Raw genomic sequence first — 449,353 nt, 5'->3', positions numbered from 1 at the left:
AACCGCCCGGAACGGCCCAACTCCCGCTAAAACACCACTACTTGGGGGAACCAAATGCGCCGCACGCTCGCCACGCTCGTCGCCGTCACCGCCGCCGCCCTGATCGCCGTCCTCGGCGCGAGCGACTCCGGTACCGACGCCCGGACGACCACCGTGGCGACCGCGACGGTCACCGACCCGGGCTGGTCCTAGTCCACATCTCACCCCCGAGAAGGGGCCCGGAACCGCCACACGGTTCCGGGCCCCTTCACTTTTTGTTCATCTGCGGCCTGGGCATGGCGGACTCACAGCAGCCGTACAGACCGCTCGACGTCTCCGCACAGCGGCCGTGGTTCTCATGGAGTCGTACAGACCTACCGGAAGCGCTGGAGGAAGCGATGGTTGTCGCCGTGTCGTTCGCACTGTTGCTCATCGCGGGAGCGGTGTTCGCGGTCGTCGCGCAGCGGCGGCGGGCTGTCGAGACACCGAGGCCGGAGCCGGTCCCCGAGAGGGATGACGTACGGAACGACGCCGAACAGTGGGTCGACCGGCTCGGCGCCGGCCTGTCCGGGCTCGACCCCGGGCACGACCGTGCCGCCGCGCAGGCCCTCGCCGACGCCACCGAGCGGTGCCGGACGGCGCGGGCGCAGCTGGCGGACGGCCGGTACGCGCAGGTGGCGGTGACCGCCCTGGAGGGCCTGCACTACGCCCGCGCCGCCCGCACCGCCCTGCGCCTCGACCCCGGCCCGCCCCTGCCGGGCCTCGGCACCCCCGCCGTGACCGCCCACGACGGCCGCGTGGTCGTCGACACCGTCACCTACGTCGTCTCCAACCGGTGGCGCGAGGTGACGCCGTACTACTACGCCGGTGGCGTGGTGAGCGGGCGGCGGGTGCCCGGGGGGTGGTACAGCGCCCCGTGGTGGGCGGCTACGGCAGCGCTGGCGCCCGCGATGTGAAAGCGCCCGGGACCAGCGGGCCCCGGGCGCCTCCACGTGCGAACCGCCGTTCTATGACAGCGACTTGTAGCTGCCGAAGCCGGTCGCGATCTTCGTCCGTGCCCCGAACGACCCCTTCCCGTCGCCGCTGTTGCGGTACAGGTTGCCGTTCGTGTCGCGGGAGATGAGGTCCGGCTTGCCGTCGTCGGTGATGTCGCCGACAACGGTCACGGCGTTGTACGAGGCGCCCCAGTCGGTGAAGAGCTTCACGCGGGGCTTGAACGTGCCGTCGCCCTTGCCGTCGTAGCGGTAAAGGACGTTGGACTTGTCCTGGGCGAGGAGGTCGCCGATGCCGTCGCCGTTGAGGTCGCCGGCGCCGACGATCTTCTTGTAGCCCTTCCAGTTGTCGTAGAGCTTCACGCGCGACGACAGCTTGCCGGTGCTGGTGGCCTTGTAGAGGTACACCGTTCCCGTCGACGCGTTGCGGGCCAGCAGGTCCGGGCGGGCGTCGCCGGTCACGTCGCCGGGGGACGTCAGGATGTCGTACTGGGTCCAGCCGCTGGTCGCCAAGGTCGTGTACGACGTCGACGGCTTGACCGGCTTGCCGCAGCCCGGCTTGTACAGGCGCAGCGCGCCGGAGCTGTAGCGGACCAGGACGTCGTTGCAGCGGTCGCCGTTGAGGTCGCCGAAGGGGATCGCCCTGACGGTCGTCGCCCAGCCGGTTCCCGTGAACTTCTCGCTGAACTTGCCGGTGCCCGTGCCCTGGTGGAAGGTCAGCCCGCCCGAGGAGTTGAGGGTGAGCAGGTCGCCGCGGCCGTCGGGGCCGTCGACGCTGACGTGGTCGTGGCGGACGGCGGCACCGTGGTCGAGGAAGCCCTTGCCGGAGGCGACCGTGTCGGCCGTGCTGGTGCCGAGGCCGGTCGCCTTCAGGGTCCAGGTGAACTGGCCGGTCGGGAACCAACTCCCGCTCGCTGTCCTGCCGTTCCAGGACGCGGACACCGACGCGGCGGTCGCACCGCCGGTGATCGTGCGGGTGCCCTTGCCGCCGGCGCCGCTCTGCACCGAGGTGAGGGTGAGCGACCAGGAGGCAGCAGGCCGGGACAGCAGCCAGTCCGCGGACCAGGGCGTCGCCGAATCCACGTAGTCGGTGGTCTCCGTACGGAACGCCGTCACGGCGGACGGGGTGACACCGGTGGTGACGACCCGTGTGCGCTCGAAGAGGTCGAACCAGGCGACCAGGCCCGTGTACTCGTCGACGGTCCAGCGGAAGCGCCGGTCCGCCGCGAGGCCGGTGTCGGGGACGTGCGAGGCGAGCACCCGGGTGGTGCCGGTCGCCGCCTCGGTGAGGACCAGGGTGTCGGCGGCGTGGTCGTGGCGGACCGTGAACCCGTCGCCGAGGAGGACGTCACCCGGGGTGACCGCGGTCGAGGCGGCGGCCTTGGTGTCGTACACCCCCGCCGAGGCGGTGCCACACGCCCAGTACACCCAGCGGCCCGCCGCCTGAAGTTCGCTCGGCACACAGGCCAGGCCCGGGACCGTGACGGTGGCGAGGGTCCTGTTCTCCGTCAGGCTGTACGAGGTGAGCTTGCCGGCCGTCGTGGTGGCGCTCCAGAGAGTCGAGCCGTTCAGGGCCGCGGCGCGCACCGAGCGCTTCAGCTTCTGTCCCTGGCCGAACTCGGCGACGTACTGCGCCGGCGTCGTACCACCGGAGTTGTAGACCGCGTAGTCGTCGGAGACGTCGACGATCGAGCCGCCCGCGGTGCCGAAGTCCAGGTCGCTGCCGGAGACGGAGTTGAGCCGGTCGGCGTTCTCCAGACCGCTGCCGTCCTCATCGGCGTCGTAGAAGGTGTTGAGGTAGACGTCGTCGGCCTCGACACCGGTGTTGCCCCACAGCGGGATGCAGGTGGCCCCGGCGTACGGGCAGACCGCGGTGGACGACAGCTGGGCGCTGTCCGTGGCGGCGGACGCGGTCAGCTCGGTGGAGCCGTTGGTGGTGAGGGTGCGCAGGGTCGTCCAGCGGCCGGAGTCTGCGACCCGCAGGCTGCCCCGGCTCAGCGCGATGCCCTGCTTGGCCTTCTCCACGGCCGGGATCTGGAAGAGCTTCGTCAGGGCGGCGCTGCCGTCTTCGGCCGTGCCGACCCGTTGCAGCCACCAGTCGTCGGCGCCGGTGCCGCCGGTGACGAGCGCGTCGCCGCCGGGCGCGGGCAGCAGGTAGTCGCCCGCGTCGCCCAGCAAGGTCTGCTGGGAGGCGGGGTCCGTGATGTCGACGGCGATGACGGTGCCGCCCTGGGGGAGCAGCAGCCGGTCGCCGGCCAGGACCGGGTCGCCGTCGAGGATGCCGGGGTTCGAGGCCAGGGTGACGACCTGCTCGGCGGCGGTGAGGTCGGTGCGGGACTTCAGGTGGAGTTCGGCGGTGGCGGTGTCGTACCAGCCGATCCGGTCGCCGCTCATCACGTAGTGGTCGGCCGCGGAGGCGTCGGTGAACGCCACCGTGTTCACGGCCGACGCGTTGTCGATGTACGCGACCTCGCCGCTGCGCGCCCACAGCACGCCGTCGGAGTCGGCGGCGGCGATGTCGTCGCTCTGCAGGTTGGTCCAGTCGCCGGTCACCTTGCGGGCCCGCCAGGCGCCGTCGACCTGGTCGATCAGGGACCAGGTGGTGACGATCGTCCGCCCGGCGAGGGCCCGGTAGTAGCCGTGCGTGTCCGCCCAGCTGACCTTCTTCGCGGTGGCGGTCGCCGGGTCCCACAGGGTGGTGGAGACGGCGGAGGTGGTCGGCAGGGCGACGAGGTCGCTGTCGGCGCCGTACCAGGCCGTACGGCAGACCGAGCCGAGTGAGGTGCAGCCGGTGGCCGGGGTGTAGGTGCCGTCGGTGCCGACCACGGTGACGGTGTCACCGGTGGCGTAGTCCGTCCACAGCAGCCCGTCCAGGCCGGTCGCCCGGTGCAGATAGCCGCTCTCGCCGGCGACGAAGGGCCGGTCGGTGCGCGGGGTGGTGGAGCTGGGATCGGTCAGCGCGATCCCGGTGGTGCCGGTGGCGGTCGTGGCGGCTTCGGCGGAGTCGCCGCTCTCCGTCAGGACGACGACCGACACGGCCGCGACGGCGACCGCGAGTGAGGAGACGGCAGCGGCGAGACCGCCCCGTCTCAGGGCGTGTCTGCCCACGTGAGGTTCCCTCCCCTGCGAGAGCCCCTGCTCTCGCACAAGTGCGCGGATATTACCAAGGGTTCTTAAAGTCGCCGCAGCGCCATCGGCCGTGCAGGGGACATGCCGACGCCCCCGGAGACGACTCCGGGGGCGTCGGGACGTACGGCCTGGGTCAGCGGGCCACGTACTGCGTGAGGATCGCCTGCACCTCGTAGATGTCGACGCCCTTGGTGAACGTCTTCTGGATCGGCACCGACTGGCCCGAGACCCAGATCTTCAGCTCGGCGTCGAGGTCGAAGGTGCCGGCCGTCTCCACCGCGAAGTGCGTGATGCTGCGGTACGGGATCGAGTGGTACTCGACCTTCTTGCCGGTGATGCCCTGCTTGTCGACCAGGATCAGCCGTCGATCGGTGAACATGATGACGTCACGCACCAGCTGGTACGCCGCCTGCACACCCTCGCCGGAGCCGAGCAGCTTGGCGAAGTCCGAGGCCGCCTGGCCCGGGTCGATGGTGTGCGCGTTGCCGAAAAGTGCCATGGATGAAACCCCCCACTCATGACCACTGGTGATCTTCAGTGATCTTCGGGCATGTATAGCGCCTTGTCGGGGCCTCTGCCTAGATCGTGCGAAGGAATTGTGATCGTCAGGTGTCGTAACTCCCGTCCCAGGGCGGCCCAAAGCCCAGCCGGTCCGGATACAACTCGGCCCACGGCTCGCCGTCCTCCTCCCCGGTGACGAGCCCGAACAGCACGCCGTCCAGGACGAGTTCGAAGGGCCGTACCGCGATGTCGGTGTACGTCCGCCGCGGCAGACCGCGCAGCCCGGTCGCCAGACGGGCGCGGGCGCGCGCGAGCACGGAGGCGTCCCGCTGCTGTTCGGCCCAGGTGCCGGCGCACCAGATCTCCGAGTCGCGGTAGTTGCCCTCCGCGTCGAAGGTGTGCAGCACGGAGTAGAGGCGCTTCTGCTCCTCCCAGCCGTCGTCGGGCCGGAAGCCCTTGGGGAAGGCGTAGGTGACCGACCCCAGGAACTGCCCTTCCGCGTAAAGCCCGATGGCCTCGGTACGGCCGTGCGGCTCGTAGGCGATCGGGATGATCCCAGGTACTGCCATGGCGCAAACCATACGTATGTTTCCTGGCAAGTTCCGCCCCCTGCCCACAACTTGATCACCGACCGACGCAAAGTTTTACGGCAACCTTTTGGATCTCCACGACCACAGAAGAGGCGGAACTACCCCCCAAGTACCTAAGGACTCACCCGTGGTCGCTCCTTCTCACCGCCGTTCCCTGCGCAAGCGGCGCACCCTCGTCGTCACCGCCGCCGCCGTGGCCGCGGGTGTCGGCGCCGGTGTCGTCGTCATGAACGCGAACGCCGGAACCACCGCCGCCGACCTGTACCACCAGGCGCTCGCCGCGAAGGACGGCTGGGCGTCCTCCGGCACCGGCACGACCGGCGGCACGAAGGCCGACGCCGCGCACACCTTCACCGTCGCCACCCGCGCCCAGCTGGTGAAGGCGCTGGGCTCGGCGACGGACACCACCCCGCGGATCATCAAGGTCAAGGGCACGATCGACGCCAACACCGACGTCGCCGGCAAGAAGCTGACCTGCGCCGACTACGCCTCGGGCACCGGCTACTCGCTCGCCTCGTACCTGAAGGCGTACGACCCCTCGACGTACGGCCGCTCCAAGCTCCCCTCCGGCACCCAGGAGAAGGCCCGCGCGGCAGCGCAGACCAAGCAGGCGAAGAACATCGTCTTCAAGGTCCCGGCGAACACGACGATCGTCGGCGTCCCGGGCACGAACGCCGGGCTGACCGGCGCCATGCTCCAGATCCAGAACGTCGACAACGTCATCGTCCGCAACCTCAGCTTCGCCGCCACCGAGGACTGCTTCCCGCAGTGGGACCCCACCGACGGCGACGACGGCAACTGGAACTCCAACTACGACGCGGTCACGCTGCGCGGCGCGACCCACGTCTGGGCCGACCACAACACGTTCACCGACGCCCCGCACCTGGACTCGGCGAACCCCAAGTACTACGGCCGCGAGTACCAGATCCACGACGGCGAACTGGACGTCACCAAGAGCTCCGACCTGGTGACGATCTCCCGCAACGTCTTCTCCAACCACGACAAGACGACCCTGATCGGCAGCAGCGACAGCGAGCCGGCCGGCAAGCTGCGCGTCACCCTCCACCACAACGTCTACAAGGGCATCGTCCAGCGCGCCCCGCTCTCCCGGGTCGGCCAGATCCACATCTACAACAACTACTACGACGTCACGCCCCTGAACGGCTACGCGGTGCAGTACAGCATCAACTCCCGCGCCAAGGCCCAGGTGGTGGCGGAGAACAACTACTGGAAGGTGCCGTCCTCGGTGAAGGTGTCCAAGCTGCTGAGCGGCGACGGCACGGGCTCGATCAAGGGCAGCGGCAACCTCGTCAACGGCACGGTGACCGACCTGGTCGCCGCCTACAACGCGGCGTCGTCGAAGGACCTGAAGACGACCGTCAACTGGACGCCGACGCTCACGGCGGGGCTGGAGACGGGGTCGGCGGTGACGAACCTGCCGACGTCGCTGGGGAAGACGGCAGGGGCGGGGGTGCTCACTTCGTGAACTGGGCGGGTGTGAAGCGCCAGATGCCGGACGTCCGGTAGCGGTTGGTCAGGTTGAGGGTGTGGAGGTGCAGCTCCGCACCCTCGGCGACGACGGTCCCGCTGAACTCGATGGTGCCGTAGGAGTTCGAGGTGGCGAAGCTGATCCGGTCCCCGTCGATCTCGTACGGCCCCGCGCCCAGGATTCCCCCCTCCCGGTGGAACCACCAGACGATCTCCTCGGGCACCGCGCTCGTCGACGTCCCGCTCACCGCGGTGCCGTCCGCGTAGAACCTGAGGAGCTGCGTGTAGGTCACGGAGCTCCCGTAGCTCCCGTCGGTCATCGCGTAGAACCCGTCAGAGCGAACGACTCCGACTGCCGGCGGGGCCGGTGGAACCGGTGGGACCACCGGGCTCCCGCCGACCGCCGCCAGCGACCTCAGCAGCCGGCTGAAACCGCCCTCGGTGAACAGGTCCACCCGGTGCCAGCGCTGCAACCGCTCCGGGACCTCGCAGTCCTCCAGGCGGGCCGGGATGACGTAGATCGTGCCCTCGGGCTGGTGGTCGGCGAAGTCGAGGACGAGGCCTATCTCCTTCTGCACGTATCCCGTCTTGGTGACCGAGGCCCGTGAGAGGCAGACCAGGACCAGGTCGGAGGCGCGGATCGCACGCCGGATCTCACGGTCCCAGTCCTGGCCCGGGAGGATGTCCTCCTCGTCGAGCCAGGGCTGGAAGCCCGCGGACAGCAGCCGCGTCCGCAGGCGCCGTACGTGTTCTTTGTCCCCCGACGAATGGCAGAGGAAGATCTTCAGCACGCCCCCGCCCCTCGCTTACTCCGCCGTGCCGCCGAAGCGCTCCTTGTACGTCTCCAGGTCCTCGTCCGTGAGCTTGGCGAACAGGACCGGGGGCACAGTGAAGGGCGTGCCGGCCGGGACGGAGGTCAGCGCCTTCGCCTCCTCCCGCGACACCCAGGTCTCGGTGTCGTCGGCGAGGGAGAAGGCCTGGCGCATCGCGGCCGAGGTCGCCGGGATGAAGGGCTCCGAGACCACCGAGTAGAGGTGGATCAGGTTCATCGCCGTGCGCAGCGTCAGCGCGGCGCCGTCCTTGTCGGTCTTGATCTCCAGCCAGGGGGCCTTCTCCTCCAGGTAGGAGTTGCCGGCCGACCACAGGGCGCGCAGCGCCGCCGCCGCCTTACGGAACTGGAGGGCCTCCATGTGCTCCTCGTACTCGGCGAGGAGGCGGGCGATCTCCTCGCCCAGCTTCGCCTCCGCCTCGCCCGGGGTGCCGCCCTCGGGGACGTCGTCGCCGAAGCGCTTGCGGGAGAAGGACAGGACGCGGTTGACGAAGTTGCCGAGGGTGTCGGCGAGGTCCTTGTTCACCGTGGCGGTGAAGTGCTCCCAGGTGAAGGACGAGTCGTCCGACTCCGGGGCGTTGGCGATGAGGAAGTAGCGCCAGTAGTCGGCGGGCAGGATCTCCAGGGCCTGGTCGGTGAAGACGCCCCGCTTCTGGCTGGTGGAGAACTTGCCGCCGTAGTACGTCAGCCAGTTGAAGGCCTTGACGTAGTCGACCTTCTTCCACGGCTCACGGACGCCGAGCTCGGTGGCCGGGAACATCACGGTGTGGAAGGGGACGTTGTCCTTGGCCATGAACTCGGTGTAGCGAACGGGGTTCTCGCCGGAGTCCGCCTCGTACCACCACGACTTCCAGTCCCGGTTCTCCGGGTCCAGGTCCGACCACTCCTTCGTCGCGCCGATGTACTCGATCGGGGCGTCGAACCAGACGTAGAAGACCTTGCCCTCGGCCGCCAGCTCCGGCCACGTGTCGGCGGGCACCGGGACACCCCAGTCGAGGTCGCGGGTGATCGCGCGGTCGTGCAGGCCCTCGGTCAGCCACTTGCGGGCGATGGAGGAGGCGAGCTGCGGCCACTCCGCCTCGTGCCGGGCGACCCACTCCTCGACCTCGTGCTGGAGCTTCGACTGGAGGAGGAAGAGGTGCTTGGTCTCGCGGACCTCCAGGTCGGTGGAGCCGGAGATCGCCGAGCGCGGGTTGATCAGGTCGGTCGGGTCCAGGACGCGGGTGCAGTTCTCGCACTGGTCGCCGCGGGCCTTGTCGTAGCCGCAGTGGGGGCAGGTGCCCTCGACATAGCGGTCCGGGAGGAAACGGCCGTCGGCGGGCGAGTAGACCTGGCGGATCGCCCGCTCCTCGATGAACCCGTTCTCGTTGAGGCGGCGGGCGAAGTGCTGGGTGATCTCGACGTTCTGCTCGCTGGAGCTGCGGCCGAAGTAGTCGAAGGCCAGCGCGAAGCCGTCGTAGACCGCCTTCTGGGCGTCGTGGGCCTGCGCGCAGAACTCGGCGACGGAGAGGCCCGCCTCCTTCGCGGCCAGCTCGGCCGGGGTGCCGTGCTCGTCGGTGGCGCAGATGTAGAGGACGTCGTGGCCGCGCTGGCGGAGGTACCGGGAGTACACGTCCGCCGGGAGCATGGACCCCACCATGTTGCCCAGGTGCTTGATCCCGTTGATGTAGGGAAGGGCGCTGGTGATGAGGTGTCGAGCCATCGGGGGCTGCTCCCAGGTCGGATTTCGTGATGCTTTACGAACCAAGAAATCGTAGCCGACATGGGGGGACCGCCCGCTTTCCGTATTGCAGGGTGGAAGGCGGGCGGCCGGTTGATCGGGGTTACGGGCGCCAGTCGATCAGTACGCCGTCGTAGAGCTCCGCGTCCGTGAGCTCCTTCGGGGTGGGGCCCGCGTGGAAGAAGGCCGTGTTGTCGGTCTTCAGCTTGCGGAGGTAGTCGAAGGCCTTGTTCTCGTGCTCGCCGAACGCGACGAAGGAGAAGAAGACGGACGGGTGGGTCTTCGCGGCCTCGGTCAGGGACTGGGTGGCGGGGGTCTTCGCGTCGGGGGCGCCGTCGGTCTGGAAGACGACGAGGGCGGGGATGTTCGCGCCGGGGGTCGTCGTCTTGTCGTAGTGGGCGAGTACGGCTTCCACGGCGGCGTGGTAGCTGGTACGGCCCATGCGGCCGAGGCCGGCGTGCGCCTCGTCGATGGCGTCCTTGGGGGATGCGGGGGTGAGGTCGAGGGTGCCGTCGACCTCGGTGGAGAAGAAGACGACGTGGACGGAGGGGGTGTCCTCGGTGTCCGGGGTGAGGTGGGTGGCGAGGGCGAGGGTCTGCTCGGCGAGGGCCTGGGCGGAGCCGTCCTTGTAGTACGGGCGCATGCTCGCGGAGCGGTCGAGGACGAGGTAGGTCCTGGCGCGGGCGGTGGTGAGGCCGGCCTTGGCGAGGGCGAGGGCGGCGGCACCGTGGCCGACGGTCGCCTCGGCTTCGCCTTCGGCGCGAGTGCTCCCACCCGCACCACCCGTGACAGTTTCGATGTCGTCTGCGGGTGGCCCCTGAGGGACGGACTCGCCATCGGCGGCTGCGGCGAGGGGGGTGGGGGCGGGTTCGGGGGTGGGCTGGGCCTCGGGGGCGGCGGCCGGTTCGGGGGTGGTGTCGGCGGCGGGCTCGGGCTCCGTGGTGGTTTCGGCGACGGGCTCCGTGGCGGGTTCGGCGGCGGCCGCGGGCTGGGCCTCCGGCTCGGCCTGGGCCTCGGGCTCGACCTTGGTCTCGGGCTCGACCTTGGTCTCGGGCTCAGCGTCCGGCTCCGGGGTGACCTCGGCGACCGGCTCCGGTTCCGGAGTGGGCTCGACGTCGGCGGCGGGTTCCGGGGTGGCCTCGGCGGCGGCCTCGGGCTCCGGGGCGGTCTCGGCGACCGGCTCGGGGGTGGTCTCGGCGACCGGCTCGGGGGTGGCCTCGGCGGTCGGCTGCTGCTCCTCGACGGCGGGCGTCTCGTCTGCGGCGGGCTCCTCGGTGGCCGCCGGCTCTTCGGCAGCGGCAGCCTCGGCCACGGGCTCAGCCTTGGCCACGGGCTCGGCCACGGGCTCCGGCTGGGTCTCCGATACCGGCTCCGGAGCGGGCTCCTCGGCAACCGGCTCCTCGACGGGGGCGGTCTCCTCAGCGGTTTCCGGCGCGGTAGCGGGCGCGGCCTCAGCCGCCTCCTCCGCAACGGGCTCCACCTCGGAAGCAGCCGCCTCGGAGGCAGTCTCAACCTCGGGAGCAGCCCCCGTCTCGGGCTTGGCAACCTCTACCGCAGACTCAGCCTCAACCTCAGCGACGGACTCAGCCTCAGCCACCGGCTCAGCCTCAGCCTCGACCACCGGAGTCTCAGCCACCGGCTCGACCTCAGCCACCGACTCAGCCTCAGCCTCGACCACCGGCTCTTCAGCCACCGGCTCCTCGGTCACCGGCTCCTCGGTCGTCGGCTCGACCTCAGCCCCCGACCCCTCACCCGCCGCCCCCTGCCGAGGCACCGTCACGTTGTCGAATGCTGCCGAGACCAGCTCGTGCTCGTCGTCCTTGGCCGGCTCGGCCGGTGTGCGGGGCTCCGGGACCTCGGCCTTGGCCTCCGGCTCAGGCGCCGCAGGCGTCGGCACCGTCGGCTGCGTCTCCGCACCCTCTGCCTCGGCGGTACGCCCCTTGCGTGAGCGGCCGAACGCGTTCCGCAGGAGAGTGAGAATGCCCATGTGCGCAACCCTTCGCATGAGTTGATGCCCGTCAATCCCTGGCCAGGACGGACACGTAAGGTTAGCGGCCCTGGAGGGGGATCTTGGGCGGGGGAGGGCATCGGAAGCCGCTCCCGTCAAGGGTCGTATTCGGTCTTACCGTGCAACCCGACCCCAACTCCCACCCCGCTACTCCGCATTCACCCCGCGTTCATCGCCAGTCCCCGCTCCCGCACAAACCGGCCCCTAGCGTCCGGGGCGGGGATTCAAGGGGAGTCCATGGGGAAGCAAGGGGATTACAAAGTGCGCATACCGCTGCCGTTGATCAGTACGCCGTCGTCCGACGGACACCAGGGCGGCCGTTCCGCCATGACCTGTCTCTACCGGTGCGGCAACGCCTGTTTCCACGAGGTGCCCAACACCAGCACCAACGAGTACGTCGGTGACGTCATCGCCGGCGCCCTCAGCCGCCGTTCCATGATGCGGACCGCCGCCGTCGTCACCGTGGCCGCCGCGGCCGGCGCGACCGTCGTCGCCGCCCCGCAGGCCCACGCCGCGACCGGTACGGCGCCGGCCACCCCGTACCACAAGGGCAGCAAGGCCGCCCGTGGCCTGCGGTACACCCCCGTCGCCCCCAACACCACCGACGCCGTGACCGTCCCGGACGGCTACGCGCAGAACGTCGTCATCCGCTGGGGCGAGCCCATCCTGCGCGGCGCTCCCGCCTTCGACCCGGACAAGCAGACGGCCGCCGCGCAGGCCGGCCAGTTCGGGTACAACAACGACTTCCTCGCCCTGCTCCCGCTCGGCCACGGCAAGCAGCTCCTCGTCGCCAACCACGAGTACACCGACGAAGTGCTCATGTTCCGTGGTTACGACGCCGCCAACCCGACCCGTGAGCAGGTCGAGATCGCCTGGGCCGCGCACGGGCTGTCCGCGGTTGTCGTGGAGGAGGACCGGCGGAGCGGGAAGCTCACCGCCGTCTCCCGGCATCCGCTCAACCGGCGCGTCACCGCCACCAGCGAGTTCCGGCTCACCGGGCCCGCCGCCGGTTCGGAGCTCCTCAAGACCTCCGCCGACCCGACCGGCACCAAGGTCCTCGGCACGCTCAACAACTGCTCCGGCGGCACCACCCCCTGGGGGACCACGCTGCACGGCGAGGAGAACTTCAACCAGTACTTCGCCAACAGCGGCCGGGCGACCGACAAGCGGTACGGCATCGGCACCGGCGCGAGCGAGCGGAAGTGGGAGCGGTTCGACAAGCGCTTCGACGTCGCCCAGGAGCCCAACGAGGTGCACCGCTTCGGCTACGTCGTCGAGTTCGACCCGTACGACCCCACGTCCACCCCGCGCAAGCACACCGCCCTCGGCCGCTTCAAGCACGAGGCCGCGACCGTCCGGCTGACCTCCGACGGACGTCCCGTCGTCTACTCCGGTGACGACGAGCGCTTCGACTACTTCTACAAGTTCGTCAGCAGCAAGCGGGTGAAGAAGGGGACCTCGCGCGCCGTTCGGGAGCACAATCTCTCGCTCCTCGACGAAGGGACGCTGTACGTCGCCAAGCTCAGCGGTGACTCCCCCGCCATCGAGATCGACGGCACCGGCAAGCTTCCGGCCGACGGTGAGTTCGACGGCAGCGGTGAGTGGATCCCGCTGGCCACCGCGACCGCGGACGGCGCCGTCTCGCACGTCGACGGCATGACCGCCGACGAGGTCTTCGTCTTCACCCGGCTCGCCGGTGACAAGGTCGGCGCCACGAAGATGGACCGCCCCGAGGACATCCAGCCCAACCCGGTCTCCGGCAAGGTCTACGTCGCCCTCACCAACAACACCAACCGCGGCGTCGGCAGCAACGCCCCGGCCGACGAGGCCAATCCGCGCAACGCCAACAAGCACGGGCACATCCTGGAGCTGACCGAGCGCTGGAACCGGCCGGAGAGCAAGAAGTTCGCCTGGTCCCTGTTCCTGGTCGCGGGCGACCCGGCCGACCCGGCCACCTACTTCGCCGGGTTCCCGAAGGACAAGGTCAGCCCGATCTCCTGCCCGGACAACGTGGCCTTCGACCCGTACGGCAACCTCTGGATCTCCACCGACGGCAACCAGCTCGGCTCCCACGACGGCCTGTTCGGCGTCGCCACCAAGGGCGACCGGCGCGGTGAGCTGAAGCAGTTCCTCACCATGCCGACCGGCGCGGAGACCTGCGGCCCGGTCATCCAGGACCGCCGCGTCCTGGTCGCCGTCCAGCACCCGGGCGAGATCACCGGCGCGACGGTGGAGAACCCGGCCAGCACCTGGCCCGACGGCCCGGGGAAGATCGTGCGCCCGGCGGTCGTGGCCGTGTGGCGCAAGGACGGCTCGGACATCGGCGTCTGAGTCAGGTGGTCAACGGGGTGGCCGGGGCGGCGGACCGTTCCAGCCACTCCCGGTACGCCGGTGCCTCCCGCGCGGCCTCCCAGTACGCCTCCTCCAGCGCGGGGTGCACCCCGTCGAGGTCCGTCTCCGTGCGGGCGGCGAGCAGCAGGCGTACGCCGAGCGGGTCTCCGGCGAGACGGCGTACGGCCATCTCGGGGCGGGGCAGGCAGGACGGCTGGCACACGGTGACCACCTCGCCGGTGGCCACGAGGGCGGCGGCGGTGTGGTAATCCCCGTACAGGACACGGGGGTTGATACCGGCGGCGCGGAACATCCGCTGTACCGCGTCCCATTCACCGTCGACCGTCGGGTCGATCATCCAGCGGTCGTGCGCCAGGTCGCGCAGGCCGACCACGGGCTTTCCCACCGCCGGATGATCCGCGGGCAGTGACACGAACTGGGGCTCGCGCTCCACCAGGACCCGCAGCCGCAGCCCTTCCGGGATGCGCAGCGGCGAGCCCTCCACCTCGTGCACGAACACGACGTCCAGCTGCCCGTCGGCGACCATGCGCAGCAGGGCGTTGGGCGAGACGTCCATGTGGAGCGTGGGTTCCTGGCCGCGTGCCCGCAGCCGCCGCAGCCATCCGGCAAGGGCGCGGCTGGCGGTGGAGCCGACCCGGAGCTGTGGTCCGCCGGCCGCGGCGGCCCGGGTCTCGGCGACGAGGGAGCGCATCTCGGCGACGAGGGGGCGGGCCCGGCTGAGCACGAGCCGCCCGAGCGGTGTGGGCCGGCACCCGGTACGCTCCCGCCGGAACAGCGCCCCGCCGAGCTCCTGCTCGATGCGTCTGAGCTGGGTGCTCAACGAGGGCTGGGCGACGCCCAGTTGTCTCGCGGCCCGGTGCAGACTGCCGGTGTCGGCTATGGCGCACAGCGCACGGAGATGCCTCACCTCGAGCTCCATGCCCAGGGAGCGTAAAGCGGAGTCACAGCTTTCACCAGAGCTTGCCGATAGCACGGGCCTATCGCCGGTTGCCATCATCACAACCGCCGCACGCCCCCCGAGACTCACATCGACGACTCACCCCCCACCAAGGAGTCATCGATGCGCAAGCACACGTACACCCTCGCGGCCGTCCTCTCAACGGCCGCACTGGGCTTGGCGGTTCCGGCGTCCGCGGCGCCGGCGACGGTCGGCTACACGGCGAAGGCCTCGACGACGGACAGCACGGACGCCTTCTTCCAGGCCGTGCTGCGGTCGGTCGCGGAGAAGCGGGCCGCGAACCCGGACAGCGCCGCGGCCGTGACGGTGGTCTACGACGCCTCCCGCGCCCCGACGTTCAGCACCCAGATAGCGCGCAGCACCCAGATATGGAACAGCGCGGTGTCGAACGTGAAGCTCCAGTCCGGCTCGGCCTCCTCGGCGGACTTCTCCTACCGGGAGGGCAACGACTCCCGGGGCTCCTACGCCTCCACGGACGGTCACGGCAGCGGCTACATCTTCCTGGACTACGCCCAGAACCAGCAGTACGACTCCACCCGCGTCACCGCCCACGAGACCGGCCATGTCCTCGGTCTCCCGGACCACTACTCGGGCCCGTGCAGCGAGCTCATGTCCGGCGGCGGTCCGGGCCCGTCCTGCACCAACGCCCAGCCGAACTCGGCCGAACGCTCCCGAGTGAACCAGCTCTGGGCCAACGGCCTGGCCGCGGCCATGGACAAGGCCCTCGACAAGAGCTGACCCGAGCCTGACCCCACCCCCCACAGGTGCGGCCGCCCTCCTGCACAGGGCGGCCGCACCCCTTCGTCCTGCGGTGTCAGCGGGGCGAGGCGATCGCGCGGGCCGCCGCGACCTCCTGCCGCAGCGGCTCCAGGACGCTTCCCGACGGTCCCGTGAGGTCCGTGCGGACCGCGTACAGGGTCTCCGCCTCCCGCACTCCCTCCGCCAACTCCCTCAGCTGAAGCACCACTTGGGCCACCTCCGCCTCCGAGGGCAGCGGGGCGCCGTGCTTCGTCCGTACCCGGGCCGCCGTCGTCGCGTCGACGATCCGCTCCACCGCGACCACCAGGGGCCACCAGGCCGCAGCCCGGCGGCCGGTGGGCGGGGGTTCGGTGAGGGCGCGCTGGAACTCCGTGCGGATCACCGACAGGTCGCGGTACAGGCCGCGACGCATCCGGGCCCTGGCCGGCGGGTCGGTCGGGTCGCGGCCGAACGCCGACTCCACATAGGTCGCCGTGTCGTCCACGGCCTTCGCCAGCCGGTCGCCGACCCGGGTGTGCCAGCTCTCCGGCCAGAGCAGATAGCCGGCGACCAGGGCGATGCCGCAGCCCATGAGGGAGTCCAGGAGGCGGGGCATGAGGAGGGCGGTGCCCTGGTGGTTCAGTACGTCCGACAGCAGCAGGATGACCGGGGTGATCGCGGCCGTCTGGTAGCCGTAGCCCCTCGGGGTGAGGGCCGGGATCAGGGGGGCCAGGACCAGCATCACCGGGACGTCCCACCAGCCGCGCGGCACCTCCGCCAGGACCGCCGCCGCGATCACCAGGCCCGCCACCGTGCCGAGCGCGCGGAGCAGGGCGCGGGAGAACACCGAGCCGAAGTCCGGCTTCAGGACGAAGGTGATGGTCAGGGCCACCCAGTACGAGCGCGGTACCGGGATGATCGAGACGAGGACCTGGGCCACCCCGATGCACAGGGCCAGGCGCAGGCCGTAGCGCCAGGAGGCCGCCGACAGCGCCACGTTGCGGGTCGCCCGCGCGGCGCGGATGCGCAGGGCGGCCGGGCGGCCGAGGCGGTCGTCGATGCCGCTCGGGTCGACGTCCGGGGTGCGGACCACCTCCGCCGCGTGGCGCAGGGCGTGGTCCACCGCGCGGGTCGTCTCCGAGGTGGGGACGGGCAGGTTCAGGGCTATCGGGCCCGTGTAGCCCGTCTCCACCGCCTTCGCCAGGTGGTGCACCGCCTCGGTGACCTCCGGCGGCAGCGGCTCGCCGGTGACGTGGGCCGCCGGGGCCGCCTCCACTACCGGGGTTATGGCGTTCAACTGGGCGAGGAGGCGGGTGAGTTCGGGGCTGCGGCCGTGGTGGCGGGTGCGGCGGGCCAGGATGAGGTCGTACGACTGGTTCAGGGACTGGGTGACCGTGTGGCGGGCCTGGTCATAGGCCTCGGTGCCGCACGCGGACATCAGGGTCGCGACCGTGCGGTACGTGTCCGCGACCGCCGAGCGTTCCGGGACGCCGGAGCGCAACGGCCAGGCCAGCAGCGCCAGGACCAGCACCAGCAGTCCGCCGCCCGTCATCAGCAGCGGCGCCAGCCACCACTCGCCCGGCATCGGCAGCCCCGCTCCCACCACGGAGTTGAGGAGGAGCAGCAGCCCGGACACCGACGCCACCGCGCCGATCGTCGAGATCATGCCCGACACCAGGGCGACCGCCGTGACCACGGCCACCGCCAGCCAGCCGTGGCCGAACACCAGCGACCCGACCGTCACGCCCACCGCCCCGAACAGCTGCGGGATCGCGATGTTGAGGATGCGCATCCGGTACGCGTCCGCGGTGTCGCCGATGACGCCGGACAGGGCGCCCATCGAGGCCAGGGCGCCGTACTCCACCTCGCCGACGGCGAGCCCGATGGCCAGCGGGAGGGTCATCGCGACGGCGGCGCGGGCGACGGCCGCCCAGTTGACGGGGGCGGGCTGGGATTGGAGGTTCCTGACCAGCCAGTCGGGAGGGGTGAGGCCGATGGGGAACTCTCGGGACATGCGCCTATTACACGTCATCCGCCCTGGTGCAGGTCCAGCTCCACCAGCAGCGCCCGGTGGTCGGTGTCGGCCAGGTCCAGGAACCGGGCCTTCTCGCAGGAGAAGTCCGCCGACACGAGCACGTGGTCGATCTGGGCGCCCAGGGTGGGCGCGGTGCGGGCGGGCCAGCTCGGGGTGCGGTCGGAACCGGCAAGGCGGGCGGCGTCCTTCAGGCCCGCGTCGAGGATGTGCCGGAAGGCCGCGTGGTCCTGGGAGGCGTTGAAGTCACCGGCCAGGAGCAGCGGTGCGCCGCGGTGCCGGGCGGCGAAGTCGCGCAGTGTCCCCAGTTCGCGCTTCCACACGTCCACCTGGCCGGGGAGGGGCGGCATGGGGTGCGCGAGCTGGAGCCGTACGGTCCGGCCGTCGACGTCCGCCACCGCGCCCGGCATCCCCATCGTGCCCGCGACCGGGTCGGCGGCCGTGAGGCGGTAGCGGCTGAGGATCACCGAGCCCTCGGAGCCGGCGCCCGGCACGACCCGCCGGTTCGGGTAGGCGACACCGAGGGTCCGCTTCAGCTCCGCCTCGCAGGTGTACTCGCACTCCTGGACGAACACGAGATCGGGCTTCTCCCGCCGCACCACGTCCACCAGCGCCCCCGTACCGCGCCCGAACTCGACGTTCGAGGTCAGCACGCTGAGCGAGGCGAGGACCTTGCCGCTGGGCTCGCTGCTCTTGCCATACGGCTCGATGAACCACGCCAGCAGGCCGAGCAGCGCCACTCCCCAGACCAGGCCCACCCACCACCTGGACAGCAGCGCGAGCAGCAGCCCGATCCCCGTCGGCACCAGCAGCCACGGCAGGAAGGCCAACAGTTGGGGGACGGGGGTGATGCCGTCCGTGTCGGCCGTACGGCACCCGACGACGACGCTCACGACGGCGAACAGCAGCCCCCCGAGCCAGGCCCCGGCCCGCCTGCCTCCTCGCTTTTCCGGCACAGCGTGTACATCGGTGTCCCCCGTGATGGACTGGTGCGTCACGGACCCGAGACTACGAGTGGCCGTCCACCCGTGTCAGGAACGCCCCGAGCACCGCGTTGAACTCCTCCGGCCGCTCCAGGTTCGGCATGTGGGCGGCGCCGGGGACCACCAGCAGCTCCGAGTCGGGGAGCGCGGCGTGCATCGCCTCCGCGTCGGAGACCGGGGTGTACTCGTCGTCCGTGCCGACCACGACCAGCGCGGGGACCTTCACCCGGGTCAGCAGGTCGCGGTAGTCGGGCCGCAGGGCGCGGGCGCGCAGGGCGGCCGCGGCGCCCTCGGGGGAGGTCGCCGTCATCATGCCGTGGACGTGCGCCTTGACCCGGGCGTCGGCGTACGGGGCGACCATCTTCTCCAGCACCTCGTCGGCGTACCCGCGCATGCCCTCGCGCAGCAGCCGGTCCGCCATCGCGTTGCGGGACTCGACGCCTTCGGGCGTCTCTGGGGCCGGGAAGGTGTCGGCGAGGACCAGGCCGCGGACCCGGTCGGGGAACTGGCGCTGGAAGTCCATGACGATCTGCCCGCCCATCGACAGGCCCGCCAACACGGCGGATTCGACCCGCAGTTCGTCCAGCAGCGCCGCGACGTCCCGGGCGAAGTCGGGGAACTCCGTGACGCCGGGGAGCACCGGGTTCGCGCCGTAGCCGCGCAGGTCGGGGGCGATCACCCGGCGGTCGCCGGAGAACGCCTCGATCTGCGGGGTCCACATCGTGTGGTCGAAGGGGTGGCCGTGGATCAGCACCAGGGGTGCGGGATCGGTCATGATCCCGACCCTAGGCCGCCCTCACTCCTCGGTGCAATAAGATCTTTGCCCTCGGTGCAATCGCAAGAGGCAAGTGGGGGAAACCGTGGACGACTATCGGGCCATCGCCGACCGGCTGGCCGACGACATCACCGCCGGACGCCTCAAACCCGGCCAACGGCTCATGCCGCAACGCCAGTTCGCACGGCGGCGCGGGATCGCCGGGTCGACGGCGGGGCGGGTGTACGCCGAACTCGTACGGCGGGGGCTGGTCGTGGGCGAGGTCGGCCGCGGCACCTTCGTACGGGCCGCCGCGCACGACCCCACCGGCCGGGCCCTCATCGAGCAGGCGAGTGCCGCGCCGGTGAACATGGAGCTCAACTACCCGGCCGTGGCAGGCCAGTCCGAGCTCCTCGCCCCGCTCCTCACGCCCCTGCTGCGCCCCGACGTCCTCACCGAGGCGCTCCTCCCGGCCGCCGCCACCGGCACCGCACCCGCGCGGGAGGCCGCGGCGACCCTCCTCGCGACCCCGCACTGGCGCCCCGAACCCGGCCGTGTCCTGTTCACCGGCAACGCCCGCCAGGCCATCGCCGCCACCCTCGCCTCCCTCGTGCGCCCCGGCGGCCGGGTCGGCGTCGAGCCGCTGACGTACCCGCTGGTCAAGGAGATCGCCGCCCGTCTCGGCCGCGTCCTCGTGCCGCTGGCCGCCGACGAGGACGGCCCGCTGCCCGAGTCGGTCCTCGCCGCCCATCGCACGGCCCCACTGTCCGCCCTCTACCTCCAGCCGACGCTCCACAACCCGACGTCCCACACCATGAGCGACGAGCGGCGGCGGCAACTCGCCCATGTGGTCGGTGACTTGGGGCTGCCCGTCGTGGAGGACCGCATCTGGTCCTTCCTGCACCCCGACGCCCCCGACCCCTTCGCCGCCCACGCTCCCGGCCTCGCCCACGTCGTCGACAGCCTGTCCAAGCGGGTCGCGCCCGGGCTCACCGTCGGCTTCGTCGTCGTACCGGAGGACCGGGTCGACGCCGTCGCCGCCGCGATCCGGTCCGGGGGGTGGAGCGCGGGGCGGTTCGCGCTGGAGGCGGCGGTCCGGGTCATCGGGGAAGGGGTGGTGGAGCGGCTCGTCGAGGCCAAGCGGGCGGACGCCGCGCTGCGGCAGCGGATCGTCGCCGAGGAACTCGACGGGTTCGCCGTACGGGCTCATCCGCAGGTGTATTACGCCTGGTGGGAGCTGCCCGCGCCATGGCGGGCCGACCCCTTCACGGCCGCCGCCGCGGCGCACGGGATCGCGGTGACGCCGGGCCCTGCCTTCGCCGTCGACCCGAGCCGGACGCCGGACGCGGTCAGGCTCGGGCTCGCGTCGGCCGCGGTGCCGGATCTGCGACGGGCGCTGCGGACACTTGCCGGCGTCGCGCGTACCGGGCCGTGAGCCAGGTCGCGCAGGCCACGGTGAGGCCGAGGGCGACCAGCAGCCAGGAGACCGTGCGCAGGGTGCCGGTGAGGGCGTCGTAGATGACACCGGCGGCGCTGCGGTGGTCGGCGTCGGGCAGGTCGGCGAGGGTCATCCGGCGGCCGACGGCGACCGCGAGGCCCAGCAGTCCGCCGCCGAGCGCCGTGCCCAGCGAGGTCGCCGTCACCGCGCGGCGGCGGCAGGCGGCGACGGCGATCCCGGCGGCGGCCAGCACCAGGGCGCTGACGGGCAGCCAGAACCCGGCGAGGTCGAACGGTACGTAGGCGTCGGTCAGTTGGCGTCTGACCTGGGCGAGCTCGACGGTCGTCCAGTACGCCGCCCAGGACGCCAGCACACTGAACGGCACGAGCAGACAGGCCAGCCCGATGAGCGTGGCCGAGAGGGCGTTGCGAAGGCGTGGGCGCACCCTTCCAGGCAAGGGCCGGGGAGCTGGGGGCGCGAGCGGGGGCACTGCATTCGGGTGTACGGCGCCCACACCCCAGTAGCCCCAAGCCCTCCCGCTCTCCGGTGGAGGGTTCACCCGAACGGGTGTTTCCTGGTTCTGGGGAGAAGGAGGCCGATCTATGCGCACCACTCCGGCCCTGCGGACCCTGGCCGCGGCCCTGCTCACCGGCGGCACTCTCGTCGCCGCGGCAGCGGGCACCACGGCCGCAGCCGCCACCCCGCCGACCTACGCCGACGGACATGGCGGTGGCGGCGGTTCCGGCGGTCCGATCTGGGGCACCATCGTCTCCGGCGTCGACCTCAACGTGAGAGCCGCGCCCACCACCCACTCGCCCGTCGTCGACCAGCTCTCGCCGTGGAGCCAGGATCGCGTGGACTGCAAGGTCCTGGGGCAGAGCGTCAACGGCAACCCCTACTGGTACTGGCTCGTCGGCGCCCAGGGCTGGGCGAGCGCCGCGTTCGTCGACACCGGCGGGCGCGGGGTGCCGACCTGCTCCGATCCGTGTCCTGAGTGGAAGGACGGCTCCTGGAGCAACTGGGACGACCCGTACATGAACGACTCCTGGAGCGTGACGAGTTCCGGTTCCTGGAGCTTCTCCGGCTCGTGGAGCTTCAGCGCGACCGGCTCGACCGGGTCGACCGGTTCCTCGGGCAGCTGGTGAGAGAGGGAGACAGAAGGGCCCGGCAGCAGCTGCTGCCGGGCCCTTCTGCCGACCACGTCCACGCGTCAGCGGATGCGGTTCCCCTCGGCGTCCTCGCGCGTGTAGTAGCGGTAGAAGAACACGGCGAAGATGCCCGCCGTGACCACCACCCCGAGCGCCGTGGACCTGAGCACGCTCTCGCCGGTCTGGCTGTACAGGAAGCCGATCGCGGCGCCCGCGAACGCGGACTTCACCAGCGAGTGCAGTTCGCGCTTGAGCTTCGGCGCGAACGTCGCCACCGCGATGCACAGCACGATGAACGACAGCGCGGTCACGAAGCCGAACAGGATGTTCCAGCCGGTGATCTCGCCGCCGCCGCGCCGGTTGGCGGCGGCCCAGTAGCCGTAGACGAGGCCCAGGACGACGGGAATCCCGTACCGCGCCGCCGTGTGGACCTGCGGGCTGAAGACATCGGGCGAACGACGGGCCGTCGTGGACCTGGCGCCGGACGCGGGTGCCGCATGAGCCATGAGAGGACTCCTCTCTCTCCTCGCCCCCGCCTACCAGAGCACACCTGGGAGAGGGCCCTGGCAAGTCGGAGTGCGGCCCCGGTCACCCCGTGTTTCGCTGAACTGCATGAAGCACGGGCTGAGGCCGATGGGCGGGCGGCGCCGCGGTCCGGTTGCCCGGCTGTCCCGGCCCGCCCGGGAGTACGACGTCCTGCGCCGCCACCAGCTCCTGCGCGTCCGTGGGCGCAGTGTCGCGTGGGTGCCGCCGCTGGTGGTGCTCGTCGCGATCACGGTGGTCGACTTCAACACGGCCGGCGAGTTCCGGATGATCTCCTGGGTCGTGCTGGTGCCCGGGATCGCCGCCGCGATCTGCGGGGTGTGGGGCACCGCGGTCTTCGCCGTGCTGGCGCTCGTGACCTACTTCGTCGCGGACACGTCCTATCCCAGCCGGTACGAGAGCTCCCTGCCCGACTTCATCCTGGTCGCCCTCGGCGGCATCCTCGCCGTCCTCGCCTGCGCGGTCCGGGTCCGCGGCGAGCGGCACATGCTGCACATGCGGGACGTCGCCGAGACCACCCGCCGCACGGTGCTGCGCCCGCTGCCGGCGGACTGGGGCGGCCTCGACCACGCCGCCGTCTATCTCGCCTCCGACGTCGAGGCCCGGGTCGGCGGCGACTTCTACGACGTCCAGCAGGGCCTGCACGGCACCCGGGTCCTCGTCGGGGACGTGCAGGGCAAGGGGCTCGGCGCGGTGGAGGCGGCGGCCGCGCTGCTCGGCACGTTCCGCGAGGCGGCGTACCACGAGGCCATCGGCACGGTGGCGGAGCGCCTGGAGCTCCGCATCCACCGGCACGGCCTGCACCTCACCGCGCTCGGCCGCGACGACAGCGACCGGTTCGCCACCGCCGTCCTGATCGGCTTCCCCGAGGACGCGCCCGGCGTGGTGGACGTCGTCGTCTTCGGCCACGAACCGCCGCTGGCCGTCGGCCCGGACGGGGTACGGCAGCTGCCGGTCGACACCGGGCTCCCGCTCGGCCTCGGTGAACTCTCCGACGACGGGCCGCCGCCCGTGCAGCGCGTCCCGCTCGCCCCCACCGAGACCCTGCTGATCACCACGGACGGCGTCACCGAGGCCCGCGACACCGAGGACCGGTTCTACCCGCTCGCCGCCGAGGTCGCCGCCGCCGTCGCCGCCGACCCGCTCACCGCCGAACCCCGCCGCCTGGTCGCCTACGTCCGCGACGGCACGCTGCGGCACAGCGGCGGCCATCTCGCCGACGACACCACGGTGTTCGCGGTCCGCCGCTCACTCCCCGGAACCGTCCGAAAGGGACGTTTGCAGTCCTGAGGTCCACCTTTGCAGCCGCAGCGGTTACGGTGCTGACGTACGTGATCGACGGGGGATGGGGAGGGACCGATGCCCGGAACCGTGCTGCTGCTGGCCGCCGCACCGGCGGGCAAGGGGTGTCTGGTCGACGCCGCGTCCGTCCTGCCCGTCCTCGCGGCCGTGCCGCCCGCCGTGCTGTCCGGCGCGGACACCGCCAACGTGGTGGAGCTGGCGGACCCGTTGGAACCGCAGGCCGTGCTGACCCGGCTGCGCGCCGCCGCGGCCGCCCCCGGACCGCTCACCGTCTTCGTCACCGGCCAGCTCCAACTGGACCGCCGCCAGCGCCTGCCGCATCTCGCGCTGGCCCGCACCACCCCGGCCACGGTCCGCTACACCGGGTTCCCCTGGCACTGGTTCAAGGACGAGCTGCGGCTGCGCCCGGCGGGCGCGACGACGTTCGTCCTCGACCTGCACGCCGACCCCGAGACCTGGGAGTGGCTGGGCGCCAACCCCCTGGACACCGGCCGCAACAACGCGGTCCACGGGCGGATCGCACCGCCGCCGTCCCGGCGCAGCCTGGGCACGCCCGCGTACATGAAGGCGGTCGCGACGATCCTGAGGAGCGGGCACCGGCCGCCGCTGGACCAGTTGCACCAGCAGGCGCTCAGCCGCCTCCCGCAGGAGAGCGTCGGCTACGTGCTGAGCGCGCAGGGCCCCGAGGCGGGCGATCCGCACGCCCTGATCTCGGCGGCCGTCGCCGCCCGGCGCCACGGTGACGCGGACGCGCTCGCCGCGCACCACGAGCTGAACGCCGTACGGGCGCACGGCCCCGCCTCCGAAGAGGCCCTGCACTGGAGTGAAGTCCGGGCCGATCTCGCGATGTTCGCCGGTGACCCGGTGCGCAGCTGCCGGGCCTGGCTGGCGGTGGCGACCACCCGTCTGACGGCCGGGCAGGCGCCGGACGCGCCCGCCGTGGAGGCCGCCGTCGACCGCGCCCACCACCAGTGGGGCCGCATCGACGACCCGGCGCGGGCCCGCGAACTGGGGCCCGCGCTGGCGGAGTTGAGGGCTCGGGTGCCAGGGCGCCGGGAGGGCGCCCTGGACCATGTGCACAAGCACCTCAGTCAGTTGCAGACCCTCAGCTCGTGAAGGTGAAGTACTTCCAGGAGCCGTACGTCGTGGTGTTCACGCTGTCGCCCGAGCCGCTGACGTAGGAGTTGCGGACCCGGAAGCGGACGCCCTTCGGCGGGGTGCCGGTGAGCTGCACGGCGGACTTGCCGGCCGAGTCGAGCTTGAAGTACTCGCGGTACGTGGTGACCCAGCTGGTGCCCGACCAGTACTGCACCTGCAACAGCTGCGTACGGCCGCCGTACGGCGGCAGCGTCGCCGTGACGATCGGGTCCTTGGACTGGCGGAAGAAGTAGTACGTGTGGTTCCACGTGTACTTCGTCTTGTACGCGCCGCTGACCGACGTCGAGATCGACACCTTGGCACCGACCTTGCTCACCACCGACCGCGGCGCGTAACGCGAGTCGCCCGCGAACTTCGCCGTCAGCTCGGTCTTGCGCTTGAGGTCCACGACGACGGACAGGTTGCCGTCGGAGTTGACCGTGCCCTTCTTCACCAGGGTGTTGGGCTTGTCCGCGCCGTAGGGGTTGGCCCAGATCTCGACCGTGCGGTTCTTGTACGTCGTACCGAGGTGCGCGGTGAACTTCACGTCCTGGCCGTACGAGTAGACCTTGCCGTTGTTGTTCAGCGTCAGGGCCGGGGTCGCGCGCGAGACGTCGACCGTGTCGGAGGCGGTGGCGCCGGTGTGCTCGGCGTCGCCCGCGTACGTCACCCTGTACGTGACCTTGCCGCCGGCCGGCGGGACGTCCGTGAAGCTGAACTTGCCGCCCGTGCCGAGGGACTTGGTGCCGAGCGACTTGCCGTTCGGCGACTCCAGGTCGGTGCGGGTGACGGTGACCGGGGTGCCGGCGGGCAGGGCCAGGTTGGCGGTGAGCGTGCCGCTGACCGTCAGGGTCTTGGCCCGGGGCGCGGAGGCCGGGGCGTTCACGGTGAGCGTCGCCGCGTACTTGCGGGGCTCGTCGACGACCCGGAACTGGGGCGTGTAGTAGGTGTCGGTGACGAGGAACAGCTTGCTGCCGTCCGCCGTCCAGTTGGTGAGGTGGCCGCCCGGCATCCAGTCGTGCGACAGGTTGCGCACGTTGACCGGCTTGCTCGCGTCGGTGGGGAAGACGTACGTGTCGCCCACGTCGTCGGTGTCGAGGACCGTGGCCGCGACCGTGCCGTCCGGGGCGACGGAGACCGTCAGCGGGTTGGACGGGACGGGGTAGGTGCGGACCTCCGCCAGGTCGGAGAGGCGGTACTCGGTGAGGGCCCGGGTGCCGGGTCCGGCCACGACGACGTTCTGTCCGTCGGGGGTGAGCGCCGCGTCCTTGTAGAAGCCGCCCTTGTCCTCGGTGACCTTGAGCACCGGGGTGCCGGAGGAGATGTCGTAGACGACGATCGGGCCGGAGCTGATGCCCGTGTCGAGGGCGAGCAGGGTGCCCGGGTTGTCGGGGTCGGCGTAGAGGGCGGGCGGGCTCGCGAAGTCGTGGCCCACCGCGAGGCCGAGGGTGACCGTCGGCGTCTCCGCGGTCAGGTCGACCACGCCGAGGTCGGAGTCCCACTGGTCGCCGTAGCCGAACCACAGCTTGCCGTCGGCGTAGGCGAGGCGGGACGGGATGGTCCCGGTGCCGGTCGCGTACTCGGCGGTCTGCGCGAGGGTCGCCGTGTCGAACGCGACGATCTTGTCGGCGCCGTAGACCGCGGCGTACAGCGTGCCGTCGTCCGGGCTGAGCGTCAGGTCGCGGACCTGGGGCAGCCCGGTGAGGGTGCCGATGACGGCACCGGTGCCGTCGGTGACGGCGATCTGGTTCGTGGACGGGTCGCTGATGAACACCCGCTGATGGGTGCCGTCCACGACCGTGTCGGCCGCGTCCTCGATCGCTGAGACGGGCTTGACCGAGTCGGCGAACGCCGGAGTGGCGGTGAGGGCCGCCGAGCTGAAGAGGACCGCCAGCGTGGTGGCGGCCGCGAGGGAGCGCATACGCACTTCTGTTTCGAACCCCCCGGAACGAATGAGGAGGCCGCACGCGGCCGGTCACGTGCGGGACCTGTGCGTCGCGTGTGGCGAGTGAGCGAAGAGTAAGTCATGCCACGGACAACGACGTACGGGGGGCCTGGCTCAGCCGAGGTGGGCCAGCGCGCCCGACACCAGCGCCCGCACCCCCGGCTCGATCACCGACAGGTCCGGCGCGAAGTGCGGGCTGTGGTTGCTGGGGATCGCGTCGAGCTTCGCGAACAGGTCGTCGCCGCCCGGCGCCGCGTCCCAGGTCGCGGCGGGGGTCGTGGTCACGAACCAGTAGGCGTACGGCTGCCCGTCCGCGGCCAGCAGCGAGAAGTCCTCGCTGCCCATCGCCGGGCCCGGGTCGAAGACCGTGCCGTCGCCGAAGACCTCGCGGTGCACGGCGGCCACCCGCCGGTCGGTCTCGGCGTCGTTGACGGTCGCCGGGAAGGAGGCGCCGAGGATCACCTCGGGCTCGCGCGGGCAGCCCGCCGCATGGCACTCGCCCTCGGCGATCCGGCGGATCGCGGCGACCATCCGGTCCCGGACGGCCTCGGACTGGGTGCGCAGGTTGAGGGAGATCCGCGCGGTGGACGGGATGATGTTCGGCGCGGTGCCCGCCTCGATACGGCCGACGGTCAGCACGGCCGACTCGCGCGGGGCGATCTCCCGGCTGACGACGCTCTGGAGCCGGGTGACGAGATACGCGGCCGTCAGCACGGGGTCGACGGTCGTCTCCGGCCGCGAACCGTGCCCGCCCCGCCCGTGCACGACGATCTCGACGTCGGTGGTGGCGGACAGGATGAGCCCCGGAACATGCGGGTACAGGCCCACCGGGCCCGGCGCCGCGTGCTGCCCGAGCAGCACATCGGGCCGGGGCACGCGCGCGTACAGCCCGTCCGCGACCATCGCCGCCGCCCCGCTGCCGGTCTCCTCGGCGGGCTGCCCGACGACGACCAGGGTCCCGCGCCAGGCGTCCCGGCCGGCTGCCAGCGCCCGGGCCGCGCCCGCCAGCCAGGTCACGTGCAGATCGTGCCCGCAGGCGTGCATCACGCCGGGCGTCTCGGAGGCGTACGGCAGCCCGGTCGCCTCCTGGACGGGCAGCGCGTCCATGTCCGCGCGCAGCAGCACGACAGGCCCGTCCCCGTTCCGCAGGACACCGGCGACGCCGGTGCCGCCGACCCCCTCGACGGTCTCGAACCCGGCCCCCTTCAGCCGCCCGACGAGCAGCCCGGCGGTGCGGTGCTCCTGCCGGGACAGCTCGGGATGGCGATGCAGATCCCGGTAGAACTCCTCCAGCTCGGGGAGCCCGAGCTCAGCGGTGAGGTCCAGCGCGGTACGAGCGGCGGCGGAGGTCATGCGGGGCAGCGTATGCCGAGCGGCGCCTCTAGGGCCTGCCTTGGGACCGTATGCCGAGCCACTGCTCGGCGTCCCAGGCGCGGAACCGCTCCACCTCGGTGAACCCCAGCCGCGCCGCGAGCCGCATCGAGCGGGCGTTGGCGGTCTGGGTGTGCAGCACCACCGGCTCCCCGGGCAGCGCCTCGGCGAGCCAGCCGAGCGCCGCGGCGCAGGCCTCGCCGGCGTATCCGTGCCCCCAGGCCCGCGGCAGGAACATGTAGCCGAGATCGACCTTGCCCGCGGCGGCGGGGCGAGCGTGCGCCGGGGCGCGCCGCAGCAGGAGCTGGCCGATCATCGCCCCGTCGGCCTCGACGACGAAGCTCCCGGGCCACCGCTCGGGGGCCGCGGGCAGCTCGCACTCCAGCTCGGCGAGCGGCCGGGGCCCGCCGAGGTAGGTGTGGACGTCCGCAGAGGCGAGCAGCTCGACGAAGACGGAGCGGTCCCGGGCCTCCGACCCGCGCAGGACGAGCCGTTCGGTCCGGATCGGGGTGGGTGGCCAGCTGACGGGGCCGAGATCGGTCATGGCGGGCAACGTAGCGCGGGCATGAAGCGGCCGCCGACGCGGAGGGGGGAGTGGGCGTCGACGGCCGCGGTTCAGGGGGCCGTGCGTCAGAACGCGGGGATGGCGGCCTTGGCCCGGCTGTCGGCCTCGCGGGCCTTGTTGATGTTGTCCTGGAAGTTGCCCGTCAGCGGGAAGTTGGCCTTGCCCCACTTGGAGCTCCACAGGGCGTTGCGCGGGGTGTCGGCCATCTGGTTGATGTCGACCAGCGCCGGCTCGTCCCACGTGCCGTTGCCCCAGGCCCGCGGCACCTCGCCCCACTTGGCGAAGCGGAAGGCGTGGGTGCTGGAGCCGTCCTTGTGGTAGACGATCTCGACGCGGTTGCCGTTCATCGGCACCTCGCTGATCGGGTGGGTGCTGTAGCCGCCGTGCCGGGAGGCGGCGACGTAGCTGGGCTTCTCGGCGCCCTGCTTCTGGAAGACGACGACGGACTCCCAGTCGTGGCGGTGGCCGCCGACGTCGATGCCGTTCTGGGTCTGGTCCTTCTCGAAGTAGAGCGCGTAGATGTAGGCGCACCAGCCGTTCTTGCACCAGGACTGGGTGTAGGTGTTGGCCTTGCCGAGGTGGTTGTTGCGGCAGCCGCCGACGATCGCCCCGCTGTTGTCGAGGCCGCCGTTGAGCTTGCCGCTCGCGTCGACGGCCGCCGCCGGGAGGCAGCCGTTGGTGTCGTAGTCGAACAGCGGCATGTACTTCTTCTCGAAGGTGCCCGCCTTCGCCCCGAGGGGGGTCAGGACGGCGGCGTTCGCGCTGCCGGTGAGGGCGACGGTCAGGGCGGAGGCGCTGAGGGCCACGAGGGCCGGCTTCTTCAGGTTCATGGCCCTGACGCTGGCAACCGGAACATTGATCGGCACGTCCCTTCTGCCACACCAATCAATTTCACGAACCCCTGGCGCCCCTATTTGTCCGGACGTTACGTTGTCGTCACTTGCGCCACGTACGAAAGCCGTACGAAAGCCATCAACGGTGACGAGGGGGGTGTGCCATGGGCCGACCCGAAAGACCCGTGGACCCCGAGGCCGGCCCTGTGCAGCGCCTCGCCCATGAACTCCGCGAGCTCCGCAAGGCCGCCGGCGGCCCCTCCTACCGCACGATGGCGACGACCGCCGGCTTCTCCGCGACAACGTTGTCCCAGGCGGCGGCCGGTGAGCGGCTGCCCTCCCTGGACGTCGTCCGGGGTTACGCGCGGGCGTGCGGCGCCGACCCCGGGGAGTGGGAGGCCCGCTGGAAGGAGGCGGAGGCGGGCGGCGTACGCCCGGAGCCGCCGGACACGCCACCGCCGTACCGGGGACTGGCCCGCTTCGAACCCGACGACCATCACCTGTTCTTCGGGCGGGACCGCATGGCCGACGAGTTGAGCCGGCTGGTGTGCGATCACCGGTTCGCCGTGCTGTTCGGGGCGTCCGGCAGCGGCAAGTCCTCACTGCTGCGGGCCGGGCTGATCCCGCGCCTGCGGGCCGAGGCCGCCCGCCGGGACAGCCCGGCCGTGCTGCGCGTGCTGACGCCGGGGGCGCGGCCCGTCGAGCGGTACGGGCATCTCCTCGCGCCGGGCGCGGACGAGCCGGAGAGCTGGGTGGTGGTCGACCAGTTCGAGGAGGCGTTCACCCTGTGCCGGGACGCGGCGGAGCGGGCCCGGTTCATCGACCTGCTGCTGGCCGCGCGGGACCCGGACAGCAGACTGCGCGTCCTGGTCGCCGTACGGGCCGACTTCTACGCCCGCTGCGCCGAGCACCGCGGTCTCGCGGACGCCCTGACCGGTGCCGGGCTGCTGCTCGGTCCGATGACGGCGGAGGAACTGCGCGAGGCGGTGGTGAAGCCGGCGCAGGCCGCCGGGCACCTGGTGGAGCGCGAGCTGACGGCTCGGATCGTCGAGGAGGTCCTCGACCAGCCCGGTGGTCTGCCGATGCTCTCGCACGCCCTGCTGGAGACCTGGCGCCGCCGCAAGGGCCGCCTGCTCACCCTGTCCGCCTACGAGGCGGCCGGTGGCGTACGAGGCGCGATCGCGGCGAGCGCCGAGACGGTGTACGAGGACCTCGACCCCGCGGCGCGGGCCGTGGCCCGGCGTCTGCTGCTGCGCATGGTCGAGCCCGGCCAGGGCACCCCCGACACCCGCCGCCCCCTCACCCGCGCCGAACTGGAGGAGTGGGCCGACCCGGACGTCCCGGAGGTCGTCGACCGCCTGGCCCGCGCCCGGCTGGTCACCGCCGACGAGGACGGCGTCCAGCTCGCCCACGAGGCGCTGATCAGCTGCTGGCCCCGGCTGCACGGCTGGATCGAGAAGGACCGCGAACGGCTGCGCCGGCACCGGCAGCTGACGGAGGCGGCCCGCGTCTGGCAGGAGCACGACCGCGACCCCGGCGACCTCTACCGCGGCGCCCGCCTGGACCGCGCCGAGGAACACTTCCCCGGCCACGCCACCGACCCGGCGCTCACGGCCACCGAGCGCGCCTTCCTGCTGGCCGCCTTCGAGGCCCGCGAGCAGGAGCGCCGCACCGCCGCCCGCACCGCCCGCCGCGCCCGCACCCTGGTGGCCGGGCTGTCGGCGGTCCTGGTCGTCGCGCTGGTGGCGGGCCTCTCCGCCTGGCGGCTGCGCGCGGACAACGAGGAGCGCCGCACCGCCGACGCCGCCCGCCGCCTCGCGGACGTCGCCGACTCCCTCCGTACGACCGACCCGCGCATCGCCCGCCTCCTCGGCGTCGCCGCCTGGCGGGTCGACGAACTCCCCGAGACCCGCCGCGCCCTGCTCGGCTCCCTCGCCCAGCCCGAGCTCGACACCTTCACCGACCGGGCACCCGGCGAGACCCCCACCCGTTTCCTGGCCGACTCCGGCCGCACCCTGCTCAGCGTCGAGGGCCGGACGTGGCGGCGCTGGAACGTGGCCGGCCATCGGCAGATCGCCTCGGGCCGGCTGCCCGCCGGAGGGCAGGTGGACGCGGCGAGCCCGGACGGCCGCGTCCTCGCCCTCTCGGACAGCGACGGCATCCGGCTCTGGGACACCGCCGCGGGCCGCTGGACCGGCGACACGCGCCACCCCGAGGCGTCCGACGCGTTCGTCGACATCGGCGGCGGCCGCTACACGGTGACCGGCGCCGACGACCGCGTACGGGTCCGGTCGACGACGGACGGCCGCGTGCTCCTGGACGAGCCGGGCACGGACAAGGCCGTGACGGACGGCCCCCTGACGGCCCTGTGCCCGTCCGCGACCGCCACCCCACAACTCTGGGACAACGGCCGCACCCTCCCCGGCGACTGGCAGGACGCCCACGACCTCTGCGGCGACGACCGGACGCTGCCGTTCCTCGGCTCCGGACGGCTGGGCTTCGTCACCGCCACCGGCGTCCGCGTCTGGGACGTGCGCTCCGGCGGACAGCTCGCCGACCTGACCCGGCCGGGCGTGGAGTACGCCGCGTTCAGCAAGGACGGGAACTTCCTGGCGACGGCGGACGGTACCGAGATCCAGGTCTGGCGCCTGTCCGCCCCCGACGCCCCGGTGTTCCGCCGGGCCCTGAACAACCAGCACCTCTACCGCGGCCTGTACTGGGACCCCGACCGCCCCGTCCTGCGCTATCTCGAAGGCGGCACGGTCCACTCCCTCGACGTCACCGGAGCCGTCACCGCCGCCTGGCACACGGGCGCCCTGGACGACGTACTCCTCGCCCCGGACGGCCGCACCCTCGCCACCGCCGAACGCACCGGCAACAGCTACCGCTTCCTGCTGCGCGCCACGGACGACGGCCACGTCGTACGGACCCTGCCGGCCCCGCCGTTCCCGGTCTCGCGGGACCCTGGGCGGCCGATCACGCCGTCGTACACGATGCCGCTGCTGGCGTTCAGCCCCGACGGCGGGACGCTCGCGTACGGCATCTCGGCACCTGGATACGAGGCCGCCCCGCAGCGCGTGACCCTCTGGGACGTGCGGCGCGGGCGGGCGCGGGCGGCGGTGGACCTGGCGGCGTCCGACTCCTCGGAGGCGGTCGTGGCACTGGCGCTGAACAGTGACGGAAAGAGGCTGTACGCCGCCCGGTCGTCGTTCGGCGGTGATCCGCGGGACGAGGTGTGGGACACGGAACGCGGCCGCCGGGTGTCGGCGGTGCGTGGGCTAACCAGCGGCCATCTCGCCGTCCACCCCGGCGGGCGGCTGCTGGTCGGCGACAACCGCGTCGCCTCCGGCGGGACGGTGCGGGGCCGCAACCTCGTCCAGGGCGACCAGATCGGCGCGCTCGCCTTCAGCGGTGACGGCTCCCTGCTGGCCGTCGGCGACCAGACCGGCCGGGTCGCGTTGTGGGACGGGGCGGTGCGGCACCGGGCGGGCATCCTGCGCAACGTCTTCCCGGCGCCGGGCGGCGACACCCCCGAGGCGGTCACGGCCCTCGCGATCAGCCCGGACGGCGGCACGCTCGCGGTGGGCGGCGACGCGGGGAGCGTGCAGCTGTGGGACGTGGCGAGCCGGCAGCCGCTGGGCGGGCTGCTGACGACACCGGGGGAGCGGATCGAGTCGCTGGCGTTCGCGGCGGACGGCGGGACGCTGTACGCCGGGAGCGCGCACGTCCCGCTCCAGCGGTACGTCGTCGATCCGGAGCGGGCGGCGCGGGCGGTGTGCGCGCGGGCCGGGGGCGCCGGGCTGACGCGGGGGCAGTGGCGGACGTACGTGCCGGACGTGCCGTACCGGGAGGTGTGCGGCCGAGGCGCTTGATGGAACCTTTACCGGGGCGGGGGCGTTGTGCGGATGAGATCACTCAGACGAGTACCGAGGTGACGTCAATGGCACTGTTCGACCGGCTCAAGGACCAGGCCAAGGGCTTGCAGCAGCAGGTGCAGGGCGGCGGACACGGCAGCGGTTCGCGTGGCGGCTCTCACGGCGGCGGCTCGCGCGCCCAGCTGGTCGGTCTGTTCAAGACGCAGCTCGGCTCGATCAAGACCGAGCTGAAGAGCGGCGCGTACCGGGACGCGAGCATGGCGATGTGCGCGCTCGTCGCGGCGGCGGACGGTCAGGTGGACGCGTCCGAGATGCAGCAGATGGAGTCGATGATCCTCACCAACGAGGTGCTCCAGAACTTCCCGCCGGAGCAGCTGCGCACGCGGTTCCACAAGCATGTGGAGCAGCTCACCCGCAACTTCGCGCAGGGCAAGTCCGAGGCGCTCCAGGACATCGCCAAGGCCGCGAAGAAGCCGACCGAGGCCCGCGCGGTCATCCAGACCGGCATCGTCATCGCCGGCGCCGACGGCCACTTCTCGCAGGCCGAGCAGATGGTCCTGCGCGAGGCCTGCACGGCGCTGAACCTGAACCCGGCGGAGTTCCAGCTCTGACCGGAGGCTAATCCCGCTGGAGGTGCTGCTGGACCTGGCCGACCCGGTCGGCCCGGTGGTCCTCCGTTGCCCGGGCCGGCCCTGCGTTCGCCGCCAGGACCAGGGCCGCCACGGCGACCACGGCGGCTATGACGCCCCTTGCGTAACGCTCGGTGGTGCTGGTGCGTTCGAGCACGACGACCTCGCAGTGACGACGGTGACGACAGCGGTTTACAGCGTTTACAGCGGTTCTTGCGGTGACAGCGACCATGGCGGCATCGGCAAGGACGACGACTCCCACCGCCTATTTACCTACTGCCTATTAAGCAGGCTTAATACGCCGTTTAACCTAGAGCCCGGCGGAGCCGAACGGCAAGAGGCGCAGGGGGAGTTGGCCCATGTCCGACCGTGACGACCCGGAGATCATCGGGCGCAGGGTGCAGCAACTCCGGGTCGAACGCGGCCTGACCCAGCGGCAGCTGGCCGAGCCCGCGTACACCGCCGCCTACATCTCCACCCTGGAGTCGGGCCGGGTCCGCCCCTCCGACCAGGCGCTGCGCCATCTCGCCGACCGCCTCGGCGTCGCCTTCGACGAGCTGGCCACCGGCCGCCCCGCCCACCTCGTCACCGATCTGCGGCTGCGGCTCATCGAGGCGCAGCGCACCCTCGCCACCGGCGACACCGAGGAGGCGGCCCGCAGTTACACCGCTCTCCTCACCGAGGCCGAGGAACTCCAGCTCGCCGAGGCGCAGTACGACGCCCTCATCGGGCTCGGCGAGTCCGCCGTGGAGAGCGGTGAACTCGTCGAGGGGCGGCGGTACTTCGAGCGGGCCGAACTGGTCCTGGCCGACGCCCCGCTGCCCGCCCGGGTGCCGGCCCTGCGCGGCCGCGCCCTCGCGCACTACCTCGCCGGTGAACTCCGGTACGCCGTCTACCTGCTGGAGTCCACGCTCGACGAGCTCAACCGCGGCGGCCTCCACGACCCCGACGCGCTCCTGCTCCTGTACGCCAGCATCATCGGCCCGTACATGGACATGGGCGCCCACGCCCGCGCCGCCCAGGCCGCCGAACTCGCCCTCGCGCTCGCCCCGCAGGCCGGCGACCCGGCGCTGGTCGCCCGCATGCACCGCTCGGTCGCCCGCACCCTCATCGCCGAGGGCCGCGTCGCCGAGGCCGACGCCTCCCTCGCCAAGGCCGCCGAGCTCTACCGCGGGCTGCAACTCCGTACGGAACTGGCCAACTGCCACTGGATGCGCGGGTACGTGTGCGCCCAGAACGGCGAACTGGAGCGGGCGGAGAGCGAGTTGAGACAGGCGCTCACGATGCTGTCCGCCAAGCGTGCCGCGCTCTACTCCAGCCAGGCCGCGGTCGAGCTGGCCGACGTACTGCACCGCCGCGGCAAGTCCGAAGAGGCCGCTGCCCTTCTCCACGACGTCCTCGGCGACCTCTCCTCCGAACGCGGCGCCGTGCACTCCGCCGCCGCGCACCGCCTGCTCGGCATCATCGCGGAGGACGCCCGCGACCCGGAGACCGCCGAGGAACACTACGTCCGCGCCCTGAGCCTCCTGGAACGCGCGGGCGCCGCGGGCGACCTGGCCGACCTGTGCCGCCTGCTGGGCGACCTGCTCCGCAGGGAGGGCCGGGTGGAAGCGGCCCTGGACGCCTACCGCACAGGCCTGGGCCACCGAACGGCCCCGGGCACGACGACACTGGGCCCGGCACCCGCACAGCCTCCTCTGTGACCGGCCCCGGTCCCACGCCCGCACGCTCCCTGCCCGCCCCGGTCCCGCGCCTGCGCCCTCACCTCTGGGCCCGTCCCGCTCCCCGCGCCCGCACGCCCACAGCCCCCTCTATGACCATCCCGATCCTCCGCACAGCACCCACCGGTTAGCCTGCGCGGGACGAGAGGGTGGGTGTGGAGAGCCGGCGGAGTGTGGTCGACGGGGTGCGGGTCGCCGTACGGGCGCTCGTGTACGCCGTCGTCGGCGGGGCCGCGCTCATCGCCATCGCGACCGTCGCCTCCGTGCTCGGGCCCACACTCGCCCTCGACCTCTACACCCCGCCCGTCGCCGCCTGGTGGACCGTGTTCACCGCGATCACCGTGCAGGGCGTGCCGTTCCTGCTCCTCGGCACGGTCGTCTCCGCGGCGATCGGGGCGTTCGTGCCGGAGAAGGTGTTCAGCCGGCTGCTGCCCCGGAACCAAGCCCTCGCCGTGCCTGTCGCGGGGGCGGCCGGGGTCGTGCTGCCCGGGTGCGAGTGCGCGTCCGTGCCGGTCGCCGGGAGCCTGATGCGGCGCGGGGTCGCCCCGGCCGCCGCCCTCGCCTTCCTGCTCTCCGCGCCCGCCATCAACCCCGTCGTGCTCGTCGCCACCTCCATCGCCTTCCCCGGACAGCCCGAGATGGTGCTCGGCAGGCTCGTCGCCTCCCTCGCGACGGCCGTGGTCATGGGCTGGCTGTGGGCCCGGTTCGGCAAGGAGGAGTGGCTGCGCCCGCCGCAACGGCACGCCCCCGAGGCCCGTGGCGTCAAGGCCTTCGGCGCCGGGCTCCAGCACGACTTCCTGCACGCCGGCGGCTTCCTCGTGCTCGGCGCGGCGGCCGCGGCGACCTTCAACATCGTCGTACCGAGGTCCGTGCTGGACCTGTTCACCGGCTCGGCCTGGCTGTCGGTGCTGCTGCTGGCCGTCCTCGCGGTCGTGCTGTGCGTGTGCAGCGAGGCGGACGCGTTCGTCGCGGCCTCGCTGAGCGGCTTCTCGCCCACCGCGCGGCTGGCGTTCATGGTGGTGGGTCCGATGGTCGACCTGAAGCTGATCGCCCTCCAGGCGGGCACGTTCGGGCGGGCCTTCGCGGTCAGGTTCTCGGCGGTGACCTGGGTGGTCGCCGTCGTGAGCAGCGTGCTCGTGGGGTGGTGGCTGCTGTGATGCGCAGGCGGTACGGGTCCGCGCTGCTGTTGGTGCTGGTCGGGGCGGCGATCCTGCGGATCTCGGCGTTCAGCGAGCTGTATCTGCGGTACGTGCAGGCGGGGCTGCGGCCGTACCTGGTGGTGTCCGGGGCCGCGCTCGTCCTGCTGGGCGTCGCGATGGCCGTCGTACGCCGAACCGAGCACGAGCACGCGGACGAAGACGGGCACGGGCACCACGGCTCCCGCACCGCCTGGCTGCTCGCCCTCCCCGCGCTCGCCCTGCTGCTCTTCCCGCCGCCCGCCCTCGGCTCCTACAGCGCCGAACGCGAGGCCGCGCAACGGGCCGCGCAAGGGGTCGGGACCTTCCCGGCACTGCCCGCCGGGGACCCGGTGGAGCTGACCGTGGGCGAGTTCAGCTCGCGGGCGATCTACGACAGCGGGCGGTCGCTGAAGGGCCGCACGGTCAAGCTGACCGGGTTCGTGACCCACGGCGACGACGGCACCTGGTACGTCACCCGGCTCCTCGTCTCCTGCTGCGCCGCCGACGCGAGCGCCGGCAAGGTCGAGATCCGCGGCGCCGACGCGCTGCCCGCGGACACCTGGGTCACCGTCACCGGCACCTGGCACCCGAAGGGCAGGCTCGGCACGGACGCGGCATGGCCACCGGTGCTGGACGCCACGACGGTCACGCGGGTGAAGCAGCCGGCGGACCCGTACGAGAAGAGGTGAGCCGGCGGGCTCGTACGCGGGCTCGTTTGTGAAGCGATGAGCCGGCGGCCCCGCCCACGGTCGATCGGCGCTCGTGCGCGGTCGATCAGTGGGGCGGCCACCGCCCTGGTGGCCGGGCGTGGCCGCCCCGTGCGAGGACGCGCCGCTCCCTGCGCGGTCCTCGCCCGACATCCCCGGTCCCGCGCGGAGCGGCGGGAGACGCCCCGGTCGGCGTCGCGGGGTCGGGGACAGGTCTCTCTAGGGTCGTCCGGGCCGCCGGGTCGGATCGCCCGCGGCGCGGGGGGTGGGGCGGCACGAGGCCAGCGGCATGAGCGGCTCCGGCACGGGATGGACGTCGTGGGCGGCCGCTTCCTGACTCGCACCACGACCGACGGTAGCGAGCCGACCCCGCGGTGTGAAGCCCTCTTCGTGAACGCCCTTTCGTGAACGCCGGGCCGGGCCAGGGGGAGGGCCGGAACGGGGCAATCGACCCGGTTCCGCGGGGTACCCGGCCGCCGGGGCGGTTTCCCCGGCCGAGGGAGGGCCCACCGTGACCGACGAACATCCCGTCGGACCGGCGCGCGGCGAGCGCGTCCTGGCCCGCATCCAGACCCTGCTGGTGGAGGCCGACCGGCTGGAGGACTTCCTCCAGGAGCTCGTCACCCTCGCCGCGCACTCGCTGCCGATCGAGGTGTACTGCTCGGTCACCCTCGCCGCCGACGGCCGCGACCACCCCTACACGGCCGCCGCCAGCCACGAGATCGTGGACCGCTTCGACCAGCAGCAGTACGCGGTCGGCGAGGGCCCCTGTCTCCAGACCCTGCGGACGGGCCGGCCGAACCATGTCGCCGACGTCGACCAGGAGCGGCGGTTCGGCGCCTTCCCCGACCTCGCGCGCGACAACGGACTGCGCAGCATGCTCGCGCTGCCGCTGATCCCGCCCCGCCAGCAGGTCTCCGGCGTGATGAACCTGTACTCCACGGAGCCGGGCGGCTTCACCCGGCAGGTGCGCGAGGAGGCCGCCGTGTTCGCGGGGCACGCCTCCGGCGCGCTGGGGGTCGCCCTGAAGATCGCGGGGCATCTGCAGTTCAGCCTGGACCTGCAGAACGCGATCGCCTCGCGCACCGTCATCGACCAGGCCCTCGGCATCCTCATGGTCCAGGAGCGCTGCTCGGCGGAACGGGCCTTCGAGATCCTCACCCGCGCCTCGCAGCAGCGGAACGTGAAGCTGCGCGACCTCGCCCACGACCTCGTCGAGAGTGTGGGCGGCCGCCCGCCGAGGGCTCACCCGCCGACACCCCGGCGAGGTCCGCCGTTCGGTGGGCGCGACGACGGGTTTCCCCCCTCGGACGAGGGGTAGTCGGGCTGCGCCCCCGGAGACGGACCCACCACGAGCTCAGATCCCGGCTCCGGGTGAGTCCTCTCCGGGAGCCCATGGACGATAATGGTCGCGCCGAACGAAGGAGGCGGTGGCCGTGGGGCCCAGGGACGACCGCTCCGGCGCTCCCGGCGACGACCCCAGGACGTCCGCCGGCGGCGCCCCCGGGACATCCGGTGGCGACGACACCAGGAGATCCCGGACACCGCGCGGCGACGACCCCAGGCTCTCCGGGCGGAACTCGGAACACGAGCGGGAGCGGGACCGGGTGCGAGCCACTGACGTGATCGCCGAGGGGGTGCGGGGTGCGGAACCCGGGGAGATCCCGCAGCGGCTGTGCGTCGTCGCGGTCAAGCTGCTTCCCGTCGTCGGCGCCAGCGTGTCCCTGCGCAGCAACGGCATGCCCGTCCGGCTGAGCGCGAGCAGCGAAGAGGCGTCCCGTCTGGCGGAGGTCCAGGCCACCCTGGGTGACGGGCCCTGCTTCCACGCCGCCCGGATGGGCGCCCCGGTCCTCGCGTCCGACCTCACGGACGGCCCGGACGTGCTGCGCTGGCCGGTCTTCGCCCAGCAGGCGACGGCCGCCGGGGTGCAGGCGGTGTACTCGCTCCCGCTGGGCAACGACGCCGTGTGCGTCGGCACCCTCGACCTCTACCGCGACACCCCGGGCGCGCTCCACGACCGCGAGCTGCGCACCGCGCAGCTCGTCGCAGGCGTGATGACGGTGGCCCTTATGGCGCTGCCGCGGGGGGAGGACAATGGACCTGACGGGGATGAACCCTGGTTGAGCGGTTTGGCCACGGATTATGACGAGGTCTACCAGGCCATCGGCATGATCATGGCGCAGCTGCGGGTGGGCGCGGACGAAGCGCTGGCCCGGCTGCGCGCCCACGCCTTCGCGCACAACCGCACCGCCCTCGAGGTGGCGCGCGAGGTGGTCTCGCACAGGAAGAAGTTCGACCGTGACTGAATACGCCTCGGCCTCGGGTCCGGCGACCGGTGGCCGTGGTGGCGGCTTGAGGAGGGACGGATGAGCCGGGAACTGCGGCTCACGCGCGCGTTCGTCGACCTGGCGGACACGCTCGGCACGCGCTTCGACCCCCTGGACCTGTTCACCCGGTTCGGCGAGCACTGTCTGGGGCTGCTGGCGGTCGACGCCGTCGGGGTGATGGTGTCCGACTCGCGGGGCGAGCTGCGTCCGATGGCCTCCTCCGACGACGAACTGGGCCGTCTGGAGATGCTCCAGCTGGAGCAGGACGACGGCCCGTCCGTGGACTGCTTCCGCACCGGCGAACCCGTCAACGCCGACGACCTGCGCTCCGGCAGCCGCTGGCCCGCGTACACGCGGGGCGCCCTGGCCGCGGGGTATGTCTCCGTGCATGTCGTGCCGCTGCGGCTGGACGGCGGGGCGATCGGCGCGGTGGCCCTCGCCAACCGGGAGAGCGGCGTCCTGCCCGACGCGGACCTGGTCGTCGCCCAGGGCATGAGCGACGTCGCCGCTCTCACCCTCACCCACTGGCCGACCCCGCCCGCCCGGCCGCACGACCTGCTGACGTCGCTTCAGGCGGCGGTCTCCGCGAAGGCGTCCGTGGAGCTGGCCAAGGGGTTCCTCTCGGAGTACGCGGGCGTGAGCTTCACGGAGGCGCTCGACCTCCTGAGCCGTTACGCCGAGAAGGAGCAGCAGTCCGTGACGTCCGTGGCCCGCGCGCTGTCGGAAGGGACGCTCAGCGCGGACGAGGTGCTGGAGGGCACTCCGGAGGCGACGCGCGGGCCCTGACGGGTCAGACCTGTACGCGGGCCTGCTTGCGTACGTCCGCCAGGCGCTGGGCGGCCAGCTCGGCGACGGCCTGGGTGACCTCGGGGTAGACGTCGCCCAGGCCGCCGTTGGTGATGATCAGGGCGTCGTCTCCGACGCGTACGGCGGCCACGTCGAGGGTGAGCACGGTCTCGTCGCCGTCCGCGCTCTCCCCGGCGAGGGTGAGCCGCAGCGCCTGCCGGGCGTCCCCGATCCTCGGCAGCCGCGGATCGCTGACGGCGGCGTGCTGGACGGCGCCGGTGGCGGTCGCCGCGGTGAACGTCCCGCACTTCTTCGGCAGGGTCTTCAGCCAGGCCAGCGTCCGGTCCACGTCGGCGGGCCGTACGGCGACGACCTGGTGGTGCAGCTGGGCGTCGTCCCAGGTGTCGTCGAGCCCGGTCGCGGCCCGCACATGGGCGCCCGCGCCGAAGAGCCGCTCTGAGTAGAGGGCGTCGAGCAGCTTCTGGCAGTCCGGCGCGTCGGCGGTGGCCTTGAGCAGCCCGTCCCGCCAGGTGGCGGCCCCTTGGGTGGGCGCCCAGGGCTCACCGAGGTCGGTGTAGGTGATGAGCGCGGCCTGCGCCTGGGCGGGGGTGAGGGCGGGAACGGACGCGGGGGTGGGCCGGGTGGAGGCGGGAGGCGCCGAGGACTTGGCGGCGGAGGCGGACGGGGTGGCGGTGGCAGGGGCGGCCTTCTCCGTCCGGATGGCGGAGCAGGCGGTGGTCGCGAGGGGCAGCACGAGGGCGACGGCGAGGAAGGCGCGGCGGGTCATGCTCCAACGGGAGCATCGCAGGTGAGGGGGCACCACTGGTCCGGGCTGTATGGGTTACGCGCGGCCGGGGCGCTTCCGCGTCGCTGCGACTCGCCGTACACCGACCCGTTCGGTGGCTCGGGGTGCCGAGCGCCGCCCGCTACCCGGGGAGTGGCGTCGGTGGCATCGCACGGCGCTGCTACCCGGGGAGTGGCGTCGGTGGCATCGCACGGCCGTAGAGTTCGTCGAGCCCGACGAGCAGGACTCCACTCCGGTCCGCCTCGGCCCGGAGAGCCTCGCTGAAACCGGCCGCGCTGAAGCACGCGAGCCCGCATCCCGTGGTGTCCATTCCACGTCCTGCCAGCAGATCCCTGGCTCTCGCCAAGCGTTCCAGATGGTTACGCCCCATGACCGTCCCCCACTTCGCCTCACCGAGCAGGGTGACCGCGGGCCTGTCACCACCCGAGCCGCGTTCGACCACGGCCACGTCGACCTGGATCTGGCGGCGCTCCTTCGTGTCGGTCACCACCCCGGTGCCGACCTCGCCCAACGCCGAGCGGAGCAGGGAGCGCCCTGGTCCGAGCACGTACTCCCGGCACATGGCCGCGAAGTGCGGTCCGGCCACCTGCGCCGCGAAGCGCTCCGCCGATTGCGCCCATACCTCGGCGGCCTGGCCGCTCTCCAGCCGCGCCCATGCCGGCCGCATGACGGCCTCGTAGAAGTTGATCAGCGGCTCGGTGATGCGGTACTGCGACTTCCCGGCCCCGAAGATGTCCGCCTCGCGTTCCAGCAGGTGACTGTCCTCCAGGACGTTGAGCGGATGGGAGATGTCGACGGACTTGCGGCCGATGTAGCCGGCGATGCCGCCACGCGTCGTATTGCCCTGGGCCACGGCCGCGAGCACCGAGTGGTACAGCGCGGTGTCACGGATGTCCGCCTCCTCGGCGAGCAGGTAACGCGCCTCGCGGAAGAGGGGGCTGTACGGCGACAGCACGGTCCGGCACACCCAGTCGTCGAAATCCCGCAGGTCGACAGGGACGTCGTCCGCCAGGCGGAGCGGTACTGGCCAGCAGTCCGCCCATGACGGACATCGCCGAGCCGCAGAGCAGGAGCCGCATGCGGCTCTCGTCGACCTGGAAGTGGTCGATCGCGCGCTGGATGAGCGAGGGGAGTTCCGGGGCCACCTTGGTCAGGTACGGGAACTCGTCGATGACCGCGAGGAAGGGCCCGTCCGGACCCGCGCCGCCCTCGGGAGAGGCGAGCCCGAAGAGATAGGAGACGGCGTCGTCCCAGCTGCCGAAGGTGAACGCGGCCGGAGAGCCCGTGTACTCGGCCAGGGCGGCGCTGAACTGGCGAAGGGATTCGGTCTCGGTTCCGTCGGCGGCTTCGAAATAGAAGCCACCGTACTGCTCGACGAGCGCCCGCAGCAGATATGTCTTCCCCATCCGCCACCTGCCGCTGACCACACCGAGCATGGCGTGCGGCAGCGGCCGGTTCACGAAAGCGGTGAGTGCTCCCCACTCCGAGCTGCGATCGAAGACATGTGACGGCTTCATGCTGGGGTCAGTCGCCCTCCACCACCGAAAGCCACAGCTTCACGTAGCGCTCCACATCGACCTCCAACGCCACGTCCACCATGTGCAGTTCACGCTCGCCGTGGTGGATCTCCGACTCCCCGGGCCGCGGGCGGCGGTCGACGATGGTCTGGCCGCGGGTCGGGCCGGGGGCGAGGGAGACCTCGACGGGCAGGAGGCTCGTGGTGATGCCGCCGGGGTCGGCGACCGCGCACACCGCGCCCGCGTCCCCGAGGCCGCCGGTGGGGGTGGGGTCCCCGGAGGTGGCCGGGTCGCGGTGGGCGAGGAGTTCGCCGGCCAGCCGGAGCCGGGGGTCGGAGCTGCCGCGCAGCCGCTGGACGTCCGCGGCGGGCACGATGACCTGCCGGAAGACGTCGAGGCCGTACATGGTGATCGGCACCCCCGCGGTGAGCAGGATCGCGGCGGCCTCCGGGTCGTGCCACACGTTGAACTCGGCGACCGGCGTGGCGTTGCCGACCTCCACCGCGCCGCCCATGAACACGATCCGTTCGATGTTGCGGGTCACCTCGGGGTGGGTCCGCAGCAGCAGCGCGATGTTCGTCAGCGGGGCGGTGGGGATCAGGGTCACCGGGCGCGGCGAGGCGAGGATCTCGCGCCGCAGCAGGGCCACCGCGTCGAGGTCCACCGGGCGCCGGGTCGGCGCGGGCAGGCCGAGGTCGCCCATGCCGTCCTGCCCGTGCACGTGCGAGGCCGTGCGCACCGGCTCGATCAACGGCCGCTCGGCGCCCCGCGCGACGGGGATGTCTCCGGCCCCGGCCGTCTCCAGCACGGTCAACGTGTTGCGGACGACCCCGTCGACGTCGGTGTTCCCGGCCACGCAGGTGATCGCGCGGACGTCGAGACCGGGGTGACGTACGGCGAACAGCAGGGCGAGCGCGTCGTCGACCCCGGTGTCGCAGTCGATGATCACGGGGATGGGCTGGGCGGTCACGGGGACTCCTTCCGTCGTGTCACCGACCTTACGCAGCCGCCCAGAGTTCGGCGCCACGGGTCCGGACGACGCCCTCGACCCTCGCGAGGAGTTCCTCCACCGACACGACCCCGGGCCGCCGCCCGTCCCTGAGCCGTACGGCGGCCAGATCGCCGTCGGCCGCCTCCCGCTCCCCGATCACGGCGACGTACGGCACGAGTCGCGCCGACCGGATGCGGGCGCCGAGGGTGCCGTGCTCGGGACCGGCGAGCTCGGCCCGCAGTCCGAGGTCGAGAGCACGCCGTACGGCCTTCTCCGCCTGCCCGTACTGCTCCTCCGCCACCGGCAGCACGACCAGCTGCACCGGTGCGAGCCAGGCCGGGAACGCCCCGCCGTGCTCCTCGACGAGATGCGCGACGGCCCGCTCGACGCTGCCGATGATGCTGCGGTGCACCATGACCGGGCGGTGCTTCGCCCCGTCGGGGCCGATGTAGTGCAGGTCGAAGCGTTCGGGCTGGTGGAAGTCGATCTGGACGGTGGAGAGGGTGGACTCGCGGCCCGCGGGGTCGACGATCTGCACGTCGATCTTCGGCCCGTAGAAGGCGGCCTCGCCCTCGGCGGCCTCGTACTCGACCCCCTCCAGGACGTCTTCGAGGAGTGCGGTGGCCCGGCGCCACAGCTCCGGGTCGGCCACGTACTTGTTGCCCTCCCCCGGCAGGGACAGCCGGTACCTGGCGGCGCGGATGCCGAGGTCGGCGTAGGCGCGGCGGATGAGCGCGAGGGCGGCGCGGGCCTCCTCGACGGCCTGGTCCAGGGTGCAGAAGATATGGGCGTCGTTGAGCTGGATGGACCGGACACGGGTGAGGCCGCCGAGCACACCGGAGAGCTCGGAGCGGTACATGCCTCCCAACTCGGCGATACGGAGGGGGAGTTCGCGGTACGAGTGGGAGCGTGACCGGTAGATGAGGGCGTGGTGCGGACAGAGACTCGGCCGCAGCACGACCTCCTCACCGCCCAGTTTCATGGGCGGGAACATGTCGTCGCTGTAGTGCGACCAGTGCCCCGAGATCTCGTACAGCTCCCGCTTCCCGAGCACCGGCGAGTACACGTGCCGGTACCCGGCGCCGCGCTCCGCCTCCCTGACGTACTCCTCCAGGGTGTGCCGTACGACGGCCCCGTCCGGCAGCCAGTACGGCAGCCCGGCGCCCATGAGGGGGTCGGTGTCGAACAGGTCGAGTTCACGGCCGAGTCGACGGTGGTCGTGCCGGGCGTTGTCGGCGTTCATGGCGTTCTCCTCCACATCGAGGGACGAGCGCCGCCGCACAGCAAAAACCCCGGGGCACTCGCCCCGGGGTTCGCGTCAGCTCAGGTGTCAGCGCGCCGGGACCATGTCCGGCGTCGTCGTGGAAGACGGGTTGGCGCGCTTCATGGGGGGACCGTAACAGGGGGTGGGCCCGGAGGGCGACGACTTTTTCATCGGGGGAGCCGGCCGACGAGCCTCGTAGGTGGCGGCGGAGGGGATGATGTCGACGTGGTCGGGCGGGTGGCAGGCGATCGTCGTCGACGCGTACTCGTCGCCGAAGGTGATCACGGACCGGTCGACGTCCACGACCGCCTCGCCCGAGAGCGGGGTTTGAGCTCGAAGCCGTAGGGCTGGACGCACCGGACGCCGGGCAGGTCCCCTTGCCCGGCGTCCAGATGACTGTCGAATCCCTTATGCGCGAGTCCTTACGCGCGCGAATCCCTTACGCGCGCGTCGCCTTGCGTCGGCGCGTCGCCAGGACGATGCCCGCGCCGCCGGCCAGCAGCACGGCCGCGCCGCCCGCGATGATCGGGGTGTTGCTGCTGGCGCCGGTCTCGGCGAGGTCGTCGCCGCCGCCGTTCGGGGTGGCCGCCGGGGCGGTCGTCGACTCGGAGGCCGACGGGGTCGGCTCCTCGGCCGGGGTGGACTCCGAGGCGGACGGGGTCGGGGTCTCGGACTCGGACGCCGGCGGGGTGGTCTCCTCGGCCGGGGTGGACTCCGAGGCCGACGGAGTCGGGGTGGGGGTCGGCGACGGCTGGGCCGTGCAGTCCTTCGTGCCGCCGTTCCAGGCCGCGATCAGCTTGTCCTTGATGACCGGGTGGTCCGGGCCCTTGGGCAGGTCGCCGTGCTGGAAGCCGTCGTTGGCGTCGAGCTTGCCGTCGAACTTCGTGTTGCCCCGGTAGAGGTCGATCTGCGCGTAGCAGCCCTGGTCGGGGATGGCGATGTCGAGGGTGTCGGTCCCGCCGGCCTTGACGGTGACCGTGTCGAAGTCGTGGAAGACCTGCTCGCCGGAGGTGGCGAAGGTCGGACCGTGCGCCCGGTAGGAGGCGAGCGAGGCCGTGCAGGTGGACGCGTTGCCGGCGGTGCGGACCGTGACGTGGACCTTGCCGTCGTCGGTCGGCTTGAGGTTCTGGTCGTCGACCTTGACCGAGGGGAAGAAGTTCTTGCCGTCGAGGGAGAACTCGCACAGCTCGGTGCCGGTCTCGGTGCCGGCGCCCGTGCCGGGCTTGTAGCTGCCGCCGTCGTCCCAGCCCTTGCCGCCGGGGCAGTCGGTGGCCGAGGCGACGGAGGCCGTGAAGGCGCAGATGGCGAGCGTCGCGGCGCCCGTCCCCAGCAGGCGGCGCACAGTGACACGTCTCGCTATGGACATGCGTATCCCATCAGGGTGAAGTGAACTGAAAAGCGCTGCGGAACGCTGCAGAGCGCAAAAAAGGGCGCTCGGAAACATTGGACCCATTGGTCACATGAGTCGCACGCACAACAGCGTGCGGACATCGTGGATCTCCTGCCGGAACGCTGTCAACCTGCGGGAATACAAGGTCTGTTCAACGGTCATCACAATTCCGCCACACAGGGAACGCGTGGCTCCGCGAAATGGCCGGGGTTCGCCCGTGCACAGCTGGGGACAGATTCCCCTTTGTATGTCTTTTCCGTCCGCACGGATCAGCCAGGAGCGCCGCGTGACCCACGACCTCTCGTCCAAGGACCCCAACTGGTGGCGACAGGCCGTCATCTACCAGATCTACCCCCGCAGCTTCGCCGACGCCGACGGCGACGGGCTCGGGGACCTGAAGGGCATCACCGCACGCCTCACCCATCTGGCCGCCCTCGGCGTCGACGCCCTGTGGCTGAGCCCCTTCTACCCCTCCGAGCTCGCAGACGGCGGCTACGACGTCGCCGACTACCGAGACGTCGACCCCCGCCTCGGCACCCTCGACGACTTCGACGCCCTGGCCGGCGAGGCCCACCGCCTCGGCCTCAAGGTCATCGTCGACCTCGTCCCCAACCACAGCTCCCACCGGCACGCCTGGTTCCAGGAGGCCCTCGCCGCGGGACCCGGCTCGGCCGCCCGCGCCCGGTACGTCTTCCGCGACGGCCGCGGCGCACACGGTGAACTCCCGCCCACCGACTGGCAGTCCGTCTTCGGCGGCAGCGCGTGGAAACGCGTCCCGGACGGACAGTGGTACCTGCACCTGTTCACCCCCGAGCAGCCCGACTTCGACTGGGACAACGAGGAGGTCCGCGCCGACTTCCGCACCACGCTCCGCTTCTGGTCCGACCGGGGCGTCGACGGCTTCCGCGTCGACGTCGCCCACGCCCTCGCCAAGGACCTCGCCGCACCCCTGCGCGACCTGGGCGCACCCGCCCTCAGCGGCGAGGACGCGCTCGCCGAGTTCGCCCCCGGCACCCACCCCTTCTTCGACCGCGACGAGGTCCACGAGATCTACCGCGACTGGCGCACGGTCCTCGACTCCTACCGTCCGCCCCGCATGGCCGTCGCCGAGGCCTGGGTCCCGAGCGCCGAGCGGCGCGCGCTGTACGCCCGCCCCGAGGAACTCGGCCAGGCCTTCAACTTCGCCTACCTGCAAGCACCGTGGGACGCCGACGCGCTGCGCCAGGTCATCACCGACTCCCTCGCCGGCGCCCGCGCGGCCGGCGCCTCGGCCACCTGGGTGCTCTCCAACCACGACGTCGTACGCCACACCTCCCGCCTGATGCTCCCGCCGGGCACCGACGAGAACGCCTGGCTGCTGTCCGCCGGCCACGCCCCCGAGGTCGACACCGCACAAGGCTTGCGCCGGGCTCGCGCCGCGACGCTCCTCATGCTGGCGCTGCCGGGTTCGTCGTACGTCTACCAGGGCGAGGAACTCGGACTGCCCGAGGTCGCCGACCTGCCCGTCGAGGTGCTCCAGGACCCCGTCTGGGAGCAGACGGGACGCGTCCGCAAGGGCCGTGACGGCTGCCGGGTGCCGCTGCCGTGGACGCGGACCGGTCCGTCGTACGGCTTCGGGGCGGGCGGTGCCTGGCTGCCGCAGCCGGAGAGCTTCGCGGCGTACGCCGTCGAGGCGCAGGAGGGCGTCGAGGGCTCGACCCTGGAGCTGTACCGCACGGTCCTGAGACTGCGCCGCAAGCTGCTCCAGGGCGAGGCGCTGACCTGGGCGGCGGCCGCCCCACCCAGCGTGCTGGACTTCGCCCGGCACGACGGCTGGCGATGCGTGACGAACCTGTCGGACACGGCGGTCACGCTGCCGGAGGGTGAAGTGCTGGTCGCCAGCGGCCCGTTGGAGGACGGGCTGCTGGGACCGGACACCACGGTGTGGCTGGCGTAGGCGAGCGGTCAGCCGATGGTCGGGCTCGGGCTCGGGCTCGCGCCCGCCTGCTCGCCCGGGATCGCGATCGGGGTGGACGTCGGGTTCGGCGGCGGGCTCAGGACGACCATGGGGGCGCCGGGCTGCGGGGCCGGCGGCGTCAGGTCGGTGTCGGGCAGCTTCGGCGGGGTGGTCTGCTGGAACAGGGCCTGGTCGAAGTTGACGAAGCCGGTCTTCTCCATGACCGTGATGTGGTCCAGAACCGTGTCGTTGGCCATGTCCGCCAGCGAGCGCACCAGCGAGTTCTTGGTCGTGGAGCGGATCTTGGCGATCGTGTTGAAGATCGAACCGTGCGTCGTGCGCAGGATGTTGGCGAAGTTCGAGTCGAACTGCTTGCCGGAGCTGGTCTCGATCTGGTTCACGAAGCCCTGCTGCTGCGGGCTCGCCACGTTCGGCAGCGTGACGTTGAGCATCGGGGCGATCTTGCGGCAGGCCGCGTCCAGGGCCGCGTGACCGTCGATGAGATGCCGGCCCGCCTCCTTGACCTCAGGGGTCGTCCCCTTCTCCAGGGCGACCTTGCCCAGGGGGTACTCCCACAGCCCCGCCGCCCGCACCTTGACCACGAAGTCCCGGTCCTGCTCGGTCAACGGCCCCCACTGCGTCTGTGCGATGACGCGGTCCTGTGCGGTGGACACCTTGTTGAATCCGAGCATCGTGGGGTACGCGAGCGCGACGATCGTCAGGCTGAGCGCACCGCCCACGAAGAGCGTTCCCGTCGCGTTCCGCGAAAAGCGCACCGTGGCTCCTGTCCGGTCGGGGGTCGTACGACCCTGTGTACGGACGAGGAGCCACGGTTGTTCATGCTGTGACAGGAGCCACGCGGCGCCGTGGGATGAGACGACTGCTCTGTTCGCCTCGCCGGGCCCTCCCGCCGACGACGGCCCACGGGATGCGCCCCCATCAGGCGACGGCTTCCGCCATACGGCCGCACAGCGCACGTGCCCCGCGCCGGCGCCCCGCGACAATCGCAACCGGGGGTGCGCAAACCGGGGGTGGGGCCGACCGACCTCGTCCGCACAGGGAGCCCGCACACGATGAGCAGGTCCACGAACACCGTCGTCCTCGGGATCGCCACCACCGCCCTCGCCGCGCTCGGCGCGATCGCGCCCGCTCAGGGAGTCGAAAGCACGCGTGAACTGTGGGGGGACGTCACGGTCCTGCCCGGCCGTGAGGGCATCGTCGAGATCGCCGGGTACGAGGGGGACGCGCTCGGCGTCGGGTCCCGGCTGACCCTGACCGCGCCGGAGGGCGCCGAGGTGACGAAGACGCCGCTGCGGGCCCGGGACTACCGGGGCCGGGTCGACGCCGACGGCGACAGCGCGTCGTACACCTGGTCCGGGCCGGCGGGCGGGCGTCCCTGGCGGGGGCGCTCGTTCCCGTTCGTGCTGGCCGTGCCCGCTGACGCGGTGCCCGGCACCCGCCTCGCGGGCTGCGCGGTACGCCTCACGGACGCCCACGGCACCCGCAAGGACCGCGGGACCTGCGCGGTCACCGTGGGCCTGCCCGAACCGACCCTGACCCGGCCGGCGTCCGGGGTCGCGCTCGCGGTGCGGCCGGCGACGGGCGGTACGGCCTACCCCGGGGCGCAGATCACCGTCCGGTACGAGGACACGAAGGACGAGGGCGTGACCGGGCAGGGCCCAGAACCGGGGACGGAGATCTGCACGGCGACGGCGGGCCGGGACGGCAAGTGGACGTGCGTCCCGTCCACCGCGCTGCCGGCGGGGCCGGGACGGTTGCAGGCGACGGCGTCCTTCAACGGGGTGGCGGCGGTGAGTGAGCAGATCTATGTGGTGGTGGGGGGCGCGGGACGGGAGGCGGGTCGGCAGGGGCTGACGTAGGCGGCGTTGCGCAGGACCGTCGGGGCTTGGCGTAGGCGGCTTTGCTTCAGCATGGCCGGGCGTCAGGGCTCTTGGCGTAGGCCACTGTGCGCAGCGCCGTCGGGCGTCAGGGTTTGGCGTAGGCGACTCTGCGCGGCGCGAGGCGGGTCGTCAGGGCTGGCGTAGGCCACTCTGCGCAGCGCCGTCAGGCGTCAGGGTTTGGCATAGGCCACTCTGCGCAGCACGGTCGGGTAGGGCAGCGTCTCGGCGAGTTCGCGGACCCGGCCGGCGCAGGTGGCGGCCTCCTCGGTGCGGCCGAGTACCGCCAGTGCCGCCGCCTGGGCGGTACGGGCCTCGCACTCGGTGACCGCCTCGCCCGCACCGGCGGCCCGTACGGCCTCCGCCGCGGCGACGTCGGCGGCGCGTGCCGGGTCGCCGGCGGTGAGATGGGCCCAGGCGGCGAGGACGGGGACGCCGGTGCCGGAGACGTCGGACAGCAGGGTGAGGGCACGGTCGGGGCGTACGTCCTTCAGCGCCAACTCGGCCTGAGCGGTACGCACTTCGTACTCGGCCTGCCGGTCGGGACGGCGTTCCAGGCAGCCGGCGGCGCGGGCCAGCAGTTCACGGGTGCTGGGAAGACCTGGTCGGTGGGGGCCGCCGCGGAGCTGGACGCGGGCGAGGGCGGTGAGGGCGTACGGCAGACACCAGCCGGCGTGCGCCTGCGCCTCGTCGACGGCTTCCGTGGCGAGGGCGGCGGCCTCGGTGAACTCGCCGAGGAGGAGGTGCACTTCGGCGAGGTTGGCCCGCTCGAAGGCGGCGGCCTCGGGATCGCCGCAGCGGTCGGCGAGATCGAGCGCACGGCGCCCGATCACGACGGCGTCGCGGAGTCGGCCGGAACGGCGTTCGTGCTCACGGAGGATGGAGAGCACGGCGGCGAGGAGCCGGGGGTCCCCATGAGCCTCGGCGTACGGGAGAGCGGCGTCGGCGGCGGCACGGGCCTGGGGGAGCCGGCCGGTGAGAGCGAGGGAGGTGGACTGCTGAGCGAGGGCACGGGCGAGGAGGCCGGGGTGAGCCGCCCCGGCTCCGCCATCGCCGACTGTGTGCCCACCCGCACCGCCCGTGCGGCTTGCGTGGTCGGGTGCGGGTGGCCGGTCTGGGGCGGATTCGCCGTCGGCGGGTGCGGGCTGACTGAACACCGTGGTCGTGGCCGCCTGTTGTGCCCTTCTCGCTGCGTTCAGGGAACCCTCGTAGTCACCGGTCACGAAGCACAGGAAGCCTCGGGCCAGGTGGTGGGTGGCGTGGAGTTGTGGGGGTGCGTCCTGGGGTGGGCAGTGGGTGTCCAGGAGGCGGAAACCCTCCTGTGGGGCACCTGTCTTGGCCAGGGACTCCGCCAACTGGGCTGCTGCTCGGGCCTGTTCGGCGGGCGTGCCGTGGCGGTGGAGGTCGGCCAGGGCCTCACGGAGGACCCGTACGGCGTCCTCGTGGCGGGCCATGCGGCGCAGTACCGTCGCGTGGTCGAGGCGGATGCGGGCGGCCTCGACGGCCACCGCGTCTAGACGGGCGGTCAGTTCGCCGTAGTAGTGGTCGGCGGTGTCATCGGCCCCGACCGCCGCGGCGCGACGTGCCGCCCGGTGCAGATGGTCGGCGGCGCGCGGATCGTCGGCGCCCGCGAGATGCACGGCCACGGCGTCGACGGCGCCGGGTCGTCGCCGTAGCAGCAACTCGGCGTACCCGGCATGCAGTTGACGCCGCCGAGCCTGCGAAAGCCCTTCCCGGCACACCACCCGCATCAACGGATGCCGAAACCCCAACCCACCCACGACCACCCCACCCACAGCCACACTCCGCTCCTCCAACACCCCGGCAGCAAGCGCCATGTCGATGCCGTCGACGACGGAGGAAGGAGAGGGGGAGGAGGGAGGGTAGGGGTGATGCATGGGGGACGCGGGGTCGAGGGAGGAGGGGTGAGGCATACCGGAGGCGGGTGCTGGTGCTGGTGCGGGAGAGGATGCGTGAGACATGCGGGACGCGGGGGCGGGCAGAGATGCCCCACTCGCGTCCGCCCCTACCGGCGACGAGTCCGCCCGCCCGACCTCACCCGCACCCGCCACTGACAAATCGGCCGCACCGACCTCACCCGTGCCCGCTACTGGCGTCCGCACCGGGTCCACCCCACCCGCACCTGCCACCGACGAGTTCGCCGCATCAATCCCGCCCGCGCCCGCGGACGGCGCCTCCGCCGCATGGACGTCATCCGCGCCCGTCACCGACGAACCTGCCGCACGGCCCTCACCCGTGCCTGCCCCCGGCGCCCCCGCCGCGTCGACCCCGCCGGCACCCGCCAGCGGCGTCTCCGCCCCACCAGGGCCACCCGCACCCGACCGCGAAAGCCGCACGGGTGGTGTGGGTGGGGAGACATTCGGCGATGGCGGAGCCGAGGCGGCTAGTTCCTCCGTTTCCGTCAGCGTCGCCACCCCGCCCGCCGCAACCGCCACCACCTCGATCACCCGCCGAGCCGCAGGACTCAGCCGTGACAGACGTTCATTGACCAGGAGCCGGACGCCCTCCGGCGCCGTCAGGTCCTCATGGGTACCGGTCGGCGGCAGACCTGCCTTCGCCAGTTCCAGCGCGAACAACGGATGCCCCAGCGACAACTCCCACACCCGGTGCAGCGCGGCCGGCGTCCCCTCCCCCGGCATCACCTCCGCCGCCAGCGTCAGACACTCCCGGCGAGCCAGGCGCTGGAGGCGCAGCCGGTCAGCCGTGCCCTGACGTACCAGCGTGTCGAGGACCGCCCGCCGCGGATCGGTCTCCGGGAGGTCCTCGGGACGGTACGTCGCCAGGAAGCGCAGGCGAGGAACCGACGGCGGCGGCGTACGCCGCGCCAACCGCGCCAGCAGCTGCAACGACGCCATGTCCGCCGCATGGACGTCATCGAGGACGACCAGCACCCCGCCGCCGGAGCCCGGTGCCCCCGGCACCGCCGCCAACCCCAGCAACCCCGAAACCGCCGAGAAGATACGCTCCCTCTCATACTCCGGCCCCCGCCCCGGCACCACACCGACCTGCCCCAACGAGGGCAGCAGCGCCGCCAGTTCGGGATACTCCGCCGCGATCCGCGCCCGGTCCTCCGTGGCGCGCCCCGCCAGCCAGCCCTCCAACGCCTCCACGAACAACCCGTACGGCGCCTGCGGCCCCTCGTCATGGCCGGCACCCCACAGCACCGCCGCCCCGTTCGCCGCCGCCCGCCGTGCCGCCTCCGCGGCCAGCCGGGTCTTGCCGATGCCGGCCTCGCCGCCGATCACCGACAGGGCGGGACGGGCGGGGTTGAGGAGGCGCTCCAGCTCCGCCCGGCGCCCTACGAACTGCGCCTCGGAGAGGGTGCGCAGGAGGGCGGGGGGCGGCGGTGCGGGGCGCGCGGGCGTCGGGCGTCGTACCGCGTACGTTTCCGTGCCCAGGGCTGCCCGGTGCAGGGCCTCCGTCTCGGGGCCGGGCAGGACGCCCCACTCGGCGTCCAGGGCGCGCCGGCACTGGTGGTACTGGGCGAGGGCACGCCGGCGCATGCCCTGGCGGAGGTAGGCGGCGATGAGCACCCGGTGGGCGCGTTCCTCGGCGGCACTGTCTGCGAGAACGGCCCGCGCGGTGGCCGCGGCCCGCTCGATCTCGCCGTCGGCCAGACAGGCCTCGGCGAGCGCCAGCCGCACCGAGTCCCGCAACGCGTCCAGCCCCTCGCGCCGCGCCTGCACCCAGGGGGTGTACCGATGCTCGGGCAGCAACTCCCCGGTAAACGCCTTCAACGCCCGCGCCAACTCACCGATACGCCCACCGTACGGCGCCCACCCGCCGACACCCCCGGCCCGCAACGCCCACTCGGCGTCAGCCCCCACATGCAGCGCCTGCTCGCGAGCACGCTCAGCCCGCAGCGCCCGCTCGCCGGCACCCCCGGCCCGCAACGCCCACTCGGCGTCCGCCCCCGCATGCAGCGCCTGCTCGCCAGCACGCTCAGCCCCCAGCGCCCGCTCGCCGGCACCCCGAGCCCGCAGCGCCTGCTCGCCAGCAGGCCCAGCCCGCAGCGCCTGCTCGCCGGCACCCCCGGCCCGCAACGCCCACTCGGCGTCCGCCCCCGCATGCAGCGCCTGCTCGCCGGCACCCCCGGCCCGCAACGCCCACTCGGCGTCCGCCCCCGCATGCAGCGCCTGCTCGCCAGCAGGCCCAGCCCGCAGCCCCCGCTCGCCGTCACCCTCCGCCCGCAGCCCTCCCCCGGCAGCACCCCCAGCCCCCAGCACCCACTCATCGCCAACCCCCGCCCCCAACGCCCCCTCAGCCGCTACCCCAGCGCGCACCGCCCCCTCAGCGCGCACCGCCCCCTCAGCACGCACCGCCCCCTCAGCACGCACCGCCCCCTCAGCGCGCACCACCCCCTCCATCGCACCCCGCGCCCGCAACGCCCCCTCCGCCAACCGCTCCGCTTCATCCGCGTCGATCCACACCGTCTCCATCGGCAGCCGCAGCAGCGCCCCCTCGCTGACCAGGTACGCGGACGGGTGGCGTGGGGGGAGTTCGGGTTGGAGGGCGCGGCGGGCGGCGTGCAAGGCTACGCGGAGGCTGCCGAGGGCCGCGGGGGTGCCGGCCGTGTCGGGCCAGCACATCTCGATGATCTCCTCGCGGTGCCGGACGCGGCCCGGGGAGACGGCGAGCAGTTCGACGAGCCGCCGGGCGCTGGGGCGGGGCCAGTGGTCGGCCACGGGCGCGCCGCCGGAGCGTTCGGCACGGAAGCCGCCGAGCAGGTACAGCCGCAGCACGGGCGGCGTCGTACGCCGTCCGCCGCTGTTCGCCGGCTGTGCATTTCCGCTGCTCATGAGGGCGGCACTCTAGCCCGGCTTCCTGTTCCGGCCGGATTCGTGGCCGACGGGACACGGTGCGTCACGGGCCGGCAAGCAGGGTGGGGTGTGGGGGTCCCGCATTACTTGCTCCAAGAGCAACCTCATCGGCGCACGGGACCCCCGGGTGTATCCCTACCCCCCACAGGAGGGATACGGCGGCTCCCGTCCCGAGGGGCATGACCCTGCCCTGCTGCTGGCCAATGTTTCGGAACAGGGCCGAGGGGACGACCTTAGGCAGCGACCGTTACTGGCGAATTACTGAGTCTTTCTGAGTCCTTGGTTCCGGAATGCGGACGATTAGGTGCGTGAGCTCCCGTATTCCGTACGTGTGTTGACTGTTCGTTGACCGGTTCGCGGGGGATTCCAGACCGGTTCGCGGGCGAGTCCAGAACCGGCCCGGCCCTAGATTCGGCGCATGCCCCCACACCCCTCCGGAACGCTGCCCGTTCTCCCGTACCGCAAGCCCACCAAGGGCCGCGACTACTGGGTCCTGGACGATGTCCTGCCCGACGCGCACGCCGTACGGGAACGGTGTCTCGCCAAGGACGACTGGGTGGAGGGGTACCCGCACCGGCCGGAGACCTGGCCGGGGCTGCGCGCCATGCCCGGCCTGGAGCCGGGGGAGCTGGCCCGCGTGGAGCGGCTGGTCCGGCAGGCCACCGGCGCCAAGGAGCTGTGGGTGCAGTCGGCGCCCGGCGGCGGCACCCTCAACCACAACTGCGTCCAGGTCGTCGGCGAGGGCGAGAGCACGCCCCGCCCGCACACCGACTCGCGCGCCCTGTGCCGGTACGCGGCGGTGCTCTACCTCAACCCGGGCGTCCCCAAGGACTGCGGGACCAGTTTCTACCGCCAGTCCCTGCCCGGCGGCCGGCTCGGCGGCAATGTCGTGCAGGCCCCGCACAACAACCTCGTCGAGGCGCTCGGCATCCGGTTCGTGGCGCCCGACGCCTTCGAGGAGGACGTACGCGTCCCGCACCGCTTCAACCGGCTGCTGCTCTACAACGCCAACCTCGTGCACAGCGCGACCGGCTACTGCGGTACGACGCTGGAGGAGAAGCGGATGACGGCGGTGTTCTTCTGGATGGCCTGAGGAGCGGAGCTCAGTAGCGGACGGCCCTCGCGACCTCGGTCTTCACGGTGCCGGACAGGTCGCGGTTGCTGCGGGCGGTGGCCTTCTTGCTGCCGCCCGCCGGCACGTCGGAGACGGTGACCGCGACCGCGTCCGCCAGGTCGCCGCCGCCGTCCTTGAAGTTCACCTGCACCAGGAACGACTTCTGCGCGTCGCCGGTGTTCTTGACGGTGACGTCGACCGTGGTGCGGCCGTCGGAGCCGGTCCGCGGGGTGCCCAGGGTGACGTTGTCCTTGACGTCGACACCGTTCTTGACGTCGTCGAACTTCTTTCCCGCCTCCGCCGTGGCCGACGCGAACACCTCCGTGGCCTGGGAGGCGATGGACGCCGCCTTGCTCGCCACCGAGGAGGGCGTGTCGTCGTCGTCCGAGCAGCCGGTGAGGGCGGTCAGGGCCGTCAGCGCGGCGATCGTGACGATCGTGATCGGGGCGCGGTGCGTCCGGTTACCGGTCATGTCCTCCAGTGAAGGTCCTCGCGCCCGCCGCCGCACTCGGGCCGTCACCCGAACGGCGCAGTCCCTCGGGCGCCGCCCCCGCACCGCGCGGATGGTCGAAGCATCACCGACACCGACGCGCGGACCCGCGCGAGAGACGGGGTACGGACATGACCCAGCAGCCGCACACGACACCGCCCAGCACACCCCCGGTGTGGGACCAGGGCCACCAGCAGGCCGAACCCGCCCCGCCGCCCGACCGCGCCGGCAGTGGCTGGGCCACCGGCGGGCTCGTCTTCGCGGGTGTGCTGATGCTGGTCAACGGTGTGCTGGCGATCCTCCAGGGGATCTCGGCGCTGGCCGCGGACGACGTGTACGACCGGATCGGCGACTACGTCTACAAGATCAGCCTCACCGGCTGGGGCTGGATCATGCTGGTCCTGGGCGCGGTCCTGGTGGGCGTCGGCTACGGCGTCCTCAAGGGCGCCTGGTGGGCCCGGATGACCGGCATCTTCCTGGCGTCGGCGGCGATGGTGCTGCACTTCCTGTTCCTGCCGTACTCGCCCGTCTGGTCCGGGCTCATGATCGGCGTCGACTTCTTCGTGATCTGGGCCCTGGCGACGGCGCCCGACTCCACCGGCGCCCGGCGCGGCATGACCTGAGCCGGACCGCGCGAAGAGGGGCTGCCCCGCCCGACAGGCGGTGCAGCCCCTGTTGGTGTCCGCTGTCAGAAGGTGATGTCCGCTGTCAGACGTGTCCGAGGCCGCCGCTGCCGAAGCCGCCGCTGGAGCCCGGGAGCCATCGTCTGCGGTGCTGGTCCTTTCCGCGTTTACTGCCCGAGTGATGGAGCTGGTACGGCATGAGCCGTTCCTGCTCAGCGAGCGGGAGCTCGTCCGGTTCCCGCATCTCCCTGATCTCGTGGATCGCGCCGGTGAGGGGAAGACTGGGCTGTTCCTCGGGGCGCGGCCGGGGAAGTTCCCGGTCCCGGACCCGCATGCCGAACTGTACGGCCCAGATCAGTGCCCCGGCGATGACCGCGCCACCGACGAATGCGGCGATCACGTTGAGCACATCGCTCCCCGCGGCCGCGACTACGAACGCTGCCGTACTCATATGGCAATTATCACCGAAACGGCAGAAATGGGGAGTGCGGGATTCCGGCGGAATCCGTGCGCTCGTTCCCGGGAACTCGCCTTCTGCTGCTTCCGTTGTCAACTAAAGGGACAGCAAAAGGAATTGGAATCCACGGAGGCCCCCACCATGGTCCAGAACCCGAGCCGCAGAGCCGTTCTCGGCGGTGCCGCGGCGCTGGCCGCCCTCGCCGTGACGGCCGCTCCCGCCGCCGCGTGGACGACGGCCCGGCCCACCGAGTTCCCCCTGCCGGACGGCTGGCTCCCCGAGGGCATCGCGATCGGCGCCCAGCCGTACGCGTACTTCGGCTCCCGCGCCAATGGCGGCATCTACCGCGCCGACCTGCGCACCGGCGAGGGCGAGATCCTCTACGCCGGAGCCACCGGCCAGATAGCCGTCGGTCTCAAGACCGACCGCGACGGCCTGCTGTACGTCGCCGGCAACACCGGCGTCGCCCGCGTCCACGACGCCCGCACCGGGGACGTCGTCCGCACGTTCCAACTCTCCGAGGCCACCGGGCACTTCATCAACGACGTCACCCTGCTCGGCGACCGCGCCTGGTTCACCGACTCCCGCGCCGCCGCCCTCTACAGCGTCCCCCGCGGCCGCGCCGGAGCCGTCCGCACCCTCCCGCTCACCGGCGACTGGGCGCAGCTCCCCGACGTCAACAACGCCAACGGCATCGTCCCCACCCCGGACGGCCGCGGCCTGATCGTCGTCAAGTCCACGCCCGGCGAGCTCTACAACGTCGACCCCCGGACCGGGCACGCCCGGAAGATCACGCTCGTCGGGCAGGACACCGTCGCCAACGGTGACGGTCTGTGGCGCATCGGTCGCACGCTGTACGTCGTCCAGAACCGCCTCAACCTCGTCAGCGTCTGGGACCTCGACACCGGGGCCACCACCGCGACCCTGCGCACCACGATCACCGACCCCCGCTTCGACGTGCCCACCACGGCCGCCCGCTTCGGCGACCGGCTGTACCTGGTCAACGCCCGCTTCACGACGACTCCGACACCGGAGACGACGTACAACGCGGTGGCCGTGCCCCTCTGAACCCCGTACGCGTGACGACAGGACGGCAACTCCCTTCGCCCCGGCGCCGACTGAGAGGTGAAATCCCGACCCCCACGAAGGGAGTTCACCTCCATGCGCACCCGTATCGCGCGCCTGCTCGCCATTCTCACCGCGGTGCTCGCCGCGGCCTTCACGACCACCGGCGAGGCCCGGGCCGCCGACAACTGGAACCCGCCCTCGAACCTCGCCCAGCCCCTCAACGAGGTCTGGAACCACGTCGAGTCGACCTACCCGAACCTCTACGGCTTCCGGAACTACGGCTGGGACCAGGTCATGGCCAACCGGGGCAGCATCAACTACTGCGTCCGCTGGGAGTCCGACGCCCCCGTCAGCACCGCCCTGCGCGACCAGATCCACGCCGCCCTGAAGAAGCAGTGGGGCAAGTGGATGACCGCCATGCTCGACAACGGCACCGGCACCAACTCCTGGCCGTACACGAGCGTTCCGGTCAACATCGTCGGCTGGGCGGTGAAGGACCGCGCCACGCTCCAGTGGACGGACAACTCCGTCGACATCTACGCCGGCAACCTCGACAGCGGCGGCGCCCCGCAGTGCGCGCCCGACTGCGGTCGCTTCTTCCATCAGGACGGCAACTACTCCAGGTGCCCCGGCGGAGTGACCCGGCACTACGACCAGTCCCTGTGGCTGACCAAGGGCTTCCAGGGCGGCGCCGGCGGCGACTGGGGCCAGCGCGTCGGACAGGAGTACTTCACCGGCGCCCTCGCCCAGGAGAACATCCACATTTATCTCCACGAGGTCGGCCACACCTTCGGCCTCGACGACTTCTACGACTGGACGCCGACCGGTCAGTGCTGTTTCCTCATGAAGGCCGGATCGGCCACGCAGATCACGGACTTCGACAAGTGGATGCTGCGTGACTTCTGGCGTCATCTGAAGAGCCGCTACGGACTCTGACCGGCAGGAGGAGCGCGGGTGGGCGACGTGGACAGATCGGCGCCGGTCCTGGTGACCGGCGGCAGCGGCTTCGTCGGCAGCCATCTGGTGAAGCGGCTGCTGGAGCGCGGCTACCAGGTGCGTGCCACGGTCCGCTCCACCGCCCCCTCACCGAAGACCAGGCCGCTCATCGCGATGCAGGACCGATTCCCGGGCAGGCTGGACCTGTTCGCGGCGGACCTGCTCGCCGAGGGCTCCTTCGACGAGGCGGCCAAGGGCTGCGCGACCGTCTTCCACGTCGCCTCCCCGTTCCTCATGCCGGAGAAGATCAAGGACGGCCGGCGGGACGTCGTCGAACCCGCGCTGCTCGGCACCCGTAACGTCCTCGGGGCGATCGAACGCACCCCGGCCGTCCGCCGCCTGGTCCTCACCTCCACGGTCGGCGCGATCTTCGGCGACTACATCGACGTACTGGAGACGATGAAGGACCAGGTCCTCACCGAGGAGTACGTCAACACCACCAGCACGGTGGCCAACAACCCGTACCACTACGCCAAGACGGTCGCCGAGCAAGCGGCCTGGGAGGCGGCGAAGGCGCAGGACCGCTGGCGGATGGTGGCCCTCAACCCTGGCCTGATCCTGGGCCCTTCGCTCACCGCCGCCTCCGAGTCCGGCAGCCTCTTCCTCCTGGAGGAGCTCTTCAAGGGCTACTTCTTCTACGGCGCCCCGGACTTCAGCTTCACCACGGTCGATGTCCGGGACGTCGCCGACGCGCACATCGCGGCGGCCGAGAACCCCGACGCGCACGGCCGCTACATCCTCGCCGCCGAGACCATGAGTTCCTTCCACGACATGGCCCGCGTCCTGCGCACCGCCCACCCCCGTGACCTGCGCCTGCCCCGAACCCGCCTGCCGCACTGGCCGGTTCGGCTCCTGGGCCCCGCCTTCGGACTCACCCAGGACTACATCCGCAAGCACCTCGGCATCCGCTTCCGCGTCGACAACAGCCGCAGCCGCACCGAACTCGGCGTCACCTACCGCCCGTTCGAGGAGACGATCCTCGACCACCACCGGGCCTGGCGGACGCCGACGGGATGACCGTCACCCGGTGGAAGTTGCACACGTCCGCGGTCTCGGCCTGCGGCGCCTGATGGGCCTTGAGGGCCATGCTGACCAGGCTCATCAGCAGGTCGACGTCCGTGTCGCAGTCCAGGTGCACGGTGACCCAGCGGGAGCCGGGGACCAGCCGGATCGCCGTCGACTCCGAGAGGTCGGCGGCGAAGCGGTCGAGCGCCCGGTCGGTGAGATGCAGGTCCACGTCGTGGGCGGAATGGAAGTGCACGATCTCGCTGCGACCGGCGCGCAGCGCGCTTCCGGTACCGCAACTGGCCTGCCCCGTACGGAGATCGGGCCAGACTCGCAGGCGCTCCAGGGCGCGCTCGGCCAGCGTCATGCGTCCATCGTCGCCTGCTCACCGCGTCGCAACCAGGGGTTGAGTAAAACGTAACCATCCCTCCTTCGGAGGAACTCGGGTGCGACTTTCGGTTCAACAGGCAACCTCGACACACCATTTACCAGTCTCACAGGTTGCTCACAGAACCGGCCCAGGCGCGTTGGGGTGCGCCCGTACCAGTGGCCGTCCGGTGGGCTGTCCAGTCCGATGCCACTGACCATGGCACTCGCAGACGAGGAACCGATGACCAGTCAGCACCATCGAAGCCGCGCCCGACGCGTGGCACTCGCCGCCTCGGCGGCACTCACCGTCGTCGTCACCGGCGCCGGGGCCGCTCCCGGCGCCGGCGCGGCGCAGGCCGCCACACCCGGCAAGCCGAAGCTGAAGCTGATCGCCGCGTCGAACGCCGTGACGCTCGACCGGTGGGAGGGGGAACCCGGGGTCTACCTCGACCTCGGGACGTACGTCACCGTCGACAACGCGCCGCTGGAGTTCCAGGTGAAGCGCAAGTCGTACAAGGACCCGGTCGTCGCGCAGCAGATCCTGCGCGACGCGAAGGGCAAGAAGATCGGGAGCAAGGCCCTGCCCGCGGGGCTGGTGAAGGACTTCTCCGGGCTGCCCGGCTTCCTGGAGGTGTCCATCAAGAACGCGCAGGGCCAGGAGGTCGCCAAGCCCAAGGGCACGTTCTGCCCGAACAACGCCTCCGGCCGGCTCCGCCCGGACGCCCCGGCGACCTCGCACTACCCGGAGAGCTGCCCCACCAACCCGTTCACCCTCGGCTCGGTGTGGGGTGTCGAGCAGGGCTGGGCGGCCAACTCCTCGACCGTCGACTACGACAAGCCGGTCGACCTGCCGGCCGGTGAGTACACCGCGAAGGTGGGCGTCGCCAAGAAGTACCGCGAGCTCTTCGGCATCCCGAACGACCAGCGCACCATCAAGGTGACCGTCCGTCAGATCAGCGACGGCGGCGGGGGCGCGGGCCGCGGCATGTCCGCGATGCACGGCGGCCACTCCATGAGCGGCATGAGCGGCATGGCGGGTCACTCCATGGCCCACCACTACGGCCCGCGCGGCGCCGACGAGCCCACCCCGGGCGCCCTCTCGCACGCGCTGGAGGACCGCGGCCTGGCCCACCACCTGGGCGACGGCACCGGTCACACCGACGGCTCCCGTGTCGCACCCGCGCTGAAGCCGGCGAGCCAGCGGCCCACCGGCCGGGCCGGCGCCCCCGCGGGCGTGCCGAAGCCCGACCTGCGTTCGCTGCCCGCCTGGGACATCGCCATCACCGACGGCGAGGACGGCGACGTGGCGGGCAAGGACTACCTGGCCTTCAGCGCCAACGTCTGGAACGCGGGACCGGCGCCGCTCGTCGTCGACGGCTTCCGCAAGCCCGGCGCCGACCTGATGGACGCCTACCAGTACTTCTACGACGCCAAGGGCAAGCAGGTCGGCTACGCGCCCACCGGCACCATGGAGTGGGACCCGCGCGTCGGCCACGAGCACTGGCACTTCACCGACTTCGCCAGCTACCGGCTGCTGAGCGCGGACAAACAGGACATCGTCAAGAGCGGCAAGGAGGCGTTCTGCCTCGCCAACACCGACGCGATCGACTACACGGTGAAGAACGCCAACTTCAAGCCGTACAACACCGATCTGTCGACGGCCTGCGGTCAGCAGAACTCCATCTCGGTCCGTGAGGTCCTCGACGTCGGCTCCGGCGACACCTACACCCAGTACCGCCCCGGCCAGTCCTTCGACGTGACGGACCTGCCGAACGGCACGTACTACATCGAGGTCATCGCCAACCCGGAGAAGCGCCTCCAGGAGACGAACCTGAAGAACAACGTCGCCCTGCGCAAGGTGGTCCTGGGCGGTACGCCGGGCCACCGCACGGTCCAGGTCCCGCCGGTCGACCTGATCAACGCGCCGTAATCAGCAACACGTGCACCACCGTGCGGGCCTCTCGACGGGGCCCGCACGGGTCTTTCAGCTCACCTCTCTCGTACTTTCGGCCGGTAGCGGGAACTCCGCCCGGATCTCCCAGCCGTGCCCGGCGCGCGGCCCCGCCGCGAGCTCCCCGCCCAGCGCCGTCACGCGCTCCTTCAGGCCGACGAGCCCGAAGCCGCCGCCGTGCGCCGCGTCCGGGAGCTGGGTGCCGCCCCGGCCGTCGTCGGTCACCAGGACGGTCAGCCGGCCGCCGTCGAGGGCCAGTCGTACGGTGACCTCGGTGGCGTCGGCCGCGTGCCGCCGTACGTTCGTCAGCGCCTCCTGCACCACCCGGAACGCCGCCGCCTGCACCTCGTGCGGAAGGTCGGCCGGGACGTCGGAGTGCAGGGTCACGGTCTGGCCGGGGCTCGCGAAGCGCGAGGTCAGCTCGGTGATGCCGGCGAGATCGCCGACCGGCCGCCGGTCCGCCTCGCCGGTGGCGTCCCGCAGGACACCGACCGTGCGGCGCATCGAGGCGAGCGCCTCGGTCGCGGCACCCTCGATGCCGGCGAGGACCGGGTCCAGGCCCTCGGGCCGGGTCGTGGCCATCATGCGGGCCATCTGGGTCTGCACGAGGATGCCGGTCACGTGGTGGGCGACGAAGTCGTGCAGGTCGGCGGCGATCGCGAGGCGCTCCTCGCGGCGGGTGTCGGCGACGGCGACCGTCCTGCGGTAGTCCAGCGAGCGCAGATAGGCCGCGAGACCGGCGACGAGCATGGCGAGGATCGCGCCGACCAGCAGATAGCCCAGCGCCTCGGCCTGGCCGAACGAGCGGTAGTACCGGGCGGGTGTGGTCAGCAGCGCCGCCGCGTCCAGCAGCCCGCACACCACCGCCCACCGCGGCGGACAGTGCCGTACGGCGATGAACAGCAGGCACAGCAGCACGGCGGCCTCGCCCGGGCCGAAGGCACCGTTGCGGCGCAGCGCGTACGCCGTCGCCGTGTAGAGGAGCGAGGCGAGGGCGGGCACTGCGGTGCGCAGCTGCGGGGTGAGCCAGGCGGGGCGGCGCGTGGGCGGCCACAGCACGGCGGCCAGGCCGACCACGAGGACGAGCGCCGGACGCCAGCCGCCGTAGCCGGCGCTGCCGGAGGCGAGCAGGTCGACGACGGCCAGCGCGAGCAGCGCGCCGACGCAGGCACCGCGGCCCACGCCCCGGAGGGAAGCGGACTTCATGCCGATCACGGTAGGCGGCCGGGCCACCCGTGACCTCGGCCGAAAGGCCGACAGGCCGATGGACAGGTGACACTGGGGTGTGGCCATCCCCGCGCCCCGGAGGACCTACGCCATGCCGGACCTCAGATACCTCCTCGGCGTCTGTCTCGGCGCGGCGGCGGTGCTCGGTGTCGGCGGGCTCGGCACGTACCTGCTGTCCGGCACCGAGTCCACGACCGCGCTCGACGCGTACGACACGGTGACGGTCGACGGGCACAAGGCGCTCGCCCCGAACATCGTCGCGGGCCGCACCCAGAGCAAGTACCACCCGCTGCCGTGGGTCGGCACGAAGGTGGAGGTCGCCTGCCCCGAGGGGCTGAAGGCGGTGGCCGGTACGACGCTCCACTGCACCGGCACCCGCACCGACGGCAGCACCGTGGACATCCCCGTGACGGTCGTCGAGGCCTCGGACACGCACGTCACATGGCGGTTCAGCCGCTGACACCCCAGGTGCGCAAGGGAATTGTGAAACATGGCGTGACGGGTGGGGGAGATTCCGCACCCAACTCCTGGGAGCGGCCCGCGCGCGAGAGGCTCGGATCCCGCAGGGCTGATGTCGCCGTGACGTGCACCGGCCGCCCTGCCGCGCAATCGCCCGGAAGGCCCTGGAACGTGAACGCTCGCACCCCCCACAGAACCGCCGCTCGTCTTGCCCTCGCTGTCGGCTCCGCCCTGCTGCTCACCTCCTGCGGTGTCGTCGACGCCGCGGAGGGCGGCGGCAGCACGCGGGGCCCGGCGAAGGGCGACGACCTCACGGTGGGGCTGCTCCTGCCGGACAAGGAGACGACGCGCTTCGAGAAGTTCGACCACCCCCTGATCAAGGCCCGCGTCGCCGACCTCACGGACGGCAAGGGCAAGGTGCGCTACGCCAACGCCGGGGCGAGCGCGAAGCGGCAGAGCCGGCAGTTCGACCAGATGATCTCCGCGCGGGTCGACGCCATCCTCGTGGACGCGGTCGACGCCAAGGCCATCGAGACGGACGTCAAGAAGGCCAAGGACGCGGGCATCCCCGTCATCGCGTACGACCGCCTGGCCCAGGGCCCGATCGACGCGTACATATCCCACGACAACGAACTCGTCGGTGAGGTGCAGGGCCGCGCCATCATGGAGGCGCTCGGCGACAAGGCCGAGAGCAGCAAGATCGTCATGCTGAACGGTTCACCGGCCGACCCCAACACCGCCCGCTTCAAGCAGGGCGCTCTCGGCGTGCTCCAGAACAAGGTCTCCATCGCCAAGTCCTACGACGTCGAGGAGTGGCTGCCGAAGATCGCCGAGGCGGACATGGAGAAGGCCATCGCGGCCATCGGCGTCAACAACATCGCCGCGGTCTACTCCGCCAACGACGGCATGGCGGGCGCGGCGATCGACGCCCTGAAGAAGGCGGGCGCGACGACGATCCCACCGGTGACCGGCCAGGACGCCGACCTGCCGGCGGTCCAGCGGATCGTCTCCGGCGAGCAGTACATGACCGTCTACAAGTCGTTCCTGGAGGAGGCGAACAGCGCCGCGGACATGGCCGTCGCCAAGATCCAGGGCCAGGACATCATGTTCGACGCCCTGACCCAGGACACGGTGGACAGCCCGACCGAGGACGACATCCCGTCGATGCTGGTCCCGGTGGTGGCCCTGACCCAGGACAACATCAAGGAGACGGTGATCAAGGACGGCGTCTACACGGTCAAGGACATCTGTACGGCGGCTTATGCGGCCAGGTGCGCGGCGATCGGTCTGGAGTAGCACCGGACCAGGACGGGCTCCGGGGCGGGCCCGCGGGAAGGCCGGCCCCCACCCCGGCCCTGGCCCGATCACCAACGGCCGCCTAGGGTCGGGGACATGTCTCTGACCGTCGTGGACGTCGATCGTTTCGAGGCCTCCAGGGGGCGCCTTCAGGCGTTGGCCTACCGGCTGCTCGGTTCCGTCGGTGAGGCCGAGGACGTCGTGCAGGAGACGTTTCTGCGGTGGCAGGCGGCGGACACCGGGCGTATCGAGGTGCCGGAGGCCTGGCTGACCAAGGTGCTCACCAACCTGTGCCTCAACGAACTGACCTCGGCCCGCGCCCGCCGCGAGACCTACGTCGGCCAGTGGCTTCCCGAGCCGCTCCTCGGCGGCGACCCGATGCTCGGCCCCGCCGACACGGCCGAACAGCGCGAGTCGGTGTCGTACGCCGTGCTCACCCTCATGGAACGGCTGACGCCCAACGAGCGCGCGGTGTACGTGCTGCGCGAGGCCTTCGACTACCCGCACCGCGAGATCGCCGAGATCCTCGACCTCACCGAGGCCGCCAGCCAGCAGATCTACCACCGTGCGAAGAAGCACGTCGCGGACGGCAGGGCGCGCAAGGCCCGCGGGGAGATCGACGAGGCCGCCGCCCGGCAACTCGTCGAGGAGTTCCTCGCGGCCGCCACCAGCGGTGAGACGTCCTCCCTGATCCGGCTGCTCACCGACGACGCCACCAGCGTCGGTGACGGGGGCGGGAAGATCCCGGCCCGCGCCACGCCGTTCAGCGGTGCCGTGGCGGTCGCGAAGTTCCTGTGGGGCCTGTTCAGGCCCGCCCAGGTCAAGCGGGACTACGCGGGCGGCCGGCCCGAGATGTACGCGTGGACGGCGAACGGCGAGCCCGCCGCCGTGGCGGTCGTGGACGGCCGCGTCGTCGGGGTCATGTGCCTGGAGGTCACCGCCGAGGGCATCGTCGCGGTCCGCAACCAGATCAACCCCGACAAGCTGACGCGGGCGACCGAGCGGTGGGCGGCGCTGGACCCCGGGAAACCCCTGTTCACGGCCTTCTGAGCCGTGTGACACAGGTCACGCGTCAGAGCTGTCAGGGATCGGCGGCCTGTCCGGTTCAAGGTGCGAACCCGAATCGGACAGGAGCCGAACCATGAAGCACCGCATCGTCGTCCTGGGCGCCGGCTACGCCGGAGCGAGCGCCGCCGGTCGCATCGCCCGCCGCCTGCGCCGCGAGGACGTCCGCATCACCCTCGTCAACGCCGAACCCGACTTCGTCGAGCGCGTCCGCATGCACCAGTTGGCCACAGGCCAGGAGTTGAAGCCCCGCCCGCTCGCGGCCATGTTCAAGGGCACGGGCGTAGAAGTCCGTATCGGCCGGGTCGCCTCGGTCGACGCCGACGCCAAGACGGTCACCGTCCTCGCCGGCGGCACCGAGGGCCGACTGGAGTACGACACCCTCGTCTACGCCCTCGGCAGCGGCTGGACCGACCAGGGCGTCCCCGGCGTCACCGAGCACGCCCACCAGATCGCGAGCCGCCCCGGCGCGCTCCGGCTGCGCGAACGCCTCACCGAACTGACCGCCGGCGCCCCCGTGGTCGTCGTCGGCGGCGGCCTCACCGGCCTCGAACTCGCCACGGAGCTCGCCGAGTCGAGGCCCGACCTGGACATCGCGCTCGTCGCCCGCGACGGCCTCGGCGACTGGCTGTCCCCGACCGGCCGCGCCCACCTCGGCAAGGTCGTCGCCGACCTGGGCATCACCGTCCACGAACACACCGCCGTCACCGGCGTCCAGGACGGCACCGTCCACACCGGCGACGGCCCGATCCCGGCCGCCGTCACCGTCTGGACCACGGGCTTCGCGGTCCACCCCATCGCCGCGGCGACCACCTTGAAGGTCACCGGCACCGGCCGGATCGTCGTCGACGCCGGCATGCGCTCGGTCTCGCACCCCGACGTGTACGCCGTCGGCGACGCCGCGTACGCCATGGGCCACAACGACAAGCCGCTCCGCATGTCCTGCGCCTCGGGCACCCCGGCCGCCTGGCTGGCCGCCGACACGATCGCCGCGCGCCTGACGGGCACGAAGGTTCCGCGGAAGCTGGTCGGTTACAACCACCAGTGCATCAGCCTCGGCCGCAAGGAGGCCATCATCCAGATGGTGACCCCCGACGACACGGCGAAGGACCGCGCCTTCACCGGCCGCGGCGCCGCGCGCTACAAGGAGCTGATCTGCAAGGGCGCGTACTGGGCGGCCGCGAACCCGCTGATGCAGCCGGTACGGCGCCGGAAGGTCGTGGGGCAGCGGGCCGGGGAGCGCGCGTTTGACGCTACCTCTGCGTGACGAAGGCGGCCCAGGCGGCGGGGGTGACCTTGAGGTGGGGGGTGGTGGGGGTCTTGGAGTCGCGGATGTGGACGGTGGCCGGCTGGACGGCCACCTCTACGCAGGCGCCGCCTTCACCGCTGCTGTAGCTGGACTTGAACCACGTGAGTTCGGTGTCGCTCATCGCTCTCCCAGAAGACGGTCCAACAGGTCCCTGGTGTCTTCCTCGTTGAGGGCCTGCGTCCGCAGCATCGCATACTTCTGGGCCACGATCCCCACCTCGTCCGGATCAGCGATCAAGGTGCTGCCACGCTGTGTCTCGCTGTACGCGAGCCGCTGGTGCTCGGGGGTTTCCAGCAGGACGAGGGGGCCTTCGAGCCCGGCGTGCGAGGTGCGGCCGAGCGGAAGGATCTGCAAGGTGAGGCCCGGTAGTTCGGAGTACTCCCGGAGGTGCCGCACCTGATCCGCGTACACCTCCTCGCCGCCCAGCCGGTCCCGGAGCACCGCCTCCCAGATGACGAAGCTCGCCATCGGCGGCGCCTTGCGGTGCAGGATGTCCCGCCGTTCGATGCGGTTGGTGACCAACTGCTCGATCTCGTCCTCGTCATAGAGCGGCACGCGGTTGCGGAACACTGCCCGCGCGTACCCCTCTGTCTGCAACAGACCAGGCACCACCAGGCTCTCGTACCAGGAGATGGCGACGGCCTCCTGCTCCCGGTCCAGATACTCCTCCGCCCATTGCGGTACGAGATCCACTTCCGGCAGATACCTCAGCGCCGCCGTCAAAGCCCCCTTGGTGTCCAGGAAGTCGTCCAACTGCTCGGCGAGGTCCGGCTTCAGACGCCGTCTCCCCTGCTCGATCGACGCGATCGTCTCCTCGCTGATGGCGAACACCTCCCCCAGCGACCTCTGCGTATATCCCGCGGCCGTGCGGAACACGGCGAGCAGCGCGCCCACCATCCGCATCGCCGACGCGTTCCTGCGTGCCTGCCGTGACCGCGGCCCTGTCGTCGTCCCCATGGGTAAGAACTCCCCACTGATCCCCGTACGTTCACCATTGCCCGCCCGTACAAACGAGTTGTACGGGTGGGCGGGGGCTCAGAACGGCGGTGTCTGCTGCGCGCCCAGCGGGGGGAGCCGCAACTTGTGGCGGTCGATGGCGTGCAGGGATTTGGAGTGGTTATGGCCGAGCACCCGACGCATGCGGGCGATGGTGTCGTCGCGGAGGGAGTTCGCGTCCGCTGTCCGGCCCAGGGACTCGAGGTCGATGGCGAGATTGGCGGCGGTCTGCAGGGTGTCGGGGTGGTCCTCGCCGAGTACGTCGCGTTGGTTGCGAAGGTTGTTCTCCCCGAGGGCGACGGCCTGCTCGGTCCGGCCGACAGCCGCGAGGTCGATGGCGAGATTCGTGGCGGTGCGCAGCGTGTCAGGGTGTTCCGGACCGATCAGGCGCTGCTGACGGTCGAAGACGTCCGAGTCCAGCTTCCACGCGCTCTCGCGGTCCTCCGTGACGAAAGAGGCGCGCGCCAGGTAGGAGGCTGCCATCAGGGTCTCCACGGCATCGCCGCCCAGTCCCCGCTCCCACGTCGCGTACAGGTCCTGCAGCCTGTGCAGGGCCTGGCCGTAATCGCCGCGTTCCATCAGATACCAGCAGGCCCTGAGTGCCACGGCCCGCGCGGTCGTCGTGACGAGGTCGCCCGGGGCGATGGCGAGGAAGTGGGGCGCGAGTTCACGCCAGCGGCCCTCGGCGTCCGGGGCGTCGTCGGGGTCGAGGGCGATCAGCAGCTCGCTGGCTTTGGCGGCGGCCGGGGCACGTTGCTCGGCGCTGAGGTGGTCGCGCAGCACGGCCAGGGTCAGCCTGGGCAGCCTGGTGCTGCCGCCGGACACCCGGGCCAGCCCGGCCTCCTCCATCGCCATCAGGAGCTGCCGGAAGCCACGGGGGGTGGCCCCCAGGGCGGTTGGGGTCAGCGGAAGGGGCACGGGGGCGAGCAGCACGCAGGCGCGCAACAGGAGGGCGGCTTCTGGTTTCTCCTGGCTCAGTTTGTTCAAGCTCATCGCCAGCTGAGCCGTCAGATACCCTCCCGGGTAGTCGGACGGCCTGTCCTCGTCGAGCGTTTCGGCCGGGTGCTCTGCCAGCAGTTGCAGGTATTCCTCCGGGGGGAAGACGTAGAGGGCCTCCGCAGCCTGGGCCAGCGCGAGCGGCAGACCGTCCAACGCCTCGGCCAGTTGTGTCGCGTACCCCTTGGTCAAGTTGCGATGGCGGGAGGTCAGCAGGGCGACCGCGTCCGCGCGTGGCAGGACATCGACCTCGAGTGTCGTGGCGACCTGACGCCAATGGGGGTTGCGGGAGGTGATCAGCACGTGCCCGTCACCGTTCGGCAGAAGGCCGGCGAGATCGACGGGGTTCTCGACGCCATCGAAGATCAACAGCCAACGCGAACGCTCGCGCAGCTCCTGGTGGAGGGCCCGGACACCGTCGACGTCGCTGCTGTCGGCCTGCCAACAGCCGAGGGCTGCGGCGAGCTCGGCCAAGGACGAGGTGTACGCCCCCTGCATGTACCAGACCAGGTCGTACTCGCTGCGGTAGTGGTGCGCGTACTCGATGGCCAACTGGGACTTGCCGACCCCGCAGGGCCCGGTCAGCGCCAGTGGTGCTCTGGTGGTCGAGTCCGTCAGCCTGGTCTTGATCTCCAGCATCAGGTCGTCCCGTGCGATGAAGCCGGCATTGCGGGTGGGGAGGTTCCACGCGCTCGGCCGGTCTCCTGGCACCCGGGACTCAGTCGTACTCGACGCTGGGAACGCGGGCGGCGTCGTAGGCGTGCTGATCGGGTTTTCGACCGCCCGCAACAGCGCCTCCCGTGCCTCCCGCTCCTCCACGCCGAACAGGTCGGTGAACCCGTGCCGTTGGACAGCCCCCGGCACGTCGATCTCCTCGACGCGCAGTGCGATGAACTTCTCCGGCATCGCCAGCAGCGCCGCCGATTGGTCCCTGGGCATCCCGCCCTCGCCGAGGAACGCGGCGGAGTACAAGGCCACGATCCGGTCCTCGGCCGGGAGGCCCAGCACAGTCGTCAGGAAGCTGTCTCCCTGCCGCCCCGGCCAGTCCTGGTCGACTTCGTACCCTGCCTCCCGCAAGGTCCAGCTGACCCACTCGGCCCACGCCCGGTCCTCCGGCATATGAGCCACGAACACCCGCCCACGCCCCGCCGAGGACGCCGTGTCGAAATCGACGTGGGTCGACTGCGACCGAGCCCTCGCCGAGATCCCCCGGGCAACGTCCGCCAGCTGGCCCTCGGCCAGGCTGTACGACGGCAGCGCATGCACCAGTGACGGCAGATCCCGCAGCACCCGCGTCGAGCCGACCACCGGGAACACCGTGCGGTCCGACTGCTCGTCCAGCGTCTGTCGCAGGAAGTAGTTCAGCTCGTCCCGATGCCAGGAGTCCACCGAGTCGCGGGCCAGCAGGACGAGATGGCGGCTGCTGTCGATGACCGGCCGAAGGTTCTCGCGCGGGCCGGCGTCCGGCTGGAGTGCCGAGAAGCTGGACAGGCCCGCCTCCGCCAGCAGAGCCGCGAGCCTGGTGGCCTCGCTCTCCGTCTTCGGCGTACCGCTGATGAAGAAGTCGTACTGGTAATGCCCGCCCCGCCGCCCCGTCCTGATCGCCGCGTCCACATACGCGTCGCGGCTCTCGGTGAACAGCCGGGCGTCCTCCAGGTTGCGGGCGATCAGCGCGGCGATCGACGCGATGCTGTGGCTGATCAGCTGGGGGTTGCGGAAGTCCTCGGTGACGACCGGGAGGTCCTCGCCGAAGGACCAGTACGCGGAGTAGGGGACCGTGCAGTTGTCGAGGACCCGTTCGACGGGGGAGCCGTCGGGGACCCAGGCGTCGTAGCTGGGCTTGAGTTCGCCGCGCAGCTTCTCCCGCCATTCGGCAGCCCGTTCGTACTCCTCGCTCATGTCGAAGCGGCAGAGGAGGGGAAGGGTGAGCAGGCGCGAGCGGTCGTACGGGAGGCTGTTGCGGGTGACGGAGGCGCGGCGTACGACGTCCAGGACGCCGTCGACGTTCTGCTGGTTCGCCGTGAACGTGTAGGCGAGGATGTGCGGCAGCTGGGCCGTGCAGATGCCGCCGGAGTCCGAGATGCCGGTGCGGCTGTCGACGAGGATCACGTCGTAGGCGTCGAGCCAGCGCTCCCGCCAGCTCTCCAGCACGTTGCCGAAGTCGTGCTCCAGGTACAGCTGTTCCCAGTCGATGCTCTGGAGCTTGGGGACGTAGTCGTTGCCGACGCCGCCGGCGGCGATCAGGTCGAGTGTCGCCCCGTCCGGCAGGGCGACCGGTGTGATGTGGTCGAGGGCGCCGACGCGCTCCCCCTCGCGTACGGCGAGCGCCATGTCGGTCAGGCCGGTGGCGGGGACGTCCATGTACGGACGGAAGTAGTAGTGCAGGCCCGGGGCTTCCAGGTCCCAGTCGATGCACAGCACCCGGTAGCCCCACTGGGCCAGCAGGACAGCGGAGTTGGAGAGCAGGAAGCTGCGTCCCACACCGCCTTTGTAGGAGTAGAAGGTCGCGATCCGGCCCTGGCTCATCGTCATCACAGCCTCGGGACGGAACGCTGGGGGGACTCCGCGTGCGCGGCGGGTCGGACGACCGGCCAGCCTTCCTGCCACTCGGGGGCGCAGGCCAGACAGGCCGCTACCTCCTCGGCGACCGTGCGCATCCGGTCCTGGAAGCCGAGATAGGCGGGGGTGTCCCGGAACTGGGGGCCGTCGTAGCCGTACTTGGTGAGCTCCTTGTACTGCTGGATCTTCTGCGCCTCCTCCGGGAAGTGCTCGCCGTCCATGAAGTTGATCGGGTAGACGAGCGTCGGCGCCTGGCCGTTGACCTGCGACAGCGCCTCCTGGCGCAGCTGCATGCTCTTCCACTCGGCCATGCACCAGTCCGAACGGAAGTACGGCGGCGACCAGATGGCCACCAGACAGCGGCTGCGCAGCAACGCCTGTTCCAGGCGGTCCGGCCAGGGCGATCCGGCGGGTATCTCGAAGTCGACGAAGATGCGCGGGTCCGTGGGCAGCAAGTCCTCTAGATACAGCTGGAGTTCACGGCTGAAGTGGTTCTTCACCCAGTCCCGCACATGCCCTCTGTGGCTGTAACTGATGAAGACGTCGTAGTCGTAGTCCACCGTGCCCCCTCCGGCGTGCCGCACGGCGCCAAATCTAGGGCAGGAAGGTCAGATACGTCCTGACCTTCCTGCCCTGGAGGGAAGCAGGCTCGCCTAGAGCGTGACCTGCTTGCCGCCGAACGTCACCACCAGGCTGCCGTTGGACGCGAAAGACCAGCCCAGGGCGCCCGTGTAGGAGGAGCAGCGGGAGCCGTTCGTGCCGGACCAGAACTGGTTGGAGCTGTCGGCGTCGCCCACGTAGCGGTCGTTGGCGCCGCTGTCGCAGGAGGTGTTGGAGCGGAAGACCGAGGTTCCGGTCTCGAAGTTGAAGTTGCGTTCGGTGTTGGCGACGGCCACGTTGCTCGTGATGGTCATCGAGCCCGGGTTGCTGTTGTACGTGAACCCGTGGTGGCCGTTGCCGTAGGCGATGCTGTGCTGGACGACGTGGTTGACCGCGATGGAGTCGCCGCCGAGCTTGTAGCCGTTGCGGTCGCCGTTGCCGGCCTGGGAGCCGTCGCTGAGGGTGCCGTTGTTGTAGGAGAGGGAGTACTCGATGGTCACCGGGCCGATCGCGCCGGTGTCCGTCTTGGTGTACAGGTCCCAGCCGTCGTCGATGTTGTTGTGGGAAACGGCGTACCGGAAGACATTCCCCGTGCCCGTCGTCAGCTTCGCCGCGAAGCCGTCCGCGTCCTCGCCGTCGGAGTCGGCGTTGTCGTGCGACTCGGCGCTGAGGACGAGGTTGTTCGACGGCCACTCGCTGCTCGGCGTCGAGGAGGCGATCCGGCCCAACTGGAGCCCGGTGTCACGGTTGTAGCGGGTCACCGTGCGCTCGATGACGTTGTTGCTGCCGCCGACGTAGATGCCGTTGTCGCCCGCGCGCTCGACGACGAGGCCGTAGAGCTTCCAGTAGTTGGCGAACAGCTGAAGACCGCGGTTCGACGAACTCTCGCTCTGCGCCGAGAAGTTGAGCACCGGCGTCTCACCCGGGTACGCGGAGAGCAGGGTGCGGGCGCTGGAAGTGCCGTTGTTGCCGGCCGGGATCGTCACGGTGGACGAGTAGTTGTACGTGCCGCCGCGCATGTAGATCGTGCCGCCGGCCGCGATACGGCTGATCGCGGAGGTGAGGGTGGTCGGGGCGCTCGCCGTACCGGCCGCGCCGTCCGTGCCGGTGGGGGAGACGTACAGGGCCGTGGAGGAGGGCGGGGTCGTCGTACCCGTGGTCTCCACGTCGATGTAGTCGATGTTGGCCAGGCCGCCCGCGCTGGTCGGGTTGAGGCGGATGGTGTTGCTGCCCGCGTTCACCGGCACGGTGAACGTCTTCGTCGCCCAGGTCGTCCACGCCCCCGTGCCCTCGAAGGACGCCGAGGAGGCGGTCGTGCCGTTGACGACGACGTCCGTGGCGCGGGCCGTCGTGGTGCCGTTGGCGAAGCGGACGCTGACGGTCGCGGTGCCCGCGGCGGAGGCGGAGACGGTGAACTGGTTGTAGGCGCCGGAGGCGTTGGTGCCGTTGCAGTAGCCGCTGCCGGAGTAGCCGGTCCACTCCGTCTCGACGGCGCCGGTGCAGACCGCCGGTGAGGTCTCGGCCTCGTAGCGGGTGGTGGCGGCGTTCGCCGTGGTGCCGGAGAGGGCGACCAGGGTGCCGGCGAGGAGGCCGACGGTCGCGACCGCGGATGCGGCGGCTATGGGTCTCGTACGGGGACCGGAGAACTTGGTCATGGGGGGCCGTGCCCTTTCTGTCGCGGGTTGGGTGTGGCAACGTGGCGGTTCGCGTGAATGAACACGCCACGTCGCGCGCACCTCTTCCAGAGAGGGGAAAGCGCTTTCTCCGGACCGTAAGGGCCTGCTGTGTACGCGTCAATAGACGTGTACGTGATTGCCGTTCATGACCATGAACTCAACGGACCAGGGGTACTTCTCGATCAGCTGTCCTCGGCCTTGGGCGCCGCCTGCTGCACCACCTCGAAGGACCACAGCGTCGCCCCGGTGGCAGCCGGCTTCGGCCGCTCGCCGCCCTCCGCGCCACCGCCACCGCCACCGCCGTGCGAGGCGCGCCCCATCCCCGCCATCCACTTGTCGAAGTCCTCCTCGCTGCGCCAGCGCGTGTACACGAGGTAGGTGTCGGTGCCCTCCACCGGGCGCAGCAGCTCGAACCACTCGAACCCGTCCGAGCCCTCCACCGCCCCCGCCCGCGCGGCGAACCGCTTCTCCAGGACCTCGCGCTGCTCTTCGGGGACGGTGAGGACGTTGATCTTCACGATGCTCATGCGCCCATTGTCCCCGTAGGTGACTTCTGGGCGGTGGCGGGACGGGTGCGGAAGGTGCGGCGGTAGCTGTCCGGGGGGACGCCGACCGTGCGGTGGAAGTGGCGGCGCAGGGTCGTCGCCGTGCCCATGCCCGTCGCGGTCGCGATGGCGTCGATGCCGTCGTCGGTGGTCTCCAGCAACTCCTGGGCGCGGCGGATGCGTTGGGTCAGCAGCCACTGCAACGGGGTGGTGCCGGTGGCCGCCCGGAAGTGGCGGGTGAGGTGACGTGAGCTCATCCCGGCCCGGCGGGCCAGGTCCGTCACGGTCAGCGGCTGGTCCAGGCGTTCGATCACCCAGGGCAGGAGTGCGGCGAGCGGGTGGTCGTCGCGGGCGGGCACGGGCGCGGCGACGAACTGCGCCTGACCGCCCGCCCGGTGCGGGGGTACGACGAGACGGCGGGCGGCGGCGTTGGCGACCGACGATCCGTGGTCGAGTCGTACGAGATGCAGGCACAGGTCCATCGCCGCGGCCTTCCCGGCGGAGGTGAGGACGCTGCCGTTGTCGACGTAGAGGACGTCCGGGTCGACCTCCACCTCGGGATGGCGGGCGGCGAGCTCCTCGGTGTGCGCCCAGTGCGTGGTCGCGCGCCTGCCGTCCAGCAGACCAGCGGCGGCCAGCACGAACGCGCCCGTACACAGCGAGGCCACCCGCGCCCCCGCCGCATGCGCCGCGCGCACCGCCTCGACCAGCTCGGCGGGCGGGTCCACGTCGACGTCCGCCCAGCCCGGCACGATCACGGTGTCGGCGTCGCGGAGACGGTCGAGGCCGTGATCGGGTTCGAGCCGGAACCGGCCGACCCGGACCGGCGCCGAGCCGCAGACGGTGACGTCGTACCAGGGGACGGTCACCCCGTCCGGCACGGCGCCGAACACCTCGTACGCCAGGGACAGCTCGAAGTGCAGCATGCCGTCGGTGACGGCGAGGGCGACGGCGGTCATGTCCGTAATTGTATGGGGCGTGTCGTTCCGGACACTCACGCTGCGGTGTGCGCGCCGCCCAGGATGGTCGTCGACGGATCAGCCGGTGAGGAAGTTGGGGGCGTCATGGGAGCGGAAGCAGCAGCGGGACGGACGGTCGCGGTGTTCGGCGCGTACGGGCACACCGGGCGCTTCGTGGTGCAGGAACTGATCGCGCGCGGCTTCGTGCCGCTGCTCTCCGGTCGCGACGCCGTGCGACTGAAGGCGATGTCCGTCGAGTACGACGTGGAGGCGCGTCCGGCGTCGGTGGACGACCCGGCCTCGCTGGACCGTGCGCTGGCCGGCGCGGCGGCCGTGATCAACTGCGCCGGGCCGTTCGCGACGACCGCCGCGCCGTTGATCGAGGCGGCGCTGCGTGCCCGGATTCCCTACCTGGACGTGGCGGCGGAGATCGAGGCCAACGCCGACACCTTCGCCCACTTCGCGGACCGCGCCCGTGCGGCGGGCGTGCCGGTGGTGCCCGCGATGGCGTTCTACGGCGGGCTCGGCGACCTGCTCGCCACGGCCGCGATGGGGGAGTGGACGGCGGCCGACGAGGCGCATGTCGCGTACGGCCTGAACAGCTGGCACCCGACGCCGGGGACGCGGATCGCGGGCGAGGTGTCGCGGGGGCGGCGGGACGGGCGGCGGGTGCGGTTCAGCGGGGGGCGGCTGGAGTACCGGGACGACGCGGCGCCGGTGCTGGAGTGGGCGTTCCCGGAGCCGATGGGGGCGCGGCAGGTCATCGGGGAGTTCACGATGGCCGACGTGGTGACGGTCCCGAGCCATCTGCCGATCCCCGAGGTGCGGACGTACATGACGGTGGAGGCGGCGAGGGACCTGTCGTCGCCGGAGACTCCGGCACCGGTCGCGGCGGACGGGGACGGGGACGGGGACGGTTCGGGGCGATCTGCGCAGACATTCCTGGTGGATGTGGTGGTGCGGTCCGGTGGGGAGGAGCGGCGGGCGGTGGCGCGGGGCCGGGACATCTACGCCGTCACGGCACCGCTGGTGGTGGAGGCGACGGAGCGGGTGCTGACGGGGCGGACCGAGGTCGGGGCGGGTGTGGTGTCGGCGGGGGAGATGTTCGACGCGGGGGACTTTCTGCGGGCGTTGGCGGGGCAGGTGAAGGTCGAACTGCCATGACTGAGCTGTCGGTTGCTGTGAGCCGCTCGGTCACCCTTGACGTACGGGTGACCCGGTAGGCATCTTGGGAGCGCTCCCAGACGGCTGGCCCCTCCGCTGTCCGAAAGCGCCCCGGATTGGAAGAGTGGCCCCATGCAGAGTCAGACCAAACGCCGCCTGTCCCCCGCCGACCTCGACGCCCTGCTGCGGGACTCGGCCGGGATCGGGGGCCGACTGGAGGCCGAGCTGACCGACGGCTGCTACAACACGGCCTACCGTGTCCGCCTCGACGACGGCCGCGCCGCGATCGTGAAGCTCGCTCCGCTGCCGGAGGTGCCGGTGCTGCGGTACGAGCGGGGGATCATGGCGACCGAGGCGATGGTCTACCGCCGCCTGAAGGAGCTCCCGGAGGGACACGTACCCGGCCCCGAACTCCTCTACGCCGACGACGAGTTCCTCATGGTCTCCCTCCTGGAGGGCACCCCCTGGGACAAGGTGGCCAAGACCCTCTCCCCGGCCACCACCAGCACCCTGCGCCGCGAACTGGGCGCGGTCACCGCCCGCTTGAACACCCTGGTGTCCGAGGACGGCCGCTTTGGCTACCCGGCACCCGAGTCGGGACTGTCGGCGCCGGACTGGCGGACGGCGTTCACGCTGATGGTGGAGGCGCTGCTGGAGGACGCGGCCCGCTGGAACTCGGAGCTCCCCGAAGAGCCGGACACGATCAGGAAGTTGGTGGCCGAGGGCGGCTACGCGCTCGACGAGGTCACCGAACCCCGCCTGGTCCACTTCGACCTCTGGCCCGGCAACGTCTTCGTCAACGGCGGCGATCACCCTCGTATCACCGGCCTCATCGACCACGAACGCGCCTTCTGGGGCGACCCGGCGGCCGAACTGATCTCCCTGGCCTTCGGCGGCGACGCCACCCCGGACAGCGAGGTGGTCACCGGCTACGTCGAAGCCGGCGGCACCCTGAACTTCACCCCCACCCTCCACCACCGCCTCGCCCTCTACCAGCTCTACCTGGGCCTGATCCTGGTCATCGAGGACGGCCCCCGCGCCACGGACGACACGGGGCATGTCGCCTGGACGCGGGAGTATCTGGCGGAGGCGGTGGGGCGGGTACGGGGGTTGGGGTAGGGGCGGGGCGCGATCACCGGCGGTGCGTGTTGCGTCGATTGCGGCGGGCTTGGGGTGGCGGGCCTGATCGAGTACTAGAGTTCCGACGTGCGTTGAAAGTTGCAGCACGTCACGACGGATCAACCGACGGTGGGCGGGGGCTGGTGATTCGCGTGTGACGTGCCCTGCTGGGGGGTGGGTTGCATGTACGAGTTGGTCAAGGGGGCCAACGTAGGTCTGGCGGCGCTCAGCGAGAGCGTCGACTCGGTGATCGTGAGTCTGGACTGGACGAGTTCCACGGGTGAGGGCGACGCCGATGTGTCCGTGCTGCTGCTGGACGGCAACGGCAAGGTGCGCAGCGACGGGGACTTCTACTTCTACAACAATCCGGTGGCCGCTGACGGGAGCGTGCAGCTGCTGGGCAAGACGCCCACAGGGGGCGGGAACCAGGACCGGATCGGATTCGACCTGACCGCGATCCCGGACGACGTCGAACGGATCGTGGTGGCCGCGAGCCGTTACGGCGGGGCCCATTTCGGCGAACTCGACGATCTGCAACTGACGTTGGCCGACGGCTCCGGCGAGGGCCTGCTCCGCTTCGCCATCGAGGACGCGGGCGCGGTGAGCGCCTTCATCTTCGGTGAGCTCTACCGCCGCGACGGCGTCTGGAAGATCCGGGCGGTGGGCCAGGGATACGCCACCGGACTGGCCGGTCTGGCAACGGACTTCGGCGTTGACATCGATGACGACGCGGCCACGGAGGAGACCCCGGCGGACGTGGCGGACGTGGCGGACGAAGAGTCCACGGACACCGCACCCGTGACCCCCGCCGAGGACCGTGCATCCGCGGTGCCGCTGGAGGCGGTTCCCGCGCCGCGGACGCCCGCCGATGACGCGGAGCCGAAGAAGGCGTCGGCCCGGCCCCGTACCGCCAAGAAGAAGGTCACGCTGCCGAAGGCGGCCAAGAAGTCGCTGGCGGAGAACGACTCGTGGAAGGACGCGAGGCTCTTTCCGGTTTCCGCGCTCAAGAGCGACCGGGACCGGGAAATGCGGGCCACGTCGGTGCTGTTGTCGGTGATGGCGCAGATTCCGGAGTTCGGCAGGCGGCTCACCGCCGCGTTCGGAGCACCGGCGGGCCGTATGGAGACGTTCACCGAGGTGTCCCTGCCGCACGGTGACACCCCGCGCCGCCCTGACGGTGTCATCCGCGTCGAGCGGGCCGGCAAGCTGTGGACGGCGCTGGTCGAGACGAAGACCAACGGCAACGCCCTCAAGGCCGAGCAGGTCCAGGCGTACATGGACATCGCCGCGCGCCGCGGCTATGAGGCGGTGATCACGCTGTCGAACGACGTGGCGCTGGAAGGCAGTCCCCTGGTCGACGTCAAGATCGACGGGCGGCGCAAGCACAAGGTGGCGCTGTGGCATCTGTCCTGGGCCGAGGTGACCCATCAGGCCCAGATGCTGATCCGGCACGAGGGCGTCAGCAACATGGCGCACGCCTGGCTGCTCCAGGAACTGCTCCACTACCTCCAGCACGAGAACTCCGGATGCCACGGCTTCCAGAACATGGGTCCGGCCTGGGTCCCCGTGCGCAACGGCATCGACGACGAGACCCTGTGCCAGGGAGACGCGCGTGCCCTGGAGGTGGTGGAGAGCTGGGAGCGGCTGATTCGGCAGGTCTGTCTCGGGCTCGGCGGTGAACTCGGCCAGAAGGTGCTGCCCGTCCAGCGGTCCCGACGCGGAGTCGATCCCGGTGCCCTCCGCACACGCCTTGCCGACCAGCTCTGCCTCGAAGGCCGACTTCAGGCGGAGCTGCGCATCGAAGGAACGCCCGGCGTTCTCGCCGTCACCGCTGATCTGCGGACGGGGCGTATCCGCACCTCCGTCGAGATCCCCGCACCCACTCAGGGCTATCCCCTGACCTGGGCGAAACGGCTCGTGCGACGCCTCGCCGAGGCCCCCGCCGACCTGCATGTCGAGACGCTTGTCGAAGGGGAGACAGGGGGACCCAGAAGCACCCTGGAGCGGCTGCGCCCGGAACCCGGGGACATGCTGCCGAAGAACGGCCTTCAGATCACCGGCTTCCGGTTGTCCCTGTTCAAGGGCATGGGGAGCGGCCGTGGCAACGCCGAGTCGGGCTTCATCCGCAGCGTGAACGACGCGGTGACCCGCTTCCACGGGACCGTGGTGGCGCATCTGGAGGGCGGCCAGCAGACGCGGCGGGCGGCTTCCGCGGAGCGGTCCGTCTCCGGCTAAGGCCGACCTCGACGAGGGGCGCCGGAGGGTGCCGCGGGCGAGGCGTCATGGGGACGACCCGACGCCTCGCACCGCGGCCGATCCCGCCCCGATCAGCCCTGCGCCCCCGCGATGTTCACCATCCAAGGCACCCCGAACCGGTCCGTGCACATGCCGAAGACGTCGCCCCACATCTGTTTGTCGAGGGGGACCGACACCGTGCCGTCCGTCGAGAGCTTCTCCCAGTAGCCGCGCAGTTCTGTGTCGTCGTCGCCGCTGAGGCTGATGGAGTAGTTGTTGCCGACGGTGTTCGGCATGTCCGGGTGGGCGTCGGCGGCCATGAGGGTGAAGCCGGACGGGGTTTCCAGCATGCCGTGCATGATCTTGTCGGCCAGCGGGGTGTCCGCCTGGCCGAAGTCGCCGTACGTGTTCAGCGTGAGGGTGCCGCCGAACACCTCCTTGTAGAACTCCATCGCCTGTCGAGTGGTGCCGTCGAAGCTGAGGTACGGGTTGAGGCGCGAGGCCATGGAAACCTCCCGAAAAGGGGTGCCGGTACTCCTTCGGAGGCTAGCCGGGCCCACTGACAACAGCATCCGGTGAGTGATACCTTCACGAAGGAATTTTTTTAGTGCCCGGTACCGTGCCGGGCCCCGAGGGGGAGGTTCTGGACATGACGGTGGTGGCGGAGACAGCCGGCGGGGTGCGGGTCGACGCGGGGCATCGGCCCGCCTACCTGGTCTTCTGTGACGTCGACGAGACGCTCATCAACTGCAAGAGCATGTTCGAGTTCCTGCGCTTTCAGCTCGTCCGGCGGTTCGGTGAGGAGGGCGAGCACCGGTACCGGCTCGTCGAGGCCGACCTCAAGGGCCGCTCCGCCGCCGGGGTGCCCCGGGCGGATGTGAACCGGGCCTACTACCGCTCCTACGCCGGTGAGAGCGTCGAGGAGATGGCCGCGCTCGGGCGCGAGTGGTTCACCCTCGCCTCCGCCGACCCCGGGTTCTTCATCGCCTCCACCGTCGACGAGCTGAACCGGCATCGCGCCGCCGGCGCCGAGATCGTGCTCGTCTCCGGGTCCTTCCCGCCCTGCCTCGACCCCGTCGCCGAGCACGTCGGCGCCCGGCACGTCCTGTGCTCCTCGCCCGTCGTGCGCGAGGGCCGTTACACCGGTGAGCTGACCGAGCCCGTGATCGGCGAGGGCAAGCGGGCGGCGGCCCTGCGGATGCTCGCCGAGCACCCCGGCGTCAACCCGCGCGACTGCTTCGCCTACGGCGACCACCCCTCCGACTTCCCCCTCCTCGACTGCGTCGGCCACCCCCGTGGCGTCGGCGACGACCCCGTCGTACGCGGCTATCTCGCCCGGCGTGCGGACCGGGCCGCGGCCGCCGTCTCCGGGTGCGCGCTCGCCTGCTGGTCCATGGGCCGCGACGAGCACTCCGAGGGCTGCTCGGGGGGCTGCGCCCTGCCGCTCTGCTGAGGACACGTGGATGGAGGGGCGGAGGGCCTGATCGGCCTCCGCCCCTCCATCTGTGTGCGGGGTCAGTCGATGCTCCGGCAGATGTGGGGCTCCAGCTCCGCGTCGTCCGCGTCCCCCGCGAGGTGGAGGACGGGCCGCCGTGCCTCGGGGCCGGTGTTCAGCAGGTACCAGGTGCCGCCGTGCTGCACCGAGGCCAGCGTGCCGTTGGCCAAGACATGCAAACGAGGGAGACCGGGGCTCTTCGGCTTCTGCAGGGTGATCATTGTTGCTCCTGTGGGGCGTTGATGGCATCAGTGGTCTGTGCACGCGTGGTGTTTCTCCGTCGTGGGTACGTCCGTGCCGGGCGGGTGGGGCATCGCGCCCCGTCCGCTACCTCGCCCCGGCCAGCACCGGCTCCCGTACGCCCGTCGTCGCCCCCGTCGCCGCAGCGGCCCGTGCCGGGCGGGCGTGGGCCGTCGGGGCCCAGCGGAACAGGGCCGAGCCGACCGACATGCCGCCCCCGAAGGCCGACAGCACCGTCAGGTCGCCCTCGGTGAACAACCCCCGCCGGTGCGCCACGTCGAGGGTGATCGGGACGGACGCGGCACCGGTGTTGCCGTGATGGGCGAGGGCCAGATGCATGCGGGCCGTGTCGAGGCCGAGCGCGGGCCAGACCTCGGCGAGCATCACGCCGTTCGCCTGGTGCGGGACGAAGTGCCGTACCGCACGGGCCGGTACGCGTGCCTTGGCCAGCAACTCGCCGATCGCACCGGGCAGGTTGTCGTGCACGAAGCCGCGCACCCCGCGGCCGTCCATCGTGAACCAGTGCGCGCCCTCCGCGACAGTCTCCGCCGAGGCTGGGCGCCTGCTGCCGCCGGCCGGGACGCTGATCAGGCGGTGCTGGTCGCCGCGGGTCGTCAGGCTGGTGGTGATGCCGCCGGTCCCGGCCGGCACCGGCCCGAGGACGACGGCCCCCGCTCCGTCGCCGAACAGGATGGCCGTCTTGCGGTCGGCCGGGTCCAGGATGCGGGAGTAGATGTCCGCACCGATGACCAGGGCGTACGGCCCCTGCCCCGACGCCGTGCGCGGCTCGGCCCGCAGCATGCGGTCGGCTGCCGTCAGCGCGAACATGAAGCCGCTGCACACCGAGTTGACGTCGAAGGCGGCGGCCCGGCGCGCCCCGATGAGGTCGGTGACGATGGCGGCGGTGGCGGGCTGGGGGTGGTCGGGGGTGGAGGTGGCGACGACGACGTACGTGAGCTGATCGGCCGTCAGACCTGCCTGAAGCAACGCCTGTCGGGCCGCGTTCGCCGCCAGGTCCGACGTGGCATCGTGCGGGGCCGCGCGGTGTCGTCGTCGTATGCCGGTCTTGCGTTCGATCCATTCCGCGGTCACCCCCGCCGCGGCACCGACCTCGTCGTTGTGGGCGACGGTCGCGGGCAGGTAGGAGCCGGTGGCGATGATGCCGATGGTGTGGTCCATGGTCTCTCCTGAGGGGTAAGTGGCATACCGAGACGGTCAGTTGGCGGGTTCGGTCGTGAACTCTCCGAAGCTCGGGCCCTGGAGCTTCAGCTGGGCGTGGATGTCGCCACCGAGGCCGAAGTGGCCGATGGCGCCGCCGTAGTTCTGCTGGTAGCTCATCCACAGCACGACCACGTTGATCACCCGGTTGGAGCCGGGGGTGCCCGGCGCCGGGAAGGGGTTGGGGAGGGTCGCCCGGTAGTGGGCCATGCCGTTGCTGTCGCTGATGAAGGCGTTCGGCACGCCGAGCGGGCCGGGGCGGGTCGGGCCGGCCGGGTCGAGGTCGTGCTCGCGCAGCGACATGACCGTGTAGAGGCTGTCCGGGATCAGACCGGTGAAGGCGAAGGAGAAGTCGGCGCCGCGCCGGTGCGCCGGCACATGCACCTCCAACTGGCCGCGCGCCTTGGCCCATTGGCCGAGCGTGATCGGTTCCCGCACCTTCGGGCCGTCCTCCTCGCGCAGGTCCGGGATGGGCGCGCCGTGCAGCGGATAGCTCGGGCGGCGCACGTCGTGCGCGTCGGGGCGCTGCTCGGGGGCGAACAGCATCGGGTAGTTGTTGCAGGGCAGCGGGAGGGGCAGCGTGAACAGCTGGACCTGGGCGTCCGGGCCGGTCGGGTCGGTGAGGTCGAGCTCGCGGACGATGTCGTACGGCAGGTTCTGGCCGAGCGGCGGCAGCGGGCTGTCCGGGGAGACCACCGCGCCGCCCCACGCGGAGACGGTGGCGCCGTCGGGGCCGGGCCGGTTGACGCGGCCGATGACGACGAAGTCGCCGTTCTCGTCGACGATCTCGCTCGGCGGGTAGAGCGGCCCCTGGGTGGTGACGCTCAGGTCGTAGGTCCGGGTCATGGGCGCGGCCGCGACGGGCGCGGGGGCCACGGGGGAGAGGGTCATGTCGGTGCTCCTTCGCGGACGCGAGGTGGAGAGGCGGGTGACGGAGGGAGAGGAGAGGTGGATACGGCCGGCCGCGCAACGCCGCGCTCAGTGCACAGGGGTTCCGCGGCCGGCCGTGGGAGGGGAGGGACGGGGGGCGTCAGGCGGTGACGCGCTCGTAGATGCGGGTGTACAGGCCGTTGTCGCCTCCGGTGATGTAGGTGTCGCCCGCCTCGCGGACGATCTGCTGGTAGCGCGGGGAGGTGAAGGCCTCCATGTACTTCGCGGGGTCGGCGTCGAAGCCGGACACGAACATCACGCCGGGCTCGGTGCTGGCCAGCGAGTGGAACGCCTGGAAGCTCTTGACCTCGTCGGTGGTGCGGACGACGTCGAAGATGGTCTCCTCGCGCCAGGCGCGGTACTGCCGGTAGACCCGCGGCACGACCTCGACGTGCCGCATCTGCACGTAGTGGGTGTCGGGCAGGGCGCCGGCGGCCGGCTTGGGCGCCTCGACGAACTGCAGGAACTGGCGGCGGAAGTCGCCCTCGCCCAGCGGGCCGACGGCCTCCCACAGCTTCCACCAGTCGGCGCGCAGCTCCTCCATCTGCTCGAACCCGTGGTGCAGCGGGGCGAGTTCGAGGACGGAGTTGCTCTCCAGGCCGCGGTAGAGGATGCGTCCTTCGAAGCCGGACGCGTCGTTGTGGGCCTGCCAGGCCTCGGCGACGGCGTCGATCTGCTCGGGCTTGGCGAACAGCTCGGTGGCGGTGATGAGGGCGGCGGAAGCGGACATGACGGTTCTCCTTGGGTGAGTGAGTGCGTTTCTGAAGTGGTCGTACGGTGCTCAGACGGTGGCCAGCACCGGCTCCGTGGGCGTGATCGTCTGGCGCGCGTTGCGCACCGTGTGCTCGACGGCGAACTGGGCCCGGCGGTGCTCCTTGGCCTCGATGACCGGGGCGTCGAAGGCCGTGTAGGTGACGGTGGTGATGGAGGCGCGGCGGCCGGCCTGGTGGAGGGAGATCTCCGCGGCGAAGGACAGCCGGTCGGGGTCGTCGAGTTCGGCGCGCAGCGAGTGGTAGACGATCGTGGCGTCGACGGGGAAGAGGAAGTTCTCGAAGTCGGTGTTCATCGACTCGATGACGTAGTAGTACGAGCGGTCGAGGTAGCGGCAGGCGTGGTAGCGCTCGCTGACCGCGAGGAACATCTGCCGGGCCGCCTCGACGGCCACCATGCCCTGGACGTGCTCGCCGGTCTGGTGGTCGATGAGCAGCTCGTTGTCGTTGTGGACCCGGAGGGTGGCGGAGAAGAGGTCCGCACCGTCCCGCCGGAGGTCGGCTATCAGGGTGTTGTCGCTTCGGTGTTTGTGGGCCTCGCCGCGGCCGGCCAGCGCCGGCGCCCGGAAGTCGAGGTCGAGACGGTCACCGAGGCCGAGCAGCAGCGCCGCGTCCCTGACGTTGTCCGCGTCCTCGGCGGTGACGCCCTGACCGGCGCGGACCCGGACCGGGCGGCTGTCCCAGGAGTACACCCCGAGGCGCATCTCCTCGATGAACTGGCTGACGGTGAGGACGTCCTGCTGGGCGGCGAATCCGGCGAAACGGTCACCGACGAGCAGCAGGGTCCGAAGGGTGGCTGTGGCTGACATGCGTTTCTCCTCAGCTGACATGGGAGCTGACACGAGGGGCCTGCCGCCTCTTCCGCACCGGGTTTTCCGGGGTGGCGGGGCCGATGTGAAGAACGTAGAGGAGTCTCGGCAAGAGTGCAACCATCTAGTTGGTTTTTCTGAACCATCCAGTTGGTTGTGGCGTGGACTACGCTGGTCCCATGGCTGAGACACCCAAGGCGCAGGCGACCCGCGCCAAGCTTCTGGAAGCCGCCGAGGCGGAGTTCTCCGAGCACGGGCTCGCGGGTGCGCGCGTGGACCGCATCGCCGAACGCTCCGGCGTCAACAAGCAGCGGATCTACGCCTACTTCGGCAACAAGGAAGCCCTGTTCGCGGCCGTGATGACCAAGGTCTACGCCCACATGTCGGAAGCGGTGCCCATCCCCGTCACGGAGGAGGGGCTGCGCTCGTACGTCGGCGAGGTCTTCGACTACCACCGCCAGTCCGACCTCGTACGGCTGCTGGCCTGGGAGGGTCTGCACTACCGCGACAAGCCGATCCCGGACGAGAAGGAGCGCGAGGCGTACTACGTCCACAAGACGGCCGCGCTCAGCCTCGCGCTCGGCGTCGACGACCCCGCCACGGCCGCCCGCGTGCTCATCGCCCTGATCGGCATCGCGTCCTGGCCGTTCATCGTGCCGCAGCAGCGCCGGCTGATGCTGGGGCCGGACGGGGAGACGGAGAGCGGGTGGGCGCTGCTGCGGGCGAGCGTGGTGGCGCACGGGCACTCGATCATCGACAACGTGCTTCAGGGGGCGGTCTGACGTCCGTCCAGGCCTGGGTGGGGTGAGGGAGTCCGGAGATTTCCGGGCTCCCTTTTTGCTGGTCGGAGGGGGTGGGGAACGGGCTTAACCATCTAGTTGGTTCTCAAAAACCAACTAGATGGTTGCGCGCGCTCCCGAACCGGGCTACCTTCTTCATCACCAGGCCGGACCCGCTCCGATCGGGCCGCCGGTGTTCTCTGACATCTCGTCAAACGCCGCTCAACGCCAGCGAATTGAGGACCCCATGAACGCCACCCCCGTCATAGTCGTCACCGGCGCCACCGGCGGCATGGGCTCGGCCGTCGTCGAGGAGCTCGCCCGCTCGGACGCCACCGTCGCCCTGCTGGGCCGGGACGCGGGCCGCCTGGAGCGGACCCGGCAGGAGATCGACGCCCGCACGGGCGGCGCGGGCCGGCTCGTCACCTACGAGACCGACATCAACTCCGCCGCCTCGGTCGACGCGACCGTCGCCGCCCTGGTCGCCGAGCTCGGCCGGGTGGACGGCCTGGTCCACACCGCGGGGGACGGCCCGCTCGCCCCGCTCGCCGAAACCGACGACGCGATGTGGCAGACCACGTTCAACGGCAAGCTGATGGGCGCCGTACGGCTCACCCGGGCGCTCGCCGGACCTCTGGCCGAGGGCGACGGAGGCTCGGTCGTGCTGGTCAGCGGCGTCTTCCGCAAGGACCCCGACCCGCTCTTCCCGGTGAACAGCGCGGTCAACGCCGCCCTCGCGGCCTTCGCCAAGGCCGTCTCCAAGGATCTCGGGCGCAAGGGCGTCCGGGTCAACGTCCTCGACCCCGGCGCCGTCCGCACACCCCTCTGGGACGAGATCGCCAAGGCGATCGGCGACCGCACCGGCGCCACCGCGGCGGAGGTCACGGCCCAGGTAGCCGCCCAGACCCCGCTCGGCGAACTGGCCGCCCCGCTGGACGTGGCCCGCGTCGCGGCCTTCCTCCTCTCCCCCGCCGCCCGCCACATCACGGGCGCCGCCCTGACCCTCGACGGCGGAGCCTCGCCCGGCCTGTAGCCGTGCTACGGCCCCGTGATTGGTGAGTTTGTGTCACCACGGGGCCGCAAAACCGCAGGTCGCCGCCGCCCGCAGCGAAACAAACTCACCAGTCACCCACACCCAAGGAGCTTCGCCATGCCCATCCTCTCCATGACCACCTGGCCGAACCAGACCGACGAGAAGTGCCAGGAGCTCATCGAGGAGCTCACCGCCACCGTGCACCGCGTCATCGGGGCGCCCCTCGACAAGATCACCGTCTACATCCAGGAGATCCCGCAGAACCGCTGGGGCGAGGGCGGAGTGCTCGGCACGAACCCGGAGTTCGCCGAACTCAGCCGCCGCCGCGCCGCGCCGGTGGACGCCTGACCGGCCCCCCGACCCTCGCCTCCCCCCACCCCTTCCTTCCAAGGAGAGTTCCCATGGCCATCCTGACCCGGCCCGCGCGGACCGACCGGCGCCCTGTCGAACCGGCCGGTGCGCCGCCCGCCGCCCCCCGGTCCAGCTCCCCCACCACCGTCCTCGCCGCCGCCCTGCTCGCCTTCTTCGTCATCTCCCTCGACGGCTCGGTCGTCAACGTCGCCCTCCCGGCCATCTCCCACTCCCTGGGCGGCACGATGGCCGACCTCCAGTGGATCGTCGACGGCTACACCCTGATGTTCGCCGCGTTCATGCTGTCGGCCGGTACCTTCTCGGACCGGATCGGTGCCAGCCGCGCCTACGCCTGGGGTCTCGCCTCGTTCACCGTCGCCTCCCTGGCCTGCGGAATCGCCCCCAACCTCGGCACTCTGATCGGCGCCCGCATGGTGCAGGGCGGCGCGGCGGCCCTCATGGTCCCGGCGTCGCTCGCGCTGATCCGGCAGACGTACACCGACCCCGGCAAGCGGGCGCGGGCCATCGCGATCTGGACGGCCGCTGGTTCCGTGGCCGTGGCGGTCGGGCCGGTCATCGGCGGCATGCTCACCAGTGGGCTGAGCTGGCGTGCGGTGTTCTACCTCAACCTCCCGGTCGGCGCCCTCGGCCTCGCGCTGCTGACCCGCATCACCCCCTCGCCGCGCCGGTCGGCGCCGGTCGACCTGGTCGGCCAGCTGTCGGTGGTGGCGTCCCTGGCCGGTCTGACGTACGCCGTGATCGAGGGCGGACGCGCGGGCTGGACGAGCGTGGACGTGCTGGGGACGCTGGCGCTCGCCGCGGTCGCGATCGCGGTGTTCGTGGTGACGCAGTCGCGGCGCGAGCAGCCGATGGTGCCGCTGAGCATCTTCAAGAACCGCACGGTCCTCGTCTGCCTCGCGGCCGGCTTCACCATCAACGCGGTCTTCTACGGTGCGATCTTCCTGCTCGGCATGTACTTCCAGCAGGTGCGCGGCGCCTCCCCGGTCAGCACCGGCGCGATGTTCATCCCGATGTGCGCGCTGATCTCGATCGTCAACATGGCGGGCGTGAAGCTCGCGGCCCGCAAGGGGGCGTGGGTGCCGATGACGATCGGGCAGCTGGTGATGACGGCGGGCTCGCTGCTGATGCTGACGGTCACCTCCTCGACGTCGTACTGGATCCCGGTGCTGCTGCTGGTCCCGATCGGCCTGGGCGGCGGGTTCGCGGTGCCGTCCCTGACGGCGGCGATCCTGGAGAACGTCGACGGCGAGCGGGCCGGCACGGCGGCGGCGGTGCTCAACACTTTCCGCCAGGTGGGCAGTTGCATCGCGGTGGCGGCGTTCGGGGCGCTGATCGCGGACACCTCGCACTTCAAGCAGGGCATGGACACCAGCTTCGTGATCAGCGTGGTGATGCTGCTGGCGACGGCGGCGGCCACGGCCGTGTTCCTGCCCCGCCTGACCAACAGGTCGGCGGAGAACGCGAACACCAAGGCCTAGGGGTACCCGACGTACCCCTGGACGGCCGGTCGGCCCAACGCCCCCCGCCCGCCGCACCGGCCACAAACACGAAGACCCCGGCCCGGGTTCCACTCCCGGCGCCGGGGTCTTCGACGTGGGGGCGGGGGCTGAAACCCATGTGCCGTGTGCCGGTTCGCCTGCCCGGCAGCCGTCGAACGGGATGGTTGGTCCACGTCACCGCACCACCAGCGCGTCGTCGTCATCGGCGGCAAGCCCGCAGCGGGTCGCGGCGCCGCCCAAACGGCCGCTCGGCCAGGCCGCGGGGCTCACGCTGGACGTCACCGACGAGGGAGCGGTGGCGGAGTCTCTTCGCCGAGGTCGGCGCGTACGACCACCTGACCTGCACCGCCGGCGACGCCCTCATCCGCAAGCCCGTGCGTGAGACGGGTACGGACGAGGCGCGGCGGCTCAGCTCCTCCCGTGGCCGCCAGGCCCGAGCCCGGCACAGCGCTCCCGCCCGCCCCCCGCTCGCCCACTTCCTTCGCAAAGCCCCGTTAAAATACCTTCACGAAGGAATTTAAAGACGGCATGATGGGACCCATGACCGTGATGGAAGAACGCACCCTTCCCCAACCCCCACCGGACACGACCACCCCTGACACCACCCGCACCCGCCTCGCCGAACTGCACCTCATCCGCGAGCTCGCCCACGAAGGCCCCGCCCCCGGCGCCACCGACCAGCAGCACGCGCGTGGCAAGCTCACCGCTCGGGAGCGCATCGAACTCCTCCTCGATCCGGGCTCGTTCACCGAGGTCGAGGCGTTGCGGCGGCATCGGGCCACCGGGTTCGGGCTGGAGGCTCGGCGGCCCTACACCGACGGTGTCGTCACCGGCTGGGGCACCGTGCACGGGCGGACCGTCTTCGTCTACGCCCATGACTTCCGTATCTTCGGCGGTGCCCTCGGCGAGGCCCACGCCACGAAGATCCACAAGGTGATGGACCTCGCGCTCGCCGCCGGGGCGCCGTTGGTCAGCCTCAATGACGGGGCGGGCGCCCGGATTCAGGAGGGGGTCAGCGCCCTCGCCGGGTACGGCGGGATCTTCACCCGCAACGTCGCCGCCTCCGGCGTCCTCCCGCAGATCAGCGTGATGCTCGGGCCCTGCGCCGGTGGCGCCGCCTACTCGCCCGCGCTCACCGACTTCGTCTTCATGGTCCGCGGCATCTCCCAGATGTTCATCACCGGCCCCGACGTCGTCCGCACCGTCACCGGCGAGCAGGTCAGCCAGGACGGCCTCGGCGGTGCCGACGTGCACGCCGATGTCTCCGGCGTCGCCGCCGCGGCCTACGACGACGAGGCGAGCTGTCTGGAGGACGTACGGCATCTGCTGTCCCTGCTGCCCGCCAACAACCGTGAACTCCCGCCTTACGAAACGCCCTCGGACGACCCCGACCGGCGCTGCGAGGCCTTGCTCGACCTGGTGCCGGCCGAGCCGAACCAGGCGTACGACATCCATCGCGTCGTCGAGGAGATCGTCGACGACGGGGATTTCTTTGAGGTGCAGGCCAGTTGGGCCGCCAACCTGGTGTGCGGGCTCGCCCGCCTCGACGGGCACGTCGTCGGCATCGTCGCCAACCAACCCGCCGCCACCGCAGGGGTGTTGGACATCGCCGCCTCCGAAAAGGGGGCGCGGTTCGTGCAGTTCTGCGACGCCTTCAACATCCCGCTGGTCACGCTCGTGGACGTGCCCGGGTTCCTGCCGGGCGTCGGGCAGGAGCACGCCGGGATCATCCGGCACGGCGCCAAGCTGCTGTACGCGTACTGCAACGCCACCGTGCCGCGCATCTCCCTGGTGCTGCGCAAGGCCTACGGCGGCGCCTACATCGTCATGGACTCGCGCTCCATCGGCGCCGACCTCGCCCTCGCGTGGCCCACGAACGAGATCGCCGTGATGGGGGCGGAGGGTGCCGCCAACGTCGTCTTCCGGCGGGAGATCGCGGCCGCCGATGATCCGGAGGCGGTGCGTGAGCGTCGTATCAAGGAGTACAAGTCCGAGCTCATGCACCCCTATTACGCCGCCGAGCGCGGGTTGGTCGACGACGTCATCGATCCCCGCGACACCCGGGTCGTGCTCGTCCGCTCGCTCGCCATGCTCCGGGCCAAGCACGCCGACCTGCCCTCCCGCAAGCACGGGAACCAGCCGGTATGAGCGGCACCGAGGCGCCCCTGCTCAGGGTGGAGCGCGGTGACCCGTCGCCCGAGGAACTCGCCGCCGCCACCGCCGTACTGCTGGAACTGGCCCGGCGGGCGCCTGCCGCGGAGGAGCCCGCGCCCGCCCGGACCGCCGCACCCACCTGGCACCGCCCCGCCCTGACCGCGCACCGCGCGGCCGCGTCCTGGCGCCACTGAAGCCACCCGACCCTGCCCAGAGAGGGATCACCATGTCCGTGACCGACACCACGACCGGTACGACGACGCATACGACGACCGGCACCACCACCGAGTACGCCGCCTACGACCGCAAGCGCCCCACCGCCTACGTCACCACCCACGCCGAGACCTACTCCCTGGAGGAGGTCGTCCGCATCAGCGGCCTCGACGCCGACACCCTCGGCTGGTACGAGCGGCAGGGGCTGATCGAGGGCGCCGAGGAGGACCCGTACGGGGTGCGTGCCTACAGCCCGATCCATCTGCGCTGGCTGGAGTTCCTCAACCACCTGCGCAGCACCGGGATGTCCCCGGCCGACATGAACCACTACGTCGAGCTGTACCGGGCGGGCGACCCGACCATCGCCGCCCGCCGCGAACTGCTCGAAGCGCACCGGGAGTTGCTGCGGCCGCGGGCGGCCGAGTTCGCCGCCACGCTCCGCTACCTGGACTGGAAGATCGGGTTCTACGCGGAGCGGGAGGCCGTGCTCGCCCGGTCCGCCGCGGCGAGCGCGGTGGAGGCGTAGGCGGCGGCGACCGGTTCCAGGCGGAGCACACCGTGCGAGGCGACCGTGCGGACGTCCCGCCACAGGCGGGTGAGTTCGCCGGAGGCGTCGCGGATGTGGGCGCCGCCGGTGCGGAACAGCCGGTCCACGGCGTCGGCGAGGAGGCCGGCGGCCACGGCCGCGTCCCGCTGGTTGCCGGTGACGAGCGCCGGGGTGACCGGCTCGGTGTCGGCGCGGTGCGCGGCCCGCTCCAGGAGCAGGCCGGCCGCGTCGATGTGGGCCGAGGCCACGGCGAGCGTCTCGCGCACCGCCGCACTGTCGTACTGCGGGCGCCCACTGCCGGGCGCCTTGGAGGCCGCCCATTGCGACCACACCGCCAGCGCCCGGCGGGCCGCGCCCAGCGCGGGCGCGCAGAACATCAGCCCACCGGCCAGCTGAGCCGGTGCGGTGTGACAGCGGGGGAGGCGCGGGGCGGTGGCCCCACGCATCAACTCCGCCAGGGGAAAGCTGAGTTCGTGCGGGACAAAGGCGTCCCGTACGACCGCGGTGTGGCTTCCGGTGCCGCGCAGTCCGGTGGCGTCCCAGGTGTCGAGTACGTCGACGGCGGCGCCCGGCACCGCGAACACCCGCGTCTCCCCGTCCCCCGCGGGCGCGGCGACCAGCACCCACTGCGCACTGCCGACGCCGCTCACGCACCCCCAGCTGCCGGTCAACTGCCAGCCGCCCGGCGCCGGTTCGGCCCGCCCGGCGGGTGGCATCAGCGCCGCCGCTATCCGTACGTCGGGATCGGCACCCCACAGCTCCCGCTGCCCCTCCTCGGGCAGCAGCGCGGCGAACCGGCCGTGCGCGGCCCAGAGCATGCCGACCCAGGCGGCCGACGTACAGGCCTTGCCGACCGCGGCGACCTCGTGCAGCAGGGCAGTGAACGTCCCTTCCGTACCGCCCCATTGGCGGGGCACGAAGTGCCGGGCCAGGCCGGTGGCGGTGAGCGCGGCGACGACCTCGGGTGCCAACCGGCCCTCACGGTCGGCGGCTTGGGCGTGTGCGGCGGCAATGGCAGTTGCGGAGGTGGGGGGCATGTGACTGCTCCTAGTCATCTCTGTCAGGATCAGGTAAAAAAAGTGCGTTCAAGAAGGTATTATTCGAGGCAACCGTCCGAAGGGGCCCGTGATGGCGAAACAGGCGCGCTCACTGCGCACCCATGAACTGGTCCTCGACGCCGCCGCGGCCGAGTTCGTCCGGCACGGTTATCCGCGCGCCAACCTCCAGCACGTGGCGGCCCGCACCGGGCTCACCAAGGGCGCCCTGTACGCCCACTTCGCCTCGAAGGAGGAGTTGGCGCGGGCGCTCACCGAGCACCTCGACCAGGTCGTCGACGAACTCCTCGCCCGGCACAAGGACAGCGACCTCCCGGCGAACGAGCAGTTGCGTGCCCTGTGCTGCGCCCTCGCGGAGCGCGTGGAGTCGGACGTACGGTTCAACGCGGCGCTGCGTCTGGTGATGGACGAGGCCCAGTCGGCGCCCGAAACCCCGCGGCTCCCGGCCGACTTGAGGGCGCTGGCCGCCGAGGGCGACGACGGCGTCACGGAACCGCTGTCTTCCGAGTCGCTGGCCGATCTCGCCGTGGTGATCCTGGTGGGCGCGTACTACACGGCCCCCGATCCGGAGCGGCGCGGACTGGCCGAGCGGGTACGGGGGCTGTGGGACGCGGTGGACGGGCGTCAGGCCGTAGAGGAAACGGGCACCCTGTGATCCACGTGATCGGCCTGGGCGCCCCACAGGGTCCGGCAGGTGGCGACCGAGGCGCCGTTCTGTACGGCGTCCAGGGTCAGCCGGGTGGTGCCAGAGGCGGTGTCGGGCTGCCGCTCGCGCACCACCAGGTCGATGGGGGCGTCCAGTTCGCCGAAGGCCTGGCAGTCGACCTCCATGCCGAGCAGGCCGTGCCCGGCGCCGCGGGCCATGTCGCCGGGGTGCAGCAGGAGGTGGCCGAGCTGGCGGAAGCCCTCCAGGGTGACCATCAGCGGGACGTGGTCGCTGGGGTGGTCGAAGAAGATCGGGTGCTCGACGTCGATGAGCAACTGCCAGGGTGTGTCGGTGTGTTCGCGCACCAGCACGCTGTCCTTGGCGCGCAGCCGGCCCACCGCGGCCGGGTGCACCCGCTCCAGTGCGCGCGGGGCCGGGCCGGTGACGGCGACACCGCGCGGTTTGGCGCCCCGGCCGCGCAGCATGGCGTACCGCTTGTCGTCGACGGCGACGACGTGCAGCGCGCCGCGCCCGCAGGTCCGGCCGCCGACCGTGAGGACGACTTCGAGCCGCATGCCGAATCGATTCGGCGGACGGTTGCCGACCCACACCCACTCGGCCTCCAGGACCACCGGGACCGGTTCGCCGCCGATGCGCAGGGCGGCCGGGTCGGTGATCTCGAACTCCGAGCCGAAGCCGATGAAGCGGTGGGTGAGCGGCACGTCGTAGTAGGCGTGCGCGAGGTAGACCAGGGCCTGGCGGATGGTCTCCATGAAGAGCAGCGGGTCACTGGTGCCGTCGCTGCCCGGCGAGTAGACGGCGTGGTCGCGCGGCCACTGGGCGGCGACCAGGAAGGAGTGCTCGTCGGTGCGGACGGCGTCGGTGAGGAAGACCTCGGCGATCGCGGCGCGGTGCACCATGTGGCGCGGGACCGGCTGGAGGTAGCTGAGCTGCGGGTGCGCGGGGGGTGCGGGGGCCTCCGGGCCCGGCGCGAGAAGCAGCGGACCATGGGATTCCGCTCGTACGGCGGTCGAGCCGGCCGTGGCGCGTATGGGCGTGGAGACAGGTGTGACGACAGGCTGATGCATGGTCTGAACCCCCAGTGAATGATTCACGCAGACAGCAACACCGGCACAACACCGGCACAGGACTTCCGCCGGTCGAGCCGCCACTTACAATACATTCCCGAAGGTATATTTCAAGGAACGCCAGAGGATGGACAGCATGGCCGTGGAACGCAGCGCAGCCAGGTCCCGGCCCGCCCGGGACACCGCCCCCCGCCACCGGGACACGGGCCTGAAGCAGGAGCGGGCCGTGCGCACCCGCGGGCAGGTCCTCGACGCGGCGGCCGAGGCGTTCGCCACCCAGGGATTCCCCGCGGTGACCGTGCAGGACGTGGCCGTACTCGCCGGAGTGACCAAGGGCGCGGTCTACTTCCACTACGCCAACAAGGAGGCCCTCGCGCAGGCCTGCGCCGAGGAGTTCTACCACCGGCTCGGCGTCATCGGGCAGGAGGTCGAGGAGGCCGACCTCACCCCGCTGCGGGCGGTGACCGAACTCCTGGAACGCACCGCGCGCGCCTTCCGCGACGAGACGATGGTCCAGGCCGGCGCCCGCCTCCAGATCGAACGGTCCCTGATCGGCGCCGAGATGCCCATGCCCTACCTCGGCTACACCGAGTCCCTCACGGTCTGGCTCCGCCAGGCCCAGGAGGCGGGCCAGCTCCCCGCGGGCACCTCACCCGAGGCCACGGCCCGCGTCCTCGTCTCCGCCTTCTTCGGCGCCCAGCACATCTCCTGGGTCCTCAACGACCGCGCGGACATCGCGGACCGGGTGCAGGAGATCCTGACGGCGGTGGTCCCGATGGCGACCCGGAACGCGGAGTGAGATGACGACCCGCGTGGACCTGGACCGAGCCCTGTCGGTGGCGACGCAACTGGCGGCTGACGCCTCGGAGTTGATCTGCCGCCCCCGCCCCGAGACGGTCCGGGAGAAGGACGGCCCCGCCGACATCGTCACCGACACCGACGAGGCCGTGGAGCGCCACGTCCGCGAGACCCTCGCGGCGGCCTTCCCCGGCCATGGGATCGTCGGCGAGGAGTACGGCGTCACGGAGGGCGCCCCCGACGCCCCGCACTGGGTCGTCGACCCGGTCGACGGCACCACCAACTACGCCCACGGCATCGGCTGGTGCTCCTTCTCCCTGGGCCTCGCCGCCCCCGACGGCACCCCCCTCCTCGGCGTGGTCGCGGACCCCTGGCGCCGAGAGACGTTCACGGCGCTGAGGGGCCGCGGCGCCCACCTCAACGGCACCCCGATCCAAGCGGCCTCCCACAACACCCTCACGGGCCACGTCTTTCTCACGGAGTGGGCGGCCCACGAACACTGGCCCGGCCTGGACGCCCTCCTGTCCGACCTGGCCGACCGCCACTGCACGGCCCGCGTGATGGGCTCCACGGCCCTGTCCCTGGCCCAGGTAGCGGCAGGCCGCGCCACCGCCGCAGCGATCGGCTCCTTCCACCACGTCGACGGCCTCCCGGCCCTCCTGATCGCCCGCGAGGCGGGCGCGGTGGCGGTACCCGAACTCCCTTCGTACGGCGACCCGTTGCTGCTGGTCGCGCCGGGGGCGGCGGAGGAGGCGCTGGAGGTGTGGCGCCGGAGCCTCCCGCCTAAGGCGTGAACATCACCGCCTGGCCGCCCGCCGCGGCCATCGCCACCTCCAGCGTGGTCTTCGACGTGACGCTCACGCTGCTCACCACCACCGGTGTGCGGAACGGGCTCGTGCCCGGGGTGCCGTCCGCGTAGATCGTCGCCGTGTATGGCGTGTCGGGGGTCAGGAACGTCAGCGGGAGGGACAGCGTTCTCGCCGTCTCGTTCGTCATCGCGCCCAGGTACCAGGTGGTGCCGTGGCGGCGGGCCACCGCCGCGTACTCGCCGATCCGGCCGGCCAGCGCCCTGCTCTCGTCCCAGGTCGTCGGGATCGCGTTGAACCACGGCAGGCCCGGCCAGTTCGCGGGGGTCGCGTACTTCGACGGTTTGTCGTACCAGAAAAGGAAGTTGAGGGGCTGGTAGTACACCGCCGCCATCGCCATCTGGTGGGCGTTGGTCGTCTTGTTGCGGGACTGGCCGTAGCAGATCGTGTAGTCGAGGGGGCCGCCGATGTTGCGGGCGAAGGGCAGGGTCACGTTGTGCGTGGCGGTCGGGAACTGCTCGTTGCCGCGAACGCCCTCCAGGCTCAGGTAGTTGGGGTACGTCCGCTCCAGGCCCGCCGGGCGGACGTCGTCGTGCATGTCGATCAGCAGCTCGTGCTCGGCGGCCGTGCGCGCCCACGCCGTGATCCGGTCGGTCATCGACTGGGTGCCGTCGTTGATGAAGCCGAGCTTGATGCCCGTGACGCCCCAGCTCTTGTAGAGCGCGAAGAGGGCGTCCGCGTCGGTCAGGGCCAGGCGGTTGACGTAGAGGAAGACGCCGATGGACTTGCTCGTGGCGTACGAGATGACCGACGGCAGGTCGATCGCGGCGATGGGCGTGGTCGCGTCCACCGTGGTGAACTCGGGGCCGTACCAACCCGCGTCGTACTCGATGTAGTCGATGCCGCGGGCCACCGCGAAGTCGACGCCCGCGAGGCCCGCGGCGGTGGTGAGTTCGCAGCGGAAGACCTTGCCCGGCTTGATCCAGGAGGTGTCGGGGAGGACGTTCGGCGGGGCCAGGTTCAGGACCAGCTCGGCGTTGTCGATGAGTTCGGCGTGGGTGGAGCCCGTGACCAGCACCCGCCAGGGAGTGGCGAAGGGCGTGGTGACCGTGGAGGTCGGTTCCACCTCGCCGGTGCCGCGGGCTGTGTGCTCCATGAGGTACGCGGAGAGGGTGTTGCCGTCGCCCTCCATCGAACTCAGCATCAGGCGTGGGTAGTTCAGGCGCGCCGACTCGCAGACGCAGGCTATGAGGCCCTCGGCGAGCGTGGCGGTCAACGGGAGGTCGGTGAGGGGGCCGTTGTCCGTGGTGGAGGTACCGGTGACCGGGATCGCGCCGGGGGCCACGGGCACGTACGCGTCCTCGTCCCGGGCGCTGTAGACCGTGGTGCCGTCCGGAAAGGCGAACGTCGTCAACTCGTCGGCTATGACGGCCGTTCCGGTGCCGAACAGGACGTACCGCAGTGCCACGCCCGACTTGTACGCGCGGATCTGCACGCCGAACCGGATGCCCGTCGCGGCGTCCCGCAGGCGCCAGCGCTGTTCCTGGTAGTGGTCGGTGACGGTGGCGTTGCGGCCGTAGACCGGGGACCAGGTGCGATGGACGGTGTCGCGGTCGCCGTCCAGGACGATGACATCGTTGCCGAGGACCGTGCCGTCGGCCAGCGTGAATCCCAGGGCGGAGGTGCCGATCACCGTCATGCCCTCGCGGGTCGCCGACCAGCTCAGGGCGCCGTCCGTCACCGACAGGGTGATGGCGTTGGCGCCCATGCGGGCGGTGGCCGCGCAGTCGCGGGGGCCGGACGCGTGGGCGGGGGTTCCGGTCAGGCCCACGACCGCCGTTCCGGCGGCGACGGCCGCGCCCTTGAGGACGCGCCGACGGGACGGGGAGCCCGGCTCTCCTGAAGCTCTCATCGTTGAGCGACCTCTTCTCGGTGGACGGGAATCTGGTAGTAACCGTTTACCGAGACGGGAACGTAAGGGTCCACGGAGGTGCCGGTCAAGATTGCGGACGCCGAAAACCCGGCCGGGTCCGTGCCGGACTGCGACTTCTTGATCTGGACCTTGAAGTAGGCCGAGTCGAAGATCGTGGAGTCGTCGACCTGGCCGTACGCCGGGAGGAGGTGTGGGGGAGTACCGCGGGCGGGGCCGCCCTGCGCGCGTCGTCATGCAGCGAGCTTGGTCGTAACCGGCCCGGGATCACCGGGAGTTGGCGTCCGGGCCGGTCCCGTGATCCTTCACGCGAAGCCCGCGATGCTTCACCGCGGGCTCACGGAACCGACAGCCGTCGAAGGGCTACGAGAACAGCAGCCGCCACGTCAGCGGACCCGGCGTGCCGTCCGCGTCACCGCGCAGCTCCTTGCGGGACTTCTGGAAGTCCCGGACGTTGAGCCGGTCCGCCTCGCCCCACGTCCTGCTGGGCCCGACCTTGTAGTGGTCGCCGAAGCCGCGCTTCACCAACTGCTTGCCGAGCGCGAGGACATGGGCGTTGGCGGCGCCCGCCGTGAAGTACTTGCGGCCCGGGAAGGCGGGGATCTTGGGCTTGGCCGGGGTGGTGGTGGAGCCGGTGCCGCCCGGAGTGTCGTCGTCGTCCACGTCGAGGTCGGCCTTGGCGTGCTTCAGCAGCCGGGCGAAGTCGATCGCACCGGGATCGCCGTGGACGTTCTCGGCCACGTGCATGTGCCCGCAGATGCCCTTGAAGTCCGTCCACTCGGCCGCCGTGAACCGCTGGCCGCCACTGCCGTACGACTCCGGGTATGCGGGCCACTCCTTCGGCCCCGACAGGGGTACGCCGTGCTGCTCGTGCATCCATGACAGGAACCTGGCGACGCCCTCCAGCGCCCAGTCGGGGGCCTCCGGCCAGTAGATGTGGGCCTGGCCCGCGCCCATCCACTTCTTCTGGGTCTTGGGGTCGCAGGTGCCGACGAGTTCGACCTGGCAGACGTTCAGGGTGTTCGTCTCGACGCCGCCCCGCAGGTTCACCAGGGCGCGGGAGGAGGTCTCTATGTCGAAGTGCTGGTACCACTTCAGCTTCTTGGCGGCGAGGTCCGGGACCGCCGTCAGGTTGGGGGCGGTGGCGCCGCCCTCGTAGCCGGGCAGGGTCCGGCCCTCGGTGGTGTGCAGGACGACGACGTTGACCTCCATGGGGTCACCGCCGAAGTCGTCCTGGTACCAGTTGGCGCGGCTGGCGCCGGGATAACGCTGGGGTCCTGTCTTGGTGCTCATCGCGGACTCCTGGGATGAGGAGAGTGGGGAGTAACGCCGGGCGATGTCACGTCCGGTGACATGTCCGGAGCCATGGGGCCCGCCGCGCGCAGATGCCGGGCGAGTCGCTCCACGACGGCCTCGTCACCGGCCCGTCGCGCCAGCTCGCGGGCGAGGGCCGCGTGCCGGAGCTGCCGGGCGGACGCGGTCTGGGTGCTCAGCACGACGTCGCGGGGGAGTTCGGGCAGCCGGTAGCGGCCCGTGCCGGTGGTGTCGGCGGTGCCGGGCTCCGCGTCCCACACCAGGACGCGGGCGGTGACGGCGGCGTCGATCAGCGGCAGCAGCTCGTCCGGCGCCAGCCCCTGCGCGTCGGCGAGGAGGCTGACGTCCAGCCACTCCCCGTCGGCGGCGGCGAAGGCGAGCATCGTCCGTGCCGTGTCCGGCAGTTCGAGCAGCCGCGCATGCAGGATGTTGCGGACGGCGGCCGGGATCTGGGCGTCCGGGCCGGTACGCCGGCCGGGCGGCAGGGCGAGCAGGTCGACGAGGGTGAAGGGGTGCCCCTCGGAGCGCCGGTGCAGCGCCGCCACCTCGGCGGGCGAGGCGAACTCGCCCTGTGCGGCCAGTAGTTCGGCCACGTCGTCGAGCGTCAGCGGCTCCAGGGTGAGCCAGGTCGCGCCGAGCAGGGCCAGGTCCGCGAGCAGGACGCTGGAGACGGGCGCGTCGGGATTGCGCAGGGTGCACACGAACACCACCGGGGCCTCCCGCAGCACCTGCGACAGCCGCCGCAGCAGTCGGTGGAAACCCTGCGGCGCCCGGTCGAGGTCGTCGACGACGACCAGGGTGGGCCCCTGCGTCAGCTCATCGACGACCGTGGCGAGGGGGTCCTTCTGCGCGACCTCGTCCTCGGCGGAGTCCTTGCCGTCCTGCCGCAGCGCGTCGAGCAGCTGCACGGTCGGGCAGGTCTGCGAGATGCCGCGGTTGCCGCTGAGCGCCTGACCGGCCCGGGTACGGGCGACTGTGAACCCGGCCGCCGCCGCCCGCGCGGCCACTTCGTCCAGCAGCCGCGTCTTGCCCGCCCCCTGCTCCCCGTCGACCACGGCCCACTGCGGCCGCCCCGCGGCCCCGGCCGCCAGCAGCACGTCCAGCCGCGCCGTCTCCGCGGCCCGGCCGACGAACGGGGCGGGCCGCGGGCGCCGCACGGTGACGGCGGGCCCCGGTGGCAGCGACGCCCCCGTCACCGCCGTACCGAGTACGGCGACGTCGTGGCGCAGCACCGCCGTGTGCAGGTCCCTCAGCTGGGGTCGAGGCCGAGCTCCGTGGCCAGCATGTCCCGGAACCGCTCGTACTGCTTGAGCGCCTCGACCGGCCGCCCGGCCGCGTACAGCGCCCGCATCAGCAGCGCCCACGACGTCTCCCGCAGCGGTGCCTTCAGTACGAGGCCCTCGGCGACGTCGATCGCCAGTTCCGTCTCCCCCTGCTGGACCAGGATCGTGGCCCGCAGTTCCTTCGCGTCGTCGAGGGCGGCGTCGAGCCGGGCACGTTCCCGGATCGCGAAGGCGTGCTCGCCGGCCTCGGCCAGCGCCTCGCCCCGCCACAATGCCAGCGCGGCGTCGATCTCCTGCCGTGCGATGGTGAGTTGGCGGCCCCGAAGGGCGTCGCGAGCCCGGCCCACCGCCTCCTCGAAGAGCGTGGTGTCCCGGGCCTCGCGCGGCACCTTCAGGGCGTACCCGGACGGGCCGCTGACCAGCAGACCCTGCCGTACCGGGTCGAGGGCCGCGCGTAGCCTGCTGACGTGGGCCCGCACGGAGGAGGCGGCGCCGGTGGGACGGTCGGTCGGCCACAGGTCGTTGAGGAGCGTGTCCTGCGAGACGGGCCGGCCGTCCTCGATGAGCAGCCGGACGAGCAGCAACCGCCGTTGGCGCGGCCCCAGTTCCAGGGCAACGTTGTCCCTCAGCACCTCTACGGGGCCGAGTACGCCGAACCGCATCTCGTGTCCGTGACGGGAGTTCACCGGGGTGGGCCCTCCTGGGCGACTCTGGGTAGTGCGAAGGGCCGCGGACGAACACCGTGTGTGCCCGTCTGGTCAAGCAGTCAACCAACGGTACGTTGCTCGGCTGTTGTTCCGGTGTTGTTCGGGGAGGGTGGCCGACAACAGGACGACAATCCCCGGGCGACCATCGCGCGTCGACATGCGCAAGGCGATCTGGGGCTGAGCGAGTTGGGTGATTCCCGTCACCCGAGTGGAGTCGGGCGGTTACTCTCGGCTATGAGCCGAGCATGCGAGGGGTGACCGCCCATGGCACACGTCCGCCGAGACCTTGATCCCAGCGCGTCCCCGCTGGACTACTACGGCTACGAGTTGCGGCGGCGCCGCGACAGCGCAGGGCTGACCTTGAACGAGCTGGGGGCGATCATCTTCTGCACGGGGTCGCTGGTGGGCCAGATCGAGTGCGCGCAGAAGGTGCCGACGCGGGAGTTCAGCGAACGGGTGGATGCGGCGCTGGGGACGGAGGGGTTCTTCTCGGGGTTGGTGGGGCTGGTGTTGCAGAGCCAGTTGCCGAGTTGGTTCCAGCCGTACGCTGCGATGGAGGCCAAGGCGACGTACATCTCCACGTACCAGTGTCAGGTGGTGTACGGGCTGTTGCAGACGGAGGCGTATGCACGCGCCGTGCTTGCTACCGGCAACCCGGGGAAGCTTGATGAGCAGGTCGCGGCCCGTATGGAGCGGCAGCGCATCCTTGAGCGCGAACAGCCGCCGCTGCTGCTGGTGGTGCTCGATGAGGCAGTGCTGCGTCGCGAGATCGGCGGCGTGGAGGTCATGCGCGAGCAACTCCGCCACCTGTTGGACCTTGGCGGGAGGCGGTGGCTGCGGATTCAGGTGCTGCCGTTCGGGATCGGTGAACACGCCAACCTGGTCGGCTCGTTCAACCTGCTGCGTTTCGACAAGGACCCCGATCTCGTCTACACCGAGGACGTGATCTCGGGGCACATGACCGCCAGCCCGGAAACGGTTCGAGAGGCCACCCTTCGTTACGCTAGCTTGCAGGCAGCCGCGCTCTCCGTGGAGGATTCGGCGGAACTGATCAAGCGCGTACTGGAGGAACGTTATGGGCAGCACTCCGGACCTGACCAACTCTCCGTGGCGTAAGTCCAGTTACAGCGGTAACACCGGCGGCGATTGTGTTGAAGTCGCCCCGATCCCCACCACCCACATCGCCATCCGCGACTCCAAGCACCCCACCCTCGGCCACCTCCGCGTCGCCCCCGCCACCTTCACCACGTTCATAGACGCAACCGCACGCGGCGCCTTCTCGAGCTGAACCGCCTCCCAGGCGATCCACAGGTCCCTGCCACGTTGGCTTTAAGTGTCGACGAAATCGTCACCGCCATGGTCAACTCATCGCACGGACACAAGCCCCGCACCCCCGCCCAGCACCGCTCCCGCCGCTGGTTCATGAACAAGGCCCTCCTCGCCGGTGGCGTCTCCGCCGTCGCTGTCATGGGCGGCTACGCCGCCAGCCAGGCCGGTGCCGAGACGACGTCCGACGCCACCGCCGACGCCACGGCGAGCGCCACCCCGTCCGGCCCGCCGCCCGGCGGTGGTGGCGGCTTCGGGCAGACCATCGCGTACGACGACTTCGTGGGCGTCACCACGGACGGCACCGTCATCGACGACCTGTACGCCATCCACCGCACCGGCGTCTCCACGACCCCCGTCGTCCGCGCGGCCGCGGCCTTCGTCGACTCGCTCACCGACGACCAGAAGTCGGCCACCCTCTTCGACATCGACGCCGACCAGTGGCTCGACTGGACGAACGTCGACTCCAACGACCGCGACGGTGTCGCCCTGCGCGACATGACCGAGAAGCAGTACAAGCTGGCGATCAAGCTGCTCAAGGCCGCCCTCTCCGCGCGCGGACTCGAGAACGCCACCCAGATCCGCAAGCTCAACCACTTCCTCGGCGAGAACAGCGGCGACACCACCAAGGCGCTCAACTACGACGCCTACTGGTTCACGATCATGGGTACCCCGTCGGCGACCGACCCCTGGGGCTTCCAGTTCGAGGGCCACCACCTGGTCATCAACTACTTCGTCCTCGGCGACCAGGTCGTCGCCACCCCGACCTTCCGCGGCTCCGAGCCCACGAAGATCACGTACGACGGCGTCGACTACCACCTGTTCAGGGAGGAGACCGCCGCCGGCTTGAAGCTGTTGCGCTCGCTCGACGACACCCAACTCGCCACCGCCGCCCCCGGCACCGAGACGAAGACCGGCACCAACCTCACCGTCGGCGCGGGCAACGACAACGCGGTCCTGCCCTACAAGGGCCTCAAGGCCTCGGAGCTGAACCGCAAGCAGCAGAAGCTGCTCCTCGACCTCGTCGAGGTCTACACCGGCACCATCGACGAGGGCCACTCCCGGGTCTGGCTGCGGGACATCGAGAAGCACCTCGACGACACGTACTTCTACTGGATCGGCGAGTCCGAGGACGACTCGGCGTTCTACTACCGCGTCCACAGCCCCGTCGTCCTGATCGAGTACGACGCCGAGTCCGCGCTCGCCTACCACGAGGACGGCGACACCAGCTCGGGCGGCCCCAACGGCACCCCCACCCAGCAGCACATCCACACCATCATCCGCACCCCCAACGGCAACGACTACGGCGTCGACCTCCTCAAGCTCCACCTGGAGACCGACCACTGATCACCAGCCCGTGCGCAGCAGGTGGTTGAGGAGCAGGGCCAACAGCGCCTGCGCGATCAGCCACGCACGCGGCCGGGTGAGGAACGCACACGCCGGGAGCAGCCACACCGCGAACGGCAGCCAGATGCGTTCCGTCTCCGCCTTGCTCATGCCGGACAGGTCGGCGACCAGCAGGGCGAGCAGGGCGGCGGCCACGAGGAGCGCGAGACGTCTCGCTCCGGAGCGGTCGTCGCCCTCCCGTCGTAGCAGGACCGCGCCTGTCCGCCGTAGCCCCGCCACCGTCGCCAGGCCGGTGATCAGGACCGTGCAGGCGAGGTTCGCCCACACCCAGTAGCCGTACGGGCGGACGCCGCCCGCGCCCTGGTTGTAGCGGGTCACCAGCAGGCGGTACGCCTCCCACCAGTCGAACCCGGCGAGCGTGAACAGCGCCGGGACGACGGCCAGTCCGGCGAGCAGCGGTACCAGGAGGACGGGGCGCGGGCGGCCCAGCACGAGCACCGCCACCGCGATCAGGGCGACGAGTGTGAGGCCGTACGAGAGATAGCAGGTCAGGCCGAAGAGCAGGCCGGACGCGCCCGCGCACCACATGGACCCCCGCGTGACCGCCAGCGCCAGCAGCGCCACCGCCCACGCCGCGACCGCCGCGAAGTACGCGTCCGCCGACGTGCCCATCCACACCGCCGCCGGGGCCAGGACCAGGAAGGGGGCCGCGCGGCGGGCGAGGGTCTCGTCGGCGAGGGCGCGGATCGTGACCAGGACGGCCACGCAGGCCGTCGCGCCGATCACGATGCACCAGACCCCGGCCCAGCCGCCGCCCCGGAGCCCGATGCGGTCGAGGAGGACGAAGGTGAGGGTGGCGGCGGGCGGGTGGCCGGCGATGTGGGCGGGCCAGTGGTCGGGGGAGCCGAGCAGGATGTGGTCGGTGAAGGTGCGCAGGGTGGCCGGGATGTCGTCGAAGCGGTCGATGACCTGGAGATACTCGTAGCGGGTGGTCAGGCGGCGGGCGATGCCCCGGTGCCAGCCGTCGATGAGGGCGAGGGAGAAGATCCACGCCATGGCCGTGCCCCAGGCCGCGGGCAGCAGCGCCCGCCAGGGGAGGCGGGTGGCGAGGGCGGGGCCGTAGGCGATGGTCCCGGCGGCGACGAGGACGGCCGCCGGGGTGCCGGGGCCGAGGTGCGGGTCCCAGTTGGCGAACAGCGGCGGCCAGCTCACGAAGAGCGTGTGGCGGGTGTCCTGGATGTGGCGGCCGACCAGTACGGCGGCCGTCACCAGCAGGGCCGCGGCACCGGCGGCGTACAGATCACGGCGGAGGGCGCGGGAGGGCGAGCGGGTCACGCCGGGAACGCTAGGCCGGGTGGCGGCCCGTGACCCGTCTCCCGGGCCGGACGTCAGCGTTTCGTCATGGGTCGCGCACCCTTTCTTGGGGTGGTCCGGGCCTACGGTCGGCCCATGCGAGACGATCCGCGGCTTCCTTCCACCCCCGGTTTCTGGCGCAGCCCGCTGCGCGGTCCCTGGTTCACCTCGGTGCTGGGCCTCGTCCTGCTCGTCGGCATCACCGTGCTGTTCGTGACGGGACTGGTCTCGTACGCCGCCTACAACCCGGACCTGTCGCCGGTGAACGACAAGACCCCGGACAAGGGCATCCTCGGCTTCTACCTCTTCGCCTGGCCGACCCACCCGCACTGGCTGTACCGCCTCAACCAGGGCATCCACGTCACGCTGGGGATCACCCTCATCCCCGTACTGCTGGCCAAGCTGTGGTCGGTCGTGCCCAGGCTCTTCACCCTGCCCCCGGCCCGATCACTCGCCCACGCCCTGGAGCGGATCTCGCTGCTCCTCCTGGTCGGCGGCGGCCTGTTCGAGTTCGTGACGGGCGTCCTCAACGTCCAGCTGGACTACATCTTCCCCGGCTCCTTCTACCCCCTCCACTTCTACGGCGCCTGGGTCTTCTTCGCCGCCTTCGTCGCGCACGCGCTCCTCAAACTCCCCGCCGCACTACGGGCCTTGAGACACCTGCGGGACGAGCCCGGCAGCGACCTCGTCTCCCCGCGTCCCGCCGCGCCGACCGTCTCCCGCCGGGGTGCGCTGTGGTTCGTCGGGGGCGGCTCGCTGCTCCTCTTCGCCACGACCGTCGGACAGAACGTCGACGGCCCGCTGCGCCGCACCGCCCTCCTCGCCCCGCACGGCGGCCGCGACCCCGGCAGCGGCCCGAACGGCTTCCAGATCAACAAGACGGCCGCCTACGCCGGGATCTCCGCCGCCGAGACGAGCGCGGAGGCGTGGCGTCTCGTCGTGGCCGGCCGCACGGGAGTCGTCCGGCTGAGCCGCGACGACCTGCTCCAACTGCCCTTGCACAGCGCCGCGTTGCCCATCGCCTGCGTGGAGGGCTGGTCGACCTCGGACCAGTGGTGGCGGGGGGTGCGGCTGCGGGACCTGGCGGCTCTGGTCGGCTACGACCGTGACGATCCGCCGGACGTGTTCGTGGAGTCGCTGCAACGCCACGGCGCCTTCCGCCGCGCCGCCCTGCGCGCCAACCAGGTCGCCGACCCGCGTTCCCTCCTCGCCCTCTACGTCAACGGCGAGGAGCTGTCCCCCGACCACGGCCACCCGGCACGCGTCATCGTGCCCGCGGCACCCGGTGTGCTGAACACCAAGTGGGTGGCCCGGCTGACGTTCGGAGACCTGTGATGCGCAAGGTGGTTGTCGGTAGTCCGGTCCAACTGCTTTTGCTGGCGTGCTCGTTCGCGCTCGCCGCCTATGCGGGGGTGCGGCTGTTTGCCGACGACTGGTTCGGGGTGGCGGTGTGGCTGGTGGGCGCGGCGCTGCTGCACGACCTCGTGCTGCTGCCGGTGTACGCGGTGGCGGACCGGGTGGTCGTACGGGGGCTGGGGGCCGTCCGGCGCCGGGAGTGGGTGATGTACGTGCGCGTACCGGCGGCCCTGTCCGGGCTGCTCCTTCTCGTCTGGTTCCCGCTGATCAGCGGCATGGTGGACCGGCGCTACCGGTCCGCGACGGGGCTTTCCCCGGACGGCTTCCTCGGGCGCTGGCTGCTGATCACCGCGGTCCTGTTCGGCGGGTCGGCGCTGTTGCTGGCGGTGCGGGTGCGCAGGGCGACGAAGGTGCGTCCGCCGGCCGACCACTGACGTTCCTGCTCCCAGCCGCGTGCGTAGCGGAGCAGCGCCGGGGTGCCGAGGCGGGCCCAGGGGAAGGGGGCGCCGGTGGTGGTGTGGGCGTCGGTGAGGTGGACGTGGACGCGTTCGTCGACGTCCACGGGGGTCGTCTCGGCGATCAACAGACCGTGGGGCTTGAGGAGTTGGGCGACTCGGGTCAGCAGGGCGTGCGGGTCGCCGCCGATGCCCACGTTGCCGTCCATGAGGAGCACCGTGTCCCAGCGGGCCTCGCCGGGGAGTGGGTCGAAGACCGAGCGGCGTAGTGCTTGGCCGCCGAGGCGGATGGTGTGGGCCACGGCGGCCTCGCTGACGTCGATCCCGAGGGAGGGGACGGCACGGGCGGCCAGTTCGGCGACGAGCCGTCCCGGGCCGCAGCCGACGTCCAGGACGGTGCCTTCGCAGTGGTCCAGGACGGTGCGGTCGACTGCGTCGGCTTGGGCGCACCAGCGTTCTACTTCCAGGGGGAGGAGCCAGCCGTCTGTGCGGCGGAGGAAGAGGGGGCCTTGGCCGGTGCGGAGGGCTTTTGCGTAGGGGTCGGCTGTGGCCCAGGCGAGGGCCGTGGGTGGGCTCGTCATCGGTCGGCTGCAGGTCGGTGGGGGCTGGTCGCGCAGTTCCCCGCGCCCCTAGGTGGGTTGCGGTGGTCGCCAGCCAGCGAGTTACCCGGCGTAAGAGCCCCGAAGCCCACCAGCCTCGCCGCGAACCGGCCGTGTGGAGCCAGCTTCGCCACCGCCTCCGCATCCCTCGCCGTGTCCACGTCCCGCAGTTGCGGCAGGTCCCGCACCCTCAACCCCGCAGCCATCAGCCTCCCCCTCTGCACCGCCCCCGTCGTCGGCGTCGACATCGGCACCCCCCGCAGTAGGTCAGGGTCGGGCGTCGCCAATCCCAGCGCCCAGAAACCCCCGTCCTCCGCCGGGCCGAAATACGCGTCGCAGTCCGCGAAGTCCACGGTCAGCAGCTCCGGCGTCACCTGCGGGGTGTCCATGCCGATCAGCAGAGCGGGGCCCGTGCACTGGGCGAAGGCGTGTGCCAGGCGTTCGTCCAGGCCGCCCGCGCACTGTCGTACGACCTCGAAACCCGGCGGCAGCCAGGGGCCGGGCTCGCCGGCGAGGACCAGCACTCTGCGGTCGGCCGGGGTCGCCGCGACCGTGTGCAGGGTGTCCGTGAGGGACGCCTCCGCCAGGGCGGCCGCCTCCTCGGGGGTGAACGGTGGGGTCAGCCGGGTCTTCACCCGGCCCGGCACCGGTTCCTTGGCGATGACGAGCAGCGTGGTCACCGTACGGCCCTCCCCGCGGTCGGAGCCTCGCCGAGGACGCGGCTCATGTCCCGTACCGCCTGCCAGGTGCCGCGCCAGGTGCCCGTCACCTTCGAGGCGCCGGTGCGCGGCAGGTACGGCACGTCGTGCTCGGTGATCCGCCAGCCGGCGTCGGCCGCGCGGACGACCATCTGGAGGGGGTAGCCGCTGCGCCGGTCCGTGAGGTCGAGGGCGAGCAGGGGCTCGCGGCGGGCGGCGCGCAGGGGGCCGAGGTCGTGCAGGCGCAGGCCGGTGCGGCGGCGCAGCATGCGGGCGAGGGCGAGGTTGCCGGCGCGGGCGTGCGCGGGCCAGGCGCCGCGGGCCTGGGGGCGGCGCCGGCCGAGCACCAAGTCGGCCTGGCCTGCCTGGAGTTCGCGGACGAAGGGGATGAGGAGCCCGGGGTCGAGGGAGGCGTCGCAGTCGCAGAAGCAGACCACCTCGGCCGTGGCGGCGGTCAGGCCGGCGTGGCAGGCGGCGCCGAAGCCGCGGCGCGGCTCGTGCACGACGGTCGCGCCGAGCGTGCGGGCGAGGTCGGCGGAGCCGTCGGTGGAACCGTTGTCGACGACGAGGGCGCGCCAGCCCGCCGGAATCCGGCTCAGCACCCAGGGCAGGGCCTCGGCCTCGTCCAGGCAGGGCAGCACCACGTCGACGTCGGAAGGTGTCGTCGTCACGGTTTCACCCTACGAACGCGAATCGGTCATACCGGACTCCCGCTCCTTACGAAACGCGGACGTCCGAGGCCGAGGCCCGCTCAGGCACGGCATCGGAGGGTGCCCGGTGCCAGGCTGGAGGTATGCAGCAGCAGCCGAATGTGGACGGTGGTCCCTCCCGGATCCTCGTCGTGGACGACGATCCCACCGTCGCCGAGGTCGTCGTCGGGTATCTGGACCGCGCGGGGTATGTCGTCGACCGTGCCGACGACGGCCCGACCGCCCTCGCCCGCGCGGCCGCTCACTGGCCCGACCTGGTCGTCCTGGACCTGATGCTGCCCGGCATGGACGGCCTGGAGGTGTGCCGCCGGATGCGCGGCCACGGGCCGGTGCCGGTGATCATGCTCACCGCCCGGGGCGACGAGGACGACCGCATCCTGGGCCTGGAGGTCGGCGCCGACGACTACGTCACCAAGCCCTTCAGCCCCCGTGAGCTGGTACTGAGGGTGGAGTCGGTGCTGCGCCGCAGCAGGCCCGCGGCCTCGGGACAGCGGCTGGGCGCGGCCGGTCTGGCCGTGGACCCCGAGGCCCGCCGGGCGACGAAGAACGACGCCGAACTCGCCCTCACCCTCCGCGAGTTCGACCTGCTCGCCTTCTTCCTGCGGCACCCCGGGCGGGCGTTCGGCCGCGAGGACCTGATGCGGGAGGTGTGGGGCTGGGACTTCGGTGACCTGTCGACCGTCACCGTCCACGTCCGCCGTCTGCGCGGCAAGATCGAGGACGACCCGGCCCGGCCCCGGCTGATCCAGACGGTGTGGGGCGTGGGCTACCGCTTCGACCCCACGGGCACGGAGGAGGCATCGTGAACGACACCCTCCTCATCGCCCTGTACGCCTTCCTCGGCGCCGCGGGCACCGGGCTGGCCGGAGCCGCTGTCCTGCGGGTGGTGCGCCACCGCTCGCTGACCGTGTCCATGGCCGTGGTGGCGGCCGTCGGCGTGGTGGCGATGCTGGCCGGGACGCTCGCCGTCGCCTGGGCGATGTTCCTGTCCCCGCACGACCTGACCGTGGTCACGACGGTCGTGGCGATGGCGGCCGTGGTCTCCCTCGCCACCGCGTTCCTGCTGGGCCGCTGGGTCGTCGCCCGCAGCCGCGAACTCGCGGTCGCGGCCCGCTCCTTCGGGGACGGCGGCAGCTTCGCCGCGCCCTCCGTCCCGGCGACGGCCGAACTGGAGTCGCTGAGCCGGGAGTTGGCGGCCACCAGCGCCCGCCTCGCTGAATCCCGCGAACGCGAACGGGCGTTGGAGACCTCCCGGCGCGAACTCGTCGCCTGGATCTCGCACGACCTGCGCACCCCGCTGGCCGGTCTGCGCGCCATGTCGGAGGCGCTGGAGGACGGCGTCGCCGCCGACCCCGACCGCTACCTCCGCCAGATCCGCACCGAGGTCGAACGCCTCAACGACATGGTCGGCGACCTCTTCGAACTCTCCCGCATCCACGCGGGCACGCTGCCGCTGTCGTACGCCCGGATCTCCCTCTACGACCTGGTCGGCGACGCCCTCGCCGGCGCCGATCCGCTGGCAAGGGAGCTGGGCGTACGGCTGGTGGGCGACCGCATCGAGCAGCTGCCGGTGGAGGTGGACCCCAAGGAGATGAGCCGGGTCCTGGGCAACCTCCTGGTCAACGCGATCCGCCGCACCCCGGCCGACGGCACGGTGGCGGTCGCGGCTGAGCGGGGGCCCGAGGGCGCGGTGGTGCTCTCGGTGACGGACGGCTGCGGCGGTATCCCGGAGGAGGACCTCGCCCGAGTCTTCGACACGGGTTGGCGCGGCAGCCACGCCCGTACTCCTCCGGCGGGGGCGGGCTTGGGTTTGGCGATCGTGCGGGGAATCGTGGAGGCACACCGGGGGCAGGCGACCGTACAAAACATCCCGGGTGGCTGCCGCTTCGAGGTGACATTGCCGGCGGCCACTTCGTGATTCCGGCACGACCGTCGCCCTAAGGGGCGCGGGGCTGTATCGATGTGCGGCTCCGCCGCGTGGGCGCGACCAGCCCCCACGAAGCCGCAGACGAAAACCGGCTTCACCCACCGTTCCTGCCCGCGAACTCCGCCATCCCCTCCCCGAACCCAACCTCCGCCTTCCACCCCAACTCCCCCCGCAGCCGCCCCGAGTCCGCGGTGATGTGCCGTACATCCCCCAGCCGATACTCCCCGGTGACAACCGGCGCAGGCCCACCGCAGGCGTCCGCGAGCGCCCGCGCCATCTCCCCGACGGTGTGCGGCTCACCACTGCCGACGTTGTAGGAGACGAGTACCCCGGAACCCGAACCCGCCTCCAGCGCAACCGCGTTGGCCGCGGCAATGTCCCGCACATGCACGAAGTCCCGCCGCTGAAGCCCGTCCTCGAACACCCGGGGCGCCTCACCGCGCGCCAGCGCGGACCGGAAGAACGAGGCGACCCCGGCGTACGGCGTATCGCGCGGCATCCCGGGCCCGTACACGTTGTGATACCGCAACGCCACCGCCGAACCACCGGTGCACCGAGCCCAGGAGGCGGCCAGATGCTCCTGGGTGAGCTTGGTGGTGGCGTACACGTTCCGCGGATCGACGGGCGCGTCCTCACCGACGAGCCCGGGCACGAGCTCGGCCCCGCACACCGGGCACAGCGGCTCGAACCGCCCCGCGTCAAGATCCTCGACGGCCCGCGGCCCGGGCCGCACGACCCCGTGCCGCGCACACTCGTACCGCCCCTCCCCGTACACGACCATCGACCCGGCCAGCACCAGCCGCCGCACCCCCGCCTCCGCCATGGCGGCGAGCAGCACAGCGGTCCCGAGGTCGTTGTGGGAGACGTAGTCCGCAGCATCGGCGACCCCGTTGCCGAGCCCGACCATGGCGGCCTGATGACAGACGGCATCGACACCGCGCAACGCCCGCCGGACACCGTCGGGGTCCCGCACATCGGCACCGGAGTCGGCGCGGATGTCGTACACGACCGCCTCGTGCCCGCGCGCGCTCAGCGCCGCGACAATCTGGGACCCGATGAACCCGGCACCGCCGGTGACCAGTACACGCATACGGCCACGCTAGATCCGCACCGGCGCGACGCCAGGGGAGCGCGCGGGTACGTCATGACTCCGTAAGGGGTGGCGCGGGTCAGCCCTCCCGCGCGTCCCCCAGCCAGCGGGTGTCGGCGGCGGGCGGGGCTTTGACGGTCACCGGACGGTCGATGCCGAGGTAGGTGAAGGTCAGGTCGAGGGACCCGGCCACGGTGAGGGTCGCCGCGTCGAGATGGTCGGCCCGCACCCGGAACTGCTTGGTGCGGCCGTCGGCGTCGACCCACAGGTCCATGGTGATCGGGTCGTCGGCGTGCAGCCCGTAGACCTGAGCGCGCTGGGTGGCGGTGGTCATGTCGTCGTAGCGGACCGTCCCCTTGTAGTGCGTGGTCCGGGCCCCGTCGACCGTCTCGGTGCCGATCACCCGCACGTCCTTCGACGCGCTCATCATCGTCGACTGCACGAGGGGGCTCGGCTGCAGTTCGTCGGGCAGCACACCGAAGGACTGGTTGTCCACGTTGTGTCCCCACACACCCGGCGCGGCGCCGAACCAACTCTTGCCCTTCAGCTTCTCGGCGGGGAGACGGTTGCTGCTGGCGTACATGGCCTCGTCGAGGAACCGCACCGCCAGCCGCACGGCGCCGCCCTTGTAGTCGTCGGCGCTCATCGTCATCCGCATGACCGCCGGCTTGACGCTCATGGAGGCCTCGGCCTTCAGACGGCCCGTCGACGGCAGGGTCCCGACGACCCGGTAGTGGAGGGAGGCGATGTCCTGGGACGCGTCGATCGCCTGGGCGACGGCCGCGGCGGGTGCCACTTTCGTGGGCGCCGCTTCGGCGGACCGGCTACCGGCGTCGCCGGCACAGGCGACGGCGCCACCGGCGAGCAGCACGACGCCGAGCAGCGCGCCGAAAGATCTTCGCGGTACGGGAACGACAACGGTTGAGCCCACAATCCCCCCAGGTCGGACGGCAGATCCATGCCAGGGCGGTGAGCTTATCCGGACGCGGTCCGGCGTCAACGGACGGGGAACGTCAGCGCACCGGGAAGCCGAAGCTGTACCCCTGCTCCTTCAGCCACGGCAAGACCTGGCGGAGGGCCGCCACGGTCTGGGAGCGGTCGCCGCCGGCGTCGTGGAAGAGGAGGGTCGGGCCGTTGGCGATCTCCTGCTGGACCGTCGTGACGATGGCCTCCGTGCCGGGGCGTTCGAAGTCCTTGGTGTCCACGTTCCAGCCCAGCGGGCGCATGCCGCGGGAGGCGGCGAGCTGACGGCTGTACGGGGTGAACGCGCCGCCGGGAGCGCGGTAGTACATGGGGCGTACGCCGCCCGACGCCTCGGTGATCATGCGTTCTGCGTCGAGGATCTGCTGGGACTGGTAGGCCTGCGACTTCTTGTCCATGGTGGTGTCGTGCGACACCGAGTGGTCGCACAGCCGGTGCCCGGCCGCGACGACCTTCTTCACCAGGTCCGGGTGGGCCTGCGCCTGCGTCCCCACCATGCAGAACGTGGCCTTCACCCCGTACTCCGCGAGCACGTCCAGCACCTGCGGCGTCCACACCGGGTCGGGTCCGTCGTCGATGGTGATGTTGACGCCGCGCGCCCCCTTGTCGGACGCGTGCACGATGGTCACGTCCACCGGCTTCACCGCGGCCGGCTTCGCGGGCGCGCTCGCCTTCGGCGACGAGCCGACGGCACCGGCCTGCGCGGTCCACATCGACGCGCCGGTGGCCAGGATCGTCACCCCGAGGGCCGCCCCGACGACCTTGCCGTACCAGCCCCGCCCAGCACCGTGCCGCGCCATGTCCGCCCCACTTTCCCGCAGTTGCTCGCCCGACCTTCGCATGGCAGGACGGGCAACGGCGGCCCCGGGATCCGTCCGTTACCGATCACGGACAATTCCGGGGAAGTTCACGGACAACCAAGGGACGACCAAGGGACGACCAGGGGGACAACCGCGCCGACGGGGCCCCGATCACCCGTGCGTACACTTCCTCCACTTGACGGCGGCCCGCCTCCGCGGGCCCGACCCTTCGGGGACTCCATGCGAAGACTCATGATCGGCTCCGGCCTGCTCGGCGCCCTGGCCATAGCCGCGCTCCTCACCCCCGGCGCCCAGGCGAACGAGGTGGTGGGCAACGCCGATGTCGGCGCCTTCCGGATCACCGGCGGAGGCGGCGCCGGCAACGACGTCGTCCTCGGCACCACCAACTCCCGGACGATCACCGTCAAACTGACGGCCAGCGATGACTCCGGGATCAAGTCCGCGGACTTCACGCTCTTCCACGGCAAGAACCTCGGCGCGGCCGACGCGGTGCTCAAACCCACGGAGTCGGCGGCGGTGTGCACGGCCGACGGCACCACGTCCGTCTGCACCAAGCACTACACGATCGACCCCCGCCGCGACCTCAAGAACTCCCTGGCCGGCATCTGGAAGGTCCACGCTGAGGCCTACGCCAACGACGGGGACTACGTGAAGACGGACGGCTACACCTCCTTCTTCATGAAGCGCTACGGCAAGCTGACCGTCAACGCCGCCCCCGAGCCCGTCGCCAAGGGCGCCACCCTCACCGTCACGGGCAAGCTCTCCCGCGCCAACTGGGACACCCACGACTACCGCGGCTACACGAACCAGCGCGCCTACCTCGAGTTCCGCCGCCCGGGCGTCAGCTACTACGAGTCCCTGGGCTACACCCTGACCAACTCCACCGGCGTCGCGACCGCCAAGGTCACCGCGACCGGCGACCGCTACTGGCGGTACGAGTTCCGCGGCACGATGACGACGAGCGCGGTGAAGGCCACGGGCGACTTCGTCGACGTGCGCTAGCGCCTGTCCGGCGGGCCATGCCGCAGACGCGGGGCCTGGCACGCCGCTCTGCCGGGCTGCCGCAGAGCGGGTTCCCGGCCGGCCTCGCCGAGAACCCGCCCACCCCCCGAGCACACCGCCCCCCCGACCCGCGCCCGAACGGGTGCCGGGTCCGGGCCGTGCGAGTGTTTCGCGGGACGCGGGTACTCGCCCGGCGGTCCGAGGGCAAGGGATGTCTGCGGAGCGCACGGACGACGCGGAGGTCGTATGAGGGCGCAGCGCCGAGAGGTCTCCCCGCCACAGCGGGGCGAGGAGCGTGCCCGCGGGGAGTGGCTCGCCGACACGGTCGACGCGCGTCTGCCACTCACGGACGGCGCGGGGCGGCTGCTGCGCAAGGCGTTCCCGCACCACTGGTCGTTCTTCCTCGGCGAACTCGCCCTCTACAGCCTGGTCGTCCTGGTCCTGACCGGCGTATGGCTCACGCTGTTCTTCAAGCCGGAGATGCGCGAGGTGGTCTACGACGGCCGATACGTGCCGCTGCGGGGCGTGCGGATGTCGGCCGCCTTCGACTCCACCCTGCACATCAGCTTCGACGTACGCGGCGGTCTCCTCATCCGGCAGCTCCACCACTGGGCGGCCCTGGTGTTCGTCGCGGCGATCGGCGCGCACCTGCTGCGCGTCTTCTTCACGGGGGCCTTCCGCAGGCCGCGCGAGGTGAACTGGGTCATCGGCGTCACCCTGTTCCTGCTCTCCCTCGCCGAGGGCTTCGCGGGCTACTCCCTCCCCGACGACCTGCTCTCCGGCACGGGCCTGCGGATCGCGCAGGGCATCATGCTGTCCATCCCGGTCGTCGGCACGTACGTCAGCATGTTCGCGTTCGGCTCCGAGTTCCCGGGCCAGGACATCGTCCCGAGGCTCTACAGCCTGCACATCCTGCTGCTCCCCGGGGTGCTGATCGCCCTGGTCACCGTGCACCTCATCCTGGTCTTCTATCTCAAGCACACCCAGTGGCGCGGCCCCGGCCGCACGAACCGCAACGTCGTCGGCAAACCCCTCTTCCCCCACTTCACGGCCACCTCGGCGGGCCTGAGCCTCCTCGTCTTCGGCGTGCTGACCCTGCTGGCCGGCCTCGCGCAGATCAACCCGGTGTGGACGTACGGCCCTTACCGCCCCGACCAGGCGTCGACCGGCTCCCAGCCCGACTGGTACGTCGGCTTCCTGGAGGGCGCGCTGCGACTCGTACCCCCGTGGGAGACCTCCGTCGCCGGGCACACGATCATGTGGAACGTCCTGCTGCCCGCGGTCGTCCTGCCCGCGCTGCTGTTCCTCGTCCTGTACGCGTACCCGTTCGTCGAACAGCGCCTGACCGGCGAGCGCCACGAGGAGCACCACCTGTGCGACCGGCCGCGCGAACGCCCCGTCCGCACCGGCCTCGGCGTCGCCGGGATCACCTTCTACGGCGTCCTGCTGCTGGCCGGCGGCAACGACGTCGTGGCCCAGACCTTCCGCATCTCCCTCAACACCCTCACCTGGGTCCTGCGCATCGCTCTCGTCGTGGCCCCCGTGCTCGCCTTCATGCTCACCCGGCGGCTCTGCCACGCCCTGCTGGAGTCGGAGCGGCAGCGCTTGGAGGAGGGCGTGGGCACGGGGGACGTACGGCAGACCATCGACGGCGGCTACGAGAGCGACCACCGCCCGGTCGAGAAGTTCCGCCCCGGAGCCCCCCGTACGCCCGTCAGCCCTCCCCCTGCTCCTGATCGGCACCCCGACCGGCGTACTGGAACACCAGCCCAAGAACCCCCCGCGCCAGCACACCGAACCCGATGAGGAACAGCCACAGCCCGTAGACCACACCGGTCGCGGCGACGGCGAACCCGACCGCGGTGACGATCGGCCACGGACTCTCGTCCGGGAAGAACTCCAACGGCCCGGCCCCGTCCGCCACTTCGGCGTCGTTACGGTCCTGAGGGCGCCGCCCCTTGCGCCGGTACTGCATCGCGCAGAAGAACGAGACGAGCGCGGCCATCGCGAAGGCCACGACCAGCGCCGCCGTACCGGCGGGATCGCCGGACCAGAGGCCGTACAGCACGGCCGTACCGCCGAAGAACGCGGCGACTCCGCCGAAGAGCAGCGCCTCGACCTTCATCGGCCCGCCTCCTCCTTCGTCTGCCGGGTGACCTCGGGATGCCGCAGGTCGAAGGCGGGGGACTCGGACCGCACCCGCGGCAGGGCCACGAAGTTGTGGCGGGGCGGCGGGCAGCTCGTCGCCCATTCCAGGGAGCGCCCGAAGCCCCAGGGGTCCTCCTCGGTGACCTGCTTGCCGTATCTGGCGGTGTGCCAGACGTTGTAGAGGAAGGGGAGAGTGGAGATGCCCAGGAGGAAGGCCCCGGTCGAGGACAGGGTGTTGAGGAGCGTGAACCCGTCGGCGGGGAGGTAGTCGGCGTACCGGCGCGGCATGCCCTCCTCGCCGAGCCAGTGCTGGACCAGGAACGTCAGCTGGAAGGCCGGGAACAGCAGCCAGAAGTGAATCTTGCCGAGCCGCTCGTCGAGCATCTTCCCGGTGAACTTCGGCCACCAGAAGTAGAACCCGGCGAACATCGCGAACACGACCGTCCCGAACAGCACTTAGTGCAGATGCGCGACGATGAAGTACGAGTCCGTGACATGGAAGTCGAGCGGCGGGGACGCGATGAGCACCCCGCTCAACCCGCCCAGCAGGAACGACATCAGGAACCCCATCGCCCACAGCATCGGTGTCTCGAAGGACAGCGAGCCGTGGCGCATGGTGCCGATCCAGGCGAAGAACTTGATGCCGGTCGGCACCGCGATCAGGAACGACATCAGGGAGAAGAACGGCAGCAGTACCGCGCCGGTGGCGAACATGTGGTGCGCCCACACGACCGCGGACAGCATGGTGATCGCGATGGTCGCGCCGATCAGCGACACATAGCCGAAGATCGGCTTCCGGGAGAAGACGGGGATGATCTCCGAGATGATCCCGAAGAACGGCAGCGCGACGATGTAGACCTCGGGATGCCCGAAGAACCAGAACAGGTGCTGCCAGAGGATCGCCCCGCCGTTCGCCGCGTCGAAGATGTGCGCGCCGAACTTCCGGTCCGCCTCCAGGGCGAGCAGCGCGGCGGTCAGCACGGGGAACGCGGGCAGCACGAGGATCGACGTGAACAGCACGTTCCACGTGAAGATCGGCATCCGGAACATGGTCATGCCGGGGGCGCGCAGACACAGGATCGTGGCGATGAAGTTGACCGCGCCGAGCGTGGTGGACACCCCGGTGACGACCAGTCCCATGACCCACAGATCGCCGCCCGCGCCGGGGGAGTGGTACGCGCTGTTCAGCGGCGCGTACGCGAACCAGCCGAACGCGGCGGCCCCGCCGGGCACCACGAACCCGGACACGACCATCAGCCCGCCGAAGAGATACATCCAGTACGACAGCGCGTTGAGCCGCGGGAAGGCGACGTCCGGGGCGCCGATCTGCAACGGCATCACCGCGTTGGCGAAACCGGCGAACATCGGCGTCGCGAACAGCAGCATCATGATCGTGCCGTGGATGGTGAAGAGCTGGTTGTAGGTGTGCTCGTTCACGAACTGAAGCCCGGGACGCGCGAGTTCGGCCCGCATGGCCAGAGCGAGCAGCCCAGCGAAGAGGAAGAAGCAGAACGCCGTGACCATGTAGAGGCGGCCGATCACCTTGTGGTCGGTCGTACTCGCCCAGCGCAACAGCGTCCGGCCCAGGGAGGGGCCGCGGGAGCCGGACCGTCGAGGCTCGTGGCGGCGTTCCGTGGCTTGGGTCATCGTCCTCCTTGGCCGGCGGCTCGAAGGGGGTGGGGCAGGGGCGCGCGGGGCGTGGGCCCGTGGGTGCGGACCGTCGTCGCGAGTGCCCTGACGGCGGCCAGGGAAACGGCGGCTGCCCCGGCCGTCTGGGGCTGTCCGCGGCTGTCCGCGGCGACGCTACCGGCCACGGACCGGGAAAACGGGGAGGTCGCGCCTCCGCCGCCCGCGTCCGGGTACTCGGCCGGCATGAACGTCTACACGCACGCACTGCAAGTGGTCGCCGCCGGCTCCGCGGCCGGCGTGATCGTCGTACTCGTCGTAGGACTGGCCGTCGCGGCCGCGCTCGTGTGGTCCGTACGGTTCGGCCTGCGGGTGCGCCGCCGTGAACAGGACCCGCGGCGACCGGACGACCCCACCCACCACGCCAGCCCACCCCCGGACGCGGAAGCCACCCCCGAGACCCGCCAGCGCCGCGAACCGGACGAGGTCCCACGCGCCGGCGACGAAAGCGAACGCCTCACTCCCCACGACCTCGAACACCACGGAAGCAGGCCCGCCGAGAATCAGACCCGCCCCCGCTGGAGCGGCGGCTCGGGCGGTTCCTTCGGAAGCGGGGGGCCGGGCGGTACGTGACTCCGAGGCGCCGCAGCGACGGCGGATACGGCTGACGCGCCGGGATGCGTCAGCGTGCCTCCGCGGTGATGATCTCCAGCGCCTCGGCGATGCGGTCGTGGTGGGTGCGGTGGGAGACCACGCAGACGCGCAGGGTGTAGCGGCCGTCGACGACCGTGCTGGAGAGCATGATGCGCCGATGGCCGTTGATCCGCTCCAGCAGCAGCCGACTCGCCTCGTCGGCCCGCGCCACGGCGCCCTGGCTGCTGTCGGCGGGGCGGAGCCGGAAGATCACGGTGGACAGATCTGGCCGCTGCGGAACGCTGACGGTGCCATGTGGTCTCCGGCGACGCCGGCTTCTTCGTCGAACCGGCGGTCCCGGACCTGCGCACCTTCGAGAAGGTCCTGACGGACCAGATCCTGTCCATCGGACTGGTCCGAGACGCCCGCAGCACGTTCTGCATCCGCACGGTCATCGACCGCGGCCCGCTGCCTCTCAACTCGTGGCCTGCTGGGCGGGTGTGATGTGACGGGCCGAAGGCATGGCCTGGACGGTCGGACGGCGGCTGATCTGCGGACTGTTCTGCGATACGGCACGCACCCGTGTGTTCAGGCGGGGCCGGAACCGGAGCCGGCACGGTCCGCCGATTCGGCGGCGGCACGCCGGTATTCGGCGTTGATGCGCTGCGCTTCCTCGAGCTGGTCCTCGAGGATGACGATGCGGCACGCGGCCTCGATCGGAGTCCCCTTGTCGACGAGCTCCCGGGCGCGCGCGGCGATCCGCAGTTGGTAGCGGGAGTACCGGCGATGTCCTCCCTCCGAGCGGAGCGGAGTGATCAGACGAGCCTCGCCGAGGGCTCGGAGAAAGGCCGGGGTGGCGCCCAGCATCTCGGCTGCCCGGCCCATGGTGTACGCGGGGTAGTCGTCGTCGTCCAGACGATCATTCAGGGGGTTGTCCGATGTCATGTCACCTCGTCGTATAACGCGTCGAGGGGCCCTGGTGCCGTACGGCACCAGGGCCCCGAAGGAAATTGAACACCATCTGTCGGCCCTACTGCTGTGCCGACCTTCTGTTTCCGCTACCCGGCCCGGCAGAGGGGGGTGCGGGGGGATCGCAGCTGCTTGACCGGGGACCACCATCCATTCCGGGGTCTTGCGGTACCCGGGCCGAGTGCTCCTCGGGCCGGGCGATCCTGATGGCGTCTGCTCCTCCGTTCCTCTCTGAACCAACTACTGATGGAACCGGTACTGCCACCCGCCAGTTCGTGTCTGGCGGGTCTCGTCGACCGTGTCTACGAGAAGAAGCGTACCCATGCCAGGGCCGAAAATCTACTCCGGCAAGAGAAGATTTCACTCCCTTGATGGAGCAAGAACCCTTCGATGACCGGCCACACGGGTGGGCCGCATAAGCTTTGCTGTCATGTCGAACCCTGATGAGCTGCTCGTCGCCCTCTCCGCGACGGTGGAGTCCGAGCGAAGCAATCAGATGTCGCTGACCGTGGTCGTCGGCGGCGCCGTCATCACCGGCCGGCTCGCTCCCGAGGCCGTGTGGCGGGAGCGGGTGGCGGAGGTCCTGAAGGACTCGGACCGCCTCGGCCCGTTCTCGGACGTCTTCGCGAGCGGTTCTCGAGGAGACCGGCCCGCTCGCGACGCGGCGCCCACGCATCTGCACTTCCATCTCGCCCGCATCCTGCAAGGCACCCTCGGAATCCCGGAGACGGGTGGCATGTACCGGGTCGCGATCAAGGACGTCAGCGCGTGGACCGTAGGAGATCTCATCCACTTCGACGGGTGAGACGTAGGGATTGCCGCAGAAGAATGAGCGGCGCGGAGAATAGCGGGAACGGGCTGGAAAACGACAGGGGAAAATCACCCTGGGAATGAAACGAGCGAGGGCCCGCACCTTGGGGTGCGGGCCCTCGCTCGTGAAGTGTGCGTCAGTGCCGGCGACGCGTCAGGCGGGAACGATGTTCTCAGCCGTCGGGCCCTTCTGGCCCTGCGCGATGTCGAACGACACCTTCTGGCCTTCCAGCAGCTCGCGGAAGCCCTGGGTGGCGATGTTGGAGTAGTGGGCGAAGACGTCGGCGCCGCCGCCGTCCTGCTCGATGAAGCCGAAGCCCTTTTCCGCGTTGAACCACTTCACGGTGCCAGTAGCCATGTTGTTTCTCCTTCGGGAACGGTGTACGGGAATACGCCCTGTGCGTATTCCGTGTCGCCGTGATGATCAGCCGTCGGAAAAACCTTCTGACACCACATCTGCAACTGAGTTCGACAGTAGCACGGTGCGATCGGCTTTGCGTGGCGGCCAATTCCGCTCCGCCGGTCGCTCGAGGAATACTCGCTGCGGCCCGTACTCAATTCTCATTTCACGGGAACAGATATTGCTCTCCGCAGGCGCGGCTTGGCGTGGTCAGCTCGCCGGTGTGCCCGTCAGGTCGTCCAGCTCGGCGGCGAAGAGCTGCGCGGGGTCGATCCCCATGCCGGTGAAGTGGCCGGCGAGTTCCAGGGACAGGACGCCGTGCAGCCGGGTCCAGAAGGTCAGGGCCCGATGGAGGGCCGCGGGCGGGGCGGGATGGCCGTCCGCCCAGTTCCGGTGGTCCTCGAGGTGTGCGTCGAACGGTGTCGCCGGTCCGTCCAAGGGCAACGCGGCGCACGCGTCCAACAGGGTTGCCATGATCTCGGACGAGATCGCGGTGGTGTCGTCGGGCGCCTGGTAGCCGGGGACGGGCGTGCCGTAGATGAGGAAGTAACGCTGTGGGTCCCGTAGGGCCCATCCCCGCAAGGCGTGCGCCAGCGCGGTCACATCGGCACCGCCCTCCGCGGCCGCGCGGAAGGTGTCGGCGAGGCTGCGGTACGCGTCCCTGACGAGCTCGGTGATCAGCTCGTCGCGACCGCCGAAGTACCGGTACAGCGCGGGTCCGCTCATGCCCATCTGCTTGGCGATCGCGTTGAGGGAGAGCGCAGACGCGCCCGCCGAGGCGATCTGCTCCCACGCGCGCTGTTTGATCTCCGTGCGCACCTGGGCGCGGTAGCGCGCACGCGGGGTCTCCGCTTCCGAGTTCACCATAGTTAGAGGCTATCACTGAAGTTATTGACACTCTCGAACGAGTGCGGTTATAACTTCTAACGAACGCGAAGCCCAGTAACTCACAGACTCTGTGGAGGTAGCCATGAACGCCGATGGACTCGTCGAGGTCGTCCTGCCGGGCAAGGTCGAGCCCGAGGGGCTTCAGATCCGGCACGGAGCCGTACCCGCCGCGGGCCCCGGCCAGGTCGTGATCCGCATGGAGGCGACCGGCGTCTCCTTCGCCGAGCAGCAGATGCGGCGCGGCCGCTACTACGACCAGCCGCCGTTCCCGTTCGTGCCCGGCTACGACCTCGTGGGGACGGTGCTGTCGACCGGCGCGGGAGTCGAGCCGGGCCTGGCCGGCACCCGGGTCGCCGCGCTGGTCAAGGTCGGTGGCTGGGCCAGTCATGTGGTCGTCGACGCGGCGGACGTGGTGCCCGTGCCCGACGGGATCGGTGCGGCGGAGGCGGAGACCCTGGTCGTCAACGGCATCACCGCCTGGCAGATGCTGCACCGCAAGGCCCGCGTCCGTGCCGGGCACACCGTCGTGGTGCACGGCGCGAACGGTGGCGTCGGATCGATCCTGGTCCAACTCGCCCAGGCCGCAGGCGCGCAGGTGATCGGCACGGCGTCCACGCGCCACCACGACGCCCTGCGCGAGCGGGGAGTCGCCCCCGTCGACTACCGCACCGACGACCTCGCCGCACGGATCCGCGAACTCGCCCCCCATGGCGTGGACGCCGTCTTCGACCACGTCGGCGGCCCCGGCATCGTCGACTCCTGGCGCCTTCTCGCCCCCGGCGGCACGCTCGTCTCGTACGGCAGTGCCTCGACCCGGGACGACGAGGGCTCCAAGCAGTGGCCCGTCCTCAAGCTGCTCGGCCGGGTGTGGCTGTGGAACGCCTTGCCGGGCCGCCGCCGCGCGTACTTCTTCAATGTCTGGGCCGGCAGGGCCCTGGCCAAGAACCGCTTCCGCGCCCGCCTCCGTGCCGACCTCACCCAGGTCTTCGCCGCCCTCCAGCGCGGCGAGGTCACCGCTCAGATCGCCGCGCAGCTGCCGCTCACCCGCGTCGCCGAGGCCCTGCGGCTGGCCGAGTCGGGCACCGCCGCCGGAAAGATCGTGCTGAACCCGTAGCAGACCTGAGTGACCCGATCCGATCACCCCAACGAAACGAGAGGAACACCATGTTCAGCACCGGCCCTCGCCCCTTGCACCCGCTCACGCGAACCCTCCGGCGTCGGTCTCGCGTCGGTAGGGCGGCGTTCGTGCTCGCCGTAGCCGCCGTTCTCGCGAACACCGTCCCGACCGCCCAGGCCTCTGTGGCCCCCCACGGTGATACGTCCCGGTGCGGCGGGCGAGGTGTCGATGCCACCGCCCTTGTCCGTTACGAGTCCGACATCGTGATCAAGGCGCCACTGAGCACTGTCTGGAAGCTACAGACCGACGTCGAACGCTGGCCGTCCTGGCAGCCCCCAGTCATCACCTCCGAACGTCTCGGTCCCGGCCGCCTGAAGGCGGGTTCGCAGTTCCGGTGGACGACCCCCGCGCCGGCCACTCCCACGACCCCCGCCACCACGCTCGTGATCACCTCCACCGTCCAGGAACTCCAGCCTCACCGCTGCATCCTGTGGAGCGGCCCCGCGACAGGTGAGGGACTGCGCATCGACGAGGGCGTCCACCTGTGGACGTTCCGCGAGGCCAAGGACGGCGTGCACGTCCACACCGAGGAAACCTGGACCGGCACCCAGATCGAAACAGACGTGCCCACCGCGACCGCAGCCCTCGGCGCGAGCCTCGAAGCATGGCTGCACGACCTGAAGACCACCGCCGAAGCCTGAGGTCGGCAACCGACAACTGACCACAATGAACAGCAAAAAGGCCCGGGTCTCTGACCTGGGCCTTAGTCGTGGAGCGGGTGACGAGAATCGAACTCGCGCTCTCAGCTTGGGAAGCTGCGATCATTTACGGCCCGCTCGTCCGCTGACCTGGGCAAACCGCGTAAACGGATCCCCGCCGATCTCCGTGGCTTTCACCATGGTTCCCCGCTGCTCCCCGCTCGATCTGGTGCGCCAGTGGTGCGGTCACGGGACTCTGGCAGCCCTGGTTGTCAGTGCGTGCGGCTATGTTGCGTCAGCCAGGATGGGCATCGCTCTGGGAGGGGCTTTGGGAGCCAAGACGGGACTGCTGGTGTACGCCGACGGCGACATACCCGGGCTGCTGCGACGAGTGGGGCCGGCGGACCGGGACCGAACGGCCGCCATGATGCGGCGGCTGTATCCGGGGCTGGAGATCGAGGAGTGCGAAGGCTCGACTCTCAGTGACGGCGTGTACCCGCCGAAGGGGACGGCGTACGCGGCCAGCTGGCCTGGCGTGGAGGTCATCGGTGATCAGAGGGTGATGATCGACCTCCCCTCCCAGCTCCCGGAGCACCTCGTGGCAGCAAGCGCCGGCCGACGGCTCGTCCTGCACGCCATGCACAGCGTCGTCGACTGGCTTGCGTTCGCCCTGTGGGAGGACGGGCGCCTGGTCCGCTCCCTGAGCCTGTCCCCGGACAGCGGCATCATCGAGAACATCGGCGAACCGCTCCCCTTCGAACTCCCCTACTGGGCCGGAAACCGTCCGGCCGACATCGTGCCCTGGCCCGACGAAGAGGAAGAGCCGTACCCCCTGCCTTTCCACCCCTTGGAGCTGGGCGAGGACGCGTTGAGGGGGCTCTACGGCTTCATCCAGGAGGGGCGTCCCGAGCCTGATGACGTCGACGCAGACGCCATCGAGCTGCACGGATTCCATACGAGGAACCCTCAAGGGCCAGATCTCGCAGAGCAGGAAGCGGAGTTGCGTAGAGCCGTGGAAGCCATGGCCCCGCCGCGCGTCTACACACTGGGCCCTGATGGTTCGCTGATCGAGCGCAACGGCCTTTAGCCCACGACCCCTTCGCCCCGAAGCAACTTGGGTGGGGCCACTGCCTGGGACTGGTGTAGCTCTCACCTGCGCTGATGGTCCGCAGACGTCCGCCCTTGTTCGCCGTTGTGCGTGGGCGTTGTCACGCAGTTAGACACGCACCCAGCGGACGTGGCACGGGCTTTAGTCGCCCGCGAACCACAGATAACTTCCTGGGGTGGCCGCGCACTCTTCCAGCATCGTGGCGAGGTCGTCCAGCGCGGCGAGCTGACGTTCATCGCCGCATCTCTGCCGTAGCCCGTGGATCTCCCGGAGGGCGGCTGCGGCCTCTTGCTCGTTCATCAACGTGTCCCCGTACGGATCGACGGCAGTGAGCCTCCCCGGTACTCCAAGGAGCTGGAGCGAGCCAAGCGCATCGGCCAGCGCGTCGCCGTGCCCGTAGGAACTCCGCAGGAGCGTCACGCGGGACTTGCGCCAGTTGTTGTGAGCCGGCCGTGATGAGTGCAGCTCCAGATCGATCCCCATGCCCCATGATGAACATGCTGGCTTGCCGGTGTCTTCTTGCCCTGGGTCTTGTCCGGGATCTTGGGAAGCTGGGTTTTTGCTGGCCAGGGGCGGTGGGCTCGTGCGCCTGGTGGTGGTTGTTGGTCGTCATTGGCCGCTGTCGAGCGGCGTCGGACGGCCCAGGGGCGGGCCAGATCACGATGTCAGGAGAACCCGGAGTCAAGAGGCGGCCGCGCGCCATCGCGGGGACTCTGGCTAGTTCTGACCGATGCCTGACCTGCGCATATGCCACTACGCTGCGCAGCTATGGGGAAAGCCATGCGCTTGTACTGGGGATACATCGCGGTCGGGGCCCTCATCGTGGCGTGGAGCCAGCAATGGGCCCTCTCGGTCATCGCCGCCCTGTCGGTAGCAGTGTTCGCCTACGCCTCCTTCCAAGTACCGGTTTGGTGCGGTGCCGTTAACCGAGACGGACGCACCTACTGTCGGAACAACGCATACGGCGTGCTGATGGGCTGCCGGAATCGTCAACACCGGTGGCAGAAGATCAAGATGATCGTGTTGCGGACCAAGGTTGGGAACGTCGGTCGCGCGGTGTTCCCGACGGCGAAAGAAAAGTTCAACGGCTTCTTGGCCGTGGCCGGCCTGGTCTCTGCGATCGCTGCGGTGATCGTCCCTGCCGTCACCGGCGGCTGAGCCTCCATACGGCCGCAGCCGTAGTGGCAGCAAGGTTGCGCTGAATCCGGTGGGTACGCCCGCTGAGGATGAGGCTGAGGTTCGGGCAACACGCTTTCCAACTGTGGGGGTGCAGTGATGAGGGTCGTTCGAGGGCGTTCACCTGGGTTCATGGGCGACTGGCTGCCCACGTGGAGACGTTTCCGAGTCTCCCCTGAACGGCCATGAACGGGGCTGAATGAGACGGAAAGTGAGACGGGGCAGGCGTCTAAGCGTTCTTCTCGCCCATGTGTGTCGCTCAGCCTCCCTGTGTGTCAGCCGCGAGCCCGGGGGTGTCCTTGGCCAGGGGATAAGAACATGGCTCGGGATGTCGGGACGACTGATCACTTGATGGCTGAGGGATGGACTGTCCTACGGGTTTGGGAACACGAGGCTCCCGAGCGCGTTGCCCGGGTCGCCACTTGCGCAGCGGGTTGGAGGGATGGCCAGTCACTCGAAGGGCTCAGCAGCGAGACGTCTTGATCTGGGGCCTGTGGAGCTACCTACCAGGATCCGAACCCGAGACCAACGCATTACGAACCGTCCGATCTTGGTCCGGAGGCGTCCGCAGTTGCCCCGCGAAGCTGGACAAGTGCCTGCTCACAGGGCTTGCGGGCTCATCGGGGACACCTGCGAACAACTACGGAAACGGGTTCTGTTGAGACCGCAATCGCGGCCCATGTTCGAGCGCAGCGTCTCCGGCTGAAGTACAGCCTTGCGCTCCCTACTGAGCCTGCTAGTCGCCAGCTGACCACCACGAGTGCCTGCTGGTACTCCTTCGACAGAGTTTCTTGGCAACTGCCGAAGTCCTACTCAAGTCGCCGTGGGTGCGCTACCGTACGTAGATCATCACGCAGAGTACCGGGGATTTCTGCGGAGTTGAGGGGGGCCAATGACTCATAACAAGTCACGTCGACGTGGGGCCAATTTTAATTTGGGTGCCGAACAGGCGGAAGCAGACAAGCGCTTGTTGCATTCTGCCTTCTATGAGTCAGACGACTACTTGACGATCTCTGATAAAGATGATCGCCGCTGCTTCATCATTGCGCGGACCGGTAGCGGCAAGTCAGCCGCACTTCAACAACTGGAAGAGGAATCTCCGGGGCATGTCGTAAGGGTGATCCCTGAAGACCTCTCCCTTCAGTACATCACCAACCTTGGCATTATGCGATTTTTGGACGGACTTGAGGTAAGCCTCGACCCGCTTTTTATCGCACTGTGGAAACACGTCCTACTGGTAGAACTCATTCGGCACCGCTATAAGGTGAACACCCCTGCAGCAAAGGCAAATTTCCTGGCGACACTGCGAGATAAGATTCGCAGAGATCCCGGAAAGAAGGCGGCGCTAGAATACTTGGAAGAGTTCCAGGACCGCTTTTGGGTCGAAGCCGACCAAAGAGTCCGGGAAGTTACAGAAAAGTTCGAAGAGCGCATCAACAAGGAGGCCAAGGGGAAGATCGCCCTGCCGGGGTCGGCGGATGCGACTCTGGGAGCCACATCAGGAGATACCTTCTCCTCGGAAGTGCGCACAGAGCTGGCAGATCGATTTCAGCGCATCGTCAACGAAACTCAGATGGCTAGACTGAACAAGATGATTAATGTCCTCGACGAGGACATCCTGGATAGCCGCCAGAACTTCACATATGTGGTAATCGACGACCTCGACAGGGACTGGGTCGACGACAAGCTGGCCAACGCCTTGATCAGATGCCTTTTTCGGGCAGTATTGGATCTACAGCGAGTCGACAATCTTAAGGTCATCGTAGCGCTCCGCACCAACATCTTTGAGCACCTAGACTTTGGCCATCGTTCGGGTGGGCAAGAGGAAAAGTTTCGGGCGCTCGCGCTAAGGATGCGCTGGACCGCTACGGAGCTCGAAGAGCTGATTTCCGAAAGAATCCGGGTTGCCACGTCCGACTTTGACGTGAAACTGCGATCTGTTTACGAAATCCTACCTCGCACAAATGCCACTCGCGGCGACGCGCTCGAATACATGCTTCAACGCACCCTGATGCGCCCGCGAGACATCATCGCATTCTTCAATGAAGCATTGGCGCGATCCGGGCGGGCCGAACCTCTGACTTGGGATGAAATCAGGGGAGCCGAGGAGCCCTATTCTCGTAAGCGCCTGTTAGCCCTGCGCGACGAATGGAAGACTTCATACCCCGGGATTGATCGAATCTTCGAGGTGTTCGAGGGTGTCACCCTGCCGATGTCGGCAGACGAATTCACTCGGAGACTAGACGACGCAATCACGCAAACTGCTGGGGATCCGGCCTTTACCGGAACCGAATGGGTTTATGAGCTCACTGCGAAAATGTGGACACACGCCGAAGGGAGCTGGTCAGACTGGTACGGCCCCCTGGTCTCTCTGCTGTACAACATTGGCTTCATCGGCTGCAAGACTGGCAGTCGATCTGAATTCCGTTTCTTCCAGGACGATCCAGATTTTGCTGAGAGAGTGCGAAATCTGGAATCCATCACGGACGTCACCATCCATCCCACCTTCCACATGGGTCTAGACACTCGCGTTGACTATTCAAGACGTTCCTAAGTAGACGTCAACAGTTGGTCACGAGCGCAGCCAGCTCATGCGCTTGTCCCCTCAGCGTGAGAACTCTGCAGGGGAGAGGACCTTCGCGCAGCTTCGAGGTCGGCGTAGCGGCTTTGGGCTGGAGCTGCTTTGGCGCGAGTGATCATGGCCCCGTAAGCTTCCGGCGCGTCGGGCAGTCTGTTGACCTGCCCGTTAAAGCACGACGTTGGGGCCATGATCTTCGAGGCTCGCGCCAAAGTGGCTGCCTAAAGCCGTGGAGCCGACCGCCCCAGCCACGACGTACCCCTTCTCTAACGCCAGGCGGCTGCATGCTGTGAGCGCGGTACGGGCGCCGGCCGGGCTGGAGCGGGGCGGAGACAGGAGCGCAGGCCCGGCCGGGGGCCGGGCCGCGCGCGGGGAGCGGAGCGAGCCGCCTTGAACTAGTAGAGAAAGTTGTAACTCAGTCGGGCGTGTGGGGCTCGAAGTCGTGTGCGCAGGCTGGGAGTTCGGTGCCCTGACGATGGGCGAGTGGTAGGAAGATCGCTGGTCGGATCGTCCATGTGATGCGGGTCTGGTCCTGGGTGATCGTGACCGTGCAGGGCTCGGAGCGTAAGAGGGCTTGGCGGGTTGCGATGCGGCCCTGGGAGAGCCAGGCCCATGCCACGTCCGATGCGTCAGAGTCCAGCGCGGGGGAGATCGTGCGGAGCGTGGCCGCCACCCATCTGTCCGCCTCGGAAGCCGAGTAGGCGTCGAAGGATGCCAGCAGTGCCGGCCGTTCCCTCTCTGTGAGGTCCTGGGTCCAGCACTCGCACCAGAAGCCGCGTCGCAGTCCGCTCGTCGTCAGCACGGGTGCCCTCCCATCTGGGCGTCGGTGAAGAGTTCCGCGGTGACCGTGTGGCCGCCGTCGCTGTCATGGACCACCACCCGGTGAGCGATGACGCTGACCATGCCCAGGCCCCGGCCGTGCTCCGCCTCCTGGTCCTGGTGCTCGACCTTCGGGGCACTCCTGGTGCCGCCGTCATCCGTGACCGACACCGCGACCACCTGCGCCGACACCGCCACAGCCAGGTGGAAGCTCCCGGCGTCCCGGCCGCTGGCCGTGTGCAGGATCGCGTTCGCGCTCAGCTCGCTCACGATCAGTTCGGCGTCCTCCGCGAGTGGAGATCCGCGCAGGATGTCGCGGGTCCAGCGGCGGGCCCGGCTCACCTCTTCCGGAAATCCCGGGCAAGTGAGCCCCCAGACCCGGGTCTCACTCGTATACTCGTGCATACAAGTTCCTTCGTGCTGGTAGGCCGCCATGTGCAGCGGGTTCGGGCTAGACGAGTTTCACGCCGTCGTGGGCGCGGATGGCCGGCGGGGACGTCGCGTCGAGTGCGTCCAGGACGCGGATCGCGTACGCCTCGTCGGCGAGTTCGGAGACTTCTTCGCGGGTGGCCCAGCGCAGTGCGCGGGTTTCGGAACCGGTGGTGGGCGTCCCGTCGGCGGCCTGGCAGCGGAAGACCAGGGAGACGATCAGGCCCGTCATGTTCTTGTAGACGCCGGTCAGGGTCGCGGGAAGTGCGATCTTGATGCCGGTTTCTTCGAGGACTTCGCGTTGCAGGGCCTCGGGGATGGTTTCCTCGCGTTCGAGGACGCCGCCGGGGGGGTTCCCACTTGCCGTTGTCGCGGCGCTGGATCAGGAGGGCGCGGTTCTGGGCGTCGACGATCACTCCAGCGACGCTCACGGAGTGCGGTCGGTCCATGCTCACGTTCCTCGGCCCTCTCGGCTGGCTAGGCTCTCCACCGTAGCAACAAGACTCGCCCACTCGTCTAGATACCTAAAGGAGTACACGTGAGCCCTCTTTCTTCGGGCCTTCTCGGTGATCTCGACCCCACGAGCGATCGTGCGGTCTTCCGGCAGATCGCCGACCAGCTGCGTGAGGCCATCGACCGTGGGCGATTCCGGGAAGGCGAGAAGCTGCCCTCGGAAGCAGACCTTGTCGAGCATTACGGGGTATCCCGTATGACGGTCCGAAACTCCTTCTCCATCCTTCAGGGGGAAGGGCTCGTGCACGCCGAGCACGGCAAGGGCGTCTTCGTGCGGCCCCGGCCGCCCGTGCGGCGTCTGGCCTCCGACCGGTTCGCGCGGCGCCACCGCGAGCAGGGCAAGTCTGCCTTCATCGTCGAAGCCGACACGGTCGGCAGTCATCCCCAGGTCGACAGCCTTGAGGTCAAGGAAGAGAAGGCCAGCCAGGACATCTCCACCCGGCTCGGCTCCGTACGGCGCGTGCTCGCCCGGCGCCGCCGCTACCTCCTCGACGGACGCCCGGTCGAGTTCGCCACCTCCTACCTCCCCCTCGACATCGCCCGCGGCACCCAGATCGCCGAGCCGAACCCCGGCCCCGGCGGCATCTACGCCCGCCTCGAAGAACTCGGCCACCGCCTCGACCACTTCGAAGAGGAGATCCGCGCCCGGATGCCCTCGCCGGCCGAGGTGAAGACCCTCCGGCTGGCCTCCGGCGTGCCCGTCATCCACCTCATCCGGACCGCCTTCGACACCGAGGGTCGAGCCGTGGAGGTCTGTGACACCGTGATGGCGGCTGACGCATACGTGCTGTCGTACCAGCTTCCCGCGACCTGATCGTCATGGTTTGCGGTGGTGCGCGGGGTCGGTTCTCGGACTCGTACACCTCAACAGGCATACTCGTATAGACGAGTGGGCAAGTTGAGTGGCAGAGTGGTCCACGCGAACACGGAATCGGGTTCGCAGGACGCATCATGTATAGACGAGTAGATAGGGGAACTCCCTTGCGCACCATTCGCGTTGAGACCGCCGCCGCGACGATCCTGCTGACCGAGGCTCCGGAGCCGAAGGTCCGCGACCGTCAGACCGGCGAGCGGGCCACCGACGCCGTCAGCGGTGAGCCGCTGATGACGGTCGGCGTCGTCTACATCGAGGACGGTGAGTCGTCGCTCATCAAGGTCACCATTCCTGAGGGCGGCATCTCGGAAGGGCTGGCCCTCGGCTCGCCCGTCTCGCTGCCGGGGCTCATCGCCCGGCCGTGGGAGAGCGTCTTCAACGGCCAGCAGCGCCACGGCATCGCCTACCGCGCCGCCGCCGTCACCCCGGCCGCCTTCCCGGCTGCCGCGACCGGGGCCGCTGCCTGATGACCGACATAGCAACGCTCCTGGAGGTGGGTGGTCCTGTCGCCGCACTCGGCGGCGGGGCCGCCTACGCCCGGGCCAAGCACCCGGCCGTCTACTGGTCCACCGTCGGCCTGCCGGTCTCCACCGCCCGGCTGCTCGGCTCGTACGCCTCCGTCATGGAAGCATGCGGCCTGACCGTCGCGCCGTCCCGGCTGCGGGTCCTCGCGGTCAAGGCCACCACGAACCGAGAGATACGACCCGTCCCGCCCCGCCGGGGCATCATCCGCCCCACCACGACTGGCCTGCGGATACGGCTCCGGCTCGCCCCGGGCCAGGAACCCGCCGATGTCGCCGCATCCGCCGAACGGCTGCGGCACGCCTGGGGCGTTCACGCCGTGTACGTCACCACCGTCAAGCCCGGTGTCGTCGAACTCCGGCTCGTCGGCTACGACGTCCTGCGCCGCGTACGGATGCCTCGCAAGGTCGACAGCGGGCACCTGCATATCCCGGTCGCGCTCCGCGAGGACGCCACCCCCTTCGTACGCGACTACCGCACCATCCCTCACCAACTCACCCTCGGCGCCACCTTGTCCGGCAAGTCCATGTACCTACGCCACCTCATCACCGGACTCGCCCCGCAACCCGTCGCCCTCGTCGGCATCGACTGCAAACGCGGCGTGGAACTGGCGCCCTTCGCACCCCGGCTCTCCGCACTCGCCACTGACCCGGAACAGGCCGCTGCACTGCTTCCCGCACTCGTCCAGGAGATGGAGGACCGCTACGACTTGATCAAGGCCCGGCAGGGCATCGCCCCCAGCACCCCCGACGAGGAGATCACCTCCGACATCTGGGGTCTGCCCGAGCACGAACGCCCCACCCCGATCGTGCTGTTCGTCGACGAGGTCGCCGAACTCTTCCTCGTCGCCACGAAGAAGGACGAGGAACGGCGGGACGAGATGGTCACCCAACTCATCCGCCTCGCCCAGCTCGGCCGCGCCGCCGGCATCTACCTCGAAGTCTGCGGGCAGCGCTTCGGCGCCGAACTCGGAAAGGGCGCCACCATGCTGCGCGCCCAGCTGACCGGCCGCGTCTGCCACCGCGTCAACGACGAAGCCTCCGCCAAGATGGCACTCGGCGACATCGCCCCGGAAGCGGTCTACGCCGCCTGCGCCATCGCGCCCGAGCTGCCCGGACTGGCCGTGGCGGGCGACACCTCGGGTGGCTGGTCCCGCATCCGCACGCCGTACCTCTCCCTCGGCGACGCCGCCGAGATCTGCCAGGACACCGCACACCTGGTGCCGGACCTGGCGGCGCTCAAGCCCTTCCGGCCCTACGTGCCCGTACGGCCGCTCGAAGCACCGACCCCGGTCGTCCGGCCGTACCCGATGACCGACTGACCTCCACCCCGCCCCGGTCGGCGTGACCGTCTCACGCCAAGTCCCTACCCCTCCCATGTCCGAAACAGGAAGGTCCCAATGAGCAGCACCGCCCGCGACGACTTCGTGCGCACCGTCGTGATGCTCGGCCAACTCGCCCTGTACGCCGCCACCCTCGATGCAGACAACGACTTCATCGACGTCGCCGGACCGTCCCTGGCGGCCTCGCTTCCGGAACCGCCGCCCGGCTTCTTCCCGCCCGCCTACGACCCCAACTCCGGCCCCCGCTACCCGGGCACGGACGCCTGATGGTTCGCCCGGCCCTCCGCGTCGACGCCGTTCTGGTCCAGGCGGTCATCGCCGGAGCTCTTTCCTTCGCCCACCTCCACGACATCGCCGCAGCGGCTGGACAGGACGGATGGAAGGCGTGGGCCTACCCGATCAGCGTCGACCTGCTGCTGGTCGCGGCCTGGCGCCGACTGCGGTCCGGTACGGCGAAAGCTGCCGCGTGGTGCTGGTTCGTCATCGCACTCGCGGCATCCCTCGGCGCGAATATCGCCACTGCCGGACTCCTCGACCTCAACCAGGTGCCGGCCTGGCTGCGCATCCTCGTCGCGGGCTGGCCCGCAGTCGCTTTCCTCGGCGGAACGCTCCTCGTCCACACCCCGCCGCAGCCGGAAACGGCCACCGAGGACCCGGAAGACGCGCCCGCTCCCGAATCCCTCGCCCAACCCGTCATCGAAGCAGCACCCGAACACCCTGCCATCACCGTCCCGGCCGCCCTGGTCGACCACGCCCGCAAGGTCGCCACCGACCACCACACCCGCACCGGCACACCGATCGACACCCCCACCCTCCGCGCCCGCCTCGGCGTACCCGCGCCCATGGCCGAAGCCATCGCCGCCCAGCTCTGAAAGGAGAGGCCCATGACCGCCCAACGCCGCTTCCGCAACGTCGTCCGAATCGGCCCGGTCCAGGTCGCCACCTCGTACGACGGCCGGGGCCGCGAGAAACACACCGCCGCCTGCACCGCCCCGCGCTGCGGCTTCTCCACCGACTACGACAGCCGCGCCGCCGCCGAACTCGCCGCCCGCACCCACCGTTGCCCCGTCCGCTGAAAGGACCCGCACCCCGTGACCGTCAGCCTGCCGCTCGTCGTCGTCCTCGGCTTCTTCGCCTGGGGAGCGGTCAAGTTCCTCGGCGTCCGCACCTGGGTCGTCGTACTGATCGCCCTCTTCGGCTTCTGGCTCTCGCAGACCTTCTTCGCCCCCGCCATCGAGTCCGGCGCCCGCACCGGCGTGGACGTCATAAACGGCTCACATACCTAGACGAGTAGATGAGGAGAGATCGACCGTGCTGCTGCCCAAGTACCCCGACAACCCGACCCCGCCGCCCGCACACACCCACGCACCCGCCGACCCGGCACCCGTGCCCGTACATCGCTCGCTCCCGGCGGTCTCCATCGACCACAAGACGATCGCGGCACTGGTCGTCGGCGGAGTCGTCCTCACCGCGCTCCTGGCCGCCGTCGCCGTCACAGCCATCTCCGTAGCCGTGGCCGCTGTCGTCCTGCGCTCGATGCTCCGCGACCAGCACCGGCGCTGAACCCCACCTGCCCTCCGGGGCGGCGTCGCTCGACGAAGCATCACGCCGCCCCGGGGCCTGTTCCTCCCGACCAAGTCAGCCAGAAGGAGAAACGCCATCTTCACCCGCACCACTCCGGCCCCGCTCCCGGAACTCGCGAACCTGGCCGCACAGGGCACGCTCCCCGGTACCCTCCGCCAACTCTCCACCCTCGGCGGCTGTACCCACCCGATCCGCCTCGACGGCCACCGCACCGAATACGACCTCGACACCACCACCGGCGAAATCGGCGCCGTCCTCCACCACCTCGACTCGACCGACCTCCCGGCCGGCCAACTCCTCGTCCGCTGCAACAACCGCCGCACGACCCGCTGCCAGGCCTGCGCCGAGGTCTACCGTCGCGACACCTTCCACCTGATCACCGCCGGACTGCGCGGCGGCAAAGGCACCCCCGAACAAGTCGCCGCCCACCCGCGCGTGTTCGCGACCTTCACTGCCCCCGGCTTCGGCCCGGTCCACAACCGCCGCACCGACGGCCGCCCCTGTCGCTGCGGCGACCACCACGACCAGGACGACGAAGCACTCGGCACCCCACTCAACCCCGACACCTACGACTACGAAGCCGCAGTCCTCTGGAACGCCCACGCCGGACAGCTCTGGCGCCGCTTCTCGACGTACCTGCGCCGAGAGGTCGCCAAGCGCGCGGGCCTCTCACAGCGCAGGCTCCGCGACCACGCCCGCGTCTCCTTCGCCAAGGTCGCCGAGTACCAGAAACGCGGCGCCGTCCACTTCCACGCGGTCATCCGCCTCGACGGCCCCAGCGGCGGAGACACCCCACCCCCGCCTTGGGCCACCGCTGAGCTGCTCACCGACGCCATCGAGGCCGCCGCCACCAAGGCCAGCGTCGACGGCCCGGTCATCGACGGTCGCACCCACACCTTCACCTTCGGCCGCCAACTCGACGTCCGCACCATCCGATCGGCCGACTTCAACGACGGCCAGGAGCTAACCGAGCGAGCGGTAGCCGCGTACATCGCCAAGTACGCGACCAAGGGAGCCGAGACAGCGACCGGGGCTCTCGACCGCCCGCTCAAGTTCGCCGCCGAGCTGGCCCAGCTCGACATCAGCGACCACTCCCGCCGCCTCGTCCGAACTGCCTGGACCCTCGGCGCTCGCAAGAGCCTCGAACACCTCCGACTCCGCGCCTGGGCCCACATGCTCGGCTTCCGCGGCCACTTCTCCACCAAGTCCCGCCGCTACTCCACAACCCTCGGCGCCCTCCGCAACGCCCGCGCCGAATGGCGCCGCGCACAAGCCGTGCCCGCCAACGCCCCCACCACCAACACCACGTACGTACTCGCGCACTGGGTGTTCGCCGGAACCGGCCTCTCCGACACCGAGGCATGGCTTTCCGCATCCCTCGACCCCGCCCCCGGAACGGAAGGTGAGCCCACCGCATGACCGACCGCTACCTGTCCGTCGACCAGGTCGCCGAGCTACTCGGTACGAGCGCCCGATTCCCTCGGCGGCTGATCGAGGAGCGACGCATTCGGTACGTGAAGCTCGGCCGGCATGTCCGTATCCCTGAGAGCGCGGTCGAGGAGTTCATCCGGTCCCGCACCGTCGAGCCGATCCGGCTCCGGCGCACCGCCCTTAGGAGGGCCGCCTGATGGCCAACAAGAAAGGCAGGAGACGCCGCTTCGGCGCGGTGAGGCGGTACCGGTCCGGCCGCTGGACTGCTTCCTACCTCGGTCCTGACGGTGAGCGCATCCGCGCGGAGGAGACGTTCGAGACCAAGAAGGACGCGGAGGTCTGGCTGTCTCAGGTGGAGGCAGACCTCACCCGGGGAGACTGGCGCGCTCCGGACGCCGGGGCAGTCAACTTCCGCGTCTACGCCGAGAAGTGGGTCGAGGAACGAGAGCTGTCGGTGCGCACCGTAGACCTCTACGAGGATCTCCTACGGCTCCACATCCTCCCGACCTTCGGTGACCTCGACCTGGATGAGATCACCGCGCCGCGCGTTCGCGAATGGCGCGCCGAGCGGCTTCGCACCACCACAGCCAAGACGACGATCGCCAAGGCGTACCGCCTCCTCAAGGGCATCCTGGAGACAGCGGTCGACGACGACCTGATCACCCGCAACCCGTGCCGGATCAAGGGCGCGGGCAAGGAGTCAGCCGCCGAACGTCGTATCGCCACCGTCGCCCAGGTCGACGCCCTCGCCGACGCGATCGGCATCCGTTGGCGCCTGATGGTCTACCTCGGCGCCTACGGTCCGATGCGCCCCGAGGAGCTGGCCGGCCTCCGCCGCCGGGACGTCGACGTCGACAACCTCGTGATCCGAGTCCGCGTCGCCGAGCCTGAGCGGACCAACGGCAAGCGGGCCCCCGGCGAGACCAAGTCCGAGGCGGGCGTCCGTGTCGTCGTCCTCCCGCCGTTCCTCCACAAGGAGGTGAAACAGCACCTCGCTTGGTTCGCCGAGAAGGGACCCGACGGACTCGTTTTCGTGGGGGAGAAGGGGGCGCCCTTCCGGCGCACGTCGTTCGGCCGAAAGTGGCGACGCGCCCGTACGGCCGCTGGCCTCCCGGACGGCTTCCGCTTCTACGACCTTCGTCACACCGGGCACACCCTCTCGACTCGCTCGGGCGCGACTCTCAAGGACACGATGGTTCGCGCCGGGCAGTCCTCGGAGAAGGCGGCGCTGATCTATCAGCACTCCGACGAGGAGCGTCAGCGCGAGGTGGCCGCCGGACTCGACGACCTGGTCCGCGCCGAGCGTGCGAAGCACCACAAGGACCACTCCGCGCACCACAGTGAGGAGGCCGCCGAGAGCTAATGGTGCGCTTGTGGTGCGCACCCCTCGCACCGGTCTAGACAACAAAGAACCCCCGGGCCCACGGCCTGGGGGTTTCGCATGGAGCGGGTGACGAGAATCGAACTCGCGCTCTCAGCTTGGGAAGCTGATGTTCTACCATTAAACTACACCCGCGTAAGACGCCGGTTGGGACCGGTGTCGTAATGCCTCGTCACTGTACCCCATGTCAGACCCCCGGCGCTGAAGCCGTGGGGTCTGTGTGCGTTACGGGGGTGTGACAGGGCTGCGGGGGGCCGGAGTTGGGGCGTACGGTGGAGGGGTGGGAGAGGGTCCGGGAGTGGTCGGAGTGCCGCCTGGAGAGTCGTTCCTTCCATCCCGTAATGTGGCATTTGTCGTCCGGCGAGCAACAGCCGGACGGGGCTCTTGGGGAAGGGACTCTGGGACTTGATGGAACGCACCGTCGTCCGCTGTGCCGATGGGCACGTGTTCAGCACCGCTTCGTTCCCGATGCAGCAGGCCGAGCGCCTCGGCCCCGGTCGGCTGGTCCGATGTCCACGGTGTGCGCGGCTCCGCAGCGTCGTACCCGTGACCTTGGAGAAGCACTAGCCACGGCAGCAACCACCCGGCAGTGACACAGGCGCGCGGCGTCCGATTCGAATCGGTCCGCGCGCCTTGCGTATCCTCGGGACGTGCTTCTCTCAGACAAGGACATCCGGGCCGAGATCGACGCCGGGCGGGTACGGATCGATCCCTACGACGAATCCATGGTGCAGCCGTCCAGCATCGACGTGCGCCTCGATCGCTACTTCCGGGTGTTCGAGAACCACCGGTACCCGCACATCGACCCCTCCATCGAGCAGGCCGATCTGACGCGGCTGGTGGAGCCGGAGGGCGACGAGCCGTTCATCCTGCACCCCGGTGAGTTCGTGCTCGCCTCGACGTACGAGGTCATCACGCTTCCCGATGATCTCGCTTCCCGCCTTGAGGGCAAGTCCTCCCTCGGGCGGCTCGGGCTCGTCACGCACTCCACCGCCGGGTTCATCGACCCCGGCTTCAGCGGGCACGTCACCCTCGAGCTGTCCAACCTCGCCACCCTCCCCATCAAGCTGTGGCCCGGCATGAAGATCGGCCAGCTGTGCATGTTCCGGCTGTCCTCGCCGGCCGAGTTCCCGTACGGCAGTGAGCGGTACGGCTCCCGGTACCAGGGCCAGCGCGGGCCCACCGCCTCCCGCTCCTTCCTCAACTTCCATCGGACCCAGGTGTGAGCATGAGCGACGCAGCCGTACGGGAGAACCTCACCTACGAGCGTTTCGGCGCCGCCGTCCGCGAGCTCGCGCAGACCATCGCCGACGACGGGTACGAGCCGGACATCGTGCTCAGCATCGCGCGGGGTGGAGTCTTCGTCGCCGGCGGGCTGGCCTACGCCCTCGACTGCAAGAACATCCACCTGGTCAACGTGGAGTTCTACACGGGCGTGGGGACGACCCTGGAAATGCCCGTCATGCTCGCCCCCGTCCCCAACGCCATCGACTTCTCCGACAAGAAGATCCTGATCACCGACGACGTCGCCGACACCGGCAAGACGCTCAAGCTGGTGCACGACTTCTGCCTCGACCATGTCGCCGAGGTGCGGTCCGCCGTGATCTACGAGAAGTCGCAGTCGCTGGTGAAGTGCGAGTACGTGTGGAAGCGGACGGATGACTGGATCAACTTCCCGTGGAGCGTCGAACCGCCGGTCGTGAAGCGGGCGGGGCAGGTTCTCGACGCCTGAGGTGCCTGAGGTGCCTGAGGTGCCTGAGGTGCCTGAGGCGGCTGAAGCGGCTGAGGCGCCTGGGGTCTGTGACAGTGCTGTGGCGAAGTCGTTGAAATAACAACGTGGTTAGGCCTTGGCCAACGGCATACGCTCCCCTCTGATCAGGTCCGATCAGATCGATTCTGGTCGGGCAAGGACTCCATGGGGGGATGTTCATGCGCGCAACCACGCGCTTTGCCCTGCTCGGCACCAGCCTCGCACTGGCCGTCACCGCGGTCGGCGCCACCAGCGCCCAGGCGGACGACGGAGGTGCCGGGGACATCACGATCGACAAGGCCGTCGTCAACGGCGGCAAGCCGGTCGTGGTGGGCACCACCAACGTGGTCTCTGCCAAGGTGTCCGTGACCGCGACGGACAACTCGGGCATCGCCAAGACGTCGTACATCAGCGGCGACGGGCCCGGCCCGAACTACGCGACGATCTGGTACGACGACGGCGACATCACCTGCGTCAAGGTCAGCGCCACCACGTCGACCTGCTCGGGCACGCTGACCTTCGACCCGCAGGGGTCGACCGGCTTCGCCGACAACGCCGCGGCGGGCACCTGGAACCTCGGTGCGCTCGTCTCCGCCAACGACTTCGACTACATCCACCGGGACGCCGCCACCACCTTCAAGGTGCAGCGCGCCTCGAAGCTGACGGTCAACGCCTCGCCGGAACCGGTGAAGAAGGGCAAGACCATCACCGTCACCGGCAAGCTCTCCCGGGCCAACTGGGAGGACAACCTGTACCACGGGTACACGGGCCAGTCGGTGAAGCTGCAGTTCCGCAAGAAGGGCTCCAGCACCTACACGACCGTCAAGACGATCAAGACCGACTCGACGGGCAACCTCAAGACCACCGTCACCGCGGCCGGCGACGGCTACTTCCGCTACTCCTTCGCGGGCACCTCGACCACCCCGGCGGTCAACGCGGCCGGCGACTTCGTGGACGTGCAGTAGTCGCGGCGAACCGGCCTGCCCGCACGTGCCGTTGGTTCTAACCTTGTGGTCCACAGCAGGGGGCGGGCTCGGGGCACGTGCGGGGGATCATGGCGGAGTACGGGGAGTCGTCCAGCACGGGTGTGTGGCTGAGGCGGGGGCTGGGGCAGCCGCCGGGCGAGGAGTGCGGGCGTTTTGTCGCCTGGTCGCCCGACGGGGCGCTGGTCGCCGTGCCGGCCGCGCCGGACCGCGTCCGTGTCGTGCACGCGGAGAGTGGCACGGACGTCGCGGTCTTCGAGGTGCCCCTGCTCGACACAGCGGACCGTGCGGACGTGGGGCACGTGTCCTGGGCGCCGGACGGTTCCCGGTTCGCCGGTGCCTGCGGCCACGGCGGCGTTCGGATCTGGGATCTCGAGGGGCTCAGGCCGCCCCAGCATCTGGCGGCGAACAGGGAATGGGTCTTCCGGGTCGCCTGGGGGAACTTCCGCTTCGGCCATCTCCTCGCGTCCTGCGGGTACGACAACACGGTCCGAGTCTGGGACGTCGGTGACGGGCGGCTCCAGCACACCTTCGAGGGTCACACGGACTTCGTGACCGACCTCGCCTGGATGTCGGACGGACTCGGCCTGGCCAGTTCCTCGGCCGACCGCACGGTCCAGACGTGGAAGACGGGGCCTTCCGTCACCTCGCAACCCGTCTCTCTGACGGGGTGGGACACCCCTGACAACGTGTCCTGCCTCGCCTGGTCCGGGCACACGGGGGTGCTCGCCTTCGGCACGAGCCGTGGCGCTGTCGGGCTGCGGTCACCCTTCCCCACCGTCGATCCGGAGCAGCGCGCCACGACCTTGGAGGGTCACACCGACCGGGTCTGGAACGTGGCGTTCTCCATGGACGGCAAGCTCATGGGGACGGCCTCGGACGACGGAACCGTCCGGCTGTGGCGCACGGACGACTGGACGACCGTCGCGGTCGTGCGGCTCCCTCAACACGACGAAGCGGAAGATGCCGCCGTCCGCAGCCGCGGCGAGGAATACGAGGACCCCATCGACTGGAAATGGCGCACCGCCCCGGTCCTGGACTTCCACCCCGCCCACCCCCGCTTCGCCGTCTGGACCAACCACTCAGGCCTCTCCGTCTGGGACTACGACCTCGACCGGCTCCTCGGCCAGCCGGCGCCCGTGGAGTCCGTCCGCTACATGACCGCCAAGGTCGTCCTCGTCGGGGACTCCGGTGTCGGGAAGACCGGGCTCGGGTGGCGGCTCGCGCACGACGAGTTCCGGGAGCACGCGTCGACGCACGGGCAGCAGTTCTGGGTCGTCGACGACGTACGGACGCAGCGCGCGGACGGCACCGACTGCGAGGCCGTGCTGTGGGACCTCGCGGGGCAGCACGTGTACCGGCCGGTGCACGCGATCTTCCTCGACAACGTCGATCTCGCGCTCGTGCTCTTCGACCCGACGAACCGTCAGGAGCCGTTGAAGGGCGTGGAGTTCTGGCTCCAGCAGCTGTCCGGCGGCAGGAGCCTCCCGCCGACCGTCCTGGTCGGCGCGCGGGACGACCGGGGCACCTCCGCCCTCCCGGCGTCGGACCTCGAGCAGTTCTGCCAGAGCCGGGGGATCAGCGGCGGATACGTCAGCACCAGTGCCATGACCGGCTCGGGGGTCGGCGCACTGATGGAGCTGTTGCGCGGCCAGATCCAGTGGGAGCGGATGACCACCACGGTCACCACCGTCACCTTCAAGCGCATCAAGGAGTACGTCCTGGCGCTGAAGGAACGGCCCGACCGCAGCGAGGTCCTGGTCCGGCCGGCGGACCTGAGAGAGCAGCTCCAGGCCACGGACGCCGGCTGGCGGTTCACCGACGACGAGATGATGACCGCCGTCGGACACCTGGAGAACCACGGCTATGTGTCGGTGCTGCGCACCTCGGCCGGCGCGGAGGCGATCCTGCTGGCCCCCGAGGTGCTCGTCGACCTGGCCTCCTCGATCTTCCTCCAGGCCGACAAGCACCCGCAGGCGCTCGGCGCGACGAGCGAGGCCTCCCTGCTGGCCGGCGAGTACCGCTTCCCCGAGCTGGAGACGCTGGCCCCCGACGAGAGGCAGGTGCTCGTCGACGCCGCGGTGGCGCGGTTCCTGGAGCACAACCTCTGCTTCCGGGAGACCCTCGGCGCGGAGACCCTGCTGATCTTCCCCGGCCTGATCAAGCAGAAGCGGCCGCTGTACGACGCGGTCGAGACCGTCGACGACATGACGTACGTCGTCCGCGGCCGCGTGGAGAACGTCTACGCCGCGCTCGTGGTGCTGCTCGGCCACACCCGCCGCTTCACCCGGGTCAACTACTGGCAGAACCAGGCCCAGTTCGAGATGGGCAGCGGCGAGATCTGCGGTCTGCGTCTCCTTCAGGAGCGGGAGGGCGAGATCGAGCTCGTGCTCCACTACAGCGAGGCGGTGCCGCCGTACGGCCGGAACGCCTTCCAGGGGCTCCTGGAGGGTTTCCTCTACGAGCGCCATGACGTCACGGTCACCCCCTTCCCGCCGGTGGCCTGTGGGAACGGCCACAAGCAGGACCGTACGGTGGTGATCGGCGCCCTGCGGGACAGGCTGGGGACGATGTTCTGCTCGCGGTGCGGGGAGCGCATCGCCCTGCCGGATCTCGACGGGCCGGTCGCGCTCGGCGAGGAGGACAGCCGGCTCGTCGGGACGGACCGGGCGGCGGCGCGGCTGCGCGGGGCGTACGAGACCCGCCTGGTCCGGGTGAAGAGCTTCCGCGCCGACCGCGCGGTGCCCCGGTGCTACGTCAGCCATCTGCCCGAGGACGCGGAGTGGGTCGCCCAACTCGCCCGCGATCTGCGGGATGCCGGTGTGCTCGTCGTCGAGGAGGCGGGCGACGTCCAGGACGATGACTTCGTGCTGGCGGTCGTGACACGCGCGTACGCACGGGAGTTCGCGCGGCTCGGTGCCGACGCCGCGCTGATCCGGGAGCGGCGGCGGACGCGCCCCGGGCGGTCGCCCCGTGTCGCCCCGCTGCTGCGCACCGGTGCCGCCGAGGCGATCCTTCCCGACGAGTTGCGCGGCCTGCTGCCCGGCGAGTTCCAGGACGACGTCTGGTACAGCAGGTATGTCGTCGCGCTGTTCGACCTGGTGCTGACGTTGTACGCCATCCCTTTCGACCATCCGGCGTTCGGGGGGCTGCGGTCGGACATGCAGCTGGAGGCGCTGAGGTTCAGGCTGGCGGTACCGGAGCCGCTGTCGACAGAGCAGTCCGCGCACGTCTATCTGTCGTACTCCTGGAGCGAGGAGAGCAACGCCCTCGCCGACCAACTGGACGCCGCCTTCCAGGAGCGCGGCCTCATCATGGTGCGCGACCGGCGGGACGCCGGGTACAAGGCGTCCATCGGCCGGTTCATGGAGCGCATCGGGGAGGGCAAGTGCGTGATCCTCGTGATCAGCGACGCCTACCTCAAGTCGCAGAGCTGTCTGTTCGAGCTGCTGCAGGTCGCCCAGCACGGGGACTTCCGGGACCGGGTGTTCCCGGTGGTGCTTCCCGACGCGCGGATCCACCGGGCGAAGGACCGGGTCGCGTACGTGCGGTACTGGGAGGAGCAGATCGCCGAACTGGACGAGGCGCTCAAGTCCGTGTCGTCGGCCAACCTCCAGGGATTCCGGGAGGACATGGACCTCTACACGGAGATCCGCGCCCAGCTCCCGAGACTGGCCGACATCCTGCGCGACATGAACGCCCTGACCGTCGACCTGCACCGCGAGTCGGCGTTCACCGAGCTCTTTGAGGCGGTGCTGGCCCGGCTCGCGGTGTAGCCGCCTAGAACGTGCCCAGCTTCACGATCGACAGCAACGCGATCAGCTGGATCGCCGACGCCCCCAGCGCCTTCGGCCACGGCAGGTCGTGGGACCTGGAGACCATCAGGGTCAGGAGGGCGCCCGCGGCCACCCAGGTCGCCCAGCCGAGGGCCTGGACGAAGGTCGCGTCGCCGCCGAAGAACATGGCGAAGACCAGACGGGGTGCGTCGGTCAGGGACATGATCAGCATGGAGAGGCCGACCGTGGGCTGCCAGGCGCCGTCGCCGCCGAGCTGGCGGGCCAGGGTGTGGGTGACCACGCCGAGCACGAACGACGACAGGACCATCGCCACGGCCGTCGTCAGGACGATCGGGACCGCGTTGGAGAGGGTGGCGTTGATCGCCTCCTCGCGGGCGCCGTCGAAGCCGAAGACGGCCAGGAGGCCGTAGAGGAAGGTCACGATGAGGGCCGGGACCCACATCGTGTAGTCCCGCATCTGGAGGAAGGTCTGGTTGGGGGCCATGACGATGCCCCTCAGCAGGTCCTTCCAGTGCAGCCGGGGGCCGACCGGGCCCGCGGGGGGTGTGGAACCGGCGCGGTAGGTACCGCCCTGGTTGTACGGGTCCTCGCCGACCGAGAACGCCTGGGTGTGGCCCGGGTGGTTCGCCGCGTACGGGTCCGGGCCGGCGGGGGGCTGGCCGTAGCCGCCGTCGCCGCCGAAGTACTCCGGCTCGTCGTAGCCGCCGCCCTGGTGACCGCCGCCGTACCCCTGCTGCTGCCCGGGATACGGCTGCGGCTGCGGCGGCGCGGGGTAGCCGCCGTACGACGGTCCCTGCGGGGCCTGCTGCCCGTACGGAGGTTGTTGCGGTCGCGTGTGAGGAGCGCCGTTGTCCCGGCCGCGTCCGATCCTGAATCCAGCCACGCCTTCGAACGTACCTGGTCCCGGAGAGTGACGTGCCGGGCCCGAGGGTTCGGGCCCGGCTTTGCTGCCGAGCTGTGACATCCCTTACGGGGAATCCCTGAAGGTCACGGGGATTTCGCCGGGTGGGCGGCCGCGCATCCGTCAGCCTTCCAGTACGTCGCCGAAGTACGCGTCGCCCGTCGGGCCGCCCAGGGTCGGGCCGGTGAAGGACTTCGAGCCCGTGGCCGTGATGCCGGACGTCGTGGACTTCAGGAACCAGACCGCGCCGTCGCTCGTGTTCTCGCCGGAGGCGGAGGTGACCAGTTCGGTGCGGCCGTTGTTGTCGATGTCCGTGAGCTGGACCGCGTAGCCGAAGTGGTCGTTCGACTCGGCCGTGCCGGGGACGTTCGTGGTGTTCTGGGAGTAGGGCTTCGCACCCGTGCCGGTCAGGCCCGTGGCCGAGCCGCGCAGGATCGTGACCGTGCCCGCGCTCTTCGCCGAGCCGATCGTCTCCTGCTCGGCGCCGACCGCGATGTCCGGGTAGCCGTCGCCGTTCACGTCGCCGGCCGACAGGCTCCAGCCGAAGAAGTCGTTCTTCTCGGCCGTGCCCGGGACGCCCGCCGAGTCCTGGGTGAACTTCACCGGGGTGCGGGACGACAAGCCCGTGTCCGCGCCGTACGTCACCGTCACCGCGCCGCCCAGGCCGCCGTTCGGCTCGGACGTGGACTTCTCCATGAAGTTGCCGGTGACGATGTCGCCGTAGCCGTCCTTGTTCACGTCGGCGATCACCGCGTCGTAGCCGCCGGCGAGCTTGCTGCCGGGGCGCAGGCCGTCGGCCGAGCCGGTGTAGAGGACGCTGCGGGTGCGGTAGCCGTCAGTGATCTCCTGCTGGCCCATCACGAGGAGATCGGTTGTGCCGTCGCCGTCGACACGGCCCGCGACGAGCTTGTCGGCGTTGATGCCCGTCTGGTCGTAGGTGTCGATGAACTGGAGCGAACTCACCTTGCCTGTACGGGAGATGGGGCCGTTGAAGATGTTCAGCTCCGCGTAGGCGAGGTTGACGGCCGCCAGGTCGGTGTCCCCGTCGCCGTCGAAGTCGCCGGTGGCGACCGACCAGCCCAACTCGTTGCGGTTGGGCGGCAGGGGCGAGCTGATGTCGGTGCCGGACTTGATGCCGGTCGCCCCGCCCCACAGCACGGTGAGGGCGCCGGAGTCGCCGGTCGAGCCGATCTGCTCGCCGTGCACGCCGACGACGAGGTCCGTGTAGCCGTCCCCGTCCAGGTCGCCCGACGTCAGACGGTCGCCGAAGTAGTCGTACGACTCCGGGGTGCCCGGGATGCCGTCGGTGGCCTGGCTGATGATCTGGCGCTCGCTGGTGTCGAGGCCGCTCTTGGTGCCGTAGACGACGGCGACGTAGCCCGCGCCGGTCTTGCCGCTCACCTTGGCGATGGGGGCGGCGATCGCCACGTCGCGGTAGCCGTCGCCGTTGAAGTCACCGGCGAGGCCGGAGGGCGCCGCGGCGGCGGTCGTGGCGGACGCCAGGGTGAGCAGACCGCCGGTCAGGGCGGCGGCGGTGGCGGCCGCGAGGGCGGTTCTGAGGGGGCGCATAGGGGTGCTCCAGTAAGAAAAGAAGGGGGAGGTCAGTCGAGGAAGCCGCCGCCGTACTCCGGCAGGTGGACGGAGCCCGTCGCCGTCGGAGTGGTGCTGGTGCCGGGCATGAACAGGGCGTCGCCGTTCGCGCCCACCGTCAGGTCCGCCTTGCCGTCGCGGTTCAGGTCGCGCAGGCGGACCGGGGCGCCGAAGGAGACGTAGGAGTCGGCCGGGCCGAGGACCGACTGCGGGATCCAGGTGGAGCGGGTGCCGGTCAGGCCGCCGGAGCCGCCGCGGAAGACGGTGACACCGCCCTGGTCCTCCTTACCGTCGACGTCCTCCTGCGGGACGCCGACCGCGAGGTCCGCGTAACCGTCGCCGTTGGTGTCGCCGGCCGAGACCGAGTAGCCGAAGTTGTCGCCCGCCTCGGGGCTGCCCGAGACACCGGAGGACGCCTGGTTGTACGTCATCGAGCCGCTCGGCCCCGACGACGTGCCGCGCCAGACGCTGACGATGCCCTTGCCGTCGTTGTTGTCGGGCAGACCGACCGCGATGTCACCGTAGCCGTTCTTGTCGAAGTCGCCGATCGCGGCGCCCCACGGCTGGCTGGCGTACGTCTTGGAGGCGCCGGAGGTCAGGCCCGACGAGGCGCCCTTGAGGTACCAGATGCGGTCGGCCGGCTGGTTGTCGACGAACTGGGTGCCGAGGACCACCAGGTCGGTCTTGCCGTCACCGTTGACCTTGCCGGCGGCGAGGCCGTGCGAGTACCAGCCCGCACCCTCCTTGTCGATCTTGGCGACGCTTCCCGTCGTACCGGACTTGGTGAACGGGCCCCGGTACAGCCAGGCCTCGCTGCCGCCGATCACCGCGAGGTCGGGCGAGCCGTCGCCGTTGAAGTCGCCGGTGGCGAGCTCGCTGCCGAAGTGGGACTGGGAGCCGTTCGCGCCGGACCTCGGGGCGAGGCTGGTGCCGCCGGACAGGCCGGTGCGGGAGCCCCAGACGATGGTGACCGTGCCGCGGTACTCCGCGCTGCCCACGTGCTCGGTGCTGTTGCCGACGACCAGGTCCGCGTAGCCGTCCTTGTTGAGGTCGGCGCTGCTGAGCGACTCGCCGAAGTAGTCGTCCTCCTCGCCGGTGCCGGGGATGCCCGCGCTGTCCTGGTGGACGACCTGGGTGTGGCCGGTGTCCAGGCCGCTCGCCTTGCCGTAGACGACGGTGACGGCACCGCCCTCCCAGCCGTCGGGGCCGGAGATCCCGCTGGAGTAGTTGCTGTAGGCCAGGTCGCGGTAGCCGTCGCCGTTGAAGTCGTCGTAGTGCTTGGCGACGGCGGCGGAGGCCGGGGCGGCGAGGAACAGCGGGGTGAGGCCGGTCGCCAGCAGGGTGGTGGTGAGGGCGGCGGCGGTGCTTGTGCGCATGGGGTTCGCTCCCGTCGGCGAAAGGGGGCCGCCGGGCCGATGGGGTCGGCCCGGCGGGTGGGGTGTCGGGTCAGTCGGCGAAGTTGGCGCCGAAGTTCGGGCTGCCGGTCGTCGAGACCCCGGAGGTGCTCGGGGAGACGGTGCGGGAACCGGTCGTGGTGATCTTCGTGCCGTTGGACGGCAGGTAGAGGAGCGCGCCGTTGCCGTCGTTCTCGTACGAGCCCGCGATCAGGTCCGCCTTGCCGTCGCCGGTGACGTCGTCGAGCTTGACGTCGGCGCCGAGGGCGTCGTTCTTCTCGTCCTCGCCGGGGACGCCCCCGGTGGACTGGGCGAAGGACTGGGCGCCGGAGGAGGTGTTGAGGCCGGAGGCCGCGCCGTACAGGACGGTGACCATGCCGGTGTCGGTGATGCCGTCGATGTTCTCGCCGGCAACGCCGACCACGAGGTCCTGGAAGCCGTCGCCGTTGATGTCGCCGAGGTCCAGCTCGTAGCCGAAGTAGTCGTTCTTCTCCGAGGTGCCGGGCACGTTGCCGGTGTTCTGGGTGATGCCGGTGACCGAGCCGGCGCCGCTCGCCGAGCCGTAGGTGACCCAGACCTTGCCGCCGTCGGCGCCGCCCGGGAAGGTGACGCTGCCGTCGCTCGTGGTCCTGTTCCAGTACATGCCGGAGACGATGTCGCCGAACTTGTCGCCGTTGATGTCACCGATCGCGGTGATCACACCCGGCTTGAGCTCCTGCGCGGAGGCCGCGGACAGGCCGCTCGCGGTGCCGGGGACCAGGTAGTTGGTGTTCCAGCCGTAGTCGGTCTCGGTCTCGAAGCCGTCGACGACGAGGTCGGTGCGGCCGTCGCCGTTGACGTCGCCCGCGGTGAGGTTGAGCGGGCCGCGGGCGTTGCCGCCGGACTGGATCGGCGGCTTGACGGTGCTGCGGCCGCCGACCGCGGTGCCGGTGGCGCTGATGCCGCCCTTGTAGAGGTAGAGCGTGCTGGAGGTGTTGCCGACGACCAGGTCGTCCTTGCCGTCGCCGTCGAAGTCGCCGGCGGCGAGGTTCTTGCCCCAGTTGTCGTGCGAGGAGGGGGCCGGGTCGGAGACGGTGACGCCCTTGCCGGTGATGCCGCTCGCCGAGCCCCACAGCACCACGAGGGTGCCGCCGTCGGTGTCGCTGCCGACGTCCTCGTAGGCCGCGGAGACGGCGATGTCGTCGTAGCCGTCGCTGTTGAAGTCGCCGTACGCGGTCTCCGCGCCGAAGAAGTCGTTCGTCTCGGCGGTGCCCGGGACGCCGGTGGTGTTCTGGCTGATCACGGAACGCTTGGCGGACGAGATGCCGGTGGCGGTGCCGTACGTGACGACGAGCTGGCCGGCGGCCTTCTTGCCGTTCACATAGGCGCCGGCGGCCGAGAACGCCACGTCCCCGATCCCGTCGTGGTTGAAGTCGGCCTGCGGGACGGTGGTGGAGTCGGCGGCCGTCGCGGTCGCGGCCGAGAACGTGAGCAGACCGCCCGTGAGCGCGGCCGCGGTGGCGGTCGCGAGGGCGAGTCGCAGATGACGCTGGTGCATGCGGTTTCTCCTGCGGCATGCGGGGACGCCTGGCGGGGCGTCCACAGTCAATGGGGGGCGGACCGCACGCGTTCTCCGGGGAGCGGCTCTCGGCTCACCACGGGCACACAGCGCGGTCGGCGATCAGGAGACCGCTGCCGTTGGGCAAGGGTTGTACGTGAGTTCGGTAAATTTTTGTGCGAGCTGAGGCGCGTGGTGCGTGCCAGTCAGGAGCCGAGGAACGCCGAGGTCGAGAAGGTGAGCGTCGGTTCCGCCGTCAGCAGGCCCTTCTTCGTCCCGGAGAAGACCGCGACGCTGTCCTTCGTCTCGCCCCGGTAGGTGCGTACCGCGAGGTCCGCCCGGCCGTCCCTGTCGAAGTCGCCGACGCCGACGACCCGTGTCGTCCCGACGGCTTTCGGCTCGACGGTGACCATGGCCGACGCGGACAGTCCCTTCGTACGGCCCCGGAAGACCTTCACCCGCGAGCCGCTGGAGACGAGTTCGCTCAGCCCGTCCCCGTCGAAGTCCCCGGCGTCGAGCATCGAGCCGGGGGAGGCGAGGGTGCCGCGGACGGCGGTGGGCAGGTCGTAGCGCAGGGCGGTGCCGCCCATCGCGCCGACCGCCGCGTCCCACGCCTTGCCTTCGCCGAAGCGGCCGAGGGCGACGTCGATGCCGGCGGGGAGGGTGGCGCCGGTACGGATCGGACCGGCGGGCCCGCCGAGGACGACGGCGGAGGCGGCGGTGCCTTCGGCGGTACGGACGACGAGGTCGTCGTAGCCGTCGAGGTTCACGTCGGCGGCCGGGCCGGTCGGCACCTGTCCCGGTGACTGGATCGGCGCACCGGCCTTGCGCGGGGCGCCCTTCCGGTTGAACGGGCCCTGGAGGAAGCTCAGTTGGCCGCCCGAGGCGTGCAGGACGAGGTCCTCGGCGCCGTCGCCGTCGAAGTCCCCGCACACCGGCTGGTCCGCCCAGTCGTTGCCCGCGCGGGCCTTGGCGGGGACGGCGAGCTTGACGGCCTTGCCGGTCAGCCCGGCGGGGGAGCCGAACAGCACCTGCAACGGCACCGGGGGCTGCCCCTGGCCGTCGAAGGGCGGGTCGGTGGAGACGACGAGGTCGGTGAACCCGTCCTTGTCGAGGTCGCAGCTCGCCTCCGCGTCGAAGACGGCGGGGAGTTGGCCCTTGGTGGCCACCGCCTGCTTCCTCGCGCTCACCAACTGCCGTGCGCCCGGCCGCAGTCCGCGCGCGCTGCCGTAGACGATGCCGATGCCGGGGTCGTCGGTGTGGCTCTCCGCCTTGACGAGGTCGTTGAGGACGAGGTCGCGGTGGCCATCGCCGTTGAAGTCGTCGGCGACCTTGCTGCCGTCGCCGCGCGGCACGGGCAGCAGGGCGGGCGCGCTGTTGGCCCGTACGGGGGCGCCGGTCGTGTCGTCGGAGCTCTCGGCGTGCTGGGTGGGGCCGCAGGCGGCGACCAGCAGCACACCGCAGAGAACCGCCGTGCCCGTCCCGGCTCTTCGCACGCGCACCGCTCACCTCGTCAGCATCATCGACAACGACCTCGCAATGATGCACGCGTTCGACGGCGGGGTTAAGGGGTCGGTTCAGTCGCCATCGTCACTACTCGAGTTGGAGCGGCTGTTCCGCTTGTTGCTCTTCGCCAGGGCCACCACGACCTCCCCCAGCCCGGTCGTCACCCAGGCCACCCCCCGCACCCACCGTGGCCCGCCCCGCGCGGCCCACACCACACAGACGCACCCGAAGATCACGAACGCCAGGATGCCCAGCAGTACGACGAGCCCCATGTTTCCCCCACCTCACGCTTGCCTACGGTCCCGGTGATCCTCTCGTACGGAAACCGCTGGTGGAAGGGGTGCCGACGATGGTCGGATGGGCCGATGCAGCACGAGGCGTCGATGATGACCGTGGACCGGGGGAGCTACCAGGACACCGTGACCCCCTGGGAGCGGCCGGAGTGGCGGGAGGCCGCGCTCGGCTGGGCGGAGGCGGGGCTCGCCGCGCACGGGCTGCGGCCGGCGGGGCGGTGGAGTGTGCGGTTGCGGCCGTGGTCGGTGCTGGTGCGCATCGGTGTGCGGGACGGGGCCGACGTCTGGTTCAAGGCCAACCCGCCCGCGAGCGCCTTCGAGGGCGCGCTCACCGCCGCGCTGGCCGGCTGGGTGCCGGAGCATGTGCTGGAGCCGCTCGCGGTCGACGCCGGACGCGGCTGGTCGCTGCTGCCCTACGGCGGTGAGGTCTTCCGGGACGTGCTGGAGCGCGGCGCCGCCGACGTCCGGGCGTGGGAGGGGGCGCTCGGGCAGTACGCGCGGATGCAGCGCGCCCTGATCCCGTACGTCGACGAGATGGGCCGTATCGGCGTCCCGGACGCCCGTGCCGCGACCCTCCCGTCGATCTTCGACAGCGCGCTGGCGGCGAACAGCGCCCTGGACCCGACCGACCGGGCCCGCCTGACGGCACTCCGCCCCCGCCTCCTCGACTGGTGCGCGGAACTCGCCGACACCGGCGTCCCCGACTCCCTCGACCACTGCGACCTGCACGACGGCCAGCTCTTCCACCCCGGGCCCGGCCGCTTCACCTTCTTCGACTGGGGCGACGCCAACATCTCCCACCCCTTCTGCAGCTTCACCGTCCCCGCCCGCCGGGTCCGCGAACGGTACGGCCCCGAGGCGCTGCCCAGGCTCCGCGACGCGTACCTCGAACCCTGGACCGGCGACGGCCGCACCCTGCCGGAACTGCGCCGCGCCCTGACCCTGGCCACCCGCCTCGGCGCCCTCGCCCCCACCCGCGCCTGGACCCGCCTCTTCCCCGGCACGACCCTCCCGGCGGCGGACGCGGCGTGCGCGGAGTGGCTGAGGGGGCTGTGCACCGAGGAGCACCTCCGGTGAAACGATGATCGTCATGACGTACACGGTCATCCGACTCCCCCAGTACACGAAGGCCGACCTCGACGAGATCACCGGCGGCCTCGACGACCCCTTCGAGGTGGCCGCGCTCGGGGTGCGGTCCCGGGACAAGGACGTGCACTTCGGCGTCCGGCACGCGGGGCGGCTGGTGGCGCACGCCGGGCTGGTCGACGCCACGGTGTCGGTCGGCGCGAGGCGGTTCCCGGTGGCGGGACTCGGCGGGGTGGTCGTCGCGCCGGACCTGCGGGGCCAGGGGCTGGCGCGGCTGGTCGTGGAAGCCGCCGTCGCCCATGCCCGGGGCACCGGCGCGGAGTTCGGGCTGCTGTTCTGCCTGCCGGACCGGATGCCGCTGTACCGGCGGCTGGGCTGGCGGGAGTCGACGGACGGCATGCGGGTGGAGCAGCCGGGGGAGGCCGTCGTGGACCATCCGCTGCACACGATGTGGCTGCCGCTCGCCGAGGACGCGGTATGGCCGGCAGGGCGTGCGCGGCTGCATTCGCTGCCCATGTAGGGCGCCGCTGCAACCATCCCCACCCCGAGGGCGATCTACAGCACCGTGCATGCCCTCCGCCAACTCGCCCGCTTCACCTGGCTCCAGGCCCGCTGCTGCGCCTTCGCCGTCGCGCTGTTCGCCGGCATGGCGGCCTCGACCCTGCTCCCGCCGCTGCCGGTCGCGCGCTACGACCTGCTGCTGGCGTACGGCGTCCTGCTGACCGGGGTGGGGTTCCTGGTGGGCTGGGAGACGCGGCGGGAGGTGGCCGTTGTCGCGTTCTGCCATCTGCTCGGGCTCGCCTTCGAGATCGTGAAGGTGCACGTCGGGTCCTGGAGTTATCCCGAGCCGGGGGTCGCCAAGCTCGCCGGGGTGCCGCTGTACGGCGGGTTCATGTACGCGGCGGTCGGCAGCTACGTGTGCCGTGCCTGGCGGCTGATGCGGCTGTCGCTGCGCGGCTACCGGGCCCGCGCCACCGCCGCGGTCGCCGTGCTGCTGTACGCCAACTTCCTCACCCACCACTGGATACCCGACCTGCGCTGGCCGCTTGCCGCGCTGCTGCTGGCGGCGACCGCGGGCACCTGGGTGCACTACACGATCGGTGCCCACCGGTACCGGATGCCGCTCGTGCTGTCCTTCGCGTTGATCGGGTTCTTCCTGTGGCTGGCGGAGAACGTGGCGACGTATCTCGGCGCCTGGACCTATCCGGACCAGCTCGACGGCTGGCAGCCGGTCGCGATCGGCAAGTGGGTCTCCTGGGCGCTGCTCATCAGCGTCACCTTCGTCATCTGCGGCGCGCGCCGGCATACGACGACGCCCCCTGCCGATTCCTCGGACAGGGGGCGTCGTACGGCCGTATCGGCCAGGACCGTTACTTGACCGGCTCGGGCTCCGGCTCGCTCTCGGTCTCCGCGGCGTCCTCGGGGTCCACCGGGGTCTTGACCGACTCCAGCAGCAGCTGGGCGACGTCGACGACGGTGATGGACTCCTTGGCCTTGCCCTCGTTCTTCTTGCCGTTCACCGAGTCCGTGAGCATGACCAGGCAGAACGGGCAGGCGGTGGAGACGATGTCGGGGTTGAGCGACAGGGCCTCGTCGACACGCTCGTTGTTGATGCGCTTGCCGATCCGCTCCTCCATCCACATCCGCGCGCCACCGGCGCCACAGCAGAAGCCGCGCTCCTTGTGGCGGTGCATCTCCTGCTGACGCAGGCCCGGGACGGCCGTCATGATCTCGCGCGGCGGCGTGTAGATCTTGTTGTGGCGGCCCAGGTAGCAGGGGTCGTGGTACGTGATGATGCCCTCGACCGGCGTGACCGGGGTCAGCTTGCCCTCGTCCACCAGGTGCTGGAGCAGCTGGGTGTGGTGGATGACCTCGTAGTCGCCGCCGAGCTGCGGGTACTCGTTGCCGAGCGTGTTGAGGCAGTGCGGGCAGGTGGCGACGATCTTCTTCGAGGACTTCGGCTTCTTGGTGCTCTCGTCCTCGTCGTCCTCGCCGAACGCCATGTTCAGCGCGGCCACGTTCTCCATGCCGAGCTCCTGGAACAGGGGCTCGTTGCCGAGGCGGCGGGCGGAGTCACCGGTGCACTTCTCGTCGCCGCCCATGATCGCGAACTTGACGCCCGCCATGTGCAGCAGCTCCGCGAAGGCCTTGGTGGTCTTCTTGGCGCGGTCCTCCAGGGCGCCGGCGCAGCCGACCCAGTACAGGTACTCGACCTCGGAGAGGTCCTCGATGTCCTTGCCGACGACCGGCACCTCGAAGTCGACTTCCTTCGTCCACTCCAGGCGCTGCTTCTTGGCCAGGCCCCAGGGGTTGCCCTTCTTCTCCAGGTTCTTGAGCATCGTGCCCGCCTCGGACGGGAACGCGGACTCGATCATCACCTGGTAGCGGCGCATGTCGACGATGTGGTCGACGTGCTCGATGTCGACCGGGCACTGCTCGACGCAGGCGCCGCAGGTGGTGCAGGACCACAGGACGTCCGGGTCGATGACGCCGTTCTCCTCGACGGTGCCGATCAGCGGGCGCTCGGCCTCGGCGAGGGCGGCGGCGGGAACGCCCGCCAGCTGCTCCTCGGACGCCTTCTCCTCACCCTCCATGGTCTTGCCGCCACCCGCGAGCAGGTAGGGCGCCTTGGCGTGCGAGTGGTCGCGCAGCGACATGATCAGCAGCTTCGGCGAGAGCGGCTTGCCCGTGTTCCAGGCCGGGCACTGCGACTGGCAGCGGCCGCACTCGGTGCAGGTGGAGAAGTCCAGCAGGCCCTTCCAGGAGAACTGCTCGACCTGGGAGACACCGAAGACGTCGTCGTCACCGGGGTCGGTGAAGTCGATCGGCTTGCCGCCCGACGTCATCGGCTGGAGCGCGCCCAGGGCGGTGCGGCCGTCGGCGTCGCGCTTGAACCAGATGTTCGGGAAGGCGAGGAAGCGGTGCCAGGCGACGCTCATGTCGGCGTTGAGCGAGACGACGATCATCCAGATGAAGGAGACGCTGACCTTGATCCCGGCGAACAGGTAGACCAGGGTCTGGAGCGTGGAGACGTCGAGGTCACGCAGGGCGGCGACCAGCGGGTACGAGGCGAAGTACGCAGCCTCGTAGTGCTCCACGTGGTGCAGCGAGCCCTCCAGGCCGCGCAGGATGTAGATCACGGTGCCGATGGTGAGGATGACGTACTCGACGAAGTACGCCTGCCAGGCCGTGGACCCGGCGAAGCGGGACTTGCGGCCGGCCCGGGAGGGCAGGTTCAGCAGCCGGATCGGGATGAGGATCGCGATGCCCACCGTCGTCATGACGGTGATGAACTCGACGTACATCTCCCAGGGCAGCCAGCCGCCGATGATCGGGAGCTGGAAGTCGGCCTGGAAGAGCTGGCCGATGGCCTGGCCCAGGATCGGGATCAGCGTCAGGAAGCCGATGGCGACGAACCAGTGGGCGAAGCCCACGATGCCCCAGCGGTTCATGCGGGTGTGACCCAGGAACTCCTTCACCAGGGTCACGCTGCGCTGGTACGGGTTGTCGGTGCGGGCACCGGCCGGCAGCGGCTGTCCGAGCATGAAGAAGCGGACGAACTGCGCGATGACGCGTGCGAAGAGTGCGGCACCGACCACGGTCAGGACCAGCGACACGATGATCGCTGCGAGTTGCATGTCGGGGGCTCCTCGGGCCTGGGCGGGGCGAGATTACTAAGCGGTAACTTATGCAGTCCTCTTGAGGGTACCCGCATCGTCGTTCGCACTGTAGCCAGCACTGCGGTGATCTGTGTCGCTGAGGGTTGCCTTAAGAGCGTGTGGCAATCCGAACGTGTTATGCGTACCAAATTGGTACATTCGTGACTACTTTAAGACGCGTGCTCTATGGGATCGCCGCCGCCACGACCGCCCTGCTGCTGACCGCCGTCCTGGCGGCCGTACTCCGCGCCCCCGCGCTGCGCCTCGGCCTCGTCGACCGTCGCCGGCAGCAGCGCAAGGTGCCGCTCTCCGGGGGCCTGGCCGTGGTCCTCGCGACCTGCGCCGTCGTCGCCGTGGGGGAGTGGACGGACCTCGTGCCCCTGGGCGGCGGGGACCTCCTCGTCGCGGCCGTCGCCGTCGCCGCCCTCGGACTCGCCGCCGACCTCTGGCGCGTCCGCGCGCGCGTGCTCCTCGTCGGTACGGCGGTGGCGGCGGCCTGCGTGGTGCCGTACGAGGAGACCGGCGTCGTCGGCGGGGCGCTCGCCGTCGGCTGGATCGCGTTCGTGGCGCTCGGGTTCCGGGCACTCGACCATGCCGACGGGCTCGCCGGGACCGTCGGGGTCGTCGCCGCCTTCGGGGTGGGCGCCTGCGCGGCGGCCGAGGTGATGGACGGGCTCGCGGTGCTGCTGAGCGTGCTGGCCGCCGCGCTGACCGGGTTCCTCATGCACAACTGGCCGCCCGCGCGCGTGGGGCTCGGTTCCGGCGGGGCGCTGTTCGCCGGGTTCGTGCTCGCGGCGGCGGGCGTGGTGGCCCGGACCGGGCACGAGGCGGCCTCCAGTGCGGGTGTGCTGTTCGCGCTCAACGTCGTCGCCTTCGCCGACGTCCTTCTGGTCGTCGTCTCCCGGCGGCTCGCCGGGCGGCGCGGGCCCGACCATCTCGGGCACCGGCTGCGCAGGCTCGGGCTCACCCCGCAGGGGACGGTGGTGCTGCTCGGGCTCGGGGCCTTCGCCGGGGTGCTCGTCGGGGTGCTGGAGCACCTCGGGTGGGTGGGCGGAACGGGGGCGCTGTGGGTGGCCTCGGGCGCCCTGGTCGTCGTACTCGCGCTGCTGCGGGTGAAGTCCTCCGGTGCTGCTCGACCGGTATCGCCGCAGGTCAGGGCACAGTTGCGTGTAAGGAACGGATAAGAGTTGAGCCTCACAGACTCAGGTCTGTTGACCCATTCGCGGGCGTCATGCACACTTGAGTCCGTTCCACTCAAGTCAGCTGGAGGAATCAACCATGGCACGTGCGGTCGGCATCGACCTGGGCACGACTAACTCCGTCGTCAGCGTTCTCGAAGGCGGCGAGCCCACCGTCATCACCAACGCCGAGGGTGCCAGGACCACGCCGTCCGTCGTCGCCTTCGCGAAGAACGGCGAAGTGCTCGTCGGCGAGGTGGCCAAGCGCCAGGCGGTCACCAACGTGGACCGGACGATCCGGTCCGTGAAGCGTCACATGGGCACCGACTGGAAGATCGAGCTCGACGGGAAGCCCTTCAACCCGCAGCAGATCTCGGCGTTCATCCTCCAGAAGCTGAAGCGGGACGCCGAGGCCTACCTGGGCGAGAAGGTGACCGACGCGGTCATCACCGTCCCGGCGTACTTCAACGACTCCGAGCGCCAGGCGACGAAGGAAGCCGGTGAGATCGCCGGTCTCAACGTCCTTCGTATCGTCAACGAGCCCACCGCGGCCGCGCTGGCGTACGGCCTCGACAAGGACGACCAGACGATCCTCGTCTTCGACCTCGGTGGCGGCACCTTCGACGTGTCCCTCCTGGAGATCGGCGACGGCGTCGTCGAGGTGAAGGCCACCAACGGTGACAACCACCTGGGTGGTGACGACTGGGACCAGCGCGTCGTCGACTACCTGGTCCAGCAGTTCAAGTCGGGCCACGGCGTGGACCTCGCCAAGGACAAGATGGCGCTCCAGCGTCTCCGTGAGGCCGCCGAGAAGGCGAAGATCGAGCTGTCCTCGTCCACCGAGACCTCGATCAACCTGCCCTACATCACCGCCTCCGCCGAGGGCCCCCTGCACCTCGACGAGAAGCTCACCCGCGCCCAGTTCCAGCAGCTGACCGCGGACCTCCTGGAGCGCTGCAAGACGCCGTTCCACAACGTCATCAAGGACGCCGGCATCTCCATCAACGAGATCGACCACGTCGTCCTCGTCGGTGGCTCCACCCGTATGCCCGCCGTCGCCGAGCTCGTCAAGGAGCTGACCGGCGGCAAGGACGCCAACAAGGGCGTCAACCCGGACGAGGTCGTCGCCATCGGCGCGTCCCTCCAGGCCGGTGTCCTCAAGGGTGAGGTCAAGGACGTCCTGCTCCTCGACGTGACCCCGCTGTCCCTCGGTATCGAGACCAAGGGCGGCATCATGACCAAGCTCATCGAGCGCAACACCACGATCCCGACCAAGCGGTCCGAGATCTTCACCACGGCCGAGGACAACCAGCCGTCCGTGCAGATCCAGGTCTACCAGGGCGAGCGCGAGATCGCGGCGTACAACAAGAAGCTCGGGATGTTCGAGCTGACCGGTCTGCCGCCGGCGCCCCGCGGCGTCCCGCAGATCGAGGTGTCCTTCGACATCGACGCCAACGGCATCATGCACGTGACCGCCAAGGACCTGGGCACGGGCAAGGAGCAGAAGATGACCGTCACCGGCGGCTCCTCGCTGCCGAAGGACGAGGTCGACCGGATGCGCCAGGAGGCCGAGCAGTACGCGGACGAGGACCACCGCCGCCGCGAGGCCGCCGAGACCCGCAACCAGGGCGAGCAGCTCGTCTACCAGACGGAGAAGTTCCTCAAGGACAACGAGGACAAGGTCCCCGGCGAGGTCAAGACCGAGGTCGAGGCCGCCGTCGAGGAGCTGAAGACCGCGCTCAAGGGCGAGGACACCGCCGAGATCCGCACGGCCACCGAGAAGGTCGCCGCGGTCTCCCAGAAGGTCGGCCAGGCCATGTACGCCGACGCCAACGCCGCGCAGGCCGCGGGTGGCGCCGGTGCGGAGGCCCCGAAGGCCGACGACGACGTCGTCGACGCCGAGATCGTCGACGAGGACCGTAAGGACGGTGCCGCGTGACGGAGGAGACCCCGGGCTTCGAGGAGAAGCCCGACGTCCCCTCCGGCGCGACCCCCGACGACGCCGAGCCGAAGGCCGCCGCCTCGCCCGAGGGTGAGGGGGCGGCCCCGGCCGGGGACGCAAACGCACAGATCGCCGGCCTGACGGCCCAGCTGGACCAGGTCCGCAAGGCGCTCGAGGAGCGCACCACGGACCTCCAGCGGCTCCAGGCCGAGTTCCAGAACTACCGCCGCCGCGTGGAGCGGGACCGGATCACGGTCAAGGAGATCGCCATCGCGAACCTCCTGACCGAACTCCTGCCCGTGCTCGACGACATCGGCCGCGCCCGGGACCACGGCGAGTTCGTCGGCGGATTCAAGTCCGTCGGGGAGTCACTGGAGACCGTCGCGGCGAAGATGGGTCTGCAGCAGTTCGGCAAGGAGGGCGAGCCCTTCGACCCGACGATCCACGAGGCCCTGATGCACAGTTACGCACCGGACGTCACCGAGACGACCTGCGTGGCGATCCTCCAGCCGGGGTATCGCATCGGCGAGCGCACCATCCGCCCCGCGCGGGTGGCCGTCGCCGAACCGCAGCCGGGCGCGCAGACGGTCAAGGCCGAGGACGCCGAGACCGAGGAGAAGGACAACAGCTCTGAAGAGGGCTGACGTCAGGACGGACCGAGAGGAGGGGCGTCGGGGATGAGCACCAAGGACTTCATCGAGAAGGACTACTACAAGGTCCTCGGCGTCCCCAAGGACGCCACCGAGGCCGAGATCAAGAAGGCGTACCGGAAGCTCGCCCGCGAGTTCCACCCGGACGCCAACAAGGGCAACACCAAGGCGGAGGAGCGCTTCAAGGAGATCTCCGAGGCGAACGACATCCTCGGCGACCCCAAGAAGCGCAAGGAGTACGACGAGGCTCGCGCCCTCTTCGGCAACGGCGGCTTCCGCCCGGGGCCGGGCGCGGGCGGCGGCTCCTTCAACTTCGACCTCGGTGACCTCTTCGGAGGCGGTGGCGGCCAGGGCGGCCAGGGTTCCGGCGGCTTCGGCGGCGGCATCGGCGACGTGTTCGGCGGCCTGTTCAACCGCGGCGGCACCGGGGGCACCCGGGTCCAGCCGCGGCGCGGCCAGGACATCGACACCGAGGTCACGCTGAGCTTCACGGAGGCCATCGAAGGGGCCACGGTCCCGCTGCGGATGTCCTCGCAGTCCCCCTGCAAGGCCTGTTCGGGCACCGGCGACAAGAACGGCACACCGCGCGTGTGCCCGACCTGCGTCGGCACCGGCCAGGTCGCGCGGGGCTCGGGCGGCGGCTTCTCGCTGACCGACCCCTGCCCCGACTGCAAGGGCCGCGGCCTCATCGCCGAGCACCCCTGCATGGAGTGCAAGGGCAGCGGCCGCGCCAAGTCCTCGCGCACCATGCAGGTCCGCATCCCCGCCGGGGTGACGGACAACCAGCGCATCCGCCTGCGCGGCAAGGGCGCGCCGGGTGAACGGGGCGGCCCCGCGGGCGACTTGTACGTCACCGTCCACGTGGACGCCCACCCGGTCTTCGGCCGCAAGGACGACAACCTCACGGTCACCGTCCCGGTGACGTTCGCGGAGGCTGCGCTCGGCGGCGAGGTCCGGGTCCCCACCCTGGGCGGCCCGCCCGTCACCCTCAAGCTGCCGCCCGGCACGCCCAACGGCCGCACCATGCGCGCCCGCGGCAAGGGCGCGGTCCGCAAGGACGGCACCCGCGGCGACCTCCTGGTCACCGTCGAGGTGAGTGTCCCCAAGGACGTGACGGGGAAGGCTCGTGAAGCGCTCGAGGCGTATCGCGAGGCGACCGCGGACGAGGACCCGCGGGCGGAGCTGTTCCAGGCCGCGAAGGGAGCATGAGAGAGATGGACGGCCGTCGACGCAACCCGTACGAACTGACCGAGGAGACCCCGGTCTACGTCATCTCGGTGGCGGCCCAGCTCTCCGGCCTGCACCCGCAGACCCTTCGCCAGTACGACCGCCTCGGCCTGGTCTCCCCGGACCGCACCGCAGGGCGGGGCCGCCGCTACTCGGCCCGCGACATCGAACTGCTGCGCACCGTCCAGCAGTTGTCGCAGGACGAGGGCATCAACCTGGCCGGCATCAAGCGCATCATCGAGCTGGAGAACCAGGTCGCCGCGTTGCAGTCCCGTGTCGCGGAGATGGAGGCGGCGCTGGAAGGCGCGGCCGCCGCGATGCGGCAGCGGGAGGCGGCGGTGCACGCGTCGTACCGGCGTGACCTGGTGCCGTACCAGGAGGTGCAGCAGACCAGCGCGCTGGTGGTCTGGCGGCCGAAGAAGGCCAAGGACTAGGCAGACGTATGCGAGAGGGGCCCGGAGGTTTGTCCTCCGGGCCCCTCTCGCATGCTTGAACGGTGTGTCACCGCCCGCTGAAGAACTCCAGCGAGGCGCCTTGGTAGCCGACTCGGCCGTAATAGTCCACGGCGTACACGGTCACCATGCAAGGCCCGTTGTACGGCGCGACCCAGGAGATCGACCCCGTGGTCGAGAACTGCGTGCCGCTGTCACCGCACGCCCCGGAGACGTCCCAGGAGTACCCCTTCAGCAGCCGTCCCTCGTCGCCCGCGCCCGGTGCCGCCGTGACCTGGATCGCGGAGCGGCCGGGGATGCCGTTGGAGACCAGCGTCAGCTTCGGCGCCTTCGGACCGACCGCCGTGGCCTTGGTGACGCGCTCGGCGGAGACCTGCTCGGACGGCAGCGACTCCAGGCCGTCCGCGCCCACGGTGGCCACGTAGTAGTAGGCCTTGCCCGCGGGAGCGGTCCGATCCTCCCACCCTTCGCCGCCGGTGCTGCCGATCCAGGTCCAGGCGCTCTGGGTGTCGGTGCGGCGGTAGACGTGGTAGCTGCCGACCATGTCGGGCGACGCCGTCCACGTGACCTTCGTGAGGTCGTCGGCGGGCGGCTCCGTGGCGAGGCCGGTCGGCGCGGCGGCCGTCGAGGCCACGGGCCGGCTCGCGGCCACCTCGCCGGACACGGGCGAGACGTTCACCGCGGTGTCGACGGCGTACACGGAGAAGGCGTAGGGCACGCCCGTGTCGTCGGCCGGCACCGGGAACTGGAGCGACGTCCCGAGCACGAGGTCCGGTCCGTCGGGGTCGGGGTCCCCGTTCCGGGAGGCCCACACCTCGTAGTGGTCGACGTCCTTCGACGCCGACGCCTCCCACGTCAGCGAGATGCCGGCGGTGGTGCCCTTCGCCGTGACACCGGTGACCCCGGCGGGGGCGGTGCGGTCGACGGTGGTCACGCTCTGGTCGGCGGTGCCGCCGGAGACGTTGCCGGCTTTGTCGTAGGCGCGGATCTCGTAGTAGTAGGTGTCGCCGGTGACCGGGAGGGTGGCGTCGGTGTACGAGGTCCCGGTGGTCGTCGCGAGCGGGGTGCTGCCGAAGGAGGTGCCCTTGAGGCGTCGGTAGACGCGGTAGCCGGCGAGGTCCATCTCCTTGTTCTTGGACCAGGTGAGCTTGGCCTTGCCGGTGGCCTGGTCGTACGAGACCGAAGTCCCGGTCGGGACAAGGGGTTTGACCTTGTCGACGGTGGCCGAGGTGCGGGGCGCGTAGGCGAACTTGACCTTCGCGCTGCCGGTCCAGTTGACGTAGTCGACGCGGAGAGAGTGCTTGCCGGACGGGATGGAGACGTTGACGGTCTTCGACACGGTGGTGGAGGTGTTCTTCCACAGGTCGATCTTCCGTACGCCGTCGACGTAGACCCGTATCCCGTCGAGCCCGGAGGCGGCGAGGGAGAACGGCCCACCGGAGCCGAAGTCACGGCTGACCGACCACCGCACACCGAAGTTGTTGGACGGCAGCCCGGAGACCGGGGCTCCGCTCCAGCTCTGATCGATGGCGCTGTCGCAGTCCGTCTTCTTCGGGGTGCCGGAGAAGGTGGTGTTGGCGAAGAACTGCCGCTTGAAGACAGGGGAGTTGCAGGTGGTCGCGGCGGAGGCGGGCGTGACGGTGAGCAGGGTGCCCGCGGTGGCCAGGACGACCGCGCTCGCGGCGGCGGCCGTCGTGAAGCGAGGGTGGTTCATCGGGTTCGTGTTCCTTCTTCGGCTCAGACGAGGTCCGGCCGGATCTGCCACGGGTGGGCGGCGACCGTCTCGGTGCCGTCGGACAGGACGCCGACGACGCGGTAGTAGGAGATCGAGCCGAGCGGCATCGTGGCGTCGGTGTAGGACTGGTAGTAGACGCCGTCCTTCGGGGCCACGGTGCCGAGCAGGTCGTAGGTCTGCGTCTCGGTGTTCCAGCGGCTGACGCGGTACTCGGTGACGTCCGCGCAGACGGCGCCCTCGCAGTGCCACTGGACGTTCCCGCCCTGCCCCGGCATGGTCCAGCCCCCGCCGCCCCACAGCGCGCCGGAGTCGGCGCCGATGGGCTCGCCCGGGGTGATGGTCAGCTCGGTGGCGTCGACGATGGTCCATTCCGAGGCGTTGCCCCACTTGTCGACGGCGTAGACCGCGTAGGCGGCCGTCTCGCCGTCCGGGATGCCGATGCACAGGGCGGTCAGCGGGTCGGTGGTGCTGCGCGTGCACGGGTCGGTCGCCTTGAAGGAGCCGTCGGCCTGGCGCACGCCGCGGGCGGCCCAGTAGTGGTCGATGTCCGCGTCCGTGGACGCGTTCCAGCGCAGCAGCACGCCGTCGGCGCGGGGCGTCGCGGTCAGGCCGGTGACCGGCGCGGGCGGGAGGCCGTCGGCGGTCGTCACCGTCACGGTCTCGGACGGGGCGGACTCGTTGCCCTGCCAGTCGGTGAAGGTGACGGCGTAGGTGTAGGTCGTGGCGTACGCCCAGGTGGGGTCGACGCAGCCGAACGAGTAGACGTCGTTGGCGCTGTCCAACGTGGTGCTGTAGTCGCAGTCCAGACGCTCGGCGTCGGCGCCGAGCGTGCTGCCCACGGAGCGGTACACGGTGAAGCGACCGTAGTTGTCCAGCTCGTCGCGGGTGTGTTCCTCCGGCGTCTTCCAGTTCACTCGCACGTCACCGCTGTCGGTGCTCACCGCCAGGTCGAACGGCGCGGGCGGCGCGGTCCGGTCGATGCCGTCAGAGGTGACCGGCGCCGAGTACGGGCCCGGGTTGCCCAGCGCGTCGAGCGAGCGCACGACATAGGTGTGCAGGGTCTCGTTGTGGCCCACGTAGTGCAGGTAGGAGGTGCCGGTGAGCGACTTCAGCAGGGTGTACGAACCGGTCGCCGCGTCCTTCTCGAACACCTCGTACCCGACCGCACCCGACACGGCGTCCCACCCCAGCACCATCCCGTCCAGATCCCCGTGCGCACTCAGCCCCGTAGGCGCGGCGGGCCCCGTACGGTCCACCGTCGTCACACCCTGGTCGGCGGTGCCGCCGGAGACGTTGTCGGCTTTGTCGTAGGCGCGGATCTCGTAGTAGTACGTCTCGCCGGTGGGGGGCGGGGTGTCGGTGTACGAGGTCCCGGTGGTCGTGGTGAGGGGGGTGCTGCCGAAGGAGGTGCCCTTGAGGCGGCGGTAGACGCGGTAGCCCGCGAGGTCCATCTCCTTGTTCTTGGACCAGGTGAGCTTGGCCTTGCCGGTGGCGGCGTCGTACGACACCGAAGTCCCCGTCGGGACAAGGGGCTTGACCGTGTCGACGGTGGCGGAGGTGCGGGGCGTGTACGCGAACTTGACCTTGGCGGAGCCGGTCCAGTTGACGTAGTCGACGCGGAGGGCGTGACTGCCGGACGGGATGGTGACGTTGACGGTCTTGGAGACGGTCGTCGACGTGTTCTTCCACAGGTCGATCTTCCGTACGCCGTCGACGTAGACCCGTATCCCGTCGAGCCCGGAGACGGCGAGGGAGAACGGCCCACCGGAGCCGAAGTCACGGGTCACGGACCAGCGGACGCCGAAGTTGTTGGACGGCAGGCCCGAAGTGGGGGCGCTGGTCCCCCAGTTCTGGTCGATCGTGGTGTCGCAGTCCGTCTTCTTCGGGGTGCCGGAGAAGGTGGTGTTCGCGAAGAACTGCCGCTTGAACACCGGCGACGTGCAGGTCGTCGCGGCGGAGGCGGGGGCGGCGGTCGTGGTGAGGAGACCGCCGGTCACGGCGAGCACGGCGGCGGACGTGATCGTCGTACGTCTGGCTGGGTTCATCGGTTCCTTTGGTCCTGATCGTCAACGGCGGGCAAAGCCGCCGACGATCAGGACCGGTGAGACGGGGCGTTGGTTGTACGGGCAGGTCAGGTGAACATCCAGGTGCCCACCGGCGCGGACTCGGTGCCGTCCGGGTAGACGGCCGTGATCTTGTAGAAGACCGTGGAGCCGGAGGGCGCAGTCGGGTCGGTGAACCAGTAGTCGGCGGTGTCCTGGGTGTCGAACTGCGCGACGTACTCACGCGCGGAGTTGTCCCACCGGTAGACACGGAACTTGGCCGCGGTGCCGTACGTGTCCGCGGACTGGTCGTAGGAGATGTGGATCTCGCCCTGCGCGTTGCCCGTGGTGAGGATGTCCGAGTGCTCGGCGTACACCATGTCGGGCTTCATCAGGAACTCGTTGACCGCGACGTAGGCCACGGAGTCGAGGTCGAGGGCGTTGCCGGCCGCGTCGACGGCGATGACCTTGTAGCGCAGGTTCTGGTCGTCGGGGAGGTTGGGGTCCCGGTTCTCGGACTGCGTCGAGCCGTACACCAGGCTGTCGGTGATGTTCGTGTACGTCCAGGAGCCGCCGTCGGTCTCCTCGGCGCGGTAGACCTCGTAGTGGTCGAAGTCCTCGGCCGTGCTGTCGTCCCAGTCGAGGAGGATGCCGTTCGCGGCGGACTTCGCGGTCAGGCCGGTGACCGCGCCGGGCGCCGTGCGGTCGGTGTGCGTGACAGAGACGGCGGCCGAGGCGGGGCCCAGGTTGTGGTCGTCGTCCTCGGCGCGGACGTAGTAGCTGTACGTCTCGCCGAACTCGACGTCACGGTCCACGAACTCGCCGGTCGCGTCGCCGATGTAGTAACCGTCGCGGTAGACCTCGAAGCCGGCGAGGTCGGCGTCCTGGTCCCGGTTCCAGGACCAGGTGAGGGTGACCCCGTCCGGGCCGTCGGTGGCCTTGAGATCGGTCGGGACGAAGACCGGCGCCGTCTCGTCGTACGTCTCGAACTCGGCGGTACCGGAGACGGCCGACTCGTTGCCGTGCGTGTCGACGGCCGTGACGACGTAGTAGTACCAGTCGCCGGTCGGCGCCGGAGTGTCCTGGAAGTAGGCGCTGGTGGGGGAGCCCACCAGGTTCGCGGCGGTGGGCGCGACGGGCTTGGACGTGGACCGGTACACCCGGTAACCGGCGATGTCCGCCTCGGTGTTGCCGTCCCAGCGCAGCGTCACCTTGTCCACCATGCCGACGCCCCAGTTGTCCTCCACGCCGGCGGGCGCGGCGGGGGCCGTGGTGTCGAGTGTGGTCACGCCCTGGTCGGCGGTGCCACCGGAGACGTTGCCGGCCTTGTCGTAGGCGCGGACCTCGTAGTAGTACGTCTCGCCTGTCGCCGGCGGGGTGTCGGTGTACGAGGTCCCGGTGGTCGTCGCGAGCGGGGTGCTGCCGAAGGAGGTGCCCTTCAGGCGGCGGTAGACGCGGTAGCCCGCGAGGTCCATCTCCTTGTTCTTCGCCCAGGTGAGCTTGGCCTTGCCCGTTGCCGCGTCGTACGACACCGAAGTGCCGGTCGGGGTGAGGGGCTTGACCTTGTCGATGGTCGCCGAGGTGCGGGGCGTGTAGGCGAATTTCACCTTCGCGCTGCCGGTCCAGTTGACGTAGTCGACGCGGAGGGTGTGCTTGCCGGACGGGACGGTGACGTTGACGGTCTTGGAGACGGTCGTCGACGTGTTCTTCCACAGGTCGATCTTGCGTACGCCGTCGACGTAGACCCGTATCCCGTCGAGTCCGGAGGCGGCGAGGGAGAACGGCCCACCGGAGCCGAAGTCGCGGGTGACCGACCAACGCACACCGAAGTTGTTCGACGGCAGTCCGGTGACCGGGGCGCCGGTCCAGGTCTGGTCGATGGTGGTGTCGCAGTCCGTCTTCTTCGGGGTGCCGGAGAAGGTGGTGTTCGCGAAGAACTGCCGCTTGAACACCGGCGACGTGCAGGTCGTCGCGGCGGAGGCGGGGGCTGCGGTCGTGGTGAGGAGACCGCCGGTCACGGCGAGCACGGCGGCGGACGTGATCGTCGTACGTCTGGCTGGGTTCATTCGATCCTCTGAGCGGATGGGGAACGGTCGGCGGAAGCCGTCGTGATCACGACTCGTGAGGAATGGAGTTGGTTGTACGGATCTTTGCCTTCGCCGGGGCTCCTCTTGAATGGAGGGTCCGTAAAGGGCGTTTGGGGATGGTTCCGCGAGTTCTTCACAGTCCGTGCGGAGAGTGGCGTTGCGCACTCGTTAAGTGGTTCCGCTTGACGCTGGGGGGCGGGGCCGCGTTGGCTTTTCAGTCATCTGGGTCGCAAAGCTGCGCCCGCGTCCGGAAGGCACCAGAAGTGAGCTCCCCAATGCGTCGTACCGCCATATGCATGGCCGCGTCCTCGATGGCCCTGTCGCTGACCGCCTGCGGGGCCCTGGGTGTGTCGGGGGACAGCGCGGACGCGAGTCCGACCAAGGGCAACGACGTCACCGTGGGCGTGCTGATGCCGGAGACGACGAACACCCGCTACGAGGACTTCGACTACCCGATCATCCAGAAGAAGGTCGCGGAGCTCACCAAGAAGGAAGGCCGGACCGTCTACGCCAACGGCGAGGCGGACGCCAAGAAGCAGGCGGGCCAGATGCAGAAGATGATCGACGACAAGGTCGACGTCATCCTGCTGGACGCCGTGGACTCGCACGCCATCGCCCCCATGGTGAAGAAGGCCAAGTCCGCCGGCATCCCGGTCATCGCCTACGACCGGCTCGCCGAGGGCCCCATCGACGCCTACGTCTCCTTCGACAACGAGCTCGTCGGCGAGGTGCAGGGCCGCACGTTGGTCGAGTCGCTGGGCTCGGGCGTCGACAGCTCCGACAAGATCGTCATGCTCAACGGCTCGCCCTCCGACCCGAACGCCGGACAGTTCAAGGCGGGCGCGCTCTCCGAGCTCACCGGCAAGGTGACGATCTCCGAGACGTACGACGTGGACGGCTGGAAGCCGGCCGTCGCGAAGAAGGACATGGCCGCCGCGATCTCCTCGATCGGCAAGGACAACATCGCCGCCGTCTACTCCGCCAACGACGCCATGGCCGGCGCCGCCATCGAGGCGATGGAGGAGGCCGGCATGACCGACCTGCCGCCCATCACCGGGCAGGATGCCGAACTGGCCGCCGTGCAGCGGATCGTCGCCGGCGAGCAGTACATGAGCGTCTACAAGTCCTACCCGCTGGAGGCCGAGGCCGCCGCCGAGATGGCCGTGGCGAAGATCCAGGGCAAGGACATCCTGTTCGACTCGCTCACCCAGGACCGCGTCGACAGCCCCACCGACAAGGAGATCCCGGCCCAGCTGGTGTCGGTGTCCGCGCTGACGCAGTCCAACATCAAGAGCACGGTCGTCGCGGACGGCATCTACACCGTGAAGCAGATCTGCACCGCGAAGTTCGCCTCCGCCTGCGCCCAGATCAAGTTGAACTAGCGGTCGGTGCGGCGGGCGTCATCGGGATGAACACCCCGTCCGGCGCCCGTCCGATCGGCTTGGTGCTCGTGAAGCTGGACGGGTCGTTGTCGCCGGACACCCTCAGGCCGGTGACCTTCGCGCCCTTCGGGACGTCGTACCAGAGTTCGACCTCCATGAGGGTGTGGCCGCCGAGCCGCACCTTCTCCGACTGGCGGCGCACCGCCATCGCGAAGGAGTCGGGCCGGGACCGGTCCCCGGTGACGCCCGCGATGCGCTGCCGGGCCGACTCGTAGGTGTGGTAGTTCGGGTCGTTGTTCTCCACCCGCAGCCGTGCGGCGCAGAACTGTCCCTCGGGCGGGGCGTCCGCGTGGGAGCCCGTGACGCCCGTGATCCCGCAGCGCAGGGTCAGCAGGGTGAAGGTGAGATGCCCGTCCTTGTGCGGCTTCGGGGCCGTGCTGCCGGGGTCGTCGCCGTCGTCGCCGCAGCCGGCGACGAGCAGCAGGGCGGTCAGGGACAGTGCCATGAGCCTGATCGGGCGCGCTGTCGGCATGACGGCGATTGTGCGCCCTTCGCCCCGGAAAGGGGAGAAGGGCGACACGAGTCGCTCCGGGGGCGGTCACGCCACCCGCGTGAACTCCACCGTCACCTCCGGCGGCCCGCCGGGCACGCCCCGGTAGATGCCCTTGTGCGGGGTCACGTCGTCGTAGTCCCGGCCGCGGCCGACCACGACGTGCGACTCGTCGGCGCGGGTCCGGTTCGTCGGGTCGTAGCCGCACCAGTCGCCGGCCCAGTACTCGATCCAGGCGTGGCTCTGTCCCGCGACCGGGCGGTGGAGCTCCGCCTCCCGCTCGGGGTGGAGGTAGCCGGAGACGTACCGGGTCGGCAGGCCCAGGCCGCGCAGCAGGGCGATGGTGAGGTGGGCGATGTCCTGGCAGACGCCGGCGCCCTGTTCCCAGGCCTCGGTCGCGGAGGTGTTCACGCCCGTGGCGCCGGGGAGGTAGGTGACCCGGTCGGCGACCAGGGCGGAGACCGCGACGGCCGTGGCATGCGGGTCGAGGCCGGCGGCGGCCTTGCGTGCCTTCTTGAGGAGCTTCGCGGGGACGGTCGTACGGGCTGTCGGGCCCGCGAACTCCAACAGGCGGGAACTCGCCGTACTTTCCGACAGTTCCGCCCAGGACGGCGGCTCGGGCAGGGGGTCCGGCGGGGCCGTCTCCACCAGGCTGGAGGCCGTGATGGTGAGGTCGCCGTGCGGGTCGAGGAGGTCGAAGCCGGTGACCTGGGTGCCCCAGTAGTCCCAGTACGACCAGGTGGACGTCGCGGGGCTGACGGTGACCCGGGAGTCCAGGGTGGTCTGGCCCGGCAGGGTCAGCGGGGTCATCCGGACCTCGTTGTGGGAGGACGCCGCGGGCTGGGCGTACGACACCCGCGTGACGTGCTTGATCCTCAGGCGGCGCGCCATCTGCTCACGCCCCTTCCTGGGCCCAGATCACGGGCCCCTGGTACGGGAAGAACCGCTCCGCGACCGCCTCCGCCGAGGCCATGCAGGCCTGTTGCAGGTCGCCTAGGAGGGCGGGGAGCTGGTCCTGGAGGGCGGTCAGGTCGAGGTACTCCAGACGGGTGCGCAGGCGTCCGATGGGGCGGCGGGCCGGGTCCTGGCGGGGGCGGCCGAGGGCGCTGAGGCACTCCTCGGCGGTGGTCAGCGCGTGCAGTGCGGAGCGCGGGAAGTCCCGGTCCAGGAGCAGGAATTCGGCCACGCGCGCGTTGTCGCCGAAACCGCTGTGCACGCGCGCGTACGCCTCGTCGGCGCCGGACGCGCTCAGCAGCGTCGTCCAGTCCGGCGCGTGGGCGGCGTCCAGCACGCGTACCGACAGCAGCCGTACGGTCATGTCCACCCGCTCCAGGCTCCGCCCGAGCACCACGAACCGCCAGCTGTCGTCCCGGCTCATGGTGGAGTCGGCGAGCCCGAAGAACAGCGCGGCACGGGCCCGTACGAGCTCCAGATAGGCGTAGGGGCCGGTACGGCGGGCCGCGCGGCGCTGGTCGGCGAGGGCGTGCCAGGTGGAGTTGAGGCACTCCCACATCTCCGAGGAGACGGCCTCGCGGGCGCTGCGGGCGTTGAGGCGGGCGGCGCCGAGCGCGCCCTCGATGGAGCAGGTGGAGCGGGAGTCGAAGGCGAGCTGGTCGAGGACCTGCTGCATGTCGACGCGTTCGGGGCCCGCGTCGACGCCGAGGATCGCGTACAGCGACCGGCAGGCCGCGTCCTCGTCGCGCCAGGGGTCCTCCAGCATGCGGTGGAGGTAGGCGTCGAGGATGCGGCCGGTGGCGTCCGCCCGTTCGACATAGCGGCCGGTCCAGGTCAGTGCCTCGGCTATCCGGGAGAGGATCACGTCGCTCACTGCTGCTGCGCCCCTTCCTCCACGAAGGTGGGGTTGCCGTCGGGACCGAGCTGGCGGGGTGCGACCTCGGGGAGTCCGTCGGCGCTCGGCACCTCCGGATGTTCGGCCGGGCCCTCGGCGAGTACCCAGGTGTCCTTGGAGCCGCCGCCCTGGCTGGAGTTGACGATCAGGTTGCCCTCCTGGAGGGCGACCCGGGTGAGGCCGCCGGGCAGCACCCAGACATCGTTGCCGTCGTTGACGGCGAACGGCCTGAGGTCGATGTGGCGCGGTGCCATCCGCTCTCCGGCGAGGGTGGGGGAGGTGGACAGGGCGACGGGCCGCTGGGCGATGAAGCCGCGCGGGTCCGCGACGACGGCTTCCCGGGTCCGGCGCAGGGTCTCGGCGTCGGCCTTGGGCCCGATGACGATGCCCTGCCCGCCCGCCCCGTCCACCGGCTTGATGACGAGCTGGTCGATCTGGTCGAGGACGGCGTCGAGCTGACCGGGCTCGTCGGGCCGGAAGGACTCCACGTTAGGGAGAATCGGTTCCTCTCCGAGGTAGTACCGGATGAGGTCGGGGACGTAGGTGTAGAGCAGCTTGTCGTCGGCGATGCCGTTGCCGACGGCGTTGGCGAGGGTGACGTTCCCGGCCATCGCGGCGCTCATGATGCCGGGGCAGCCGATGACCGAGTCGGGCCGGAAGTGCAGCGGGTCGAGGAAGTCGTCGTCGAGGCGCCGGTATACGACATGCACCGGCACCTCGCCGCGCGTGGTCCGCATCCACACCCGGTTGCCCCGGCACACCAGGTCGTGCCCCTCGACCAGCTGCACGCCCATCAGCCGGGCCAGCAGGGCGTGTTCGAAGTACGCCGCGTTGCTCGGCCCTGGGGTGAGGACGACGACGCGGGGGTCGTCGGCCCCGTCCGGAGCGGCTTTCCGTAGCGCGGCGAGCAGCTTCTGCGCGTACCCGTCCACCGGCAGCACGTGCTGCTCGGCGAAGAGGGAGGGGAAGATCCGGGTCATGGCCCGCCGGTTCTCGATGACGTACGAGACCCCGCTGGGCACCCGCACGTTGTCCTCCAGGACCCGGAAGTCACCGGCCTCGTCCCGTACGAGGTCGATGCCGGCGACGTGGATGCGCACCCCGCCGGGTGGTTCGACCCCGTGTGCCACCCGGTGGAAGTGGGGGGAGTTGAGGAGCAGCCGCCAGGGCACGACACCGTCCTCGAAGGCCCGGCAGTGCCCGTAGGCGTCGCCGAGATAGGCCTCCAGGGCCCGCACCCGCTGGGCGACCCCCCGTTGTATGAGATCCCACTCCAGCGCGTCGAGAATCCTCGGTACGAGGTCCAGCGGCCAGGGCCGTTCCTCGCCCGCGAAGGCGTAGGTCACGCCCCGGTCGGTGAACGCCCGGGCCATCTGGTCGGCGCGGAAGCGCAGTTCACTCGGCTCGATCGGCTGAAGTGCCGCCAGCACCGGCTCATAGGCGGTCCTGACCTCACCCGGCCGCACAAACATCTCGTCCCACGCGTCGGCCAACGCGTACGCGTCAAATATGTCCGCCATGAGGGGACGTTAGATGCGGTGCGTAACGCGGCGATCACCGGCGGATTTCCGGCAGCTCACGCGGAGAAACGGATTCCGCCGGGTGTGCGACGGGTACGGAGGGGGACCATCAGCTTGTTGCAGGGCGGCGCTCGGAGGCCCGACGATAGCGGGGTAAATCAGTGGTTTCCCTCGGTCACACCGGGACGAGCCGTGTTGCGGAGCTGGTCTGGTCCGCGCATAGTTGCGGAGCCGTAGGGGTGTGCCTGTGCCACGAGCGCGCGCACGCCGGGCACAAGAGGCTGGAACCGGGGGTGGGCTGGGCGATGGCCGGGCACGGGACGGACGAGCATCCACACGGTGCTGACCGACTGTGCGAGGCCGGGGATCGCGTGTATTCCCGGGCCGTACGGCGGGGCCGGGTGCCGCGCGAGGACGCGGAGCCGGTGCCGTGCCTGCTGGAGCTGGCCCTGCTGCACCCCGACCCGGACGACATGGACTGGCTGGTCCCCACCTCCCCGCAGGAAGTCATGACCCGGCTGCTGCGCGGGGTCTACGACGAGGTCAGCGCGAGTCAACGCCGGATGGGCTCGGCGGTGGCCGCGTTCGAGTGGTACGCGGGGCTCGGCTCGCAGCTGTCGTCGTCGGCGATGGCGGACCGCTCGGCGATCCGGGTCCTCGACGGGCTGTCCCGTATCCAGGCGGCGATGGACGAGGCGACGCAGGCGTGCACGACGGAGGTGCTGACGGTCCAGCCCGGCGGCATCCGCCCCGAGCACGAACTGACCGAGGGCCTGCACCGGGCGCTGGCGCTGCGGGCGAGGGGCGTGCGCATGCGGGACCTCTACACCCACGTCGCCCGCCACGGCCAGGGCCTGCTGAACTACCTGGAACTGATGGGCGACGCGGTCCAGGCCCGCACCCTCGACGAGGTCATCGACCGGCTGATCCTCTTCGACCGCACGGTGGCGTTCATCCCGGCGAACGCGGACCGCACGCTGGCGCTGGAACTCCGCCACCCGGCGCTGGTGGGCTTCCTGGCGACGGTCTTCGAACGCCTGTGGCGGCTGGCGATCCCCCTGACCGCCCCGCTGCCCGACACCGGCATCGAGGGCATCTCCAACCGGGAGCAGTCGATCGCGGCGCTGCTCGCGGAGGGCCACCAGGACGCGGTGATCGCGGAACGGCTGGGCATAAGCGTCCGCACCTGCCGAGCCCACATCGCCCGCCTGTCGGAGACCCTGGGCGCGGCGAGCCGCACGCAACTCGGGGTCCGGATCGCCCAGGTGGGCCTGGACGGCCCGCCACGCCCCACCGGCGCAGGCGGCGCCGGGGGCGCCGGGGGCGGCGCCCTCACGATCCCTGATCAAGAATCCCGGAGCGTCCGATGAGATAACCGAGCTGCGCCCGGCTCTCACTGCCGAGAGTCGCGGCGAGCTTGGCGATGTGCTCACGGGCGGTGCGCACGTTGAGACCGAGACGGTCGGCTATGACGGCGTCGGTGTGGCCTTCTATGAGGAGGGCGGCTATGGCGCGTTGGCGGGCGGTGACGCCGTTGAGCGTGGGCTGCTGGACCGCCTGGGGGTGCATGGGGGTGGCGAGGCGCCAGAGGCGGTCGAAGGTGGTGGCCAGGTAGGTCACCAGGGGAGGGTGGCGGACCTCCACGGCCAGGGTGCGTTCGGCGTTGGCCGGGACGAGGGCGACCGCGCGGTCCAGCACGATGAGGCGGTCGGGGACCTCGTCGAGCGTGCGGACCTCGACGTCGCCGACGAGGAGCTCGTAGTGCGCGAGTACGGCCGGGTCGTGCCGCGTGGTGTGCTGGTACAGGGTGCGCATACGGCCGCCACGGGAGAGCAACTGCTGCTCCAGGGGCAGGGCGACGGCGAGCGCGGAGACGGGACGCTTGCCGCCCGGCTGGATCGTCAGCACCTCCTGCGAGCACTGGCGCATGGCGCGTCCGATAGCGTCCTTGATCCGGTCGAGGCCGCTCAACAGGGTGAAACCGGTGGTGTCCACGCTGCCGTTGTCCCGCTCGGCAAGGGCCAGCAGCGGTTCGAACGCCTCGGCCAGCCGGGTCTCGGCGCGGCGCCGGCGGGCGATGTCCTCGGCGATGCCGCGCAGCAGCCGGGGCAGGGCCACGGCCGGGGGGACAGGCCGCAGCCGATGCGGATCGTCGAGGTCGGGGCGGAGCAGTCCGGCACGGAGCACACAGGGCACGGCGTCCGCCTCGCGCTCCGGGACGCCGCCGTTCGCCAGGGCGCGGCCGTAGAGTTCCAGCCCCGCCGCGCACAGCTCCTCCACACCGTGCTCCGGGTGCGGCGCCGACGTCACTCGTCCGCTCCCTCCTGCTTCAGGATGCCCGACTCCGCGATGAGGTAGCCGAGTTGGGCGCGGCTGCCGCTGCCCAGCGCCGAGGCGAGCTTGGCGATGTGGGCCCGGCAGGTGCGGACGTTCATCCCGAGGCGCCGCGCGATCGCCTCGTCGACATGGCCCTCGACGAGGAGCTTGGCGATGGAGTGCTGGATGTCCGTGATGCCGTCGGGGGCGGTCTCGTAGGGCGCGCCGGCGCTCAGCGGCACCGCGCGGCCCCACATGAACTCGAAGACCTTGATCAGATAGCGGACGAGCCCCGGGTGCCGGAGTTCGAGGGCGACCTCCCCGTCGTCCCGCGTCGGGATGAACGCCACGGTCTCGTCGCAGATGATCAGCCGCTCCACGAGTTCGTCGATGGTGCGGTACTCGACCTTGCCGTCGGTGAACTGGGCGACGTAGGCCAGGGTTTCCGGGCTGTAGCGGGCGGGGTGCTGGTAGAGGGTGCGGATGCGGCAGCCCCGGTCTATCAACGGCCGGTCGCGGTCCAGGGCCTTGGTCAGGGTGTGCTCGAGGCGGCGGCGGCTCGGCTGGACGGTGAGCATCTCGTTCTGGCATTGGGCGGTGGCCAGATCCAGCGCCGCGTTGATCCGGTCGAGCCCCTCCAGCACCGTGATCGAGTGCGTGGTTCCGGCCGACTGGGCGCTGAGCGTCATGAACGGCTCGAAAGCTTCGGCGAGTTCGATCGACTGCCGGCGCCGCTGGGTGATCTCGTCCTCGATCGGATTGAGCCGCTGCGCCAGGGCGATCGACGGGGGAACCGGGCGCAGCCAGTTCGCGTCGTCGGGGTCGGGATGGAGGAGGGCGAACTCCATCAGGCACGGGGCAGGCTCGACGTCCGCACGGGCGATACGACCAGTGCGGAGAGCGTTCCCGTAGAGACGGCGACCGTCCTCGCACAGCTCGGTCACCGTGTGAGGATGTGTCTGCTTAGTCTCATTTATTGCCAAATCTCCACCCCCCAGGGTCCTGAACATGCAGGAACATGATGCACCGATTGTGTGGCCATGACGTGCCGGAATGGGCCATCGTCGTATTCAGCGGGGGAGAGGTGACCTTCAAATGAGGACGAAGCCGACTATGCATAAGAGAATGCTTCGCTCGGTGCTTGCCGCCGCCTTCTCCACCGTTGTGGCCATCGGGGCGCTGAGCGGCCTTGCGGGGACGAAGGGCGATGTCCAGGCGGACAGCAGCTGGCGTACGACGACAACGACCGTTGCGGCCCCGAAGGACAGCAGCTGGATCATCGCGGCGAGCGGAGATCCGGCCACCGTGCCCGGGGACAGTTCCTGGTCCGTTGACGACAGCAGCTGGGCCGAGCAGCTATGACCACTCCCCCCGACGACCGCTCCTTCCGTCGTGAAATGGCCACGGCCTATCGCTCCGGCTGGCACTTCATCGACCTGGTCACCGCGATCCCCCACTCCGGCGACTCGTTGATGGTGACCGTCTTCGGCGAGCCGGTCGTCGTCACCCGCGACGACGACGAGGACGTGCGGGCGTACCGGTGTCTGCGGCGGCCTCGGGGGGCGCCGCAGCCTGTGCGGTGTGCCATTCGGTACGGAATGATCTTTGTGAACCTCGACCAACGAGACCATCGGCTGGTGGAACCGGAATCCCCCACCCCACGGACCATCTCAGCCACCCCCCGCAGTGCCTGACGCGATTCCCCCGTCGTAACAGATCGCTCAGGCGCTTCCCCCCGCAGCGGCGTCACCGTGACCTGAACACGGTGACGCCGCTGCAGTTTCCGGGGACATTTCCGGGTATCGACCCTTTCTGGCCGTGGCTGAAAATCGCCAACGGTGCTCGTGAGGCCGCCGCTCAACCGCGCCCCAGCGCCCGCGTCAGCTCGATCTCGATCACCACCCGGGACGGATTCGGCGACGGCGTGCGCTCATAGCGTTCCGCGTACCGCCGCTCGGCCTCCGCCACCCGCTCCGGTTCGGTCCTCACCCGCGCCCGCCCCTCCAGCGTCGCCCACCGCCGCCCGGCCACCTGGCACACCGCGACCAGGGCCCCGGAAGGGCCCGCCGCCAGCACGTGCCCCACCTTCGCGCTCGACTTGTTCGTGATCACCCGAGCGAGTCGCGCCTCCGGGTCGTATGTCACTCCGACCGGCACCACGTGCGGGCTGCCGTCCGGGCGCAGGGTCGTCAGGGTGCACAGGTGCCGCTCCCGCCAGAAGCTGAGGTAGAGCGGGTCCGGTGCGCCGGGGTCCTGGGTGTACGTCGTCGCCATGCCCCGGAACTTAACCCCGGCAGGAGGGGAACCCGGTCCCCGACCCCTCCCGGACCGCACCTTGAGCGGAATAGACTCAACTTTGTGTACGTTGACTGAATCAGTCCAAGGAGAGTCAACGACACCCGGGTCATCGACACCGAGGAGGAGCACGAGAACGTGGACGCCGAGCTGACCAACCGGAGCCGGGACGCGATCAACGCGGCCGAGAAGCGCGCCGCCGCCGAGGGCCACCCCGACCTCACCCCCGCCCACCTGCTGCTGGCTCTGCTTCAGGGGCAGGACAACGAGAACATCGTCGACCTGCTCGCCGCCGTCGAGGCCGACCTCGCCGCCGTCCGCGCCGGCGCGGAGAAGATCCTCGCCGGGCTCCCCAGCGTGACCGGCTCCACCGTCGCGCCCCCGCAGCCCAGCCGCGAACTGCTCGCCGTCGTCAACGACGCCGCGACCCGCGCCAAGGACCTCGGCGACGAGTACCTCTCCACCGAGCACCTCCTCATCGGCACCGCCGCCAAGGGCGGCCAGGCTGGGGACGTACTCTCCTCGCAGGGGGCCGACGCCAGGAAGTTGCAGGACGCCTTCCAGAAGGCGAGGGGAGGGAGAAGGGTGACCACCGCCGACCCCGAGGGCTCCTACAAGGCCCTGGAGAAGTTCGGTACCGACTTCACCGCCGCCGCGCGCGAGGGCAAGCTCGACCCCGTCATCGGGCGCGATCAGGAGATCCGGCGGGTCGTTCAGGTGCTGTCCCGCCGTACCAAGAACAACCCCGTCCTCATCGGTGAGCCCGGTGTCGGCAAGACCGCCGTCGTCGAAGGGCTCGCCCAGCGGATCGTCAAGGGAGACGTGCCGGAGTCGCTGAAGAACAAGCGGCTCGTCGCCCTCGACCTCGGTGCGATGGTCGCCGGCGCGAAGTACCGCGGTGAGTTCGAGGAGCGGCTCAAGACCGTCCTCGCCGAGATCAAGGACTCCGACGGCCAGATCATCACCTTCATCGACGAGCTGCACACCGTCGTGGGGGCCGGCGCGGGTGGGGATTCCGCCATGGACGCCGGGAACATGCTCAAGCCCATGCTCGCTCGCGGCGAGCTGCGCATGGTCGGCGCGACGACCCTCGACGAATACCGCGAGCGGATCGAGAAGGACCCGGCCCTGGAGCGCCGCTTCCAGCAGGTGCTGGTCGCCGAGCCGACCGTCGAGGACACCATCGCCATCCTGCGCGGACTGAAGGGGCGGTACGAGGCCCACCACAAGGTCCAGATCGCCGACAGCGCGCTGGTCGCGGCCGCCACCCTCTCCGACCGCTACATCACCTCCCGCTTCCTCCCCGACAAGGCCATCGACCTCGTCGACGAGTCCGCGTCCCGGCTCCGCATGGAGATCGACTCGTCCCCCGTCGAGATCGACGAACTCCAGCGCTCCGTCGACCGGTTGAAGATGGAGGAGCTGGCCCTGGAGAAGGAGACCGACCCGGCCTCCCGCGAACGCCTGGAGAAGCTGCGCCGCGACCTCGCCGACAAGGAGGAGGAGCTGAGGGGCCTCACCGCCCGCTGGGAGAAGGAGAAGCAGTCCCTCAACCGCGTCGGTGAACTCAAGGAAAAGCTCGACGACTTGCGCGGCCAGGCCGAACGCGCCCAGCGCGACGGCGACTTCGACACCGCCAGCAAGCTGCTGTACGGCGAGATCCCCACCCTGGAACGGGACTTGGAGGAAGCCTCCGAGGCCGAGGAAGAGGCCGCCAAGGACACCATGGTCAAGGAGGAGGTCGGCTCCGACGACATCGCCGACGTCGTCGCCGCCTGGACCGGCATCCCGGCCGGGCGTCTCCTGGAGGGCGAGACCCAGAAACTCCTGCGCATGGAGGAGGAGTTGGGCCGCAGGCTGATCGGCCAGACGGAGGCGGTCCAGGCGGTCTCGGACGCCGTACGCCGCACCCGCGCCGGCATCGCCGACCCCGACCGCCCGACCGGCTCCTTCCTCTTCCTCGGCCCCACCGGCGTCGGCAAGACCGAACTCGCCAAGGCCCTCGCCGACTTCCTCTTCGACGACGAGCGGGCGATGGTTCGCATCGACATGTCGGAGTACGGCGAGAAGCACAGCGTCGCCCGCCTGGTCGGCGCGCCCCCCGGCTACGTCGGCTACGAGGAGGGCGGCCAGCTGACGGAGGCGGTGCGCAGGCGGCCGTACAGCGTGGTGTTGCTGGACGAGGTGGAGAAGGCCCACCCGGAGGTCTTCGACGTCCTGCTCCAGGTGCTGGACGACGGCCGGCTCACCGACGGCCAGGGCCGCACGGTCGACTTCCGCAACACGATCCTGGTGCTGACCTCGAACCTGGGCAGCCAGTTCCTGGTGGACCCGCTCACCACCGAGCAGGAGAAGAAGGAGCAGGTCCTGGAGGTGGTCCGCACCGCCTTCAAGCCGGAGTTCCTGAACCGCCTGGACGACCTGGTCGTCTTCTCGGCCCTGTCGAAGGACGAGCTGAGCCGCATCGCCCGCCTCCAGATCGACCGCCTGGCCAAGCGCCTCGCGGAACGCCGCCTCACCCTGGAGGTCAGCGACGAGGCCCTGGCCTGGCTCGCGGACGAGGGCATGGACCCGGCCTACGGCGCCCGCCCCCTGCGCCGCCTGGTCCAGACCGCCATCGGCGACCGCCTCGCCAAGGAGATCCTCTCCGGCGAGATCAAGGACGGCGACACGGTCAGGGTGGACACTTTCGGAGACGGCCTGCTCGTGGGCCCGGCGACGGGCAAGACGCTCTGACCCTGGGTACCCGGACCCCCGGCGACCGGATCAAGTCAGCCCACGGCTGACAGACCCCGCCGGGGGTTGCCACCCCCCTCCCCGCATGGGGGAGGATGGCGGAATCCGTACGAAGGGAAAATCACGGTGACCATCGACCCGTCCTCGATTCCGAACTTCGGGGGCCAGCCCGAGCCGCAGCCCCAAGGACCGGCGGGCCCCGTCGTCCCGGATCAGGACCTCGTGAAGCAGCTCCTGGAGCAGATGGAGCTGAAGTACGTCGTTGACGAAGAGGGTGACCTCGCGGCGCCGTGGGAGCAGTTCCGTACGTATTTCATGTTCCGGGGTGAGGGTGACCAGCAGGTCTTCTCCGTCCGGACGTTCTACGACCGGCCCCACAAGATCGACGAGAAGCCGCAGCTGCTCGAGTCCATCGACGACTGGAACCGCCGCACCCTGTGGCCCAAGCTCTACACGCACACCCACGACGACGGCACCGTCCGCCTCATCGGCGAGGCGCAGATGCTGATCGGCACCGGGGTGAGCCTGGAGCACTTCGTGTCGTCGACGGTCAGCTGGGTGCGGGCCGCGATCGAGTTCGACAAGTGGCTCGTGGAGCAGCTCGGCCTGGAGCAGGAGATCAACGACGCCGAGAAGCCCGAGGGTGACGCCGACGGCGACGAGTAGGAGCTGAACATCCGCTACAGCGGCGTATCCGCCAGTACGACCAGATACGCCCCGTAGGCGAACGAGAGCCCGGCCAGGGCACCGGTCACCACGACCGCGTGCCAGGGCCGGGCTCTCGCCGTGCGGACCAGCGCCCGGGCCAGCGGGAGCAGCAGCGGGAACGCGGGGAGCAGGAAGCGCGGCTTGGACTCGAAGAAACCCGAGCCGCCGAGGGTGATCAGCAGGAGTACGGCGGTGTGGACGGCGAGCGGGAGTGGGGGGCGGTCCAGGAGGAGCAGGGCGTACAGGAGGACCGCCGCGGCGACGATCAGCAGCGTCATCGGGAAGACCAGGCGGTCGCCCTGGAGGATCAGGTGGCGGGTGAAGCGGAGTGATCCGTGGCCGAAGTCGAAGCTGGAGCCCCAGCCGCGCTGCACCGCGAAGTAGCCGCCGAGCAGGTCGCCCTTGCGATGGCCGACCCAGACGACGTACGCCGACCAGCCGAGCGGGGCGAGCGCCGCGCCCGTCCACAGGCTGTGGGTAACTTTTCCGCCCCGCCTGAGGGTCCGGAAGATCTCGTACGCCGCCGTCGCCAGCACCGCCACCGCCACCGCGAACCCGTTCGGCCGGGCCAGCCCCCCGAGCGCGGCCAGCGTGCCCGCCCACAGCCAGCGGCCGGTGAGCACGGCGTACAGCGACCAGGCGGCGAACGCGGTCAGGACGGGTTCCGTGTACGCCATCGACAGCACGACCGAATGCGGCAACAGGGCCCAGAGGAGGACGAGAGCGGTGCCTACGGCCCGGCCGTGCAGGCGTACGCCGATCGCGTAGATGCCGCACGCCGCCACCGCCGCCGCCGTCCACGAGACCAGCAGGCCCGCCGCGCCGCCGCCCAGCGGGCTGACCGCGGTCACCGCGCGCACCAGCGCCGGGTAGAGCGGGAAGAAGGCGAGGTCGCTGTAGACGACGCCGGGGCGGATGTGGAGGGTGTGGCCGTAGCCGTGCGCGGCGATGCCCAGGTACCAGCGGGAGTCCCAGGACCGGCCGAGCAGCGTGAGCGGGTGGTGGCCGGTGGCCCAGGCGGTCGCGGCGAGCACCGCAAGCCCGGTGAGCCGGGCGGCGGCGAACAGGCCGAGCGCCACCGCCATGGGATGGCGCGGCGTGCTGCGTTCGGCGGTGCCGGGCTGTGTGACGGTGGGCGGCGCGAGCGTGCTGACATGGGTCACATCAGCACATTGCATAAGAATTCAGGCATAAGCGAGCATCATGCGCCCAGTGTCTGACCGCCCGGGTCGCGTCAGCCCGCTAGCCCCTTGAGGCGCTTGACCGCCTCCTCCAGCACTCCCGTCTGCTTGCAGAACGCGAACCGTACGAAGGGCGCGCCCGCCTCCCGGTGGTCGTAGAAGACCGCGTTGGGGATGGCGACCACCCCGGCCCGTTCCGGCAGCGCGCGGCAGAAGGCGAAGCCGTCGCCCTCTTGAGACAGCACAGCGCCGAGGGGGCGGATGTCGGTGGTGATGAAGTAGGTGCCGGCGGTCCGGAACACCCCGAAGCCCGCCTCCGCCAGGCCGCTCGCGAGCAGGTCGCGCTTGGCGAGCATGTCCGCGCGGAAGGCCTCGTAGTAGCTGTCCGGCAGTGCGAGGGCCTCGGCGACCGCGTACTGGAAGGGGCCCGAGGCGACGTACGTCAGGAACTGCTTCGCCGAGCGCACCGCGCTGACCAGCGACGGCGAGCCGGTCACCCAGCCGACCTTCCAGCCGGTGAAGGAGAAGGTCTTGCCGGCCGAGCCGATCGTGACCGTGCGGTCCCGCATGCCGGGGAAGGTCGCGAGGGGGATGTGCTCGGCGTCGTCGAAGACCAGGTGCTCGTACACCTCGTCGGTGACGACCAGGAGGTCCCGTTCGACCGCCAGTTCGGCGATCGCGGTGAGCTCCTCGCGGGTGAGGACCGTGCCGGTGGGGTTGTGCGGGGTGTTGATCAGCAGCAGCCGGGTCCGGTCCGTCACCGCCGCGCGCAGCTCGTCGAGGTCGAGGCGGAAGCTGTCGCCGTCCGGGCGCAGGGTGACCGGGACGCGGGTGCCGCCCGCCATGGCGATGCAGGCCGCGTAGGAGTCGTAGTACGGCTCGAAGGCGATGACCTCGTCGCCGGGCTCCAACAGCGCCAGCAGCGATGCGGCGATCGCCTCCGTGGCGCCCGCCGTGACCAGCACCTCCGTGTCAGGGTCGTACGACAGTGCGTACCGCCGCTGCTGGTGCGCGGCGATCGCGGTGCGCAGCTCGGGGACGCCGGGGCCCGGCGGGTACTGGTTGCCGCGTCCGTCGCGCAGCGCCCGCACGGCCGCCTCCCGGATCTCCTCGGGGCCGTCCGTGTCGGGGAAGCCCTGGCCGAGGTTGATCGAGCCGGTCTGCACGGCGAGCGCGGACATCTCGGCGAAGATCGTCGTCCCGAACTCGGCGAGCCGGCGGTTGAGGTGCGGGCGTGCGGTGGAGGTCATGCCGGTCATCCTGCGCCCAAGCTCTGGACTTCCTCAACTCTGCTTTGGCTGATGAGACGCCGGGGCATCTCCCTCGCACGCAGGACCCGAGGCGCCCACGGGGGGTCGTCTCGGGGGACACGGAAGGAGGGTGACGCCATGGTCTTCGGCATCATCCTGGCAGTGGTGTTCATCGGGTTCGTGGTCCTCGTCATCGCGAGGGCGAGCAGTGGGAGCTCGCACGGGGTGCGGGCGGGCCGGCGCGGCGGCAGCCGCAGCTGGTGGGCGGACGGGGGGTCCAGCAGCGGCGGTTCGTCGTGCGGCTCGTCGTCGTCCTCGTCCTGTGGTTCCTCCTCGTCCTGCGGGGGCGGCTCGTCGTGTGGCGGCGGGTCGTCCTGTGGTGGCGGGGGCGGTTGCGGCGGCGGCAGCTGACGCGGGCCGCGGCCGGGTCGCCGGAAGGCGGGGACGGCATGTCCATGTTTCTCGGGATCACTCTGCTGGTCCTCTACACGGCCCTGCTCGGGGTGGGGATCGTCGCGCAGCGCCGCCGGGGGAACCGGGGCTCGTCCCGGTCGGGCGGCGGCAGCGGCGGCGACACCAGCGGCAACAGCTGGGCGGACGGAGGGGGTGACAGCGGCGGCTCGTCGTGTGGCGGCGGGTCGTCCTGTGGAGGAGGCGGTGGGGGCGGCTGCGGTGGGGGAGGCAGCTGAGCCCCTTGACCGCAGCCGGACGAGCCGGGCCCGCACGGGGGTGGGGCCCGGCTTTTCGTGCCCGGCGTGCGGATGCCCCGGCGTACGCCCTGGCGGGCCCGGCGTGCGCCGTAGTTGAACAGTTGAACTGTGGAGCCCTCTGAGGGATGGAAACGCCACGAAGTTGGGTAAAAACGCTGTGGCGGCGCCACAGTTCATGATTCCCTCTAAATCACCAAAGCGGGCCCTCGGCCGTCCTCCGGACACTTCAGCTGTGAAATCCCGACCGGGCCGACCGGGCCGAATCCCCGCCGGTGTCGACCCGGGTGCGCCGGCGCCCCCCCCACACCGCCCTTACTTTGCGTGCTTGCGGAGCCGATCCATGCTCACGACCCTGAACACCTCCTACACCGACACGCGCGCGGCCGACCTCGCCTGGGCGCTGGGACGCGAGCCGCTTCCGGCGCTGGCCACGCTCGACCTCGAACTGGCGGGGGCGACCCTCCAGTTGAGACTCCTCGGCGCCTCCCACCAGGTGCTTCTGGAGGAGGAGCGCGGCACCTGCTCGGAGACGGTGGCCTGCATCCCGGGCAGCAGCACCCCGCTGCCGCTCGGCGTCGCCAAGCGCGTCGGCGACTGGGAGTACGAGTTCGCGGCGCGCGTGGAGGTCCTCTCCCCGGGCCAGTTCGCGGGCCGCGCCCAGGAGTTGCTGGCCCTCGTCTCCGACCACCCGCACGGCCTCGCGGGCGTCTTCCCGGGCAGTCCGCACGCCTTCACGGCCCTGCTCGCCCAGCATCACGAGGGTCAGGTGCTGTGGCGGACCTGGCACGCGTACCCGCAGGACGGCCAGTTGGTGGCGACCCGGACGAAGGTCGGCGTCAAGGTTCCTGCCGCGCTCTAGAGGGCGAGTCGCCGTAGCGGCCGCGCAAACTCCGGTCGGACCGTCGACCGTGAGTTGCCCATGTGTCCGCAAACCCCGGTCCGCCCCTCGACCGTGAGTTCCACACGTGTGGGTGACGAAGCGTGCCGTTGCAGTGACGTACCGTCGCAACGTGATCGAACCGCACGCGCCCGCCCCGCCCGGCACAGCGCCGCCCTGGGCGGGTCCTGTGCGGCTTCCGGTGCGGCCCGCGGTCGGGCGGTTCCTGGTCCTCGCAGGGGTGTTCGTGTGCGCCGCGTGCGGACTGGTGTACGAACTCGAACTCGTCGCCCTCGCCTCGTACTTGATCGGCGACTCGGTAACCCAGGCCTCCGTCGTGCTGTCCGTGATGGTCTTCGCGATGGGCGTCGGCTCGCTGCTCGCCAAGCGGCTGCGCCGGCATGCCGCGGCCGGCTTCGGCGCGATCGAGGCCGCGCTCGCCCTCGTCGGCGGGTGCAGCGCGATGGCGCTGTACGCCGTCTTCGCCTGGACCGGCGACTGGGGCGGCCTGTGGGCCAACGGGCCGCGCTGTCTGCTGGTCGCGTTCTCCCTCGCGATCGGGCTGCTCATCGGCGCCGAGGTCCCGCTGCTGATGGAACTGATCCAGCGCATCCGCCGCCAGGACGCGGGCGGCGCGGTCGCCGACCTCTTCGCCGCGGACTACGTCGGCGGTCTGGTGGGCGGCCTCGCGTTCCCCTTTCTCCTGCTGCCGATGCTGGGCCAGCTGACCGGCGCCCTGATCACCGGGACCGTCAACGCGATCGTGGGCGGCGCCCTCGTCCTCGGCCTGTTCCGCCGCGACCTGACCCGCCGGGCGCGCTGGCTGCTGGTGATCGCCAACCTCGCCGTGCTCGGCGTCCTCGCCGCGGCCGCCGTACTCGTCGACGACTTCGAACGCGCGGCGCGGCAGGCGGTGTACGGCGACGACGTCCGCGTGGCCCTCCAGACCGACGTCCAGGAGGTCGTCCTCACCGGCGGCACCCACGGGCGCCCCCTCGACCTCTTCCTCGACGGCCGCCTCCGGGTCAGCGGACGCGACGAACGCCGGTACCACGAGGCGCTGGTCCACCCCGCGATGAACGGCCCGCACACGCGCGTGCTGATCCTCGGCGGCGGCGACGGGCTCGCGGCGCGCGAGGTCCTGCGTCATCCGGGCGTCGGCCGGGTCGACGTCGTCGAACTCGACGCCGGGGTGGTGCGGCTGGCCCGCACGGACCCCGCCCTCGCCGCCCTCAACGGCCATGCGTACGACGACCCGCGCGTCCATGTCACCACGGGCGACGCCTTCGGCTGGCTGCGGCAGGCGCGGCCCGCCGCCTACGACGTGGTGATCGCCGACCTGCCCGACCCGGGCATCACCGCCAGCACCAAGCTGTACTCCCAGGAGTTCTACGGCCTCGCCCACCGCGCCCTGGCCCCGGGCGGCCGCCTGGTGGTGCACGCCGGGCCGGTCTCCTCCCGACCCCGCGTCTTCTGGACGGTCGACACCACCATGCGCGCGGCGGGGCTGCGTACCGTGCCCTACTGCGTCGGCGGGCGTGACGAAGGGTTCGCGGCCGGGCCCGACCGGGTGACCGGCGCCTCCCGCGCACCCCGCGACTGGGGCTTCGTCCTGGCCGCCGCCGACATGACGCCGTCCCTCGGCCTCGACGGGCACGCGCCGCCGCCCCGGACCCTGACCAAGGCGTCCCTCGCAGCCGACGCCCGCACGGTGGCGAGCACCCGGATCACCGGCCTGCCGCCGTCGACGCTGGTGCACCCCGAGTACGCGAACTGACCGACACGCGCCCCCACATGGGACGGCGGCCTGCCCCCTCCCCAGGAGGGACGGACCGCCGTCACCTTTCCCCCGTTGCCCCCGCCGTGGCTCAGACGGCGTTCAGCGTGTTGTACGAGGCGAGCTTCCAGCCGCGGGTGTTGTTGACCTTCACGTAGTACTTGCCGCCGGAGCGCTTGAACGTGACGTTGTGCTTCCAGCCCCAGAACGTGACGGTGCCGTTGCCGTTGTCGACGAGCGAGACGTCCGCGGCGCCCAGGGTCTTCGGGCCGGCCTTGCCGTCCACCACCAGCCCGGCGTCCACCCGGCTGTTGTACAGCTTCTGCCAGGACTTGACCGCCGCCGTGGTGTTGGACCCGTACCGGCCGTCGATGTCGGCGTAGTCGAACGTGGTGCCGTTCTTCTCCTTGGCGCCGTCCGCCCACAGCAGCAGCTGCACCAGCGCGGTCGCGTTGCTGTTGGCGTGGCTGGTGGCAGACAGGGTGCCCTCGTCGCCCCAGTCGTTCGTCGGGTCGCCCGCCCCGGAGACGTACCCCTGGGAGATGCTCGCCGACGCCGGCGTCGCGGTGAGCGCGAGTCCGCCGCCGACGGCCGTGACGACGGCCAGCGCGAGAGCCTTCTTACGCAGAGACATACGTGGTTCTCCTTCGGTTGCCGCGGGCCGGGGGTCCCCCGTTGAGCCCCCGTTCCGGCCCGCACCGGAAAACTAGGACGCGAGGCATGCGCCCCGAATCCCGCGCTGGTTGGACGTTCGGCCCAACCTCGGCGGTAACCGCGCGGTTCCTGCAACTTCCGCGGTACCGCGGGAGGTTGACGCCCCCGCCCGGGCACGGCGGTTACGCTGCGGCGATGCGGATCCACCCCCTCGTCGTGGACGGCCTGATCACCGCGGCGCAGACGACCGTGGCCGTCCTCCTCGGCCGGGAGTCGGCCGCCCAGGGGTGGCCCGCACCCGACGCCCTCGCCTGGACCCTCGTCGCCCTCGCCAACCTGCCGACCGTCCTACGCAACAGGGCACCCGTGCTCGTCTGCGTCGGCGTCCTCGCGGTCTCCGCCGGCTACGTCACCCTCGGCTACTGGCCGGTGGTCAACTCCCTCGGCCCGATGCTCGCGTTCTACACCGTCGCCGCCCTGCGCCCGACCCGGACCACCGCGGTCTGCGCCGCCCTGCTGGCCGGGGTCTGGATCTACGCGGGCCTGGTCACCGAGGGCAGTTCCATGGCCTCGGTCGTCGCGCAGTCCCTCGCCTACGCCCTCGTCCTGTGGTGGTTCGGTCACTCCGCCCGCCGGACCGCCGAACTGACCCGGCAGCTCAAGGCCGAACAGGCCGAACGGGCCCGCCGCGAGGTCGCCGAGGAACGCGTCCGCATCGCCCGCGAACTGCACGACGTGGTCGCCCACCACATGGCCGTCATCAACGTCCAGGCCGGCCTCGCCCGCTTCGTCTTCACCTCCGACGCCCGCACCGCGCGCGAGGCGCTCGACACCATCGCCGGCTCCAGCGGCGAGGCGCTCGCCGAACTCCGGCGCATGCTGGGGCTGTTGCGCGCGGACGGCGTCCAGGGCGCGGCCGACGGGGCGCCCGCGCCCGGCCTCGACCAGCTCGCCGACATGGTCGACCGGGTCCGCGCGGGCGGCGTCCCCGTCGACCTCCGCATCACCGGCGAACCCCGCCCGCTGCCACCCGGCGTCCAGCTCTGCCTCTACCGCGTGGTCCAGGAGGCCCTGACCAACGTCCTCAAACACGCTCCCGGCGCGCAGGCGCACGTCGAACTGGCTTACAGAGCAGGCGAGATGACGGTGACCGTCAAGGACAACGGAAAGGGGGTGAATCCGGCCAGAAAGCAGGACCGGAGCGGACACGGCTTGATCGGGATGCGGGAGCGGGCCAAGCTCTACGGCGGGTCGATCGTCGTCGGCCCGCGCAGCGAGGGGGGTTTCGGCGTGCACCTCACCCTGCCGACGTCGGCACCGAGCGCACGCCGGGGGGACGCCGTCGCGGAATGACCGACACCGGCAACGACCAACCGGCGATCAGGGTGCTGGTCGTCGACGACCAGTTCCTCGTCCGCGGCGGACTGGTCGCGCTGCTGCGCGCCGCCCCCGGCATGGAGGTGGCCGGCGAGGCCGCGGACGGTGCGGAGGCCGTGGCGCTGGCCGCCAAGACCCACCCCGACGTCGTCCTCATGGACATCCGCATGCCCGGCATCACGGGCATCGAGGCGACCGAACGCATTCTCGCGGCGGCGGCCGACCCACCGCCGCGCATCCTGATCCTGACCACCTTCGACCTCGACGAGTACGTGTACGGCGCGCTGCGCGCGGGCGCCTCCGGGTTCCTCCTCAAGGACGCCGGCCCCGAACGCCTCCTCGCCGCGGTGACCGCCGTCCACCGCGGTGACGCCCTGTTCGCGCCGGCGGTCACCCGGCGCCTGGTGGAGGCCTACACTCGCACGGCCGACGGCACGGCGGCCGGCGCCGAGCCCCCGGCCGACCTGGCCGCGCTGACGACCCGCGAGGTGGAGGTCGTCCGGCTGGTGGCCCGCGGTCTGACCAACGCGGAGGCCGCGGACCGGCTGTTCATCAGCGAGGCGACCGTGAAGACGCATCTCAACCGCACGATGACGAAGCTCGGGCTGGCGAGCCGGGCGCAGGTGGTGGTCGTCGCGTACGAGACGGGACTCGTGACGCCGGGAGGCTGAGGACACCGGCGCCCGGACCCGCCGACACGAGGGCGCGGTCACTTTCGACCAACGGGGGTGCAGTCGTCGGTCCTCTGGGTAGGCTCGCGGACCATGGAGCATGAGGTGTTCGTTCCGGTTCCGGCCGAGCGGCTCAGGGAGGCGCTGGCCGATCCCCTACGGGTCGCCCGGGCCGTTCCCGGGCTCCAACAGGACGCCGGCGCCGAGCCCGTCACCGGGCGGCTCAAGGTGCGCGTCGGCAGTCACTCCGTCACGTATCGCGGCACGGCCCGACTGTCCGCGCGGGACGACGGCACGTACGCGGTCGAGGGCGAGGCGGTGGAGGCCCGGGGCAGCGGCACGGTGAAGCTGACGCTGACCCTGCGGCTCACGGACGCGGAAGGCGGAACGACCCTCACCTTCGGAGGCACGGCGTCGGCGGACGGACGCATCACGGAGCTGCCGGGGGAGTCGGTGACGTCGGCGGCGACACGGCTGCTGAACCGTTTCGCGGAGAACCTGGGGAGTCAGGAGACGGAGGCACCGGAAGCCGCGGAGGCACCCGAGCCCGAAGCCCCTGAGGTCCCTGAAGCGCCGGAAGCCTCCGAAGCACCAGAGGCCCCCGAACCACCGCAAGCACCGCAACCCCCCGAGCCTCCCACCGCCGACCGAGACCAAGACCAGGACCAGGGCGAGGACCAGGACCAGGGCGAGGACCAGGACCAGGGCGAGGACCAGGACCAGGGCGAGGACCACACCGCCCCCCGCGACCTCCCCGCCGAAGCCGCCCACGCCCGCCGCACGATGATCGGCCGCAGCGCCGAGGAGGTCGACCACGCACCCCCGCGTGGCCGCTACGCCCCCGTCCCCGCACCGCAGACCATCGCCCCGAACCCGGCACTGCGGTGGGCGGCCCCCGCGGCGGCGGTGGCACTGGCCTCGGCGATCGTGGTGACCCGGGCGCTGCGCAAGCGCCGCTGACCGGCGCCCCTGGCGCCCCGGCTCCCCGGACGACGCTGCCAAGCCCGCCCTGCACCCCCCGAACCCCAGCCGCACCCGATGCCCTCTTGATCGCCCCAGTAGGGTCGTCCCGTGAGTAACGAACCCATCACGCTGACCGCGGGTGACGCGGAGGTGACCGTGCTGCCGGGGAACGGTGGGCGGATCGGCGGGCTGCGCGTCGGTGGCGTCGAACTGCTGCGGCAGGGCGAGCGCTTCGGCTGCTTCCCCATGGTGCCCTGGTGCGGGCGGATCAGGGACGGACGGTTCCGGGACGGCGCCGGCGTCCAGCAGATGCCGCTCAACTCCCCGCCGCACGCCATCCACGGCACCGCCCGCGACGGCGCCTGGCGCATCGCCCGCGCCACGGCCGACGAGGCCGTCATCACGTACGACCTGGTCGACCCGTGGCCCTACCCCGGCCGCGTCACCCAGGCCGTCGCCCTCACCCCGGACGCCCTGACGCTGACCATGTCCGTCGAGACGTACGACTCCTCCTTCCCGGCCCAGATCGGCTGGCACCCGTGGTTCAACCGCAACCTCGGCGGCGAGGGCGCGGAGGACGTACAGGTGGCCTTCGAGGCGGCCTGGCAGGAGGAGCGCGGGGACGATCACCTGCCCACCGGGCGGCGGATCGACCCCAAGCCCGGGCCCTGGGACGACTGCTTCGGGATGCCCGGCGGCGTCAACGTGACGCTGACCTGGCCGGGGCAGCTGGAGTTGAAGGTCGGCTCCCGCGAGGAGTGGGTCGTCGTCTACGACGAGCAGGCCGAGGCCGTCTGCGTGGAGCCGCAGACCGGGCCGCCCGACGGGCTCAACACGCTGCCGCGCCTGGTCACGCTGCTGGAGCCGCTCGAAGCCGCGACCACCTGGAGCTGGCGGCGCCTCTAAGCTGGGCGGCATGACGGACGTACGCGGCGCGCTGCTGCAGCAGATCAAGGACAAGGCCGTGGTGCACGGCAAGGTGACCCTGTCGTCGGGTCTGGAGGCGGACTACTACGTCGACCTGCGACGCGTCACCCTCGACGGTGAGGCGGCCCCGCTGGTCGGCCAGGTGCTGCTCGACCTCACCGCCGACCTGGAGTTCGACGCGGTCGGCGGGCTGACCATGGGCGCCGACCCGGTCGCCGGCGCCATGCTGCACGCGGCCGCCGCGCGCGGGCAGCGGCTCGACGCCTTCGTCGTGCGCAAGGCCGCCAAGGCGCACGGGCTCCAGCGCCGCGTCGAGGGCCCGGACATCGCCGGCCGCCGCGTCCTCGTCGTCGAGGACACCTCCACCACCGGCGGTTCTCCGCTGACCGCCGTGGAGGCCGTGCGGGAGGCGGGGGCCGAGGTCGTCGCCGTCGCCACCATCGTCGACCGGGCCACCGGCGCCGCCGAGAAGATCGAACAGGGCGCCGGTGTGCCGTACCGCTACGCCTTCTCCAAGGACGAGTTGGGCCTGGACTGACAAGGACACCGGAAAGGTCCGGCAACCGGGACTTCTGGCCGCTCGGAGCATCCCGGTACGTCTGGAAAGATGGGGCCCGACGATGACGTCGCAACCCCCACACCAAGGTCTAGGTCAGGGCCGTCAGCACGTAGTACGCCAACCCGCACACTCCAAGGAGCGGACAGATGCCCATCGCAACCCCCGAGGTCTACAACGAGATGCTCGACCGGGCGAAGGCAGGCAAGTTCGCCTACCCGGCCATCAACGTCACCTCGACGCAGACCCTGCACGCGGCACTGCGCGGCTTCGCCGAGGCCGAGAGTGACGGCATCGTCCAGATCTCGACCGGTGGCGCCGAGTTCCTGGGCGGTCAGCACAACAAGGACATGGTCACCGGCGCCGTAGCCCTGGCCGAGTTCGCGCACATCGTCGCCAAGAAGTACGACGTCACCGTCGCGCTGCACACGGACCACTGCCCGAAGGACAAGCTCGACGGGTATGTACGTCCGCTGCTCGCGGTCTCCGAGGAGCGCGTCGCCCGCGGCGAGAACCCGCTCTTCCAGTCGCACATGTGGGACGGCTCCGCCGAGACCCTCGCCGACAACCTGGCGATCGCCCAGGAGCTGCTGGCCCGCGCCGCCGCCGCGAAGATCATCCTCGAGGTCGAGATCACCCCGACCGGTGGCGAGGAGGACGGTGTCTCGCACGAGATCAACGACTCCCTCTACACCACGGTCGACGACGCCCTGCGCACCGCGGAGGCCCTCGGCCTCGGCGAGAAGGGCCGCTACCTGCTGGCCGCGTCCTTCGGCAACGTGCACGGCGTCTACAAGCCGGGCAACGTCGTCCTCCGCCCCGAGCTGCTGAAGGACCTCAACGAGGGCGTCGGCGCCAAGTACGGCAAGACCGCCCCGTTCGACTTCGTCTTCCACGGCGGCTCCGGCTCCACCGCCGAGGAGATCGCGACCGCGCTGGACAACGGCGTCGTCAAGATGAACATCGACACCGACACCCAGTACGCCTTCACGCGTCCGGTGGCGGCCCACATGTTCCAGAACTACGACGGCGTCCTGAAGGTCGACGGCGAGGTCGGCAACAAGAAGACCTACGACCCGCGCACCTGGGGCAAGCTCGCCGAGGCGAGCATGGCCGCCCGCGTGACGGAGGCCTGCGCCAACCTGCGTTCGACGGGTACGAAGATCAAGTAGTCGTATGTGTGTTCAGTGAGCCCGGTGCTTCGGCGCCGGGCTCACTGTTTACTGGGGGGCATGGCTGATGTCCGGCTGGCCTCGCCGCAGGGCAAATGGATCCTGCTCACCACCGTGCTCGGTTCCAGCATGGCGATGCTGGACTCGACCGTCGTCAACGTGGCGCTCCCGCGCATCGGGCGGGATCTCGACGCCGATCTCGGCGCGCTCCAGTGGACCGTCAACGCGTACATGCTCACGCTGGCCGGACTGATCCTGCTCGGCGGCTCGCTCGGGGACCGGTACGGGCGGCGCAAGGTGTTCGTCGTGGGTGTGGTGTGGTTCGCCGCCGCCTCCCTGCTGTGCGGGCTCGCGCCGAACGCCGGGGTGCTGATCGGGGCGCGGGCGTTGCAGGGCGTGGGCGGCGCGCTGCTCACCCCCGGCTCGCTGGCGCTCATCCAGGCCTCCTTCCATCCCGACGACCGGGGTCGGGCCGTCGGGCTGTGGTCCGGCTTCGGGGGCATCGGCGCGGCCGTCGGGCCGTTCCTGGGCGGCTGGCTGGTGGACGGGCCCGGCTGGCGCTGGGTGTTCCTGCTGAACGTCCCGCTGGCCCTGCTGTGCGCCCCTATCGCCGTAGGGCACGTCCCGGAATCGGGGGACGGCCGCAAGCACACGAGCTTCGACGTCCTGGGCGCGTTCCTAGGGGCGCTCGCGCTGGCGCTGGTGACGTACGCGCTGATCGAGGCGGACTGGATCACGGCGGTGCTCGGCGTGGGCGTCGGCGTCGCCTTCGTGTACGTCGAGAAGCGGCGGCCCGATCCGATGATGCCGCTCGGGATCTTCGCGTCCCGGCAGTTCACGGCCGTCAACCTGGTCACCCTCTGCGTCTACGCGGCCTTCAGCGGCTTCTTCTTCCTGGCCGCGCTCCAGCTCCAGGTCGTCGCCGGCTACTCGGCCCTCGGCGCCGGTACGGCACTGCTGCCGACGACCGCGATGATGCTGCTGTTCTCGGCCCGCTCAGGTGAGCTGGCGGACCGGATCGGGCCCCGCATCCCGCTCACGGTCGGGCCGCTGTTCTGCGCGGTCGGGATGCTGCTGATGCTGCGGGTCGGCCCGGACGCGAACTACTTCGCCGACGTCCTGCCGGCGCTGCTGGTGCTCGGCCTCGGCATGGTCACCCTGGTCGCCCCGCTCACCGCGACCGTGCTTGCCTCGGTGGACGTGGCCCGGGCGGGCCTGGCCAGCGGCATCAACAACGCGGCGGCCCGCGCGGCCGGCCTCATCGCGGTCGCCGCGCTCCCGATGATCGCCGGGATGGGCGAGGAGGCCTACCGCACGCCGGGCGCCTTCGACGACGCGTTCGGGCGGGCGATGGTGGTGTGCGCGGGGGCGCTGATCGTGGGGGCGGCGGTGGCGTTCACGACGGTACGGGCGCTGCCGCCGGATTGCAGGAGGCCGGAGTGCATCAGGCACGGCTCGATCACTGCGCCGCCCCTGGAGGGCGAGCGTTCTCAGGGGCGGTTGGGCTGAGGCTCCTAAGGGGCGCGGGGCTGTATTGATTTGCGGCTACCGCCGCGTGAGCGCGACCAGCCACAATGCGCCCGCAGACAACCGGCGAGAGAGACTGTCCTCATGTCGATTCACGAGAACCTCCTCGGGGGCCCGCCCCCGACCCACCTCCCCGACGACCCGGAGCCCCGTGAGCTCCTGGCGAACGGCACGGCCCCGGCCGACGTCGCCGCGAAGTACCCCACCTCCTCCCTCGCCTGGGCCCAGCTGGCCGACGAGGCGTTCGAGCGGGGCAGCGTCGTGGAGTCGTACGCCTACGCCCGTACGGGCTACCACCGCGGCCTCGACGCCCTGCGCCGCAACGGCTGGAAGGGCCACGGCCCCGTCCCCTGGGAGCACGAGCCGAACCGCGGCTTCCTGCGCGCCCTGCACGCCCTCGCCCGCGCCGCCGGGTCGATCGGCGAGCAGGAGGAGTACGAGCGCTGCTCGCAGTTCCTGAAGGACTCCTCGCCGACGGCGGCCCAGACGCTGGGCTAGAGGCACTGTCCTGCGCTCGGCCCGGCTGTGATCCAGTCGGGCCTTGCGCTTCCCGGGGGTGACGGCTGAGGATTCGGTTGGGGACCGGGGCCCCCGTGTCGGTAACGGCAGGGGCGGACCGCTACCCGGAGTACACAACAGGAGACAGCGATGTCCCACGAGGCTCACGAGAATCCGGAGCCCGAGACCCCGCATCTCGACTTCGAAGGCACGACGCCGTACGAGGACTACGTCAAGGCGGACGTGCTCACCCACCTCCAGCACACCCTCTCCGACGATCCCGGAGAGATGGTCTTCCTGGTCACGACCCAGGTGATGGAGCTGTGGTTCACGGTCATCGTCCATGAGTGGGAGACCGCGGCCCGGGCGCTGCGCTCCGACGACGTACCCGTCGCGGTCGACGCGCTGAAGCGTTCCGTACGGGAGCTGGAGGCGCTGAACGCCTCCTGGCGGCCGCTCGGCCAGCTGACCCCGGCCCAGTTCAACTCCTACCGGGCCGCGCTCGGCGAGGGCTCCGGCTTCCAGTCGGCGATGTACCGGCGGATGGAGTTCCTGCTCGGAGAGAAGTCGGCGTCCATGCTCGTCCCGCACCGGGGCGCCCCGCGCGTGCACGCCGAGCTGGAGAAGGCGCTGCACGAGCCGAGCCTGTACGACGAGGTGCTGCGGCTGCTGGCCCGGCGCGGGCACGCGATCCCGGACGCCGTCCTGGCGCGTGACGTGTCCCGGCGGTACGAGCCGTCGCCCGAGGTGGAGGCCGCCTGGACCGCCCTCTACTCCGGTGACCCGAACGACGAACTCGCCCGGCTCGGCGAGGCGTTGACCGATGTCGCCGAGTTGGTGTGGCGCTGGCGCAACGACCATCTGGTGGCCACGCGGCGCGCGATGGGCGCCAAGGCGGGCACGGGTGGCTCCGCCGGGGTGGCCTGGCTGGAGAAGCGGGCGCAGAAGAACGTGTTCCCCGAGCTGTGGACGGCGCGGTCGCATGTCTGAGGCGGCGGCGAAGGCCTTGGTGACGAAGGCCGAGAAACTGGGCGCCGCTGACGAACTGGCGGGCGTGCGTGGGAAGTTCGTGCTGGACGAGGTGGTCTACCTCGACGGCAACTCGCTGGGCGCGCTGCCCGCCGCCGTCCCCGGGCGCGTCGAGGACGTCGTACGGCGGCAGTGGGGCGAGCTGCGCATCCGGTCCTGGGACGAGAGCGGCTGGTGGACGGCGCCCGAGCGGATCGGCGACCGGATCGCTCCGCTGGTGGGCGCGGCGGCCGGGCAGATCGTCGTCGGCGACTCCACAAGTGTCAATGTCTTCAAGGCACTTGTAGGGGCGGTGCGGCTGGTCGGCGGGCCTTCGTCCGGCCGGGACGAGATCGTCGTCGACGCGACGACCTTCCCGACCGACGGCTACATCGCCGAGTCGGCCGCGAGGATGACCGGGTGCACGCTGCGTCCGGTGACGCCGGCGGAGGTGCCCGGCGTGCTGGGCGACCGTACCGCGGCCGTGCTGCTGAACCACGTCGACTACCGCACCGGCCGCCTGCACGACCTGCCGTCGCTCACGGCCGCCGTCCACGCGGCCGGGGCCGTGGCGGTCTGGGACCTGTGCCACAGCGCGGGCGCGCTGCCGGTCGGGCTCGACGAGCACGGCGTCGACCTGGCGGTGGGCTGCACGTACAAGTACCTGAACGGCGGCCCGGGTTCACCGGCGTACCTCTATGTGCGCAGGGAGGTGCAGGACCGCTTCGACTCCCCGCTGCCCGGCTGGAACTCGCACGCGGAGCCCTTCGGTATGCGGGCCTCGTACGAACCGGCGGCGGGCGCGCTGCGCGGCCGGGTCGGGACGCCGGACATCCTCTCGATGCTGGCCCTGGAGGCGGCACTTGACCTCTGGGACGGGGTGTCGATCGAGGCGGTACGGGCCAAGTCCCTTGCGCTGACGGACTTCTTCCTGGAGTGCGTGGCCGCGTACGCGCCCGCGGGCCGGGTGGAGTCGGTGACGCCGGTGGCACACGCGGAGCGCGGCAGCCAGGTGGCGTTGCGGTGCGACGACGCCGGGGACGTGATGAAGGAGCTGATCGCGCGGGGCGTGGTCGGGGACTTCCGGCACCCGGATGTGCTGCGGTTCGGGTTCACGCCGTTGTACGTCGGCTTCGGTGAAGTGGAGCGGGCGGCACGGGTGCTCGGGGAGACGCTGCGGGTCAGGGCAGGAAACGGCTGACGAGCTGGACGACCGCGCTGACGGCGGAGGTGATGGCGCTGACGCCGCCCGCCCCTGCCGTCAGCGAGTCGAGCAGTCCTTGCACGACGGTGCGGTTGGGGCGTTCCCGTTGCAGTTGGGCGTCCAACTGGTCCGTGTCGTCCAGTAGTTGGTCGGAGTTGGGGAGGGCTGCGGAGTACCGCGCGAGCAGCCGCCGCAGCTCGTCGAGACGCTGGTGGAGTTCGAGGGTGTCGGGCGAGACGGGGGCGGCGTTGTAGTTCGCCGTGCCGCCGGGCGCGATGGCGCCGCCGGTGATGTCGCCGCCGCCGGTACTGACGCTGTAGTCGTTGTAGCCGGGGTCGTGGGTGTAGTCGTCACGGTGCCTCATGTGCCGTCTCCTCGCAGCGAGTCACTGTTGGTTGTCAGCCCCGCGGGGCGCTCGAGGCGGCACGCTGCCCGCCCCCTGCACCACTGGCGTTCGCCCTGCCACCAGGGGCGATCGCGCCGCCGCTGATGTGCTTGGCCTTGACGCTGTAGTCGTTGTTCGTGGTGAAGTTCTGGACGAGGTTCTGCTGTTGCCGCTGGAAGTTCTCCGAATCGATGCCGTGGGCCTCCAGGAAGTCGCCGACCGTGTTCAGCAGGTGCTGCTGCGTCGTGGCGAGGGCGCGGCTGAGGTCCCTGCCGAGGAAGTACGTGCCCTCGTCCAGACCGCACGCGAACTCCCGGATGCTGTGCTGGGCGCCGTAGTCGAACTGGTAGCCGCCCCGGATGAGCCGCCGCTGCCGGCGCCGGTGGGCGGCTGCCGCGCGGGCGGAGAAGGCACGCCGCGCCAGCGCCCTCGGCGCGCCCAGCAGCGCGGGCAGCAGCCGTGCCAGTGCCTGCGCCCCGGCGCGTACGGCGGAGCCCGCGGCCGTGCGGTGGGGGAGGCGGTCGACCGCGTAGTACTGCGGGAGCATCGGCAGCAGAGCGTACGCCGACCACTCCAGGTACAGCGTGCCGTGCACCTGCACCGCCCGCAGGTACATCGTGACCACCAACTGCCCGCTCCAGGCGGGGATCTCGATGCTCACGTAGGAGCGCCGGGTGGCGCCCAGGCCGTCCGGCATGGCGCGCATGACGTGCGGGTCGACCCGGGTGAGCGGCGGCTGGTCGCGGGTCGGCAGCAGCCTGCGGTCCAGGGCGACGTTCAGTCCGTCGACGAAGAGGCGCTCCTCCACGCGCAGGTTGTTCAGGCCGATGCCTCGGGCCGCGGCGACCAGGACGTCGTACAACTCGCCGGTGGCGAACGGCCGGGGCGCGCGGCGGCCGCCTTCCGGGCGGACGGTGCCCTTGCGGATGTCGATCGGCATGTCCCACTCGTCGACCTGGAAGCCGCTGCCCGCGAAGGGGTAGTAGTGGGAGCAGACGATCAGGTTCCCGGCGGGCCGCTCGGCCACGGCGGTGAGGCGTTCGCGGACGCGGGAGCTCAACGGGTCGGGTGCCTGGGCGGGTTGGTAGTGGTGCGCGGCCAGTCTCCGACGCAGCACCAGGTGTTCGGTCACCCAGATGTCGACGGCCACGGCCGACCAGCCGAGGAGCAGGGCGGGCAGGGCGCCGAGGGCGTACGGCTGCCAGTCGATCCGCGGCTGGTCGGATTGGAACTCCCCGATGTGGGCGCGGACGCCGATCCCGATCAGCGCGAGCACGCAGAGCAGCAGGGCGAGGAGGACGAGGTCCCGGGCGAGTCGGCGCCTGCGTGCCGCCAGCGCCCACCGCGTGACGACCCCCAGGTCCGCGCCGAACACGGGCGCGAGCGCGCGGTAGGGCTCGTTCACGACCTGCTGTACGACCACGTCGGCGAACCACGGGTCGAGTTGGGTGGCGGCGGCCAGAAAGCGGGTGGACGACGAGCGGGCGTCGTCGTCGACCGGCGGGGGGTCCGCGTGACGCACCGGGCCGGTCGGCAGATCCGGGTCGGCGGCGCGGCGGCGCCGGTGGTCGCGCAGGTCGGTGACGCCGTAGCCGTTGCCGTAGCCGTTGCCGTGGCCGTTGCCGTGGAACACGAGCTGCACGGACCCGCATTGGAGAAGGTCCCCCTCGGCCAGCCGCACCGGCCGGTCCGGCGCGAGCCGCACCCCGTTGTGCAGGACGCCGTTGCTGGAGTGCAGGTCGTTCAGCCAGACCCCGTCGCTGCCGAGGCGCAGTTCGGCGTGGCGTTTGCTGACGTCGGGGGAGGCGAGGCGGATGTCGCCGAACCGGCCGAGGACATGAACATCCTGATTCAACTCCCAGCGAGTGCCCGCGAGTTGACCCGGCGCCTTGACGACGAGATAGGGCTTCCGTCCCCCGTTCCCGGCCATGCTGTACATCCCCCGTCCCGCAGCCCCCGCTCCGGCACGACGTGCGCATGCGCCACGTACGCCCGGATACATCTGCGATGCGGGCCATGTTCCTCGTGCGCTGATGTGCCCCGCAATCCACAAAATTGGGGGTTGCGCGGGGCGGTTGCGAGGGACCCTAGGTGGTGGCGTAGACGCCGGCCGCGGCGGCAGCGAACGCGGCTCGGGCCGCGCGGTCCGCGGCGGCGGGGGCCGGGGGCGTTCCGGTGGTGAGGAGGGCGTAGTAGAGCGGGGCGGACACGGCTCGTACGACTTCCTCGGCGTCCGTCCCCGGTGGCAACTCCCCGCGTGCGACGCCCTGTTGGACGCAGGGGGCCCACTCGGCGACCCGGATGTCGTAGAACCGTCGTAGGGCCTCGGCGGTGCGTTCGTCGCAGGTGGCGGCGGCGATCACCGCGCGGAACAGGGCGCCTTGGCGGGGATCGGCGAGGGTGCGCTGGACGAGGCGGGCGTTGGCGCGGAGGTCGCCCAGCACCGTGCCGGTGTCCTCGCGGGGCAGGGACTGTTCGGCCATGTCGGCGAGGAGGTCGGCGACCAGGCCGGTGACCGAGCCCCAGCGCCGGTACACGGTCGTCTTGCCGACCTCGGCGCGGCGGGCCACGTCGGCGAGGTCGAGATGCGCGAACCCGTGCTCGGCGAGGACGTCACCGGCCGCCCGCAGCACGGCCGCGCGGACACGGGCGGTACGCCCTCCGGGACGTACGGTGCCGGGTTCGGCGGACATATCGGCCTCCATGGGGCGGTTGCGGGGGCTGTCGCGGGTGACTGCCGTGCGAAACGGGGCCAGCGTAACGAAACAGCAGAACCGTTTAAGCCTCACCGAGCGTGACATCCGTGTGTCCGCGCACGTCACGGGCCTGATACCGTCCCCGCCAACAGGGGAAATCCTCGCGAATTCTCATCCAATTGCGTTTCATCGCTGAGAGGTTGGAGCATGCCCGACGACTCCGCAGCAGCCCGGGCCGCCGCCGAGGAGGAGTCGGCGTTCTCCCACCCGCCCGTCGACCCCGACGTCAGCTCCGCGTACGGCGACCACCCCGACCAGGTGATCGACTTCTACGCTCCGAGGACCGAGCTCCCGGCCGGGACGCCGGCCCCGCTGGTGGTCGTGCTGCACGGGGGCGCGTGGCGGGCGCCGTACGACCGGCGGCACGTCACCCCGTTCGCGGACTATCTGGCGCGACGGGGGTTCGCCGTGGCGAACGTCGAGTACCGGCGGGGGGCGTTGCTGCCGGGGCAGGACGCTTCCGGCGGTCCGGTGGCCGGTCGGTGGCCGGACACGTTCGACGACGTGGCCGCGGCGATGGACGCGCTTCCCGCGCTCGTACGGGACGCCCTCCCGCAGGCCGACCCGCGCCGCACGGTGATCACGGGGCACTCGGCGGGCGGACACCTGGCGCTGTGGGCCGCGGCCCGGCACGTCCTGCCGGCCGACTCCGGGTGGCGCGTGGACCGGCCCCCGCCACTGCGGGGTGTGGTCGCGCTGGCCCCGATCGCGGACTTCACGGTGGCGGAGAAACTGGGCGTGTGCGGTGGCGCTTCGCTGCAACTCCTGGGCGGCGAGGAACACTTCGCGCCCCGCCGACCGTACGCCGACCCGGCCCTGCTGCTGCCGACGGGCATCGCGACGACGCTGGTACAGGGCCGCACGGACGACGTGGTCCCCCAGGCGGTGGCCGACGCGTACGCGGACGCGGCGGCGAAGGCGGGGGAGGTGGTGGGGGTGACACTGCTGGAGGACGTCGGCCACTTCCCGCTGATCGATCCGGCGGCGGACGCGTGTGCGGTGGTGGCGGAGGAGATCGCGCAGCTGGCGTGGTGACGGGTGACGAGGGCTCCCTATTGGGGAGGCCCCCTTCATACCCGTAATACCTGAGAGCTACGTCGGAGGTGAGCTCCCCGGCGGGACGCGGACGAGGCGTCCGGCTCCGTAATTTCCCACTCGGACAGACCCGATGGCCGGGCGGTCCGGGAGGGGGAGACGGACGTGGGGTTCTCGATCAACTGGCGCGGTTCGCAGACCATGGGTCACGGCAGCGGCGGCATCCTCCGAGTCCCCGCACAGCCTGCGGCGCACGAGGACGCCGTGCCGTCTGCGGGCGGTTGTGCCGGGGAGTCTGCGGTGCAGGGCGGTCGTGCCGCGGAGTCCGTCGCGCACCGTCATGCCGTGCCGTCTGCGGGCGGTCACGCCGGGGAGTCTGCCGCGCATCGTCCTGCCGTGCCGTCTGCGGGCGGTCACGCCGGGGAGTCCGCCGCGCATCGTCACGCCGTGCCGTCTGCGGGCAGTCGTGCCGCTGGGGCGGCACGGGTGGGCGCAGGCGGCACCCCGCCAGCGCGGGCAAGCGCAACGCCCCCACCCGCACCCCCACCCCGCCGCACCCACAAATGGCGCCGAGCCACCCTCGCGACCCTCATCACCGCCGCCGTAGTACTGCCCCTCTCCGCCGCGGCCCGCCCGGAAATCCCGGCACCGGCTCCCGCAACGCTCCCCCCACTGACAGCGTCGACGCTGGACACCGCATACGCAGCCAACAGAGCCAACGCCGCTGAGTCATCCCGCATGGCCGCCGCCCACGGCGACACGCACCGCGCCGCAGCCGACCGCTCCCTCGCCACCCCCACCCGCCACCTCCTCCACTTCGACGGCCGAGGCGAAGGCCAAGTCACCGAGGTCCTCGGCGACTTGGCCCACGCCGACCACATCGCCGTCCTCGTCCCCGGCTCCGACACCTCCCTGGACACCTACGACCGCTTCCGAGCCGAAGCGACGGCCCTCCAACACCAGCTGAACCGCACCGAGCCCCACACAGCCGTCATCGCCTGGCTCGGCTACAAAACCCCGGACACCATCAGCACGACCGTCACGACCACCGGCAGAGCAGACCAAGCCGCCCCGCAGCTCCGGCAGTTCATACGCCAACTCCGAGGCATCGTCGGCCAGGAGACCACCGTCTCCCTCCTCTGCCACTCCTACGGCTCGGTCGTCTGCGCCCGCGCCGCCACCGCCCTGGACGCGACCGACCTCGTCCTCCTCGGCAGCCCCGGCACCGGCGCCGACACCGCCGCCGCCCTGCACACCCGCGCCCACGTCTGGGCGGCCCGCGGCACCGACGACTGGATAGCGGACGTACCGCACATCAAGACCGACCTCTTCGGCACGACCGTCGGCTTCGGCACCGACCCCATGTCCCCGTCCTTCGGCGCGAGCCGCTTCGCGGCGGGCGACGGCGGCCACAGCGACTACTTCGCCCCCGGCTCGGTCTCCCTGACCAACCTGACCAGGATCGTCCTGGGCGAGACCTCGGAGGTGACCCGTGCGTGACCTGCCCCAGGCCCCCGCCCTGCGCTCCGCCCGGAAAGGCATACGCGAGGCCATACAGCAGGGCGCCGCCCGAGTAGACGCCGCGACACCCGCCGACCGGGACAGGGCCGTGGACGCCCTGCGGGCCGTCGCCATCCTCGGCGTGGTCCTCGGCCACTGGCTGGTGACCGCCCTGGTGGCGGACGGCCGAAGCCTGCACACGGCGAGCCCGTTGCAGCACATGCCATGGCTGGCCCCGATCTCCTGGGCGTTCCAGACGCTCGCGGTGTTCTTCCTGGTCGGCGGCCATGTGGCGACCCGGAGCCACGCCTCCGCCCGCGCCCGGGGCACGACGTACGGGGCGTGGCTGACCGCCCGGCTGTCCCGGCTGTTCAAACCGGTCGCGGCCGTCCTCACCCTGTGGACGGTGGCGGCGGTCGGACTGCTCCTGACCGGCGCGGAGTTCGGCACGGTCCACACCCTCGTCAAACTGGCGCTGTCGCCCATGTGGTTCCTCGTGGTGTTCGCCGCGCTGACGGCGGCGACCCCGTTGCTGACCCGGCTGAGCCCGCTGTGGCCGCTCGCCGCCGTGCTCCATGTCGATCTGATCCGCTTCGGCCTCGGCGGCCCGCCCTGGCTCGGCTGGGTCAACGTGGCCGCGGGCTGGCTGGTGCCGTTCACGCTGGGCGCGGCCTGGACGCGCGGCGAGTTGGAGCGTCGGCGGGCGGGCTGGATTCTGCTGACGGGCGGCGCGGCGGCGACGGCGGCGCTCGTGGCGTGGGCCGGCTATCCGGCGTCGATGGTCGGCGTCCCCGGCGTCGCGGTGTCCAACCTGAACCCGCCGACGCTGGCCGCCGTCACCTTCGGCCTGGCCCAGTGCGGGCTCGCCCTGCTGCTGCGCGACCGGCTGCGCGGAGCGATGCGCCGGCCGCTCGCCTGGGCGGCGGTCGCCCTGGTGAACCTCTCCGCGATGACGATCTTCCTGTGGCACCAGACGGCACTGATGGCGACCACCGCAACGGGCCTGTTCGCCGGCCGCCTGCCGGGCCTGCACACCGTGCCGGACGGCCTCGGATGGGTCGCGGCGCGGCTGGCCTGGCTGCCGGTGTTCGCCGCCGTCCTCGCCGTCTGCTGGACGGCGTTCCGGGGCTACGAGCAGGGGCGTCGGCGGGGCGGGAGTACACGGGTGGTGCGGACCGGCCGCCCGTCCGAGCGGGGTACGACGAGGGAGATGCGGCATGTCTAGGCTGAGCCGCGTGACGGAAACGGGGATCCAGCACGTGGTCGTGGGACGCGTACGACGCTGGCTGCGTGTGCTGCGCGACGATCTGTGGACGTTCCGGGCGGACCCGCTGCCCCCGTCGCTGTGGCTGCGCTGGCTGCCGCACGGCCTGCTCTGTCTGATCGCGTTCGGCGTCACCGTCGCCGGCACGCCCCAGCTCGAGGAGCGCGTGGGGCTGGCCTTCGGATGGGCCTTCCCGCTCTCGCTCGCGCACGGCTGTGCGGTGCTTCTCGGGATGTGGCGGCCCATCCCGGCGTTCTGGCTGTCTACGGTGGCCTCGCTGCTGGCGGCGCTGCTGGTGCACGGCAAACTCGGGGGCCCGGCCGGGGGGTTCACCTGGCCGTGGAGCACGACCGGAATCATCACGCATGTGGTCGTGCTGCTGCTGCTCGCCCTGCGGGTGCGGGCGCGGGTCCCCACCGAGGCGCTGGCCCTGACCGCCCTGGTCACCTATGTCCTGCAAGGCCTGTGGGGCGGCCCCGACTACTCGAGCACCGGGGTGCTCACGCTCTCCCTGTGCTCGGTGTCCGTGGTACTCGGCGCCGCCCTGCGCGGTCGCCGTGAGGCCCGCGCGGAGCTCGTCGAGCAGACGTCGCTCACCGCCGAGGAGCGCGCCCGGCGCACGGTGCTGGAGGAGCGCAGCCGGATCGCCCGCGAGCTGCACGACGTGGTGGCCCACCACATGTCGGTGATCTCCATCCAGGCCCAGGTCGCCCCGCACCTGGTGGAGAACCCGTCCGACGAGCTCAAGGAGAACCTGGAGGGCATCCGGGAGAACGCGCTGGAGGCGCTGACCGAACTCCGCCGGGTGCTGGGCGTGCTGCGCTCCGAGCACCCCGACACCCCGGACCAGGTCGGCGCGCCCGGCACCGACACCGGCACCGCCCCGCACACCCCGCAGCCCACCCTCGACCGACTCGACGCGCTGGTGGAGAACACCCGGGCGGCCGGGCTGACCGTCCGGGTCGACGTCCAGGGCACCCGTGGGCAGCTGCCGCAGGGCGTGGAGCTGTCGGCGTACCGGATAGTGCAGGAGGCGCTGAGCAACGTCCTGCGCCACGCGCCCGGCGCGACGGCCGCCGTGCGGCTCGTCCACCACAAGCACGGCGTGGACGTGCGGGTCACCAACTCGCCGCCCACGGGCCGGGTCCCGCTCTCCCGTGGCGCCGGCCACGGCCTGCTCGGCATGCGGGAGCGGGCCGCGATGCTCGGCGGCACGCTGCGCGCGGGGCCGGGGCCAGACGGCGGCTTCGAGGTGGCCGCGTTCCTGCCGACGTCACCCCCGTGGGCCGAGGCCCCCGCCGTCGGCTCCGCCTCCGCCCCCTCCCCTGATCCCAAGGACGGCCCCGTATGACGAGCAGCAGCCCCATCCGTGTCCTCATCGCCGACGACCAGCAGATGGTCCGGCAGGGCTTCACCGTGCTGCTCAACACCCAGCCCGACATCGATGTGGTCGGACAGGCGGTCGACGGCCTGGACGCGGTGAAGAAGGTCGCCGAACTCGCCCCGGACGTCGTGCTGATGGACATCCGCATGCCGGAGCTCGGCGGGATCGAGGCCACCCGCCGGATCACCGAGGCGACCCCGCAGATCAGAGTGCTGGTGCTCACGACCTTCGACCTTGACGAGTACGTGTACGAGGCGCTGCGCGCGGGCGCCTCGGGCTTCCTGCTGAAGGACGCCTCCGCCGACCAGCTCGCGGAGGCGGTGCGGGTGGTGGCGGCCGGTGACGCGCTGCTCGCGCCCGGCATCACCCGGCGGCTGATCACCGAGTTCTCCCGCCTCGACAACCGCCCCAAGCCCCCGTTGAAGGAGCGCGTGGGCGATCTGACCGAGCGGGAGACGGAGGTGCTGGCGCTGATCGCGCAGGGCTTGTCGAACGCGGAGATCGCCCAGCGGCTGGTGGTGGCCGAGCAGACGGTGAAGACGCACGTGGGCCGGATTCTGGTGAAGCTGGGGCTGCGGGACCGGACGCAGGCGGCGGTGTTCGCGTACGAGTCGGGGCTGGTGCGGCCGTCCGGCTACTGAACCGGCGGGCCGTCGAAGGCAGGGCCGCGGGGCCCGGGCCGTTGGCCCGTGGAGGACCCGTAGTACCTGAGACGGATGCCGGAGGACCCCTCTCACTGGTGACGACCGCGAGGCGGGCCTCCGCCTACCGTTCTGTACGTGACCGAGACGACCCACATGCAGACATCGCCGGCGGGGGACGGGGCCGGGCCGCGCAGCCCGGAGTTCCGGCTGGCCGCGAACGCCCTGCGCGGACTGCGCCAGGACCTGTTCCACGACGCCTTCGCCTACCGCCCGCTGCTCCGGATGCGGGTCGACGGCCCGCTGACCCGGCGGCTGCCCGGCCCCTTGCGCGAGTACGCTGCCTGGACACCGCACGCCGTGATCTCCGCGGCGGCCGTGATCACGCTGCTGATGGCCGCGGTCGACAACAGCGGCACGGCCGCGCTGCTTGGCCCGCTCGCCGTCCTCCCGATCCTGCTGACCATGCTCCGGCCGATCGCGGCGTTCTGGCTGTCCATGGCGGCCACCCCGGTCAGCCAGGTCTTCGGCAGCTCCCTGGACGGCTATCCGTGGCTGCCGGCCAGCTTCGCCTGTCATCTCACCGTGCTGACGGTGGTGGCGATACGCACCAAGCCGCGTACGGCCGCGTGCATGTGGGCGGTGACCGCGGTGTACGCCTTCGTGGCGGACGTGATCCTCGGCCCGGTCTACTACTACGGCGACGACACCGCGCCCATGCTGGTCCTCTCCGCGCTGGTCATGCTGGTCGTCGCCGTCTGGCACACCCGCCGCGAGGCCCGCCAGGAGGTGACCGCCCAGCAGACGGTGACGGCGCACGAGCGGTCCAAGCGCACGCTGCTGGAGGAGCGGTCGACGATCGCCCGCGAGCTGCATGACGTGGTCGCGCACCACATGTCGGTGGTCGCCATCCAGGCCGAGGCGGCGCCCTACCGGGTGGAGAACCCGCCGCCGGAGCTGGAGCGGGCGTTCGCGACGATCCGGGAGAACGCGGTGGCGGCGCTCACGGAACTCCGCCGGGTGCTGGGCGTGGTGCGCGCCGAGGACTACGAGGCCCCGGACGCCCCGCAGCCCACGCTCGCCGACCTCGACGGACTGCTGGCCAATGTGCGGGACACGGGGCTGAGCGTGCGGAAGACGGTGACGGGCGCGGTGCGCGAGCTGCCGCAGGGGGTGGAGTTGTCGGCGTACCGCATAGTCCAGGAGGCGCTCAGCAACACGCTCCGGCACGCGCCGGGCGCGAGCGCGCAGGTGGAGATCGGTTACGTCCTCGGGGGGCTGGGCCTGCGGGTCGTCAACGACCCGCCGCCGGCCGGCACCCTGCTGAAGCCGTCGCCCGGCGCGGGGCACGGCATCACGGGGATGCGGGAGCGCGTCTCGATGCTGAACGGCGAGATGACGGCGGGCGCGACGGACGAGGGGGGTTACGAGGTGGCGGTGTACCTGCCGGTGCCGAGTGCGAGCGAGGGTGACGCATGACCATCCGCGTGCTGATCGCGGACGACCAGATGATGGTGCGCGAGGGCTTCTCGGTGCTCCTCAACGCGATGCCGGACATCGAGGTCGTCGGCGAGGCGGTCAACGGCCGTGAGGCGGTGACGAAGGTCCGCGAGCTGGGCCCGGACGTGGTCCTGATGGACATCCGGATGCCGGAGCTGAACGGCATCGAGGCGACGCGCGAGATAGTGGCGGCGGACGGTGCGGCGAAGGTGCTGGTGCTGACGACGTTCGACCTGGACGAGTACGTCTACCAGGCGCTGAAGGCGGGCGCCTCGGGCTTCCTCCTGAAGGACGCCTCCGCCCGTCAACTGGCGGACGGAGTAAGGGTGGTGGCGTCCGGAGAGGCCCTCCTCGCCCCCTCCGTGACCCGCCGCCTGATCACGGAGTTCTCGCGGCTCTCCGACGCCCCCCGCCTGATGTCCTCCGCCCACGCGGCCTACGGCGACCTCACCGACCGCGAGACCGAGGTCCTGGTCCTGATCGCGCAGGGCCTGTCGAACGCGGAGATCGCCGGGCGGCTGGTGGTGGCGGAGTCGACCATCAAGACCCACGTCAGCCGCGTCCTGGTGAAACTGGGGCTGCGGGACCGGACGCAGGCGGCGGTGTTCGCATACGAGGCGCGGTTGGTGACGCCGGGATAGGGGCCGTAGGAGGGTTCGAAAAATAGGGTGGGTGTCAGCCGATGAGTTTCTCCGTGATCAGCGGTCGTAGATCACAGCTGGACACGAGACAGCACCGGACAGACAGACAAGCGACGGAGGAACCGACATGCGCACCCTCATCAGCACCGCCTTCATCTCCCTCGACGGCGTCGTGGAGGCCCCGGGCGGAGAGCCCGGTTACCGGAACTCCGGGTGGACCTTCAAGGACATCGAGTTCCTCCCAGAGGCGTTCGAGATCAAGGGCCGTGAGCAGAAGGAAGCGGCCGCGATGCTCCTGGGGCGGACCAGCTACCAGGCGTTCAGCCCGGTGTGGCCCGGCATGGAGGAGTTCGCCGACTACAAGGTGATGCCGAAGTACGTGGTCTCGACGACGCTCACGGACGACGACCTCGTCTCGGACTGGGGCGACACCACGATCCTGCGCTCCCTCGACGAGGTCGCCGAGCTGAAGAAGACCGAGGGCGGCCCGATCATCGTCCACGGCAGCGCCTCGCTGAACCAGTCGCTCGCCGACGCCGACCTCATCGACCGCTACCACCTCCTGGTCTTCCCCGTCCTCCTCGGCGCCGGCAAGCGCCTCTTCCCGACGACGGACAAGGACAAGCAGCGCCTGAAGCTGGTCGAGCACGAGGCCTACGCGAACGGCCTTCAGAAGAACGTCTTCGACGTGGTGCGGTGACGGGGGCCGCGGCGCTTCCGGCGGGGAGTTCAGTGCCAGTTGCTGATCTGGACGTCGTCCGGCGCGGGCTCGCCCTTGCCGGTCTCGATCAGCTTCTTGAGGCTCATCAGGTAGGTCGCCCACTTGGTGCTGCAGTGGTACATGAACTCCACCGGCTCCTTCCAGCCCTCATGACGGAACAGCACGATCGTGAAGTCGTCCTCCTGCTTCAGCTCGAAGCGGACGTGTGTGCCGATCCATTCCTCGGGCCCGTCGACGACCTCCCAGACCAGGCGCTCGGCGGGCTGGGCCTCGAGGACCTTCATGTCGAACCCGCCGGGTACGAAACGGAACCGGATGACTCCTCCGACACGGGGGTCGCCGTCCGTGTCCCGCGTCCACCAGTCCGCGAGCCCCTCGACGGTGGTCAGGGCCGTGTAGACGGCCTCGGGGGATGAGGTGATTCCGATCCTGTGCAGGATGTCGGGCATCTCGATACCTCTCTCTGATGTGGTGTTCCTGATGGCCGGGGTCAGTTCTCCCGGTCGCGCTGGATCGCCTCGGCGATGCGCTTGATGCGGTGCAGCCGCGCGTCCCAGCTCGCCCCGACCGAGGCCAACTGGGCGACAGCGCGGGCGAGTTGCTCCTCGTCCACCTCGTATCGGCGCTCGCGGCCGGACGGGGTCGCGTGGACCAGCCCCACCCGGTGGAGTACGCCGAGATGTTTGGCGACGGCCTGGCGCGTGACCGGCAGTCGGTCGCTCAGCGAGGTCGCCGTCCCGAAGCCGTCGGCCAGCATCAGGTCGAGCATCCGACGCCGGGTCGGGTCTCCGACGGCGGACCACAGCTCGTCGTCGACGGTGACGCTCACGGCGTGGACACCAGTCGGTTCACATAGGCGACGAGGCGCGGCAGGAAGTGGTCCCAGCCGGCGGCGTGCTCGCGGTAGGCGTTCTCCAGCACGGCTGCCTCCCAGCCCCGTTCCCGGAACCCCGCTTCACTGAAGCGCAGCAGCGTGCCCGAGCCGGACGGGGTCAGTTCGAAGGTCACCAGGAGGGAGTTGGTCGGCGTCGCGACCTCGCCCTCGTCGTACACCCACCGGAAGGAGAACCGCCGGGGCGGATCGGCGTCCACGACGGTCAGCGATTCGACCTTCGCGTCCGGCGTGCTCCTGTCCCCGAAAGAGATGACTCCGGTGGCGCCCGGTACGGGCTTGAACTCGATCTCGTCCGGCCACCACTCCCTCAGGTGCTCGGGCCTGCTGACGACCTCGTAGACCACCTCGGGGGTGGCGTCGATTTGGATCTCCCGCTCGATGCTGCCGTACTCCATGCCGCTCACCCGGCCCTTTCGCAACCTTTGGTTGCGTATCACTGTAAGCCCCGGTGGCGGTTATGCGCAACCATCGGTTGCGTGTCGCGGTCATGCCGTCGCCAGTAGCGGGTGCCGCGGGCGTCACCCGTTGGGATGCCTCGGGATGACCAGTTCACGGAGGGGGTCGCCGCCGTCGACGAACAGCCGGGCGCCCGCCCTTGTCGCCTCGGCCACACGCCGCAGCACCAGTTGGCCGGCCTCGGGGTGCCGCCCGTCGAGCGCCCCGACGCGGACGGCGAACACGAGGTCGTACGGCTCCTCGTCGGCCCGCAGCACGAACTCCTCCGCGGCGACCTGCCGGACCCTCATACGCCCCGAGCCGATCTCCTCCGCCGACGCCGCTCCGGCCTGGGCGATGGCAGTGGCGGATCGGTCGATGGCCAGGATGTGGCCGGTGGTGAGCCGGTGGGCGACGGCCCGTGCGGCGGCCCCGGGTCCGCACCCGATCTCGAGCACACGCGAGTCCGGGCGCAGGGGGAGCGCCTCCACGATCGCCGCGAGACGCGGGGACAGGGCGCTCATGCTGTCGCCAGTTCGCACCACACGTACTTACCCCGGTTGCCGAATCTCGACAACGGCTGCCAGCCCCAGAGGTCGGAGGTGGCGGCGACGAGGGCGAGGCCGCGGCTGGATTCGGCGTTCAGGTCGCCGGTCAACTTCTGGGGCGGGTCCGGGGGTTCGGGATCGGCATCCCACGCACCGATCCGCAGCACACCGTCCCGCCAGCGGAGCCGCAGGGCGGCGGGGCCGTCGGTATGAAGAACGGCGTTGGAGACCAACTCCGCGGCGAGCAGCTCCGCGGCGTCGACGAGGGTGATGAGGCCGTGCATGGTCAGGATGAGCCGGAGGGTGCGGCGACTGACGGTGACGGCTCTGGGGTCGTTGGGGATGTCGAGGGAGTACTCCCAGGAGTCGGCGGTGGTTTCGGGCATGCGGATAACTCCGTTCAGGGGGTGGGGAGTTGGGTGCGGTGGCGGTGCCGCAGGGTGGTTGCGGTGCACTTCCGCAGGGTGAGCGTTGCGTCACTGACGGTAGAGGAGTAATTACTCCTCGCGCAACTGGTTGGCGTAACCTGGCGCCCGAACGAGGTACTACGGCAGGGCTGTTGAGGAGAGTGCATGGCGCCGAGGAGTCACGCCACCGCGAGGCAAGTGCGGTTGGGCACCGAGCTGCGTCGACTGCGTGAGGCCGCCGGGCTGAAGGCGCGTGAGGTAGCGGGACTGCTGAACTCCACCTCGGCCCAGATAAGCCAGGTGGAGCTGGGTCTCTCCGGTGCCAGCGAGGAGCGGGTTCGGCGACTCGCGGCTCATTACGCCTGCACCGACGAGGCGTTGATCGACGCCCTCGTAGCCATGGCGACGGAGCGGACGCGTGGCTGGTGGGAGGAGTACCGGGGAGTGCTTCCTCCGGTGTTCATGGACACGGCCGAGGCCGAGCATCATGCGACATTCCTGCGCGAGGTCGTGATCACCCGCATCCCAGGGCTCCTTCAGACCCCGGACTACGCACGCGCGGTCTTCGCCTACATGAACCCTGAGCTGCCTGAGAGCGAAGTGGCCCCCAGGGTGGAGCACCGTATGCGGCGTCGTGCTGTCATCGAGGGTGACAACCCCACCCCGTACGAGGCGATCATCCACGAGGTCGCCCTGCGGCTCCGTGTCTCCGACCGCAAGTCCTCGTGTGCCCAGCTTCGGCAGATCCTGGACTTGGTTGAGCAGGGCCATGCCACCGTGCGCGTGATCCCTACCGACCAGGACGGCTTTGCAGGTTCCGGGGCCTCGATGATGTATGCGGGAGGCCCCGTGCCCCGGCTCGACACCGGGATGCGGGATTCGCCCACGGGCATCGCGTTCATTGATGCCGAATCCCAACTAGACCGACTGCGGGCGCTGCTCCGTAGGGTGGAAAGCGCGTCGCTGGACCCTGTGGCGTCGCGTGACTTCATCCACCGTATGGCGAAGGAACTCTGATGAACTGGCGTAAGTCCACGTACTCCGACGGCGGCGACGGCGACACCTGCGTCGAGATCGCGGAACTCCCCACCCACATATCCATCCGCGACTCAAAAGCCCCTACCCGAGCCACCCTCTCCTTCCCCCCCGCCTCCTTCACGGCCCTCATCAACCACCTGAAGGAAGAAGTCCCCCCATGGAACAGCGAGTCACCCTGATCACCCTCGGCGTCTCCGACCTGGCCCGCAGCAAAGCCTTCTACGAAGCCCTCGGCTGGCAGGGCCAGGAGGTCCAGGAGACCGTCTTCTTCCAGGCCGGCGGTCTCGGACTGGTCCTCTGGGGCCGCGACAAGCTCGCCGCCGACTGTGGTCTGGAGGCCGGCAAGGAACCGCCCGCCTTCGGCGGCATCGTCCTCGCGCACAACGTCCGTGACGACAGCGAGGTCGACGACCTCCTCGCAGCGGCCCGAGCCGCCGGCGGCACCGTCACCAAGCCCGCCGCCCTCAATGAGATCGGCTTCTACTCCGCCGCCTTCACCGACCCCGACGGCCACGCCTGGGAGATCGCCCACAACCCCGGCTTCCCCCTCGCGGAGGACGGCACGCTAACGCTGCCCGACTTCGGCCGACCCTGACCGCTAGGACCCCGTCGCCGGGAACAGGCGTTCCACCGCCCGCACCACCGCCGCCCGGCGTGCCGCCAGGGAGCGGTCGTGGGTCTGGTCCGCCGCCGCGTCCACGAGGTCGAGCTGGCCCGCCCAGGCCATGGCGATCTGGTTGAGGAACACGAGGATGTCGATGGGCTCCCAGGAGGGATCCAGCTGGCCCGCCTCCTGTGCCTTGCGGATCTGTTCCGCCTTGCGGCGGATCGCCTCCCCGGTCACGGTGTCGGCCGTGTCGCCGGCCAGTTCCAGCCGGCCCCAGCTCATGATCCGGTAGCGGTCGGGGTGCCGGATGAAGTAGTCGTGCACGCGGCCGGCGTACTCGGGCAGGTTCGTCGGGTCCAGGCGGGTCGCCTCGGAGACCGCGCACATCTCCCGTTCGGCGATGAAGCCGTAGAGCTCTTCCTTGCTGCGGAAGTACGCGTAGAGGCGTTCCGTGCTGGTCTTCGCGGCCTTGGCGATACGGGTGATGCGGGCGCCGGCGATCCCGTACCGGGCGAACTCGGCGCGCGCCGCGGTGACGATGCGGTCGCGGGTCGAGTCCGGGGTCGTCGAAGAGGTCATGTCTCGAGGTTACCCAGCCAAAACGTTCTGTTTGGCAAGGGTGGCCGTCCGGGCGTACAGTCGGTCAAAGCAAACGTTTTGGTTTGACGCGATGGCAGGAGTACGTCATGCAGCAGAGGACACTCGGCGGCCAGGGCCTCACCGTCTCGGCGCTCGGTTACGGCGCGATGGGCCTGACCATGGCCTACGGGCCCGGCGACGAGCAGGAGGGCGTCGCCGCCATCCAGCGCGCCCATGAGCTGGGCGTCACCTTCATCGACACCGCCGAGCTCTACGGCTGGGGCACCGGGTCGAACGAGATCCTGGTCGGCAAGGCGGTCAAGGGCTTCCGGGACGAGGTCGTGCTGGCCACGAAGTTCGGCTTCGATCTGTCCGACCTCTCGGACATGTCCAAGGGGTTCGGGCTCAACAGCCGTCCCGAGAACATCCGCAAGGTCGCCGACAACAGCCTGCGATACCTCGGCGTCGACCACATCGACGTCTTCTACCAGCACCGCGTCGACCCGGACGTGCCGATCGAGGAGGTCGCCGGGACGGTCAAGGAGCTGATCGACGCGGGCAAGGTGAAGTACTTCGGGCTCAGCGAGGCCGGTCCGCAGACCATCCGCCGCGCCCACGCCGTACAGCCGGTGTCGGTGCTCCAGACCGAGTACAGCCTCTTCGAGCGGGACGTCGAGCGGCTCTTCCCGGTCCTCGACGAACTCGGCATCGGTTTCGTCCCGTACTCCCCGCTCGGCCGCGGCTTCATCACCGGCACGGCCAAGCCCGCCGACGCGTACGACGCGACCGACATGCGCCGCGGCGACCCGCGCTGGCAGCCCGGCAACTTCGAGAAGAACGTCGAGGCCGTCGAGCGCCTCGCCGCCCTCGCCGCGTCCAAGGGCGCCACCGTCCCCCAGCTGGCCCTGGCCTGGCTGCTCACCCGCGGCGAGCACATCGTGCCGATTCCCGGCACCCGCAGTGTGCGGCGCATCGAGGAGAACGCGGCCGCCGCGGACCTCACCCTGACCGACGCCGACCTCGCAGCGATCGCCGAGATCCTTCCGCACGGCGGTTTCGGTGCCCGCTACGCGGCGGAACACGTCCCGGTCTGGGTCTGACACCCCTGGTCAGGAGGGGGAGGGTCGGGCTAGCGTCCGTTCATGGCAGCCTTCGACCCGTGGGACCCGGCATTTCTGGCCGACCCGTACCCCGCCTATGCCGACCTGCGCGCCAAGGGCCGCGTCCAGTACTACGAGCCCACCAACCAGTGGCTGGTCCCGCAGCACGCCGACGTGTCGGCACTGCTGCGGGACCGGCGGCTGGGGCGGACGTACCAACACCGGTTCTCGCACGAGGACTTCGGCCGCACCCCGCCGCCCGCCGAGCACGAGCCGTTCCACACCCTCAACGACCACGGCATGCTCGACCTGGAGCCGCCGGACCACACCCGCATCCGGCGGCTGGTGTCGAAGGCGTTCACGCCCCGGACGGTGGAGCGCCTGAAGCCGTACGTGGCCCGGCTCGCCGGGGAACTGGTGGACGGGCTGGTGCGGAAGGGCGGCGGCGATCTGCTCGGCGACGTCGCCGAGCCGCTGCCCGTCGCGGTCATCGCCGAGATGCTGGGCATCCCGGAGGCCGACCGCGGCCCGCTGCGGCCCTGGTCGGCGGACATCTGCGGGATGTACGAGCTGAACCCGCCGGAGGACGTGGCGGCGAGGGCGGTCCGCGCCTCCGTCGAGTTCTCGGAGTATCTGCGCGGGCTCATCGCCGTACGACGCGACGAACCCGGCGACGACCTCATCTCCGGTCTCATCGCCGCCCATGACGAGGGCGACCGGCTCACCGAGCAGGAGATGATCTCGACCTGCGTGCTGCTGCTGAACGCCGGGCACGAGGCGACGGTCAACGCCACCGTCAACGGCTGGTACGCGCTGTTCCGCAACCCCGACCAGCTCGCGGCCCTCCGCGCGGACCACTCCCTGATCCCGTCCGCGATCGAGGAGTTGATGCGCTACGACACCCCGCTCCAGCTCTTCGAGCGCTGGGTGCTGGACGACATCGAGATCGATGGCACGACGATCCCGAGGGGCGCGGAGATCGCCATGCTCTTCGGCTCCGCCAACCACGACCCGGCGGTGTTCCAGGACCCCGAGCGCCTCGACCTCACCCGCCCGGACAACCCGCACATCTCCTTCAGCGCCGGCATCCACTACTGCATCGGCGCCCCGCTGGCCCGTATCGAACTGGCCGCCTCGATGACGGCCCTGCTGGAGAAGGCCCCGACCCTCACCCTGGCCGCCGAGCCCGAGCGGAAGCCGAACTTCGTCATCAGGGGGCTGGAAGGGCTCCGGGTGGAGGTGGAGTAGCCCAGGGGGCCGGCCTCTCTCACGACGCCCCGAGGCGACGGCCCGCGAGCAGGACCTCGTGGACCGAGCCCGGGGGTTCGAGGAGCATGAAGCCGGCCTCCTGGCCCTGGTGGTAGATCTTCAGACGGGGCCCGTCGGCGGTCAGGCGCAGCTCTGGCCAGGGGTACGCCCACAGGAGGTTGGCGTGCTCCCAGAGCTGCAGGTGCCGGGAGGTCAGCAGCAGCTGGAAGGGCGGGTTCTCGTAGGGGGTGGGGGCTCGCCCGGGTGTGAAGGGCGGCCGCACGGTGTAGGTGCTGAGCAGCTTCTCGCCCGGCGCGAGCGTCTCGGCGCGGAGGGCGTTCTCACGGCCCGTCCTCGCCCCCGCCCAGCCGGCGAAGACGCCGCACAGGACGGTCAGCGGTGCGACGAGCCACCAAGGGGCGGCGCCTGAGAACCCGTCGAGGGCGATGGCCCCGCCACCGAGGCAGACGGCCGTGACACCGCCGGACACGGCGGCCCGGCGCATCCGCCGCTGTCTCTCGCCCTCCGGGGTACCGCGCTCCGCCCTCTGTCGTGCCATCTGGCATCCCTTCGTACGACGCGGCTCCCGCGTCCGCGACGAGCAGCAAGGGGGAAGACTCGTTCGGACACCAGATGGTTGCAGCGTGCACGGAGTCGCCGTCACCGTCCGATCCGTCGGGCCAGGGCCCAGACCACCAGTGCGGCGGCGGTTCCGCCGAGGATCGCGAGCGGCAGCTCGGCGTAGAGCACGCTCCAGTCCGGGCTCTGTTCGAAGCGCCAGAGGCGGGACCGTACGTCGACGGCCCACACCGCCAGCCCCAGGCCGGCCCCGGTGGCGGCGGTCAGGCAGCCTGCCGCGGCCTGTGCGCGTTGTCCCATGTTCAGGACGGACGCGCGCAGGCCGCGCGGAGGTTCCCTGTCAGGTGGTCAGGTCCCGGCGCCGCAAGCCCGTCAGGCCGGCTGCCAGCAGCGCCGCCGCGATGCCCGTCAAAAGCACCACCGGACCCCAACTCATCTCCCCGCCCGGCAACTTGGGCAGGTGGCCGAAGGGGGACAGGTCCAGTACCGCCTGCGGTGCGTCAAGGGCCGGGCCCACCCAGCCGATGAGCAGGACGGCCCCGGCGACACCCCAGGCCGCCATCGCCGCCCTCGGCAGCAGCCCGTACAGCGCGACCGCCAGCCCGCCGATCACCCACACCGCGGGCACCTGGACCAGGCACGCGCCCAGGATCGGGCCGACCTCCTTGCCGTAGCCCACGGCGAAGCCGAGTCCCGTCAGCAGCATGAGCAGCACCGCCCCGCCGAAGGCGACGACCAGATGGCCGGCGGCCCAGCCCAGTCGGCTCACCGCGTTCGCCAGGACCGGCTCCGCGCGGCCCGACGTCTCCTCGCCGTGCAGGCGCAGCACGCTCTGCACGACGTACAGCGCCGCGATCAGGCCCATCATCCCGACCATCGACGCCAGGAACGCGTCCTCCAGACCGCTCTGGCCGCCCATCCGCTCGAAGATCTCGCGCGCGTTCTCGTTGTCGCCGACCAGGTCCGCCACGCCGTCGGTCAGGCCGCCGTAGACCACGCCCACGACGAAGAAGGCGAGGCTCCAGCCGTACACACTGCCCCGTTGCAGTCGCCAGGCCAGCGCGCTCGCGGTGGACAGCCGGCCCGTGGCCGGGCCCGGGCGGGTCGGGAAGAAGCTCATGCCCACGTCCCGGCGGCCCGCCAACTCGTAGGCCCCGCCTGCCTGGAGCAGGATCGCCGCCGCGAACAGGGCCAGTACCCACCAGCGTTCGTCCGCGTACGGGCGCAGGTTCTCCAGCCAGCCCAGCGGGGAGAGCCAGGTCAGGACCGAACTGCCGTCGTCCGACGCCGAGTCGCCCGCCGCCCGGAGGACGAAGGCCGCGCCGAGGACGGCCGACGTGAGCCCGCGGGCCAGCCGCGCGCTCTCCGTCAGCTGGGCGACGATCGCCGCCATCGTGGCGAAGACCATGCCCACGGCCGCGATGCCGAGGCCGAGGGCGAGCGCGCCCACCACTCCCTGGCCCGCCAGACCCACCGTCACCAGCAGTGCGAGCACCGCGTTCGCGACGCCCGCCGCCAGCAGCGCCGCCGTCAGCGACGCCCTGCGGCCCACCATCCCGGACGCCACCAGCTCCTGCCGGCCGCTCTCCTCCTCGTCGCGGGTGTGCCGTACGACGATCAGCAGGCTCATCGCCGCCGCGACCAGCCCGGCGTACACGCCGACCCGCCAGGCCGTCAGCGCGCCCAGGTCGGTGTCGAAGACCGGGCCGATCAGGGCGCGGAAGGACGCGTTGGTCTCCACCTGGTGGATCAGGTCGGCCCGCTCGGCGTCCGTGCCGTACAGGCCCTTCAGGGAGGCGGGCATGGAGAGGACCATCAGCGCGTTCACCGCGACCCACACCGGGATCATCAGCCGGTCGCGGCGCAGCGAGAAGCGGAGCAGGACGCCCGTGCCCGCGAGGGAGGTCATCACGACGCCGCCTCCTGGTAGTGGCGCAGGAAGAGTTCCTCCAGGGTCGGGGGCGTCGAGGTCAGCGAGCGCACGCCGGACTCGCTCAACTGCCGCAGTACGGCGTCGAGTTTGTCGGTGTCGACCTGGAGGCGGACCCGGTGGCCCTGGACGTCGAGGTCGTGCACGCCGGGGAGGGCGGCCAACCCGTTGGGAGGGCCCGCGAGTTCGGCCGAGACGCTGGTGCGGGTCAGGTGGCGCAGGTCGGCGAGCGAACCCGTCTCGACCGTGCGGCCGTTGCGGATGATGCTGACGCGGTCGCACAACTCCTCGACCTCGCTGAGGATGTGGGAGGAGAGCAGGATCGTGCGGCCCCGGTCGCGCTCCTCCTCCACGCAGCGCTGGAAGACCTCCTCCATCAGGGGGTCCAGGCCGGAGGTCGGCTCGTCCAGGATGAGCAGGTCGACGTCCGAGGCGAACGCGGCGACCAGGGCGACCTTCTGGCGGTTGCCCTTGGAGTACGTGCGGCCCTTCTTGGTGGGGTCGAGTTCGAAGCGGTCGATCAGCTCGGCGCGGCGGGCCGGGTCGAGGCCCCCGCGCAGCCTGCCGAAGAGGTCGATGACCTCGCCGCCGGACAGGTTGCGCCACAGCGTCACGTCGCCGGGGACGTAGGCGATCCGGCGGTGCACCTCGACCGCGTCCGCCCACGGATCGCGGCCGAGCACCTGCGCGGCGCCCGCGTCGGCGCGCAGCAGGCCCAGCAGGACGCGGATGGTGGTGGACTTGCCGGCGCCGTTGGGGCCCAGGAAGCCGTGCACCTCACCGGTCTCGACCTCCAGGTCCAGACCGTCGAGCGCGTGGGTCCGGCCGAACGACTTGTGCAGTCCGGAGACCGTGATTGCCTTCGTCATGCTTCAGAACGTACGCTTCTTTCAGAAATTTGTGAAGTTAAGGAAGCATATGAACGCCGGTTAGGGTGAGGGGATGAGTGACGTGGCAGGTCGGGACCCTGAAGCGGTGTCCAGGTTCGTGGAGCGGTTCGCGGCGCAGCTCGTCGAGGCGGGGCTGGCGCGCATGCCGGCCCGGGTCTTCGCCGCGCTGCTCGCCTCCGACAGCGGCGCCCTCACCTCCGCCGAGCTGAGCCGACAGCTCCAGGTCAGCCCGGCCGGGGTCTCGGGTGCCGTGCGCTATCTGTCCCAGGTGCACATGCTGTCGCGGGAGCGGGAGCCCGGCTCACGCCGCGAGCGGTACCGGGTGCACAGCGACCAGTGGTACCAGGCCCTCACCAACCGCGAGGCGATCATCAAGCGCTGGGAGGACGCCCTGCGCGAGGGTGTGGCCAGCCTGGGGGCCGAGACTCCGGCCGGCCACAGGCTGGCCGAGACGCTCGCCTTCTTCGAGTTCATCGAGAAGGACGTCGCCGAGATGATGGAACGCTGGCAGGTCCGCAGGGCCGAGCTGTTCGGCGACGAGCGCTAAGCGCTCGGCTGGAAGCGCGGCGAGGGAGGGGGGTCGGCTGCGGCGCCGTCGTGGCCGGTCGCGCAGTTCCCCGCGCCCCTTCAGGGCATGACCGCACCGCAGCCGACTTCACCATGTCCGCTCAGCGTTCCTTGGTCTCCTCCAGGACCGTCCGGCCGAGGAGCTGGTAGCGGGCCGGGTCCCGGCGCTTCAGGTACTGCGCGTACCCGATGCCCGTTCCCGCGACCAGCGCCACCAGCCACGGGGTCGCCTTCAGCACCAGGGAGCCGGACTCCGTGCCGGCCGCCGCGCCCATGTTGGAGACCAGCAGTGCCACCACCGCGAGCATCGCGACGCCGCCGAGGAGCGGGGCGGTGAGGGTGCGGAACCAGTGGCGGCTCTCGGGGTGGTTGCGGCGGAAGTAGACCAGCACCGCGAAGGAGCAGACGGCCTGCACGACCAGGATCGCCATGGTGCCGAGGATCGCGAGCAGGACGTACGTACCGGTGTACGGGTCCTTGCCGGCGGCCGCGAAGGCCAGCAGGAGCAGGGCGGTCACGATCGTCTGGACCAGGCCCGCGATGTGCGGGGAGCCGTGCCGGGCGTGGGTGCGGCCGACGGTGTTCTTCAGGGAGGGCAGGACGCCCTCGCGGCCCAGCGCGTACATGTAGCGGGCGGCGCAGTTGTGGAAGGCCATGCCGCAGGCCAGCGAGCCGGTGATCATCAGCCACTGCATGACGACGACCGCCCAGTGGCCCACGTACTGCTCGGTGGGGCCGAAGAAGAGCTGGAGGGGGTTGGCCGTGGAGACCTCGACGGCCTTCGACTCGCCGGTGCCGGTGATCGCCATCCAGGAGACGAAGACGTAGAAGACGCCGACGCCGAGCACCGAGATCATCGTCGCCTTGGGGATGATCTTCTTCGGGTTGCGGGACTCCTCGCCGTACATCGCCGTCGACTCGAAGCCGACCCACGACCAGAAGGCGAAGAAGAGACCGAGCCCGGCGGACGTCCCCTTGAAGGCGTTGACCGGGTTGACCGGGTCGACGCTGAAGCCGTCCGGGCCGCCGCCGTGGAAGGCGACCGAGATCGCCATCGCGGCGAGGATCGTCACCTCGGTGGCGAGCAGGACGACGAGCAGCTTCTCGGCGACCGATACGCCGAACCAGGTGCCGGTGGCGTTGATCGCCAGCATCAGGATCGCGAACGCCCACCAGGGGATGTCCGCGCCCGTCTGGTCCTTCAGCGTCTCCGTCGCGAAGGTCGAGAAGATGCCGATCAGGGCCGGCTCGAAGACGACGTACGCGAAGGTGGCGAGCAGCCCGGAGGCGAGTCCGACGGTGCGTCCGAGGCCGTAGGAGATGAAGCCGTAGAAGGCTCCGGTGGAGGTGATGTGCTTCGCCATCGAGGTGAAGCCGACGGAAAAGATTGCCAGTACGACCATTGCGACGAGGTAGCTCGCCGGGGCGCCGATGCCGTTGCCCGCCGACACCATGAAGGGCACGTTGCCCGTCATCGCGGTGATCGGCGCGGCCGTCGCGACGGCCATGAAGACCACGCCCAGCAGGCCCACGGCGTTGGGCTTGAGCCGGTGAACCGTGCCTGTCTCGTCTGACTTCGCCGCTGGGGCGACTCCCTCGTCCACTGCCATCGGGCTAGGCCCCTCTCCTGCTGACGCGCTGGTGTACCGGGCTGGACTCTGTCGGCCGAATGAGTCGGCCAAGGGTCTCGGTGCGTTAAATGTTTGTCAACCAGACCTTTAGAAGTCCGAGGAAATCTGCGGAAATCTGCTCGCAACACGCGGCTCGTACGGTCCCGGCATGACCGCGTACACGTCCGTTCTCGGCGGGGAGCGCCACCGCTTCGACAGCCTCGCCCGCCTTCTCGCCGCCGCGAGCCCCGAGCGCTCCGGCGACCGTCTCGCCGGGCTCGCGGCCGCGTCGGCCCGGCAACGGGTCGCGGCGCGCTGGGCGTTGGCGGAGGTACCGCTCACGACGTTCCTGACCGAGCCGCTGATCCCGTATGAGAGCGACGACGTCACCCGGCTGATCCTGGACACGCATGACGCGGTCGCGTTCGCGCCGGTGGCGGGGCTGACGGTGGGGGAGTTCAGGGAGTGGCTGCTGGCGGCGGACGGTCCGGCGCTGACCGCCGTGGCCCCGGGACTCACCCCGGAGATGGTGGCGGCCGTCTCCAAACTCATGGGCAACGCCGACCTGGTGGCGGTCGCGCGCAAGGTCCGCGTCGTCACCGCCTTCCGCTCGACGATCGGCCTGCCGGGACGCCTCGCCACCCGCCTCCAGCCCAACCACCCCACCGACGACCCGGCGGGCGTCGCGGCCGCCCTCCTGGACGGGCTGCTGCTCGGCTCCGGCGACGCGGTCATCGGCATCAACCCGGCGACCGACAGCCCGAAGGCGGTACGGGACCTGCTGGACCTCCTCGACGGGGTCATCCAGCGGTACGGCATCCCGACCCAGTCCTGCGTCCTCTGCCACGTCACGACCAGCGTCGACCTGATGGACCGCGGCGCCCCCGTCGACCTGGTCTTCCAGTCGATCGCCGGCACCCAGGCCGCGAACGCCTCCTTCGGCGTCACGCTCGGGCTGCTCGACGAGGCGTACGAGGCGGCGCTCAAGCTGGAGCGCGGCACGGTCGGGCGGAACGTCATGTACTTCGAGACCGGGCAGGGCAGCGCCCTGTCGGCCGACGCGCACCACGGGGTGGACCAGCAGACGGTGGAGGCACGGGCGTACGCGGTGGCGCGGCGCTACGACCCCCTGCTCGTGAACACGGTCGTCGGCTTCATCGGCCCGGAGTACCTCTACGACGGCCGCGAGATCCTGCGCGCCGCCCTGGAGGACCACTTCTGCGGCAAGCTGCTCGGCCTGCCGATGGGCCTGGACATCTGCTACACGAACCACGCGGACGCCGATGACGACGACATCGCGACCATGCTCACCATGCTCGGTGTCGCGGGCGCGTCCTTCGTGATCTGCACGCCGGGCGGCGACGACATCATGCTCAACTACCAATCCGCCTCGTACCACGACGCGTTGTACCTCCGCGAGGTCCTCGGGCTGCGCCCGGCACCGGAGTTCGAGGCGTGGCTGTCGTCGATGGGGCTGCTCGACGACGCCGGCGGCATCCGCGAGGTCGAGGCACACGCACTGACGGAGATCGCCGGAAGGGAGCTAGCGGCATGAGTGAACTGACGCTGGCGGAAGGCGAGTTGTGGGGGCCGCTGCGGACCCGCACGCAGGCCCGTATCGGCCTCGGCCGGGCGGGTTCCGGGCTCCCCACCCGGCACCGGCTGGAACTCCAGGCCGCGCACGCCGCCGCACGGGACGCGGTGCACTCGCCGTTCGAACCGGACCGGGTCGCGGCCGGGTTGCCGGGTCTTCCGACGGTACGGGTGCGCAGCGAGGCCGGTGACCGGCTGACGTATCTCCAACGCCCGGACCTGGGACGCCGGTTGGACGCGACCGACCGGGCGCATCTGCCGGTGGGGGAGTGGGACGTGGTGTTCGTCGTCGCGGACGGGCTGTCCAGCCGGGCCGTGCACGAGCACGCGGCGAGGGTGGTGACGGAGACGGTGACCCGGCTGCCGGGTTGGCGGATCGCGCCGGTCGTGCTGGCCGAGCAGGCACGGGTGGCGCTGGGGGACGCGGTGGCGGCCGCCATGGGCGCGACGACGGTGGTCGTCCTGATCGGCGAACGCCCGGGTATGTCGGCGGCGGACTCGCTGGGCGCGTATCTGGCGTACCGTCCCGTGCCGGGGGTGACGACCGACGCCCACCGCAACTGCCTGTCCAACATCAGACCGCCCCTGGGCCTGACGTACGAGGCCGCGGCGGGGAAGCTGGCGGCGCTGATGGGGCGGGCGCGGGAGCTGGGGGCGACCGGGGTGGGCCTGAAGGACGAGTCGGACACGCTGCCGGTGCGGTAGCGGGGGCTGGACGGGCTTGGGTGTGGCGGCGGGGCGTGGCCGGGCTTGGGTGTGGCGGCGGGGGCTAGACGGGCTTGGGTGTGGCGGCGGGGGCTAGACGGGCTTGGGTGTGGCAGCGGGAGCTAGACGGGCATCCCGCGCCGCAGCAGATCCGCCCGCTCCCGCAGACGCACGGCCCTGCCCTGGGCGTCGGGCAGCGGCACCTGGACGTCGGTGAGCCCCGTGAGCCGGTCGGTGACCACGGGGGGCCGCACCTTGATGCCGGCCCGCTCGGCGAGTACCAGCACCGTCGCGACGAAGCCCTCGGAGAGCGCGTCGATGATCGAGTGCCGGGTGCGGTCGTGCAGGTCGAGGAGGGCGTCGACGTACGTCGCGAAGGCGCCAGGGTCGATCTTGCACTCGTCGTTCTCCATGGGCCCGAACCCCGAGGGAACGCCCAGCTCCTCCTCGTACAGCCGCACATGCCGCAGGAAGAGGCGGGCGGCCCCGTTGGAGGGGTTCCAGAGGGTCTCGTCGCCTATGTCGAAGTACTGGCTCACGTGCCCTCCCGGTGTGATCGACGGACCCGCACGGTAACAACAACCCCATGTGCCACTACTGCGGCTGCCGCGAGATCCCGCTGATCAAGGAGTTCATCGCGGAACACGAACGGGTCACCGACGCCGCCGGCGACGCCCTGCGGGCGCTGGAGCGCGGGAGGCGGGGCGGGCGCGGGAGCTGGTGGACGCCATGACGGCCGAGCTGGCCGCGCTGAACCTCACGGACCCGGCCGACGTGCAGACCCTGACCGAGGCCGTACAGGAGCTGCACCACCACATCGCCAAGGAGGAGGACGGCCTGTTCCCGGCCTCGTTGACCGCCCTGTCGGGGGAGGAGTGGAACGCGGCGATGGCGGCTTGGCGGAAGGCGCATCCCTGAAGGCCGTCGCGGGTTCCAGGGCTGTGAATTTGTTGAATTGCGTTGATAGTTACGGAAGTTGCGTGCGAAAGTTCGTGCGCATGAAGACGAGAGCGAAAGCCCTGGGCCGGATAACCGGAATCGGCGCCGCGGCGGCCATGCTGGTCATCGGTACCGCGACCGCCGCCAGCGCCGGCGAGAACTCGGGCACGTCCGTGGCGAGCAACGCCGACGGCTGGGTCTACTTCGTGGCCGACGGCGACAACTTCTACATCAAGGACACCCAGTGCGACGGCGGCACCGTCTGGGGGCAGGTGTCGTACTACAAGTCCGGCTACGGCTGGAACTTCCGGACCATCCACAACACCTCCGGCTGCAACACCACGGACAAGAAGCACCCGTGGAGCGACATCCCCGAGGGCGCCTACGTGTACGTGCTGGCCTGCGGGAGCGTCGAGGACAACTACAGCAACTCGGGCGCCGGGTACTTCTCCACCGGGCACGACTGCGGGGAGACCAAGGACGGGGTGGCCTGACAGCGCGTGGGGGCGGGGGCCTGTCACCGCCCCGGCAGCGTCAGTCCCAGGGCCCCCTCCCACACCGTCCACGTCCGGCGTCGTACCGGGCCCGCCACGCCCGCGTCCGCGCGGTAGCGGAAGTCCGTGCCCGTGACCGTCACCGTTCTGCCGGAGGCTCGCAGCAGGGAGGCTTCCGCGCCCACCGACACCGGCCGCACCTCGACCTCGGCCAGCCCGGCCACGCCCGGCGTCACCGAGACCGCCTCCACCGGCTGGCCCAGGTCGACCAGGGTCACCCCGTCCACCTCCACCCGGAGCCGGGAGGGCCCCGGCGCGGGCGGCGCGGGCTCCCGGGTGGGGCGGGCCGGGACGAGGGTCCGTACGAGGGTCTGGCAGGTCCGCAGCCAGGGGCGCCCGGCCGCCTCCGCCTCCGCCTCCATCTCCGGCGGCTGCGGAGCCACCGCGGGGATACGCAGCGCGCCCAGCACCACCCCGTCACTGTCGTCGACGAGCAGGTCGAGGCGGCGCTCCACGCCGTCCAGGACCGTCCGCGCGGCGGCCACCGCACCCGTCGGCACCCCCAGGGAGCGGGCCACCGACAGCGCACCGCCCACCGGCACGAAGGACAGCGCACATCCAGCCAGCTCCCGCTGCCGGTGCAGCAGGGACACCGCGCGCAGCAGCGCCCGGTCGTCGCCGACCACCACCGGCCGCCGCGCGCCCCGGCGAGCCAGCACCCGGGCGAACTCATCGGGCCCCTCCGGCATGCAGACCTTCGTGGTCGCACCCGCGCTGAGCACGTCTTTCGCGATCCGGACCGACTCGCCGTCGGTCCTCCGGGCGACCGGATCGATGACCACCAGCAGCTGATCGGAAGTCGCTGAAGTCGCCACCTCGGTCCTGCCTCGCTTCCTCGGGTAGCATCTTTGTGCAAGAGCCCCTTGCGCTATTGCGCCAGGGGCTTCGTCTATTCCGGGGCATCCGGGTCCGACGGGTTCGCGGCCGACCACGGCCGACGGTGGCCGAAGAAGGTCGCCGGTGTACGCAGCACAAGGCCGTGCCGCGTACGCCCCTGACCTTGGACATGCCCCGCCCGGAAGGGGTGTACGCGCGTGCCCGCACTTGTGCTGCTCGGTGCTCAGTGGGGTGACGAAGGCAAGGGAAAGGCGACGGACCTGCTAGGCGGGTCTGTCGACTATGTGGTGCGCTACCAGGGCGGCAACAACGCCGGCCACACGGTGGTCGTGGGCGATCAGAAGTATGCCCTGCACCTGCTCCCTTCCGGAATCCTGTCCCCGGATTGCACTCCGGTCATCGGCAACGGTGTCGTCGTCGACCCGTCGGTCCTGTTCTCCGAGCTGAACGGGCTGAACGAGCGAGGCGTCGACACGTCCAAGCTCCTGATCAGCGGTAACGCTCACATCATCACGCCGTACAACGTCACCGTCGACAAGGTGACGGAACGCTTCCTCGGCAAGCGGAAGATCGGCACCACCGGGCGGGGCATCGGCCCGACCTACGCCGACAAGATCAACCGCGTCGGCATCCGCATCCAGGACCTCTACGACGAGTCGATCCTGACGCAGAAGGTCGAGGCGGCGCTGGACGGCAAGAACCAGCTCCTGACCAAGGTCTTCAACCGCCGCGCCATCGAGGCCGGGCAGGTCGTCGAGGAGCTGCTGTCCTACGCGGACCGGCTGAAGCCGTACGTCGCCGACACGGTCCTGGTGCTGAACCAGGCGCTGGAGGACGACAAGGTCGTCCTCTTCGAGGGCGGCCAGGGCACCCTCCTGGACATCGACCACGGCACGTACCCCTTCGTGACGTCGTCGAACCCGACCGCGGGCGGCGCCTGCACCGGCTCCGGCGTCGGCCCCACGAAGATCAGCCGGGTCATCGGCATCCTCAAGGCCTACACGACCCGCGTCGGCTCGGGCCCGTTCCCGACCGAGCTCTTCGACGAGGACGGCGAGGCGCTGCGCCGCATCGGCGGCGAGCGGGGCGTCACCACCGGCCGTGACCGCCGCTGCGGCTGGTTCGACGCGGTCATCGCCCGCTACGCGACCCGCGTGAACGGCCTGACGGACTTCTTCCTGACCAAGCTCGACGTGCTGACGGGCTGGGAGCAGATCCCGGTCTGCGTGGCGTACGAGATCGACGGCAAGCGCGTCGAGGAGCTCCCGTACTCCCAGACCGACTTCCACCACGCGAAGCCGATCTACGAGACCCTCCCCGGCTGGTCCGAGGACATCACCAAGGCGAAGTCCTTCGCGGACCTCCCGAAGAACGCCCAGAACTACGTCAAGGCGCTGGAGGAGATGTCCGGCGCCCCGATCTCCGCGATCGGCGTGGGCCCGGGCCGCGACGAGACGATCGAGATCAACTCGTTCCTGTAGGACGTACGCACGTCTGTGGGCCGGTCAAGGATTTCCTTGACCGGCCCATGGCCTTTTCCTGGTTCCGTCGGGAAGTGGAGGAACGCAACTATCTACGCGGGTAGTTGCGCCCTCTCCTCCCTCTCCCGTCCCAGGAGTCCTCCATGCCCGTCGGTCCCATGAACCGCCGTGAGTTCGTGCAGAAGTCGGCCGTGACCGGCGCGGCCGTCGCCGTCGCCGGAACGCTCGCCACCGGTGAGGCGCAAGCCGCCGAGCGGCAGCCGCGCACCTGGTCGTTCTCGATCCTCGGTACCACCGATCTGCACAGTCACGTCTTCGACTGGGACTACTACAAGGACGCCGCCTACAGCGACGCCAAGGGCAACTCCGTCGGGGTCGCCCGGGTCGCCACGCTCATCAAGCAGCAGCGGGCGGCCAAGGGGGAGCACCGGGTGCTGCTCGTCGACGCCGGGGACATCATCCAAGGGACCTCGCTGGCCTACTACTTCGCGCGGGTGCAGCCCATCACCGACGGGGCGAAGCACCCGATGGCCGTCGCCATGAACCACATGCGGTACGACGCCGCCGCCCTCGGCAACCACGAGTTCAACTACGGCATCGAGACGCTGCGCCAGTTCGAGGAGCAGTGCCGCTTCCCGCTGCTCGGCGCCAACGCCCTCGACGCCAAGACCCTGAAGCCCGCCTTCGCGCCGTACACCGTGAAGCGCATCTGTGTGCCCGGCGCGCCGGACATCAAGGTGGGCATCCTCGGTCTCACCAACCCCGGTATCGCCCTGTGGGACAAGGACAACGTGAGCGGGAAGATGGTCTTCCCGGGGCTCGTCGAGCAGGCGAAGAAGTACGTGCCGCGGCTGCGCGCGCTGGGCTGCGACCTCGTCTTCCTGACCGACCACTCCGGGCTCGACGGGTCCACGTCGTACGGCGACGCGCTGCCGTACGTCGAGAACGCCTCCAACCTCGTCGCCGAGCAGGTGCCCGGCATCGACGCGATCCTCGTCGGCCACACGCACGTCGAAGTCCCGTCGTACACCGTGAAGAACGCGGAGACCGGGGAGGAGGTGCTGCTGTCCGAACCGTACTGCTGGGGCTACCGGTTGAGCGTCTTCGACTTCGAGGTCGAGCTGGAGCACGGGCGTTGGAAGGTCACCAAGAAGACCGCGCAGACCCTCGACCCGAAGGGCGTCGACGAGGACCCGGAGATCAAGAAGCTGCTGGAGGCCGACCACGAGTTGGTGGTCAAGTACGTCAACACGGCTGTGGGGACCTGCACCCAGGACTTGTCCGCCGCGGACTCCTGCTGGAAGGACGTCCCCATCATGGACTTCATCCACCAGGTGCAGATGGACACCGTGAAGGCGGGGCTGTCCGCGTCCGACGCCGCGCTGCCGCTGATCTCCGTCGCCGCGCCCTTCTCACGCACCGCCGACATCCCGGCCGGCAGCGTCACCATCAAGGACATCGCCGGGCTCTACATCTACGACAACACCCTGTACGGCAAGAAGCTCACCGGCGCCCAGCTCAGGGACTACCTGGAGTACGCGGCGAAGTACTACCACCAGGTCCCGGCAGGAACGACGGTGGACACCGCCACGCTCACCAACGCCAACAGCTTCTGGGACTACATGTACGACACCGCGGCGGGCGTCTCGTACGACATCGACATCGCGGCGGCCGAGGGCTCTCGGATCAAGAACCTCTCCTACAACGGGAGTTCGGTCACCGACGACCAGGTCTTCGTCGTCGCCGTCAACAACTACCGGGCCAACGGCGGTTCGGGCTACCCGCACATCGCGTCCGCCGACATCGCGTACAGCTCCACCAACGAGATCCGCCAGCTGATGATCGACTACGTGACGGCCAAGGGGACGCTGGACCCGGCCGACTTCGCGGTCACCAACTGGAAGCTGACGCAGGCCGGTACGCCGGTGTTCTGAGCCTCACCGGAACGCCTCCGCGTGCGCTCGCGCCCACTGTGCGAACGTCCGCGGTGGGCGGCCCAGTACCTTCGTTGCCGTCGGGAGGACGTCCGCGCCCCGGTCGTCGTCCAGGGTGCGGTGCATGATCGCGTCGACGACCTCGGGCGGGAAGCCGTACCTCTTCATGCCCGCGCGGGCCGCCTCGGGCGGTACGGGGCGTACGCGCAGGTCGCGGCCCAGGACTTGGCCGAGCAGGGACAGTTCCTGCGTCGGGGTCAGGGACTCGGGGCCGCTCAACTCGTAGGTCATGCCCGCGTGTTCGTCGGTCGTCAGCGCGAGTGCCGCGATCTCCGCCAGGTCCGCCGGGTCGATGCTCGCCGCCGGGCGGTCCGCGAACGGGATCGCCACCTCGTCGCCGGCGCTCAACCGGCCCGCCCACTGGAGGGCGTTGGACATGAAGCGGCCGGGGCGCAGCAGCGTCCAGACGGGGGCGGCGTCGATGACCGCCGCCTCCGCCGCCGCGTGCCAGCGGGCGATCGGGTCGCTGCCCGTACCGCCGTCCAGCACCGACAGCTTCACCAGCCGTCGTACGCCCGCCTGCCGGGCCGCCTCCGCGAGGGCCAGGTCGTGGGTCGGGGCGGGGGCCGTGCCGACCGGCTGGGCCGACATCAGGAAGGCCGCGGAGACGCCCGCGAAAGCCGCCGACAGGCTCGCCGGGTCGCCCGCGTCGCCGTACACCGGCCGCGCGCCGGAGGGCAGGCGGGCCTCGTCGGGGCGCCGCGTCATGGCCCGTACGGGCACGCCGGACGCCACCAGTCGTCGTACGAGCTCCACTCCCACGTGCCCTGTCGCACCGGTCACCAGGATCATCGCCGTCTCCCTTCGGGTGGCTTCCAGCGTGCTCCGGGCGGCCGCGGGGCGCGTCGCACCGGGGGAGGCGTTCGGTGTCCTTCCGCTGGAGTACAGGAACGGACATATCGGGTCTACGCTGTAAACGTGCGCGTGTCAGCCGACGGAAGAGGGTGAGTGCGATGCGCGTGATGCTGAAGGCGACGCTGGACACGGACAAGGCGAACGAGGTTCTCGGCAGCGGCAAGATGCAGGACCTGCTGGGCGAGACCCTGGAGCGGATCAAGCCGGAGGCGGCCTACTTCGGACCCGAGGGCGGCCGGCGGACCTGCTACCTCGTCTTCGACATGAACGACAGCTCTGACCTGCCCCCCATCGGCGAACCGTTCTTCTCGAACCTCAACGCCCAGGTCGAGGTCTTCCCGATCATGAACCTCGACGACCTGAAGAAGGGCCTGTCCCAGCTGCGCTGAACGCTGTCGTACCCCTATTGCACAACCGGGCGGTACGAGGACTACAGAGCCGCCCGGGCATGCCCCGAGCGTGAGGCGACGCGGGCGTGGGAGGACTGTCTGCGCACGGTCGCCTTCACCGTCACGGACGTGGAGTTCCGCACCACCGGACGCAGGGGCAAGCAGCAGGCGACCGTCGTCGGCACACCCTTCTGGGACCAGGTCGTGGACCTCGGCAGCCCGGACCCGCTGCTGAGAGAGCTCCGCGAGGGCGACCGGGTCACCGGCACGATCTGGCGCGGCGACATCATGGCGCTCGCGAAGGGAGACCTCAGGCAGAACACCCCCGAGGAGCCCCGGGACGAACCCGAGATACCGGCCATAGCCGGTACGCTCGCCGGGCTCCTCGCCGTGCTCACCTTCGCGTTCGGCGCGATCCGGCTGGCCGGGTCCCCGCGCCTGCGGGAGTACGCGGCGTGGCGGCCGTACGGCAGGCGGCTGCTCGTCGCCGTGGTGATCGCCGGTTTCGGCGGAGGCATGCTCTTCACCTGGCTCGGCCTGCCCTGGTGGCTCACGCCGCCCGGCATCGTGGCCGTCACCGGCTGCGCGGCCGCGCTGATCTACGGCTGGGACGCCGAGGAGCGCGCCCGCGCGCGGCTCAGCTGAAGATGATCATCGAGCCCTGGGCGAGGCTGCGGGTCGCCGCCGCGTGCAGGCCCAGCCAGACGTGCCGTTCCCGGGCGAAGGGGCTGGGGTCGTACGGGGCGGGGACGGCCGGTTCCTCCAGCTCCGTGGGGCCGAGCGGCGGCTGCGGGGCCGCCGGCGGGTTGGCGGGGTCTATGCCGATCGACGGGCCGACCAGCGCCAGCTCCCGCAGCAGGGTCTGCGAGGAGCCCAAGGGGCCGCCGCCCGCGAGGAGTTCGTCGTTGGCCAGCGGGTGCGGGAAGTCGACGGGGACGTAGGCGCCCGCGTGGTCGTAGTGCCAGACCAGGTGCGACTGCTGGGCCGTCGCCTCGAACATCTCCAGCAACTGCTCGTAGTCCCCGCCGAGTTCGTCGACCGGCGTGACCGGCAGCCCGCAGACCTGGAGCAGATACGCGCGGCGCAGGAAGTGCAGGGCGTCGTAGTCGAAGCCCGCCACCGGGGCGACCTCGCCGGACAGGCCCGGCATGTACTGGTACACCGGCACCGGCGGCAGCCCGGCCTCGGCGAGCACCTTGTTGTATTGCGCGAGTTCCTCGGCGAACGGGTTGTCGGGCGTGTGGCACAACACGTCGACGAGCGGTACCAGCCACAGGTCACAGGCCAAAGAGGGCTCCTCGCATAGCTCGGTGTAGCGAACCGGTCTGGGAAGAGTAATCGTGAAGTCCCGATACCCACACCCCGGGTACCCAGCTCATTGCACGAGGCTCATTCCCCGGCCATGCGCTCGATGACCGCCAGCGACTGCGCGTTGTACGCGGCGACGATCTCCCGCGCGGCCGTGGTGTCCCGGCGGACCAGCGCGTCGACCAGTCCGGTGTGGTCGGCCCACAACTCGCCGCGCAGATCGTCGATCCGGCGCAGGTGCTGCACCGCGCACACCCAGGACTGCACCCGCAGCCGGTGCAGGAAGTCCGAGAGGTAGGGGTTGCCGTACAGGGCGCTCAACTCACGCCAGAACCGCAGGTCATAGCCGATCAGGACGGTCAGGTCACCGGCCCCGGCGGCCCGCTGGGCCTCCTCGCCGCGGCGCCGCACACCGGCGAGCAGGGCGGGGATACGGGTGTCGTCCGGCTCGTCGACCAGGCCCAGATGGCCGTCGTCGAGCGCCTTGAACATGCCGTCGATGACGAGGGCGCGGGCTTCGATGATGCCGCGGTAGTCCTCGACGGAGTACTCGTGGACCCGGAAGCCGCGATGCTGGTCCGCTTCGAGGAGGCCCTGCGCGGCGAGGTCGACCAGCGCCTCGCGGACCGGCGTCGCGGACACCCCGTACTGCTCGGCGATCTCCTTGACCGTGAACTCCTGGCCCGGCTGGAGCCGCCCGCCCAGCACCTCGTCGCGAAGCGCGTCGGCGATCTGCTGCCGCAGGGTGTTGCGGGTCACGGCGCCGTTGCCGCTGCTGCCGGGCATGGTCGGGCCTCTCCCTGAGGGCGTTCGGGTGGCGTGCACGTGTATGTCTACGAGCACGCCACCTTACGCGTTCGGGTTCCCGGTGGTTACCCGCGTAGCGCCGGGAAGGCCGCTGCGGCTACGCCGTGTACTCGTCGGCCACGGAGAGCGCCGCGTCCAGCGCGGACAGGCCCTCCTTCAGCTCGGCCTCGGAGACGTTGCAGGGCGGCACCACATGGGTGCGGTTCATGTTGATGAAGGGCCAGATGCCGTGCTTCTTGGCGGCGGCGCCGAACGCGGCCATCGGGGCGTTCGCCTCACCGGCCGCGTTGTACGGCACCAGCGGCTCGCGGGTCTCCTTGTTCCTGACCAGGTCCAGCGCCCAGAACATGCCGACGCCGCGGACCTCGCCCACGGAGGGGTGCCGCTCGGCGAGCTCGCGCAGGGCGGGCTCGACCACCGTCGCACCGAGGTTCCTGGCGTTCTCGACCACGCCCTCCTCCGCCATCACGTTGATCGTGGCGACGGCGGCGGCACAGGCCAGCGGATGCCCGGAGTACGTCAGACCGCCCGGGTAGGCGCGCTTGCCGAAGGTCTCCGCGATCGCGCCGGAGATGGCGACGCCGCCGAGCGGGACATACCCGCTGTTCACGCCCTTGGCGAAGGTCATCAGATCCGGTACGACCCCGAACAGATCGGCTGCGAACCACTCGCCGGTGCGCCCGAACCCGGCCATGACCTCGTCCAGGATGAAGACGATCCCGTACTTGTCGCAGATCTCGCGGACGCCCGCGAGATAGCCGGGCGGCGGGACCATGATCCCGGCGGTGCCGGGGATGGTCTCCAGGATGATCGCGGCGACCGTTCCCGGCCCCTCGAAGGCGATCGTGGTCTCCAGGTGCTCAAGGGCCCGCGCGCACTCCTGCTCCTCGGTCTCCGCGTAGAAGCGGGAGCGGTAGAGGTACGGCGCCCAGAAGTGCACGACTCCGGCGGAGGCGCTGTCGGAGGCCCAGCGGCGGGGGTCGCCGGTGATGTTGACCGCCTGCTGCGTACCGCCGTGGTACGAGCGGTAGGCGGAGAGCACCTTGGCGCGCCCGGTGTGCAGCCGCGCCATGCGGACGGCGTGCTCGACGGCATCGGCACCACCGTTGGTGAAGAAGATCTTGTCGAGATCACCGGGCGTCCGCTCGGCGATCAGCCGAGCCGCCTCCGACCGCGCCTCGATCGCGAAGGCGGGCGCGAACGTGGACAGGGTTGCGGCCTGTTCCTGGATCGCGGCGACGACCTTCGGGTGCTGGTAGCCGATGTTCGTGTAGACGAGGCCACTCGTGAAGTCGAGGTACCGCTTGCCGTCGTAGTCCCAGAAGTGCGACCCCTCCGCGCCGGCGACGGCGAGCGGGTCGATGAGCTCCTGCGCGGACCAGGAGTGGAACACATGAGCACGGTCCGCGGCCTTCACGGCGGCGCCGACCTCGGGGTTTGGCTGAGGGGTCATGCGAGTGAGCGTAAATGTCCGCGATGCGGAAGCGGTATCGGCGTCCTGTCTGTGGACAGGGGGTTTCCGCGACAGGTTGTCGGGCTTGGCGTAAGACACAGGTCTTGAGGAACCGTCGAACCCGGGGCGTCCGTCACCTCGTAGGACCGCACTATCGTGAGCCTCACGCACAGGCACGTGTCGGGGGAGTACGGGGAGGGCCTGCGATGGAGAAGCTGGGGGCCGGGGATCCGCAGAGGATCGGGGCGTATCGGCTGCTGGCGCGGCTCGGGGCCGGTGGGATGGGGCAGGTGTATCTCGCGCGGTCGGAGCGGGGGCGGACCGTCGCCGTGAAGCTGGTACGGGAGGAGCTCGCCGCGCAGGAGGAGTTCCGGGCGCGGTTCCGGCAGGAGGTGCAGGCCGCCCGGCAGGTCGGCGGGTACTGGACGGCGCCCGTCCTCGACGCCGACACCGAGGCCGTGGTGCCCTGGGTCGCCACCGGGTACGTCGCCGGGCCGAGCCTCCAGCAGGTCGTCGGTCATGATCACGGGGCGCTGCCCGAGCGGTCGGTGAAGATCCTCGCCGCCGGGCTCGCGCACGCGCTCAAGGACATCCACGCCGCCGGGATCATCCACCGGGACCTGAAGCCCTCCAACGTGCTGGTGACGATCGACGGGCCGCGGGTCATCGACTTCGGCATCGCGCGGGCCCTGGAGACGGTGACCGACGGGGGCCTGACGAGGACCGGCGCGCTGGTCGGCTCGCCCGGGTTCATGGCGCCCGAGCAGGTGCGGGGCGACCGGATCACGCCTGCGTGCGACGTCTTCTGCCTGGGCTCCGTGCTCGCGTACGCCGCGACCGGCAAGCTTCCCTTCGGTGCCGGGGGAAGTGGCGTGCACGCGCTCATGTTCCGGATCGCCCAGGAGGAACCCGACCTGGAGGGGGTCCCGGAGGGCCTCGCCGACCTCGTACGGGACTGCCTGAAGAAGGACCCGGCCGCCCGCCCGCCCCTGGACCAGGTCCTGGAACGCACCGGCGCCGAGGACACGGTGTCCGGCGGCCGCTCCCGCGACCCGTGGCTGCCGAGCGCGCTGGTGGCGCAACTCGGGCGGCATGCCGTGCAGTTGCTGGAGACGGAGGACCCGGAGGGCGACGGGGGGCGCGTTGGCGGCGAGGGCGCTGGGGGTGCCGGGGCTGCCGGAGCCGCTCAGGGCGTGGGCGGTGAGGTGGCGCCCGAGCATGCCTCCGCCGCCGCCGAGGACGCGCCGCCCGTGCCCGGGCAGCCCGGCGGCGGGGCGCCGTTGAACCATCTGCCGACCGCCGTCGGGCAGTACGGCGGCACGACCCCTCCGCCGGCCCCTCCCGCGCCCGTGGGCGGGACACCGCCCGCCCATCCCGCGTACGGCTACCCGCAGCAGCCGCCCCAGCAGTACGCGCCCCCGCCCCCGTCCACCCCCGCCTACGGCCACCCCCAGCAGCCCTGGGCGCCCGGTGTCCCGGCGCAGTACAACCCGTACAGCGGCGGCCCCGGCGCCACCCCGCCCTACGGCCCCGGCGCCCCCTATCCCCAGCAACCGCACCCCCAGCCCGACCCCCCGCGCCGCAGCGGCCGGTCCACGATCGCGCTCGTCGCCGTCGCCCTGGTCGTCGCGCTCGGCGCCGGAGGCTCGGTCTACGCGCTGATGAGCAGCGGCGGCGACGGAGAGAAGGCCGACCCCACGCCCACCACCAGCGCGCCCACGACCCCCGGCCCCTCGCCCACCCCCACCGAGCCCTCGCCGACGCCCACCACCTCGGCCCCGGCGGACGGCACCGTCCCCGCCGGCTACCTCGGCACCTGGACCGCGGGCATCGACAACGCGGACGGCCACCACACCCGCCAACTCACCATCCAGCAGGGCGAAGTGGGCGACACAGTGCTCTCGCTCGTCGCCGACGGCCCCGACTACCACTGCGTGTTCCAGGCCGCGCTCACCGAATCACCCGGCAGCGACGGCCCGTTGGAGATCGGCCCGTCCACGGTGACGGTCGGCGAGCCCGCCACCTCGTGCACCCCGGGCGCGGCCACCGAGATCACCCTCAAGCCGGACGGCACCCTGGAGCGCGTCAACACCGGCAGCGGCGAGAAGCTGACGTACACCAAGCAGTAACGCGAAGTACGCGCCACGGTAAGGGCGTTGAGGCCGCACACTCGTACGGTCCCGTCGGTGGAATGGCTGAGCGCAGAGAACCTCGTCGCCGTCGGGACCGCCGTCCTCGGCATCGCCGCGTCCGGGGTCATGGTCTGGTACGAGCGCCGGGTGCCGCGCCGCAAGCGCATCGGCTACCGCGTCCAGATGGACAACCCCATCGGCGACGATGTCCGTTCGGGCCGGGCCAACGTCCGCCTGGGCCTGTTCAACGAGGCCCCGGACATGGCCGACGCCACCCTCGTCCTCCTCCGCGTCGAGAACGACGGCTCGCAGGGCATCGACCGCGACGACTACACGGGCCCCGCCCCGCACGGCCTGACCGCCGTCTTCACCGACCGCACCATCCGCGGCGTCTCGGTCACCCAGCCCACCGACCGCGACCACCTCATGGACCACTTCACCCCGGAACGCGGCTTCGGCTACGAGGGCAACCGGCTCCGTATCCCCCGCGTCCCGCTCAACCGCGGCGACCACTTCAAGCTGCTCGTGCTGCTGTCCGGCGGCGACGTGGGCCGCGAGATACGGCTCACCGGCGGCCTCCGCGAGGGCGAGGTGCACCCCAACCGCAGCGCGACCCCGGACGAGACCCCGCCCCTGCTCAGCGGCCCGGCCCGGCTCTTCACCGCCCTGCTCACACTCTCCGTCGTCGCCCTCGCCGGCATCATCGTCGCCCGCGACGACACCAGACCCCCGCTCGGCTGCGAACAGGGCTCGCTGAGGATCACCGGCTCGACCGCCTTCGCGCCGGTGGTCAGGACGCTCGCGAAGGAGTACGAGAAGGACTGCGAGGGCGCCGACCTCACCGTCGAGGCGCGCGGCAGCGAGGCCGGAGTCGCCGAACTCGCCGCCGAGGGCACGAAGGACGTCATCGCTTTCTCGGACGGCCCCATGGGCGCCCGCCTCGGCCTGCACGGCGAGAAGGTCGCGCTGTCGGCCTTCACGCTCGTCGTGAACGACCGGATCGCCCTAGGCGCTCAGGGCCTGTCGAAACAGGACGTACGACGGCTCTACGGCGGCGAGATCACCCGCTGGCGCCAACTCGACCCCAACCTCCCCGACCTGCCGGTCACCCTCGTCAGCCGCAACGCCGACTCCGGCACCCGGCAGACCTTCCAGCAGCGCGTCCTCGGCACCTGGGAGCGGGTGCCGAGCACATCACTGGACTGCGTCCACAAGGACGACCGCTCGGCGTCCGTCGTGCGATGCGAACTCGACTCCACGGAAGACGTGTTGGAGGCGGTGAGCAAGGTGCCGGGGGCGATCGGCTACAGCGAACTCACCGTCGCGGCAGGCCACGAGGGCGTGCGGGCCGTGCCGCTCGACGGCATCGCCCCGTCCGTGAAGACCGACCGCTATCCCTACCGGGGCGTCGAGTACGCCTACACCCACCGCGCCGCACAGCCCGGTTCGCTCGCCGCCGCCTTCCTCGCCTACCTCGACGAGGCCACGAGCCAGGACGTGATCCGCGAGTACGGCCATCTTCCGTGCGAGCGGCAAGAGGAGTTGTGTGGGTGACGGCATCCTGACCCACTGACCCCGGGAGGGCGCATGCGTCCCAGCAGAAGAACGGTCCTGACCGCGACGGGAGGGGCCGCGCTGACCGCGGGCGCCGCGGGGACCGGCGCGGCCGAGGCGGCACCGGCCGACTGGGCAGAGGCGGCACCGGCCGATGTGGCCGAGGCAGCCTCGCCCGGTGGCCGGCCACCCGCCACCGCCCAGCCCCCGAGCCGTGAACTCCGGGCGCTGTTACGGGAGATCGACCCCGCCCGCATCGAGGCCACGGTCCGCAAGCTCGTCTCCTTCGGCACCCGCCACACCCTCTCCGCCCAGGACGACCCGGCCCGCGGCATCGGCGCCGCCCGCGACTGGCTGCTGGCGGAGCTGCGTTCGTACGCCGCCGGCTCGGGCGGCCGGATGACGGCGGAACTCCAGTCGTACGTCCAGGAACCGGGCCCGCGCATCCCGACGCCCACCCGGATCACCAACGTCATCGCGACCCTGCGCGGTTCGGTGACGCCGGACCGGATCTACGTCGTCTCCGGGCACTACGACTCCCGCGTCACCGACGTCATGGACGCCACCTCCGACGCGCCGGGCGCCGACGACGACGCGTCCGGGGTGGCGGTCGTCCTGGAGCTGGCGCGGGTGATGGCGAAACGCCGTCCCGCCGCGACGATCGTGTTCGCGGCGGTGGCGGGGGAGGAGCAGGGCCTGTTCGGATCGGCCTACATGGCCCAGCAGTTCAAGGCCGCCGGGGCGGACGTCCAGGGCATGTTCACCAACGACATCGTCGGCAGCCCGACCGCGGACGACGGCACCCGCGACCCGTACACCATCCGTCTCTTCGCGGAAGGCGTGCCGTCCTCCGAGACCCCCGAACAGGCCGCGATCCGCCGTTCGGTGGGCGGCGAGAACGACTCGGCCACCCGCCAACTCGCCCGCTTCGTGAGGGACGTGGCCGACAACGAGGCCACCGGCATGCACGTCCGTGTCGTCTACCGCCGGGACCGTTACCGCCGCGGTGGCGACCACATCCCGTTCCTCGAACGCGCCTACCCGGCTGCCCGCTTCACCGAGCCTGCCGAGGACTTCGCCCACCAGCACCAGGACGTCCGCGTCGAGGACGGCAAGCAGTACGGCGACCTGCCCGAGTTCTGCGACTTCGACTTCGTGGGGCGGGTCGCCAAGGTCAACGGGGCGGCGCTGTGGACGCTGGCGCAGGCCCCGGGCACCCCGAGGGGCGCGAAGATCGTCACGACCCTGCTCACCAACTCCACCCGGCTGGTGTGGACGCGGGGCACGGAACCGGATCTCGCCGGCTACGAGGTCGTGTGGCGGGAGACGACGGCGCCCGAGTGGACGCATGTCATCCCGGTCGGCGACGTGACGACGTACGAGATCGACCTGTCGAAGGACAACGTCTTCTTCGGGGTACGGGCCGTGAACGCGAAGGGGCTCAGAAGCCCGGTGGCCTTCCCCGACCCGCAGGCCTGACCGCTGCTAGATCCACCCTTGCTGCCACGCGTGATGGGCTGCGGCATGCCGTGTCGTGGCCCCCAGCTTGGACATCGCGGCGGAGAGGTAGTTGCGCACGGTCCCCTGCGCCAGATGGACCTGCGCGGCGATCTCCGCCACCGACGCCCCCGTACGGGCCGCCCGCAGCACCTCCAACTCCCGTGCGCTGAGCGGGCAGTCGTCCTCGGTCAGCGCGGACGCGGCGATGTCCGGGTCGACGTAACGGCGCCCGGCGGCGATGTCCCGGAGGATCTCGGACAGCCGGGCGGCAGGGGTGGTCTTGGGCACGAACCCGCGCACCCCGGCGGCCAGCGCGCGGCGCAGCACGGCGGGCCGGGCGTGCCGGGTCACGAGGACGACGCGGGTGCCCGGCCGCCCGGCCCGGATCTCCTCGGCGGCCCGCAGCCCGTCCGTGGGCGGCATCTCGAGATCCAGTACGGCGATGTCGGGCCGGTGTTCCAGGGCGAGCCGTACGGCATCGGTGGAGGTCGCGGCCTCCGCGACCACGGTGAGGTCGTCCTCCAGGGAGAGCAGCGCGGCCAGGGCACCGCGCAGGAGATCCTCGTCATCGGCGAGGAGAAGCCGGATCACTTGGCGGCCCCTTGGACGGCAGCGTCGAGCCGGATCACTTGGGGGCCCCTTGGGCGGCAGCGTCGAGCCGGATCACTCGGCGGCCTCCTGGGCGGGCCGTGTCGAGACGGCCCTCTGGGCGGGCAGTGTCGCGGTCACCGTGAAACGGTCGCCGTCCGCCCGTTCCCAGGTCAACTCCCCGCCCGCGCCCCGCAGTCGCTCGGCGAGCGCCCGCAGCCCGGTGCCGTCGGCGCTGCCGGGACGGGTGACCGCCCCGTCGTTGCCGATCCGCAACCGGACGAGGTCGCCGACGAGCCGGTAGTCGACCTCCGCTGTACGGGCCTGGCTGTGGCGCAGCACGTTGGTGGTGGCCTCACGCATGACGAGCCCGAGGAGACTACGAGCGGGATCACCCAACTGCCGGTCCTTCGCGGCGGGTTCGAGGTTCATCCGCGCGTCGATCCCGGCCGCCGCCAGCACCCGGGTGGCGTTGGCGATCTCGTCGTCGAGCGTCGTACGGCGAATGCCCTGCACGACGGCCCGCGTGTCCCGCAGCGCGTCCGCGCACAGCTGCCGTATCTCCCGCATCTCGGCGGCGGCGCGCGGCGGATCGGCCTCGGCGAGCCGCGACGCCAATTCAGCCTTCAGGGCGATGACTTGGAGGTGATGCCCCTGGATGTCATGCAGGTCGGAGGCGAACCGCAGCCGCTCGTCCTTCACCGCCAGCTCCGCCTCCAGCCGCCGCGCCCGGTCCAGCCGCCCCGCGATCCGCCACGCCCACAGCGGCCCGAGCACCGTCCACACGGTGAACGCCGTCAGACAGGCCGGGAAGAGCGCCGCGTACGCCAACTCGCCGTCCCCGGCGGCCAGACTCACCGCACCGCCGGGCAACAGCGCGAGCGCGACGGCACCGCCGATCAGCCACCGTCTGCCGGGAGCTGCGGGCAGACCGGCGGCGACGATCGCCACGGTCACCGCCGGGGCGACCGCCCACAGCCCGTAGTTGTGCCGCGTCAACGGCAGTACGGCGAGCACGGCGGCGGCGAGACAGGCGGTGACGACCCAGCCCCCGCGCGGCCGCGACGCAGGTGCCCGCTCCTCCATCGACCCACCGAGCAGCACGACGGCGGCCACGGCGTGCACGCCCAGCGCCGGCACGACGGGCACCCGCGCCCACAGCGGCACGTCCCCGTCCAGCGCCCAGGCCCCGTACGCCACCACCAGCACACACAGCACGGTCCCCGGCACGGCCCACCACGTGTACCGCCGGAAACCCGCGAGCCCCGCCCCCTCGTCCACGCGGTCATTGTGGCAGCGGGGAGATGACAGATGTCATACGACGACGTGCGCGCCCGGCACTACTGCCGTACTCCGGCCCCCACCACCCTGAACGACATGACCCACATCAACACAGCGCCGCTGACCCGCCGTTGGCCGACGTTCGCGGCGCTCGCGCTCTGGGCGGCCCAGGCGGCGGCGAGCGCGTCGGACACGTCGGCGGACTCGGTCGAGGGTTTCGGGCAGGTACTGCCGCTGCTGCCCCTGCTGTACGTGGTGATCAACCAACTGGGCACACCGAAGGCGACCTGGCCGGTACTGGGCGGCGGCCTGGTCCTCGTCTTCGGCCTCCAGGCCCTGGACCTGTTCTCACCGGCGACCACGATGATCGGCATCGCGCTGGCGGTACTGCTGTGGGGACGGCTACGGGGCACGCCTCGCGCGTGGGGCGTGCAGGCGGCGGGGGTGGTGGCCTTCGGCGCGCTGGCGGTGACGGGCCTGGCGGTGGACCCGGAGGTGGGCCGATGGGTGGTGGCGGCGGGGTGGTTGGGCCATGGGATGTGGGACTTGGCGCATCTGACGCTGGAGAGGCTGAAGGGCGTGGTCGCGCCGAGCTTCGCGGAATGGTGTGCGGTAGTGGACGTGCTGGTAGGGGCCGAGCTTTTGATCCTGGGCTGACTGCAACGCCTCAGGGGCGCGGGGCTGTATTCATATGCGGCTCCGCCGCGGGGCGCGACCAGCCACAACGCACCCGCACCCGCATGAAAACCGCAACCCCCAACCCCTACCGCGTCACCTGGGCTCCGGCGGCCGCTGCCGAGGCATGTTAGGCCGCGCACCCCCCGCCCCCGGCGGCAACGGAAACCTCCCCTGCACCACATTCGCATCCGCCCGCGGCGCCCCCGCCACCGCCGTCTGAATGCCGAGCGGCGCCGACCCGGTCCGGAACTCCACCATCCAGTCCGTCGTCTCCACCCGCACCAGCTCGGTCACGTCCTCGGAGAACCGGCGCAGCACCCCGAGACACCGCTCGGCGGCCTCCCCGGCGGTCCCCTCGGTCGGCCCCAGCACCTCTCGCACACTCTCCGAGGCCCAGTCGAACTGGAGCACCTGGAGCCGCCGCTGCACGGCCTGCGCGGTGGCCACGTCCCTTATCCACCCGGACGTGACCCCGAAGAACCGATCAACCGCGACGCACGCGACGGCGAGGAGCAACGCCAGATACCCCCAGGCCGCGACGCCGCCGACCACCCCGGTGAGGTCGAGCAGCGGCAGCGAGGCCCCGGCGACCGCACCGGCCGCCGCCCCGCCCCGCAGGGCCCGCGCGCCGCGCCGCTTCCACACCCGGTCCGCGAGATACCAGGCGGCGGTGTCGAGCGCCCCGCGCTCCACCCACCGGTACAGCTCGTCGAGCCGGGGCGCGGGCTCGCCCCAGTCCCCGAGGGGGAACGTCCGCCCCGTCAGGTCGCCCGGCCGCAGCCCGGCCGCCTCCCCGCCCCGCTCGTCCTGAGGCGGACCCTCGGGCTGCATCTCCGGCTGACCCACCCGGCACTCCCTCCACGACCGACAACGACTGATCACGGCTGATCACGCTGCGTAATGCACGTGTGACGCATGATGCCGACGTGCCGGACCTTTCCTACCTCCCAATGGGTGGCGAAGGGACGGCTTTCACCTCTTTTCCGCCCGGAAGTGGGCCTTGATCAGGTATAGGACTCGACGTCATCTCACTCGAAAGAGTGCTGGGGCGATGCCTGGGTGGAGCACGTAGGCTCAAGACAGAGGACAAGACACAGACCTATGAGCGGGAGCTGATCGTGATCCCCGGTGGTGGCCAGCCCAATATGCAGCAGCTGCTCCAGCAGGCCCAGAAGATGCAGCAGGACCTGGCGAACGCGCAGGAGGAACTGGCGAGGACCGAGGTCGACGGCCAGGCCGGCGGCGGCCTGGTCAAGGCGACGGTCACCGGCTCCGGTGAGCTGCGCGCGCTGAAGATCGACCCGAAGGCGGTGGACCCGGAGGACACCGAGACCCTCGCCGACCTGATCGTGGCGGCCGTACAGGCGGCCAACGAGAACGCGCAGACGCTCCAGCAGCAGAAGCTGGGCCCGCTCGCCCAGGGCCTGGGCGGCGGCATCCCGGGCCTGCCGTTCTAGGACGGGGCCCGCCTTCCTCAGAGGGCGGTCCGCCAACTACCGTACGTACGTGTAAGGAACCCCAGGAAGGACGGCAGTCCGTTGTACGAAGGCGTGGTGCAGGACCTCATCGACGAGCTGGGGCGGCTGCCCGGCGTCGGTCCCAAGAGCGCCCAGCGGATCGCCTTCCACATCCTCCAGGCGGAACCGACGGACGTACGGCGTCTCGCGCAGGCGTTGATGGAGGTCAAGGCGAAGGTCCGCTTCTGCGCGACCTGCGGCAACGTGGCGCAGGAGGAACTGTGCAACATCTGCCGTGACCCCCGCCGCGACCCCTCCGTCATCTGTGTGGTGGAGGAGCCGAAGGACGTGGTGGCGATCGAGCGCACCCGCGAGTTCCGCGGCAAGTACCACGTCCTGGGCGGCGCGATCAGCCCCATCGAAGGCGTGGGCCCCGACGACCTGCGTATACGAGAACTTCTCGCGCGGTTGGCCGACGGGACCGTCACGGAGCTGATCCTGGCCACGGACCCCAACCTGGAGGGCGAGGCGACCGCCACCTACCTCGCCCGCATGATCAAGCCCATGGGCCTCAAGGTCACCCGCCTGGCCAGCGGCCTCCCGGTGGGTGGCGACCTGGAATACGCGGACGAGGTGACCCTCGGCCGCGCCTTCGAGGGGAGACGACTCCTAGATGTCTGACGCCACACTGCACGCCACTGCGCAGAACCCCGACGACTTCGCGGTCCAGATCGCCGACCAGGTGGAGAGTTTCCTGGTGGCGGTGACCGAGGTGGCGAAGGGCGACGAGCCCGACTCAGCCGTCCCCTTCCTGCTCCTGGAGGTCTCCCAGCTCCTCCTGGCCGGCGGCCGCCTCGGCGCGCACGAGGACATCGTGCCGGACGAGCGCTACGAGCCCGACCTGGGCCCGGAGCCGGACGTGGACGAACTCCGCGAGAACCTGGCGCGGCTGCTGGAGCCGATCGACGTGTACTCGGAGGTCTTCGACCCCTACGAGCCGCGCAAGTCCCCGGTCCCGGCCCGCATCTCCGACGACCTCACGGACGTCATCACCGACCTCCGCCACGGCATGGCCCACTACCGCGCGGGCCGCACCACGGAGGCCCTGTGGTGGTGGCAGTTCTCCTACTTCTCCAACTGGGGCACGACGGCGTCCGCGACCCTGCGCGCGTTGCACTCGGTCCTGGCCCACGTCCGCCTCAACCAGCCCCTGGAGGAACTGGACGGCCTGGACACCGACCAGAGCATGGGCGACGAGACCCTGGAGTTCGAGGCGGGCAAGGTGATGGCAGAGGAGATCGGCGAACCGCTGGGGATGCGCCAGGGGCAGTGACAGGACTGATCACAGCCCCCAGAGGCCCTTCCCCAGTGCTGTGACCCCGCCCGTCAGCGCGAGCAGCAGGACCAGTTGGCGGGCTCGTTGTTCGGGTATGCGGGAGGTGAGTGTCCTGCCGATGAGGCCGCCCGCTGCCATAGCCGCGATCACCGCGACCCACTTCGGCGTGCTCAGCTCCGGCATCCCGTTCGCCGCCACGGAGAAGGCGTTGACGACCACGCCGTAGAACATGGCGTTCGGTACGAACTCCCGTACCGTCCAGCCCGCGTTGAGGGCGTACAGGGATATCGGCGGTCCGCCGACGCCCGCCGCGGAGTTCATGAACCCGCCCGCCGCCCCGGCGGCCACGGCGCCCTTCGTGCCGCGCAGGGCGGGGAGGCGGGCGCCGCGCATGACCAGCAGGACGGCGGCGGTCACCAACCCTCCCATGAGCAACAGGAGGACGGGTTCCGGGAGTTGGCGGGTCATCCAGGCGCCCGCGGGAACCGTGCAGGCCGCCGCCACGCACAGCGGCACCATCGCGGCCAACCGCACCCGCCGCCACCCGCCCACCAGCCCCACGACACAGATGACCCCCGAGGCGCAGTTGGCGAGCACCACCCCCTGCGCCGGTCCGAGCAGCAGGATCAGGGCGGGTACGGCGACCAGGGCGAAGCCCATGCCGGTGAGCCACTGAACGGACGAGCCGAGCAGCACGATCCCGGCCAGCATGGCGCTCGTAATCAATCAATCACCCTGCGTGAGTTGGGTCATCCCTGGATCTTCCCTGTACGACGGTTGCACGGACCCTAACCGGTGCCAGGCGAACCTGGAGTCACTTCCGAAGCGGAAAATCGAACCGCACCGGAAGCCAACCCCCCTCGCCCGCACTGGAGATGAGATGACCCCTCGCCCGATAACCAAGCGTGTCGCCATCGTCACCGCCGGTGCCCTCGTCGCCGTCGGCACCTTCGCCGCCGGGGTCGGTGTCGCCGGGCCCGAGAAGAGCAAGAAGCCGGCCAAGGCCGAGATCGCCGCCCTCTTCGACGGCTGGAACGACGCCCTGCGGACCGGCGACGCCGAGACCGTCGCCGACCGGTATGCCAAGGACGCGGTGCTGCTGCCGACCGTCTCCAACAAGGTCCGTACCGACCACGCAGGCATCGTCGACTACTTCGAGCACTTCCTCGAGAACAAGCCGGTCGGCAAGAAGATCGAGACGCACATCAACGTCCTCGACAACAACTCGGCCCTCGACGCCGGCGTGTACGAGTTCACGCTCACCGACCCCGACACCGGCGCCAAGCGCGTCGTCGAGGCCCGCTACACGTACGAGTACGAGAAGCGGAACGGCCAGTGGAAGATCGTCAACCACCACTCTTCGGCGATGCCCGAAGGCTGATCCGCACCACCAGCCCACCCCCGGGCGCATCCGCCAGCGCCACGGTCCCGCCGTCGTCCGTCACCAGTTGCTTGACGACGGCGAGCCCGAGCCCCGACCCGGAGCGCCCGGTCAGGCCCTGGCCGCGCCAGAAGCGGTCGAAGGCGCGGGACTTCTCCGCGTCGGACATGCCCGGCCCCTCGTCCTGGACGGACAGCAGGATCTCGTCGCCCCGCACCTCGTACGAGACCGTGATCGTGGCCCCGTCCGGCGACACCTCCAGGGCGTTCGAGAGCACGTTGTCCAGCACCTGGTCGAGATGACCAGGGCTGGCCAGCACCAGCAGCCGGCCGTCGGCGGTACTCCCCCCCAGCGCGATGGTGACTCCGCGCTCGTCGGCGGCCGGCCTCCACACCGCGAGCCGCTCGGCCACGATGTCCCGCAGGACCAGCGGCTCCGCGGCCGTCACCTTCGCCTCCGCCCGCGCCAGCACCAGCAGTCCGTTCACCAGGCGGCTCATCCGGACCACCTCGGCCGTCGCCTGCTCCACGTCCTCCCGTACGAACTCGTCGTCCACGCCGTCCGCGATGTTGTCCAGGGAGAGGCGCAACGCCGTGAGAGGGGTGCGGAGTTGATGGGAGGCGTCGGCCACGAAGATGCGCTGCGAGGCCACCAGGGTGTCCAGGCGTTCCGCGCCCTGGTTCAGGGTGCGGGCCAGCGTCTGGGTCTCCGGCGGGCCCGTCACCGGCGAGCGCGCGGTGAGGTCGCCGTCGCTGAACTTGCTGGCCATGGCGTTGAGTTCACGCAGAGGGGCGGTGATCCGGCGGGAGACCACCGTGCCGATCAGCGCGGCCACCCCGAGCACCGCCACCGCGAGCCCGGCTCGGAAGCCCCAGATCGTCCACAGCCTGTGGGTGAGGCCGGACGTCGAGTACACGATCCGTACCGCGCCGACGACCTTGCCGTCGGCCTCGGCGGGAACGGTGATCACCAGGTTCCGGCCCCAGATGAAGTCCGACCCCCAGTCGGTGTTCGGCTCGCCCGTCCGCAGCACCCCGGCCAGCCGCGCGTCCCGCTCCGGCGCGGGCACGCCCGGTGTGCAGGAGTCGGTCGCGGTCACCTGGACCTCGTCGTGCGTCTCGTCGGCGTAGGCCTGGGCCATCTTCGTCAGAGCCCGGCAGGACGCCTCGTCGCCGCTGGCCAGCAGCAGCGCCATGGTCGTCGCCTCGCGCTCGACGGACAGCTCGGTGTCGTCGCGGAGCTGCTTGGTGAGCGTGAACGCCACCGGCACCGTGAACAGCAGGATCGCCACCGCGACGAGCAGGATGTAACTCCGGATGAGCTGGCGGTTCATGACGCCGCGTCACCCTTGACGATCTCCAGCCGGAAGCCGACCCCCCGCACCGCCTCGATGGTGATCGCGCCCGCCAACTTCCGCCGCAGCGCCGCCACATGGACGTCCAGCGTCTTCGTCGGCCCGAACCAGTTCGCGTCCCACACCGCTTCCATGATCTGCTCGCGCGACATCAGCGCGCCCGGTTCCTCGGTGAGGAAGGCCAGCAGGTCGTACTCCTTGGGCGCGAGGGCCACCTCCTCGCCGTCCAGCCGGACCCGGGCCGCCTTGCGGTCGATCGTGAGCCGCGTGCCGTAGCGGTCGGGGCCGGCCGCCGCGACCTCGGCGCGCGGCTGGGCGCGGCGCATCACCGCCCTTATCCGCGCGATGACCTCCCGCACCCCGAACGGCTTCGAGACGTAGTCGTCCGCGCCGAGCTCCAGGCCGACCACCCGGTCCGTCTCGTCGCTGCGCGCGCTGATCACGATGATCGGCACGTTCCCGCGCTCGCGCAGCGCCTTGCACACGTCGAGGCCGTCGGTGTCGGGCAGGCCGAGATCGAGGAGTACGACGTCGTAGGGCTCCTCGTGCCTCAGGGCCGCCCCGCCCGTGGTGACCCAGGCCACCTCGAAGCCGTAACGCAGCAGTCCGCGCCGGAGCGACTCGGCGACCGGTTCATCGTCTTCCACCAGCAGTACGCGCACAGGCGAACCATAGTGCTTGAAGTTTAAAGACGGCCGGTCGCCGAGCCCCTAGGGGCCTGTCCGGCACACGGTCACCACATGACCGGGAGCCGTTCCGGCAGGCGCTTCATGAAGCCGGTCCGCCACACCAACTGCTCGATCGGCACCGCCAGGCGGAACTGCGGCATCCGCTCCAGCAGCGCCTCCAGGGCGATCTCGGCATGCCGGCGGCCGAGCGCGGTCGCCGGGCAGTAGTGCCGGCCGCGGCCGAAGGACAGATGCGCGGCGCTGTTGGGGCGGGTGAGATCGACGGTGTGCGGGTCGGGGAACGCGGCCGGGTCGAAGTTCGCGCCCTCGACGAGCACGAGGACCAGCTCGCCCGCAGCCACCCGGACGTCCCCCAGCCGCACGTCCTCCAGCGCCAGCCTCGGCAGCCCGTCCCCGATCGACAGGTTGATCCGCAGCAGCTCCTCCACCGCCGCCGGGATCTTCCCGGGGTCGGCGACCAGCTCGGCCCGCAGCTCCGGGTGCTGGAGCAGCGAGACCAGGGCCATGGTCAGGAACCCGGCCGTGGAGATGACCCCCGCGCCGAACATCGTGACGCCGACGGTCGCGAGCATCTCGTCGGTGAGGTGCGCGTACTCGGGATCGGCGCGCAGCGCCGCCAGCTCGGCCATCAGCCCGGTGGTCGCCGGGTCGTCCAGCCGTTCGGTCATGTACGCGATGTCCCGGTCCCAGTTGAGCCGGGCCCCGGCCACCGGGCACGCCGAGTTCATGAACGCGATGTCCAGGCTCCGCATCAGCCGCGGCGCGTCCGCCTGCGGGATGCCGACGATGCGGCAGTGCATGCCGGCCGAGTACGGGTCGGCGAAACCGCCCCGCAGGTCGACCGGGGCGCCCTCGCGGACCAGTCCGTCGACGAGCTGACCGGCGTACGCCCGCATCCAGTCCACCAGTCCCGGTGACTTCGGATTCAGGGCCTTCAGTACGGCCTTCCGCAGTCCGGCGCCGGTGATGTTCCCCATGTTGTTGACGACCTCGGGCGGGATCGTCAGCGCGTACTGCCGGGGCACGCCCGGCGCCGAGGTGTCCTTGAGGCTGAAGCGCGGGTCTTCGAGGACCTGCTTGCAGAGGTCGTACGACGAGACCAGCCAGGCCTCGTCACCGGCGATGGTGCGGACCCGGCGCACGGGGGCACTGGACCTCAACTCCTCGACCTCCGTCGGGAGTTGGTCGCCGCGCCAGGAGAACGGGAAGTCGATGAGGGTGTCAGCGGACAACGCGCACCTCCTCGGCGGGCGTCACGATCGCGTGGCCCTGGTTGCGCGAGGCGCGCAGGCCGGCGCCGGGGGCGTACAGCAGCTCGGCCATCGGCAGCAGCTGGTGGTAGCAGTTCAGGGAGGACGGGACGCCCAGGATCGCCGGGGTGTCCAGGAAGAGGGGCGCCTCGGCGCAGACGTACGCCATGCAGACCTGGCGCTGGGCCTCGGTCACGTCCGTCACCTTGCCGGCGAGGAAGGTGTCGACGAGCTGTTCGCAGGTCGTGCGGAACTCGTCGTCGGTGGAGAGGCGGGCGGTGAGGTGGGCGTGCAGGTCGCGGTAGGCGGGGACGGATCGCAGGTCCGACATGGCGTGGGCGCGGAGGCGGGTTCCGCCGGGGTCGGCTGCCTGGACGGCGGCCTGCACCTTCGCGCGTACGCCGCGCAGGTTCTTCACCGCCTTGCGGCGCGCGTCGTCGGGCGGATAGCCGGAGGCCTCGTACATCTCGGCCACATGCAGGTCCGTGTAGACGAAGTCGGCTTGGTCGAAGTGGGCCAGCGCCCAGCGGGCCAGGTCCAGGACCCGGCGGGCGGAGAAGTAGCTGTTGCCGGGGGAGACCCCGATCACCGCGTGGTCGCCGGCCGCCCGGATGACCTCGCAGTGCGGGGTGAAGGGGCGGACCTCGAAGAGGTCGGCGGGAGTGACGTGCTGGATCTCTGAGACGGTCGCAGTCGTCAAGGGAAGGGAATCCTTCGCGCGTCGCTAGTCCCGATGGAGCCTCGTGCTCCTGGTGTGGCGACGACGACGCGAAGTTAGCGTTCGACTACTCAGAGCGTCAACGGGTGACCTGGCCCACTTTGCCGAGTGTTCATCGTGCGGATGGGCAGGGTCGTGCTGGGCGTCCGGGTCTCACCATGTGGTTTCCCGAAGGTCGATTTCGGACGCTCGTTAGACTGAGCCGACCGCAGTACATATGCGTATGTGCGGATAGTGACTGACTGAGCGAGGAGCGCACGTGGGCCTTGTCGTGCAGAAGTACGGAGGCTCCTCCGTAGCCGATGCCGAGGGCATCAAGCGCGTCGCCAAGCGGATCGTGGAAGCGAAGAAGAACGGCCACCAGGTGGTCGTCGTCGTTTCCGCGATGGGCGACACGACGGACGAGCTGATCGATCTCGCCGAGCAGGTATCCCCGATGCCTGCCGGGCGTGAGTTCGACATGCTGCTGACCGCCGGAGAGCGTATCTCCATGGCCCTGCTGGCCATGGCGATCAAAAACCTGGGCCACGAGGCCCAGTCGTTCACCGGTAGCCAGGCGGGTGTCATCACCGACTCGGTCCACAACAAAGCGCGGATCATCGACGTCACGCCGGGCCGCATCCGGGAGTCCCTCGACAAGGGCAACATCGCCATCGTCGCGGGCTTCCAGGGCGTCAGCCAGGACAAGAAGGACATCACCACGCTCGGCCGCGGCGGTTCCGACACCACGGCCGTGGCGCTGGCCGCCGCCCTCGACGCCGAGGTGTGCGAGATCTACACCGACGTGGACGGCGTGTTCACCGCCGACCCGCGCGTGGTGAAGAAGGCGAAGAAGATCGACTGGATCTCCTTCGAGGACATGCTGGAGCTGGCGTCGTCCGGCTCCAAGGTGCTGCTCCACCGGTGTGTGGAGTACGCCCGCCGGTACAACATCCCGATCCACGTCCGGTCCAGCTTCAGCGGGCTGCAGGGCACCTGGGTCAGCAGCGAGCCCATCGAGCAAGGGGACAAGAAGGTGGAGCAGGCCATCATCTCCGGTGTCGCGCACGACACCTCCGAGGCCAAGATCACGGTCGTCGGCGTGCCGGACAAGCCGGGCGAGGCCGCGACGATCTTCCGGGCGATCTCCGACGCCGAGATCAACATCGACATGATCGTGCAGAACGTGTCCGCCGCCTCCACCGGCCTGACGGACATCTCCTTCACGCTCCCCAAGTCCGAGGGCCGCAAGGCCATCGACGCCCTCGAGAAGCACAAGTCGGGCATCGGCTTCGACTCGCTGCGCTACGACGACCAGATCGGCAAGATCTCCCTGGTCGGCGCGGGCATGAAGACCAACCCCGGTGTCACCGCCTCCTTCTTCGAGGCGCTGTCCGAGGCGGGCGTGAACATCGAGCTGATCTCGACCTCCGAGATCCGCATCTCGGTCGTCACCCGCGCCGACGACGTGAACGAGGCCGTCCGCGCCGTCCACACCGCCTTCGGGCTCGACTCCGACAGCGACGAGGCCGTCGTCTACGGAGGCACGGGACGCTGATGGCCGGGACAGGATCCGGGCGACCGGACCGGCCGACGCTCGCGGTCGTGGGCGCGACCGGGGCCGTCGGCACGGTCATGCTCCAGATCCTGTCCCAGCACGCGGACATCTGGGGCGAGATCCGTCTGATCGCCTCGCCGCGCTCGGCCGGCCGCAAGTTGGCCGTGCGCGGTGCGGAGGTCGAGGTCGTGGCCCTGACCGAGGAGGCCTTCGACGGCGTCGACGTCGCCATGTTCGACGTACCCGACGAGGTCTCCGCGCAGTGGGCGCCGATCGCCGCGGCGCGCGGTGCGATCGTCGTGGACAACTCGGGCGCCTTCCGGATGGACCCGGAGGTGCCCCTCGTCGTCCCCGAGGTCAACCCGCACGCCGCCCGGGTGCGGCCGCGCGGCATCATCGCCAACCCGAACTGCACGACCCTGTCGATGATCGTCGCCCTGGGCGCGCTGCACGCCGAGTTCGGGCTGCGCGAGCTGGTGGTGTCGTCGTACCAGGCGGTGAGCGGGGCCGGCCGCGCCGGCGTGGAGACGCTGCGGCAGCAGCTCGCCCTGGTCGCCGGCACGGAACTGGGGACGCACCCCGGGGACGTACGCCGGGCCGTGGGCGACAACACCGGGCCGTTCCCGGAGCCGGTCGCGCTGAACGTCGTACCGTGGGCCGGGTCGCTGCGCGAGGACGGCTGGTCGTCGGAGGAGATGAAGGTGCGGGACGAGTCCCGCAAGATCCTCGGCCTGCCCGAACTGCCCGTCGCCGTCACCTGTGTGCGGGTCCCGGTGGTCACCACGCATTCGCTGACCGTCCACGCCCGCTTCGAGGGCGAGGTCACCGTCGCCAAGGCGCGCGAGATCCTCGCCACCGCGCCGGGTGTGGTGCTGTTCGACAACCCGGCGGCCGGGGAGTTCCCGACGCCCGCCGACGTCGTCGGCACCGACCCCACCTGGGTGGGGAGGGTGCGCCGGGCGCTCGACGACCCCACCGCCCTCGAACTCTTCGTGTGCGGCGACAACCTGCGCAAGGGCGCGGCGCTGAACACCGCACAGATCGCCGAGCTGGTCGCGGCCGAATTCAAGGGCGGCTGACCTCGACAGGTTTGTAAGATCTGTGAACCAAGTGTGAGCCGGTCGATGGTCCGGACCACTTGCTGCGGACGTCGTTGTCGTCCGAAGATTTTCCTCCCCGCTCTCCGCAACCGCGTGAAGGGCGGGGAGCGTCTTTGCGAACGCCCTTCATGAGGGCGTACGCCCTCCCGGGGGCGCGGGGATGCTGCAAGGGGCGTGGGGACGCCCCGAACCATTCAGGACATAGGGGAAGAGCGGGTAGGCATGAGGGCGCTTGACGCACGGTCAGTAGTGCTGCCTGACACAAGACGGGGGGCTGTGTCGCGTGACATAGCGCGGTCCGACGCAAAAGTGACGCCCGGCACGTACAACCCTCACGGGGGTAGCCGTGTCCAACTGGCGTGGCAGAGGTACTCGACTTCAGCGCGGCACGTGGCGGTACGGCCCTTCGGCCCCGCCCCGCGGCCCTACGACCCCGCATGCCCGGCACGCCCGGCGGCATGCCGGTGATCGCGCCCATGCCCGCAGCGCGGCCCGCCCGCATCCCGAACCAGCGCGACGGCGCCGAGGACGTCACGGCGGCCGGCACGACCGTCGACCACCTCACCGAGACCTACCGGGCGCACTACAGCTCCCTGCTGCGTCTCGCCGCCCTCCTCCTCGACGACACCGCCTCCTGCGAGGACGTCGTCCAGGAGGCCTTCATCCGCGTCCACTCCGCCCGCAAACGCGTCCGCGACCGCGACAAGACGCTCGCGTACCTGCGCCAGACCGTCGTCAACCTCTCCCGCTCGGCCCTGCGCCGCCGCATCCTCGGACTGAAGCTGCTGTCCAAGCCGATGCCGGACATGGCGAGCGCCGAGGAAGGTGCGTACGACCAGCTGGAGCGCGACTCCCTCATCAAGGCGATGAAGGGACTCCAGCGCCGCCAGCGCGAGGTCCTCGTCCTGCGCTACTTCGCGGACATGACCGAGGCGCAGGTCGCCGAGACCCTCGGGATCTCCCTCGGCTCGGTGAAGGCGTACGGCTCCCGCGGCATCGCCGCGCTGCGCGTCGCCATGGAGGCACCGGCATGAGCGGGGACCACGAAGGCCGGGACGGGCGGCGCCACCTGCACCGCCCCTTCGACTGGCACGAGCCGGGCGGGGACGGGCAGGACACCCCGAAGCAATCACACGCTGGGAACGGAACTGTGAACCACGGCCTCGACGACCAGAGCCCCGACGACGGGTTCGACTCGGACGAGCTGGCTCTGCGCCGCATGCTGCACCAGGCGGTCCAGGAGATCGAACCGCGCGACGGCACGCTGGACCACCTGCGGCAGGCGGTGCCCGCCCGCCGGGCCCGCAAGCGGCAGGCCCTCGTCGGCATGGCCGCCGCGGCGCTCTTCATCGGCACCGCCGTCCCCGCCCTGCTGCACGTCTCCGGCGCCACCGGCTCCGACGCCGACCCGCTGAACGCGGGCCACTACTCGCAGGCCCAGGGCGGCGCCAGCGAGGGCAAGGGCCCCGACGGCGGCGAGTCCACCTCCGGGGGCAGCTCCGGCAAGGTCGAGGACAAGGACAAGGGCGACCACAAGGGCGACAAGGAGGGCAAGGGCTCCTCCACCGGCGGCGGCACCGCCGGCGCCACCGACCCGTCCGCGACCAGCACCGTCGGCGTCCCCGTCTGTACGGCCACGGAACTCGGCTCGGCCACGGCCAACGCCGGTGCCGCGGACGCCTCCGGCGCGGTCTACGGCACCTTCCGCTACACCAACACCTCCACGGCCGCCTGCTCCATCGCGGGCCCCGGCTCGATCAGCCTCGCGGTCGCGGGAGCGGCGGACTACTCCAAGGTCGGCCAGGCCCGGCACACCGCCGGTGACGCCGCGGCCTCCCTGCCCGACCCGTCCACGGAACTCGCCTCCCTGGTCCTCCAGCCCGGCGCCTCCTACGACGTGAAGTTCGCCTGGGTCCCCTCGGAGACCTGCCCCGTCCAGGGCGGCGACCCGGACCCGTCACCGGACCCGTCTCCGAGCGAGACCGGCACCACCACGGAGGGCACCTCCACCGGCGGCGACACCGGCACCACCACCCAGCTCGTCACGGAGGACGGCGGCACGGCCGACGGCAGCGTCACCATCACCAACTCCGCCGAGGGCGGCGTGGCCTCGGCCACGACGACGGTGAGCAACGCGTGCGCGGGGACGGTCTACTGGACGGGCGTGCTGGCGGCGTCGTAGGACGCCGACGGGGGCGTTCGTCGGTGCTGCTCGATGCCGAAGCCGTTGACGCTGTTTGATGCCGGCCGGCGTCAGACAGCCGCTCGCTGCTCGCTCTCCTCGGGCACCAGGCCCAGCTCCGCGTCCCGGGCGAACTCCACCTCGCGGCGCAGCAACCGGAACCACATGAAGACCACGAACCCGGCGAACACGAACCACTCGCCGGTGTAGCCGAGGTTCTGGAACGCCTTCAGGTTCAGCCCGCTGTCGGCCGGCGCGCTCGCGGGCACCGCCTTCATCCCGGCATCGGCCTTGTACAGGGTGATCCAGGCGTCGTACAGGTCGTACGACACCAGGTTCACCAGCGAGGCCGCGCTGATCGCCGAGGTCTGCCCCGCGGGCAGCCCGCCCTGCGCACTGACGCCGTTCTCCCCGGGCTGCTCGGACGCCTGCAAGGCGCCCGTGACGGTGACCTCACCCTTGGGTGCGGCCGGCGCCTTCGCCGGGTCGGCGTCCCCCGGCAGCCAGCCCCGCACCACCGGCAGCGCCTTGCCGCCGTCGGTGCGCAGCAGCGTCAGCACGTAGAACCCGCGCTTTCCGTCCAGCTCCCGCCCCGGCACCAGCAACTGCTTGCCGTACCGCCCGCTCACCGTGGCCTGCCGCCCGGACGTCTCCTGGTCCACCGGCAGCAGCTCGGCCAGCGGGGCCGCGGCCTCCCGCTTGTTGGACGCGGCCTGCGCGGTCGCCTGGTCGTGGCTCTGCATCCGCTCCTCGAAGCGGCTCAGCTGCCAGGACCCCATGAACACGCAGAACGGGATGGCGAGCAGCACGAAGACGTTGATCCCCCACCAACGGGGCGTCAGCAGAAACCGGTACACACCTCAACGGTACGGGGCAGCCCGGCAGCGCCGGCCCGCGGGGTCGGTGCGCTCAGTACCGCTCGGCGAGGTGGTCGCGCCACTGGGGCGGCTCGTACGGCTCCGGCCAGAAGTCGGCAATAGCCGATATACGTCCGGACTCGTCCCCCGTGAAGAACGAGATGCCGTACATCTCCTCCAGTCCCACCGCGAAGTGGATCCAGGTGACGACCTGCCCCGGCTCGGCGACGATGCGCTCGATCCTGAGGTGCCAGTCGCCCGGATACTCCCGGTTGAACCGCACGTACCGCTCCCGCCCGCGGACCCGCTCCCGCGACTGCGGCGCCGTGTACACCACGTCCGCGGCGAGCGTCCCCGCGAACGTCTCCCAGTCCCGCGCCTCCGCGGAGGCCCAGAAGGTCTCGACTGTCTTGCGCAGCTCGGTCATGCGGACGAGTCTGCACCCGCCCACTGACAATCGGTCCCGTCCGGCCGGGTTGTCCACAGGCAATGAGTTGTCCACAGGCTGTGCACCCCGCCCGTGATGTGTCTGTGCGGGCGGGCAGTATGGGCCCATGACTGAGAGCAACGGGTCCGCCGCGCCCGAGCAGAACGAACAGAGCGACCTTCAGGGTGTTGCGAGCGCACGGCAGGAAGCGATGCCGGAGTGGGAGAAGCGCTTCCGGGCGCCCCGGGTCTCCCTGCCGGACTGGGCGGAGGACGCCCCGGACCGCTCCCTGTTCGTGTCGAACGCGACAGGGACGTACGAGCTGTACGCCTGGGACCGGGCCACCGGCGCCCAGCGCCAGGTCACCGACCGGCCGAACGGCACGACGGACGGCGTGCTCACCCCGGACGGCGCGTGGATCTGGTGGTTCGACGACAAGGACGGCGACGAGTTCGGCGTCTGGCGCCGCCAGCCCTTCGAGGGCGGCCCGGACGAACCGGCCGCCCCCGGCCTCGACGCCTCCTACCCGGCGGGCCTGGCTCTCGGCCGCGACGGCCGCACGGCGGTGGTCGGCCGCTCGACCGACGAGGACGGTACGACGATCTATGTCGCCCGCACCGGCGAGACCCCGGTGGAGATCTACCGGCACCGCGAGTCCGCGGGCGTCGGCGACCTCTCCCACGACGGCTCGCTGATCGCCCTGGAGCACACCGAGCACGGCGACGCGATGCACTCGGCGCTGCGTGTGGTCCGCCTCGACGGCACGCCGGTCGCCGAGCTGGACGACACCAAGGGCGGCACCGAGGAGCTGGGTCTGGAGGTCCTGGGCTTCGCGCCGGTCGACGGGGACAGCCGCCTGCTCATCGGGCATCAGCGCCGGGGGCGTTGGGAGCCGCTGGTGTGGGACGTGGCGTCGGGGGAGGAGACGGACCTGGCACTGGAGCTGCCGGGCGACGTCAGCGCGGAGTGGTACCCGGACGGCACGGGCCTGCTCATCGCCCACAGCTTCGAGGCCCGCAGCGAGCTGTTCCGCTACGACCTGACGACCCGCGACCTGGTGAAGGTCCCCACCCCGGCGGGCTCGGTCTCCGGCGCGACGGCCCGCCCCGACGGCAGCGTGGAGTACCTCTGGTCGTCGGCGGCAGAGCCCTCGACGGTCCGCTCCACGACCGGCGTGGTCGTCCTGGACCCACCGGGCATGAAGTCCCCTGGCTCAGTGCCGGTGGAGGACGTGTGGGTGGAGGGCCCCGGCGGCCGCATCCACGCCCTGGTCCAGAAGCCGGCGGGCGCGAGCGGCCCGCTCCCCACGGTCTTCGACATCCACGGCGGCCCGACCTGGCACGACAGCGACGCGTTCGCGGCGGGCCCGGCGGCCTGGGTGGACCACGGGTACGCGGTGGTCCGTGTCAACTACCGCGGCTCGACGGGCTACGGCCGAGCCTGGACGGACGCCCTCAAGCACCGAGTCGGCCTGATCGAGCTGGAGGACATCGCGGCGGTCCGGGAATGGGCGGTGACGTCCGGCCTCGCCGACCCCACCCGCCTGATCCTCACCGGCGGTTCCTGGGGCGGCTACCTCACCCTCCTCGGCCTCGGCACCCAGCCCGACGCGTGGACCCTCGGCATCGCGGCGGTCCCGGTCGCCGACTACGTCACGGCGTACCACGACGAGATGGAAGCCCTGAAGGCCATGGACCGCACGCTCCTGGGCGGCACCCCGGAAGAAGTCCCGGAACGCTTCGAGGCTTCGTCCCCCCTCACCTACGTCGACCAGGTCAAGGCCCCGGTCTACATCTCCGCCGGCGTCAACGACCCCCGCTGCCCGATCCGCCAGATCGACAACTACGTGAAGCGCCTGGAGACAAGGGGCGCGGTACACGAGGTGTACCGCTACGACGCGGGCCACGGTTCGCTGGTGGTGGACGAACGAATCAAGCAGGTGCGCCTGGAACTGGACTTCGCAGAAAGGCACTTGGGAACCCCGCCCACACGCGCATAACCAAACACCGAGCCGCCGCCCCACCACAGCGGACGGCTGTCCCGTTGGGACGGCGTCCGCCGTTCACCTGCCGCAGCCGCAGGCAGCCGTGCGCTGGGGCGGCGCCCACCCGAGCAGCGGCACCCGTGTCCCTACGTGGCTGCGGGCAGGCGTGCCGCTCGGGCGGTGCCCACCCGAGCAGCGGCACCCGTGTCCCTACGTGGCTGCGGGCAGTCGTCCCGCTGGGGCGGCGCCCACCTAAGCAGCGGCACCCGTTTCCTACGTGGCTGCGGGCAGCCGTCCCGCTGGGGCGGTGCCCACCCGAGCAGCGGCACCCGTATTCCTACGTGGCTGCGGGCAGCCGTCCCGCTGGGGCGGCACGGGTGGGCGCAGCGGCACCCCGCCAGCGCGGGCGAGCGAAACCCACCCCCACGCGCACCCCCCCGGCGCCCAGCCCCACGCCGGGCGAGTGACACCCACCTCCGCCCAACCCCACCCCACCCCCGCCCAGCCCCACCGCCGGGCAAACGACACCCACGCCCCCGCCCAGCACCCCACGCCAAGTGCCCGGCCAGCCGCCTCAGCTCAGCGCAGCGTCCCGCGCACGCCGCCCCAGCAACTCCGCCAACCCCCGCCGCGTAGCCGCCAACACCACCCGATCCGCCCCCTTCAGCACATAGTTGTCCGGCAGATCCCACACCAGCCCCGAAGGCACAGCCCCCTCCTCATACGCCCCCTCCACCGCCGGCTCCGCCGCATCCCGACCCGCAGCCGTGTCCAACGCCAACACCCGCCACGCCCCCGCCCGAAACGCCTCCCCCACAGTCCGCCCCTCCAACTGCGGATGCCCACCCACCTCCACAGCCGCGAACAACAACACCCGCCGCTCCACAGGAATCGCCCCGAGAATCTGCCGCCCCATCATCGCCCCGGCGAACGCGGGCGCGGCCAGATGAGAAACGCTCCGACTCCGAGTCGACGCCCGAGGATGCGCGGCCCGAAGCGTCCGGTACACCGCCGTCGCGAAGTCGTCGTCGTACAACCGCAACACCACCCGCAGATCCGGCCGCACCGACCGCGCATACAACGCGGCCTCGAGATTCGTCGTGTCCGAACTGGTCACCGCCAGCAACGCATGCGCCCGATGGATCTTCGCCGCCTCCAGCACCCCTTCCTGCGTCACATCCCCGAGCACCACCGGCACCCGCAACCGCCGAGCCGTGGCAAGCCCCCGCGCCTCGGGCCCCGACTCGACACACACCACAGGAATGTCCAGCTCCCGCAACCGCGTGAGCACCCGCGTACCGATCTTCCCGAGCCCGAGGAGCACCACATGCCCACCCAGCCCCCGAGGAGGTTTCCGCAACGCCGACGCCGACCGGAAGGTCCCGAGCGCCTCCAGCACCGCGGCCAGCAGCACCGGCAGCAGCAACAACCCCACGAGCCCGGCGAGGAGTTGCAGGATCTGCCGCCCGATCGGCGCCCCGAGCGCGGGATCGTTGATGGCGAAGAGATCGAGAAGCGTCTCGTACGTGGCGAACAGCGGATGCTCACCCGTCACGACGGACAACGCGACGGCGAGCGCGGCCACACACCCCACGAGCCCGGCCAGCGACCACCGCAACCGCCGCGAGAACAACGAGGCGAACGGCGGCACGACCCCACCCCGCCCCGAGGGCAACGAGGGCCCCGCGTACGACACCTGCTCCAGCACCACGGTCCCGCGCCCCACCGCATCCCGCACGGCCCCCGCATCCGGCAGCAACTCAGGCCCCTGCTCCCCGGCGACACCACCGCCCCCGCCACCGGCACCGTCACTTCCCGCCGTACCGTTACCCGTACCCGACAGCAACGCCAACGTGGCCAGCCCCGCCCCACCCCCCTGCCCCGCCGGCCGCTCCACCGCCCGCAGCAACAACCCGTCCGTCTGCACGACCTTGCTGGTCCCGGCCACTGCGGAGGCGACAAGCGCCGGCGCAGCGGTATCGGCATCGGACAGCACGGTCGTAGAAGCATCGAAACCACCGTCACCACCACTGTCACCGGAGGCCAACGCGGCAGCCTGATCCAGCAGTTCCTCGATGTGCTGCCCCAACCGCCGGTTGTAGAGCCGCAGTACGAGCCGCAGCCGCGGATTGAGACGACGGGCCGTCAGCGCGGCGCGGATGTTGGTCTCGTCGTCGTCATACACGAGCGCCAGTGCCGCGGCCCGTTCCACCCCCGCGTCGGCGAGCACGGCCTCGGTCGCCTCCGCGGCCTCCACCAGCCGTTCCCCGCCGACGGGTTCACTCGCGCCGGTCCGCCCGGCGGCGGCGTTCACCACCCGGTCGAGCAGCGCTGCCGACGCGGCCCGGGCCCGCCCGACCACGGGCGGCCGTACCGTCCGTTCGGACGCCGGTACGACGAGCGTGACCTGCTCCCCGTACACTCCCCGCAACTCGGCGGCCAGCCGATGGGCGAGCCCGTCGTCCCCGCACACCACCATGTGCGCGGCCGTGGCCCCCTGTTGGTCCTGCCGCCCCTGCTGACCCTGCTGACTCTGATTCGGAAGGCTCGCCACGAGGGAAAAGACTGCCACGAGCTGAACGCCCGTCTCCCGCCCGGCGTACTCAAGGGGAGGGAAATCCACGTGGAACCCACGCCCTCGCGCACCACCGGAGGTACCGCACCCGTGGCGATCACCGAAGAAGCCCCGCCCGCGGCGGCGGAACCGACGCCACCCCAGAAGACCGAGCAGGCGCCGCCTCCGAAGCCCGAGCAGCCGACGCCCACGGCGCCCAAGGGCGACGAGCAGGCCCAGGCCCGCCACCTGAACTCCCCGCTCCTGCTCACGATGCTCCTGCTCCTGACCCTCCTCCTCCAGGGCCCCATCCGCGGCGCGCTGGCCAGCCCTGTGATGCAGAGCTGGATGACGGTCTTCGTGGCGGTGACCGTGCAGGCGCTGCCGTTCCTCGTGCTCGGCGTCCTGCTGTCGGCGGCGATCGCGGTGTTCGTGCCGCCCTCCTTCTTCGCCCGCGCCCTGCCGAAGAACCCGGCGCTCGCGGTGCCGGTCGCGGGCGTGGCGGGGGCGGTGCTGCCGGGCTGCGAGTGCGCGTCGGTGCCGGTGGCCGGCGCGCTGGTACGCCGGGGCGTCACCCCGGCCGCGGCCCTCGCCTTCCTTCTCTCCGCCCCGGCGATCAACCCGATCGTGCTGACGGCCACGGCCGTCGCCTTCCCGCGCAACCCGGAGATGGTGCTCGCCCGCCTCGTCGCGGGCCTGCTGGTGGCGTGCGCGATGGGCTGGCTGTGGCTGCGCCTCGGCCGCGCGGACTGGCTGCGGCCCCCGGCCCGTGCCTCGTACGAGGGCCAGGGCAGGGGAGCGGCGTTCTGGGGTTCGGTGCGGCACGACGTGATGCACGCCGGCGGTTTCCTGGTCGTCGGCGCGATGGCGGCGGCGACGCTGAAGGCGGTCGTACCGCAGGAGTGGCTGCGGGCGGCGGCCGGCAACCCGGTGGTGTCCGTCCTCGCCCTCGCCGTCCTCGCCGTACTGCTGTCGATCTGCTCGGAGGCGGACGCGTTCGTGGCGGCGTCGCTGTCGCAGTTCTCGCTGACGGCGCGGCTGGCGTTCCTGACGGTGGGTCCGATGATCGACCTGAAGCTGTTCGCGATGCAGGCGGGCACCTTCGGCCGCGGCTTCGCGCTCCGCTTCGCGCCCGCCACCTTCGCCCTCGCCGTCCTGGTGGCGGTACTGACGGGGGCGGTGCTGCTGTGAACCGGCACGCCCAGTCGGCGGTCATGTTCCTGCTCGGCGCGACCTTGCTGCACGCGGGCTCCACCGACCTCTACCTGCGCTACGTCAAGGCAGGCCTGCGCCCGCTGCTCCTGCTGTCCGGCGCGGTCCTGATCGCGGCGGCGGTGGCGACGCTGTGGTACGAACGCCGAGGCACCGACCACGGAGACCACGCCGACCACGGAGACCACGCCGACCACGGAGACCACGCCGACCACGAAGGCCACGCCGACCACGCCGACCACGAAGGCCACGCCGACCACCACCACCGTGAACCCCGCGTCTCCTGGCTCCTGGTCCTCCCCCTCCTCGCCCTCGTCCTCGTCGCCCCGCCCGCCCTCGGCTCCTACAGCGCGATGCGCTCCGGTACGGCACTCCAGCAGGCGTACGGCTACGACGACCTGCCCGCCACCGGCCCGCTGCGCCTCGGGGTGGCCGACTATGCGGGCCGCGCGGTCTACGACCACGGCCGTGAGCTGCGCGGCCGCGAGATCAAGGTCACCGGTTTCGTCGCCCTGGACGCGTCCGGCCGTCCCTATCTCGTCCGCATGGCCCTCAACTGCTGTGCCGCGGACGCCCAGCCGGTGAAGATCGCCCTGACGGGCAAGATCCCGCCGGTGCTGAGACCGGACGCCTGGCTGGAGGCCACCGGCACCTACACGCCCGAGCGCACCAAGGACCCGGTCAACAACGGCCCGATCCCGTACCTGAAGGTGACGTCGGCCCGCCCGGTGGCGAAGCCGTCGGACCCGTACGACGAGACCTGGAACAACTGACTAGGCCAGTAGCTTTCGGAGCGCGGCGGCCTCGGGACTGTCCTCCGCCGCGCTGAACACATGCAGGACCAGCCCGGACTCCCCGGGCCCGGCCGGCACGTGCAGCGTCTCGAAGTCCAGCTCCAGCAGCCCTGCGACGGGATGCCGCAGCCGCTTGCGCCCCGCCGCGCACATGGTGACCTCGCCGGAGTCCCAGATCCGCCGGAACTCCGGGCTCGCGTCGGCCAGTTCGGCGATGAGGCCGGTCAGCTCCGGGTCGTCGGGATGCCGCCCCGCCGCGACCCGCAGCTGTCCGACCGCCTCGGCGGCCCGCGCTTCCCAGTCGGGATGGAGGTCCCGCGCGGCGGGATCGAGAAAGACGAAACGGGCGTTGTTGGCGTCGCGGCGGCCTGGCACGTCCAAGCCGCCCATCAGCGCGGCGCCCAGCGGGTTCCAGGCGACGACGTCGAGCCGGTGGTTGGTGACGAAGACGGGCAGCCCGTCCATCGCGTCCAGCGCCCGCCGCAGCCCCGGCCCGATCCGCTGCCGCGGCACGGGGTCGGGCCGCCCGGCGGCCAGGGTGTCCAGATGCCGCCGCTCCGCCGCGTCGAGCCCGAGCGCACGGGACAGGGCATCGAGCACCTCGGCGGACGGCGCGGTGGCCCGCCCCTGTTCCAGGCGGACGTAGTAGTCCACGCTGATCCCGGCGAGCTGGGCCAGCTCCTCACGCCGCAGCCCCCGCACCCGCCGCCGCTTGCTCCCGACGGCACCCCCGCCGATCCCGGCCCGCTCCGGGGCGACCCGCCCGCGCCGGGCGCGCAGGAATCCGCCGAGGGCGCGGCGGCTGTCGTAGATCCCGTCCATGTCTCCCAGTATCCGCGGCGGCGGCCGAACACCGCCCTGCTCCGTGACTGGTCCTCGCAGTACCAGGACTCGCGTTCCACCGGTGGAGGAGGGTTCTGGCTACGGTGCCGCCGGCGGGGAGACCGTACCGGCATGAAGCAGAAGAAGATCCTGGTCGTCAGCGCCCACCCCGAACCGCGTTCCCCGAACACGGCGTTGACCACGTTCGCCGTCGACCACCTGCGCGCGGCGGGCCACGAGGTACGGCTCTCCGACCTGTACGCGATGAAGTGGAACCCGACGGTCAGCACCGACGACTACCCGGACCACGGCTCGGAGGGCGGCCCGGCCCGCCGCCTGCATGTGATGCGCGACTCGGAGGAGGCCACACTGACCGGCCGCCTCGCCCCGGACATCGCCGCGGAACAGGAGAAGATCCGCTGGTCGGACGCGGTCGTCCTGCAGTTCCCGATGTGGTGGTTCTCGGCCCCGGCGATCCTGAAGGGCTGGATCGACCGCGTCTTCACGAGCGGTTTCGCGTACGGCCCCAAGGTCCCGCCGCCGTACGACGACACCGCCAGCGCGCTGGCCGGCCGCCGGGCCCTGCTCTCGGTGACGCTCGGCGCGCGGGAGACGGCCTTCTCCGACCGCGGCATCCACGGCCGCCTCACCGACGTGCTCCACCCGCTCCAGCACGGCCTGTTCTGGTTCACCGGCATGACCCCGCTCGAACCCTTCGCGGTGTACGACACGGACCGTATGCCCGCCGACCGCTGGGCCCCCGCCCTCGAGGCGTACGCCCGCCGCCTGGACGCCCTGTTCACGGACCCCCCGGTCCCGTTCCGCTCCCTCACGGGCGGCGACTACGACCATGACATGCGGCTGCTGCCGGGCCGGGAGCGCGCGGGCACGACGGGCCTGGACCTGCACACGCGGTTGGGTGTCAGCCGGTGACCAGCGCCAGCGTGAAACCGTCGTACCCCTTGGACCCGACGGTCTGCACGGTCGTGGCCGTCAACCGGGGCTCCGCGGCGATGAGTTCGGTGAAGCGGCGGACGCCCTGGACGCGCGGGTCGTCGCTGTCGGGGTCGGTGACGGCACCGTCCCGGACGACGTTGTCGCCGACGATGACACTGCCGGGCCGGGTGAGCTTCAGCGCCCACCGCAGATAGTCGGGGTTGGAGGGCTTGTCGGCGTCGATGAAGACGAGGTCGAAGGGCCCGGCGCTCTCCTCCACCAGCACGGGCAGCGTGTCCAGCGCCTTGCCGAGCCGCAGCTCGACGATGTCCCCGAGCCCGGCCCGCGCCACATTGGCCCGGGCGACCTCGGCACACCGCTCATCGGCCTCCAGCGTCACCAGCCGCCCGCCCTCGGGCAGGGCACGGGCCAGCCAGATGGTGCTGTAACCGCCGAGGGTACCGATCTCCAGAATGGAACGGGCACCGCGGACCCGGGCGATCAGGTTGAGCAACTTCCCCTGATTGGCGGCGACTTGATGCCCGGGTAGCCCGGCCGCCGCACTGTCCTTCACGGCGTCGAGCAGCGCGGGGTCCTCTTCCACGAGCAGCCCGTTGAAGTAGTCGTCGACGGCGGTCCAGGTGTGTTGCTGCGACACGGGGCGTCTCCCTCTCGGCGCGGGTAAGTTCCTTAAGGGAACTTAATCCAAGGAGGGGCGCAGCACCACCGAATTCGATCAGGGCGTGGGCTCAGGACTGATAGGGCTGCTGAGGCTGCTGCCCGTACCCCTGCCCCTGCCCGTACGGGGCGGGAGCGCCGGCGGCCTGCGCCTGGAGCTGCTCGGCCTGCTCCTTGCCGATCTTCACCTCCGTACCGCAGAAGGTGCACTGCGTCGCGTACTTGGTGGAGATCGGGAACAGCGGCACGAAGAACAGCGTGAACTTCGTGACGCGCTTCCGGAGGGTGTGCGCGGCGGGGTTGCCACAGCCGCCGCAGACCAGCGTGAGTATCGCGAGCTGGTAGAGGTATCCCTTGGTGCCGAAGATGATCATTGGGCGAACGTCCTTAGCGGATTCATCGGTCGGTTCGATTCCTGCGGCCCAAGGCTACGGCTGCGTAGGCACCGGCAGGGGAGTGACGGCGGCACCGGGCATGCGACCGACCGACACTCTGCCGGTCAATGGGCGGATGCGACGCACCGGAACCCGGTGTGCCCGCTGGAACTGTCCGGGGTGTTGGAGGTGCGGGCGGCGACGCGGTAGCGGTTGCAGTAGGAGACGTGACACATGTAGGAACCGCCGCGGATGACACGACGGGTCCCGTCGGCCGGCCCGAGAGGCCCGCGCGGCGCAGCCCCTTGCCCAGAACGATCGCCCCGGTGCTCAACTCCCCACCAGTCACTGCACCACTCCCAGACATTGCCGGACATGTTGTAGAGCCCGAACCCGTTGGGCTGGAAGGCGTCGACGGGCGCGGTCCCCCGATACCCGTCGGCGCCGGTGTTCTTGCCGGGGAAGACCCCGCGCCAGACATTGCACCGATACTCACCGCCGGGATCGAGCTCGTCCCCCCACGGATAACGCCGCTGCTCGAGCCCACCCCGGGCGGCGTACTCCCACTCGGCCTCGGTGGGCAGCCGCTTCCCCGCCCAGGCGGCGTAGGCGGCGGCGTCGTACCAGGACACATGGACGACGGGATGATCCTCCCGCCCCTCCACCCCACTCCCGACCCCTTCCGGCTCCCGCCAACTGGCCCCACCCACGGCACACCACCAGGGCGCCGCCTCGGGCCGCGGAGCCCCACGCCGCAAGACGCCGGGCAGAAACCCGGCAAAGACGTACGACCACCCGAGCCGCTCGGCATCGGTCAGATACCCGGTGTCGTCCACGAACTCAGCGAACCGCGCATTACTGACGGCATGCACATCAACCCAGAACGCGTCGACCTGCACCCTCCGCACAGGCCCTTCCCCGTCCCCCGGAACCCCCTCAACATCGTCAGCCCCCATAAGAAACTCACCCCCACCAACCAAAACCATGCCATCGCCACCACCCCCCTCCCGCCGGAGCGGCACAGCCCTCGCATCCCCACCCACCCCACCACCCGAGGGCACACAGCAACGACCACCTACGTGCGCTTCACTCACGCCTGTTCCGCTCCCCGGTCCTGAATGCCGCTGATACGCGGACTCTGACACTCAGACCTGTGATCCGGATTCGTCGTCCCGTCGCCAGAACCACTGACTGCCTCGCGGTGGTGCAGAGAGACGAGTTCTCCGAGATCGTTGGCGACCATGACCTGAGCAAGGCGACCGGCAACGGCGACCACGTCCGGCCAGGAGGACGCCCGGAGCTACTCCACCTCCGTGCCGCCGGGGGCCTCGCCTCCAGCGGCGCTGATCGCGACAGCCAACTCACGCATGAGAGCGACCTCCTCCGCGGTCCTCAGACTGATGCCGAGGTATCGCTCAGGCTCGTCCGCATCGCAGAAGTCATCGAAAAGCGCGTGGAAGACATGGTCGAGGTTCTCGAAGACCGAGGAATCGAGCCGTACGTCCCGCTGCCACGACGGATTGGCCAGAGCGAGAACGACGGGTACGACGTGGACTCGGTGGTTCGCTATACGACGCTCACCTTCACTAACGCCGCCGACCCTAACGATCCGACTCCGCGACCCGCGCAGGAGTTTCCCCACTGCGGCGAGCACCCGGACGCGCACACACAGAAACAGGTGAGGCTCCTACCCAAACCGGTAGGAGCCTCACCTGCTGTTTTGGCTGTCGGGGTGGCGGGATTTGAACCCACGACCTCTTCGTCCCGAACGAAGCGCGCTGCCAAGCTGCGCTACACCCCGATGTCGCTGCTGTTCCTGCTTGTCGCGGCGACGTCGTTTACTTTAGCCCACTGGTGGCTGGAGACGAAATCCGGTTTTCGCGCGGTGGTGGGCGCGGTGGCGGAGGGGGTTCGGGCGGATGTGGTCGAGGGCCACGAGGAGGACGGCGAGGGCGTAGAAGGAGAGGCCGAGGAGGAGGGCGTTGCCCAGGACGGTCTTGTAGCCGTGCAGGTCGACGTCCAGGAACGGGTAGAGGTAGCGGGCCGGAGTGCCGGGGACGAGCAGCTCACCCCGCGTGAAGGAGAAGGCCAGGTAGGCGAGGGGGAACAGCAGCCAGGTCGCCGCATGGCGTAGGCGCAGGCGGCCCGGGGCCGTCAGCAGCAGCCAGTCCAGCGTCGCCGCGATCGGCAGGGCCGTGTGCAGGGCCACGTTCGTGATCCTCGCCCAGCCCGTCGGCTCGGCCGCGTCCGTCATCGAGAACGGCGTCGTCGTGTCCGCGAGAAGCAGGTGGTACACCAGGCCCGTGAGCAGGATGTAGAGGAGTGTCGCGCCGGTCAGTCCGGCCGGCAGCGGACGGCGCGCGGTCCAGGCCCTGCGGGCCGACGCCGCGGAGACCAGCGCCAGCAGGACGGCGCTCTGGATCGTGAAGTAGCTCAGTACGCGCGTCGGGCTGCCCAGGAGCAGGTCGATCGTCACCGCTGCGGCGGCCGCGAGGGCGACCAGCAGGCGGTACGTGGCGGCCAGCGGGCGGCGTACGGGGGCCACCACCGCGGTGGCGGGGACGGGGGAGGGCAGCAGCGCGGGTACACCCGGGATCGCGGGGAGGTCCGGGATGTCCCTGGGTATCGGGGTGGTCATGCCCTCACGCTAAGCAGCGCGGACATATGGGGCGATACGGGCGGGCCGTGCGGGTTAACCACCCGGCCGAGGCGCTAGAAATCCCCGTACGGTGCCGGGCCCGCGCCGCCGACAGCCAACAGTCACCCCGTACAGCAGTGGGGCGACGCGGCAGAAGCCCCCGTACGGCAGCGGGCCGACGCGGCAGAAGCCCCCGTGCGGCAGCAGGCCGGTGCGGCAGAAGCCCCCGTGCGGCAGCAGGCCGGTGCGGCAGAAACCCCCGCACCAAAGGCCCGGCACCCCTGCCCCCCAGCTACCCCCGCCCCACCAACGTCAACAACGTAGCCTCCGGCGGACAAGCGAATCGCACCGGTGTGTACCGGTTCGTGCCGCAGCCCGCTGAGACGTGGAGGTACGAGGTCCTGCCCTCCGCCGTGTGGGTCGACAGGCCCTTCACCCGGTCCGTGTCGAGGTCGCAGTTGGTGACCAGGGCACCGTAGAACGGGATGCACAGCTGGCCGCCGTGCGTGTGGCCGGCCAGGATCAGGGGGTAGGCGTCGGCCGCGTACGCGTCGAGGACGCGCAGGTACGGCGCGTGCACCACGCCCATCGAGAAGTCCACAGCGGACGACGGACCGCCCGCCACCTCCGCGTACCGGTCCCTCTTGATGTGCGGGTCGTCCAGTCCCGTCAGCTCCACCGACACGCCCTCGACCTTCAGCGTGCCGCGCGTGTTCGTGAGGTTGAGCCAGCCCGCCGCGTCGAAACCGTCCCGCAGGTCCTCCCACGGGTTGTGGACCACGCCGACCGCGGGCGGGTTGCCGTTCAGACCGTGCCGGCCGCTCGCCTTCTCCAGGAGGTAGCGGGCGGGGTTGCGAGGGCGCGGGCCGTAGTAGTCGTTGGAGCCGAAGACGTACGCCCCCGGGAACTCCATCAACGGGCCCAGCGAGTCCAGCACTTCCGGCACGCCCTCCGGGTCCGACAGGTTGTCGCCCGTGTTGATCACGAAGTCCGGGCGCAGCCCCGCCAGCGATCGCAGCCAGCGCTGCTTCTTGCGCTGGCCGCCGACCATGTGGATGTCGGAGACCTGGAGCACGCGCAGCGGTCGCATGCCGGCGGGGAGGACGGGGACCGTCACCCGTCGCAGGCGGAAGGAACGGGCCTCGAATCCCGCCGAGTACAGCAAGCCGGCGGCGCCAACCGCCGCCATTCCCAAGGGAACTCCGTATCGCGCGCGCATGCCTCCATCGTGTCAGACCGCGGGCGCCCGCTTGACCAGCCGTCCGCGGTCCCGTAAATGCGCGGGCGTCCCGCGTCGTACACCTGCGAGAATCGGACCCATGACCACCACGCTCAAGTCGAAGCTGCAGGAAGACCTCAACGCCGCGATCAAGGAGCGCGACGAGCTCCGCTCCTCGACGCTCCGGCTGACGCTCGCCGCGATCACCAAGGAGGAGGTCGCGGGTAAGGAGAAGCGCGAGCTCTCCGACGACGAGGTCCTCAAGGTGATCGCCAAGGAGGCGAAGAAGCGCCGCGAGGCGGCGGACGCCTTCGCGCAGGGTGGTCGCGCCGAGAGCGCCGAGCGGGAGAAGGCGGAGGGCGAGGTCCTCGCCGAGTACCTGCCCAAGCAGCTGTCCGACGACGAGCTGAATGCGATCGTCGCCCAGGCCGTCGAGGAGGCGAAGGCGGCGGGCGCCGAGGGGCCGCGGGCCATGGGTGCCGTCATGAAGATCGTGAACCCGAAGGTCGCGGGCCTCGCGGAGGGCGGCCGCGTCGCCGCCACGGTGAAGAAGCTGCTGGCCGGCTGACCGAGAAACCCTGGGCGACCGAGAGACCCTGGGCGACCGAGAGACCCTGGGCGACCGAGGGACCCCGGTTGACCGACGGTCCCCGGCTGACCGACGGTCCCGGAAAACGTTCGGCCCCTTCACCGTCGTACAGAGAAGACAGACAACTCTGTACGACGGTGAAGGGGCCGTCGCCGTCAAAGGACCACTGGCTCAGCCACCCAGCCGCTCAGCCACCCCGCCGCCCAGCCATCCACCCGTGGACCACTGGCTCAGCCACCCCACCTCTCAGCCATTCCGCCCCCCATTCCCATTGTTCCCCTGAAACAGGTTCTCCGGGATCGAGAACGTCGGCGTCGGGAAGGTGCCCCCGTCGGTGCCGCCGTCGCCGGTGCCGCCGTTGTTGCCGTTGCCGTCTCCGTTGTCCCCGTCGCCGTTGCCATTGCCGTTGCCGTTCCCATTGCCGTTCCCGTTCCCGTCGCCGTCACCGCGGTCCGGGTTGTCCTCCGGGATGTCGACGAAGTTGAACCCCGGCGCGTCCTTGCCCGCGAGGGCGCCGGTCATGGCGTCCTTCCAGATCGGGCCCGGGACCTGGCCACCGTAGACGAGCGAGTTGTACTCGCCGCCGATGTAGATGTTCTTCATCTCGACCTTCTGGGAGGCGCTGCCGACCCAGACCGCGCCCGAGAGGTTCGGCGTGTAGCCCACGAACCAGGCGTTCTTGCGGGAGTCCGTCGTACCCGTCTTACCGGCGTTGTCGCGGTCGGACAGGCCCGCCGTCTTGCCGGTGCCGGAGTCGACCACGCCCTTGAGGAGCTGGTTGATGGTGTCCGCGGTCGTCTCGGACATCGCGCGCGAGCAGGTCGACTTGGGGACCTCGAGCGACTTCTGCTGCTGGCCGACCTTCTGGGTGATCGACTCGATGGCGACCGGCGTGCAGTACATGCCGCGGGCGGCGAAGGCGGCGTACGCGGTCGCCATCGTCAGCGGGGAGATGCCCTTCGAGCCCAGCGCGATGGCCGGGACCTCGGGGAGCTTGTCGCCGTTGCCCTGCACGACCTGGAGCTTGTTGGTCATGTTGACCACCGGGCACAGGCCGATGTCGGAGATCATCTGCACGAAGTAGGTGTTGACCGACAGCTCCATCGCCTTGCGCAGGCGGTAGGGGCCCTTCTCCGACTCCGACTCGTTCTCCAGCTTCTCGCCCCTGGTGTTGACCCATGGCTTGCTGTCGCAGGTCTGGACGGGGCTCGGGTACTCCATCTGGTACGGCGACGAGTACTCCTGGTCGGCCGGCCGGCCCTCCTCCAGCGCGGCCGCCGCGACGAACGGCTTGAACGTCGAACCGGTCGGGAAGCCGAAGTTGGAGCCGCCCATGCTGTAGTTCACCGAGTAGTTGATCTCGGTCTCGTTCTTGCCGTAGCCGAACGGCTTCGACTGGCCCATGCCGACGATCTTGCCGGTGCCGGGCTCGACGAGGGTGGCCGCGGCTGCGACCTTGTCCGACTTGTAGACGTGCTCCTTGAGCGAGGCCTGGACCGAGTCCTGCGCCTGCGGATCGAGGGTGGTCTTGATCGTCAGGCCGCCCTGGTTCCAGATCTTGGCGCGCTCCTCCTTGGTCTTGCCGAAGACCGGGTCGCTCTTGAAGACGGCCTCGACGTACTTGCAGAAGAAGCTCGCGCCCTTCACGGCCGTGATGCAGCCGTTCTTGGGCTGGCTGACCTTCAGGCCCAGCTTCTCCTTCTGCGCCTTGGCGGCCTCGGCCCGTGAGATGTCGCCGACCTCGGCCATGCGCTGGAGCACCACGTTGCGGCGCTTGGTGGCCTCCGCCTCGTCGTTGACCGGGTCGTACCGGCTCGGTGACTGGACGATGCCGGCGAGCAGCGCCGACTGGGCGAGGGTGAGGTCCTTGGCGGACGTGGAGAAGTAGCGCTGGGCGGCGGCCTCGACGCCGTACGCCTGCTGGCCGAAGAACGTGATGTTCAGGTAGTTCTCGAGGATCTTCTTCTTGCCCAGCTCCTCCTCGACCTGGATCGCGTACTTCAGTTCGCGGATCTTGCGGCCGATGGTCTGCTGGGTGGCCTGGGCGACCTTGGTGGGGTCGTCGCCCGCCTCCTCCACGAAGACGTTCTTCACGTACTGCTGGGTGAGGGTGGACGCGCCCTGGGCCACCCCGCCGCTCTGGGCATTCTGGTTGAGGGCGCGCAGCACGCCCTTCAGGTCCACCGCGCCGTGCTGGTAGAAGCGCGAGTCCTCGATTGCGACGATCGCCTTCTGCATGTACGGCGAGATGTCCTTGAGCTCGACCACCGTGCGGTCACGGGAGTAGACGGTGGCGATGGTGCCGCCCTTGGCGTCGAGGATCGTGGTGCGCTGGCTCAGTGGTGGCGTCTTCAGGTTGGCCGGGAGTTCGTCGAAGCTCTCGACCGATCCCTTGGCCGCGAGTCCGAGCGCGCCGACGGCGGGCAGGGCGATGCCGGCCAGCACCGCGCCCGAGAGCACGCTGACACCTAGGAACTTGGCGGCCTGCTGGGTGGCGGAGAGACCACCACCGGAGCGCTTCTTCGACATGGGGGCAGCCTAATCCGTACTCATGAGCGTTCGACGAAGTGCACAGGCCGTTTCGAGCGCATGGCAAAGAGAGCGCCTACCTTCTCATTCGCCGGACACGCGCGCAGGCCTTGGCCTAAGCTGCTCTCAACTGTCACAGCAGTGCGGCCACGTATCAATACGTCCGGCGACCCCGAATCGTTCCGGAGGTTCCCCGACTTTCTGGTGGGGGCGTGTCCGAATCCGCCTTGTGTGTCACCTGGTGCCCGTTGTGACTCAACAGAACTGTCCCGCTTTGCCGGGATGATCACGCATGTCGCGGGCTCACTCCCCCGGGTGATCTGCCGCTTACGCATAGTCCGTTCGGGCCATTCAAGATTGGGCCCGAAGGGGGTGTTGCGCTGTGCCCACCTTCCGTAACGTCCTCAACTGGCGGCGGTGAATATGCCGCTGCCGCCGTGGGGGAGCCTCGATTCGGGAGAGGACGGCGCCGGTATGGGCTGGGTAACCGACTGGAGTGCGCAGGCGGCCTGCCGCACTACCGATCCGGATGAACTGTTCGTTCAAGGAGCAGCGCAGAACAGGGCCAAGGCGGTGTGCACCGGATGCCCGGTGCGGACCGAGTGCCTGGCCGATGCGCTCGACAACCGCGTCGAGTTCGGCGTGTGGGGAGGCATGACGGAGCGGGAGCGCCGCGCACTGCTGCGCAGGCGGCCAACGGTCACTTCCTGGCGCCGGCTTCTCGAGACAGCGCGAGTGGAGTACGAGCGAGGGGCCGGCATCCTGCCCCTCGACGACGACGAGGTCTACGAGAACTACGCGGCGGTGGGCTGAGCCCCTCGGGGGCATCGCCCCCCGGGGCCCTTCGGGGTCATTCCTCCGCCGGGGCCCTTCGGGGTCATTCCTCCGCCGTCTCGGGCAGCTCCGGCCGGCCGGCCGCGAGCCGCGCCCCGATGTCACGCAGCCCCGCGAGGTCATGGACGTCGCCGGGCAGCGCGGCCACCTCTGCCACCGCCACCTCGGGGTGGAGCGCGGTGAAGCGGTCGCGCGTGCGCTGCTCGCGGGAGAGCAGCTGCATACGCTCGGCATGCAGCCTCAGCAGGCCTGCGGTGAGTTGTGGGACGGTCCGGTTCGAGGTGGGGGAACCTGAACTGCCGTCTGTGTCGGGAGAGTTACGAACTCCAGCTTTCCCGTCCTCCTGATCGACAATGCGGGACTCTTCAAGATTTTCCGCGGCGCGGTCGCCCACGAGGTCGAGATCCTCCGCGGCGGCGAGTGCCCGCTCGGCCGACAGCCGGGCGGCGCCGCTGCCGTGGACCCGGTTGAGCACCAGCCCCGCGAGCGGCATGTCCTCCGCCGCGAGGCGCTCCACGAAGTAGGCGGCCTCGCGCAGCGCGTCCCGCTCGGGCGCGGCGACCACCAGGAAGGCGGTCCCGGGCGCCTGGAGCAGCTTGTACGTGGCGTCCGCGCGCGTGCGGAAGCCGCCGAAGGTGGTGTCCATCGCGGAGACGAACGTCTGGACGTCCTTGAGGAGCTGGCCCCCCAGCAGCTTGCCGAGGGTGCCGGTCATCATCGACATCCCGACGTTGAGGAACTTCATCCCCGCGCGGCCGCCCAGTTTGGCCGGGGCGGTGAGCAGCCGGATCAGCCGGCCGTCGAGGAAGGACCCCAGCCGCTTGGGCGCGTCCAGGAAGTCCAGCGCGGACCGGGACGGCGGGGTGTCGACGACGATCAGGTCCCACTCGTCCCGCGCCCGCAGCTGCCCCAGCTTCTCCATCGCCATGTACTCCTGCGTGCCCGCGAAGCCCGCAGAGAGCGACTGGTAGAAGGGGTTGCCCAGGATCGCGGAGGCCCGCTCGGGGTCCGCGTGCGCCTCGACGATCTCGTCGAAGGTGCGCTTCATGTCGAGCATCATCGCGTGCAGCTCGCCGGCGCCCTCGACGCCCTTCACGCGGCGCGGGGTGTTGTCGAGGGAGTCGATGCCCATGGACTGGGCGAGCCGGCGGGCCGGGTCGATGGTCAGCACGACCACCTTGCGGCCCCGCTCGGCGGCCCGCAGCCCGAGCGCCGCGGCGGTCGTGGTCTTGCCGACCCCGCCCGAGCCGCAGCACACCACGATGCGGGTCCCCGGATCGTCGAGCAGGGGGTCGAGATCGAGCACGCGCGCGGGGGAGAGGCGGTGCTGCCGCTCGGCGTCCGGGCTCATGACATCCCCTGCTTCCGCAGTTCCGTGGCCAGTTCGTACAACCCCGCCAGGTCCATGCCCTCGGCGAGCAGCGGCAGTTCATGCAGCGGGAGGCCCAGTTCGCCGAGGACCGCGCGCTGTTCGTGCTCCAGCGCGTACCGCTCGGCGTACTCCTCGGCCTGCGCGAGGAGCGGGTCCACCAGCCGCTCGGCATGCCCGCCGCGCCGCGCCCCGCCGAGCCCCGCGGCGGACAGCGACTGCGCGAAGGAAGAACGAGCCGTGCCGCGTACGAGTTCCAGCTCGGCCGCGTCCAACACCTCCGGGCGCACCATGTTCACGATGACCTGGCCCACCGGCAGCTTCGCCGCCCGCAGTTCGGCGATGCCGTCCGCGGTCTCCTGGACGGGCATCTCCTCCAGGAGCGTCACCAGGTGCACGGCCGTCTCCGGCGACTTGAGCACCCGCATCACGGCCTGCGCCTGATTGTGTATGGGCCCTATCTTGGCGAGCCCCGCCACCTCGTCGTTCACGTTGAGGAAGCGCGTGATGCGCCCGGTGGGCGGCGCGTCCATCACGACGTAGTCGTAGGCGAACCGCCCGGACTTCTCCTTGCGGCGCACCGCCTCGCACGCCTTGCCGGTCAGGAGCACGTCCCTGAGGCCGGGCGCGATGGTGGTGGCGAAGTCGATGGCGCCGAGCTTCTTCAGGGCGCGGCCCGCGCCGCCGAGTTTGTAGAACATCTGGAGGTAGTCCAGAAGGGCCAGTTCGGGGTCGATGGCGAGGGCGTACACCTCCCCGCCGCCGGGAGCTACCGCGATCTTCCGTTCCTCATAGGGCAATGCCTCCGTCTCGAAGAGCTGTGCGATGCCCTGCCGGCCCTCGACCTCGACGAGAAGCGTGCGCTTCCCCTCGTCGGCCAGGGCCAGCGCGAGGGCTGCGGCCACCGTGGTCTTACCGGTTCCGCCCTTGCCGCTGACGACCTGGAGCCTGCTCACGTATTCGAGCGTAACCACTCCGTGTGCGCGTCAAGCGGCAGGCTGTGGATAAGGCGGGCGGAGCCGGTGCGGGAGCAGCGGCTAAAGTCGGCCACATGACCAAGTGGGAATACGCGACTGTGCCGCTGCTCGTGCACGCGACGAAGCAGATTCTGGACACCTGGGGCGAGGACGGCTGGGAGCTCGTCCAGGTCGTGCCCGGGCCGAACAACCCCGAGCAGCTGGTGGCCTACCTCAAGCGGGAGAAGGCGTGAGCGCGGTCGAGGCGAAGATCGCCGAACTCGGTCTGACGCTCCCGGAGGTCGTGCCTCCGCTGGCCGCGTACCAGCCTGCCGTGCAGTCGGGCGTGTACGTGTACACCTCCGGCCAGCTCCCCATGGTGGAGGGCAAGCTCCCCGTCACCGGCAAGGTGGGCGCCGAGGTCACCGCGGAGGAGGCCAAGGACCTGGCCCGCATCTGCGCCCTGAACGCGCTGGCGGCCGTCAAGTCCGTCGCCGGTGACCTGGACCGGGTCGCGCGCGTGGTGAAGGTCGTCGGGTTCGTGGCCTCGGCCGCGGACTTCACCGGCCAGCCCGGCGTGATCAACGGTGCCAGCGAGCTGCTCGGCGAGGTCCTCGGCGACAAGGGCGTGCACGCGCGCAGCGCCGTGGGCGTGGCGGTGCTGCCGCTGGACGCGCCGGTGGAGGTCGAGGTCCAGGTGGAGCTGACCGGCGAGTAGCCGATGGGTGGCGGCACCACCGATCACCTCTCGAACATTCGCGCACCACGGGATAGCCTCCGCCCATGGCGAATGGGCAGTGGTTTCCGCAGGACTGGCCGGAACGCATCCGTGCGCTCGCGGAGGGCACCCTCACCCCGGTCGTCCCCAAGCGCGCGGCCACGGTCATGCTCCTGAAGGACACCGCCGCCGGTCCCGCCGTGCACATGCTGCGCAGACGCGCCTCCATGGCCTTCGCCGGAGGCGCGTACGCGTATCCGGGCGGCGGCGTCGACCCGCGCGACGACGACCACCAGATCCGCTGGGCGGGCCCCACGCGCGCGTGGTGGTCACGCAGGCTCGCCGTCACGGAGACCGAGGCCCAGGCGATCGTCTGCGCGGCCGTCCGCGAGACGTACGAGGAGGCAGGCGTCCTTCTCGCCGGTCCGACCCCCGACTCGGTCGTCGGCGACACCACCGGCGCGGACTGGGAGGCCGACCGCGAGGCCCTGGTCGCCCGGGACCTGTCGTTCGCCGAGTTCCTGGAGCGCCGCGGCCTGGTCCTGCGCTCGGACCTGCTGGGGGCGTGGACGCGCTGGATCACCCCCGAGTTCGAGTCCCGCCGCTACGACACCTGGTTCTTCGTCGCGGCCCTGCCCGCCGGCCAGCGCACCCGCAACGCCTCCACGGAGGCGGACCGCACGGTGTGGATCGCACCGGCGGACGCGGCCTCGGCGTACGACAAGGGCGAGCTGCTGATGATGCCGCCCACGATCGCGACACTGCGCCAGCTGAGCGGGTACTCGGCGGCTGCGGAGGCGCTCGCGGCGGCGCCCGGCCGCGACCTGACCCCGGTCCTGGCGCGGGCCAGGCTGGACGGTGAGGAGATTGTCCTGTCCTGGCCGGGGCACGAGGAGTTCACCAAGCACATCCCGACCGGTGGGGCCACGGCGTGACGCGCCGGTCCACGCCGCCACAAGAAGCCACGGCATGACCGCATGACGGCACGGTCCACGCCGCCACAAGGAGCCCTCGTATGACGGACGCAGCAGCCCTTCCCGGCCAGCCACGGGGCGGGGTCCTCTCCGGCCCCGCCACCCCGCGAGCCGTGAACGTGCTGGCGCCCAACGCGTCCGCGATGACCCTGGACGGCACGAACACCTGGATCCTCGCCGAGCCCGACTCCGAACTGGCCGTCGTGGTCGACCCCGGACCGCTGGACGAGGGCCATCTGCGCCATGTCGTCGACACCGCCGAGAAGGCCGGCAAGCGCGTCGCGCTCACCCTGCTGACCCACGGTCACCCGGACCACGCCGAGGGCGCCGCCCGGTTCGCCGAGCTGACCGGCACGCGCGTGCGTGCCCTGGACCCGGCGCTGCGGCTGGGCGACGAGGGGCTGGCGGCCGGGGACGTCGTCACGGTCGGCGGCCTGGAGCTGAGGGTCGTCCCGACGCCCGGCCACACCTCCGACTCCCTGTGCTTCCATCTCCCGGCCGATCAGGCCGTCCTGACCGGCGACACCATCCTGGGCCGCGGTACGACGGTCGTGGCGCACCCCGACGGCCGCCTGGGCGACTATCTGGACTCCCTGCGCCGCCTGCGGTCCCTCACGGTCGACGACGGCGTCCACACGGTCCTGCCCGGCCACGGCCCCGTCCTGGAGGACGCCCAGGGGGCGGTGGAGTTCTACCTCGCCCACCGCGCCCACCGGCTCGCCCAGGTGGAGACGGCCGTGGAGGACGGCTACCGGACCCCGTCCCAGGTCGTCGCCCACGTCTACGCCGACGTGGACCGCTCCCTGTGGCCGGCGGCAGAGCTGTCGGTGCGGGCGCAGATGGACTACCTGGAGGAGCACGGGCTCATCTAGCCCCGGAAGGGGCTAGTCGGGGCGAGGTGCCTTCACGCCGTGCACGCGCGCGTACTCGTCCGCGAGCCAGGGGCCCAGATCGTCGACGTACGACATCAGGACGGCACGGTCCCCGCTCGGCTCGTGGCCGCGTACGGCCGCCTCCCGGAGCTGCTCGGCCCGCTCGGGGTAGTACGTGCCGAACGCCGCCGCCATCTCGCCCAGGTCGCTCGTCCAGCCGTTCCAGCGGGGCATGACGAGGGTGAAGCCGGTGCGGACGAGGTGGCGGGACATGAAACGGACGAGGGGGCGCAGGGCCTCCTCGGAGTCGCCCGCGGCCTCGACGCGGGCGCGCCAGCGGGGGAGCAGCAGGGCGAGGTCCCCGTTGGTCTCGCGGGCCAGGAGCGCGTCGGGGCGGTAGCGCGGCAGGTATTCGGCTAGGTCGTCACCGAGCAGCGGGGTGCACAGACAGGCCACGAACCAGCCGAGGTCGTAGGTCTCCTGCTCGCTCAGGAGCCGCGCCCGGCTGTAGAGCAGCGTCCCGACCCCGTCGATCTCCGGGAACTCCTTGTCGAGCGCGTCCCCGAGGGCCCGTACGGCGTCCCGGTCGGCGTCCGTGGGTTCCTCGCGCAGGGCGACCAGCAGATCGAGGTCGCTGCGGCCCACGCGCGCTGTGCCGCGCGGGATCGAGCCGTAGAGGTAGGCGCTGTGCAGCCGGGACCCGAAGACGTCCAGCAGCCCGTCCCGTGCCATGGCGACGACGGGACGGAAGGCGTGCGGCACGCGCGCGAGGGAGCCTTCGCGCTCGATGTAGCCCTGCGGGTCGAGACCTCTGGAGGGCACATTTTCAGACATGGGACAACTACAGCAGCCCGTCCGGCGTTTGCGGACGAGGCCCTTTAGGCCGAAGCGGGGGTCTGGGGGCGGCAGCCCCCAGAAGGGTCACACCACCGGCAGCGTCACCGCGAGCGCTTCGCGAGCCGCTCGACGTCGAGCAGGATCACCGCACGCGCCTCCAGGCGGAGCCAGCCGCGCTGGGCGAAGTCGGCGAGGGCCTTGTTGACCGTCTCGCGGGACGCGCCGACCAGCTGGGCCAGCTCCTCCTGCGTGAGGTCGTGGACGACGTGGATGCCCTCCTCGGACTGCACGCCGAAGCGGCGGGACAGGTCCAGGAGCGCGCGGGCGACACGGCCCGGGACGTCCGAGAAGACCAGGTCGGACATCTGGTCGTTGGTCTTGCGCAGCCGGCGGGCGACGGCGCGCAGCAGGGCGCCGGCGACCTCGGGGCGGACGTTCAGCCAGGGCTGGAGGTCGCCGTGGCCGAGGCCGAGCAGCTTGACCTCGGTCAGCGCGGTGGCGGTCGCCGTGCGCGGGCCCGGGTCGAACAGCGACAGCTCGCCGATCAGCTCACCGGGGCCGACGACGGCGAGCATGTTCTCGCGGCCGTCGGGGGAGGTGCGGTGGAGCTTGACCTTGCCCTCGGTGACGACGTAGAGCCGGTCGCCGGGGTCGCCCTCGTGGAAGAGGGAGTCGCCGCGAGCGAGAGTCACCTCACTCATGGAGGCGCGCAGCTCCGCGGCCTGCTCGTCGTCGAGAGCCGCGAAGAGCGGGTTGCGCCGGAGGACGTCGTCCACGAGTTCTCTCCTTGTCGACCTGCTCAGGGGATCTTTCTCCCCCTTGGTACCAGGGGACCGTGCTCCCCATTTTGCCGGACGGTCCAAACAGTGTGATCTGTCACAAGGATGCCGCACACCTGTCCTGAGGTAAGCGGCAGGGGTCCAATCGGGGGCCGATCTCCGGGGTCCGGGGCGATTGTCGGTGCCGGGCTTTAGGCTGGCCGGGTGTCCAAATCGCCGGTGAGAGCACAGGCCAAGGGGGCTGGACGGGTGGTTGCACGTCGGGATTCCGCTGTGGGCGAACAGAACTCCGGTGGCGGAAAGAGCAAGGGCGAGAAAGCCGTAAAAGCGACAAAGAAGGCTGCGGTGAAGAAGGCTCCGGAGGTCGTGAAGAAGGCTGCCGCCAAGAAGGTCGCCGTGAAGAAGGCCGCCCCGGCGAAGAAGGTGGCCGTCAAGCCCGCCAAGGCCGAGTCCGCCACGGCCCTGGTCCGCCGCGCCCGCCGTATCAACCGCGAACTGGCCGAGGTCTACCCGTACGCCCACCCGGAGTTGGACTTCACCAACCCCTTCCAGCTCGTCGTCGCCACGGTCCTGTCGGCCCAGACCACCGACCTGAGGGTCAATCAGACGACCCCCGCGCTCTTCGCCAAGTACCCCACCCCCGAGGACCTGGCCGCCGCCAACCCCGAGGAGGTCGAGGAGATCCTCCGTCCGACCGGCTTCTTCCGGGCCAAGACCAAGTCGGTCATAGGGCTGTCGAAGGCGCTCGTGGAGCAGTTCGGCGGCGAGGTGCCCGGCAAGCTGGAGGACCTCGTCAAGCTGCCCGGAGTGGGCCGCAAGACCGCGTTCGTCGTGCTCGGCAACGCCTTCGGGCGGCCCGGCATCACCGTGGACACGCACTTCCAGCGGCTGGTGCGGCGCTGGCGGTGGACGGACGAGACCGACCCCGACAAGATCGAGGCCGCGATCGGCGCGCTGTTCCCGAAGAGCGACTGGACGGACCTGTCCCACCACGTCATCTGGCACGGCCGCCGCATCTGCCACGCCCGCAAGCCCGCCTGCGGCGCCTGCCCGATCGCCCCGCTCTGCCCGGCATACGGCGAGGGCGAGACGGACCCCGAGAAGGCGCAAAAGCTCCTCAAGTACGAGAAGGGCGGCTTCCCGGGCCAGCGCCTCAACCCGCCCCAGTCCTATCTGGACGCGGGCGGCAAGGCGGCCCCGCCGCTGGGGGCCGGATGACGGAACGATCAGCGGGTGCCCGGGCGTTGAAGCGGGTGGAACGGGGGTGGCGATGACGCACGCGAGCAATGCGCAGGGCAGCGTGGCGCTGCGCAAGGACGGTCTGCCCGGCTGGCTGGACCCGGTGGTGCACGCCGTGGAGACGGTCGAGCCACTGCAACTGAGCCGCTTCCTGCCGCCGGCGGACGGCGCGGGGCGGCAGTCCGCCGTACTGATCCTGTTCGGGGACGGCGAGCGCGGGCCCGAGCTGCTCCTCATGGAGCGGGCCAGCTCGCTGCGCTCCCATGCCGGGCAGCCGTCCTTCCCCGGCGGCGCCCTCGACCCGGAGGACGGCGACCCGCAGGGCGACGGGCCGCTGCGGGCCGCGCTGCGCGAGGCCGAGGAGGAGACCGGCCTCGATCCGTCCGGCGTCCAGCTCTTCGGCGTCCTGCCCAAGCTGTACATCCCGGTCAGCGGCTTCGTCGTCACGCCCGTGCTGGGCTGGTGGCGCGAGCCGACGCCGGTGGGGGTCGTCGACCCGGGCGAGACGGCCCGCGTCTTCACCGTCCCCGTGGCGGATCTCACGGACCCGGACAACCGTGCCACCACCGTCCACCCCAGCGGCCACCGAGGCCCGGCATTCCTGGTCGAATCGGCCCTGGTCTGGGGATTCACGGCCGGAATCATCGACCGGCTGCTGCACTACTCCGGCTGGGAGCGCCCCTGGGACCGGGACAAGCAGGTCCCGCTCGACTGGCGGTCATGACAGGGTGTCTGCCGTGCTGTGTCATGTGATGAGGCGAGGCCTGAACCGGTGAACGTGCTGGACATCCTGTTGCTGGTCGCCGCCGTGTGGTTCGCGATCGTCGGCTATCGCCAGGGCTTCGTCGTCGGCATCCTGTCGGTGATCGGTTTCCTGGGCGGCGGTCTCGTCGCCGTCTATGTGCTCCCCGTCATCTGGGACGCCCTGACCGACAAGGCGGAGGTCAGCACCACCGCGGCCGTCGTCGCCGTGGTCGTCGTCATCGTCTGCGCCTCCGTCGGCCAGGCCCTGACCACGCATCTCGGCAACAAGCTCCGCCGCTACATCACCTGGTCCCCGGCCCGCGCCCTGGACGCCACCGGCGGCGCCCTGGTCAACGTGGTCGCGATGCTCCTCGTGGCCTGGCTCATCGGCTCCGCGCTCGCCCAGACCACGCTGCCGACCCTCGGCAAGGAGGTCCGCGGCTCCAAGGTGCTCCTCGGCGTCTCCGAGGCGCTGCCGGACGCGGCCGACACCTGGTTCAAGGACTTCACCTCGGTCCTCGCGCAGAACGGCTTCCCGCAGGTCTTCAGCCCGTTCTCCGACGAGCCGATCAAGGAGGTCCAGCCGCCGGACCCCGCGCTCGTCAACAGCCCGGTCGCGGCCAAGGCCAAGCAGTCCATCGTCAAGGTCATGGGCACCGCCCAGAGCTGCGGCAAGGTCCTCGAGGGCACCGGCTTCGTCTTCGGCGAGCGCCGCGTCATGACCAACGCGCATGTGGTGGGCGGCGTAGACGAGCCCACCGTCCAGATCGGCGGCGAGGGCCGGAAGTACGACGCCACGGTCGTGCTGTACGACTGGGAGCGCGACATCGCCGTCCTCGACGTACCCGAACTGAAGGCGCCCGCCCTGAAGTTCACGGCGACGGACGCCGTGAGCGGCGACGACGCGATCATCGCCGGGTTCCCGGAGAACGGCGCGTACGACGTCCGTGCCGCGCGCGTGCGCGGCCGCATCCCGGCCAACGGTCCGGACATCTACCACCGCGGCACCGTGCACCGCGATGTGTACTCCCTCTACGCGACCGTCCGCCAGGGCAACTCCGGCGGCCCGCTGCTCACGCCCGAAGGCGAGGTGTACGGGGTCGTGTTCGCCAAGTCCCTCGACAACGCCGACACCGGCTACGCGCTGACCGCGGACGAGATCCGGGAGGACATCGACAAGGGGCGCACCGCGAACGAGCAGGTGGACAGCGACAGCTGCGCGCTGTGAGCCGTGTGAGGGGCCTGAGCCTGCGTCAGCCCCGGGTGTGACGCAGTCGTACCGAGACCCAGCGGGCCCGGCGGCGCAGGATGCGCGGGATGCCCACCCGGAGGTCCGTGCCCTGCTCCTGCGGGGCCCCTCCTCGCTGGTGGGGGCTCAGACCGTGGCCCGAGCGGCGGTTGCGTGCTGCGTCACTGTAGTCGTGCGTCCAGCCCATACCCCGACGTGTGCCCCTGCCCCAAGGTCGATAACCGCCCCCACGGCCCCCAATTGGCCTATGCGCCGGGCAATTGGCTGTTCGTAGGACAGATGTTCAGGTCCGGATACCGGGCGCGTCCGGACGGTCACCGATCGGGTTCGGGATCCTTCAGCCAATTGATCAGTTCGGTGGAGAAAGCGACCGGGTCCTCTTCATGGGGGAAGTGCCCGAGCCCGTCGAACAGCCGCCAGCGGTACGGCGCTTCGACGTACTCCCCGGAACCGGCCGCGCTCCGGGTCCGCATCACCGGATCGAGCGAGCCGTGCAGATGCAGCGTCGGCACGCGGACCGGTCGCTTCATGCGCCGGTTGAACTGGATGCCGTCCGGGCGGGCCATCGAGCGCACCATCCAGCGGTACGGCTCGATCGAGCAGTGCGCGGTCGACGGGATGCACATCGCGCGACGGTACGTCTCCACCGCGTCGTCGTCCGGCAGGCTCGGCCCGGACCAGTCCCGGATCAACTCGGCGACCAGCGCGCCGTCGTCCGCGGTCAGCTGCCGCTCCGGGATCCAGGGGCGCTGGAACCCCCAGATGTACGACCCGGCGCGGGTCTGTTTGACGTCCGAGAGCATCGCCGAGCGCCAGCGCCGCGGATGCGGCATCGAGGACACCGCGAGCCGCCGGACCAGCTTCGGCCGCATCGCCGCCGCCGTCCACGCCAGATATCCGCCCAGGTCATGGCCGACCAGCGCGGCGTCCGGCTCGCCGAGGGAGCGGATCACGCCGGTGATGTCGAGGGCGAGGTTCGCCGGGTCGTAGCCGCGCGGGGTGCGGTCGCTGCCGCCGACGCCCCGCAGGTCCATGGCGACGGCCCGGAACCCGGCGTCCGCGAGCGCGGGCAGCTGATGCCGCCACGCCCACCAGAACTGCGGGAAGCCGTGCAGCAGCAGCACCAGCGGCCCGTCGCCCATCTCGGCGATGTGGAACCGCGCGCCGTTGGCGGCGACGTCCCGGTGGGTGACCTGTCTGTCACCGAGGACGTCGGGCCGTACGACGGATTCGGCCGAAGGAGTGGCGGGCTCGCTCATGACGACGAGCGTGCCACAGCCTCGATGGCCTCCGGGACACGGTCCTGCGGCAGCTCCGGCCGCGGGTGCGGCTTGGCCTTCTGCAGGACGCTCGCCGTCTCCTTCATCGACGCCGCGGTCTTCTGCGCGCCGCCGCTCTGCTTCGCCTTCTTCGCGAAGACCACGCCGATCAGCGCGAGGATGCCCGCGATGAGGACGTTCGCCGCGAAGGACAGCAGGAAGCAGACCGCGAGGTTCCAGTCGCTCCAGGTCCGGATGCCGTACGCCAGGGCGAAGTTCAGCATCGGCAGCGAGAACACCAGGACCCCGCCGGCCACCATGAACGCGCCGCCGCTCGTCGCGCCGCGCTTCACGTCCCGCTTGAGCTGCGCCTTGGCCAGTGCGATCTCGTCGTGCACCAGCGCGGACATCTCGGTCGTCGCCGAGGCGAACAGCTGGCCGATACTGCGTTCGGCGCCGACCGGGCTGCCGTCGGGTGCGCTCATCGCGGTCTCCCTGCGTAAGGATTCGTCTTTTGTACCGTCCCGTCAGATCATGCCCGACGGTCGTCCTCCTCGCCTGCCCCGCCCGCCACTTCGGCAAGCCCGGCGCGTTGCGCGGCCTTCAGTTCGGCGATCCGGCGGTGCTCGGCGGCCTTGTTCTCGTAGATCGCGGCCATCCGCAGGTGGTACGCCGGGTCGTCCTCCTCGTAGATGTCCGGGATGCCGTCGAGGTCCTCGTCGCGCTCCTCGGCCTCGACCATCCGCCGGTACTTGGCGTTGCGCACCTTCAGCAGCACGGTCGCGAGGGTCGCCGCGATGAGCGAGCCCATCAGGACGGCCGCCTTGACCTCGTCGGTGAGGGCCGCGTCCCCGTCGAAGGCCAGCTCGCCGATGAGCAGCGACACGGTGAAGCCGATGCCGGCGAGGGTCGCGACGGCGAAGACGTCCGCCCACTCCAGGTCGTCGCTGAGGGAGGCCCGGGTGAAGCGTGCCGTCAGCCAGGTCCCGCCGAAGATGCCGATCGCCTTGCCGACCACGAGTCCGAGGACGACGCCGAGCGTCTCCGGCTTGGTGAACACGTCGCCCACGGCGCCGCCGGAGACCGAGACACCGGCGCTGAACAGCGCGAACAGCGGCACGGCCAGGCCCGCCGAGAGCGGCCGTACGAGGTGTTCGACATGCTCGCCGGGGGAGTGCTGCTCGCCCTCGCGCGTGGTGCAGCGCAGCATCAGGCCCATGGCGACGCCGGCGATGGTGGCGTGGACGCCGCTGTTGTACATCAGCCCCCAGATCACCAGGGCGAGCGGGACGTACACGTACCAGCCGCGCACTCCCTTGCGCAGCAGCAGCCAGAAGACGGCCAGGCCGATCACCGCGCCGCCGAGGGCGGCGAAGTCGATCCGGTCGGTGAAGAAGACCGCGATGATCAGGATCGCGAAGAGGTCGTCGACGACGGCGAGCGTGAGCAGGAAGGCGCGCAGGGCGCTGGGCAGGGACGTACCGATGACGGCGAGCACGGCGAGCGCGAAGGCGATGTCGGTCGCGGTCGGGACCGCCCAGCCGTCGAGCGATCCGCCGCCGCTGAGGTTGGTGAGCGTGTAGACGAGCGCCGGTACGGCCATCCCGCACAGGGCCGCGACGACCGGCAGCGCGGCCGCCTTGGGGTCCCTGAGGTCACCGGCGACCAGCTCGCGCTTGAGTTCGATGCCGGCGACGAAGAAGAAGATCGCGAGGAGCCCGTCGGCGGCCCAGTGGGCGACGGAGAGGTTCAGACCGAGGGCTTCGGGGCCGAAGTGGAAGTGGCTGACCGACGCGTAGCTGTCGTGCAGCCCGGGTACGTTCGCCCAGATCAGCGCGGCGATCGCGGCCACCAGCAGCAGCACACCGCCGACGGTCTCGGTGCGCAGCGCGTCCGCCACGAAGGTCCGTTCGGGCAGCGACAGCCGTCCGAAGACCTTGCGGGGGGTGGTGGAGCGGGGCGCGGCCATGAGGGGGACCTCCGGTCGGTGGGTAGGGCAGAGCTGCTCGCCGACCAGACTTCCCGGCACACCTATGGGGTCACGCTAGTTTTGTTTAGTTTACCTAAAAGGGGCGCCCGGCGCGTTCTCACGCCGGGCACCCCTGTTCTACGGCGGTGAAGCCACCCCGGTTCTGCGGGGCGAGCCTCAGTCCTCGCTGGGCGCGGCCGGGAGCTTGGCCTGGATGAGGTCCATGACCGTGGAGTCGGTCAGGGTCGTCACGTCACCCAGCTGGCGGTTCTCGGCGACGTCCCGCAGCAGGCGGCGCATGATCTTGCCGGAGCGGGTCTTCGGCAGCTCGGCCACCGGCAGGACGCGCTTGGGCTTGGCGATCGGGCCGAGGGTGGCGCCGACGTGGTTGCGCAGGTCGGCGATGAGGTTCTCGTCCTCGGCGTTCGCCGTGCCGCGCAGGATCACGAAGGCGACGATGGCCTGCCCGGTCGTCTCGTCGGCGGCACCGACGACGGCCGCCTCGGCGACGGACGGGTGGGAGACGAGCGCCGACTCGACCTCGGTGGTGGAGATGTTGTGCCCGGACACGAGCATCACGTCGTCCACCCGGCCGAGCAGCCAGACGTCGCCGTCGTCGTCCTTCTTCGCGCCGTCACCGGCGAAGTACTTGCCCTCGAAACGCGACCAGTACGTGTCGAGGAACCGCTGGTCGTCACCCCAGATGGTGCGCAGCATCGACGGCCACGGCTCGGTGAGGACCAGGTAGCCGCCACCGCCGTTCGGCACCTCGTTGGCCTCGTCGTCGACGACGGTCGCGGAGATGCCGGGCAGCGGGGTCTGCGCCGAACCGGGCTTGGTCTCGGTGACGCCGGGCAGCGGCGAGATCATCATCGCGCCGGTCTCGGTCTGCCACCAGGTGTCCACGATCGGCGTCTTGTCCGCACCGATGTGCTTGCGGTACCAGATCCACGCCTCGGGGTTGATGGGTTCACCGACGGAGCCGAGAACCCTCAACGAGGACAGGTCGAACTTCGCGGGGATGTCGTCGCCCCACTTCATGAACGTACGGATGGCGGTCGGCGCCGTGTACAGGATCGTCACCCCGTACTTCTGCACGATCTCCCAGAAGCGGCCCTGGTGCGGAGTGTCCGGCGTGCCCTCGTACATGACCTGGGTGGCGCCGTTCGCGAGCGGCCCGTAGACGATGTACGAGTGCCCGGTGACCCAGCCGACGTCGGCCGTGCACCAGTACACGTCCGTCTCCGGCTTCAGGTCGAAGACGGCGTGGTGGGTGTACGCGGCCTGGGTCAGGTAACCGCCGGAGGTGTGCAGGATGCCCTTCGGCTTACCCGTCGTACCCGACGTGTAGAGGATGAACAGCGGCTGCTCGGCCTCGAAGGCCTCGGCCGTGTGCTCGGCCGACTGCCGCTCGACGATCTCGTGCCACCACACGTCCCGGCTGTCGTCCCAGGCGACGTCCTGTCCGGTACGGCGTACGACCAGAACGTGCTCGACGTTGTCGACCTTGCCGATCGCCTCGTCCACGGCCGGCTTGAGCGCGGACGGCTTGCCGCGCCGGTAGCCGCCGTCGGAGGTGATGACGACCTTGGCGTCGGCGTCCTGGATACGGGTCGCGAGCGCGTCCGCGCTGAACCCGCCGAAGACGACGGAGTGCGCGGCGCCGATGCGGGCGCAGGCCAGCATCGCGATCGCCGTCTCCGGGATCATCGGCATGTAGACGGCGACCCGGTCGCCCTTCTGAACTCCCAGCTCCAGCAGGGCGTTCGCGGCCTTGGAGACCTCGTCCTTGAGCTCGGCGTAGGTGATCGCACGGCTGTCGCCGGGCTCCCCCTCGAAGTGGATGGCGACCCGGTCGCCGTTGCCCGCCTCGACATGCCGGTCGACGCAGTTGTACGCGACGTTGAGCTCGCCGTCCTTGAACCACTTGGCGAACGGCGGGTTCGACCAGTCCAGTGTCTCGGTCGGCTCCTTGGCCCAGGTCAGCCGACGGGCCTGCGTGGCCCAGAAGCCGAGCCTGTCAGCCTTGGCCTGTTCGTACGCCTCCGCGGTGACGTTGGCGTTCGCTGCCAGGTCCGCGGGCGGCGCGAACCTGCGCTCTTCCTTGAGCAGGTTGGCCAAGGATTCGTTGCTCACGACATCTCCCTTGCAGTGTTTTGCCGGGGCGACCGTTGTGTCCCAGGCCACAGCTCATCAGACCGAAGCCCCTGCTGACAAGGGTCGACGGAAAATTGGTTTAGACCTGTGGGGGACCGTTTTGGTACGTCTCTCTCGGTGGCCGACGTCATCCGTACCCACGGACGCCGACCAGGCAGAGTTCAGTCCCTGTAACGCCTTTCACACTCCGACCCAAGTACTGATGAAGCGCCACCGACATGAAGGGGGTACGTGTGGAAGGGATACGGGGCGGGCCGCAGGCGGCGGTCCGCGACCCAGAGCTCTTCGAGGAGTTCTACCGGCGCCATGTGGACGCGATGACATCTTTCGTGGCCCGGCGTGTCGCCGACCCGCACACCGTCGCCGACCTGACCGCCGAGATCTTCCTCGCGGTCCTGGACTCCGCCCACACCTACCGCCCGGGCCGGGGCAGCGAGACGGCCTGGCTCTACGGCATCGCCCGCAACGTCGTCGCCGGCGAGCACCGCCGGGTGGCCCGCGAGACGGCCCGCGACCGGCGCATCTCCGGGCGGCGGCTGCTGGAGCCGGACGACATCGCACGCCTGGAGGACAAGCTCGACGCGGAGTCCCCGGGCCGCCGCGCCCTGGCCGCGCTGGAACGGCTCCCCGCGGGGGAGCGAGCCGTTCTGGAGCTGATCGTGGTCGACCAGCTGACGGTCTCCGAGACCGCCGCCGCACTGGGCATCACCCAGGTCACGGCCCGCGTACGGCTGCACCGGGCCCGCAAGTCGCTGCGCCGTGCGGCGGACGAGCCCGCCGATGGACCGCGCGGCACGTCCCTGTCGTACGTCACCGGAGGAAACGGGGGAGAGGCATGACCACCAGGACGACATTCGAGGACCGGCTGCTGGTGGAACTGCGCCGCGAGATCGACCTGCGCGCGGACGACGGCACGGCCGAGGCAGCGCCGACGCCCGCGGGACGCCGCCGCTTCAGGGCCCGTACGGCTTTCACGGCGCCGAGGCTCGGACTCGTCGCCCTGGCCTGCGCCGCCGCCGCGGGCGCTGCGGTGCTGATGCCGGGCTCCCCCGCCGAGACCCCCGCCTACGCGGTGGTGTCGCACTCGGACGGAACCGTGACGGTCACCATGAACGAGTTCGGCCTCGGCGGCACCCTGCCGGACGGGCTCGTCGAAAAGCTCAAGGCACACGGCATCCACGTGGTCGTGGACAAGCTGCCCAACGGCTACGAGTGCACCGAGCCTCGGGGGAAGGGGGTGCGGAGCCGCTCGGATCAGAGCCCCGGCTGGGTGTTCGACCTGCGGCGCGGGGACTCCCTGGTCGTCGAGAAGATGGGGCAGCGCCAGCCGGACGGGAGCTTCCTGCCGGCCACCGGCCTCGCCTTCTTCCGCGGTGAGGTCGCCCCGTGCGATCCGGTCCCCGCCCCGCCCCACCCGGCGGAGACGTCCGTTCCCCGCTGAGCGGGGCGTCCGGGTGGGGCGGGACCGCGACGGTCACGCCGGGCTGCGCAGATCCTCCGTGCCGACCACGTGATCCGTCACGTGGTCGAACACGCCTGCCTCCGACGCCTCGGTGAGCAGATACGCCTGCGCCTCGCCCACGTGGAAGTACATCCCGTGCAGCTCCAACTCCCCTCTGTGCAGCGCCCGGGCCACCGACTCGTGCGCCCGCAGATGCTCCAACTGCTGGACCACGTTGGTCAGACACAGCTGCTCCACCGCGTCCGCGGGCGCCCGGCCGGCGAGTCCGGCCCACGGCCTGCTGTCGTCGGCCATGCGCTCCAGACTCGGCAGACCGTGCCGCAGCCACCGCTTGAGCGGCGTCTGGACGCCTCCGGGCTCGGAGTTGAGCAGCGCCTGCATGGCTCCGCACCCGGAGTGCCCGCACACCGTGATGGACCGCACCTTCAGCACGTCCACCGCGTACTCGATCGCGGCGGCGACCGAGTCGTCCCCGCTCTCCTCGCCGGGCAGCGGAACGAGGTTGCCGACGTTGCGCACCACGAACAGGTCGCCCGGACCACTGGAGGTGATCATCGAGGTGACCAGCCGGGAGTCGGCGCAGGTGAGGAAGAGCTGGGAGGGCCGCTGACCCTCGCGGGCCAGCCGGGCCAGCTCGCCCCGCACCAGGGGCGCGGTGTGGCGCTGGAACGCGCTGATGCCACGGGCCAGTTCATGCCCGCTCGGACCGACAGCGCCGGCGCCGGGGGAGGGGGCGCCAGGAGCACCGGACGTGCCGGGCGCGCCGGATGCGCCGGATGCTCCGGGTGAGTTGGACGCGTCGGATGCCTGGGACGTCACGGACGGTGGTGCGGACGGAGGGCGTTCGCACTGGTGGTTGCGCCAGGGTGTCCAGGGGCGGCAGCGGCAGCCTGCGGCGGTGGGCGCGTCGGCGTCGTCCGTCGGGGGCGTGGCGCCCGCGCCGGTCGCGGGTGTCTCGCCGGGCTCGGCGATAGTGATTCCGGACCGGCGGCCGGTGAGTTCGACGGTGCCGCCCTGCGCGGTGTGCGTGTTCTGCCAGTCCTGCAGGGACTCGTACGCCGCGTGGTCCATGAAGGAACCGTCCAACTCGACGACGACATGGGCGCCTTGGGGCACGAGGTGCAGGGCCCGGCTGAGGCGGGGCACCGCGAGGAACGTCAACTGGCCGCGTACATGGACGTGATGGACTCCTTCCTGTTCGTCGTGCTCGTGGGTGATGCGGGTGCGGGTGAGGCGGTGCAGGGCGACGGCGACGGCCACGGCGATGCCGAGCGTCACGCCCTCCAGGACGCCGAGGACCACCACGCCGAGGGTGGTGACGGCGTAGACCAGGACCTCTCGGTGGCGGGTCACCGTACGGATGTGGTGCAGGGACACCATCTGGATGCCGACGGCCATCACCAGGGCGGCGAGCGAGGCGAGCGGGATGAACTCCAGGACCGGGACCATCAGCAGTGCGGCGATCACTACGAGAACGCCGTGCAGCATCGTGGAGTTCCGGCTCACGGCACCCGCGTGCACATTCGCCGAACTCCGCACGGCGACCCCGGCGACCGGGAGTCCGCCGAGCGCGCCGGACACGACGTTGGCGGCGCCCTGGCCGAGCAGTTCGCGGTCCAGGTCGGAGCGTCCGACCTGGGCCGTCAGGCCCGGCCGGGCGGCCGCCATCTTGTCCACGGCGACCGCGCCGAGGAGCGACTGCACGCTGCACACCAGGGTGGTCGTCAGGACGGCGGCGACGATGCCGAGCACCGGACCCTCGGGGAGTCCGGCCAGGGCATGGCTGCTCCAGGAGGGCAGGTCGACCTTGGGCAGGGTCAGCCCGGCGAGGGCCGCGACCGCGCTGGCGCCGGTGACGGCGACGAGGGCGGCCGGGACCTTGCGCAGCAGGCGGCCCACCCGGCCCGGGATGCGGGGCCAGAGCAGCAGCAGGGTCAGCGTCAGCGCGCTCACCGACACGGCGGCGGGCGCGAGGCCGGCCAACTGGGCAGGCAGCGCACGGAGGTTGGCCAGGACGGAACTCTGCGGGGTGCCGCCCAGAACGATGTGCAGCTGGGCGACGGCGATGGTGACGCCGATGCCGGCCAGCATGCCGTGCACGATCGCGGGGCTGACGGCGAGCGCGGTGCGGGCCACGCGCAGGCAGCCGAGGCCGAGTTGGGCGAGCCCGGCGAGGACCGTGATCGCACAGGTCGTGCGCCAGCCGTAGCGGTGGATGAGGTCGGCGGTGACGACCGTGAGTCCGGCGGCCGGGCCGCTCACCTGGAGCGGGGAGCCGCCGAGCCGTCCGGCGACAAGGCCTCCCACGGCGGCGGCGACGAGGCCGGCTTGGAGGGGCGCGCCGGTGGCGAGGGCGATGCCGAGGGACAGGGGCAGGGCGATCAGGAAGACCGCGATCGAGGCCGACACGTCGGCGCCCGCGATACGGAAGCGGCGGGGCCGGGACGGCGGGGGGCTGTGGGGTCGGTGGATGCGCTTGGTCCGACTCGAGTCGGCGGCGCGGGTGGGGACGCAGGCGGACATAATTCCCGTCTCCTCCGGGGCAGCGCGGTCGCGGAACAGGTGGTCCCCCGGCTCTTGCGGGGGGTCGGGTCGCGGCCGTGGGTCACGGCGTGCAGCGGCGGGATGAATCAACGCTCGGTAAACGGATCGTAATTCAGAGTAAAGGCCAGGCATAGACTTTCCTGGCAAATAGGCTAATAAGTCACCCATCAGAGTGATGCGGATATTTGATCGGCTTGTCGTACTAATTCCTTCTCGGTCTCGTGCGAGCTTGGCGGCGCTGTCGTTGGCCCCAGTTCCCGAGACAGAAGGAAGTAGGTGGGCGGAACATGGCCGCCACCCAGAGGATCGCCGCCGGCGCCGTGGTCGCCGCGGTCTGTGCCGCATCGCTCGCCGGTTGCGCGATCGGCACCGACGGTTCCAAGGAAGGGGCCGCCGGCCCGCAGAAGGCGAAGCCCGCCCAGGCGCCGCCGAAGAGCCCGGTCCGCCTGATCGGCGACGGCTCCACCGCGTACACCGGCGCCCAGCCGCACCTGCCCCGCCCGGAACGCCTGAAGCCCGGTCAGAAGCCGCCGCAGTTCGTGGTGTTCTCCTGGGACGGCGCCGGCGAGGACGGCCAGAAGCTGTTCTCCCACTTCCGCAAGGTCGCCAAGGCGAACAACGCGACCATGACCTACTTCCTCAGCGGCGTGTACATGCTGCCGGAGGAGAAGCGCGACCTGTACCGGCCGCCGCAGCACTCCCCGGGCCGCTCCGACATCGGCTTCAACGACGAGGAGGGCATCGCCGCGACCGTGAAGCAGCTGCGCGGGGCGTGGCTGGAGGGCAACGAGATCGGCACCCACTTCAACGGCCACTTCTGCGGCAGCGGCGGCGGGGTCGGCCAGTGGTCGGTCGAGGACTGGAAGGACGAGATCGCCCAGGCGAAGCAGTTCGTGAAGTCCTGGAAGACCAACACCGGCATGAAGAAGGCCGCCCCGCTCCCCTTCGACTACGACAAGGAACTCGTCGGCGCCCGTACGCCCTGCCTGGAGGGCCAGAAGAACTTCATGAAGGCCGCCCGTGAGCTGGGCTTCCGCTACGACACCAGCGGTGTCAACGACCAGCTCTGGCCCCGGAAGAAGGAGGGGCTGTGGGACCTGTCGATGCAGCTCGTGCCGTTCCCCGGGCACTCCTACGAGCAGCTGACCATGGACTACAACTTCATGGTCAACCAGTCCGGCACCAACACCCAGGGCGACCCGAACAAGTACGAGTTCTGGGGCGACCAGATGCGTGACGGCCTGCTCAAGGGCTTCCACCGCGCCTACGACGGCAACCGCGCCCCGCTGATCATCGGCAACCACTTCGAGTCCTGGAACGGCGGCACCTACATGCGCGCCGTCGAGGAGACCGTCGAGCAGGTCTGCAACAAGCCCGACGTGCGCTGCGTCTCCTTCCGGCAGCTCGCCGACTGGCTGGACGCCCAGGACCCCGAGACCCTGGCCAAGATGCGGACGCTCGGCGTCGGCGAGGCCCCGAAGCAGGGCTGGGCGTCCTTCCTCTCCGGCCGTCCGGCCCCGGCCCCGAAGGGCGTACCGGGGGCGCCGGCAGCCAAGCGGTAGGAGCCCGTCAGGCGCTCGCCACCAGGCTCTCGCCGAGCACGAACCCGGGGTCGACCTGCGCCGCCAGGTCGGCCCCGGTGCGCTCGTTGCCCCAGGCCTGGGCGTTCTTCAGGTGGAAGTGCACCATCTGGTGGGTGTAGCGCTGCCAGTCGCGCAGGTCGTACGTCGCGTCGACGGCCGTCTGCAGCAGGCGCAGGGCGCGGCGGTTGGTGTCCTCCAGGAGTGCGAACCGGGGCGGCCGGCCCTTCTCCATGGCGCGCACCCAGTCCGAGTGCCCGACCGTCACGAGCAGGTCGTCCCCGACCTCGGCACGCAGGAAGTCGAGGTCTTCCTGCCCCTGCACCTTGTTGCCGACGACTTTCAGCACGACGCCGTAGTCCCGGGCGTACTCCTTGTACTGGCGGTAGACGGAGACCCCCTTCCGGGTCGGCTCGGCGACGAGGAACGTGATGTCGAAGCGGGTGAACATGCCGGAGGCGAAGGAGTCGGAGCCGGCCGTCATGTCCACCACGACGTACTCGTCACGCCCGTCCACCAGGTGGTTCAGGCACAGCTCCACCGCTCCTGTCTTGGAGTGGTAGCAGGCCACTCCGAGGTCGGCGTCGGTGAAGGGCCCGGTGACCATCAAACGGACGGTGTCGCCGTCGAGTTCCACCGGCCGGGCGCAGGCGTCGTAGACCGGGTTGTCCTCGCGCACCCGCAGCAGCCGGGAGCCCTCGCCGGGCGGTGTGGTCTTGATCATCGTCTCGGCGGAGGCGATCCGCGGGTTGTCGCCGCGCAGGTACTCCTTGATGAGCTTCAGCCGCTCGCCCATCGCGGGCAGCGCGGCGGCCTCCGCCTCGTCGAGGCCGAGGGCGGCGCCCAGGTGCTGGTTGATGTCGGCGTCGACCGCGACCACCGGCCGCCCGGTCGTGGCGAGATACCGGATGAACAGGGAGGACAGGGTGGTCTTGCCGCTGCCGCCCTTCCCGACGAAAGCAATTTTCATGTTCACGAAGGGTAGTGGTGCGGTAGCTGTACGTGGCAGGTGTGCGTGAAGAAGACCACTCCATCGTGGGGTCCGGTCCGCCGTTGCGTAATGTCGTACTCATGAGTACGACAGGCGCGACCGCCGACCCGCTCGCGGCCCTGGGCTCGCTGCCCGGTGTGGCCGACTCCGTGGAGTCCGTGCGCAAGGCCGTGGACCGGGTCTACGGGCACCGGATCATGCGGCGCCGCAGCAACACGGTCACCGGCGAGGCCGCGCTGCGCGGCTCCCGCGGCTCCGCGGCGCTGTCCGGCGCCGACTGGGCCCTCGAAGAGGTGCGCCGCCGCTCCGACTTCAGCGGGGACGACGAGGCGCGCGTGATGGGCGCCGCGCTCAGGCTGACCGCCGAGGCGGGTCAACTGCTGTCCATCTGGCGGCAGTCGCCGCTCCGGGTCCTGGCCCGGCTGCACCTGGTGGCCGCCGCGAGCAATGGCGACGAGGTCGGGCGTCCGCGCCGGGAGGGCGAACCGGTCGACGAGCCGCTGATCGAACTGCCGCTGCCCAGTGCGGCGGAGGTCAACGGCCGCCTGGAGGGCCTGTCCGAGCTGATCATCGCGGGCAGTTCCGCCCCCGCGCTGGTGACGGCCGCCGTCGTCCACGGCGAACTCCTTGCGCTGCGGCCCTTCACCTCCCACAACGGCCTCGTCGCGCGCGCGGCCGAGCGCATCGTCCTGATCGGCAGCGGCCTCGACCCCAAGTCCGTCTGCCCGGCGGAGGTCGGCCACGCCGAACTGGGCCGCGCGGCCTACCTGGCGGCGCTCGAAGGGTATGTCTCCGGCACTCCGGAGGGGATGGCCGCCTGGATCGCCCACTGCGGCAAGGCGGTCGAACTCGGCGTGCGCGAGTCGACGGCGGTGTGCGAGGCGTTGCAGCGCGGGGCGGCGTGAAGCACGCAAAAGGCCCCCGCACGGGGGCCTGAACAGGGTTGCGGCGGTACGAGGATTCGTACCGCCGCTGGCATGCTCACCGGGTTACCAAGCGTCCTCGATATGTTGCCCATCAGGTCGGGAACTTTGCCCGTCACCTGGTGCGGCTGGCCCGTAATCGACGGGTCGACGTCGCGTGGGTGCCCAGTGTTCATGCTCGGTCCGTGGGGCCAAATGCGTTATTAAGGTGATCCTCTCGGATGTCCTTGGTCTCGCGGGCCGTTAACCCCTTTGTACTCCAGGACCCGGGCAAGCGGAAGTGCTGGCTGCAGTTCTTTACTTTTACTCTCAAACAGGCGCTAAACGGGCACCGATATACCGGACATGGGCACAGTCGTGACGCCGCCGCAGCTCAGAGCGCCGTCGCCCGGCGCCGGCTCGCGTACCAGACGAGACCCGCGGTGGCCGCTGCGGCCCCTATGGCGGCCGCCGCGACCAGCGCCGGACGGGGCGGTACGGAGAACGCGGGGAACCGCTGCTTGAGCCGGACCGGCCGGTGGAAATCGAGAATCGGCCACCCGCGCGCGAGCGCCTCGCGACGCAGCGCGCGGTCCGGGTTCACGGCGTGCGGACGGCCGACCGACTCGAGCATCGGCAGATCGGTCGCCGAGTCGCTGTAGGCGTAACAGCGCTCCAGGTCGTACCCCTCGGACTCGGCCAGCTCCTTGATTGCCTCGGCCTTCGTCGGGCCGTACGCGTAGTACTCCACCTCGCCGGTGAAGCAGCCGTCCTCGCCGACCACCATCCGGGTCGCCACCACGCGGTCCGCGCCGAGGAGTTCACCGATCGGCTCGACGACCTCCGCGCCGGACGTGGACACGATCACGACGTCGCGGCCGGCGGTGTGGTGCTCCTCGATGAGGGAGGCGGCCTCGTCGTAGATGATCGGGTCGATCAGGTCGTGCAGGGTCTCGGCGACGATCTCCTTCACCTGCTGGACGTTCCAGCCGCGCACGAGCTGGGAGAGGTACTCGCGGGTGCGCTCCATCTGGTCGTGGTCCATACCGCCCACGAGGAAGACGAACTGGGCGTACGCGGTACGTACCGCGGCCCTGCGGTTGATCAGCCCGCCTTGGTAGAACGACTTGCTGAACGTGAGCGTGCTCGACTTCGCAATGACCGTCTTGTCCAGGTCAAAGAAGGCCGCTGTGCGGGGCAAGGAGTGGTTTTCCACGACCCCGAGCATAGGCGCAGCCCATTCGGCGTAAGGTGGGGCGCGTGGGTTTGCCTGAGAGGGCTCTCGGGTACACCATGGAAGTCACGGATCGTTCGCGACCGTGCTAACCCGGCCCGGCTCCTCCCCCCCCGAGTCGGCCGTGGAGACGACCCCCACTCTCCCCCCCGGTGGGGGTCGTCGCATGTCCGGGTGGGTTTTCCCCTCTTCGCAGGCGACTGGACCGCCGCACCGAGGCGGCTTCGGCCGCCTCTTTCGCGTGCCCATGATCCGTCACCGTCCGTAGCTGTAGCGCTGCTCTGCGGAAGTCGCACAGAGGTCGGTACGGATCGGTGTACAGCTCACCGGTTCGGGTGACGGACATATTCACAACGGCCGAGTTGTCCACAGATATTGACCAAGATCCACTTTATTTCCCGCTGCGTTGCACCGTGATTCCAGCGCGGCCCGCCGGCGCCGACTTGATGGCCGGATCCGGTTAGTCGGCCGCGTTTGGCCGGTTCCTATCGGCCGTTCATATGGAGGCCGGTTGCCGGTTCTTCACACGTTCGGGAATCGCGAGGCCCTTGGTGCCCTCGCGAGATGCAGCGAAGGGGGATGGAAAGCGTGGCCGCAGCCGTCACACACGATCCGCCGTCCGGCGCCGGAGGGCGACAGGGCGGACCATTGATCATCACCGAGGACCCCGGGCTCCTCGACGACCTGCTCCGGCTCTGCGCGGCGGCCGGCGCCACACCCGAGGTGCACCCAGGGGTGCCCGAGCCGCGGGACCGATGGGAGGCCGCGCCGCTCGTCCTGGTCGGCGACGACGCCGTACGACGGGTGCGGGGCGCCGCGCGCAGAGGCGGGGTGGTCCTCGTCGGCAGGGACCAGGACGACTCCGGGGTGTGGCGCCGGGCCGTCGAGATCGGCGCCGACCACGTCCTGATGCTGCCCGACGGCGAGCAGTGGCTCGTCGACCGGATCGCCGACGTCGCCGAAGGCGTCGGCCGGCCCGCCCTCACCGTCGGCGTCATCGGCGGCCGGGGCGGGGCCGGAGCCTCCACGCTCGCGTGTGCGCTCGCCGTCACCTCCGCGCGGGAGGGACTGCGCACCCTGCTCGTGGACGCCGATCCGCTGGGCGGCGGACTCGACGTACTGCTCGGCGGGGAGACCGCCGAGGGGCTGCGCTGGCCGGCGTTCGCCGCCTCGCGCGGCAGGGTCGGCGGCGGCGCCCTGGAGGAGTCGCTGCCCGAGCTGCACTCCCTGCGGGTGCTCAGCTGGGACCGCGGCGACTGCGTCGCCGTCCCGCCGCAGGCCGTCCGCGCGGTGCTCGCCGCGGCCCGGCGCCGGGGCGGCACGGTCGTCGTCGACCTGCCCCGCCGTATCGACGGCGGTGTGGCCGAGACGCTCGCCCAGCTCGACCTCGGCATCCTCGTCGTCCCCGCCGAACTGCGGGCCGTCGCGGCGGCCGGGCGGGTGGCCTCCGCGGTCGGGATGGTCGTACGCGACCTGCGGGTGGCGGTACGGGGGCCGTACGCGCCCGGACTCGACGACCGGGAGGTGGCACGGCTGCTCGGCCTGCCCCTGGTGGGCGAGGTGCCGGTCGAGGCGGGCCTGCTGCGCCCGCACGAGACCAGGACACCGCCCGGCGCCGGGAGGGGGCCGCTGACGCGGTTCTGCAAGGAGTTCTGGGAGCGGGCACTGGTGGAGGCGGCATGACCACGGTGCTGGAGGACGAGTGGGCACGCGCGCGTGGCGTACCGGGAGTGTTCGAGGGCGCGCGGGGCGGCGGGCCGGGGGTGGCCGAGGGCGCGCGGGGTGGCGCGGACGCGGGGCCGGGTGCGTTCGGCCGGGCACAGGACGGGGCCGACATGGCTCCGGAACTGCTCGACGGCGTACGGCAGTGGCTTGCCGAGAGCGGGGCCGAACCGACGCCCGCGCGCGTGGCGCAGGCGCTGCGTGAACAGGGGCGGGTGCTCGGGGACGCCGAAGTCCTGGGCGCCGCCGCGCGGCTGCGGTCCGAGCTGGTCGGCAGCGGGCCGCTGGAGCCGCTGCTCGCCGACCCGTACGTCACCGACGTCCTGGTGTCGGCGCCGGACCGGGTCTGGGTGGACCGGGGCGGCGGGCTGGAGCTGACCGGGGTCTCCTTTCCCGACGCTGCGGCCGTACGACGCCTCGCGCAGCGGCTGGCCGCGGTGGCCGGGCGGCGCCTCGACGACGCACGGCCGTGGGCGGACGCCCGGCTGCCCGACGGGACGCGGTTGCACGCGGTGCTGCCTCCGGTGGCCGTCGACTGCACGTGTCTGTCGCTGCGGGTCGTGCGGCCGCGCGCGTTCACGCTCGACGAGCTGGTGGCGGCGGGCACCGTGCCGCCGGGCGGGGACCGGGTGCTGCGGGCGCTGGTCGACGCGCGGCTGTCGTTCCTCATCAGCGGCGGGACCGGCACCGGCAAGACGACGCTGCTGAGCGCGCTGCTGGGGCTGGTCGGGCCCGGGGAGCGGATCGTGCTCGCCGAGGACTCGGCGGAACTGCGGCCCGACCATCCGCACGTCGTCCGCTTGGAGAGCAGACCGGCCAACCAGGAGGGCGCGGGCCTGGTCACGCTCCAGGACCTGGTGCGGCAGGCGCTGCGGATGCGGCCGGACCGGCTCGTCGTGGGCGAGGTGCGGGGGCCTGAAGTAGTGCATCTGCTGGCCGCGTTGAACACCGGCCACGAAGGCGGCTGCGGGACGGTCCACGCGAACGCCGCCGCCGATGTGCCGGCCCGCCTGGAGGCGCTGGGCACGGCCGCCGGACTCGACCGGGCCGCGCTGCACTCCCAGGTGGCGGCCGCGCTGTCGGTGGTGCTGCACCTGGTGCGCGACCGGACCGGGCGACGACGGATCGCCGAGGTGCGGGTGCTGGAACGGGACCCGTCGGGGCTGGTGCGCACGGTGCCGGCGCTGCGGTGGGGCGTGGAGGGCTTCGCGTACGAGCGGGGATGGGAGCGGCTGCGGGGGCTGCTCGGAGAGGGATGCCATGACCGGGGTGAGTGAGATGTCGGCCGGTGCTGCCGTGGCCTGCGTCGGGGCGGTGGTCTGGTTGCTGGGCGGGCCCCATGTCGGTGCTCGGAGGGCGCGGTTGCTGCTCGCGGGGAGCGGTGGTGTGGCCGGGACCGGGCCGCCGCTGTGGGGGCAACTGGGCGGCGAGGTGCGGCGGTTGCGGGGGAGGCTGGGGGCCGAGTGGTGGTCGGCGGCAGCCGGGGCGGTGCTCGCGGTGCTGGGGGCCTCGGTGGTGCCGCTCGTCGTGGGGCTGGCCGGGGTGCCGTTGCTGCGGCGGGTGCGGTGGGCCCGGCGGGAGCGGCAGGCCCGGGAGCGGCGCGGGGACGCGGTCATCGCGCTGTGCGGGGTGCTCGCCGGGGAGGTGCGGGCCGGGCGGCAGCCGGGCGAGGCACTGCTGCGGGCGGCCCGTGACTGCGACGGGCTCGGTGACGCCCAGTCGGCGGTGCTGGCGGCGGCGCGGTTCGGTGGTGACGTGCCGGACGCGCTCGCGGCGGCGGCACGGCAGCCGGGCGCCGGTGGGCTGCTGGGGCTCGCGGCGTGCTGGCGGGTCGCCGTGGACCGGGGTGCGGGGCTGGCCGCCGGGGTCGACCGGCTCGAAGCGGCGTTGCGTGCCGAGCGGGACCAACGCGCCGACCTGCGTGCCCAGTTGGCGGGCGCCCGCTCCACGGCCCTGATGCTCGCCGGCCTGCCGGTCCTGGGCCTGCTCCTCGGCACGGCCCTCGGCTCCGACCCGCTCCATGTCCTGCTGCACACCGGACCGGGGCTGGGATGCCTGGTGGTGGGCGGGGTGCTGGAGGGACTGGGGATGTGGTGGGCGATGCGGATCGTGCGGGGAGCGGAGGCGCTGTGAGACGGGGGCGGGGTGGGAGAAGGGCCGTCTTGCGGGCTGGTGCGAGGCGGGCAAGGGGCGGTGGCGGCCTGGAGCGTCGGGGTGTGCGGAGGAGGGTGCTGTGAGTGCGGAAGTTGTCCACAGGCTGGGGGCGGTGGTGGGGGCCTTGCTGGTTCTCGCGTGGGTCGCGAGGTGGGTCGAGGGGGTTCGCCGCGAGCGGCGGGTTCGGCGGCGGCTGGCCCGGTTGGTGGCGCGGGAGGCGCGGGACGCCGGGCCGCGGGGTGACATGCGGACGGCCGTACGGCGGTGGCTGCCCTCGGTGGGGGTGGTGGCCGGCGGCTGGGCTCTCGTCGGGGGTGCGGCCGGGGTCGCCGTCGGGCTGGGCGTCGCCGCCGGGCTGTGGTGGTGGCGGAGGCGGCAGACGGTCGCGGGCGCCGAGGAGGAGTACGACGTCGGAGAGGCCGCGCGTCAACTGCCGCTCGCGGCTGATCTGCTGGCGGCCTGTATCGCGGCCGGTGCCGGTCCGGTGGTCGCGGCGCAGGCCGTGGGCGAGGCGCTGGGCGGCCCGGTCGGGGAAGGGCTGGCGCGGGGTGCGGCGGAGGTGCGGCTGGGTGGTGAACCCGGCGACGCCTGGCGGCGGTTGGCCTCGATGCCGGGTGCGGGGCCGCTGGCGCGGCTGCTGGAACGGGCCGACGTCTCCGGGCTGCCCGCCGCCGTCCCCGTCGCCCGGATCGCCGCGGAAGCCCGGGCCGACTGGGCGCGTACCGCGACGGCACGGGCCCGGAGGGCCGCCGTCCTCGTGACCGCGCCGGTGGGGCTGTGCTTTCTGCCCGCGTTCATCGCGGTGGGGGTGCTGCCCATCGTGATCGGACTGGCGGGCGCGGCCATGGGAGGGGGTGGTGGATGACGGGGGCGGGGGTGAAGCGGTTCCGGTGATCGCGAAGCAGTAGGCATCACAGAAGCAGTTCGCATCACAGAAGCAGTTCGCAACAGAGAAGCAGTAGGCAACAGAGCTGATCCTTACGGGGGTTGAGATGTGCAAGGTGGTACTCGCGCGGCTTCGGGCGGCGCGGAAGGACACGGGGATGGTCACCTCGGAGTACGCGATGGGCATCGTCGCGGCGGTGGCGTTCGCGGTCGTCCTCTACAAAGTGGTGACCAGCGGGGCCGTCAGCGCGGAGCTCCAGGGCATCGTGAAGCAGGCCCTCGATGCGCGGATGTGAACGGGCCCGCGCGGACCGGGGGTTCGTGACGGCGGAGTCGGCCGTGGTGCTGCCCGTGCTGGTGATGTTCGCCACGGCACTGGTGTGGGGGCTGCTCGTGGTGGCCGCCCAGATCCAGTGCGTGGACGCGGCTCGGACAGGGGCCCGGGCCGCGGCTCGGGAGGACCCGGCCGACGCGGTCGTCGAGGTGGCCCGTGGTGCGGCGCCGCGCGGGGCGAAGGTCACGGTCAGCCGGGAGGAGACGCAGGTCCGGGTGGTGGTCGTGGCCAAGCCGCCGGTGCTGCGCGGGTTGCCGTTCGAGGTGCGGGAGGAGGCCGTGGCCTCGGTGGAGGGCGGGCCATGAGCGGGCGCGGCGTGCGCCGACGGGGTGTCTGCTCCGACCGTGGCTCCGCACGCCGGCGGGGTGTCGGTTCCGACCGCGGCTCCGCCACCGTGTGGAGCGTCGGTGCGATCGCCGTGCTGTGCGTGGTGTTCGGGGTCGTGCTCGCCCTGGGGCAGGCCGTGGTGACCCGGCATCGTGCGGCGCGCGGCGCGGATCTGGCGGCGCTCGCGGCGGCGGACCACTGGGCGGAGGGCGGTACGGAGGCCTGCGCCCGGGCCGCTCGGGTGGCCCGGGCGCAGGGCACGCGGCTCGTGCGGTGCGCGCTGGTGGGTGAGGTCTCGGACGTGACGGCGGCGGCAGGGCGGGGGCCGTTCGCGGCGGAGGTCAGGGCCCGGGCGGGACCGGCGGAACAGCCGCTTCCGGCGCCGGTTCCTGGCGAACCGCTTCCGGAGCCGGCCCCTCCGCCGGCCCCTGGGGCTCCGATTCCGCAGCCGTCCTCTCCGCCGACGCCTGGGACTCCGCCTCCCTGACAGCCGCCTCCGCCAGTCCCTGGGCCCCCGCCTCCCCAGCCGCCCCCGCCGCTGGCGCCCCCCGCAACAACACCGTGAGCAACCGCACCGCCCCCCTCTTGTGCAGCGGGTCGTTGCCGTTGCCGCACTTGGGGGACTGGATGCAGGACGGGCAGCCGGCGTCGCACTCGCAGGAGGCGATGGCCTCGCGGGTGGCGGTGAGCCAGGCGCGGGCGGTGTGGAAGGCGCGCTCCGCGAAGCCCGCGCCGCCGGGGTGGCCGTCGTAGACGAAGACCGTGGGCAGCAGCGTGTCGGGGTGCAGGGGGATCGAGACGCCGCCGATGTCCCAGCGGTCGCAGGTCGCGAAGAGGGGGAGCAGGCCGATGGAGGCGTGTTCGGCGGCGTGCAGGGCGCCGCCGAGGATCTCGGGGTTGATGCGGGCCTCGTCCAACTGGTCCTCGGTGACGGTCCACCACACCGCGCGCGTGCGCAACGTACGAGGAGGGAGGTCGAGTTTCGTCTCGCCCAGGACTTCACCGGTGATGAGACGTCTGCGCAGGAAGGAGACGACCTGATTGGTGACCTCGACGGAGCCGTAGCACAACCGGCCCTGGCCCCAGGGGACTTCGACGTCCGTCTCCAGGACGGTGATGGCGGTGGTGTCGCGGGCCACGGTCGAGTACGGCGGGTTGGCCTCCTCCACCAGCGCCACCGAGTCCTCCAGGTCCAGGGACCGGACGAGATAGGTGCGGCCCTGGTGGAGGTGGACCGCGCCCTCGTGGACGGTCGTATGGGCCGCGCCCGCGTCGACCGTGCCGAGCAGACGGCCCGTGCCGGACTCGACGATCTGCACCGGGCGGCCGCCCCCGCCGCGGATGTCGGCGAGGTCGGCGGCGGACTCCCGGCGGGTCCAGTGCCAGGCCTTCGTGCGCCGGCGCAGCAGCTTCGCGGCCTCCAGCTGCGGGAGCAGGTCCTCACAGGCCGGGCCGAACAGGTCCATGTCCTCGTCCGTCAGCGGCAGTTCCGCCGCCGCCGCGCACAGGTGCGGGGCGAGGACGTAGGGGTTGTCGGGGTCGAGGACCGTCGTCTCCACGGGGCGGTCGAAGAGGGCCTCGGGGTGGTGGACGAGGAAGGTGTCCAGGGGGTCGTCGCGGGCGACCAGGACGGCCAGGGCGCCCTGGCCGGAGCGGCCCGCGCGGCCGGCCTGCTGCCACAAGGACGCGCGGGTGCCCGGGTAGCCGGCGATGACGACGGCGTCCAAGCCCGAGACGTCGATGCCGAGTTCCAGGGCCGTCGTCGCCGCCAGGCCCAGCAACTCGCCCGAATGGAGGGCCTGTTCCAGGGCGCGGCGTTCCTCGGGGAGGTAGCCGCCCCGGTACGCCGCCACTCGGCGGGCCAGCGAGCGGTCGACCTCAGCCAGGCGTTCCTGGGCGATGACCGAGATGAGCTCGGCGCCGCGCCGGGAGCGGACGAAGGCGACCGAGCGGACGCCCTGGACCGTCAGGTCGGTCAGGAGGTCGGCCGTCTCGGCGGTGGCCGTACGGCGGACCGGGGCGCCCTTCTCGCCCTGCATCTCGGTGAGCGGGGGCTCCCAGAGGGCGAAGACCAGCTCGCCGCGCGGGGAGGCGTCGTCGGCGACCTCGACGACCGGCAGGCCGGTGAGGCGGCGGGCGGCGACCGCGGGCTCGGCGGCGGTCGCGGAGGCCAGCAGGAAGACCGGGGAGGCGCCGTAGCGGGCGCAGAGGCGGCGCAGCCGGCGCAGGACCTGGGCGACGTGGGAGCCGAAGACACCGCGGTAGGTGTGGACCTCGTCGATGACGACGTACTTGAGCGCCTTCAGGAAGGAGGACCAGCGGGGGTGGGAGGGGAGGATGCCGCGGTGCAGCATGTCCGGGTTGGTCAGCACGTAGTTGGCGTACTGGCGGATCCACTCGCGTTCCTCGAACGGGGTGTCACCGTCGTAGACGGCTGGTCGAACTGAATTGCCCAGCGGTTGTGAAAGTTCCTTCACAGAACGGCACTGGTCCGCCGCGAGCGCCTTCGTCGGGGCGAGGTAGAGCGCGGTGGCGCCGCGGCCGTTCGGGGCCTCGGAGCCGTCCAGGAGGGCCGACAGGACGGGCGTGAGGTACGCCAGGGACTTGCCGGAGGCGGTGCCGGTGGCGACGACCACCGACTCGCCGTCCAGGGCGTGCTCCGCGGCGCGTGCCTGGTGGGCCCAGGGGTGCTCGATGCCCGCCGCCTGGACGGCCGCGAGGACCTCCGGGCGAATCCGGTCAGGCCAGACGGCATGGCGGCCCTCGCGCGGGGGCAAGTGCTCCGTATGAGTGATGCGCGAAGCACGGCTCGGCCCCGAGGCGAGCCTGCCCAGCACCGTGCCCGGGTCCACCCGGGATACGGCGTCCGTCGGGGATCGATCGGATCGGTGATTCTTGGCCATCGGCACCGAGTGTGTCACCGGCGTGACGGACAATGGGACCAAGGCGTCGTGCACGCCTGCCGGTAAGTGATTGAATGCCATCGCGGCTGGCGAACCGTCCTGGGGGCTTCAAGCCGAGGTGTCCCGCGGGACGACCGCTCGATAGCAAGGTGCTGGAGGATCCGTGGACCTGTCCCTGTCGACCCGTACCGTCGGCGATCGTACGGTCGTCGAGGTCGGTGGCGAAATCGACGTATATACCGCGCCCAAGCTGCGCGAGCAGCTGGTCGAGCTGGTGAACGACGGGAGTTTCCACCTCGTCGTCGACATGGAGGGCGTGGACTTCCTCGACTCCACCGGGCTCGGCGTGCTGGTCGGCGGCCTGAAGCGAGTGCGGGCCCATGAGGGCTCGCTGCGCCTGGTCTGCAACCAGGAGCGCATTCTGAAGATCTTCCGCATCACCGGTCTCACCAAGGTGTTCCCGATCCACACCTCGGTCGACGAAGCGGTGGCGGCGACCGACTGAACCACCGGTCCGGGCGCGGTGACCTGAACCGCGTCCGGCACGGCTGTAGTACCTGGGGGGTCCGGACATTCGGCGGTCCGGTCCCCCGACAGCACGCCCGTAGTTCCGAGGGGGATGCATGGCCACCGTTGAACTCCGCTTCAGCGCGCTGCCCGAGCACGTCCGGACCGCCCGCCTGGTGGCGGCGGCGGTGGCGCGCAGGTCCGGAGTGGACGAGGCCGTGCTCGACGAGGTCAGGCTCGCCGTCGGCGAGGCCTGCACCCGTGCCGTCGGACTGCATCAGAACAGTGGCATCACCGCTCCGGTGAAGGTGCTGCTGATCGAGGAGGAGAAGCAGTTCTCCATCGAGGTCGGCGACGAGGCGCCGCGTTCGGCCCCGGGTGACCGGGCGCCCGGCGCGGCGGCCGAGGACCCGGACGTGGAGACCGAGGAGGACGAGATGGGCCTCGCGGTCATCAGCGGCCTCGTCGACGACGTGGAGGTCACCGCGGGGGAGCACGGCGGGTCGATCCGTATGACCTGGCCGACCACTCCGCCGGCCGCAACGCTTCCCTGATCTTCATAGACCGTCATAAGAGCAGAACATCGAAGGGCCCCGCACCCGCGGGGCCCTTTGTATTTTCGGAATTCGTGAAATCATTCACGATCAGTCAATGCCTTTGGGGCATTAGCTCTTTCGGGTTCTGTGGCGTGACGTCGATCATTTGCTGAAGAGCATGTGAAGGCCAATTCCGTTTACCGCCCACTGTTTTGATCAGGTTCCGCTACCTACAATCCGTCCACATCTTGAGCTCAGCCCAAGCGTCAAGGAGGACGAATGGCGGGGCTTTCTACCCCTCAGTTGGACCATCCCACTTCTCTCGCAGCCGCGGTCCTGACGGACGACAACCGGATCATCGTCTGGGTGATCGCCGCCGTCGCGGTGGCCGCGCTCGTGGTCGCGGGTGTCCTGGTGCGCCAGGTGCTCGCGGCGGGCGAGGGAACCGACAGCATGAAAGAGATCGCATCGGCCGTGCAGGAAGGCGCCAACGCCTATCTGGCCCGGCAGTTGCGCACGCTCGGCGTATTCGCCGTGGTCGTGTTCTTCCTGCTCATGCTGCTGCCCGCGGACGACTGGAATCAGCGCGCCGGTCGATCCGTCTTCTTCTTGATCGGCGCGGCGTTCTCGGCGGCCACCGGTTATATCGGCATGTGGCTCGCCGTGCGCAGCAATGTGCGCGTTGCCGCGGCGGCACGGGAAGCGACCCCGGCGGAAGGTGAACCGGAAAAGGATCTCACCGCCGTCTCGCACAAGGCAATGAAGATCGCTTTCCGCACGGGCGGCGTAGTCGGCATGTTCACGGTGGGGCTCGGTCTGCTGGGCGCCTCCTGTGTCGTGCTGGTGTACGCGGCCGACGCGCCGAAGGTGCTCGAGGGCTTCGGCCTCGGGGCCGCCCTGATCGCCATGTTCATGCGTGTCGGCGGCGGCATCTTCACCAAGGCCGCCGACGTCGGCGCCGACCTGGTCGGCAAGGTCGAGCAGGGCATTCCGGAGGACGACCCGCGCAATGCCGCGACCATCGCCGACAACGTGGGCGACAACGTCGGCGACTGCGCCGGTATGGCGGCCGACCTCTTCGAGTCGTACGCCGTGACGCTGGTCGCCGCGCTGATCCTCGGCAAGGCGGCCTTCGGCGACTCCGGGCTCGCCTTCCCGCTGATCGTGCCCGCGATCGGCGTGCTGACCGCCATGATCGGCATCTTCGCGGTGGCGCCGCGCCGGTCCGACCGCAGTGGCATGTCCGCGATCAACCGGGGGTTCTTCATCTCCGCGGTGATCTCGCTCGTGCTGGTGGCCGTGGCCGTCTTCGCGTACCTGCCGTCGTCGTACGCCGATCTCGACGGCGTCACCGACGGGGCGATCGCCGACAAGGACGGCGACCCGCGCATCCTCGCGCTCGTCGCGGTCGCCATCGGCATCCTGCTCGCCGCCGTCATCCAGCAGCTGACCGGCTACTTCACCGAGACCAGCCGCCGTCCCGTCAGGGACATCGGCAAGACCTCGCTCACCGGCCCGGCCACCGTCGTCCTCGCCGGTATCTCCGTCGGTCTCGAATCGGCCGTCTACACCGCCCTGCTGATCGGCCTCGGCGTCTACGGGGCGTTCCTGCTCGGCGGTACGTCGATCATGCTGGCGCTGTTCGCGGTGGCACTGGCCGGCACCGGTCTGCTCACCACGGTCGGCGTGATCGTCGCCATGGACACCTTCGGGCCGGTCTCCGACAACGCCCAGGGCATCGCCGAGATGTCCGGGGACGTCGAGGGCGCGGGCGCGCAGGTGCTCACCAACCTGGACGCGGTCGGCAACACCACCAAGGCCATCACCAAGGGCATCGCCATCGCCACCGCCGTCCTGGCGGCGTCGGCGCTCTTCGGGTCGTACCGTGACGCGATCCTCACGGGCGCGCAGGACGTCGGGGAGAAGGTGTCCGGCGAGGGCGCCCCGATGAACCTGATGATGGACATCTCGCAGCCCAACAACCTCGTCGGCCTCATCGCGGGCGCCGCGGTCGTCTTCCTCTTCTCCGGGCTCGCCATCAACGCCGTGTCGCGGTCGGCGGGTTCCGTGGTCTACGAGGTGCGGCGGCAGTTCCGCGAGCGGCCCGGGATCATGGACTACAGCGAGAAGCCGGAGTACGGCAAGGTCGTCGACATCTGCACCCGGGATGCGCTCAGGGAACTGGCGACGCCCGGTCTGCTCGCGGTCATGGCGCCGATCTTCATCGGGTTCACGCTCGGTGTCGGCGCGCTCGGCGCGTATCTCGCGGGCGCGATCGGGGCGGGCACGCTCATGGCTGTGTTCCTCGCCAACTCCGGCGGTGCCTGGGACAACGCCAAGAAGCTCGTCGAGGACGGCCATCACGGCGGCAAGGGCAGCGAGGCCCACGCCGCGACCGTCATCGGCGACACGGTCGGCGACCCCTTCAAGGACACCGCCGGGCCCGCGATCAACCCGCTGCTGAAGGTGATGAACCTCGTCGCGCTGCTCATCGCGCCCGCGGTCATCAAGTTCAGCTACGGCGAGGACAAGAGCATCGGCGTCCGGATCGGGATCGCCCTGCTCTCGCTCGCCGTGATCGTCGGCGCGGTCTATGTCTCCAAGCGGCGCGGCATCGCCGTGGGGGACGAGGAGAGTGCCAAGAAGGTGGCCAGTTCGGCCGATCCCGCGGTGGTTTCGTAGGCGGTCTTACGACGGTGTCGTAGGCCCTCCTGCGGAGGCCCGGCTCACGGGGCGGGCGGGTGGCGCGTGTGGACGCGTCCCCGCCCGCTCTGTGCGTTCACGCCCCGTTCGTGAGCCTTCTCTCACTTGGTGCAAATGGCTCTAATGCGGATGTAACGGACAGCCTGTCTGTGGATGTCCTCCAGGTGCCGTGTATGTTCCGGGGCCGAGGAGCCATGGAAGGGACCAATCCGGTGAACAAGAAGCTCGCAGCCGCGCTGTCCGGCGGTGCGGTACTGGCGATGGCGCTGTCGGCATGCAGCAGCGGTGACGACAACAGCGAGAAGCTCGACGCCTGGGCCAAGCAGGTCTGTGACGCCGTACAGCCGCAGGCCAAGAAGATCGAGGCCGCGAACGCCGCGATCCAGAAGCAGACCTCGGACAACAGCAAGCCGGAGGACGTCCAGAAGACCGACGCACAGGCCTTCCAGGACATGTCCGACGCCTACAAGGCGATCGGCGCGGCCGTGCTGAAGGCCGGGGCGCCCGAGACCGGCGACAGCAAGAACAGCGAGAAGAAGCAGCAGGATGCGGTCAAGGAGCTCAACAGCCTGTCCGCCTCCTACGCCTCCCTCAAGAAGCAGGTCGACGACCTCGACACCAAGGACCAGGGCAAGTTCGCGGACGGCCTCAAGGACGTCGCGACCGAGCTCGACAAGCTGAGCACCAGCGGCAGCGACGCCCTCAAGAACCTCGAGGAGGGCGACGTCGGCAAGGCGATGGCCGAGCAGGAGAGCTGCAAGAGCGCGTCCGCCACACCGTCGGCGACGAACGGCTGACACCCGCCCCCGGCCGGCCCCGGCGCCGCAGGCACCGCCTGCGGCGCCGGTTTGCGTCCACAATGGGGTGGTGAGTGACTCCAGCCTTGCCCCCCTGCCCTCCGCCGACCGCCCCGACGTCGCCGCCGCCCTGCGTGACGCCCTCCTGGGCGCCTCCTTCACCGCCGACGGACTGCTCGAACTGCTCGGCGCCCCCGCGTACGCGGCGCTCGCCCGCAGCGAGACCGTGCCCGCGCTGCGGGCCACCCGTGGGGACGGCCCGCTGGAGGTGCTCGTACGGCTCTTCCTGCTCCAGCAACCCGTGCTCCACGCGCGCGTGGCGGACGTACTGCCCCTGGAGGCGTGTCTGGAGGCCGGGTGGCTGGTGCGGGTCGGCGCCGATGAGGTGGCCGCGACGGTGGACGTACGGCCGTACGGCGGGCCCGAGGGCGAGGACTGGTTCATCGTGTCCGACCTGGGGTGCGCCGTGGGCGGCGCCGGTGGCATCGGCAGCCGCGAGGAGGGCGTCGTCCTCGGCGTCGGCGGCGCCTCCACGACCCTCGCCGGCATCACCGTCCGCACCCCCGTCGGCTCCGCGCTCGACCTCGGCACCGGGTCCGGCATCCAGGCGCTGCACGCCGCACGGCACGCCACGCGCGTGACGGCGACCGACCTCAACCCGCGCGCCCTGCACATCACCGCGCTGACCCTGGCGCTGTCCGGCGCCCCCGCGGCCGATCTGCGGGAGGGCTCGCTCTTCGAGCCGGTGCGCGACGACGAGACGTACGACCTGATCGTCTCCAACCCGCCCTTCGTGATCTCGCCGGGCGCCCGGCTGACGTACCGGGACGGCGGGATGGGCGGGGACGATCTGTGCCGGTCGCTCGTTCAGGGTGCGGGCGACCGCCTGAACGAGGGCGGGTTCGCGCAGTTCCTCGCCAACTGGCAGCACGTGGAAGGGGAGGACTGGCAGGACAGGCTCAGGTCGTGGGTGCCGCGCGGGTGCGACGCGTGGATCGTCCAGCGCGAGGTGCAGGACGTCACGCAGTACGCCGAGCTGTGGCTCAGGGACGCCGGCGACCACCGCGGGGACCCGGCCGAGTACCAGGCGCTGTACGACGCCTGGCTGGACGAGTTCGAGGCGCGCAAGGTGAAGGCGGTCGGGTTCGGCTGGATCACCCTGCGGAAGACGGAGGCCGCCGTGCCCTCGGTCGTCGCCGAGGAGTGGCCGCACCCCGTCGAGCAGCCGCTCGGCGACACCGTCGCGGCGCACTTCGAGCGGCTCGACTATCTGCGGGCGCACGACGACGCGGCGCTGCTGGAAGGGCACTTCAAGCTCGCGCCGGAGATCGTGCAGGAACAGGTCGGGCTGCCCGGCGCCGAGGACCCGGAGCATGTGGTGCTGCGCCAGAACCGTGGCATGCGCCGCGCCACCAAGGTGGACACCGTCGGCGCGGGCTTCGCCGGCGTGTGCGACGGCTCGCTGAGCGCGGGGCGGATTCTGGACGCGATCGCGCAACTGGTGGGCGAGGACCCGGTGTTGCTGCGGGACCGTACGCCGGCGCAGATCCGGGTGCTGGTGGAGCAAGGGTTCCTGGAACCGGCCTGAGCCGACTGGGACCGGGGCGGCTGGGGGCCAGCCGACTGAGGTCGCGACCGCTGACGTCGGGGCGGCTGAGGTCGGGGCGTACCCCTGAGACGGGTGCGCCCGGTCTGGTCTGATTGGTGACGAAAAGGTCTCCTGTCAGTGGTGCGTGCGAGGCTACCTTCGAGGGGCAGGCCCGGCGCGTCCTCGGGGGAGGCGCACCCGCTCGGGCCTCGGGGGGAGGCGTGATGTCGGGGGAGACGCCGGATCACGGTGAAGGCAGGGTCGTGGGCGGCCGCTACCGGCTGCTGCGGACGCTCGGCGCGGGCGGCATGGGCCGGGTCTGGCTGGCGTACGACGACGAGTTGGCGTGCGAGGTCGCGCTGAAGGAGATCGCGCTTCCGGACGTGCCGATGGACGCGAGCGAGCCCGCGCAGCGCATCGCGCGGGCCCGCAGCGAGGCACGGCACGCGGCGCGGCTGCGCGGGCACCGCCATGTGGCGACGGTGCATGACGTGGTGGTGCACGAGGGGCTGCCGTGGATCGTCATGGAGTACGTGCCGGACGCGGTCGACCTCCAGGCGGTGGTGCGGAGTTCGGGTCCGCTGCCGCCCGTCCAGGCGGCCCGCGTCGGGCTCGCCGTGCTCGACGCGCTGACCGCGGGGCACCGGATCGGCATCCTCCACAGGGATGTGAAACCGGCCAACATCCTGCTGGGATCGGATGCTTCGGGCGACCCGTACGCGCGCGTGCTGCTCACCGACTACGGCATCGCCCTCCAACCCGAGTCCAGGGAACCCCGGCTCACCGCCACGGCGGGCATCCTCGGCACGCCCGGCTATCTCGCGCCGGAACGCGCGCGTGGGGAGCCGCCGACACCGGCCGCGGACCTGTTCTCGCTCGGCGCGACCCTGTACTGGGCCGTGGAGGGCCACGGCCCCTTCGACCGGCACGGCGAGTACGCGACCCTGACGGCCCTGCTCGGGGAGGAACCGACGGCACCGGTGCGGGCCGGTGAACTGACGCCCGTGCTCCAGGGGTTGCTGGTGAAGGACCCGGTGCGCAGGTCGTCGCCGGAGACGGTGGCGCGGGGGTTGGAGCGGGTGGTGCGGGGGGCTTCGCCGGGGTGGGACACGGCGACGGGCGGGGCCGGCCTTGGTGCGGGTGCGGGTGCGGGTGCGGGTGTCGGCGCCGGGGCGGGGGCCGGGTTCGGTGTGACGCCGGGATTCGGGCCGCCGGACGGTGGGTTCGGGGCGGGCGAGGGGGCGGGCGGGCAGCCGGTCGGCTCCGGTGCCGCTCCGGGAGGCGGGGTGATGGACGGACCGCCGCCGGGGTACGTCGCGAGTACGTCGCCGGGGTGGGGTGGTGGCGGTGGTGCGGGGCCGGGGACGCCGGGTACGCCGCAGACGCCGGGTACTCCGCAGACACCTGGAACGCCACAGACGCCGGGCACGCCGGGCGGGCCCGTCACGCCGGGTGCCCCTCAGCCGTCCTCACCGTCGCCTGAACCAGGCAATCCTTACGCGCAAGGGCCCTATGCGAGCGGCGGCGTCGCGCCCTACGGCCCGTATGCGGGAGGCGGTGGCCCGGCACCGTACGGGAACAGCCCGACGCCGCCCTACGCGGGCAGCCCCGCCGTCGCCGCTGGCCCCACCCAGCCCTACCTCGGCGGCACTTCCGGTGGCGGCTGGGCCACGGGCGGACCGGGGGCGCCCGGAGCGGGCCCGCCCGGTCCGCCGTCCCGGGACAAGAAGCGGCTCGCGCTGATCGCGCTCGTCGTGGCCGCCGTCCTCGTCGTCGCCGGTGGCACCTGGCTGGCCGTCTCGCTGACCAAGGACAGCGGCGGGGGCACGAACACCCCGGCGGTCAAGCCGCCCACCTCCGGCGTCCCCAAGAGCTCCCCGCCGCCGACCGGACCCGTGCTGCCGTACGGGGATGTCGTCGGCCTCAGCGAGCCGTTGGAGACCGGCGACTGTGTGCAGGCAGTCTGGTCGGGGACGCCGTTCAAGTCGGAGCCGAACCTCGGTGTGGTGGACTGCGCCGAGGACTGGCCGGACGGACAGGTCGTCGCCGTCGACACGGCCACCGACTACGCCGACGCGCGCGCGGAGGGCGGCCGGCGCTGCGCGAACCAGACGCGCGCGGTCGTCGACGCCCTTCCGGACGCGGCGCTCTACGCCGTCGTACCGACGAAGGCGGGGTTCACCGCGGCGAACAGCGGTACGGCATGTCTCGTACTCGGCCGCCATGCGGCGATAGGCGGTGAGGTCGGCCGCCTCCGGGACGAGGGCACGCGGCTGTGGGTCGGTCAGATGAGCACCGGCGACTGCTGGATCTACGAGGAGCAGGACGACGGCTACAACGCCCCGCTCACCGACTGCGTGAAACCCCACACCGACCAGGTCATAGGCGTGGTTCAGGCGCCCGAGGAAATGACCTACGAGAAAGCCACCGACAACGCGACGAAGCTGTGCGGCAACAAATTCGAGTCGACCTGGGCGCCGGGATCGGAGCGCACCGTCTACGGCTGGGTCGCCGACGAGGAGGACTGGAACAAGGGGTTCAAGAAGGCCGTGTGCACGGTGAGCCGGACCGACGGCGAGAAGACGACCGGAAAGATACCCGCGCCCGGTTCGGTCTGAGCCCGGCCGGGACCGCTCGCCCCCGGGGAGTCCACAGCCGGGTCGGTCCCGCGTTCACCTCGGGTTCGCCTGGCCGCCGCCCGCGCGTGTCAACCTCCATGCCCGAGGGCACGCGCGGTCGGGAGAAAAGGGGCAGGGGGAGCCATGGAGAGCGGACCGGCGATCTTCGCGGGGACGGTGTTCGCGCTGTTCGGGGCCGGGCTGCTGGCGTGGACCGCGGTCCGCGTACGGCACGGGGAACCGGTGGCGCACGGTGTGAGCCCGGTCGCATCGGCGATGATCGCGAGCAGTGCCGCGGTGATCGCCCTCGTCGCCGGCGCATGGTGCTTCACCCGGCTGTGATGACCATGAAAAGGCCGAGGTCCCGGTAATTGGGAGGGGGTCCTCCACTAAGGCTCGAAATGGCCGGTGGGTACTCCGGGCGGCAGGAATGGCGGTAGTCGGGTTACCGTTCGAGTGGCCGTTGCGGGCTTTTCCCGTTTGACACGGGGGCGGGATGTACCGTCACACTCCGCAGCGTCACCATGACCCGACCCCGGGGACCGCCTGGGGAGGCCCCAGCGTCGACCGGAGAGAAGAGCGAAGTTGTCCCCGACCAGCGAGACCGCACACGGCGGCCGCCGACTCGTCATCGTCGAGTCGCCAGCCAAGGCGAAGACGATCAAGGGCTATCTCGGCCCTGGTTACGTCGTCGAGGCGAGCGTCGGGCACATCCGCGACCTCCCCAACGGCGCCGCGGAGGTGCCGGAGAAGTACACCGGCGAGGTGCGCCGCCTCGGTGTGGACGTAGAACATGACTTCGAGCCGATCTATGTCGTCAACGCCGACAAGAGGGCCCAGGTCAAGAAGCTCAAGGACCTGCTGAAGGACTCCGACGAGCTCTTCCTCGCCACCGATGAGGACCGCGAGGGCGAGGCCATCGCGTGGCACCTCCTGGAGGTGCTGAAGCCCAAGGTCCCGGTCAAGCGCATGGTGTTCCACGAGATCACCAAGGACGCGATCCGGGCCGCCGTCGCCAACCCGCGCGACCTCAACCAGCGCATGGTCGACGCCCAGGAGACCCGCCGCATCCTCGACCGCCTCTACGGCTACGAGGTCTCGCCGGTCCTGTGGAAGAAGGTCATGCCGCGCCTTTCGGCGGGCCGTGTCCAGTCCGTCGCCACGCGTCTCGTCGTCGAGCGGGAGCGCGAGCGCATCGCCTTCCGCTCCGCCGAGTACTGGGACCTGACCGGCACCTTCGGCACCGGCCGCGCCGGTGACCCGAGCGATCCGTCGACGCTGGTCGCCCGACTCCAGACGGTCGACGGCAAGCGCGTCGCGCAGGGCCGCGACTTCGACTCCCTGGGGCAGATCAAGGGCGCCAACACCCTTCACCTCGACGAGGCCAACGCCCGCGCGCTGGCCGCCGCGCTGGAGAACACGGACTTCGCGGTCCGGTCCGTCGAGTCCAAGCCGTACCGCCGCTCGCCGTACGCCCCGTTCCGTACGACGACCCTCCAGCAGGAGGCCAGCCGCAAGCTCGGCTTCGGCGCGAAGGCGACCATGCAGGTCGCCCAGAAGCTGTACGAGAACGGCTACATCACGTACATGCGTACGGACTCCACGACGCTCAGCGACACCGCTGTCGCCGCGGCCCGCGCGCAGGTCACGCAGCTGTACGGCGCCGACTATCTGCCGTCCGCGCCGCGGACGTACGCCGGGAAGGTCAAGAACGCGCAGGAGGCGCACGAGGCGATCCGCCCCTCGGGTGATCGTTTCCGCACGCCCGCCGAGACCGGTCTGACCGGCGACCAGTTCAAGCTGTACGAGCTGATCTGGAAGCGGACCGTCGCCTCCCAGATGAAGGACGCGACCGGCAACTCCGTCACCGTCAAGATCGGTGGCACCGCCGCCGACGGCCGGGACGTCGAGTTCAGCGCGTCCGGCAAGACGATCACCTTCCACGGCTTCCTCAAGGCCTACGTCGAGGGCGCCGACGACCCGAACGCCGAGCTGGACGACCGCGAGCGCCGGCTGCCGCAGGTCAGCGAGGGCGACCGGCTCTCCGCCGAGGAGATCACGGTCGACGGGCACGCCACCAAGCCCCCGGCCCGCTACACCGAGGCCAGCCTGGTCAAGGAGCTCGAAGAGCGCGAGATCGGCCGCCCGTCGACGTACGCGTCGATCATCGGCACCATCCTCGACCGCGGCTATGTCTTCAAGAAGGGCACGGCACTCGTCCCGTCCTTCCTGTCCTTCGCCGTGGTCAACCTCCTGGAGAAGCACTTCGGGCGGCTCGTCGACTACGACTTCACCGCCAAGATGGAGGACGACCTCGACCGCATCGCCCGCGGTGAGGCGCAGTCCGTGCCGTGGCTGAAGCGGTTCTACTTCGGCGAGGGCACCCCGGAGAGCGGTGGCGCGGCCGAGGCCGGCAACGGCGACGGGGACCACCTCGGCGGCCTCAAGGAGCTGGTGACCGACCTGGGCGCGATCGACGCGCGCGAGGTGTCGTCGTTCCCGGTGGGCAACGGCATCGTGCTCCGCGTCGGCCGCTACGGCCCGTACATCGAGCGCGGCGAGAAGGACGCGGAGGGCCACCAGCGGGCCGACGTCCCCGACGACCTCGCGCCCGACGAGCTGTCCGTCGAGTACGCCGAGGAGCTGCTCGCCAAGCCGAGCGGCGACTTCGAGCTCGGCGCCGACCCGGTCAGCGGCAACCAGATCATCGCCCGCGCCGGCCGCTACGGCCCGTACGTCACCGAGGTGCTCCCCGAGGGCACCCCGAAGACCGGCAAGAACGCCGTGAAGCCGCGGACGGCCTCGCTGTTCAAGTCGATGTCCCTGGACACGGTGACGCTGGAGGACGCCCTCAAGCTGATGTCGCTGCCGCGCGTGGTGGGCGCCGACGCCGAGGGCCAGGAGATCACCGCGCAGAACGGGCGCTACGGGCCGTACCTGAAGAAGGGCACGGACTCGCGCTCGCTCACCTCCGAGGACCAGCTCTTCACGATCACCCTCGAAGAGGCGCTCGCGATCTACGCCCAGCCCAAGCAGCGCGGCCGGGCCGCCGCCAAGCCGCCGCTGAAGGAGCTCGGCACCGACCCGGTCAGCGAGAAGCCGGTCGTGGTCAAGGACGGCCGCTTCGGGCCGTACGTCACCGACGGGGAGACCAACGCGACCCTGCGCTCCGGCGACAGCGTCGAGGACATCACCCCCGAGCGCGGCTACGAACTCCTCGCCGAGAAGCGGGCGAAGGGCCCCGCCAAGAAGACGGCGAAGAAGGCTCCGGCCAAGAAGGCCGCCGCGAAGAAGGCCACCCCGGCCAAGAAGACGGCCGCCAAGAAGACCGCCGCGAAGAAGACGACGACGGCCGCGAAGAAGACCACCGCGAAGAAGGCGGCGGCTTCGAAGACGGCGTCGGAGGACTGAGACCGGCGGCACCAGAGGCTCTTTTCGGCCCTGTTGCTCCACTGAGGCTTCGCAAAGCGAACGCCCCGGCATCACTTTGGTGTCGGGGCGTGCGCACGTTCGGACGGGCGCCACGGGCTGTCGGTGCTGCCCGATAGGCTGAAAGCATGACGCGAGCCGAGCAGCCAACGGCCCACCACCCGGCCCCCGACGACGCCCTTGCCGCGGACGCCCGCGAGCGCGCCGTCCGCGCCCTGCTGCGCCAACCACAGCTGAAGAGGCTGTGGAGTGCCCAGCTGGTCGGCGGTGTCGGCGACGCCCTCGCCCTTCTGGTCGTGGTCGTCCTCGCCCTCCAGGCGGCGATCGCCGAGGGCTCCTTCGGGGGTGGGTACCGAGGGGTGGCGTTCGCAGTGGCGACCGTCTTCGGCGTGCGCATCCTGGCCACGCTGCTGTTCGGCGCGGTGCTCCTCGGCCCGCTGACGTCCCTCACCTCGCAGGAGGGGCCGCTCGACCGCCGCTGGACCATGGTCGGCGCGGACGGGGTGCGGGCGGCGCTGCTGATCGTCGCGCCCCTGTGGATCGACTGGACGCCTCAGAACGCGCTGGCGATGCTCCTGGTGACGGCCTTCGTCACCGGAGTCGCCGAGCGCTTCTGGTCGGTGTGCCGCGAGAGCGCGGCGCCCGCCCTGCTCCCGGCCCCGCCGCCGGAGGGCGCGACGGTACGACCGCTGCCGGACCACCTGGACGCGCTGCGCCGCCTGTCGCTGCGTACGGGCTTCGTGGCGATCCCGCTTGCTGCTGCCGCGCTCGTCACCGCCGCGCTCGTCAACAACCTGCTGGGCGCCGGGATCGAGTGGTTCGACCAGCATCAGGCCGCCCTCGCCTCGTATGTCGCGGCCGGTCTGTTCGCCGCGTCGCTGTCCGTGCTGACCTTCCTGGAACTGCCTGACACCCGCACCCCGCGCGCGCGTTCGCCGCTGGAGGGCCTGCGCCGCCCCAAGACGGGCACCGGCGTCGACAAGGGCCGCACCGGTGTGCTGCCGCTGCTGGTCCTCGCCTGCGCCGCCGTCGCGGGCGCGGTCTCCGCGGCCGTCGCCGTGTCCGTGCTGCACGCCAAGGACCTGGGCGGCGGGCCGGTGACGTACGGCCTGCTGGTGCTCGCGCTGACCGGCGGGGTCGTCGTCGGCATCCGTACGGCGCCCAAGGTGCTGGTCTCGCTCTCGCGCCGCCGACTGCTCGCGCTGGCGATCGCCTTCACCGGCGTCGCCCTGCTGGCCGCGGGCCTGGTCCCGGACGTCACCACCGTTCTGCTGATCGTCGCGCTCGCCGGCATCGGCGCGGGCGTGGCCGCCAACACCGGGCACGCGCTGCTCGACCAGGAGACCGAGGACTACCGCCGCCCGCGCACGACCGAGCATCTGCACGCGGTCGTACGGGTGTTCGTGGCGCTCGGCGCGGTCATCGCCCCGCTGATCGCCGCGCTGATCGGGCCGCACCGGCTGGAGAGCGGCAAGTTCGTCTTCGCGCACGGCGGGGCGGCGTTCACGCTGATGCTGGTCGGCGCGCTGCTGCTGCCGGTGGCCGCGCTGGTGCTCGCCAAGGTCGACGACCGCTCCGGAGTGCCGCTGCGGCACGACCTGCGGGACGCGCTGCTCGGCGGCGACGACCCGGTGACGGCGCCCATGGCGACCGGCTTCTTCATCGCCCTGGAGGGCGGCGACGGCGCCGGGAAGTCCACCCAGGCCGAGGCGCTCGCCGAGTGGATAAGGGCCAAGGGGCACGAGGTCGTGGTCACGCGCGAGCCGGGCGCGACGCCGGTCGGCAAGCGGCTGCGGTCGATCCTGCTGGACGTGTCGAGCGCCGGGCTGTCCCACCGCGCGGAGGCGCTGCTGTACGCGGCGGACCGCGCGGAGCACGTGGACACCGTCGTCCGGCCCGCCCTGGAGCGCGGCGCGGTCGTCATTTCCGACCGGTACATCGACTCGTCGGTGGCCTACCAGGGCGCGGGCCGTGACCTGTCGCCGACCGAGATCGCCCGCATCAACCGCTGGGCCACGGACGGGCTGGTCCCGCATCTGACGGTCCTGCTCGACGTCTCCCCGGAGATCGCCCGGGAGCGGTTCACCGAGGCGCCCGACCGGCTGGAGTCGGAGCCGGCGGAGTTCCACGCGCGCGTGCGCTCCGGGTTCCTGACGCTCGCCGCGGCCGACCCCGGCCGGTACCTGGTGGTCGACGCGGGCCAGGAGCCCGAGGCCGTCACCACCGTCGTACGGCACCGGCTCGACCAGATGCTGCCGCTCTCCGAGCAGGAGATCCGCGAGCAGGAGGAGGCCCGCCGCAAGGCCGAGGAGGAAGCGCGCCGCAAGGCCGAGGAAGAGGCCGCGCGCAAGGCCGAGGAAGAGCGGCTGGAGCGGGAGCGCCAGGAGCAGCTGGAGCGGCTGCGCGCCGAGGAGGAGGAGCGCAAGCGGCGCGAGCTGGAGGAGGCGCAGCGGCGCGAGGCCGAACGGCAGGCGGAGGAGGCCCGGCTGCGGGCCGAGGAAGCGCGTAAGCGGGCCGAGGAGGAGCGGCAGCGGCTGCTCGCCGAGGAGAAGGCCCGCGCGGAGGAAGAGGCCCGCCGCAAGGCCGACGAGGAGCGGCGGCGCAAGCAGGCCGAGGAGGAGGCGCGGCTGCACGCCGAGGCCGAGGCGCGGCGCGTCGAGAAGCAGCGCAAGGCCGAGGAGGCGTTGCTGCGGGCCGAGGAGGCGCGGCGGCTCGCCGAGCAGGCGTCCGCGGCGGCCGAGGCGGGCCCGAAGAAGCCGACGCCGCCCGCGGTGGCCCCGGACGCGGCGACTGTGCCCACGCCGGTGGTGACGCCGACGAACGCGTCGGGCGGGCCGGTGGAGGAGACGGCTGTGCTGCGGAAGGTGTCCGACGGGGGCTCCGAGGGGGCGGATGCCGGTGAGGGGCGGGGGTCCGAGAGGCGTGCGGCTGAGGGGCGTGGCTCTGAAGGGCGTGGCTCCGGTGGGCGTGCGGCTGAGGGGCGTGGTTCTGAGGGGCGGGTTCCTGACAATGAGGTGACCGCCGAGCTGCCCAAGCCTCCGCAGGCTTCGGCCGCTGACGAGACAGCGGTGCTGCCTCCGGTCGTGCCGGGTGCAGCGGACGAGACGGCGGTGCTGCCGCCGGTTGCGCCGGGGGCCGCTGACGAGACCGCCGTGTTGCCGCCTGTCGCGCCGGGGGCCGCTGACGAGACGGCCGTGTTGCCACCCGTGCCGGGGGAGGCTCCCGCGGACCGGGTGCCGCCTGGGTTCTTCCGGGAGGAGCAGGCGCGGCCCGACGGAGCCGAGGACCGTACGCGCGAGATGCCTCAGGTCGACGAGACCGGGGCGCCACGGCGGCGGGCCCGGTCGGACTGGGCCGAGGAGACTCCGTTGGACGATCTGCCGTCGCTGGCGGACGAGTTGCTGGGCCCGCGGGACCGGGACGGCGACGACTTCGGCGACGGGCGTGGCCGGGGGCGTCGGGGCTGACGCCGCCGTGGCTGCGGGGCGGCGTTGTCAGTGCTGCCCCGCACAATGGAGGCCGTACCCCCGACCATGACGAAAGGGCGGCGTGAGGCATGACCGTCTGGGACGACCTCGTCGGACAGGAGAAGGTGAGTGAGCAGCTGACGGCTGCCGCTCGGGATGCCGACGCGTTCGTCACCGCCGCCGCTTCCGACGCGCCGCCGCCCGCCGCGTCGAAGATGACGCACGCGTGGCTGTTCACCGGCCCGCCGGGAGCCGGGCGGACACAGACCGCGCGGGCCTTCGCGGCGGCGCTGCAGTGTGTGAGCCCGGACCGGGCGCTCGGCGGGGTCCCCGGGTGCGGGTTCTGCGACGGGTGCCACACGGCCCTCGTCGGCACGCATGCCGACGTCACCACCGTCGCCGCCGTGGGCGCGCAGATCCTCGCCGACGACATGCGGGACACCGTCCGGAAGTCCTTCACGTCACCGGCGAACGGCCGCTGGCAGGTGATCCTCGTCGAGGACGCCGAGCGGTTGAACGAGAAGTCGGCGAACGCCGTGCTGAAGGCGGTCGAGGAGCCCGCCCCCCGCACGGTCTGGCTCCTGTGCGCCCCCTCCATCGAGGACGTCCTCCCCACCATCCGCTCCCGCTGCCGGCACCTCAACCTGCGGACGCCCTCCGTCGACGCCGTCGCCGACCTTCTCGTACGACGTGAAGGCATCGAGCCCGCCGTGGCGGCGTCCGTCGCCCGGGCCACGCAGGGGCATGTCGACCGCGCCCGCCGACTGGCCACCGACCCGGCCGCGCGGGAACGCAGGGCCGCGGTTCTGAAGCTCCCCCTGCGGGTGGACGACGTGGGCGGCTGCCTCAAGGCCGCGCAGGAACTCGTCGACGCCGCCGCCGAGGACGCCAAGCTGCTCGCCGAGGAGATGGACGGCAAGGAGACCGAGGAGCTGAAGGCGGCGCTGGGCGCGGCCCAGGGCGGACGGCTGCCGCGCGGCACGGCGGGCGTGATGAAGGACCTGGAGGACAAGCAGAAGCGCCGCAGAACCCGGACCCAGCGCGACAGCCTCGACGTCGCGCTGACCGACCTCACCGGCTTCTACCGCGACGTCCTCGCCCTCCAGCTCGGCTCGCGCGTGGCCATCGCCAACGCGGACGCGGAGGACGCCCTGGAGCGGCTCGCCCGCGGCAGCTCCCCGGAGGCCACGCTCCGCCGCATCGAGGCGATCGCCGCCTGCCGCGACGCCCTGGACCGCAATGTGGCGCCGCTGCTCGCGGTGGAGGCGATGACGATGGCGCTGCGAGCCGGCTGACCCGACGATCAACTGAGGGTTGACCAGGTAACTCGTACGAGCCGGATTGTGCACGGAGAGCGTTCATGTCGCTGCGCACAGTTACGCTCGCGTGATGCACATCAGGCGCAGTCCCCGCTCCGCAGACCCGCTCGCCCGGCCCCTTCGTCCACGCCGCCACCGGCGTACCCGCACCGGCGGTGCCGTGCTCGCCGTCGCCGCGCTGCTCGTCTCCGCCTGCTCCTCCGGAAGCGCGACGGGCTCGCCGAGCTCGGCCGCGGAGGCGGCGCTGGCCGCGCTGCCGAAGGCCACGCCGGCCGCGCTCACGTCGTACTACGAGCAAAAGCTGAGCTGGCACAGCTGCGGTGTCCCGGGCTTCCAGTGCGCCACGATGAGGGCGCCGCTCGACTACGACAAGCCGGACGCCGGTGACGTCCGCCTCGCCGTCGCCCGCAAGAAGGCCACCGGGTCCGGCAAGGCGCTCGGCTCGCTGCTGGTGAACCCGGGCGGGCCGGGCGGCTCGGCGGTCGGCTACCTCCAGGCGTACGCCGGGATCGGCTACCCGGCCGAGGTCCGCGCGCGGTACGACATGGTCGCGGTCGACCCGCGCGGCGTCGCCCGCAGCGAGCCCGTCGAGTGCCTCGGCGGTCGGGAGATGGACGCGTACACGCAGACCGACACGACACCCGACGACACGGAGGAGACCGACGAACTCGTCGCCGCGTACCAGAAGTTCGCGGAGGGCTGCGGGGCGCGGTCGCCCGAGCTGCTGCGCCATGTGTCCACCGCCGAGGCGGCCCGGGACATGGACATCCTGCGGGCCGCGCTGGGCGACGCGAAGCTGACGTATGTCGGGGCGTCGTACGGGACGTTCCTCGGGGCGACGTACGCGGGCCTGTTCCCGGACCGGGTCGGGCGGCTGGTCCTGGACGGCGCGATGGACCCGTCGCTGCCCGCCCGCCGGATGAACCTGGACCAGACGGCGGGGTTCGAGACGGCGTTCCAGTCGTTCGCGCGGGACTGTGTGCAGCAGCCGGACTGTCCGCTGGGGAAGCGGGCGGACCAGGTGGGGACCAGGCTGAAGGCGTTCTTCCGCAAGCTCGACGCGCACCCGATCCCCACCGGCGACGCGGACGGCCGCAAGCTCGGCGAGGCCCTCGCCACGACCGGTGTGATCGCGGCGATGTACGACGAGGGCGCCTGGGCACAGCTGCGCGAGGCGCTGGCGACAGCGATGAAGGAGAACGACGGCGCGGGACTGCTGTTCCTGTCGGACAGCTACTACGAGCGCGACGCCGACGCCCGCTACTCGAACCTGATGTTCGCCAACGCCGCCGTGAACTGCCTCGACCTCCCGCCGGCGTTCTCGACGCCGGACGAGGTGCGTGAGGCGCTCCCCGAGTTCGAGAAGGCGTCACCGGTCTTCGGCGAGGGCCTGGCCTGGGCCTCCCTGAACTGCGCGTACTGGCCGGTGCGGGCCACCGGCGAGCCGCACCGCATCGCCGCGCGCGGCACCGCCCCGATCGTCGTCGTCGGCACCACCCGCGACCCGGCGACCCCGTACCGCTGGGCCCGAGCCCTGGCCGCCCAGCTGACCTCTTCCCGGCTCCTCACCTACGAGGGCGACGGCCACACCGCCTACGGCCGCGGCAGCACCTGCATCGACTCCGCGATCGACACCTACCTCCTCCACGGGACGCCTCCGGCACAGGGCAAACGCTGCTCCTAGCCCCACCACCCAGCCCCGGAATGACCGCCTCCGGGGCTGGTGCGGAGCACCCCCGGAAACTGTGTAGACTTACCGACGTTGCTGATCGCACCATAGTGCGGACGGCGCGCCGCCTTAGCTCAGATGGCCAGAGCAACGCACTCGTAATGCGTAGGTCTCGGGTTCGAATCCCGAAGGCGGCTCAGCGATGAATCGGCTGGTCACAGGCCGTTTTCTGACTGCCCGTTCGGGGAGGATCCCGAGCGGGCAGTACGCATTTTGTACGCATGGTTTCGATCACGCCGCTTCCGTGAGAGACGCACGCAGCTTGGCCAGTGCGACACCTCGCCCTATGTCGAGAGCGTCCGCCACCTCGTCGAGTCGGTCCGGGAACAAGTGGCCGTAGATGTTCAGGGTCATGGACGCGTCCTTGTGTCCGAGCATCGTCTGTACGACCTTCACGTCCGCGCCCGCCGCGATGGCGAGCGAGGCGGCCGTGTGCCGCAGCTTGTGCGGTGTGATGCCCATGCCCTCGAGGCCTGCCGCCTTCACCGCGGGGTCGAACACCCTCGAGCGGAAGTTGGCGTAGCGCAGCGGGCCGCCCTCGGGGGCGGTGAACAGCAGCGCGTCAGCCTTCCGGCCGGTGCCCAGCTCGCCGAGCTCGTCCGCGAACGAGCGGGGGAGGGGCACCGAGCGCTTCTCGTGGTTCTTCACCGGCCCGAGCTCCAGGTGCCCAGACACGTCGGTGTAGTTCTGCACGATCCGCATGCGGCGCTGCGCGACCTGGAGGCGTCCCACCTTCACCGCGGACGCCTCGGCCCACCGGATGCCGCAGTACCCCAGGGTGAGGATCAGCAGCCGGTACGGGCCCGCGGCCTCGGCCAGCTGCTCCAGCTGGTCATAGGTGAGGTAGACGTGCTCGTCCTCGTCATCCGGGCGCGGCAGCTCGTGGTCGTGGCACGGGCTCAGTGAGACGCGCTTGGAGAACACCGCGTGCTTCATCACCATGGCCAGGACGCGGTACGCCTTGATGATGCGAGCCGCACCGATCGGCCGGCCCGACTTCCCCGGCCCGGTCTCCAGCTCGGTCAGCCACGCGTCGACGTCTTCCCACTGGACGGCCGCGACCTGCCAGTCGCCCCACTTGGGGATCACGTAGTTGTCGAGCAGGTCCCGGTAGTCCCGCTTCGTGGTCCGGCCGATCTTCCGCTTTGACGCGAACCACTCCTCGGCGACCACCTTCACGGCCGCCTTACCCGACCTGGGGTCCCGGTACGAACCCTTGTCGAGCCGCGCCGTGATGGCGTCTCGCTCGGCCTCGGCCTGCGGCAGCTTGCCGAACGTCTTCGCCTTCCCCTTGCCGTCGGGCCCGTACCAGCGGACCCGCCACCGGCCGAGGGGCTTCCGCTTGCTGCCCCTTCCCTTCGCGGACTGCCACTTCGCCATCGACTCCTGGTAGTCCGTGTGGGTGGAACGGTCCTCAATCCACACTCGCATTGGGCCCCCCTGTCTCCTTGTCTGCGACGGCCCGCTGGCGGGCGTCCTGCAACAGGATCAGCAACTCGTCGATCTCCCGGATCGCTTGCTCCGGGTCAGTGCGTGCCTCGGGCGCGATCCGGATCAGGCCGTACTCGCTCTCCGGGACCTCCCCATGAAAGTCACGGACGCTCCGCCCGAGCACGGGGTAGTAACCGCGGAACCACGCCCGCATGTCCCGCGCGGTCACCACGCTCGTGGGAGTGATCCGGTACTCGTCGTCGTCGGCCGCGTCTGGCGGGACCAGCAGATGCACTGGAGCCACATCAAGGGCCAGCGCCAGCGCGACAACCTCGTCCACTGTGACGAACCGGCGACGCCGGCCGCCTTCGTCGCGCCGCCCGTTGCCGATGTTGTACAGCGCCTGAGCCGTGAGCTCCTCGGCCCCGATTGCTGCGCACTGGTCCGCCAGCTGCTTCACCGTCCATCCGCGCTTCTTCCGTACCTGCTGAACGCGTTCCGCGACGACGTCGCTCACTGTGGATTCGCTAGTCACATCGACGAATGTAGTGGGCGCCTTGACTAATTGCAAGACGTTGCGGGAAGATCCGAGCAACAACCGATTCGACTACTTGGATAGTCGATTCAGCTAAGGATCGGTGGCATGACAGATCCGCTGCTAACGCCGAAGCAGGTGCAGGAGCAGTACGGCATTGCCGCGAAGACTCTGGCGAACTACCGGTGGCTAGGCATCGGGCCGGAGTACGTGAAGACCCACCCGGGCCAGTACGGCCGGGTGAAGTACCGCCGCAGCGCCATCGACGCGTGGCTCAACGACCAGACGGTCAAGCCCGGAGGCGCGGTCGCATGAGCGGAAACGATGAGACCCGCCAGGGGCTAACTGGCGGGTCTCAGGGAAACCTCGCGGCGGGCGAAGTCGCCGCCATGGTGACACAGTCGCCGGACGCCGTCGAACTGTGGGCAGCTGCTCGCATGGCGTTCTGCTCTGGCGACTTCCCGCAGTACGCCAGCGCCGAATGGATGGCGTTGCCGAGCGACGACCCCAGACGGTTCGCGGCGGCCCTCGAGGCCGCGGAGAAGTGGCGCAAGTACGGCGACGAGCAGGCTCTCTTGGATTGGTTCCGGGAGGCTCACCGGGCGCGGCCGTCCATCGCCGACCGCCGCACGCGCGCCGAGCTCGACTTGGCCGCGCACCGGCAGCCGCCCCGCGCCCTGGTGCCCACCCCCGGCTGGCCACCCATCGCTGTTCCGGGTCAGCCAGGCAGGCGCCTTGCGTACCCCAGAGAGAAGGCCGCGTGACGACGCTAGACCGTGCCCAGTTCTGCACCCACAACGTGGGTGGCCGGCCGTGCGATGCAGTGGCGGCACGCCACGAGGGCGGCCAGCTTGGGCACCCCTTCACGCCTCCGCGTAGCGCGCCTCCGGCCCCGGCCGCCGAGATGCCGCAGCGGCGCATCAAGCTGACCGCAGCGTCCGCCATCGCGCCCGAGCCGGTTATCTGGGCATGGGAGCCGGAGTCCGGTGAGGGCCGGATTCCGGCCGGGGCGCTCACGCTCGCCGCGGGCCGGGAAGGTACGGGCAAGTCCAGCTTCGGGATCTGGCTCGCCGCAAGGCTGTCCCGCGGCGAGCTCCCCGGAACCTTCTACGGTCAGCCGAAGAACGTCTTGTACGCGGCCGTTGAGGACTCCTGGTCTCGAACCCTCGTGCCGCGGCTGATTGCCGCTGGCGCCGACCTGGAGCGCGTATTCCGGGTCGACGCCGAGGACATGCTTCGCGGCGAGACGATGATCTCGCTGCCGTTGGACGTGTCCCTGATCGAGCAGGCCATCGCCGAACACGACGTCGCGGCCCTCATCGTCGACCCACTCATGTCGACGCTCGGCAGCAGCACCGACGCCCACCGCACCCAGGACGTGCGCCAGGCCCTGGAACCGCTTGTGCGGATGGCCGAGCGGACGAAGGCGCTCACGCTCGGCATCGCCCACTTCAACAAGGGCAACAGCACCGATCCCTCCCAACTCATCTCCGGGTCGGGCGCGTTCAAGGATCTCGCCCGCGCGGTGCTCGCGTTCGCCCGGGACCGCGAGACCGACGAGCAGGTCATGACCCAGACGAAGAACAGCCTCGGGCGCCTCGACCTCCCCTCGCTCGCGTACTGCATCGAGGGGTTCGATGTGCCGACGGCGAAGGGCACGGCCAACGTCGGGCGCTTGGTCTTCCTGGGCGTCTCCGAGCGCACGGTGGAAGACACCTTGTCGGCACCAGTGGACCGCGACGACGTCAGCGAGCGGGACGAGGCGGTCGCCTGGCTCACGGACTACCTCACCGACAACGGGGGCGAGGCGTCGGCCGGCGACGTTCTGAAGGCTGGCGAGAAGGACGGGTTCTCGAAGCGCACACTCCAGCGTGCTCGAGCAAAGGCCGGGGTTTCCTCCCAAAAATCCGCCTTCAACAAGGGATGGGTCTGGGTACTGAGCGTGACCGACCTCGCCGAAGGTGCCGCGAAGGTGCCGAAGGCGCCAGGCCCTACGGTGTTGGCGCCTTCGGCACCTTCGCTGTCACCTTCGCCATTGCGCTCACTGAGCGTAGTTGCTGATGTGGTGCTCTGCACGGTGTGTAAGACGCCCCTGGATCCCGTTCACTGCGCCTCTGGAGAGACCGCGCATCCCAACTGCGAACCTGCTCGGGAGGCATCGTGACGGCCCCACTGGACCCGCGTTCGCGTGAGGCGCGGCGTGACGTGATCGCGCTCGTGACTGCCTACGTGGCCATCGCCGACGACGAGGGCGCCCCACCGGCTGACGACCCGGTGCGGCTGCTGCTCGCGGAGGTGTGCGCTCAGGCGGAGTACGGGACGCCCTACCTCCTCGGTCTCATTGGTGCGCTGCTGACCGAGCTGGCGCAGAGCGAGGGGACTACGGCCCAGGAGCTGTGGCGCAAGCGGGCCCTCGCCCTGACCCTCGTCTACCCCGAAGGAGACAACCGGTGACCCAGCCCCCCAACGGCCGAGCCGAACTGGCCGGCGCCGTGGCCCTGCTGACTGCCACCCACCAGATGCTCGAAGGGGACCTCACGGGCCCGCAGTACGCGGCGATCGTGGATGACACCACTGCTGAGCTGTGGGCCGACAAGCCCGTCGACACCGTGCGCGCTGTCGCCTATATGGGGGTGCGCCTGGCCTGCCTGCTCGCCGCTCACACGGACACCGAAGTTGAGACCGTCCTCGGCTTCCTCGGCTCGGAAGTCGCCTCCCTGCCGCAGCCCTGAGACCGGCGGCCCGCGGACTCTCCCACGTCCGGGGGCCGCTGTGGCATCATGTGATCAACTCCTTCGTGAGTGATCTGTGATGGGTCGCAGAGCACAACAGAAGAGGCGGCACACGGCCGCCACCGGTACGCCGGAGCCCACGCCGGAGCCTGAAGTCGAGGCCACCACCTGGGCCACCACCTACCGGGATTGAGATTCGACGCCCCGCCGTTTCCGCGGGCTGCGTCGCCTTGTCCCGAGAGGCGTACCCCAATGACCGTTTCCCTGCCCCACCTCCGCGCTGCCCGTTCGCAGCTGAAGGCCGAGCTCGACGCCATCCTCGCCGGGCCGCAGACCGAGCAGCGCAGCCTGACGGCCGCTGAAGAGCAGCAGTTCAACGCGAAGGCCCAGGAGATCCGAGGCCTGGACGCTGAGATCGCGCAGGCAGAGGAGGCCGAGCAGCGCGGGCAGCGTGCCGCCGACCTCCGCGCCCGGTACACGCCGCTCGGCCCGCAGCCGACCGGCCTTCAGGTCACCAGCAACGAGACCACCTACCGCAAGGGCGACGTGCACGGCGCCTCGTGGGTGAAGGACATGACCGCGTTCGCGCTGCGTCAGGACGTCGACGCCGCCGACCGGCTGCGCCGCAACACCCGAGAGGTCGCCCTGGAGACTCGCGCGCTGTCCACCACGGACGGCGCTGGCGGCGAGTTCGTGCCGCCGCTGTGGCTCGTCAACGAGGCGGTCGCCCTGGCCCGTTCCGCGCGCGTCGTCGCCGACCAGGTCCGCAAGCTGCCCCTGCCTCCGGGCACGGACGTCGTGAACCTGCCGCGCGTCGCGACCGGCACGGCCACCGCAGAGCAGACGACGCAGAACACCGCGGTGCAGAACACCGACGCCACCACCGACAGCATCGCCGCGAACGTCGCCACGGTCGCCGGGCAGCAGGTCATCAGCCAGCAGCTCATCGACCAGTCGCCGGTGAACATGGACGACGTCCTGCTCGCCGACCTCGCCGCCGATCTCGCGGTCAAGGTCGACACGTTCGTCATCAACAACAACGCGGCGGGCAAGCGCGGCCTGCTCAACGTGACCGGCATCAACGCGATCACGTACACCGACGCCTCGCCGACGGTGGGAGAGCTGTACGCCAAGGGCGCGGACGCCATCCAGCAGATCCACACGGGCCGCTTCCTGCCGCCCGACAAGGTGTTCATGCACCCGCGGCGCTGGGCCTGGTTCACGGCCGCCCTCGACACCGCCGGCCGCCCACTGGTGGTGCCGGTGGCGAACATGCCGCAGAACGTCCTCGCCGCCATGGGCGACGTCGTCTCCGAAGGGTTCGTCGGCACGTGGCAGGGCCTGCCCGTGTACGTCGACCCGAACATCCCCACCAACCTGGGGGCCGGCACCAACGAGGACCGCATCATCACCTTGCGCTCCTCCGACGTGATCCTTTACGAGGGCATCATGCGCGCGGAGGCGTTCCGCGAGACCAAGGCCGACCAGCTGTCGGTCCTGCTGCGCGTGTACAACTACCTCGCGCTCCACTCGGCTCGCTACCCGAAGTCCATCAGCGTCATCGCAGGCACCGGCCTGGTCGCCCCGACGTTCTGAGCCGTCCGCGGCCCGCCCCTCAGCGCGCGGGCCGCCTCGCTGAGGGGGATGGCTCATGCCGTCGTTGACCTTCATTCTGACCGGACAGGACGACCTCTCTCCGGCGCTCGACGAGGCAGGGGACAGCGCACAGCGACTGCAGCGCCGCCTGAATGACATGTCCAAGAACGGCTCGGCGTCCGTCTCCGAGCTGGTCAAGGTCACGAAGCTGCTGGCGCCTGCGGCGATCCCTGCCGCGGCGTCGCTGGCGCCGATCGCGGCGGGGGCGGGTGCCGTGGCAGCGGCGGCGCTCGCGATGGGCGCGGCGCTCGTCCCTCAGGTGGCCGCGCTCGGGGAGGCCTCGGATGCGCAGAAGGCCTACGAGGACGCGGTAGCGACGTCGGGGCGCACGTCTCAGGCAGCGGTCACCGCACAGGCGGAGTACGCCCGTGTGATGGCGGCCCTGCCGCCGAAGACCCGCGAAGCTGCGGTGGCCGTCGGCATCCTGAAGGACGAATACCAGGCGTGGTCCGACTCGCTGGCCGGCGACACGATGGCGCCGTTCATCAAGGGCGTTCAGATCACCAACGCCCTGGTGCCGAAGACCACGGGCCTGGTGAAGGCGGCCAGCACCGAGGCCGACCGGTTCATGACGATCCTCGGCGGGGAGATCGAATCCCCGGGCCTCGACAGCCTCAACTCAAAGTTCACGACCTTCGCTAAGACGACGCTGCGCAGCGTCAACGACGGGTTCGTGCACCTGCTTCGCGTCAGCGACGGCAAGGTGGGCGGCCCTGCGAGTGAGTTCATGGAGTGGGCCAGGGCGCAGGGCCCGACCGTGTCGAGCGTTCTGCGCAGCGTGGCCACAGCGCTCGTCCACATCCTCGACGCGGGCAGCGGCGTCGGCGTCAGCCTGCTCGACACGGTCGATGCCGTCGCCAGCCTCGTAGCAGCAGTGCCGCCCGGAGCGATCGCCGCCTTCCTTCAGCTGGCCCTGGCGCTGAAGGTGACCAAGGCGGCTGCCCTCGGGCTGGCCGCTGGCCGCGCCGCGCTGGCCGTGTTCGCTACCCAGCTCGTCACCATGCGCGCGGCAGCCGCCGGCGCCCCGGGCACCCTGGCCGGTGTCACGGCGGCGATCGGCACTCTGTCCCGCACGGCGAAGATCGCGATAGCGGGCACCGGGATCGGCCTGCTCGTCATGGCCATCTCCGAGCTGTCGAGCATGGGCGAATCGGCGCCACCCGACGTGGACAGGCTGACCACCTCGCTGGGGAACCTGGGGCGCACCGGCAAGGTGACCGGCTACGCGGCGCAGGAGTTCGGCGCCGACTTTGGGAAGCTGCACGACCAGATCAGCAAGGTCACCAACCCCAGCGTCGTGGAGAGCATCAACAACTGGGGTGCGGACATCACCGGCGGCTTCCTCGATGCTGGGGATGCCACTGAGGAGTTCACCAAGAGCGCTGGATCCATCGACGAGGCCCTGACCAACCTCGTCAGGAACGGCAACGCCCAGCTGGCCAAGGCGGCCCTCGCCGACATGTTGAAGGGCCTCAAGCCCGAGGACGCGGAGAAGTTCAGGGGCGAGCTCGACAAGTACGACCAGGCGCTCGCTGACCTCGCGTTCGAGCAGAAGCTGACGGCTCAGAGTCAGGGCCTGTTCGGTGCCGAGGCGCAGAAGGTGCAGGCGAAGCTCGACGCACAGAAGCAGTCCGCGGACGGGCTGCGCCAGAGCATCCAGGCGCTCAACGACATCCAGCGCACCGGGTTGGGCGCTATGAACGCGTTCGAGCAGTCCATCGACGACACCAGCAAGGCCGCGCGGGAGAACGCCGGGGCGCTGTCCATGTCGCACGGCGAACTGGACCTGAACTCAGCGAAGGCGCGGGCGGCCGAGTCGGCGCTGCGGGACCTCGCAGGCAAGACCGATGCCGCCACTGCCGCCGCCCGCGAGCAGGGCAAGTCGTGGGAGTACGTCAACGGGATCTACAGCCGTGGCCGTGAGGAGTTCATCAAGTCAGCGCAGGCGATGGGCCTCACGAAGAAGGAGGCCGCGCAGCTCGCCGATCAGATCCTGCAAATCCCGGACAAGACGACCCTGCTGAAGGGTGACGTCACCGACCTCGACGACAAGATTACGAAGGCGCAGGAGCGCGTCGATGCGCTGAAGCAGAAGCGTAAGACGGCGGTCGGCGCGGACAAGACGGACCTCGACAAGAAGGTTGCGGCCGCTCAGGCGAAGGTCGACTCGCTGAAGCAGAAGAAGCTGGTCGCCCTCCAGGCGGCCGACAAGTCGACGTCGGTCGTGCAGGCGATCCAGCGGGCGATCTCCAAGCTCCGCGACAAGACCGTCAACATCTACACCGTTCAGCACACGTTGGGTGTGGAGGGCACGGCCGGCCGCAACAGCGCGAAGTACAACGGGTACGCCGGAGGCGGTAACCCGGTCGCGGGCGAGATCGCGATGGTCGGCGAAGAGGGCCCCGAGCTGGTGCTCTTCGGTAAGGCGGCGAAGGTCTTCGACGCGAAGACCACCGCGGGCATGCTCAACGGATCGTCCAGCGCCGGGCAGGCCGCGGCGCAGGGTCTGGCCGCTGGGCTCGGCTCGACGGCTGGCGTGTATGTCGCGGCTCGGGCGATGGCGGGTTCCGTCCTCACGGGGATCCGTGACGAGTTGGAGATCCGCTCTCCGTCGAAGAAGACGGAAGCGCTGATGAAGGATGTCGGCAAGGGAATGATCAAGGGTCTGACCGGGACCCGGGATCAGATCAAGGCCACGGCCAAGGATCTCGCGGCGGACATCTGGAAGGCCTTCACCGGCAAGAAGGACAACCAGCTTGTCGCGATGGTCAACAAGCAGACGAAGAAGCTGCTCGACCTCGCAGCGAAACGCGACAAGATCGCCGCGAAGATCGCGGAGGCGAAGGAGTTCGCGAAGGACACCACCAAGAGTGCCCGCGAGAGTGCGGGCCTGGCCAACCTCGGCATGGAGCCGGGCGAGGTCACGGCGGGCGGCATCAAGGCAGGCCTCGCAGGCAAGTTGGCGCAGATCAAGCAGTTCACCCGCTACATCGACATCCTCGCCAAGCGCGGCCTGAACAAGAGCCTGCTGAGGCAGATCCTCAACATGGGCCCGGAGGCCGGTTACGCCTACGCCTCGGCGCTCGTCGGGGCGGACAAGGCCACCTTCGCGTCCATCAACTCGCTGCAGAAGCAGCTGGATTCGACCACGACCACGCTCGGCAAGAAGGGTGCCGACGCGCTCTACGACTCCGGCAAGAACGCCTCGAAGGGCTTCCTCGCGGGACTGGAGTCCCAGGAGAAGGAGATCGAGAAGCTCATGGAGAAGATCGCCCTCTCCATGCAGAAGGCCCTGAAGAAGGCCCTCGGGATCTCCTCGCCCGCGAAGAAGATGATCCCCGACGGCATCAACACCGCCCGCGGTGTGGCGGTCGGTGTGCTGGCGGGGATGCCGTTCATCGACAGCGCCATGGATGCCGTGGCCGGACGGATGGCGGGACGTGCGGCGACTGCTCCGGTTGCCGGCCGGGCCGCGGTCGCTCGCACAAGCAGCAGCGACGCCGCTCCCATCACGGTCATCATCAACGGACCGATCGATGCCGTGTCCACCGCGCAGGAGCTGGAGAGGATCCTCCTCAAGTACAAGCGCGGCGGCGGAGGCCTGGGCTACGGCTTCGGCTAGACCAGGGCGTCAACCCGCGACCGGGCACGCGGCAAGGCGGCGAGGTGCCCACTCACCCGAAGACCCGCCTGCGCCCTACACCACGGCCCGTCACGAACAGTGGCGGGCCGTCGGTGCGTGACCGGGCGGGGACCGCGAGCCGGACCAGTTTTTGAAGTCGCAGGTGAGCGACCCCAAACGCCCTTGTCTCCCGTTTTTTTACGCGGCCCAAATCACTCGCCTAATCCGGCGAAGCGAGCACCAGCGAAATAGTGAGCATCACTCTGCGTGACCGAGGCGCCCGAGACCCGCCCACCCTCGTGAGGCATGGGGTGCCGAGGGCGGGCGGGCGCCTATCGCCGCCGGGCGGCAGCGCAGTCCGGGCAGCAGTAGACCTCCATGTCGAGGACGTGAGCGCCCTGGCGGCCGCGGGAGATGCCCGCGGACACGGTGCCCCTCATGCCGAGGAGGCTCTTGCCGCACCAGCAGCAGGCCCAGCCGCTGTACGCGGCGTAGCCCAGCTCGTTGGCGGGTGGCGGCTCGGGGAGGTCGTGCAGCCGCTGGCTCATGGCCGGTCGGCGAACGGCACGAGCTCATACGCCTGACGGCAGGGGCGGCACGCGAACAGGTTCCAGCCCGAGCCGGAGCTCTGCTCGACCACACTGATCAGCCGAACGTCTCTGGCGTAGTTCTCGTGCCACGCGCACCAGCCGTGCCCGGAAGGGTTGCGCACGGCGGCGGTGTCCTGAGTACTCTCGGCCATGTCGACTCCAACCAGTCGGCCAATGCCCCGGGGCCGTTCGCGCGGCCTGCGGGGCTTTCGTCACTGGTCACGTTCGCCTCGTCACGCCACACCGCGCGACGACGGATGCGGCGTCATAGCGACGACACGGCAGGCGTCATTTCGGTGTCATTCCGCAGCGTGAAGCTCTACCGTTGATCGCATGACGACCCCGAACAGCACCCTTCGGGCAGTCCGTATGGGGCTGCTCATGAGTCAGGACGAGTTCGCCCGAGCTCTGCGCGAGTCCGGCACCGCTGTGGGCGAACCCAACGACGCCTCCAAGCGGCTCGTGCAGCGCTGGGAGGACGGCACCACGGGCGCCCCGCGGCCCCTGTACGCCCGCGCCCTGGAGCGCGTCACCGGCATGCCGATCGACGCCCTCGGCTTCGCCGCCTCCGCGCTCGCCCGGGTAGCCGACGACGGCCAGGGGGGCCACGATCTCCAGGACTCGCCTGTGGGCATCCCCTCGGCCAGCGCCGCGGCCGTGCCGCAGACGGCACCCCGCGGCAACTACTCGGGCGTCTGGCTGTCGAGGTACGAGTACTTCAGCTCGGGACGCGACTCCAGCTTCACCGGCAAGCACTACGTCGTGCTGCTCCAGCACGGCAACCGCATCACGGGCCGCAGCCTGCCGAACGGCTCGCTCAACCCGGACAGTCCGCTGACCCTCGATCTCCAGCTGGACGGTGCGACCGTGACCGGTACGTGGACCGAGCAGACGGCCGCCGAGGGCTACTACCGGGGCGCCCGGTACTTCGGCGCGCTCCAGATGCTCGTGGAGCCCACAGGGCGGCGCATGGCCGGTAAGTGGGTCGGCTTCGGCAAGGAGTTCGACGTGAACACCGGCCCGTGGGAGCTGCGGCTCATGGACGCCTCGACGAGCAAGGCGACGCTGGAGGCGTACAGCCGGGCGCCCGAGTAGCTGCTAGGCCTAGCGGCCCGCCCTGCTAGGCCTAGCAGCTGCCCTAGCGGCCCATACCGGCTGTGACCAGCGACCTAGCACCTAGCAGCACGCATGCCGAAGCCCCCGAGACTGGCTGTCTCGGGGGCTTCGGCTGTCAGGGAGGCTGCTAGGGAGGCTGCTAGGGAGGCGCCGCGCAGGGAGGGAGTTCTCCCTGTCTGCCTCCCTCCCGTGCCTCCCTGTGCTGGCCTGCGGATTCAGGTCGGAGGGAGGCCAGGGAGGCAGCGCCGTCAGGCCGCGGGAAGGAGCCGATCGGCCGTCTCCGGCTCCCTTTCGGTGCCTCCCTCCCTGGCAGCCCAGGAGAGCAGGACGGCCGCCATCGACCACGTGAGCTTGTCGCTCTTGCGGAGGTTGCAGCGTCGGCAGGAGAGCACCAGGTTGGCGGGCAGGTTGCACGCCCACAGGCTCTTGGGCACGTAGTGATCGATGGTGACGCCCCTGAGCTTGTCGAACTCGGTGCGGCAGTAGAAGCAGCGTCGGCCGTCGCGCTCGGCGAGGTACAGACGCGTCTCCCGCCATGCCGCACGCGCCCGCTGCCCCGGGTTGGATCGCTTCGACTTCGGCAGCTGCGCTGCGGCGCTTCGCACGATGCCGGTCATGCTGCTGACGTGGGCCGCGAACCGCTGTGCTCCGGCCTCGAAGGTGAGAGCGTCCTCGAGGCCCAGGAGCGTCACGTCGTCGAGGAACGAGCCCAGGGATCCGCTCACGACGAGCTGGGGGACCGGGGTGCCCGTCTCCCAGGCGAGCGAGGCTTCGGCGAGCAGGCGGCCGTCCGGCATCCGGAGTTCGTGGACTGCGCCGGCGTGGTGCTCGCGGTCCTCCCCGGCCTGCTGCGTGTGGTCCTCCGTGCACCACTTCGGGCAGCCGTAGACGAGTCGCAGGTCCGTCATGCGGTCCGCCTCCCCTCGTTGTGCCGCTGCGCGGCTTGCCACGCGCGGACGTGCCGCGCGGCCTGGTGGATGGCGAACCGGGCCGCGTCCTCGGGGCGCGCGCTGTACGCGGCGCACAGCGCCTCGAGGTCGCGGCGCATCTGCGGTGTCTCGGGCAGCAGCAGACCGGACGCCTCGGGACGCATCTGCGCCGCGGTGTCCTGGCCGTCCTGCGAGATCCGGGTGCGCCCGTCGAACCACCAGCCGACGAACGCCGCGTTGGTCTCGGCGCGCGCTCGCTCGTAGGCGGCTCGCTCCGCGGCCAGGAACCCGCCGACATCGGCCAGGGCCGCGAGGCGCTGCAACGCCTGCTGCCAGTCGGCGAGAGCCTCGAGGCGGGCCGCAACCGCGTCGACCGGCGCGTCCGAGTCGGACGCCTCGAGCTCGTGCAGCTGCTCGGCACTCAGCGCCTCGGCGAGCAGGACGCGGACGCTGTCCGTCTCCCGCTCGTATTGCCCGACCTGCGGCGCAACAGGGAGCGCATCAGGACGCATCAGCTGTTGCGCGTCCTCGGCGTCCTGCGGTGCGTCCTGGCGTGCAGCTGCGGCGTCCCTGCGGACGGTGTCCGGGGAAACCTCCAGCTCAGCGGCAACCTGCGGCACGGTCATGCCGGTGCGCAACAGGTGCATCACCACACTGCGACGCGTTGCACGGGACATCGCAGCCATCACGCGCCTGCCTTCCGCACGACGAGCGCAGCGCACAGGCGCACGCCCTGCCGATCGCCCGCGCGCTGCGCGGCAACGAGGTCGGCGAAGATGGCCTCAACCGGAGGCAGCCGCCGGGGGGACCGGGACACCGCGGCAATCGCGGCGTCCTCGGTCGGCCGGCGCACGGGACGCGCGCTCACAGCTCACCCCTGCGGAGGATCTCGGCGAGTTCCAGCCCGAGTTCACGCAGCCGGACCGCGGCGGCAATGAGGTCGTCGGCGAGCTCCTCGACCTCGTCCGGGGTGCAGGTGCCGGTGAGGTTGGCGACCTCGATGTAGAGGCCGATGGCGCGGTCCTGCGAGGAGTACGGGGCCTGGGTGAGGAGCGCTTTGAACATCTCGCGGCCGCCGGGGGCGATGGTGTGCTCGGGACCGTCGTGAGAGATGTCGACCTTGTACGAGGCGCGGGTGTCGGGGTGGCCGGCGCACCAGTCGGGCTCAGGCAGCGTGACGGTGCCGTGGTCGATGGTCGTCAGGGTCACGGTGCGGGGCTCGCTCATGCCACACGCTCCGCAGGCACCTCGTGGTTGGCCAAACGCACCGTGCGGGCCAGGTGCCGCAGACGGGCCGCGAGGCCGACCAGGTCATCGGCGAGCTCCTCAGCCATATCCGCCGTCAGCTCCGCCGTTTCGGGCCCCCCGTCCTCCCACACGGTGACGTGCGCCCCGCGCAGCCGCGTGTCCTTCGCGATGGGGTCGGCCTCGAGGCGCGCGTTGAGTGCGTAGATCAGTGTGGTGTCGTTCAGGAACGAGGCGACCTCAGCGCGGGCCGGGTCTCCGCGGTGCATGACGTCCTCGACGTTCGCCACGTACTCGTCGACGTGGTCCTCGGTGCACCAGGTCGGGCACTCGATGTAGACGATGATGCCGCCCTCGTTCGCGCGGGCCACCTTCGCGGGCACCAGTCGGCTGCCCGGGGCAACGGCCGGCCCATCGAGGGCCACCTTCGGCCGCGGGATGCCGTCGAGGAACGCGACGGGGGCAGAGGTCTGTACGGTGTTGCTCATGGTCTGGACTCCTTGCTGGTGAAGGGTCCGGCCGTAGGCCCCGTGGTCGGTGCTCGTAACACCGCCCGGGGCCGCCCCGTTGCCGTACACATGCCGTACATGTGGCAACGGGAAGGGCCGGGGTTTTACGGGTGTCTCTGGGACACGTTTCCGCAGGTCACCCGGCCTGTGAGTCGTTAGCCGCTGATCAGCGCTGTACGCCTATAGACCTCGTAATGCGTAGGTCTCGGGTTCGAATCCCGAAGGCGGCTCCATTCAAACCCAGCTCAGATCAGTTCTGAGCTGGGTTTTTTGGTTCGGCGGAGACAGGGGGACGGCATGGCCGAGGAGCCGATCACTGCTCGGCTGCACACGAGGATCGAGCGGGACTTTCCGGAGCCTGGTGCCGCGAAGGGGATCGAAGGGGCGCTGCGGGTGCTGGCGGGGGAGCTCGAAGGCTCGCGGCAGGACACCGAGCGGCTGCTGGCTGCGGCTGTGTTGATCGCGGACGGGGACGTGGACCGGTTTCGCTCGGCTGTCCGGCTCGCGCGGCAGGACTGGCGGGATCTGCTGGTGTCCGGTGGGTTGGCCGATGGGGACTGGCCGAGTGTGCTGGATCGGGAGCTGGGGCGTTCCCGGTAGTCTCCGGCTTCCGCTCAGATCCAACTCTCCAGCCACATCCGCGCCTGCCAGTCCGCGTACGGGATCGTCTGGGCCGTGTAGAGCGGGAAGAAGTAGATGAAGTTCCAGGCGATGAGCAGGACGATCACGCCGGCCGCGACCGCGCCTTGGAGGCGGCGGGTTTCCGGGGCGTTCCGTGGGCCCAGGAGGGCTGCCAGCAGCATCGTCACCGCCAGGCAGAGGTAGGGGACCAGGACCACCGCGTAGAAGGAGAAGATCGTGCGGTCCTGGTAGAGGAACCAGGGGAGGTAGCCGGCGGCCGCTCCGCAGAGGATCGTGCCGGCTCGCCAGTCTCGGCGCAGGGCCCATCGGTAGAGGACGTAGGCGAGGGCGGCGCAGGCCGTCCACCACAGGGCCGGGGTGCCCAGGGCCAGGATCGTCTGGGAGCAGTTCGGTGCCGTGTGGCAGCCCGTTGTGCCTGGCTTCGGGGACTCGTAGTGGAAGAGGACCGGCCGGCCCAGGACCAGCCAACTCCAGGGGTTCGACTCGTATTTGTGGAACGAGTCCAGGTTCACGTTGAACTGGTAGACGCCGTGCTCGTAGTGCCACAGGCTGCGCAGCGGGGCCGGTATCCAGGACCAGGGGCCGCCGCGCCCGTCCGCCCAGTGGCGGTCGTAGCCGTCGGAGGAGCGGAACCAACCCGTCCATGTGGCCAGGTAGGTCGCCGTGGCCACCGGGATCAGGGAGAGCAGCGACCAGCCGAGGTCCTTGCGGAGGACCGCGCGGTAAGGGTGGTGGGCTCCGGCCATGCGGCGGGCGCCCACGTCCCACAGCAGGGTCAGGGCCGCGAAGAACGCCAGGAAGTACAGGCCGTTCCACTTGGCCGAGGACGCCAGGCCCAGGCAGACGCCGGCCGCGAGGCGCCACGGGCGCAGTCCGGTTCTCGCGCGGGTTGCGGTGTGGGCGTCCGGGCGTATGTGGCCGTCGGCCTGACGTAGTGACGACGCCAGTCTTGCCCGCGCCTTGTCCCTGTCGATCAGCAGGCAGCCGAACGCCGCCAGCGCGAAGAACATGACGACCAGGTCGAGCAATGCGGTGCGGCTCATGACGTAGTGCAGGCCGTCCAGCGCGATCAGCGTCCCGGCCAGACAGCCCAGCAGCGTCGAGCGGAACAGCCGGCGGCCGATGCGGCACAGCATCAGCACCGACAGCGTGCCGAGGACCGCCGTCAGGAAGCGCCAGCCGAACGGGTTCAGACCGAACATCCACTCGCCCAGCGCGATCACCCACTTGCCCCCGGGCGGATGCGCGACGAACACCCCGGGGTCGGAGAGCGGGATCACCTGCGGGTCGGCCAGGATCTGCGGATCGGCGATCTTGCGGTCCGGCCACGTGCCCTCGTAACCGAGGCGCAGGAGCGACCAGGCGTCCTTGGCGTAGTACGTCTCGTCGAAGACGACCGTGTGCGGGGTGCCCAGGTGCCAGAAGCGCAGGACCCCGGCCAGGGCCGCCACCAGCAGGGGGCCGGCCCAGCCCGACCAGCGGGCGAAGGGCCGGGGGAAGGGGGCGGTCAGGCGGTCCCGGAGGGGTGTGTGAGGGCGGGGTGTGTATCCGAAGCGGCGTAGGCGTTGTTCCCAAGGGGGCAGGTAGGGAGCGGTGGCTTGCGTGTTCTCGTCGATCACGTCGTACGGGTTCCGCCGCGCGGTGACTTCGCCGGGACCGTGGTCGATGTCACGGCCGTACTCGATGTCACGGCCGTGCTCGATGTGAAGGCCGGTATCGGGGCGTCGTCGGCCGTCGAGCGGGTCGGGAGCGGCTCGGCGGAGGTGGCCGGGCGTGGGTCCCGAGGGTCGGGGCCGTTCTGGGCGAAGGAGTTCGGCAGGGTCAGCAGTACGGCACCGAGTGCGGCGATCGTCAGCGCCGAACCGGTGGCCATCCACGCGCGTCGTGTGCGCTGCCGGGCGCGGACACCGGCGTACAGGCGTCGGCGGTGCCGGTCCTCATATCCCTCGTATCCCTCGTACGGGGTGCCGCTGTCGCGCATCATGCGCGCCAGCTCCTGTTCGAAGTGGTCCAAGTGGTCCAAGTGGTCCATGGCTCCCTCTCCACCCCCGCCCTTCACTCGGCCGACGACGACACGGGCTCGGCCGTCTCCGCCATCAGCCGCCGCAACCGTCCGACGCCCCGTGCCGTGAGCGAGCGGGCCGTCCCCACCGGGCAGCCCAGCACCTCCGCCACCTGCTGTTCGGGCAGGTCCTGGTAGTAGCGCAGCACCACCGCGGCCCGCTGACGTGCCGGGAGCTGCGCCAACATGGCCTCCAGACGGGTCCGTTCGTCCACGGCGGCGGTCTCGTCCGCCGGCTCGGGCGGGTCGGGCAGCCGGTCGAGCGGGTCCGTGGGCCGCTCGCCCCACCAGCGGCGCCGTGCCGAGCGGGCCGCGGCGCGGGCCAGGATCTTGCGCACGTACGCCTCCGGCGCCTGGTCCGCCACCCGCGGCCAGGCGAACCAGAGCTTGACCAGCGCCTCCTGCAACAGATCCTCGGCCCGGTGCCGGTCGCCGCCGGTGAGCAGCCGCGCCAGGTGCAGCAAGGCCGGCCACCGGTTCGCCACGAACCGGTCGAACGCGTCGGACCGCCCCTGCCTCATCAGCGTCGCCCCTCCCTCACACCCTTAATAAGGACGTCGGGCCCGGTCCCGCTATCCACCCTTGGCTTGTGGTGTGGGTCACACTCGCTGACGGGGCTGCTTCGGTAGTCCGCTCGCTCGGCAGATCGGCGGACTCGGCCGCGTACATGAGGAGTCTTCAAGAAGTCCTTACCGTGAACCACTAGCATCGCGGCGGTACTTGAGAGCCGGGATGAGGTGAGGGCATGGAGGAGGCAGCGCGGGCGCCGCGTGTCGCCGTGGCCGTCGTGACCATGGGGAACCGGCCCGCCGAGGTCGACGCCCTGCTGGAGTCCGTGGCCAAGCAGGACGTCCCGCCCACCCGGATCGTGATCGTCGGCAACGGCTGCCGGCTGCCGGAGTTCGCCGCGCGGCTGTCACTGCCCGGCGAGGTCACCGTCGTGGAGCTGGAGGAGAACCTCGGCTGCCCCGGCGGACGCAACGTGGGGCTCGCCCGGCTGCGGGAGTTCGGGGACGTCGACGTCGTCGTCGAACTGGACGACGACGGGCTGCTCGTCGACGCCGACGTGCTGCGGCGCGTCGGCGAGCTGTTCGCGGCCGACGACCGGCTCGGCATCGTCGGCTTCCGGATCGCCGACGAGCACGGCGAGACCCAGCAGCGGCACGTGCCCCGCCTCGGCTCCGCCGATCCGCTGCGTGGCGGGTACGTCACCGGCTTCCTCGGCGGCGGACACGGCTTCCGGATGGCCATGCTCGACGAGATCGGGGACTGGCCCGCGCGGTTCTTCTTCGCGCACGAGGAGTCCGACCTGGCATGGCGGGCCGCCGATGCCGGCTGGCGCATCCTGTACGCCCCCGAGCTGCTGCTCCAGCACCCGAAGACCTCGCCCGCCCGGCACGCCGTCTACTACCGGGTCAACGCCCGCAACCGGGTGTGGCTGGCCCGGCGTCGCCTGCCGCTGCCGCTGATCCCCGTCCACCTCGGGGTGTGGATGCTGCTGACCGTCGTACGGAACCGGTCCGGGGCCGGGCTGCGCGTCTGGTTCGGCGGGTTCGCGGAGGGGCTGCGGGAGCCGGCGGGGGAGCGGCGGCCGATGCGCTGGCGGACGGTGTGGCGCCTGACCCGGCTGGGGCGCCCGCCGATCGTCTGACCTGGGTCGTCCGGCCTGGGTCGTCCGGCCTGGGACGGCCGGCTTCGGGGCATGGACGAGGACCCCGGTCGTTCACCTCCGACGACCGGGGTCCTGTCACATCCCCGGATCCGGCCACGACGGCGACACTCCCCCGAGTAACGCGTTTGACGCGCGCACCCTCGGGCCAGATCCGATGGAATGATCACATCAGGCATCACCAACGGATCGCTAACATGTGGCCAACGGCGAGATTTCGCCAGGTACAGCGCGTCGGAAGGCAGTGGGTCGGTGTGAAGCGGTGCGAGCTGCGCTTCGGACTCCTCGGTCCGCCGGTCCTGTACGACACCTCGGGCGCCGCCGATGTCGAGGCCGGCGGTGACGCCGACGGCCCGGTCGCCCGGGTCGTGGGCAGCCCCAAGGTGCGGGTGCTGCTGGCCGCGCTGCTGCTGGAGGCCGGCCGTACCGTCTCCGTCGACGCGCTCAAGGACGCCCTGTGGGGCGGGTCGCCGCCCGCCTCCGCGCAGGCCTCCCTGCACAACCACGTCACCCGGCTGCGCCGGCTGCTCGACGACCCCGAGCGGCTGCGGGCCGTGCCGCCCGGCTATCTGCTCCGGGTCGAGCAGGGCGAACTCGACGTCCATGTCTTCGAGTCCCTGACCGCCGAGGCCCGCGCCGCGCACGCCGGGCGGGACTGGGAGCGCACGGTGCGCGCGAGCACCGCGGCGCTCACGCTGTGGCGCGGCACGCCGCTCGCCGGGCTCCCGCCCGAGCTGGGCGGGTACGCCTTCGTGCAACGGCTGGGGGAGGCTCGGCTGTTGCTCCTGGAGTGGCGGTACGACGCCGAGCTCGCCGTCGGTGGCGCCCGACTCGACGCCGTCGTACCGGAGTTGACCGCGCTCGCCGCCGAACATCCGCTGCGCGAGGCCTTCCACCGCCAGCTGATGCTGGCCCTCCACCGCACGGGCCGCCAGGCCGAGGCCCTCGCCGTCCACCGCGACCTGCGCACTCGCCTCATCGAGGAACTCGGCGTGGAGCCGGGGGCGGGGGTGCGAGAGGCGCATGTGGAGGTGTTGCGGGGGGAGTTGGGGGCGGCGGGATTGTCTGGGGCGTCGAGGGTGTCTGGCGTGCCTGGCGTGCCTGGGGTGCCTGGGGTGCCTGGGGTGCCTGGGGTGCCTGGCGTGCCTGGGGCTGTCGCGCCGGCGGCGACGGCCGGGGCGGGTGCGGCTGAGGCGACGACGGCGGGGGTCGGAGCCATGGGCACGGGACCAGGTGCCGCGGACGTGGCGAACGGGGCCGGTGCCCTGCCCGCCGTATCCACCAGCCCGTCGGCCGCATCCGGCGCCCCTTCCGCGACGCCCGCCGCGCCCACCACCCCAACCGTCGACACCTCGCCCGCCGCAACCACAACCCCCGCCGCAGCAGCCGTAGAAGCAGACCCAGCAGCCGCCCCGCCCTCGGCCCCGTCCTCCACCCCACCCCCGACACCCCCACCCCGCCCCGCCCAACTCCCCCCACCCCCGCCCCACTTCACCGGCCGCGCCACCCACCTCGACGACCTGCGCCAGACCCTCACCCCCCACGAATCCCCCCACACCGCCCCCTCCGCCGACCACCACACCCCCGTAGCCGTCATCAGCGGCACCGCCGGTGTCGGCAAGAGCGCACTCGCCCTGCACACGGCGCACGCCCTGCGGGACCGCTTCCCGGACGGGCAGTTGTACGTCAACCTGCACGGCGCCACCCCCGGCATGACCCCCCTCACCTCGGCGCAGGCGCTCACCGCGCTGCTGCGGGACCTCGGTGCCGACCCGCGCTCCATCCCCGAACACCCGGATGCGGCAGCTGCGTTGCTGCGCTCGATGCTCGCTCCGACCCGCACCCTGATGGTGCTGGACGACGCCGAGAACGCCGCGCAGGTACGGCGGTTGCTGCCGGCCGGCCCCGGCTGCGCGGTGATCGTCACCAGCCGCTCCCCGCTGGCCGCGCTCGACGGCGCCCGCCGCTTCCCGCTCGAACCGCTGTCGGCGGAGGAGAGCGCGGCACTGCTGCGGGCGGCTTCCGGCCGCGGCCCCGGCCCCGCCCCCGATGCCGAGGACGACGACCGCATCGACGCCACCCACCCCCTCGTCGAACTCACCGGCCGCCTCCCCCTCGCCCTGCGCATCGTCGGCGCCCGCCTGGCCGCCCGCCGCGCCCTCACCCCGGACGTGCTCGCCGACCAACTCGCCGCCACGGAGAGCAGGTTGCAGCGGCTGGAGTACGACGACCTGTCCGTACGCCGCTCCCTGGCCGTCGCCCACGACGCGCTCGCTGCCTCGGGCCGCCGCTCCGACCGCGACGCCGCCCTCGCGCTGCGCCGCCTGGGCGCCCTGGACCTGCCCACGTACGGCGCGCCGCTCGTCGCCCGGCTCCTCGGCACCGACACCGACCGCGCGGAGGAGGCGCTGGACCGGCTCGTCGACGTGGCGCTGCTGGAGGAGACGGCGTACGGCCGCTACGCCCCGCACGACCTGGTCCGCGACTTCGCCCGCGAACTCGCGGAGAGCGGACAGGCCGCCGACGTCGCCCGCACCGGCGTCCGCTGGTACACGGCCGTCGCCGAACGCGTCCTCACCGAGACCGTCGTCCCCGGCTTCGACCAGGAGGACCGGCGTCGCCCGACCCCGACGCAACCGCCCGAGCACGCGGCGCACGTAGGGTCCGTGCCGCCGTTCGCCGGCTCGGAGGAGGCCTTCGCCTGGAGCACCGCGGAGCTGGAGAACATCGTCGCGCTCGCCGAGCGCCACGCGGACGCCGCCGACGAGCGCACCGCCGCCCACGTCTCCACGCTGCTGCGGCTCATCTTCCCCTGCCTCCAACGCGGCGGCCGGGTCTCCGAGATGGAGGTGCTCGGGCAGGTCGCGCTCCAGCTGGCGCGCCGCCTGGGCGACGAGGTGGCCGAGGCGTACGCGCTGAGCGACCTCGCCGGGATGCACTTCCTCGCCGGCCGGCACGGCGAGTCCCTCGCCTTCATGGAACAGGCCACCACGCTGTGGCGGCGGCTCGGCATGGTCTCCCGGGTCCGGCGCTGCCTCGGCAACCAGGGCCTGCTGCTGGAGAGCCTCGGCCGGTACGCCGAGTGCGAGCAGGCGCTGCTCCAGTGCCTGGAGCTGTCACCGCAGTTGGACGACCCGTGGGGGGACGCGGTGGCGTACGGCCATCTCGGTAACCTCTACGAGCACACCGACCCGCGGGCCGCCATCGAGTACCACCGGCGTTCGCTCGCGATCGGCAGCGAGATCGGCAACGTCATCGTGGCGCACTCCGCTCTCTGCAACATCGGCTACGCGTATCTCACCCTCGGCGAACCGGCCGCCGCCGTACCGCACTTCGAGGAGAGCCTGAGCATGCTCGGCGGGCACAGCGACTGGCACGGGGAGTCCCAGTCCCGGCTCGGACTGGTGCGCGCGCTGCGGCTGCTCGGCCGGACCGGGCCGTGCGAGAGCGAGTGCGACGAGCTGCTGCGCCGCGCGGACGCCCGCGCCGACGGGTACACCGGCGGTCTGGCCCGCCACCAGTACGGGCTGCTGCTGCGGGAGACGGGGCGGGCGGCGGAGGCGCAGGAGCAGTGGCGCATCGCGCTGGCCGCGCTGGACGGGACGGACAAGAAGGAGGTCCTGGCCGAGCTCAGGGAGCTGCTCGACAGCTGACAAGGCCGGGCTACTTGGCGTCGGCATAGCACTTCACCACCGACGTCGTGAACGGGAACCGCACCGGCGTCTCCCCGAACGTCAGCCGGGCGGCCAGCGCCGCGGCCTCCCGGATCGCGGTGACGACCTGCTCGGCCTCCTCCTCGGGGCAGTGCACGATCACCTCGTCGTGCTGGAAGAAGACCAGCTCGGCCGCCATGTCCGCGCAGGTCCGCCGCAGTGCCGCGAGCAGCAGCAGGGTCCAGTCGGCGGCGCTGCCCTGGACGACGAAGTTACGGGCGAACCGGCCGCGGGCGCGGGCGTTGGTGGACGCGTAGCCCGGCACCCATCCGTCGTCCTCCTGGGGAATGCCGGCCTCCTCGGCGCTGTCCTCGCCCGAGCCGGCCGCGGGTGGACAGGTGCGGCCGAGCCAGGTCCGCACGAGCCGCCCCTCCTCGCCCGCGCGGGCCGCCTCGTCGACGTACGCCACCGCCTTGGGGAAGCGGCGTCTGAGCGCGGCGAGGTTCTTGAGGCCGTCCCCGGAGGTCTGGCCGTACACGGCACCCAGCACCGCGATCTTGGCCTGGTCGCGGTCGCCGGAGAAGGCGCGGTCGGAGACGGACTGGTAGAGGTCGCTCTCCCGGCCGGCCACCTCCATCAGGCCGGGGTCGCGGGAGATGGCGGCGAGCACGCGCGGCTCCATCTGGTCGGCGTCGGCGACGACGAGCCGCCAGCCGGGGTCGGCGACGACCGCACGGCGTATCACCTTGGGGATCTGGAGGGCGCCGCCGCCGTTGGTGACCCAGCGGCCGGTGACGGTTCCGTGGCAGAGGAACTCCGGGCGGAAACGGCCTTCCCGCACCCAGTCCTGGAGCCAGGACCAGCCGTGGGCGACCCAGATCCGGTACAGCTTCTTGTACTCGATGAGGGGCTTCACGGCCGGATGGTCGACGGTCTCCAGCTCCCAGCGGCGGGTCGAGGTGACCTTGATCCCGGCCTGCGCGAAGGCCTTGACGACGTCGGCGGGCAGGTCGGGCCGGACCCGGCGCCCGAAGGCGGCGGAGACCTCGTCGGCGAGTTCAGCGAGTCTGCGGGGCTCACCGCCACCGGCATACCGGTCGCCCAGCAGCTCGTGCAGCACGGCCCGGTGGACGTCGGCGCTCCACGGCAGCCCGGCGCGGTTCATCTCGGCGGCCACCAGCATCCCGGCCGACTCGGCGGTGATCAGCAGCCGCATCCGGTCCGGGTGGGCGGTGGCGTCCTGGCGGCGCAGCTGGTCGGCGTAGACCTCCAGGAGGTCGGCCAGCGGGAGGTGGACGGCCTGGGGCTCGAAGAGGGAGGACTGGGAGCCTGGTTCGGCGGAGCGCAGCGGCGGATCGGGCGGTACGGGGCCGCCGCGCAGCCGGGCGAGCGCGGCGGCGGCCGACCGGGGTTCGCCGTACCGCCCGGCATGGCCGAGCAGCAGGGTCTCCGCGTCCTCGATGTCGTAGCACCGCTCGACTCGCACCCCCGTGGCGAGCAGCCGCGGATACACCTCGGCGGTGGACCGCCACACCCACCGCGTGACCTCCGGCCGCCCCCGCACGGCCGCCGCGAGGTCCGCCTCCCGCACCACGGGCCCGACGGGCAGCCCGTCGGCACCGAGGGGGGCGACCTCCGCGCCACCGCCCTCGGCCGGAGCGAGCGCCCAGCGATCGGTCATGGTTGCGAGTCTCGCAGGAGGGTCTGACAACGAGGGTCAGCCCTGCTCCGCCGGCTTCTGCCGGGTCCAAACGACGGTCAGCCCTGCTCCGCCGGTTTCTCCCGGATCCAACGACGGTCAGCCCTGCTCCGCCGGCTTCACCTGGATCTTGGCGAGCACCTCGGTGAGGTACTCCTCCGCGGCCGGCTTGCTGATCCCGAGGCTCGACAGCACCCCTTCGCCGTTCTCGAACTCCAGCAGCGCCAGCAGCAGGTGCTCGGTGCCGACGTAGTTGTGGCCCAGGCGCAGGGCCTCACGGAAGGTGAGCTCGAGGACCTTCTTGGCGTCGGCGCCGTACGGCACCAGCTCCGGGGCGTTCTCCGCGGCCGGCGGGAGTGCGGCGCCGGCGGCCTGGCGGACCGTGTCGAGGAGGACGTCCTGCGCGACGATCGCCTTCGCGGCCAGCCCCTCCGGTTCCGCCAGCAGGCCGAGGACCAGGTGCTCGGGCCGGCCCTCGGCGTTGCGGGCGGCGACGGCCTCGTTGTGGGCGGCCATCACCACGTTGCGGGCGCGCGGCGTGAACCGGCTGAAGTCCTGGTTCGCGCCGGCGTCCCCGCCCTCCTTGGGCACGAACCGCTTCTGCGCCGCCTGCCGGGTCACCCCCATGCTCCTGCCGATGTCCGTCCAGGAGGCGCCCGAGCGGCGGGCCTGGTCCACGAAGTGGCCGATCAGATGGTCGGCCACGTCACCGAGGTGATCTGCGGCGATCACCGCGTCCTCGAGCTGTTCGAGGGGCTCGTCGTGGACCTTCTTGATGGCCGCGATGAGGTCGTCGAGGCGTACGGATGACGTGATGTTGGGGTTCGTCGTCATGTGTCAACCGTAGGTTGACGCTCCACGGGTGTCAACCCGAAGTTGACACTACTTCGGTGCCGAGACGGCCAACCGCACCGCCAGCCCCGTGAACACCGTCCCGCTGAAGATGTTGAGCCCCCGCGCCACCCGCCGGTTCCGCCGCAGCAGCGCCGACAGCTTCCCGGAGAGCAGCCCGATCGAACCGTCCACCGCGAACCCCATCACCGTGATCGAGAGCCCGAGGACCAGGAACTGCTCCCACACGTGCCCCTTCTCCGGCGCCACGAACTGGGGCAGGAACGCCACGTTGAAGAGGATCACCTTGGGGTTCAGCAGATTGGTCACCGCGCCCTGCCAGAACGCCCGCCGCATCCCCGGCCCGGCCGCCGTCCCCTCGCCCGGCACCGAACGGTCCCGGAACGCCTTCACCGCGAGATACAGCAGATAGGCCGCGCCCGCCCAGCGCAGCACGTGGTACAGCGTCGGCAGCGCCAGGAACAGCGCCGAAAGCCCGAGCGCCGCCGCGACCGTGTGCACGAACATCGCGCAGGCCACCCCGAACGCCGCCATCACCCCCGCCGACGGCCCGCCCCGGCCGCCCATCGCCACGATGAACATCATGTCGGGACCCGGAGTCACACAGAGCGCGAAAGCGGCCACGAGGAAGGCCGCGTAGAGAGACATGTCCACCATGCCGCCATGCTCGAAGTCCCCATGGGCCGCGGCACCCGATTTTCGGGGAGTGAGACGATCGCCCCGTGACCAGCAGCAGCGCCCCCGGCACCGTCGACCGCGCCTTCGAGGCCGCCCTCTACACGGACGCCGACTCCGCCCTCGACACGGCCGCCTCCCTCCTAGCCGCCGACGCGACGGCCGACCCCGAACTCGAACGCCGGGGGCGGGAGTTCGTCGCGGCCGCCTGGCGCCGTGGCTGGCAGCCCGCCGACGTCGTACGACTGGTGCGGCGCGAGCTGGACGACGTACATCTGCGCCTGCTGTCGGCGCTGATCCGCGCGCAGGCGCCCGACGACCGGGCGCGCGGCCCCCGCTGGGCGGCCCAGCTCGCCGAACTGCCCGCCGACCCGGCACCCCGCACCGACCGCTTCTCGCACGCCACCGCGGTCCTGGAGCTGTACCGCCTGCTGCTGCGGCTGCCGACCCTGGAACCCCTGGACGAGCCCGTCACCCGGCACTCCTCCGCCGAGCCCCGCATGCTCACCCGTATCCGAGCGCTGCTCGCCAAGGCGGAGGCGACCGGCTACCCGGACGAGGCGGAGGCGCTCACCGCCAAGGCGCAGGAGCTGATGGCCCGGCACAGTGTCGACGAGGCGCTGCTGGACGCGCAGGCGCCGACGCATGACACCCCCGGCGCCTGCCGGATCGGGGTCGAGCCGCCGTACGAGCAGGCCAAGGCGGTGCTGCTGGACGCGGTGGCGACGGCGAACCACTGCCGGGCGGTCTGGAACGAGGCGTTCGCCTTCTCCACGGTGGTCGGCTTCGGCCCCGACCTCGACGCCGTGGAGCTGCTCTACACCTCGCTCCTGGTGCAGGCCACGACCGCGATGACGAAGGCGGAGGCCGCCCAGCGGGCCGGTGGCCGCAAGCGGACCAAGACCTTCCGGCAGTCCTTCCTCGCCGCCTACGCCCACCGCGTCGGCGACCGGCTGCGCGCCGCCGCCGAGACCCAGGTCGGCGACGACCTGCTCCCGGTCCTCGCCACCCGCGAGGTCGCCGTCACCGACCGCGTGGACCGCATGTTCCCGCAGACCACCACGTCCCGCCTGCGCGGCGTCAGCGACGAGGCGGGCTGGCTGGAGGGTTCGGACGCGGCCGACCGGGCGCAGGTGAAGTCCCGCAAGCCCCTGCGCTGAGCCGAGTCACTCGCTGGACGCCATGAACCCGGACACCGTGGCGTCCGGGGTCTGGCCGTCCTTCTTCAGCGCGACATCGCCGTACGACCACTTGAAGGCGTACGTCTTGGTGGACCCCGGCAGGGTGAAGTCCGCGCTCGTCACGGCGAGGCTCCGGTCGCCGCCCGTCTCGCCCCGGACATAGGTGAGCGTGAAGGAGATCGAGGCCCCCTTGGCCAGGCTCGTCTTCCTGGCCGTGGCGGCCGGGTCGGACTCCACACTCACCGTGGTGCCGCCGGCGACGAGGTCCACACCGGGCAGGCCGCCCAGCGTGCACTTGGCGCCGCTCTTGTTGGTGATCGTCACCGGCACGTTGCCGGAGTCGCCGGCGGCCGGGGCGGCGTTGGCGGGGCCGACCCGCACGCCCATCTCGCCGATCGCGCAGGCGCCGCCGGCCTTGGCGGAGGCGCCGGTGCCGGGGTCCTTGCCGCTGTCGTCGTCGGAACAGGCGGTCAGCAGGAAGGCCGCGGCGAGGGTGGCGGCGGCGAGAGGGAGGGCGCGCATGGTGGGTCCTTGGATGCTCCGGGCGGCGTGGTGCCGCTGAGGCTCGTGCATGGATCATCACGCACGAGCCCGGGGGACGGTTGCCCGCCCCCGCCGATCCCCGGCTCAGCCCAGGCCGGCCGTCGGCAGCCCCGAGGGCAGCTTGCCGCCCTCGGACTTGGTGTACGTCTCCGCGCCGAGGCCGCCCTCCCACGTCACCTTGAGGGTGGTCTTGTCGACGGAGTCGATCATCCCGGTCGCCCGGTCCTTGCTGCCGTCCGTGCACTTGAGGTGGATCATCTGCATCCCGGACTCCTCGCGGGCGGTCCCGCTGCACACGGTCCCGCCGGTCGCGAACAGCCCCGCCTCGGTGCCGTTGACCATCAGGACGACGGCCTTGCCCTTGGCGGTGGTGAGCCAGCTGCCGGCGAGGTCGCCGGAGGCGGAAGCGGACGAGGAGGCCGAACCGCCGGTCGAACCACTGGCGGAGGCACTCGCGCTCGGCGTCGAGTCGTCGGAGTCCGAACCGCCGTCCGAACTGCACGCGCCCAGGGCGAGGACTCCCGCGAGAGCCATGGCCGCGGCCGTCGCGGTGCGCGAGAGGTTCACCGAAGCCGATGTCATGGAAGCTCCCTGGCGGATCAGCGGATTACGGGCGGACGCTACGACCGCAGCAAGCTACCAGGACGACTTGCGGACCCCCGGAAGGTACCCGGCGTGCGCCTGCTCACGCAGGCTCACCCGGGACAGGCCGAAGGCCCGGAAGTAGCCGCGCGGCCGGCCGTCCACCTGGTCACGGTTGCGCACCCGGGTGGCGCTGGCGTCCCGTGGCTGCCTGCCCAGCTCCCGCCGGGCCTCCAGCCGTTCGGCGTCGGTCGAGGACGGCCGCCGGATGATCTCCTTCAGCTCGGCCCGCCGCTCGGCGTACCGGGCGACGATCTCCTGCCGCTTCTCGTTCTTCGCGATCTTGCTCTTCTTGGCCATCAGATCCTCACTCCCCGGGCGCGGATGCGCGCCACGGCCGCCTCGACGCCGATCGTGTCGACGGTCTTGATCCCCTTCGCGCTCAGCCGCAGCCGGACGTACCGGCCCTCGCTGGGCAGCCAGTACCGCTTGGACTGGATGTTGGGGTCGAAGCGGCGTGAAGTGCGCCGGTGGGAGTGGGAGATGCGGTTGCCGAAGCCGGGCCGGGCGCCGGTCAGCATGCAGTGGGCGGACACGGGTGACGCACCTCTCTCGAAGCAGTTGTGTAAATGGAATTCATTTTCAGTAAGATACACGGCATGGCTCGCAACGAACTCCGCCCGGTCATCAAGCTCCGGTCCACGGCCGGGACCGGCTTCACCTACGTCACCCGCAAGAACCGCCGCAACGACCCGGACCGTATGACGCTGCGCAAGTACGACCCGGTCGTCGGCCGGCACGTCGACTTCCGAGAGGAGCGCTGACCTCCGCCATGCGCAAGGACATCCATCCGTCGTACGGCCCCGTCGTCTTCCGGGACCGGGCCGCGAACTACGCCTTCCTCACCCGCTCGACGATGACGAGCGAGAAGACGGTCGAGTGGGAGGACGGCAACACCTACCCGGTCGTGGACGTCGAGATCTCGAACGTCAGCCACCCCTTCTACACCGGCACCGCCCGGGTCCTGGACACCGCGGGCCGCGTGGAGCGCTTCGAGCGGCGGTACGGGCGGTCGGGGGAGCGGGGCTGATGCTCTCGGTCGTGATCGTCGGCGGGCTGCACGCCGACGCCCGTAAGGCGGCCGTCGAGCGGCTCCTCGCCGACGTCCCCGGCAGCGTCGTACTCCACCACGACCTGGCGACGGCGGCGGCGGGCACGGTGGTGCGGACCGTGCGCGACGCCTCCGGTCTGTTGTCCGCCGGGGAGACGCCCCTGGTCAACGACTGCGCGTGCTGTGCGCTGCGGGAAGACCTGGTGCCCGAGCTGCGGCGCCTCGCGGACGACGGGACGACGCGGCTCGCGATCGTCGAGCTGTGGGACTCCGTCGAACCCAAGGCCATGGCGGAGGTGGTGGCCGCCGGCGGCCTCACGGTCACCGGTGTGATCACCGCCGTGGACCCGGCGCTGGTCCTGCCCTACCTCGGCAACGGCGACGACCTCGCCGAGCGCGGCCTCGCCGCGGCCGCGACCGACCAGCGCACGATCGCCGACACCTTCGCCCGCCAGCTGGAGTACGCCCCCGTCCTCGCCGTGACCGACTCGGAGGAGGCCGACGACGAGGACCGCGAACTCCTGTCCCAACTCCACCCGACAGCCCGCCAGGTCCCGATCGGCCCCGGCGACCTGGCGGGCGCGGCGCCTTCCGCGGCGTGGGGCGGGACGCCGGGGGAGCCGACGCCAGCGGGACGGTCTGCCGAGCCGACCCCACCGGCACAGTCCGCCGACCCGACCCCACCGGCACACCCCGCCGAGCCGACCCCGGGCAGGAACACCGCCTCCCTCTCCCCCCTTGCCCAGGCCGCCCTCGCCGGTTTCGACGTCGAAGCCGCCGCCGCGGCCCAGCACCCCGCCTGCGCCCTGCTGCCCGCCGAGGCCGACGCGCACGGCGTCTCCACCCTCGTATGGCACCGGGACCGGCCCTTCCACCCGGAGCGGCTGTACGAGGCGCTGGAGGACATCACCTGTGCCGCCGCCCGCAGCCGGGGCCGGTTCTGGCTCGCGGACCGGCCGGACACCCTGCTGCACTGGGACGCGGCCGGGGGCGCGCTGTGCGTGGAGAGCGTCGGGCCCTGGCTCGCTTCCCTCCCCGACGCGGCCTGGGACATGGTCCCGCCGGTGCGCCGTGCCGCCGCCGCGCTGGACTGGCACCCCGAGCACGGCGACTGCTGCCAGCACCTGGTGTTCACGTCCCCCGCCCTCGACCGCGACGGACTCGAACGGCTGCTGGAGTCCTGCCTGTTGACCGATGCCGAGTACGCCGCGGGCCGCAGTGCCTGGAAGCAGTTGCCGCCCGCCTTCGACACCCTCCTGGAGGTCTGATGCCTCGTAAGAGCGACCGCAAGCCCCTCAAGTCCCGGCCCAACCCGCTGGACGCCGCCGGGATCACCTACATCGACTACAAGGACACCGACCTGCTGCGGAAGTTCATCTCCGACCGCGGCAAGATCCGCAGCCGTCGCGTCACCCGCGTCACCGCCCAGCAGCAGCGACAGCTCGCCCGCGCCATCAAGAACGCCCGGGAGATGGCGCTGCTGCCGTACTCCAGCGCCAGGTGAGCAGCCATAGGTAGGAGTTTCCCTACGTTTGACGCGTAGGGAAACTCCTACCTATCGTGTTCCGCATGACCATCACACACGCCTCCTTCGTCACCCTCCCCGTCTCCGACCAGGACCGCGCCCTGCGCTTCTACATCGACATCCTCGGCATGACCGTCACCGCCGACCGGGACATGCCCCAGGGCCGCTGGCTCCAGGTCGCCCCTGAGGGCGCGCAGACCGTCTTCACTCTCTCCGGCCCCGGGATGGGTGGCTTCGAGCCCGGTTCGGCCCGGGGGATCATGTTGGTGACGACCGATGTCGACGCCGACTGCGCGCGCCTCGCCGAGGCCGGTGTGTCCGTGCAGGGTCCTGACGAGCTCCCCTGGGGCCGCATGGCCGCCTTCACGGACCCCGACGGCAACGGTCTGATGCTGCTGACGGAGAAGGAAGGCTTCTGACCTCGCCATGAACGGGACGGGTACCGCCGCCGCGAACGACCGCGTCTTCGCCGCGCTCGCCAACTCCGTGCGCCGCGAGGTGCTGCGGCTCCTGCGTGACGGCGGCCCGCAGCCCGTGCAGGCCCTCGCCGCCCACTTCGACATGGCCCGCCCGAGCCTCTCCGAGCACCTCAAGGTGCTGCGCGACGCCGGCCTCGTCTCCGAGCAGCGCTCCGGTCGGCAGCGTATCTACCGCCTGGAGGCGGCCCCGCTCGCCGAGGTGCAGGACTGGCTCCACCCGTACGAGCGGTTCTGGCGCGACCGGCTGAAGGGGTTGGGCGAGCTGCTCGACCGCATGCCCGACGATGACGCGTCATGAACGCCACCCCTGACGACGACCTCACCGTCATCCGCGTCGACCAGTTCTTCCCGCACCCGCCCGCCAAGGTGTGGCGCGCCCTCACCGAGCCCGAGCTGCTCGTGCAGTGGCAGATGCAAGGGACCGAGGCGTTTCGTCTCGAGGTCGGTCACCGGTACACGATGACGTCCGTCCCCCGGCCCAACACCAACTTCTCCGGCACGGTCGACGTGGAGGTTCTCGGTTTTCAGCCGGAACGGATGCTGAGCGTCCGCTGGACCGACACCGATCCCGCCAACTCCGCCGACTGGACCATCACGTGGAAGTTGGAACAGGAAGGGCGTGGAACGCGTCTCTTCCTAGTACACGAGGGATTCGACCCCGACGACCCCGCACAGCTGATGGCCCGGACGATCATGGACGGGGGCTGGAGATCGCATGTGATGCGGGCCCTGGGGGATGCGCTGGAACGGATGTAGCGGCACGTACGTCACATCTGTAACCACGGGAACACCCCGCGTGCACGTGCATCTGCTCATGCATCTGCACGTGAACAGAGCTATGATCCGGACCAGTTGACCATTGCATCAATGGCCCCAAGGCCACCGCACCACCGGGGAGCGACCTGTGGACCACGACGTGTACAACGGCATGGACGTGTACAACGGCATGGCGGCCACGGATCTGAGCGGGGTGGCCTGGCAGAAGAGCCGGCACAGCAACTCGCAGGGTTCATGTGTCGAGTTCGCGCGGCTGCCCGACGGCGGCGTGGCCATGCGCAACTCGCGCTTCCCGGACGGTCCGGCGCTCGTCTACACGCGCGCGGAGATCGAGGCGATGCTCCTCGGCGTCAAGGACGGCGAGTTCGACCACCTGATAGCCGGCTGAGGGCGACGGATACCCCGGTCACCCCGGGGTTACCGGCTCTCTACGGGCGGTGACGCGCGTAGAACCGCGGCGTCGAAAAACGCCGCGGGGCCTCACTCGGCGGATTCCCGCGGCTGGAGCAGGAACAGGGCCCAGACGACCTTGCCGTTGAGGGTGCCGGCCAGCGGGTGCCAGCCCCAGCTGTCGGCGAAGGAGTCGACGAGGAACAGGCCGCGGCCGGATTCCGCCGAGAAGTCGTCCGAGTCGCGCGCCACCGGACTGTCGTGGCTGGGGTCGCGCACCGCGCACACCAGCCGGTCCGTCCAGCGCATCAGATGCAGCCGCACCGGCGGGATCTGGTCGGGGGCGTGGCCGCTGCTCGACGGCAGTCCGTGCCGCAGGGCGTTGGTGACCAGTTCGGAGACCACGAGACAGACGTCGTCGAAACGGTCGCCGATGTCCCACTGGTCGAGTGTTCTGCGGGTGAACTGCCGTGCCTCGCGCACCGCTTCGTAGCGGGCGGGCAGAGCGCAGGAGGCGGCGTTGGACACGGCCGTGGGATCCAGCGGCGGAAGGCCCTGCCGTAACGGCTCGAGCATGGTCGATCCATTCATCCCCATGCGAGGCACTCCCGGGAACTCGCGGTCGTTGCGATGCAGCGGTTGCGCGGGACCATGGTTTCGGATGTGTGGTGCAGATGCAAGGTGCAGATGCACGTGCACGTGACCGAATTGGACGGTGCCGTACCGCTTGTTGGGCATTTTTTCCGCCAACTTCCTTCTCTCTCTTGCCTTCTCGCCGCCTCCTCCTGTGTGGAATCTTTGGCTTCTTTCCATCTCTGTAATCGGACGAGTACAGCTCGAAGTGTTTTAGTGGCAGACTTCGGCCCCTGAAGACGGTTGGGGAGGCTGGCGAACGTGAGCGCGGGAGAGCCGGGATCGGTGGTGCGGCGCATGCTGCTCGGATCACAACTCAGGCGACTGCGTGAGGCGCGGGGGATCACGCGCGAGGCCGCGGGCTACTCCATCCGCGCCTCCGAGTCGAAGATCAGCCGGATGGAGTTGGGCCGGGTGAGCTTCAAGACCAGGGACGTCGAGGACCTCCTGACGTTGTACGGCATCACGGACGAGGCCGAGCGCATGTCGCTGCTCTCCCTCGCCCGCGAGGCCAACGTGGCGGGCTGGTGGCACAGTTACTCCGACGTCCTGCCGAGCTGGTTCCCCACCTATGTGGGTCTGGAGGGCGCGGCGAACCTCATCCGCGCGTACGAGGTGCAGTTCGTGCACGGTCTGCTGCAGACCGAGGCGTATGCACGTGCAGTCGTCCGGCGCGGCATGAAGGGCGCGAGCGAGGCCGACGTCGAGCGGCGGGTGGCGCTGCGCCTGGAGCGGCAGAAGTACCTCGTCGCCGAGAACGCTCCCGACTTCCACATCGTCCTCGACGAGGCCGCGCTGCGCCGCCCCTACGGCGACCGCGAGGTGATGCGGGGGCAGCTCCAGCACCTCATCGAGATCTCCGAGCGCCCCAACGTGCGGCTCCAGATCATGCCGTTCAGCTTCGGCGGGCACTCGGGCGAGAGCGGCGCGTTCACGATCCTGAGCTTCTCGGAGTCCGACCTCACCGACGTGGTCTATCTGGAGCAGCTCACCAGCGCCCTCTACCTGGACAAGCGCGAGGACGTCGCCCAGTACGAGACCGCCCTCAAGGAGCTCCAGCAGGACAGCCCGGGTCCGGACGAGAGCCGGGATCTTCTGCGGGGTCTCCTCCAGCTCTCCTGAAGGGCCCCGCGCACTTCCTAGGGTTCTAGGGTTCTCCCCATAACTTCGCTCTCTGTCCCCAACTCGCTTGTGTCGCAAGTACGATGACGTGTGATCAGACCGTGATGCAGATCGCGCGTCCGCTAGTGATTTGGGGATCACATGTCGTCGTACTTCACTGACCTGGCCCAGCAGTACATCGACGGTGAGTGGCGCCCGGGCACCGGCTCCTGGGACATCATCGACTTCAACCCGTACGACGGCGAGAAGCTGGCGTCGATCACCATAGCCACGGTCGACGAGGTCGACGAGGCGTACCGGGCGGCCGCCCGCGCCCAGAAGGAATGGGCCGCGACCAACCCGTACGCCCGTCGCGCGGTCTTCGAGAAGGCCCTGCGGCTCATCGAGGAGCGCGAGCAGGAGATCACCGAGGTGATCATCGCCGAGCTCGGCGGCACGTACCTCAAGGCCGGCTTCGAGCTGCACCTCGCCAAGGAGTTCCTGCGCGAGGCGATCCACCTCTCCCTGCGCCCCGAGGGCCGGATCATCCCCTCGCCGATCGACGGCAAGGAGAACCGCGTCTACCGCGTCCCGGTCGGTGTCGTCGGCGTGATCAGCCCCTTCAACTTCCCCTTCCTGCTCTCCATCAAGTCGGTCGCCCCGGCGCTCGCGCTCGGCAACGGCGTGGTCCTCAAGCCGCACCAGAACACCCCGATCACCGGCGGCTCCCTGGTCGCGAAGATCTTCGAGGACGCGGGCGTGCCCCAGGGCCTGCTGAACGTCGTCATCACCGACATCGCGGAGATCGGCGACGCCTTCCTGGAGCACCCTGTCCCGAAGGTCATCTCCTTCACCGGCTCCGACAAGGTCGGCCGCCACGTCGCGACCGTCTGCGCCTCCCACTTCAAGCGCTCGGTCCTCGAACTCGGCGGCAACAGCGCCATCGTGGTCCTCGACGACGCCGACATCGACTACGCGGTCGACGCCGCGGTCTTCAGCCGGTACGTCCACCAGGGCCAGGTCTGCATGGCCGCCAACCGCGTCCTGGTCGACCGCTCGATCGCGGACGAGTTCACCGAGAAGTTCGTCGCCAAGGTGAAGTCGCTGAAGGTCGGCGACCCGCGCGACCCGCAGACCGTCATCGGCCCGGTCATCAACTCCTCGCAGGCGGACGCCGTCTCGGGTGCCGTCGAGCAGGCGCTCGCCGAGGGCGCGACGGCCCTGCTGCGCGGCGAGGTGACGGACAACCTGGTCGCCCCGTCGGTCCTCACCGACCTCCCCGCCGACTCCACCCTGCTCCAGCAGGAGGTCTTCGGCCCGGTCGCCTTCCTCATCCCGGTCGACGGCGAGGAGGAGGCGGTCCGGATCGTCAACGACACCCCGTACGGCCTCAGCGGTGCCGTCCACACCGGCAACATCGAGCGCGGCGTGAACTTCGCCAAGCAGATCGACACCGGCATGTTCCACGTCAACGACGGCACCGTCCACGACGAGCCGATCGTGCCCTTCGGTGGCGAGAAGAGCTCCGGCATCGGCCGCCTCAACGGCGAGACGATGCTGGACGCGTTCACCACGCTGAAGTGGATCTCGGTCCAGCACGGCCGGAGCGGCTTCCCGTTCTGAGCGTTTCCTCCACGCCGGGCCCTTGCGGACAGAACCTGACCGCAAGGGCCCGTAGCTTCGTCGGTGTCAGGGGGAGAGCCCCCCGGGTCCCGATGAAAGGCGGCCGGTCATGGTCACTCACGTGCGAGCCGAGGCGTACGGCGACGAGCGCGGCGCGCTCCTGTCCTTCCTGGCGGAGCAGCGCGGCGGCATCAGGCGCTCCGTGCTGGGGCTGACCGACGAGCAGGCGCGCAGCACGCCCAGTGCCAGCGAGCTGTCGCTGGCGGGCCTGGTCAAGCACGTGGCCGAGACCGAGCAGGGCTGGGTGGCCCGGGCCAAGGGTGAGGCGCCGGCGGTGAAGCGGGACGAGTCGAACTGGCACGAGTGTTTCGCGCTGGCCGAGGGCGAGACCGTCGCGCAGCAGCTCGCCTACTGGGAGGAGGTCGCCGCCGAGACGGAGGCGTTCATCCGCGCGGTCCCCAGCCTCGACGACACCTTCCCGCTCCCGAACGACCCCTGGTTCCCGCCGGACGAGGCGGTCTCCCTGCGCTGGCTGGTCCTGCACCTGATCCGCGAGACGGCCCGGCACGCCGGCCACGCCGACATCATCCGCGAGTCCCTGGACGGCGCCACCGCCTTCGAGCTGGTGGCGAAGGAGCAAGGCACGAGCTGGGGCTGAGGAGCAGGGCACGAGCCTGCGCTGACGTCAAGCGTCCTACGCTGGCCCCATGTCAGCGATCCGTCTCCTCGTGCTCGGCGCCGTCCGCCAGCACGGGCGGGCCCACGGCTACCAGGTGCGCAACGACCTGGAGTACTGGGGCGCGCACGAGTGGTCCCACGCCAAGCCCGGCTCGATCTACCACGCCCTGAAGCAGATGGCGAAGCAGGGACTGCTGCACGCGCACGAGATCGCGCCGTCCACCGCCGGTGGCCCGCCCCGTACCGAGTACGAGATCACGGAGGCGGGCACCGAGGAGTTCCTGCGGCTGCTGCGCGAGGCGCTGACCTCGTACGACCAGAAGATGGACGTCAAGTCGTCCGCGATCGGCTTCATGGTCGAGCTGCCGCGCGCCGAGGTGGTGACACTGCTGAAGGAGCGGATCCGCCGCATCGAGCAGTGGCGCGCCTCCGTGACCGAGCACTACGTCCCCGAGGAAGGCCCCGAGCAGCTCGGCCACATCGGCGAGATCATGAACCTCTGGATCCACACGGCCGACGCCGAACTCGCGTGGATCCAGGGCCTGATCGGGCGCATCGAGGACGGGGCGTACTCCTTCGCGGGGGAGGGCGAGCCCTTCGTCGGCATCCTCGCCGAGGGCGAGGAGAACCCGTACGCGACGGGGGAGCGGCATCCGGAGGACGCCGGCTAATCAAGTTTGACCAATGGGCTCCGCCGCGTTACTTTCGATCGGGTAGTCAACTTTGACTAGCGAGGGAGTGGCAGTGACCCAAGCGGCGATCACCGTCGACGGAGCACGCAAGAAGTACGGCGAGAAACAGGCACTGGCCGGGCTCGACCTCACGGTCGCCCGCGGCACCGTGCACGGAGTGCTCGGCCCGAACGGCGCCGGCAAGACCACCCTGGTCCGCATCCTCTCCACCCTGCTGCGCCCCGACGCCGGCCGCATCGAGGTGGCCGGACACGACGTCGTACGCCAGGCCTACGCCGTCCGGCTGCGCATCGGCCTGCTCGGCCAGCACGCGGCGCTCGACGAGGAGCTCGGCGGCCGGCAGAACCTGGAGATGTTCGGCCGCCTCCACCACCTGGGCGCCCGCCGGGCACGCGCGCGTGCCGACGAGCTCCTGGAGCGGTTCGCCCTGACCGACACCGGCCGCAAGGCGGTACGGCACTACAGCGGAGGCATGCGCCGCCGCCTGGACCTCGCGGCCTCCCTGATCACCGAACCCGAGGTGCTCTTCCTGGACGAGCCCACCACCGGCCTCGACCCCCGCGGCCGCGCCGAGGTGTGGGCGTCGGTCCGCTCCCTGGTCGGCGGCGGTACGACGGTCCTGCTCACCACGCAGTACCTGGAGGAGGCCGACCAGCTCGCCGACCGCGTCTCCGTCGTGGACGCCGGCCGGGTCGTCGCGGACGGCACACCGGAGGAGCTGAAGAAGGCGACCGGCGGCGACCGCATCGACGTCGTACTGCGGGACGCGGGGCAACTGGGGGCGGCGGTGGCGCTGTTGCCGGTCGACCGGTCCGGGGTCTCCGTCGACCCCGACCGCCGGCTGCTCAGCGCCCCGGTCACCGACCGGATGGCGGCGCTCTCCGGCGTCGTACGGGCCCTGGAGGAGGCGGGCATCGAGGCCGAGGACGTGGCGCTGCGCCGGCCCACGCTGGACGAGGTCTTCCTGCACCTCACTCAGGAGGCCGCATGAGCACGTACGCGCTGACCGACTCCTGGACCATGACCCGCCGCGAACTCGCCCACTGGGCACGGCAGCCGGTGCGCGTGGTCGTCGGTCTGGTCTTCCCGGTGATGCTGCTGCTGATGTTCGGCTATCTCATCGGCGGCGGCCGGGGCGTCGAGGGGGAGTACGTCGACTATCTGGTCCCCGGGATGCTCGCGCTCACCATGGCCTTCGGCCTGGAGGGCACGATGATCGCCGTCACCCAGGATCTCGACAAGGGCGTCATCGACCGCTTCCGCTCGCTGCCCATGGCCAACGGGGCGGTGCTGGTGGGGCGTTCGGTGGCGGACATGCTCCAGTCGACGGTCGGGCTCGGGGTCCTCGTCGGCGTCGGGTTCGCGCTCGGCTGGCGGCCGGACGGCGGCCCGGGAGCGTTCGTCGGCGCCCTCGGACTGCTGCTGTTCTTCCGCTTCGCCATGCTCTGGATCGGCATCTTCCTGGCGCTGGTGGCCGGGAAGCCCGAGATGGTGCAGGCCGTGCAGATCCTGGTCTGGCCGGTCGGGTTCCTGTCCAACGCGCTCGCCGCCCCCGCCTCCATGCCGGACTGGCTCGGCACGGTGGTCGAGTGGAACCCGATGTCCCGCACGGCGACGGCCGTACGGGACCTGTTCGGCGGCCTCGGCACGGACCATGTGTGGGCGGCCGTGGCCTGGCCGCTGGCGCTGCTCGCGGTGTTCTTCCCGCTGGCGGTACGGCGGTTCGCGGCGCTCAGCAAGTAGGCGCTCAGCAAGTAGTCCTCAGGCTGCCCTCAGGTGGTCCTCAGGTGGTCCTCAGTGGTGGAAGCCCGTCGCCGCGCCCTTGTCCTTGGTCAACGGGTGCGGCTGGCGGCGCAGTTCGGGCAGCAGCCGGCGCAGGTCGTCCACGAACAGCTCGGCGAGGTCGGCGGAGAAGCCGTTGCGGCACACGACTCGCAGGACGCTCAGGTCCTCGCGGTTGGGCGGGAAGGTGTACGCCGGCACCAGCCAGCCGCTCTCGCGCAGCCGCCGGGACACGTCGAAGACGTCGTACGCCGTCACGTCGTGCCCGGTGGTGAAGGCGAACACCGGCAGCTGGTCGCCCCGAGTGAGGAGCCGGAAGTCGCCGAGGGCCTCGATGCGTTCGGCGAGGCGCCCCGCGACGTCCCGGGTGGTCTGCTGCACGGCCCGGTAGCCCTCCCGGCCCAGCCGCAGGAACGTGTAGTACTGCGCGACGACCTGCGCGCCGGGCCGGGAGAAGTTGAGCGCGAAGGTCGGCATGTCGCCGCCCAGGTAGTTGACGCGGAAGACCAGCTCCTCGGGCAGGGCGTCGTGGTCGCGCCACAGCGCCCAGCCGACGCCCGGGTAGACCAGGCCGTACTTGTGCCCCGAGGTGTTGATGGAGGCGACGCGCGGCAGCCGGAAGTCCCAGGCCAGGTCCGGGTCGAGGAAGGGCGCGACCATGCCGCCCGACGCCCCGTCGACGTGCACCGGGATGTCGAGGCCGGTGCGTTCCTGCAACTCGTCCAGGGCGGCGCACAGGTCGGCGACGGGCTCGTAGGAGCCGTCGAAGGTGGAGCCGAGGATGGCGACGACCCCGATGGTGTTCTCGTCGCACAGCGCGGCGGCGGCCTGCGGATCGAGGTGAAAGCGGTCGCCCTCCATCGGGATGAGCCGGGGTTCCACCTCCCAGAAGTTGCAGAACTTGTCCCAGCAGACCTGGACGTTGATGCCCATGACCAGATTGGGCCGGGCGCCCGGCTTGGGGTTCCGCTTGCTCCAGCGGCGCTTCAGCGCCATCCCGGCGAGCATGCAGGCCTCGCTCGACCCGTTCGTCGAACAGCCCACGGCGGCCGCCGGATCGGGTGCGTTCCACAGGTCGGCGAGCATCGCCACACAGCGCCGCTCCAGCTCGGCGGTGCGCGGGTACTCGTCCTTGTCGATCATGTTCTTGTCCCGGCACTCGCCCATCAGGATGCCGGCCTGCGGCTCCATCCAGGTGGTGACGAAGGTGGCGAGGTTGAGCCGCGAATTGCCGTCCAGCATCAGCTCGTCGTGCACCAGCTGGTACGCCGTCGAGGGCGGCAGCGGGGCGTCCGGGAGCCGGTGCTTGGGCGGGGCCTCGGTCATGCCGCCGACCGGATCGGCCTCCCCGTAGAAGGGGTTGACGGACATCGGGCGCTCGTCGCGCTTCTCGGGACCTTGGTGGAGCGGCATCGATGGACTCCTCGAAGTGGGTTCAGCGGACCGGGGTTCCGTCGTCGCGCAACTGCATCTGGGGGCGTCCGGTCACCAGCAGCCAGGCCGGCAGCGAGGCGATGCACAGCAGGGCCAGGATCGCGGGCGAGGCCACCAGCACGGCGGCCGTGAACAGGCTCACCCAGCCCTGCCGGGTGATGGCGAGGAGCATGCCCAGGACGCCCGCGGCGACACCGACGGAGGGGTGCACGCCGGAGACGAGGGCATGGGCGCACAGCCCGAAGGCGGCGCCGACGAACACCGCAGGGAAGATCCGCCCGCCGCGGAAGCCGCAGGACGCGGCGACGAGCAGCGCGGCCAGCTTCACCACCGTCATCGTGGCGAACTCCCCGGCCGACCAGCCGTCCGGGTCGGCGGCGATCTCCCCGACCTCCTCCAGCCCCTTGAAGAGCGTGAGATGGCCGCCCACGGCCGCGAGGAGCCCCAGCACGAGGCCGCCGGCGGGCAGCACGAGCATCGGGTGCCGCAACCGGGCGAAGGCGCCGTGGACGTACGGGAAGGCGCGGACGGCACACATGCCGAACAGGGCCGCCGCGGACGCGATCACCACCGCCGCCAGCAGATCGCCCCAGCCGGGCCGCCCGAACGCGGGCAGATGCAGATCGAAGGACGGATGGGCCACCAGGGTCGTCGTCAGGGCGCCCGCGGTGGCGGCGACCAGCGGCGCGAAGACGTTGTCCCACAGCGTCCCCCTGATCTGCCGCCCGGCCAGCGCCTCGGAGACGACCAGAGCCGCCGCCACCGGCGTACCGAACAGCGCGCCGATCGTCGCCGCCTCCGCCAGCGCCGGCCACAGCCCGCCCGGCATCCGGGGCAGCAGCCGCCGGCCGAGCCAGAAGGCGATCCCGACGTTCACGGCGATGATCGGGTTCTCGGGGCCGAGGCTCGGCCCGCCGGCCAGCATCAGCGCGGTCGCGAGGACCAGCCCGGGCAGCACGACGGGCGGCAGCACAGGGGCGTCGAGACCGGTGGTCGCCGGGTCGGGTCCGGCGTGGCCCGGCACCTTCCACACCACCAGTCCTACGGCCACCCCGGTCGCGGTGAGCATGACCAGCATCCACAGCACCGAGTACCGGCCCACGCCGAGGGCGTCCGGCAGGTTCTGCCACAGCACGTCCTGGAACGCCTCGGCCGCCGCGCTCACCCCGAGGAAGATCAGGCCCACGCCCACGCCCACCGCGAGAGCGGGGAGGATCAGGGGCAGCAGCGCACGGGCCGGGGTCGCCGGGGCTGCGGGTGCCTGCTGCGCGGTGTCCTGGGCCACGGGCTCACGATAAACGGGCAAAACGGGCACCACATCCGGAGGTGCCGATATGGGCTTGCACCTCACGTGGCGTGAGGCCGCACCGTGGACGGCGTACCGAGAAGGGAAGGAGCGGACGAAGTGAGCTACTCCGTGGGACAGGTCGCCGCTTTCGCCGGAGTGACGGTGCGCACGCTGCACCACTACGACGACATCGGCCTGCTCGCCCCGAGCGAGCGCAGCCACGCGGGCCACCGGCGCTACAGCGACGCCGACCTCGACCGGCTGCAACAGATCCTGTTCTACCGCGAGCTCGGCTTCCCGCTCGACGAGGTCGCCGCCCTCCTCGACGATCCGGCCACGGACCCGCGCACCCACCTGCGCCGCCAGCACGAACTGCTGACCGCCCGGATCGAGAAGCTCCAGAAGATGGCGGCGGCCGTGGAGCAGGCCATGGAGGCACGCAAGATGGGCATCAACCTCACGCCGGAGGAACGCTTCGAGGTCTTCGGCGACAAGGATCCCGAGCAGTACGCCGAGGAGGCGGAACAGCGCTGGGGCGGCACCGAGGCGTACGCCGAGTCCCAGCGCCGCGCCGCGACGTACACCAAGGAGGACTGGAAACGCATCCAGGCCGAGGTCGACGACTGGGGCCGGCGCTACGCCGCCCTCGTGACGGCCGGCGAGCAGCCGTCCGCCGAGGCGGCCATGGACCTCGCCGAGGAACACCGGCAGCACATCAGCAGGTACTACTTCGAGGTCCCGTACGAGATGCACCTGTGCTTCGGCGACATGTACGTCTCCGACGAGCGCTTCAAGGCGTTCTACGACGCGATGGGCGACGGCCTGGCCGAGCACCTGAGGGACGCGATCAGGGCGAACGCGGCCCGGCACACCGCGTAGTCCGTCCTGGCCCGGTCCTCACTCCCGGGCCAGGACCACCGCGGTCCCGTAGGCACACACCTCGGTGCCGACGTCGGCCGCCTCCGTCACGTCGAAGCGGAACATCAGCACGGCGTTCGCCCCACGCGCGCGTGCCTGCTCCACGAGCCGGTCCATGGCCTGGTTGCGGGTCTGCACCAGCGTCTTGGTGAGCCCCTTGAGCTCACCGCCGATCATCGACTTCAGGCCCGCGCCGATCTGGCTCCCCAGATGCCGGGAGCGCACGGTCAACCCGAAGACCTCCCCCAGTACCTCCTGCACCCGGAAGCCGGGCACGTCGTTGGTGGTCACCACGAGCACATCGGGCTGGGGGCCCTGGCCGCCGCCGAAATCGTCGATACTCATGGCTCACAGCTTTCTCCCGGAGAGCCCACAGCGCATCCTCGGCGCCCCCATGGAACCTGGGCTCCGACGCCTGCGTTGATACTTTTGGCAGCCAGCCCCAGCCCGTCCCCCAGCACCAGGAGCCACAGACCCGTGATGACGCTCGCGCTCGCCCCCGAGTGGCTCAGTCCGAACTATCTGATCGAGACGTTCAGCCTGCCCGGCATCCTGCTGATCGTCTTCGCGGAGTCGGGGCTGTTCGCGTTCCTGCCCGGCGACTCGCTGCTGTTCACGGCGGGTCTCTTCGTGGCGCAGGGCGACTACATCAGCCAGCCGCTGTGGCTGGTCTGCTTCCTGATCGTGCTGGCGGCCGTCCTCGGCGACCAGGTCGGCTACATGATCGGAAAGTTCTTCGGCCCGAAGCTCTTCAACCGGCCCAATTCCAAGCTCTTCAAGCAGGAGAACCTGGACAAGGCCCACGAGTTCATGGAGAAGTACGGCCCCAAGGCGATCGTCCTTGCCCGCTTCGTCCCGATCGTCCGCACCTTCGCCCCCATCGTGGCGGGCGCCGGCCGCATGAAGTACCGCACCTTCCTGACGTACAACGTCATCGGCGGCGTCGCCTGGGGAACCGGCGTCACCCTGGCGGGGTACTGGCTCGGCCAGATCGACGTCATCCACAAGAACGTCGAGGCGATCCTCGTCCTCATCGTCTTCGTCTCGGTGATCCCGATCATCATCGAGTACCTCCGAGAGCGCGGAAAGAAGAAGCGCGCAGAGGCCGAGACCCCGGCAACGCCCCAGCCCCAGGCGTACCAGCCCCCGCCGATGGACGACGCGACGACGCAGCTGCGCCGCATCCCGTCCAACGACGACCAGCAGCCTCCGCAGAACTACGGCAACCAGCAGCAGTACGGCTACAACGACCAGTACGGCTACGACCAGTACTACGGCCAGCAGCCGACCCCCCAGCAGCAGCCGTACGGCTACGGCGCCCAGCAGAACCAGCAGTACCCGCCTAATCAGGGCTACTGAGAGATACCTAGGGGCGCGGGGAACTGCGCGACCGGCCCCCGACTACCTGCACTCGCCGTCTATGGGCCGGACCCGAGCTAATAGGCGTCAGAACCCTCGGGTCCGCTTAGCGGCCCGCCGCCCCGCAGCAGAAGCCCCACCGGGAACCCGCAAGAACAACCGCGAGATCTCCGACCCCAGATTGACCCCGATGGCGATGGCCATGGCCAAAGAAGCCGCCGTGGCCAATGACACCAACCCCTTGTCGACATCGTCCCGCGCGATGGACAACAACCCGAAGTACGTGGCGGAACCCGGCAACAGAGGCCCGATCGCGGCGGTCGTATAAGGCAGCGCGGAAGCGAACCGGTACCGCGACAGCATCTGCCCGAACAGCCCCACCAGCCCCGCCGCCACCGCCGTGGAGGCGACCGCCGAGATCTCCCCGACGTAGTGCAGCGCGCCGTACACGCACCACGCGACACCCCCGTTGAGCGTCACCACCAGCACCGTCGACCGCTCCTGCTGCAACAGCACCGCGAACGTCAGCGACAGCAGCATCGACGCCCCGATCTGCCACAGCGGCCGCTCCTCGATGATGAGGGCCACGTCGGGGTTGAGGTCGGCGCCGAACTGCACGCCGAAGTACAGGACGATCAGCACGCCCACGACGATGCCGACGAACAGGTACATCACTTCCAGGAGCCGCGCCGACGCGGTGATGTAGAACCCGGTCAGCCCGTCCTGCACGCCCGCCACCAGTGCCCGCCCCGGCAGCAGCGCGAACAGCCCACCGGTGATGACCGCGGACGCCTTCACGTCCACGTGGGCCACCGTCAGCGCCACCCCTATCGCCGCGGGCGGCATCGCGGCGACCGTGAACTGGTAGAACTCCGGCAGCCCGCGCCCCGCGCACAGCCACGCCAGCCGGTCCCCGAGCATCGCGCCCAGCGCGGCCGCCACGAACACGAGGACGTCACCGCCGACGAGCACGGAGGCCGCGCCCGCGAGCAGCCCGCTCGCCGAGGTGAGCACCCAGGTGGGGTACGGGTGCCGGTTGCGGCGGATCTCGGCGAGCCGCCGGTACGCCTCCTCCAGCGAGAACGCCGTCTCGGGGTAGCTGAGGTCGTCCACCAGCTGGTAGACGGCCGCGAGCCGGGTGTAGTCGGTGCCGCGCCGCCGCACGGTCCGGGAGGCCGTCACGGGGTCCTCGACGAGGGACGGCTGGTACGAGATCGACAGCAGCGTGAAGGTGACGTTCGGCTCGCACCGGTCGAGGCCGTACGAGCGGCAGACGGCGAACATCGCCGCCTCCACGTCCTCCGCGCCCTCACCGCCCGCGAGCAGCAGCTCCCCGATACGCAGCGTCAGGTCGAGCACGCGCGGGACGGCAGGGCCGGTCTCGTCCTCCTTGTGCAGCGGTTCCGGCGCGGGCCGCTCGGCCACCGGCATCCGCAGCATCGTGCGCATCCGGTCCTGCCAGGGCACGTCCTTGGCCAGCGAGACCACGGGAACCCCGGTCGCCGGGGTGAACGCGGGCGGGGCGTGCTTGGCGCTGTAGGTGCGCGGCGTACTGAACGCCGACCCCTCCGGCTCCGCGGCCGGCCCCTCGGGCGCCTGGAGGCCTTCCGGTACGGCGAACTCCGAGGACGTCTCCGACTCGCCGCCGCCCGCCTTCGGCACGGCCAGTCCGTCGGGAATGGCGAACTCGGACGTGATCTCGGGGTCGTAGACGCTCCTCGCCTCGTCCGACTGCGGCTTGCGGTCCTCCGCCGACGTCACTTGCGTATCGCTCCCTGTACGGCACCATCCGTCGCCTCAGTATGCGCACAGACACGTTCCCCACTGGTGCGCGGATACGCGAACGGGCCGCACGCGTGTGCGTGCGGCCCGCTGGAAAACAGAAGTCGTCAGGAGCCTCAGTGGCCGCCGGACTCCTTGAAGCGCTTGTAGGACCGCTCGATCTCGACCTCGGCGTCGACGCGGCCGACCCAGTTGGCGCCCTCGACGGACTTGCCGGGCTCCAGGTCCTTGTAGACCTCGAAGAAGTGCTGGATCTCCAGGCGGTCGAACTCCGACACGTGGTGGATGTCACGCAGGTGCTCCACGCGCGGGTCCGTCGCCGGGACGCACAGCAGCTTGTCGTCGCCGCCGGCCTCGTCCGTCATCCGGAACATGCCGATCGCGCGGCACTTGATGAGGCAGCCCGGGAAGGTCGGCTCGTCAAGAATGACCAGCGCGTCCAGCGGGTCGCCGTCCTCGCCGAGAGTGTTCTCGACGAAGCCGTAGTCGGTCGGGTAGGCGGTCGAGGTGAAGAGTCGACGGTCCAGGCGGATCCGACCGGTCTCGTGGTCCACCTCGTACTTGTTCCGCGAACCCTTCGGGATCTCGATCGTGACGTCGAACTCCACCGGTGGCTCCTCCATGATCAGCACATAGTTCTGGTGGTTAAGTGTCCCTCACGCAGGTGTGTGATCGCGAAAGGGGCTGGTGGTCGTGCCTGAACTGAGGCCTTGGCGGGCCGCGAGGCCGCATGTGACGCGGCTCGCGAACGCCGTACGACCCCGTCTGGCAGCCGCACGCCCCCAGTCGGCACGCCTCGCGAACGTGATGAAACCGCAGGTCAAGCGTCTGACGACGGTGAAGACCTGGCAGTACACCGCGGGCGCCGCCACCGCCGGCCTGGCGCTGACGGCCGTGGTGGTGACCGCCGCCGGCCCCTGGGACTCCACCGGTCAGCGTACGGCCGAGCGGGACCGGGCGGTCGCCCTGGAGCACACGGGTGGCGCAGATCACGACCGTGGTTCCGGTACGACGGGAGCGGCTCCCGAGCCCGCCCCGAGCGCCTCCTCGGTCCTCGCGGGCCTCGGCGGCGCCACGAACACCGTGAAGTCAGCGCCGAGCGGCGAGGCCCTCTCCGCCGTCCTGGGGCCGCTCCTGGAGGACGGCGCGCTCGGCAGCCGCCGTACGGCCGCGGTCGTCGACGTGGCCACCGGCAAGCGCCTGTACGGCGTCGGCGCCGGCACCGCCCTCACCCCCGCCTCCACCACCAAGATCGCCACCGCGGTCGCCGCCCTGTCGGCGATGGGCCCAGAGCACCGCCTCACCACCCGCGCGGCCCTGGAACCCGACACCGACGAACTGGTCCTGGTCGGCGGCGGCGACCCCACCCTCACGGCCCGCAAGGACGCCGAAGGCTGGGCGAGCCTGCGCGACCTGGCCGCGAAGACGGCGAAGGCCCTGAAGAAGGACGGCGTCCGCAAGGTGACGCTGTCGTACGACACCACCCTGTACGCCGGTTCCGCCCTGCACCCCATCGGCGTCGACGCCAACCTTGCCCTGGTCAGCCCCCTGATGGCGGACGAGGCCCGCACGGACGACTCCACGAGCGGTACGGCCGTCCGGGCGCCGGACCCGGCCGACGACGCGGCCCGCAAGTTCGCCGCCTTCCTGGCGGACGAGGGCATCAAGACGACGTCCCCTGGCCCGTCCAAGGCGACGGACCGCGCGGAGACGCTCGCGGAGGTCTCCTCGCCGCCGCTGTCCACCCTCGTCGAGCGCATGCTGACCAACAGCGACAACGACATCGCGGAGGCCCTGGCCCGCCAGACGGCGGTGGCGACGAAGACACGCGCCGACTTCGACGGCGGCGGCAAGGCGATCCGTGCCGAGGTGAAGAAGCTGCAACTCCCCGTCTCCGGCGTCTCCTTCAAGGACGGCAGCGGGCTGAACCGCGACGACAAGCTCACCGCCGACCTCCTGACCGCCCTCCTCGCGAAGGCGGGCGACCCGGACCACCCCGAACTCCGGTCGGTCCTCACCGGCCTGCCCGTGGCCGGCTTCACGGGCACGCTGACCACCCGCTACACGCCCGACGGCGCCGCCGGCGTCGTACGCGCCAAGACCGGCACCCTCACCGGCGTCAACACCCTGGCGGGCACCGTCGTCGACCAGGACGGTCGGCTCCTCGCCTTCGCGTTCCTGGCGTCCGACACGGCGAGCAAGGACGCCGCGCAGTCGGCCCTGGACAAGGCGGCGACGGCACTGGCGGCATGCGGCTGCGGCTGACGGCCCGCCACGGAGCCGGCCGCCGCGGCCTGCCCCCAGCGGGAACGCTCACGTACGGTTGACGCATGACGAGCATCGGTGGTGCTGCTTCTTCTCAGATGGTCGACTGGAACCTCGCGGTGGCGACCGCGACCCGGCTCGTGCGGCCGGGGCCGGAGGTGAGCCGCGACGAGGCCCGGGCCGTCGTCGCCGAGCTGCGCCGGCACGCCAAGGCCTCGGAGGGGCACGTCCGCGGCTTCACCCGGATGGCCACCGAGGAGATCCACGACACCCCGGTCCTCGTCGTCGACCGCCCCGGCTGGGTCCGGGCCAACGTCGCCGGCTTCCGGGAGATCCTCAAGCCCCTCCTCGACAAGATGCAGGAACGGCGCGGCAACACCCCGGGCGGCGCGGTCCTCGGCGCCGTCGGCGGCAAGGTCACCGGCGTCGAACTCGGCATGCTGCTGTCCTTCCTGGCCTCCCGCGTCCTCGGCCAGTACGAGACCTTCGCCCCGGCCACCCGCGAACTCCCGGCCGGGGAGAACGGCGGCGGCCGGCTGCTGCTGGTCGCGCCGAACATCGTGCACGTGGAGCGCGAACTCGACGTACAGCCCCACGACTTCCGCCTGTGGGTGTGCCTGCACGAGGAGACGCACCGCACGCAGTTCACCGCGGTGCCCTGGCTGCGGGACCACCTGGAGGGCGAAATCCAGTCGTTCTTGGGGGAGACCGAGGTCGACCCCATGACCGTCCTGGAACGCATCCGGGAGGCCGCCCAGTCCCTCGCCGGCGGGCGTCCCGAGGGCGAGGAGGACGACGGCGGGCGCTCGCTCGTCGAGATCGTGCAGACCCCGGCCCAGCGGGAGATCCTCGGCCGCCTCACCGCCGTGATGTCCCTCCTGGAGGGCCACGCCGACTTCGTGATGGACGGCGTGGGCCCGGACGTCGTGCCGAGCGTGCAGGAGATCCGCGAGAAGTTCCAGCAGCGGCGGGCCAAGGGCGCCTCCCGGCTCGACATGGCCCTGCGCAAACTGCTGGGTCTGGACGCCAAGCTCAGGCAGTACCGCGACGGCGAACGCTTCGTGCGGGCCGTCGTCAACGAGGTCGGCATGGACGGCTTCAACCGCGTGTGGACCTCCCCCAACACGCTCCCGACGAAGACGGAGATCGCCAAACCGGCGGACTGGATCGCGCGGGTGCACCGCAAGGCGGATTCGGGAAACTCCGGGACCGAGTCGTGAACCGGGCGGAAAGGGCGTGAAAGAAAACCGGCCGACGGCAGGCGAACGCCCCTCCAATCACCCGTCCGAGGGACCGTGAGCCCTGGGTAGGCGTGCAATGCTCGGGGAACGGCCGGGTTCTGTCACCATCTACACACTCTGAGTGACCGAACCTCGGGCTCACCCCCCGAAAACTTCATGAAGGGAACCGGACATGGGTCCCCATCCTGCGGTCGCGGCGATACGCCTGGCGGTCCGCCGCGTCCTCCACGACATCCTCAACGAACACACCAGTCCCTCTGACGACTCCTCCGACTCTCCGCACGAGCGCCCGCCGTCCCCGCTCGTGCTCGTGGCCTGCTCCGGCGGCGCCGACTCCATGGCCCTCGCCTCCGCCCTCGCCTTCGAGGCCCCCAAACTCGGCATCCGCGCCGGCGGCGTCACCGTCGACCACGGCCTGCAGCCCGGCTCCGACCTCCGCGCCGAGGAAGTCGCCCTGCGGCTGCGCCAGTTCGGCCTCGACCCCGTCGAGTCCGTCGCCGTCACCGTCGGCCGCGAAGGCGGCCCCGAGGCAGCCGCCCGCGACGCCCGCTACGCCGCCCTCGACGACGCCGCCGCCCGCCACGGCGCCACCGCCGTCCTGCTCGGCCACACCCGCGACGACCAGGCCGAAACCGTCCTGCTCGGCCTCGCCCGCGGCTCCGGCATCCGCTCCCTGTCCGGAATGGCCGCTGTTTCCGGGGGGCCGGGGGCCGCCCGCCGTTACCGCCGCCCCTTCCTCCAGCTCGACCGGCAGACCGCCCGCAAGGCCTGCATGGTCCAGTCGCTGCCCGTCTGGGACGACCCCCACAACGCGGACCCGGCCTACACCCGCTCCCGGCTGCGCCACGAAGGCCTGCCGGCCCTGGAGAAGGCCCTCGGCAAGGGCGTCGTCGAGGCACTCGCCCGTACGGCCCAGCTCTCCCGCGACGACGCCGACGCCCTCGACGCCTGGGCGAGCCAGGCCGCGACCGCCGTACGCGACGCGGCCGGACTGCTCGAATGCGCCAAGCTCTACGCCCTGCCGCCCGCCGTGCGCCGCCGTGTACTGCGCCGCGCCGCCATCGAGGCGGGCGCCCCGGCGGGCTCGCTGTTCGCCCGCCACATCGAGGAAGTCGACCGGCTGATCACCGGCTGGCGCGGCCAGGGGGCCATCAATCTCCCCGGCAAGGTCGTCGCCCAGCGTCAGGGTGGCAGACTGGTGATTCGGCAAGGCTGAATCCTTACCCCTCCGCGAGGGGTGACGGGCAGGCCGGTGGGACGACCGAAAGTGATGCGGGTGGACGCGAAAGACATGGGCACCGACCTCAAAGAGGTGCTCATCACCAAGGAACAGATCGACGCCAAGCTGGCCGAGCTGGCCGCGAAGATCGACGCGGAGTACGCGGGCAAGGACCTGCTCATCGTCGGCGTCCTCAAGGGCGCGGTGATGGTCATGGCCGACCTCGCGCGGGCGCTGTCCACCCCCGTCACCATGGACTGGATGGCCGTGTCGTCGTACGGCGCGGGCACCCAGTCCTCCGGTGTCGTCCGGATCCTCAAGGACCTCGACACCGACATCAAGGGCAAGCACGTCCTGATCGTCGAGGACATCATCGACTCCGGCCTGACCCTGTCGTGGCTGCTGTCCAACCTCGGCTCCCGGGAGCCGGAGTCGCTGAAGGTGTGCACCCTGCTGCGCAAGCCGGACGCCGCCAAGGTCGCCATCGACGTCGAGTGGGTCGGCTTCGACATCCCCAACGAGTTCGTCGTCGGCTACGGCCTCGACTACGCCGAGAAGTACCGCAACCTCCCGTTCGTCGGTACGCTCGCGCCCCACGTCTACGGCGGCTGAGCCGGCCTTGAGGCCGAGCGGGCCTTCTTCCTAAGACGATCGGGAACCCCGGCGGGTTTCGCGCCGTTGGAGCATGCAGACGGGCTCGTTCAGCCGTCCCGTGCGGCTTCGCGTGACGAAGCTGGGGTACCGTCAGAAGAACTGTCTTATCAAACTCACTATGGCAGGAGGGACGGGGCGACACCGCTCCGTATGGATGGACGTGAAGCGATACTTCCGTGGGCCGGTCATGTGGATCGTGCTGGCCGTCCTTGCCGTGGTCGTGTTGATGCAGGTCGTCGGCTCGTCCGGTGGCTACAAGACGGTGGACACCGGCCAGGTCGTCCAGGCGATCAATGACAACAAGGTCCAGCAGGCCAAGCTGACCACCGGCGACGAGCAGACCATCAAGGTCGAGCTCAAGGACGGCGAGAAGGTCGACGGCAGCTCGAAGATCCAGGCGAGCTACATCGGCGACCAGGGCCAGAACCTCGCCGCGACACTGCAGACCAAGTTCGAGCAGAAGCAGATCCCCGACGGGTACACCGTCTCGCCGACCAAGCAGAACGCGTTCGTCGGCATCCTGCTCTCCCTGCTTCCCTTCGTCCTCATCGTCGTCGTCTTCCTGTTCCTGATGAATCAGATGCAGGGCGGCGGCTCCCGGGTCATGAACTTCGGCAAGTCCAAGGCGAAGCTCATCACCAAGGACACCCCCAAGACGACCTTCGCGGACGTCGCCGGGTCCGACGAGGCCGTCGAGGAGCTCCACGAGATCAAGGAGTTCCTCCAGGAGCCAGCCAAGTTCCAGGCCGTCGGCGCCAAGATCCCGAAGGGCGTCCTGCTCTACGGTCCTCCCGGCACCGGCAAGACCCTGCTCGCGCGTGCCGTCGCGGGCGAGGCCGGCGTCCCGTTCTACTCGATCTCCGGTTCCGACTTCGTCGAGATGTTCGTCGGTGTCGGTGCCTCCCGAGTCCGTGACCTGTTCGAGCAGGCCAAGGCGAACGCCCCGGCGATCGTCTTCGTCGACGAGATCGACGCGGTCGGCCGCCACCGCGGCGCCGGCCTCGGCGGTGGTCACGACGAGCGTGAGCAGACGCTGAACCAGCTGCTCGTCGAGATGGACGGCTTCGACGTGAAGGGCGGCGTCATCCTGATCGCCGCCACCAACCGGCCCGACATCCTCGACCCGGCCCTCCTGCGCCCCGGCCGCTTCGACCGCCAGATCGCGGTCGACCGCCCGGACATGCAGGGCCGTCTGGAGATCCTCAAGGTCCACCAGAAGGGCAAGCCGGTCGCCCCGGACGTCGACCTGTCGGCGGTCGCCCGCCGCACGCCGGGCTTCACCGGCGCGGACCTGAGCAACGTCCTCAACGAGGCCGCGCTGCTGACGGCCCGCTCGGACAAGAAGCTGATCGACAACCAGATGCTGGACGAGGCGATCGACCGCGTCGTGGCGGGCCCGCAGAAGCGGACCCGGATCATGTCCGACAAGGAGAAGAAGATCACCGCGTACCACGAGGGCGGACACGCCCTGGTCGCGGCGGCCTCACCCAACTCCGACCCGGTCCACAAGATCACCATCCTGTCCCGCGGCCGCGCCCTGGGCTACACGATGGTCCTGCCGGACGAGGACAAGTACTCCACCACGCGCAACGAGATGCTCGACCAGCTCGCCTACATGCTGGGCGGTCGCGCGGCCGAGGAACTGGTCTTCCACGACCCGACCACGGGCGCCGCGAACGACATCGAGAAGGCCACCGCCACGGCCCGCGCGATGGTCACCCAGTACGGCATGACCGAGCGTCTCGGCGCCATCAAGTTCGGCGGCGACAACACCGAGCCGTTCCTCGGCCGTGAGATGGCCCACCAGCGCGACTACTCCGAAGAAGTCGCCGCCCTGGTGGACGAGGAAGTCAAGAAGCTGATCGAGAACGCGCACAACGAGGCCTGGGAGATCCTGGTCGAGAACCGCGACGTCCTCGACAACCTCGTCCTGCAGCTGCTGGAGAAGGAGACGCTGGGCAAGGAGGAGATCGCCGAGATCTTCTCCGCGATCGTCAAGCGTCCGGCCCGGCCCGCCTGGACCGGCTCCTCCCGCCGTACGCCGTCCACCCGTCCGCCGGTGCTTTCCCCGAAGGAGCTCGCCCTGACGAACGGTGCCAACGGCGCCACCCCGGCGATCTCGACCGCCAAGGCCACGGCGGCGGAGTCCGCGCCCGTGACCGAGCCGGCCCCCGAGGACCGTCCGGAGAGCTGAGATTCCGGGCCCCGGTGGCCTCACCAGGCCCGGAATGGATGCCGCGCCCCCCAGGTTCTAGCCTGGGGGGCGCGGCGTTTTTCAGCCGTGCAGGCAGGGACACCGAGGAACGAGGCACCAGATGACCGACCCCGTGACGCTGGACGGCGAAGGCTCCATCGGCGAGTTCGACGAGAAGCGCGCCGAGAACGCCATCCGCGAACTGCTGATCGCGGTCGGGGAGGACCCGGACCGGGAAGGGCTCAAGGAGACGCCGGGGCGGGTGGCCCGGGCGTACAAGGAGATCTTCGCGGGGCTGTGGCAGAAGCCCGAGGACGTGCTGACGACGACGTTCGACCTGGGGCACGACGAGATGGTGCTCGTGAAGGACATCGAGGTCCTGTCGAGCTGTGAGCACCACCTCGTGCCGTTCGTCGGTGTCGCCCACGTCGGCTACATCCCGTCCACCGACGGCAAGATCACGGGGCTGTCGAAGCTGGCCCGGCTCGTGGACGTCTACGCCCGTCGGCCGCAGGTGCAGGAACGACTCACCACGCAGATCGCCGACTCCCTGATGGAGATCCTGGAGCCGCGCGGCGTGATCGTGGTCGTCGAGTGCGAGCACATGTGCATGTCGATGCGGGGCGTGCGCAAGCCCGGGGCGAAGACCATAACGTCGGCGGTCCGCGGGCAGCTGCGCGACCCCGCGACCCGCAACGAGGCGATGAGCCTGATCATGGCGCGATAGGCGCCCCAGGGCTGCCTCAGGCCGTCGAGGTGGCCCCGGTGTTGTTGTCGTCGTCTTCCGGGAGCTTGCACACCCGCTCCAGGAAGATGGCGGCCGCTATCACCCCGATGCCCGCCAGGACCGAGAAGCCGGCGTAGATGGCCTGGTCGCGGCGGGCGGGGATGTCGAGGGACTCCAGCAGGAAGACGCCGGTGCCGCCGTACATGCCGGAGACGAGGGCGGCGACCAGCGCGCTGGCCTGCCCGAAGACGACGGCGCGGGCCGCCATCAGCGGGTCCACGCCCTTGGCCTCGGGGCGGCGCTCGCGCTGGGCCTTGAGACGGGCCCGGATCGAGAGCGCCGTGGACAGCAGGACCACGGCGATCAGGGCCAGCACGATGGGGGCGGCCAGGGGGACGCTGGGGAGGGTCCCGATCGAGGCCCACAGGCGGGCGCCCGCCCAGGACAGGATTCCGGCGACGACGAACACGCCGGCCAGCAGCCTGATGCGCAGCTCTCTCACGGTGACCCTTCAGCTCCCCCGGATCGGATGTCCTCGGTGGACCGGTGTTGTCCTCGGAGGGACAGGCCCGGTCCTCGGACGGACAGGCGTTGCCCTGATCCTTGTGCCCGACGCTCGTGCTCTTGACCTTAACGACTATTCGGGCAGCCGGAGTTCCAGGTCCTTGCGGGGTTCCACGCCGTCCCGGGTGATGTCGGCCAGGAGGCCGGAGACGGGGCCGCGGCCGGGGAGCTGGGCCTGCGGCTCCACGTCGTGCCACGGCGCCAGGACGAACGCGCGTTCGTGGGCGCGCGGGTGGGGGAGGGTGAGCGTCGGGTCGTCGGAGACGACGTCGGCGTACGCCACGATGTCGACGTCCAGCGTGCGGGCGCCCCAGCGCTCGTCGCGGACGCGGTGGAAGGCCTCCTCGACCGCGTGGGCCCGCTCCAGCAGGGACGACGGGGGCAGCGTCGTCTTCACGACGACCACCGCGTTGAAGTACGACGGCTGGCTGCCCGGCTCGACGCCCCACGGCTCGGTCTCGTACACGGGCGAGACGGCCTTCACGCGGACGCCGGGGGTGTCCTCGAGGGCGTCGATGGCGCCCTGGAGGGTCTCCAGGCGGTTGCCCAGGTTGGAGCCGAGGGAGATCACCGCGCGTTTGGGGTTGTGCAGGGTGGTGTCGGCGGCGTCCACCTGCTGGACGACGGAGGCGGGTACCGGCTGGACGGTCGGGTCGCTCGGGCCCGTGGCGAAGGACGCGGTCATACTCGGCTCCGGGTGATGGTGATCGTCACGTCGTCGAAGGGGACCGTGATCGGCGCGTCCGGTTTGTGGACGGTGACCTCGACCTCCTCCACCCCTTCGTGCTTCAGGCAGGCCTGGGCGATGCGCTCGGCGAGGGTCTCGATGAGGTTCACGGGCTCGCCCTCGACGACGGCCACGACCTCCTCCGCCACGATGCCGTAGTGCGCGGTCTTCGCCAGGTCGTCGTCGGCGGCGGCCGGCCGGGTGTCCAGGCCCAGGACGAGGTCCACGATGAAGGTCTGGCCCTCCTCGCGTTCCTTGGGGAACACACCGTGGTGCCCGCGGGCCTTCAGGCCGCGCAGCGCGACACGATCCACGCGAATCACTCCTGCAATCGTCGGTAATGGCCGGTTCGTACCGGGTGCGGGCGGCACACCGGCCTCGAACGAATCTACCTGCGGGCACTGACAGCACCGGGCCACGGGGGCGTGGGGCCGAGCCGGGGCCAGGAGGTTTCACCGTGTGTTTCCCCTGGGGAACCCGGCGGCTCACGGGTTGGTAGCCGCCCCTACCCAGGGGCTCGTGATTCCAACCACTTCTTGGTCCCTGTGGGCGGTTCCGGTGGCTCGTCGGTGGGCCGCCGGTGGGTCGTCCATCGTGCGCCTACCCACTCACGTGGGGGTGTCGTCCCCTTCGCCCTCGTCGTTTTCGGCCAGAACGGGGGAGGCGTGGTGGGACCAGAGTTTCCAGCCGGACGGCGTGCGGTGGAACACGTTGGTGGCGACCACGAGCTGGCCGACGAGCGGGCCGAGCTCCTCGCCGCCCTCGGGGGCGGGCCCGCCGCTGAGGATGTTCTCGGTGCAGGTCACCAGGGCGGTGTCGCCGGTGACGGAGACATGCACGTCGGTGAGGAAGAACTGGATGTAGTCGGTGTTCGCCATGATCAGCGCGTACGACCTGAGGACCTCGCCGCGGCCGGTGAGCACGGGCCAGCCGGGGTGCACGCAGGAGATCACGCCGGCGTCGGCGGGGTCGTGGTACTCCTCGTCGACGCCCAGGTCGGCCGGGGTGAGCCAGAGCGAGGAGAGCTCCTCGAAGTCGCCGCGCTCCATCGCCTCGTAGTAGGTGGTGTTGGCGGCTTCCACCTGCTCGACGTCGGTATGGGGGGCGCTCACCGGGTTCCTTCTGCGCCGTTGCCCGCTGCGCGCGCCCCTTCCACGGCGCGTGCGACCCGTACCGCGTCCGCCGTCGCGCGCACCTCGTGCACGCGCACCGCCCATGCGCCGGCGTGCGCTGCGAGCGCGGAGACGGCGGCCGTGGCGGCGTCGCGCTCCCGCGCGGGCGGGGGCGCCGCCTCGGGGTCGGCGGCGAGGACGCGGCCGAGGAAGCGCTTGCGGGAGGCGGCGACGAGCAGGGGGTGGCCGAGGGTGAGCAGGCGGTCGAGGTGGGCGAGCAGGACCAGATCGTGCTCGGCGTCCTTGGAGAAGCCGAGGCCGGGGTCGACGACGATGCGGTCGGGGGAGACGCCGCCGGCGAGGACGGCCTCCACGCGCGCGTGCAGTTCGTCGACGACTTCGGTGACGACGTCGTCGTAGACGCCCCTGACGTTGCCGCCCTCCAGGAAGCCGCGCCAGTGCATGACGACGAAGGGGGCGCCCGCGTCGGCGACGACCGGGATCATCGCGGGGTCGGCGAGGCCGCCGCTGACGTCGTTGACGAGGGCGGCGCCGGCGGCGAGGGACTGGGCGGCGACGGAGGCGCGCATGGTGTCGACGGAGACGGTGACGCCTTCGGAGGCGAGGCCGCGGACGACCGGGATGACGCGCTTGAGCTCCTCGGCCTCGTCGACGCGGGTGGCACCGGGGCGGGTGGACTCGCCGCCGACGTCGACCAGGTCGGCGCCCTCGGCGACGAGGGCGAGGCCGTGCTTGACGGCGGCGGCCGTGTCGAACCAGCGGCCGCCGTCGGAGAAGGAGTCGGGCGTGACGTTCACGACTCCCATGACCGCGCAGCGGTCCCATGCCGGTAGGCCGACGACGCGCCCGCGTCCGCTCTGCTTGCTCATACGTTCAGCGTAGGCCCCGTGGGGAGCCGTACCGGCGTGCGGCCCGAGCGGAAGCCCCCGGGCTGGAGGAGGGGTGGGGCTTCCGCTCGGGCCAGTCCTCAGGCGGCCCGGGGCTGATCGGGGTCACGCCGTGCGTGCCGGTCAGTGGCGTCGGGCGTCACGCCGCGCGGACGTCTCTTTCCGCCACCGCGTGCGCGCACGCGCGTGGGGCGGACCTGCGGCGGCGCAGGAAACGCGGCAGGGGGAGGGCGAGGTTCACGAAGCCCTCGGCCTGCATGGCGGCGAAGCCGATGCGGGGCAGGTCGCCGGAGGCACGGTAGACGACGAAGCGGGGTTCCCAGCGGGGCTGGAACTTGGCGTTGAACTTGTACAGCGACTCGATCTGGAACCAGCGCGAGAGGAACACGAGCAGCCCGCGCCAGGCGCGCAGCACCGGTCCCGCGCCGATCTTCTCGCCGCGCGCGAGGGCGGAGCGGAACATGGCGAAGTTGAGGGACACGCGCGTGATGCCGAACTTCGGGGCGGCCTGGAGCGCGGCCACGATGAGGAGTTCGTTCATGCCGGGGTCCGCCGAGCGGTCGCGGCGCATCAGGTCCAGGGAGGCGCCGTCGTCGCCCCAGGGCACGAAGTGCAGGATCGCCTTCAGGTCGCCGTACTCGCCCGGCTGTTCGTCGGCCTTGTGGGCGGTGGCGATCAGGCAGTCGCCGTCGGCGAGGTCGCCGATCCGGCCCAGCGCCATGGAGAAGCCGCGTTCGGTGTCGGTGCCGCGCCAGTCGTCGGCGGCCCGGCGGATGCGCTCGAGCTCGGCGTCGCCGAGGTCACGGACGCGCCGTACGCGGGTCTCGTAGCCCGCGCGCTCGATGCGCTTGACCATCTGGCGCACGTTGCGCATCGCGCGCCCGGCGAGGGAGAAATCCGCGACGTCCACCACCGCCTCGTCGCCCAGTTCGAGGGCGTCCAGGCCGGTCTCGCGGGTCCACACCTCGCCGCCGGTCTCCGAGCAGCCCATGACGGCGGGCGTCCAGGAGTGGGCCTTGGCCTCGTCCATGAAGCGCTCGATGGCGCCCGGCCAGGCCTCGATGTCGCCGATCGGGTCGCCGCTGGCGAGCATCACGCCGGAGACGACGCGGTAGGTCACCGCGGCCTTGCCGCTGGGGGAGAAGACGACGGCCTTGTCGCGGCGCAGCGCGAAGTGGCCGAGGGAGTCGCGGCCGCCGTGCTTGTCCAGCAGGGCCCGCAGCCGGGCCTCGTCGTCCTCGGTGAGGCGCGCGGCGGGGTGTTCGGGGCGGAAGGCCAGGTAGATCGTCGTGATGGCCGTGAGCAGCCCCAGGGCGCCGAGGGAGAAGGCGACCGTCCAGGAGGTGTTGCCCTGGTAGTCGACCGGGCCCTCGAAGCCGAAGAGGCCGTACAGGACGTGCGTAATGCGATCGGCCAGGCTCGGGTCGCCGACGAGCGTCTTGGGGTGGACGCTGACGATGACCAGTCCGAGGAAGAGGGAACCGGCGCCCATGAGGACGAAGTTGGCGAGCGCGCGCCAGCGGCTGCGCGGGTCGGGCAGCGCCTTGAACTGGTCGCGGTGGATCAGCAGCGGTGCGAGCAGCGCGAGCGAGATGAGCACGCCCACCGGTGAGTGGCGGTACGTGAACTGCGCGACCGCGCCGACCGGCAGCAGGACCACGGCGGCCCGCCAGGCCCGCCGCTTGCGGCGCCGGAGGCCGTGCGCCAGCAGGAGCAGCAGTACGCCCGCGCTCAGTGCGAGCGCCGCGGCGAACGGGCCGAGCGCGCCCGGCAGCACCTCGGCCAGGGTGTGCATACGGCTGTGACGGAAGCGCGGGAACACGCCCGCGGCAATGTCCAGAAGCCCCACCACCGCGCAGGCTCTGGCGACCAGGACCGGGACGGCCTCGGGGCGCGGGCCACGCAGTACGCGCCGCACGCGCGGTGATCGGCTCGGAACCCCGCCCGACATTTCCTCATCTGTCCTGACAGACATCGCATCCCGTAGTTCTGCGAGAGACCTTGGATCCGGGGCCCGATTCGGGCATCCGGCGACATTGCGCCCTCTAGGACGGTGTCTCGGGGAGAGAGGTTCACTCACTTCCTCAAAGCCGGTTCAAAGGCCGGGAAAAGGGCCGGACAAGCCCTCGCGAAGATCCGCGGGAGGCGCGTCGGCACGGGGAGAAAGCGCAGACAGGTACCGAACCATGGGTCTCACGAGCAACAACGTGCTGGTGCTGGCGATCGCGTCGGCCGTGGCTCTGTTCGTCGGCACGGTATGGCTGTGGCCACGGCTGGCGCGGCGCGGCTGGCGGGCCGTCAGCGGGCGCGTGGGCCTGCTGTTCGCGACCCAGCTGGCGCTGTTCGCGGCGCTCGGCCTCGGCGCCAACCAGTCCTTCGGGTTCTACGCGAGCTGGGCCGACCTGTTCGGGCAGGAGGACGAGCAGGGCGTGGTCATAGACCACACGGCGAACGGCGGCTCGGGCGGCCCGCTCCAGGTGACGGACGTACGACGGGTCAAGGAGACCGGCAGCGGGCGGCCGCAGCGCGGCGGTCAGATCCAGAAGGTCGACATCGTGGGCCGTACGACGCACATCGCGACGTCCGCGTTCGTGTACCTGCCGCCGGAGTACTTCCAGCCGCAGTACCGCACGCGCACGTTCCCGGCGGCCGTGGTCCTCACCGGATATCCGGGCACCGCGCAGGCGCTGGTCGACAAACTGCACTACCCGAGCACGGCGTTGGAACTCGCCAAGGACGGCCGTATGCAGCCGATGATCCTGGTGATGCTGCGGCCGACCGTGGCGCCGCCGCGGGACACGGAGTGCGTCGACATTCCGAACGGACCGCGGACGGAGTCGTTCTTCGCCAAAGATCTGCCGGACGCCGTACTCGCGCACTACCGGGTGGGCAAGAAGCCGGGCAGCTGGGGCATCATCGGCGACTCCACGGGCGGTTACTGCGCGCTGAAGCTCGCCATGCACCACCCGCAGGTGTACGCGGCGGGCGCGGGCCTTTCGCCGTACTACAAGGCGCCGATCGACCCCACCACAGGCGATCTCTTCCAGGGGAACGAGGAACTCCGCAATCGCGCCGACCTGTGGTGGTACCTCAAGCACGAGCCGGCGCCCGACACCTCACTGCTCGTCAGCAGCAGCAAGGTGGGCGAGTCGAACTACAAGGACACCCTGAAGTTCATAGAGCGCGTGAAGGCCACCGACCGGACCCGTATCTCGTCGATCATCCTGGAAAGCGGCGGGCACAACTTCAACACCTGGCGGCGGGAGATTCCGGCGACCTTGCAGTGGATGAGCGGGCGGTTGAGCGACCGCTGAGACCGGAAATGATCTTGTGGTTCGCCGGCCCGGAGATGTGCCCCTTGTCGAATTCGGTGGCCGGTCTGATTCCTGATGTCGTGTGAAGGCTCCGGGATGGCTGTGTTTTTACGGGCCGGGGCACCACGATTCGCCTACGCGCGGTAAGTTTCTGGCCATGCCACGTGGACGTCACCGCCATTCACCGCCCTTGCACAGGCTGCTGCCCCCGTCGGCGATCGCAGGCGTCTCGCTCGTCTGCGCTTTCGGCCCCTGGGTGTTCTCGCAACAGGCCGTGCTGCGTGTCATCGCCGCGAGTGCCGCGGCGACGGCGGTGGTCGGCGCCGCCGTCATGCGCCGCTGGGACGCGCAGGCCGGCAAGCAGGTCGCCGACCTCACGCGCGCGCGTGCCAGCGACGAGTGGCGGTTCGAGGAGCGGGTCGCCGAACTGGAGGCGGACCTCGAGGAGTCGCGCGAGCTGCGCGGCAAGCTGGAGCAGCGGCTGCGGGCCAAGCGCTCCGAACTGGCGGGCCTGCGCAACGAGCACGCGGCGCTGCTGCGCCGGTACGCCACGGCGGAGACCGAGCGCGCGAGCGCCCTGGAGGGCCGCCGGCTGCTCGAGATAGAGAGCGCGGCTCCGGCACGCGCGCTGCCGCCGGTGCCGGAGCTGGTTCCCGCGGTCGCCGACGCTGCCGAGGAGGCCGAGGCTGTGGCTGCCCCGGTCGAGGACGCGGACGTGCAGAGCGCGGAGGGCGTCGAGACCGCCGAAGCCGACGACAAGCCGGAGACGCCCGCGATCTTCTCGCCGGAGGGTTCGCAGTTGTTCCTGCGGGCGAAGGTGGCGCTGGCGCGGCTCGACGCGGAGGGGGCGGGGGCTGCCGGCGACGAGGCTGACGCCGCTGCCGACTCCGGTGACTCGGTGAAGGGCGACGAGGCTCCCAAGTCCAAGGAGGCCTCCTCGAAGGACGCCCCCACGGAAGCTCCCCAGGGCGAGGGTTCGCCCAAGGACGACGGTTCCCCGAAGGGGGACGGCACGCCGGACGGTGACGGCGGTCCGAAGGGCGACGGTCCCGCGAAGAGCGTGCCGGCCCAGGCCGGTCCCGTCGCCGCCGAGGTCGCCGCTCCCGGCGACTCCGCAGCGGAGGCCGCGCAGGAGGACGAGGCGCAGGGGCAGCCCGCGGCGGCCGACGGGCATGAGCGCGCGGCCGCCGTCACCAGCACCGCGGCCAAGCCGGCCCAGCCCGTGCAGCAGCCCTCCGGACACTTCGTCGCGCCGACCGCGGTGGCCGTCGTACCGGCCACGCCCGTGCGGCGCCCGGCGGTCGAGGGCGGCTTCGACTTCTTCGGCACCCAGAAGGCGTCCGCCGCCCTGGAGGCGGTGCAGAACGAGGACCTCGCCGACGTGGTGGGCCAGGAGGCGCTCGCCCTCCACAAGGCCGAGGCGGAGGCGGAGTTCAAGCCGGCCGACGAGGAGTCACGCGGCGTCGGTCAGGTCATCGACCTGACGGCCCATGACGAGACGGAGCAGATCGACGTGCAGGGGCTGCGGAGCGCGGTGTCCTGAGCGACGTGACTGACGGCGAGGCCGTGTGGTTCCCGGGTGGGGCCGCGCGGCCTCGCCGTTTTCGTCCGCGCTCGCGGCGCCTTCAGGCCGTCTTTCGTCTGGGCTCGCGCCGCCGTCAGGCCATCCAGCGGTCGGGCAGCGCGTCGCGGCGTCCCGTGCGGGAGCGTTCGGCCTGTGACCGGAGCAGCTCGGCGGCCTCCTCCGCGTCCCGCAGACGGGCCGTGACGGTCTTGTCGGCCCCGGTGTCCACATGGACGTCGGCGAGCCGCCACAGGCGCTGCCAAGGCCCTTGCACGAGCCGTACGCTCTGCACCTTGGCGTGCGGGACCAGGGCGAGGCTGCGCCTGAGGAGTCCCTGCCGGGACGCGAACACCGCGTCGGTGACGGCGAGTCCGTAGCCGCGCCAGCACAACGGCACGCACCGTCCCGCGCGCCGCGGCGGCCGGGACAGGGCGTCCGGCGGCGGCACGGTCACCCCGGGCAGCACGCGCGCGACGACCGCCTCGGCGACCGCGCGCGGAGCGACCGGCACCAGCACCGAGTTGGACGACCCGGCCACGTCCAGCTCCACCCGCACCCAGCCGCGCCGCCGCCACAGCAGCGGCTCCACGATCCGCACGGTCTGCACGCGTCCCGGCGGCACCGTCTCGTGCGTGCGGTCCAGGAGCCCGTGGTCGATCCGCAGCCCGTCCGGTGACTCGCCCACGGTCCAGTCGTACTCGCCGACGAACCGCCCCACGCTGCTCGCGCCCGCCGCGCCGAGCAGGGGCACGCCGGTCGCGAGGACCGTCCACAGGCTGTGGGTGGCGAACCACAGGACGGGCGGTACGACGAGAGCGGCGACCAGCGCGCCCCAGGTGGCGCCCGTGAGCACGAGGGCGATCGCGAGGTCACGCGGGGGCGTGCGCAGCAGCTCGCGCGCCGGCGCCTCGCCGACTTCGTGCGCCGTCTCGGGCGCGAACCCGGCGGCGCGCGCGAGGAGTTCCGCGCGCAGCGCACGCGCCTCGCGCTCCCCGAGGAAGGCGAGCTCGTCCTTCTTGTCGGCGCCTATGACGTCGAGTTTCAGCTTGGCGACGCCCGCCACGCGCGCGAGGAGCGGCTGGGTGACGTCGACGGCCTGGATGCGCTCCAGCCGGATGTGCACGGTGCGCCGGAACAACAGCCCGGTACGGATGCGCAGTTCGGACTCGGTGACCGCGAAGTGCGTGTACCACCAGGTGAGGAAGCCGTACAGGGCGGCGGCCGGGACCAGGACGGCGAGCGCGATCAGCAGGGTCGTGGTCGTCAGCCGGGTCAGCTGGCGCTGCGCCTGGTCGGGGTCGTGCACCGCCCAGCCGATGAGCACCGCGACCGGCGCCCACGCCCGCCTGAGCGGCGTCACGGGGTGCAGCCGCCGCTCGGTCACCGGCGGCTTCGCCCGCAGCCCGGGCACGCCGTCGTCGAGGCCGGGCGTCGTCACAGGCCCGCCGATCGGGCCTCGCCGAGCTCGGTGAGCCGGTCGCGCAGCCGTTCCGCCTCGGCCGGGTCGAGGCCGGGGATGGTCGCGTCGGTCGCGGCGGCGGCCGTGTGGAGCTGGACGCTGGCGAGCCCGAAGTGCCGTTCCACGGGGCCGGAGGTGACCTCGACGAGCTGCATCCGCCCGTACGGCACGACCGTCTCCTCGCGCCACAGCACGCCCCGGCTGATCAGCAGGTCGTCCGCGCGCTCGGCGTAGCGCCAGGAGGCCCAGTTGCGGCCGAGCATCACCCAGCCCCACCCGATGACGGCCAGCGGCAGCAGCGCGAACGCGGCCCAGCCAGGCCCGGCGAACAGTCCGAGCAGCCCGCCCAGCGCGAGGGCGATCAGCCCCAGCCACACCACCAGCAACAGCCGTCGCATCCGCAGCAGCCCCGGGGGCAGCCCGATCCACACCGGCTCACCCGCCGCCGGCTCCGTGTCCTGCCCGCTCCCCGTCTCCATAGGGCCAGCGTACGTAGGAGAGACTGTGTCCATGACTCCCACGACGGAGACCACGGTCGGTATCGGCGGCGCCGCGGAGAGCACCGACATGGTGCTCAACATCGGGCCCCAGCACCCGTCGACGCACGGTGTGCTGCGCCTCAGGCTCGTCCTGGACGGCGAGCGGATCCAGCACGCGGAGCCGGTGATCGGCTACATGCACCGCGGCGCGGAGAAGCTCTTCGAGGCGCGCGACTACCGCCAGATCATCATGCTCGCCAACCGCCACGACTGGCTGTCGGCCTTCTCCAACGAGCTGGGCGTGGTCCTCGCCGTCGAGCGCATGCTGGGCATGGAGGTGCCCACGCGCGCGGTGTGGACGCGCACGCTGCTCGCGGAGCTCAACCGGGTGCTCAACCACCTGATGTTCCTCGGCTCGTACCCGCTGGAGCTCGGCGGCATCACGCCGGTCTTCTACGCGTTCCGGGAGCGCGAGGTGCTCCAGAACGTCATGGAGGAGGTCTCCGGCGGGCGCATGCACTACATGTTCAACCGCGTCGGCGGCCTCAAGGAGGACCTCCCGGCCGGCTGGACGGGACGCGCGCGTGCCGCCGTCGCCGCCGTGCGCTCGCGCATGGACGTGTACGACGACCTGGTGCTCGGCAACGAGATCTTCCGGGGGCGCACGCGGGGCGTGGGCGCGCTCGCGCCGCAGACCGTGCACGCCTACGGCGTGAGCGGGCCCATCGCGCGCGCCTCCGGCGTCGACTTCGACCTGCGCCGCGACGAGCCCTACCTCGCCTATGGCGAGCTCCAGGACACCCTCAAGGTGGCCACCCGCACCGAGGGCGACTGCCTGGCCCGCTTCGAGGTCCTCCTGGAGCAGACCCACAACTCCCTGGACCTCGCCGACGCCTGCCTCGACCGGCTGGCCGGCCTGGAGCCCGGCCCGATCAACCAGCGGCTCCCGAAGGTCCTCAAGGCGCCCGAGGGCCACACCTACGCCTGGACCGAGAACCCGCTCGGCATCAACGGCTACTACCTCGTCAGCAAGGGCGAGAAGACGCCGTACCGCCTCAAGCTGCGCTCGGCGTCGTACAACAACATCCAGGCGCTGGTGGAGCTGCTGCCGGGGACGCTGGTCGCCGACATGGTGGCGATCCTGGGGTCACTGTTCTTCGTGGTCGGGGACATCGACAAGTAGGTCGCCGAGGGGCGCGTGGTCGATGCCGACCGGCTGGAGCAGCCAGCCGAAGTCGCCGAGGCCGCCGGGTGCGGTGAGTTCGGCGGCTTCGCCGGCGGTCGCGAGGGCGCGTACGTAGGCCGCGGGTTGTGTGGTCGCGAGGGTGAGCAGGGGGCGTGCGCCGGCGACCCCCAAGGCGCGCAGGGCGGCGCGCTGTGTCAGCGCGCGCCCCCCGGGCACGGCGCACGCCTCCAGCGCGGCGTCCAGCGCGACGTGCGCCGTGATGTCGCACGACCCGTCCGGCACGGGCGCCGTCTCGCGCCCCGCGCGGAATCCGGTGAGCGTCCCGAACAGGGGGCGCGCGTCCGCAGTGTGCGCGTAGTCGACCGCCACCGCGAGCCCCCGCGCCACCGCCGCGACCGCGTCGGCCCACGCCTCGTCCCGGGGCAGCCCGACCTCCGCACGCAGCCCCTCCTCGGCCGGCAGCGGCCACCACCGCGCGAGCCACCCCGCCTCCGCGCCGGAGAGCGGCTCCCCGAGCCGTTCGGTCCCGTCCCGTCGTACGAGCACCCGGCGTGCGACCCCCGTGGAGTCCACCTCGGCGATCTCCACCGGCACGTTGTCGAGCCACTCGTTGGCGAACAGCAGCCCGGTGATCCCGCGCGGGGGCTCCGGCAGCCACTCGATCCGGTGGTCGAGGCCGGGCGGGCGGTCGGCGATCTCGACGGCGTACGCGCGCGTGCGGGCCGCGACCTCCGCGGGGAGGGAGGCGAGGACCCCGGTGACCAGCTCGCCCCGGCCGGCCGCCATGTCGACGAAGTCGAGAGTCGGGGGCCGGCCCAGGGCCTCGTCGACCCAGCACAGCAGCCGGGCCACGGCCTCGGCGAACAGCGGCGACGCGTGGACGGACGTACGGAAGTGACCCGCCGGGCCCTCCGGGCGGCGGTAGAAGCCGTCAGGGCCGTACAGGGCGGCCTGCGTCGCCGCCCGCCAGCCGCGCCACTCCTCCGCCGTCCCGTCCGTCACGGCGCCAGACTATGCGCACAGGGGAGCGAAGCCTCCACCTTGGGGAGTATGCCGGGGGCGCATGGATCGACCCTCCGGTTGACCCCTGCACCTATCACGCTTCCCTACGCTGGGTTACGTGCAGCGCCTCTATGACTTCCTCCGCAGGCACCCGACATGGGTCGACGGCTTCTGGGCCGTCTTCCTGTTCGGGATCTCGGTCGTGTTCGAAGTCGCCGAGCAGGCGGACGAGGGTACGGACGCGGAGGCCGCGGTCGTCCCGATCATCCTCCTGCTGAGCCTGGTGATCGCGCTGCGCCGGCGCATGCCGGAGAAGATGCTGCTCCTGGCCATCGCCATCGGCGTCGCCCAACTGCTGGCGGACGTGCCCACGACACCGGGCGACTTCGCGTTCCTGGTCATCGTCTACACCGTCGCCGCGACCGGCGCCCGCTGGGCGTCCCGGCTCGCGCTCGCCATGGGCCTGAGCGCGGCGTGCGTGGCGCACTTGCGGTGGTGGAACCACGACGCGAGCGCCCTGGCCAACGCGGCGCTCATCGTCTTCCAGACGGTGCCGTTCGCGCTGGCCTGGGTGCTCGGCGACTCGGTGCGCACCCGCCGCGCCTACTTCGCGCAGCTTGAGGAGCGCGCGAGCCGGCTCGAGAAGGAGCGCGAGGCGCAGGCGAAGGTCGCGGTCGCCGCCGAACGCGCCCGCATCGCGCGCGAGCTCCACGACGTGGTCGCGCACAACGTCTCGGTGATGGTCGTGCAGGCCGACGGCGCGGCGTACGTCCTCGACGCCGCGCCCGACCAGGCCAAGAAGGCCCTGGAGACGATCTCCTCCACCGGCCGCCAGGCCCTCGCCGAGATGCGCCGCCTGCTGGGCGTGCTGCGCACCGGCGAGCACCAGGAGGTCGGCGAGTACGTCCCACAGCCCGACGTCGAGCAGATCGACGACCTGGTCGAGCAGTGCCGCACCTCCGGCCTGCCGGTCGACTTCAAGGTGGAGGGCACGCCGCGCCCGCTGCCCAGCGGCGTCGAGCTGACGGCGTACCGCATCGTGCAGGAGGCGCTCACCAACACCCGCAAGCACGGCGGGCCCAACGCGGGCGCGAGCGTGCGCCTGGTGTACTTCGACGACGGGCTCGGCCTGCTGGTCGAGGACGACGGCAAGGGCGCCCCGCACGAGCTGTACGAGGACGGCGGCGCCGACGGCCAGGGCCACGGCCTGATCGGGATGCGCGAGCGCGTCGGTATGGTCGGCGGCACGCTGGATGCGGGACCGCGTCCGGGCGGAGGATTCCGTATCAGCGCGCTGCTCCCGCTCAAACCGGCGCATTGACGCCGACGCACGCCCCCTGTTGACACCTGTAACACCCCTGCCGACGCAACCAGAAGAGTCGTAGAGAGACGGAAGAGGCCCCGATGACGATCCGCGTGATGCTCGTCGACGACCAGGTGCTGCTGCGCACCGGGTTCCGGATGGTGCTCGCCGCCCAGCCGGACATGGAGGTCGTCGCGGAGGCGGGCGACGGCGTCGAGGCCCTCCAGGTGCTGCGGGCCACGACCGTCGACGTGGTGCTGATGGACGTGCGCATGCCGAAGCTGGACGGTGTGGAGACCACCCGCCGCATCTGCCAGGAGGAGAACCCGCCGAAGGTGCTCATCCTGACCACGTTCGACCTCGACGAGTACGCGTTCTCCGGGCTGAAGGCGGGCGCGTCCGGCTTCATGCTCAAGGACGTGCCACCCGGCGAGCTCCTCGCGGCGATCCGCGCGGTGCACAGCGGGGACGCGGTGGTGGCGCCCTCGACCACGCGCCGCCTCCTCGACCGGTTCGCGCCGATGCTGCCGAGCACCGGCAAGGAGCCCCAGCACAAGGAACTGGAGCGGCTCACCGACCGCGAGCGCGAGGTCATGGTGCTGGTCGCCCAGGGCCTGTCCAACGGCGAGATCGCGGCCCGCCTTGTCCTGTCCGAGGCGACCGTGAAGACCCATGTGGGCCGCATCCTGACCAAGCTGGGGCTCAGGGACCGGGTGCAGGTGGTCGTCCTGGCCTACGAGACGGGGCTGGTGCGGGCCGGCGGGCACGGCTGACATCCGGTGAGCGCGCCCCGCGCGTGACCGCCGCCCACTAGGGTCTGCGCATGCTCCTGTGGATCAACGGCCCCTTCGGCGGCGGGAAGACGCAGACGGCGTACGAGATCCAGCGCCGGCTGCCCGGCAGCGTCGTCTGCGACCCCGAGCACGCCGGCTTCGGGCTGCGCCGCATGCTGCCGCCCGAACTGCGCGGCGACTTCCAGGATCTGACGTCCTGGCGGCAGGGCGTCGTCGAGGTCCTCGACGTCGCTCTCACCAAGCACGACGGTGTGGTCATCGCTCCGATGACGGTGACGGACTCCGGCTACTTCGCCGAGACCGTGGGCCGCCTGGGCGAACTCGGCCATGACGTACGCCACTTCACGCTCCTCGCGCGGCGCGAGACGGTCGTCAAGCGGCTCCGGGAACGCGGCTTCGGGCACCTTCTTCAGTTCGTGGGCGGGAAGAACGCCGGTCTGGGGCGCGAGACCTGGGCCGTGCAGCAGCTCGACCACTGTCTGGAGCGGCTGCGCGAGCCGGAGTTCGCCGAGCATCTGTGGACCGACGACTCGACCGTGCCGAAGACGGCGGACCGGATCGCCGTCCTCGCCGGGCTGCGGCTGCGGCCGAACAACGAGGGCGCGCTGCGGACGCGGCTCCGGCAGGTGCGGATCGGGGTGAAGCACATCCGGTTCGACTGAGCCGGACTCCCGCGCGCTCAGCGCAGGATGCCCTCCAGGAAGTCGCTGCCCAGCCGCGCCACCATGGTCACGTCCAGCTGGTGCAGGACGTACCGTCCGCGGCGGCGGGTGGTGATCAGGCCCGCCTTCTTCAGGACGCTCAGGTGGCGGGATATCTCGGGAGCGGTCATGCCGTGCGCCTGGGCCAGCTCGCTCGTGGTGTACGCGCTGCGGGCCAGATGGCGGCACAGGCGCATCCGGACGGGGTGGGAGAGCGCGGTCATCCGCAGGGCCAGCTGTTCCACCGAGGACGGTGACGCCAGCTCGGGGGTGCCGACCGGGTAGTGCAGGGTCGGCTGCCAGCCGTGGCGGTGCAGGACGCTCAGATGCGGCCAGCCCAGGCTCGTCGGGACGAGCAGCAGGCCGCCGTCCTCCGTGGCGGTCCGGCCCTCGCCCAGCTTGTCGACGGTGATCCGCGCGGAGGCCTCGTCGAGGGTCACCGCCGGGGAGACCGCGGTCAGCGCCTCGGCGAGGCCCTTGTGGCGCAGCAGGTCGGTCTTGTGGCGGGCGTCGGCCGCGAGCTGGTGGCGCAGCCGGGACCAGGTGTCGGCGAAGAACGCCGCGTCGCAGTCCTCGACGAACTCGCGGAACCAGGTCCGGATCCGCACCGGGTCGGCCAGCAGCCGCTCGGTGAACCGCACCTGCTGGGGCCCGCGCGACGCGGCCAGCTCCAGGGCGCGCCGGTGCAGCTCGGGGTCGGAGAGCACGGATGGGCCGTACGACGAGTAGGGCACCGCGCAGGTGAACTCCAGGGCCGCGTCCACGAACTGTTCGTCCGTCAGCTTGTCGAGCTGGTCCAGCTCCTGGGCGATCGTCGCCCCAGGAAGCGTGCTCCGGCCCGGAATGCCGGCGAAGGGCATGAACAGGTCGGAGAACGTCGTCCGCCACAGGAAGTCCGCCTCGCACATCCGGTCGGCGAGGTGCGAGTCGAGCCGCGCGGTCACGCCGGTCACCCAGCCCTGCTGTCCCGGATGATGCCCCGGCTCGGCCAGCGCGTGCAGCGCCATGGCGAGCTCGGCCAGCGGTGAGGGCACGAAGGCGACCCTCTCCGGCCGCAGCCCCGCGATGTCGATGCGCACGCTCATGCCCTCATGGTGCACCCCGCCACTGACAACGCCGCCCCCGATTGACGGCGGCCGTCAATCGGCGCGACTTCGCCGCCGTACCGGCGCAGCCTGGGAGCACGGGGCAGCCGCGGCCCCCGCCCTGTCGGAGCACGTCCCGAGAAGGCGATCAGTCATGAGCATCACGCAGCAGTACCTCCTCGACACCTACCGCGCCCAGCAGCACGGCGAGCCCGCCCCGCCCGCGCCCGGCGCCCACGACTGGCAGGTCGTGCGCGAGTGGCGGGACCACCGCCTCTTCCGCGCGGTGCTCGCCGAACGGCCGGCCCGGGGGCGGATACGGCAGGCCTTGGGCCGCCGGTTGCACCTCACCCGCTGATCCCTACGGCAGCCGTGCCACGAAGTCCGCGACCGCCGTCTTCACGTCGTCGGCCGTCCACTCCAGGCCGGCGGCGCCGACGGTGACCTCGGTGAGGGCGAGGCCGGGCCCGCCGCGGTCCCAGTAGCCGGTGAACAGATACGTCCCCGTCTCCTCCGCCTGCTGCACCGCCGCCTCGACCAGGACCTCGGGGTCGTACGGCAGCCAGACCTGGAACTGGTGGGTGTGCGGCTCCTCGGGGTGCACGCGCGCCCAGGGCACGCCCGCCTGGGCGAACCCCTCCCGCAGCGCGGCGGCCACCACGCGCGCGTGGCGGACGTACTCGGGCAGTCTGGGCTGTTCCCGCTCCAGGCCGACGAGTGCGGACAGCGCGGTGGGGAACTGCTGGAAGGCCATCCCGCCGTACCGGTGCCGCCAGGTCTTCGCCTCGTCCACCAGCGTCTTCGGGCCGGCGAGCGCGGCTCCGGCGAGGCCTTCGAGGGACTTGTAGAACGACACGTAGACGCTGTCCGCCAGGCCCGCGATCTCGTCCAGGGGGCGGCCGAAGTGGACGGTGGTCTCCCACAGGCGCGCGCCGTCGAAGTGCACCACCGCGTCGCGCTCCCGCGCCGCGTCCACGACCTCGGTGAGCTCCTCCCAGGTCGGCAGGACGAATCCGGCGTCCCTCAGGGGCAGTTCCAGCATCAGCGCGCCGTAGGGCTCGTCGAAGTCGCGCACCTCGTCGGCGGTGGGCAGCCGCGGCTCGCTGGTCAGGCGCACCGGGCGCAGGCCGCTGACCTGGGTGAAGGCATGGCGCTCGTGGACCTCGGGGTGGGCCAGCGGATGCAGGGCGACCGTGGGGTTCCCGGTACGGGCCGCCCAGCAGCGCAGGGCGATCTGCTGGGCCATCGTGCCCGTGGGGAAGAACGCGGCGGCCTCCTTGCCCAGCAGGGACGCGACCCGCTCCTCCAGGGCCGTCACGACGCCGTTGCCGTAGATGTCCGCGGGCTCCTCCAGGTCGTAGACCTCGGGTGCGGCCTCCGCCAGTGACGTGAGCCGCTCCCGGATCGTGCCGCTGAGCCCGCCGCGCCACAGAAGCCGTCGTGCCGCCCGCGCGGCGTTCCGGCGGCGCTCCCGCAACCGCTCCTCCGCCGACTTCTCGTCCACCTGCTCCGCAGCATCGCTCATGCCCGGGATCATGCCTCGCGGTCCGTCCCGCGGGCACCCGCATTTCCGTTCCCGCGCGACGTGGGGAAACCCACAGCCTGTGGACAACCGGACGACCCTGGAACCAATCGCGTTAACATGACGAGAAATCGTCCGGTACCCAGATGCGGACTGGAACGGGAAGGCCTCCGTCGCGTGAGTACAAGCCAACAGCCAGACCCGAGGGACCGCCCCGCGCGCCTCACCGTCGGCGTCGTCGGCGCCGGACGCGTGGGGCCCGCGCTGGCCGCGTCCCTCCAGCTCGCCGGGCACCGCCCGGTGGCCGTCTCCGGGGTGTCCGACGCCTCCCGCAGGCGGGCCGCCGAGATGCTCCCGGACGTACCGCTCGTGCCGCCCGCCGAGGTCCTCCAGCGTGCCGACCTGGTGCTCCTGACCGTCCCGGACGACACCCTGCCCGGCCTCGTGGAGGGTCTCGCCGAGACCGGCGCCGTACGGCCGGGACAGCTCCTGGTGCACACCTCCGGGCGGTACGGCGCGAAGGTCCTCGACCCCGCCCTGCGCGCGGGCGCGCTGCCGTTGGCCCTGCACCCGGCGATGACCTTCACCGGCACGCCCGTGGACGTCCAGCGGCTCGCCGGCTGCTCCTTCGGGGTCACCGCGCCCGAGGAGCTGCGGATGGCCGCCGAGGCCCTCGTCATCGAGATGGGCGGCGAGCCCGAGTGGATCGCCGAGGAGCGCCGGCCGCTCTACCACGCGGCACTCGCGCTGGGCGCCAACCACCTCGTCACGCTGGTCGCCCAGTCCATGGAGCTGCTGCGGGAGGCCGGTGTCACGGCCCCCGACCGGATGCTCGGCCCGCTCCTCGGCGCCGCCCTCGACAACGCCCTGCGCTCCGGTGACGCGGCCCTGACCGGCCCCGTCGCGCGCGGGGACGCCGGCACCGTCGCCGCGCACGTCTCCGAGCTGCGCAAGTACTCCCCGCAGACCGTCGCCGGCTATCTGGCGATGGCCCGCGCGACCGCCGACCGGGCGCTCGCCCACGGGCTGCTCAAGCCCGAGCTCGCCGAGGACCTCCTCGGGGTACTCGCCAACGGGACCCACGGACCCGACGGGACCCCCGGCACCGACGGCACCGAGGGAGATGCCGGATGACCACCACCCTGCTGCGCACCGCCGACGAGCTCCACGCGCGCGTCCGCGAAGGCCGCCGCGCCGTCGTGATGACCATGGGCGCCCTGCACGAGGGCCACGCCACCCTGATCCGCACCGCGCGCGAGATCGCGGGAGCCGAGGGCGAGGTCGTCGTCACCGTCTTCGTGAACCCCCTGCAGTTCGGCCAGGGCGAGGACCTCGACCGCTACCCCCGCACCCTCGACGCCGACATCAAGATCGCCGAGGAGGCGGGCGCGGACGCCGTGTTCGCGCCCTCCGTCGACGAGGTCTACCCCGGCGGCGAGCCCCAGGTCCGCATCAGCGCGGGCCCCATGGGCGAGCGCCTGGAGGGCTCCTCACGCCCCGGCCACTTCGACGGCATGCTCACCGTCGTCGCCAAGCTGCTGCACCTCACCCGTCCCGACGTCGCCCTGTACGGGCAGAAGGACGCCCAGCAGCTCGCCCTGATCCGGCGCATGGTGCGGGACCTGAACTTCGGCGTCGAGATCGTCGGCGTACCGACCGTGCGCGAGGACGACGGCCTGGCCCTGTCCAGCCGCAACCGCTACCTCTCGCCCCAGGAGCGCCGCACCGCCCTCGCGCTCTCCCAGGCCCTGTTCGCGGGCCGCGACCGGCACGCCGCCCAGGAGGCGCTGCGGGCCCGCGCGCGCGAGGTGCCCGCCACGCACGCGCGTGCCGAGGCGCTGAGCGCCATAGGGGAGTCCCGCGCGGCCGCCGACGCGCACGCCGTCGCGAAGGCGATCCCGGGCGCCCCCTCGGCCGTACGCGCCGCCGCCCGCCTGGTCCTCGACGACGCCGCGCGCCTCTCGCCGCCGCTCCAGCTCGACTACCTGGCCCTGGTCGACCCTTCCGACTTCACCGAGGTCGACGACGACTTCACCGGCGAGGCCGTACTCGCCGTCGCCGCCCGGGTGGGGACGACCCGGCTGATCGACAACCTCCCGCTCACCTTCGGAAACCTCGGAGCCGCCTCGTGACCAGCACAGGCATACGACTGCACGCGCCCGCGCCCGGGTGGTCCATCGACGCGGACGTGGTCGTCGTCGGCTCCGGCGTCGCCGGCCTGACCGCGGCCCTGCGCTGCGAGGCCGCGGGCCTGAGGACCGTCGTCGTCACCAAGGCCCGCCTCGACGACGGCTCGACCCGCTGGGCGCAGGGCGGCGTCGCCGCGGCTCTCGGCGAGGGCGACACCCCCGAGCAGCACCTCGACGACACCCTGGTCGCCGGCGTGGGCCTGTGCGACGAGAACGCGGTCCGCATCCTCGTCACCGAGGGCCCCGGCGCGGTACGCCGCCTCATCGAGACCGGCGCCCACTTCGACGAGTCCGAAGAGGGCGACCTGGAGCTCACCCGCGAGGGCGGCCACCACCGCCGCCGCATCGCCCACGCGGGCGGCGACGCGACCGGCGCGGAGATCTCCCGCGCGCTCGTCGAGGCCGTACGCGCGCGTGGCCTGCGCACGATCGAGAACGCGCTCGTCCTGGACCTCCTCACGGACGCCGACGGCCGTACGGCGGGTGTCTCCCTGCACGTCATGGGCGAGGGCCAGCACGACGGCGTGGGCGCCGTGCACGCCCCCGCGGTCGTCCTCGCGACCGGCGGCATGGGCCAGGTCTTCGCCGCCACCACCAACCCGTCCGTGTCGACCGGCGACGGCGTGGCCCTCGCACTCCGCGCGGGCGCCGAGGTCAGCGACCTGGAGTTCGTCCAGTTCCACCCGACCGTGCTCTTCCTGGGCCCCGACGCCGAGGGCCAGCAGCCCCTGGTCTCCGAGGCCGTCCGCGGTGAGGGCGCCCACCTGGTCGACGCCGACGGCGTGCGCTTCATGGTCGGCCAGCACGAACTGGCCGAGCTCGCACCCCGCGACATCGTCGCCAAGGGCATCCTGCGCCGCATGCTGGAGAAGGACGCCGAGCACATGTACCTCGACGCCCGGCACTTCGGCGCCGACATGTGGGAGCACCGCTTCCCGACGATCCTCGCCGCCTGCCGCGCCCACGGCATCGACCCGGTCACCGAGCCCATCCCGATCGCCCCGGCCGCCCACTACGCCTCCGGCGGCGTGCGCACCGACTCCCACGGCCGTACGACCGTCCCGGGCCTGTACGCGTGCGGCGAGGTCGCCTGCACCGGCGTGCACGGCGCGAACCGGCTCGCGTCGAACTCCCTCCTGGAGGGCCTCGTCTACGCCGAACGCATCGTCGCGGACATCACGGCGGAGCACGCCGCGAACGGCCTCCACGCGCGCGTGCCTGAGCCGGTCGAGCACCCCGAGAAGCCCGCGCACCCCCTTCAGTCGCCCGAGGCGCGGTTCGCGATCCAGCGGATCATGTCGGCCGGCGCGGGCGTCCTGCGCTCCGCCGAGTCCCTGGCGCAGGCGGCCGAGCAGCTCCAGCGGCTGCACGCCGACGCCCGCGACGCCCTCGACGAGAACGGCAAGACCGCCGAGCCCGGCGTCGACACCTGGGAGGCCACCAACCTCCTGTGCGTGGCCCGCGTCCTGGTCACCGCCGCCCAGCAGCGCGAGGAGACGCGCGGCTGCCACTGGCGCGAGGACGAGCCCGACCGCGACGACGCGGCATGGCGCCGCCACATCGTCGTACGGCTGAATCCGGACCGCACACTCGCCGTACACACCACGGATACCGCAGACTTCCCCCCGACCCGCCGGCCCCTTCAGGAGCAGTGACAGCAGTGAGCACCGACGAACTTCCTCTCGCCTCCTCCGGCGGTTGCGGCGACGGCTGCGCCTGTGGCGCGGACGGCGGCGAGGAGTACCTGGAGTGCGGGCTCGACCCCGCGCTCGCCCAGCTCCTGGCCGACGCCGGGCTCGACCCCGTGGAGGTCGAGGACATCGCCAACGTGGCCATCCAGGAGGACCTCGACCACGGCGTGGACGTGACGACCGTCGCGACCATCCCCGAGGACGCCGTCGCCACCGCCGACTTCGTCGCGCGCGAGGCGGGCGTCGTGGCCGGCCTCAGGGTCGCCGAGGCGGTCGTCTCGGTGGTCTGCGAGGACGAGTTCGAGGTCGAGCGGCACGTGGAGGACGGCGACCGTGTGGAGGCCGGGCAGAAGCTCCTGTCGGTCACCACGCGCACGCGTGACCTCCTCACCGCCGAGCGCAGCGCGCTCAACCTGCTGTGCCGGCTGTCCGGCATCGCGACCGCCACGCGCGCGTGGGCGGACGTCCTGGACGGCACCAAGGCACGCGTGCGTGACACGCGCAAGACGACGCCGGGCCTGCGCTCGCTGGAGAAGTTCGCGGTGCGCTGCGGCGGCGGCGTGAACCACCGCATGTCGCTGTCCGACGCGGCCCTGGTGAAGGACAACCACGTGGTCGCCGCCGGCGGCGTCGCCCAGGCCTTCAAGGCCGTACGGGAGGCCTTCCCGGACGTGCCGATCGAGGTCGAGGTCGACACCCTGCACCAGCTGCGCGAGGTCGTGGACGCGGGCGCGGACCTGATCCTCCTGGACAACTTCACGCCGGGCGAGTGCGAGGAGGCGGTGGCGCTCGTGCACGGGCGGGCCGCGCTGGAGGCCTCGGGCCGGCTGACGCTGGACAACGCGCGCGCGTACGCCGACACGGGCGTCGACTACCTCGCCGTAGGAGCCCTCACCCACTCCTCGCCGATCCTCGACATCGGTCTCGACCTGCGTGAGGCGGAGTAGTCGCGATGCTCCTCACGATCGACGTAGGCAACACCCACACCGTCCTCGGCCTGTTCGACGGCGAGGAGATCGTCGAGCACTGGCGCATCTCCACGGACGCCCGCCGCACGGCCGACGAACTGGCGGTGCTGCTCCAGGGCCTCATGGGCATGCACCCGCTGCTGGGCGACGAGCTGGGCGACGGCATCGACGGCATCGCGATCTGCGCGACGGTCCCCTCGGTGCTGCACGAGCTGCGTGAGGTCACGCGGCGGTACTACGGCGACGTGCCGGCGGTCCTGGTCGAGCCGGGCGTGAAGACGGGCGTGCCGATCCTCACCGACAACCCCAAGGAGGTCGGCGCGGACCGCATCATCAACGCGGTCGCCGCGGTCGAGCTCTACGGCGGCCCCGCGATCGTCGTCGACTTCGGTACGGCGACGACGTTCGACGCGGTCTCCGCGCGCGGGGAGTACGTCGGCGGGGTCATCGCGCCCGGCATCGAGATCTCCGTCGAGGCGCTCGGCGTCCGGGGCGCGCAGCTGCGGAAGATCGAGGTGGCCCGGCCGCGGAGCGTGATCGGCAAGAACACGGTCGAGGCGATGCAGTCCGGCATCATCTACGGCTTCGCGGGCCAGGTCGACGGGGTCGTGAACCGGATGGCCCGGGAGCTGGCGGAGGACCCGGACGACGTGACGGTGATCGCCACCGGTGGCCTCGCGCCGATGGTCCTCGGCGAGTCGTCGGTGATCGACGAGCACGAGCCGTGGCTGACGCTGGTGGGGCTGCGGTTGGTGTACGAGCGGAACGTCTCGCGGATGTGAGGCGGCGCCGCCCCTTGCTGCGGGGCGGCGCAACCGGGTGGCCCCGCACGCCACGCCCATCCCCTATGTCGAATTTGTCTGATTAGCGCGTATCGTCGCCGCATGCCCACGCCATACGGATCCCGCGGCGGCATGGCGTTCGGCGTGGAGGAGCTGCGTGTGCTCCGCCGCGCTCTCGCCCTCGCCCTTCACCCCCGAACCGCCTCGGCCGAGGACGTCCAGGACTGTCTCCGCCTAGCCGACTCCCTCGACGAGGCGATGCGCGAGGGCGCCCGGCTGCGTGCCTTCCTGGTGGCCGACCTCGCCCGGTACCGCGACGCCCTGCCCGGCACCGCCGCCGGCTACCTCACCCTCCTGGAGGAGGCGCTGGGCGCCGGGTACCGCCCGAACCCCGACGACCTCGCCGCGCTGCGCGCCCTGCGGGGCAACCCCACGGCGGCCGCGCTGCTGGACCGCTGCCAGAGGCTCGCGGAACAGGACGTACGCGCCCGTCTGGCCCGCGGTAAGGCCCGCAGGGCCACCCCGGCCGTCCCGGCCTCCCGCACCCGCCTCCTGGCCCTCTCAGGGGGCCTCTCGGCCACGCCCGACCACTCCTCCGACGAGGCCGACTCGGCGGGAGCCTCCGTGAGGGCGTCCGGTGAGGTGTTCGCCGGGGTGCTCGGTGAGGGCGAAGCCTCCGCCAAGCAGCCGGAGAAGCCCGCGCCTCCCACGAAGAAGCCCGCGGAGAAGCCGGGGCCGGTCCCTGCCGCCCCGAAGCCGAGCCGCCCCATCCCCACCCCGGGCGAGGTCTTCCCCCGCCGCAAGCCGACCCCACCGCCACCCGCGAACCCGCCGCAGCAACTCGCCGCGGGCTGATTCGACCCGGCGCCCGTCACGACACGGCCCTCTACGGAGGTCGGCCCGCGGCAGCAGCTCGCCGCGGGCCGACCTCTGTGTCGGGAAATGCCGGTACGCGCACCCCGGACCCGCGCGTGTGGGCCCCCTGGCTACCCTGGACGCATGGACTATGTCTCCGCGCTCGTGCCCCCCGTCGTCATGGCGGTGTTCTTCATCGGTGTGATCAGGGTGATCGTGAAGACCCAGGGCGGCGCCAACAAGGCCAAGGAGGACGCCGTCGTCGACGCCGCCCTCGCGCGCGCGGAGGGTGCCCGGCAGGCCTCCGCGAAGACGGACGTCTGACCCGCGTCCGAGCCAGCCCTCACCGGCGTACGACTCCCTCACTTTCCGAGTCGTACGCCCTTTTTGTTCTCGTTTGCCGGTGAAAGTGCACGTCCGGCACGCCAATACCGAGATCTCCCACTATTGTGCTGAGCTGTGCCTCGCCCATTGGGAGAACTCGAAGACGCGGTCATGACGCGGGTGTGGAAGTGGAACCGCCCGGTGACCGTTCGGGAAGTCCTGGAAGATCTGCAGCAGGAACGGTCCATCGCCTACACCACGGTGATGACCGTTTTGGACAATCTCCATCAGAAGGGCTGGGTGCGACGGGAGGCCGAAGGACGGGCCTATCGATATGAGGCCGTCTCCACTCGTGCCGCCTACGCCGCCGCCCTGATGAACGACGCCTGGTCGCAGAGCGACAACCCCGCCGCCGCTCTCGTCGCCTTCTTCGGCATGATGAGCGACGAACAGCGACAGGCACTGCGGGACGCCGTACGCATCGTCCAAGGACCGGAAACCCCGGAAGCGCCCGCGACGGATACCGTTGCCGAAACCAGCCGCGAGAACCCCGCCTCGGCACCGGGCGGCGACGGGCGATAGCGTCCGCACATGTCAGCAGAGAGCTCGTCTCCTCAGAGCCCCGAAGTCACCGCAAAAGCCATCACCGTCCGGCGGGCCCGCACCAGCGATGTGCCGGCGGTGCGCAGTCTCCTCGACGAGTACGTCCAGCGACGCATCCTGCTCGACAAAGCGACGGTGACGCTTTACGAGGACATCCAGGAGTTCTGGGTCGCCGAACGGGACGACAACGGCGAGGTCGTCGGCTGCGGCGCACTGCACGTGATGTGGGAAGACCTTGCCGAAGTTCGTACTCTCGCGGTGAAGCGCGGCCTGAAGGGCGCCGGTGTCGGACACCAGTTGCTGGAGAAGTTGCTGCACACCGCGCGCTGGCTCGGTGTTCGCCGTGTTTTCTGTCTGACCTTCGAAGTGGACTTCTTCGGCAAGCACGGCTTCGTCGAGATCGGTGAGACGCCCGTTGACACCGATGTCTACGCGGAGCTCTTGCGTTCCTATGACGAGGGTGTCGCGGAGTTCCTGGGGCTCGAACGAGTGAAACCGAACACCTTGGGCAACAGCCGGATGCTTCTGCATCTGTGATCAAGGCGTATTCGGCCGGGGCACGATGCCCAGGTTCCCTATGTCCGAAACGCGCATGTTTCCGGACCGAGGTCGGCCGGTCTGTCTCTCCCAGGGGTTTGTGTTTTTCCAGCAAAAGCGGTTTGCTTTCCGACGTACTGCAGTACTGCATATAACAGGGGTGGCGAAACGGCGGACGCCGCAGACCCCGGTCCTGAAGTTATCGATGAAAGGAAATCCGGTGGCACAGAAGGTTCAGGTCCTTCTTGTCGACGACCTCGACGGCGGCGAGGCGGACGAGACCGTGACGTTCGCGCTGGACGGCAAGACGTACGAGATCGATCTCACGACTGCCAATGCGGACAAGCTCCGTGGCCTTCTCGAGCCTTACGTGAAGGGCGGTCGTCGTACCGGAGGCCGTGCCGCGGGCGGTCGCGGAAAGGCGCGCGCCGCTTCCGGCGGCGGCAGCCAGGACACCGCGCTGATCCGTGCCTGGGCGAAGGAGAACGGCCACGACGTCAACGACCGCGGTCGTGTTCCCGCGGCCATTCGTGAGGCCTACGAGAAGGCCAACGCCTGAGCGCGACGCCTATGAAAAGGCGGGTGGCTGAGCGCACGCGCGCAGCCGCAGACGGTGGCACTGCGTGGCCACCGTGTCCACCACTCGTACGAGATCGGGGGCGCCCCCACCGCCCCCCAGTGCCGACAGCGTCGGCAGCGAGGCCTCGACCTCGCACCCCGCCTCGGGGGGCCGCAGCCACACGGCGGCCCCCTGCAGGGCGCCGGACGCGTTCCGGGTGAGCAACGGCCCAGGGTCGGTGGAGTCCGGCTCCAGCGGGCGCAGGCCGACACCGCAGGGCGGCGTCACGCCGCCGTCGACGGGCAGCGGCGCGGTCATCGTGTCGCCCTCTCCCAGCGTCCTCAGGTCGAGCCGCAGGGAGCCCCACTCCAGCCAGTCCAGGACCCCGGGCACCTCCTCCGCGCTGCCCGCGGCCAGCAGCAGCCGCATCCGTCCGTCCTGTACGGCCACCGGAGAGCCCGGCGCCAGATGGCGCAGCGCGGCCCGGCCCGCCTCGGCCGGCACGTCCAGGACGTCGAAGCGCGGGCCCACGAAAAGTCGTACCGGAGTTCCCGGGCCGTCGGGCACCGTCGGCCACCCCAGATCGTTCTCGTACCACCGGCGGACCTGATCGCTCGCGTCGGGCGGCCGGCGGGGGGGCGGGACCGTGGGGGCCGCCGTGACCGGAGAGACGGCCGTGACCGGAGAGGCGGCCGGGGGGAGGGTGCCAACCATGCCAAGTGCAACCGTCCGAGGAGCGTGCGAGTTACGCTGGGTGTTCCGGCGAATGCACAGCGTGGCGAAAGAGGGGGCGTCCGGGGGTGCGGCGAGACGCAGGGTTGTTCGCCCATAGCGGAGGGAACCGGGGCGCTCGGCATGGAGTGTCAGTCCCAGCGGGTAAGACATCCCTAGTGGGAGGGGGCGACACGCAGGACAGGCCGTCTCACGTTCGCCATCGGCGTACTGACAGTAGGGGTAACTGCCTGGCCTGCGGGAACATCGTCTCGCACCATCAGGTTGGAGCAGATGTCGGCGTTCGGGGTCAGGAGGCCATCGACGGTGTCGGCAGTTGGAATGAGCGGTCCCCGCTTGCGGGACTAAGCTGCGGAAGGACAGGGAGGGGAAGTTCCCCCCACTGCCTGACCGCTCTGAGGAGCGATTAACGATGTTCGAGAGGTTCACCGACCGCGCGCGGCGGGTTGTCGTCCTGGCTCAGGAAGAAGCCCGGATGCTCAACCACAACTACATCGGCACCGAGCACATCCTCCTGGGCCTGATCCACGAGGGTGAGGGTGTCGCCGCCAAGGCCCTTGAGAGCCTCGGGATTTCGCTCGAGGCGGTCCGCCAGCAGGTGGAGGAGATCATCGGCCAGGGCCAGCAGGCCCCGTCCGGGCACATCCCCTTCACCCCCCGTGCCAAGAAGGTCCTGGAGCTGTCGCTCCGCGAGGCCCTTCAGCTGGGCCACAACTACATCGGCACGGAGCACATCCTGCTCGGCCTGATCCGCGAGGGCGAGGGCGTCGCCGCCCAGGTCCTGGTCAAGCTGGGCGCAGATCTCAACCGGGTGCGGCAGCAGGTCATCCAGCTGCTCTCCGGTTACCAGGGCAAGGAGACCGCCACCGCCGGCGGGCCTGCCGAGGGCACCCCCTCGACGTCCCTGGTCCTCGACCAGTTCGGCCGGAACCTCACCCAGGCCGCTCGTGAGTCCAAGCTCGACCCGGTCATCGGGCGCGAGAAGGAGATCGAGCGGGTCATGCAGGTGCTGTCCCGCCGTACGAAGAACAACCCGGTCCTGATCGGTGAGCCCGGCGTCGGCAAGACCGCCGTCGTCGAGGGCCTCGCCCAGGCCATCGTCAAGGGCGAGGTGCCCGAGACCCTCAAGGACAAGCACCTCTACACCCTCGACCTCGGCGCGCTGGTCGCCGGCTCCCGCTACCGCGGTGACTTCGAGGAGCGCCTGAAGAAGGTGCTCAAGGAGATCCGCACCCGCGGCGACATCATCCTGTTCATCGACGAGCTGCACACGCTGGTCGGTGCGGGTGCCGCCGAGGGCGCCATCGACGCGGCTTCCATCCTGAAGCCGATGCTGGCCCGCGGTGAGCTCCAGACCATCGGCGCCACCACGCTGGACGAGTACCGCAAGCACCTGGAGAAGGACGCGGCCCTCGAGCGCCGCTTCCAGCCCATCCAGGTCGCTGAGCCCTCGCTCCCGCACACTATCGAGATCCTCAAGGGTCTGCGCGACCGCTACGAGGCCCACCACCGTGTGTCCATCACGGACGAGGCCCTCGTCCAGGCCGCGACACTGGCCGACCGGTACATCTCGGACCGCTTCCTGCCGGACAAGGCGATCGACCTGATCGACGAGGCCGGTTCCCGGATGCGCATCCGCCGGATGACCGCGCCGCCGGACCTCCGCGAGTTCGACGAGAAGATCGCGGGCGTGCGTCGCGACAAGGAGTCGGCGATCGACTCCCAGGACTTCGAGAAGGCGGCCTCTCTCCGCGACAAGGAGAAGCAGCTGCTGGCGGCGAAGGCCAAGCGCGAGAAGGAGTGGAAGGCCGGCGACATGGACGTCGTCGCGGAGGTCGACGGCGAGCTGATCGCCGAGGTCCTCGCGACCGCCACCGGCATCCCGGTCTTCAAGCTGACCGAGGAGGAGTCCTCGCGTCTGCTGCGCATGGAGGACGAGCTCCACAAGCGGGTCATCGGTCAGAAGGACGCCGTCAAGGCGCTCTCCAAGGCGATCCGTCGTACGCGTGCGGGCCTCAAGGACCCGAAGCGTCCCGGTGGTTCGTTCATCTTCGCCGGCCCGTCCGGCGTCGGTAAGACCGAGCTGTCCAAGGCGCTCGCCGAGTTCCTCTTCGGTGACGAGGACGCGCTGATCTCCCTCGACATGTCGGAGTTCAGCGAGAAGCACACGGTCTCCCGGCTCTTCGGTTCGCCCCCCGGCTACGTGGGCTACGAAGAGGGCGGCCAGCTGACCGAGAAGGTGCGGCGCAAGCCGTTCTCCGTGGTCCTCTTCGACGAGGTCGAGAAGGCCCACCCGGACATCTTCAACTCGCTGCTGCAGATCCTGGAGGACGGTCGTCTGACCGACTCCCAGGGCCGGGTCGTGGACTTCAAGAACACGGTCATCATCATGACGACCAACCTCGGCACCCGGGACATCTCCAAGGGCTTCAACCTGGGCTTCGCGGCCCAGGGCGACACGAAGTCCAACTACGAGCGCATGAAGAACAAGGTCTCGGACGAGCTCAAGCAGCACTTCCGGCCCGAGTTCCTCAACCGCGTCGACGACGTGGTCGTCTTCCCGCAGCTGACTCAGGAGGACATCCTCGCGATCGTCGACCTGATGATCGGCAAGGTGGACGAGCGCCTCAAGGACCGGGACATGGGCATCGAGCTCTCCCAGTCCGCGAAGGAGCTGCTCTCCAAGAAGGGTTACGACCCCGTCCTGGGCGCGCGGCCGCTGCGTCGCACGATCCAGCGCGAGGTCGAGGACACGCTCTCGGAGAAGATCCTCTTCGGCGAGCTGCGTCCCGGTCACATCGTGGTCGTGGACACGGAGGGCGAGGGCGACGCCCAGACCTTCACGTTCCGCGGCGAGGAGAAGTCGGCACTGCCGGACGTCCCGCCGATCGAGCAGGCGGCCGGTGGGGCTGGGCCGAATCTGAGCAAGGACGCGTAGCCCTTCGGGGATTGCGCGGGAAGGGGCCGGTGCCTTTGGGTGCCGGCCCCTTTGCTGTGCCTGGCGCGGGTTTGCCTAGCGCAGGTCCAGGTTGATCTCGATGTCCGGGAAAAGGCCTTCGTAGGGGGCGGCGGATATGGGTTCGCCGGGGTTGCTCTGGAGGGTTACGGAGCGGAGGCCCGGTAGGCGGGGGACGAGGGGCGAAAGGTCTTCGGCGCCGTGCATGTTCGCGACTCGTAGCACTTCGATGCCGGGGAGTTCGGGCATGGCCTCTACGGAGTGCGGGAAGTCGCGGATGATCCTCGCGTTCAGGAAGAGCCTGGTCAGCTCCGGCAGCTCCGTGACCTCCTGCCAGTCAGCGAGGGTCAGTTCGGTGGTCAGCGGGCCGAGGCTGAGCACTCGTAGGGTGGCCCAGTGCCGCAATCCGCGCAGGCCGGTGTCATTGGTGCTGCCCTTGCCAAGGAAGAGAAGCTCCAGCGGTGAGTCGACAGGTAGGACGTGGGGGAGAGCGGTACCCGGCAGTTCCTGCACGACGGAGATATTGAGGATCCCGCGCAGAGAACGCAGCCGGGAAATGTCGCCGATATCGGAGAAACCGAGACTGGTCAGTGCAGTGAGTCGGTCCAGGCCTTCCAAGGACGGGCAGCTGGTCAGAGCCAATCTGTTAAGTGAGGTGAGCGGTAGCAGGGCTCTCAGATCGGTGAGAAGCGGGTTCTCCATCAGGTCCAGCTCGCTCACCGCTTCGGGCGCGGGCAGGGAGCCCAGGATGTCCTCGACGGAGTGCGGGCCTTTGAAACTCAGAGAGGGCCAGGAGGCCATCCGTGCAAGCGCCGCTCGCTGCTCGGCCGACGCACAGGTGATGTAGAGATCCGTACGGTCCAGATGGTCCAGGACCTCCACCGCATACTCCTCGGTGTCGAACCGGTCCCACGTCCCCACGAGCTGACGCCGGACATCGAGATCCGGATGCTCACGGAACCGTCGCAGCACCGCCAACGCCCCGTCGGGCTCCTCCCCGCCGAGGATCGAGGCGGTGACGGTGACGGCGAGGGCTTCGTCGTCGGTCAGTCCGTCCGGGCCCGGCAGCAGTTCCAGCACCAGGGGACCCGCCTCCGCCAGGGTCTTCGCCTCCGCGGTGGTGCGGGGCGGGATCAGGGCAGCCGCCTGTGACTCGACGGCCGTTTTGACCGCCGCGTCCACGACCGCGTCGTGTTCCAGGGCGGACAGGGCCAGCAGCGTCAGCCGGGGAGTCTCGCGGGCCAGCAACTGCCGTAGCAGCGACGCCCGTTCACGCGGCCTGGCGTGGGTCACCGCCAGGCGGATCACGTCCTCCCACTGGCTGTCGTCCGCGTGGCTGAGCAGGACGTCGAGGTGGCCCTCCTCGACCGCGTACCGCGCCCCCAGGTAGTCCTGGAACGTGCGGTGGACGAAGTCCACGACTCCCAGGGCCGGTTGGCGGAGCAGGCCGCTGCGCAGCAGCAGGGCGCGGAGCACGGAAGCCGCGTCACCGCGCGCCGAGATCGACGGCAGGCAGCGCTCCACGATGCCCTCGGCCGTCTCGACGTCCATCTCCGTGCGGGCGCTCAACACCAGGGCGTAGGCGAGGCGTTGGAGGACTTCCAGCTGCGCGTTCTCGCCCAGCTCCTCCTCACCCAGGCCGCGCTCCCGGTCCCGGCGGGTGAGCAGCATCGTCAGGGCTGCCTCGTACAACTCCTCGCGCCCCCTGGGGAGATAGCCGCGCCGGTCGCGGTGCAGGGCGCAGATCAGGCCGCACATCAGGGGGTTGGTGGCGAGGCGGGCGAGGTCGCGTTTGGTGCGCAGGGAGTCCAGCAGCGGGCCCTCGTACTCCGGGGCCCCCGCCGCCGTGTGCCAGCGGTGGACGAAGGTGGCGACCTCCGGGCGGCGCATCGGGGCCAGGAGCAGTTCGTGGAAGCCTTCGGCCGTCAGCCAGTCGGGGCGTACGGCGGTGGGGCGGGAGGTCAGGAGCCAGCGGTTGCCGGGGAAGGCGTGAATGAGGGCGAGGAGCCAGTCGCGGGTGCGGGTGCGGTCGGGGGCCGGGATCTCGTCCAGGCCGTCGATCAGGATCAGGCCCTGGCCGGCCGCCAGGACTCGTTCGGCCCATCCCTCTGGCGGAGTCAGGGGGCAGCTCACGGCCTTCAGGAATTCCGCCGGTGCGGGCAGGGCGCCCGCGCGGATCAACGTGCGGAGGGGGAGGACGAACGGAATGTCCGAGAGCTCGCCCGCCGCCGTCACCGCCAGCCACTGCACCAGGGTCGTCTTGCCGGAGCCCGCGTCGCCGCGCAGGAGGACGCGGTCGTGGGTCAGGAGGGCGTCCTCGGCGGGGAGTTGGACGGTCAGGGGGCCGGCGGGGCGCTCCTCCGGGAGGGTGCGTTCCTCGACCGCCGTCGCCTCCAGGCTCAGGTACGCCACCTCCAGCGGCCAGCGGTCCGGGGAGTCGCGGAGGTCGATGCCGTAGATGGTGATGTGGTTGTGGCGCTCGGCCATGTGGCGCAGGTAGCGGCGTTCGAAGGCGCGGTCCGCGGCGCCTGGGCGGGGGGTGCGGGACAGCAGTTCGTCGGTCTTCGCGATCAGGACGGCCTGTCTGCGGGTCTGCTCGACCAGGGTGCGCGCCACGAAGGTGGACCTGCGTGTGAAGAACTCCAGGATCTGGAGGCAGGCCCATTCCGTCGCGGAGTCGAGGAAGTAGCCGGCGTCGGTGGACAGGCCGGTGGGGGAAGGTGCCGTACGGGCGAGGGTCCGCGCGAGTTCCCAGTGGCCGAGGTCCACCGCCTGTACGTCGTCCATGTCCAGGTCGCCGAGGGCCAGCAGGCGGGCGGTCAGGGCGTCGATGACGGCCGGTTCATCGTCGGCGGGGAAAGGGGGCTCGCCGGGGGATTCGGTGGCCGCGTTGACCATGCGGCGGGCCAGGGCGCGGACCTCCTTCTCGCCGAGGGTGCGCTTCTCGCCGCGGAAGGAGACCAGGGAGGACAGGCGTACGGGCTTGTCGGTCAGGCCCGCCCCCGGGGCGTCCGGCGCGAAGAGTTTCCGTACCAGGGACGCCATCAGGCTCGACGCCAACTTGCTGCCGAGGACCGCCGGGTCCATCCGCCTCACCCCCGTGATCACGTCAACGGGGGTGAGGATATCGGCAGTTGACCAGGTCGGTCAGGAGAGCTGACCGTCGTAGTCCGGGAGCTTGTACGTCTTCTCGGCGTGGCCGCCCGAGAGGTCGGTGGCGCTGTTGCCGATGTTCGCGATGATCGTGTAGCCCTTGTTCTCGATGTCGACGCGCTGGGCGGTCTTGTAGGCGGCGACGTCCTTGAACAGGTCGATGAAGCTGCGGACGTAGAGGCCGGAGACGTCGTAGCCGACGTGGTCGAGGTTGTAGTCCGTGACCGAGTAGATGATGCCGGGGCGGGCCGTCACGAAGAACAGGGAGACGCCGTGTTCCTGGGCGTACTCGGCGACGTCCAGGACCGGCTTGTTGGCCGGCTGCGGGTAACTGAAGCCGAAGTCGGTCTCCAGGGTGGTGTTGTCTATGTCGAAGACGATCGCCTGCTTCTCGCCGGGCTTGGTGGCGGCGATCCGCTGCTTCAGGTACGGCAGCGCCTGGTTCATGACCGCCTGGCAGTCCTGCTGCCAGGTGGCGTAGTCGACGTCCTCGGTGGTCGCGGCGTCGGCGGGGGCGGCGAGTGCGACGAGGGCCGCCGTGGAGACGGCGGTGACGGTCATGCGGCGCACCAGGGGGCGTCGGTTCGTCATGGGTGGGGGGTCCTCTCACGTCCGGTGCTGCTGCCGTTGACGGGGGCATGATGGTTGGCGTGGGTGGCGCGAGGGGAACCGTAAGGTTACTGAGGGGTAAGTGGGAAGAGGCTTGCGTCACTTGATGTGTGTGCGGGTGGGGAGAGTCCCCGTGCGCCCTCGCGGAGGCCCCGCGGCGTAGCCCCCGTCACATTCCCCGGTCCGTCGATCTCCGTGCCCGGTGACATGCCGCACAGGCGATTTGTCCGTTACTAAGGCGCTTAGCAGTGAGCCCGATCGGGGCAAAAAGGACTTTTGTCCCGGAACCTTTGAGGAAATTTCGCCGTCCTGGGTGGATTCGTCCCGAGTGGGCTCTCTGTCAAGGAAGCGGAAGTTTTCGGATGAAGTACTAGCTTCCGTCGTAGACAGGGGGTTTGGGCGTTTCGGGAAGTCGGGGTTACCAAGGGATGCCCCATCCGGCGGATGCCTGTGCGCCGGGTGGTTTTTCTGTCCCCGTCCCCATGAGGTTCCGATGTCCCCGCGTATCGCTTCCCGTTCTTCCCGTATGTCCAAGCTCCGCACCCGTGCGGCCGTGGTGGCCGTCGGCCTGGGGGCCTCGGCCGTGCTGGGGACCGGGGTCGCGGCGGCCGCCGAGACCGGCGTCGCCGCCAAGAAGACCGTTTCCTGGGTCGACCCGGTGAAGAAGTACACGCTGAGCGCGAGCTTCGCGCAGGCCGGCAGCATGTGGCAGTCCACCCACAGCGGGCAGGACTTCGCCGTGTCCAGCGGCACCAAGGTCTTCGCCGCGCACGGCGGCACCGTCGTGAAGGCCGGCGGGAACGGTGCCGGTGACGGCTCCGCGTACGGCAACGCCATCGTCATCAAGCACGGCAACCGGCTCTACTCGCAGTACGCCCATCTCTCGCGCATCGAGGTCAAGGTCGGCCAGGTCGTCAAGACCGGCCAGCGCATCGCCCTGTCCGGCAACACCGGCAACTCCAGCGGTCCGCACCTGCACTTCGAGATCCGTACGACCGCCAACTACGGTTCGGCCGTCGACCCGGTCGCCTTCCTGCGCTCCAAGGGCGTGACCGTCTAAGACACGCCCTAAGACCCGCCCCGGTCTTTCGTGGTGGCCCCGTGGGCCTGCGTCACCAGGTCCGCCGCCACCTCCAGGACCGCCTTGCGCTTCTGCTCCGCGTCGCCGGGCAGGTCCTGGAGGAAGAACATCCCCGCGTGCAGGGTGAAGATCGCGCTGATGTAGCGGACCTGGTCGACCAGGTCCGCCGCCGGGTCGATCATGATGTCGCGCAGGCCCTGCATGCGCTCCTTGAAGGTCTCGCCGACGCGCAGTTCCCGGACCGTCGCCTGGTTCTCCTGCATGAAGCGGAACAGGGGGGCGGCGTCGGCGAGGATGTCGCTGTAGCGCCGTACGATCTCCTGCTTGGTCTCCAGCGTGTGCGGCTGCTGCTTGCCCCACTCGATCAGGTCGAGGATCGGCTGGGTCAGATCGTCGAAGATGCTGACCAGGATCTCTTCCTTGGTCTTGAAGTGGTAGTACAGCGCCGCCTTCGTGACCTCCAGGCGCTCCGCGATCTCGCGCAGCGACGTCTTCTCGTAACCCTGCTCGGCGAAGAGTTCGAGGGCCACGTCCTGGATGCGCTGGCGGGTGTTCCCGCGGCGCCGCTGCCTGGTGCCGTCCATGGTGCCGCCCATCCTCGCGCACTCCTTGACTGGGGAAAACTGGCTTGGAACAAAACTTACTTGACGCCCGGCTAGTTACGGGTCTACCTTCCCTCAGTGTAGTTAACTAGCCGGGCGGCAAGTAAGTGCCGGGGGAGTGGGAATCATGGCGGACACACAGGCAGCCGAGCCAGCAGCACCGGAAGACGAGAAGCAACCCAGGAGCGTGCGGGTCGTCCTGCTCGCCCTGATGATCACGATGATGCTCGCGATGCTCGACAACATGATCGTGGGCACCGCGATGCCGACGATCGTCGGCGATCTGGGCGGACTCGAACATCTGGCCTGGGTCGTGACGGCGTACACCCTCGCGACCGCGGCCTCCACGCCCGTGTGGGGCAAGCTCGGTGACATGTACGGGCGCAAGGGCGCCTTCATGTCGTCGATCGTGATCTTCCTGATCGGCTCCGCGCTCAGCGGCATGGCCCAGGACATGCCGCAGCTCATCGGGTTCCGGGCCGTGCAGGGCCTCGGCGCCGGTGGTCTGATGGTCGGCGTCATGGCGATCATCGGTGACCTCATCCCGCCGCGGGAGCGCGGCAAGTACCAGGGCATGATGGCCGGCGTCATGGCGCTGGCGATGATCGGCGGTCCCCTCGTCGGCGGCACCATCACCGACAACTGGGGCTGGCGCTGGTCCTTCTACATCAACCTGCCGCTCGGCGTCGTCGCGCTGGCCGCGATCAGCGCCGTGCTGCACCTGCCGAAGAAGCGGGCCAAGGCGCGCATCGACTACCTCGGCGTCGCGCTGCTGACCGTCGGCATCACCTCGATCGTGCTGGTCACCACCTGGGGCGGCACCGAGTACGCCTGGACGTCCGCGCGGATCATGGAGCTCATCGGCATCGGCGTGGCCTCGCTGATCGGGTTCGTGTTCTGGCAGACCAAGGCCGCCGAGCCGGTCGTGCCGCTGCACATCTTCCGCAGCCGCAACTTCACCCTGATGTCGGTCATCGGCTTCATCACCGGCTTCGTGATGTTCGGCGCGACCCTCTACCTGCCGCTCTACCAGCAGTCCGTCCAGGGCGCCTCCGCGACCAACTCGGGCCTGCTGCTCCTGCCGATGCTCGGCGCGATGCTGGTGACCTCGATGGTGGCCGGGCGGGTGACCACCAACAGCGGGCGGTACTACGTCTTCCCCGTCCTCGGCAGCGTGCTGATGGTCGTCGGCCTCTACCTGCTGTCGCTGATGGACACCGGCACGTCCCGCGTCACCTCCGGTGTGTTCATGGCCGTCGTCGGTCTCGGCATGGGCTGCCTGATGCAGATCACCATGCTGGTCGCGCAGAACAGCGTCGAGATGAAGGACATGGGCGTCGCCTCGTCGTCGACCACCCTCTTCCGGACGCTGGGCTCGTCGTTCGGCGTCGCCATCATGGGCGCCCTGTTCAACAACCGGGTCCAGGACGTCATGGCCGAGCGCGGCGGAGCGGCCGGGGCCAAGATGACCGAGCAGTCCGCGCAGCTGGACGCGGCGAGCCTGGCCAAGCTGCCGGACGCGCTGCGCGAGGCGTACCAGCACGCCGTGTCCTCCGGCACGCACTCGGCCTTCCTGCTCGGGTCCGTCGTCGCGGTGGTCGCGCTGGTGGCGGCCGTCTTCGTGAAGGAGGTCCCGCTGAAGGGCGCGGGGCCGAAGGCGCAGGACGCGGAGTCCGCCGCGGCTCCGGCGATGGTCGAGGCCGTCTGATCCGCTGATCCGACGCCGAGCGCCTGAGCAGAGGCGCAGATGAACTGAAGGCCCCCGGTCGGTGTCCGCCCCGGGGGCCTTCTCCATGTCCTGCTTCCTGTCCTACGACGATGTCGGCGCCCCGTGCCACCATCGACCGCATGGACAGGACCCGGCAGCTGCGGCTCGCCAAGGACGCCATGGACCGGGACTGGGCCGACCCCGACCTCGACCTGGAGACCGTGGCCGCCCATGCCGGGTACTCGCGGTATCACTTCCTCCGGGCCTTCAAGGAGGTCTACGGCGAGACGCCCGGGCAGTATCTGACCCACCGGCGCATCGAGCGCGCCGAGGAGTATCTGCGCGGCGCCGACCTGTCCGTCACCGAGATCTGTCACCTCGTCGGCTTCAGCAGCCTCGGCACCTTCTCCGCGCGCTTCAAGGCACGGACCGGGCTGACACCGAGCGAGTACCGGGCCAAGCACGTGGGGCGCGGGGCGTCTCTGATCCCCGGCTGCTACGCCCTGTTCTGGGCCGGCGGCTTCCCACGCAGGGACCGCAATTCCGGAGAAGCGCCCTGACGGCAGCCCTGCCTACGGTGAAACCCCGGACGACAGGAGAGCAGAGCCATGATCAAGGGCCTGGGCATCACCACCGTGTGGACCTTCGACCAGCAGCGCACCAAGGCCTTCTTCACCGAGAAGCTCGACTTCGAGGTGCGGGACGACATCTCCATGGGCGACATGCGCTGGGTCACCGTGGGCGCCAAGGACCAGCCGGGGGTCGAGCTGGCCCTGATGAGCCTCGACGGGCCGGGGCTCGACGCCGAGTCGTCCCAGGCGCTGAAGACGCTGGTCGGCAAGGGGGTCATCGGTGCCGGTGCCTTCCGCACCGATGACTGCCGAGGGGACTACGAGACCTTCCGGGCACGCGGGGTCGAGTTCATCCAGGAGCCGCAGGAGCGGCCGTACGGCATCGAGGCGATCTTCCGTGACGACAACGGCAACTGGTACTCGCTGACCGAGCGGAGCGAGGAGCTGGACTTCTCTAAGCCGTTCTGAACGCGACCGTTCTGAACAGGGCCTTTTGAACACGGCCGTTCTGAACACAAGGCCGATGCCGAGCCTCACGGCATCATCGGATAGCTCCCCGTGTTCGTCGGCGCATGCTCCGGCAGCCACAGCACCGCCACCGCCCCCTCCGCCCGGACCCCGTCCGGCGCCCCCGCCGGGCGGACGTTGCGGAAGGTGAGGCGGGCGCCCAGCACCCGGGCCTGGCCGGCGGCGATGGTCAGGCCGAGGCCGTGGCCGTGCCCCGCGCGGTCCGCGCTGCCCGTGCGGAAACGGCTCGGCCCCTCGGCGAGAAGGTCCTCGGGGAAGCCCGGCCCATGGTCGCGGACGCGGATGACCCGGCCCTCGACGGTGACCTCGATCGGCGGCTCGCCGTGCCGCGCGGCGTTGGCGAGCAGGTTGAACAGGACGCGCTCCAGGCGGCGCGGGTCGGTCGTGACCATCGACTCGTGCACCACGCGGACCTCGATGTCCGGGTCCTTGGCCGCCACTCTTCGGCTGACGAACTCGCCCAGCAGGATGTCCTGGAGCTCCGCCCGCTCCGACGCGCTGTCCAGGCGGGCCACCTCCAGCACGTCCTCGACGAGCGTGCGCATCGCCTTCGCCCGATCCAGGACCAGCTCCGTGGGACGGCCGGGCGGCAGCAGCTCCGCCGCCGTGAGCAGGCCGGTCACCGGGGTGCGCAGTTCGTGCGCGATGTCCGCGGTGACCCGGCGCTCGGCCTCGATGCGCTGCTGGAGCGCGTCCGTCATCGCGTCCACCGCGCTGGCCAGGTCGTCGGTCTCGTCCCGTACGACACCGCCGATGGCATCCCGCACCCGTACGTCCGTCTCGCCGCTCGCGACCTGCCCCGCGGCCGTCGCCGCCTTGCGCAGCCGGCTCGACAGGCGGCCGCCTATGAGCACGCCGAGGGCGCTGCCACCGAGGACGACGGCGATGGACCCGATCACCAGGGCCTGGTCGAGGTCGTTGAGGATGTCGGTGCTGCGGTCGGTGAACGTGGTGTGCAGGGACAGCACATTGCCGTTCGCCGCCGGTACGGCGGCCCAGATGTCCGGCTCGCCGCCCGGCCGGTCCGTCACATAGGTCGCCCGGCGCCCCTGCTCGACCTTCTCCCGCAGCTCCCTCGGCAGCGAGGAGTCGTTGATCTTGACGTTGGGGAAGGGGTTCGGCCGTCTGTACTGGTCGTAGTTGCGCTGGGCGATCTGGATGCGCTCGTCCGCGAGATCGCGGGCGTTGTCCAGCATCGACACCCGGGCCGCGTTGTGCACGACCAGGCTCAGCGCGATCGCGACCAGCGCGCCGACGAACGCGATGGCCGCGCTGAGCTTCCACCGCAGTCCCGTACGGATGCCCGCGCGCTCCAGTCGCGCCGGGACCAGGCGCTGCATTGTCCCCCGCATGTCCGCCCCGCTCAGGCCTTCAACTTGTAGCCGAAGCCACGGACCGTCTCGATGCGGTCCTGGCCGATCTTCGTCCGCAGCCGCTGCACATGGACGTCCACCACGCGCGTGTCCCCGCCCCAGCCGTAGTCCCACACGCGCTCCAGGAGCTTGTCGCGGGACAGGACCGTACCCGGCGCGGAGGAGAACTCCAGGAGCAGGCGCATCTCGGTCGGGGTGAGCGCCACCGGCTCCCCGGCCCGGCGCACCTCCATGCCCTCGGTGTCGATCTCCAGCTCGCCGAAGGTCAGCACCCCGCCGTCCGCCGCGGCCGCCGAGTCGTCGCCCCGCTCGCCGCCGCCCGCGTGTCCGAAGCGGCGCAGCACCGCGCGGATGCGGGCGACCAGCACGGCGCCGTCGAACGGCTTGGTCACGTAGTCGTCGGCCCCGGCCTCCAGGCCTAGCACCACGTCGATGGAGTCGGCGCGCGCCGACAGCATGATCACCGGCACGGTCGACTCGTCCCGGATGCGCCGGCACAGGCTGACGCCGTCCAGGCCCGGGACCATGACGTCCAGCAGCGCGATGTCCGGGCGGTTCGCCCGGAACGCCTCCAGGCCCGACAGGCCGTCGGGCATCGCGGTGACCGCGAAGCCGTCCCGCTCCAGGGCGAGCTGGGTGGCCTCGCGGATGACGTCGTCGTCCTCGACGAACAGAACGTGAGTCTGGTCTGCCATCCCGCTGCTCTCTGTCCTTGGTCCTACGGCTTGTTCTTGCGGTTCGGTCTTACTGCTCGGTCTTGCGGTTCGGTCTTGCGGCTCGGTCTTGCTGTCGAAAGGTGATCGTTCCGAGCGGCCCGATCGGTTCACGGAAATCCAGGGCTTCTCGGAATTCAGGTCGTCGGCACCGGCGTGGGCGCTTCCGCGGCCGTGTCCCCGGACGTCTTGCCGTACTCGCTGTACTCGTCCGAGCGCTTGACGAACCGGCCCGCCGTCCAGCGGTAGATGAACACGTACTCGCCGGAGGGTGCCGCCACCGCGTCGCCCTTCTCGTACACCTGTTTGTTCACCACCAGCTCGCCGCGGTCGATCTGCGCGTAGACCGGGGGCTCCTCGGCCTTGAACACATTCTCGTACGCGCCGTCCTGGAGGCGATACACGTACGCCCCTATGCCGATGATGTCGCTGCAGGTCAGCACGTTGACCACGACGTCACGCGCGGTTCCGCCGGTCAGGTTGCCGGAGGTCACGTCGACGGGCGGGTCGTCCCCGGTGCAGGGCTGGAGGTCGTTCTTGACCTCGGCCGAGACCGAGGGGTCGTCCTTGAGCAGCTGGGCGGCCTCGGCCTTGGTCAGACTGCCGGAGTACGAGGCCGTGGCCGAGGGCGCGGCGCCCGCGGCCATCTCCGAGCCGGCCGAGGTCTCGACATGGGCCGGACCCTCGTCACGGGTGCCGGTGCCGCCGGTGGCGCAGGCGGAGACGAAAAGGGCAAGGGCGGCGAGTACGGCCACCGCCGTCATCGCCGCCTGGAAAGCGCCCCGTCCCGGTGCGGGGTCGAGGCCGGCGCCGAGTGTCCCGTCGGCGCCGCGAGCCCTGTCGGTCAGGCCGCCGTGCAACGCTCCCGCTCCTCACGCTCCAGCGCGCGTGCGTCCAGATCGCGGCTCTCCAGCTCCTCGCGGAGCCGGGCGAGGGCCCGGTGCAGCGTGCTCTTGACCGTACCGGCCGACATGCCGAGGGCGGCGGCGGTCTCCTCCGTGGACATCTGCTCCCAGTGTCGCAGCACGACCACGGAGCGCTGCTTGGGGGCGAGCACCTTCATGATGTCCATCAGCAGGGCGCGGTCCGCGTGCTGCTCGGTGGCGTCGTCGACCGAGGCGTCCGGGAGCTGCTCGGTCGGCACCTCCTCCAGCTTGCGGGCCCGCCACCACTCGGTCCGGGTGTTGATCATGACCCGGCGCAGATAGGCGTCCGCGAGCCGCTTGTCCTCGATGGTCTCCCAGCGGCCGTACGTCCGCGCCAGCGCCGTCTGCAGCAGGTCCTGGGCGTCGACGGGGTCCGGGACCAGGCGACGGGCGCTGCGCAGCAACGCGTCCTGCCGGGTGCGGACGTACTCCTCGAACTCGAGCACCTCGCCCTGCGCCATGATCGACCGCCTCCATCCCCGTTTCCGACTTGCCTGCCGCCGGTTCTTCATTGCCTGTGTGCCGCCGTCCTTGCGGTACGCCAATGAAGCTACGGAGCGGTTGTCACGGGGCTGTGCGGAGCAGCGCGCGGCTAGCCCTCGGCTGTCCGTCGGTTGTGTAACGGAAGCAGGAAAGGGGTAAACCGGCGCAGCGAATCGCGCCGGTTCGGGGTGATTTGGGGCGGTGTTCGTGCGGCGTTATGTCAACGGCAGCCGATACAAACCACCGGGCAGCGGCTCCACGAGCCCGTCCGCGACGAGCCCGTCCAGGGCCCGCGCGCGCTGCACCGGCTCGTGCCACACCCGGTCCAGCGCGGCCTGCGGCACGGGCGCGTGCGCCTCGCGCAGGACCGCCAGCAGCTTGCCGCGCACCTGGCGGTCGGTACCGGCGTACGTCTGTCCGCGCCGCGGCGGACCGTCGTGCTCCGGCTTGCCCGCGAGCCGCCAGGCGCACTGCGCGGCGATCGGGCAGCGGTGGCAGGACTCGTTCTTGGCGGTGCACACCAGCGCGCCGAGCTCCATGGAGGCGGCGGCCCAGCGGGAGGCGGTGGGCTCGTCCGCGGGCAACAGGGCGCGGGCCAGCTTGCGTTCGGCGGCGGTGGTGGCGTTCGGCGGGTACTGCACGCCGGTGACGGCCCGCGCGAAGACCCGCCGGACGTTGGTGTCGAGGACCGCGTGCCGCTGGCCGTAGGCGAAGGAGGCGACGGCCGCGGCCGTGTACTCGCCGATGCCGGGCAGCGCGAGCAGCTGGGCGTGGTCGGTGGGTACGTCCCCGCCGTGCCGTTCCGTTATCGCCACGGCGGCGCCGTGCAGCCGCAGCGCGCGGCGCGGGTAGCCGAGTCGGCCCCACGCGCGGACGGCCTCTCCGGGCGCCTCCTGGGCGAGGTCCGCGGGGCGCGGCCAGCGGGCCAGCCACTGCTCGTAGACCGGCAGGACCCGGCTGACGGGCGTCTGCTGGAGCATGAACTCACTGACCATCACCCCCCACGGCCCGGCGTCGGGGCGGCGCCACGGCAGATCGCGGGCGTGCTCGTCGAACCAGTCGATGACGGGGGCGTGCAGATGCTCTCCGGCGGAGGTGTCGGCGTCGGGCTGAGCGCCGACTCGGGCGGCGGCTCGCACCGCACCCTCGGCTCCGGCTTCGGCCGCGGCTCCGGTCTCGGCTTCGGAGAGGGCGGGGGACTTGGTGATGGGCGCAGTCATGGCCTTCCGATCCTGCCATGCGGGGGAGGGGGCGCGGGGGCACCGCCACCCCTGAGGCGTACGGCAGCACCTGACGATCGACAGCAGTGCCGTTTCTCCAGTCACTTGTAACGTCGGCCGGATGGAACGTCCTCACCAACGTCCTCACCTACGACGGGCCTGCCTGCTCTGGGCGGCCCTGGCGCTGCCCGCGCTGACGGCGGACCGCGTCGGCCTGAACGAACCGCGCGCGGGGTGGCAGCAGGCGGCCGGCCTGGGCGTCCTGGCGGTGGCGGCCGCCCTGTCCCGACGCCGGCCCCTGGAGGCGTTCGCGGCGGTGGCCGTACTGAGCCTGGCATCCACCCCCGCGCTGTTCAGCGTCTCGTACGGCCCCGCCCTGGCCGCCTTCGCCCTGCTGCTGGGGCTGCGGGCGGACCGGGTGCGCCCGGCATGGGCGGTCTTCGCGGCCGTGGGCTGCGCGGGCACGGTGAGGATCGCGCTCGTCGGGGTCGACCCGGCACCGGAGTGGGTGGTCCTGATGTGCACCCTGCTCTTCGGCAGTGTCTTCCCCTGGCTGGGCGGCCGCCACTGGCGGCAGAGCCGCGAGCTGGCCGCCGCCGGCTGGTCCCGCGCGGCGCGCCTGGAGGGCGAGCAGCGACAGGCGCGGCTGCGCGAACGGGCCCGCATCGCCCAGGACATGCACGACTCGCTGGGCCACGAACTGAGCCTCCTCGCACTGCGCGCGGGCGCCCTCCAGATGGCCCCCGGACTCGCGCCGGAGCACCGATCCGCCGTGGCCGACCTCCGCACGGCCGCCGCCGACGCCACGGACCGGCTGCACCAGATCATCGACGTACTCAGGGACCCCGACGACCCCGCACCCCTCACCCCGCCGGGCGAGACGGTCCCCCAACTCGTCGCCCGCTCGGCGGAGTCGGGGCTGTCGGTGCGGCTCGATCGGGTTGCGGCGGGCACCCATGGGGTCGAGGGTGCCAAGGCTGGCCGCCGCGGGGCTGAGCTGCGCCCCGAGGGCGCCGGAATGGGCCCGTGTGCGGTTGAGGCGCGTCCCGAGGGCGCCGGGATGGGCCCGTGTGCGGTTGAGGCGCGTCCCGAGGGTGCCGGGATGGGCCCGTGTGTGGTTGAGGCGCGTCCCGAGGGCGCCGAGATGGGCACGTGTGCGGTTCAGGCGCGTCCCGAGGATGCCGAGGCGGACCCCCGTAGTGCCGTCGGGCGGCTGCTCTACCGGGTGGTGCGCGAGGGGCTCACCAATGCGGCGCGGCACGCGCCCGGGGCGGCCGTGGTCGTGGCGTTGGCCGGGAACACGGTCACCGTCACCAACGGGCGGGCCACGCGGCCGCATTCGGTCCCAGGTCCGGCCGGGGGCGGCAGCGGGCTGCTGGGGTTGCGGGGCGCCGTCACGGCGCTCGGTGGAGAGTTCGAGGCGGGGCCGTACGAGGACGGCTTCCGGGTACGGGCGTACGTCCCCGAACAGCCCCGGCGACGCGCCCCGTTGAGCATCACGCGCGCGGTGGCCCTCGCCGCCTCCGCCGGGATCGTGCTGATCGGCGGCGGCTTCGGCTGGTACGCCTACACGGAGACCCACTCCGTGCTGACGTCCTCCGCCTACGCCGCACTGCGCCCCGGCACCGCCGCCGCCGACCTCGCGCGCGTGCTGCCGGATCGCACCGTCCGCGACGCCCCCGTGGAACGCGCCCCGGCACCGCCTCCGAACACCGACTGCCGCTACTACCGTGCCAGCGGCGAACTCCTCGTCTCCGTCGACCACTTCCGGCTCTGCTTCGACGACGACGGGCGGCTGGTGACGAAGGACCTGATCCCCGGAGCCGGACGCACGCCCGCAAGCCCGGAGGCCCGCCCGTGATCCGCGTACTGCTGGCCGACGACGAGGCCATGATCCGCGCGGGCGTGTCCGCCATCCTCGCCGGCAGCGGTGAGACGGAGGTCGTCGCGGAGGCGGCGGACGGCCGCGAGGCCGTCCGCCTCGCCCAGGCACACCGCCCGGACGTGGCCCTCCTCGACATCCGCATGCCCCGCCTGGACGGCCTGGCCGCCGCCGAGGAGATCGTACGGACCGTCCCCCGTACCGCCGTCGCGATGCTCACCACCTTCTCCGAACAGGCTTACGTGGCCCGCGCGCTGAGCGACGGAGCCACCGGCTTCCTGCTCAAGTCCGGGGACCCGTACGAACTCATCGCGGGCGTACGGGCGGTCGCGGGCGGCGGGGCCTTCCTGTCCCCGAAGGTCGCCCGGTACGTCGTCGACAGCGGCCGGCGCGACAGTGACCGCCTCGACCGCGAGACCGCGGCACGCGCGCGCGTGGCCGAACTCAGCCCGCGCGAACGCGAGGTGCTCGCCCTGGTCGGCACCGGCCTGTCCAACCCCGAGATCGCCGCCCGGCTGCACCTCGTCGAGGGCACGGTGAAGGCGTACGTCAGCGCGGTCCTCGACCGGCTCGGCGTGCGCAACCGCGTACAGGCGGCGATCGTGGCGTACGAGGCCGGGCTGATGGATCCGCAGGGCTGAGGCTCAGCGCAGCTCGTACGACGCCCGGTGCGCCGCCGGCCCCGGCCCCGCGAACCACCGCACGGCAGGCATCGACGAGGCCCGCATCGCCAGGACAAGCCGGGTCGCCGGTTGACTGCCCAGCCGTACGGCGAAGGCGGCGACCAGCGCTCCGAGCGCCAGCCCCGCCGCCACGTCGTGCGGATAGTGGACGCCGACGAAGACGCGCGAGAAGGCCATGAGAAGGGCGAGCGGGACCGTCAACCACAGCAGTGCCCGGCGGACCAGCACGAGGGCGACGGCCGCCGCGCCCGCGATCGTGGCGTGGTTGCTGGGGAACGACCAGTCGCCGGGCGGCGGACAGTCCGCGAGGGACGGCGCCGCCGTCGCGACGGCCCGGCACGGGCGTTCCTCCCGGAAACCGGACTTGAGCACCTCGCTGCACACATACGCCAGAGCCGTGGCCAGAGGTGCAAGGGCCGCGATCGCGAACGGGCGTGCCTCGGTGCGGCGGGCGCGCCACCACGCGAGGACGAACAGCGCGGCGAACAGCAGGAGTCCGGCCTCCGTCCATGTCTCGGCCGTGTGCTGTACCCACGTAGGGGTGTCGTGGGCGAAGTCGGTGATGTCGCGGTAGAGCGCGGTGTCCTCGTCATCCATGGTCACGGACCGTAGGCGGCGGGCCGATACGGTCACACCCCGCGATCGTCAGGAGCCGCACCCGACGAAAGACAGGGGTGGAACGCCCGCGTCCGGAATGATGATCCGGAAAAGTTGTGATCCCCCGCGGCGGGTAGGGGCAGCGGAGGCGCCGATCTCTCGTACAGTTTGCGCCGTGGGATCTCTGCGCAATCCGGTTGGGCCGCTTCCCTCCTCCATCTACTGGCGACGGAGGGCCGTACTGCTGTCTGTCTTGGCCCTGTTGGCGCTGCTGATCGCCTGGGTGGTCACGTCGGGCGGTGGTGGCGGCAAGAACGGTGCCGACGGGACCAACGGCAAGAATCCCGCGCCCTCCATCACCCCGGGACCGTCGAGTTCCGGGCCTGCGATCAGTCAAGCGCCGGGCGGGCGCGACGAGTCGAGCGGTGGCGGGGACGGTGGTGGGTCGGGCTCCGGTGACGGGTCCGGAGACGGTTCCGGTTCGACCGCGGGTTCCGGGTCCTCGGGTTCCTCCGGTTCCGGCGGCTCGGACGGTGGGGCGGCCGGTGGCGGTGCGGGCAGTGGTGTCGGTCAGAACGACACGGTGCCGGCGGGCTCGACGCTGCCCAACTGCACGACAGGCGCGGTGAAGTTGACCGTGCGCAGTCTTCACAACGGGTACGGGCCCGGTGAGACGCCCACGCTGCTGGTGACCGCGACCAATTCCTCCGGCAGTGACTGCAAGGTCGATCTCGGGCCGAAGAGCGCGGTGTTGACGATCACTCAGGCCGCGGAGGACGAAGAGTACTGGTCGTCTGCCGACTGCCCGAAGACGGCGGGGAGTCTGGTGTTCCGGGCGCCGGCCGGTAGCAGCATCACGTACACCGTGAAGTGGGACCGTAAGCCGAGTGCTCCGCAGTGTGCGACGCCGCCCGCGGGGGTGGCCGGGGCTGGGACGTACCTGGTGGAGTTGGCTGCGCCGGGGTTTGCGAAGGTGCAGACGTCGTTCGTGCTGGAGAGCGACTAAGGGGCTGCCGCAGTGGGTTGATGGTCGTGTGCTGCTGTGTGGGGGCTGGTCGCGCAGTTCCCCGCGCCCCTTAGGTGCCTATACGTACCGTTCTAGGATCGAGCTCTCGGCCAAGCGGGACAAGCCCTCTCGCACGCTCCTCGCCCTTGCCTCGCCGACCCCATCCACCGTCTGCAAGTCGTCCACGCTTGCCGCCAGCAGCTTCTGCAGGCCGCCGAAATGCTCCACCAAGCGGTCGATGATCGCGCCCGGGAGCCTCGGGACCTTAGCCAGGAGGCGGAAGCCTCGGGGGGAGACCGCGGAGTCCAGGGCCTCCGGTGAGCCGGTGTAGCCCAAGGCGCGGGCCACCGTGGAGAGTTCGAGCAGCTCGGCGTGGGTGAGGGCGTCCAGTTCGTACAGGGCCTCTTCGACCGTGCGGGAGCGCTTGGCCGTGGGCTCGGGGACGTAGTCCCGGACCACCAGTTCGCGTTCCGGCTCCACGCCCGCGATCAGCTCGTCGAGCTGGAGGGCCAGGAGGCGGCCGTCCGTGCCGAGCTCGACCACGTACTCGGCGATCTCCGTCGCGATGCGGCGGACCATCTCCAGGCGCTGGGCCACCGCGGAGACGTCCCGGACCGTGACGAGGTCCTCGATCTCCAGCGCTGACAACGTTCCCGCGACCTCGTCCAGGCGGAGCTTGTACCGCTCCAGGGTTGCCAGGGCCTGGTTCGCGCGGGACAGGATCGCCGCGGAGTCCTCCAGGACGCGGCGCTGGCCGTCGACGTAGAGGGCGATCAGACGCATCGACTGGGAGACCGAGACGACCGGGAAGCCGACCTGCTTGGAGACCCGGTCCGCCGTGCGGTGACGGGTGCCGGTCTCCTCCGTCGGGATCGTCGGGTCCGGGACCAGCTGGACGCCGGCCCGCAGGATCTTCGACAGGTCCGAGGAGAGCACGATGCCGCCGTCGAGCTTGCACAGCTCACGCAGGCGCGTGGCCGTGAACTCGACGTCCAGGACGAAACCGCCCGTGCACATCGGCTCCACCGTCTTGTCGAAGCCGAGCACGATGAGCCCGCCCGTGTTGCCGCGGAGAATCCGCTCCAGGCCGTCGCGCAGGGCCGTGCCGGGTGCCACGGCGCTCAGTGAGGCGCGCATCAGGCCATCGGCACCGGAGCTCCCGCCGGACTTTCCGGGAGCTGCTGCCCGGTCGTTGGCTGCCACTGCACTCCTCCGGTCGCAGGTTCTTCTGGCGCTCCCGTTTCGCACATTCGGTTCGTACGGACGGGCGAGACCAGGGCAAAGTCTACCGGCGCTCCTCCTCGTCCCGTGGGGCCTCTCGCCGACGCGAGCGCGGAAGGACTCTCAGGGCGTCCCCTATGTCGGCGACTTCCAGGACCTTCATACCGGGAGGGATCTTGCCGGGGTCGCCCGGCACGAGGGCGTGCGTGAAGCCCAGACGGTGGGCCTCGGCCAGTCGGCGCTGGACGCCCGTGACCCGTCTGACCTCGCCCGCGAGGCCTACTTCGCCGATCGCGACGAGGTTCTTGGGCAGCGGGGTGTCGCTCGCGGCGGAGGCCAGCGCGAGGGCGATGGCCAGGTCCGCGGCGGGCTCCGAGAGCTTCACTCCGCCGACCGTCGCGGAGTAGATGTCCCGCTTGCCGAGGGCGCTGATCCGGCCCCGCTGCTCCAGGACGGCCAGCATCATCGAGACGCGGGAGGTCTCCAGACCGGAGGTGGTGCGCCGGGGGGAGGGGATCTGGGAGTCGACCGTCAGGGCCTGGACCTCGGCCACCAGCGGGCGGCGGCCCTCCAGGGTGACCGTCAGACAGGTGCCGGGGACCGGTTCGTCACGACGGGTCAGGAAAAGTCCGCTCGGGTCCGCAAGGCCCGTAATGCCCTCGTCGTGCAGTTCGAAGCAGCCGACCTCGTCCGTCGCGCCGTACCGGTTCTTGACGCCCCGGACGAGACGGAGGCGCGCGTGCCGGTCGCCCTCGAAGGAGAGCACCACGTCCACGAGGTGCTCCAGCAGGCGCGGGCCCGCGATCGCGCCGTCCTTGGTGACATGGCCCACCAGGAGCGTGGACATGCCGCGTTCCTTGGAGGCCCGGATGAGCGCGCCCGCGACCTCGCGCACCTGGGCCATGCCGCCGGGGGCGCCGTCGATCTCCGGGGAGGCCACCGTCTGCACCGAGTCGAGGATCAGCAGGGACGGCTTCACCGCGTCCAAGTGGCCGAGGACGGCGGCCAGGTCGGTCTCCGCGGCGAGGTACAGATGGTCGTCGATGGCCTTGATGCGGTCGGCGCGCAGCCGCACCTGGCTCGCCGACTCCTCGCCCGTGACGTACAGCGTGCGGTGCTCGTCGCTCGCCGACTTGGCCGCCACGTCGAGCAGGAGCGTGGACTTGCCCACGCCGGGCTCGCCCGCCAGCAGCACGACCGCGCCGGGGACGAGGCCGCCGCCCAGGACGCGGTCCAGCTCGGGCACGCCGGTGGAGCGGGCGGTCGCCTGACGGCCGTCGACCTGGCCGATGGGCAGGGCGGAGGTGGTGACGCGGCCGGGTGCCGTCGTACGCACCGCGGGCGCGCCGTACTCCTCGACCGTCCCCCATGCCTGGCATTCGGGGCAGCGGCCGAGCCACTTCGCCGTCTGCCAGCCGCACTCGGTGCAGCGGAAGGCGGGGCGGTCCTTGGCGGTCTTCGTACGGGCAGCCATGGACGAAACCGTAGCCGCCCGCACTGACAACGCCCGCCGCGGCTCAGTTTCCGCGCCTCACCTCCGCACTTCCGTGCAGGCGACCTCCACGTCGGCGCCGTACGGCTCGATGGTGGTCTTCGTGCCGGTCGTCGTACCGGACAGGCACAGCGAGCCGCCCATCACCCGCAGGTCGAGCGTGAACTCGACCCCGCCACGCGCGCGTTGCGGGCCGTCGATGCGCTCCTCGATGTAGCCGAGCCCGCGCAGGACCGCGTCGACGTCGCCCGGCGCCGGGTCGGCGGTGCCCGCGGCGAGGGCCTTCGTGATGCGGCGGACGTGCTGCTCGGCGTCGCACTTCTCGACGGAGCTCAGCTCGATCTCCTGGAAGGCCTCCTCGGGGTCGCGCGGTTCACTCGAGGGCGGCGGCTCGTCGGGGAGGGGCAGTTCGTCGGGGCGGGGCGCGTCGGAAGGGATCTCTTCCATGGCTTCCGACTCCTCCGGGGGCACCGCGGTCGGAAGCTCCGGCAGGCACGGTTCGGCGACCGTGTTGAGGAGCATCATGAACGCGATGAACTCGGAGTCGCCGGACTCGTCGTCGGCCGGGTCAGGACGGGTGGTGGGGGAGCCGGACGAACCCGCCCGGACATGGTCCACGTCGGCCTTCGCGCGCGTGTCCGCCTGTTCGTTGCCGCACCCCGCGAGCGTGAGCCCGCACAGCGCGGTCAGTGCCGCCAGCGGCATCAGGGAAATTCGTCTCATGCTCGAAGTCTGTGAGCGCGCCGTGGACCGGACATGAGTACGGCTACTCAGAAAATGGCGTACGTCACACTCAGAGCGCCGGAACAGAAGGTTCCTGTCCCCTTATGAGGGATCGTTTCACCCGTACGGAGTAAAAGTGCTCAAGGTGCGGGAAGGGGCCAACTGCCGCGTCCTACGGTCCACGGGTGATGAGCAGCAGTCCGGAGACCTCGACCCGTACCACCGGCGCACATCGGGCGCGGCGGGAGGCGCGCGATCGCGGTGCCGCGCGCACGTTGGCGCAGCGGCCGCCCGCGCGCTACGAGCCGTACCTGGACGGCCTGTTCACCTACTGCCTGTCGGTGCTGTGCGACCACGACGCGGCCACCGCCGCGCTCGGTGACGTCCTCGCGCTCGCCGAGAAGCGCCGCGGCCCGGACGCGGCGGGCGACCGCCGGGCCTGGCTGTACGCGCTGGCCCGCTGGGCCTGTCTGCGCAAGCTGGCCGAGGCCAAGCAGAAACGTCAGGCCACCCACGCGGCGGGCCGTGACAACGCCGTAAGAGCGTCGGCCCCGCCCGTCTCCGAGGAGGTCCTGGAGGCGCGCCGGCGTGAACTCGCCCTGCTCGCCTGGCCGGAGGCCGCCGGCACCACCCCGGAGCAGCGCGAGGCCCTCGAACTCGCCGTCCGCCACCACCTCGCCGCCCACGAGGTGGCCGCCGTCCTCGGCATGGACCTCACCGCCGCCCGTGAACTGCTCGCGGCCGCCGCCTGCGAGGTCGAGCGCACCCGCGCGGCCCTCGCCGTCGTGGAGACCGGCACCTGCCCGGGGGTCGCCCGCCTCACCGGCGACCACCAGCTGGTGCTCAGCACGGCCGTACGGCGTGAGCTGGTCCGGCATGTCGACGACTGCCCGCGCTGCCGCCGTACCGCCGAGCGCGCGATCACCGGCCGCTGGCCCGGCGCGAGCGTCACCCCCTCGGAACTGCCCGTCCTGGAGGCGCCCCGCGCGACCCTGCACGTCGCCATGGCGCACTTCCCGCGCGCGCGGGGCGCCGCCGCGCCGCGCTTCGACCGGCGTGGCTTCCCGATGGACCCCAAGGACCGCGCGGCCCGCCGCGACCGCCTGCGCGCGCGTGCCGTCACCACGACCGTCGTCGCCACCGTCGTCGCGGCCCCGGTCCTGGCGCTCTGGGCCGCCTACCGGGGCACGTCCACGGCCGAGGGCACCGAGGGCCGCTCGGCCTCCGCCAGCGAGGCGCGCGGCCCGGACGGCCTGGACGGTGAGGCGGTCGGGGACGGCTACGAGAACGCGGGCAACGCCAGCACCCCGCCCGGCGACCGCTTCACCAAGGGCAACAAACCCGACGTGTCCGTGGAGGTCATCAGCGTCGCGGGCGCCGGAAAGCAGGGCGCCGGCCAACTGGAGGTGGCGGCAGGGAACAGCGGCGACACCACGCTGATCACGCTCACCGCGACCGGCGACACCCCGGTCCGCTGGTCCGCGACCACCGGCGCCTCCTGGCTCTACCTCAGCCAGTCCGCGGGAACCCTCGCCGTCGGCGAGTCGTTGACGATCAAGGTGTACGTGGACCATCTGCGCGAGCCGTCCGGCTACTGGAGCGCGCGGGTGGCCGTGTCACCGGCCGGCGCCGTCGTCTCCATCGAGGGCTACGGCACCGCGCCCACCCCGACCGACCCCGGCACCCCCGCCGACCCGCCGCCCTCGTCCGACGACCCCGACCCGACACCCACCACGTCAGCGCCTACGGACCCGACGCCGAGCGACCCACCGCCCTCGTCGCCCGACCCGGACCCGACCCCGACCGACACGGCCCCTTCGGACCCGGCGAGCTCGACCCCGCCGCCCAGCGACAGCGGCGACCCGAGCCCGTCGACGTCGTAGACCGGTCGCTGATGGACCGGTCAGCCCACGTGGCGAGCGGGAGGCGCCCGCAGCCCCGCGCGATACGCCCCTCAGCCCACCGGATCGGCAGGATGCGGTGCCAGCAGCGGCAGCTGCGAGGCCAGCCGCTCCTCGCACAGCTCGACCAGCCGGTCGTAGCCGGCCTTGCCCATCAGCTCGGTCAGCTCCGGGCCGTAGGACACGTACACCGAGTCGCCCGCGCCGTGCGCCGAGGTCGCCGACGTGCACCACCAGTGCAGGTCATGGCCGCCCGGACCCCAGCCGCGCCGGTCGTACTCGCCGATCGACACCTGGAGCACCCGGGTGTCGTCGGGCCGGTCGATCCAGTCGTACGTCCGCCGCACCGGAAGCTGCCAGCAGACGTCCGGCTTGGTCTCCAGCGGCTCGCGGCCCTCCTTTATGGCCAGGATGTGCAGCGAGCAGCCCGCGCCACCGGCGAAGCCGGGACGGTTCTGGAAGATGCAGGAGCCCTGGTAGGGGCGGGTCTGCCGGTCGCCGTCCTCGTCCTCCGAGATCCAGCCGTGCTCCCGGCCCTCGTCGTGGAACTGCCAGATCTCCGGAGTGAGCCTGGCCACATGCCCGGCCACCCGCTTCTCGTCGTCCTCGTCGGAGAAGTGCGCGCCCAGCGTGCAGCACCCGTCGTCCGCGCGGCCCGCCTGGATGCCCTGGCAGCCGCTGCCGAAGATGCAGTTCCAGCGAGAGGTCAGCCATGTCAGATCGCACCGGAAGACCTGCTCGTCGTCCGCCGGATCCGGGAACTCCACCCACGCGCGCGCGAAGTCGAGCCCCTTCTCGTCCGCGGCCCGGGCCTTCTTCGACATCTTCGGCGACTTCACCTCGGTCATCAGCTGTGACTTCTGGGAGTCCGCCGACGCTGTCACCGACGGCTTCACCGACGACTCCACCTGCGACTTCGCCTGCGAAGAAGCGCCGGAGGCCGTGGCGGCCTGCTCATTCTTCGCCTTTTTGGTCTTTGGCACGCGTCCAGGGTAAGTCGCCCAGGACGGCTCCGGGGACGGCGGACGGCTCGGCTGGCAGTAGCGTTCCGTACATGAGACTCGGTGTCCTCGACGTGGGATCGAACACGGTGCATCTCCTGGTGGTGGATGCACACCCGGGCGCGCGCCCGCTGCCCGCGCACTCGCACAAGGTGGAGCTGCGCCTCGCCCAACTCCTCGACGAGGCCGGGGCCGTCAGCCCCGAAGGGGTCGACAAACTGATCGCGGTCGTCAAGGAGGCCCTCCAGGCCGCCGAGGACAAGGGCGTCGAGGACCTCCTGCCGTTCGCCACCTCCGCCGTGCGCGAGGCCAGCAACGCCGACGACGTCCTCGCGCGCGTGCAGGCCGAGACCGGCGTCGAGCTCCAGGTCCTCACCGGCGCCGAAGAGGCCCGTCTCACCTTCCTCGCCGCGCGCCGCTGGTTCGGCTGGTCGGCCGGGAAGCTGCTCGTCCTCGACATCGGCGGCGGCAGCCTGGAGATCGCGTACGGCATCGACGAGGAGCCCGACGCCGCGGTCTCGCTGCCCCTCGGCGCCGGCCGCCTCACCGCGGGCTGGCTGCCGGGCGACCCGCCGGACCCGGAGGCGATAAGGGCCCTACGACGCCATGTCCGCGCCCAGATCGCCCGCACGGTCGGCGAGTTCACCCGCTTCGGCGCCCCCGACCATGTGGTCGCCACCTCCAAGACCTTCAAGCAACTGGCCCGCCTCGCCGGCGCCGCCCGCTCCGCCGAGGGCCTCTACGTCCAGCGCGAGCTGAAGCGGGAGTCCCTGGAGGCGTGGGTGCCGCAGCTGGCGGGGATGACGGTGGCCCAGCGCTCCGAACTCCCGGGAGTCTCGGAGGGCCGAGCCGGCCAGCTGCTGGCGGGCGCCCTGGTGGCGGAGGGGGCGATGGATCTGTTCGGTGTGGAGAAGCTGGAGATCTGTCCCTGGGCGCTGAGGGAGGGCGTAATCCTCCGGCGACTTGATCACATGGGCTCGGTGTAACGCCCCAGGGGCGCGGGGAACTGCGCGAGCAACCACGAACGCACCCGCACCCGCCCGTGGCAAACCCCACAACGGCGAATAGGCACCCCGCACCCACCCGACCCAACCCTTTAGGCTGACCCACGTGGCAGAACCAGTCGTACGGATCCCGGACGCGAAGGTCGCCCTCTCGACGGCTTCCGTGTACCCGGAGTCGACGGCGACGGCCTTCGAGATCGCCGCACGCCTGGGTTACGACGGTGTAGAGGTCATGGTGTGGACCGACCCCGTCAGCCAGGACATGGAAGCCCTGCGCAGGCTGAGCGACTACCACCAGATCCCGATCCTCGCCGTGCACGCCCCCTGCCTGCTCATCACGCAGCGCGTGTGGTCGACGGACCCCTGGGTCAAGCTCCAGCGCGCCCAGGCCGCCGCCGAGAAGCTCGGCGCGAGCACCGTCGTCGTCCACCCCCCGTTCCGCTGGCAGCGCCAGTACGCCCGCGACTTCGTCGAGGGGATCTGGCGGATGGCGAACGAGACGGACGTACGGTTCGCCGTCGAGAACATGTACCCGTGGCGCTACCGCGACCGCGAGATGCTCGCGTACGCCCCCGACTGGGACGTCACCAAAGAGGACTACCGGCACTTCACGATCGACCTCAGCCACTCCGCGACGGCCCGCACCGACGCGATGGAGATGGTCGACCGCATGGGCGACCGCCTCGGCCACGTCCACCTCGCCGACGGCCGCGGCTCCGCGAAGGACGAGCACCTCGTCCCCGGCCGCGGCAACCAGCCCTGCGCCGAACTGCTGGAACGTCTCGCCCTGAGCGGCTTCGACGGCCATGTCGTCATCGAGGTCAACACCCGGCGCGCGATGTCGAGCGCCGAACGTGAGGCCGACCTCGCGGAGGCGCTGGCCTTCACCCGGCTGCATCTGGCGTCGGCCGTGAAGGCGCAGAGGCTGCCGTGACCGACGGCGTCAGCGCGCGCAAGCGGGGCCGGCCCCCTCGTACGGAATCAGCCGACACCCGCGACCGCATCCTGGCCGCCGCCCGCGAGGAGTTCTCCGAGCGGGGGTACGAGAAGACGTCGGTGCGCGGCATCGCGAAGGCCGCCGGGGTCGACTCGGCCCTGGTCCACCACTACTTCGGCACCAAGGAGCAGGTCTTCGAGGCGGCCGTGGAGGTGGCCTTCGCGCCGGCGCTGATCGTGCGGGACACGGTGCTGGAAGGGCCGGTGGAGGACGTCGGCGAGCGGATGACCCAGGTCATCTTCGGGCTCTGGGAGAACCCGGTGACCCGCAAGCCGCTGCTCGCGATCGTCCGCTCGGCGGTCAACAACGAGGCCGCGGCCACCGTCTTCCGCCGCCTCGTCTCCGCGCAGCTGCTGCGCCGGATCGCTGGTGAGCTCGACGCCCCGGACGCGGAACTGCGTGCCGAGCTGGCGGCCGCGCAGCTGGTCGGGATCGCGATGCTGCGGTACGTGATCAAGGTGGAGCCGCTGGCGTCGGCGGACGTGGAGCAGATCATCGCGCGGGTGGCGCCGGTGGTGCAGGGGCATCTGACCGGGCCCTGAGCGCGAGACGAGCCCTGGGGCGCGAGACGGCTGATCCTTGGGGCGTGAGACGGCTGATCCCTGGGGTGCGAGATGTGCGTCCCGCATTCCGGACACCTCGTCCCGCCCCCTGGATGACCGGCGTACGCTCGATAGCAGCCACAACTGTCTGAAGGAGCGAGCGACGATGCCCGAGCTGAGGTCCCGCACAGTCACCCACGGCCGCAACATGGCGGGCGCACGCGCCCTTATGCGCGCCTCCGGTGTACCCGGTGCGGACATCGGCCGCAAGCCGATCATCGCGGTCGCCAACTCCTTCACCGAGTTCGTTCCGGGCCACACCCACCTCCAGCCGGTCGGCCGGATCGTCTCCGAGGCGATCCGCGAGGCGGGCGGCATCCCGCGCGAGTTCAACACGATCGCGGTGGACGACGGCATCGCGATGGGCCACGGCGGCATGCTGTACTCCCTGCCCTCCCGCGACCTGATCGCGGACTCGGTCGAGTACATGGTCGAGGCCCACTGCGCCGACGCCCTGATCTGCATCTCCAACTGCGACAAGATCACGCCGGGCATGCTCAACGCGGCCCTGCGCCTGAACATCCCGACGGTCTTCGTCTCCGGCGGCCCGATGGAGTCCGGCCGCGCCACCCTGGTGGACGGCACGGTCCGCACGCTCGACCTGGTCGACGCGATCTCCGACGCCGTGAACGACAAGATCTCGGACGAGGACATCCTCCGTATCGAGGAGAACGCCTGCCCGACCTGCGGCTCCTGTTCCGGCATGTTCACCGCCAACTCGATGAACTGCCTGACGGAGGCCATCGGCCTCTCGCTCCCCGGCAACGGCTCGGTCCTGGCCACGCACACGGCCCGCCGCCGGCTGTACGAGGACGCGGCCCGCACGGTCATGGACATCACCCGCCGCTACTACGAGCAGGACGACGAGACGGTCCTGCCGCGCTCGATCGCCTCCTTCGCGGCCTTCGAGAACGCGATGGCGCTGGACATCGCGATGGGCGGCTCGACCAACACGATCCTGCACCTGCTGGCCGCGGCTCAGGAGGCGGGAGTCCCCTTCGGCCTCAACGAGATCGACGCGGTCTCGCGCCGGGTGCCCTGCCTGGCGAAGGTCGCGCCGAACGTGGCGAAGAACCGCACGTACTACATGGAGGACGTGCACCGCGCGGGCGGCATCCCGGCCCTCCTCGGCGAACTCCACCGCGCCGGCCTCCTGAACGAGGACGTCCACTCGGTCCACAGCCCGTCCCTCGCGGACTGGCTGAAGACGTGGGACGTCCGCGGCGGCTCCCCGTCCGCCGAGGCGGTCGAGCTGTGGCACGCAGCCCCGGGCTGCGTCCGCTCGGCCGAGGCCTTCTCGCAGTCGGAGCGCTGGGAGGCCCTCGACGAGGACGCGGAGGGCGGCTGCATCCGGTCCGCCGAGCACGCGTACTCCAAGGACGGCGGCCTGGCGGTCCTCAAGGGCAACCTGGCGGTCGACGGCTGCGTCGTGAAGACGGCCGGCGTCGACGAGTCGATCTGGCGGTTCGAGGGCCCGGCGGTCGTCTGCGAGTCCCAGGAGGAAGCCGTCCAGAAGATCCTCCTGAAGGAGATCAAGGAGGGCGACGTGGTGGTCATCCGCTACGAGGGCCCCAAGGGCGGCCCGGGCATGCAGGAGATGCTCTACCCGACCTCGTACCTGAAGGGCCGCGGCCTCGGCAAGGCCTGCGCGCTCGTCACCGACGGCCGCTTCTCCGGCGGCACGTCGGGGCTGTCGATCGGCCACGCCTCCCCGGAGGCCGCCGCGGGCGGCACGATCGCCCTCGTCGAGGACGGCGACCGCATCCGCATCGACATCCCGGGCCGCACGATCGAGCTCCTGGTCGACGACGCCGAACTGACCCGCCGCGAGCAGGCGCTGGGCGGGGCGTACGTCCCCAAGAACCGCGAACGCAAGGTCTCCGCCGCGCTGAAGGCGTACGCCGCGATGGCGACGAGCGCGGACAAGGGCGCGGTCCGGGACGTCTCGAAACTGGGCTGAACCTTCTGACCCACGGGGCCGCCTCCTTCTCGGGGGCGGCCCTTTCTGCCTTGGGGGTAGTCCTTTCGGCTGCTACCAGGCCGCCGGGTCACGCGCGTCCACGGCGAAGACGGTGCCGTCGGGGGCGGTGGCGTAGAGGTGGCCGTGGGCTAGCAAGGGGCCGGGCAGAGCACCGGCGACCCGGTCCGAGGCGGCGTCCAAGCGGACCGGGGTCTGCCCGACGAGGTGACCCTCCTTTGCGTCGACGGCGAGCAAACGGCCGTCGGCGGCGACGAAGAACACGTGGGTGCCGTCGGATACAGGAACAGAACCTCTGCTGACGGCCGTTTCGAGGTGCCACAGCCGCTTGCGCGCCTTCATGTCCACGGCCTCGAGCGAGCCGCCCGTGCCGAGGAGATAGACGACGTTTTCGTGTACGACCGCCCGTGCATCGGCGCGCCCCATCGGCAGCGCCACCCGGCGCGCCGACTTGGTGGACGGTGTGTAGCGCACGACGGCGTCCGTGTCGTCGTAGACCTTGTCGGTGGCGAGGAAGAAGAGGGATCCGCCCTGCACACCGATCAGCGTCAGTTTCCCGTCCAGTCGCGCGTCCCAGCGCACCGCTCCGGTGGCCGGGTCCACGGCGGTGACCCGGGTCTTCGACGCGTCGGCCGAGGGATTCGTCGCGTACACCAGGGGGTCTCCGGCGAAGGAAGCGAAGGACGGCAGAGGGTGCCCCGGAATCCGTCGGCTCCACTTCGGGTCGCCCGTCGACGCGTCCATCCCCCTGACGGTCCCGTCGAGGGTGGTGAGCAGGATCGTGCGCCCGGCGACCTGTATTGCGTTGCGCGCGGGCATCTTCCGCTGCCATCGGGCCTTGCCCGACGCGGGGTCCAGCGCCTCCAGGCGCTGGCTCTCGTCCGTCATCGGCTGCACGAGCCCGGCTGCCAGGACCGGCGGCTTGGTCGCGCTCGACGTGGCCATCGGGTGTCGCCAGAGCACGGTGCCGTCGGACGGGTCGAGGCCGAAGAGCGCGCCGGGGCGAGCGCAGAGCAACTGCCGTCCTCCGTATGAGCACTGAGCGGCACCCGTACCTTCGGGCACCGGGTTCGCTTCCCAGCCGGTGAACCGGGAGGTGGAGGCCGAGGGTGTGCCGCCGCCCTCCGTGGTGGTGCCGCTTCCGCCCAGCAGCCGGACCGAGGCAAGGACACCGGCCACGACGAGCACGCCTGCCGCCGCGGCGAGGACCGTCTTCCGGCCGGGGCGTCTGCGGGCCCGGGGCGGCGGCGGTGCGGAGTCGGATTTCGGCGCGTCCCCGGCCCGTTGGGCCGGTATGAAGGCCTGCGTGTCGTACGAGGCGGCGACCGACCGCAGCGCACGCATCAACTCGTCGGGAGTGGGCCGGTCCTCAGGCTCCTTGGCGAGGCAGCGCAGCACCAGCGGTGCCAGGTTCTCCGGTACGTCGGTCAGGTCCGGCTCGTCGTGCACGACCTGGTAGGCGACGACATACGGGCTGTCGGAGTCGAACGGCCCGCGCCCGGTCGCCGCGTGCACCATCACGGACCCGAGCGCGAAGACATCGGCAGCGGGCCCGACCTCTCGGGGTCGCCGGAACTGCTCGGGTGCCATGAAGGGCGGAGTGCCGATCAACTTCCCGGTCTCCGTGCGCAGTTCGCTGTCCTTTGGCCGGGAAATGCCGAAGTCGATGACCTTCGGACCGTCGTCGGCGAGCAGCACATTGCTCGGCTTGAGGTCCCGGTGCACCACGCCGACGCGGTGGATGTCCCGCAGTGCCTCCGCCAGTCCGGCCATCAGGCGGCGCAACTGGGCCGGCTCCATGGGGCCGTTCCGCTTCACATGGTCGGACAGCGTCGGGCCAGGGATGAACAGGGTGGCCATCCAAGGCCGTTCGGCCTCTGGATCGGCGTCCACGACGGACGCTGTGAACGCCCCGCTCACCCTCCGCGCGGCTGCCACCTCCTGCCGGAACCGTCCCCTGAACTCGGGATCTCGCGCGAACTCGGCGTGCACGATCTTCACCGCGAGCTTCATCCCCGAGGTGCTCCGGGCGAGGTGCACGACACCCATCCCGCCTGACCCGAGGCATGACTCCAGGCGGTAGTGACCGGCGTACTCGGGAAGTTCCGCTTCCGCGCCCGCTCCGGTATTGCGCTGTGGCGCCATGGGACCACCCCCGTGCTGTTCGTCCGCGCGCGCGACGCACGGAGCCTAGTCGATGACTCGTACGAGACAGAGGCGGCTTGCTAGTCTCCGTGCGCGAGTTGCGTACATCTGTTTGATGGCGTGATTCAGGGGAATCAACGGGGCCCCATGGCAGTCATGGGGTTCAACGGGGGAGGTTTTTCATGTCTGTCGACCGTGTGGAAGAGGCCGAGGGAGCCGACGAGATCGAGGCCCTGTCGGCAACGGCATCGGTCCGCTACTACTCGATCGCGCCTGGCGTCCGTCTCAACGTCCGCAGCGGCCCCGGCACCAACTTCAGCATCGTCCGGGTCCTGACCGAGGGTTCCAAGGTGCCGATCTACTGCCAGACGCCGGGGACGTCGGTGACGGGCCCGTACGGCACGTCGAACATCTGGGACAACATCAGCTACGGCCAGTACGTGTCGGACGCCTACGTCCAGACCGGCAGCGACGGCTATGTCGCGGACCGCTGCGGCTGAGTTCACCCCGAACGCGCACGTGACATGGCGGAGGCGGCCTGTCCGCCTCCGCCGCCGCACATTCCGAACTCGGCTCTCATCCAAGGGACTCCGATGCAGACCTGGAACCGCAGATCCGTCCTGCTCGCCGGCGCCACAGGTGCCTTCATCACGCTGAGCGCCACCGCCCAGGCCGAAGCAGAGGTGCGCTACTACCCGGTCGCGCCGGGATACCGGCTCAACGTCCGCAGCGGTCCCGGCACCAGCTACCCCATCGTCAGGGTGCTCGCCGAGGGCGCCCAGGTCGCGATCCTCTGCCAGACACCGGGGACGACGGTGACGGGTCCCTACGGCACGTCGAACATCTGGGACTGCATCTCCAACGGTGAGTACGTGTCGGACACCTACGTGCAGACGGGCAGCGACGGCTACATCCGTCCTCGCTGCGCACTCTGAGCCCGCCACCCTGCTCCGAGAAGCCCCACGCCACACCCACCCCCACACCACTCCGAGGGAACCGTGTCACCACTCACCCGCCGATCCGTCCTCCTCGCCGGCGCCACCGGCGCCTTCATCACCGTGAGCGCCGCCGCCACCGCCGACGCGGCCGTGCGCTACTACCCCGTCGCCCCCGGCTACCGCGTCAACGTCCGCCGCGGCCCTGGCACCCAGTACGCCATCTCCCGCGTGCTGCCCGAGGGCGCCATGGTGCCGATCTACTGCCAGACGCCGGGCGAGACGATCACCGGCCCGTACGGCACCTCGAACATCTGGGACAACATCGACGACGGCGAGTTCATCTCGGACACGTACGTACAGACGGGCAGCGACGGCTACATCCGCCCCCGCTGCGCACTCTGACCACCAGGAAGATCCAAAGGAACCCCCCATGACATCGCTGAAGCGCGGCTCCCTCCTGCTGGCCGGCACCGCCGCAGCCTTCCTCACCGTCCTCGGCACCGCCTCCCAGGCCGCCGCCGCGGGCTACCCGGTGGTCGGCACCTCGGACGTGAACGCCCGGAGCGGCCCTGGAACCAGCTACCAGATCATCAAGACCTACAAGCCGGGCACGACCCTCACGCTCGTCTGCCAGACGCCCGGCGAGACCATCACCGGCCCGCTCGGCACCTCGAACATCTGGGACAAGACCGCCGACGGCGTCTACGTCTCGGACACCTACGTGAAGACGGGCAGCGACGGCTACGTGACCCGGCGCTGCTGAGCCCCCGCGGAGCCCGCGCCCGCCCCGGAGCCATAATCGACGCGTGAGCGACGACAACGGCACCCAGGAAACCCCCGCGGGCTCCGCCCCCGGCCCCCGGCCGGAACCCATCCGGTTCTTCGGCACGACCTGGGTCGACCACGCCAACGGCTACACGGTCCGCCGTATCGGCGCCGCCGTCGGCTCCCTCGCCGCGGCCGTCGCCTCCTGCCTGGTCCTCCGCTTCGCCTACGAAGGCCTCGCGATCGCCGACATCGGCAGCTTCGTCACCCTCCTCATGGTCGTGATGTTCGCAATCTGCAGCGCTCTCGCCTTCCGGCACACCTGGGACGGCTTCACCAAGCGCCCCGACCCCGACCGCCAGGCCTCCCTCCGCGGCCTGCTCGCCATCGGCTTCGTCGGCTCCCTCCTCGCCTACTTCTTCCGCTCCCTCACCGAGGCCCCCGGCGAGAAACTCCACCGCGAGGAGTACGAGGCCGCCCTCAAGCAACACGAGAAGCGCACCACCCGCCGCTCCGGCAACCCGTCGAAGAAGCGCCGCCGTTCCTGAGCGGGAGCCGTAGCAGCGCCGCCGGCCTCTGAGTCTCTCGTCCTGCCGCCAAGAGAGCCCCCCTCTCTCACCGAAAACTCACTGCACCCTGCACCCACCTCCGCCACCATGGGCCCTATGACGACGGCCCCCTCGCACACCGCCCGCGCCCAGTCCTTCAACGCCGCCGCAGCCCAGTACGCGGCCAACCGCCCCTCCTATCCGCCCGCCCTCTTCGACGCGATCGAGGACCTCACCGGCCGCTCCCTCACCGGCGCCCGCGTCGCGGACGTAGGCGCCGGCACCGGCATCGCCACCGCCCTCCTGCACGCCCGCGGCGCCGACGTCATCGCCGTCGAACCCGGCGACGGCATGGCCGCCCAGTTCCGGCACACCAACCCCGGCCTCCCGATCGTGCAGGGCACCGGAGACGACCTGCCCCTGGCCGACGACTCCCTCGACCTCCTCACCTACGCCCAGGCCTGGCACTGGACCGACACCGCCCGCTCGGTCCCGGAAGCCCTCCGCGTGCTGCGCCCGGGCGGCGCCCTCGCGCTGTGGTGGAACACCGACGCCCACGACGTGCCGTGGATCACCGACGCCTCGCGCCGGATCGCGCGCCACTTCGCCGTGAACGTCAGCGCCGAGCAGCGCAACATCGACCCCAGGCTCGCCGACCCCTCCGGGCGCCTCGACTTCGCCCACCGCACGGTCCGCTGGAGCCGCCGCGTCCCCGTCGACACCCACCTCGCCAACATCGGCAGCCACTCGATCTTCCTGGTCGCCGGTGAGGAAAGCGCCACGGCCTTCCTCACCGAGGAACGACGCCACCTGCTGGCGGTCTTCCCGGACGGAATCGTCGAGGAGACCTACGACGTCGAGTTGCTCGTCGCCATCAAGCCGCCCGCAGCCAACGCCTGACCCCGCCCGGCGGCCCACCCCTCGAGGGCCGCCGCGCACGCATGGTCCAGGTGCCGCAGTCCGCCCAACTCCAGCCGCACCTCCCGGTCACGCGGCAACGCCTCCAACGCGTCCAGCAGCTTGGGCAGCCGCAGGAACGTCGCATGCCCCAGCACCCGGACGACGAGCCCCGCCGCACCCCGGTCCTCGGTCTCCACATGCACATGGCTGGCATCCCACGCGGTCTTCGCCACCGCCAGCGCCAACCCCACCAACACCCCCTCGAACAGGTTCCCCACGACGATCGCCGTCGCCGTCACCACCAGCACGACCACCTCCCCGCGATGCCCGCGCCACAACACCCGCACCTCCCGCACCGGCACGAGCTTGCACCCGGCGTGCACCAGCAGCGCGGCCAGCGCCGCCACCGGAATCACCCCGAGCACCCCGGGCACGACGACCGTGAACACCAGCAGCCACACCCCGTGCAGCACCCGGGACGCCTTGGTCTCGGCACCCGCCTGCACATTCGCCGCGCTCCGCACGATCACCGCGGTCATCGGCAACGCCCCGAGCACCCCGCACACCGCGTTGCCCGCGCCCTGCGCGATCAGCTCACGGTCGTAGTCCGTACGCCGCCCGTCATGCAGCCGGTCCACCGCCGCCGCGCTGAACAAGGACTCCGCCGACGCGATCAACGCGAACGCCACGACCGTCCCCAGCACGCCCACTTCCGTCAGCCGGCCGACATCCGCGGCCTCCGGCAGCCGTACGGCATCCAGCAGCCCTCGCACTTCGACCCGCCGCACCTGAAGGCCGAACACCCCGGTCACCGCCGCCGCGAGGCCGACCGCGACCAGCGGCGCGGGCACCAGGCGAGCCCCGCGCTTCCATCGCGGCCACAGCAGCAGTACGGCCATAGTGGCACCCCCCACTGACAACGCCACCGGGTCCAGCAGCGACGGCAACGACACCAGCCCGGTGAGCTTCCCCAACCCGCCACCAGGCGCGGTCGCGTCGCCCAGCGCATACACCTGACCGGCGACCAGGACGAGCCCGATCCCGGCGAGCATCCCCTGCACGACCGCCACGGACACGGCCCTGAACCACCGCCCGAGCCGCAGCACCCCGAGCCCGAGCTGCACCAGCCCGGCCCCGAACACCAGCACCCCGAGCACCCCGACCCCGTACCGGTGCACGGCCTCGTAGACCAGCACCGTGAGCCCCGCCGCCGGCCCGCTCACCTGGAGGCTGCTGCCGGGCAGCACCCCGGCGACCAGCCCGCCGACGATCCCGGTCACCAGCCCCAGCTCGGCCGGCACACCGGAGGCTATGGCGACCCCTACGCACAGCGGCAGCGCCACGAGAAACACGACGAGGGAAGCGAACAGATCGGCCTTGCGTACGCGATAGCGCATGAGCGAAGCACCTCCGGTCGGGAACACGGTGGGAGATGCGTGGGCGCGCCGTGTCGGGGGAGTACGCGGCACTGAAACCCATTGTCAGGAAAGGGAGTTGATCGCACAGGCCGTTCCGGTGAACCACAGGGGGCTCTGGAAGCGCACGGACCGGATCACCGAACTCCGATCACCCCCTCACGCGCCTGCGCCGCCGGAACCGCCGTCACACCCCGCTTGACGAGCACGGCGTGCGGGAGCATTATTCATCACATGATGAATTATTCTTCCGAGCCTCCCGACACCCCCGCCGTCCACGCCGAAGGCCTCACCGTCGTCCGCGGCCCCCGCACCGTCCTGCGCGGCCTCGACTTCACCGTCCCCCGCGGCCAGATCACCGGACTGCTCGGCCCCTCCGGCTGCGGCAAATCCACCCTCATGCGCTCCATCGTCGGCACCCAGGCCAAGGTCACCGGCACCCTCGACGTCCTCGGCCGCCCCGCCGGACACCCCACCCTGCGCACCCGCATCGGCTACGTCACCCAAGCCCCCTCCGTCTACGACGACCTGACCGTCCGCCAGAACCTCGACTACTTCGCCGCGATCCTCGCCCCGGGCCACGCCGCCTCCGAACGCCGCCACTCCGACGTCACCCGGGTCATCGAAGACGTCGACCTCACCAGCCACGCCGACTCCCTCGCCGGCAACCTCTCCGGCGGCCAACGCAGCCGCGTCTCCCTGGCCGTGGCCCTCCTCGGCACACCCGAACTCCTCGTCCTCGACGAACCGACCGTCGGCCTGGACCCCGTCCTGCGCCGCGACCTGTGGAACCTCTTCCACGACATCGCCGCCCAACGCGGCGCCACCCTCCTCATCTCGTCCCACGTCATGGACGAGGCCGAGCGCTGCCACCGCCTCCTCCTCATGCGCGAGGGCGAGATCCTCGCCGACGACACCCCGGACGCCCTGCGCACCCGCACCGGCTCCGAGACCGTCGAGGACGCATTCCTGCACCTCGTGGACGAGGCCGTCGCGGCCGGACGCAAGAAGGAGACGACCCGATGACCACCACGACCACCACCCCGCCGATCGCCCCGGCCCCGACCAGCGCCCTCAACGCCTCCCGCACCCTCGCCACCGCAGCCCGCGTCCTGCGCCAGCTCCGCCACGACCCGCGCTCGATCGCGCTGATGATCCTGGTGCCCTGCGTGATGCTGTTCCTGCTGCGCTACGTCTTCGACGGCAGCCCACAGACCTTCGACAACATCGGCGCCTCCCTCCTCGGGATCTTCCCGCTGATCACGATGTTCCTGGTCACCTCCATCGCCACCCTCCGCGAGCGCACCTCCGGCACCCTCGAACGCCTCCTCGCCATGCCGCTCGGCAAAGGCGACCTCGTCGCCGGCTACGCCCTCGCCTTCGGCACCCTGGCGATCATCCAGTCCGTCCTCGCCACCGCCCTCGCCCTCTGGGGCCTCGGCCTCGACGTCACCGGCAGCCCCTGGCTGCTGCTCCTGGTCGCCCTGCTCGACGCCCTCCTCGGCACCGCCCTCGGCCTCTTCGTCTCGGCCTTCGCCGCCTCCGAGTTCCAGGCCGTCCAGTTCATGCCGGCCGTGATCTTCCCCCAGCTCCTGCTCTGCGGCCTGTTCACACCCCGCGACAACATGCACCCCGTCCTGGAGGCCATCTCCGACGTCCTCCCCATGTCCTACGCCGTCGACGGCATGAACGAGGTCCTCAGGCACACCGACATGACCGCCGCCTTCGTCCGCGACACCCTGATCGTGGCCGGCTGCGCCCTCCTGGTCCTGGGCCTCGGCGCCGCGACCCTCAGGCGCAGGACCCAGTAGCCGCACGGGTGCCCACGCCCCGCCCCGCCGTCCGCCCGGACGTCCCGCCCACCGGACAACCCAGCCGCCCCCCGACCCCCGGTGCGAGGATGAACACCGGACGACGCAACCCCCGGAGGGCACCCGCAGCCATGACCCAGAAAGTCGCAGTCCTCGGCACCGGCAAGATCGGCGAAGCCCTGCTCAGCGGAATGATCCGAGGCGGCTGGGCCCCGGCCGACCTCTTCGTCACCGCCCGCCGCCAGGAGCGAGCCGAGGAACTCCGCGCGCGCTACGGAGTCACCCCGGTCACCAACGCCGAGGCCGCCAAGACCGCCGACACCCTGATCCTCACGGTCAAGCCGCAGGACATGGGCACCCTCCTCGCCGAGCTCGCCCCCCACGTCCCCGCCGACCGCCTGATCATCAGCGGCGCCGCGGGCATCCCCACCTCCTTCTTCGAGGAGCGCCTCGCCGCCGGCACCCCGGTCGTCCGCGTCATGACGAACACCCCCGCCCTCGTCGACGAGGCCATGTCCGTCATCTCCGCCGGCAGCCACGCCACCGCCGACCACCTCGCGCACGCCGAGGAGATCTTCGGCGCCGTCGGCAAGACGCTCCGCGTTCCCGAGTCCCAGCAGGACGCCTGCACCGCCCTCTCCGGCTCCGGCCCGGCGTACTTCTTCTACCTGGTCGAAGCCATGACGGACGCCGGCATCCTGCTCGGCCTGCCCCGCGACAAGGCCCACGACCTCATCGTCCAGTCCGCGATCGGCGCCGCCACCATGCTCCGCGACAGCGGCGAGCACCCCGTCAAGCTCCGCGAGAACGTCACGTCCCCCGCGGGCACGACGATCAACGCCATCCGCGAACTCGAGAACCACGGCGTACGAGCAGCCCTCATCGCCGCCCTCGAAGCCGCCCGCGACCGCAGCCGCGAACTGGCCTCCGGCAACAACTGACACCGCCGGGCCGCCCCACCCCCGGGAAGGGGCGGCCCAGCGCACGCCCTACACGCTCACGCCGATATCAGCGGCCGCCGGCAGCAGTCCGATCGCCCGATACGCGGCATCGACGGTCGGCCGGGCCATCGCCCGAGCCTTCTCCGCACCATCCCGCAGCACCCCCTCCACATAGCCAGGATCCGCGCACAACTCCTTGTGCCTCTCCTGCACGGGCCTCAGCACCTCCACCACGGCCTCTGCGGTGTCCTTCTTCAAGGCGCCGTACGACTCATATACACCGCTCAGCTCCTCCGGGTTCCCACCCGAGCAGGCCGCGATGATCTCCAGCAGATTCGCCACCCCCGGCCGCGCCTCCCGGTCGTACACGACCTCGGACCCGCTGTCCGTGACCGCCCGCATGACCTTCTTCCGCACCACGTCCGGCTCGTCCAGCAGATAGACGATCCCGGGCCCGACGTCGTCGCTCTTCCCCATCTTCGACGTCGGATCCTGAAGGTTCATGACCCGAGCCGCCACACCGGGACGCGTCACCCGAGGCACCACGAACGTGTGGCCGTACCGCTGGTTGAACCGCACCGCGATGTCCCGCGCCAGCTCCACATGCTGCGTCTGGTCGTCCCCGACCGGCACCTCGTCCGTCCGGTACGCCAGGATGTCCGCCGCCATCAGCACGGGATACGTCAGCAGCGACAGCCGCACACTCCCACCGCGCTCCCGCTCCCGCGCGGCCTTCTCCTTGTACTGGATCATCCGCCGCATCTCGCCGTCGGTGGCCACGCACTCCAGTACGTACGACAGCCGCGCGTGCTCATCGACATGACTCTGTACGAACACGGTGCACAGCTCCGGATCCAGCCCGGTCGCAAGCAACAGGGTCGCCGCCTGCCGACTGAGCCGCCGCACCCGCGCCGGATCGTGGTCCACGGTCAGCGCGTGCAGGTCTACGACGCAGAACAGCGCGTCGGCCTGGTGCTGATCCACGGCAGCCCAGCGCCGCATGGCTCCCAGGTAGTTCCCCAGCGTCAGATGCCCGGTCGGCTTGACCCCACTGAAGACCCGCGTCATCCCTACTCCACCTCCTGGTCGGGACCGCCGCCCCTGCGGGCCGTCCCCCTGGAGCTCTGGAGGGAGATACGAGAACGGCCGCCGAAGCGGCGGCCGTTGAGTGCATACGTAGTCCGGCCGCCGTCAGGCGGCCCACCACAGCTGGGTGTACGTACGCGTCGTCATGCGTCCCAGAGTACGCCGGGAGGGTCTCCTCCGGAGCGGAGTTGACACACCCAGACCCGGTCCGTACTGTTCTCCGAGTTGTCCGACGTGAGAGCCGACTCCGGTCGGTCCCCGGACAGCCATTCCGCAGGTACCAGCAAACAATCGACGATCCGTCGTCGTGCGTATCGCCATGTGTATTTGCGAAATGAGGAATCCACGTTCGAAAGGACGCGGGCCCCGATTAGCTCGGGGGCCGGGAATCCGCTAAAGTCTCACTCGTCGGAACGGTCCAACGGCCGGGAAGG

General features: G+C 71.0%; 431 protein-coding genes, 3 tRNA genes and 4 pseudogenes. 246 read left to right on the top strand and 192 right to left on the bottom strand.

Translation table 11 applies throughout. From position 1 onward, the window contains the following. Positions 1–54: 54 nt before the first annotated feature. The gene (locus IQ210_RS10375) at positions 55–192 is read left to right on the top strand and encodes a hypothetical protein (protein ID WP_194078615.1); all 138 of its coding nucleotides are present in this window, start codon (positions 55–57) and stop codon (positions 190–192) included. Positions 193–389: 197 nt separating this feature from the next. Continuing rightward, on the top strand, positions 390–935 hold the full coding sequence (locus IQ210_RS10370) for a hypothetical protein (RefSeq protein ID WP_194078614.1): 546 nt from the start codon (positions 390–392) through the stop codon (positions 933–935). Positions 936–986: 51 nt separating this feature from the next. Here IQ210_RS10370 and IQ210_RS10365 read toward each other — a convergent pair whose 3' ends face one another. From IQ210_RS10365 to IQ210_RS10355, 3 genes are all read right to left on the bottom strand, one after another. Further along, positions 987–4,079, bottom strand: a complete 3,093-nt coding sequence (locus tag IQ210_RS10365; protein WP_194078613.1) for an FG-GAP repeat domain-containing protein — start codon at positions 4,077–4,079, stop codon at positions 987–989. A gap of 154 nt (positions 4,080–4,233) precedes the next feature. After that, entirely contained in the window at positions 4,234–4,599 is a 366-nt protein-coding gene (locus IQ210_RS10360; protein ID WP_109497258.1) for a PH domain-containing protein, read from the bottom strand. A gap of 106 nt (positions 4,600–4,705) precedes the next feature. After that, positions 4,706–5,170, bottom strand: a complete 465-nt coding sequence (locus IQ210_RS10355) for a hypothetical protein (protein ID WP_194078612.1) — start codon at positions 5,168–5,170, stop codon at positions 4,706–4,708. 148 nt (positions 5,171–5,318) lie between these two features. On the opposite strand from IQ210_RS10355, the gene IQ210_RS10350 reads away from it, so the two are divergent. Continuing rightward, on the top strand, positions 5,319–6,677 hold the full coding sequence (locus tag IQ210_RS10350; RefSeq protein WP_322656339.1) for a pectate lyase family protein: 1,359 nt from the start codon (positions 5,319–5,321) through the stop codon (positions 6,675–6,677). Here IQ210_RS10350 and IQ210_RS10345 read toward each other — a convergent pair. The 3 genes from IQ210_RS10345 to IQ210_RS10335 form a co-directional block, all read right to left on the bottom strand. Continuing rightward, the gene (locus IQ210_RS10345) at positions 6,667–7,470 is read right to left on the bottom strand and encodes a toll/interleukin-1 receptor domain-containing protein (RefSeq protein ID WP_194078611.1); all 804 of its coding nucleotides are present in this window, start codon (positions 7,468–7,470) and stop codon (positions 6,667–6,669) included. The two genes, IQ210_RS10350 and IQ210_RS10345, sit on opposite strands and share 11 nt — an antisense overlap. A gap of 15 nt (positions 7,471–7,485) precedes the next feature. Beyond that, the gene (gene metG / locus IQ210_RS10340; RefSeq protein WP_194078610.1) at positions 7,486–9,210 is read right to left on the bottom strand and encodes a methionine--tRNA ligase; all 1,725 of its coding nucleotides are present in this window, start codon (positions 9,208–9,210) and stop codon (positions 7,486–7,488) included. Between the two features lie 121 nt (positions 9,211–9,331). Continuing rightward, positions 9,332–11,215: a VWA domain-containing protein gene (locus tag IQ210_RS10335; RefSeq protein WP_194078609.1), complete on the bottom strand. Its 1,884-nt coding sequence runs from the start codon at positions 11,213–11,215 to the stop codon at positions 9,332–9,334. Positions 11,216–11,497: 282 nt separating this feature from the next. Here IQ210_RS10335 and IQ210_RS10330 point away from each other — a divergent pair, with 282 nt between their 5' ends. After that, positions 11,498–13,567: a PhoX family protein gene (locus IQ210_RS10330; RefSeq protein ID WP_194078608.1), complete on the top strand. Its 2,070-nt coding sequence runs from the start codon at positions 11,498–11,500 to the stop codon at positions 13,565–13,567. Position 13,568: 1 nt separating this feature from the next. On the opposite strand, the gene IQ210_RS10325 is transcribed toward IQ210_RS10330, so the two are convergent. Next, the gene (locus IQ210_RS10325) at positions 13,569–14,507 is read right to left on the bottom strand and encodes a LysR family transcriptional regulator (protein WP_194078607.1); all 939 of its coding nucleotides are present in this window, start codon (positions 14,505–14,507) and stop codon (positions 13,569–13,571) included. Positions 14,508–14,648: 141 nt separating this feature from the next. Here IQ210_RS10325 and snpA point away from each other — a divergent pair, with 141 nt between their 5' ends. Next, positions 14,649–15,284 (top strand): snapalysin, encoded by a 636-nt coding sequence (gene snpA / locus IQ210_RS10320; RefSeq protein ID WP_194078606.1) that lies wholly within the window; start codon positions 14,649–14,651, stop codon positions 15,282–15,284. A gap of 76 nt (positions 15,285–15,360) precedes the next feature. On the opposite strand, the gene IQ210_RS10315 is transcribed toward snpA, so the two are convergent. From IQ210_RS10315 to IQ210_RS10305, 3 genes are read right to left on the bottom strand one after another with little or no spacing between them, the layout of a single operon-like run. Further along, entirely contained in the window at positions 15,361–17,298 is a 1,938-nt protein-coding gene (locus IQ210_RS10315; protein ID WP_194078605.1) for an FUSC family protein, read from the bottom strand. Between the two features lie 14 nt (positions 17,299–17,312). Continuing rightward, entirely contained in the window at positions 17,313–18,299 is a 987-nt protein-coding gene (locus tag IQ210_RS10310; RefSeq protein WP_194078962.1) for an endonuclease/exonuclease/phosphatase family protein, read from the bottom strand. Between the two features lie 25 nt (positions 18,300–18,324). Then, entirely contained in the window at positions 18,325–19,074 is a 750-nt protein-coding gene (locus tag IQ210_RS10305; protein WP_194078604.1) for an alpha/beta fold hydrolase, read from the bottom strand. A gap of 85 nt (positions 19,075–19,159) precedes the next feature. Between IQ210_RS10305 and IQ210_RS10300 the strand changes: the two genes are divergently transcribed. Then, positions 19,160–20,488: an aminotransferase-like domain-containing protein gene (locus IQ210_RS10300; protein ID WP_194078603.1), complete on the top strand. Its 1,329-nt coding sequence runs from the start codon at positions 19,160–19,162 to the stop codon at positions 20,486–20,488. Here IQ210_RS10300 and IQ210_RS10295 read toward each other — a convergent pair. Further along, on the bottom strand, positions 20,403–20,936 hold the full coding sequence (locus IQ210_RS10295) for a hypothetical protein (protein WP_194078602.1): 534 nt from the start codon (positions 20,934–20,936) through the stop codon (positions 20,403–20,405). The genes IQ210_RS10300 and IQ210_RS10295 overlap by 86 nt on opposite strands. A gap of 157 nt (positions 20,937–21,093) precedes the next feature. Here IQ210_RS10295 and IQ210_RS10290 point away from each other — a divergent pair, with 157 nt between their 5' ends. Beyond that, complete coding sequence (locus IQ210_RS10290; RefSeq protein WP_194078601.1) at positions 21,094–21,636, top strand: SH3 domain-containing protein; 543 nt, start codon at positions 21,094–21,096, stop codon at positions 21,634–21,636. 65 nt (positions 21,637–21,701) lie between these two features. Here the strand turns inward: IQ210_RS10290 and IQ210_RS10285 are convergent, their stop codons facing one another. After that, positions 21,702–22,145, bottom strand: a complete 444-nt coding sequence (locus IQ210_RS10285) for a hypothetical protein (RefSeq protein ID WP_194078600.1) — start codon at positions 22,143–22,145, stop codon at positions 21,702–21,704. A gap of 127 nt (positions 22,146–22,272) precedes the next feature. On the opposite strand from IQ210_RS10285, the gene IQ210_RS10280 reads away from it, so the two are divergent. Both IQ210_RS10280 and IQ210_RS10275 read left to right on the top strand, forming a co-directional pair. Further along, complete coding sequence (locus IQ210_RS10280) at positions 22,273–23,472, top strand: PP2C family protein-serine/threonine phosphatase (RefSeq protein ID WP_194078961.1); 1,200 nt, start codon at positions 22,273–22,275, stop codon at positions 23,470–23,472. A gap of 69 nt (positions 23,473–23,541) precedes the next feature. Then, the gene (locus IQ210_RS10275) at positions 23,542–24,600 is read left to right on the top strand and encodes a hypothetical protein (protein WP_194078599.1); all 1,059 of its coding nucleotides are present in this window, start codon (positions 23,542–23,544) and stop codon (positions 24,598–24,600) included. Here the strand turns inward: IQ210_RS10275 and IQ210_RS10270 are convergent. The 4 genes from IQ210_RS10270 to IQ210_RS10255 all read right to left on the bottom strand — a co-directional run bounded on the left by IQ210_RS10270 (position 24,590) and on the right by IQ210_RS10255 (position 29,332). Beyond that, a complete protein-coding gene (locus tag IQ210_RS10270; protein WP_228047425.1) occupies positions 24,590–26,542 on the bottom strand; it encodes a WD40 repeat domain-containing protein in 1,953 nt (650 codons plus the stop codon). The genes IQ210_RS10275 and IQ210_RS10270 overlap by 11 nt on opposite strands. Before the next feature lie 138 nt (positions 26,543–26,680). Continuing rightward, positions 26,681–27,919, bottom strand: coding sequence for an amidohydrolase (locus IQ210_RS10265; protein ID WP_194078597.1), 1,239 nt, complete (start codon positions 27,917–27,919; stop codon positions 26,681–26,683). A gap of 28 nt (positions 27,920–27,947) precedes the next feature. Next, entirely contained in the window at positions 27,948–28,481 is a 534-nt protein-coding gene (locus IQ210_RS10260) for a GNAT family N-acetyltransferase (protein ID WP_194078596.1), read from the bottom strand. A gap of 86 nt (positions 28,482–28,567) precedes the next feature. Continuing rightward, complete coding sequence (locus tag IQ210_RS10255; RefSeq protein WP_194078595.1) at positions 28,568–29,332, bottom strand: NPP1 family protein; 765 nt, start codon at positions 29,330–29,332, stop codon at positions 28,568–28,570. Positions 29,333–29,499: 167 nt separating this feature from the next. Between IQ210_RS10255 and IQ210_RS10250 the strand changes: the two genes are divergently transcribed. Both IQ210_RS10250 and IQ210_RS10245 read left to right on the top strand, forming a co-directional pair. Next, a complete protein-coding gene (locus tag IQ210_RS10250; protein WP_194078594.1) occupies positions 29,500–33,207 on the top strand; it encodes an nSTAND1 domain-containing NTPase in 3,708 nt (1,235 codons plus the stop codon). Positions 33,208–33,275: 68 nt separating this feature from the next. After that, positions 33,276–33,821, top strand: coding sequence for a tellurite resistance TerB family protein (locus IQ210_RS10245; RefSeq protein ID WP_194078593.1), 546 nt, complete (start codon positions 33,276–33,278; stop codon positions 33,819–33,821). Between the two features lie 7 nt (positions 33,822–33,828). Here IQ210_RS10245 and IQ210_RS10240 read toward each other — a convergent pair whose 3' ends face one another. After that, on the bottom strand, positions 33,829–33,996 hold the full coding sequence (locus tag IQ210_RS10240; protein WP_194078592.1) for a hypothetical protein: 168 nt from the start codon (positions 33,994–33,996) through the stop codon (positions 33,829–33,831). Positions 33,997–34,198: 202 nt separating this feature from the next. Here IQ210_RS10240 and IQ210_RS10235 point away from each other — a divergent pair, with 202 nt between their 5' ends. The 6 genes from IQ210_RS10235 to IQ210_RS10210 all read left to right on the top strand — a co-directional run bounded on the left by IQ210_RS10235 (position 34,199) and on the right by IQ210_RS10210 (position 40,558). Next, positions 34,199–35,542: a helix-turn-helix domain-containing protein gene (locus IQ210_RS10235; RefSeq protein WP_194078591.1), complete on the top strand. Its 1,344-nt coding sequence runs from the start codon at positions 34,199–34,201 to the stop codon at positions 35,540–35,542. A 167-nt stretch (positions 35,543–35,709) separates the two neighbouring features. After that, positions 35,710–36,717: a permease gene (locus tag IQ210_RS10230; RefSeq protein WP_194078590.1), complete on the top strand. Its 1,008-nt coding sequence runs from the start codon at positions 35,710–35,712 to the stop codon at positions 36,715–36,717. Further along, positions 36,717–37,427, top strand: a complete 711-nt coding sequence (locus IQ210_RS10225) for a TIGR03943 family putative permease subunit (protein ID WP_194078589.1) — start codon at positions 36,717–36,719, stop codon at positions 37,425–37,427. Before IQ210_RS10230 ends, IQ210_RS10225 begins: the two co-directional genes overlap by 1 nt. A gap of 529 nt (positions 37,428–37,956) precedes the next feature. Beyond that, the gene (locus IQ210_RS10220; protein ID WP_194078588.1) at positions 37,957–38,766 is read left to right on the top strand and encodes an ANTAR domain-containing protein; all 810 of its coding nucleotides are present in this window, start codon (positions 37,957–37,959) and stop codon (positions 38,764–38,766) included. 286 nt (positions 38,767–39,052) lie between these two features. Then, the gene (locus tag IQ210_RS10215; RefSeq protein WP_322656351.1) at positions 39,053–39,751 is read left to right on the top strand and encodes a GAF and ANTAR domain-containing protein; all 699 of its coding nucleotides are present in this window, start codon (positions 39,053–39,055) and stop codon (positions 39,749–39,751) included. Positions 39,752–39,811: 60 nt separating this feature from the next. Further along, positions 39,812–40,558 (top strand): GAF domain-containing protein, encoded by a 747-nt coding sequence (locus IQ210_RS10210; protein WP_194078586.1) that lies wholly within the window; start codon positions 39,812–39,814, stop codon positions 40,556–40,558. A 4-nt stretch (positions 40,559–40,562) separates the two neighbouring features. Here IQ210_RS10210 and IQ210_RS10205 read toward each other — a convergent pair whose 3' ends face one another. From IQ210_RS10205 to IQ210_RS10180, 7 genes are all read right to left on the bottom strand, one after another. Beyond that, the gene (locus IQ210_RS10205; RefSeq protein WP_194078585.1) at positions 40,563–41,345 is read right to left on the bottom strand and encodes a hypothetical protein; all 783 of its coding nucleotides are present in this window, start codon (positions 41,343–41,345) and stop codon (positions 40,563–40,565) included. A 178-nt stretch (positions 41,346–41,523) separates the two neighbouring features. Further along, complete coding sequence (locus IQ210_RS48190) at positions 41,524–42,318, bottom strand: AAA family ATPase (RefSeq protein ID WP_322656338.1); 795 nt, start codon at positions 42,316–42,318, stop codon at positions 41,524–41,526. Then, positions 42,248–42,880, bottom strand: coding sequence for an AAA family ATPase (locus tag IQ210_RS48185; protein WP_322656337.1), 633 nt, complete (start codon positions 42,878–42,880; stop codon positions 42,248–42,250). Before IQ210_RS48185 ends, IQ210_RS48190 begins: the two co-directional genes overlap by 71 nt. Before the next feature lie 7 nt (positions 42,881–42,887). Then, positions 42,888–43,850, bottom strand: a complete 963-nt coding sequence (locus IQ210_RS10195) for a nucleoside hydrolase (protein WP_194078584.1) — start codon at positions 43,848–43,850, stop codon at positions 42,888–42,890. 28 nt (positions 43,851–43,878) lie between these two features. Then, a complete protein-coding gene (gene thrS / locus IQ210_RS10190) occupies positions 43,879–45,114 on the bottom strand; it encodes a threonine--tRNA ligase (RefSeq protein ID WP_194078583.1) in 1,236 nt (411 codons plus the stop codon). Positions 45,115–45,201: 87 nt separating this feature from the next. Then, positions 45,202–45,438: a hypothetical protein gene (locus IQ210_RS10185; RefSeq protein ID WP_194078582.1), complete on the bottom strand. Its 237-nt coding sequence runs from the start codon at positions 45,436–45,438 to the stop codon at positions 45,202–45,204. 136 nt (positions 45,439–45,574) lie between these two features. Next, positions 45,575–46,501, bottom strand: a complete 927-nt coding sequence (locus tag IQ210_RS10180; RefSeq protein ID WP_126273213.1) for an LAETG motif-containing sortase-dependent surface protein — start codon at positions 46,499–46,501, stop codon at positions 45,575–45,577. Between the two features lie 271 nt (positions 46,502–46,772). Here IQ210_RS10180 and IQ210_RS10175 point away from each other — a divergent pair, with 271 nt between their 5' ends. Continuing rightward, positions 46,773–48,461 (top strand): glycoside hydrolase family 13 protein, encoded by a 1,689-nt coding sequence (locus tag IQ210_RS10175; protein ID WP_194078581.1) that lies wholly within the window; start codon positions 46,773–46,775, stop codon positions 48,459–48,461. 8 nt (positions 48,462–48,469) lie between these two features. Here the strand turns inward: IQ210_RS10175 and IQ210_RS10170 are convergent, their stop codons facing one another. Further along, a complete protein-coding gene (locus tag IQ210_RS10170) occupies positions 48,470–49,201 on the bottom strand; it encodes a DUF4142 domain-containing protein (RefSeq protein WP_194078960.1) in 732 nt (243 codons plus the stop codon). 333 nt (positions 49,202–49,534) lie between these two features. Between IQ210_RS10170 and IQ210_RS10165 the strand changes: the two genes are divergently transcribed. Next, positions 49,535–50,341 (top strand): carboxypeptidase regulatory-like domain-containing protein, encoded by an 807-nt coding sequence (locus tag IQ210_RS10165; protein WP_194078580.1) that lies wholly within the window; start codon positions 49,535–49,537, stop codon positions 50,339–50,341. Between the two features lie 191 nt (positions 50,342–50,532). Here IQ210_RS10165 and IQ210_RS10160 read toward each other — a convergent pair whose 3' ends face one another. Next, positions 50,533–55,179 carry an AAA family ATPase gene (locus IQ210_RS10160; protein ID WP_194078579.1) on the bottom strand — a complete coding sequence of 1,549 codons (4,647 nt, stop codon included), beginning with the start codon at positions 55,177–55,179 and terminating at the stop codon, positions 50,533–50,535. Between the two features lie 439 nt (positions 55,180–55,618). Here IQ210_RS10160 and IQ210_RS10155 point away from each other — a divergent pair, with 439 nt between their 5' ends. Continuing rightward, the gene (locus IQ210_RS10155; RefSeq protein ID WP_194078578.1) at positions 55,619–56,293 is read left to right on the top strand and encodes a DUF6445 family protein; all 675 of its coding nucleotides are present in this window, start codon (positions 55,619–55,621) and stop codon (positions 56,291–56,293) included. A gap of 10 nt (positions 56,294–56,303) precedes the next feature. Here the strand turns inward: IQ210_RS10155 and IQ210_RS10150 are convergent, their stop codons facing one another. After that, positions 56,304–56,786 (bottom strand): hypothetical protein, encoded by a 483-nt coding sequence (locus IQ210_RS10150; RefSeq protein ID WP_194078577.1) that lies wholly within the window; start codon positions 56,784–56,786, stop codon positions 56,304–56,306. A gap of 149 nt (positions 56,787–56,935) precedes the next feature. Between IQ210_RS10150 and IQ210_RS10145 the strand changes: the two genes are divergently transcribed. Further along, entirely contained in the window at positions 56,936–57,427 is a 492-nt protein-coding gene (locus IQ210_RS10145; protein WP_194078576.1) for a DUF7144 family membrane protein, read from the top strand. A gap of 85 nt (positions 57,428–57,512) precedes the next feature. On the opposite strand, the gene IQ210_RS10140 is transcribed toward IQ210_RS10145, so the two are convergent. Further along, a complete protein-coding gene (locus IQ210_RS10140; protein ID WP_194078575.1) occupies positions 57,513–57,878 on the bottom strand; it encodes a DUF6479 family protein in 366 nt (121 codons plus the stop codon). Positions 57,879–58,025: 147 nt separating this feature from the next. Here IQ210_RS10140 and IQ210_RS10135 point away from each other — a divergent pair, with 147 nt between their 5' ends. The 3 genes from IQ210_RS10135 to IQ210_RS10125 all read left to right on the top strand — a co-directional run bounded on the left by IQ210_RS10135 (position 58,026) and on the right by IQ210_RS10125 (position 60,965). Then, a complete protein-coding gene (locus tag IQ210_RS10135; protein ID WP_194078574.1) occupies positions 58,026–58,952 on the top strand; it encodes an SMP-30/gluconolactonase/LRE family protein in 927 nt (308 codons plus the stop codon). Positions 58,953–59,045: 93 nt separating this feature from the next. Further along, a complete protein-coding gene (locus tag IQ210_RS10130; RefSeq protein WP_194078573.1) occupies positions 59,046–59,888 on the top strand; it encodes a hypothetical protein in 843 nt (280 codons plus the stop codon). An 18-nt stretch (positions 59,889–59,906) separates the two neighbouring features. Next, positions 59,907–60,965, top strand: coding sequence for an NAD-dependent epimerase/dehydratase family protein (locus tag IQ210_RS10125; protein WP_194078572.1), 1,059 nt, complete (start codon positions 59,907–59,909; stop codon positions 60,963–60,965). On the opposite strand, the gene IQ210_RS10120 is transcribed toward IQ210_RS10125, so the two are convergent. Then, the gene (locus IQ210_RS10120) at positions 60,898–61,320 is read right to left on the bottom strand and encodes a luciferase domain-containing protein (protein WP_194078571.1); all 423 of its coding nucleotides are present in this window, start codon (positions 61,318–61,320) and stop codon (positions 60,898–60,900) included. The genes IQ210_RS10125 and IQ210_RS10120 overlap by 68 nt on opposite strands. A gap of 219 nt (positions 61,321–61,539) precedes the next feature. Between IQ210_RS10120 and IQ210_RS10115 the strand changes: the two genes are divergently transcribed. Further along, positions 61,540–63,252, top strand: a complete 1,713-nt coding sequence (locus IQ210_RS10115) for a lysyl oxidase family protein (protein ID WP_194078570.1) — start codon at positions 61,540–61,542, stop codon at positions 63,250–63,252. A gap of 54 nt (positions 63,253–63,306) precedes the next feature. On the opposite strand, the gene IQ210_RS10110 is transcribed toward IQ210_RS10115, so the two are convergent. Continuing rightward, entirely contained in the window at positions 63,307–64,479 is a 1,173-nt protein-coding gene (locus tag IQ210_RS10110; RefSeq protein WP_194078569.1) for a sensor histidine kinase, read from the bottom strand. A gap of 112 nt (positions 64,480–64,591) precedes the next feature. Here IQ210_RS10110 and IQ210_RS10105 point away from each other — a divergent pair, with 112 nt between their 5' ends. From IQ210_RS10105 to IQ210_RS10090, 4 genes are all read left to right on the top strand, one after another. Then, entirely contained in the window at positions 64,592–64,960 is a 369-nt protein-coding gene (locus IQ210_RS10105; protein WP_194078568.1) for a DUF4333 domain-containing protein, read from the top strand. 170 nt (positions 64,961–65,130) lie between these two features. After that, positions 65,131–66,255, top strand: coding sequence for a sugar ABC transporter substrate-binding protein (locus IQ210_RS10100; RefSeq protein ID WP_256783190.1), 1,125 nt, complete (start codon positions 65,131–65,133; stop codon positions 66,253–66,255). Between the two features lie 96 nt (positions 66,256–66,351). Beyond that, positions 66,352–67,305, top strand: a complete 954-nt coding sequence (locus IQ210_RS10095; RefSeq protein ID WP_194078566.1) for an RNA polymerase sigma-70 factor — start codon at positions 66,352–66,354, stop codon at positions 67,303–67,305. Positions 67,306–67,396: 91 nt separating this feature from the next. Next, the gene (locus tag IQ210_RS10090; protein ID WP_194078565.1) at positions 67,397–68,587 is read left to right on the top strand and encodes an NAD(P)/FAD-dependent oxidoreductase; all 1,191 of its coding nucleotides are present in this window, start codon (positions 67,397–67,399) and stop codon (positions 68,585–68,587) included. Here IQ210_RS10090 and IQ210_RS10085 read toward each other — a convergent pair. From IQ210_RS10085 to IQ210_RS10055, 7 genes are all read right to left on the bottom strand, one after another. Beyond that, complete coding sequence (locus IQ210_RS10085) at positions 68,574–68,750, bottom strand: DUF397 domain-containing protein (protein WP_126273227.1); 177 nt, start codon at positions 68,748–68,750, stop codon at positions 68,574–68,576. The two genes, IQ210_RS10090 and IQ210_RS10085, sit on opposite strands and share 14 nt — an antisense overlap. Beyond that, the gene (locus IQ210_RS10080) at positions 68,747–69,586 is read right to left on the bottom strand and encodes a helix-turn-helix domain-containing protein (RefSeq protein WP_194078564.1); all 840 of its coding nucleotides are present in this window, start codon (positions 69,584–69,586) and stop codon (positions 68,747–68,749) included. Before IQ210_RS10080 ends, IQ210_RS10085 begins: the two co-directional genes overlap by 4 nt. Before the next feature lie 78 nt (positions 69,587–69,664). Continuing rightward, positions 69,665–73,153 carry an FxSxx-COOH system tetratricopeptide repeat protein gene (fxsT, locus tag IQ210_RS10075; RefSeq protein ID WP_194078563.1) on the bottom strand — a complete coding sequence of 1,163 codons (3,489 nt, stop codon included), beginning with the start codon at positions 73,151–73,153 and terminating at the stop codon, positions 69,665–69,667. Then, the gene (locus IQ210_RS10070) at positions 73,153–73,764 is read right to left on the bottom strand and encodes a TIR domain-containing protein (protein WP_194078562.1); all 612 of its coding nucleotides are present in this window, start codon (positions 73,762–73,764) and stop codon (positions 73,153–73,155) included. Before IQ210_RS10070 ends, fxsT begins: the two co-directional genes overlap by 1 nt. Positions 73,765–73,833: 69 nt before the next feature. Continuing rightward, a complete protein-coding gene (locus IQ210_RS10065; RefSeq protein WP_194078561.1) occupies positions 73,834–75,435 on the bottom strand; it encodes a carbohydrate-binding protein in 1,602 nt (533 codons plus the stop codon). Between the two features lie 203 nt (positions 75,436–75,638). Continuing rightward, positions 75,639–75,983 (bottom strand): antibiotic biosynthesis monooxygenase family protein, encoded by a 345-nt coding sequence (locus tag IQ210_RS10060; protein WP_194078560.1) that lies wholly within the window; start codon positions 75,981–75,983, stop codon positions 75,639–75,641. After that, entirely contained in the window at positions 75,980–76,960 is a 981-nt protein-coding gene (locus tag IQ210_RS10055; RefSeq protein ID WP_194078559.1) for a helix-turn-helix domain-containing protein, read from the bottom strand. The genes IQ210_RS10060 and IQ210_RS10055 overlap by 4 nt, the downstream gene beginning before the upstream one ends. Positions 76,961–77,065: 105 nt before the next feature. Here IQ210_RS10055 and IQ210_RS10050 point away from each other — a divergent pair, with 105 nt between their 5' ends. From IQ210_RS10050 to IQ210_RS10040, 3 genes are all read left to right on the top strand, one after another. Next, positions 77,066–78,124, top strand: a complete 1,059-nt coding sequence (locus IQ210_RS10050) for a saccharopine dehydrogenase NADP-binding domain-containing protein (RefSeq protein ID WP_194078558.1) — start codon at positions 77,066–77,068, stop codon at positions 78,122–78,124. Between the two features lie 132 nt (positions 78,125–78,256). Beyond that, positions 78,257–79,243, top strand: a complete 987-nt coding sequence (locus tag IQ210_RS10045) for a phosphotransferase family protein (protein ID WP_194078557.1) — start codon at positions 78,257–78,259, stop codon at positions 79,241–79,243. Positions 79,244–79,426: 183 nt separating this feature from the next. Then, a complete protein-coding gene (locus tag IQ210_RS10040; protein WP_194078556.1) occupies positions 79,427–81,478 on the top strand; it encodes a TerD family protein in 2,052 nt (683 codons plus the stop codon). Between the two features lie 92 nt (positions 81,479–81,570). Here IQ210_RS10040 and IQ210_RS10035 read toward each other — a convergent pair whose 3' ends face one another. Next, positions 81,571–81,984 carry a VOC family protein gene (locus IQ210_RS10035; protein WP_194078555.1) on the bottom strand — a complete coding sequence of 138 codons (414 nt, stop codon included), beginning with the start codon at positions 81,982–81,984 and terminating at the stop codon, positions 81,571–81,573. A gap of 101 nt (positions 81,985–82,085) precedes the next feature. On the opposite strand from IQ210_RS10035, the gene IQ210_RS10030 reads away from it, so the two are divergent. Continuing rightward, positions 82,086–82,931: an HAD family hydrolase gene (locus IQ210_RS10030; protein ID WP_322656335.1), complete on the top strand. Its 846-nt coding sequence runs from the start codon at positions 82,086–82,088 to the stop codon at positions 82,929–82,931. Positions 82,932–82,993: 62 nt separating this feature from the next. On the opposite strand, the gene IQ210_RS10025 is transcribed toward IQ210_RS10030, so the two are convergent. The 5 genes from IQ210_RS10025 to IQ210_RS10005 form a co-directional block, all read right to left on the bottom strand. Then, a complete protein-coding gene (locus IQ210_RS10025; RefSeq protein ID WP_194078554.1) occupies positions 82,994–83,194 on the bottom strand; it encodes a hypothetical protein in 201 nt (66 codons plus the stop codon). A 106-nt stretch (positions 83,195–83,300) separates the two neighbouring features. After that, a complete protein-coding gene (locus IQ210_RS10020; protein ID WP_194078553.1) occupies positions 83,301–84,392 on the bottom strand; it encodes a 3-oxoacyl-ACP synthase III family protein in 1,092 nt (363 codons plus the stop codon). Between the two features lie 36 nt (positions 84,393–84,428). After that, on the bottom strand, positions 84,429–85,322 hold the full coding sequence (locus IQ210_RS10015; RefSeq protein ID WP_194078552.1) for a hypothetical protein: 894 nt from the start codon (positions 85,320–85,322) through the stop codon (positions 84,429–84,431). A 139-nt stretch (positions 85,323–85,461) separates the two neighbouring features. Then, on the bottom strand, positions 85,462–86,091 hold the full coding sequence (locus IQ210_RS10010; protein WP_194078551.1) for a hypothetical protein: 630 nt from the start codon (positions 86,089–86,091) through the stop codon (positions 85,462–85,464). A gap of 51 nt (positions 86,092–86,142) precedes the next feature. Continuing rightward, positions 86,143–86,940 (bottom strand): AfsA-related hotdog domain-containing protein, encoded by a 798-nt coding sequence (locus IQ210_RS10005; protein ID WP_194078550.1) that lies wholly within the window; start codon positions 86,938–86,940, stop codon positions 86,143–86,145. Positions 86,941–87,119: 179 nt separating this feature from the next. Between IQ210_RS10005 and IQ210_RS10000 the strand changes: the two genes are divergently transcribed. From IQ210_RS10000 to IQ210_RS09970, 7 genes are all read left to right on the top strand, one after another. After that, positions 87,120–87,722, top strand: coding sequence for a TetR/AcrR family transcriptional regulator (locus tag IQ210_RS10000; protein WP_194078549.1), 603 nt, complete (start codon positions 87,120–87,122; stop codon positions 87,720–87,722). Between the two features lie 244 nt (positions 87,723–87,966). Then, positions 87,967–88,752 (top strand): SDR family NAD(P)-dependent oxidoreductase, encoded by a 786-nt coding sequence (locus tag IQ210_RS09995; RefSeq protein ID WP_194078548.1) that lies wholly within the window; start codon positions 87,967–87,969, stop codon positions 88,750–88,752. A gap of 117 nt (positions 88,753–88,869) precedes the next feature. Beyond that, complete coding sequence (locus tag IQ210_RS09990; RefSeq protein ID WP_059194211.1) at positions 88,870–89,100, top strand: tautomerase family protein; 231 nt, start codon at positions 88,870–88,872, stop codon at positions 89,098–89,100. A gap of 53 nt (positions 89,101–89,153) precedes the next feature. Further along, entirely contained in the window at positions 89,154–90,602 is a 1,449-nt protein-coding gene (locus tag IQ210_RS09985) for an MFS transporter (protein ID WP_194078547.1), read from the top strand. Positions 90,603–91,172: 570 nt separating this feature from the next. Next, positions 91,173–92,771, top strand: coding sequence for an acyl-CoA carboxylase subunit beta (locus tag IQ210_RS09980; protein WP_194078958.1), 1,599 nt, complete (start codon positions 91,173–91,175; stop codon positions 92,769–92,771). Then, positions 92,768–92,971, top strand: a complete 204-nt coding sequence (locus tag IQ210_RS09975; RefSeq protein WP_194078546.1) for an acyl-CoA carboxylase subunit epsilon — start codon at positions 92,768–92,770, stop codon at positions 92,969–92,971. Before IQ210_RS09980 ends, IQ210_RS09975 begins: the two co-directional genes overlap by 4 nt. Positions 92,972–93,003: 32 nt before the next feature. Beyond that, positions 93,004–93,516 (top strand): MerR family transcriptional regulator, encoded by a 513-nt coding sequence (locus tag IQ210_RS09970; protein WP_194078545.1) that lies wholly within the window; start codon positions 93,004–93,006, stop codon positions 93,514–93,516. Here the strand turns inward: IQ210_RS09970 and IQ210_RS09965 are convergent. Then, entirely contained in the window at positions 93,456–94,574 is a 1,119-nt protein-coding gene (locus tag IQ210_RS09965; RefSeq protein WP_194078543.1) for an acyl-CoA dehydrogenase family protein, read from the bottom strand. The two genes, IQ210_RS09970 and IQ210_RS09965, sit on opposite strands and share 61 nt — an antisense overlap. Before the next feature lie 91 nt (positions 94,575–94,665). Between IQ210_RS09965 and IQ210_RS09960 the strand changes: the two genes are divergently transcribed. After that, positions 94,666–95,247, top strand: coding sequence for a TetR/AcrR family transcriptional regulator (locus IQ210_RS09960; RefSeq protein ID WP_194078541.1), 582 nt, complete (start codon positions 94,666–94,668; stop codon positions 95,245–95,247). Here the strand turns inward: IQ210_RS09960 and IQ210_RS09955 are convergent. After that, a complete protein-coding gene (locus tag IQ210_RS09955) occupies positions 95,217–96,326 on the bottom strand; it encodes a ScbA/BarX family gamma-butyrolactone biosynthesis protein (protein WP_194078540.1) in 1,110 nt (369 codons plus the stop codon). The genes IQ210_RS09960 and IQ210_RS09955 overlap by 31 nt on opposite strands. 127 nt (positions 96,327–96,453) lie before the next feature. On the opposite strand from IQ210_RS09955, the gene IQ210_RS09950 reads away from it, so the two are divergent. After that, the gene (locus tag IQ210_RS09950; protein ID WP_194078539.1) at positions 96,454–97,125 is read left to right on the top strand and encodes a ScbR family autoregulator-binding transcription factor; all 672 of its coding nucleotides are present in this window, start codon (positions 96,454–96,456) and stop codon (positions 97,123–97,125) included. Between the two features lies 1 nt (position 97,126). Further along, positions 97,127–97,918, top strand: a complete 792-nt coding sequence (locus IQ210_RS09945; protein ID WP_194078537.1) for an inositol monophosphatase family protein — start codon at positions 97,127–97,129, stop codon at positions 97,916–97,918. Here the strand turns inward: IQ210_RS09945 and IQ210_RS09940 are convergent. The 4 genes from IQ210_RS09940 to IQ210_RS47165 form a co-directional block, all read right to left on the bottom strand. Beyond that, a complete protein-coding gene (locus IQ210_RS09940; protein WP_194078536.1) occupies positions 97,908–99,842 on the bottom strand; it encodes a glycoside hydrolase family 97 protein in 1,935 nt (644 codons plus the stop codon). The two genes, IQ210_RS09945 and IQ210_RS09940, sit on opposite strands and share 11 nt — an antisense overlap. 381 nt (positions 99,843–100,223) lie before the next feature. Continuing rightward, positions 100,224–101,153 carry a peptidoglycan-binding protein gene (locus IQ210_RS09935; protein WP_194078530.1) on the bottom strand — a complete coding sequence of 310 codons (930 nt, stop codon included), beginning with the start codon at positions 101,151–101,153 and terminating at the stop codon, positions 100,224–100,226. Next, on the bottom strand, positions 101,150–102,406 hold the full coding sequence (locus IQ210_RS47170) for an AAA family ATPase (RefSeq protein ID WP_322656334.1): 1,257 nt from the start codon (positions 102,404–102,406) through the stop codon (positions 101,150–101,152). Before IQ210_RS47170 ends, IQ210_RS09935 begins: the two co-directional genes overlap by 4 nt. Positions 102,407–102,423: 17 nt before the next feature. Further along, on the bottom strand, positions 102,424–103,143 hold the full coding sequence (locus IQ210_RS47165) for an AfsR/SARP family transcriptional regulator (protein ID WP_322656333.1): 720 nt from the start codon (positions 103,141–103,143) through the stop codon (positions 102,424–102,426). Between the two features lie 285 nt (positions 103,144–103,428). On the opposite strand from IQ210_RS47165, the gene IQ210_RS09925 reads away from it, so the two are divergent. From IQ210_RS09925 to IQ210_RS09915, 3 genes are all read left to right on the top strand, one after another. Then, a complete protein-coding gene (locus IQ210_RS09925) occupies positions 103,429–104,280 on the top strand; it encodes a helix-turn-helix domain-containing protein (RefSeq protein ID WP_194078526.1) in 852 nt (283 codons plus the stop codon). Next, entirely contained in the window at positions 104,240–104,452 is a 213-nt protein-coding gene (locus IQ210_RS09920; RefSeq protein WP_194078525.1) for a DUF397 domain-containing protein, read from the top strand. The genes IQ210_RS09925 and IQ210_RS09920 overlap by 41 nt, the downstream gene beginning before the upstream one ends. Positions 104,453–104,520: 68 nt before the next feature. After that, a complete protein-coding gene (locus IQ210_RS09915; RefSeq protein WP_228047424.1) occupies positions 104,521–105,837 on the top strand; it encodes a DUF3500 domain-containing protein in 1,317 nt (438 codons plus the stop codon). Here the strand turns inward: IQ210_RS09915 and IQ210_RS09910 are convergent, their stop codons facing one another. Next, a complete protein-coding gene (locus IQ210_RS09910; RefSeq protein ID WP_194078523.1) occupies positions 105,838–107,172 on the bottom strand; it encodes a hypothetical protein in 1,335 nt (444 codons plus the stop codon). A gap of 114 nt (positions 107,173–107,286) precedes the next feature. Between IQ210_RS09910 and IQ210_RS09905 the strand changes: the two genes are divergently transcribed. Both IQ210_RS09905 and IQ210_RS48460 read left to right on the top strand, forming a co-directional pair. Continuing rightward, a complete protein-coding gene (locus IQ210_RS09905; protein ID WP_194078521.1) occupies positions 107,287–108,525 on the top strand; it encodes a molybdopterin-dependent oxidoreductase in 1,239 nt (412 codons plus the stop codon). Continuing rightward, entirely contained in the window at positions 108,525–108,980 is a 456-nt protein-coding gene (locus IQ210_RS48460) for a hypothetical protein (protein ID WP_407699690.1), read from the top strand. Before IQ210_RS09905 ends, IQ210_RS48460 begins: the two co-directional genes overlap by 1 nt. Before the next feature lie 176 nt (positions 108,981–109,156). Here IQ210_RS48460 and IQ210_RS48455 read toward each other — a convergent pair. The 3 genes and pseudogenes from IQ210_RS48455 to IQ210_RS09890 form a co-directional block, all read right to left on the bottom strand. Beyond that, positions 109,157–109,582, bottom strand: a pseudogene (locus IQ210_RS48455) (class I SAM-dependent methyltransferase); the annotation flags it as partial. Next, a complete protein-coding gene (locus IQ210_RS09895) occupies positions 109,579–110,280 on the bottom strand; it encodes a TIGR04282 family arsenosugar biosynthesis glycosyltransferase (protein WP_194078518.1) in 702 nt (233 codons plus the stop codon). The pseudogene IQ210_RS48455 and the gene IQ210_RS09895, both read right to left, overlap by 4 nt. Beyond that, the gene (locus IQ210_RS09890; RefSeq protein WP_194078517.1) at positions 110,277–110,969 is read right to left on the bottom strand and encodes a glycosyltransferase family 2 protein; all 693 of its coding nucleotides are present in this window, start codon (positions 110,967–110,969) and stop codon (positions 110,277–110,279) included. The genes IQ210_RS09895 and IQ210_RS09890 overlap by 4 nt, the downstream gene beginning before the upstream one ends. A gap of 122 nt (positions 110,970–111,091) precedes the next feature. Here IQ210_RS09890 and IQ210_RS09885 point away from each other — a divergent pair, with 122 nt between their 5' ends. Then, entirely contained in the window at positions 111,092–111,814 is a 723-nt protein-coding gene (locus tag IQ210_RS09885; protein WP_194078516.1) for a response regulator transcription factor, read from the top strand. Then, a complete protein-coding gene (locus IQ210_RS09880; RefSeq protein ID WP_194078515.1) occupies positions 111,811–112,926 on the top strand; it encodes a sensor histidine kinase in 1,116 nt (371 codons plus the stop codon). The genes IQ210_RS09885 and IQ210_RS09880 overlap by 4 nt, the downstream gene beginning before the upstream one ends. A 103-nt stretch (positions 112,927–113,029) precedes the next feature. On the opposite strand, the gene IQ210_RS09875 is transcribed toward IQ210_RS09880, so the two are convergent. The 3 genes from IQ210_RS09875 to IQ210_RS09865 all read right to left on the bottom strand — a co-directional run bounded on the left by IQ210_RS09875 (position 113,030) and on the right by IQ210_RS09865 (position 115,806). Then, entirely contained in the window at positions 113,030–114,025 is a 996-nt protein-coding gene (locus IQ210_RS09875; RefSeq protein WP_194078514.1) for an NAD-dependent epimerase/dehydratase family protein, read from the bottom strand. A 79-nt stretch (positions 114,026–114,104) separates the two neighbouring features. Further along, entirely contained in the window at positions 114,105–114,956 is an 852-nt protein-coding gene (locus tag IQ210_RS09870) for an LppX_LprAFG lipoprotein (RefSeq protein WP_322656332.1), read from the bottom strand. An 82-nt stretch (positions 114,957–115,038) separates the two neighbouring features. After that, entirely contained in the window at positions 115,039–115,806 is a 768-nt protein-coding gene (locus IQ210_RS09865) for a polysaccharide deacetylase family protein (RefSeq protein ID WP_194078513.1), read from the bottom strand. Positions 115,807–116,046: 240 nt separating this feature from the next. On the opposite strand from IQ210_RS09865, the gene IQ210_RS09860 reads away from it, so the two are divergent. Beyond that, entirely contained in the window at positions 116,047–116,829 is a 783-nt protein-coding gene (locus IQ210_RS09860) for a calcium-binding protein (RefSeq protein ID WP_194078512.1), read from the top strand. A gap of 246 nt (positions 116,830–117,075) precedes the next feature. Continuing rightward, positions 117,076–118,635 carry a cytochrome bc1 complex cytochrome b subunit gene (qcrB, locus tag IQ210_RS09855; protein WP_194078511.1) on the top strand — a complete coding sequence of 520 codons (1,560 nt, stop codon included), beginning with the start codon at positions 117,076–117,078 and terminating at the stop codon, positions 118,633–118,635. On the opposite strand, the gene ctaF is transcribed toward qcrB, so the two are convergent. Together ctaF and ctaD are read right to left on the bottom strand one after the other, a co-directional pair. Continuing rightward, positions 118,544–118,954, bottom strand: coding sequence for an aa3-type cytochrome oxidase subunit IV (ctaF, locus tag IQ210_RS09850; protein WP_194078510.1), 411 nt, complete (start codon positions 118,952–118,954; stop codon positions 118,544–118,546). The two genes, qcrB and ctaF, sit on opposite strands and share 92 nt — an antisense overlap. After that, positions 118,951–120,624, bottom strand: a pseudogene (ctaD, locus tag IQ210_RS09845) (aa3-type cytochrome oxidase subunit I). Before ctaD ends, ctaF begins: the two are co-directional and overlap by 4 nt. A 225-nt stretch (positions 120,625–120,849) precedes the next feature. Between ctaD and IQ210_RS09840 the strand changes: the two are divergent. Next, complete coding sequence (locus IQ210_RS09840; protein WP_194078509.1) at positions 120,850–121,236, top strand: DUF6479 family protein; 387 nt, start codon at positions 120,850–120,852, stop codon at positions 121,234–121,236. 49 nt (positions 121,237–121,285) lie between these two features. On the opposite strand, the gene IQ210_RS09835 is transcribed toward IQ210_RS09840, so the two are convergent. After that, on the bottom strand, positions 121,286–121,510 hold the full coding sequence (locus IQ210_RS09835) for a hypothetical protein (protein WP_228047423.1): 225 nt from the start codon (positions 121,508–121,510) through the stop codon (positions 121,286–121,288). 41 nt (positions 121,511–121,551) lie between these two features. On the opposite strand from IQ210_RS09835, the gene IQ210_RS09830 reads away from it, so the two are divergent. After that, positions 121,552–121,740 (top strand): arylsulfatase, encoded by a 189-nt coding sequence (locus tag IQ210_RS09830; RefSeq protein WP_194078508.1) that lies wholly within the window; start codon positions 121,552–121,554, stop codon positions 121,738–121,740. Positions 121,741–121,824: 84 nt separating this feature from the next. Here IQ210_RS09830 and IQ210_RS09825 read toward each other — a convergent pair whose 3' ends face one another. Continuing rightward, positions 121,825–122,181 (bottom strand): MerR family transcriptional regulator, encoded by a 357-nt coding sequence (locus IQ210_RS09825; RefSeq protein ID WP_194078507.1) that lies wholly within the window; start codon positions 122,179–122,181, stop codon positions 121,825–121,827. A 454-nt stretch (positions 122,182–122,635) separates the two neighbouring features. Here IQ210_RS09825 and IQ210_RS09820 point away from each other — a divergent pair, with 454 nt between their 5' ends. Beyond that, a complete protein-coding gene (locus tag IQ210_RS09820; RefSeq protein ID WP_194078506.1) occupies positions 122,636–123,010 on the top strand; it encodes a hypothetical protein in 375 nt (124 codons plus the stop codon). A gap of 159 nt (positions 123,011–123,169) precedes the next feature. On the opposite strand, the gene IQ210_RS09815 is transcribed toward IQ210_RS09820, so the two are convergent. Further along, positions 123,170–123,373: a cold-shock protein gene (locus tag IQ210_RS09815; RefSeq protein ID WP_028799214.1), complete on the bottom strand. Its 204-nt coding sequence runs from the start codon at positions 123,371–123,373 to the stop codon at positions 123,170–123,172. Between the two features lie 252 nt (positions 123,374–123,625). After that, positions 123,626–124,282 (bottom strand): TetR/AcrR family transcriptional regulator, encoded by a 657-nt coding sequence (locus IQ210_RS09810; RefSeq protein WP_194078505.1) that lies wholly within the window; start codon positions 124,280–124,282, stop codon positions 123,626–123,628. Between the two features lie 103 nt (positions 124,283–124,385). Between IQ210_RS09810 and IQ210_RS09805 the strand changes: the two genes are divergently transcribed. The 3 genes from IQ210_RS09805 to IQ210_RS09795 all read left to right on the top strand — a co-directional run bounded on the left by IQ210_RS09805 (position 124,386) and on the right by IQ210_RS09795 (position 127,205). Further along, positions 124,386–125,417, top strand: coding sequence for a medium chain dehydrogenase/reductase family protein (locus IQ210_RS09805; RefSeq protein WP_194078504.1), 1,032 nt, complete (start codon positions 124,386–124,388; stop codon positions 125,415–125,417). Between the two features lie 50 nt (positions 125,418–125,467). Further along, positions 125,468–126,121, top strand: coding sequence for an SRPBCC family protein (locus IQ210_RS09800; RefSeq protein ID WP_194078503.1), 654 nt, complete (start codon positions 125,468–125,470; stop codon positions 126,119–126,121). Positions 126,122–126,446: 325 nt separating this feature from the next. Continuing rightward, positions 126,447–127,205 carry a DUF6928 family protein gene (locus tag IQ210_RS09795; RefSeq protein WP_194078502.1) on the top strand — a complete coding sequence of 253 codons (759 nt, stop codon included), beginning with the start codon at positions 126,447–126,449 and terminating at the stop codon, positions 127,203–127,205. A 162-nt stretch (positions 127,206–127,367) separates the two neighbouring features. Here IQ210_RS09795 and IQ210_RS09790 read toward each other — a convergent pair whose 3' ends face one another. After that, the gene (locus IQ210_RS09790) at positions 127,368–127,709 is read right to left on the bottom strand and encodes a hypothetical protein (protein ID WP_194078501.1); all 342 of its coding nucleotides are present in this window, start codon (positions 127,707–127,709) and stop codon (positions 127,368–127,370) included. 285 nt (positions 127,710–127,994) lie between these two features. Here IQ210_RS09790 and IQ210_RS09785 point away from each other — a divergent pair, with 285 nt between their 5' ends. Both IQ210_RS09785 and IQ210_RS09780 read left to right on the top strand, forming a co-directional pair. Further along, the gene (locus IQ210_RS09785; protein WP_194078500.1) at positions 127,995–128,384 is read left to right on the top strand and encodes a hypothetical protein; all 390 of its coding nucleotides are present in this window, start codon (positions 127,995–127,997) and stop codon (positions 128,382–128,384) included. Between the two features lie 910 nt (positions 128,385–129,294). Continuing rightward, a complete protein-coding gene (locus IQ210_RS09780) occupies positions 129,295–130,956 on the top strand; it encodes a P-loop ATPase, Sll1717 family (protein ID WP_194078498.1) in 1,662 nt (553 codons plus the stop codon). A 439-nt stretch (positions 130,957–131,395) separates the two neighbouring features. Here IQ210_RS09780 and IQ210_RS47155 read toward each other — a convergent pair whose 3' ends face one another. From IQ210_RS47155 to IQ210_RS09770, 3 genes and pseudogenes are all read right to left on the bottom strand, one after another. After that, positions 131,396–131,779, bottom strand: coding sequence for a hypothetical protein (locus tag IQ210_RS47155; protein WP_228047546.1), 384 nt, complete (start codon positions 131,777–131,779; stop codon positions 131,396–131,398). Beyond that, positions 131,776–132,204, bottom strand: coding sequence for an ATP-binding protein (locus tag IQ210_RS09775; protein ID WP_194078497.1), 429 nt, complete (start codon positions 132,202–132,204; stop codon positions 131,776–131,778). Before IQ210_RS09775 ends, IQ210_RS47155 begins: the two co-directional genes overlap by 4 nt. A 46-nt stretch (positions 132,205–132,250) precedes the next feature. After that, positions 132,251–132,659, bottom strand: a pseudogene (locus IQ210_RS09770) (NUDIX hydrolase). A 107-nt stretch (positions 132,660–132,766) separates the two neighbouring features. Here IQ210_RS09770 and IQ210_RS09765 point away from each other — a divergent pair. The 11 genes from IQ210_RS09765 (at position 132,767) to IQ210_RS09715 (ending at position 139,857) form a co-directional block, all read left to right on the top strand. Then, on the top strand, positions 132,767–133,555 hold the full coding sequence (locus tag IQ210_RS09765) for a GntR family transcriptional regulator (RefSeq protein WP_194078495.1): 789 nt from the start codon (positions 132,767–132,769) through the stop codon (positions 133,553–133,555). A gap of 167 nt (positions 133,556–133,722) precedes the next feature. Further along, positions 133,723–134,082, top strand: a complete 360-nt coding sequence (locus IQ210_RS09760; RefSeq protein WP_194078494.1) for an SCO3933 family regulatory protein — start codon at positions 133,723–133,725, stop codon at positions 134,080–134,082. Next, positions 134,082–135,458: an FtsK/SpoIIIE domain-containing protein gene (locus IQ210_RS09755; RefSeq protein WP_194078492.1), complete on the top strand. Its 1,377-nt coding sequence runs from the start codon at positions 134,082–134,084 to the stop codon at positions 135,456–135,458. Before IQ210_RS09760 ends, IQ210_RS09755 begins: the two co-directional genes overlap by 1 nt. 78 nt (positions 135,459–135,536) lie before the next feature. After that, positions 135,537–135,746 carry a hypothetical protein gene (locus IQ210_RS09750; protein ID WP_194078491.1) on the top strand — a complete coding sequence of 70 codons (210 nt, stop codon included), beginning with the start codon at positions 135,537–135,539 and terminating at the stop codon, positions 135,744–135,746. Continuing rightward, positions 135,746–136,351, top strand: a complete 606-nt coding sequence (locus tag IQ210_RS09745) for a DUF2637 domain-containing protein (RefSeq protein ID WP_194078489.1) — start codon at positions 135,746–135,748, stop codon at positions 136,349–136,351. The genes IQ210_RS09750 and IQ210_RS09745 overlap by 1 nt, the downstream gene beginning before the upstream one ends. Positions 136,352–136,363: 12 nt before the next feature. Next, entirely contained in the window at positions 136,364–136,555 is a 192-nt protein-coding gene (locus IQ210_RS09740; protein WP_194078488.1) for a mobile element transfer protein, read from the top strand. 15 nt (positions 136,556–136,570) lie between these two features. After that, positions 136,571–136,765, top strand: coding sequence for a hypothetical protein (locus IQ210_RS09735; protein ID WP_194078487.1), 195 nt, complete (start codon positions 136,571–136,573; stop codon positions 136,763–136,765). 25 nt (positions 136,766–136,790) lie between these two features. After that, positions 136,791–137,042, top strand: a complete 252-nt coding sequence (locus IQ210_RS09730) for a SpdD protein (RefSeq protein WP_194078486.1) — start codon at positions 136,791–136,793, stop codon at positions 137,040–137,042. A 141-nt stretch (positions 137,043–137,183) separates the two neighbouring features. Beyond that, a complete protein-coding gene (locus tag IQ210_RS09725; RefSeq protein WP_194078955.1) occupies positions 137,184–138,482 on the top strand; it encodes a replication initiator in 1,299 nt (432 codons plus the stop codon). Continuing rightward, entirely contained in the window at positions 138,479–138,691 is a 213-nt protein-coding gene (locus IQ210_RS09720) for an excisionase family DNA-binding protein (RefSeq protein WP_079305967.1), read from the top strand. The genes IQ210_RS09725 and IQ210_RS09720 overlap by 4 nt, the downstream gene beginning before the upstream one ends. Beyond that, positions 138,691–139,857, top strand: a complete 1,167-nt coding sequence (locus IQ210_RS09715) for a tyrosine-type recombinase/integrase (RefSeq protein WP_194078485.1) — start codon at positions 138,691–138,693, stop codon at positions 139,855–139,857. Before IQ210_RS09720 ends, IQ210_RS09715 begins: the two co-directional genes overlap by 1 nt. Positions 139,858–139,936: 79 nt before the next feature. On the opposite strand, the gene IQ210_RS09710 is transcribed toward IQ210_RS09715, so the two are convergent. Next, positions 139,937–140,010 (bottom strand) — tRNA-Gly (locus IQ210_RS09710). A 515-nt stretch (positions 140,011–140,525) separates the two neighbouring features. Between IQ210_RS09710 and dcd the strand changes: the two genes are divergently transcribed. From dcd to IQ210_RS09690, 4 genes are all read left to right on the top strand, one after another. Further along, positions 140,526–141,101, top strand: a complete 576-nt coding sequence (gene dcd / locus IQ210_RS09705; protein WP_079305965.1) for a dCTP deaminase — start codon at positions 140,526–140,528, stop codon at positions 141,099–141,101. Positions 141,102–141,103: 2 nt separating this feature from the next. Continuing rightward, positions 141,104–141,607 (top strand): phosphoribosyltransferase, encoded by a 504-nt coding sequence (locus tag IQ210_RS09700; RefSeq protein ID WP_194078484.1) that lies wholly within the window; start codon positions 141,104–141,106, stop codon positions 141,605–141,607. Between the two features lie 197 nt (positions 141,608–141,804). Next, positions 141,805–142,590, top strand: a complete 786-nt coding sequence (locus tag IQ210_RS09695; RefSeq protein WP_407699689.1) for a calcium-binding protein — start codon at positions 141,805–141,807, stop codon at positions 142,588–142,590. 89 nt (positions 142,591–142,679) lie between these two features. Further along, positions 142,680–146,384, top strand: a complete 3,705-nt coding sequence (locus tag IQ210_RS09690) for a TIR domain-containing protein (protein ID WP_194078482.1) — start codon at positions 142,680–142,682, stop codon at positions 146,382–146,384. Positions 146,385–146,388: 4 nt separating this feature from the next. On the opposite strand, the gene IQ210_RS09685 is transcribed toward IQ210_RS09690, so the two are convergent. The 6 genes from IQ210_RS09685 to IQ210_RS09660 form a co-directional block, all read right to left on the bottom strand. Beyond that, positions 146,389–147,369, bottom strand: coding sequence for a Yip1 family protein (locus IQ210_RS09685; protein ID WP_194078480.1), 981 nt, complete (start codon positions 147,367–147,369; stop codon positions 146,389–146,391). A 60-nt stretch (positions 147,370–147,429) separates the two neighbouring features. Further along, the gene (locus IQ210_RS09680; protein WP_194078479.1) at positions 147,430–148,875 is read right to left on the bottom strand and encodes an FG-GAP-like repeat-containing protein; all 1,446 of its coding nucleotides are present in this window, start codon (positions 148,873–148,875) and stop codon (positions 147,430–147,432) included. Positions 148,876–148,907: 32 nt separating this feature from the next. After that, the gene (locus tag IQ210_RS09675; protein ID WP_194078478.1) at positions 148,908–150,272 is read right to left on the bottom strand and encodes an FG-GAP and VCBS repeat-containing protein; all 1,365 of its coding nucleotides are present in this window, start codon (positions 150,270–150,272) and stop codon (positions 148,908–148,910) included. A gap of 70 nt (positions 150,273–150,342) precedes the next feature. After that, positions 150,343–151,827 (bottom strand): integrin alpha, encoded by a 1,485-nt coding sequence (locus tag IQ210_RS09670; RefSeq protein ID WP_194078477.1) that lies wholly within the window; start codon positions 151,825–151,827, stop codon positions 150,343–150,345. A 206-nt stretch (positions 151,828–152,033) separates the two neighbouring features. Further along, entirely contained in the window at positions 152,034–153,329 is a 1,296-nt protein-coding gene (locus tag IQ210_RS09665) for an FG-GAP repeat domain-containing protein (RefSeq protein ID WP_194078475.1), read from the bottom strand. Positions 153,330–153,404: 75 nt separating this feature from the next. After that, positions 153,405–153,605, bottom strand: a complete 201-nt coding sequence (locus tag IQ210_RS09660; RefSeq protein WP_194078473.1) for a hypothetical protein — start codon at positions 153,603–153,605, stop codon at positions 153,405–153,407. Positions 153,606–153,698: 93 nt separating this feature from the next. Between IQ210_RS09660 and IQ210_RS09655 the strand changes: the two genes are divergently transcribed. The 3 genes from IQ210_RS09655 to IQ210_RS09645 are packed head-to-tail and all read left to right on the top strand — an operon-like array spanning position 153,699 to position 156,090. Further along, positions 153,699–154,703, top strand: coding sequence for an aminoglycoside phosphotransferase family protein (locus IQ210_RS09655; RefSeq protein WP_228047422.1), 1,005 nt, complete (start codon positions 153,699–153,701; stop codon positions 154,701–154,703). Between the two features lie 13 nt (positions 154,704–154,716). Beyond that, the gene (locus IQ210_RS09650; protein ID WP_228047421.1) at positions 154,717–155,232 is read left to right on the top strand and encodes a GNAT family N-acetyltransferase; all 516 of its coding nucleotides are present in this window, start codon (positions 154,717–154,719) and stop codon (positions 155,230–155,232) included. A gap of 45 nt (positions 155,233–155,277) precedes the next feature. Beyond that, positions 155,278–156,090, top strand: coding sequence for a DUF817 domain-containing protein (locus IQ210_RS09645; RefSeq protein WP_322656331.1), 813 nt, complete (start codon positions 155,278–155,280; stop codon positions 156,088–156,090). On the opposite strand, the gene IQ210_RS09640 is transcribed toward IQ210_RS09645, so the two are convergent. Then, positions 156,083–158,350: a (Fe-S)-binding protein gene (locus IQ210_RS09640; protein ID WP_194078470.1), complete on the bottom strand. Its 2,268-nt coding sequence runs from the start codon at positions 158,348–158,350 to the stop codon at positions 156,083–156,085. The two genes, IQ210_RS09645 and IQ210_RS09640, sit on opposite strands and share 8 nt — an antisense overlap. Before the next feature lie 200 nt (positions 158,351–158,550). Between IQ210_RS09640 and IQ210_RS09635 the strand changes: the two genes are divergently transcribed. The 5 genes from IQ210_RS09635 (at position 158,551) to IQ210_RS09615 (ending at position 163,802) form a co-directional block, all read left to right on the top strand. After that, positions 158,551–159,555, top strand: a complete 1,005-nt coding sequence (locus IQ210_RS09635) for an MraY family glycosyltransferase (RefSeq protein ID WP_194078468.1) — start codon at positions 158,551–158,553, stop codon at positions 159,553–159,555. 94 nt (positions 159,556–159,649) lie between these two features. Beyond that, a complete protein-coding gene (gene dnaK, locus IQ210_RS09630; RefSeq protein ID WP_194078467.1) occupies positions 159,650–161,488 on the top strand; it encodes a molecular chaperone DnaK in 1,839 nt (612 codons plus the stop codon). Beyond that, positions 161,485–162,135 carry a nucleotide exchange factor GrpE gene (gene grpE / locus IQ210_RS09625; protein WP_194078465.1) on the top strand — a complete coding sequence of 217 codons (651 nt, stop codon included), beginning with the start codon at positions 161,485–161,487 and terminating at the stop codon, positions 162,133–162,135. The genes dnaK and grpE overlap by 4 nt, the downstream gene beginning before the upstream one ends. Before the next feature lie 33 nt (positions 162,136–162,168). After that, positions 162,169–163,350 (top strand): molecular chaperone DnaJ, encoded by a 1,182-nt coding sequence (gene dnaJ / locus IQ210_RS09620; RefSeq protein ID WP_194078463.1) that lies wholly within the window; start codon positions 162,169–162,171, stop codon positions 163,348–163,350. Between the two features lie 5 nt (positions 163,351–163,355). Next, positions 163,356–163,802 (top strand): heat shock protein transcriptional repressor HspR, encoded by a 447-nt coding sequence (locus tag IQ210_RS09615; RefSeq protein ID WP_059194555.1) that lies wholly within the window; start codon positions 163,356–163,358, stop codon positions 163,800–163,802. Between the two features lie 67 nt (positions 163,803–163,869). Here IQ210_RS09615 and IQ210_RS09610 read toward each other — a convergent pair whose 3' ends face one another. The 3 genes from IQ210_RS09610 to IQ210_RS09600 form a co-directional block, all read right to left on the bottom strand. Continuing rightward, positions 163,870–165,534: a fibronectin type III domain-containing protein gene (locus tag IQ210_RS09610; protein WP_194078462.1), complete on the bottom strand. Its 1,665-nt coding sequence runs from the start codon at positions 165,532–165,534 to the stop codon at positions 163,870–163,872. Positions 165,535–165,557: 23 nt separating this feature from the next. Next, positions 165,558–167,600, bottom strand: a complete 2,043-nt coding sequence (locus IQ210_RS09605; RefSeq protein ID WP_194078460.1) for a fibronectin type III domain-containing protein — start codon at positions 167,598–167,600, stop codon at positions 165,558–165,560. A gap of 86 nt (positions 167,601–167,686) precedes the next feature. Next, positions 167,687–169,663 (bottom strand): fibronectin type III domain-containing protein, encoded by a 1,977-nt coding sequence (locus tag IQ210_RS09600; protein ID WP_194078459.1) that lies wholly within the window; start codon positions 169,661–169,663, stop codon positions 167,687–167,689. 296 nt (positions 169,664–169,959) lie between these two features. Here IQ210_RS09600 and IQ210_RS09595 point away from each other — a divergent pair, with 296 nt between their 5' ends. Then, on the top strand, positions 169,960–171,066 hold the full coding sequence (locus IQ210_RS09595) for a sugar ABC transporter substrate-binding protein (protein ID WP_194078458.1): 1,107 nt from the start codon (positions 169,960–169,962) through the stop codon (positions 171,064–171,066). Here the strand turns inward: IQ210_RS09595 and IQ210_RS09590 are convergent. The 4 genes from IQ210_RS09590 to IQ210_RS09575 all read right to left on the bottom strand — a co-directional run bounded on the left by IQ210_RS09590 (position 171,053) and on the right by IQ210_RS09575 (position 174,985). Further along, entirely contained in the window at positions 171,053–171,598 is a 546-nt protein-coding gene (locus IQ210_RS09590) for a DUF4352 domain-containing protein (RefSeq protein WP_194078457.1), read from the bottom strand. The genes IQ210_RS09595 and IQ210_RS09590 overlap by 14 nt on opposite strands. 66 nt (positions 171,599–171,664) lie before the next feature. After that, the gene (locus IQ210_RS09585) at positions 171,665–172,507 is read right to left on the bottom strand and encodes a transglutaminase family protein (RefSeq protein ID WP_194078456.1); all 843 of its coding nucleotides are present in this window, start codon (positions 172,505–172,507) and stop codon (positions 171,665–171,667) included. Between the two features lie 4 nt (positions 172,508–172,511). After that, the gene (locus IQ210_RS09580; RefSeq protein ID WP_194078455.1) at positions 172,512–173,444 is read right to left on the bottom strand and encodes an alpha-E domain-containing protein; all 933 of its coding nucleotides are present in this window, start codon (positions 173,442–173,444) and stop codon (positions 172,512–172,514) included. Continuing rightward, entirely contained in the window at positions 173,441–174,985 is a 1,545-nt protein-coding gene (locus tag IQ210_RS09575; RefSeq protein WP_194078454.1) for a circularly permuted type 2 ATP-grasp protein, read from the bottom strand. The genes IQ210_RS09580 and IQ210_RS09575 overlap by 4 nt, the downstream gene beginning before the upstream one ends. A 305-nt stretch (positions 174,986–175,290) precedes the next feature. On the opposite strand from IQ210_RS09575, the gene IQ210_RS09570 reads away from it, so the two are divergent. Continuing rightward, on the top strand, positions 175,291–176,355 hold the full coding sequence (locus IQ210_RS09570) for a helix-turn-helix transcriptional regulator (RefSeq protein WP_194078453.1): 1,065 nt from the start codon (positions 175,291–175,293) through the stop codon (positions 176,353–176,355). On the opposite strand, the gene IQ210_RS09565 is transcribed toward IQ210_RS09570, so the two are convergent. Together IQ210_RS09565 and IQ210_RS09560 are read right to left on the bottom strand one after the other, a co-directional pair. Continuing rightward, a complete protein-coding gene (locus IQ210_RS09565; RefSeq protein WP_194078452.1) occupies positions 176,318–177,295 on the bottom strand; it encodes a helix-turn-helix transcriptional regulator in 978 nt (325 codons plus the stop codon). The genes IQ210_RS09570 and IQ210_RS09565 overlap by 38 nt on opposite strands. After that, complete coding sequence (locus tag IQ210_RS09560) at positions 177,292–178,311, bottom strand: helix-turn-helix domain-containing protein (protein WP_194078451.1); 1,020 nt, start codon at positions 178,309–178,311, stop codon at positions 177,292–177,294. Before IQ210_RS09560 ends, IQ210_RS09565 begins: the two co-directional genes overlap by 4 nt. Before the next feature lie 115 nt (positions 178,312–178,426). On the opposite strand from IQ210_RS09560, the gene IQ210_RS09555 reads away from it, so the two are divergent. Together IQ210_RS09555 and IQ210_RS09550 are read left to right on the top strand one after the other, a co-directional pair. After that, positions 178,427–178,663: a hypothetical protein gene (locus tag IQ210_RS09555; RefSeq protein ID WP_194078450.1), complete on the top strand. Its 237-nt coding sequence runs from the start codon at positions 178,427–178,429 to the stop codon at positions 178,661–178,663. Next, positions 178,660–178,995, top strand: coding sequence for a Rieske (2Fe-2S) protein (locus tag IQ210_RS09550; protein WP_059194145.1), 336 nt, complete (start codon positions 178,660–178,662; stop codon positions 178,993–178,995). The genes IQ210_RS09555 and IQ210_RS09550 overlap by 4 nt, the downstream gene beginning before the upstream one ends. 163 nt (positions 178,996–179,158) lie before the next feature. Here the strand turns inward: IQ210_RS09550 and IQ210_RS09545 are convergent, their stop codons facing one another. Then, positions 179,159–179,575 (bottom strand): pyridoxamine 5'-phosphate oxidase family protein, encoded by a 417-nt coding sequence (locus IQ210_RS09545; protein ID WP_194078449.1) that lies wholly within the window; start codon positions 179,573–179,575, stop codon positions 179,159–179,161. Between the two features lie 159 nt (positions 179,576–179,734). Between IQ210_RS09545 and clpB the strand changes: the two genes are divergently transcribed. Continuing rightward, positions 179,735–182,332, top strand: a complete 2,598-nt coding sequence (gene clpB / locus IQ210_RS09540) for an ATP-dependent chaperone ClpB (protein WP_194078448.1) — start codon at positions 179,735–179,737, stop codon at positions 182,330–182,332. Between the two features lie 126 nt (positions 182,333–182,458). After that, entirely contained in the window at positions 182,459–182,998 is a 540-nt protein-coding gene (locus IQ210_RS09535; RefSeq protein ID WP_194078447.1) for a YbjN domain-containing protein, read from the top strand. Between the two features lie 14 nt (positions 182,999–183,012). On the opposite strand, the gene IQ210_RS09530 is transcribed toward IQ210_RS09535, so the two are convergent. Both IQ210_RS09530 and IQ210_RS09525 read right to left on the bottom strand, forming a co-directional pair. Next, the gene (locus IQ210_RS09530; RefSeq protein ID WP_407699688.1) at positions 183,013–184,203 is read right to left on the bottom strand and encodes a hypothetical protein; all 1,191 of its coding nucleotides are present in this window, start codon (positions 184,201–184,203) and stop codon (positions 183,013–183,015) included. A 71-nt stretch (positions 184,204–184,274) separates the two neighbouring features. Next, complete coding sequence (locus IQ210_RS09525; protein ID WP_194078446.1) at positions 184,275–185,480, bottom strand: pyridoxal phosphate-dependent aminotransferase; 1,206 nt, start codon at positions 185,478–185,480, stop codon at positions 184,275–184,277. Between the two features lie 251 nt (positions 185,481–185,731). Between IQ210_RS09525 and IQ210_RS09520 the strand changes: the two genes are divergently transcribed. The 3 genes from IQ210_RS09520 (at position 185,732) to IQ210_RS09510 (ending at position 188,835) form a co-directional block, all read left to right on the top strand. Beyond that, positions 185,732–186,160 carry a hypothetical protein gene (locus tag IQ210_RS09520; RefSeq protein WP_194078445.1) on the top strand — a complete coding sequence of 143 codons (429 nt, stop codon included), beginning with the start codon at positions 185,732–185,734 and terminating at the stop codon, positions 186,158–186,160. Positions 186,161–186,521: 361 nt separating this feature from the next. After that, positions 186,522–187,040: a DUF2617 family protein gene (locus IQ210_RS09515; protein ID WP_194078444.1), complete on the top strand. Its 519-nt coding sequence runs from the start codon at positions 186,522–186,524 to the stop codon at positions 187,038–187,040. 151 nt (positions 187,041–187,191) lie between these two features. Further along, positions 187,192–188,835 carry a polyamine aminopropyltransferase gene (locus IQ210_RS09510; RefSeq protein ID WP_194078443.1) on the top strand — a complete coding sequence of 548 codons (1,644 nt, stop codon included), beginning with the start codon at positions 187,192–187,194 and terminating at the stop codon, positions 188,833–188,835. Positions 188,836–188,926: 91 nt separating this feature from the next. On the opposite strand, the gene IQ210_RS09505 is transcribed toward IQ210_RS09510, so the two are convergent. After that, complete coding sequence (locus tag IQ210_RS09505) at positions 188,927–189,469, bottom strand: peptidoglycan-binding domain-containing protein (protein ID WP_194078442.1); 543 nt, start codon at positions 189,467–189,469, stop codon at positions 188,927–188,929. Positions 189,470–189,684: 215 nt separating this feature from the next. Here IQ210_RS09505 and IQ210_RS09500 point away from each other — a divergent pair, with 215 nt between their 5' ends. The 10 genes from IQ210_RS09500 (at position 189,685) to kynU (ending at position 199,389) form a co-directional block, all read left to right on the top strand. Beyond that, positions 189,685–190,842: a sensor histidine kinase gene (locus IQ210_RS09500; protein ID WP_194078441.1), complete on the top strand. Its 1,158-nt coding sequence runs from the start codon at positions 189,685–189,687 to the stop codon at positions 190,840–190,842. Further along, the gene (locus IQ210_RS09495; protein ID WP_194078440.1) at positions 190,839–191,537 is read left to right on the top strand and encodes a response regulator; all 699 of its coding nucleotides are present in this window, start codon (positions 190,839–190,841) and stop codon (positions 191,535–191,537) included. Before IQ210_RS09500 ends, IQ210_RS09495 begins: the two co-directional genes overlap by 4 nt. A 93-nt stretch (positions 191,538–191,630) precedes the next feature. Then, on the top strand, positions 191,631–192,497 hold the full coding sequence (locus tag IQ210_RS09490) for an SRPBCC domain-containing protein (protein ID WP_194078439.1): 867 nt from the start codon (positions 191,631–191,633) through the stop codon (positions 192,495–192,497). A gap of 111 nt (positions 192,498–192,608) precedes the next feature. After that, positions 192,609–193,406: an aldose epimerase family protein gene (locus IQ210_RS09485; RefSeq protein WP_194078438.1), complete on the top strand. Its 798-nt coding sequence runs from the start codon at positions 192,609–192,611 to the stop codon at positions 193,404–193,406. Between the two features lie 10 nt (positions 193,407–193,416). Next, entirely contained in the window at positions 193,417–193,965 is a 549-nt protein-coding gene (gene pyrE, locus IQ210_RS09480) for an orotate phosphoribosyltransferase (protein ID WP_194078437.1), read from the top strand. Between the two features lie 167 nt (positions 193,966–194,132). Further along, on the top strand, positions 194,133–195,155 hold the full coding sequence (gene fbaA / locus IQ210_RS09475; RefSeq protein ID WP_194078436.1) for a class II fructose-bisphosphate aldolase: 1,023 nt from the start codon (positions 194,133–194,135) through the stop codon (positions 195,153–195,155). 60 nt (positions 195,156–195,215) lie between these two features. Next, positions 195,216–196,664 carry an MFS transporter gene (locus IQ210_RS09470; protein ID WP_194078435.1) on the top strand — a complete coding sequence of 483 codons (1,449 nt, stop codon included), beginning with the start codon at positions 195,216–195,218 and terminating at the stop codon, positions 196,662–196,664. Positions 196,665–196,766: 102 nt separating this feature from the next. Then, positions 196,767–197,180 (top strand): DUF3151 domain-containing protein, encoded by a 414-nt coding sequence (locus IQ210_RS09465; protein ID WP_059194130.1) that lies wholly within the window; start codon positions 196,767–196,769, stop codon positions 197,178–197,180. Positions 197,181–197,330: 150 nt separating this feature from the next. Beyond that, positions 197,331–198,170 carry a tryptophan 2,3-dioxygenase family protein gene (locus tag IQ210_RS09460; protein ID WP_194078434.1) on the top strand — a complete coding sequence of 280 codons (840 nt, stop codon included), beginning with the start codon at positions 197,331–197,333 and terminating at the stop codon, positions 198,168–198,170. Continuing rightward, complete coding sequence (gene kynU / locus IQ210_RS09455) at positions 198,163–199,389, top strand: kynureninase (protein WP_194078433.1); 1,227 nt, start codon at positions 198,163–198,165, stop codon at positions 199,387–199,389. Before IQ210_RS09460 ends, kynU begins: the two co-directional genes overlap by 8 nt. On the opposite strand, the gene IQ210_RS09450 is transcribed toward kynU, so the two are convergent. The 3 genes from IQ210_RS09450 to IQ210_RS09440 form a co-directional block, all read right to left on the bottom strand. Beyond that, complete coding sequence (locus IQ210_RS09450) at positions 199,370–199,756, bottom strand: DUF5955 family protein (protein ID WP_194078432.1); 387 nt, start codon at positions 199,754–199,756, stop codon at positions 199,370–199,372. The two genes, kynU and IQ210_RS09450, sit on opposite strands and share 20 nt — an antisense overlap. Positions 199,757–199,790: 34 nt before the next feature. Further along, positions 199,791–201,707, bottom strand: coding sequence for an FHA domain-containing protein (locus tag IQ210_RS09445; RefSeq protein ID WP_194078431.1), 1,917 nt, complete (start codon positions 201,705–201,707; stop codon positions 199,791–199,793). A gap of 157 nt (positions 201,708–201,864) precedes the next feature. Beyond that, positions 201,865–202,470, bottom strand: coding sequence for a TetR/AcrR family transcriptional regulator (locus tag IQ210_RS09440; protein WP_194078430.1), 606 nt, complete (start codon positions 202,468–202,470; stop codon positions 201,865–201,867). Positions 202,471–202,680: 210 nt separating this feature from the next. Here IQ210_RS09440 and IQ210_RS09435 point away from each other — a divergent pair, with 210 nt between their 5' ends. From IQ210_RS09435 to IQ210_RS09400, 8 genes are all read left to right on the top strand, one after another. Then, positions 202,681–203,568 carry an alpha/beta hydrolase gene (locus IQ210_RS09435; protein WP_194078429.1) on the top strand — a complete coding sequence of 296 codons (888 nt, stop codon included), beginning with the start codon at positions 202,681–202,683 and terminating at the stop codon, positions 203,566–203,568. A 486-nt stretch (positions 203,569–204,054) separates the two neighbouring features. Then, positions 204,055–205,068: an alpha/beta hydrolase gene (locus IQ210_RS09430; RefSeq protein ID WP_194078951.1), complete on the top strand. Its 1,014-nt coding sequence runs from the start codon at positions 204,055–204,057 to the stop codon at positions 205,066–205,068. Between the two features lies 1 nt (position 205,069). Beyond that, positions 205,070–206,293, top strand: coding sequence for an acyltransferase family protein (locus tag IQ210_RS09425; RefSeq protein WP_228047529.1), 1,224 nt, complete (start codon positions 205,070–205,072; stop codon positions 206,291–206,293). Then, a complete protein-coding gene (locus tag IQ210_RS09420) occupies positions 206,286–207,683 on the top strand; it encodes a sensor histidine kinase (RefSeq protein WP_194078428.1) in 1,398 nt (465 codons plus the stop codon). Before IQ210_RS09425 ends, IQ210_RS09420 begins: the two co-directional genes overlap by 8 nt. Then, positions 207,680–208,357, top strand: coding sequence for a response regulator (locus IQ210_RS09415; protein ID WP_194078427.1), 678 nt, complete (start codon positions 207,680–207,682; stop codon positions 208,355–208,357). The genes IQ210_RS09420 and IQ210_RS09415 overlap by 4 nt, the downstream gene beginning before the upstream one ends. Positions 208,358–208,495: 138 nt before the next feature. Continuing rightward, positions 208,496–209,836: a sensor histidine kinase gene (locus tag IQ210_RS09410; RefSeq protein ID WP_256784656.1), complete on the top strand. Its 1,341-nt coding sequence runs from the start codon at positions 208,496–208,498 to the stop codon at positions 209,834–209,836. Further along, positions 209,833–210,498 (top strand): response regulator, encoded by a 666-nt coding sequence (locus tag IQ210_RS09405; protein ID WP_194078426.1) that lies wholly within the window; start codon positions 209,833–209,835, stop codon positions 210,496–210,498. Before IQ210_RS09410 ends, IQ210_RS09405 begins: the two co-directional genes overlap by 4 nt. A gap of 127 nt (positions 210,499–210,625) precedes the next feature. Continuing rightward, a complete protein-coding gene (locus IQ210_RS09400) occupies positions 210,626–211,198 on the top strand; it encodes a dihydrofolate reductase family protein (protein ID WP_194078425.1) in 573 nt (190 codons plus the stop codon). A gap of 29 nt (positions 211,199–211,227) precedes the next feature. On the opposite strand, the gene IQ210_RS09395 is transcribed toward IQ210_RS09400, so the two are convergent. The 5 genes from IQ210_RS09395 to IQ210_RS09375 all read right to left on the bottom strand — a co-directional run bounded on the left by IQ210_RS09395 (position 211,228) and on the right by IQ210_RS09375 (position 213,483). Further along, positions 211,228–211,668, bottom strand: coding sequence for an SRPBCC family protein (locus IQ210_RS09395; protein WP_194078424.1), 441 nt, complete (start codon positions 211,666–211,668; stop codon positions 211,228–211,230). A 41-nt stretch (positions 211,669–211,709) separates the two neighbouring features. Next, positions 211,710–212,048 carry an ArsR/SmtB family transcription factor gene (locus IQ210_RS09390; protein ID WP_194078423.1) on the bottom strand — a complete coding sequence of 113 codons (339 nt, stop codon included), beginning with the start codon at positions 212,046–212,048 and terminating at the stop codon, positions 211,710–211,712. Continuing rightward, entirely contained in the window at positions 212,045–212,509 is a 465-nt protein-coding gene (locus IQ210_RS09385) for an SRPBCC family protein (protein ID WP_194078422.1), read from the bottom strand. Before IQ210_RS09385 ends, IQ210_RS09390 begins: the two co-directional genes overlap by 4 nt. A 123-nt stretch (positions 212,510–212,632) precedes the next feature. Continuing rightward, a complete protein-coding gene (locus IQ210_RS09380) occupies positions 212,633–213,073 on the bottom strand; it encodes an SAM-dependent methyltransferase (protein WP_194078421.1) in 441 nt (146 codons plus the stop codon). Further along, on the bottom strand, positions 213,070–213,483 hold the full coding sequence (locus IQ210_RS09375; RefSeq protein ID WP_194078420.1) for an ATP-binding protein: 414 nt from the start codon (positions 213,481–213,483) through the stop codon (positions 213,070–213,072). Before IQ210_RS09375 ends, IQ210_RS09380 begins: the two co-directional genes overlap by 4 nt. A 186-nt stretch (positions 213,484–213,669) precedes the next feature. Here IQ210_RS09375 and IQ210_RS09370 point away from each other — a divergent pair, with 186 nt between their 5' ends. From IQ210_RS09370 to IQ210_RS09360, 3 genes are read left to right on the top strand one after another with little or no spacing between them, the layout of a single operon-like run. Next, complete coding sequence (locus tag IQ210_RS09370; protein WP_194078419.1) at positions 213,670–214,521, top strand: helix-turn-helix domain-containing protein; 852 nt, start codon at positions 213,670–213,672, stop codon at positions 214,519–214,521. Further along, the gene (locus tag IQ210_RS09365; protein WP_194078418.1) at positions 214,521–214,721 is read left to right on the top strand and encodes a DUF397 domain-containing protein; all 201 of its coding nucleotides are present in this window, start codon (positions 214,521–214,523) and stop codon (positions 214,719–214,721) included. Before IQ210_RS09370 ends, IQ210_RS09365 begins: the two co-directional genes overlap by 1 nt. Continuing rightward, on the top strand, positions 214,700–215,137 hold the full coding sequence (locus IQ210_RS09360; protein ID WP_194078417.1) for a VOC family protein: 438 nt from the start codon (positions 214,700–214,702) through the stop codon (positions 215,135–215,137). The genes IQ210_RS09365 and IQ210_RS09360 overlap by 22 nt, the downstream gene beginning before the upstream one ends. Positions 215,138–215,140: 3 nt before the next feature. Here IQ210_RS09360 and IQ210_RS09355 read toward each other — a convergent pair whose 3' ends face one another. Then, positions 215,141–215,728 carry a TetR family transcriptional regulator gene (locus IQ210_RS09355; protein WP_194078416.1) on the bottom strand — a complete coding sequence of 196 codons (588 nt, stop codon included), beginning with the start codon at positions 215,726–215,728 and terminating at the stop codon, positions 215,141–215,143. 107 nt (positions 215,729–215,835) lie between these two features. Here IQ210_RS09355 and IQ210_RS09350 point away from each other — a divergent pair, with 107 nt between their 5' ends. Beyond that, positions 215,836–216,828 (top strand): aldo/keto reductase, encoded by a 993-nt coding sequence (locus IQ210_RS09350; RefSeq protein WP_194078415.1) that lies wholly within the window; start codon positions 215,836–215,838, stop codon positions 216,826–216,828. Between the two features lie 42 nt (positions 216,829–216,870). After that, positions 216,871–218,076 (top strand): cytochrome P450, encoded by a 1,206-nt coding sequence (locus tag IQ210_RS09345; protein ID WP_194078414.1) that lies wholly within the window; start codon positions 216,871–216,873, stop codon positions 218,074–218,076. A 19-nt stretch (positions 218,077–218,095) separates the two neighbouring features. Here the strand turns inward: IQ210_RS09345 and IQ210_RS09340 are convergent, their stop codons facing one another. The 4 genes from IQ210_RS09340 to IQ210_RS09325 all read right to left on the bottom strand — a co-directional run bounded on the left by IQ210_RS09340 (position 218,096) and on the right by IQ210_RS09325 (position 221,454). Then, positions 218,096–218,635, bottom strand: coding sequence for a hypothetical protein (locus IQ210_RS09340; protein WP_194078413.1), 540 nt, complete (start codon positions 218,633–218,635; stop codon positions 218,096–218,098). A 101-nt stretch (positions 218,636–218,736) separates the two neighbouring features. Further along, positions 218,737–218,955, bottom strand: a complete 219-nt coding sequence (locus tag IQ210_RS09335) for a hypothetical protein (protein WP_194078412.1) — start codon at positions 218,953–218,955, stop codon at positions 218,737–218,739. A gap of 40 nt (positions 218,956–218,995) precedes the next feature. Continuing rightward, a complete protein-coding gene (locus IQ210_RS09330; RefSeq protein WP_194078411.1) occupies positions 218,996–220,564 on the bottom strand; it encodes an ABC transporter permease in 1,569 nt (522 codons plus the stop codon). Continuing rightward, on the bottom strand, positions 220,564–221,454 hold the full coding sequence (locus IQ210_RS09325; protein ID WP_194078410.1) for an ABC transporter ATP-binding protein: 891 nt from the start codon (positions 221,452–221,454) through the stop codon (positions 220,564–220,566). The genes IQ210_RS09330 and IQ210_RS09325 overlap by 1 nt, the downstream gene beginning before the upstream one ends. A 73-nt stretch (positions 221,455–221,527) precedes the next feature. On the opposite strand from IQ210_RS09325, the gene IQ210_RS09320 reads away from it, so the two are divergent. Then, positions 221,528–222,022, top strand: coding sequence for a GbsR/MarR family transcriptional regulator (locus IQ210_RS09320; RefSeq protein ID WP_194078409.1), 495 nt, complete (start codon positions 221,528–221,530; stop codon positions 222,020–222,022). Positions 222,023–222,143: 121 nt separating this feature from the next. On the opposite strand, the gene IQ210_RS09315 is transcribed toward IQ210_RS09320, so the two are convergent. After that, on the bottom strand, positions 222,144–223,652 hold the full coding sequence (locus IQ210_RS09315) for an APC family permease (protein ID WP_194078408.1): 1,509 nt from the start codon (positions 223,650–223,652) through the stop codon (positions 222,144–222,146). 169 nt (positions 223,653–223,821) lie between these two features. Here IQ210_RS09315 and IQ210_RS09310 point away from each other — a divergent pair, with 169 nt between their 5' ends. Beyond that, positions 223,822–225,207 (top strand): ethanolamine ammonia-lyase subunit EutB, encoded by a 1,386-nt coding sequence (locus IQ210_RS09310; protein ID WP_194078407.1) that lies wholly within the window; start codon positions 223,822–223,824, stop codon positions 225,205–225,207. Further along, positions 225,204–225,950: an ethanolamine ammonia-lyase subunit EutC gene (eutC, locus tag IQ210_RS09305; RefSeq protein WP_194078406.1), complete on the top strand. Its 747-nt coding sequence runs from the start codon at positions 225,204–225,206 to the stop codon at positions 225,948–225,950. The genes IQ210_RS09310 and eutC overlap by 4 nt, the downstream gene beginning before the upstream one ends. A gap of 122 nt (positions 225,951–226,072) precedes the next feature. On the opposite strand, the gene IQ210_RS09300 is transcribed toward eutC, so the two are convergent. Continuing rightward, positions 226,073–226,489: a DUF6086 family protein gene (locus tag IQ210_RS09300; RefSeq protein WP_194078405.1), complete on the bottom strand. Its 417-nt coding sequence runs from the start codon at positions 226,487–226,489 to the stop codon at positions 226,073–226,075. A 47-nt stretch (positions 226,490–226,536) separates the two neighbouring features. Between IQ210_RS09300 and IQ210_RS47150 the strand changes: the two genes are divergently transcribed. The 3 genes from IQ210_RS47150 (at position 226,537) to IQ210_RS09290 (ending at position 227,383) form a co-directional block, all read left to right on the top strand. Continuing rightward, positions 226,537–226,683 carry a hypothetical protein gene (locus IQ210_RS47150; protein ID WP_228047419.1) on the top strand — a complete coding sequence of 49 codons (147 nt, stop codon included), beginning with the start codon at positions 226,537–226,539 and terminating at the stop codon, positions 226,681–226,683. Then, positions 226,680–226,868: a hypothetical protein gene (locus IQ210_RS47145; RefSeq protein ID WP_228047418.1), complete on the top strand. Its 189-nt coding sequence runs from the start codon at positions 226,680–226,682 to the stop codon at positions 226,866–226,868. The genes IQ210_RS47150 and IQ210_RS47145 overlap by 4 nt, the downstream gene beginning before the upstream one ends. An 80-nt stretch (positions 226,869–226,948) precedes the next feature. Beyond that, positions 226,949–227,383 carry a hypothetical protein gene (locus IQ210_RS09290; protein ID WP_194078404.1) on the top strand — a complete coding sequence of 145 codons (435 nt, stop codon included), beginning with the start codon at positions 226,949–226,951 and terminating at the stop codon, positions 227,381–227,383. 23 nt (positions 227,384–227,406) lie between these two features. Here IQ210_RS09290 and IQ210_RS09285 read toward each other — a convergent pair whose 3' ends face one another. After that, the gene (locus IQ210_RS09285; RefSeq protein WP_194078403.1) at positions 227,407–228,258 is read right to left on the bottom strand and encodes a diacylglycerol kinase family protein; all 852 of its coding nucleotides are present in this window, start codon (positions 228,256–228,258) and stop codon (positions 227,407–227,409) included. Positions 228,259–228,477: 219 nt separating this feature from the next. Between IQ210_RS09285 and IQ210_RS09280 the strand changes: the two genes are divergently transcribed. Both IQ210_RS09280 and IQ210_RS09275 read left to right on the top strand, forming a co-directional pair. Beyond that, complete coding sequence (locus tag IQ210_RS09280) at positions 228,478–229,761, top strand: adenylosuccinate synthase (RefSeq protein ID WP_194078402.1); 1,284 nt, start codon at positions 228,478–228,480, stop codon at positions 229,759–229,761. Between the two features lie 143 nt (positions 229,762–229,904). Further along, positions 229,905–231,695, top strand: coding sequence for a bifunctional metallophosphatase/5'-nucleotidase (locus IQ210_RS09275; protein ID WP_194078401.1), 1,791 nt, complete (start codon positions 229,905–229,907; stop codon positions 231,693–231,695). Between the two features lie 3 nt (positions 231,696–231,698). Here IQ210_RS09275 and IQ210_RS09270 read toward each other — a convergent pair whose 3' ends face one another. Continuing rightward, on the bottom strand, positions 231,699–232,547 hold the full coding sequence (locus IQ210_RS09270; protein WP_194078400.1) for an NAD(P)H-binding protein: 849 nt from the start codon (positions 232,545–232,547) through the stop codon (positions 231,699–231,701). Between the two features lie 161 nt (positions 232,548–232,708). Between IQ210_RS09270 and IQ210_RS09265 the strand changes: the two genes are divergently transcribed. Both IQ210_RS09265 and IQ210_RS09260 read left to right on the top strand, forming a co-directional pair. Further along, the gene (locus IQ210_RS09265; protein ID WP_194078399.1) at positions 232,709–232,999 is read left to right on the top strand and encodes a hypothetical protein; all 291 of its coding nucleotides are present in this window, start codon (positions 232,709–232,711) and stop codon (positions 232,997–232,999) included. Between the two features lie 129 nt (positions 233,000–233,128). Then, positions 233,129–233,644, top strand: coding sequence for a hypothetical protein (locus IQ210_RS09260; RefSeq protein WP_194078398.1), 516 nt, complete (start codon positions 233,129–233,131; stop codon positions 233,642–233,644). Here the strand turns inward: IQ210_RS09260 and IQ210_RS09255 are convergent. From IQ210_RS09255 to IQ210_RS09245, 3 genes are all read right to left on the bottom strand, one after another. Next, positions 233,637–234,287: a hypothetical protein gene (locus tag IQ210_RS09255; RefSeq protein ID WP_059194100.1), complete on the bottom strand. Its 651-nt coding sequence runs from the start codon at positions 234,285–234,287 to the stop codon at positions 233,637–233,639. The genes IQ210_RS09260 and IQ210_RS09255 overlap by 8 nt on opposite strands. 101 nt (positions 234,288–234,388) lie before the next feature. Continuing rightward, positions 234,389–235,093: a GntR family transcriptional regulator gene (locus IQ210_RS09250; protein ID WP_194078397.1), complete on the bottom strand. Its 705-nt coding sequence runs from the start codon at positions 235,091–235,093 to the stop codon at positions 234,389–234,391. A gap of 118 nt (positions 235,094–235,211) precedes the next feature. Then, on the bottom strand, positions 235,212–236,567 hold the full coding sequence (locus IQ210_RS09245) for an aspartate aminotransferase family protein (RefSeq protein WP_194078396.1): 1,356 nt from the start codon (positions 236,565–236,567) through the stop codon (positions 235,212–235,214). A gap of 206 nt (positions 236,568–236,773) precedes the next feature. Here IQ210_RS09245 and IQ210_RS09240 point away from each other — a divergent pair, with 206 nt between their 5' ends. Genes IQ210_RS09240 through IQ210_RS09230 form a run of 3 tightly spaced genes read left to right on the top strand, consistent with a single transcriptional unit; the run spans position 236,774 to position 241,732 of the window. After that, entirely contained in the window at positions 236,774–238,696 is a 1,923-nt protein-coding gene (locus IQ210_RS09240; protein ID WP_194078395.1) for a serine/threonine-protein kinase, read from the top strand. 57 nt (positions 238,697–238,753) lie between these two features. Continuing rightward, a complete protein-coding gene (locus tag IQ210_RS09235) occupies positions 238,754–240,253 on the top strand; it encodes a PstS family phosphate ABC transporter substrate-binding protein (RefSeq protein ID WP_194078394.1) in 1,500 nt (499 codons plus the stop codon). Positions 240,254–240,286: 33 nt separating this feature from the next. Beyond that, complete coding sequence (locus tag IQ210_RS09230; RefSeq protein WP_194078393.1) at positions 240,287–241,732, top strand: M20/M25/M40 family metallo-hydrolase; 1,446 nt, start codon at positions 240,287–240,289, stop codon at positions 241,730–241,732. A 6-nt stretch (positions 241,733–241,738) separates the two neighbouring features. On the opposite strand, the gene IQ210_RS09225 is transcribed toward IQ210_RS09230, so the two are convergent. Both IQ210_RS09225 and IQ210_RS09220 read right to left on the bottom strand, forming a co-directional pair. After that, positions 241,739–242,344 carry a response regulator transcription factor gene (locus tag IQ210_RS09225; RefSeq protein WP_194078392.1) on the bottom strand — a complete coding sequence of 202 codons (606 nt, stop codon included), beginning with the start codon at positions 242,342–242,344 and terminating at the stop codon, positions 241,739–241,741. Between the two features lie 72 nt (positions 242,345–242,416). Beyond that, positions 242,417–243,622: a sensor histidine kinase gene (locus IQ210_RS09220; RefSeq protein ID WP_256784632.1), complete on the bottom strand. Its 1,206-nt coding sequence runs from the start codon at positions 243,620–243,622 to the stop codon at positions 242,417–242,419. Positions 243,623–243,652: 30 nt separating this feature from the next. On the opposite strand from IQ210_RS09220, the gene IQ210_RS09215 reads away from it, so the two are divergent. After that, on the top strand, positions 243,653–244,279 hold the full coding sequence (locus tag IQ210_RS09215) for a hypothetical protein (RefSeq protein ID WP_194078391.1): 627 nt from the start codon (positions 243,653–243,655) through the stop codon (positions 244,277–244,279). A 114-nt stretch (positions 244,280–244,393) separates the two neighbouring features. On the opposite strand, the gene IQ210_RS09210 is transcribed toward IQ210_RS09215, so the two are convergent. Next, a complete protein-coding gene (locus IQ210_RS09210) occupies positions 244,394–245,146 on the bottom strand; it encodes an SLATT domain-containing protein (RefSeq protein ID WP_194078390.1) in 753 nt (250 codons plus the stop codon). A 272-nt stretch (positions 245,147–245,418) separates the two neighbouring features. On the opposite strand from IQ210_RS09210, the gene IQ210_RS09205 reads away from it, so the two are divergent. From IQ210_RS09205 to IQ210_RS09195, 3 genes are all read left to right on the top strand, one after another. Beyond that, on the top strand, positions 245,419–245,757 hold the full coding sequence (locus IQ210_RS09205; protein WP_079309378.1) for a YbaB/EbfC family nucleoid-associated protein: 339 nt from the start codon (positions 245,419–245,421) through the stop codon (positions 245,755–245,757). A gap of 81 nt (positions 245,758–245,838) precedes the next feature. Then, a complete protein-coding gene (gene recR, locus IQ210_RS09200; RefSeq protein ID WP_059194093.1) occupies positions 245,839–246,438 on the top strand; it encodes a recombination mediator RecR in 600 nt (199 codons plus the stop codon). Continuing rightward, positions 246,431–247,090, top strand: a complete 660-nt coding sequence (locus IQ210_RS09195) for a DUF5063 domain-containing protein (protein WP_194078389.1) — start codon at positions 246,431–246,433, stop codon at positions 247,088–247,090. Before recR ends, IQ210_RS09195 begins: the two co-directional genes overlap by 8 nt. A gap of 9 nt (positions 247,091–247,099) precedes the next feature. Here IQ210_RS09195 and IQ210_RS09190 read toward each other — a convergent pair whose 3' ends face one another. Further along, positions 247,100–247,804, bottom strand: a complete 705-nt coding sequence (locus IQ210_RS09190) for a sulfite exporter TauE/SafE family protein (RefSeq protein ID WP_194078947.1) — start codon at positions 247,802–247,804, stop codon at positions 247,100–247,102. A gap of 169 nt (positions 247,805–247,973) precedes the next feature. Between IQ210_RS09190 and IQ210_RS09185 the strand changes: the two genes are divergently transcribed. Then, complete coding sequence (locus IQ210_RS09185) at positions 247,974–248,474, top strand: SgcJ/EcaC family oxidoreductase (protein ID WP_194078388.1); 501 nt, start codon at positions 247,974–247,976, stop codon at positions 248,472–248,474. Here the strand turns inward: IQ210_RS09185 and IQ210_RS09180 are convergent. The 4 genes from IQ210_RS09180 to IQ210_RS09165 all read right to left on the bottom strand — a co-directional run bounded on the left by IQ210_RS09180 (position 248,440) and on the right by IQ210_RS09165 (position 252,467). Continuing rightward, positions 248,440–249,807, bottom strand: coding sequence for a HAMP domain-containing sensor histidine kinase (locus tag IQ210_RS09180; RefSeq protein WP_194078387.1), 1,368 nt, complete (start codon positions 249,805–249,807; stop codon positions 248,440–248,442). The two genes, IQ210_RS09185 and IQ210_RS09180, sit on opposite strands and share 35 nt — an antisense overlap. Further along, positions 249,804–250,490, bottom strand: a complete 687-nt coding sequence (locus IQ210_RS09175) for a response regulator transcription factor (protein WP_194078386.1) — start codon at positions 250,488–250,490, stop codon at positions 249,804–249,806. Before IQ210_RS09175 ends, IQ210_RS09180 begins: the two co-directional genes overlap by 4 nt. A 71-nt stretch (positions 250,491–250,561) precedes the next feature. Next, positions 250,562–251,749, bottom strand: coding sequence for a cytochrome P450 (locus tag IQ210_RS09170; RefSeq protein ID WP_194078385.1), 1,188 nt, complete (start codon positions 251,747–251,749; stop codon positions 250,562–250,564). Further along, positions 251,739–252,467 (bottom strand): cyclodityrosine synthase, encoded by a 729-nt coding sequence (locus tag IQ210_RS09165; RefSeq protein ID WP_194078384.1) that lies wholly within the window; start codon positions 252,465–252,467, stop codon positions 251,739–251,741. The genes IQ210_RS09170 and IQ210_RS09165 overlap by 11 nt, the downstream gene beginning before the upstream one ends. A 277-nt stretch (positions 252,468–252,744) precedes the next feature. On the opposite strand from IQ210_RS09165, the gene IQ210_RS09160 reads away from it, so the two are divergent. The 4 genes from IQ210_RS09160 to IQ210_RS09145 all read left to right on the top strand — a co-directional run bounded on the left by IQ210_RS09160 (position 252,745) and on the right by IQ210_RS09145 (position 257,304). Beyond that, complete coding sequence (locus IQ210_RS09160; RefSeq protein ID WP_194078383.1) at positions 252,745–254,022, top strand: aspartate kinase; 1,278 nt, start codon at positions 252,745–252,747, stop codon at positions 254,020–254,022. Continuing rightward, on the top strand, positions 254,022–255,101 hold the full coding sequence (locus tag IQ210_RS09155) for an aspartate-semialdehyde dehydrogenase (protein WP_194078382.1): 1,080 nt from the start codon (positions 254,022–254,024) through the stop codon (positions 255,099–255,101). The genes IQ210_RS09160 and IQ210_RS09155 overlap by 1 nt, the downstream gene beginning before the upstream one ends. Before the next feature lie 479 nt (positions 255,102–255,580). Then, positions 255,581–256,156 (top strand): SigE family RNA polymerase sigma factor, encoded by a 576-nt coding sequence (locus IQ210_RS09150; protein WP_079309383.1) that lies wholly within the window; start codon positions 255,581–255,583, stop codon positions 256,154–256,156. Continuing rightward, a complete protein-coding gene (locus IQ210_RS09145) occupies positions 256,153–257,304 on the top strand; it encodes a hypothetical protein (RefSeq protein WP_228047416.1) in 1,152 nt (383 codons plus the stop codon). Before IQ210_RS09150 ends, IQ210_RS09145 begins: the two co-directional genes overlap by 4 nt. Positions 257,305–257,375: 71 nt before the next feature. On the opposite strand, the gene IQ210_RS09140 is transcribed toward IQ210_RS09145, so the two are convergent. After that, positions 257,376–258,161: an SURF1 family protein gene (locus IQ210_RS09140; RefSeq protein ID WP_194078381.1), complete on the bottom strand. Its 786-nt coding sequence runs from the start codon at positions 258,159–258,161 to the stop codon at positions 257,376–257,378. Positions 258,162–258,213: 52 nt separating this feature from the next. Continuing rightward, the gene (locus tag IQ210_RS09135; RefSeq protein WP_194078380.1) at positions 258,214–258,588 is read right to left on the bottom strand and encodes a nuclear transport factor 2 family protein; all 375 of its coding nucleotides are present in this window, start codon (positions 258,586–258,588) and stop codon (positions 258,214–258,216) included. 127 nt (positions 258,589–258,715) lie between these two features. Here IQ210_RS09135 and IQ210_RS09130 point away from each other — a divergent pair, with 127 nt between their 5' ends. Further along, the gene (locus IQ210_RS09130; protein ID WP_194078379.1) at positions 258,716–260,587 is read left to right on the top strand and encodes a S9 family peptidase; all 1,872 of its coding nucleotides are present in this window, start codon (positions 258,716–258,718) and stop codon (positions 260,585–260,587) included. Positions 260,588–261,146: 559 nt separating this feature from the next. On the opposite strand, the gene IQ210_RS09125 is transcribed toward IQ210_RS09130, so the two are convergent. Next, the gene (locus IQ210_RS09125) at positions 261,147–263,051 is read right to left on the bottom strand and encodes an NAD-binding protein (protein WP_194078945.1); all 1,905 of its coding nucleotides are present in this window, start codon (positions 263,049–263,051) and stop codon (positions 261,147–261,149) included. Positions 263,052–263,237: 186 nt separating this feature from the next. Between IQ210_RS09125 and IQ210_RS09120 the strand changes: the two genes are divergently transcribed. Beyond that, positions 263,238–264,317, top strand: coding sequence for a permease (locus IQ210_RS09120; protein ID WP_322656329.1), 1,080 nt, complete (start codon positions 263,238–263,240; stop codon positions 264,315–264,317). Next, positions 264,314–265,111 (top strand): TIGR03943 family putative permease subunit, encoded by a 798-nt coding sequence (locus IQ210_RS09115; RefSeq protein WP_194078378.1) that lies wholly within the window; start codon positions 264,314–264,316, stop codon positions 265,109–265,111. The genes IQ210_RS09120 and IQ210_RS09115 overlap by 4 nt, the downstream gene beginning before the upstream one ends. Here IQ210_RS09115 and IQ210_RS09110 read toward each other — a convergent pair whose 3' ends face one another. Then, the gene (locus IQ210_RS09110; RefSeq protein WP_194078377.1) at positions 265,112–265,954 is read right to left on the bottom strand and encodes a helix-turn-helix domain-containing protein; all 843 of its coding nucleotides are present in this window, start codon (positions 265,952–265,954) and stop codon (positions 265,112–265,114) included. It lies immediately after the preceding gene. A 132-nt stretch (positions 265,955–266,086) separates the two neighbouring features. On the opposite strand from IQ210_RS09110, the gene IQ210_RS09105 reads away from it, so the two are divergent. Then, positions 266,087–266,887: an NAD(P)H-dependent oxidoreductase gene (locus IQ210_RS09105; protein ID WP_194078376.1), complete on the top strand. Its 801-nt coding sequence runs from the start codon at positions 266,087–266,089 to the stop codon at positions 266,885–266,887. On the opposite strand, the gene IQ210_RS09100 is transcribed toward IQ210_RS09105, so the two are convergent. From IQ210_RS09100 to IQ210_RS09070, 7 genes are all read right to left on the bottom strand, one after another. Then, positions 266,877–267,548 (bottom strand): O-methyltransferase, encoded by a 672-nt coding sequence (locus IQ210_RS09100; RefSeq protein ID WP_194078375.1) that lies wholly within the window; start codon positions 267,546–267,548, stop codon positions 266,877–266,879. The genes IQ210_RS09105 and IQ210_RS09100 overlap by 11 nt on opposite strands. Positions 267,549–267,639: 91 nt before the next feature. Then, positions 267,640–267,942: a zinc-ribbon domain-containing protein gene (locus IQ210_RS09095; RefSeq protein ID WP_194078374.1), complete on the bottom strand. Its 303-nt coding sequence runs from the start codon at positions 267,940–267,942 to the stop codon at positions 267,640–267,642. A 125-nt stretch (positions 267,943–268,067) separates the two neighbouring features. After that, entirely contained in the window at positions 268,068–268,928 is an 861-nt protein-coding gene (locus IQ210_RS09090) for a formylglycine-generating enzyme family protein (RefSeq protein ID WP_194078373.1), read from the bottom strand. A 314-nt stretch (positions 268,929–269,242) separates the two neighbouring features. After that, positions 269,243–269,608, bottom strand: a complete 366-nt coding sequence (locus IQ210_RS09085; RefSeq protein ID WP_228047415.1) for an SCO4402 family protein — start codon at positions 269,606–269,608, stop codon at positions 269,243–269,245. A gap of 61 nt (positions 269,609–269,669) precedes the next feature. Then, positions 269,670–269,743: transfer RNA gene (locus IQ210_RS09080), tRNA-Pro, on the bottom strand. A 42-nt stretch (positions 269,744–269,785) separates the two neighbouring features. Next, entirely contained in the window at positions 269,786–270,580 is a 795-nt protein-coding gene (locus tag IQ210_RS09075; RefSeq protein WP_194078372.1) for a Pr6Pr family membrane protein, read from the bottom strand. A gap of 292 nt (positions 270,581–270,872) precedes the next feature. Further along, entirely contained in the window at positions 270,873–271,799 is a 927-nt protein-coding gene (locus IQ210_RS09070) for a metallophosphoesterase (protein ID WP_194078371.1), read from the bottom strand. Positions 271,800–271,899: 100 nt separating this feature from the next. Here IQ210_RS09070 and IQ210_RS09065 point away from each other — a divergent pair, with 100 nt between their 5' ends. Beyond that, positions 271,900–272,367 (top strand): GatB/YqeY domain-containing protein, encoded by a 468-nt coding sequence (locus IQ210_RS09065; RefSeq protein WP_194078370.1) that lies wholly within the window; start codon positions 271,900–271,902, stop codon positions 272,365–272,367. A gap of 267 nt (positions 272,368–272,634) precedes the next feature. Here the strand turns inward: IQ210_RS09065 and IQ210_RS09060 are convergent, their stop codons facing one another. Next, entirely contained in the window at positions 272,635–274,917 is a 2,283-nt protein-coding gene (locus tag IQ210_RS09060) for a transglycosylase domain-containing protein (protein WP_194078369.1), read from the bottom strand. 474 nt (positions 274,918–275,391) lie between these two features. Here IQ210_RS09060 and wblA point away from each other — a divergent pair, with 474 nt between their 5' ends. Next, entirely contained in the window at positions 275,392–275,730 is a 339-nt protein-coding gene (wblA, locus tag IQ210_RS09055) for a transcriptional regulator WblA (RefSeq protein WP_194078943.1), read from the top strand. Between the two features lie 64 nt (positions 275,731–275,794). Here the strand turns inward: wblA and IQ210_RS09050 are convergent, their stop codons facing one another. Then, entirely contained in the window at positions 275,795–277,102 is a 1,308-nt protein-coding gene (locus IQ210_RS09050) for an ArsA family ATPase (protein ID WP_194078368.1), read from the bottom strand. After that, entirely contained in the window at positions 277,099–278,076 is a 978-nt protein-coding gene (locus IQ210_RS09045; RefSeq protein WP_194078367.1) for an ArsA family ATPase, read from the bottom strand. The genes IQ210_RS09050 and IQ210_RS09045 overlap by 4 nt, the downstream gene beginning before the upstream one ends. A gap of 95 nt (positions 278,077–278,171) precedes the next feature. On the opposite strand from IQ210_RS09045, the gene IQ210_RS09040 reads away from it, so the two are divergent. The 4 genes from IQ210_RS09040 to IQ210_RS09025 all read left to right on the top strand — a co-directional run bounded on the left by IQ210_RS09040 (position 278,172) and on the right by IQ210_RS09025 (position 280,640). After that, entirely contained in the window at positions 278,172–278,330 is a 159-nt protein-coding gene (locus tag IQ210_RS09040; protein WP_003967454.1) for a DUF4177 domain-containing protein, read from the top strand. Next, positions 278,327–278,794: a RidA family protein gene (locus tag IQ210_RS09035; protein WP_194078366.1), complete on the top strand. Its 468-nt coding sequence runs from the start codon at positions 278,327–278,329 to the stop codon at positions 278,792–278,794. Before IQ210_RS09040 ends, IQ210_RS09035 begins: the two co-directional genes overlap by 4 nt. A 65-nt stretch (positions 278,795–278,859) precedes the next feature. Next, complete coding sequence (locus IQ210_RS09030) at positions 278,860–279,729, top strand: NUDIX hydrolase (protein ID WP_194078365.1); 870 nt, start codon at positions 278,860–278,862, stop codon at positions 279,727–279,729. 80 nt (positions 279,730–279,809) lie between these two features. Next, a complete protein-coding gene (locus IQ210_RS09025) occupies positions 279,810–280,640 on the top strand; it encodes an MBL fold metallo-hydrolase (protein WP_059194069.1) in 831 nt (276 codons plus the stop codon). Positions 280,641–280,652: 12 nt separating this feature from the next. On the opposite strand, the gene IQ210_RS09020 is transcribed toward IQ210_RS09025, so the two are convergent. Both IQ210_RS09020 and IQ210_RS09015 read right to left on the bottom strand, forming a co-directional pair. Continuing rightward, complete coding sequence (locus IQ210_RS09020; protein ID WP_194078364.1) at positions 280,653–281,474, bottom strand: nucleotidyltransferase domain-containing protein; 822 nt, start codon at positions 281,472–281,474, stop codon at positions 280,653–280,655. A 104-nt stretch (positions 281,475–281,578) separates the two neighbouring features. After that, positions 281,579–282,253: a Crp/Fnr family transcriptional regulator gene (locus tag IQ210_RS09015; RefSeq protein WP_058924095.1), complete on the bottom strand. Its 675-nt coding sequence runs from the start codon at positions 282,251–282,253 to the stop codon at positions 281,579–281,581. A gap of 276 nt (positions 282,254–282,529) precedes the next feature. Here IQ210_RS09015 and nth point away from each other — a divergent pair, with 276 nt between their 5' ends. Genes nth through IQ210_RS09000 form a run of 3 tightly spaced genes read left to right on the top strand, consistent with a single transcriptional unit; the run spans position 282,530 to position 285,467 of the window. After that, positions 282,530–283,474, top strand: coding sequence for an endonuclease III (gene nth, locus IQ210_RS09010; RefSeq protein WP_194078363.1), 945 nt, complete (start codon positions 282,530–282,532; stop codon positions 283,472–283,474). A gap of 52 nt (positions 283,475–283,526) precedes the next feature. Continuing rightward, positions 283,527–284,219: an NUDIX hydrolase gene (locus tag IQ210_RS09005; protein WP_194078362.1), complete on the top strand. Its 693-nt coding sequence runs from the start codon at positions 283,527–283,529 to the stop codon at positions 284,217–284,219. Positions 284,220–284,267: 48 nt separating this feature from the next. After that, positions 284,268–285,467, top strand: coding sequence for a MarP family serine protease (locus IQ210_RS09000; RefSeq protein WP_194078361.1), 1,200 nt, complete (start codon positions 284,268–284,270; stop codon positions 285,465–285,467). A 25-nt stretch (positions 285,468–285,492) separates the two neighbouring features. On the opposite strand, the gene IQ210_RS47140 is transcribed toward IQ210_RS09000, so the two are convergent. The 5 genes from IQ210_RS47140 to acs all read right to left on the bottom strand — a co-directional run bounded on the left by IQ210_RS47140 (position 285,493) and on the right by acs (position 290,852). Then, positions 285,493–285,675: a hypothetical protein gene (locus IQ210_RS47140; RefSeq protein WP_228047413.1), complete on the bottom strand. Its 183-nt coding sequence runs from the start codon at positions 285,673–285,675 to the stop codon at positions 285,493–285,495. Positions 285,676–285,802: 127 nt separating this feature from the next. Next, positions 285,803–286,747, bottom strand: a complete 945-nt coding sequence (locus IQ210_RS08995) for an alpha/beta fold hydrolase (protein ID WP_194078360.1) — start codon at positions 286,745–286,747, stop codon at positions 285,803–285,805. Further along, positions 286,744–287,232 carry a phage holin family protein gene (locus tag IQ210_RS08990; protein WP_194078359.1) on the bottom strand — a complete coding sequence of 163 codons (489 nt, stop codon included), beginning with the start codon at positions 287,230–287,232 and terminating at the stop codon, positions 286,744–286,746. Before IQ210_RS08990 ends, IQ210_RS08995 begins: the two co-directional genes overlap by 4 nt. Positions 287,233–287,279: 47 nt before the next feature. Continuing rightward, positions 287,280–288,716, bottom strand: a complete 1,437-nt coding sequence (gene nhaA / locus IQ210_RS08985; protein ID WP_194078358.1) for a Na+/H+ antiporter NhaA — start codon at positions 288,714–288,716, stop codon at positions 287,280–287,282. A gap of 177 nt (positions 288,717–288,893) precedes the next feature. Further along, entirely contained in the window at positions 288,894–290,852 is a 1,959-nt protein-coding gene (gene acs / locus IQ210_RS08980; RefSeq protein ID WP_194078357.1) for an acetate--CoA ligase, read from the bottom strand. 239 nt (positions 290,853–291,091) lie between these two features. Between acs and IQ210_RS08975 the strand changes: the two genes are divergently transcribed. Beyond that, positions 291,092–291,712: an RNA polymerase sigma factor gene (locus tag IQ210_RS08975; protein ID WP_194078356.1), complete on the top strand. Its 621-nt coding sequence runs from the start codon at positions 291,092–291,094 to the stop codon at positions 291,710–291,712. Then, positions 291,709–292,314 (top strand): hypothetical protein, encoded by a 606-nt coding sequence (locus IQ210_RS08970; protein ID WP_194078355.1) that lies wholly within the window; start codon positions 291,709–291,711, stop codon positions 292,312–292,314. The genes IQ210_RS08975 and IQ210_RS08970 overlap by 4 nt, the downstream gene beginning before the upstream one ends. Positions 292,315–292,347: 33 nt before the next feature. Here the strand turns inward: IQ210_RS08970 and IQ210_RS08965 are convergent, their stop codons facing one another. Next, complete coding sequence (locus tag IQ210_RS08965) at positions 292,348–294,858, bottom strand: SulP family inorganic anion transporter (RefSeq protein ID WP_194078354.1); 2,511 nt, start codon at positions 294,856–294,858, stop codon at positions 292,348–292,350. Between the two features lie 308 nt (positions 294,859–295,166). Here IQ210_RS08965 and IQ210_RS08960 point away from each other — a divergent pair, with 308 nt between their 5' ends. After that, positions 295,167–296,441 carry a polysaccharide deacetylase family protein gene (locus IQ210_RS08960; protein ID WP_194078353.1) on the top strand — a complete coding sequence of 425 codons (1,275 nt, stop codon included), beginning with the start codon at positions 295,167–295,169 and terminating at the stop codon, positions 296,439–296,441. 7 nt (positions 296,442–296,448) lie between these two features. On the opposite strand, the gene IQ210_RS08955 is transcribed toward IQ210_RS08960, so the two are convergent. Further along, positions 296,449–297,429, bottom strand: coding sequence for an ATP-binding protein (locus IQ210_RS08955; protein ID WP_194078352.1), 981 nt, complete (start codon positions 297,427–297,429; stop codon positions 296,449–296,451). Between the two features lie 101 nt (positions 297,430–297,530). Between IQ210_RS08955 and IQ210_RS08950 the strand changes: the two genes are divergently transcribed. Then, a complete protein-coding gene (locus IQ210_RS08950; protein WP_132801058.1) occupies positions 297,531–298,355 on the top strand; it encodes a Fic family protein in 825 nt (274 codons plus the stop codon). A 391-nt stretch (positions 298,356–298,746) separates the two neighbouring features. On the opposite strand, the gene IQ210_RS08945 is transcribed toward IQ210_RS08950, so the two are convergent. Then, positions 298,747–299,580, bottom strand: coding sequence for an HAD family hydrolase (locus tag IQ210_RS08945; RefSeq protein ID WP_194078351.1), 834 nt, complete (start codon positions 299,578–299,580; stop codon positions 298,747–298,749). 585 nt (positions 299,581–300,165) lie between these two features. Here IQ210_RS08945 and ssd point away from each other — a divergent pair. From ssd to IQ210_RS08910, 7 genes and pseudogenes are all read left to right on the top strand, one after another. Further along, complete coding sequence (ssd, locus tag IQ210_RS08940; RefSeq protein WP_194078350.1) at positions 300,166–301,269, top strand: septum site-determining protein Ssd; 1,104 nt, start codon at positions 300,166–300,168, stop codon at positions 301,267–301,269. A 152-nt stretch (positions 301,270–301,421) separates the two neighbouring features. Further along, positions 301,422–302,585 carry a TadA family conjugal transfer-associated ATPase gene (locus IQ210_RS08935; RefSeq protein ID WP_194078942.1) on the top strand — a complete coding sequence of 388 codons (1,164 nt, stop codon included), beginning with the start codon at positions 301,422–301,424 and terminating at the stop codon, positions 302,583–302,585. Continuing rightward, complete coding sequence (locus tag IQ210_RS08930; RefSeq protein WP_194078349.1) at positions 302,569–303,441, top strand: type II secretion system F family protein; 873 nt, start codon at positions 302,569–302,571, stop codon at positions 303,439–303,441. Before IQ210_RS08935 ends, IQ210_RS08930 begins: the two co-directional genes overlap by 17 nt. A gap of 100 nt (positions 303,442–303,541) precedes the next feature. Continuing rightward, positions 303,542–304,327 carry a type II secretion system F family protein gene (locus tag IQ210_RS08925; RefSeq protein ID WP_194078348.1) on the top strand — a complete coding sequence of 262 codons (786 nt, stop codon included), beginning with the start codon at positions 303,542–303,544 and terminating at the stop codon, positions 304,325–304,327. A 127-nt stretch (positions 304,328–304,454) separates the two neighbouring features. Further along, positions 304,455–304,643 carry a DUF4244 domain-containing protein gene (locus IQ210_RS08920; RefSeq protein WP_079312743.1) on the top strand — a complete coding sequence of 63 codons (189 nt, stop codon included), beginning with the start codon at positions 304,455–304,457 and terminating at the stop codon, positions 304,641–304,643. Further along, positions 304,630–304,986: a TadE family type IV pilus minor pilin gene (locus tag IQ210_RS08915; protein ID WP_194078347.1), complete on the top strand. Its 357-nt coding sequence runs from the start codon at positions 304,630–304,632 to the stop codon at positions 304,984–304,986. Before IQ210_RS08920 ends, IQ210_RS08915 begins: the two co-directional genes overlap by 14 nt. After that, positions 304,983–305,399 (top strand): annotated as a pseudogene (locus IQ210_RS08910) (Rv3654c family TadE-like protein); the annotation flags it as partial. The gene IQ210_RS08915 and the pseudogene IQ210_RS08910, both read left to right, overlap by 4 nt. Here IQ210_RS08910 and IQ210_RS08905 read toward each other — a convergent pair. Further along, the gene (locus IQ210_RS08905; protein WP_228047411.1) at positions 305,350–307,992 is read right to left on the bottom strand and encodes a DEAD/DEAH box helicase; all 2,643 of its coding nucleotides are present in this window, start codon (positions 307,990–307,992) and stop codon (positions 305,350–305,352) included. The pseudogene IQ210_RS08910 and the gene IQ210_RS08905 sit on opposite strands and share 50 nt — an antisense overlap. 82 nt (positions 307,993–308,074) lie before the next feature. On the opposite strand from IQ210_RS08905, the gene bldG reads away from it, so the two are divergent. The 12 genes from bldG (at position 308,075) to IQ210_RS08845 (ending at position 326,741) form a co-directional block, all read left to right on the top strand. After that, positions 308,075–308,416 (top strand): anti-sigma factor antagonist BldG, encoded by a 342-nt coding sequence (gene bldG, locus IQ210_RS08900; RefSeq protein WP_005475923.1) that lies wholly within the window; start codon positions 308,075–308,077, stop codon positions 308,414–308,416. Between the two features lie 118 nt (positions 308,417–308,534). Further along, a complete protein-coding gene (locus tag IQ210_RS08895) occupies positions 308,535–308,972 on the top strand; it encodes an ATP-binding protein (protein ID WP_194078346.1) in 438 nt (145 codons plus the stop codon). Between the two features lie 261 nt (positions 308,973–309,233). Beyond that, positions 309,234–311,636, top strand: a complete 2,403-nt coding sequence (locus IQ210_RS08890) for a sodium-translocating pyrophosphatase (RefSeq protein WP_194078345.1) — start codon at positions 309,234–309,236, stop codon at positions 311,634–311,636. Between the two features lie 215 nt (positions 311,637–311,851). Next, a complete protein-coding gene (locus tag IQ210_RS08885; RefSeq protein ID WP_194078344.1) occupies positions 311,852–312,454 on the top strand; it encodes a small secreted protein in 603 nt (200 codons plus the stop codon). Positions 312,455–312,524: 70 nt separating this feature from the next. Further along, positions 312,525–314,042, top strand: coding sequence for a DUF7059 domain-containing protein (locus tag IQ210_RS08880; RefSeq protein WP_194078343.1), 1,518 nt, complete (start codon positions 312,525–312,527; stop codon positions 314,040–314,042). Between the two features lie 224 nt (positions 314,043–314,266). Continuing rightward, complete coding sequence (locus IQ210_RS08875; protein ID WP_194078342.1) at positions 314,267–316,660, top strand: serine/threonine-protein kinase; 2,394 nt, start codon at positions 314,267–314,269, stop codon at positions 316,658–316,660. 144 nt (positions 316,661–316,804) lie between these two features. After that, positions 316,805–317,002 (top strand): hypothetical protein, encoded by a 198-nt coding sequence (locus tag IQ210_RS08870; RefSeq protein WP_194078341.1) that lies wholly within the window; start codon positions 316,805–316,807, stop codon positions 317,000–317,002. A gap of 243 nt (positions 317,003–317,245) precedes the next feature. After that, the gene (gene topA / locus IQ210_RS08865; RefSeq protein ID WP_194078340.1) at positions 317,246–320,071 is read left to right on the top strand and encodes a type I DNA topoisomerase; all 2,826 of its coding nucleotides are present in this window, start codon (positions 317,246–317,248) and stop codon (positions 320,069–320,071) included. A 146-nt stretch (positions 320,072–320,217) separates the two neighbouring features. Beyond that, positions 320,218–323,556, top strand: a complete 3,339-nt coding sequence (gene tmk, locus IQ210_RS08860) for a dTMP kinase (RefSeq protein ID WP_194078339.1) — start codon at positions 320,218–320,220, stop codon at positions 323,554–323,556. An 89-nt stretch (positions 323,557–323,645) separates the two neighbouring features. Next, positions 323,646–324,851 (top strand): DNA polymerase III subunit delta', encoded by a 1,206-nt coding sequence (locus tag IQ210_RS08855; protein ID WP_194078338.1) that lies wholly within the window; start codon positions 323,646–323,648, stop codon positions 324,849–324,851. 94 nt (positions 324,852–324,945) lie between these two features. After that, on the top strand, positions 324,946–326,559 hold the full coding sequence (locus tag IQ210_RS08850; protein ID WP_194078337.1) for an alpha/beta hydrolase: 1,614 nt from the start codon (positions 324,946–324,948) through the stop codon (positions 326,557–326,559). A 108-nt stretch (positions 326,560–326,667) separates the two neighbouring features. Then, positions 326,668–326,741: transfer RNA gene (locus IQ210_RS08845), tRNA-Thr, on the top strand. A 94-nt stretch (positions 326,742–326,835) separates the two neighbouring features. On the opposite strand, the gene IQ210_RS08840 is transcribed toward IQ210_RS08845, so the two are convergent. Next, complete coding sequence (locus tag IQ210_RS08840) at positions 326,836–328,035, bottom strand: tyrosine-type recombinase/integrase (protein ID WP_194078336.1); 1,200 nt, start codon at positions 328,033–328,035, stop codon at positions 326,836–326,838. Further along, positions 328,019–328,570 carry a hypothetical protein gene (locus IQ210_RS08835; protein ID WP_194078335.1) on the bottom strand — a complete coding sequence of 184 codons (552 nt, stop codon included), beginning with the start codon at positions 328,568–328,570 and terminating at the stop codon, positions 328,019–328,021. Before IQ210_RS08835 ends, IQ210_RS08840 begins: the two co-directional genes overlap by 17 nt. Positions 328,571–328,678: 108 nt before the next feature. On the opposite strand from IQ210_RS08835, the gene IQ210_RS08830 reads away from it, so the two are divergent. The 7 genes from IQ210_RS08830 to IQ210_RS08800 all read left to right on the top strand — a co-directional run bounded on the left by IQ210_RS08830 (position 328,679) and on the right by IQ210_RS08800 (position 336,580). Continuing rightward, positions 328,679–328,885 carry a helix-turn-helix transcriptional regulator gene (locus IQ210_RS08830; protein WP_194078334.1) on the top strand — a complete coding sequence of 69 codons (207 nt, stop codon included), beginning with the start codon at positions 328,679–328,681 and terminating at the stop codon, positions 328,883–328,885. Next, the gene (locus IQ210_RS08825) at positions 328,882–329,334 is read left to right on the top strand and encodes a hypothetical protein (protein ID WP_228047409.1); all 453 of its coding nucleotides are present in this window, start codon (positions 328,882–328,884) and stop codon (positions 329,332–329,334) included. Before IQ210_RS08830 ends, IQ210_RS08825 begins: the two co-directional genes overlap by 4 nt. Next, positions 329,331–330,734: an AAA family ATPase gene (locus IQ210_RS08820; RefSeq protein ID WP_194078333.1), complete on the top strand. Its 1,404-nt coding sequence runs from the start codon at positions 329,331–329,333 to the stop codon at positions 330,732–330,734. Before IQ210_RS08825 ends, IQ210_RS08820 begins: the two co-directional genes overlap by 4 nt. Beyond that, positions 330,731–331,024 (top strand): hypothetical protein, encoded by a 294-nt coding sequence (locus IQ210_RS08815; protein ID WP_194078332.1) that lies wholly within the window; start codon positions 330,731–330,733, stop codon positions 331,022–331,024. The genes IQ210_RS08820 and IQ210_RS08815 overlap by 4 nt, the downstream gene beginning before the upstream one ends. Continuing rightward, positions 331,021–331,302 (top strand): hypothetical protein, encoded by a 282-nt coding sequence (locus IQ210_RS08810; RefSeq protein ID WP_194078331.1) that lies wholly within the window; start codon positions 331,021–331,023, stop codon positions 331,300–331,302. The genes IQ210_RS08815 and IQ210_RS08810 overlap by 4 nt, the downstream gene beginning before the upstream one ends. Positions 331,303–331,554: 252 nt before the next feature. Further along, positions 331,555–332,898 (top strand): phage major capsid protein, encoded by a 1,344-nt coding sequence (locus IQ210_RS08805; protein WP_194078330.1) that lies wholly within the window; start codon positions 331,555–331,557, stop codon positions 332,896–332,898. Between the two features lie 55 nt (positions 332,899–332,953). Beyond that, a complete protein-coding gene (locus IQ210_RS08800; RefSeq protein WP_228047407.1) occupies positions 332,954–336,580 on the top strand; it encodes a coiled-coil domain-containing protein in 3,627 nt (1,208 codons plus the stop codon). Positions 336,581–336,912: 332 nt separating this feature from the next. Here the strand turns inward: IQ210_RS08800 and IQ210_RS08795 are convergent, their stop codons facing one another. Then, positions 336,913–337,128 carry a hypothetical protein gene (locus tag IQ210_RS08795; RefSeq protein ID WP_194078329.1) on the bottom strand — a complete coding sequence of 72 codons (216 nt, stop codon included), beginning with the start codon at positions 337,126–337,128 and terminating at the stop codon, positions 336,913–336,915. Beyond that, positions 337,125–337,322: a hypothetical protein gene (locus IQ210_RS08790; RefSeq protein WP_194078328.1), complete on the bottom strand. Its 198-nt coding sequence runs from the start codon at positions 337,320–337,322 to the stop codon at positions 337,125–337,127. Before IQ210_RS08790 ends, IQ210_RS08795 begins: the two co-directional genes overlap by 4 nt. A gap of 181 nt (positions 337,323–337,503) precedes the next feature. On the opposite strand from IQ210_RS08790, the gene IQ210_RS08785 reads away from it, so the two are divergent. Further along, entirely contained in the window at positions 337,504–338,265 is a 762-nt protein-coding gene (locus IQ210_RS08785; RefSeq protein ID WP_194078327.1) for a helix-turn-helix domain-containing protein, read from the top strand. A 269-nt stretch (positions 338,266–338,534) separates the two neighbouring features. On the opposite strand, the gene IQ210_RS08780 is transcribed toward IQ210_RS08785, so the two are convergent. From IQ210_RS08780 to IQ210_RS08765, 4 genes are all read right to left on the bottom strand, one after another. Beyond that, complete coding sequence (locus IQ210_RS08780; RefSeq protein ID WP_194078326.1) at positions 338,535–339,194, bottom strand: HNH endonuclease; 660 nt, start codon at positions 339,192–339,194, stop codon at positions 338,535–338,537. Then, positions 339,191–339,892 (bottom strand): hypothetical protein, encoded by a 702-nt coding sequence (locus tag IQ210_RS08775; RefSeq protein ID WP_194078325.1) that lies wholly within the window; start codon positions 339,890–339,892, stop codon positions 339,191–339,193. The genes IQ210_RS08780 and IQ210_RS08775 overlap by 4 nt, the downstream gene beginning before the upstream one ends. A gap of 187 nt (positions 339,893–340,079) precedes the next feature. After that, positions 340,080–340,442, bottom strand: coding sequence for a DUF6907 domain-containing protein (locus tag IQ210_RS08770; RefSeq protein WP_194078324.1), 363 nt, complete (start codon positions 340,440–340,442; stop codon positions 340,080–340,082). Beyond that, positions 340,439–340,948 carry a DUF6907 domain-containing protein gene (locus IQ210_RS08765; RefSeq protein WP_194078323.1) on the bottom strand — a complete coding sequence of 170 codons (510 nt, stop codon included), beginning with the start codon at positions 340,946–340,948 and terminating at the stop codon, positions 340,439–340,441. The genes IQ210_RS08770 and IQ210_RS08765 overlap by 4 nt, the downstream gene beginning before the upstream one ends. Positions 340,949–341,266: 318 nt before the next feature. On the opposite strand from IQ210_RS08765, the gene IQ210_RS08760 reads away from it, so the two are divergent. Beyond that, entirely contained in the window at positions 341,267–341,569 is a 303-nt protein-coding gene (locus IQ210_RS08760; protein ID WP_228047405.1) for a hypothetical protein, read from the top strand. A 14-nt stretch (positions 341,570–341,583) separates the two neighbouring features. On the opposite strand, the gene IQ210_RS08755 is transcribed toward IQ210_RS08760, so the two are convergent. From IQ210_RS08755 to IQ210_RS08745, 3 genes are read right to left on the bottom strand one after another with little or no spacing between them, the layout of a single operon-like run. Next, positions 341,584–343,230 (bottom strand): dolichyl-phosphate-mannose--protein mannosyltransferase, encoded by a 1,647-nt coding sequence (locus IQ210_RS08755; protein ID WP_194078322.1) that lies wholly within the window; start codon positions 343,228–343,230, stop codon positions 341,584–341,586. Further along, positions 343,227–343,643, bottom strand: a complete 417-nt coding sequence (locus IQ210_RS08750; protein ID WP_194078321.1) for a cellulase — start codon at positions 343,641–343,643, stop codon at positions 343,227–343,229. The genes IQ210_RS08755 and IQ210_RS08750 overlap by 4 nt, the downstream gene beginning before the upstream one ends. 23 nt (positions 343,644–343,666) lie before the next feature. Then, positions 343,667–344,194, bottom strand: a complete 528-nt coding sequence (locus IQ210_RS08745) for a SigE family RNA polymerase sigma factor (protein WP_194078320.1) — start codon at positions 344,192–344,194, stop codon at positions 343,667–343,669. A 224-nt stretch (positions 344,195–344,418) separates the two neighbouring features. Between IQ210_RS08745 and IQ210_RS08740 the strand changes: the two genes are divergently transcribed. Together IQ210_RS08740 and IQ210_RS08735 are read left to right on the top strand one after the other, a co-directional pair. Continuing rightward, a complete protein-coding gene (locus IQ210_RS08740; RefSeq protein WP_194078319.1) occupies positions 344,419–345,324 on the top strand; it encodes a glycosyltransferase family 2 protein in 906 nt (301 codons plus the stop codon). A 272-nt stretch (positions 345,325–345,596) separates the two neighbouring features. Then, a complete protein-coding gene (locus IQ210_RS08735; RefSeq protein ID WP_322656328.1) occupies positions 345,597–348,995 on the top strand; it encodes an AfsR/SARP family transcriptional regulator in 3,399 nt (1,132 codons plus the stop codon). 10 nt (positions 348,996–349,005) lie between these two features. On the opposite strand, the gene IQ210_RS08730 is transcribed toward IQ210_RS08735, so the two are convergent. From IQ210_RS08730 to IQ210_RS08720, 3 genes are all read right to left on the bottom strand, one after another. Further along, entirely contained in the window at positions 349,006–350,676 is a 1,671-nt protein-coding gene (locus IQ210_RS08730; RefSeq protein WP_194078317.1) for a bifunctional 3'-5' exonuclease/DNA polymerase, read from the bottom strand. Between the two features lie 117 nt (positions 350,677–350,793). Beyond that, a complete protein-coding gene (locus tag IQ210_RS08725) occupies positions 350,794–351,528 on the bottom strand; it encodes a Clp protease N-terminal domain-containing protein (protein ID WP_194078316.1) in 735 nt (244 codons plus the stop codon). Positions 351,529–351,576: 48 nt separating this feature from the next. Next, positions 351,577–352,203 (bottom strand): LysE family translocator, encoded by a 627-nt coding sequence (locus tag IQ210_RS08720; RefSeq protein ID WP_194078315.1) that lies wholly within the window; start codon positions 352,201–352,203, stop codon positions 351,577–351,579. 65 nt (positions 352,204–352,268) lie between these two features. Between IQ210_RS08720 and IQ210_RS08715 the strand changes: the two genes are divergently transcribed. Then, the gene (locus IQ210_RS08715) at positions 352,269–353,381 is read left to right on the top strand and encodes a DUF2786 domain-containing protein (protein ID WP_194078314.1); all 1,113 of its coding nucleotides are present in this window, start codon (positions 352,269–352,271) and stop codon (positions 353,379–353,381) included. Positions 353,382–353,387: 6 nt separating this feature from the next. Here the strand turns inward: IQ210_RS08715 and IQ210_RS08710 are convergent, their stop codons facing one another. From IQ210_RS08710 to rpmB, 4 genes are all read right to left on the bottom strand, one after another. Continuing rightward, complete coding sequence (locus IQ210_RS08710; protein WP_194078313.1) at positions 353,388–353,924, bottom strand: DUF4232 domain-containing protein; 537 nt, start codon at positions 353,922–353,924, stop codon at positions 353,388–353,390. A gap of 105 nt (positions 353,925–354,029) precedes the next feature. Beyond that, on the bottom strand, positions 354,030–354,527 hold the full coding sequence (locus tag IQ210_RS08705; RefSeq protein ID WP_194078312.1) for a hypothetical protein: 498 nt from the start codon (positions 354,525–354,527) through the stop codon (positions 354,030–354,032). Positions 354,528–354,581: 54 nt separating this feature from the next. Beyond that, positions 354,582–354,887 carry a 30S ribosomal protein S14 gene (rpsN, locus tag IQ210_RS08700; RefSeq protein ID WP_194078311.1) on the bottom strand — a complete coding sequence of 102 codons (306 nt, stop codon included), beginning with the start codon at positions 354,885–354,887 and terminating at the stop codon, positions 354,582–354,584. Next, positions 354,887–355,123, bottom strand: a complete 237-nt coding sequence (rpmB, locus tag IQ210_RS08695) for a 50S ribosomal protein L28 (RefSeq protein ID WP_079311383.1) — start codon at positions 355,121–355,123, stop codon at positions 354,887–354,889. The genes rpsN and rpmB overlap by 1 nt, the downstream gene beginning before the upstream one ends. A gap of 63 nt (positions 355,124–355,186) precedes the next feature. On the opposite strand from rpmB, the gene rpmG reads away from it, so the two are divergent. The 8 genes from rpmG (at position 355,187) to IQ210_RS08655 (ending at position 358,807) form a co-directional block, all read left to right on the top strand. Beyond that, the gene (gene rpmG / locus IQ210_RS08690; protein WP_019753828.1) at positions 355,187–355,351 is read left to right on the top strand and encodes a 50S ribosomal protein L33; all 165 of its coding nucleotides are present in this window, start codon (positions 355,187–355,189) and stop codon (positions 355,349–355,351) included. A gap of 8 nt (positions 355,352–355,359) precedes the next feature. After that, a complete protein-coding gene (locus IQ210_RS08685) occupies positions 355,360–355,617 on the top strand; it encodes a type B 50S ribosomal protein L31 (protein ID WP_194078310.1) in 258 nt (85 codons plus the stop codon). Next, positions 355,617–356,906: a CobW family GTP-binding protein gene (locus tag IQ210_RS08680; protein WP_194078309.1), complete on the top strand. Its 1,290-nt coding sequence runs from the start codon at positions 355,617–355,619 to the stop codon at positions 356,904–356,906. Before IQ210_RS08685 ends, IQ210_RS08680 begins: the two co-directional genes overlap by 1 nt. After that, complete coding sequence (rpsR, locus tag IQ210_RS08675; protein WP_194078308.1) at positions 356,906–357,142, top strand: 30S ribosomal protein S18; 237 nt, start codon at positions 356,906–356,908, stop codon at positions 357,140–357,142. Before IQ210_RS08680 ends, rpsR begins: the two co-directional genes overlap by 1 nt. A 65-nt stretch (positions 357,143–357,207) precedes the next feature. Next, the gene (locus IQ210_RS08670) at positions 357,208–357,582 is read left to right on the top strand and encodes a VOC family protein (protein ID WP_194078307.1); all 375 of its coding nucleotides are present in this window, start codon (positions 357,208–357,210) and stop codon (positions 357,580–357,582) included. Between the two features lie 7 nt (positions 357,583–357,589). Further along, complete coding sequence (locus IQ210_RS08665) at positions 357,590–357,940, top strand: ArsR/SmtB family transcription factor (protein ID WP_194078306.1); 351 nt, start codon at positions 357,590–357,592, stop codon at positions 357,938–357,940. Beyond that, positions 357,937–358,398, top strand: a complete 462-nt coding sequence (locus IQ210_RS08660) for an SRPBCC family protein (protein WP_194078305.1) — start codon at positions 357,937–357,939, stop codon at positions 358,396–358,398. The genes IQ210_RS08665 and IQ210_RS08660 overlap by 4 nt, the downstream gene beginning before the upstream one ends. A 148-nt stretch (positions 358,399–358,546) precedes the next feature. Continuing rightward, a complete protein-coding gene (locus IQ210_RS08655; RefSeq protein ID WP_059194009.1) occupies positions 358,547–358,807 on the top strand; it encodes a DUF397 domain-containing protein in 261 nt (86 codons plus the stop codon). A gap of 92 nt (positions 358,808–358,899) precedes the next feature. On the opposite strand, the gene IQ210_RS08650 is transcribed toward IQ210_RS08655, so the two are convergent. Beyond that, on the bottom strand, positions 358,900–359,385 hold the full coding sequence (locus IQ210_RS08650) for an ATP-binding protein (protein ID WP_228047403.1): 486 nt from the start codon (positions 359,383–359,385) through the stop codon (positions 358,900–358,902). Between the two features lie 354 nt (positions 359,386–359,739). On the opposite strand from IQ210_RS08650, the gene IQ210_RS08645 reads away from it, so the two are divergent. The 6 genes from IQ210_RS08645 to IQ210_RS08620 all read left to right on the top strand — a co-directional run bounded on the left by IQ210_RS08645 (position 359,740) and on the right by IQ210_RS08620 (position 365,279). Beyond that, on the top strand, positions 359,740–360,564 hold the full coding sequence (locus tag IQ210_RS08645; protein WP_194078937.1) for a helix-turn-helix domain-containing protein: 825 nt from the start codon (positions 359,740–359,742) through the stop codon (positions 360,562–360,564). Positions 360,565–360,705: 141 nt separating this feature from the next. Beyond that, complete coding sequence (locus IQ210_RS08640) at positions 360,706–362,166, top strand: aldehyde dehydrogenase family protein (protein ID WP_194078303.1); 1,461 nt, start codon at positions 360,706–360,708, stop codon at positions 362,164–362,166. Between the two features lie 109 nt (positions 362,167–362,275). After that, positions 362,276–362,824, top strand: a complete 549-nt coding sequence (locus tag IQ210_RS08635; RefSeq protein WP_194078302.1) for a DinB family protein — start codon at positions 362,276–362,278, stop codon at positions 362,822–362,824. A gap of 49 nt (positions 362,825–362,873) precedes the next feature. Further along, positions 362,874–363,515: a PadR family transcriptional regulator gene (locus IQ210_RS08630; RefSeq protein ID WP_194078301.1), complete on the top strand. Its 642-nt coding sequence runs from the start codon at positions 362,874–362,876 to the stop codon at positions 363,513–363,515. Positions 363,516–363,588: 73 nt separating this feature from the next. Beyond that, positions 363,589–364,527: an ATP-binding cassette domain-containing protein gene (locus IQ210_RS08625; RefSeq protein ID WP_194078300.1), complete on the top strand. Its 939-nt coding sequence runs from the start codon at positions 363,589–363,591 to the stop codon at positions 364,525–364,527. Next, the gene (locus IQ210_RS08620; RefSeq protein WP_194078299.1) at positions 364,524–365,279 is read left to right on the top strand and encodes an ABC transporter permease; all 756 of its coding nucleotides are present in this window, start codon (positions 364,524–364,526) and stop codon (positions 365,277–365,279) included. Before IQ210_RS08625 ends, IQ210_RS08620 begins: the two co-directional genes overlap by 4 nt. 51 nt (positions 365,280–365,330) lie before the next feature. Here the strand turns inward: IQ210_RS08620 and IQ210_RS08615 are convergent, their stop codons facing one another. Both IQ210_RS08615 and IQ210_RS08610 read right to left on the bottom strand, forming a co-directional pair. After that, positions 365,331–366,731 carry a glutamate decarboxylase gene (locus IQ210_RS08615; RefSeq protein WP_194078298.1) on the bottom strand — a complete coding sequence of 467 codons (1,401 nt, stop codon included), beginning with the start codon at positions 366,729–366,731 and terminating at the stop codon, positions 365,331–365,333. 22 nt (positions 366,732–366,753) lie between these two features. After that, positions 366,754–368,037, bottom strand: coding sequence for an ion channel protein (locus IQ210_RS08610; protein WP_194078297.1), 1,284 nt, complete (start codon positions 368,035–368,037; stop codon positions 366,754–366,756). A 120-nt stretch (positions 368,038–368,157) separates the two neighbouring features. On the opposite strand from IQ210_RS08610, the gene IQ210_RS08605 reads away from it, so the two are divergent. Then, positions 368,158–368,919, top strand: coding sequence for a MerR family transcriptional regulator (locus tag IQ210_RS08605; protein ID WP_194078296.1), 762 nt, complete (start codon positions 368,158–368,160; stop codon positions 368,917–368,919). An 18-nt stretch (positions 368,920–368,937) separates the two neighbouring features. Here IQ210_RS08605 and IQ210_RS08600 read toward each other — a convergent pair whose 3' ends face one another. Then, entirely contained in the window at positions 368,938–369,303 is a 366-nt protein-coding gene (locus IQ210_RS08600) for a YbjQ family protein (protein WP_194078295.1), read from the bottom strand. Between the two features lie 132 nt (positions 369,304–369,435). Here IQ210_RS08600 and IQ210_RS08595 point away from each other — a divergent pair, with 132 nt between their 5' ends. After that, complete coding sequence (locus IQ210_RS08595) at positions 369,436–370,317, top strand: DedA family protein (protein ID WP_194078294.1); 882 nt, start codon at positions 369,436–369,438, stop codon at positions 370,315–370,317. 87 nt (positions 370,318–370,404) lie between these two features. Here IQ210_RS08595 and IQ210_RS08590 read toward each other — a convergent pair whose 3' ends face one another. After that, positions 370,405–372,078: a threonine/serine exporter family protein gene (locus IQ210_RS08590; protein ID WP_194078293.1), complete on the bottom strand. Its 1,674-nt coding sequence runs from the start codon at positions 372,076–372,078 to the stop codon at positions 370,405–370,407. Positions 372,079–372,215: 137 nt separating this feature from the next. Then, positions 372,216–372,707: an inorganic diphosphatase gene (locus IQ210_RS08585; RefSeq protein ID WP_194078292.1), complete on the bottom strand. Its 492-nt coding sequence runs from the start codon at positions 372,705–372,707 to the stop codon at positions 372,216–372,218. Positions 372,708–372,786: 79 nt separating this feature from the next. On the opposite strand from IQ210_RS08585, the gene dacB reads away from it, so the two are divergent. The 6 genes from dacB to folE all read left to right on the top strand — a co-directional run bounded on the left by dacB (position 372,787) and on the right by folE (position 380,399). Next, positions 372,787–374,364 carry a D-alanyl-D-alanine carboxypeptidase/D-alanyl-D-alanine endopeptidase gene (gene dacB, locus IQ210_RS08580; RefSeq protein ID WP_194078291.1) on the top strand — a complete coding sequence of 526 codons (1,578 nt, stop codon included), beginning with the start codon at positions 372,787–372,789 and terminating at the stop codon, positions 374,362–374,364. 65 nt (positions 374,365–374,429) lie between these two features. Continuing rightward, entirely contained in the window at positions 374,430–375,584 is a 1,155-nt protein-coding gene (locus IQ210_RS08575; protein WP_194078290.1) for a zinc-dependent metalloprotease, read from the top strand. 193 nt (positions 375,585–375,777) lie between these two features. Further along, entirely contained in the window at positions 375,778–376,821 is a 1,044-nt protein-coding gene (tilS, locus tag IQ210_RS08570; protein ID WP_194078289.1) for a tRNA lysidine(34) synthetase TilS, read from the top strand. A 54-nt stretch (positions 376,822–376,875) separates the two neighbouring features. Further along, the gene (hpt, locus tag IQ210_RS08565) at positions 376,876–377,436 is read left to right on the top strand and encodes a hypoxanthine phosphoribosyltransferase (RefSeq protein ID WP_097267229.1); all 561 of its coding nucleotides are present in this window, start codon (positions 376,876–376,878) and stop codon (positions 377,434–377,436) included. 196 nt (positions 377,437–377,632) lie between these two features. After that, on the top strand, positions 377,633–379,672 hold the full coding sequence (gene ftsH, locus IQ210_RS08560; protein WP_059193994.1) for an ATP-dependent zinc metalloprotease FtsH: 2,040 nt from the start codon (positions 377,633–377,635) through the stop codon (positions 379,670–379,672). Positions 379,673–379,793: 121 nt separating this feature from the next. Continuing rightward, positions 379,794–380,399: a GTP cyclohydrolase I FolE gene (folE, locus tag IQ210_RS08555; protein ID WP_194078288.1), complete on the top strand. Its 606-nt coding sequence runs from the start codon at positions 379,794–379,796 to the stop codon at positions 380,397–380,399. 16 nt (positions 380,400–380,415) lie between these two features. Here the strand turns inward: folE and IQ210_RS08550 are convergent, their stop codons facing one another. From IQ210_RS08550 to IQ210_RS08525, 6 genes are all read right to left on the bottom strand, one after another. Next, positions 380,416–380,901 (bottom strand): DUF3180 domain-containing protein, encoded by a 486-nt coding sequence (locus IQ210_RS08550; RefSeq protein WP_194078287.1) that lies wholly within the window; start codon positions 380,899–380,901, stop codon positions 380,416–380,418. 135 nt (positions 380,902–381,036) lie between these two features. Next, a complete protein-coding gene (folK, locus tag IQ210_RS08545) occupies positions 381,037–381,648 on the bottom strand; it encodes a 2-amino-4-hydroxy-6-hydroxymethyldihydropteridine diphosphokinase (protein ID WP_194078286.1) in 612 nt (203 codons plus the stop codon). Further along, entirely contained in the window at positions 381,645–382,004 is a 360-nt protein-coding gene (gene folB, locus IQ210_RS08540; RefSeq protein ID WP_079311404.1) for a dihydroneopterin aldolase, read from the bottom strand. The genes folK and folB overlap by 4 nt, the downstream gene beginning before the upstream one ends. 294 nt (positions 382,005–382,298) lie before the next feature. Further along, entirely contained in the window at positions 382,299–382,802 is a 504-nt protein-coding gene (locus IQ210_RS08535; RefSeq protein WP_194078285.1) for a nuclear transport factor 2 family protein, read from the bottom strand. Beyond that, positions 382,799–383,692 (bottom strand): dihydropteroate synthase, encoded by an 894-nt coding sequence (gene folP / locus IQ210_RS08530; RefSeq protein ID WP_194078284.1) that lies wholly within the window; start codon positions 383,690–383,692, stop codon positions 382,799–382,801. The genes IQ210_RS08535 and folP overlap by 4 nt, the downstream gene beginning before the upstream one ends. A 157-nt stretch (positions 383,693–383,849) precedes the next feature. Beyond that, entirely contained in the window at positions 383,850–385,661 is a 1,812-nt protein-coding gene (locus tag IQ210_RS08525) for a phosphatidylglycerol lysyltransferase domain-containing protein (RefSeq protein WP_194078283.1), read from the bottom strand. A 235-nt stretch (positions 385,662–385,896) separates the two neighbouring features. On the opposite strand from IQ210_RS08525, the gene IQ210_RS08520 reads away from it, so the two are divergent. Further along, the gene (locus IQ210_RS08520) at positions 385,897–387,024 is read left to right on the top strand and encodes an alpha/beta hydrolase (protein ID WP_194078282.1); all 1,128 of its coding nucleotides are present in this window, start codon (positions 385,897–385,899) and stop codon (positions 387,022–387,024) included. 157 nt (positions 387,025–387,181) lie between these two features. Next, on the top strand, positions 387,182–388,567 hold the full coding sequence (locus IQ210_RS08515; protein ID WP_194078281.1) for a hypothetical protein: 1,386 nt from the start codon (positions 387,182–387,184) through the stop codon (positions 388,565–388,567). Positions 388,568–388,682: 115 nt separating this feature from the next. Here IQ210_RS08515 and IQ210_RS08510 read toward each other — a convergent pair whose 3' ends face one another. Together IQ210_RS08510 and IQ210_RS08505 are read right to left on the bottom strand one after the other, a co-directional pair. Further along, positions 388,683–390,026: a PH domain-containing protein gene (locus IQ210_RS08510; protein ID WP_194078280.1), complete on the bottom strand. Its 1,344-nt coding sequence runs from the start codon at positions 390,024–390,026 to the stop codon at positions 388,683–388,685. Further along, on the bottom strand, positions 390,023–390,526 hold the full coding sequence (locus IQ210_RS08505) for a PH domain-containing protein (protein WP_194078279.1): 504 nt from the start codon (positions 390,524–390,526) through the stop codon (positions 390,023–390,025). Before IQ210_RS08505 ends, IQ210_RS08510 begins: the two co-directional genes overlap by 4 nt. Positions 390,527–390,557: 31 nt before the next feature. Here IQ210_RS08505 and IQ210_RS08500 point away from each other — a divergent pair, with 31 nt between their 5' ends. Continuing rightward, positions 390,558–391,709 (top strand): NADH-quinone oxidoreductase subunit D, encoded by a 1,152-nt coding sequence (locus IQ210_RS08500; protein WP_194078278.1) that lies wholly within the window; start codon positions 390,558–390,560, stop codon positions 391,707–391,709. On the opposite strand, the gene IQ210_RS08495 is transcribed toward IQ210_RS08500, so the two are convergent. Then, positions 391,674–392,714: an SAM-dependent methyltransferase gene (locus IQ210_RS08495; protein WP_194078277.1), complete on the bottom strand. Its 1,041-nt coding sequence runs from the start codon at positions 392,712–392,714 to the stop codon at positions 391,674–391,676. The genes IQ210_RS08500 and IQ210_RS08495 overlap by 36 nt on opposite strands. Positions 392,715–392,832: 118 nt before the next feature. Between IQ210_RS08495 and IQ210_RS08490 the strand changes: the two genes are divergently transcribed. The 3 genes from IQ210_RS08490 to IQ210_RS08480 all read left to right on the top strand — a co-directional run bounded on the left by IQ210_RS08490 (position 392,833) and on the right by IQ210_RS08480 (position 395,473). Continuing rightward, positions 392,833–394,035: a sensor histidine kinase gene (locus IQ210_RS08490; RefSeq protein ID WP_194078276.1), complete on the top strand. Its 1,203-nt coding sequence runs from the start codon at positions 392,833–392,835 to the stop codon at positions 394,033–394,035. 83 nt (positions 394,036–394,118) lie between these two features. Beyond that, the gene (locus IQ210_RS08485) at positions 394,119–394,790 is read left to right on the top strand and encodes a response regulator transcription factor (protein WP_059193979.1); all 672 of its coding nucleotides are present in this window, start codon (positions 394,119–394,121) and stop codon (positions 394,788–394,790) included. Between the two features lie 50 nt (positions 394,791–394,840). Then, entirely contained in the window at positions 394,841–395,473 is a 633-nt protein-coding gene (locus IQ210_RS08480) for an AAA family ATPase (protein WP_194078275.1), read from the top strand. A 17-nt stretch (positions 395,474–395,490) separates the two neighbouring features. Here IQ210_RS08480 and IQ210_RS08475 read toward each other — a convergent pair whose 3' ends face one another. Further along, a complete protein-coding gene (locus tag IQ210_RS08475) occupies positions 395,491–396,597 on the bottom strand; it encodes a DUF5937 family protein (protein WP_194078274.1) in 1,107 nt (368 codons plus the stop codon). A 154-nt stretch (positions 396,598–396,751) separates the two neighbouring features. Between IQ210_RS08475 and IQ210_RS08470 the strand changes: the two genes are divergently transcribed. After that, positions 396,752–396,955, top strand: a complete 204-nt coding sequence (locus IQ210_RS08470) for a hypothetical protein (protein ID WP_194078273.1) — start codon at positions 396,752–396,754, stop codon at positions 396,953–396,955. 3 nt (positions 396,956–396,958) lie between these two features. Here the strand turns inward: IQ210_RS08470 and IQ210_RS08465 are convergent, their stop codons facing one another. Continuing rightward, positions 396,959–398,122, bottom strand: a complete 1,164-nt coding sequence (locus IQ210_RS08465; RefSeq protein ID WP_194078272.1) for a threonine aldolase family protein — start codon at positions 398,120–398,122, stop codon at positions 396,959–396,961. 174 nt (positions 398,123–398,296) lie between these two features. On the opposite strand from IQ210_RS08465, the gene IQ210_RS08460 reads away from it, so the two are divergent. The 10 genes from IQ210_RS08460 (at position 398,297) to IQ210_RS08415 (ending at position 406,627) form a co-directional block, all read left to right on the top strand. After that, positions 398,297–399,253, top strand: coding sequence for a Rossmann-like and DUF2520 domain-containing protein (locus IQ210_RS08460; RefSeq protein ID WP_194078271.1), 957 nt, complete (start codon positions 398,297–398,299; stop codon positions 399,251–399,253). Beyond that, a complete protein-coding gene (gene panC, locus IQ210_RS08455; RefSeq protein WP_194078270.1) occupies positions 399,250–400,251 on the top strand; it encodes a pantoate--beta-alanine ligase in 1,002 nt (333 codons plus the stop codon). Before IQ210_RS08460 ends, panC begins: the two co-directional genes overlap by 4 nt. Next, positions 400,248–401,963 (top strand): L-aspartate oxidase, encoded by a 1,716-nt coding sequence (locus tag IQ210_RS08450; protein WP_194078269.1) that lies wholly within the window; start codon positions 400,248–400,250, stop codon positions 401,961–401,963. Before panC ends, IQ210_RS08450 begins: the two co-directional genes overlap by 4 nt. 5 nt (positions 401,964–401,968) lie before the next feature. Further along, positions 401,969–402,946, top strand: coding sequence for a carboxylating nicotinate-nucleotide diphosphorylase (gene nadC, locus IQ210_RS08445; protein WP_194078268.1), 978 nt, complete (start codon positions 401,969–401,971; stop codon positions 402,944–402,946). 5 nt (positions 402,947–402,951) lie between these two features. Then, positions 402,952–403,749 (top strand): type III pantothenate kinase, encoded by a 798-nt coding sequence (locus IQ210_RS08440; RefSeq protein ID WP_109497635.1) that lies wholly within the window; start codon positions 402,952–402,954, stop codon positions 403,747–403,749. Between the two features lie 132 nt (positions 403,750–403,881). Beyond that, on the top strand, positions 403,882–404,604 hold the full coding sequence (locus tag IQ210_RS08435) for a hypothetical protein (RefSeq protein WP_194078936.1): 723 nt from the start codon (positions 403,882–403,884) through the stop codon (positions 404,602–404,604). 144 nt (positions 404,605–404,748) lie between these two features. Beyond that, the gene (locus IQ210_RS08430; RefSeq protein ID WP_194078267.1) at positions 404,749–404,928 is read left to right on the top strand and encodes a hypothetical protein; all 180 of its coding nucleotides are present in this window, start codon (positions 404,749–404,751) and stop codon (positions 404,926–404,928) included. Between the two features lie 147 nt (positions 404,929–405,075). Beyond that, entirely contained in the window at positions 405,076–405,510 is a 435-nt protein-coding gene (locus IQ210_RS08425; RefSeq protein WP_228047386.1) for a BlaI/MecI/CopY family transcriptional regulator, read from the top strand. Between the two features lie 9 nt (positions 405,511–405,519). Next, positions 405,520–406,068, top strand: a complete 549-nt coding sequence (locus IQ210_RS08420; protein WP_079309682.1) for an amino-acid N-acetyltransferase — start codon at positions 405,520–405,522, stop codon at positions 406,066–406,068. A 220-nt stretch (positions 406,069–406,288) separates the two neighbouring features. Next, positions 406,289–406,627: a histone-like nucleoid-structuring protein Lsr2 gene (locus IQ210_RS08415; protein WP_059193965.1), complete on the top strand. Its 339-nt coding sequence runs from the start codon at positions 406,289–406,291 to the stop codon at positions 406,625–406,627. 9 nt (positions 406,628–406,636) lie between these two features. Here IQ210_RS08415 and IQ210_RS08410 read toward each other — a convergent pair whose 3' ends face one another. Beyond that, on the bottom strand, positions 406,637–407,341 hold the full coding sequence (locus tag IQ210_RS08410; protein WP_194078265.1) for an SCO3374 family protein: 705 nt from the start codon (positions 407,339–407,341) through the stop codon (positions 406,637–406,639). Between the two features lie 430 nt (positions 407,342–407,771). Here IQ210_RS08410 and IQ210_RS08405 point away from each other — a divergent pair, with 430 nt between their 5' ends. Beyond that, positions 407,772–410,297 carry an ATP-dependent Clp protease ATP-binding subunit gene (locus IQ210_RS08405; protein ID WP_059193963.1) on the top strand — a complete coding sequence of 842 codons (2,526 nt, stop codon included), beginning with the start codon at positions 407,772–407,774 and terminating at the stop codon, positions 410,295–410,297. 75 nt (positions 410,298–410,372) lie between these two features. Here IQ210_RS08405 and IQ210_RS08400 read toward each other — a convergent pair whose 3' ends face one another. Beyond that, the gene (locus tag IQ210_RS08400; protein ID WP_194078264.1) at positions 410,373–413,402 is read right to left on the bottom strand and encodes an NACHT domain-containing protein; all 3,030 of its coding nucleotides are present in this window, start codon (positions 413,400–413,402) and stop codon (positions 410,373–410,375) included. Positions 413,403–413,462: 60 nt separating this feature from the next. Continuing rightward, positions 413,463–414,059 (bottom strand): HAD family acid phosphatase, encoded by a 597-nt coding sequence (locus tag IQ210_RS08395; protein WP_194078263.1) that lies wholly within the window; start codon positions 414,057–414,059, stop codon positions 413,463–413,465. A 511-nt stretch (positions 414,060–414,570) separates the two neighbouring features. Between IQ210_RS08395 and IQ210_RS08390 the strand changes: the two genes are divergently transcribed. Beyond that, positions 414,571–415,137 carry a M23 family metallopeptidase gene (locus tag IQ210_RS08390; RefSeq protein ID WP_194078262.1) on the top strand — a complete coding sequence of 189 codons (567 nt, stop codon included), beginning with the start codon at positions 414,571–414,573 and terminating at the stop codon, positions 415,135–415,137. Between the two features lie 8 nt (positions 415,138–415,145). On the opposite strand, the gene IQ210_RS08385 is transcribed toward IQ210_RS08390, so the two are convergent. Further along, the gene (locus IQ210_RS08385; protein ID WP_194078261.1) at positions 415,146–415,754 is read right to left on the bottom strand and encodes a TetR/AcrR family transcriptional regulator; all 609 of its coding nucleotides are present in this window, start codon (positions 415,752–415,754) and stop codon (positions 415,146–415,148) included. 133 nt (positions 415,755–415,887) lie between these two features. On the opposite strand from IQ210_RS08385, the gene IQ210_RS08380 reads away from it, so the two are divergent. From IQ210_RS08380 to IQ210_RS08370, 3 genes are all read left to right on the top strand, one after another. Further along, entirely contained in the window at positions 415,888–417,468 is a 1,581-nt protein-coding gene (locus tag IQ210_RS08380) for an MDR family MFS transporter (protein WP_194078260.1), read from the top strand. Positions 417,469–417,608: 140 nt separating this feature from the next. Beyond that, a complete protein-coding gene (locus tag IQ210_RS08375; protein WP_194078259.1) occupies positions 417,609–418,028 on the top strand; it encodes a helix-turn-helix transcriptional regulator in 420 nt (139 codons plus the stop codon). A 48-nt stretch (positions 418,029–418,076) separates the two neighbouring features. After that, complete coding sequence (locus IQ210_RS08370; RefSeq protein WP_194078258.1) at positions 418,077–418,508, top strand: VOC family protein; 432 nt, start codon at positions 418,077–418,079, stop codon at positions 418,506–418,508. A gap of 65 nt (positions 418,509–418,573) precedes the next feature. Here the strand turns inward: IQ210_RS08370 and cseC are convergent, their stop codons facing one another. The 5 genes from cseC to IQ210_RS08345 form a co-directional block, all read right to left on the bottom strand. Then, the gene (gene cseC, locus IQ210_RS08365) at positions 418,574–419,920 is read right to left on the bottom strand and encodes a two-component system sensor histidine kinase CseC (RefSeq protein ID WP_194078257.1); all 1,347 of its coding nucleotides are present in this window, start codon (positions 419,918–419,920) and stop codon (positions 418,574–418,576) included. An 11-nt stretch (positions 419,921–419,931) separates the two neighbouring features. Continuing rightward, complete coding sequence (gene cseB / locus IQ210_RS08360; RefSeq protein WP_194078256.1) at positions 419,932–420,636, bottom strand: two-component system response regulator CseB; 705 nt, start codon at positions 420,634–420,636, stop codon at positions 419,932–419,934. Between the two features lie 155 nt (positions 420,637–420,791). Further along, positions 420,792–421,514 carry a hypothetical protein gene (locus IQ210_RS08355; protein WP_407699687.1) on the bottom strand — a complete coding sequence of 241 codons (723 nt, stop codon included), beginning with the start codon at positions 421,512–421,514 and terminating at the stop codon, positions 420,792–420,794. Continuing rightward, the gene (locus IQ210_RS08350) at positions 421,499–422,041 is read right to left on the bottom strand and encodes a SigE family RNA polymerase sigma factor (protein WP_059193955.1); all 543 of its coding nucleotides are present in this window, start codon (positions 422,039–422,041) and stop codon (positions 421,499–421,501) included. The genes IQ210_RS08355 and IQ210_RS08350 overlap by 16 nt, the downstream gene beginning before the upstream one ends. Positions 422,042–422,278: 237 nt before the next feature. Further along, positions 422,279–423,283 carry an HhH-GPD family protein gene (locus IQ210_RS08345; protein WP_228047385.1) on the bottom strand — a complete coding sequence of 335 codons (1,005 nt, stop codon included), beginning with the start codon at positions 423,281–423,283 and terminating at the stop codon, positions 422,279–422,281. A gap of 121 nt (positions 423,284–423,404) precedes the next feature. Here IQ210_RS08345 and IQ210_RS08340 point away from each other — a divergent pair, with 121 nt between their 5' ends. Together IQ210_RS08340 and IQ210_RS08335 are read left to right on the top strand one after the other, a co-directional pair. Then, complete coding sequence (locus IQ210_RS08340; RefSeq protein WP_194078255.1) at positions 423,405–425,144, top strand: sensor histidine kinase; 1,740 nt, start codon at positions 423,405–423,407, stop codon at positions 425,142–425,144. Further along, entirely contained in the window at positions 425,141–425,806 is a 666-nt protein-coding gene (locus tag IQ210_RS08335) for a response regulator transcription factor (RefSeq protein WP_194078254.1), read from the top strand. Before IQ210_RS08340 ends, IQ210_RS08335 begins: the two co-directional genes overlap by 4 nt. A 3-nt stretch (positions 425,807–425,809) precedes the next feature. On the opposite strand, the gene IQ210_RS08330 is transcribed toward IQ210_RS08335, so the two are convergent. Further along, positions 425,810–426,445 carry a phosphatase PAP2 family protein gene (locus tag IQ210_RS08330; protein WP_194078253.1) on the bottom strand — a complete coding sequence of 212 codons (636 nt, stop codon included), beginning with the start codon at positions 426,443–426,445 and terminating at the stop codon, positions 425,810–425,812. 175 nt (positions 426,446–426,620) lie between these two features. Between IQ210_RS08330 and IQ210_RS08325 the strand changes: the two genes are divergently transcribed. After that, positions 426,621–427,451 (top strand): hypothetical protein, encoded by an 831-nt coding sequence (locus IQ210_RS08325; RefSeq protein WP_194078252.1) that lies wholly within the window; start codon positions 426,621–426,623, stop codon positions 427,449–427,451. A gap of 78 nt (positions 427,452–427,529) precedes the next feature. Here the strand turns inward: IQ210_RS08325 and disA are convergent, their stop codons facing one another. The 3 genes from disA to IQ210_RS08310 all read right to left on the bottom strand — a co-directional run bounded on the left by disA (position 427,530) and on the right by IQ210_RS08310 (position 430,887). Then, on the bottom strand, positions 427,530–428,654 hold the full coding sequence (disA, locus tag IQ210_RS08320; RefSeq protein ID WP_194078251.1) for a DNA integrity scanning diadenylate cyclase DisA: 1,125 nt from the start codon (positions 428,652–428,654) through the stop codon (positions 427,530–427,532). Positions 428,655–428,736: 82 nt separating this feature from the next. Continuing rightward, positions 428,737–430,146 carry a DNA repair protein RadA gene (gene radA, locus IQ210_RS08315; protein ID WP_194078250.1) on the bottom strand — a complete coding sequence of 470 codons (1,410 nt, stop codon included), beginning with the start codon at positions 430,144–430,146 and terminating at the stop codon, positions 428,737–428,739. Positions 430,147–430,203: 57 nt separating this feature from the next. Continuing rightward, entirely contained in the window at positions 430,204–430,887 is a 684-nt protein-coding gene (locus tag IQ210_RS08310) for a hypothetical protein (RefSeq protein WP_194078249.1), read from the bottom strand. A 188-nt stretch (positions 430,888–431,075) separates the two neighbouring features. Between IQ210_RS08310 and IQ210_RS08305 the strand changes: the two genes are divergently transcribed. Further along, positions 431,076–432,770 carry a BACON domain-containing protein gene (locus IQ210_RS08305; RefSeq protein ID WP_228047384.1) on the top strand — a complete coding sequence of 565 codons (1,695 nt, stop codon included), beginning with the start codon at positions 431,076–431,078 and terminating at the stop codon, positions 432,768–432,770. A 71-nt stretch (positions 432,771–432,841) separates the two neighbouring features. Here the strand turns inward: IQ210_RS08305 and IQ210_RS08300 are convergent, their stop codons facing one another. Next, positions 432,842–433,636: a hypothetical protein gene (locus IQ210_RS08300; protein ID WP_228047468.1), complete on the bottom strand. Its 795-nt coding sequence runs from the start codon at positions 433,634–433,636 to the stop codon at positions 432,842–432,844. Positions 433,637–433,842: 206 nt separating this feature from the next. On the opposite strand from IQ210_RS08300, the gene IQ210_RS08295 reads away from it, so the two are divergent. The 4 genes from IQ210_RS08295 (at position 433,843) to ilvD (ending at position 438,352) form a co-directional block, all read left to right on the top strand. Continuing rightward, positions 433,843–434,775: a Ppx/GppA phosphatase family protein gene (locus IQ210_RS08295; RefSeq protein WP_194078246.1), complete on the top strand. Its 933-nt coding sequence runs from the start codon at positions 433,843–433,845 to the stop codon at positions 434,773–434,775. Positions 434,776–434,899: 124 nt separating this feature from the next. Continuing rightward, positions 434,900–435,727, top strand: coding sequence for a sugar phosphate isomerase/epimerase family protein (locus IQ210_RS08290; RefSeq protein ID WP_194078245.1), 828 nt, complete (start codon positions 434,900–434,902; stop codon positions 435,725–435,727). Further along, the gene (locus tag IQ210_RS08285; protein WP_194078244.1) at positions 435,724–436,332 is read left to right on the top strand and encodes a TetR/AcrR family transcriptional regulator; all 609 of its coding nucleotides are present in this window, start codon (positions 435,724–435,726) and stop codon (positions 436,330–436,332) included. Before IQ210_RS08290 ends, IQ210_RS08285 begins: the two co-directional genes overlap by 4 nt. A 166-nt stretch (positions 436,333–436,498) precedes the next feature. Then, positions 436,499–438,352, top strand: a complete 1,854-nt coding sequence (gene ilvD / locus IQ210_RS08280; RefSeq protein ID WP_194078243.1) for a dihydroxy-acid dehydratase — start codon at positions 436,499–436,501, stop codon at positions 438,350–438,352. A 72-nt stretch (positions 438,353–438,424) separates the two neighbouring features. Here the strand turns inward: ilvD and IQ210_RS08275 are convergent, their stop codons facing one another. Then, positions 438,425–440,515 carry a serine/threonine-protein kinase gene (locus IQ210_RS08275; protein ID WP_194078242.1) on the bottom strand — a complete coding sequence of 697 codons (2,091 nt, stop codon included), beginning with the start codon at positions 440,513–440,515 and terminating at the stop codon, positions 438,425–438,427. Between the two features lie 182 nt (positions 440,516–440,697). Here IQ210_RS08275 and IQ210_RS08270 point away from each other — a divergent pair, with 182 nt between their 5' ends. From IQ210_RS08270 to IQ210_RS08245, 6 genes are all read left to right on the top strand, one after another. Then, a complete protein-coding gene (locus tag IQ210_RS08270; RefSeq protein WP_194078241.1) occupies positions 440,698–441,015 on the top strand; it encodes an SH3 domain-containing protein in 318 nt (105 codons plus the stop codon). Between the two features lie 93 nt (positions 441,016–441,108). Next, positions 441,109–441,450 (top strand): SH3 domain-containing protein, encoded by a 342-nt coding sequence (locus IQ210_RS08265; protein WP_194078240.1) that lies wholly within the window; start codon positions 441,109–441,111, stop codon positions 441,448–441,450. 63 nt (positions 441,451–441,513) lie between these two features. Next, positions 441,514–441,855, top strand: coding sequence for an SH3 domain-containing protein (locus IQ210_RS08260; protein ID WP_194078239.1), 342 nt, complete (start codon positions 441,514–441,516; stop codon positions 441,853–441,855). A gap of 28 nt (positions 441,856–441,883) precedes the next feature. Further along, positions 441,884–442,216 (top strand): SH3 domain-containing protein, encoded by a 333-nt coding sequence (locus tag IQ210_RS08255; protein ID WP_194078238.1) that lies wholly within the window; start codon positions 441,884–441,886, stop codon positions 442,214–442,216. Positions 442,217–442,259: 43 nt separating this feature from the next. Continuing rightward, on the top strand, positions 442,260–442,766 hold the full coding sequence (locus tag IQ210_RS08250; protein ID WP_194078237.1) for an EamA/RhaT family transporter: 507 nt from the start codon (positions 442,260–442,262) through the stop codon (positions 442,764–442,766). 117 nt (positions 442,767–442,883) lie between these two features. After that, positions 442,884–443,666 carry a class I SAM-dependent methyltransferase gene (locus IQ210_RS08245; protein ID WP_194078236.1) on the top strand — a complete coding sequence of 261 codons (783 nt, stop codon included), beginning with the start codon at positions 442,884–442,886 and terminating at the stop codon, positions 443,664–443,666. On the opposite strand, the gene IQ210_RS08240 is transcribed toward IQ210_RS08245, so the two are convergent. Further along, positions 443,615–445,063, bottom strand: coding sequence for a SulP family inorganic anion transporter (locus IQ210_RS08240; protein WP_194078235.1), 1,449 nt, complete (start codon positions 445,061–445,063; stop codon positions 443,615–443,617). The genes IQ210_RS08245 and IQ210_RS08240 overlap by 52 nt on opposite strands. Positions 445,064–445,315: 252 nt before the next feature. Here IQ210_RS08240 and IQ210_RS08235 point away from each other — a divergent pair, with 252 nt between their 5' ends. The 3 genes from IQ210_RS08235 (at position 445,316) to proC (ending at position 447,833) form a co-directional block, all read left to right on the top strand. Continuing rightward, a complete protein-coding gene (locus IQ210_RS08235) occupies positions 445,316–446,107 on the top strand; it encodes an ABC transporter ATP-binding protein (protein ID WP_194078234.1) in 792 nt (263 codons plus the stop codon). After that, a complete protein-coding gene (locus tag IQ210_RS08230; RefSeq protein ID WP_194078233.1) occupies positions 446,104–446,892 on the top strand; it encodes an ABC transporter permease in 789 nt (262 codons plus the stop codon). The genes IQ210_RS08235 and IQ210_RS08230 overlap by 4 nt, the downstream gene beginning before the upstream one ends. Before the next feature lie 131 nt (positions 446,893–447,023). Beyond that, the gene (gene proC, locus IQ210_RS08225) at positions 447,024–447,833 is read left to right on the top strand and encodes a pyrroline-5-carboxylate reductase (protein ID WP_194078232.1); all 810 of its coding nucleotides are present in this window, start codon (positions 447,024–447,026) and stop codon (positions 447,831–447,833) included. Between the two features lie 48 nt (positions 447,834–447,881). On the opposite strand, the gene trpS is transcribed toward proC, so the two are convergent. Further along, positions 447,882–448,901: a tryptophan--tRNA ligase gene (gene trpS / locus IQ210_RS08220; protein WP_194078231.1), complete on the bottom strand. Its 1,020-nt coding sequence runs from the start codon at positions 448,899–448,901 to the stop codon at positions 447,882–447,884. Positions 448,902–449,353: the final 452 nt, after the last annotated feature.

This window comes from Streptomyces justiciae (assembly GCF_015163075.1).
GTDB lineage: Bacteria > Actinomycetota > Actinomycetes > Streptomycetales > Streptomycetaceae > Streptomyces > Streptomyces justiciae.
The sequence above is the reverse complement of the archived record's forward strand: the minus strand, read 5'-3'. Positions and strand labels throughout refer to the sequence as shown.

Bases quoted from the DNA above. Each gene is read 5' to 3' on its own strand.
- IQ210_RS10375 (WP_194078615.1), top strand. From the start codon at position 55: ATGCGCCGCACGCTCGCCACGCTCGTCGCCGTCACCGCCGCCGCCCTG.
- IQ210_RS10360 (WP_109497258.1), bottom strand. From the start codon at position 4,599: ATGGCACTTTTCGGCAACGCGCACACCATCGACCCGGGCCAGGCGGCC.
- IQ210_RS10355 (WP_194078612.1), bottom strand. From the start codon at position 5,170: ATGGCAGTACCTGGGATCATCCCGATCGCCTACGAGCCGCACGGCCGT.
- metG (WP_194078610.1), bottom strand. From the start codon at position 9,210: ATGGCTCGACACCTCATCACCAGCGCCCTTCCCTACATCAACGGGATC.
- IQ210_RS10335 (WP_194078609.1), bottom strand. From the start codon at position 11,215: ATGGGCATTCTCACTCTCCTGCGGAACGCGTTCGGCCGCTCACGCAAG.
- IQ210_RS10325 (WP_194078607.1), bottom strand. From the start codon at position 14,507: ATGGAGCTCGAGGTGAGGCATCTCCGTGCGCTGTGCGCCATAGCCGAC.
- snpA (WP_194078606.1), top strand. From the start codon at position 14,649: ATGCGCAAGCACACGTACACCCTCGCGGCCGTCCTCTCAACGGCCGCA.
- IQ210_RS10315 (WP_194078605.1), bottom strand. From the start codon at position 17,298: ATGTCCCGAGAGTTCCCCATCGGCCTCACCCCTCCCGACTGGCTGGTC.
- IQ210_RS10305 (WP_194078604.1), bottom strand. From the start codon at position 19,074: ATGACCGATCCCGCACCCCTGGTGCTGATCCACGGCCACCCCTTCGAC.
- IQ210_RS10290 (WP_194078601.1), top strand. From the start codon at position 21,094: ATGCGCACCACTCCGGCCCTGCGGACCCTGGCCGCGGCCCTGCTCACC.
- IQ210_RS10285 (WP_194078600.1), bottom strand. From the start codon at position 22,145: ATGGCTCATGCGGCACCCGCGTCCGGCGCCAGGTCCACGACGGCCCGT.
- IQ210_RS10280 (WP_194078961.1), top strand. From the start codon at position 22,273: ATGGGCGGGCGGCGCCGCGGTCCGGTTGCCCGGCTGTCCCGGCCCGCC.
- IQ210_RS10275 (WP_194078599.1), top strand. From the start codon at position 23,542: ATGCCCGGAACCGTGCTGCTGCTGGCCGCCGCACCGGCGGGCAAGGGG.
- IQ210_RS10270 (WP_228047425.1), bottom strand. From the start codon at position 26,542: ATGCGCTCCCTCGCGGCCGCCACCACGCTGGCGGTCCTCTTCAGCTCG.
- IQ210_RS10265 (WP_194078597.1), bottom strand. From the start codon at position 27,919: ATGACCTCCGCCGCCGCTCGTACCGCGCTGGACCTCACCGCTGAGCTC.
- IQ210_RS10260 (WP_194078596.1), bottom strand. From the start codon at position 28,481: ATGACCGATCTCGGCCCCGTCAGCTGGCCACCCACCCCGATCCGGACC.
- IQ210_RS10255 (WP_194078595.1), bottom strand. From the start codon at position 29,332: ATGAACCTGAAGAAGCCGGCCCTCGTGGCCCTCAGCGCCTCCGCCCTG.
- IQ210_RS10250 (WP_194078594.1), top strand. From the start codon at position 29,500: ATGGGCCGACCCGAAAGACCCGTGGACCCCGAGGCCGGCCCTGTGCAG.
- IQ210_RS10245 (WP_194078593.1), top strand. From the start codon at position 33,276: ATGGCACTGTTCGACCGGCTCAAGGACCAGGCCAAGGGCTTGCAGCAG.
- IQ210_RS10235 (WP_194078591.1), top strand. From the start codon at position 34,199: ATGTCCGACCGTGACGACCCGGAGATCATCGGGCGCAGGGTGCAGCAA.
- IQ210_RS10225 (WP_194078589.1), top strand. From the start codon at position 36,717: ATGCGCAGGCGGTACGGGTCCGCGCTGCTGTTGGTGCTGGTCGGGGCG.
- IQ210_RS10210 (WP_194078586.1), top strand. From the start codon at position 39,812: ATGAGCCGGGAACTGCGGCTCACGCGCGCGTTCGTCGACCTGGCGGAC.
- IQ210_RS10205 (WP_194078585.1), bottom strand. From the start codon at position 41,345: ATGACCCGCCGCGCCTTCCTCGCCGTCGCCCTCGTGCTGCCCCTCGCG.
- IQ210_RS48185 (WP_322656337.1), bottom strand. From the start codon at position 42,880: ATGAAGCCGTCACATGTCTTCGATCGCAGCTCGGAGTGGGGAGCACTC.
- thrS (WP_194078583.1), bottom strand. From the start codon at position 45,114: ATGAACGCCGACAACGCCCGGCACGACCACCGTCGACTCGGCCGTGAA.
- IQ210_RS10180 (WP_126273213.1), bottom strand. From the start codon at position 46,501: ATGTCCATAGCGAGACGTGTCACTGTGCGCCGCCTGCTGGGGACGGGC.
- IQ210_RS10175 (WP_194078581.1), top strand. From the start codon at position 46,773: ATGTCTTTTCCGTCCGCACGGATCAGCCAGGAGCGCCGCGTGACCCAC.
- IQ210_RS10165 (WP_194078580.1), top strand. From the start codon at position 49,535: ATGAGCAGGTCCACGAACACCGTCGTCCTCGGGATCGCCACCACCGCC.
- IQ210_RS10160 (WP_194078579.1), bottom strand. From the start codon at position 55,179: ATGAGCAGCGGAAATGCACAGCCGGCGAACAGCGGCGGACGGCGTACG.
- IQ210_RS10155 (WP_194078578.1), top strand. From the start codon at position 55,619: ATGCCCCCACACCCCTCCGGAACGCTGCCCGTTCTCCCGTACCGCAAG.
- IQ210_RS10150 (WP_194078577.1), bottom strand. From the start codon at position 56,786: ATGACCGGTAACCGGACGCACCGCGCCCCGATCACGATCGTCACGATC.
- IQ210_RS10145 (WP_194078576.1), top strand. From the start codon at position 56,936: ATGACCCAGCAGCCGCACACGACACCGCCCAGCACACCCCCGGTGTGG.
- IQ210_RS10140 (WP_194078575.1), bottom strand. From the start codon at position 57,878: ATGAGTACGGCAGCGTTCGTAGTCGCGGCCGCGGGGAGCGATGTGCTC.
- IQ210_RS10135 (WP_194078574.1), top strand. From the start codon at position 58,026: ATGGTCCAGAACCCGAGCCGCAGAGCCGTTCTCGGCGGTGCCGCGGCG.
- IQ210_RS10130 (WP_194078573.1), top strand. From the start codon at position 59,046: ATGCGCACCCGTATCGCGCGCCTGCTCGCCATTCTCACCGCGGTGCTC.
- IQ210_RS10120 (WP_194078571.1), bottom strand. From the start codon at position 61,320: ATGACGCTGGCCGAGCGCGCCCTGGAGCGCCTGCGAGTCTGGCCCGAT.
- IQ210_RS10115 (WP_194078570.1), top strand. From the start codon at position 61,540: ATGGCACTCGCAGACGAGGAACCGATGACCAGTCAGCACCATCGAAGC.
- IQ210_RS10110 (WP_194078569.1), bottom strand. From the start codon at position 64,479: ATGAAGTCCGCTTCCCTCCGGGGCGTGGGCCGCGGTGCCTGCGTCGGC.
- IQ210_RS10105 (WP_194078568.1), top strand. From the start codon at position 64,592: ATGCCGGACCTCAGATACCTCCTCGGCGTCTGTCTCGGCGCGGCGGCG.
- IQ210_RS10095 (WP_194078566.1), top strand. From the start codon at position 66,352: ATGTCTCTGACCGTCGTGGACGTCGATCGTTTCGAGGCCTCCAGGGGG.
- IQ210_RS10090 (WP_194078565.1), top strand. From the start codon at position 67,397: ATGAAGCACCGCATCGTCGTCCTGGGCGCCGGCTACGCCGGAGCGAGC.
- IQ210_RS10085 (WP_126273227.1), bottom strand. From the start codon at position 68,750: ATGAGCGACACCGAACTCACGTGGTTCAAGTCCAGCTACAGCAGCGGT.
- IQ210_RS10080 (WP_194078564.1), bottom strand. From the start codon at position 69,586: ATGGGGACGACGACAGGGCCGCGGTCACGGCAGGCACGCAGGAACGCG.
- fxsT (WP_194078563.1), bottom strand. From the start codon at position 73,153: ATGACGATGAGCCAGGGCCGGATCGCGACCTTCTACTCCTACAAAGGC.
- IQ210_RS10065 (WP_194078561.1), bottom strand. From the start codon at position 75,435: ATGACCAAGTTCTCCGGTCCCCGTACGAGACCCATAGCCGCCGCATCC.
- IQ210_RS10060 (WP_194078560.1), bottom strand. From the start codon at position 75,983: ATGAGCATCGTGAAGATCAACGTCCTCACCGTCCCCGAAGAGCAGCGC.
- IQ210_RS10055 (WP_194078559.1), bottom strand. From the start codon at position 76,960: ATGACCGCCGTCGCCCTCGCCGTCACCGACGGCATGCTGCACTTCGAG.
- IQ210_RS10050 (WP_194078558.1), top strand. From the start codon at position 77,066: ATGGGAGCGGAAGCAGCAGCGGGACGGACGGTCGCGGTGTTCGGCGCG.
- IQ210_RS10045 (WP_194078557.1), top strand. From the start codon at position 78,257: ATGCAGAGTCAGACCAAACGCCGCCTGTCCCCCGCCGACCTCGACGCC.
- IQ210_RS10040 (WP_194078556.1), top strand. From the start codon at position 79,427: ATGTACGAGTTGGTCAAGGGGGCCAACGTAGGTCTGGCGGCGCTCAGC.
- IQ210_RS10035 (WP_194078555.1), bottom strand. From the start codon at position 81,984: ATGGCCTCGCGCCTCAACCCGTACCTCAGCTTCGACGGCACCACTCGA.
- IQ210_RS10025 (WP_194078554.1), bottom strand. From the start codon at position 83,194: ATGATCACCCTGCAGAAGCCGAAGAGCCCCGGTCTCCCTCGTTTGCAT.
- IQ210_RS10020 (WP_194078553.1), bottom strand. From the start codon at position 84,392: ATGGACCACACCATCGGCATCATCGCCACCGGCTCCTACCTGCCCGCG.
- IQ210_RS10015 (WP_194078552.1), bottom strand. From the start codon at position 85,322: ATGACCCTCTCCCCCGTGGCCCCCGCGCCCGTCGCGGCCGCGCCCATG.
- IQ210_RS10010 (WP_194078551.1), bottom strand. From the start codon at position 86,091: ATGTCCGCTTCCGCCGCCCTCATCACCGCCACCGAGCTGTTCGCCAAG.
- IQ210_RS10005 (WP_194078550.1), bottom strand. From the start codon at position 86,940: ATGTCAGCCACAGCCACCCTTCGGACCCTGCTGCTCGTCGGTGACCGT.
- IQ210_RS10000 (WP_194078549.1), top strand. From the start codon at position 87,120: ATGGCTGAGACACCCAAGGCGCAGGCGACCCGCGCCAAGCTTCTGGAA.
- IQ210_RS09995 (WP_194078548.1), top strand. From the start codon at position 87,967: ATGAACGCCACCCCCGTCATAGTCGTCACCGGCGCCACCGGCGGCATG.
- IQ210_RS09990 (WP_059194211.1), top strand. From the start codon at position 88,870: ATGCCCATCCTCTCCATGACCACCTGGCCGAACCAGACCGACGAGAAG.
- IQ210_RS09985 (WP_194078547.1), top strand. From the start codon at position 89,154: ATGGCCATCCTGACCCGGCCCGCGCGGACCGACCGGCGCCCTGTCGAA.
- IQ210_RS09980 (WP_194078958.1), top strand. From the start codon at position 91,173: ATGGAAGAACGCACCCTTCCCCAACCCCCACCGGACACGACCACCCCT.
- IQ210_RS09975 (WP_194078546.1), top strand. From the start codon at position 92,768: ATGAGCGGCACCGAGGCGCCCCTGCTCAGGGTGGAGCGCGGTGACCCG.
- IQ210_RS09970 (WP_194078545.1), top strand. From the start codon at position 93,004: ATGTCCGTGACCGACACCACGACCGGTACGACGACGCATACGACGACC.
- IQ210_RS09965 (WP_194078543.1), bottom strand. From the start codon at position 94,574: ATGCCCCCCACCTCCGCAACTGCCATTGCCGCCGCACACGCCCAAGCC.
- IQ210_RS09960 (WP_194078541.1), top strand. From the start codon at position 94,666: ATGGCGAAACAGGCGCGCTCACTGCGCACCCATGAACTGGTCCTCGAC.
- IQ210_RS09955 (WP_194078540.1), bottom strand. From the start codon at position 96,326: ATGCATCAGCCTGTCGTCACACCTGTCTCCACGCCCATACGCGCCACG.
- IQ210_RS09950 (WP_194078539.1), top strand. From the start codon at position 96,454: ATGGACAGCATGGCCGTGGAACGCAGCGCAGCCAGGTCCCGGCCCGCC.
- IQ210_RS09945 (WP_194078537.1), top strand. From the start codon at position 97,127: ATGACGACCCGCGTGGACCTGGACCGAGCCCTGTCGGTGGCGACGCAA.
- IQ210_RS09940 (WP_194078536.1), bottom strand. From the start codon at position 99,842: ATGAGAGCTTCAGGAGAGCCGGGCTCCCCGTCCCGTCGGCGCGTCCTC.
- IQ210_RS09935 (WP_194078530.1), bottom strand. From the start codon at position 101,153: ATGAGCACCAAGACAGGACCCCAGCGTTATCCCGGCGCCAGCCGCGCC.
- IQ210_RS09925 (WP_194078526.1), top strand. From the start codon at position 103,429: ATGGCACACGTCCGCCGAGACCTTGATCCCAGCGCGTCCCCGCTGGAC.
- IQ210_RS09920 (WP_194078525.1), top strand. From the start codon at position 104,240: ATGGGCAGCACTCCGGACCTGACCAACTCTCCGTGGCGTAAGTCCAGT.
- IQ210_RS09915 (WP_228047424.1), top strand. From the start codon at position 104,521: ATGGTCAACTCATCGCACGGACACAAGCCCCGCACCCCCGCCCAGCAC.
- IQ210_RS09905 (WP_194078521.1), top strand. From the start codon at position 107,287: ATGCGAGACGATCCGCGGCTTCCTTCCACCCCCGGTTTCTGGCGCAGC.
- IQ210_RS48460 (WP_407699690.1), top strand. From the start codon at position 108,525: ATGCGCAAGGTGGTTGTCGGTAGTCCGGTCCAACTGCTTTTGCTGGCG.
- IQ210_RS09885 (WP_194078516.1), top strand. From the start codon at position 111,092: ATGCAGCAGCAGCCGAATGTGGACGGTGGTCCCTCCCGGATCCTCGTC.
- IQ210_RS09875 (WP_194078514.1), bottom strand. From the start codon at position 114,025: ATGCGTGTACTGGTCACCGGCGGTGCCGGGTTCATCGGGTCCCAGATT.
- IQ210_RS09865 (WP_194078513.1), bottom strand. From the start codon at position 115,806: ATGGCGCGGCACGGTGCTGGGCGGGGCTGGTACGGCAAGGTCGTCGGG.
- IQ210_RS09860 (WP_194078512.1), top strand. From the start codon at position 116,047: ATGCGAAGACTCATGATCGGCTCCGGCCTGCTCGGCGCCCTGGCCATA.
- qcrB (WP_194078511.1), top strand. From the start codon at position 117,076: ATGAGGGCGCAGCGCCGAGAGGTCTCCCCGCCACAGCGGGGCGAGGAG.
- ctaF (WP_194078510.1), bottom strand. From the start codon at position 118,954: ATGAAGGTCGAGGCGCTGCTCTTCGGCGGAGTCGCCGCGTTCTTCGGC.
- IQ210_RS09840 (WP_194078509.1), top strand. From the start codon at position 120,850: ATGAACGTCTACACGCACGCACTGCAAGTGGTCGCCGCCGGCTCCGCG.
- IQ210_RS09825 (WP_194078507.1), bottom strand. From the start codon at position 122,181: ATGACATCGGACAACCCCCTGAATGATCGTCTGGACGACGACGACTAC.
- IQ210_RS09820 (WP_194078506.1), top strand. From the start codon at position 122,636: ATGTCGAACCCTGATGAGCTGCTCGTCGCCCTCTCCGCGACGGTGGAG.
- IQ210_RS09815 (WP_028799214.1), bottom strand. From the start codon at position 123,373: ATGGCTACTGGCACCGTGAAGTGGTTCAACGCGGAAAAGGGCTTCGGC.
- IQ210_RS09810 (WP_194078505.1), bottom strand. From the start codon at position 124,282: ATGGTGAACTCGGAAGCGGAGACCCCGCGTGCGCGCTACCGCGCCCAG.
- IQ210_RS09805 (WP_194078504.1), top strand. From the start codon at position 124,386: ATGAACGCCGATGGACTCGTCGAGGTCGTCCTGCCGGGCAAGGTCGAG.
- IQ210_RS09800 (WP_194078503.1), top strand. From the start codon at position 125,468: ATGTTCAGCACCGGCCCTCGCCCCTTGCACCCGCTCACGCGAACCCTC.
- IQ210_RS09790 (WP_194078501.1), bottom strand. From the start codon at position 127,709: ATGGGGATCGATCTGGAGCTGCACTCATCACGGCCGGCTCACAACAAC.
- IQ210_RS09785 (WP_194078500.1), top strand. From the start codon at position 127,995: ATGGGGAAAGCCATGCGCTTGTACTGGGGATACATCGCGGTCGGGGCC.
- IQ210_RS09780 (WP_194078498.1), top strand. From the start codon at position 129,295: ATGACTCATAACAAGTCACGTCGACGTGGGGCCAATTTTAATTTGGGT.
- IQ210_RS09775 (WP_194078497.1), bottom strand. From the start codon at position 132,204: ATGCACGAGTATACGAGTGAGACCCGGGTCTGGGGGCTCACTTGCCCG.
- IQ210_RS09755 (WP_194078492.1), top strand. From the start codon at position 134,082: ATGACCGACATAGCAACGCTCCTGGAGGTGGGTGGTCCTGTCGCCGCA.
- IQ210_RS09750 (WP_194078491.1), top strand. From the start codon at position 135,537: ATGAGCAGCACCGCCCGCGACGACTTCGTGCGCACCGTCGTGATGCTC.
- IQ210_RS09745 (WP_194078489.1), top strand. From the start codon at position 135,746: ATGGTTCGCCCGGCCCTCCGCGTCGACGCCGTTCTGGTCCAGGCGGTC.
- IQ210_RS09740 (WP_194078488.1), top strand. From the start codon at position 136,364: ATGACCGCCCAACGCCGCTTCCGCAACGTCGTCCGAATCGGCCCGGTC.
- IQ210_RS09720 (WP_079305967.1), top strand. From the start codon at position 138,479: ATGACCGACCGCTACCTGTCCGTCGACCAGGTCGCCGAGCTACTCGGT.
- IQ210_RS09715 (WP_194078485.1), top strand. From the start codon at position 138,691: ATGGCCAACAAGAAAGGCAGGAGACGCCGCTTCGGCGCGGTGAGGCGG.
- IQ210_RS09700 (WP_194078484.1), top strand. From the start codon at position 141,104: ATGAGCGACGCAGCCGTACGGGAGAACCTCACCTACGAGCGTTTCGGC.
- IQ210_RS09695 (WP_407699689.1), top strand. From the start codon at position 141,805: ATGCGCGCAACCACGCGCTTTGCCCTGCTCGGCACCAGCCTCGCACTG.
- IQ210_RS09690 (WP_194078482.1), top strand. From the start codon at position 142,680: ATGGCGGAGTACGGGGAGTCGTCCAGCACGGGTGTGTGGCTGAGGCGG.
- IQ210_RS09685 (WP_194078480.1), bottom strand. From the start codon at position 147,369: ATGTCACAGCTCGGCAGCAAAGCCGGGCCCGAACCCTCGGGCCCGGCA.
- IQ210_RS09680 (WP_194078479.1), bottom strand. From the start codon at position 148,875: ATGCGCCCCCTCAGAACCGCCCTCGCGGCCGCCACCGCCGCCGCCCTG.
- IQ210_RS09675 (WP_194078478.1), bottom strand. From the start codon at position 150,272: ATGCGCACAAGCACCGCCGCCGCCCTCACCACCACCCTGCTGGCGACC.
- IQ210_RS09670 (WP_194078477.1), bottom strand. From the start codon at position 151,827: ATGCACCAGCGTCATCTGCGACTCGCCCTCGCGACCGCCACCGCGGCC.
- IQ210_RS09660 (WP_194078473.1), bottom strand. From the start codon at position 153,605: ATGGGGCTCGTCGTACTGCTGGGCATCCTGGCGTTCGTGATCTTCGGG.
- IQ210_RS09655 (WP_228047422.1), top strand. From the start codon at position 153,699: ATGCAGCACGAGGCGTCGATGATGACCGTGGACCGGGGGAGCTACCAG.
- IQ210_RS09650 (WP_228047421.1), top strand. From the start codon at position 154,717: ATGACGTACACGGTCATCCGACTCCCCCAGTACACGAAGGCCGACCTC.
- IQ210_RS09640 (WP_194078470.1), bottom strand. From the start codon at position 158,350: ATGCAACTCGCAGCGATCATCGTGTCGCTGGTCCTGACCGTGGTCGGT.
- dnaK (WP_194078467.1), top strand. From the start codon at position 159,650: ATGGCACGTGCGGTCGGCATCGACCTGGGCACGACTAACTCCGTCGTC.
- dnaJ (WP_194078463.1), top strand. From the start codon at position 162,169: ATGAGCACCAAGGACTTCATCGAGAAGGACTACTACAAGGTCCTCGGC.
- IQ210_RS09615 (WP_059194555.1), top strand. From the start codon at position 163,356: ATGGACGGCCGTCGACGCAACCCGTACGAACTGACCGAGGAGACCCCG.
- IQ210_RS09610 (WP_194078462.1), bottom strand. From the start codon at position 165,534: ATGAACCACCCTCGCTTCACGACGGCCGCCGCCGCGAGCGCGGTCGTC.
- IQ210_RS09605 (WP_194078460.1), bottom strand. From the start codon at position 167,600: ATGAACCCAGCCAGACGTACGACGATCACGTCCGCCGCCGTGCTCGCC.
- IQ210_RS09600 (WP_194078459.1), bottom strand. From the start codon at position 169,663: ATGAACCCAGCCAGACGTACGACGATCACGTCCGCCGCCGTGCTCGCC.
- IQ210_RS09595 (WP_194078458.1), top strand. From the start codon at position 169,960: ATGCGTCGTACCGCCATATGCATGGCCGCGTCCTCGATGGCCCTGTCG.
- IQ210_RS09590 (WP_194078457.1), bottom strand. From the start codon at position 171,598: ATGCCGACAGCGCGCCCGATCAGGCTCATGGCACTGTCCCTGACCGCC.
- IQ210_RS09585 (WP_194078456.1), bottom strand. From the start codon at position 172,507: ATGGCGCGCCGCCTGAGGATCAAGCACGTCACGCGGGTGTCGTACGCC.
- IQ210_RS09575 (WP_194078454.1), bottom strand. From the start codon at position 174,985: ATGGCGGACATATTTGACGCGTACGCGTTGGCCGACGCGTGGGACGAG.
- IQ210_RS09570 (WP_194078453.1), top strand. From the start codon at position 175,291: ATGGCCGGGCACGGGACGGACGAGCATCCACACGGTGCTGACCGACTG.
- IQ210_RS09560 (WP_194078451.1), bottom strand. From the start codon at position 178,311: ATGTTCAGGACCCTGGGGGGTGGAGATTTGGCAATAAATGAGACTAAG.
- IQ210_RS09555 (WP_194078450.1), top strand. From the start codon at position 178,427: ATGCTTCGCTCGGTGCTTGCCGCCGCCTTCTCCACCGTTGTGGCCATC.
- IQ210_RS09550 (WP_059194145.1), top strand. From the start codon at position 178,660: ATGACCACTCCCCCCGACGACCGCTCCTTCCGTCGTGAAATGGCCACG.
- IQ210_RS09545 (WP_194078449.1), bottom strand. From the start codon at position 179,575: ATGGCGACGACGTACACCCAGGACCCCGGCGCACCGGACCCGCTCTAC.
- IQ210_RS09525 (WP_194078446.1), bottom strand. From the start codon at position 185,480: ATGACCGGCATGACCTCCACCGCACGCCCGCACCTCAACCGCCGGCTC.
- IQ210_RS09515 (WP_194078444.1), top strand. From the start codon at position 186,522: ATGCTCACGACCCTGAACACCTCCTACACCGACACGCGCGCGGCCGAC.
- IQ210_RS09505 (WP_194078442.1), bottom strand. From the start codon at position 189,469: ATGTCTCTGCGTAAGAAGGCTCTCGCGCTGGCCGTCGTCACGGCCGTC.
- IQ210_RS09500 (WP_194078441.1), top strand. From the start codon at position 189,685: ATGCGGATCCACCCCCTCGTCGTGGACGGCCTGATCACCGCGGCGCAG.
- IQ210_RS09495 (WP_194078440.1), top strand. From the start codon at position 190,839: ATGACCGACACCGGCAACGACCAACCGGCGATCAGGGTGCTGGTCGTC.
- IQ210_RS09490 (WP_194078439.1), top strand. From the start codon at position 191,631: ATGGAGCATGAGGTGTTCGTTCCGGTTCCGGCCGAGCGGCTCAGGGAG.
- pyrE (WP_194078437.1), top strand. From the start codon at position 193,417: ATGACGGACGTACGCGGCGCGCTGCTGCAGCAGATCAAGGACAAGGCC.
- fbaA (WP_194078436.1), top strand. From the start codon at position 194,133: ATGCCCATCGCAACCCCCGAGGTCTACAACGAGATGCTCGACCGGGCG.
- IQ210_RS09470 (WP_194078435.1), top strand. From the start codon at position 195,216: ATGGCTGATGTCCGGCTGGCCTCGCCGCAGGGCAAATGGATCCTGCTC.
- IQ210_RS09465 (WP_059194130.1), top strand. From the start codon at position 196,767: ATGTCGATTCACGAGAACCTCCTCGGGGGCCCGCCCCCGACCCACCTC.
- IQ210_RS09460 (WP_194078434.1), top strand. From the start codon at position 197,331: ATGTCCCACGAGGCTCACGAGAATCCGGAGCCCGAGACCCCGCATCTC.
- kynU (WP_194078433.1), top strand. From the start codon at position 198,163: ATGTCTGAGGCGGCGGCGAAGGCCTTGGTGACGAAGGCCGAGAAACTG.
- IQ210_RS09450 (WP_194078432.1), bottom strand. From the start codon at position 199,756: ATGAGGCACCGTGACGACTACACCCACGACCCCGGCTACAACGACTAC.
- IQ210_RS09445 (WP_194078431.1), bottom strand. From the start codon at position 201,707: ATGGCCGGGAACGGGGGACGGAAGCCCTATCTCGTCGTCAAGGCGCCG.
- IQ210_RS09440 (WP_194078430.1), bottom strand. From the start codon at position 202,470: ATGTCCGCCGAACCCGGCACCGTACGTCCCGGAGGGCGTACCGCCCGT.
- IQ210_RS09435 (WP_194078429.1), top strand. From the start codon at position 202,681: ATGCCCGACGACTCCGCAGCAGCCCGGGCCGCCGCCGAGGAGGAGTCG.
- IQ210_RS09420 (WP_194078428.1), top strand. From the start codon at position 206,286: ATGTCTAGGCTGAGCCGCGTGACGGAAACGGGGATCCAGCACGTGGTC.
- IQ210_RS09415 (WP_194078427.1), top strand. From the start codon at position 207,680: ATGACGAGCAGCAGCCCCATCCGTGTCCTCATCGCCGACGACCAGCAG.
- IQ210_RS09405 (WP_194078426.1), top strand. From the start codon at position 209,833: ATGACCATCCGCGTGCTGATCGCGGACGACCAGATGATGGTGCGCGAG.
- IQ210_RS09400 (WP_194078425.1), top strand. From the start codon at position 210,626: ATGCGCACCCTCATCAGCACCGCCTTCATCTCCCTCGACGGCGTCGTG.
- IQ210_RS09395 (WP_194078424.1), bottom strand. From the start codon at position 211,668: ATGCCCGACATCCTGCACAGGATCGGAATCACCTCATCCCCCGAGGCC.
- IQ210_RS09385 (WP_194078422.1), bottom strand. From the start codon at position 212,509: ATGGAGTACGGCAGCATCGAGCGGGAGATCCAAATCGACGCCACCCCC.
- IQ210_RS09380 (WP_194078421.1), bottom strand. From the start codon at position 213,073: ATGAGCGCCCTGTCCCCGCGTCTCGCGGCGATCGTGGAGGCGCTCCCC.
- IQ210_RS09375 (WP_194078420.1), bottom strand. From the start codon at position 213,483: ATGCCCGAAACCACCGCCGACTCCTGGGAGTACTCCCTCGACATCCCC.
- IQ210_RS09370 (WP_194078419.1), top strand. From the start codon at position 213,670: ATGGCGCCGAGGAGTCACGCCACCGCGAGGCAAGTGCGGTTGGGCACC.
- IQ210_RS09365 (WP_194078418.1), top strand. From the start codon at position 214,521: ATGAACTGGCGTAAGTCCACGTACTCCGACGGCGGCGACGGCGACACC.
- IQ210_RS09360 (WP_194078417.1), top strand. From the start codon at position 214,700: ATGGAACAGCGAGTCACCCTGATCACCCTCGGCGTCTCCGACCTGGCC.
- IQ210_RS09355 (WP_194078416.1), bottom strand. From the start codon at position 215,728: ATGACCTCTTCGACGACCCCGGACTCGACCCGCGACCGCATCGTCACC.
- IQ210_RS09350 (WP_194078415.1), top strand. From the start codon at position 215,836: ATGCAGCAGAGGACACTCGGCGGCCAGGGCCTCACCGTCTCGGCGCTC.
- IQ210_RS09345 (WP_194078414.1), top strand. From the start codon at position 216,871: ATGGCAGCCTTCGACCCGTGGGACCCGGCATTTCTGGCCGACCCGTAC.
- IQ210_RS09340 (WP_194078413.1), bottom strand. From the start codon at position 218,635: ATGGCACGACAGAGGGCGGAGCGCGGTACCCCGGAGGGCGAGAGACAG.
- IQ210_RS09335 (WP_194078412.1), bottom strand. From the start codon at position 218,955: ATGGGACAACGCGCACAGGCCGCGGCAGGCTGCCTGACCGCCGCCACC.
- IQ210_RS09330 (WP_194078411.1), bottom strand. From the start codon at position 220,564: ATGACCTCCCTCGCGGGCACGGGCGTCCTGCTCCGCTTCTCGCTGCGC.
- IQ210_RS09325 (WP_194078410.1), bottom strand. From the start codon at position 221,454: ATGACGAAGGCAATCACGGTCTCCGGACTGCACAAGTCGTTCGGCCGG.
- IQ210_RS09320 (WP_194078409.1), top strand. From the start codon at position 221,528: ATGAGTGACGTGGCAGGTCGGGACCCTGAAGCGGTGTCCAGGTTCGTG.
- IQ210_RS09315 (WP_194078408.1), bottom strand. From the start codon at position 223,652: ATGGCAGTGGACGAGGGAGTCGCCCCAGCGGCGAAGTCAGACGAGACA.
- IQ210_RS09310 (WP_194078407.1), top strand. From the start codon at position 223,822: ATGACCGCGTACACGTCCGTTCTCGGCGGGGAGCGCCACCGCTTCGAC.
- eutC (WP_194078406.1), top strand. From the start codon at position 225,204: ATGAGTGAACTGACGCTGGCGGAAGGCGAGTTGTGGGGGCCGCTGCGG.
- IQ210_RS47150 (WP_228047419.1), top strand. From the start codon at position 226,537: ATGTGCCACTACTGCGGCTGCCGCGAGATCCCGCTGATCAAGGAGTTC.
- IQ210_RS47145 (WP_228047418.1), top strand. From the start codon at position 226,680: ATGACGGCCGAGCTGGCCGCGCTGAACCTCACGGACCCGGCCGACGTG.
- IQ210_RS09290 (WP_194078404.1), top strand. From the start codon at position 226,949: ATGAAGACGAGAGCGAAAGCCCTGGGCCGGATAACCGGAATCGGCGCC.
- IQ210_RS09275 (WP_194078401.1), top strand. From the start codon at position 229,905: ATGCCCGTCGGTCCCATGAACCGCCGTGAGTTCGTGCAGAAGTCGGCC.
- IQ210_RS09270 (WP_194078400.1), bottom strand. From the start codon at position 232,547: ATGATCCTGGTGACCGGTGCGACAGGGCACGTGGGAGTGGAGCTCGTA.
- IQ210_RS09265 (WP_194078399.1), top strand. From the start codon at position 232,709: ATGCGCGTGATGCTGAAGGCGACGCTGGACACGGACAAGGCGAACGAG.
- IQ210_RS09250 (WP_194078397.1), bottom strand. From the start codon at position 235,093: ATGCCCGGCAGCAGCGGCAACGGCGCCGTGACCCGCAACACCCTGCGG.
- IQ210_RS09245 (WP_194078396.1), bottom strand. From the start codon at position 236,567: ATGACCCCTCAGCCAAACCCCGAGGTCGGCGCCGCCGTGAAGGCCGCG.
- IQ210_RS09240 (WP_194078395.1), top strand. From the start codon at position 236,774: ATGGAGAAGCTGGGGGCCGGGGATCCGCAGAGGATCGGGGCGTATCGG.
- IQ210_RS09230 (WP_194078393.1), top strand. From the start codon at position 240,287: ATGCGTCCCAGCAGAAGAACGGTCCTGACCGCGACGGGAGGGGCCGCG.
- IQ210_RS09215 (WP_194078391.1), top strand. From the start codon at position 243,653: ATGTCATACGACGACGTGCGCGCCCGGCACTACTGCCGTACTCCGGCC.
- IQ210_RS09195 (WP_194078389.1), top strand. From the start codon at position 246,431: ATGTCTGACGCCACACTGCACGCCACTGCGCAGAACCCCGACGACTTC.
- IQ210_RS09190 (WP_194078947.1), bottom strand. From the start codon at position 247,804: ATGCTGGCCGGGATCGTGCTGCTCGGCTCGTCCGTTCAGTGGCTCACC.
- IQ210_RS09185 (WP_194078388.1), top strand. From the start codon at position 247,974: ATGACCCCTCGCCCGATAACCAAGCGTGTCGCCATCGTCACCGCCGGT.
- IQ210_RS09180 (WP_194078387.1), bottom strand. From the start codon at position 249,807: ATGAACCGCCAGCTCATCCGGAGTTACATCCTGCTCGTCGCGGTGGCG.
- IQ210_RS09155 (WP_194078382.1), top strand. From the start codon at position 254,022: ATGGCCGGGACAGGATCCGGGCGACCGGACCGGCCGACGCTCGCGGTC.
- IQ210_RS09150 (WP_079309383.1), top strand. From the start codon at position 255,581: ATGCCGGTGATCGCGCCCATGCCCGCAGCGCGGCCCGCCCGCATCCCG.
- IQ210_RS09145 (WP_228047416.1), top strand. From the start codon at position 256,153: ATGAGCGGGGACCACGAAGGCCGGGACGGGCGGCGCCACCTGCACCGC.
- IQ210_RS09135 (WP_194078380.1), bottom strand. From the start codon at position 258,588: ATGACCGAGCTGCGCAAGACAGTCGAGACCTTCTGGGCCTCCGCGGAG.
- IQ210_RS09130 (WP_194078379.1), top strand. From the start codon at position 258,716: ATGACTGAGAGCAACGGGTCCGCCGCGCCCGAGCAGAACGAACAGAGC.
- IQ210_RS09125 (WP_194078945.1), bottom strand. From the start codon at position 263,051: ATGGTGGTGTGCGGGGACGACGGGCTCGCCCATCGGCTGGCCGCCGAG.
- IQ210_RS09110 (WP_194078377.1), bottom strand. From the start codon at position 265,954: ATGGACGGGATCTACGACAGCCGCCGCGCCCTCGGCGGATTCCTGCGC.
- IQ210_RS09105 (WP_194078376.1), top strand. From the start codon at position 266,087: ATGAAGCAGAAGAAGATCCTGGTCGTCAGCGCCCACCCCGAACCGCGT.
- IQ210_RS09095 (WP_194078374.1), bottom strand. From the start codon at position 267,942: ATGATCATCTTCGGCACCAAGGGATACCTCTACCAGCTCGCGATACTC.
- IQ210_RS09090 (WP_194078373.1), bottom strand. From the start codon at position 268,928: ATGGTTTTGGTTGGTGGGGGTGAGTTTCTTATGGGGGCTGACGATGTT.
- IQ210_RS09075 (WP_194078372.1), bottom strand. From the start codon at position 270,580: ATGACCACCCCGATACCCAGGGACATCCCGGACCTCCCCGCGATCCCG.
- IQ210_RS09070 (WP_194078371.1), bottom strand. From the start codon at position 271,799: ATGCGCGCGCGATACGGAGTTCCCTTGGGAATGGCGGCGGTTGGCGCC.
- IQ210_RS09065 (WP_194078370.1), top strand. From the start codon at position 271,900: ATGACCACCACGCTCAAGTCGAAGCTGCAGGAAGACCTCAACGCCGCG.
- IQ210_RS09060 (WP_194078369.1), bottom strand. From the start codon at position 274,917: ATGTCGAAGAAGCGCTCCGGTGGTGGTCTCTCCGCCACCCAGCAGGCC.
- wblA (WP_194078943.1), top strand. From the start codon at position 275,392: ATGGGCTGGGTAACCGACTGGAGTGCGCAGGCGGCCTGCCGCACTACC.
- IQ210_RS09050 (WP_194078368.1), bottom strand. From the start codon at position 277,102: ATGAGCCCGGACGCCGAGCGGCAGCACCGCCTCTCCCCCGCGCGCGTG.
- IQ210_RS09040 (WP_003967454.1), top strand. From the start codon at position 278,172: ATGACCAAGTGGGAATACGCGACTGTGCCGCTGCTCGTGCACGCGACG.
- IQ210_RS09030 (WP_194078365.1), top strand. From the start codon at position 278,860: ATGGCGAATGGGCAGTGGTTTCCGCAGGACTGGCCGGAACGCATCCGT.
- IQ210_RS09025 (WP_059194069.1), top strand. From the start codon at position 279,810: ATGACGGACGCAGCAGCCCTTCCCGGCCAGCCACGGGGCGGGGTCCTC.
- IQ210_RS09020 (WP_194078364.1), bottom strand. From the start codon at position 281,474: ATGTCTGAAAATGTGCCCTCCAGAGGTCTCGACCCGCAGGGCTACATC.
- IQ210_RS09005 (WP_194078362.1), top strand. From the start codon at position 283,527: ATGACGCACGCGAGCAATGCGCAGGGCAGCGTGGCGCTGCGCAAGGAC.
- IQ210_RS47140 (WP_228047413.1), bottom strand. From the start codon at position 285,675: ATGGGCTGGACGCACGACTACAGTGACGCAGCACGCAACCGCCGCTCG.
- IQ210_RS08995 (WP_194078360.1), bottom strand. From the start codon at position 286,747: ATGAGCGAGCCCGCCACTCCTTCGGCCGAATCCGTCGTACGGCCCGAC.
- IQ210_RS08990 (WP_194078359.1), bottom strand. From the start codon at position 287,232: ATGAGCGCACCCGACGGCAGCCCGGTCGGCGCCGAACGCAGTATCGGC.
- nhaA (WP_194078358.1), bottom strand. From the start codon at position 288,716: ATGGCCGCGCCCCGCTCCACCACCCCCCGCAAGGTCTTCGGACGGCTG.
- IQ210_RS08975 (WP_194078356.1), top strand. From the start codon at position 291,092: ATGAAGGGGGTACGTGTGGAAGGGATACGGGGCGGGCCGCAGGCGGCG.
- IQ210_RS08970 (WP_194078355.1), top strand. From the start codon at position 291,709: ATGACCACCAGGACGACATTCGAGGACCGGCTGCTGGTGGAACTGCGC.
- IQ210_RS08965 (WP_194078354.1), bottom strand. From the start codon at position 294,858: ATGTCCGCCTGCGTCCCCACCCGCGCCGCCGACTCGAGTCGGACCAAG.
- IQ210_RS08960 (WP_194078353.1), top strand. From the start codon at position 295,167: ATGGCCGCCACCCAGAGGATCGCCGCCGGCGCCGTGGTCGCCGCGGTC.
- IQ210_RS08955 (WP_194078352.1), bottom strand. From the start codon at position 297,429: ATGAAAATTGCTTTCGTCGGGAAGGGCGGCAGCGGCAAGACCACCCTG.
- IQ210_RS08950 (WP_132801058.1), top strand. From the start codon at position 297,531: ATGAGTACGACAGGCGCGACCGCCGACCCGCTCGCGGCCCTGGGCTCG.
- IQ210_RS08945 (WP_194078351.1), bottom strand. From the start codon at position 299,580: ATGCTCGGGGTCGTGGAAAACCACTCCTTGCCCCGCACAGCGGCCTTC.
- ssd (WP_194078350.1), top strand. From the start codon at position 300,166: ATGGAAAGCGTGGCCGCAGCCGTCACACACGATCCGCCGTCCGGCGCC.
- IQ210_RS08935 (WP_194078942.1), top strand. From the start codon at position 301,422: ATGGCTCCGGAACTGCTCGACGGCGTACGGCAGTGGCTTGCCGAGAGC.
- IQ210_RS08930 (WP_194078349.1), top strand. From the start codon at position 302,569: ATGACCGGGGTGAGTGAGATGTCGGCCGGTGCTGCCGTGGCCTGCGTC.
- IQ210_RS08920 (WP_079312743.1), top strand. From the start codon at position 304,455: ATGTGCAAGGTGGTACTCGCGCGGCTTCGGGCGGCGCGGAAGGACACG.
- IQ210_RS08915 (WP_194078347.1), top strand. From the start codon at position 304,630: ATGCGCGGATGTGAACGGGCCCGCGCGGACCGGGGGTTCGTGACGGCG.
- IQ210_RS08905 (WP_228047411.1), bottom strand. From the start codon at position 307,992: ATGGCATTCAATCACTTACCGGCAGGCGTGCACGACGCCTTGGTCCCA.
- IQ210_RS08895 (WP_194078346.1), top strand. From the start codon at position 308,535: ATGGCCACCGTTGAACTCCGCTTCAGCGCGCTGCCCGAGCACGTCCGG.
- IQ210_RS08890 (WP_194078345.1), top strand. From the start codon at position 309,234: ATGGCGGGGCTTTCTACCCCTCAGTTGGACCATCCCACTTCTCTCGCA.
- IQ210_RS08885 (WP_194078344.1), top strand. From the start codon at position 311,852: ATGGAAGGGACCAATCCGGTGAACAAGAAGCTCGCAGCCGCGCTGTCC.
- IQ210_RS08875 (WP_194078342.1), top strand. From the start codon at position 314,267: ATGTCGGGGGAGACGCCGGATCACGGTGAAGGCAGGGTCGTGGGCGGC.
- IQ210_RS08870 (WP_194078341.1), top strand. From the start codon at position 316,805: ATGGAGAGCGGACCGGCGATCTTCGCGGGGACGGTGTTCGCGCTGTTC.
- tmk (WP_194078339.1), top strand. From the start codon at position 320,218: ATGACGCGAGCCGAGCAGCCAACGGCCCACCACCCGGCCCCCGACGAC.
- IQ210_RS08855 (WP_194078338.1), top strand. From the start codon at position 323,646: ATGACCGTCTGGGACGACCTCGTCGGACAGGAGAAGGTGAGTGAGCAG.
- IQ210_RS08850 (WP_194078337.1), top strand. From the start codon at position 324,946: ATGCACATCAGGCGCAGTCCCCGCTCCGCAGACCCGCTCGCCCGGCCC.
- IQ210_RS08840 (WP_194078336.1), bottom strand. From the start codon at position 328,035: ATGCGAGTGTGGATTGAGGACCGTTCCACCCACACGGACTACCAGGAG.
- IQ210_RS08830 (WP_194078334.1), top strand. From the start codon at position 328,679: ATGACAGATCCGCTGCTAACGCCGAAGCAGGTGCAGGAGCAGTACGGC.
- IQ210_RS08825 (WP_228047409.1), top strand. From the start codon at position 328,882: ATGAGCGGAAACGATGAGACCCGCCAGGGGCTAACTGGCGGGTCTCAG.
- IQ210_RS08805 (WP_194078330.1), top strand. From the start codon at position 331,555: ATGACCGTTTCCCTGCCCCACCTCCGCGCTGCCCGTTCGCAGCTGAAG.
- IQ210_RS08800 (WP_228047407.1), top strand. From the start codon at position 332,954: ATGCCGTCGTTGACCTTCATTCTGACCGGACAGGACGACCTCTCTCCG.
- IQ210_RS08795 (WP_194078329.1), bottom strand. From the start codon at position 337,128: ATGAGCCAGCGGCTGCACGACCTCCCCGAGCCGCCACCCGCCAACGAG.
- IQ210_RS08790 (WP_194078328.1), bottom strand. From the start codon at position 337,322: ATGGCCGAGAGTACTCAGGACACCGCCGCCGTGCGCAACCCTTCCGGG.
- IQ210_RS08785 (WP_194078327.1), top strand. From the start codon at position 337,504: ATGACGACCCCGAACAGCACCCTTCGGGCAGTCCGTATGGGGCTGCTC.
- IQ210_RS08780 (WP_194078326.1), bottom strand. From the start codon at position 339,194: ATGACGGACCTGCGACTCGTCTACGGCTGCCCGAAGTGGTGCACGGAG.
- IQ210_RS08775 (WP_194078325.1), bottom strand. From the start codon at position 339,892: ATGTCCCGTGCAACGCGTCGCAGTGTGGTGATGCACCTGTTGCGCACC.
- IQ210_RS08770 (WP_194078324.1), bottom strand. From the start codon at position 340,442: ATGAGCGAGCCCCGCACCGTGACCCTGACGACCATCGACCACGGCACC.
- IQ210_RS08765 (WP_194078323.1), bottom strand. From the start codon at position 340,948: ATGAGCAACACCGTACAGACCTCTGCCCCCGTCGCGTTCCTCGACGGC.
- IQ210_RS08760 (WP_228047405.1), top strand. From the start codon at position 341,267: ATGGCCGAGGAGCCGATCACTGCTCGGCTGCACACGAGGATCGAGCGG.
- IQ210_RS08750 (WP_194078321.1), bottom strand. From the start codon at position 343,643: ATGGACCACTTGGACCACTTGGACCACTTCGAACAGGAGCTGGCGCGC.
- IQ210_RS08745 (WP_194078320.1), bottom strand. From the start codon at position 344,194: ATGAGGCAGGGGCGGTCCGACGCGTTCGACCGGTTCGTGGCGAACCGG.
- IQ210_RS08740 (WP_194078319.1), top strand. From the start codon at position 344,419: ATGGAGGAGGCAGCGCGGGCGCCGCGTGTCGCCGTGGCCGTCGTGACC.
- IQ210_RS08730 (WP_194078317.1), bottom strand. From the start codon at position 350,676: ATGACCGATCGCTGGGCGCTCGCTCCGGCCGAGGGCGGTGGCGCGGAG.
- IQ210_RS08725 (WP_194078316.1), bottom strand. From the start codon at position 351,528: ATGACGACGAACCCCAACATCACGTCATCCGTACGCCTCGACGACCTC.
- IQ210_RS08720 (WP_194078315.1), bottom strand. From the start codon at position 352,203: ATGGTGGACATGTCTCTCTACGCGGCCTTCCTCGTGGCCGCTTTCGCG.
- IQ210_RS08710 (WP_194078313.1), bottom strand. From the start codon at position 353,924: ATGCGCGCCCTCCCTCTCGCCGCCGCCACCCTCGCCGCGGCCTTCCTG.
- IQ210_RS08705 (WP_194078312.1), bottom strand. From the start codon at position 354,527: ATGACATCGGCTTCGGTGAACCTCTCGCGCACCGCGACGGCCGCGGCC.
- rpsN (WP_194078311.1), bottom strand. From the start codon at position 354,887: ATGGCCAAGAAGAGCAAGATCGCGAAGAACGAGAAGCGGCAGGAGATC.
- rpmG (WP_019753828.1), top strand. From the start codon at position 355,187: ATGGCTCGCAACGAACTCCGCCCGGTCATCAAGCTCCGGTCCACGGCC.
- IQ210_RS08685 (WP_194078310.1), top strand. From the start codon at position 355,360: ATGCGCAAGGACATCCATCCGTCGTACGGCCCCGTCGTCTTCCGGGAC.
- IQ210_RS08680 (WP_194078309.1), top strand. From the start codon at position 355,617: ATGCTCTCGGTCGTGATCGTCGGCGGGCTGCACGCCGACGCCCGTAAG.
- rpsR (WP_194078308.1), top strand. From the start codon at position 356,906: ATGCCTCGTAAGAGCGACCGCAAGCCCCTCAAGTCCCGGCCCAACCCG.
- IQ210_RS08670 (WP_194078307.1), top strand. From the start codon at position 357,208: ATGACCATCACACACGCCTCCTTCGTCACCCTCCCCGTCTCCGACCAG.
- IQ210_RS08665 (WP_194078306.1), top strand. From the start codon at position 357,590: ATGAACGGGACGGGTACCGCCGCCGCGAACGACCGCGTCTTCGCCGCG.
- IQ210_RS08660 (WP_194078305.1), top strand. From the start codon at position 357,937: ATGAACGCCACCCCTGACGACGACCTCACCGTCATCCGCGTCGACCAG.
- IQ210_RS08650 (WP_228047403.1), bottom strand. From the start codon at position 359,385: ATGCTCGAGCCGTTACGGCAGGGCCTTCCGCCGCTGGATCCCACGGCC.
- IQ210_RS08645 (WP_194078937.1), top strand. From the start codon at position 359,740: ATGCTGCTCGGATCACAACTCAGGCGACTGCGTGAGGCGCGGGGGATC.
- IQ210_RS08640 (WP_194078303.1), top strand. From the start codon at position 360,706: ATGTCGTCGTACTTCACTGACCTGGCCCAGCAGTACATCGACGGTGAG.
- IQ210_RS08635 (WP_194078302.1), top strand. From the start codon at position 362,276: ATGGTCACTCACGTGCGAGCCGAGGCGTACGGCGACGAGCGCGGCGCG.
- IQ210_RS08630 (WP_194078301.1), top strand. From the start codon at position 362,874: ATGTCAGCGATCCGTCTCCTCGTGCTCGGCGCCGTCCGCCAGCACGGG.
- IQ210_RS08620 (WP_194078299.1), top strand. From the start codon at position 364,524: ATGAGCACGTACGCGCTGACCGACTCCTGGACCATGACCCGCCGCGAA.
- IQ210_RS08615 (WP_194078298.1), bottom strand. From the start codon at position 366,731: ATGCCGCTCCACCAAGGTCCCGAGAAGCGCGACGAGCGCCCGATGTCC.
- IQ210_RS08600 (WP_194078295.1), bottom strand. From the start codon at position 369,303: ATGAGTATCGACGATTTCGGCGGCGGCCAGGGCCCCCAGCCCGATGTG.
- IQ210_RS08575 (WP_194078290.1), top strand. From the start codon at position 374,430: ATGACGAGCATCGGTGGTGCTGCTTCTTCTCAGATGGTCGACTGGAAC.
- tilS (WP_194078289.1), top strand. From the start codon at position 375,778: ATGGGTCCCCATCCTGCGGTCGCGGCGATACGCCTGGCGGTCCGCCGC.
- hpt (WP_097267229.1), top strand. From the start codon at position 376,876: ATGCGGGTGGACGCGAAAGACATGGGCACCGACCTCAAAGAGGTGCTC.
- ftsH (WP_059193994.1), top strand. From the start codon at position 377,633: ATGGACGTGAAGCGATACTTCCGTGGGCCGGTCATGTGGATCGTGCTG.
- folE (WP_194078288.1), top strand. From the start codon at position 379,794: ATGACCGACCCCGTGACGCTGGACGGCGAAGGCTCCATCGGCGAGTTC.
- folK (WP_194078286.1), bottom strand. From the start codon at position 381,648: ATGACCGCGTCCTTCGCCACGGGCCCGAGCGACCCGACCGTCCAGCCG.
- folP (WP_194078284.1), bottom strand. From the start codon at position 383,692: ATGAGCAAGCAGAGCGGACGCGGGCGCGTCGTCGGCCTACCGGCATGG.
- IQ210_RS08525 (WP_194078283.1), bottom strand. From the start codon at position 385,661: ATGTCGGGCGGGGTTCCGAGCCGATCACCGCGCGTGCGGCGCGTACTG.
- IQ210_RS08520 (WP_194078282.1), top strand. From the start codon at position 385,897: ATGGGTCTCACGAGCAACAACGTGCTGGTGCTGGCGATCGCGTCGGCC.
- IQ210_RS08515 (WP_194078281.1), top strand. From the start codon at position 387,182: ATGCCACGTGGACGTCACCGCCATTCACCGCCCTTGCACAGGCTGCTG.
- IQ210_RS08505 (WP_194078279.1), bottom strand. From the start codon at position 390,526: ATGGAGACGGGGAGCGGGCAGGACACGGAGCCGGCGGCGGGTGAGCCG.
- IQ210_RS08500 (WP_194078278.1), top strand. From the start codon at position 390,558: ATGACTCCCACGACGGAGACCACGGTCGGTATCGGCGGCGCCGCGGAG.
- IQ210_RS08485 (WP_059193979.1), top strand. From the start codon at position 394,119: ATGACGATCCGCGTGATGCTCGTCGACGACCAGGTGCTGCTGCGCACC.
- IQ210_RS08480 (WP_194078275.1), top strand. From the start codon at position 394,841: ATGCTCCTGTGGATCAACGGCCCCTTCGGCGGCGGGAAGACGCAGACG.
- IQ210_RS08475 (WP_194078274.1), bottom strand. From the start codon at position 396,597: ATGAGCGTGCGCATCGACATCGCGGGGCTGCGGCCGGAGAGGGTCGCC.
- IQ210_RS08470 (WP_194078273.1), top strand. From the start codon at position 396,752: ATGAGCATCACGCAGCAGTACCTCCTCGACACCTACCGCGCCCAGCAG.
- IQ210_RS08465 (WP_194078272.1), bottom strand. From the start codon at position 398,122: ATGAGCGATGCTGCGGAGCAGGTGGACGAGAAGTCGGCGGAGGAGCGG.
- panC (WP_194078270.1), top strand. From the start codon at position 399,250: ATGACCACCACCCTGCTGCGCACCGCCGACGAGCTCCACGCGCGCGTC.
- IQ210_RS08440 (WP_109497635.1), top strand. From the start codon at position 402,952: ATGCTCCTCACGATCGACGTAGGCAACACCCACACCGTCCTCGGCCTG.
- IQ210_RS08435 (WP_194078936.1), top strand. From the start codon at position 403,882: ATGGCGTTCGGCGTGGAGGAGCTGCGTGTGCTCCGCCGCGCTCTCGCC.
- IQ210_RS08430 (WP_194078267.1), top strand. From the start codon at position 404,749: ATGGACTATGTCTCCGCGCTCGTGCCCCCCGTCGTCATGGCGGTGTTC.
- IQ210_RS08420 (WP_079309682.1), top strand. From the start codon at position 405,520: ATGTCAGCAGAGAGCTCGTCTCCTCAGAGCCCCGAAGTCACCGCAAAA.
- IQ210_RS08410 (WP_194078265.1), bottom strand. From the start codon at position 407,341: ATGGTTGGCACCCTCCCCCCGGCCGCCTCTCCGGTCACGGCCGTCTCT.
- IQ210_RS08405 (WP_059193963.1), top strand. From the start codon at position 407,772: ATGTTCGAGAGGTTCACCGACCGCGCGCGGCGGGTTGTCGTCCTGGCT.
- IQ210_RS08400 (WP_194078264.1), bottom strand. From the start codon at position 413,402: ATGGACCCGGCGGTCCTCGGCAGCAAGTTGGCGTCGAGCCTGATGGCG.
- IQ210_RS08395 (WP_194078263.1), bottom strand. From the start codon at position 414,059: ATGACGAACCGACGCCCCCTGGTGCGCCGCATGACCGTCACCGCCGTC.
- IQ210_RS08390 (WP_194078262.1), top strand. From the start codon at position 414,571: ATGTCCCCGCGTATCGCTTCCCGTTCTTCCCGTATGTCCAAGCTCCGC.
- IQ210_RS08385 (WP_194078261.1), bottom strand. From the start codon at position 415,754: ATGGGCGGCACCATGGACGGCACCAGGCAGCGGCGCCGCGGGAACACC.
- IQ210_RS08380 (WP_194078260.1), top strand. From the start codon at position 415,888: ATGGCGGACACACAGGCAGCCGAGCCAGCAGCACCGGAAGACGAGAAG.
- IQ210_RS08375 (WP_194078259.1), top strand. From the start codon at position 417,609: ATGGACAGGACCCGGCAGCTGCGGCTCGCCAAGGACGCCATGGACCGG.
- IQ210_RS08370 (WP_194078258.1), top strand. From the start codon at position 418,077: ATGATCAAGGGCCTGGGCATCACCACCGTGTGGACCTTCGACCAGCAG.
- cseC (WP_194078257.1), bottom strand. From the start codon at position 419,920: ATGCGGGGGACAATGCAGCGCCTGGTCCCGGCGCGACTGGAGCGCGCG.
- cseB (WP_194078256.1), bottom strand. From the start codon at position 420,636: ATGGCAGACCAGACTCACGTTCTGTTCGTCGAGGACGACGACGTCATC.
- IQ210_RS08350 (WP_059193955.1), bottom strand. From the start codon at position 422,041: ATGGCGCAGGGCGAGGTGCTCGAGTTCGAGGAGTACGTCCGCACCCGG.
- IQ210_RS08345 (WP_228047385.1), bottom strand. From the start codon at position 423,283: ATGACTGCGCCCATCACCAAGTCCCCCGCCCTCTCCGAAGCCGAGACC.
- IQ210_RS08340 (WP_194078255.1), top strand. From the start codon at position 423,405: ATGGAACGTCCTCACCAACGTCCTCACCTACGACGGGCCTGCCTGCTC.
- IQ210_RS08330 (WP_194078253.1), bottom strand. From the start codon at position 426,445: ATGGATGACGAGGACACCGCGCTCTACCGCGACATCACCGACTTCGCC.
- radA (WP_194078250.1), bottom strand. From the start codon at position 430,146: ATGGCTGCCCGTACGAAGACCGCCAAGGACCGCCCCGCCTTCCGCTGC.
- IQ210_RS08310 (WP_194078249.1), bottom strand. From the start codon at position 430,887: ATGAGACGAATTTCCCTGATGCCGCTGGCGGCACTGACCGCGCTGTGC.
- IQ210_RS08305 (WP_228047384.1), top strand. From the start codon at position 431,076: ATGAGCAGCAGTCCGGAGACCTCGACCCGTACCACCGGCGCACATCGG.
- IQ210_RS08300 (WP_228047468.1), bottom strand. From the start codon at position 433,636: ATGACCGAGGTGAAGTCGCCGAAGATGTCGAAGAAGGCCCGGGCCGCG.
- IQ210_RS08295 (WP_194078246.1), top strand. From the start codon at position 433,843: ATGAGACTCGGTGTCCTCGACGTGGGATCGAACACGGTGCATCTCCTG.
- ilvD (WP_194078243.1), top strand. From the start codon at position 436,499: ATGCCCGAGCTGAGGTCCCGCACAGTCACCCACGGCCGCAACATGGCG.
- IQ210_RS08275 (WP_194078242.1), bottom strand. From the start codon at position 440,515: ATGGCGCCACAGCGCAATACCGGAGCGGGCGCGGAAGCGGAACTTCCC.
- IQ210_RS08270 (WP_194078241.1), top strand. From the start codon at position 440,698: ATGTCTGTCGACCGTGTGGAAGAGGCCGAGGGAGCCGACGAGATCGAG.
- IQ210_RS08265 (WP_194078240.1), top strand. From the start codon at position 441,109: ATGCAGACCTGGAACCGCAGATCCGTCCTGCTCGCCGGCGCCACAGGT.
- IQ210_RS08255 (WP_194078238.1), top strand. From the start codon at position 441,884: ATGACATCGCTGAAGCGCGGCTCCCTCCTGCTGGCCGGCACCGCCGCA.
- IQ210_RS08245 (WP_194078236.1), top strand. From the start codon at position 442,884: ATGACGACGGCCCCCTCGCACACCGCCCGCGCCCAGTCCTTCAACGCC.
- IQ210_RS08240 (WP_194078235.1), bottom strand. From the start codon at position 445,063: ATGCGCTATCGCGTACGCAAGGCCGATCTGTTCGCTTCCCTCGTCGTG.
- IQ210_RS08235 (WP_194078234.1), top strand. From the start codon at position 445,316: ATGATGAATTATTCTTCCGAGCCTCCCGACACCCCCGCCGTCCACGCC.
- IQ210_RS08230 (WP_194078233.1), top strand. From the start codon at position 446,104: ATGACCACCACGACCACCACCCCGCCGATCGCCCCGGCCCCGACCAGC.
- proC (WP_194078232.1), top strand. From the start codon at position 447,024: ATGACCCAGAAAGTCGCAGTCCTCGGCACCGGCAAGATCGGCGAAGCC.
- trpS (WP_194078231.1), bottom strand. From the start codon at position 448,901: ATGACGCGGGTCTTCAGTGGGGTCAAGCCGACCGGGCATCTGACGCTG.